The organism is Paenibacillus sp. FSL R5-0887 (assembly GCF_038002305.1).
GTDB lineage: Bacteria > Bacillota > Bacilli > Paenibacillales > Paenibacillaceae > Paenibacillus_AQ > Paenibacillus_AQ odorifer.
In genome coordinates this window covers 173,014-634,386 of record NZ_JBBOCE010000002.1, presented here as the reverse complement: position 1 = coordinate 634,386, position 461,373 = coordinate 173,014, and the positions used below count along the sequence as shown (strand labels likewise).

Genomic DNA, 461,373 nt, shown 5'->3' with positions numbered 1-461,373 from the left:
GTTCGTTCTATCATTCAGTGGCTGCTGAGCGAAAGCGAGATCTAAACATCCGGGGAGCTGTCCGTTCTAAACAACAAGGGGTGTTCCCTAAACCAGAGTCTGGTTCAGGGAACACCCCTTTATTGAAATCCAAGAGCAGAAGCTTAAACAGTGCCATTGGATTTTTTGACCTTCGATTGGGAAGTGTAGGATTGAATGCCGTTCATAATTTTATCGCGAGTTCCCTTATTCTTCAGTAAATATACTGCTCCCAATGCGACCGTTGTAAATAATGTCTTTTTGGTATTCATAGGAATTACCTCCTTGGTATTGTCTGTAGTTGCTTATAACAAACATACCCGTTAGTTAAGGAGGCTAAACGATAAATCTCTATTTATTGCTCGTTTTACAAGCTTACTTCTTGTTGTTAACCGGTGTTGAACAACAAGAAAGAGGGGAATCCACCGATGCTGCCGAGCAGCTTTTTCCTTTATCACAGCCTGCACAAGCGCCCTGCTTCCCCTTTTGCACATGTCGATAGATGGTCCAGCCAGAATAACCGAAAATTAAGGCGACAATCACAACATTTATCATAATGGTACCCCACTTTCATCATGAGAATCTTATAATTTACAAGTCTACGACCATCCTAATAACCGTCCGCCTTGAAAAATAATTAAAGATACGATATACGCCAGAACGAGAGAATAGCCCATGGAGAAGAAGGTCCATTTCCAAGACGCTGTTTCTTTTTTGATTACCCCTACAGTAGCCAAACAAGGAATATATAGCAGGATAAAGGCCATAAAGCTGATCGAACTCAATGGTGTGAAGACTTGAGAAATTTGATTTTCTAAACCAGCAGCATCTGGTGCGTGATAGATGATATTCATGGTAGAGACTACGACCTCTTTTGCCAAAAAACCCGGAACCAATGTAGAGCCAGCCTGCCATGTTCCGAAACCAAGCGGTGCCAGTAGCGGTGCGATCATACCTCCAAACTTAGCCAGGAAGCTGTGATCCATGTCCACATCAAACCCGCCAGGACCGGCATAAGACATAAACCAAATAATTGCTGAGCCTGCAAGAATAATAGTTCCAGCTTTTCGCAGGAAACCTTTGCCCTTTTCCCAAGTGCTGCGCGATAAGGTCTTGATCTGCGGCATACGATAAGGTGGAAGCTCGATCATGAAAACTGAGGATTCATTTTTGAATAAATATTTAGAGAATACCTTACAAAGAATCAGCGCAAACACAATACCCATCACATACATGGACAGAACTGCTACGGCCTCTTGCGCCGGAAAAAACACAGCTGCGAATAAAGCGTAAACAGGCAGTCTCGCAGAGCAGGACATAAGTGGCATTAGCAAGGTGGTCAGCATTCGGTCTTTGGGCTGTTCGATGCTGCGCGCCGCCATTATGGCAGGTACATTGCAGCCAAAGCCAATGATGAATGGAATAAATGCTTTTCCGTTTAGTCCCATACGTTCCATCGTGCTGTCCATTAATAAGCAAACCCGAGCCATGTATCCTGAATCCTCCAAGAAGGAAATGATCAGGAAGAGAATGAAGATTTGCGGGACAAAGACGAGGACGCCCCCTACACCGCTAATTAATCCATCGACGATCAGGGCATGGGTGAAGCTGGATGCTCCAAGCGTCTGTAGCAGGGAATTGGCTCCATCACTAATCGGTCCGGAGATCAGGCCATCGAGGAGATCTGATAGAGGTCCGCCGACCCAGTCAAATGTGGTCTTAAAGAGAGCATACATAAAGAAGATAAATAAGGGCAGTCCTAGAAAACGATGCGTCAATATGGAATCTAATTTTTCTGTTAAGTTATGAGGCTTCTGCGTTGTTGTATCAAGTACAACCTCACAAATGGAGTGGATATAATCCATCCGCTGTGAGCGAATCCATTGGGGGAGCGTCAGGGCCAGCTTTTTGATCTGTAGTTCACTCTGACAGGATTCACAGATATTTAGCAGGCGGGTGGTGTCCATACGTGTCTTTAGAAAATGAAGAATAACCGGATTCTGCTCCATAAGCTGTAGAGCAATCCAGCGGTGATTGGGTAAGTCCTTGATAGGAAGTAATTCCTTTTCTATAGAAGATATCGCATGCTCTACAATCTCACCATAGTTCAACTTGAACTTTACAGCGGGAATCGCAGAGGATTTCTCTAAAATACTGAGGACTTGTGCGCAGCCTTTTCCCGTTCTTGCAACAAGCGGGAGGACAGTTATACCCAGTCGTGATTGTAAGACTTCATGATTGATGCGAATTCCACGTGCATTGGCGACGTCAATCATATTCAGTCCGAGTAAGGTAGGTTTGCCATACTCAAGTAATTGAAGCGTGAGCAGCAGATTTCGTTCCAGCTGTGAAGCATCCACGATATTAATTAAGGCTTCAGGAGATTCTTCTATTAAATACTGGGCAGCAACTCCCTCATCACGTGAGAGTGGGTGCAAGGAATAGATGCCCGGCAAATCAATGAGCTTGCCAGCGCCGTTCTTCAGGCTGCCGATCTTCTTTTCTACCGTTACCCCTGACCAGTTACCAACATATTCGTATGAGGAGGTCAATGTATTGAAGAGAGAGGTTTTACCTGTATTGGGGTTACCTACAAGTGCTATTGAACTCAAGACACGTTCACCTCAATCAATGAAGCTTCCTTCCGGCGGATGGCGAACAGTTGTCCATTGCATTCCAAGGTAATAGGTCCTAAAAAAGGTCCTTTTCCTTTCAGGCGAATGCTCACACCCTCGGACACTCCAAGATCAGCCAGACGACGACGCAGGATGGGGTTGATTCCTTCTATTTTATGAATATATCCGGTCGAACCCGGTTGTAGTCGCAGTAATGAGCAAGAGGTAGAAGCCATTTTTATCCCTCCAAAAGAGACTGATAATCAATCTCAATGATTTTCTTGTAATGTAGCATTTTTAGGGCTTATTTACTGTGATCATTGTCGCTGACACGATGTGGTAATAGCATTAAAGAGAAGAAGATGAAATTCCTTTACATTTTATTCTTCATTAAAGTATGATTATACGATATAAATTGCATAGTAAAGCTATATTCGCGGTTATAATGATTGCAATAGTTGAAGGGAGATAATTATGAAGACTAATCAATGTAAGATTGTTGACTGCACCATCCGAGATGGGGGCCTAGTGAACAACTGGGATTTTAGTGTGGAATTTGTACAAAACTTATATGCCGGCTTGAATGAAGCTGGTGTTGATTATATGGAAATCGGTTATAAAAATTCACCAAAATTGCTCAAAGGAGCAGAGGGTGCCGGACCATGGCGTTTTCTGGACGATGATTTCCTGCGTAAAGTGATTCCGCAAAAAGGTCACACCAAGCTATCTGCTTTGGTTGATATCGGCCGCGTGGATGAGAATGATATTTTGCCTCGCAGCGAAAGTATGCTGGATTTGATTCGTGTGGCATGCTACAGCAAAGATGTAGAGAAAGCCCTGCAATTGGTACAAACTTTCCATGATCTAGGCTATGAGACAACGATCAACATTATGGCTTTGTCTAATGTTATGGAGAATGAATTGTTGGAAGCTTTTGAAATGATCCGTGAGAGCGTTGTTGATGTGGTATATATTGTAGATTCATACGGCAGCTTGGATCACAATGACATGAATTATCTGGTTGAGAAGTTCAAGACACATCTGCCAAACAAACGTCTAGGCGTACATACTCACAATAATCTTCAGTTGGCGTTCTCCAACACGTTGATTGCTGCTGAGAATGGTGTAGAGTTACTGGATGCTTCTTGTTATGGAATGGGACGAGCTGCAGGAAATTGCCCTACAGAGCTGTTAGTAACTCATTTGAAGAATACACGTTACTCCTTGCGCCCTGTGCTTGATATTATTGAACGCCTGATGATTCCTTTGCGTGAGAAAGAGGAGTGGGGCTATATCATTCCTTATATGATCACAGGTACACTTGATGAGCATCCACGTTCAGCAATGGCACTTCGTGCATCTGCAGACAAGGATAAATCCGTTGATTTTTTTGATAAGCTTACAACACCAGAAGTAACCTTCGGTGACAAATAAACTTGAGTTTCTTAGAAGCACTGAACCCTTTCGTAGGGGGAAGTGCTTTTTTGGTTGCCTGCTAGCAGAAAATGGTTTATATTTATGCAAGATTTATGAATATATAACTTATAAACGCGCCTTCCATTTGAATGCCCATAAAAGAAATGTAACTTAAAAGTCCTATCCCGCCGATATTTATACATAGGACATAACTATACTTGAATGTTAATTAATAGATATTATTTTCAGACGCGAGGGACTTATGAGACAAGAAGAGAAAAAGACAATTCAAGCAGCTGCTGTAGGCGCCTTGCTGTTCCTTTTAATTCAAATTTTCCATACATCGCTTAACCGATTGGACGATTGGGATATTATTTCTTCTCTCTATCTCATTGTCGGCTGCTGTAATGTTGCTTTTGGATTTGCAATATTTGCACAGGGCTGGTTATTCTTCTCTAGCAGATTATCTAAAGGAAGATTATATGCCGCTGCTCTTTTTGGTGGAATATGTATTATTGATTTCTTGCATACACTGGGTTTTGTCGGCGTCCCGTTGATTTCATCATTCATAACTTTTGAAGAATCGTTGTGGCTGCGAACCCTCTCACGACTAATCAGCGGTTTAGGAATGTTGTTTATTTTTAGCAGGGAAGATAAGCCCGTGTCTGTCTCTGAAAAAAGAAAATTGTTTAGAATAGCCTTCATGTTGATTGTGCTTTCCATTGTTTTGTTTATTTTCAGCCACTCGGCATTGCCTCAGTTATTAACTAAGCCTTGGATGAATCCATTGAAGCAGATTGCTGATTTAGCAGTTCTTTTTGTTTACTTGGCAGGTGTTGCGGTTATTGTATTTCCTGAAAAAAGTGAAAAGTCAGCCTCACTGCTTATTATTATTCGAGCACTTATCTTTTTCTCTTTGGGCCAAGCCTTTTTTATGAGTCCATTCAGTAGTGGCAATATAGATGATCTTTTTGGAATGGTGTGTAGCGGAGTTGCTTACTACTTGCTGCTTACCGGAGTATATCGTCTGACGATTGAAGAACCTTTTTACGAAAAGCAGTTGGCTGAGGAGCGGATCAATTATTTAGCCTATCATGATGATTTAACGGGACTTCCCAATAGACGTCGTCTGACGCAGCGTGTAGAAGAGATGATTATTGCTGGAGAGAAGAAAACGAGCGATAAATTCTCAGCGTTAGCTATTATGAATATTAATCATTTCAAGAATATAAATGACTCCCTGGGCCATTTTGCCGGAGACCATTTACTGAAGCTGGTGTCTGAGCGCCTTGTGAATGAGGCCAAATCTACTGAAGAGCTTTATAGTATGGGGGCGGATGAGTTCGCTTTTCTTATGATGGAGAGAGCAAGTCTTGGAGAATGTTTGGTACGAGCTACGGAGCTGCATCGATTGTTTGAGGTACCTATTGCCTTAGAGTCGGGGGAGTACCATATTTCGCTTAGTATGGGGTTAAGTATTTATCCCGGTGACGGTGAAACTGCGGAACATCTAATTCAGAATGCTGATACGGCTGTACATAATGCCAAGGAACAGGGAGTGGAAATTCGCCGGTATATCCCAGCTATGCAGATGAAAGCAAAGGAACGTCTAAAGCTGGAAAATGACCTCCGCAGAGCGCTTGAACGCAATGAATTCTTTCTGGTGTATCAGCCAAAGGTTTTATTGGAGACGGAAGAGATCGTAGGAATGGAAGCTCTGCTCCGCTGGAATCATCCGAAACGTGGTCTGGTCTCTCCGGCGGAATTTATCCCGTTAGCTGAGGAGAGTGGACTTATTGTTCCGATTGGGGAATGGGTACTCAAAACAGCTTGTCTGCAGAATAAAAAATGGCAGCTGGCCGGCTATGTGCCGATTTGCGTCTCCATCAACCTATCTATGCGGCAATTCCTTCAGCCTAATCTAGCAGGGAGGATTCATACCATCTTAACCGACATTGGATTAGATCCGTGTTATGTCGACCTTGAGATTACTGAGAGTATGACCTTGGATAAAGAAACAGCCTTTGATCAGCTGAAACGTCTGAAAGAGCTTGGTGTCTTCATCAGTATTGATGATTTTGGTACAGGCTACAGCTCCCTGCATTATCTAAAGAACATGCCGATCGACAGATTGAAAATAGACAGGTCGTTCGTATCAGAGGTTATGGAGGACAGCAACAATGCTGCTATAGTCTCTACAATCACTTCTATGGCGCATCATTTGAAGCTAAAGGTTACGGCTGAGGGTGTTGAGAACAAGGAGCAGCTGCAGTTTTTGCGTGAACAGCATTGTCATGAAGCTCAAGGATTTCTGTTCAGCAAACCTATTCAACCAGCAGAGTTTGAGGCGATATTTTTAAAAAAGGCACCCCTCGGCGCTTCCCTGTAAACTAAAAAAATGTTGATTTTTACTTGTAGGGATGATACAATATCTCTTGTATTCAATTTCTAGTGCGGGTGTAGTTCAATGGTAGAACTTCAGCCTTCCAAGCTGATAGCGTGGGTTCGATTCCCATCACCCGCTCCATAATTCAAACTTCCAAATCCTTGCGATGCAAGGGTTTTTTTATATCCCATCAGCCTATTAATGGTTGGTGGGATTTTTTTGTTTATGCTATTTGCCTAATGGAAAAACTTTAATATAGCGTACTTTTAAGAAAAGGTTGTGAAACTTTTGAATGGTGCAAAAATTGCGTTCCTATCTGTACTTAGCAATACATTTATCGTTTCTTTAAAGCTTATGGTCGGAGTACTTACAGGTTCAGTAGCAATTATCTCGGAAGCGATCCACTCCTCCTTAGATGTAGTTGCTTCGTTGATTGCTTTTTTCTCGGTCCGATGGTCGAGTCGCTCTGCGAATAAAGCTCATCCTTATGGTCATGGCAAAGTGGAGAATATCTCAGGGACGATTGAAACGTTGCTTATTTTTGTTGCTGGAGATATTACATGAAGGCTAATAATGGTGATTAAGCACAGAGTTTCTCTGCTATTTCAATATTTTGTATTAAGTGATATGGTGATTATATCTCTTTTATATTCATTCTATATGGGGGACGGATAATGATCGCTTATTTAAGACCTTTAATAATAAGTAGTTCAGTTAAAAGCCTGATTTTTCTTTTAATAATAATGGTGATAGCAATGGTATGGTGGTTTTATAAATGGACTAAGCAATGATGCTCTTTTGTTTGGCCGCATACTAAAAAGCCAGGCTCCCAATTTAGGGAACCTGGCTTTAATTGTTTGTAGGGAGCTTATACAGTCTTTAGGAACTCAACAATGGTGAGTAATCCCTTGTCGAAGTTCTCCAGGTTGAAATGCTCATCCGGTGCATGCAGGTTCTCATCATCGAGACCAAAGCCCATCAGAACGACAGGTGCTTCCAGTACACGGGAGAAGCTCTCCATGATTGGAATGGAGCCGCCGTCTTTGGTGAAGAGGGCGCGGGTTCCATATACTTTGCCATATGCGTCTGCTGCAGTTTGCAGAATAGGATTCGACGGATCGATGTTAAAGGCACGTGCCTTCTCCATTTGCTTAACATGCACTTTCGCTCCGGTCTGAATATTAGCCTTCAGATGTGCTTCAACGGCATCGAGGATATGCTGTGGATCCTGATCGCCTACTAGGCGGCAGGTAATCTTCGCATGGGCTTCTTTAGGGATAACCGTCTTACTGCCTTCCCCTTGGAAACCGCCGTATACGCCGTTAAGCTCAAGCGTAGGACGAGCGCCAATCCGTTCTACAAAGGAATAACCTTCTTCCCCGTATAACGATTCCAATCCAAGACCTTCGCGGATTTTATCTTCATTCACACCTTGCTTCACGAATTCTTCCCGCAGCATTGGGGAAAGTTCAGGAACACCATCATAGAATCCGTCTACAGATACACGTCCTTTGTCGTCATGAAGCGAGCTTAGTAAAGATACTAGGGCATGCAGTGCATTCGGAACACCGCCGCCGTAAGAACCGGAGTGCAGGTCTGTCAAAGCGGTAGTTACATCAACTTCAAGGGAAGCTAGTCCACGTAGCCCAGTGCAGATGGCAGGACGACCGCGTTCCAATAGGGATGTATCGGAGACTAACACCGCATCCGCAGCGAGCTTTTCTTTATTGGCTTCAAGGAACGGAGGCAGATTCACACTGCCGATTTCTTCTTCACCTTCGATGCAAAGCTTGAGATTCACAGGAAGAGTACCTTCTTGTTTCAGGATCGCCTCAATGGCTTTGAGGTGAACGAATACTTGTCCTTTGTCATCTGTTGCTCCGCGTGCATAAAGCTTGCCATCACGAATCTCTGGTTCAAATGGAGGTGTGGTCCATAGGTTTAATGGGTCTACTGGTTGTACATCGTAGTGACCATACACGAGAATGGTTGGTTTGCCTGGAGCATGAAGATAATCGGCATATATAACGGGATGTCCCGCTGTCGGATGCAACTCAATGTTCTCAAGTCCGGCTTTTTTCAGGGTGTCTGTCAGCCAATGGGCTGCCTTCAGTACATCGTCCTTATGTTCAGATAAGGCAGAAATACTTGGAATTCTGAGCCATTGTTTTAGTTCTTCGAGATGTTCATCCCGGTGGGTTGAAAAATAAGTTTCGTATGACATAGTGAGTATGTACCTCCTTAAGTTTTGCTGCGCAAAACCGGCTTTGTAAGCGCCTGGGCATAAGCTTATTGGCCATGCGTGACCGTCTTGTTTAGCATTCTATAGGAACCATTATACTGGAGAACTCACTATGGATCAAAAGCGATGGGGCAAACCTCTCACCAGATGATTGTAGCCGGTGTCACACCTTGGGGAAAAGTATCCTCAGCTTTGCTTTTGTCCATATACATCTCATACCAAACATCAGCGATGAGTCCTGGATCTGTAGCAGTGCCGGGTTTAATGAATACACCAAGTGCTAAATGACCTACATAGATTCCTTGTGGAGCCAAATCTGCATGCAGGTTAAGTGCGTAGTTTCTTAATCCGCTAAGCGCAATGCCAACATTACCCATCATCTGCATGGGATAGACGGAGGACAATCCGGTTGTGAACAGCAGTGCGCCGCTGCGTTTCTCCAGCATCTCAGGCAATACCTGTGCTACGCTGCGGATAGCGGCTACAACCAGTGCCTGAAAGGCATCCTGTGCATTTTCTTCGGTTACTTGTGAAGCAGGAGTAGGAGGGTAATTTCCACTTGTCGGGCTGAATTCGAGCACATCGATAAAGCCGTATTTTTTCTTGATATTATCGAAGGCTGTGGCTACTTGTTCTTTATTGTATACGTCGGCAGGAAAAGCAGCAGCCTCGATATTTAGTGCTTGCAGTTCCTGAACAAGGGTGTTCAGCTTCTCTTCATTTCGAGAGATTAATGCCACTTGAAATCCGTTGGCTCCGAATTTTTTGGCGATTGAGAGTCCTAGGCCGGGTCCAGCACCCATGATGGCAATGGTCTTTTTCATGATTTATTAGTTCCTTTCCGGTTGTTGATTACTAACAGTAACCATGATAAGCTGAATAGGCTTGAGGGACAAGAAGGCACTATTACATGCTTAAGTTACATGGAGGTAACCACAGTTGGAACATTCAAAGGAAGAACCCACCCGGTTCATGCCGATGCTGGAGGATTGCTCCATTACCCGCCAGATTCTGGACAGGGTCGGAGACAAATGGAGTGTACTGATCATAGTCAATTTAGGTGCTGAAGCTTTGCGGTTCAAAGAGTTGCAAAGGCGCTCTGGAGGGATATCACAACGGATGCTGACCCAGACCCTGCGCCATTTGGAACGGGATGGATTAGTTTGGCGTAAAGCGACGCCTACAGTCCCACTGACTGTGGAATACGGTCTGACGAGCATAGGAGAATCATTGTTGGGACCTTTAACCTCGCTTGTGGACTGGGTCAACAAAAACAATGGGAAGATCGCCAAAGCGCGTATAGATTATGACCACCAGCACGATACACAGGAGTAACAAGACAGCAGAACAATTCACTGGGATAGAGGATGGATTATATTGCATACGGAAAGTGGAACAAACACATTTATTTATACTTACACCTGTTCAGAGGACGAATTATCGCTGTGTCAGATGGAGCTGCGATGTCTTTTTGGCGAGCAGGTGCCGACTGCTCTTTTTAAGAGTGAGGTTGAAGTGGATGTCAGCCGCAGTCCCTTCATTAAAGAGCGGATAGATGTAATGTATGAAGGGGATAGTCTGCCTGAGATTTATGATCAAACGGAGCAGGTGGAGCTTGGCGGCAAGACGTTTAAGGTTATTTTTGTGAAGACCAACGATCTGGGCCCTGCAGACAAAATAGAGTATGATGAGCGCAGAGTGATCGAGCGGGAAATTGGGTTGCGGATTGAAGGAGAAGCGGATGTTAACCATCCGGAGCTGGTATACGGCATTGTTACGCTGGGTGGACGCTGGTACTTCGGATCTTATCATAAAAACAAGGCAACTTGGTTCCGCCAAATGAAGAAGCCACGCAGCTATTCTATCGCGCTTAGTACACGTGTTGCCCGTGCCGCGGTTAATATGGCTATTCCGAATCCTGAAGGTATACGTGCTATAGATCCTTGCTGTGGTATTGGAACTGTAATGGTAGAAGCCTTGTCAATGGGAATCGACATGGTTGGACGTGATATTAACCCTATGATTGCTACCGGTGCGAGAACAAATATTGCCCATTTTGGATTCACCAGTGAGGTAACGCTTGGGGATATTGCGGATATCACTGATCATTACGATGTAGCCATTGTAGATATGCCATATAATCTATATTCTAGTATTACACCTGAGGAGCAGTTCGCGATTCTAGTGAATGCGCGACGGATTGCAGATCGGGTGGTTATCGTTGCGATTGAACCGATGGACGAGATGATCACTGAAGCTGGATTTACAATCATAGACCGTTGTGAAGCTAAAAAAGGAGCCTTCTCGCGTCATTTAATGCTTTGCCAGTAATCCTAATCAAGGTACCGAAAAAGGGGTGCAGCAATGGAGCAGAAATGGTTAACGTGGGCCAAAGAAATTCAGGCCATCGCACAGACTGGATTAACTTATGCTAAGGATGTTTATGATATAGAACGGTATCAAGCTTTGCGGGAGCTCAGTGTAGATATCCTCGCTAATTATACCTTCGAAAGCAAGGAGAGAATTAGACTCTCCTTTGCGGGTGAAGGGGGTTATGCTACTCCAAAAGTTGATGTCCGTGGTGTTGTATTCCGGGAGGATGAAATTCTACTTGTTCGCGAGAAGTTGGACGGGAATTGGGCGCTTCCTGGTGGTTGGGGAGACATTGGACTGTCCCCGAGTGAGGTTGTTGTGAAAGAAATCAAAGAGGAATCGGGTTTTGAGGCAGAAGCAGTTCGCTTACTGGCTGTATTAGATAAGAAATTTCATAACCATCCACCGGAGCCTTATCACGTGTATAAGTTCTTTATTTTATGCCGCATTGTGGGCGGAGAGGCAATGGAAGGGGTAGAGACAAGCGAAGTTTCTTTTTTTGCAGAAGATAAGCTGCCTGAGCTCTCAGCAGAGCGGAATACAGAGGCACAGATTCGGACGATGTTTGAATATTTACGAAATCCGGAAAAAGTAGTAATATTGGACTAAGAATCTGCATATACTGTATGACTTCCGCAAATTTAAGTTTTTAATTATTCAAAATTTGGTTAATATCTAATATGTAAGCACTTACAACGGTTTGGCCGCTGAGCCTTTATATCTACCAAAATTCAAAATTTTAATTTTTTGGGTCGAGCGGTCTACATTTTTTCCTCTACTGTGACGATAAGATATTTTAGGAGGGGATCGCATGGAACAAGAAGAATTGAGCATTCCATTGAAACAGGAAAATGTGGTGCGTCCTGCAGAAGGCAATATTGCCACTGGGCTGGTTTGGGGTATCTTAATCAGCATTCCGTTATGGATCTCTGTTATTGGCTGGATTTTGGGATTTTGGCACTAAACCATAAATTAATGAGGATCTAATTCTGTTGAATTTATAGTATACACAAAAGGCTGTCCCTTCCTTGTGGAAGAGACAGCCTTTTGCGTTTTCTGAAGATCTTAGCCTTTTGTATATACCACTTTAAAATTCTCACAAACAACTTTCATCTTTGGATCAAAGGGTTTGTTTAAGAATTTTAAGGATTCTCGGGTGAAGAACTGCTCATGATCATGACGCCATGACTTAAGCGTCCGGTCACCCTCTCCTTCAGTATAGGCAAACTCAGCGCTAACCTCATCAAAAGGTATAATTTGTACCTCTGTAGTAATAATTATTGCCTGCGGATCACCAGAACCATCCAGCACGATACTGTGCCCGCCAACTTGCGGAAACGTCTCGTCACAAGTTTCAAATATATCATAATTTGAAGCAGTTCCTGTCTTGATCCCACGAATCACCAGATCGAGCAGTTTATCGGCCATCTGGGGACTGTCACCAAAGGCCCAGGCGTCATATTTATCCGCTTTTTGTGGATGAAGCTGGGTATATTCTTTCCATAACAACTTAATTTTCTCTTTGTTGCTCATATGCTCATCTCCTTATAGATCAATTTATAGATCAGTTGTCTCCATCCATCCTGTATAGAGCTCATCCAACTGTTCCTGTATCGCATCACGTTCTTGTTGCAGTTCAGCAAGTTCAACTGCATCGCTGCTGATCAGGGGCTCTAACATCTTGGCATCGATCACGCCAAGGCGTTTCTCTACCTCTGCAATGGCCGTTTCCCAGTCGAAGGTGGTGTTTTTCCTACGGGAACTGGAGAATTTAGCGTTGGTTTCTTTCCCTGAATTGTTAGATTGAGGCTTATCAGAGCCTGAACTTGTTCGTTCTGCAGAGAAAGGTTTAGCTTGATCCGCAAAAGAGGGAGCTAATAATGCTTTTTCAGCTTGTTTTTCCTTGTAATATTCATAGTTTCCGTTGAACACTCCAAACCGCCCGTCTTCAATGGACCATAGTTTGTGAAATAGACGATTGATGAAATAACGGTCATGAGATACCGCCAGAACTGTGCCTGGAAACTCCTCTAATGCTTCTTCGAGTGCTTCACGAGAATCTATGTCCAGATGATTGGTCGGCTCATCGAGAATCAGCAGGTTTGGCTTGCGATGCATTAGTACAGCGAAACGCAGGCGGGTCCATTCACCACCGGACAGATTCGTAATGTCTTTGAATACATCGGGACCATAGAATAGGAAACGTGCAAGCTGCCCGCGAGCTTCACCTTCTTCAAGTCCAGCTTCTTCGCGGAAGTAGCGGAGTACAGACTGTTTGTTATTTTCCGGAACAGCCTCTTGTGCGAGGTAGCCGACCACAGTTCTTGAACCGAGTGTACAGCTTCCGCTGTCCGGGGTTTCCTGCCCTAAAATAATTCTTAAAAGTGTACTTTTACCTGCCCCGTTACCGCCGATGAGTGCCGTAGTCTCTCCGTAGCGAAGCACTTCGTTTGCCTCTGTGAAAAGGCTTCGCTGACCATATGCTTTTCCGATATCCTCCAAAATGACAACCTGATTACCGGAACGGTCATTTTGCTGTAGCTGCAAATCCATTGATTTGCGCTCCAGAATGGGACGTTTAACCTTCACCATACGATCCAGTGCTTTTTGCATGGATGCTGCTCTCCGGTAAAAGGAAGGGTTAGGAGGAGTCCCGCGATTGCCAAATTCAATGAGACGTTTGATGCTTTCCTGCATTTGTTTTATTTTTTTCTGCTGCTCTTGATAATCAGCAAATTGTTGAAGAAGTCGTGTTTCCTTCTCCACTTGATAGCCGCTGTAGTTGGTGTGGAAGGTAAAAGCCTCGCCATCTTCAATCTCGATGACTTTCTTGACTACAGCGTCCAGAAAGTAGCGGTCATGGGAGATCGCCAGCACTGTTCCATCATAACTCTGTAAAAATTGCTCCAACCATTCGATGGCATTCATATCGAGATGATTGGTTGGTTCATCCAGTAGAAGGATGTCTGGACGGCGCAGCAGCAGCTCCGCAAGTCCGACTTTTGTTTTTTCTCCTCCTGAAAGAGAGGCGAACAGTCGGCTGTATTGTCCGGTTCCGATCCCGAGACCGGAGGCTACGCGCTGAATAGAGGATTCGATCTCGTAACCTCCGGCGGCCTCGAACTTATCCTGCAAGCTGCCATATTCTTTTAACAGCCGATTCCAGAGGGTTTCATCCGTTCCGCTGTTAAAGCTGGACATTTCCAGCTCAAGCTCCCGCAGGCGGTGCTGCCATTGCAAAGGTTCAGCAAAGCTGCGCTGTAGAACATCATATACGGTTTCTTTTTCGCTAACTTCTTGTATTTGAGCCAGCAGGCCTACTACGCTACCTTTGCGTATTGAGATTTGCCCTTCATCGGGACGTTCTTCCCCGTTCAGCAGGTGGAATAGTGTCGTTTTGCCACAACCGTTGCGGCCGATCAGGCCAATTTTTTCCCCTTGGCGGATATCGAAGGTAATGCTATTCAGCACGAGTTGTGCCCCGTGGTATTTTTGAACATTTTGGCATTGGATGATCATATATATTCTCCTTTAAGAATGCCCTTCGCACCGCCAGTACCCTAAATGGCTCCGAAATCCTGTAAAAAACCATAAAAAAAACCGTAGGGAAATTTCCCCACGGCCTTATCATTCTCCGGTTAACTGATCCGTCCGGGTGATGGCAGGAAAGGCATTTCACAATTGTGTAGTGTTATTAAATTCATACAAATGGACAGACTTCTCCCGTTATCGCCATTTACATGAGCAATGCCAGCTATCGCTTTAGGTAGCCGACTCATAACACTGTTGGTCCAATTGTGATCCATTCCTTCCACACCCCTCTCTTAGTAAATTTAATGACAGTGTAATCAAAAATCAAAAAATAAGCAAGTAAAAAGATGTCAGAGAGTATTTTTACACAGCATAGAATATGAAAAATAGAATAATATGGTTCTGTAGTGGGGGGCAAGTGGCTAAATTTAACGGATGAAAAGAGGAAGAGATATGGCACTTTTTGACGGATTAATGGGCAATGCATCGCAAGTGAATCTTACGGAGGTCCAGCGGGAATACGCACAAATTCTTGCCCCTCAGGAGAAAATTGAACGCGCCTATAAGCTGATTAGAGATATGTTCATTTTTACGGACAAGCGGCTTATTTTGGTGGATAAACAAGGTCTGACGGGCAAAAAAACAGAATATCATTCGATCCCTTACAAAAGCATCTCGCATTATTCCGTGGAGACGGCAGGGCATTTTGATCTGGATGCGGAGCTATGTATCTACATTTCCAGCAGCACGCTTCCGGTGAAGAAGACCTTCAATAAATCCGTAAATATTTACGAGGTGCAGGCCGTGTTATCGCAATATATTTTAAAATAAATTGTTTATTCGGTGTTCCAAAGCACAAGCCCCCCTAAGTAAAAGTGGCTAAGATTACTAAGGTTAGATGCAGTTAGACATATCTGAGATAGGCAGAGCCACAATACATAACCGAGATAGGCAGCCAGTGGAGGAAATAGGTTAGAGACATAACCGAGATAGGTAGCTATATGGCGGCAAAAGGTGACTATATATATTCGAGATAGGCAGCCATTTGGCGGCAAAAGGTGACGGAAGTACTCCATGGGTGTATGCGGCTCCCTGTAATTAAAATGATTTTATAATATTCGTAGGCGTGATTCTACAAGGTTAAACAAAGAGGACCTCTTATTTGTGCATAGCTCACAAAAAGAAGAGGTTTATTTTGCGTTTCAGCGTAACCGATTGACAAAGGATTTTCGTGTAATGTTAAATGACACTAATTAAACCAGAAGTTATAGGGGGCTCGCAGAGGAACCTGCCGCAGAATATAGGAGATTGAATATGATGGAGAAACCCGCCGCAAAAAAATAAGGAGTTGGGACATGGCGGAAAAACCCGTAAAACATAGGGGGATGGGCATGGTGGAGAAACCCGTAATAGGCACAAAAACTATGGTAGTTAGCCCCCATTATTTAGCCTCGGCTGCTGGTGCACGTATGCTGGAAAAAGGGGGGAATGCCTTTGATGCAGCGGTGGCGATCAGTGCGACATTAGCTGTAGTATATCCACATATGACGGGGCTAGGCGGAGATTCCTTTTGGTTGACCTATAACACGCAAGAGGCGCGTGTTCGGGCCTATAACGGAAGCGGGCGCTCCGGGTACGGAGTCCGCAGAAGCAGCTACGCCGGGGAAGCTTTCATCCCGCGGCGGGGGATTCGCAGCGCCATTACGGTGCCGGGGATGGCGGACAGTTGGGATGCCATACTGAGTAAGTATGGCCGCTTTACGCTGGCGGAAGTACTGGAGCCTGCCGTTGGTTACGCTTTGGAAGGGTTTCCGCTGTCGCCGGATCAGCGGAATAACACGGCTGTTGCGGGCTCTGCGCTGTCACCGGAGGCGGCAGCGATTTACACGCCAGGCGGCGTGATTCCTTGTGCTGGATCGCGATTCCAGCAAAAACAGCTGGCGGCCACCCTGCGGACATTGGCGGCGGGTGGGCGGGATGCTTTTTATAAGGGAAAGATTGCGGAGGACATCTGTGACTTTATGCTGGCATCTGGCGGGTATCTGACTCGGGATGACTTTGCGGATCATCAGGGCGAGTGGGGCGAGCCGCTTCATACGGATTATCACGGGCATACGGTGTACCAAGTGCCGCCTAACTCTCAAGGTTTCACAGGACTAATGAGTCTTAATATGTTGGAATATTTCAATTTTGAAGCAATCGAGCATGGATCGTATGAATATTATCACCTGCTTGTTGAAGCGTTGAAGTTAAGCTTCCGCGATCGGGATAGGGTGCTTACGGATCCGGATTTTAGTGCTATACCTTTGGAGCAGCTGCTGGATAAACGTTATGCAGGACAATTAGCGTCTGCGATTTCGATGCAAAAAGCTGCACAACTGACAAGTCAGCCTATCGGCAGTGATACAGCTTATGCTGCAGTTGTGGATGAAGACGGGAATGCGGTCTCTTTTATTCAGAGTCTGTATTTTGAATTTGGTTCGGGCGTGATCGCTGGGGATACGGGGATTTTGCTGCAGAATCGAGGTTCGTTTTTTTCGCTGGATCCCGGGCACATCAATACGCTTGAGCCGCATAAGCGCAGCTTCCACACACTGATGCCAGCGATGGCCTGCCGCGAGGGAAAACCTGCAATTCTGTATGGGACGCAAGGTGGCGAAGGTCAACCACAGACTCAAACTCTGCTGCTTACACGGATGCTGCATTATGGCATGAATCCACAAACGGCTGTGAATGAGCCGCGTTTTGTGTGGGGGAGAACGTGGGGAGAGCCTACGCAAGAACTGAAGGTGGAGAGTAGGGTAGCTGATGAGGTGCTGGCAGATTTGGCCGCAGCCGGTCATATTGTCCGGAAAGTAGATGACTATGATGGGGTTATGGGTCACGCTCACGTGATTTCGATAGATGACAATGGATACCGGAGTGGGGGAACGGACCCGCGCTGCGATGGTGCGGCGATTGGGTGGTAGGTATAGGAATGATGGAGCGGCCGGAAGGACTCTGAAGGAATCGTAGGAGAAAAGGTGACGGATTCGAAAGGCTGTTAGAGGGATTGTAATAGTAATGGTGAGGGGAGGAGGAGTAATTATGGTTTTGGATAATCGGTATGGTGCGTTTATAGATCCTGAGCTTACGGTTGAGAGTTTAGGTAGCGGGATATTGGATGGACTGACCTTTGCAGTAAAAGATGTATTCGCTGTAGCTGGACACAGCTCTTCTGCAGGTAATCCTGATTGGCTGCATAGCCACCATCCGTCCACGGAGCATGCGGTGGCTATACATCGTTTACTTTTGTCGGGTGCTACACTTCGTGGTGCTGCCCATACGGATGAGTTGATGTATAGTCTGGGCGGCGAGAACCTTCATTTTGGAACGCCGATTAATCCGCGTGCTGTAGGTCGTATCCCGGGCGGATCTTCAAGTGGTTCGGCAGTAGCGGTAGCTTCTGGTAGTGTTGATTTTGCGCTCGGTACGGACACCGGTGGCTCAATTCGAGTACCTTCCTCCTATTGCGGAGTATATGGCTTTCGACCAACGCATGGAGCTGTAGATTTTCAAGGTGTTATTCCATTATCTCCGGCTTTTGATACCGTTGGCTGGATGTCAGATCGTTTGGATGTGCTCCAGAAGGTAGGGGAAGTGTTGCTTGTGGCTGGGAGTACATCTGTGAAGATGGCGAAGAAAATAGAAAGTAGTATAGAGGAAACTGTAGGGAAGAGCATAGAGAAGAATGTAATTAAAAATTTAGAGAACAACCTAGAGGGAGACATGGTGAAGACTGATGAAAATAATTTAGAAATGAGCCAGAAAGAAAGTTTAGAAACGATTTTGGAGAAGCGTATTGAGAAGAGTGCTGAGAAGAGTACGGAGAAAATTTTAGAGATTGGCCCGGAAAACAAGGTAAAAAAGAATATGGAAGACAAAAATAAAATGGGTACTTTATTTGTTGCTACTGACTGCTGGGCTTTGGTTAATCTGGAGAATGCAGCTATTTTATCGGAGGGATTAAGGTGTTTGCGATCCGGGGCAGATCATCTCATGGAGATAGAGATTGCTTTGGAGGGTTTAAAGGACTGGATGGATGTTTTTAGAGAATTGCAGGGGAATGAAATTTGGGAAACTCATGGCGCTTGGATTGAGAACGAGAAACCAGTCTTTGGACCTGATATTGCAGCGCGATTCTCGTGGGCTGCTAGTTTGGCGGAAGTGGATCATAGTGTTGCGAAATGTAAGCAAAAAGAGATTTCTAATCAGATGCGCTTGCTGCTAGGTGAGGACAATTGTCTTGTGATTCCGACAGTTCCGGGACCAGCGCCGCTGCGCGGAGGGGATTTGCGCCAATTGGAGGAGAATCGTAGCGGTGCGATGATGTTGAGTTGCATAGCAGGGTTGGCGGGTTTGCCTCAGGTAACAATACCTATGCTCTCCACAAGTGGATTGCCACTGGGATTATCCGTTATTGCCGGACATGGTCAGGATCTCCGGTTACTCTCTTGGGTGAATGAAGTGTGGCAGCTATCCTGAGAGGCTGGGTGCAGTGGTCTTGAAAAAGTGATACTAAACAGACTGAAGGTACTGAACAACATATCTTGATGATACTTTTCTAGTTACTGTTAACCGGTACTCCTCCATTACCCTCTAGGAATACACTCTAGAAATACACTCTAGGAGTACACTCTTGGAATACACTCTAAGAATATACTCTTGGAGTACACTCTTGGAATACACTTTTGGAATACACTCTTGGATTACATTCTAGCAATACACTCTAACGCCACACTCACTTATTCATTCACAAATTAACGAAATGCACATGTCATTCCCTCCTGCTTTTAGTTTTATTGACACCTGGGAGCCTAGTGGAGTTGCTTTTAATACTAAGGCAGTTGGAGTTAGCTCAATAGTGGGGCAGTAGTGTGAAAAGATAAATTCAGCGCTCGATTGTGTGGTGTAAGACCAGTGGAATTAAGTGAATACGTCGCTGGAGAGAAAAGAACGGTATAAATCCCGCAGAAATCGGAGAAATGGCTAAAGAAGCTAAAAAGAACGGTATAAATCCCGTAGAAGTCGGGGAAATGGCTCAAGTAAATGAAAAGAACGGTATAAATCCCGCAGAAGTCGGGGAATTGGCTCAAGTAAATGAAAAGAACGGTATAAATCCCGTAGAAGTCGGGGAATTGGCTCGAGTAAATGAAAAGAACGGTATAAATCCCGTAGAATGTGGCAAAGACGCCTATGTAGCCAAAAAGAAGAGCAAAAGTGCCCTCCACCTCGGCAATTCCGGCCGAATAGCTGAAAAAAAGGGCAAAAGTGCCCTTCATCTCGGCAATTCCGGCCGAATAGCCAAAAAGAAGGGCAAAAGTGCCCTCCACCTCGGCAATTCCGGCCGAATAGCTGAAAAAAAGGGCAAAAGTGCCCTTCATCTCGGCAATTCCGGCTGAATAGGCAAAAAGAAGGGCAAAAGTGCCCTTCACCTCGGCAATTCCGGCTGGAAAGCTGAAAAAAAGGGCAAAAGTGCCCTCCACCTCGGCAATTCCGGCCGAATAGCTGAAAAAAAGGGCAAAAGTGCCCTTCATCTCGACAGTTCCGGCCGAATAGCTGAAAAGAAGGGCAAAAATGCCTCACACCTCGGCAATTCCGGCCGAATAGCCAAAAAGAAGGGCAACAGTGCCCTTCATCTCGGCGATTTCGGCCAAACAGCCAAAAAGAAGGGCAAAAAAGCCCTCCACTTCTACCAGCAGCAGTAGATCTATAAGCGCTTGTACCTCCGCCACAGCTACAGTGGGGTGGTATTATCTCTACTCGTATGGATCTCCTCCACCGATCAATTCCCCGTCTTGCAGCGCTGGTGTGCCTGCGACTTCGATCCGATGGCCAATGCGAATGGCCCGAGAATACCCTCCCATCAACTCCCATGTTGAACCCGTAAAAACTTGTTTTTACTCGAAAGCCCTCCCTCAACTCCACCTACTATTTTCCAATCCCCTTATACAGTTCACATGAACGATATGAGCTAAAGTTCAATAATTCATCATTCATAATTCATAATTCATAATTCATAATTCATCATTCATAATTCGTAATTCATAATTCATCATCCATGTTCATTTTGTGTTAGGTTTATTTACATTTAATCATGAAAATTTAACTTCCCTCTATTCAACACGGTTCATTTTAATTATAATGTTACATAAAATAACATTATAAATCAGAAATGGTTCTATTGATCCTAATAAGGAGGGGTGGCATGCATCTTACGGTTGAAGAAGCGTTGTCCATTTATCCTTTGTCCGAGGCGAAGCTTATCGCTGGGTCTAAAGGGAAACATCGAATTGTGAAGTCAATTAATGTGATGGATGCCCCCGATATTTCGGATTGGATCAAAGAAGGCGAGATGCTGCTAACGACAGCCTACTTGATAAAGGACAATATGGAGGAAGCCTCTGCCTTGCTGCAGACTTTAAATCGCCGGGGATCTTCGGCCTTGGGCATTAAGCTGGGGCGGTTTTGGGATGAAGTACCAGAGCAACTGGTCGCAGAAGCGGAGAGTCTTAACTTCCCTCTAATCCAGCTGCCGTTCGAGTTTACTTTTTCGGATCAGATGAATGGTCTGTTTCGCGCCGAGCTTAGCCGCAGCACTCACGTTCTGCAGAGCATTATGGAGAAGCAGAAAAAGCTGATGCAATTCGCCTTAAGATCTGTCCGCAGCCGTCCGTTGTTTGACTCGGTGTCTGAAGTGATTGGTCATTCACTTGTGGTGGTTAGCGCACGGGGGGATGTGATCTACAACAACTCTGAATACCATCCTTCACAGCTGCTGGAGGGGTGGCCATGGCAGAAACGGAATCAGCGCTTTCGTGTGGGAGATCATGTGAGCTACCGTACGCCACTTTTGCAAGGAGAGAAGTGTTCCGGATATCTATTGTTTTGTGCCATCGACCCTTTATTGCTCCCAATGGAAGAAAGTTTGTTTGTTCAGGGAGCTGAACTTATTTCATATCATATTCATTCAGGATACGAAGATTATTTTGAACAGGCAGAACACAGGGAGTTTAGCGGATTGCTGAGACGTTGTTTGAGCGGTAATTTATCTTACACAGATTTGGCGCAGGCTGCTCTCGACTTGGAGATTGAGCTGCTTCAATCACCATTTTGTCTCTTATTGACCGAAACAGCTGCGACTGGGGAAGAACGCCAAGGGGAGCTGCTCAGGCTAAAAGAAGAATATCTTGAACATCCCGGGCTCCGGGAAGTAAAGGGAATTCATGTGATCATAGATCAAGGACTTTTGTCTATATATCCGGGAGATCGTCAGCGTCCTGAACAATTTCGGGATCTAATCCAGGTTTGTTTTGACAACATGAAGTTTGATAAGGGATATTATCCGCGAGCTGCGATAAGCAGTTGTAAAGCGAAGCCGGAGGGGCTGAAGGAGGCTTTTGCCGAGGTAAAGGATTGTATGGGAATGCTTCAGGGCGGGGGAGTAAAAGGGAGTGTTGTGCATTACCGGCAGCTTGAGCTTAACCTGCTGCTCGGGCAAATCCCGGCAGAGGTTATGGAGAAATATTGTAATGGAAGTCTTAGGGGGTTGCTTAGCCGAGAACCGGAGTATGTCAGGGAAATGCTGCGGACGCTGGAAGTTTATCTAGAGAACGATGGTCATGTTAATGAAACGGCTAAGAAACTGTTTATTCATCGAAACACGGCTACCTACCGGATCGAGAAGCTTAGTGAGCTGCTGGACGTCGATTTTAAAAAAATAAATGATCTCATGAGGTTGAAGTTAGTATTCATGTTTCGGAGGATGCTCGGACGGGACTAAGGTCTGAGTTCTAAGGTCTAAGGTTTAAAGTCTAAGGTCTAAGTTCTAAGGTCTAAGTTCTGGATTGAAATGCAAACACGGAGGAGGGGAACCTCGTGAATACACATGAGATCGCCATGCATATTCAAACCCATCAGGGGCCTGCGGTGCTGGCAACGCTGATAGAGGTGGAGGGACACTCGTATCGTAAAGCCGGAGCGGTGATGTTGTTTTTTGAAGGAGGTACGATTGGGAGCCTGAGTCCAGGTTGTCTGGAAAACGATCTGCAACTGCGGACTTCTGAAATCTGGGAACGAGGGCTGCCCGAAATTGTGGAATACAACATGCTGTCTCCGGATGATCTGTCCTGGGGTGAGGTTGTCGGCTGTGGAGGCAAAATCAAAGTAGTGCTTGAACCCGTGCAGGGTCAGCTCTACAAGCTTTTAGTGCAGGCGAGTGACAGATTGGCTAGGGGAGAGAAGCTAATTCTGTTCCGCGAAGCAGTGGAGAACGGTTTTGCCTATAAGCTGGAGCTGGATCCAGACCTTGTACTGCCGCAGAGCAAGAAACATCCGAAATTATCCCACTCGGAAAAAGAAAGCCTGGCGACAGGTCGCTTTATGGCCGCTCCAGCAGAATTGACAGCATTCCATACGTCTTTCGTATCTAAACCGCGGCTTGTGATTTTTGGCGGGGGACGTGATGTGGTTCCTATTGCGGAACTTGCTGACAGAGTTGGCTTTCGGGTAGCGGTTGCGGATTGGCGTGAAGGAAGCTTGCACAATAAGTTTCCTCGAGCTGAACAAGTAATTTGTTCCCCCATGGAGGTTGTTCAGCGATTGGGCGTAGCTCGGGAGGATTATGTATTGATTTGCAGTCATCAACTTGGGCGGGATAGACAGTTCCTGGAGAGTGTGATTCCGCTTGCTCCTCTATATATAGGGATTATCGGTTCGAAGGCGCGAATATCTCTTTTACTGGAAGGGTTTGAGGCTCCTGCATCTTTGCATGCACCTGTAGGGTTGCCGATTGGAGGAGAAGGTCCGGAGGAGATTGCGGTCAGTATTATAGCAGAAATTATTCAAATTAGAAGGGTGGGCTCACGAGAGCTGCCCAAAGGAGCGGATAGTATTGAAGGTAGCAGGAATATATTTGGCAGCGGGGCAGAGCAGGCGGATGGGCGTGTCCAAGGTTTCGCTGAAATTGTCGCAGGAGGTCTCCCTCGGGAGCGTCGCGCTTAGTGAATTGGATCGTTGCAATCTAGAACCGCTAATCGTGGTAGTGCGTGCGGATGACAACTTGGAATGGCTGCCACCCGCGATTGAGCCGCAAGGCTCCAGACGTACCGAAACTTGCTTAACCGCACATCTAGGATTGTCTTTTTCACTGCGCTGCGGCCTTAATGCGGTATTGCCTTTACAGCCCGATGCAGTAGTTGTGGCGCTTGCGGATCAGCCATTTATTACTACAGCATTAGTGAACCGTCTAATACAAACGTTTGAACAATCTCCGGAGATGGATTATGTCGCTAGCGTCAGTAATGGGTCGGCTATGCCCCCGGCTTTGTTCTCGAAGACGTTGTTTCCAGCACTACAGGGATTAGATGGAGATCGAGGAGCGGCGGGGATATTGCGTTCACCTGATTATAAGGGGATTGTTCTGGAATCTGAGTCTGCCCATTATTTCATGGACGCAGATACAAAAGAAGATTTTGGTGAGATTCAGGAGCAATGGATTCTGAGAAATGGAAAGTGAAGTAAAGAATAGTCTGGAAAGTAATCTGAAAAGTAATCTGAAACAGTGTTCCTTTTCCACCTTTGGTCATATAATATGACACACAACTCACCTTACGAAAACCAATTAGTGCATTACACACAAAAAAAGTTCTGATTCTTATATTCCTATACAAACGTATGTTATATAAATTTACGCCAAGGCCACCTCTAAGTATAGTAGAAGTACATTAATGGTTGCAGCCATGATGAGAGATGATTTGGAGGAGGAGAATTATGAAAAAAAGGGGTCAGTTCATAACATCTTGTCTTGCATTAATGGTTCTAATGACGGTGGCTTTGGTGGGGTGTGGCAGCAATAATAATACTTCTACAAATGCAACGGAGGCACCAGCGACAACTACAGCGGCAACAGAGGCAACTGCAACAACAGAACCGGCTGCAAAGAAACCGACGGTTGCTTTTGTTTATATCGGACCTCCAGGGGATGGCGGCTACACGTACCAACATGATCAAGGACGGTTGTATATGGAGAAGGAGCTTGGGATTAAAGCTGACTTTGTAGAAAATGTCCCTGAAAGTGCTGACGCCGAACGAATCATCACAGAGCTTGCGCAATCACACGACATCGTGTTTACAACGAGCTTCGGATATATGGATTTTACATTAAATGTAGCGGGCAAATTTCCCAACGTGAAGTTCCTGCATGCTTCGGGTTACAAAACCGCAGAGAACATGGGGACCTACTTCGGGAAGAACTATCAGGCCAGCTATCTGAGCGGCATAGCGGCAGGAAAAATGACCAAAAACAATCAGCTGGGTTATGTGGGTGCTTTTCCGATCAGCGAAGTGATCTATAACTTGAATGCTTTTACCCTTGGAGCACAAAGTGTCAATCCTGATGTACAGGTGAATGTGGTATGGACGAATACATGGTATGACCCGACGACTGAACGTCAAGCGGCAATCAGCTTGCTGGATAAGGGGGCGGATGTGCTTTTGGCCTATCAGGATTCACCTGCAACCCTGCAGGCTGCTGCTGAACGAGGGGCTTTTGCCGGGGGAAATGACTCGGATATGAGTAAATACGCTCCGGACAATTATTTGACGAATCCGGTATGGAATTGGGGGCCGTATTACGTAAAAGCTGTGCAGGCAGTTATGGATGGAACCTGGAAGAGCGAGCAATATTCGGGTGATATGGCTGACGGTATGGTGGAGCTGGCTCCTTTCGGGAACAAGATCCCAGATGATGTGAAAAAGCTTGTCGAAGACGCCAAAGCCAAAATTATCAGTGGTGAGCTTGAGGTTTTCACAGGTCCGATCTCAGATAATCAAGGGAATGTGAAGGTTCAGGAGGGTCAGAAGCTGACCTTGGAGGAAGTGCTGGGCATGAACTGGCTCGTAAAAGGTGTGGAAGGAACTATCCCGCAATAATGTTTAAAAATAGGGAATAAGATGTGCACAATCTATGGGTGGGGCGGGTTCCGTTAAGCGGAAACTTCCCCACCCGTACTACAACTTGAAGGAAGGAGGGGTTCAGGCCATGCGGGGAACTTCAGTTGAAATGCGGGGGATTGTGAAAAAATTCGGCTCGGTAACCGCCAGTGATCAAGTCGACTTTTCGGCAAATGCGGGTGAGATTCATGCGTTGCTTGGGGAGAATGGGGCCGGGAAGAGCACGGTGATGAGCATGCTGTCAGGGGTGTACAGAGCAGATGAAGGAGAAATCTTCATTCATGGGAAAGGTGCTCAGATCCGTTCTCCTAAAGATGCTGCGCAGCTGGGTGTAGGTATGGTGTTTCAGAACTTTAGGCTGGTGCAAAGCCTCACAGCAGCAGAAAATATCGTGCTTGGCGAAAAGTCGTCTTTCTGGCGCGGCCGTAAGTGGATGAAGAACAAACGCGAGGAGATAGAGGCATTAGCGGAACGGTTTGGACTGAATTTCCCGGTGGATCGCCCGATCTGGCAGTTGTCCGTGGGTGAGCAGCAGCGTGTTGAAATCGTTAAGACGCTGTATCGCGGGGCTGACATTATTATTCTGGATGAACCAACCTCTGTATTGACCCCGGGAGAGGTGGAACAGCTATTTGAAACGCTGAGGGTCATGAAGCAGGCAGGAAAAACGGTCATTATGACTACTCATAAAATGAAAGAGGTTATGGCGTCCTCCGATCGGATTTCCGTCATGCGCAAAGGGAAAATGATCGCCACACTGACCACGGCAGATACAGATGAACTGGAGCTGGCTCGTCTGATGGTGGGCAAGGAAGTAACCATCACTCGTCAAGAACGGGAAGCCACTGAAGGGGATTCTTTATTAGTAGTGAAAGATGTGGACGTATATGCCGATCACGGGCGAAAAGCACTGGATCACTTCTCACTGAACGTATGTAAAGGGGAGATTGTAGGCGTAGCTGGGGTAGCTGGTAACGGGCAAAAGGAACTGGCTGAAGTGTTAACAGGTCTTAGAGGCTGGAAAAGTGGTGAAATCACGTTTGATGGAAAAACGGTGAAATCGGCTTCGGTTAGAGGGGCAATTGATTCAGGAATCTCCCACGTGCCGGAGAACCGGATGAAGAGCGGTTTAGCTGGACGCCTCGGATCGGTGGATAATCTTTTGTTTAAGTCTTACCGCTCAGAGGAGCACTCCAAATTTGGTTTCTTGAAGTCCGCGAAGAACCGTTTGTGGTCACAGGAGCTGGTCCAGCGCTTTAACGTCAAAACACCTGAGCTGGAGACGCCAGTACAACAGTTGTCAGGTGGTAATCAGCAGAAGCTGCTCTTTGCACGTGAAATCAGTCATCGGCCTAAGCTGATGGTCGCCGTTCATCCGACACAAGGGCTGGATGTAGGTGCCACGGCTGGTGTTCACGACCTTCTTATGGAGTTGCGCGGTTCAGGTAGTGGCGTGTTGTTAATTTCGGAGGATTTAGATGAATTGCTTCAGTTGTCCGACCGGATTCTAGTGATCTATAACGGCTCAATTATTGGTGAGAGTACACATGAGGAAGCGAATCGAGAGAGCATCGGACTACTAATGGCTGGTATTCATAATAGAGAGGAGAGCGCCGTATGAGCCCGGAGAATGGAAGAAATACCGCAGCAGCTGTACTGGAACCCCTCCCCTCTCACTCCGGAAAACGATTCTCTCTACGTTTCGAATACGATGCCAGCCGCATCCGTTCTCCTTGGTGGACACCTATTGTATCTATAATTTTAGCGCTATTGTTGTGTGCCCTATTTATTGCGGCGAATGGCATGAATCCGGTGCTGGTCTATGAAAAAATGTTCCGTGGCGCATTTGGCACTGCGTATGGGCTCACGGAAACGATGGTTAAAGCGATCCCGCTACTCCTATGTGGGCTTGGGATTGCTGTGGCTTACCGCATTTCGGTATGGAATATTGGAGCAGAAGGCCAGTTAACCGTTGGGGCTATGGCGGCCACAGCGGTCACGATTTATTTTCCTGACTTACCTTCATTCTGGTCCCTGAGCTTAATGCTGCTGTTCGGGATTGCCGCGGGTGCGCTTTGGGGACTGCTGACTGCTATTCCGCGGACGCATTTTGGAGTGAATGAGCTAATCACTTCATTAATGCTGAATTATGTTGCCCTATTGGCGCTCGATTACGTGGTATTCGGACCTTGGAAAGATCCTAAAGGTTTTAATTTCCCGGGATCCCCTATGTTTACTGCGGCTCAGTCGCTGCCTGTTCTCGGAAGTACAAGATTGCATATTGGATTGTTATTTGGACTTATCGCCGTTGTGATTTATTACTTAATGATTCGTTTTACCAAGTGGGGTTACGAGCTCCGTCTGATCGGGGCCAATCCTGTTGCAGCCAGATACGCGGGGATTCCTATCAAGCGCCATATTATTATCGTCATGCTGATCAGTGGGGGGCTCGCCGGGATCGCTGGCATGGCGGAGGTCTCCGGTGTTACACACAAGCTGATGCAGGGCATTTCACCGGGTTATGGATACACCGCCATTATTGTGGCTTGGTTGGCCAAATTGAATCCACTCGGTCTAATCGTTACTTCTATTTTATTCGGTGGCTTAATTGTTGGCGGATATAGTGTTCAAACCATCGGGCTGCCCTCATCGATATCAGAAATGCTGCAGGGCTCCATCCTGTTTTTCTTGATTGCTGGCGATATGATCTATCGTTTCCGCATTCGTCGTAGCCGGGTTCAGCTGAAAGGGGGGAGATAGGCGATGGATTTTACAACACAGCTACTTATTGCCGCTATTTCCGCAGGGACCCCGCTGCTGCTGGCTACGCTGGGAGGCATTCTAAATGAACGAGCCGGCATTATACAGCTTGGGGCTGAAGGTCTGATGCTGATGGGAGCGGTCACCACTTGTATCGTGTATATTCGCTCCGGAAACCTGTTGCTGGCTCTGCTGGCTACCGTAGCTGTAACGGCTGTGCTTGGTTTGCTGCATTCTTTTCTCTGTGTGACCTTGCGGGCGAATCAAACGATGTCCGGTCTTGCGATGACCTTGTTCGGCAGTGGGTTGAGCGCTTATCTTGGTAAACCAATCAGCGGCATTCCTTTGCCGGGAACCTCCCCTAAGCTGCATCTGGCTTGGCTGGAAAATGTACCGTTCATCGGAAAAATATTCGGCAACATGGATTACCTAACCTGGTTCAGCCTGCTGCTAGTGCTTGCTCTGCATCTGCTAATTCACCGCACTTCATGGGGCCTGCATTTGCGGGCAGTCGGAGACAGTCCGGCTACCGCAGATGTGATGGGGATCCGTGTGCAGCTTATCCGCTACAGCTATGTGATCACCGGTGCTGCTCTCATCGGCCTGGCCGGAGCGGATATGGTATTGGCCTATGCGCCAACCTGGAATGAAGGGCTGACAGCCGGTCGAGGCTGGATTGCGGTAGGGCTAGTGATTTTTGCCAGATGGAATCCGCTGCGCGCTTTGTTCTGCGCTTACTTTTTTGGGGCATTGGATTCACTTGGCTTCCGCATTCAATTGCTGGGCAGTGCAGTTCCGCCCTATTTTCTCAAAATGATTCCGTACCTTGTGACCATTCTGGTCCTAATGTACCTTGGGTACCGCAATCGCAACAAACCATCCGGTACACCTGAGGCGCTCGGAGTTCCTTATATTCGGGAACAAAGGTTTTAAGGCAGGCTATACGAGAAGGGAAGCGGCAATCTGGTACTCAAAAAGGGAGGCGGAGTGTATGGGAGTTATACGGGAAGAGGATGGAAGGCTACCTGAAGTAATTCAACCCCACAGCCTGCACGAAGCTTGGGAGAGAAAAACGGCGTTTGGAGACAGTTCCCGATATGTCGCAGGAGGAACATTGCTGAGAACAGGGTGGGAAAATGGAACGGATCATATGCCCAAACAGCTGATTGATCTTCGGCAAATCACAAATCTCGGCGACATTACCTTAACGGAATTTCACTTATCTCTGGGCGCTCTTGTTCCACTCTCCCAGTGCCGCAGTAATGAGCATTTGCAGGCCGTGGCTCCTGCGCTGCAAGAGGCTGCACGTTGCATAGCGGCTCCGTCGGTGCGTAATCTTGCCACGCTCGGGGGCAATATCGCTTCTGGCTTCGGAGATATTCTACCTGCGTTACTGGTCTATGACGCGGAGTTAATCTCCTTTGACGGCAAATTTATGACGGCACTACCTTTGATAGAGTGGCTAAACAATCACTGGAGCGGGATAAAACCTGCGGCAGATCTTGTGGCTGAGATTCGCATCTCACCTACTCGCTTAGAGAGTCCGTTAACGGATAGGCTAGAAATTTTTCGTAAGGTTGGCCGCAGGGAAGTGTTCACCCCTTCACTTGTAACAGTAGCAATCTCAGCATCAATCGATGAGGAACTCCGTTTCCGTGAGGTGCGTATCGCCGCAGGTGGGGGCTCTGGGCGGCCGCAGCGACTAAGTAGAGCTGAAGTTATGCTTGAAGGTGTGAGGTATACAGAGGAGCTGTTGGCTTCTTTATATGAAGAGGTTGAGAACAGCTTTGAGACGTATAGTGATCCCTTTGCAACAGAACTTTACAAGAAAAAGACTGCTGGGAATTTGGTTGTATCTGAGCTGTGGAAGGCTATGAATATACGGAGTTAAGAGGTGAATAACCCGACGAAAGGAGAGAGGGAAAATGCTGCTGAATAAGGAATCCAGCGGTAGCCGCTGGCGTACACGACCCGATGGAGAGGGCAAGGTATCCGGTAAGCTGCAGTATTTGACCGACATGAGGGCAGAAGGAATGTTGATCGGCCGCGTGCTCCGCAGTGAGCAGGCACATGCTCGTATTTTGTCCATACGCATTGAGAAGGCCGTTGAAGTCCCTGGTGTACACGCTGTAATTACTTATGAGGATGTGCCCGGACTTAACGGCTTTGGCATAGCTTTGCCGCATCAACCGGTATTTTGCAGTGACCGTGTGCGTTACACTGGCGATGCGATTGCGGCAGTCGCGGCAGAGACGGACGAAATTGCGGAATACGCCTTATCTCTTATCGAAGTGGATTATGAGCTTCTACCCTTACTCGAGAACCCGGAAGAGGCGATGAAAAAGGACGCAATTCTGCTGCATGCCGAGGGAAACGTGCTTCATCATACGGAATATCGAAAAGGGGAGCCGGAAGCGGTATTTACGGATTGCTGTCATGTGGTAGAGGAGACTTATTATACACCACGCCAAATGCACACTTATATGGAGACTGAAGGTGGACTGTTTATCCCAGAGGATAACGGACGGCTTACCGTATATTCAGCTACACAACATGGGTTGATGGATCGCCTGCAGCTATCCAGAATTCTGGCTATTCCTCAAGAAGATATTCGCGTCATCTCGAGTCCTATCGGCGGGTCCTTTGGAGGAAAAGACGAGCTGAATGTACAACCGTATGGAGCGCTGCTCGCCTTGCGGACACTCCGTCCGGTAAGACTGCATAATTCGAGAGCTGAATCGGTACGTGCAGGACTAAAACGCCATCCCATGAAAATCACCATGAAAACTGGCTGCGACCCCGAAGGAATCATCAGGGCACATCAGGTCAGAATTATTTCGGATACGGGAGCTTACGCAACACTGGGGGCGGAGGTGCTCAACTTTGCGACAGAACATGTGATGGGCCCCTATATCATCGATCATGTGGATGTGAAGGGTTTTGCTGTATATACCAATAACGGTGTATCTGGTGAATTTCGCGGTTTTGGCGGCAATCAGGCGATTTTCGCTTTGGAGGGACAAATCGATCGGTTGGCTGAGCGATTGCAGATCGATCCGTGGGAAATGCGCCGCCGCAATTTGCGTAAATATGGAGATCTGGGGCCGCTGGGTCAGGAAATTGCTCAGACCGATGGTGCCTTTCAGGTGTGGGAAGCGCTGGCGGGTTCGCCTCTTATGACTGAGGCCGCATCTACAGACAGTGATTCAGGTGTGGTGGAACCTTGGATCGTAACTGGAACGGGTGCTGCTATAGCTATGCATGGTGCAGGACTTGGCTATGGTATTCCCGATCCGGCGGGTGGCAGGCTCTCTTTGACGCTAGAGGGCAAAATTGAGGCGGTGTTTGGTTACGAGGAGTTTGGTCAGGGGTTAATCGCAACAATGGAACAAATGCTGATTGAACAGTTTGGCTTGGCGGCAGAGGATCTAAGCATCGTTATTGGCGATACGGATGTTGTGCCCGATAGCGGATCTAGTACGGCTTCCCGATCAACCAGCATGATGTGGATGGCCTTAAAACGGCTGCGTCCAGACTTCACCGCTCGAGTGCTGCAGGCAGCTGCGATGATAAAGCCAGAGCTGGATAACTATGAAATGAAGCTCGGCCCTGGCGGTATTTGGCTAAAAGACGGCGGTCTGCTTCTGACTTACAAGGACTTGGCACAGCGTATTTCAGAACCCATTGTCTGTAATACAAAGTTTACTTATCCAACCACACCCTTTAAAAGAGTGGGGGCACATTTCCTATACACCTATTCTGCAATCGCAGTCCGCGTGGAAGTTAATCTGCTTACTGGACGTGTTCGTGTACTGGATCAATATCATGCGGTAGCGGCGGGACCGGTGGCTAATCCGCAAGGTTATCTTGGACAGATCGAAGGTGGCAGCAGTATGGCGGTCGGTTTCACCTTGTCAGAGGATGCTGTGATGTCTGGCGGCAGCTATGTCACCAAAAATTTAGACACCTATTTGGTGCCGACCATTGCCGACATGAATGGCAGCATTCAGGTGCAGCCGATAGAGGATTTGCCGGATCATGACACGTACGGTCCTCGCGGCATTGGAGAGGTGGGTTCCGTCAATTTAGCTCCGGCAGTCGCGTCAGCCATATTTCAGGCTGTAGGGAAACGGGTAACCAAGCTGCCCATTGATCCCGAATGGCTGCAGTCTACACCGTTTATTCCACAAAAGGTGGTGAACATCCATGTCGAGCCATAATTCAGATGCGAATCTAGATGAAGATAACCTTGCCCCCTTATCGTCTGAGGAAGCTTTTGCAGAAGAGAGGTTCACCTTTAATTGCAATCTTAATGGTAAAGCGATATCCACGGAGATTCCACCCTCCCGCCGGCTTTTAAAGGTCATACGTGAAGATTTGGAGCTGACCGGCACAAAACGTTCTTGTGAGATTGGCCGCTGCGGGGCATGTATGGTGCTGGTGGATGGACGTCCAGTGAATTCATGTCTGGTCATGGCCTATCAATGCTCAGGTGCGGAAATTACAACGATTGAGGGTCTTAGTGAAGTAGGCCTGCATCCCGTTCAGCGGGCTTTTTTAGAAGAGGGGGGGTTCCAATGCGGTTATTGCACACCAGGGATGGTCATCTCGGTGGTTGCTCTGCTGGAAGAGAACCCGCATCCTACTCAGGCTGAAGTGGAAGAAGCTTTATCGGGTAACATTTGTCGCTGTACGGGGTACGGTGGTATTTTACGAGCTGTTAACAAAGCTATTGGAGGTTGAGTGGATGGTCGTTTCTGAAGGCATGTTTACGTTGGAAGAGATAAATGCCATGAGTATAACGGATTTTGTGAAGCATCTAGGCGGCATTTTTGAACATTCACCGTGGGTAGCAGAGGAGGCTTATAAGCAGATTCCGTTCCATTCTTTAGAGCATTTGCATAGCACCATGATGCAGACCGTACTGAGTGCTGACCGGAGCCGAATGGAGGGACTATTAAAAGCTCACCCGGATTTGGCGACTAGGCTTCAAGTTACGGCTTTATCTGCCTCTGAGCAGCAAGGAGCTGGACTGGATCGGTTAACAACGGAGGAGTTCAATCTATTAAATGATCTGAATCGAAAGTATACGGACAAATTTCATTTCCCTTTTATTCTAGCTGTTCGTGGCAAAAACAAAGATGACATTATCAGCGCCATTGGAGTGCGAGTTGAGCGTTCCCCTCAGGAGGAATGGGTTCAAGCCTTTTCTGAAGTCGGTACAATTACGAGATTTCGCCTAAGTGATTTAATTATTTAATTATTTAATATTCATTCATTCATCATAAACGGGGAGGGTGTCAGCCATGCTGGAACCAATTAACGGACGTACAATGTTTTATGGAAAAAGTGATGTGCTAACTTATCGTACCTATGCTAAACCGCTGGCCGTTACCCCCGTTCCCGAATCTTCCTTCACGGGCTGCGACAACATTATATTCGCACATAATATTACATTCGCAGTCACGGGCGAAGCGTTTCTTCCTTCTTTTTCAGAGGGGGATAATTCCATGGTTGTTGCTACCGATTCTATGAAAAATTTCATCCTGCGCAATACCGCGGACTACACTGGAAGCACAACGGAGGGGCTACTGCAGCTTCTAAGCAGCCGTTTTCTCGATAAATACGATCATGTCACCGCAGTTTCAGTTTCCGCAGACCGGTTACCTTTTGAACAGGTGATGGTGCCCGGGGTTGAGGGGCTTAAACAGAGTCATTTAGTACTGCGTCACTCCAATAATGAATCTTATTCGGCTTCGTTAACTATAAAACGTGGAGAGAATGGGACTGAGGTTATCGCTCATGAATGCCGATTGAAGGATTTACAGCTGATAAAAGTGAGTGGAAGCTCGTTTTATGGATTCGTCCGTGATGAGTATACAACATTGCCGGAGAGCTTTGACCGTCCGCTTTATATTTTTCTGAATATTAACTGGACCTACAGTGATGTTCAGCATGCTCTGGATGGAGATCTAGGCCAATATGTGGCATCGGAGCAGGTTCGCGATATCGCCCATAGCGCTTTCCATGAGCTGAACAGTCCATCAATTCAATCGTTGATTTATCAAATTGGGCTGCGCGTATTGTCCCGTTTTCCACAGCTGGCTACCGTTTCATTTGAGTCCAATAACCGGACTTGGGAAACCATTGTTGAGCCTGAAGAAACTAAAGGTGGAGTCTTCACCGAACCTCGTCCACCCTATGGCTTTCAGGGCTTTTCTGTCAGCCGTGCAGATCTGGCCGGAGAGACAGCGTAATGAGCGGGCGTCTTACCACCCATGTGCTGGATCTGTCGCGGGGGATTCCTGCTACAGGTCTGACGCTTCAGCTCTGGAAGCTTACGGATGGGATGAGCAAGCTTCTGTGTGAAGAAGTCACGAACAGTGACGGGAGGCTGGATGCTCCGCTGCTGGAGGGAAACGAAATGGAGTCTGGATGTTACGAGCTGCTGTTTATGGTTGGCGATTACTACCGTAGAGCGGATGCCAAAGCGTCAGCAGACACTCAACGTGAGATGCCTTTTTTTCTAGAACAGATACCTATTCGCTTTCATATAGAGAGCTCCATGCAACACTACCATGTACCTTTGCTAGTAGCACCTGGTGGATATAGTACGTATCGGGGAAGTTAAGAGAAAGTTGACGACCGGAGGAGGTGGCAGCTCATGAAGGAATCCTATGAACTTGTGATTAAGAACGGGAATGTAGTGCTGCCTGATCAGGTACTCAAGCTGGATATTGCAGTATCAGAGGGTAAGATTGTCGCACTTGGAGAGGAACTTTCGCTTGCGCCGCTAACCAAAGTCATCGACGCAGAGGGGTTCTATGTGCTCCCCGGTATGATTGATATGCATGTCCACTTTAATGAACCAACATTTGGACATTGGGAAGGCTTTCGCAGCGGTTCTGCGGCGTTGGCAGCTGGCGGCTGCACAACCTATGCAGATATGCCGCTTAACGGTAATCCACCTACTGTGAACGAGGCTGGGCTTCGTCAAAAGGTAGATGCTGCGGCTGGAAACTCTGCCGTTGATTATGTGCTGTGGGGTGGGCTCGTTCCCGGCAATCTGGATGATTTAGAAGTTTTGGCAGCCGCTGGCGTCACTGGGTTTAAAGCCTTTCTCTCCAATCCTGGAGGGGAGGGCGAAGGCAGATTCCGTGAAGTGGATGAGGATACACTCTATCAAGGGATGCAGCGAATCGCTTCTCTGGGCGGGATTCTGGCGCTGCATGCAGAAAGTGAGGCTATCACGGCGGTGTTGACCGCAGATGCAGTGCGAAATGGCAGAACCAGCGCAAGTGATTTTGCGGCTTGCCGCCCTGCTGAAGCAGAGCTGGAGGCAGTGTCCAGGGCGCTGCTGTACAGTGAACGTACGGGCTGCCGGTTGCATTTTGTTCATATCAGCACGGCCGCCGCCATTGAGAAAATCTATGAAGCTAAGCTTCGAGGTCTGGACGTTTCGGCCGAAACCTGTCCACATTATCTGGTCCTCACTGAAAATGATATGAAGGCTTTAGGCCCTGTGGCGAAGTGTGCGCCTCCGCTGCGAAGTGCGGTGGAGCAGGAGAAGTTATGGGAGATGCTGGCCCAAGGCAAAATCGATCTGATTGCTTCGGATCATTCCCCCTGTCCAACGGAATTGAAGGTGAAGCCGGACTTGTCTTTTTTTGCAGCTTGGGGTGGGATCTCGGGTGCGCAGAGCAGTCTGGAGCTTATGTTCCATGAAGGCGTGAATGTGCGGGGTTTGGATGTTACATTAATTTCCAGTCTGCTTGCAGGGCAACCCGCAAAACGTTTTGGAATAGAGCATCGCAAAGGCGCTATAGCTCTAGGTCTAGATGCCGATTTAGTTCTGCTGAATCCAAATACAACCTATACGCTGACTGCGGAGGATTTATTGTATCGCCACAAGCACAGCCCCTACATCGGAAGAACTTTATCCTGCAAAGTAGTTGCTACGATCTGTCGCGGGAATGTGATCTATACCTCTGAAGAAGGAGTGATCAGTGAGGGAGGTGGACAGTGGCTGCGAATTAGGAAGGAGCAGTACAGCCTATGAATGATTCCAGAGTTCAAGCGTCGACTCAGAAACTGCTGGAGCTGCTGGAGGAGCTGGCGGCATTCAGCACACCTGGGCCAGGAGTTACTAGACTGCTATATACGGAGGAATGGAGCCGGGCGCAGATTTTTTTGCAGGAAAAAATGGCTGGGCTCGGCTTAGAAGTTTCCATAGACAAGGTTGGCAATGTATATGGACGATTGAGTGGATGCAATCCGCAGCAAAAGGTTATTTTAACCGGATCGCATATCGATACTGTAGTCAATGGCGGAAAATATGATGGTGCCTATGGGATCGCTGCGGCTATGATTGCGCTTCAAGATTTGCAGAGGAACTTTGGCCAGCCGCAGCGGACGCTTGAAGTCGTATCTTTTTGTGAAGAAGAGGGGAGCCGATTTCCGCTTGCTTATTGGGGTTCGGGCCATGTCACGGAAAGGTATGACGGAAGCGAGGCCGAGACCTGTATGGATGCAGAGGGCGTGACGTTAAAAGCAGCAATGGCACAATCCAGCTTCTTACAGGACATAACGGAGGAGAAAGCTTCTAAGCGGACTGGAGTCAGAAATGATATTGGTGCTTTTGTAGAACTGCACATCGAGCAGGGGATTATTCTGGAGAAGACGGACACTCAGATAGGCGTAGTTCAGGGGATTGTTGGCCAGAGACGATATGTGGTCAAGGTCAGTGGTACTGCTAATCATGCGGGCACGACACCGATGTTTATGCGGCAGGATGCACTGGCTAGTGCGGTTGAAATGCTGTACGTGCTTGAAAGTTCTGCTAAAACGGCTGGTGAACCTCTTGTAGCAACCTCGGGTAAGCTTGAGGTGTATCCGAATACGCCAAATGTGATCCCGGGTGAGGTTCTTTTTACACTAGATATCCGCCATAGTGAAGAGGACGAACTGGAACGTTTCTGTGAGAAGCTTCTTGCGGAATGTAATGAAATTGCTGTTAAACGTGGGGTGATTCTTGAGGTTACATCCGTGCTCCACACAGTCCCTGCACCTATGGATACGAAGCTATCTGCAATGCTGGAAAATATCTGCCGCCAACAGGGGAAGACGTACCGCATGATGGTAAGTGGAGCGGGACATGACGCCCAGCTGTTTGCGCCGCGTTGCCCTACTGCGATGATATTTGTGCCAAGCCGAGCTGGCATCAGCCATTCTCCGGAAGAGTATACTTCCCCTGAGCAGCTCGTTGCTGGGCTTGAGGTTCTGACTGCGATGTTATATGAGTTAGCTTATTAAAAAGAGTTCGCCGAACTTTTAAGGGAGGATCATCATGAAGCGTTACGAAGATTTGTCGCCGTCCCAACGCTGTATTATGACTCCAGGTCCGGTCGAGGTAGATCCGCGTGTACTGCGGGCGATGTCTTTTCCGGTGCTGGGTCAGTTTGATCCAGAGTTCACCTCTATTATGAATGAAACGATGGAAATGCTGCGGGAGCTGTTTGCTACTCGTAATTCATGGGCTTACCCTATCGATGGTACCTCCCGTGCTGGAATTGAAGCCGTGATGGTTAGTTTGATCCTGCCGGGTGAGCGTGTGCTGATTCCGATCTTTGGCCGCTTCGGACATCTATTGCATGAGATTGCTGAAAGATGTGGCGCTGAGGTGTTCGTGTTGGAAAAGCCATGGGGGAGTGTGTTTGAGCCGGATGAAGTGATAGCAGCTATGGAGACTTTTAAGCCACATGTGGTGGCAATGGTTCATGGGGAGACCTCTACAGGACGTGTGCAGCCACTCTCGGAAATTGGTGGAGCTTGCCGCCGGATGGATGCTTTATTCATAGTCGATGCAGTTGCAACCATTGGGGGCATTCCTGTCGAGACAGATGCTTGGATGTTGGATGCCGTCGTTGGTGGTACACAGAAATGCCTGTCCGTCCCTTCCGGAATGGCACCGATAACGTATAATGATCGTGCTGAAGCTAAGCTCATGACCCGAAAACGAGTAGAACGCGGGATTAGAACAAGTGATGTACAGCCAGGTGACTTATCTTTTGTCCGCAGCAATTATTTCGATCTCAGCATGCTTCAGGATTACTGGAGTCCCCAACGTCTCAATCATCATACAGAGATGACCTCAATGCTTTATGCACTGCGGGAGGGCTTGCGGCTTACCCTTGAAGAAGGGCTGGATGCCCGATTCGCCAGACATATCCTCCATGAAAAAGCACTTGTAGCTGGATTAACAGCTATGGGTTTAGAACTATACGGGGATCCTTCCTGCAAGCTTACTGTTGTTACCTGTGTGCTCATCCCTGAGGGGATAGATGGGGAAGCTGTCCGTTCGCTGCTGCTGGGGCGGTTCGGAATTGAAATTGCCAGTTCTTTTGGACCGTTAAAGGGAAGGATCTGGCGCATCGGTACGATGGGTTTTAGCTGTCGTGAGAATAACGTGTTGCGGCTGCTTGGAGCGCTGGAAGCCGCATTACAGCGTCATGGATTTAAGGGGCCTTGCGGGTTTGGGGTTCAGGCAGCACTTGACGTATATGAGGCAAAAGTAAGATAATCGTTGGAATAGAGCGGATGGCGGGAGAGTAAAAACAGGGGCATGTCCGGATGGTTCGGACAATCTTTGGGAATAAGTAAACGGCTATCATCTACAGGGATGATTGAGCCGTTTTTTCTTACAAATACAGACCTGCGCAACTATATTATCCTAGGCTTAATAGTTAGGCAATCCTCTATGATTACGGATCTATTCACTACATCAAGACAACACTTGGATACTAACGGGGGAGAGATGAAGATGACAACTTTTACAAGAAAGCCTTTAGCGGATTGTGTACCTGAGCTTGTGGCTACGGCAAGAGGCGATAAACCGGCAACACTGGTAATTACAGGTGGAAAGCTGGTCAACGTATGCTCTGGTGAAATTCTAGAAGGAATGTCTGTTGGTGTTCAAGGTGGACGAATTGCTTATGTTGGTAAAGATGTGACACATATGATTGGCGAAGGAACGCAAGTTATTGATGCGAACGGCAAGTATATAGCTCCGGGATTGCTCGATGGCCACTGCCATATTGAGAGCACCCAGCTAACCGTTACTGAATTTTCCCGCGCTGTTCTGCCGCTTGGCACAACAGGTGGTTTCTTTGATGCACATGAGATTGCTAATGTATTCGGGCTGAAGGGTATTCAATTGATGCTGGATGAGATGCGGGGGACGCCGTTAGCTGCTTACATGCAGGTGGCTTCTTGTGTGCCTGCGGCAGGTGCGGAATTCGAGACAACGGGTGCCTCAATTGGTCCTGAAGAAGTTGCCGAAGCTTTTACGTGGGGCAAAGATGTGATTGCTCTGGGCGAAGTGATGAATTTCCCTGGCGTTGTTTACGGCGATGAGAAAATGCTTGGAGAGATTCAAGCTACGCTGCGGGCAGGCAGATTTGTTGACGGTCATTTCACATGGCCTTCCAGCGACTGGAGACTGCCAGTGTATGCTGCGGCAGGGGTGACTGGTGATCATGAGTGTGTGACAGCAGACGATGTGATTGAGCGCATTCGACTGGGGATGTATGCCAAAATGCGCCGGGGCTCGGCTTGGCATGATGTTGCCAAGACCATCACCGCTCATACAGAGCGTGGACTTGATCCGCGTCGCATGATGCTGGTAACTGACGACCGCAGCTCGGAATCGTTACGGGACGAAGGTCATATGGATTTCGTTGTTCGCCATGCGATTGCTCAAGGCGTGAAGCCAGTAACAGCCTTCCAAATGGCAACTATTAATACGGCAGAGCGTTTTGGGTTGTCTCAGGATATCGGATCTATTACTCCAGGTTCTTTTGCGGATATTATTCTGCTGGACGGGAATTTGGCCGATGTTCGTGTGGTACTTACGATTGCTGCTGGTGTAGTCGTTGCCGAAAACGGTGTGATGACGGCAGAGCTTGCTAAATTCTCATATCCAGAGGAAGTTTTGGCTTCGGTTCATTTGCCGCAGCGTCCTACCGCCGAAGATTTTATTATCGCGGCTCCAATTGAAACAGGTGAACTTACTACAAGAGTTATTAAAGTAAGAGAAAATCATGTGGAGACCATTGAACGTATGGTTTCGGTACCTGTAGTAGCAGGGCAGCTGGATGTAAATGCTGTAGAGGGTCTATGTAAAATCGCTGTGCTCGAACGGCATAAAGGAACAGGAAATAAATCAGTGGCTGTTGTGGAAGGCATCGGTTTTAAAGAACCGGCTGCTATCGCAATGACTGTTGCTCATGATAGTCATAATGTACTCGTCATCGGCAATGATAATGAGCTAATGGCCAAAGCTGCGAACGCGGTGGCAGACGCTCAGGGTGGGGTCGCCGTAATTACATCTAGTGGAGAAACGTTATTCCCGTTGGCCATTGCAGGCCTAATGTCTACAGAGCCATTTGAAATTGCTGCTGAGAAATCAGCTGCGATCAGCAAAGCGTTGTATGATGCCGGCTGTACTTTGAATTACGCGTTTATGACTTTATCGCTGCTTGCTTTGGCGGTTATCCCAACGTTACGTATCACAGATAAAGGACTCGTGCGGATTTCACCCGAGGGAATACAGTTAGTGCCATTGTTTGTTTAAGTAAATTAACTGAAGTATAATCCTAATGCAAAAAACTGTTCTGAGGTCGTAATGACCCTTCAGAACAGTTTTTTTTGTTTAAATATAAGAAAGCAAAAGCTTCACATGATGCGTAATCTTTATACATCTTATTGTAATGAACAATAATATTAAACAGATTTTTAGAGAATGAAACATTTTTCTGAGCAAAATCCTAAAAAAATATAAATAAAGCATAGTCAGGTGACGATAATAATGTTAAATTAGATAAAATTAAAGTGAATTAATGGAGTTAATTTTACATTAATGGCATATAAAGAATTATAGATAATGGCAGGTTTCGAATAACCCAACTAAGAGGGACGAGGTGCATGGAGAGATGATCAGACTAGAAACGCAAGATATTTTGAATATTAGCATGAAGCAAATTGCTACTATTTTTAAGATGAAGCCGCTTGAACTGAGATTTGTCACCGATTTTCAGGGTGAGAAATATCTCTTAACTAATGATAAGTTACACCTCAACAACCAGCAATATTGGGCAAAGGTTATGGAATGTGTCTTTGATGATCATGTTAGACCTGTGTTAATGTGTGAGGTATTATATTTCCTTCGTAATGAATTTCTGGAAAGTGACATTAAGTTATGTTTTTCTTATGATTACGCAGAGGATGGGAATGGCGCAGCTACAGCTACGGCTGAAGTATCCTTTAATGACTCAGCAGATTTACAGCCGAGTGAGATTGCCGAGCTGATTGATTTTGCGTTGACCTTGCAGGACAAGCAGTGGTTCCATGAACTGACTACGAAATATAAGCAGCTTACAGCATAAGTATCCTTTCGATTCTTCATGCTTAACAATTGATATAGATAACCGTCTTGTCTGCAACAGAAATGATCTGTGGACAAGACGGTTTTTTTTGATTTACCATCCTTGGGCGTTTTTTTCTACATGTTCAGCCAAAAAATCAAGCCAATCCTCATGGTCATTCAAACAGGGGATTGCCATAAATTCCTCTGCTTGTCCTCCACCAGCCTCGAATTGTTCTCGTCCTTCTATGGCTAGCTCATGCAGCGTTTCCAGACAATCGGTCACAAGACCCGGTGAAAAAATCAGAGGCTTACGTATTCCTCGTCCGGCAAGCTCTCCCAGAACATCCGCAGTAGAGGGTCCTACCCATTCTTCTCGTCCGAAACGTGATTGAAAACTAAGCTGCCAGCGTTCGGGCTCCCAATTCATAGCAGAAGCAAGAAGATGCGCGGTTTCCATACATTGCTGCGGGTAGGGATCGCCGGTATCCGCATACCGTTTGGGAATCCCATGGAAGGTCAGTACAAAATAATCAGGTTCTTTGCTCAGAATCTCCATTTGACGCAGTAGGTGTGACTTCAAGGCTGAAATATAACCGGGCTCATTATAGTAGGCATCAATAAATCTTAGAGCCGGAATCAGACGTTTAGTTACAGGTCCAGTGGAGCTTTGGCGACCTAAGGCTGCAAAGCTGGCCTGATCGAATACGGACGCGGTAGTCGTGGACGAATATTGCGGAAACAGCGGCACAATGATAATTCGGGTAACTCCGGCGGTGTCGAATTTCGCCATCGCTTGCTCCATGCTGGGTTCGCTATAAGCCAATCCAAGCTCTACCTGATACCGTGGACCCAGCAGTTCTTGTAATCCAGATTGCTGAGCTAAAGAGTGAAAGAGCAATGGTGATCCTTCGGTTGTCCATATTTGACTGTACAGCTCAGCGGACCGGCGTGGACGTGAACGCAGAATGACACCTCGCAGCAAAGGCTGCCACAGCAGAGGAGAATAATCTATGATTCGGCGATCTGATAAAAAACGTTTCAGATAAGGCCGTACAGCTTTTGCAGTTGGTGCAGTAGGGGTGCCGATTTGGGCGAGTATAACTCCAATAGGTGGCTGTTTGCTCAAAGCACAGAACTCCTTTCCCATATAAGAGATCGTTCTAAAATAGCATAGCTAGCCTTGAATGCACAGTTATTGAGATCACTTTGCGCGTATAAATTAAATTTAATCGCAAATAGTGATGTTTCTTATAGGGTGTGTGATTTTCGATACAGAAGAACCGCAGAAAGGTCTGGTAGTATCAAACCAGAAATTGATGGAAAACGGGTGTAAGTGTTTTTATAGTAACTCATGTGAATTATTTCACCTTTTATACGCTTTGTGTTAAAAGGAAGAAATGAAATAGATTCAAGCTATTTTTTATTGAAAATCGAGCGTGTAAAGGCATGAGAGGGGGGATGAGTTCTTATGAAGAGAGAAGTTATGCTTCATAAGAAGAGAAGGGGCATCGTAGGAAAAAGGTTTGGTTAACAAAAAGCTACATATCACTGGGGTTTGGTAAAGGAGAATTTTCATTGAAAAAACTAATTTCTTTAACGGTTAGCGCGGCTATATTGTTAGCGCCGTTTGCTTACACACTTAATGTGCCTGCTGTAAACTTGAAGGTGGATGCAGTATCGGCAGCCTCCGAAGAAGCGGATGCACCGGCAGCAAAACCAACAGCAAAACCCACGGCAAAACCAGCAGCAACACCAAAAGCAACGGCAAAACCAGTAGCAACACCAAAGCCAACGGCAAAACCAACAGCAACGCCAAAGCCAACGGCAAAACCAACAGCAACACCAAAGGCAACAGCCAAACCAGCAGCAACCCCAAAAGCTACAGCAGCACCAGTAGCAACCCCAAAAGCAACCGCTGCACCAGCAGCGACAGTAGTACCGGCGGAAACTGTTAAGCCTGTGGCTACAGCAAAGCCTGTTACAGTTAATGAAAACGTATACCAAGATGGAGTTTACGTAGCTTATGGCGATGCATACTCCAAAGGCACGGAAGGTGCCAAGATCGAAATTAAAGATGGTAAAATTACTAGCATTGAGCTTTTGAGAACCAGTCCTAAGCTGATTGATAGAGATGCTCGTAACAATTATAGTGCTTTATGGCAAGCTTATGGATTGATGAAGGATAGATTGCTTGGCAAAACAAGAGATGGAGCAGCGGCAGTTGATGCTGTTTCGGGAGCTACCCGCTCCAGTAATGGCTGGAAATTGTCTGTAGATAGAGCGTTTGAAAGAGCTCTGACAGTGAAAGATACAAATGCCGTTTACTTTGATGGAGTTCATATGGGCGTAGATCCTACAGGTAAATATTCTGTATTCGCGACCTACGAATCCAACAAGCTTACAGATGTTAAAGTGTATCCTATGAACAGCGCTGGTGATTTCATTGAGGAGAAAGCTTACACAGCTGAGCAAGCGGCAGCGGTTGCAGCTATAGCTCCAGCCTTGCTGGCCAAAGGAACAGAGGCACAGCCTGTTGCAGGTCTTGAAGCCGACTTTATAGCAGCGATTAACGCTTTCTGGGATGCTGAGCAGAATGCAATAATCAACAATACATCTGCTTATGTAGACGGATTCTATTCCTCTTATGGTACGGCAAGAAGTGTTGGCGTTGAAAGAGCCGACATCGTGATTCGCAACGGTAAGTTGGTTGATGTGAAGCTGTTTAGACTTGGCAACAACCTGATTGACAGAGGGGCAACAGCTTATGCGGAAGTAGTAAAAGCAAATGCTCCTATGACAGCTAAGCTGCTAGCGAATGGTTCATATATCGCTAACTATGATGAAAAGGTTGACGGAATTTCCGGAGCTACGGAAAGCAGTCACAGCTGGAACCAAGCTGTAGAAAGAGCATTTGAGAAAGCGCTGAAGGTTCCTGCTGAAGGTCAATATTTTGACGGCAAATTTGCCGGAGTAGATAACCAATCAAAAGTACTGCTGCTAGTTGATGTTGATGCAGATGCGGTAACAGGCATTAAAGTAAGTCTGTTTGGAGCTGACGGCAAGCTGATTGCTGACGATAAACTGAGTGCAGAACAAAAAGGATGGGTAGCTACACTCACATCCGGGCTGTTAGAAAAAGGTGTGCAAATGGCCGATATTACAGGCCAAGAAGCATTGTCGGCAGCAGCTAAAGCAGCACTGACAGATGCTTTGAACAATGCATCCAAAGTCCAAGGAACCTATAAAGACGGAACCTTTACTGCATTTGGTGATGCTTATGATAAAGGAACGAACAGAGCGGACGTTACCCTGCGTAACGGCAAAATCGTAAATGTAGCCTTGTACCGTGTAGGAATGAACCTTGTAGATAGAGGGAACGCTGCTTATCCTGAGGTGGTAAAAGCAATTCCTCAGTTGACGGCTAGCTTCCTCGCAGCAGGGACTAGAGAAGGTGTGCAGGAAGTAGATGCTGTGTCTGGTGCAACCAGCAGCAGCGTGGCTTTGAAGACTGCGGTGGATAGAGCATACGGAAAAGCTGAGGTTGTAGAAGCTAATAAAGCGGCTTATTTCGATGGAATCTTCATTGGTGTAAGTGCCGATAAGCTTGTAAATGTTATGGTGAATGTAGAGTACGGTGTTCCTGTCAAAATGCTTGTTTATTATTTGGATAAAAACGGAAGTGTAAGAACAATCAATCAGTTAACGGACGCGGAGCTGGCAGTGAAAGGTGAAATCGAGTCGACATCGACCGGATACAGCCTGCACAAATATGGTTACCGTCCAGCAGCCTTCGGAAAAAATGATGCAGAGAAAGAAATATCCGCTAAAGCGGTAGAAGCTATTAAATCAGCGCTTGAATCGGCTGGTAAATAATTATCGTTTTATAATAAAAGGAGGATATTCCAGTGCCAGAATATGGCCGGGGAGTAGCCTCCTTTTTCAAATATTCTTGGCTTGTACATAAATATGAAAATAGATCGTATAGTGATTTAAAGGGATTTTGGAGGTGAGTGTCTAAAGTTTAATATAGAGAGCAGGCCAAAAGCCTGTTATTAATAGGAGGCTCCAACATGACACAAATTAAACAGCTCGCTCCACAAGATGAATTTGTTGGCTTTTATCTTTTAAGAGAGCTGGCAATTAAACAAACGAACGGCACTCCTCCAAAAGATTATTTTGACATCGTTCTGGGGGATTCCACTGGACAATTATCTGCGAAATATTGGGATGCCAGCACAACCGATAAAGAAACTTTTTTTCCTATGGCGCTTGTGAAGGTACGCGGGATTGCTCATACTTATCGTGAGAAATTACAAATAAAAATTACTAAAATCAGGTTGGTTAACGATGAGGATGGTGTTGCACTTACGGATTTCATCCGTTCTGCCCCAATTCGTCCAGTAGACCTTATTCATACGATTAAAGGGGTTATGGCAAGTATTTCAGATCCGGAAATTGCTTCGATTGTCTCTTTTTGTGTGGGTAAAGTGGAAGAGAAATTGATGCATTATCCGGCAGCCAAAACACATCATCATGCTTATTTTGCCGGACTTGCTTATCATATGGTGCGTATGCTGGAGATTGGTGATTTTCTGTGCAAGCAGCGTCCGTTCTTGAATCCAGATCTAATGAAGGCAGGAATCATTCTGCATGATATCGCGAAGCCGGAGGAGATGGTCTCCCAGCTTGGGATTGTCTCGGAATACAGCGTTCAGGGCAAGTTGATTGGCCATATCTCGATGGCGTCTAACTGGATCACGGAAGCGGCTATCCGTTTAGATATTGATTTGAATTCGGAAAAGGTTATGGCGTTACAGCATCTCGTATTGTCACATCATAATTTGGGCGAATGGGGTAGTCCTGTTCAGCCACAGACAGCTGAGGCAGTCGCTCTGCATCATATCGATGCGATGGATGCGAAGCTGCAAATGGTGGAGGATGCTTTGGATACCACACCGGAGACCGAGGAATGGACACCGTTCATCAGAGGTCTAGAGAATAAGGCTGTGTATCGTTTGAAGATTTAAGAGATACCCTGTAAAACCAAACCCCCAATCAGCAGAAAGGAGCTGGTTGGGGGTTTTTGATGTTCTTTGGTTATTTGGACAAAGTGGCGCGGCTGCTATAAATGGAGGGTTTATGTTTAGTGCCTTGTTTCTTAGCAGGCTTTTTCGCGCGAGTGGAAAATGGGGTATACCCGCCGGCAAACATCGTTCCGCTAGTATATCCTTGACTGGCAGAGAGCAATAGAGGATCATAGTGCTCCTCCTGCTCCATAAGTTTTACTAGAATTGCAGCGGCTGCGCGTGCGTCATCTAAGGCATCATGGTGCTTTAGCGTAATGCCGAAAAACTCGGAGACTACATTAAGTTTATGGGAGGGCAGGTCGGGCAGCATTTTTTTGCCTAATAAATAGGTACATAAGTATTGAAAGCTTGGGTAGCTCAGGGACATTCCATCGAGACAATAACGCAGGACACTCATATCAAAAGCAGCATTATGCGCCACGACGATTTGTCCGTGTAGTAACGGTTCAACGGTGGGCCACAGCTCTTGAAAAGTAGGTTGCCCGATTACCATTGATGGCGTGATGCCGTGTATCGAAATGTTCATGCCATCAAACCGCTGCTGCGGGTCAATTAGCCAAGAATGTTCTGCGGTTATATTTCCAGCTTTAACTTCCACAAGTCCCAAGGCACATGCACTGGATCGACTGGAGTTCGCGGTCTCAAAGTCAATTGCTATAAAGTCCATTCGTAAAGCTCCTTATCTATCATATATACGTTTCATATTAAAGTAGTAAAATGATAAATACAATCTAGTGAATCACAATGAGCTGTTCAGTAAAAATAAGGAGATGATAGAGTGCGGCTTATAAAGGGGCAAAAGGTGGATATTACGAAAGGGAGAAATGTGAACAAGCTTTTGCTGAAATTTGGGTGGATGACTGCTGATACTAGAATTGGCATAGACTCTGCTGCTTTTTTACTGTCAGAGCAGAACCGTTGCGAACGCGATGAGAACTTTATCTTTTATGGTAATCCGTTGTCTATAGACGAAGCTGTAACTCATTCTGTCTTACAACTAGGGGATAAAGAAGCTATCGCCATTACACTTTCTCGACTTCCTAAGGATATTACTAGAATAGCTTTAACTTTAACGATCTATGAAGGAGAAAAATTAGGACACTCTATGAAGCAAGTAACCTCTCCTTATCTACGCTTAGTGGATGCTGCTAGCGGTGAGGAATTATTCGTTTTCGAGTATGGCTCTGACCTGTCGACGGAGACAGCTATTGTGGTTGGAGAGCTATATCGCTATGGCCCAGAGTGGAAATTCAGTGCGATTGGTAGTGGCTTTGAGGGAGGATTGGCTGCGTTATGTACAAACTATGGGCTCGTTATTGAAGAAGACGAAGGGAACCCTGAGGTAGCGGCCACAGCTGAGTTATCCCTGCCTTTAGAGACGATCCGTTATGAAGAGAAGAATGTACTGTCCTCTATTGATTTACGTAAAAAAATTGTTCAGATTACCTTAGAAAAAAAGAATCTGACAGGAGTCATCGCAAGGGTAGGCGTTGTTCTGGATATTACAGGATCTATGAGAAATCTCTATAATAATGGAACCGTTCAAGAAGTAGTTGAGCGTATATTAGCCGTTGCCTGCAAATTTGATGATAACCAATCGTTAGATGTTTGGGTGTACGATACGGAGTTTAGCCGGCTGCCACCAGTGACAGAGCAGGAATTAGGAAGATATGTGTTTACACATATTTTAAATAATCGTACCATTCATAAGTTTGGCCGCAATAATGAACCGCCAGTAATGGAGGATATCATTAAAAAATATACGGAGGAAGAACCCGATTCTACACCAGTATTTATCATATTTATTAACGATGGTGGTGTAGTGAAATCCACTAAAAATGTGATTATGGCTGCTTCGGTCCAACCGATTTTCTGGCAGTTTGTCGGAATCGGTAACTCGGATTTTGAAGTATTGAAGCAACTTGATACGATGAAGGGCCGTTTGGTGGATAACGCCAATTTTATTCATCTGGACAACATTGAAAAGGTGACTGATGAAGATCTATATGATCAGCTGCTGAATGAATTCCCCTTGTGGCTAAGCGCAGCGAAAGAAAAAAGAATCCTGCGAACATAAAAATACATTACTGAAAATGAATAAGCCTGTGCGTTACTATAGGCCATAACCACCTATCTTAGGAGGTATTATGGCTTTTTTAGTTTCGCTATCTTGCTATTCTATTCAACAATCCGTACACTGCCAAATAGGTATTGTATATTAGGATTAGGGTCATCCCTATCAGATACGGGAGGAAACACTTTGAGCAGCGTAATTACTAAGTTTTTTGATTATGGGCAAGAAGACATAGATTATCTCCGAAGTGTGGATCCAGTACTTGGCGCAGCTATGGCACGGATGGGCAGAGTGGAACGTGTAATTATACCAGATCTTTTTACTGCGCTTATCTATGCTATAGTAGGACAGCTTATTTCAGTAAAAGCGGTTCGGACCATTTGGAACAGAATGTTGGCTCAGTTCGGAGACATCACTCCGCAGCAGTTAGCCTTACATACGGCGGATGAGATTCAAAGCTGTGGGATGACGATGAAAAAGGCACTATGTATCCATGAGATTTCCAATTTGGTCGCTCAGGGTGATTTTAAGCTGGAGGAATTGCCTGGGTTATCAGATCAAGAGGTTATACAAAAACTTATGACGTTAAAGGGCATTGGCAAGTGGACGGCAGAAATGATGTTAATCCATTCTATGGAACGACGGGATGTGGTCAGCTGGGGAGATATTGCGATTCGTCGGGGGATGAAGAAGCTGTATGGACTTGATAAGCTTACCAAAGATCAATTTGAACAATACCGGCTAAACTATTCTCCTTTGGGTTCTGTGGCTTCTATATATTTATGGGAAATTTCATTTGAATAATGGACGGGTAAGGAGTACTACTATGGAAAAAACAATAAGAGAACAGCTATTGAATTTGGCAGATGTGGACTACCAAAAGTTTTCTGCGGCCTTAATTCCGACGATAGATAATGTTATAGGCGTCAGGCTACCGGAACTGCGCAAGCTTGCCAAAATCATTGCAAAGGGTGATTGGAGAGCCTATTTGGAGCATGCCGAGACAGATTATTTTGAAGAAGTGATGCTGCAAGGTATGGTGCTTGGCTACGTGAAGACAGATCTTGAAGAAATCCTACGTTATATCGCTGACTTTATTCCCAGAATCGATAACTGGTCGGTATGCGATAGCTTTTGCACAGGCCTGAAGTTTACCGTAAAGAATAAAGAACGGGTATGGGAGTTTATAATGCCGTACTTATCATCAGATAAAGAATATGAGATCCGATTTGCTGTGGTAATGCTGCTTAATTTCTTTATTGAAGAAACGTATATCAGCCGGATTTTACCATTGCTCGATAAGGTCAGTCATGAAGGCTATTATGTAAAAATGGCGGTTTCTTGGGCGCTTTCGATTTGTTATGTGAAATTGCCAGAGCCTACGATGAGTTATTTGAGAAACAACAGCTTAGATGATTTCACTTACAACAAGGCTTTGCAGAAAATCACGGAGTCTTATCGCGTGGATCCGGAAACGAAAAAATGGATTCGCGGGATGAAAAGAAGTAAAAAACAAACCCCTTATTCAGCACAATAGCTGAGTAATAAGGGGTTTATTGTCCTATTTATTTTTTCTCAGTGTTTACTTCAGTGTTAGTTTTACGGTTGCGGATTCGCTCGATTTCGATGTCAACAGCGCTACGCAGGTTAGGATCGAGGGAAGGACTTATTCCTGTACCTGTATTGAATTTATTTTTGGAGTTTTCCGCCAATGCTTCCCACTCGAAAATCTTCTCTTCCATACGTTCGAAGCCTTGCGAAGCTGATCCTACATGTAGACCTTTCGTAGAACTACGTGGAGCTGAGTGGAGTGTTTCTGTGGCTTGTTGAGCGCGAGCGATAAGCTCAGTTCTTTTCGCTTTGAGATGTTCACGCTCTTCTTTAGCTCTAGCGATATTGATCTCAAGCTCTGCCAGGGATTGCTTAGTTTGTACTTGGCTATTTATGGACTCTTCCAGCTGTTCCACGTACCGTAACTTGGCTATGAGTGCCAGGCGAGCTCTTTCTTCATTTCCTTGCTCAACTGCTTGAACGGCTTCGGCTTCACTTTGCTCTACTAACTGAGTATATTCTTGCTTGCGGCGTTCCAACACACTTGCTGTAACTTGCAGATCACGCTCATTACGTTCCGCCTTAGCAATATCATTTTCAAGATCACGTAAATACTGACCTGTCAGCAATACCGGGTTTTCTAATTTGTTTAGACCTTCGTGTAGGGCTGCTTTAGTAATTGTGGAAATTCTTTTTAATAGACTCATGTTCTATCTCTCCTTTTTTATGGCTATATTAGGGCTGGCTTGTATTGAACGACGATTAATTAATAGAAATCATGTCCATCTGAAAAGCTGTTAAAAGGTTCTTTAGGAACGATGATACTAGCGATGACGTAGAAGATAAGTACAGTTCCGAAGCTGAACAATGCTGCGGCAACAGCAACAAGACGGATTACTGTAGCATCAATACCAGACCAACGAGCAAGACCTCCGCACAAACCACTTATCTTCTGATCACTTTGGGAACGATATAATTTTTTCATTTATTGTTTTCTTCCTCTCGTATGGGTGTGATTGTTATTGAATCCTGCAACCCGTTTGCTTATGTACTCATTCTAATGTCTTTTTGCATGCGAAAAAACGGCCTGGAGGCGGTTTTGTATACCAGACCTGAGTCGAGGTTCGTTCCCGCAGGAAGGCGGGGAAAGGGTTAGTAAATCGGTTATAGGCTACAAACCATGGACGAAGTTAGGTACAATAAAGAAAGGAATACTTCTGGCGGTGTCGAAATATGCTTATATATGACTACTACGGAATTGGGGGCTGAATATGAGTTTTTTTAACAAAGTAAAAGCAGGGGTAAGCGAGGCTGGGAATAAAGCAAAAACAGTGGTGGAGATTAACCGGTTGAAGCTGCAAAATAACGGTAAGCAAAATGATATTGACCAGCAGTATCAGGTCATGGGCAAACTGTTATTTGAAGCCGTAACTCAAGGTGCAGGACCACTGCCAAGTGAGCAAATCGAGACTAATATTAATCGTATTCTCGAATTGAAGGCGGAGATTGAGACGAACCTTCAGCAAATTGCTGAGTTGTCCGATGTAAAGCATTGCAAAGCATGTGGTGGGAATGTGGCGATCGAGGCACGCTTTTGTCCGGCCTGCGGATCCACTTTTGAAGTGGCAAAAGAACCTGTCAGTGATGTAACTCCATCGTCGATTTCTTTGGATAAGAAGGAATAGAGTTACTTCATACAAGAAACTTATGAACAAAGAGGCTGTCTTAAAAGTAGTGAATACTACTTATGAGGCAGCTTCTTTTTTAGTAAAAAGGCTATAAGCGGATTCTTGCTTTAGCCAATAGACTATGGGCTACGCACACAAAGTATTCTATGCCATTAGGTTGGGCGGCGGAATATTCACTTTGTGAATTTCAGGGAGAAATTCCCCAATTATTTTAGTGGAGCGTAATTAGATCATTAAGCGGGATTCGTATCTACAATCTTAATTTCACTTATTCACAATCTAGTGTCGTTTAAACCTTAGAAGCGTGGCGTTTCTTAAATTTATACACAACTAGCAACATAAGCGGCAGAACAAATGCACAGGTGAAATCCCAATCTACCCAGTAGGCGGGGATCTCCTTCACATAGAAAATGATGTCTTTGGCAATCAGCTGTGACATCCCGAATAACAAAAATCCAGTGGGGATGATCAGAGGACGGTGGCTTTTGAGTTTAAATAATTGGGCTGTACCTAAGGTTAAAGCATAGTAATAAACTGCAGTTTTGAAGTATGTGCTGATAATCCATGCTGTAGCCATAAGCGCTTCAATACGTTGCAGAGAATTAGCAATATTAATTTTTTGAGCAAGAATATAAGCGGCATAAAATTGATGTTCAGAAGCGTAAACACCTAGAACGGTAAGGGAAAACAATAAGATGAGGTTAAGGCCCAGAGCTCCGATGATCAAGGCTATGAAAATATCCCGGCTTGTTTTGCCATTTTTCTGAGCATAAGGATATATCATTAGAAACACGCACAATTCGCCAAAAGGATAAAAAACACCATACATCAAGGTATGAAGCATGTCCGGTACTGGTGTGTTCAAGATGGGGTATAAACGTTCCATTTTGACATCGGGGGTCAGCAGGAGCAGCAGACCGATTAAAAAAACTGCAAATAAAGGGAAAAAAAGCTGAGCTGCCCGGCCCAAGGTTTCTAGGCCAAGTCGTACCCCATATACCAGCAGGAAAATGGCCATGAAACGAATAACCCCACCGGGTGTTTTCTCGTAAATCTGTGTACACATGAAATCTTCAATTTCTCTTATGTAAGTGGCGGCGGCAATCAGGAAGAACACTAAATAGAACAAGGCTACAGCAGATCCGATCCATTTCCCTAAAATTTGTAGGCTAAGCTCGATAATATTCTTGTTCGGCTCAAGGTCTGCTAAGCAGAGTAGCAGTTTTATGGTCACTAGACCCAAGGGAATACTAATCAAAGCAGCAATCCATGCATCTTGTTTCGCTCCTGATATCATTAACGCCGGATACACAAGCGCCATATCCCCAATAAATGTGAAGAGCCCGAGTATAATCATTTGATTGGTACTAATTCGATCTTTCTCCAAACTCATATACCCCCTCAAATTTATTGGACTAGTTTTAGTATGGTTGTAGTTACCAGAATTATGCCATCCCGATTTTTTAATCCGAAGGAATAATTATCATAATTAACATCAAACTATACTCATCTATCTATGGAGAAGTGGAGGCTGCATCATGAAAGATACGGAGATTGGTACATTATCAAGCCGGTTGGAAGTTAATATTGCTAATTTGTACCAATTGATGGGGGAAAGCTCTGATGTAGTGATAAAAGAGTTGCAGATAGAAGAAAACACTCATATTTCTTTGGTTTACATAGATGGTCTTGTGGATACTCAGGTGCTGCATAATTCAATTTTGTATTCCTTGCAGGAACACATTCCTTATGAACAGCTGAGGGGGCTTTCTCCCGAGCAGAAGTTTGAGATGATTAAGAAACAGATATTAATAGCCGGCGATATAGCCGTCATTGACGATTACAGCCAATTTATTCATCATTTATTGTCCGGTAATATAATGCTGCTGCTTGACGGGTTATCCAGCGCTCTGCGGATCGGCTTACCAGGCTGGGAAGATCGTAATGTAGGGGAGCCTAGCTCACAGTCGGTTGTTCGGGGTCCAATGGAAGGATTCACTGAGAATTTACGGACGAATACGGCACTGGTTCGGCGAAAAATCAAAGATAGCCATTTATGGCTGGAAACCGTTCAGATCGGAAGGGTGACTCAAACCAGCGTATCCATTATGTATCTAAGTAACATCGCGAATAAGGAACTGGTGCAAGAGGTAAAGCGCCGTCTGAATAAAATAGATACGGACAGTATTCTCGAGAGTGGATATATTGAAGAGTTTATTCAAGAGACGGCAGTTACACCTTTTCCTACCGTATACAACAGTGATCGTCCAGATACGATTGCAGCGGGTATTTTGGAAGGAAAAGTGGCCATTCTTGTTGATGGAACTCCTTTTGTACTGTTGGTGCCCACATTTTTTGTGGCATTTTTCCAGTCAGCTGAGGATTATTACCAAAGGGCCGATATTGGAACATTGCTGAGATTAGTTCGTTTTATTTCATTTTTTATTACTTTGCTTGCCCCTTCATTGTATGTTGCGATTACTACCTATCACCAGGAGATGATACCGACCAATCTTGTAATCAGTTTAGCTGCCCAGCGGGAGAGTGTTCCTTTTCCTGCTTTTATTGAGGCACTGATCATGGAAATGACTTATGAAATTTTGCGGGAGGCCGGGGTGCGGATACCCAAAAATATTGGTCAGGCGATTTCCATTGTCGGAACGCTGGTGATAGGACAAGCCGCGGTAGCAGCGGGTTTTATTTCATCCGCAATGGTCATTATTGTATCGCTAACAGCCATTTCTAGTTTTGTTATTCCGGAGACAGGAATGTCTATTGCTGCGCGGATGATCCGTTTTGTGCTTATAGCTTTGGCCGGATTTATCGGATTATATGGAATTCTCTTCGGTATTTTCATCATCGTATTGCATTTGTCGAGTCTGCGTTCTTTCGGAATGCCTTATATGAGTCCGCTCGGACCGTATAATTCCAAAGATTTAAAAGACTCTATTTTTCGCTTTCCGTGGCCGTTTTTAAAGACAAGGCCTGCTGAGAATAAGACGCAGAACCTGTTTCGTCAAAGCACATCCAGTGATAAGGAACCAACAAAATGAATAAAAAATTAGTTAGAGGCGTTCTTCGATTAATGATAGCCCTCCAATTTACGTTAGTGCTAAGCGGCTGTTGGGAAAGAAATGAGCTGAATGAGATAGCTTTTGTCTTGGGGATAGGGATTGACAAGGCAGAAAAAGGTTATACCGTTTCGATGCAGGTCGTTATTCCATCTGCGATTTCCTCCCAAACGAATGGAGGAGGGGGAGGCAGTGGAGTCCCAGTGGTTGTATATAAATTTACTGTACCTACGTTTTATGATGCGCTGCGTAAGCTGAATCTGGATAGCTCTAGGTCAAGTTATCTCGGTCATATCCGGGTGTTGGTGATTGGGGAGGAGCTTGCCCGCACCGGAGTGGGTGAGATACTCGATGTATTTAAAAGAAGTCGGGAACCCCGGATGGATTTCTACGTTATGGTTGCCAGAGATACAACCGCTAGCAATGTCTTGAATGTCCTTACACCTATGGATAAATTACCAGCGAACAAATTATTTAGTTCCTTGGATAATTCTTATAAAGATTCAGCAAAAACAGTCGCTGTCACGCTGGATGATTTTATTGAGAATTTATTGTCTGAAGGCGAGAATCCTGTGCTAACCGGAGTGAAAATTATAGGCGATCCCAAAGATGGAGAGGACAAAAGCAATGTAGAGCGAACAATGCCTAAGGCAAGATTGGAATACCATACTGTAGCTGTGTTCAAAAAAGACAAGTTGATCGGTTGGCTAACCGAGGGAGAAACGATTGGTTACAATTATATCAACGATAAGGTAACCGCACATTCTGGCCCGATCGCAGGGGAAGACGGAAAGCCCATTGTAATCGAAGCGATCCAGGCTACAACTAAACGCAAAGTGAAAATCATTAATGGGGAGCCGCATATTTACCTTAGTGTTAAGACGCTTTGCAATATTGAAGAAGTGCAAAGTGTAGAAAATTTGGAATCGGAAAGTACTATAAAACGTTTGGAAAAGGAAACAGAGGAGCGGATTATAGAGCGGATGCAAAAAACTGTGGAGCATGTAAATGATCGTTTCAATGTTGATATTATGGGATTCGGACAATCGATCTACCATGCCAGCCCTAAAGCTTGGGCAAAGCTGCAGCAACAAAAGGGTGACGATTATCTTAAATCATTGCCCATCCATTACAAAGCCTCAGCAGTTATTAACCGCGTGGGTCTCACAGATAATTCTTTTCTTGAAAAAATCAAGGAGTGAAGTAAAATGCTAGTACTGTTATTCTTGGTGATTGCTGTAGGTTGTATGGCACTTGATTTGCCTAAATTAATGCGAAAGCGCCGAGTGCCTGATCTTAGCATATATTTTATTTTTTGGATTTTGGGTCTAGGTGCGACCTTCTGCTCGTTGTTAAAATTGAACATCCCCAGTCCGCTGTTTCTTATTATTTTTATCTATAAGCCAATAAATAATTTATTTGGATTATTGTTTCATTAACAAAAAAGCTGCAATTATCGCAGCTTTTTTTGTTGTATCATCTAGAAGTTATTTACTTAAATTTAAGAATATTTCATGGGATGAAAAATGAGAGGTTGACCATATTTGTCGGTGGGGCATATGATTTGGAATGAACAATTTTTAAGTAAGCTTACGGCTTTACTTGTCTAGAAGCTTGCTCCTTGTTGGATGTATTGTATACTAACAAATGGAAAGAAAACGGTTACAAGGGGGAAGAAATGAAACCAATATTCAAAATTATGATTGTTGATGACGAGATGCTAGTAAGACAAGGAATCAAACATCTTTTGGATTGGGAGAATGAAGGGTATCGAATTGTTGGTGAGGCTGCTAACGGGCTTGAAGCACTAAATATGATGGATGAGGTCAGCCCACATATCATCATTACAGATATTGTTATGCCAATCATGGGCGGAGAGAAACTGGTTAAGATTGTTAAGGAGAAATACCCTCATATTGAAGTAATCGTCTTAAGTAGTTTCAGTGAATACGATTATGTCCGATCCACATTTCAAAGTGGGGTAGCGGACTACATTCTGAAGCCAAAGCTGGAAGCTGACTATTTGTTATCCATCTTAAATAAAACCACTGCTAAATTGGTAGGGATGGAGATGTCCGATCAAGGAACGGATCCTGGCGAAAAGCAAATTTTGCTAGTTATCGAGAAGCTTATGACCGGATATGAGTCTGGGCTTGAACCTGCTTTGCTTCATGCGAAGTTTCCACACCCACTATTCGCTTTCTTCGGAGCGGATATGAGACATATTAAAGATTCTGGGGACAGGTTAACTTTCACACAGAAAATAGAAAAAGGGCTTAGTACGCTCCCTTTGGGTGATACAGTGTTTATTCGGTTGAAGTTTGTCAATGATTCAGTTATTTATTTGCTTAATGCAAACCCGGAACAGTGGGACGAGCTTGTTATAGAGCTTCGATATCTGGTCTCGGAAATGGATCATTGGGCGAGAGAAACACATTTCGTTATCAGCCAAAGCTTTACGGATTTTAATAAGCTGGGAGAGATTTATCGAGACAATTATTTAAAGCTTACACGATACAGTTTCTACTTGCCGGATCGAAGCTTAATTGAAAACGATCATTTGCCCAGCCTTCCGAGAACCTATCAGGAATATGATATGGGCGAATTAATGGAACAACTGAAACGTAAGCAATACCAGAAGGCATTTACTGGATTTCTGGAATATGTTCATCTCCGTTCGATGGATTATAGGACCGATATTTTCGAATTCAAATCGTTATTGGGGAATTTCATATTTAACGTAGCGACCACACTTGGAAAAATGAAGTACGAGACTGGAGGCTTGGAGGCATCCAAATACGACTTCTTTCGAAAAATAGATGAAGCGATGTATGCCGGGGACGCAATCGCTGTTGCTGAAGCCTTTATTCGCGAAGCTGAACGTGCGATTGGTGAGACGAACCTAACGATCAATCCCAATATGACCCGATTGCTTGAATACATTCAGACTCATTACGCTGATCCCATCACGTTGACTGGGGTTGCGCGGCAGTTTCATTTCAACGCTTCTTATTTATCGAGCCATTTCACTGCTCAGAATGGTGAAGGATTTAATGAATATTTGAACAAGGTCCGGTTGGAGAAAGCCATGGAGTTACTCGTGACGACGGAAAAAACAATTTCTGATATCAGCGCTAGTGTGGGGTATTCGGATCAGAGTTATTTTACTAAAGTGTTTAAGAAACAGGCTGGTATTTCTCCGAGCCAGTACCGAAGACGGGACGTAGAGCGACCATGATTGGAACTATCATTAACAAGATTAGAAAGCAGGGCCTATTTCTTAAGCTTTTTCTTGTGACCCTCATAAGCATTGTTGCTGTATCCCTGCTGACTTTGTCTATTACCATCCGTATGTCAGAAAATTTATTCTTAAAGACCTTCAGCATAACGAATGGCAAACTACTAAATCAGATGAAGACAAACTTGGAGTCCTACAACAACGTTGTAGCTACGGGTGCTACAATGACAGCTCAGAAAGGTGCCATCCGCAGCTATTTGTCTGGGGGAGAGACGGATTCATTGACACTCGCTATCAAAACCTACCAGATGACAGAAAGCATGCGGGCAGTCCGCTCCAACCTAAGTGCTTTTGATGTGGGGATTATGATTGTAGGTGCGAATGGCAGAAGTTACTCAACTGACCCTTGGTATTGGTCTGCTACTGCTGAAGAATTGAAGAACCACCCGATTACGAAAGCGACAGTGGCTCATCCGCAGCAAATTCTGTACCAGCTTTATCAAAAAGAGGATGGTCAAACCCATAAGAAAGAGATCATGTTAGTGGCTTCTAAAGCTCTATTTGATCATTCGACCGGCAGTATCTATGGCACTATGTACATTGCAATTCGTGATAGCGATTTCAAGGCCTTCTATGCCAATTTTACGAGTGAAGGTAATGATGTTGTATTGCTGAATGCAAAAGGGCAAATTGTATCCAGCAACAGGACAGAGCTGATTGGACTGAACGATCAACAGCTGCTTCAAGAAGTAGTTGATGAACAGAGCACAGGAGACAATGGAGAATCTGTCTATGTGATGGGGAATGAACGGGTAGTATTCTCGGAATACTTGCCTGAATTTGATGTTTATTTGGTGAATCTGATCGATAAAAAAGCTGTGACCGGGCAGATGGTTAATGCCAAAGCAGTGTCGTTGACGATCATGGCTATCGTAGCCATTTCGCTTATTATTGTATTTTTAATTACAAGGAAAATGACGAAGTCCCTGCGTGTACTCGTTGAACAGATGTCGAGTATTCCTAAGGGAGGATTCGATAACCACGTGGATGTCGCCACTAGTAGTTATGAAGTTAAGGAGCTAGGCAATGCCTTTAATTTTATGCTTGATTCCCTACATGATTATGTTGATCGGTTGATGGAGACCCAGAAGCAGCAGCGTAATGCGGAGCTGGCCGCCCTTCAAATGCAGATCAATCCCCATTTTTTATACAATACACTGGCTTCTATCAAATTTCTGGTGCAACAGGGCAACAAGGAAAAAGCAGCTGGCACGATAAATTCGCTAATCTCACTCCTGCAAAATACTGTCAGTGATGTTCAATCCACTATACCTGTTAGTCAGGAATTAGAATCGCTGAAGCATTATGTATATATCAATCATGTAAGGTACGGCGAGAAGATCCGCGTGAATTATTTTGTGGAGCCTGAAAGCTTGGATTATCATATGCCAAAGCTAATTCTGCAGCCTTTTATCGAAAATGCGTTCTTTCATGCATTCAATCTTAAAGATGAGGGAAGAATTCTAATCATGATCGCTGTTCAGGAAGATCAGCTTGTATGTGAAGTTGTAGATAATGGTGACGGGATGGACCTTGATCCTAATTTTCTGAAAGAAGAACAGTTGCCAGCCTCGAAGCACAAACGCCAATTGTTCTCCGGGATCGGTATACGGAATGTGGATGACAGAATCAAATTGCTGTACGGAGAGAGTTACGGTATTAACATTACAAGCAAACGAAATGAAGGTACGAAGATCATAATTACGCTTCCATTGTTAAAAGGCTAAAAAATTTACAAAAATCTAAAATTAGTACCAGTGTCGATCTCAGAGGGAAAATAGAATCCAATAATAACACCAAAGCTAACAAAGATACTGCCAAAGAAAGCGAATACAAAATGATAATATGGAATTGTAGCAGAGAAAACGCTTCCATCTTTATTATTTTACAGATTAACAAGGGGGTTACGAAGTGAAAAAATTATTATCCGTGATGCTGGCTAGTGTGGTTCTACTTTCGGCATGTTCCTCAGGTGGAACGAAAAACGAAACGGGCAACTCCGGAAGCGAAGGTAGCAGTAAGCCACAAGAAATCACAGTTTGGGCTTGGGACCCAGCGTTTAACATTGCAGCCATGAATGTTGCCAAAGAAGCTTATGCGAAAGTCAATCCAGACATAACGGTAAACGTCGTAGAGAACGCGCAGGCTGATATCGTGCAAAAGCTGAACACAGGGCTGAACTCTGGATCTACGAAGGGTCTTCCTAACATTGTATTGATCGAGGATTACCGTGCGCAAAGCTTTTTACAAGCGTATCCGGATTCCTTTTATGAATTGACTGATGTTGTAAAAGCCGCTGATTTTGCGGATTATAAGATTGGCCCGACCAGTGTTGACGGCAAGCAATACGGTGTTCCGTTTGATTCTGGTGTGACTGGAATGTATGTACGGACAGACTATCTTGAGCAAGCAGGCTACAGCCTGGATGCACTACAGGATATCGACTGGAAGCAATATATCGAGATCGGTAAAGCTGTAAAAGAAAAAACCGGCAAAAGCATGATCACACTGGATCCCAATGATCTTGGACTTATCCGGGTCATGATTCAATCGGCGGGTGCATGGTATACAGGTGAAGACGGTCAGACTCCGACCATTGCAGACAACGCTGCTTTGAAAGAGGCACTTGTATTGTACAAAGAAATGATGGATTCCGGCATCGTGAAAGTTAACTCAGACTGGAGCCAATTTGTAGGCGCATTTAATAGTGGTGAAGTGGCAACCGTGCCGACGGGTAACTGGATTACCCCTTCAATTAAAGCCGAAGCTTCCCAATCCGGTAAGTGGGCAGTAGCTCCACTTCCTAAGCTGGCAGCAACAGCAGGCTCCGTCCATGCATCTAACCTTGGGGGCAGCTCCTGGTATGTAATGAATGTAGATGGTAAAGAAGCCGCTGCGGAGTTCCTTGCAAAAACATTTGCTTCTGATGCTGATTTGTATCAGACGTTGAATACAAAAGTTGGTGTTATCGGCACTTTAAAAGCTGCGGCAAGCGGAGAAGCTTATTCAGCAGCGGATGAATTTTTCAAAGGTCAAAAGGTTGTATCAGATTTTGCGGCATGGACCGAGCAAATTCCTAACGTCAACTACGGCATGAACACTTACGCAATAGAGGACATTATGGTTGTAGCAGTGCAATCTTATCTTGGTGGAAAAGATGTAGATACTGTTCTGAAAGATGCCCAGAAGCAAGCAGATACCCAAGTTCGCTAATCACACTTAGGCTGTACAATCTAAGCCCTTGCTTCTACTTCTCCTGTAAATTGGATTTCTACAGAAGGATGGGTAGCAGGGGCTTTCATCTCTAATAAATCAGACAGAAGGGTGTGAAGTGGAGTGGAAAATGTAAAGCCAGGGCTAAGCTCTCAAAGACATAAAAGCTCTAAGGGTCAACGGCAGATCCATCTGACAGGTTGGTTATTCGTTATTGTGCCGGTAATTATGATCAGTATTTTCTATTTCTATCCAATGATTCAAGCCTTAATTCTATCCTTCAAGACAGGTAGAGGCAACAATCTTCATTTTACCGGCCTTGATAACTATATTCGGCTGTTTAGCGACACCACTTTCCTTACAGCCGTCAAAAACACTTTTATTTACTTGATTATTCAGGTCCCAGTTATGCTGGTGCTGGCGCTCTTTATCGCTGTGCTGCTAAATGACGAAAGACTGAAATTTAAAGGGTTTTTCAGAACGGCCATATTTCTGCCAACGGTAACTTCACTTGTAGCCTACTCCGTTGTTTTCAAGTACATGTTTGGAGCCGAAGGTATCGTCAATAAATTTCTGGTGAATCTGCATCTAATCAGCGAACCGATTCAATGGATTACTGACCCCTTCTGGGCCAAAGTCACTATCATTATCGCTATCACTTGGCGCTTTACTGGCTATAATATGATTTTCTATTTGTCCTCACTGCAAAATGTCGACAAATCAATATATGAGGCTGCTCATATAGATGGTGCGAGTGCATTTACACAATTTTTCAAAATTACAATTCCCCTATTGAAGCCGATTATCTTGTTCACGACGATCACATCGACCATTGGTACCCTTCAGTTGTTTGACGAGGTGGTTAACATCACGAAAGGTGGACCCGGCAATGCAACCATGTCGATTTCCCAATATATTTATAACCTTTCCTTTGAATACACACCTAACTTTGGATACGCTGCAACCGTCTCCTATTCGATTGTTGTAATGGTGCTCATTCTGACGCTTATTCAGAACAAAGTAGGAGGGGATAAGAGATAATGAAAACCAAACGCATGTTTACTTACGTTTTTCTAATCATCGCTGCGCTGATCTCTATCTTTCCATTTATCTGGATGGTTATAAGCGCCACGAACCAGTCGGTTGATGTAACCAAAGGAACATTGTTGCCGGGTGCACATTTAGTGAAAAATATAAACAATCTATTTAGTTCAGTGGATATGTGGCAGGCTCTCTGGAACTCTGCAAAAATCTCTGTGGTGACTACTGTGCTTTCACTGCTAGTCGCATCGGCGGCTGGATATGGTTTTGAAATGTACCGCAGCCGGAGTAAAGATATCGTATTCAATATTTTACTTGCTTCAATGATGATTCCATTTGCGGCGATCATGGTACCTCTATTTCAAATGTTCGCAAAAGTATCTAGTGTAGTGCCTTTTCTGGGCATCGATACAGCATCGGCGGTCATTCTTCCGACATTTACAACAGCATTTCTAATTTTCTTCTTTCGTCAAAGTACAAAAATGTTTCCTAAGGATATGATGGAGGCTGGGCGCATCGATGGTCTTTCGGAATTTGGTTTGTTCTTCCGCATTTATATGCCAACGATGAAATCAACTTACGCCGCCGCAGCGATTATCACATTTTTAAACAGCTGGAACAATTATCTGTGGCCTTTGATCGTATTGCAATCACCAGAAAATATGACTGTGCCTCTTCTTATCTCGAATCTAGGCTCAGGTTATGCCCCTGACTATGGTCTGATCATGTCTGCGATTGTCATTACAACCTTGCCGACAGCACTAGTGTTTTTCATGATGCAAAAGCAATTTGTAGCTGGGATGACAGGTTCGGTTAAATAAGTTAGCGATCATGTTATGAATAGAGGAGGAAATATAGATGAAGCAGCAGGTTGAACGAAACCTCACTCCAAGTCTGGAATGGTTATCAGACCCTTCCATTTATGCAATAGGCAGAGTGCACGCGCATTCTGACCATCGATATTACCAAACGAAAAATGAAGCCGAAGCGCTTGGAGAAATGCCCTGGCGCCACAGCCTGAACGGCAGCTGGAAATTTAGCTATGCCCAAAATGCCATGGAACGACAGGTTCATTTTTATAAGGAGAACGTGTCTTGCAGAGGCTGGAAGGATATTAAAGTTCCCGGTCATATCCAACTTCAGGGTTATGGACAGCCACAGTACGTGAATACGATGTATCCATGGGACGGTCATGAGCATCTTAGACCTCCAATGATCTCTGAGGACCACAATCCTGTAGGCAGCTATGTCAAATATTTTGAAGTTCCTGCGGGCTGGGAGCAACGTCCGGTGTATATATCTTTTCAAGGAGTTGAATCGGCTTTTTATATATGGCTAAACGGGGAATTTGTTGGCTATAGCGAAGATAGCTTTACACCGAGTGAATTTGATTTAACATCGTACTTGACGGAAGGTGAAAATAAGCTGGCGGTCGAAGTCTATCAGCGCAGCACGGGGAGTTGGTTGGAGGATCAGGACTTCTGGCGCTTTTCGGGAATCTTTCGTGAGGTGTATCTATACACCGTGCCGGATGTTCATGTGCGGGATCTCCACGTTCAAACCGATTTGGATGAAAAGTTTGAGCAAGGAACGCTGACGGCTGTCATGCAATTGATAGGTAATTCTGCCTCAAAAGTGCTCCTTGAGCTAAAGGATAGAGCAGGTAATCTTGTAGCTAGTGGGGAAAGTGAAGTTTCAGGAGATTCCCTTTCGCTTACGCTTGCGGCAACAAAGGTGCAGCTGTGGAGCGCAGAAGCTCCTAATCTGTATACCCTTTACGTCTCTGTTTACAACGCATCCGGGGATCTTGTAGAAGTTGTGCCGCAAAAAATTGGTTTTCGGAAATTCGAAATGATAGATAAGATTATGCACTTAAACGGCAAACGTATTGTATTTAAAGGCGTCAACCGACATGAGTTTAATCCGCGCTTTGGACGCAGCATTACAAAAGAAGATATGCTATGGGACATAAAAACCTTAAAGCAGGCGAACATCAACGCTGTGCGGACCTCGCACTATCCGAATATGACGCTCTGGTATGAGTTGTGTGATGAATACGGAGTCTATGTCATTGACGAGATGAATTTAGAGTCGCATGGATCATGGCAGAAAATGGGGGCAGTTGAGCCGTCTTGGAACATCCCCGGCAATAAGCCTGAATGGCAGGATATCGTGATGGATCGTGCGATTTCCATGGTAGAGAGAGACAAAAACCATCCCTCCATTCTAATTTGGTCCTGTGGGAACGAATCTTTTGCAGGAGAAGTAATTTTGAACGTAGCCAATTATTTTCGAGAGAAGGATCCTACTCGTTTGGTTCATTATGAAGGGGTGTTCCATAACCGTGAATATGATGATTCGAGCGATATGGAAAGCCGCATGTATGCGAAAGCGGCAGATATTGAAAGATATTTAACAGAAGATCCGTTAAAGCCATATATTAGCTGTGAATACATGCATGCGATGGGTAATTCCGTCGGGGGACTGCATAAATACACAGAGCTAGAACAGAAGTATCCAATGTATCAGGGTGGATTTATCTGGGATTATATGGATCAGGTGATTATAAAAAATGATCGATACGGTAAGCCCTTCATGGCTTATGGAGGAGACTTTGATGACCGTTCAACCGATTACAACTTCTCCGGTAACGGAATTGTGTATGCGGATCGGAGATGGTCGCCAAAAATGCAGGAAGTGAAATTTCTGTATCAGAACGTCAAGCTGCTCCCGGACAGTCAGGGTTTTACAATCAGAAATGAAAACTTATTTGTGGGCTTGGATGCTTATGAATTACAATACGCTCTGAACTATGAGGGTAGGGTCATCCAGCGTGGAACTCTATTCGCTCAGGTTAATCCAGGCGAGGAAAAATATGTAGAAGTTGATCTACCCGATATCAAGAATCAGTCTGGCGAGTATAGCTTGGATGTTTCACTTGTCCTGAAGGAAGATTCATTATGGGCGAATAGCGGTTATGAAATCGCTTTTGGCCAGCATGTTTTTCAAGTGGCCAATACGTCAGCCGAGGAGTCTTTAACAGTTGCTAAAATAACATCTGTCGTGAATGATTTTCGCGTGGTTGAAGGAGATGTGAATATTGGTGTACATGGTCGTGACTTCTCCGTAATGTTCTCAAAGCAGGCGGGTACATTAATTTCTGTTAAATATTCAGGGCAGGAAATGATCTCTTCACCGCCCGCACCGCTCTTCTGGAGAGCAATGACAGACAATGACAAGGGGGCAGGAATGCATTTCGACTCTTCTCCTTGGTATGCAGCAAGCTTGACCCGTAGAACGTTAAGCTTCGAACTCGTGGAGGAGAAAGACCGTGCGACGGTGACTTACGTGTATAAGCTTAGTGTATCAGAGGAGGTACGTGTAAGTGTAACTTACACAGTGTTCTCCGATGGAAGCATACAGGTGAAATCAAGCTACCATGGAGCAGCGGGTTTACCAAAGCTTCCGATCTTCGCTTTAAGCTTTAAGGTGCCAGCGGATTATCACCAGCTGAATTGGTATGCAAATGGGCCGGAAGAAAATTATATCGACCGTGCGTGTGGGGCGAGATTGTGTCGCTTCCAGAATCATGCGGTGGACAATGTGTCGTCCTATTTGGTGCCGCAGGAATCGGGCAACCGCACAGGTGTGCGCGAAGTATCGATTAAGAACGATTATGGCCAAGGCATTATAATATCGGCACCAGCTACAGCCCCTGTTGAAGCCAATATCTCGCCTTACTCGGCAATGGAGCTGGAGAATGCGACACATCATTATGAGCTGCCGAACGTCCACTATACCGTTGTTACCATTGCTGGACGTCAAATGGGTGTAGGCGGGGATGACAGCTGGGGAGCTCCAGTTCTTGATGAATATCAAATCAATCCATCCTTAGATATGGATTTTGAATTTACAATTCGCAGAGCATGATGATAAAAATTCAACAGGCTCGGTTCAATGTTAAATTTGAACCGAGCTTTTTTTATGCTCGTTATAATTCCTTATAATTTGAGCTCAGTAAAACCTTATAAAGTCCTTAGATTTGCTATATATGATCAACGTATAGCAAATGAGAGGATGATGTAGGATGGGAGAGTATATTTTACAAACTAATAATTTATCCAAGAGTTTCAGGGGGCAGCGTGCGGTTAGCGATATCAGCATAACCGTAAAAACTAATTCGATTTATGGACTGCTAGGCCCAAACGGCGCAGGTAAATCGACGACTCTAAAAATGATAACAGGGATTCTTCGAGCGACGTCAGGACAAATTTTATTTGACGGTCATCCATGGACACGTAAGGATTTACTACACATTGGAGCGCTGATTGAGTCCCCGCCACTTTACGGGAATTTGACTGCTGCCCAAAATTTGAAGGTACATACGACAATATTAAACTTACCGGATTCTCGGATTCGGGAAGTTCTTGAAATTGTTGATTTAACAACAACAGGCAAAAAAAGAGCGGGACAATTCTCTATGGGCATGAAGCAACGTCTCGGGATTGCGATCGCCTTGTTAAATCAACCTAGACTCTTGATTCTGGATGAACCGACAAATGGGCTTGATCCGATTGGGATTCAGGAATTACGTGAGCTTATACGCTCATTTCCTGCACAAGGGATTACCGTCATCTTATCGAGTCATATTCTTCATGAGGTGGAGCAAATTGCCGATCATATTGGGATCATTAGTAATGGTGTTCTAGGGTATCAGAATGCAATATATCCTGGTGATGATTTGGAGGAATTGTTCATGGAAGTCGTGACTCGGAACAGACAGGAGGTAACAAGATGATCCACTATCTTTTATCCGAAAATCTTAAATTCAAACGAACATTTTCGAGAAAATTGATTGTCGTGGTGCCACTGTTTTTTCTTCTATTTTCATTTTTCACACAACAGAACCTGCAAACGGAAGACCACTATTTTATGGAAATGGTATTTAATTGGTGGCCGCTGTTATTCATGACCATAGGATCTGCTTTGTTGTCTACACTATCGAATAACAAGGATCGTAAGGCTGGAGGGTACCGTAGCTTAAGCAGTCACGGAATTAGTATCGCTAAACTTTGGCTCAGTAAAATAATTGTGGTGTCATATTATTTGCTGCTGTCTTCGCTGCTCCTTATTGCAGTAATGTACCTATCTGGTCTTTTGTTTCCTTTGGGTGCAGCACCCTTATCTGAAATTACAACAGCCGCTATTGTTGTTTGGTTGACCTCTTTGGGGATGATTCCAATCTATCTATTCTTAGCCGAACAATTTGGGGCGGTAGTATCTATTCTTGCAGGTCTGTTTGGGATGATTGTGAGTGTACTAGCAGCGGATCAACCTTCATGGATTTATGTTCCGTGGAGTTGGGCTTTAAGGTTAATGTGTCCGATTGTTGGTGTGCGTCCCAATGGTGTGGCTCTTTCAGCACAGGATGCTCTAAGAGACTCTTCGGTTATTTTACCTGGAATTGTGGTGTCGCTTGTATTCTTTTTGGTGACCCTCACCTTAACTAGCTACTGGTTTAGTAGAAGAGAGGTGCGATAGAGATGGTGATACTCCGACTATTACAAGCTGAATGGTTGATGACTAAGCACACTGCAATTCGTTGGTTGATATTCCTTGTTCCTGTTCTATATCCGATGATGATACTTTGGTATTTTTCACAGCGTGCGGATCAGCTTCACATCTATGATGCTTATTTTTCATTAATAGCCTTTGGGTTGCCTGTTGGGATAGGATTATTCTCTGCTTTAATGAGTGGTTTAGAGGAGGGGGCAGGGGGATTCTATAATCTATTAAGTGCTCTTTCACGTCCGAAGTGTTATATAAGAAAACTAGGGTTCATAATCTTGGCGATGATATGGATCGTATTCGGTTCAACATCAATTCTAATACTGGGCATGAAAAAAATTTTGCATATAGAGCGGATACAATATCTAATATTCTGGCAAGGAGCTTGTTGGGTAGTAGGCACTGCTCTAATCTTAATGATCTTTCATCTCATCTTAAGTTATGCTGGAGGCATGGGACTTTCTCTAACGGTGGGTAGTGCAGGTACGCTAATTGCAGCTATCGTAGGTGGAACAATTGTAGGCGATAAAGTGTGGTTATACATACCGTGGGCCTGGTCGATGCGGATGATTCAACTTCCCTTATTTTATGCTCAACCCAACGGGCTCATTGAAACGGAAGTATTGAAGCTGCAACTTATTCATTCCGTACCTGCTATACTTATTAGTACAATGGTAATGGCAGTGTTAGGCTTGATATGGTTTCATTACTTTCAGGGTAGGAAATCATATGAATAAATAGGAGTGAGGTCACTGGCTAATATTTTAATAATAGATGATGAACCTGATATTTTGGCGCTAGTAAATAATATTCTTAGCAAAGATCACCATAGGGTTACGATAAAAACAAGTGCACGACATATGCCTTTGAATGAGTACTCGACATTTGATTTAATCCTGTTGGACGTGATGATGCCAGATATCGATGGTTTTGAGCTCTGTACTCAAATCAGGGATATCGTAGACTGTCCGATTCTGTTTCTTACAGCTAAATCAATGGAAACGGATATTATGTTTGGACTTAGTGTAGGTGCAGACGACTATATCGTGAAGCCTTTTCGTGCAGGCGAGTTGAAGGCTCGGGTGAACGCTCATCTGCGGCGTGAAAATCGAGAGAAAAATCATATGTTAAGCGCATCTGGAGTGAAATTCAATCTCTCGGCAAAGGAGATTTTTGTTGATAAAGAGAAAATAAATCTCACTAAAAGTGAATATCAGATATGTGAATTTCTTGCTAGAAATAAAGGTCAGGTTTTTTCCAAAGAACAAATTTATGAATCGGTTTATGGCTATGACAGAGAAAGCGATAGCTCAACTATTACAGAACATGTGAAAAATATCCGCAGTAAGCTGAGTGCGAGGGAGGTTTCACCGATTGAAACCGTTTGGGGGATAGGTTACAAATGGGTGTGAAACGAATACGGCTTCGTACAGTCTTCATTCAATATTTATTATCATTAGGTGCGTGTACTCTATTATTGGCATTTCTGTGTTTAGGGGTATTTACTCTCTTAATGCAGTATGGAATGATTGTTCCAGCAAACCATACCGAGCAATCCATTGCAAAGTCTTGGGATGTTTTGCAGCGTGCGCCACAAATTACGGAAGAAATGATCCCTTGGGGAGCGGAATATGCGGTATTGGATCAGCAAAAGAATTATATTTCAGGAAATATTCCTAAAGAACGCGCTCTAGATATATTGCAGAAGAATCAAAGCAGTTGCAATCTCATGGGTACAAACTGCAGCGATGTGATTGAGCGGGAGCATGAGGTTATCGTACTGCAATATGCGATCGTACCGCAGTTCACCTCGAATTTTCTGCATAACACGCTGCCTAATCCGCAATTAACGCTATTGCTGTTTTTTGTAGTTCTGATGTTACTGGAAGTTATTCTGATTTCTGGATTTTTCGCTCGAAGACTGAGCCAAAAAATGGCTTCCTTGCAGGAAGCTGCACATCACATTGAAGCTAAAAATTTGGATTTTACTGTCGTGTATTCTGGGGTCAGTGAAATTGATGAGGTGCTATCATCCCTGGAACAGCTGAGAGAGGAATTGAAAAAGTCACTAGAACAGCAATGGAATCTGGAACAAATGAAAAAAGAGCAGATTTCTGCGCTTGCCCACGACATTAAGACTCCTCTTACGATTATTCAAGGAAATGCAGATTTGCTGATAGACTCAGATTTAGCAGAGAATCAGCAAGAATATATAGGGTATATTTCCAAAAATGCAGATCAAATCGAACAATACATGGCAACACTCATTGAGATTTCTAATACAAGAAAACAAATTTCTCCCCGCTCTAAATGGGTTGCAACGGATGCCTTTATCCAGCAAATTCGTATGCAGTTAGATGCGTTGGTTGTCCCTAAGCGTCTTCAGATAGAATTTCACCAGGACAATAATCTGCCCCCTGAGGTGTTGATTGACGATGAGCTACTTCATCGGGCTGTGATGAATGTACTCGCTAATGCGGTAGAGTATTCCCCGTATGAGAGTGTGATTTATTTGCAGGTTGAGGCAAAACAAGATCGGTGGAGTATAACGGTAGCAGACAGTGGATCAGGATTTACGAGTGAAGGACTCCAATCAGCACTTAAGCAGTTTTATCGAGGGGACAGTAGCCGTACCTCCAAAAGTCACTATGGATTGGGACTTTACATTGCTGACACCATTGTCAGGCAGCATCAGGGTAGTCTGCATATTAGCAATTCTCCCCTGACGGGTGGAGGTCAAGTTCGAATCGACATCCCAGTTCGTGGAGTTAGGTAGAGGTTTATTACACCTCTTAGAATAACATTGGATAAAACTTCTGGTTTATCTGATGAAATTCTAAGGGGTGTATTTTTTATGACGATCAAAACCAAATTCTCAATTGTTGGAAAAGTAGATTAAAATATTGATTGCTATATACAATTAAATACAATAAAGTTGTCATATAGAGGATAATTTTGTCGATTTTTCTGCAAAAATGTTCCAATCCACATTGTATCAGGTGACATTAGGGTCTATGAGGTTCAAATCCTCTTCCTGAAAAAGACATAAGAAAGTGGTGCGCATAATGAGTAGCAACAGATTTGAAAACAAAGTAGTTATTATTACGGGTGCTGGTACCGGAATCGGAAAAGCTACAGCATTGAGAGTAGCAAGAGAGGGTGGTACTGTAGTAGTTGCCAATCGATCAGATGCTGGCGCTAACACAGTCGAAGAAATCAAAGCTTTAGGTGGAGAAGCGCTGTTTGTGCGGTCAGACGTTTCAGTTGAAGCAGACTGCAAAAATATCGTAGATCAAACCTTAGCAGCTTATGGAAAGATTGATTGCCTTTATAATAACTCAGCAATTACAGGAGATAATGCGGATGTTACAGAATATGATCCGATATTGTTTCAAAAGGTGATTCAGACAAATCTTAATGGCCAATTCTACATGTTGCATTATGCATTACCACATATGAAATCCGGTGCTTCCGTTCTAAACTGTTCCTCCTTGCATGGTATTTTTATTGGGATGGCAAATGATGCAGCTTATTCAGCAAGTAAACACGCCATTGTGGGCATGACTAAATCGGTTGCTAAAGAAGTGGGTCACCGTAATATCAGAGTAAATGCTATTTGCCCTGGTCCTATTCCTACACCAACCATGAACAGATACGAAAAGCTGTTGTCTGATGATGTAGAGATGCTTCAATCTCTTATCGCTTCTGGAACGGCTTTGGGCAGATATGGTACGCCTGAGGAAGTAGCTGCTTTTGCCTGTTTCCTTCTAAGTGATGAGGCTTCATTTATTACAGGTACAGCACATGTGATTGACGGGGGCTACTCCGCAACTAAGTAATTAGACGGATTAATTTACTTATATAAGCATCTAGTATTGAAGGCTTTGCGGCGTATTCCTGTTCGAATATCCTGTAGGATGAATGGACTGGAGTTGGAAGGCGCACGCAGAGCCTTTTTTAGTTGTTTCTAAACGATAACGGAATTACACAATTGTGTATGAAATTAAGGGAAATATAACCATGAATATGTTGGAATTTGTAGAAATTTGTATTTTAATATAAATAAAAAAAGAAATTTGTCGATAATAATATAGGTAATAGGTATGAGTTAAAATATATTAGAAAGGATGTTGCAATAAAACGATACAGGAAATAGATGTCATTAACTATTGATTGTAACGATATGGCATCATTTAAACAAGGCAGTTTGTTCCAAACCCAGTTGCCAAAAGTAGAAGTTACTGAAAAGCCTGGGCAGAAATTTTTTGTCTGTTGGAGTTACATACATTACTTTCTATTATTAAAAAATAACTATTAAAACTTGGAGGAATACAATTATGTCATACACAATTAAGTACAACAAAAGTGAAAACCACATCGATGTAGTATCTATCGATTTTTCTGCTGAGGATGTTCCAGGATACTTGAAAGATTTTGAGAATATCATGAAGCTTGTTAGTCCTAAATTTACGGGTACAACTGATGTAACTGAATCTGCAAGTGTACTTTCCCCTGAAGTTGCAGCAATGTTGGCTCCAACAGGTGAGATGGCGAAAGCAGCTGGCCAAGCAGGATGGGCTTATGTAACTAAAAACCCAATTTGGAAAATGCAATTGAAACGTATTTTTGGCAGAGATTTTGCTGATGCTTACGATACCTATGAAGAAGCTAGAACAGTACTGAAAAAATTGCAATAATCTAATAAATAGAGTTAGCAAAAAGTGCGGAGAGCTTTCTCCGCACTTTTTGTTTTATCTATATTTAAAATTGAAAATCTTCATCCTTCAGTGGCTCCACATTAAGCGCCCGGACATATCCGTTGCCTTTCTTCGAGAAGAAGTCATGCTGCTTGGTGTGGGTGCTGATCCCGTTCTGTACAATCGGGTTGATCTCTTCCTCGTCAAATAGCGGATCATGGCCCAGATTCATCATCGCTTTATTGGCATTGTATCTTAGGAAAGTCTTAACCTCTTCCACCAATCCGATAGGGGCATAGATCTGCTCGGTATAACGCTCTTCATTCTCATGCAGCAGTCGAAGCAATTCTACCAGCGTATGGTGAAGTTCGCGTTGCTCGTCTTCTGGGAGCCCGTCAAAGATCTCCTGTGCCAGCACACCGACATATACCCCATGGATGCTCTCATCCCGTAGAATAAGGTCGATGATCTCACCGCTGCAAGTCATTTTGCCCTGCCCAGCCAGATATAGGGGATAGAAGAAACCACTGTAGAACAAGTAGCTCTCGAGCAGCACGGAGGCTGCCATGGCGAGGTACAGGTCTTTTGGTGAGTCTATGTTTTTGTAATATTGTGAGATGGTCTCCGCTTTGAACTGGAGGAAGGGGTTCTCTTCTACCCAGCGGAATACACTGTCGATCTCCTCTGTAGAGGATAAAGTGGTGAAAATACTGCTGTACGATTTGGCGTGAATTTGTTCCATCATACCCATGAAGCCCAGTACGGCTTTGCGTTGAAGACCTTCGACATGCTCCATAATCTGCGGCATTCCGACTCCGCCTTGAATCGTATCCAGCAGTGTCAGGCCGCCCAGCACCTTCATATAGGAGTCCTTTTCTTGCTCACTGAGCGTGAGCCAGGACATTTTATCATCGGATAATGGAATTTCATCGTCCGTCCAGAATTGCATAATGTTCTGATTCCAGAACATCAATGAGAAATCGTCGTCGGGACGGTTCCAGTTAACGGCTTGGATAGCGGTCATAATATTGCAATCTCCTTTTCTGCGGCTATAGCCTTCCTTTTAGATCGAGCAGGTGAGGCATTCCTCGACGGACAGCTTTTTGGTCCGGGTGTAATACAGCGACTTCAAGCCTTTATGCGCCGCATACAGGTAGGAGCGGGCCAGTTCTCTGGTGGAAACATCACTGTTAACATGCAGAACGGTCGAGATACCCTGGTCGATATGGGGCTGAATTTCCGCGATCAGATCGATTACCTTGAACTGGTCCATCTGATAAGCCGATTTATAGAAAAATACATTGTCCGGCCGCAGGTACGGCATCGGATAATAAGTAGTTGAATTAGCGTAAGTCCGAGTCTCAATCTGCTCAACAATCGGCATAACGCTTGAAGTGGCGTTTTGGATATAGGAAATGCTGGCCGTTGGCGCAATCGCCAAACGGTAAGCATGGTATAGGCCATTTGTTTTTACCGCATCCCGCAATTGTTCCCAGTCTGCTGGGGATGGGATATAAATATCTCCGAATAATTCTTGTACCCTTGGGGTAACCGGGCGGTAATCGGTAGTCAGGTAACGCTCGAAATAAGCTCCCGTAGCATAATCAGAAGCCTCAAATCCATGGAAAGATCGGCCCGTGGCGGCAGCGATTTCCATGCTTTTCTCCAGCGAGTGGAAATTCATAGTCATAAAGAAGGTCCGGGCAAAATCGCGGGCCTGCTCGCTTTCATAAGCAATGTTGTTCTTAGCCAGATAGCCGTGCAGATTCATGACGCCAAGACCGACAGAGTGCATTTCCTTGTTTGCTTTGGCTACGCCTGGGGCATTGGAAATACTGGTCATATCGCTAACAGCGGTCAGGGCGATCATGCCCTCATGTACGGATTCACGGATTTTGCCATGTTCCATCACGTTAACAATGTTCAAGGAAGCCAGATTGCAGCTTACATCGCGGCGGATTGTACTCTCCTGTCCGTAGTCGGCAATCTCTGAGGTCTCCTGCAGCTGAAAGATTTCAGTACAAAGGTTGGACATTTTGATCTGTCCGACGTTTTTCAGGGCATGGGCCGCATTGGCATTGCTCTTGTTCATGATATATGGATAGCCAGATTCCAGCTGGATCATGGCGATTTTGGTCAGCATATCCCGTGCGCTCATAGCTTTCTTCTTTTTGACACGTGGATCGGCCAGCAGCTTATCATACATGTCATCCAGATCCATATCGTCGAGATGCGTGCCGTAGGCTTTGTACACACTGTAAGGAGCAAATACATGCAGCGCTTCATTGTCCTTCGCCAGCTTATAGAAGCGGTTTGGAATAATCAGGCCGATGGACAGGGTTTTGAGTCTTGTTTTTTCGTCGGCGTTGATTTTCTTGCTGTCGAGGAATTCCAGAACGTCCCAGCCAAAAATATTGTAATAGGCTGCTCCTGATCCTTTACGTTGACCCATCTGATCTGCATAGGAGAAGCCGTCTTCCATCAGCTTAAGTACAGGTATAATTCCCTTCGCAGCATCCTCAACACCCTTGATAGTTTCACCACGGGAGCGTAGCTTGGATAGGTTAACGGCCACACCGCCACCGATCTTCGACAACTGCATGCAGGTATTCAGCACATAGTTGATGGAATTGAGCGAGTCGTCCATTTCGATTAGGAAGCAGGAGACGAGCTCACCACGCCGGCTCTTACCGGCATTTAAGAAGGTTGGTGTCGCAGGTTGCAGGCGCTGTTCCATCATCGAACGGGCAAGTACCCCCGCAGTATCGGCATTGCCGCGTCCCAGGTGAAGGGCGACTGCCGCCACACGGTCCGGGTAATGCTCCAGATATTGTTTGCGGTCATTGGTTTTTACAGCGTAATCCGTGTAGAATTTCGAAGCTGCCATATAAGATGGAAAACTGAAGTTGTAGGCGTGGGTAATCTGGTAGACTTCTTCAATTTCCGCCGTGCTGTACTGTTCATAAAAATTCTCGTAGAAATCCTGTTCAATCATATAATCAACCTTGGCTTTTGTATTCGCAAAAACCAGACTCCGCCGCTCTACATCCCGCATAAATTCGGCTACTGCCTCAAGATCTTTGTCTAGCTGAAAGAAGCCACTTTCGTCTCTCTTCATCAACATGTTGTTTAATTCAATATGCCGCAACCCGGCTCACCTCCTGTTTAATCCGTTCTACATCGCCAAATGTACCCGATAACTCAAATTTACCGATAACGGGCACGTTATACCGATCTGCAATCAAGTCCGCACTGTGCGCGAACAGCTCGCCCCAGTTCTTATTGCCGCTGGCGGCGATGCCCTTCAGATTGGCATTATTGTTCTTCAAGAAAGTAGACACCTTTTCTGGAATCTGTCCAAAGCCGGTGGTATATGTAATAAGCACATAGGGCTCATCAATCGTCATATGCTCCTCAATCTGCACAGCCGGCAACTTAAGTTTGCTGATGAAGCGTCTGACATTTCCTGTTTTTGAATCATACGCGACTAGCATGGTGTCTGTCCCCCTGTAAATATTAAAAACTATTGAAAATAGTATGAAAACTGAATGGATAAGCTATAAATTCTGAAAAATCGTATCTATACTATATTTAGTGTGCGTTGTTTATTTTAATTACTATATGTTGAAAAGTCAATATGGGAACAGCAGTCTTAATAGCTGAGAAAGTGTCTCGTAAGCGGTTTTTTGGTAGACTTTTAGGGCAGAAAGACCGGAGTATTAGCATTTTGCTAGTTTAAAAATAAAAATAAAAAAATTGCAGGAATAAGGGTGATACTTAGGGATGCTGCTGAGGGTGATGGCAAGCCAATAAATCTGTAAGGAACAGAGCCTGCTCCTTGCAGATTTATTGGCTTTATTTTTGCGAAGTGGGATTATTCTTAATAATCTCTTGATCTCAAGAACGGTTGTTCACTCCGAGGCTTCGGTCAGATGGTGAATCTGCTTTAAGTTGCTGCATGTATTCCCTGGGGGAAATTCCGGTGACCTTTTTGAAAACTTTACTGAAATAGAAGGCACTCTCATATCCCAGCTTCTGTGAGATTTCGTAGATGCGACCTTCCCCACGTGCCATCATTTCTTTGGCTGTCGTGATTTTGATCTCCGTGATATATTCCACATAGTTGACCTTGGCAACCTTGGAGAAAAGGTGGCTCAGATAGTTGGGACTGAAATTGAAGACATCAGCCACTTGATTGAGCGAGAGCTTAGTTCCGAGATTTCGTTTAATATACTCTTGGACATTTTTGACGAGCTGCTCCTTGTAGCTTTGTCTGCGGGTAGAGAGGATGTCTGAGCAACCGTCCCGGAACTGGATCAGCCAGCCAGCGATCTCTTCAATCGTATGCATCTGGTAGATAGCCCGGTAGCCCTCCGGTTCATTTTCGAAAATTTGTTCCACAATGTTCTCACCGTCTGCGAGCAGTGAAGTGGCCATGTACAGAATGTTGCAGGCGGCATCAGTGGCGGGAACCAGCAGGTCGGCCCGGCCGTCGAAGATTTCGATCATTTTGGAGATAATGGCGTATAAAGCTTGGGTATCCATTTCTTCAAAAGCACGGCGGATCTCTGTACGCAATTCGGAGAAATCAAACAACAGATGATCCTGCTCCAGCGACTCTCCTTCGGCAAAAAACACAAACGACTGTGCTTTAACCGCAGCAGGAAGCGCTTTTCGGGCAGCGAGGTAGCTTTCCCGCAGCAAATAAGGATCCTCGACCGCAAAGCCGATCGCGCCGATGATCCTTACATTGAAGTAGTTATGAAGTATGGAGGCCATATGGGTCAATAGCATTTCAATCTCAGGCATCCATTGCCGTGAATCCGTCCCGTTGACGGGCAGGGTTACAGCAAAATTGCGCAAGTCCAGACTGCTCACATAACAAGGTCTTATGGAAGTAAGCGTATCTTTAGCCATTTGGACGGTACTTGAGCACAGAGCAACCATTTTATCGCCGCGGGGCGGGACACTGTCTGGTCCCAAAATACGGCAAGTGCAGACTAGATAAGCAGGTTCCTTGAGCTCAAGGTTTAAATCATCTCTCTGCAAAAGGTACTGGTTTTTATTTGCGAATAAGTTATTGAACAGGCGGATGAAAAATTTATCGCGTTGAGCTTGTAGATTGCCTCTATGAGCAAGCATGGGATAGCTGTCTAGGGTTTGAAAAGCCTCCAACTGGGAAATTGCTTTCCGAATGGAGGCATCAAGTGCCTCTGGTGTCAGTTCTAGCTTCACTAGATAATCTGTGGCTTGCACTTCAATCGCTCCACGCGCGTATTCGAATTCCTCGTAGCTTGTTAAAATGATGAACAGCGGAAGCCGGCCGTGTTTTTTGCGTACCGCATTGGCAACTTCTAAGCCGCTTTTAATTGGCATTTTTATATCGCTGATTACGATGTCAGGACGAAGGGTGTCAATCATTTCTTCCTCTTGAGCCCCGTTGTGTGCAATGCCGACAATTTCTATATTATATTGCTCCCACTTCAGCATGGACTGCAAGCCGATACAGACCAGCGCCTCGTCATCAGCAATTAACAACTTGATCAATTCCATCACATCCTTGCTTGATATGCTACTCTATTCCTTTTGCAGGAACGGCAGAAGAATCTTCATCCGGGTATATTGGCCCGACTCACTCTCAATCGAAAGACCGTAATTATCCCCAAATGCCAGGCGCAAACGTTCATTTACGCTGCGGAGTCCAATATTCTCGGGCATTTCTTTGCTTCCATTACCTGGATTCGACAGAATCGTGGAGATTTCTTCTTCCTTCATCCCTATACCGTTGTCTTCAATCGTAACTAGAATATCGGCGAATCCACTTTTGGCCACCTTAATGAGAATTTCTCCTCTGCCTTTGGGCTCAATGCCATGGAAGATGGCGTTCTCGACCAGGGGCTGGAGCGTGAATCGTGGAATTAGGCCGGTTAGCAGTTCCTCGTTGTCAATCTCCTTTACCATAGAGACCGTACTGCCATAGCGATATTTCTGAATTAGAAAATAATCATCCAGCAGGCTCAGCTCATCTTTCAACGGCATTAGTCTACGGTTGTCTTTGGCGATGCTGCGCAGCAGTCTGGATAGTGAAGTGGTCATTTCCGCGATGCCGGTAGCATTCTGAATTGTAGCCATCCATTTGATCGAATTCAGTGTGTTGTACAGGAAATGGGGATTGATCTGACTCTGCAGCATCCGGTATTCCAGCTCCTGCTTCTGTTTCTCGTCAGCGAGCCGGCTGTCCATAAGCGCTACGATATCTTGGGACAGGCGGTTAATGCCCCGGCCGACATCGCCAAGCTCGCTGTTCCATTCGATATTGCGGTCCAGCAGGAAATTGCCCTGGGCGATCTTATCAATCCGCTTCTTCAGTTTTTCCACCGGAAGACTGATGGTACGGGTCAGATACAGCGTAATGATAGCGCTTAAGACAATAACCAGGAGACAGACGCCGAGCATAACCAGAATCCATATATTTGTCTTGGGAGCGAACAGGTCATTGGATAAAGTCTGTGACAGAATGACTCCGCTGCGTACGGGATAAGATACCACGATATGGCTCTCTTTCTCGTCCTCGAGCTTGACCATGGACAGCTCGGTTTGCGGACCGACAGGTTTATCATTGGTATAGGCCACCGGTTCATACGGCTCTGCAATGGCGATGACCTGATCGCCGATGAGCTGATAATGATGATTGCCGAGCGTCAGCAGCAGCCGGGAATTCTTCGGCAGGGAGTACCCTTTCAGCTTGTCGGTAATAACAGTAGTATTTGCTAACAGGTACACCGTTCCAACCCGGGAAGCCCCTTTGCCGTAAATAGGAAAAACAAAAGGAATTCCGTTCGTGTTGGAGAGCGGGTCCTTGATCACCCGGTCCCATTTCTCCTCGGCATCGTTGCTAAGGCCGGTAATTTGACCGATATTGTGTATGGTAAGCGGAACAGAGGTGCCGGTTTTATCCACCTGCAGAAACTTTCCGTTGCTATCCGTAACAATCAGACGGCGGGCATAGCTGTTGGAGCGGTTGTTCAGGAAGTCCTGCTGCATCGAGTTGAATACATTAACTGCTTCCTTAGAGCTAGCCTTAGGTGAGCTGAAGTAGTCTGTGATCAGGGTATTAGTAGAAGAGTTAGTGCTGCAGGTCATCGCCAGCGATGACAGATCAATTAAATCCTGTTCAATAATATGGGATACCAGCTGCAGATTGAATTCGGTCGCCTGGATGGTTGTTTTACGCTGATAATAAGTAATTAATTCATAGCTAAAAAAAGACAACAGCGACGCTATCAGCAGTGCGAATACGGCCATGAGCAGAATAATGCGACTTTTAATGGTGGATTTTCTTACCGTATTTAACACCCCTCTACAAAATGTGAAAACATATAAAGCGTTTTCATATACCATAGCATATTCCTGCGTTCCGATACAGGGGGAGGTACATAAGCTGAATATTTTACATGTTTTAGATAGAAAATTACAGGTTTGAACCGGAGCAGGGAAGAAGAACACAGAAAAGTGAATGAACTTTGTTTGATAATGCATGCCATTCTTGCGAAAAAAGCTATAAACTTTGAACTAAGCTCAGAAGAGCCGATCGTAGTTACACAATCAGAAGAAAAGGGGATATTTAAATGAAACTGAAAAGATTCTATGGCATAACCCTCGCCACAGTATTCTCCATGAGTCTGTTGGCTGGATGTTCTGGTAATAACAACAACGAAGGTGCTGCTGCAACGACAGCTCCAGCAACGGGGAATTCTGCAAACGCTTCCGCTGAACCGAGCCAGGAGCCTGTGACTTTGAAATGGGCCTTGTGGGATTGGGAAGCTACCGCTTACTACAAGCCGCTAATCGATGCCTATAAAGCTGAGCATCCGAATGTAACAATCGAATATGTCGATCTGGGGTCGACGGACTATATGACCATGTTAAGCACACAACTGTCCGGTGGCGCAGATCTGGACGTACTTACAATTAAAGATATTCCGGGCTACTCGAACCTTGTGAAACAGAATCACCTAGAGCCGCTTAAAAGCTTTATGAGTGGCAACGCTATTGATCCTTCGGTATATGGAGGTACTGTAGAACAAATCGAAGTGAACGATGAGGTGTATGCGCTTCCTTTCCGCAGCGATTTCTGGATTCTCTACTACAATAAAGATTTGTTCGACAAAGCAGGCGTGGAATATCCAAGCAATGATATGACATTCGAGCAATATGATGAGTTGGCCAGAAAAATGACATCTGGCAGCGGTTCTGAAAAAGTGTACGGAGCTCACTACCATACTTGGCGTAGTGCGGTTCAACTGTTCGGTATTCTGGACGGCAAGAACACTGTTGTTGACGGAAACTACGATTTCTTGAAGCCAACCTATGAGCGGATCCTGAAAGAACAGGAAGACGGCATCGTAATGGATTACGCCACACTGAAGACTTCAAGCACGCACTATTCTGGCGTATTCTACAATAATTCCGTTGCTACTATGAACATGGGCAGCTGGTTTATCGCTACACAGATTGAGAAAGTGAAGAGCGGCGAGTCCCAATCGGCTAACTGGGGCATTGCGAAATACCCTCATCCGGATGGTGTGGAAGCCGGTACAACCTTGGGTACAATTACATCCCTAGCTGTAAATCAGAAATCCAAACATAAAGAAGCCGCACTTGATTTCATGAAATTCGTGACTGGTGAAGAAGGCGCTAAAGTCATTGCTTCCACCGGAACCATTCCAGCGATTAAGAATGATGAAGTTATCAATTCCATTACTTCCATCGAGGGCTTCCCTACGGATGAGAACAGCAAAGCGGCACTGACTACTGTTAAGACTTATCTGGAAATGCCTATGCATGAAAAGAGCGCAGACATCGAAGTTATTTTGAATGAAGCGCATGACAATATTATGACTAAAAATGCTTCGATTGACGAAGGTTTGGATGATATGAATGCTCGCGTACAGCAGCTCTTGAATAATTAACCTTAAGAGAGCCGGTTCTAAGGGCGGGTGTAAGCCCGCCTTTTATATTAAAAAGTATAGATTTGTGGGGAAAGTTTTAGAAGGTTTGGAGGAGAAAGAATGCAGAACGAAACCATATTGGGTACAAAAAAGATCCCTAAACGTCATTTGTCAAAAGGTGTCCGGGAAAACCTGGTAGCTTACAGCTTCATTGCGCCGAACTTTATCGGATTTGCCCTGTTTACACTGGTACCTATGTTTTTTGCCTTTATCCTTGCTTTTGTGAAATGGGACGGGGCCAATCCAATGAAGTTTATCGGGCTGGACAATTTCACCCGGTTGATCAGAGATACAACATTTCACAAAGCATTATGGAATACCATTGTTTACACTATTGGCGTAGTACCGTTCACCATGATTGTCGCGCTGGCGCTGGCGATTCTGCTTAATCAGAAGATAATGGCCCGCAATTTCATGAGAACCGTATTCTTTTTCCCTTATGTAGCATCCCTGGTAGCCGTTGCTGCGGTATGGAACTTTATCTTCAGTCCTACGATGGGTCCGATCAACAATATCCTGCATACCCTTACCGGTATCCCGCTGGAGGATCTTCCCCGCTGGGCAGCGGATAAACACTGGGCGATGTTCACAGTAATACTGTTTACAGTGTGGAAAAACATGGGTTATTACATGGTTATTTACTTGGCAGGTCTTCAGGGCATCAACCCTGAATTGTATGAGGCTGCTGAACTTGATGGTGCGGGCGCGTGGAGAAGATTCCGCAATGTGACGGTCCCTCAACTGGCGCCTACCTCTTTCTTTGTTCTGATGATTCTAGTCATCAATTCGTTCAAAGTCTACGATATCTTTATCAACCTATTTGCCGGTGCCGATAACCAGTTGAATGATTCTACAAGGGTTATGGTGTATCAAATCTATAATACGGCGTTCCGCTCGCTTGATTACGGATATGCCAGCGCCATGGCCATTGTATTGTTTCTGCTGGTACTTGGCATCACCATCGTCCAGTTCCGCGGCGAGAAGAAATACGGACAATAGGAGGATTCAAAAGATATGGTTGGTAAAAGTAAAGGACTTAGAATCAGCATTATGGTTCTTGTGTATATTTTGTTGTTTGCGACAGTACTGGCGATGCTGGTTCCGTATATATGGATGTTGTCTTCTTCACTCAAGATGAACAAAGATGTCTTTTCCTTCCCAATGCAGTGGATTCCACAGAATCCGCGCTGGGAGAATTTCGCGGATATCTGGACACGGATTCCGCTGGGCCGTTTTATTTACAATACGGCGAAACTATCGATTATCGTAACGATTCTACAACTACTGACTTCCAGTTTTGCTGCGTACGCGTTCTCCAAACTGCATTTCCGGGGAAAAAACATTCTATTCCTTGGATATATTGCAACGATTGCGATCCCTTGGCAGGCTTACATGGTGCCGCAATTTATCCTGATGCGTTACATGGGGCTTAACAATACGCATTTGGCAATCATACTGCTGCAGGCATTCTCGGCATTTGGAGTATTTCTGATGCGCCAGTTCTATCAAGGTGTTCCGGATGAATTATGCGAGGCTGCCCGTATTGACGGCTTGAGCGAATATGGAATTTGGGCGCGAATCATGCTGCCGTTGTCCAAGCCAGCCTTGTCTACATTGACGATCTTCACCTTTGTCGCTACCTGGAATGACTTCCTGGGGCCAATGATTTATCTGACAGATACGAAACTCAAGACTATCCAAATCGGACTAAGAATGTTCATCTCGCAATATTCCGCCGAATATGGGCTGATTATGGCCGCGAGTGTGGTGTCCATTATTCCAGTTGTAATTGTTTTCCTGGCTCTGCAAAAGTACTTTGTACAAGGTGTTGCAGCATCGGGCATTAAGGGCTAGAACCGTATTTCACCTGGCAGTTGCATTTTTCATAGGCTGCCAGGTTTTTTATAAGTCAAAGGGATCTGTATAACTCTAGTAATTATTCGTTTAACAATAAAATGAATACGCTTTCTTTTATTATTGGCCATCAAAGGAGGAGAAGAGAATGAACAGAAAGCACTTTCGAAAAAGGCTTTTCTCAATAACGATGACTACTGCGCTCGTAGTTGGGATGTTTCCGGCATTCACTCTGCCTGCAGCCTCTGCTGCTACCGTAAATTCTATCTACGCTGCCGCCCATATGGGGGCTACAACAATTGCAGATACTACGCTGCCAGCTAGCATTGATATCGGAGGCCAGAGCACAGCAGTGAACTGGAATATTGGAGCAGATACCTTTGCCGTGCCATACGATGCCGTGACCGTCAGCGGTACAGCAAACGGGGGGCCGGTCGTTGCCAGTGTGGAAGTTATTCCGCCCGCAAGTAATCCGTTGGTTTACTTTGTGGATAGCGGCAGAGGGGGCGATTCCGTAGGCAACGGGCCTACTTCCTCGCCGCTGTACGAAGCGGTCCGCACGCTGAGCGGCAGCGATTTGCTCAACCAGTCACCCGACCAGAAGTATATCAGCGGTACGGCGGACTGGGGATTTGATGATTCCGTAAACAAGGTCAAGAATTCCAAAGACGGGGGACTTACCGATCCAGCCACCGATCCGTCCCTATGGACTGTCGGACTTCGTGCCGACCCTGCCAGCAATCATATCGTGTATAAATTAAAAGCGCTTGAAGCTGGAACCTATACGCTCAGCAGCGGTTTCCATGATTGGTACGGCAGCCGCTCCCGTGTAATACGTCCTCAGATCGAGTATAAGGATGCTAGCGGGGCAACCAAGAACATCTTGTTTGACCAGTTCAACACTAATGTGACTAAACTAATTTCCGGCGAATTCACCATTCCTGGAGACATTGACGTTAGTAGTCCGATGACGTTGACTTACGCCTATGTTGCTGACGAAAAACCTATTTTGAGCTGGTTCGCCGTTGCCAAGGGCGGAATCAAGAAACAGATCGAAGAGGCTACACAGAGCGCAGCTTCTATGGTCAAGGTTCTGCTTGACGGCAACGATATCCAAGCTGACAATGTCAACGGCCTCACATTCAAGGGATTTGGCGTACTAAGCGCTAACAGCACCAGTGCGCTTTTGATGGACTATAAGTCAGAGCATCCAGAGGCTTATGCAGAAATGCTACAGATCTTGTTCGGTGGAGAACATCCGCTCATGACGCATGTGAAAATCGAGATGGGCAATGACCGCAATAACTCCACGGGACCTGACCCGGCGACTATGCGTACGGCCGATGAAGAGGCAAATGTTACCCGGCATCCCGGCTTCCAGCTTGCCGCAGATGCCAAGGCAGTGAACCCTGATCTTAAAGTGAGTATCCTGCGATGGAGTGCTCCGGCCTGGGCGAATAACAACGACAAAATCTATACCTGGTACAAAAAAACCATTCTGGCTGCTTATCGTGAATACGGTTATATGGCCGATTACGTTAATCCTTATATCAACGAGCACGCTCCAGATTTGGCGTGGACCAAACAGTACGCTGAGAGAGTCAAGACTGACAGCGAAGGCTTCAACAGCACCGAAGAGCGGGAACTGTACAACCGGATCAAGTCTGTGATATCCGATGAAGTCGGGATTGGCAGCTTCGGTGCCAGTATGGTGAGTGATCCTTCTCTGCGGGAAGCCGTGCCGATCGCTGGATACCACTACAACACGGACGACGACAGCGCAGGCAATTTCAAAAAACTTGCAGAACAATATGATATTGAGGTTTGGAACAGCGAGGCGCAGTCTACCTTCAGTAATTCCTCTTTCCGTCCCAACAACAATATGAAAGATCCTACAGTGGCAGGAACAGGAATTGGTGGTGTCGGCAGTCCGCTGGAGATGAGTAACACGATTATTAAAGGATTCGTTAACTCCCGCCGGACACACTTTATTTACCAGCCCGCCATTGGTTCCTTTTATGAAGGCGGACAATATTCCTTCAAGGAATTGGTCAGCATGCGCGATCCGTGGTCGGGATGGATTCATTATGATGCGGGTCTTGTCACTCTGCAGCATTACAGCTGGTTTGCGAATGTTGGCTGGGAGAACGAGGATAATACTGCTGGGATCTGGCGAGCGGTTCCTCAAGCCAGCTCTACAGGTGCGACAGGCACCAATCCGGTCAGCGGACGCAACGGTTCCCCTAGCTATATAACCCTTGCAGCACCTGATAAAAAAGATTTCTCGACGGTTATCGTGAACGATAGCGAGTATTCCAAAATCTACAAGCTGCAGACAGTCAATATGGCTTATACGGGTAATCCATCCATGGAAGTATGGGAAACCCGTGCCGCTGATGCAGGAGAAGCGTTCAACAGCAATTATATGCAGTATCTCGGTGATGTCACTGCTGATGGCAGCGGGGTGTATACCGTTAAGGTTAAACCGTATTCGACCGTGACTGTGTCTACTTTGAAGAACAAGGACAAAGAAGAATATAATACACCGCTGCCTGTAGAAGGCGAGCGTACCGTACTGGATACCGATACTACAGGAGCAGGACACAGTACTGGGGACAACATTCTGTACGCTGATGATTTTGACTATTCCAAGCAGACTGTTGTGAAGATTGGTGCAGGCGGTCAATCTGAGGGTACCCAGAGCTATATCAAATCCCGCGGCGGTTCCCAAAGCGTTATCCCGCGTTATACCCATGACCGCAACGGGGCATTTGAGGCCTATCTTCCGGACGGTTCAGACAATTATGTCCTGCGGCAGCAGCTGGACACGGGAACCATGGGGCTTGGCGGCACATGGAACAGCGGAGATCCCGTAACGGCCATCGGCGACAACCGGTGGATGAACTACAAGGCCAGTGTTGATGTTTCGTTCGAAACAAACAATACTCAGGGCGGAGCCAATTATGCTGCGATAGGCGCCCGTTATCAGGGAGGTGGCAGTTCCCACTCCATAACCGGTACACCGTATGTGCTGAAATTCTGGTTCGACGGCGGCTGGCAGCTGCTGGTCAACAATAGCGCAGTTGCGAGCGGAAATGCCGCGAACGGTTCCGGCGGCGTGAAGATCGACGGATTCGACACCGCATATGACGCATGGCATAATATTGCCGTTCAGGTTGCAGGCGATAAAGTGACTGCCTATCTGGATGGGGTGAAGCTGGCTTCCTATACCGACCCTACTCCTGAATTGTCCGGCCGGGTAGATCTGGCCAGCGGCTACTATCACGTCCGCTTCGATAATTTGAAGGTGGAGAAGGTTGAGGGCTACACGCCGTATTATTCAGAGCTTCTAGACAATCTTGAAATGTATGACCTGGCTGCGGCTCCGAATCCTAAACTGATATATACCGGGTCGTGGAGCCATATAAATGGAGCGGGCATGTACATTTACCAGCGTTCTCTTTCTACCAGCCAGGCTGTAGACGCTGCAATGGAATATACGTTTGAAGGCACCGGACTGGATATTCTAGGAGCGAATAACGGATCGGCGAAGCTTGAGGTAACAGTGGACGGAAAAGTTATTGCTCTATTGGCTGATACAGTAGCTTCCAAGGAGCTGTACCAGACGTACGCACTCCGCGGGCTTAAATATGGCCAGCACCATGTGCAGATAAAGGTGGTAAGCGGCACCTTGGTTGTCGACGCGGTGGCGGTTGTTTCCGGGGAAGTAACTGGTACTGTAGATACTGCTGCTCTTCAGGCGGCGGTAACAGCCGCGAAAGAAATGAACAAACAGGATGAATATTCGGACAGAGACTGGCAGCTCTTCGTAGATGCACAGAGCGATGCACAAGGAGCACTGGATAATCCTATTTTATACAAATTGGATCAGGAAGGAGTTACTCAGCTTGAAGCACGCCTGATCTCCGCCCAGAACCAGTTGACTACGGGAGATATACGGGAGCTTGTCGCTCCTCAGGATTTGGCTACTTATGCTGGAAAACTGCCGAATCTTCCAGACAAGGTGGAAGCCACTCGGGCAGACGGATCCAAATTGCTGGTATCAGTAAAGTGGAATGTAAATGCAGCCAGCTTCAACAATCCGTATGAACGGGTAGCTGTAACCGGCACTTATGGAAATCTGAAAACAACTTGTTATGTGGAAGTGGTACCGGAGGGGCTCTTATACTTCCTCGATGCTGGTGTATCGGTGGACGGTATCACGCCGCCGTATACATTAATCAAGGATTTTGTAGGTGACAGCTTGCTTAATAACAAGGCGGATCAGCCTTCGACAGGCAATGGCGTATGGGGGCATACCAGTACTAAGTACCTCCTCAAGGGGCTTGGTGGTGCTGTAGTTCCTTCTGATAAAAGTCAGACAGGTGTTTATGGTTCGGATACAAAAAATAATCCACTTGTATACCTGCTCCCTTTGAACGCAGGCAAATATACGATTACGTCATTCCATCGGGACTGGTGGAACAACACCAACCGCACGATGGATATTACGCTTAGCTATATCGACGCTGAAGGGAAAGAAGTGACCAAACCGGTCCGAACCGGACTCGTCGCAGGTCCTAATGGCGCTATGATTAACTATGACTTCACGCTTCCGGTGAGCGGTACTGTGAAATACTCAATAAACAATACGTATTCAGGCAATCAGGCTGCATTGATCAGCTATGTGGCTGTAGCTAGAGATAAAGCCAGTGTTGTTAATGAGCAGGCTGTAAATGAGGCTAAGAGTATCATAGAAGGTGCGGTATACAGCGTGCAGAAGGAAGTGGCAAACAGCGAAGAAGCTGTCCAGACTTGGCTGCTGCAGACGATAGGCGCTCTGCCCGGTCTCAATGATACCGGAGTTACGATCGGTGAGATTACCTTGTCTTCCTTCCAAGAAGCAACCGATGAGACTAACGGCAGCTTCAGCTTTACGGTATCACTTAGTAAGGGAGAGGCTACAGCGGACAGTTCAGCGAGCGGAACAATCAAGCTGCCGGAGCCGGATACTGTTCAGCCTTTGATTACTCTGTTAGGTGATGCAATAGTGAATTTGCACATCGGTTCTGAATATACAGATGCAGGAGCGACTGCTTATGATGACAAGGATGGTGATATTACAGACCGTATAACTACAACAGTTAGCAGTGAAGTATACGGTTTGACTGCTCTCGATACAGCGAAAGCTGATATTTATACCTTCCATTATAATGTCAGCGATACTGCGGGCAATAAGGCTGAAGAAGTGACAAGAAAAGTAGTCGTTGCACTTGATCCGGATGTAATGAAGCCGGTGATTACACTGCTTGGTGAACCGTCCATTCAACTGGAAAATGGCGCAAGCTATATGGATGCCGGAGCGACAGCGGTAGATGACCGTGACGGCGACATTACGGAGCACATTGTAGCAACGATTACGAAGAATGAGGAGAATGTGCTGGCACTGGACACTAAGGCGGCAGGCATCTACACCTATCATTATAATGTGAGTGATGCGGCGGGCAACGCGGCTATCGAAGTGACTAGAACCGTGACAGTGGGCGAAGCAGAGCAACCTCCGGTAGTGACGCCAACACCAACACCGACACCAACACCAACACCAACACCGACATCGACGCCGGAACCGGAGCCAACAACAGCAGCAACATCTACGCCGGCGCCAACGGAAGCACCAGTGTGGACGGTAGCACCGACACCAGCAGTCACCCCGTCCCCAACGCCAACACCGCTGCCGCAGACCGAAAAGGTTCTTGATCCAAAGGATTTCACGGCACCGGTTGAAGGAGTAATAACGGTTCAGCTTACTGAAGCTACAGAATCCGTGCTCCTTCCAGCAGGACTATCAGGAATCATCGGAGAGAACACTCTACGTCTGGCTTGGAGTAAGGTTGCTATCGATCTGACCCCAGAAGTGCTGAAGAGCATTCAAGAAAAAGCTACTGGAGGTCAAACGGAGGGGGCGCAAATTAAGCTCTCAGCAGTGAAGGTATCCAGAGATGCTGTGGAACAGTTAATCAATAATCCGGCTGTTAATGGTTCCGTACATTTATCTGCGGCGAGTGATGTGATTAACTTCAGCTTGGAGGTTGTTGCTGCGAACGGCACTGCTGTAACGGTAACTGCTTTTGATAAACCGTTGACACTTACGTTCAACGTAGATCCGGATGCCAATACAAGCTTGCTCGGCAGCTACTATATTTCTGCAAATGGTGCGCTTGAATTCATGGGCGGAACGTTGACTAATGGTAAATGGACTGCTGAAATACGGCATTTCAGCCAGTATGCAGTCCTGGAATACGATAAGCTGTTCACAGATGTCAGCAGTGACAGCTGGGCCAGCAATGTGATTAAGACCATGGCTGCGAAGCATATTATTGAAGGCATTTCCAGTACGGAGTTTAATCCGCAAGGGGATGTAACTAGGGCACAATTCGCTGCTATGATTGCACGCGCGCTTGGGCTTAAGGCAGGAAGCCATGCAACATTTGGTGATGTGGATTCCAAAGCCTGGTATGCCGAAGCCGTGGCAGCTGTTAGCGGAACGGGTATCGTGCTCGGACGCAGTGCGGATTCGTTCGCCCCGGATCAGAGCATTACCCGCGAGGAAATGGCTGTGATGATCGTTCGTGCTTATGAATATTTGCAGGGAAGCGAGACCAATGAACCTGCTGTAGGATCGTTCAGTGATTATTCCCGGGTTCATGACTGGGCGAAGAACGCAGCAAACATCGCCGAACAGGCGGGACTGATCAAGGGACGCGGCAATAAGCAATTCGCGCCACAAGAGACGATGACCCGTGCCGAAGGTGCGCAAGTTATCTCCAATCTGCTGGGATATTTGTAAGTAGCATTTCAAAGAACCTGGCAGGCTGCATTAAGCGGGCTGCCAGGTTCTTTATAGATTTGGAGAGGCGGGGGAGTGCTTAGGAAAACAGCGGCCGGAAGTCCAACTATTCACCGCAGTAGCGATTGCATCTTTTTTTGAAAAATCCTTGAATTTGAGTTTTAAAGCTCAGCTTCTTTTACTATATTTTCCGGGTGGAATGCCCGTGATGTTCTTGAAGGTACGGATGAAATTGGCATAATCGTTAAAGCCGGACAGATAGCAGGTATCGGATACGGAGTTCCCGGCGGACAAGAGCTGCTTGGATAACGCAATTTTTTTGAGCAAGACGTAACGGTAGATGGTTCCGCCTGTCTGCTGTTTGAACAGATGGCTGAGATAATATTTATCGACGTTCAGTTCTCCAGCGATTTGCTCCAGTGACAGATTTAGATGCAAGTGGTTGTCGATATAGCTCATGGCTGATTGAATATGTGAGGAAATGATGCTGGGCACGGTAGATCGGGTGCGGCTGTACAGCTCATTGATGAGGACGAGGATCTGAACCAGGTAGGTCAGAGCCAGAACTTCACTCCCGTACTGCTGATTCTCTAATGTCTCAATCAGGCGGGAAGCAAGGACTGTATACTCTTCAATCAGCGGTTCATCCATTTGCGCGAGATTATGCTCTCCGGGCTGGCGGTTCTGGAAACAAGCGAGCAGATTTGTAGTTGCGGTACAGAAGGGATAGACAAGTGGAGCTTTGAAATGGATTGTCAACCGTTCATAGGGCTCCGGAGATAAATTGATGATTTTATGAATCTCGTGATTGTTGAACAACAGGACATTGCCCCGCTGCAGGGGATAGCTGAACTGATCTACAAAACCGTTCACCTTGCCGCCCAAGAACAGGAAAATTTCATAGTGGTCATGGATGTGGAAATCCCTGGTAGGTGAGATCGGCGAATTTCCGATACCTGCCAAAATATCTCCATCGAACGGCTCATAATACTGGGCATGCTTCATTGGAACTGCCCCTTTCAGATTGATCACAATATACGCAATAAAACATCATTATTCGCAAAGACATTGCAATAATACAACACTAAACTATAGTAGAAGATTACGCAATATAACAAGATTCAGGCGTTAGGCAAGAGAAGTAGCTGTAGCTGATTAGATGCAATTGAAAGGGTGGAATTGTGCATGAATGGGAAGGAACAGCGTAAATACTGGCTGGATACAATGCTGCTGATCGGGGGGCCTGTGCTGAATGCTTTGGCTGAGCGGAAATTAAAGGAACAGTTGCCTACAAAGTTTCATAGTGACCGGAGCCAGTTTGCCCATTTGGAGGCTTTTGCTAGATTGGCATGTGGAATGGCCCCTTGGCTTGAGCTAGAGGGACTTGAGGGTGAGGAAGAACAGCTTAGAGCGCGTTATGCCGGGCTAATGCTGGAAGCCATTGATGCCGCTGTTGATCCGAATTCACCTGACTATATGGAATTCAAGGCTGAAGGCCAACCGCTGGTAGATGCGGCATTCCTGGCACATGCGCTGGTGCGTGCACCAAAGCAGCTTGCCGGCAAGCTGAGTGCACGGGTCAAAGGCAATGTAATAACAGCGCTGAAGCAGACACGCCGGACAGCGCCAAGCGGCAGCAACTGGCTGCTGTTCAGCGCAATGGTGGAAGCCGCTTTGTATATACTTGGCGATCCTGAATATGACCGGATGCGCGTTGGCTATGCGGTCCATATGTTCATGGATTGGTATAAGGGCGACGGAGTTTACGGGGATGGCAAGGACTTTCACTGGGATTATTACAACAGCTTTGTTATTCAGCCGATGCTGGTGGATGTGGTAGCACTTTTTGAACAGGAGTCGGAGCAATATTCCGCATTGAAACCGCTGATTCAGGAACGGGCACAGCGATACGCTACTGTTCTCGAACGGATCATTGCACCGGATGGAACCTATCCCTTTATCGGGCGTTCGATCGTTTACCGTTTTGGGGCGTTTCAACTGCTGTCGCAGGCGGCGCTGCAGCATTTTTTGGAGGAAGCATTGCCCCCTGCACAGGTACGCTGCGCTTTGACAGCTGTGATTACGCGAATTATGGAATATCCGGGTACGCTTGATGAGTCCGGATGGCTACGTCCGGGGGTATACGGTTATCAGCCGGAGCTTGCGGAGAGCTATATCAATACAGGCAGTCTTTATTTATGCGCCTCCGTATTCCTCCCGCTGGGGCTGCTCCCTTCTGATCCATTCTGGTCAGGGGAAGAGATGAAATGGACTTCACTAAAAATTGCAGCCGGTGAGGATGTTATGAGAGATCATGCCTTGGAATAAAAAGTATTCAGCCATATTAGTGAAGAATAAGATGCTTCGCGGATCTGACTGACCTTTAAGGAGGAAAAAAGGCATGAATAAACAGATGCTTTTGGAAATAGTGCATGAAATGAAGCCAGTCGATCTGAGCTTGTATTATCCAAAGGGGGATGCGGCTGCTTTTTGGAAACGGGCGTTATCATCGGGAGTACTACAGGCAGATATCAGCGAGATCCGCGCGGAGGCGGTAAGGCTGGACGGGCAGTCTATACCTGAACTGTCGTATACGTTATTTTCCATTTATTCGCGTACGGGTTCAAGGCTGGAATATGAACGGGTCTATTTTGAACGGAGAAGAAGGCTGAATACTTATGTATTTCTGGCTTTGCTGGAGCCGGATCATCCGGAAGTACTGGAGAAGCTGGAGGACATCCTCTGGGCTATTTGCGATGAGTACACCTGGTGTCTTCCGGCCCACCTCCCAGCGGATCATAATGCAGCTGATATCAACCGGAATATTGATCTGTTTTCTTCCGAGACCGGATTTACTTTAAGTGAAGTTTTACTTTTGCTCGGGGAACGACTTTCGCAGCTTCTGAGATCCCGAATCCACCATGAAGTAGAGCGGAGACTGTTTCGTCCATTTCTTGAAAATGGTCCTTATGATTGGGAGACAGCGCGGCATAATTGGGCAGCGGTCTGTGCGGGATCAATCGGGGCTGCTGCCTTGCTGTCTGTGGAGGACCCAGCCATGCTTGCGGATATTCTGCTGAGGACAGAGCGCGCCATGTTGTATTACCTGGAAGGGTTCGGTGAGGACGGTGCTTGTCTGGAAGGCCTTGGGTACTGGAATTATGGGTTTGGTTATTTCACTTATTATAGCGATCTCCTCTGTTCCAGAAGCGCAGGCAGACTGGACTGGTTCAACCAAGAGAAGGTAGCGCAAATCGCGCGCTTCCAACAAAAATGTTTCATTGACGGAAGTCATGTAGCCAATTTCTCTGATTCAGTGCCTCAGGTGCTAGTACATATGGGATTGTCCCATTATCTGGCGGAAGTCTGTACGGATGTCGAACGCCCCCCATCCGCTTTGCGCGCTCCTTACACTGAAGATCATTGCAGCCGCTTTGCACCGGCTTTCCGCAATCTGATCTGGACCAGGGCTGGCAAGGAGGACGAAGCTTGGCGAGCCGCCAGCTATTATCTCCCTGATGCCGCTTGGCTTGTCTCGCGTTATGTGTCGGAGGCGGGTTCATTCGGATTCGCCGCCAAGGGCGGGCACAATGCTGAACCGCATAACCATAATGATCTGGGACATTTCATTCTGAGCGGCCGGGGAGAGATCTACGCATCCGATCTTGGAAGCGGAGAGTATACTGCTGATTATTTTGGGGCTGGCCGTTACCAGTATGACTGCAATGGATCGCAGGGTCATTCGCTGCCGATCATTGATGGCCAGTATCAGCTGGCCGGTCGGGCGTTCAGCTCCACAGTGCTGCATGCATCGGCGGAGGAGAATGATGAGCTGACACTGGATCTGACACAGGCGTATCAGGTAACAGGACTACAGTCCTTAATCCGTTCGTTCGTCTGGCATAAAGAGGAATGTCCTCGGCTGGAGCTTACAGACACTTACCGGTATGCGGGAATTCCGGCGAGCTGGACGGAGCGGTTTGTCACCTGGCGTGAGCCGAAGCTCCTTCATCCGGGTACCTTGCTGCTGCCGGGGACTACGGCTCGCGGCGTTGAAGTGACTTACGATTCACTGAAAGTTGAGCCGGAGATTACTGTGCATGTGTACCGGGATCATTTTGGTATGGAGAAGCTCTGGTATAGTCTGGACTTCCATGTGCTTCAGCTTGGCGCGGTGGGCAAACTGGTATTCACTTTTCAATTTCTATAAAAGATGGGCCTGAGCTTATAAAAAGTCCTCTATCAGAGGGTAGAGGCTAATTCGAATAAAGGCGGGATTTAGATGAGTAGATTAGTAAAGCAAGCTTGGGTAGACGAGGCTTGGGGCAAAGCCTTGGAGAAGACTAGAACGAACAGCCGGAGAATCGGTGCAGAATTCCCCCATGCGAGTCAAGGCGGCAAATACGTGCTTGAAGCACCAAACTGGTGGACGGCCGGCTTTTGGCCGGGAATGCTCTGGCAGCTCTATGCTGAGAGTGGTGATGAGGATTTGAAAGCGATTGCAGAGCAGTGTGAGGAACGTCTTGACGAGGTGCTGGATGGTTATGTGAAGCTGGACCATGACCTAGGTTTTATGTGGCTGTTGACGAGTGTTGCGAACTACAAGCTCACGGGCAGAGAAGCATCACGAGTCCGGGCGTTGAAGGCAGCCAACTATCTGGCGGCCCGCTTCAATCTGAAAGGACGCTACATCCGGGCCTGGAATCCATGGAGTGAAGGCGAGGATAACAGCGGGGTAGCCATTATCGATTGCTGTATGAATACCAGCCTGCTTTTTTGGGCCTCCGAAGTAACAGGGGATCCACGTTATCGGCATATCGCTGAGGCGCATATGGATACGGTGCTGGAGCACTTCATCCGGCCGGATGGTTCGGTTTATCACATCGTCAAATTCAACCCGGAATCGGGCGAAGTGGTTGAAAAGCTTGGCGGGCAAGGTTATGCGCCCGAGTCGGCTTGGTCGCGCGGGGCAGCCTGGGCGCTCTACGGACTGTCATTGGCCTATCATCATACGGGCAAACAGAGTTACCTCAATGCAGCCAAGCAGGTCGCGCATTTCTTCTTGACCCGTCTGCCCGAAGATTACGTTCCACATTGGGATTTCCGTGCTCCCGGTGAAGTTGGGGAGATTCGGGATAGCTCTGCAGGTTCCTGTGCAGCGAGTGGCTTGCTCCTGCTGGCTAGCCAGGTGGACGACTCGGAGGCTCATGTGTATCGGAACGGGGCTATAAGAATTACTGAATCCCTTTATCGGAATTATGGAACTTGGGACAATGCAGAAGAAGAAGGATTGCTGCTTCATGGTACGAGTAACTATCCTGAGAATCGGAATATAGATGTTCCGCTTATCTATGGTGATTTCTTCTATGTCGAAGCGCTAGCCCGGCTAAAAGATGCCGGACCGTTCTACTGGGAATAGGGGGCATATAATGCAGACTGAAAAGACTTTTACGACTATTGCTAAAAATCCGCTAAAGACCCGGGAGGATCTGGTCTCTGCTCTTGAACAGCTTACAGATCCGCTTCGGCCGCTCTACAGCAGAGGCGGTGCACGGCTGGCAATCGGCGGGACAGGAGCGAGCTATCCAGCAGTAACTGCAGAAATGGAAGGTTTCTCCCGGGTATTGTGGGGCTTAGTGCCCCTGCTCATGGGAGGTGGAGAAAGCGGGCTTTGGGATACTGTGCTGGATGGCATACGCCACGGCACGGATCCTGCCCATGAAGAATACTGGGGTGAAGTTCAAGATTATGACCAGCGTCTGGTAGAGATGGCGGTCTTCGGTTTCGCCTTAGCCGCCATTCCTGGACAGATCTGGTCACCACTTACCCAGAAGGAACAGGAGCAATTGTACAGCTGGCTGAATCAGATTAATTCCCATCCTTGCTATGACTGCAACTGGCTGTTCTTCAACGTGCTGGTTAATGTTGGATTCCGCAGAATCGGCCGCCCCTACGACGCGGAGCAGCTGGAGAACAATCTGAAGCGAATGGATGATTTTTATCTGGGTGATGGCTGGTACAGTGATGGAATTAACGGGCATAGCGATTATTATGTTCCTTTTGCCATCCATTACTATGCGTTACTGTACGCGAAGCTGATGGAACAGGAGGACCCGGAACGTTCACAGGTGTTCAAAGAACGGGCCCGGCTTTTTGCCACCGAATTCTTGGGCTGGTTCGCTCCGGACGGATCTGCCCTTCCTTATGGAAGGAGCTTAACCTACCGCTTTGCCCAGTCTGCTTTCTGGGGTGCCCTCGTCTATGCAGGCGTTGAAGGATTCCCTGTAGGTGTGGTCAAAGGATTAGTACTGCGCAATTTGCGCTGGTGGTTCAGCCAGCCGATCTTTGATGCCGGAGGCATTCTGACGATTGGTTATACCTACCCCAACTTGGTCATGGCGGAGAATTATAACGCTCCCGGTTCCCCCTACTGGGCGTTAAAGACATTCCTGCCATTGGCTCTCAGCGCGGAGCATCCATTCTGGAAGGAAGAGGAACTGCCGCTGCCGGATATTCCTGCAGTTATAGTCCAGAAGCCTACGCATCTTGTCATTGTCCGCGAACCTGCTTCCGGCCATGTGGCTGCCTTCAACAGTGGTCATCTATATACGAATGAGCATACCCACACGTCTGCCAAGTATGAGAAATTCGTATACTCAACAGGCTTCGGGTTCAGTGTACCCCGCTCCGAATGGGGATTGTCTCAAGGGGCATTTGATTCCATGCTCGCTCTAAGTGAGAGCGGGGACAACTTGTATCGGGTCAGACGGCGGAATATGGAGTCAAGAATTGTGGACAATGTGCTGCACTCTGTCTGGAAGCCATGGACTAATGTGGAGGTTCGGACCTGGATCGTTGCTGGGCTGCCTTGGCATATTCGGATACACCGGATCGAGACCGGACGACCGTTGGACGCCGCAGAGGGCGGCTTCGCGCTTGGTCAGGAAGCGGGGGTGGAACAGCAGATCGGCCTTACAACCGCGGCAGTATCTACAGCATGGGGAACAAGCGGAGTCAAGGGTTTGATCGGCTACGAAAAGGCTGAGCTAATTTGGCCTAATGCCAACACAAACCTGCTTCATCCCCGGACTGTTTTGCCTACACTGACGACTTTCCTAGAGCCTGGAATCCACTGGCTGGCTTCGGCTGTATACGGTGATCCGTCGGGAGATTCTTGCGGCGGTATTATAGAACAATTACCTGAGTCTATTTTGAAGGTTACTTTTGATAAGGACATCATAAAGGTTCTTACGTCTAGTGAAGCGGAATTTATTATCAAAAGAGAGTGAGAATTACCGCTAACAACGTTGTGTTAAAAGACAAGTGAATGAGTAGAGTATGACTGATTTCTCGTATAAAAAATAAATTTCTGTGGTTGTACAATTTCCCCCGTACAGGCACTTCTAGGCGCACGCCCACATACAATAAGGATGACCATGAACCCGTAAGGCAAACAGATCGGTTTCATTGTACAAGTGCGGGAGGTGTCGCCAAGTTGCCTGGATTCTTAAGCACGATTGCGTTGCTGATCAAAGAACTGACGCTGCTGGTATCATACGTAAGGAATAATGCATTTCCACAACCGCTCTCGGAGCAGGAGGAAAGCCGATACTTAGGGATGATGGCTGAGGGAGATGCCAAGGCCCGCAATTTGTTGATTGAGCATAATTTGCGGCTCGTTGCCCATATAGTGAAAAAATTCGATAATACTGGGGAAGACATGGAGGATCTGATCTCCATCGGCACCATCGGCCTGATTAAAGCTATCGAGAGCTATCGCCCGAACAAAGGCACAAAGCTAGCCACTTTTGCTGCCAGATGTATCGAAAACGAAATTCTGATGCACCTAAGATCCTTGAAGAAAACTCGTAAAGATGTATCTCTGCACGATCCAATTGGGACAGACAAGGAAGGTAATGAAATTACACTCATTGATATCCTCGGTTCGGAAGCGGATGATGTCATTAAAGAAGTAGATCTGAAGATCGAAAAGAGTAAGATTTATCGTAACCTTGATATTCTGGATGACCGGGAAAAAGAAGTTGTCGTGGGGCGGTTTGGATTGGATACAGGTGGAGAAGAGCGGACACAGCGGGAAATTGCTAAGGAGTTGGGGATCTCGCGGAGTTATGTTTCGAGGATAGAGAAAAGGGCGCTTATGAAGCTGTATCATGAGTTTTATAAGGCGAAGCGCTAAATTCGAGATAGTGTGAATTAATTAAAATCGGTAGAAGCCATATGTTTTAAAAGCGACTTTTCTTCGGGAAAGTTGCTTTTTATTATCATTATTGCGTTGGAAAAGTTAATTAAATATATAGTTCATAAGTACAAGAGTTTGATAACTTTCTAGCTATTAGAGGAGTGCTACAATGAGATACAAAGAAATTTATGATCTCCACGTTCAGCTACTACACGTATATGAAAATAATGAGAAGTGTCAAGGTCCATTTCAGACACAAATAAATTATTACAAGAGACAATTTTTCATAGCTGAAGATATTGTTCAACGTATTTTTGTTCTAAATCAGCTCTTAAAAATCCATGAGAAAAGTAGAGCATTTAAAATTAAATGGTGTTCAGAAGAATACTTTAAATGACACAACAGATCAATGAGTAAATGTAGAAAAAGGAATGGAGTATAATTTGTATGGTACATTCGAAAAAAAGACATATGATGGATAGACCCTATATTAAAGAAGTTATTCGTGAACTTAAGCTTCTAGGATATGAGGAAGATGAAGCTAAGATAATTCTTATCAAGTACTATAGACCCTTAAAAAGGAGTTGGGGTTTTGGGCCCAATGCCTACTATTTTGCAAAAGAAGTCGATTCAATTCATAAAGCTGTTAATAAGAGAGTTGATCCTTCTGAAAGTGGTCAGATCTTTATAGGTCATTTGAAAAATCGAATGAAATCAAATCAGAAGGATACGCCTTGATTTGAATGATGGAAGATGGAATATGTATGGAAAAGTTGCTTTTGACTGTATTAGAAAAAGACTAGTAACTCCTTATACTTCCGATAATTAGTCATCCATAGTTAAATTCTCGATCATTCATTTTCTCAATTTCACTGGTGCAATATCCTTTACAATTTGCCCGTATCACAAGAATGGATACAGGTTATTAGAAACATATATATATGAAGTACAATCGTAAATAGTGAAACAACGAGCTTCATTACCAATTGCTCTTAGTTTATTTTTTACATTGGTACATATCACAACCTCAAAAAAATCGACAATACTGGTGAAGACATAGAGGATCTCATCTCTATCGGCATCATCGGCTTGATCAAAGCCATCGAGAGCTATCGCCCGAACAAAGGCACAAAGCTAGCCACTTTTGCCGCTCGTTGTATTGAAAACGAAATCTTAATGCGTCTTCGCTCGTTGAAGAAAACCCGTAAAGACGTATCTCTCCACGATCCGATTGGGACAGACAAGGAAGGTAATGAAATTACGCTTATCGATATCCTCGGCTCGGAAGCCGATGATGTTATTAAAGAAGTGGATCTGAAGATTGAGAAGAGTAAGATTTATCGTAACCTTGATATTTTGGATGATCGGGAGAAAGAAGTTGTGGTTGGGCGGTTTGGACTGGATACTGGTAGAGAAGAGAGGACGTAGAGGGAGATTGCCAAGGAGCTGGGGATCTCACGGAGTTATGTGTCGCGGATTGAGAAGCGGGCGCTGATGAAGCTGTATCATGAGTTTTATAAGGCGAAGCGGTGAGATCTTAGATAATAACTAAAGATTTACTATAGAGTGTTTTAAAAGCGACTTGCCAACCAGGGAGTTGCTTTTTTGTATATTCAAGTAGGGGAGAATAGCTGATTAAAGCATTATTGAAAATTATCTTTTAGTTGCTCAGGAGAGTTTTACTGTGAAATACAAAGAAGTTTATGAGTTCCATATTCAATTGCTATACGTATATGAAAGTAACGAAAAGTATCAAGATCCATATCAGACACAATTTAATTATTTCAAAAGACAATTTTTCTATAGCTGAAGATATAGTTACCTCGTATTTAATATAATTCGACTACCGTATTGTTTATTTGAGTGGAATCATAGTTCAATATTCCCATTATTAAGTGAATTTTTGTGGTTTGGAAAAGTCTTATAGCGAAAATTTATATAAAATGTAAAAATGTTGATTATGATGAAATGAATCTAAAGGGAATTAATTCTTTTAATGAAATATTATTCCTTGTATTCTTAATATTATCATCATAAAATCTGTCTATCTAGATCCATGCTATGGGAAGTAATTGTGTAGTGGTTTTACAGTTAATGGATTTTTTTATGGAAAGAAGTGATGTAACCTGAATTTATAGATTTTATGCTAAACAAGTGCGATGAGTCATGCTGAAGTTTAACATTCGTTATGGAATTAAGTTTTTGACTTGCGTACATCAATTAACTAAAGGAGGAAACAAAATAATAATTTACGCAATTAATATCGAGAGTGTTTCTAAATATTTTATTAACAGTCTTTGGGGTTATATTCCAGAAAGTAGGGTGCTGAGTATAAAAAAATATAAAAATAATGATGACATTACCAGATCTTTGTTAGGAGAAGTAATAATTCGAATATTATTATCTGAATTAAAGGGGGGGGCGTTAATTGAACAAGCAATTTCTAGAAATCTTTTTGGTAAACCATTTTTAGTAGGAGGAGAAAATATTCATTTTAACATTTCTCATTCAGGAAAATGGGTAATATGTGCAATAGATAATTATCCTATTGGTATTGATGTAGAGGAAATTTTGGGAGTCACTGAAAGTGATTGCAAACAACTATTTACAAAAGATGAGAATTATCAATTACTAAATGAAAATATCTCGTTTTACGATTTGTGGACATGTAAGGAAAGTTTTGTGAAGTTAGTAGGTAAGGGATTATCCATACCTTTTAATTCGTTCACTGTTATATTCAATGATGAATATCCATATATTCACTATGATTCAACTATCTACTATTGTAAGCAATATGAATTTGATACTGGTTATAAAATTGCTTGTTGCTCTGTAAGAACAAGGTTTCCAAAAAAAATAATAGTATTAAATGAGAGGAAAATAAATAAAAAAATTAATTGTTCGATGATAACGCAAAGTTAAAAATGTTTATGAATGTCTAATAAAATTATATAAAGGACCAGTGAAGTTCTAATGATAAAATTATTTTGTATTCCCTATGCAGGGGGTTCTTCGGCATCATATGTGAAGTGGAAAAATTCACTAAACGAAGATATTCAGCTTATACCCTTAGAATTAGCAGGTCGAGGGAAACGGATTTCTGAAGGTCACTACATCGATTTCAATCAAATGGTAGATGATATATTTGAATCAATTATAAGCAGTATTCATGATCATACTCCTTTTGCGGTATTTGGACATAGTATGGGCGGTTACATAGCGTATGAATTGTTTGAAAAGCTTAAATCATTTAACTTGAAACATATTTTCTTATCCGGTACTAGGGCACCGCACCTAAGAATAATGAATTACAAATTTAAGTCAGATCAAGAACTAATAAACACCTTAAGAATTATGGGGGGGACTCCGGAAGAAATATTAAACGACCAAGATTTTCTGAAAATACTAATACCGGTTGTACGCTCTGATTTTACAAATATCGCAACTCATTCTTTCTCGAAGATAAAAATATCAGTTTCGGCTACTATTTTACATGGGCTGCATGAAGAATATAATGTCGAGGATGTTTACGCTTGGAATGAGTATTTTAATATTGCTCCTAAGATGTGTTTCTTTGAAGGCGGGCACTTTTTTATTAACCAATTTGAGAGTTCTATAATTGATATTATTAACAAAACGTTAACGTGTTCTGAATTAATATCGATTGAAAAATAAATTGAGGATAGAGCATTTAAACTGTTTAAGTTATAAGAAGCGCTGTTAGGTGTTTCTTATAACTTGTAATTGACTTGACATACTTCAGGGTAACTTTTTATGTGCGATACAAAGTTAAATTGCTTTATATGTAATATTATAGATAATCGAATTTAACTCAACTCACCTATTTTATTTAATACATGTTGAACAAATATCGTATTATCTGTTATTTCAAAAAGATAAAGTGATTTTTCATAATAAGATCTTGCATTGGTTATTTCCTTAATAAGGGAGTAGTTATAGCCAATATGATAGTATAATTCGCCTAATGAGAATGTTGAATAATGCTTAAGGCATATATTTACAGCTGTATGGCATTCTTTAATAGATTTTTCAAACAGTTGAAAACGTGTTAGCGTCACTGCGTAATTGTATAAAATCCTTACCAAGATTTTGTAATTAGATTGAACAGGAAGTTTATAATAATAGTGAAGACCACTTTCAAAATATGCAAGGGCTTCTTCCAGTCGGTACTCTTCGCAATACAATACTCCAATGCTATTTAACATCTGAATATCTTGTTCGGTCATGAACTCTGAATTTATTGAGTTCTTAATACAACTTAAGGCGTGCTCAAAATTATGATCAAGATAATATATACATATTCCCTCATGCCAAGAAAGATATCTTTGATATCTACTATTTTGAAATAAAGGGTTGTTTTTCTCTGATCGGATAAGATCATATAGATTTTGGTACTCGTGTTTATTTGTATACCCCTCAATTAAATCATAAAGGTCGGTAACATAATCGAAACGATCTGTCTGTCCCAAACTAAATAGATGATTAATATCTACACCAAGTCTATCAGCAATAAAATATAACATAGTTGCTTGTGGTTCTAACTCCCCGTTTTCAATTCTGCTTAATTGTGCTTGAGAACAAATTCCTTGGCATAACCTTTTTTGAGAGATTTTTTTTGATTTTCGAATGATTCGAATATTCTCCCCTATGGTTTTTAAATCCATTTTATAGCTTGTTGACACGTAAAAAGGCCTCCATCCAAAAATATTCTTATTAGTATATTTTATATTATCCACAAAAGAAAATCAGGGGGAATTTAGAATATTATATGTATTAAAGTAAATTATGGGCGGGTCGTTAGTTTAAAAATTCCTATATAGTAATAAATATACAAATATGATCAGGAGGATAGAAAATGAGAACAAAATGGAGAGCAGCTTTACTTATAATGACTATGGTCTTTATGTTTGGAGTAATGATACCCACAATAACTACCGGAGTAGGTGTTATTAGCACTAATGAACTACCGCTAAAACCCTAGAATCTGCTTGATGGTTTATTTTAAAAACTTATCTGTCTCTAGGGAGATTTTTGATTCGGTAAATAATGTGGTTGTCAATTGTTATATATTAATAAATATTCCGATTAAAACCTTGGGATATAAGGAATATAAGGAGCTGACTGTGTGAACGAAAATAGTTTTACCACAAAAAAGGGACTATGGTCTTTCGCTATCTTAATGATAGGTAGCTTGTTGTCTGGTATTGGAACTCAAATGACACAATTTGCCTTGATTGCTTGGGTGTATGAAAAAACAGGATCCGCACTCAGTGCAGGTATACTTGCGACTGCTTCATATGGCTCTGTAATTGTTGCAAGTATATTTGCAGGTGCATTCGTAGACAAATTCAACCGAAAAAAAATGATTATTTTGACAGATATTATAGCCTCATTAGCCACTGTGCTACTACTAACAATCCATTCATTGGATGTAATGTCTAGTTTCGTATTAATTTTATATGGAATTGTAAGAGGAGTAGTTGGCTCAGTTCAATTCCCAGCTTACATGTCTATTATTACCTTAATGGTTCCTGCCGGACAAAGATCTAGAGCAAATGGAATGTACCAAACTGCTTCAAGTTTGTCTACAACACTTTCGCCTGCTCTGGCAGGTATGTTACTTGGATTTATCGGAATTGAGCAGATTTTCCTTATAGATATTTTTACGTTTTTGTTTATTATCTGCACGATTATTTTTATTAAGATTCCTGAGTCTCAAAAAACAACAGAACAAAATGAAAGAACAATATTGTCAGATACTATAGATGGATTTCGTTATTTGTTTGCAAGAATGAGTTTGCTTGGTTTTGTACTCGTTTTGACATTCTATAATATTGCATTTGGTGCATATGAAGGATTGTACCGTCCAATGCTACTTGCTTTTTCAGATAACAGTGTAAAAATTGCTGGTTGGGCACTCATGGGTTATGGAATCGGTAACGTAGTGTCTGGAGTATTTATGACCATTTGGAAAGGACCAAAAAATCGTGTGCCACTTACTCTACTAGCATGGGCTATTTCTGGATTATTTGGGTTTGTTGTAGGCGGATGGGGGCGTTCTCTACCAGTTTGGATTATCTCCGGTTTTTTACAAGGTGTGTTTAATAATATTGCTGTGGTTCTTACTGTAGGAATATGGCAATCAAAGGTTGAACCAGCATTTCAAGGACGTGTATTCGGTATTATGAAGTTGGTGGCACAAGTAACTATTCCTGTTGCAGTATTTGTAATGACATTTATATCGGATAAAGTTGCTATCCCAGGTTTTAAAGAAGGGGGGATTTTATCTAACCTCTTTGGTGAATATGTTGGTAATGGTCCAGGAGCAGGTATGTCATTCGTACTCATCGTGAGTGGTTTACTGTTTGGTGTGATTAGTCCATTAATCATGTTCGTCTTTCCTTCACTCCGCAATGCTGATAAGTCAGAAGACTCCTCTGTCAATTTAGCAAAAACTGTTTTGAAGGGATGACTACAAAAATCAAAGTAATATAAATATAAAAAACCACTTCTGTGAGAAGGAGAACGATGGTGAAAATTAAAGAGATTCTTGATTTAGAGCATGATGAAGTAAAAGGGTTAGAAAAATTAAGAGATGTACAAGACCTTCGTTTAATAGCGCCTACCAGAAGAGCTCCCATTATTAATCATCAATTACTAGAAGACAACGGTAAAGTAAACTTTGAAATCCCCAAAAATACAATAAAGAATATAGAAAAATATTCTCAAGAATTAAATATTGAAGCTAAGTTCATTTTTTTAAGCGCTTGGATGATATTGCTTTATAGATATTCAGGAGAAAGAAAATTTATAGTGGGATGTGGTATGGAAGAAAAGAATGATGATCACGTTTCTCTACCGTTATTAATAGAAGTAGAGAAAGTTATGACCGGGAATCAAATGGTAGAGATGTTGTATGAGCATTTTAATAAAAAGCCAAATATCTCTTCTCAATTATACAAAAATCAGGAACAATTTGAAAAAATAAAATTTCAGGCTGGTTTCTTCTGGGGGAAACCTAACAATACGCTTGAAAAGCGAATCGCTTCTATTGAAGAAATATTGTATCAGATTGAAATGCCCATTGAACTAAATATATTTTTCTCAAATACAGAACAATTTGAGGGATGTATAAATTATAAGTGTAGTCAATTCGAGGAAATTATTTTTCAGCGTATGGTCAAAAATTATTTAGATTTATTAGAACAGTTAGTACGCAATCCTGTCACGCCTGTATCAGAACTGAAATACATAAACCGCGAAGAACTAGACCAGATATTGGTGCAATGGAACGAAACAAAAACCAGCTATCCAGCAGAGTGTACTATTGCAGAATTATTTGAGGAGCAAGTTAAGAGAGATCCAGAAGCAACTGCTGTAGTTTTCGAAGGAAATGTACTGTCGTATGCGGAGCTAAATGAACGAGCGAACCAAGCAGCTGCCTATCTGCGGAAGCAAGGAGTTAGTGAAGGGGACCTTGTAGGCATTAGCATGGAACGGTCAGCAGAACTTATAGTTGGACTATTGGCTGTTCTTAAGGCCGGTGGAGCTTATGTGCCACTAGATCCAAGTTATCCTAAGGAACGTCTTAATTTAATGATAGAAGATACTGAGTTATCTATTATATTAACTCAAGAGTACTTGCGCGAAGAACTTTGGCTTCACGAAGATCATTTGCAATTAATCATATTTAATTCATCAACGGAAGAATTCGCAGCTGAAAACAAAGAAAATTTAGCTCCTATGAGTTCATCGGATAGTTTAGCCTATGTAGTGTTTACATCTGGTTCGACAGGTAAACCCAAAGGTGTGGCCGTGCCTCAAAGAGGGGTGGTGCGGTTAGTAAAAGAAACGAATTATGTAACATTTGGACCGGATGAAGTGATGATGCTGTTGGCTCCGGTAGCGTTTGATGCTTCTACTTTGGAGATTTGGGGAGCCTTGTTAAATGGAGGAAAGCTGGCAGTTTTTCCAGCGCATCGACCTTCATTAGAGGAGATTGGAAGGTTTGTCGAACAAGAGGGGATTACCAGCTTATGGTTGACGGCAGGATTGTTTCATCAAATGGTGGACTATCAGCTACCGGCTTTAAGCAAGGTGAGGCAGCTTCTTACTGGGGGAGATATTCTTTCGGTAGCTCATGTGCAACAGGTCTTGGAAACACATTCTCAAATCACCTTGATTAATGGCTATGGTCCGACAGAAAATACTACGTTTACAACATGCTATCCAATGCAACATGGTACTGAGTTAGGAGAAAATGTACCAATTGGGCGGCCTATTTCCAATACACAGGTTTATGTTTTAGATGAAGCAGGCCAACCGGTTCCAATAGGGGTGCCAGGAGAGTTGTATACAGGTGGCGACGGATTAGCCAGAGAGTATGTGGGGAGACAAGAGCTTACGGAGGAGAAATTTGTAAGTAATCCATTTGTACCTGATGAGCGGCTGTACCGTACCGGGGACAAAGTTAGGTGGAGAGAAGATGGATTACTTGAATTTTTAGGACGAATAGACCAGCAAATAAAGATACGTGGCTATCGTATTGAACCAGGAGAGGTAGAAGCTGCGCTGGTTTCTCACCCGACAGTACAACAAGCTACAGTGGTAGCATTCGAAGTTACGCCTGGAGATAAGCAGCTTGTAGGGTATGTAGTCTTGGAGGGAAATACAGAAATAACGATGTTGGAATTGCGTAGGGATATTTCTGCCGCTCTGCCGGAATACATGGTTCCTGGTGTAATTGTGAAAGTGGACAGCATCCCATTGACACCTAATGGAAAAGTGGATCGAAGAGCTCTGCCGGAACCGGATTATGTTTCTGAGGTTGAAGAATATATTGCCCCAAACACGGACACTGAAGGAAAGTTAGCTGGAATTTGGGAACTGCTTCTACGTTCAGAGTGTATCGGGCGTAATGATCATTTTTTCCATAGAGGAGGACATTCGCTTCTAGCTACTCAGTTAGTATCTCATATTAGGGAGTCATTCTCAGTAGAGGTGAGTGTGGCTCAAATATTTAAAACGCCCATACTGAAGGACCTTGCAGTGGAGATTGATCAGGCAACCGGTGATAATATCTTGCCTCCAATTGTACCACGTCAAGTGAAAGGGGATGTGCCGTTATCTTATGCACAGCAACGTTTATGGTTTTTACAGCAGTTGGAGCCGGAGAGTCCACTTTATAATGTTCCTTTAACCTATGAAGTTACAGGTAAAATAAAGGAATCTTTACTGGAACAAGCTTTGAATGAAATGATCCGGAGGCATGAATCTTTACGGACCATCTTTCCGATGGGAGGACATGAACCTCTACAGCGGATTTTGCCTGAAGTAGAAGTAATAATTGAAAAGATAAACTGGATTGATCAAACCCACACTGGTAATAGCGAGTTATATGAAACAGAGGTGTTACAAAGGATAAATGAACAAGCTAAGACTCCTTTTGATCTTTCTGTTGCCCCCCTACTTCGTGTAACACATTACCGGCTGGAGGAAGAGCGATCTTATATTTTTTTAAACATTCATCATATGATTATTGATGGATGGTCTATGGGGGTTTTTCTTGAAGAATGGCTCGGTTTGTATGATTCTCTTTGTAATAATGAGATGTCTGAAATATTAGGTAAACGTCTTCAATATACAGATTATAGTGAATGGCAACGGAATTGGCTGCAACCGGATGAAATGAAAAAGCAAGCTGATTATTGGAAGTTGAAGCTTGAAGGGATACCATCGTATTTGGAATTTCCTACAGACTTTCCTACGCCTCTAACTCGAAGCATACGAGGTGAAAATAAATCATTTTCTCTTTCTTCTCAACTAAGTGAAGATTTAAAGAGGTTTTCCAAACAAGAAGGGGTCACGCTATATATGGCCCTACTCTCAATTTGGTCGGTCTTACTATATCGGTATTCAGGACAAGATGATCTGGTAGTTGGTTCTCCTATTGCGAATCGGACACAAAAAGAGACTGATAATATAATTGGTTTCTTTGTTAACACATTGGCTTTACGAATAAACGGAATGAAAGAACTAAGTTTCAGAAAATTATTAGGCCAAGTAAAGGAAACTACTTTAGAGGCATATTTGTATCAAGACATTCCTTTTGACAAGGTAGTAGAGATTGTAGAGATGGATCGCAATCCAGCTTATGCACCACTTTTCCAAGTGATGTTTGTGCTTCAAACTGATTATGCAGAAAAGATGGAGAGTAAGGAGTTACACCTCCGTCCAATTGCGACTGGAACAGGAACCTCCAAATTCTCCTTGACTATGGAAATGATATCAACAGAGCAAGGTATCACTGGGACACTGGAATATTGTACGGATTTATACAAACAATCAAGCATAGAACGAATGCTGGGACACTTTGAAAGTTTAATTGAAAATTGCCTGAGGAAACCAGACGTGCCGGTATCAGAATTAAAGTACATAAATAACGAAGAACTAGACCAGATATTGGTGCAATGGAACGAAACAAAAACCAGCTATCCAGCAGAGTGTACTATTGCAGAATTATTTGAGGAGCAAGTTAAGAGAGATCCAGAAGCAACGGCTGTAGTTTTCGAAGGAAATGTACTGTCGTATGTGGAGCTAAACGAACGAGCGAACCAAGCAGCTGCCTATCTGCGGAAGCAAGGAGTTAGTGAAGGGGACCTTGTAGGCATTAGCATGGAACGGTCAGCAGAACTTATAGTTGGACTATTGGCTGTTCTTAAGGCCGGTGGAGCTTATGTGCCACTAGATCCAAGTTATCCTAAGGAACGTCTTAATTTAATGATAGAAGATACTGAGTTATCTATTATATTAACTCAAGAGTACTTGCGCGAAGAACTTTGGCTTCACGAAGATCATTTGCAATTAATCATATTTAATTCATCAACGGAAGAATTCGCAGCTGAAAACAAAGAAAATTTAGCTCCTATGAGTTCATCGGATAGTTTAGCCTATGTAGTGTTTACATCTGGTTCGACAGGTAAACCCAAAGGTGTGGCCGTGCCTCAAAGAGGGGTGGTGCGGTTAGTAAAAGAAACGAATTATGTAACATTTGGACCGGATGAAGTGATGATGCTGTTGGCTCCGGTAGCGTTTGATGCTTCTACTTTGGAGATTTGGGGAGCCTTGTTAAATGGAGGAAAGCTGGCAGTTTTTCCAGCGCATCGACCTTCATTAGAGGAGATTGGAAGGTTTGTCGAACAAGAGGGGATTACCAGCTTATGGTTGACGGCAGGATTGTTTCATCAAATGGTGGACTATCAGCTACCGGCTTTAAGCAAGGTGAGGCAGCTTCTTACTGGGGGAGATATTCTTTCGGTAGCTCATGTGCAACAGGTCTTGGAAACACATTCTCAAATCACCTTGATTAATGGCTATGGTCCGACAGAAAATACTACGTTTACAACATGCTATCCAATGCAACATGGTACTGAGTTAGGAGAAAATGTACCAATTGGGCGGCCTATTTCCAATACACAGGTTTATGTTTTAGATGAAGCAGGCCAACCGGTTCCAATAGGGGTGCCAGGAGAGTTGTATACAGGTGGCGACGGATTAGCCAGAGAGTATGTGGGGAGACAAGAGCTTACGGAGGAGAAATTTGTAAGTAATCCATTTGTACCTGATGAGCGGCTGTACCGTACCGGGGACAAAGTTAGGTGGAGAGAAGATGGATTACTTGAATTTTTAGGACGAATAGACCAGCAAATAAAGATACGTGGCTATCGTATTGAACCAGGAGAGGTAGAAGCTGCGCTGGTTTCTCACCCGACAGTACAACAAGCTACAGTGGTAGCATTCGAAGTTACGCCTGGAGATAAGCAGCTTGTAGGGTATGTAGTCTTGGAGGGAAATACAGAAATAACGATGTTGGAATTGCGTAGGGATATTTCTGCCGCTCTGCCGGAATACATGGTTCCTGGTGTAATTGTGAAAGTGGACAGCATCCCATTGACACCTAATGGAAAAGTGGATCGAAGAGCTCTGCCGGAACCGGATTATGTTTCTGAGGTTGAAGAATATATTGCCCCAAACACGGACACTGAAGGAAAGTTAGCTGGAATTTGGGAACTGCTTCTACGTTCAGAGTGTATCGGGCGTAATGATCATTTTTTCCATAGAGGAGGACATTCGCTTCTAGCTACTCAGTTAGTATCGCATATTAGGGAGTCATTCTCAGTAGAGGTGAGTGTGGCTCAAATATTTAAAACGTCCATACTGAAGGACCTTGCAGTGGAGATTGATCAGGCAACCGGTGATAATATCTTGCCTCCAATTGTACCACGTCAAGTGAAGGGGGATGTGCCGTTATCTTATGCACAACAACGTTTATGGTTTTTACAGCAGTTGGAGCCGGAGAGTCCTGCTTATAATTGCCCTTTTATTTACAAGATTAAGGGTGATTTGCAATATGAGCTATTAGAACTAGCATTAAATGAGATGATTCACCGACATGAATCTTTACGGACATATTATCCTATAGTTGGTCAGGAACCTGCTCAACGAGTACTTCCTTCAATGCCCCTTCTGATTCAAAAAATTGATTTTACTGAAGTTTCTAAAAACGAAAGAGAGGGTTCCGCACTGTCTTGGGCACAGGAGCAAGCGCGTATACCCTTTAATCTGGAGAATCCCCCTCTTCTTAGAGCGGCTCTCATTAAACTAGAGGATAACTTGAATTGGTTTATATTAGTGAAGCACCACATTATAACAGATGGCTGGTCCATGCAAATTTTCACAAAGCAATTAAAAATATTTTATGAACAGCTTATACAAAAGCAAGGAATTAAGTTTACTGAACCCGTTATTCAATATTCTGATTTTAGTGAGTGGCAAAATCGTTGCTTTCATGAAAAACGGTTTGCTGGGCAAAAAATGTATTGGGAAAATAAACTGAGAAATGTAGCAGACAAACTAGAACTTCCTTTAGATTATAAAAGGCCTGCTATTCAAAATTTTTCAGGCTCACAATGTAAGTTCTCAATACCGAAGCCTTTGGTTAATTTACTGCAAGGATTGTGCAAGGAAACAGATACTACTCTATTTATGGCGCTATTAACAGCTTGGTACGCAGTAATGTATCGGTACTCAGGTCAAGAAGACATAGTCATTGGTGCCCCAATTGCTAATCGAAACCGAAGTGACTTAGAAGAGGTTCTTGGATTCTTTGTTAATACATTACCTCTAAGGTTAAATGTTACTAGAGAAGGAACATTCCGTAGCTTGCTTCTTCAAGTACGGGAAATAACTCTAGAAGCTTATGCAAATCAGGATATTCCTTTTGAACACATTATTGAGGCAATAGGAATAGAACGTAACATGAGCTATAATCCTTTGTTTCAAGTTATGTTTGTTCTTCAATCAGAAGAAGTGAGATCTTGGACGGTCGGAAATACAGATTGGGTCCAAGAAGATATAGACAATCAAACTGCAAAATTTGATCTTAACTTAGAAATAATATCGACTAGTACGGGATTAGAAGGCAGACTTGTCTATAATACGAATTTGTATGATTTTAAGACTGTGTCCAGAATGACAGAACATTTTCAAATGCTTTTATCAGGAGCAGTTATGTCACCGGACATTTGTGTTTCGACTCTTCCCTTATTGACAGAGTGGGAACAAAAAAAATTGCTTTTGTTAAACTCTACAGAACGAAATTATCCGCTTGATCTCTGCCTAGCAGACTTGATAGAGCGACAAGTTGCCAAAACGCCTGATCAAATTGCAGTGATTAACCATAACAACAACTTGACATTTCATGAACTTAATGTAGAAGCTAATAAATTGGCTCACCGTTTGCAACAAATGGGTGCATCATCAAACACTCTTATTGGCTTATACATGGAACGCTCGTTAGAAATGGTAATTGCAATGTTAGCGATCGTCAAATCAGGAGCAGCTTATGTACCAATTGACCCTACATATCCATCAGAAAGAGTCGAGAATATTCTGAAAGATGCAGCGATAAAAATTCTTCTAACAGATAGAAAAGTTATAGGAGATATGAAATATAATATAAATCTTATCTTATATTTAGATGAGGAGAGAATGATACCTCATGAGGGGCAAGAGGCAAATCCTATGAGAGAATCCGGATCTGATCGTCTGGCTTATGTAATGTACACATCAGGAACAACTGGTCAGCCTAAAGGAGTAATGATAAGTCACCGAGCTATATGTAACAGGTTGCACTGGATGAAAGAAGAATATAGTGTCAGTGAAACAGATACTATATTTCACAAAACGCCAATTAGTTTTGATGTGTCTGTATGGGAGGTTTTTCTTCCTTTGATGACAGGGGCTAAACTTATTATCTCAACACCTGGGGGACATAAAGACACCCAATATATGGTTCGAATGATTCTTTTGCATCGTGTAACCATGATTCATTTTATTCCTTCTATGCTTCAACTTATGTTAGATGAGGCTGATTTTTCTAATTGCACTTCATTAAAATTTGTGTTCAGTGGAGGCGAGACTTTGCCTTATGAACTGCTAGAAAGATTACTAGAGAAACTACCTGCTGAGATTCATAATCGATATGGTCCAACTGAAATTTCTATTAATGCAACTTACTGGCCTTCTGAGCGCAACAAAAATAAGATAGTTAAAATAGGTAAGCCGTTGGCAAATACGCAAGTTTATGTGCTGGATGCAAACCGAGAAATGGTCCCTATAGGAGTTCCGGGAGAATTATTTGTTGGGGGTACCTCGTTGGCAGAAGGATATTTGCACCGACAAGATTTAACTGATGAAAAGTTCATATTCCATACCTTTTCTAAGGATCGCAAAGCTAAGTTATATCGAACCGGAGACTGGGTTCGGTGTCTATCAGATGGAAACCTCGAATTTCTGGGGCGAATGGATCAGCAAGTGAAAATCAGAGGATTCAGAATAGAATTAGGTGAAATTGAGAAGACGCTAGGACTTCATTCAAGTGTTCGGGATGCGGTAGTTATTGTGAAAGAGCATCACCCTCATAACAATAGACTAATTGCCTTTGTCACGGCACATAGTCAAGAAGACATAGTTCCTTCCAGGCTCATGCAATATTTAGAACGCAGGCTACCAGAGTATATGCTGCCTGTAATAGTTCAGATTGATAAAATTCCACTTATGTCAAGCGGAAAGGTTGACCGCAAGGCATTGGAACAAATGGATGTGAAATTTCTAGAACGACAGTCAGTACGTGTAGAGCCAAGAACAGAATCCGAACGAACAGTGGCAAGACTCGTCGAAGAAATAATGGGCTTCGAAGATATCGGTATAGAGGATAATCTGTTTGAGCTGGGAGCAAACTCATTAAGCTTGGCACGTATGGCTATTCTTATACGGGAAACATTTGATATAGAATTCCCTACTAGGCTTTTGTTTGATAAGCCGACAGTCAAGCAATTGGCCTATCAAATTGACACCAAGATTTCATCTAAGTTGAATTCGAACAACCTGACTATCGACGTTGATCATCTCTCTGAAAACGAAATGGATACATTGTTATTATCTTTAATAGAAGAAGGTTGGGAATAATGAATACTAATTTGATACATTTGTCTAGCGAAGAGAAACGTGAACTACTCAGAAAAAAACTGCAAAAAAAAGAACATGAGCTTTCGGATGACTCGTGCGCCCCTCTCTCTAGCCAGCAGCAAGGATTGTTATTTATTTCAAAACTATACCCAGATCATACTCAATACCACATGCCTTATGTTCTTCAATTGTTAGGAACGCTAGATCTGGATGCATTGGAGAAAAGTATTAATGAAATTATTCGGAGGCATGCAACGCTCCGAACTGTGTTTGTAACTAATCAGTTTGGGGTCGAAGAGCAGCAGATACTGCCTTTTACACCGATGAAACTTCCTTTTTTAAACTGTAGCTTGGAAGAAAACACTCGTGAGGAAATAATTCCGAGAATTGTTGAATCTGAGTATTCAAGGAAGTTTGATCTTAGCAAGGGTCCATTAGCACGATTCAATCTAGTGAAATTCGCTGAGGAAGAGTATGTGCTAATATTTTTGGTACATCATATTGTATTTGACGGAGTATCAATGGACAAGTTTTTGGAAGAGATGAGACAACACTATGAGATGTTTGTGAATTCTGAGGATTCTCTTCTGCCGGAACTTTCTTATACGTATACAGCATTTGCCCGAGACAGCCACTCATTTTCAAAAAAAACAGAAATTGATAAACAATTAGAATTTTGGAAAAGCAGACTCTCCGGGGACCTTCCAATTCTTGATTTACCGATAGATAATAAACGTCCACTTATCGTTTCAGGCAAAGGAGCTACATTAGAATTCCCTATTCCCGATGATGTAATGCACAGCATAAGAAGGTTTGGCCAGTTACAAGGGGCCACTCTATTTATGTCACTTCTTAGCACCTTTTATATCCTGTTACATCGTTATACCCAGCAAGAAGATATTTTAGTAGGTACTCCGGTTTCTTGTAGAGATAGCTCTGAACTCATGCCTTTAATTGGTTTGCTAATTAACTCTGTTGTACTCCGAGCAGATTTGTCGGGGGATCCCACATTTACAGAAGTTCTTCAGCGTGTAAAGAATGTGGCTCTTGATGCGTTCTCTAATCAAGAAGTTTCATTCTCAGAGGTTGTGCGAGCTGTTAAGCCTGATCGTAGCCATGGACGATCTCCTTTGTTTCAAGTTATGTTCACTACAGAACATAGTTCAGACAAAGATTGGGTTATGGCGGGTGTAAAAGGGAAACTCATGATGGAACATCAGGGAACATCTAAATATGATATGACCTTTGTTGTTCGGGAAAGTCTCAAGGGGGCTAGCATAGTTATTGAATACAGTACGGACTTGTTTAATAAAGAAACAATTAAGCGGATGGCCACACATTATGTGGAACTACTGCGTGAAGCGGCAAAACGTCCAAACATTTCGTTCTCTCGTTTTAACATCCTTCCTGATGAGGAACGGGAAAAATTACTTTTATGGAACAAAACAGAGGTCCCAATTTCAAAAACACACAGTGTTCTTCATTGTTTTGAACAGATAGCACAAGAAATTCCATTTCAAATTGCAGCTGTAGATCAATATTCATCTATAACTTATAGAGAATTGAATAAAGCTGCGGACTTATTGGCACATCGATTACGACTATTGCAGGAGAGTGCAGGCGGAGTAATAGCAATTTGCATGAACAGAAGTATCTCAATACTTGTAGCTATGCTGGGGGTCTGGAAGGCGGGTGCTGCATACCTTCCTTTAGATCCTGGCCACCCACCAGATAGACTTGAATATATGTTGAAAGATGCAAGGGTGGCAGTAGTTATTACGGAGGATGAGTTAAAAGAGAGGTTACCTGTTAGCTCAAAAGTTCTATGCCTCGGTGAGTTATTGAAAAGTGAAAATGTGACCTCTGAAATGGTATCTCTTGAAAATCCCGTTAATGAGCTTGGGTATGTTATTTATACTTCAGGATCAACGGGAACTCCTAAGGGGGTTGGGGTTACCCACTCCAATTTAATGAATTTAATTGATTGGCATATTAAAACATACAATTTGTCCCAAGAAGATCGAACCTCACAGCTGGCAGGAGTCAGTTTTGATGCTGCTGTATGGGAAATATGGCCAACGCTTTTGGTAGGTGGGACAATTTATCTGGCTGATGAAGAAACTCGTTTGTCTCCTCAGAGACTTCAGCAATGGTTGATAGAAAACCATATTAATATCAGCTTTGTACCAACACCATTGGCGGAAGTATTGCTTACTTTTACATGGCCTAAGTCGACACATTTAAGGGCAATGCTTACGGGAGGAGACAAGCTTCATCGGTTTCCGGACATCAGTTTACCTTTTCAATTAGTTAATCATTATGGCCCCACTGAAACAACAGTTGTAGCTACTTATGGTGTAGTTCCAAAAGGAATTCATGATGGTTCTCCGGTTATTGGTCGGCCAATTGCAAATACTCATGTATATATTCTTGATGCGAATCAACAAAAAATGCCAATTGGTGTGCCAGGAGAGCTCTATATAGGTGGTTTAGGTGTATCTCAGGGCTATATTTTTCGTTCTGATTTAATGGAAAATAATTTTGTGGAAGTTGAGGTTCATTCAGGACAGTGGGAAAGACTGTATCGTACTGGGGATATTGCAAGGATTTTAGCTGATGGCAATATAGAGTATCTATCTAGAAAAGATAATCAAGTGAAAATTAGAGGATTGCGCATCGAGTTAGGGGAGATCGAGACGCTACTAGCGGCGCATTCAGGAGTAAAAGAAGCGGTGGTAGTAACAAGGGGAACTTTACCAGGAGAATCCAAAATTATCGCATATGTAACAGTAGATCAACAATTAGAGATAAAGGAACCTGAGCTTATTAGAGCACTCAAAAAAAAATTGCCTGATTACATGGTTCCAGTACGAATTATCTGTATGACAAAATTTCCAGTTACTCGAAATGGAAAAGTAGATCGCTTAGCTTTACCTGAGGTTCTGGATTACGCAAGCTCCCATGAGTTTATGGCTCCTCAAAACAAGCTAGAGAAATACATAGCGGACGTTTGGATGCAAGTATTAGGAAAAGAAAAAATAAGTAGTACGGACAACTTTTTTGATATTGGTGGACATTCTCTATTGTTGGCCCGTGTTCATGAATTATTACAAAAAGGCATGAATACAAATATTCAATTAATTGAACTTTTTCAGTACACCACAGTTCAGCAAATTGCTCAACGTTTAACGAGTGAGCATGCTCTCGAATCCTCTATAAGCATCCATAGTGGACAAGAACAGAAGGGGATTAATGATTCAAATGCTTCGCCAGGAAATGATGATCAGAAGTTGATAAAGGAAGATATTGCTGTTATCGGTTTAGCTTGCCGTGTTCCTGGAGCGCAAGAAGCAGAGCAATTTTGGAATAATCTAAAGGATGGAATTGATTCTATTCGTTGGTTTAGTGAGGCGGAACTGATTGAAGCCGGTGCTGATGTATCCAATGTAAGCCGTACCAACTATGTTGCAGCTAGAGGATATTTAGAGGGGGCAGATCAATTTGATGCTGGATTTTTCCATGTTTCACCTCGTGAAGCGGAAGTAATGGATCCTCAGCATAGGATTTTTCTGGAGAATACATGGGAGGCATTAGAACATGCTGGGTATGATCCTGTTAGATTTGAAGGGAAAATTGGCATATACGCAGGGACTGCATTCAACACGTATCTACTCAATAATCTTTTGCCAAATCGTCAGTACGTAGATATGGTGGGGATGTACAGCATTTTTATGAACAATGATAAGGACTCCTTAGCTACCCGTACAGCCTATAAATTGAACCTGAGAGGGCCTGCTGTCACCATTCAAACAGCTTGTTCCACCTCACTTGTGGCAATTCACATGGCTTGTCAGGGTTTGTTTATGAACGATTGTGAGATTGCGTTAGCTGGTGGAGTTACAGTTCGCTCTCCTCTAATGGATGGGTATCTCTATAGGGAAGGCGAAATTAGCTCTCCAGTTGGGCAATGTCGAACTTTCGATGATGAAGCGCTCGGAACTATTGGGGGAATGGGGAGTGGAGTCGTAGTTCTAAAGCGGTTGTCTCAAGCTTTGAAAGACGGTGATACGATTTATTCAGTCATTAAAGGCTCAGCTATTAATAACGATGGTTCGAAGAAAATTGGATTTACTGCCCCGAGTGTTGAGGGTCAGGCTAATGTAATTAGTGAAGCTTTGCATAGGGCACAAGTGTCACCGGAGAGCATATCTTATATTGAAGCTCATGGAACTGGAACGCCGCTAGGAGATCCTATTGAAGTTAGTGCTCTATCAAAAGCTTTCCGAAATAATGGAGCACAAAAAAATGAATACTGCGCCTTGGGATCAGTCAAATCCAATATAGGACATTTGGATGCAGCGGCAGGGGTCATTGGTTTTATTAAAACGGTGTTATCCCTTAAGAATCGTCAACTCCCACCAACTTTACATTTTAAAACACCAAATCATAAAATTGATTTTACCCATAGCCCCTTTTATGTTAACAGCAATTTGCAGAATTGGAATGGTCCGGTTCCGCTTCGAGCAGGGGTAAGTGCTTTAGGCGTAGGGGGAACGAATGCACATGTTATTTTAGAGCAGGCACCATTTACTAAAGGATCAACATCTATTATGGCACAGCACTTAATTATATTATCTGCAAGAACGTTCAAAGCACTGGAGAATATGTCGTTTCGTTTAGCTCAATGGTTAGAAGGGAAAACAAACGAAGAGTTAGCAAATGCTGCTTACACACTTCAGGTTGGCAGATCTGAGTTTCCATGCCGTAGAGTCCTGTTGACTAGTGATATTAATAATGCAGTAGAACAATTAAGAAACTACTCTAATGGTGGGGAACAGCCCAAAGAGGTGACAACTTCCCCTTCAGTGATATTCACTTTATCTGGACAGTATGCACAAAATCAGCATTATGTAAATGAACTCTATAAGTCGGAGCCCCTATTTACTAAAGAAGTGGATAAATGCTGTAAGCTTACAGAGTCCTGGCTGGAGTACGATATCAAAAAGCTATGGTTTGCTTCAGATATAGAAAACAGAAGTACTTCAAAGATTCATAATAAAGTACTAGATCTCGCAATTTTTATAGAGAACTATGCTCTAGGAAAGTTTTGGTTGGACTTAGGCATTCATCCGGAATTTATGATTGCTCAAGGTATAGGGGAGTATGTTGCTGCCTGTCTAGTAGGAGTGTTGGACTTGCGAGATGCTTTAGAAATGGTAGCTAAAAGAAGTGATATGCACACTGAGGAACATTCTCCCTATTATAAAACTTATCAGAATTTAATGAAGACAGAATTGAAAACCCCGATTTTTTCTGTGGATTTAGGAAGATGGATAGGGAAAAATACTTCTGCTCCTGATTATTGGGATAGATTTTCTAATGAAACGCAAGATTCTGTATTAAGCCTCAAGGAAATTGAGGGATTATTTAATTCTCCAAATCATCTATTCCTAGAAATAGGTAGCAATCAATCTTTGCTAACAACATTACCTAAAGTGCATTTGCAAGGATATAATCCTCAAATTATTGGAATTCATTCTAGTAACGCTGGGGAGAGAGAGACCATTATAAGCAGAATTCTAAGTGTTCTAGGAGAATTGTGGTTATCGGGCGTAACAGTTCTTTGGTCTCAACTGAACCTAGAGGGAGAACGTCGACGAATTGCTTTGCCTTCTTATCCCTTTGAACATCAACGGTTTTGGATCGATATTGTGAAGGAGCATAAACCAATTGAAAAAGATATCCTTGAAGAAGTAGCAGCTGCCAAATATAGTTCTCCGGAACCAGAGGGAGAAGTTAATTTACAGCTTAAAATTCAGGAAATAGTTATAAAAGTTTGGAAGGAAGTTGTTGGAAGTACAACAATTCAGACAGAAGATGATTTCTTTGAAATTGGCGGAGATTCATTGATGGCATCGAGGGTAATTAGCCGGATTAAAGAGATATTTCCAATTGAACTTCCCTTAGGGACTTTATTCACGTTTTCTCAACTACGTGATTTTGCTCACCAAATTGAGGAACGTGTAGTTGCTAAAATCAGCGAAATGCAGGAGTAGTTTAAAAGGAGAGTTATATAATGCTAGATAACAAACAAAAGAGTAAGGCTGATAACAGTTTACTAAAACAATGGCTACAGAATTCTATAAGTCATGATGCAAAGGGGATTATAGCGACCGCTCCTACAGGAGTAATTCCTCTATCTTTTGCTCAGAAAAGACTGTGGTTTTTACAACAATGGATGCCAGACTCATCAGGATACCATCTTCCTATTATATACCATATAAAAGAACAACTGGATGTCAATAAGTTGGAAGATAGCTTTAGAGAATTGATAAACCGTCATTCTATTTTACGAACTGTTTTTATCGAATTAGAAGGAGAACCTATTCAAGTTATTCTGGAGTCTCTAGAATTCGTACTTCCCTCCACAGATATCTCTATGTTGCAGATTATTGAGAGGGAAAAGAAGCTTAATTCAATTTTAAAAGAAAGTGTAAATCAACTATTCGATTTAAAAAATGGTCCTCTATTTCGTGCCGAGGTGATCCAATTGGGTATTGAGGAATGGATATTTTCTCTTTCTATTCATCATATTATAACGGATGGCTGGTCGAATGGGATTTTGATGAAAGAGTTAATTGCCGGCTACGAGGCGCGTTTAAATGGAATTCCATTAACAAAGGAAATGCCTCTTCAATATTATGATTACGCACGTTGGCAGACAAATCAATATGAAAAAGATCAATGGAAAGAGCATATGAAGTTTTGGAAAGAGTATTTGGAAGGAGCTCCTGCGTTAATAGAGCTCCCTCTGGATTATCCTAGACCAACAGTCCAGACTAGTAGGGGGGCTGTTTACGAATTCAACGTACCAGAGAGTACGTTGCGAAGTTTTCGTGATTTTTGCCTAAAAGAACAAGTCACCCTAGTTATGGCATTTCTAGCTCTATTTAAGCTGCTGCTTTATCGATATTCTGGGCAAGAAGATTTGCTAGTTGGACTTCCAGTCTTTAATCGACCAAAGAAGGAAATGGAAGGAATTACTGGTTTTTTTGCTAACACGCTGGTTATCCGTACGCGCATACCTGATGAGAAAATGACTTTCAAAGAATGGCTTCATAATATTCGTGATTCGGCATTGTCGGCTTATGAGCATCAGGAACTTCCCTTTGAAAAATTGGTAGAGATGTTACAACCAGAGCGTTCAACAACCCATAATCCTATTATTCAAGCTATGCTAAGTGTAGGAGCCGGATCATCTCAAGCCAAGCTTATGGGGGAGGGATTTAAAACATGGTCTACTCATCCATATGAGAGAAGTACAGCAAACTTTGATTTAACTCTCGAAATTACAGAACTAGAAGCTCCCAAGTTTTCTTTTGTATATCGCACTGACCTCTTCAAGTTGGAGAGTATACAGAGATTGGCAAAGCATTTTATTACTCTTTTACAAAACATTCTGGTTTATCCCAATCAAAGTATTGCTGAAATTGAGATGCTTTCCCTCGATGAGAAGGAAAAAATTCTCAATCATTGGAATGAAACAAGCAAAGCATACCCGGAGAATCTTCTTCATGAGCTTATAGAGCAGCAAGCACAGCGTTCACCGGATGCTCAGGCCATTTGTTTTGAAGAGACTTCGCTAAGTTATCAAGAGTTGAACGAACGTGCTAATCAATTGGCACATTTTCTCCAGAAGGAAGGGATTAATTGCGGGCAATTTGTAGGGGTCTGTATGGAAAGATCTATTGAAATGGTTGTAGCACTACTTGGAGTTCTAAAAGCTGGTGCAGCTTACGTACCTATTGACCCAACCTATCCTGTTGACCGTTTAACGTATATGTTGGAAGACTCCGGTGTGGCTTTCCTAATAACACAGAATTTCTTAGAAAAAGAACAACTCCATTCAATATTTACAGGTGCTATCAAATGTCTGAATCTGAATGAAGACTGGTCAGCTATTGAAACACAACCTAAATTCAATCCGAAAAGTGAAGTAACAATCGATTCTTTGGCTTATATGATTTATACCTCGGGTTCAACGGGTAAACCCAAAGGAGCTATGAATACACATAAAGCAATTAATAACCAGTTGTTGTGGATGCAGGAAGAATTTAAAATCTCTGCAGAAGACCGATTACTACAAAAAACGCCGTTTAGCTTTGACGTATCTATACCTGAAATATTTTGGCCCCTTAGTATTGGTGCTTCCTTATACCTAGCAGTACCCGAGGGGCATAAGGATCCATCTTATTTAATTGAAGCTATTCAGAAAAATCAGATTACTATTATTGGCTTTGTACCGTCCATGTTAACAATATTTCTGGAGGACCCGGAGGCTAGTCGTTGTACAAGCTTGCAGCGCGTTTTAGTGGCTGGAGAGGCGCTTACATCGGATTTGCAGAATAATTTTTTTGGATGCTTTCCTAGCACAGAACTGTACAACCTTTATGGTCCAACAGAAACTGCAGTGCATGCAACTAGTTGGAAATGTAATAAAGAAATGGAGAAAGCAGACATCCCTATTGGTCGACCTGCTGCTAATACGCAAGTCTACATTCTTGATCGTTACCTTTCCCCTACGCCTATTGGGGTTGCGGGGGAACTGCATATTGGTGGCGTTCAGGTAGGAAAAGGTTATTATAACCGTAGTGAATTAACTAATGAAAAATTCATCTTAAATCCATTTAAACAAGAGGAATTATTGTACAAATCTGGGGATCTAGCGAGATTTACCACAGAAGGGGTAATTGAATATTTGGGACGGCTAGATCATCAAGTAAAGTTGCGTGGCTTCAGAATAGAACTAGGAGAGATCGAAGCAGCAATTCGTTTGCACCCAAAAATACGGGAAGTTGTTCTTGACTTAAAGGGAAGTTCTCCTGATGACAAACAGCTTGTAGCATACTTTACAACAGAGGCTTACTTTCAACTTGAAGCTAGAGAGATTAGAAGTTTTTTAGGTGCTGTGCTACCTGAATATATGGTGCCGAGTTTTTTCATCCAACTTACACAGATGCCTCTCTTGCCCAATGGGAAAATTGATAAAAGGTCTTTGTCTAATGCACACAATATTTTGGAGGAAAAAAAGGATCCCATTAAACTACCTTCTTCAGTTCTTGAAATTGAACTTGGACAAATATGGAAGGATATATTACGGATAAGCGAAGTTGGGATAGAGGATAACTTCTTTGAAATTGGAGGACATTCTCTTTTAGTTATTAAAGTTAGATCTAAAGTATTAGAAAAATTACATAAAAACATATCAATGATGGACTTATTCCGTTTCAGTACAATTCAATCTTTAGCTCAATTTATGAACGAATCCACTAATACGGATGATACAACAATTTCAAATGTTAAAAGCAGGGCGCAGAAACAACGAGAAGCAATTAATAAGCTAAGAGGAAGGAGATAGCTATTATGGGTTCTAATATTGAGGATAATGAAGAGGATTTCTCCGGAGGAATCGCAATTATTGGAATGTCTGGGCGCTTTCCTGGGGCAGAAAATATTGAAGAATATTGGGAAATGCTCTGTAATGGAATAGAGGGAATACAGGTTCTAAGTGAAAAAGAAGATGCTATAATGAGAAAAAATCCCAAACTCCGTGATCACACTGATTATGTACCGGCAGGTGGGTTTATAAATGGGGTGGATGAGTTTGATGCCTCGTTCTTTGGTTATACGGCCCGCGAAGCACAGGTTATGGATCCACAACAGCGTATTTTTTTAGAAGAGGCATGGACGGTTTTAGAAAAAGCAGGTTATGATTCAAAGCAATATGAGAATCGTATCGGAGTATTTGCAGGAGCAGGAATGAATCAGTATTTTCTAAAGCATGTCTATCCCAATGAAGCAGCAATAATATCTGTGGGCAGTTTTCAGACTATGTTACATAATGAAAAGGATTATTTATCCACCCGAGCAGCTTATAAATTGGGTTGCAAGGGAGCTTCGCTAACACTACAAACAGCTTGCTCTACATCACTCGTAGCTGTAGCTATGGCTAGTCAAAGCCTTTTGTGTTATCAAAACGACATGGTAATTGCTGGAGGAGTTTCGCTGCCTGCGATGGAAAAATCAGGATACTTATATGAACAAGGCGGGATTGCATCCCCGGATGGGCACTGTAGGGCATTCGATGAGAAGGCACTGGGAACAGTACCAGGAAATGGGGTGGGCGTGGTTCTATTAAAAAGACTAGAAGATGCCCAAGCGGATGGTGACCATATATATGCAGTAATTAAGGGATCTGCAATGAATAACGATGGTGAACAAAAAATGGGCTTCACTGCTCCGAGTATTGAGGGACAAGTTGAGGTTATTGCAGAAGCGATTGCCCAAGCGAATGTAGGAGCTGAAACAATAGGCTTTGTTGAAGCACATGGTACTGGTACAAAACTAGGTGATCCGATTGAGGTAACAGCTCTTACAAAAGCGTACCGAATGTCTACAGATAAAGAAGGTTTTTGCGCATTAGGGTCCGTAAAAACGAATATAGGTCATCTTGACATTGCTTCTGGGGTTGCAGGTCTTATAAAAGCAACAATGGTTTTGCAGAATAAAATGATTCCTCCAACATTACATTTTCAAAAGTCAAATCCAGAGATTGATTTTGAAAAGAGCCCTTTTTATGTAAACAGTAATTTAATCTCCTGGCCTGAGAAACAAGTTCCACGTAGAGCTGGAGTTAGCTCGTTTGGGCTTGGAGGAACAAATGTACACGTTGTTTTGGAAGAGGCGCCTTCTAGAGAAGAATCGGGAGCTTCTAGACCTTACCAGTTAATCTTTTTATCTGCCAAAACACCGACTGCCTTAGACAGAATTAGCGAAAATCTAGTAAATACACTTACTGGTCAAGCTGATTTGCCCTTAGCTGATATTGCATATACCTTGCATGTTGGAAGAAGGGTGTTTCCTTACCGAAGAGTGATGGTGGCTGAGACAAATAAGGAACTTATTCATAATTTATCGCAGAAGAAGACAACCTCACCGGAAGATATTAGTTCAGGTCAAAATTCTGCAGTGCCCTTATTTTTATTCCCGGGACAAGGTGCCCAGTATATAAATATGGGTAAACAGCTCTATGAAACGCAGCATTATTATCGCAAGTGGATAGATGTGTGCACCAATCTGTTTCAGATACAACTAGGAGAGGATCTTCGCCAACTAATGTACCCTGCAGAAGGTACAAACAAAATTCTTGAAGAAAAATTACAGCAGACGCAAATGGCCCAAGCAGTAATTTTTACTACTGAATATGCAATGGCCCAACTTCTTATATCATTTGGTATCCATCCACAAGCAATGATTGGTCATAGCTTAGGTGAATTTACTGCTGCTGTGCTGGCTGAGGTTCTTACATTAGAAGATGCTATCTATCTGGTGTCACAAAGAGGCAGGTTGATGCAATCAATGCCCTTCGGAGAAATGATATCTGCATCTGTTAGCGAAACTCTTGCATTGCAATATTCAAATGATAGAATCTCAGTTGCTGCAGTGAATGCACCTTCACTTTGTGTTTTTTCGGGCACTGGGGAGGCTATCTCTCAATTGGAGGTTCAATTGACTACGGATGGGATTGAACATCGGCGTCTACATACTTCTCATGCCTTTCATTCTGCTATGATGAAACCTGCAGCGGAAACATTTGAGAACATTGTTAGAGAAGTAAAGCTATCCCCCCCTAAGATTCCTTATGTATCTGGATTTACAGGGACTTGGATTACGGATGAAGAGGCTACTGACCCAACGTATTGGGCTAGACAGTTATACGAAACAGTATATTTTGCTAAGGGGGTAGAAACACTTATAAAGGATATGAACGGAGTACCGATTGAAGTAGGACCGGGGCGTACTTTATCTGTCTTTGTGTCTCAACAACCATTATTACAGAAGCAAGCAATCCATACCATACGTCATCCCTTAAACCAGAGAGAAGATTATAAAATTCTGCTTGAGGCACTGGGGGAATTGTGGCTAAAAGGTATTGATATTGATGTCCGAGGTTTGTATGAAGGTCAAAATAGGCATAGGGTTGTACTCCCGACTTATCCATTTGAAAGAAAACGTTATTGGCTAGAAGAAGGGTGCATTAATTATGAAGTAGGAACAACTACTAATAATGACATCCAATCAACATCAAAAGATGACTTTCTATATAAGCCAGAACAAAAAGTGACTACATCAAATACGATAAGTACTTCTCCTGCAGATGTGTTATTGGGCATTACTGCGCTTTGGAGTGAACTCTTGGGCGAAGACCGAGTTGAGATAACGCAAGACTTTTTTGAACTGGGAGGTCATTCTCTACTTGGCATTCGTTTAATGAAACGTATGAGGGAGCTTTTTCAAATAGAACTTCCTGAGAGTACATTATATGAATTTCCGACAATTGAAGGGTTAGCTGGAGCTGTACAAGATGCTACTCTTAAACAACGGAGGTTGCCTAAAATTCACTGTGTTGAACGAAGTCAGCATATCCCAGCTTCGTGGATTCAAAACAGAATGTGGGAGCGGGAGATGATTCAAGGAGGAGAGTGCTGTACTACAGCAGTGGGATGGGAATATAAGGGCAACTTGGACATTTCATTACTTGAAAGATGTATAAATGAGCTAATTGAACGACATGAAGTACTGCGCACATCGTTACATAAAGATGAAAAGTGCGAAGAACTATTACAAGTCATTCAAGATTCTGTGGATATAGATTATCATCTGCCAATAATTAATTTAACACATTTAACTGAAGATGAGCAGGAACGAGAGATGCATGCATTGGCATTTATTGATGAGAGTACTCCATTTGATCTTAGTCGGCCTCTGCTCTGGCGTCTCACGCTTTACTTACGTTCAAATCATCGTTATGCGTTATTTATTAATGCTCATAACAGCATTATGGATGGCCCCTCTGCAAATATATTTTTAAGGGAACTGGGGGGATTGCTCCATCTTAGAGGGCAGGGTAGTGCAGATACTTTACCACCACTTCCAGTTCAGTTTGCTGATTATGCCAAGTGGGAACAAGAAATTTGGTCGGGTGATCGTTATACTAATTACCTGTCATATTGGAAAGAAAAGCTTAAAGATATCCGAATTACAAAATTACCCACTGACAGACCAAGGAAACCTGAGGGTGCAAAAAGTGCAGTTGAATCGTTTACTCTTAATCCAAATGTATCAGAATTACTGAGAAAAACCAGTCATACATACAGTTGCTCACTTTACACTGTTCTATTAACAGGATTTAATATCGCAATGCATACAATAACGGGTATGGAGGACCTGGTGACAGAGACTTCCTTTTCAAATCGAAATGTCACTGATATTGAGGGTATAATTGGTAGTTTAGTTAACTTTGTATTATTACGAGTGAACTTTTCTCAGAATTCTGCGTTATCAGAACTAATTTTGAGAACAAGGGAAACAGTAAACGGTGCAATTGCTCATAGTGAACTTCCTTTTGTGAAAATTATGGAAGAATTATATCCTGAGTTATACCGTAGTGAGAGAAACTATGTCCGAGGAGTTGCCTTTACACAGTATGAAAAAGGTAGTAGTCCTCCTTGGCCTGGCCTAGTTACGGAACGCAGATTGTGGGCTAGAAGATCATTATTTGATTTTTATATGAGCGCAGTCGATGAAGGTGAGGAGGGCATAGTATTTAATGTGGAATATGATTCATATCTTTTTGATTCCGCTACAATTAAAAGATGGCTCGTCCAGTATAATGATATTCTGCAGCAAATTGTTACAGCTCCTAACTCCCATCTGAATGATTTTGTTGCAATATCTTCTACTTATTGAGAAGGTAATGAAAGTATTTTTTAGTTTTTTTACTAACTTGTCAGTTTTAACAATCAAGTACTTCTTGAATCGTCAATAATTACTTTGTCTCCTATTCGAAGGTACGTGATGTAACAAGCATAGAGAATTTGCTTTCTCATTTAAGTCTCTTAGATCATTTAGTTATTATTGATAATAGTAAAACAGATGATGAGATTATTTGCGAAGCAGATAAAAGCGGAATAAGTTAATATGTCAATGAATTTCAGAATGGACGCATATTATTGAGCAATAATTGAAAAAAAGGAGACAAATAAACCAACTAGCATCGTAACCGATCACGTTGGTTTTTTTTTACATCATATCGTGTCCATAACCTCAAAAAATTCGATAATACCGGAGAAGACATGGAGGATTTAATCTCCATCGGCACGATCGGCTTGATTAAAGCTATCGAGAGCTACCGCCCGAACAAAGGGACAAAGCTGGCCACTTTTGCGGCACGCTGTATTGAAAATGAAATTCTGATGCACCTAAGATCCTTGAAGAAAACACGGAAAGACGTATCTATGCACGATCCGATTGGGACAGACAAGGAAGGTAATGAAATTACACTTATCGATATCCTTGGTTCGGAAGCGGATGATGTTATTAAAGAAGTGGATTTGAAGATCGAGAAGAGTAAGATTTATCGCAACCTAGATATTCTGGATGACCGAGAGAAAGAAGTTGTGGTGGGTAGGTTTGGGCTGGATACAGGTGGAGAAGAGAGGACGCTCATGAAGCTTTATCATGAGTTTTATAAGGCTAAGCGGTAGGATCTTAGATAATAACTAAAGATTCACTATAGAGTGTTTTAAAAGTGACTTGCCAACAAGGGAGTTGCTTTTTTGTTAATTCAAGTAGTTGGGCTAAATGAACATAAAAAAGCATATTCAGAAAATTAACTTTGTAACTGCTGAGGGTTGTTTTATGACATACAAAGAAATATATGATCTTTATATTCAATTGTTGCTGGCGGACTTCGTGCGATAATGAGAAAAGGTAACACACATACGCAAGTAAACTATGATTTAAATGGACAGTTTATTACGGAAGAAAGGTTAAATGGGAATAATATCGTGTAGAAATCCACGTATGTCCGAGGCGACCGAGTTTTGGTGAAGAAAGACAAGACCACTAGTAAAGATTACTATTATCTGTACAATGGTCACGGCGATATTGTACAGAAGGTAGATACGAGTGGCGCAGTAGTGAATAGCTACGCCTACGATGTGTGTGGCAACATTACCACAAAAAGAAGAAACACTAAACCCATTCAAGTACACAGGGGAAGTGTATGATGAAGAGACAGGACTATACTATCTACGGGCACGGTATTATGATCCGAGTATGAGGCGTTTTTTAAATGAGGATACGTATGAGGGGCAGATTGATAATCCGCTGAGTTTGAATCTTTATACGTATGTGGAGAATAATCCTTTGATTTATTCTGACCCCAGTGGTCACCAGTTGTTACCTACTGGAACAGGCTATAGTAACAAGAAAATGCTTCAGCATTGTATGAATGTTGGTGCTGGAACATGTTGGAGCGAATTTAAGGCGGGGACAATCGAAGCCTCCATCGCAGTTGCAGACTTTTTAGTTGTGGATGACATTAATACAATATTAAACCCTAACGCATCTTCATTTGACAAAACCCTCGCCGCTGCTAATTTTATACCTATTGCAAAATTTGTTAAAGGTGGTCGACTTATTGTTAAGTTGGCGAGCAAAGAAGGTAGGCAAATTGAGAGGGCTATTAATTTTACCGGTACCGGAGTAGAAAAAATTCTTGAATCCACTCTTAAATCTTACGAACAGGCTAGAAACTTAGCACTTGATATTGTTGGTGATCTAGGACCCGGTTCTAAGTCAGTAATTGGTCGATTACCTAGTAGTGCAGGATACGGTCAAGTTGTTGGAAGACAATCGGCTGATGGGAAGTTGTTATGGAGACTAGACTATGATCCAAATAAGGGGACTCACATTAATATTGAAGACTATCGTGGTGGCAAAGGCAATAATGCAACTAAACTGGTAATTCCCTTTGAAGGAAATGAAAGTACATTTAGGTCGCTATTAAAGCACCTTCAACCTTAGGAGGCTATATGACTTTATTTGAGGAATGTATTCAAGCACTTGGAGATGGAACGGAGATAGTAACTATTCAAAAAACAGAAGAACTATTTAGTCAACTTGTGAGCTTTTTTCCAGTCACATCTTGGGGAAGAATAAATTGGGATAACATATCGAGGTGCTATGAAATCTCAAAGCCTCAAGAGGTTTTATCGATTATAGAGAATGAATTTAGTGGGGATTTTAATTCGAAAGTATTTCTACTCTGGAATTATACTGATGCTCCTAGCGTTTATACAGAGTTAAGTCAAGTATTAAATAACATCGATGACGTTACTGCTGTAGGTTCAGATACATGGATTTTTTGTCCATCATCCGGTTATGTAATTGAGTATTTTCATGAGGGACAAGTAATGCTTGGCTTCAAAGACTAATTATTTTTCATTAAATAGATGTATAATGATCTTGTATCATATATTTTCTAATTTAGCTTCACTAGTTCTGTTGATATGAATTAGTTTCTAAATGTAAAGCTATAACAAGCACGCAAAGACCTTTCTTAGTCCTACTAAGCAAAGGTCTTTTTATAGTTTGTCGACCACCCAGTACCGAATGAACTGAATCGGTTCATTCAAATATATTTAACTGTCGTAATCCCACGATAACTATTTCTCCGATTTAAGTGTACGCACATGAAAGACTCTAATATTATAAGTGATAACGGAAGAAAAGCTAAGCGGCAGTAGTGTTGTGCATAAGGCGAACTTTGTTCGCGGAGACCGGGTGCTAGTGAAGAATGACATCACGGCGGCAAAAGATTACTATTACCTTTACAATGGCCATGGTGACGTGGTACAGATTGTGGATACGAAAGGTAAGCCGGTGAACAGCTATGAATATGACGTATGGGGCAACATCACTAGCCAGATAGAAGGAGTCTCCAACTCCTTCAAATATGCGGGCGAAGTGTATGATGCCGAAACAGGACTTTATTATCTGCGTGCACGGTATTATGACCCGAATATAGGGCAGTTTTTAAATGAGGATACGTATGAGGGGCAGATTGATAATCCGCTGAGCTTGAATTTGTATACTTATGTTATTAATAACCCGCTTAAATATATTGACCCAACAGGAAATATGCATGAAATGGGCGGGAAATCGTCTGGGGGTTCTGGTGGAGGAGGAGCTTATACAGTTCCAAAATGGTTAGTTAGTGAATTTAAGTTTGTTAAAACACAAAGTCCAAGGACCTTACCTAAAAATTTAAAAATACCAACGGATAGCGCTAATTCTTCTAGTAAGTTGAGAGCAGAAGTCAATACCCAAAGGAATAATACTAAGGGGACCGTTGAAGTTGAAAAAGCATTAACAACTTATAACCCTCAATTTGCTGCTCAGCAAATGCTAAAGAATGGTAAAGTTCCAATAGAGAATTTGGAAAGCATGGTTCCTAACGGTGCTGCCAACGGGTTTAAACCTTCCGCAACAATAGCAGATGGGTACAAGTATAATTATGAGATTAACGGTACAAAAATTGAAATAAAATGGCATGCTCCTGATGCGAATGCTGCTGCTAAATTTCCTAGTAGCAATTCAGGAAGCAATTGGACTGCACAAATTAAAGTTGGAAACAAGTTGCTTGGTCAAGATGGTAAATTCTATAGAAATCCAAGTAATATCACGCACATACCTGTTGATTTTGGGAGGTAATAATTTTGTTGGATTATTATAAATCGTTGCCTGATTACATTTCCACAACCCAATTAAGAGAGTTGTTTGAGGAATTCATTTCGTCGAATAGTTCAAACAAAAATGATATTGGAGTTGCATTAGAGTCATTAGTTGAATTAGCAGACAGACAGTGGCATACGTATGAGTTAATCGACTCTGAATTAAGAAATAGGGTTGAAGAATGGATAATTGGTATTTGTAATAAAGAGTCGTTACATGATATTGAGCTAATCTCATTGATTATCGGACGGCTAGGTTTAGTAAAGGTTTATATACACCTGAAAAATTTACTAACTGGTAATGTGAGAAATGAGATTAGGACAGTTATTCACGAGTTAATTGATGAGTTAGACGGTCATGTCGATGACCCTTATCATGGAATGAAGTGAAAAAATGAACACCTTGATTGGCTACGTGCCTTTCAAGGTTGTTTTTTCGTGGGGCTACCCAGTGCCGAATGAACCCATCATTCAACCAATAACACACTTCACCCAAGAAATACCGTTATAAGAATTTCATGATTTATGTTGTACGCACATTATTGCTTGACAAGTATAACCTAAATAACGCTAGTTCGTAACAAAAAAGGGTCGATTATGGTCAGATACCACCATGATTGACCTGTTTTTGTTATCTACGTTATCCTCTTTTTTTTCAAATCAATTGCACCTGTAAATTAGCTACTGTGATAGCCATAGCGAGAAGATACTTAATCATAAAGTTTTTCACAACTTAATGAATGGATGGCTCGATCATTACACTGACAGGACGTAATTGAACATCTTGCATAGGGAAGGTCATGTGTTAAAGGCTAGCCACCGACTCCCTCATTACTATAATACAAACGGCAAATACGTCAAAAGTTTTGGCCGTGGGGGAATGCATGAACAACATACAAATTTCTATTGATAAAGTTTCACTTGAATATCATGGAGTGACAGTGAGCTTTTACAATCAACTCGCACTGTCATTTCGAGATTGGTTTGATATTAAACCAACTATACGTCACAAAGGTTATGTATACCAATGGCATCTAGCAATGGATGATGCTTATCTTTATTTGCGGTATCAACCATGGTGTCAGAAAAAATCAAGGAAGTACACGTTACAAATTGAAACTCATCCAGACCACTTAGTTAAGTTTCAACGCTTGCTTGTTACCTTATATAAACTTTCGCAGAAAGTATACCTTAACCGAATTGAATTGGCTTTCGATATTCCATATCCAATGAGCAATGAGCAATCTGTTCATTACTTCCAATACGGGTGAAGGAACTCGATATTTTGGGCGAAAAGACCAAAGAAAGCAACATGCTTATTGCCATAACTATGATAAAAAGTTAGAGAGGAAATGGAAAGGAATTGAAGAAGTGGTGGAACGAACAAGAGTGGAATTAGTATACAGACCCGTTGAGAAAATACCTTTAGAAAGTATCATTCAGTATCCACCTAAGTTCAATGATTACTATACTTGTAGCATCATTATGGATTTGGAAGCTGTTAGGGTGGAAAAAAGAGCCATGATACTAGCATTACAAAATGGCTTAATGCTACCCGATGAACTAAGCAAGCATCATCGGGCATCAATAAAAGAAATGATGTCCTCACAGCAATTAGTTGATTTCGATGGCTTGCCGCTGGGCATTAGGCAGATTTAATAACGATAATCTGTGCTTTAGTTTGCGGCAAGGTTAGTCATCTTCCAGTACAAGAAGTTCGTTTAGGCTGATGTTGAGTGTTCGGCAAATCTGTTCCAAGGTGTCGAAGTAAGCTGCATTCACTTTATCGGAGCAGAGATGGCTAATTGTACTCGGTCGAATGTTCATTCTTCGTGCAAGTTCTCGTTGACTAATTCCTTGTGTTTCAAGGATTTCTTTTATTTATTTTGAACAGTTTGATAATGATGTATTGATCGTTGCTGTATTATTTCCTGGTGAGAAATAAAATAACAACATGTAAAAACGAAAAAATATGTTGTTCTAAATGTATTAGATTCTGGATTATCATAATAACAAATAAACCTCCCAGTATGTGGGAGGTTTATTTGTTATACAAAATGTAGCGATTTGCCAGAATCGAGCGGAAGCCATTGCCGGTTAAAGAAAGTAGAGCTTAAATCGGCATAATATGTAGTAACGGGAAGGCGACATTTTAATAAGGAACCAATATGCATGAACGAAAGATGATAAATATCTTGAATTATTGTTTCGATTGGTAGTGATCCCTTTTTCTTGATGATTTTAATTGGTTGAGCTGTACCGACACGAGGATGAGGATTAGTAGCGATGAGATACGCTAGATCGTCTCTAACATAGCAAAGCCCTGGTTTTGTTTCCCAACCTTGCTTATCAACGTTTAGAGCCATACGACGATTCGTTTTCTTGATAATTTCTACCATGTCATATTCTACACCTAAACTATTCATCACTTCGTCTAGACTATCTAAATCTTCTCTACAAAAACCATCACGATGAAACGTAATATGCTTTGGTCTTTCATTGTAATGTTGATGATATTGATCTACCGCTGAGTACACAATTTGGCACATAGTCTCATGGCGGATTTTTTCGCCGGCTTCATTAGAGGTATTTGCCCTACTGGACAATACTCTGCCGTCTTTTCCTACGATCTGTACAATACCAGTAGAGTGTCTGCCAGCTTCATGAGATACATCTAGTCCAATAAAACAATCGGATGATAGGGATGAATTTAAGATCCACGGTTGAATGCCTGATTTAGAATAAAGCCCCAATAATATATTGCCTAGAATGTAGTCATTAGCTTTTTGAAGAGTTTCCATAGTTATGAACTGAGTCGGTACTGAAGAATTCCCTCCGAACTCCTTCTTTACCGTGTCATACCACATGCCTGAAATTTTTTCTGGGATTATCACGAGCGTCAACTCTTGAAATGAATTTTTCGTAAGCTCTTTAAGCAGGATGGCAAGTTGGTGTGGATTTGTGAAATCAATAGATTTGTTCCGATAGGCTCCTGATTTTTTTAAGATTGATAATGGTACACCCCATTTATGGGATAGCGCATTCAATTTATCATTAAAGTCAGTTATGACATCGAGTTTTGTGTCTATCAGTTCTGGGTATACAAGTAAATTAACGGATAAAGGTTTTGAGGCTACTACACCGCCCTTATCAAGTCCATATTTAAGCTGTGTTTGAGTAACATTTTTTCCGAATTGAAGAGTAGGATTTGACAACTCCAATATTTCATACCCAGCTTGCTGGACTAGGAGCTTTTGTCTATTAAATTTAATTTTATCAGTGCGTGCTAATATTTTTTGTATTTCATCCAGCAATGTTTTAATTTTTTGATTTGCGTTTTGTTTATAAATTTCTGATGTTTGACGCACTACACTAGAAGGAAGTGACTCAAAAGTAAGCTCTTTTTGTAGCATAGCTGGTGCATAAGCAATGCGAGTTCCATTAAATGCTTTTAGATAGACAACAGGCATACTCTGTTCAAGTTTATCAACTTTCCAAGCTTGCTTTCGTTCTTTAGTAAAATAACTAACAACTGATTGATTAAGTTCTGGAATTGCATCATTGATTGTAGAATTGGAGATTTCCACAAACTCATAATGAAGATTGTTATATATATCAATTACTCGATCGCCTTTAAAAATTGCGTTTGATTTTATTAAATCATATACCGATGCATTTGTACGATAACTATGATTTAAATCAAAACCAATGGTAATTTTGCCCGTATAGCCTACAGTAATATCACATTGTATAACCCTATGTATTGAAATATTTTCTACGACTTTTTCAGCTTTTAACCACGTGAATTTCCGACTTCCAGCAGCAATTTCTTTTTTTGGCTGAACACTTTCAATAGTTCTTAAAAGTAATCTTTCCAAGATAGTTCTCTCTGCTAGGATAGTGGGATTAATTGAGCGAATTTCATATTGAGTGAATGTGTACTCACCCCAATTTTCAATAGGTTGCCAGCTTGCAATATAGTGATTGAAAAAATCGATAACAAGCGACCTGTTTAATTTTCTTAAATCAAAAGAAGCATTTCCGTTTTCTGTATGTTGTTCAAATACATTACGCACAGGTAGCGTATATAAATGAATATTTAGAACATTTGTATTCGTGTCTGATTCCCATTCTGTAAGTACGTAGTGTGTTAGTGGTGTATTCATAATCTGTTCTGTTCACTCTCCCTATTGGCCTATACCGCAAAATCCATATGGCATATTTTAACTATACAATATATCCCATGCATCATCTATAAGCATCTTTAAATAAGGGTTCTAAGATATTATTTTATTACAAGGTGATTTTACATCGTATCATGTCCATAACGTCAAGAAATTCGATAACACCGGAGAGGACATGGAGGATCTGATCTCCATCGGCACCATCGGCCTGATTAAAGCTATTGAGAGTTATCGTCCAAACAAAGGAACCAAACTAGCCACATTTGCAGCACGTTGTATTGAAAACGAAATCCTGATGCATCTAAGATCCTTGAAGAAGACTCGTAAAGACGTATCCCTGCATGATCCAATTGGGACGGACAAAGAAGGTAATGAAATTACACTTATCGATATCCTTGGCTCCGAAGCGGATGATGTCATTAAAGAAGTCGATCTTAAGATCGTGAAGAGTAAGATATATCGTAACCTAGATATTCTGGATGACCGGGAAAAAGAAGTTGTCGTTGGGCGGTTTGGATTGGATACGGGTGGGGAAGAGAGGACACAGAGGGAGATTGCGAAGGAGCTTGGGATCTCGCGGAGTTATGTGTCGCGGATTGAGAAGCGGGCACTTATGAAGCTGTATCATGAGTTTTATAAGGCGAAGCGCTAGGATGTTAGAAAAAGTTAAATATTTACAATAGAGTATTTTAAAAGCGACTTGCCAACAGGGAAGTTGCTTTTTTATTATATCAGATAGATGTGCAAGATGAATAAAATGTTGGAACATCACTAGATAGAAAGAATCTCTAACTCCTTTTATATACAGGTGAAGTATACGATGAAGAGACAGGTCTTTACTATCTAATGGCACGATATTATGATCCAAGTATAAATGAGGATACGTATGAAGTGCAGATTGATCAATTAATGAGAGATTATGGAAGATTTCAAGTTATGGGCGATGCTATGCTTGGCGCTGCTCTAAGTCTATTTTCCGGTGGAAGTAAAGATAAAGTTTTAAAAACTCAAGTAAGCGGTAAAACCTTAAGATTAATAAATAAAGAAACAGATATGTTAGCGGAATATTTGGGTTTTACAAAGACGAAAGTAAAAATTAAGGATAAACTAGTGTATAAAAATGGTAAACTCTATATTGCCCAAGATCTTGATTTGCATATCGGAGGTATATGTAAATTGATTCAAAAAAAGGGATATTTGGTTGAGTAAAGATACTCATTTGGGTACTTATGATGCGTTATTAAATAGGATTGGAGATTGAAATGTACAAATTCTTTTGGAGGATTACTAAATATAACCCAGCTAACCGTATTAATGATGTATACACAAAAAATGAATGGACTTCAATAAGTGATGTCGGGAATTTGTATCCATCTGGAGATTTTTTAATTGAAAATTATTTAGAAACTGAATCATTATATATAACGGCTATAAATTTAATAATGAATGAGAATAATTTAAACACAATTCAAGTAGTAGATCTAGAAAAATATAACTTTGACGTGGAGAAAGCTGAATTCCATTCCATCTACACTGACGAGATGAAAAGTATTTATAACAGTGTGAAAAATGGCGACTATATCTCTGTGTACGAGTTGAAATTACTTTCTCAATTAATTTTAAGAGAAAAGATTTGGTGTAAATTTCAAATTAGAGAGATGTTTGTTCACTTTGGTTTTGATTATTACATGTATTTAGGGAGTGTGAAGGAATGTAATGATTCTTTAATAAAGATCATTAATTCAGGTTTATTTGTTGAGAGTTTTGAATCACCTTATTTAGAAGAATAGTAGTGCTTTAGCCACATACGAGTGTAATAACTCTATGTGGCTTATTTTTTGTAATTTAGCATTTGACATTCTGAGTATGGCGGTGGTTGAGAATATAGTTATGATGCTCTAAATCGTCTAACCTCCGTCAACGATGCATTAAAGCACACACGCTTTACGTACGATGGGGATGGTCAACTTGCGAAAGTCACGGTGCAAGCTAAAGGTGGAACGGAGCAAACGCTGAATACCAAGAGCTATAACAAAGTTGGGTTTTTGACGAGCAAGCTGGAAGGGGCTTCTCAAAGTAAAAGCTTATTCTATAATACATTAGGGCAATTAACCAGCAAAACCGATCGTAACGGCAGTGTGTTTGGATACAGCTATGACGAAATTGGCGCGCTCAAATCCAGTACGGTCAGCGGGATGATCAATAACGTATCGCAGACACAGAAAACCGAAGTGATCTATAACGACGGTTAGATCTAAAAATGTAAAGGCATCGATGGATAGCTCTAACTCCTATAATAAGTTGAGGGCGGAAGTCAATAGCCAACGGAATAGTACAAAAGGGAAGGTTTGTTGAGAGTCAAGGAAAATGGTGATTTTATCAGCCTTTATCCTGGTGCAGATTCCACAAGAGTGACAAGGGCAATCAATGAAACAAACGGTGGAAGATGAAAAGATGAGTGCTAATTTTAATGCAATAATATTTACAAAAAACGTAATTGAATTAAATTGGCTTCTCAGAGTCGTGCAAGTAAAAGGGCTTAAAGCTATCAATGAGATTGAGTCTGTGGAAAATTGGGACTTTGGCGATTTGCAAATTCATGCGTGTGAAAGTAGTACAAATGAAATTATAGTGCTTCTTAAGGAAGGGAGAATTATATCGATAAATGGAAAGATTAGCTCCAATAAATTTGTTGTGATTTAAGCAAGATAGGAAATATTTACGAGACAAGTATTTCTCTAGACACAAAAGATTTTACTTACTTAGATTGTGATACGCTTGATGAACTTACTAGGCCTTTTTATGATGAAATCTCGGATATATTGTTATCTACTGAGATGGCTAATAATTTAATTGTTTCAGCATTAGGCGTGGAGGTGATTGTGGAATATTATGACGATTTTTTAAGCTCTAATATTACTGATGTAGACATTAGAGAGTGTACTGAAAATTCTTATAAAGAAGCAATCATTCAGAATGAATTATTACACCGAGCTGTTGATGGTACGAAAATAAAAAATGATTACATAAATCAAATTCTACAAAAAGGTGATTTTCAAAGTGATATTGATTATTTGGTATCACAATTTAGAGGGATAGGAAATTTATTTCACTAAGAAATTTATTAATTAATCTAGAGGGAATTAATAATCGTCAATGCAGCGTACCATGTATTTTGGATGTAAGCGTCATTTGGAAATGACATCGTATCGTGTCCACAACCTCAAGAAATTCGATAACACCGGAGAAGACATGGAGGATCTGATCTCCATCGGCACCATCGGCCTGATTAAAGCTATTGAGAGTTATCGTCCAAACAAAGGAACCAAACTAGCCACATTTGCAGCACGTTGTATTGAAAACGAAATTCTGATGCACCTAAGATCCTTGAAGAAGACTCGTAAAGATGTATCTCTGCACGATCCAATTGGGACAGACAAGGAAGGTAATGAAATTACTCTCATCGATGTCCTTGGCTCAGAAGCTGATGATGTCATTAAAGAAGTCGATCTGAAGATCGAGAAGAGCAAGATTTATCGAAATCTCGATATATTGGATGACCGAGAAAAGGAAGTTGTCGTGGGACGGTTTGGATTGGATACAGGTGGGGAAGAGAGGACGCAGAGAGAGATTGCTAAGGAGCTGGGGATCTCGCGGAGTTATGTTTCGAGGATAGAGAAAAGGGCGCTGATGAAGCTGTATCATGAGTTTTATAAGGCGAAGCGGTGAGACTGATGACAATTACACAGTAATAATCTATTAATAATAAAACTTGAAAAGCGACTTGTCTACGGATGAGTCGTTTTTTGTGTGGATAGGGTTAGCCCTACTTATGATACGGTTCATCGCACTATCTGTAACGGCAAGTTATAAGGCCATCCCTTTCGGGATGGCCTTTCCTGTAAACGTGGTTACTCGAGTACTCTGTCATTTTTAATTGAATTTCTTTTAATTAGTAGTCTCAAGTAATCTGGAAACAATTGTTGCAAACTCTGCTCTAGTAATATCTTTTTCAGGCTTAAATGTACTGTCTGCGTATCCTGTAATAATATTATTGGATGCGAGTGCATCAATGGAATCATAATACCATGCATTTCTTGTAACATCTTTGAATGATGTGTTTCCAGTACCTGTTAGCTTAAAAGCTCGAGTGATTAGTGCCGCTAATTCACCACGGCTAATCTTCTCATCTGGACGGAAGCTTCCGTCACTATATCCGTTCATCAAGCCTGATCCGGCAGCTGCACCAATAAACTTATTCGCCCAATGAGTTGGAGATACATCTATAAAGTTACTTTCTTGTCCTTCAAGTCCCATATAAGTTGCAATTACTTTAATTGCTTCGGCACGAGTCAAACCTGAATTTGGGCGGAATGTTCCATCGGAATACCCCGTCAATAATCCCTTAGCAATTAGTGCGTCAATGCTTGTTTTTGCCCAATGATTCATTGTATCTACAAAACTAACAACTTTCGGCTTATCTGCTGGTGTTATTGTTTCTGCAGGTGCCGGTGTTTCTATAGGCGTTGTTATTGCTGGAGGTGTCACTGTACCTCCTCCAGTATTTGGATGGGTTGGTCCATTATCTGTGTTTGGATCAGGATTAGTAGAGTTTGAAACGTATTGAAGTGCTGGAGCAAATGTTGTAAGTAGTCTAGCTTGACTTTGTTGCTCAAGAGCGTAGCTCATGCCTAAAACTTTTGCATCGTCCCATGCTCTACCAACCAGTTGCATAGAGATAGAATATCCGCTGTCATTCGTTCCTACAGGAACAACTACCGTAGGTAGACCCATAGTAGAGGTTAATACGCCTGTGTTACGGTCTGAACTTAATTGAGAAGCTGCTGCGTCATTGTTATATACGTCACTAATAAAACCTGCATAAACAACAGCATCAACGCCATTCGCGTCCATCCAGCTTTTAATAACATCCTTATAGTCAGTTCTATACTTAATGTAATCTTGTACAGCCTGTTCAGTCATACGAGTTGGGGTACTATATCCTCTTTGATTATAGATAAGCACTTTATCTGAAGCTAGTACACTTGCTCCATCAATATAAGGGAAGTCCTTATGAAGCTCAATATAACGTGCCCAACCTTCAGTAGATCCATTAATACCTGAAGGACGACTAGGGCCTGATGGTACAGCTGACATTTCAACCATAGTCGCACCCGCTGCTTGAAGCTCTGAGAACTTATCCATCACTGCCTGTCCAGTATCATCATCAGCATATGCAGATACAAAGGATGCAGGAATGTATCCAATTTTCTTTCCTTTCAATGCATTAACATCCAGAGATTCCTTCCAATCCACTGGACGCTTATGATCTGCATCAGCAGTGACTGTGAAAATATCCTGTGGGTCCGTACCCGTTGTAGCATTCAATATAATGGCTAGGTCAGTTACTGTTTTAGCAATGGGACCTGCATAATCTTGTCCCCAAGTGAGTGGCAGTACACCTGTAGTACTTGCCATACCGTCTGTACCCCGGAAGCTTTTTAAGCTAGCGCCTGTAGTTGGTGCATATAGAGATACCCCTGTTTGCGATCCCATTGCTGCTGCTGCAAAATCAGCTGCAACAGATACTGCAGACCCGCCGCTTGAGCCAAAAGATGTTTTCGATGGATAGAGTGCATTCCATGTTTGCTGCCAGCCGCTTTCACTAAAGCTTCCGCTGTTAGCAAACTCAGAAGTATTTACTTTACCAATAATTACAGCTCCAGCTTCCCGCAGTTTTTTCACTTGGAATGCATCAGAATCAGGCTGCCAGCCTTCAAGAGCTTTACTGCCACCGGTAGTAGGCATATCCTTTGTATCATAAATATCTTTTATCGCAATTGGAATACCCAATAAATCACCTTTTACACCTTGTGCACGGGCATCGTCAGCAGCTTTTGCTTGGTTAAGCGCAGTTTCAGATACATGCAGGAATGCATGGAATCCCAATTGTCCCTCATCGTATACCTTGATTCTATCTAAATAGGCTTGAGTAATTTGTACAGAGGTAGTTTTGCCAGTAATCATATCCTGTTGCATTTCTGCAATTGATTTATTCTTAACATCATACGGCGATGAAGTTACTAATTCTTTAGGCGCAGGAGCATTTGGTATAACCAGATGATCTCCAGTATCAAGTCCCTCTATAGCAGATATATCCCAGTTGCTAATTGACCGAATTTGTGCGTTTGTTAATCCTGTTACATCCAGCAGACTATTAAGTCCATCTAGCATAGCAACCAGATTTTTCAACCCTTCTTCACCAGCTTCTCCAACTTGTACATAATTTACTAGGGATTTCGATTCGCCCGGCCCAATATTTAGTGAATTAATGAACCCATAGAAATTCGCTTCATTTCCATACTCAGCTAAGGGTATTGTGAATGGATCCTGTTGCTGATTACCTAGACCGGTTAATCCATTATCAAACGGCTTTGGAGATCCCACTGCAACGCCTAGCGGCTTATTGTTTTTGGCGCTACTATCTACAACAATCCATGAATCATCTGTAGTTACCTTTAGATCGCCTGAATAGGTTGCCTTAACTACTGAAGCATTTGTTGTTGTACCATATCCTAAAGAGCCACCGAATGATACATCAACTTTTATTGCCACATCATTTTTATTAGTGAAAGTATCAAAGAATCTCGTTCGATTATGAATAGTATCCACATACACCTCACGTGTTACAGTTACATTTCCTAGATTTACAGATTGAGCCGAAGTAAACTTATTAACGCCGTCATATTTCAAGTCAAACCCACGCATCATTTGACCATTCATCAGTGGAGCTGAAGGCGAGGACACTTTAACAAAGATATTGCCGAAACCTTGTACTTGTGTAGAACCAACTGTACGTAAACTTCCTGTGTCTAAGCTAGGAGCAAAAACATCGTGAATCTCCCATACTGTGCCACTTTCTGAAGTAACTCTAGTTAAAGCGTCAGCTGTTTGGAACGGAATTACACTCGTAGCAATAACAGATAACACAATTGAAGTAGCTATAAATTGCTTTTTACTCCAATTTTTTTTTGCTGGTGAATATTCAGATCGGGTGGAACCAGAATGCTCTCTTTTAGTTTCACGTAGACGTTTGAACTTATTCATGTGCGTAATCTCCTTTTCCTGTATGTATTTTATTATTTAATGTTAGGAAATATAACACTAGTATTTGTTTCAGTCAATGAATATTATAAATTTAATATATTTTGAGTTTGTGAAAAGGAAAAAACGGCTCTTTTAATTATTATGTGTAACGTATATGTAAACTATTGTGTTAAATAGATTACAATTTATGATAGTTTTTGGGGAATCCATTGGATATTGAGTATCATCATCTGGCTGAATCACCAAAAACCTTGAATTTCACTTATCTTTATGTGAATTTGACGAAATCAAAAAGAAGAGGAACAGCTAAAAATTAACGGAGAATATTATGTTTTTCATTTCATGAAAGTGGAAGATTCTATATCGGAGCATGGCATAAAGCAGAATCACTGATGATTCCAGATGCATAGCCGCAAGATCACTAATGGGCATCCTGAAAAGAGTAAAGTATCTGCTGGGAAAGAAGCCATAAGAATAGCCAGGTAGTGTATCTGGAATAAGTGGGATTTCATTGTGGAAACCACTTTAGCGGGTGGTAACGTTATAAGGTAGATGAGGATGCAAAGGAACAAGGCTTTGAAATTATTGTGTTTTATGTGGAACTAGCAGATGTTCGGCTAAATATTGAATGTATTGCTCTACGTGTGAAAAACGGTGGCTATCATATTGAAACCGAGGATATTATTAGACGCAATTTAACAAGTATGAATAATCTGATATCTTACTTAGAGTTGATTGATCAAGTAAAGTGTTATTTAAATGGATTACCAGGATGTACACAAGAAATCAATCGGAAACTACAATTTAAATATAATATGCAAAAGGAAACCAATTCGAATCAGAATCGATCGTAATTGGTTTATTTTTTGACATCACATCGTGCCCATAACCTCAAGGAGGATCTGATCTCCATTGGCACCATCGGAATGATTAAAGCTATTGAGAGCTATCGTCCAAACAAAGGAACAAAGCTAGCCACATTTGCAGCACGTTGTATTGAAAACGAAATCCTGATGCACCTGTGTTCGCTCAAGAAAACACGTAAAGACGTATCCCTGCACGATCCAATTGGGACGGACAAAGAAGGTAATGAAATTACACTTATCCATATTCTTGGCTCCGAAGCTGATGATGTCATTAAAGAAGTCGATCTGAAGATCGAGAAGAGTAAAATATATCGCAACCTAGATATTCTGGATGACCGGGAGAAAGAAGTTGTGGTGGGTAGGTTTGGGCTGGATACAGGTGGAGAAGAGAGGACACAGCGGGAGATTGCTAAGGAGTTGGGGATCTCGCGGAGTTATGTTTCGAGGATAGAGAAGAGGGCGCTCATGAAGCTTTATCATGAGTTTTATAAGGCTGAGCGGTAAACTCATAATCACAAGGTAGTATCCGTTAACCGGCATACATAGAAAGCTTCAAGGACCATATTAGAATTTTTTAGAGAAGATATAGTTCAGCGAATTTTTGTATTAAACCAACTCATAAAAATACATGAGAAAGGGAGAGGGAAAATTGTTAAGTGGTGCTCTGAAGAGTACATATATCCAGTCATCTTTTGCGATTATCCTGGGGATTGGGCATATTGCATTTTGGCTGTGAAGATATTTAGCTGTTGTTGCAATTAAAAAGAAAGGTACGGAAATCTTTAGTTAAATACAACACAAAAGCTTATTAAATATAACTAGATTTGAGTATCAAGCGAAATAAAAAAACCACTTATGCTCGGAAATCCCAAGCTTGCTTAAGTGGTTAATCGTGCTTTTGAATCTTATAACAACCTTAAGTTGTCGGGTTCAATGCCCCTTGATACTCATCCATTAAATTGTCGATAATCTGCTGTACGGACAAAATCTCTTTAATCTCATGAACTCTGGACCCAGCAAAAACCAATCCGTTCTTAACATCTCCTCTAAGGGAAGTGAGCAGGGATTCCATTGTACAGAAGCGATGTGAACAAACCTTTAGACAATTATAGCATTTGACTATCTTTAATTTGGCATCATCACTGATCCGGTCCGTAAAATCATTCCGAATCGCTCTACCTTCTAGACCCACAGTAGACTTGATTAGGACAGTATCTCCTTGCTGAGCATCTACATACTTTTGCTTGAAGGCTAAGGGAGCATCACACTCAAGGCTAGCCACAAAACGGGTACCCATTTGAACACCAGATGCGCCGATCCGAAGGGCTTTTGCGATATCATCCCCTGTTAGAATTCCACCCGCAGCAATAACAGGAATCGAAACGGCCTCTAAGACTTCAGGAAGGATATCAAACATGGATCTGTCTGTACCTAAATGGCCTCCAGCTTCGAACCCTTCCACAACGACTGCGGAGGCACCAAGTCTTTCGGAAATTCGGGCTAATTTGGCGGATGAAACAATAGTTACGACAGGAGTACCATATTCTTTACCCCAAGCATAAATATCTCTAGAAATTCCGGCTCCGGAAATAATAAAGTCAACCTTTTCCTCCAAAGCAATCTTCATTTTTTCGGCAAAGTCCTTCACTGCGAATAGTACATTCACACCGATGTAGCCATTCCCTTTAGAGAGTTCTCTTGTTTTGCGAATATGCATTCTCAGCTCATCAGGAGTAATCCCTGTACCAGAGATGGTGCCGATCCCGCCTGCATTGGCTACAGCAGCGGCTAGTCCACTTAAGGATATGCCTACACCCATTCCACCTTGAATAACAGGAACTCTCGATTTAATATGTCCGAATTGGATTGTTGGAAGTTTCAATTACACACCTCTTTTGCAAGTTGTTGACATTATTAATACTCCTCTAGAGTAATAAGATATATCGTAACACAGCTAATTCTTTCCCGGATGTGACTGTAAACATGCTCAAACTATGTTAAATATCATGTCTTTCAACTGTTAAGTTGTTGATATCAAGTGAAAATTTAAGAAAACGAAGTGACTATTAAAAAAAGGACAATGAATAACAAAAAAAGAGCCATCCATCCGGTAAAACCTTCATACTTCTATCAACGCTTTTCTATCAAGAAAGTGGATTTTGACATCGTATCGTGTCCACAACCTCAAGAAATTCGATAACACTGGGGAAGACATGGAGGATCTGATCTCCATCGGCACCATCGGCCTGATAAAAGCTATTGAGAGCTATCGTCCAAACAAAGGAACCAAACTAGCCACATTTGCTGCTCGTTGTATTGAAAACGAAATCCTGTTGCACCTGCGTTCGCTCAAGAAAACACGTAAAGACGTATCTCTGCACGATCCGATTGGGACGGACAAAGAAGGTATGAAATTACACTTATCGATATCCTTGGCTCTGAAGCTGTATCATGAGTTTTATAAGGCGAAGCGGTGAGGATAGTAGATAATAACTTAAGATTCACTATAGAGTGTTTTAAAAGCGACTTGCAAAAAGGGAGTTGCTTTTTTATGTGCGCCCAGCATTGGCGATCTATAGGGTTGAAGTTCCGCATACATCGTACAAAAATGGCAGACCTTGCGGCAAGCGATAGAAGAAAGAACCTATGAACCGAGCCCCTCCCCTACATAGAATTAGAAGGAATAACGGAATCGTGCAAAAAGTAACTTTCTTTGCTAAATAAAATTATCCATCATTCTTATATAATAAAGGTGACAAGGTATCATAACAAGATGCAGGTTATTCTGTAGTAGTCCGGTATTGTACAAATGTAAGAGAAGTATATGCATGAAGAATGGTAAATCATCAATGCCCAAGAAGACTAGACGTTGTAAGGAGACTTCGGTTTCTCCCAACAAGGAGCTTGGATCAACATAAAATAACCTCTGCGAGTGAGAAGGATAGGATGGATGCATCATGAAAAGGTACGGGGCGGTCGTGATAGGCTGCGGTTATATGGGCTCTCTCCACTTGGACGCGATATCACGACAGGTGCGGGTCCGGTTGATCGGCGTGGCGGATTGGAACCGGGACAGGGCCTCCTTAGTGGCAAGCCAATACGGAGCTGAGTGTTGGAGCACGGATTACCGGGTCTTGATAGAGCGTGATGATGTGGATCTGGTCATTATCGCCACGTACCCGTCCTCCCATCTGGGGATCGCAAAAGATTGTCTCGCTGCAGGGAAACATATCCTATGCGAGAAGCCGATGGCGGGCAATGCACGGGAAACACAGGAATTCATGAAGCTGGCCCGTGGAGCTAAAACCAAGGTGCTGATCGGTCACATCCTTCGCCATAACACTACGTACCAGGCGGTTATGAAGATGATCCGGGAGGGCGCCATCGGCTTCCCTTTGGTCATCCGGCTATCCCAATTGAAGCCCTCCAAAAATTGGGCTTCCCACTTATCCCTGCTCCGGGACGTCTCGCCGATCGTGGATTGCGGCGTCCATTATATCGATGTGATGCGTTGGGCTACAGGGGCGGACGTAGTAAGCGTCAATGGGATCGGGCAGCGTCTCTACGAAGATGTCCCGCCGTATACTTACAATTACGGACTCATGACCCTCCGTCTGTCGGACGGCTCCATCGGCTACTTTGAGACAGGGTGGGGCAAGGGGCTTCCGACTGATAACCGGAAGGAATTTATCGGACCGGCAGGCCGGATTCGCATCATATACAAGAACGAACGACCGCGAGAGGATCAGCATCTGGGGAATCTGATCGAGGTCGAAGACTACGAGAAAGGAGCGGTCCGGCAGATCAATATGGACTTCTCCGTAAAGCCTACGGGTGCCCAGCTGGACTATTTCCTGTCCATGCTGGAGAACAACTTGCCCCCTATACCGGCAATGGAGGAAGCCTGCCGGGCGATGGAGATCGCTCTCTTAGCCGACCGGGCGATCCATGAAGGAATTACGTTACCTTGCGCGAAATAAGGGTTGACCAACATGGTGATGGTAACAGGGGATGAACCGGTGCGTGGTGTACACCTGCTGAGGAATAACTTGTCCACACCCATGCAAAGTACGGCAGCCGACATCAGTCAGTCGAACTGAAGGATGTATACGGTGCCGTCGGGTACCACCCGCTGGATCATCAACGGATTGCAGGGCTAGTAAGCTCCGGAGCCATATTCCGGGAGGTTCCATTCGGCGAGGTGAAGGTAGATTTCGACGCCTATTTCGCCGCATTGCAGGAGAACGGATACGGGGGGATCTGACCATCGATCGGGAAGTGGGGGAAGCGCCCGAGGGGATATAGAGTGTGCAGTTCCATCATCCGCCAATACAGGTAACGGCAGACGGCCGTGCGAAATTTCGGGGATCGAGACTGCGTATTGGAAAACCGGTAAGTCGCGGGTCTAAATAATCAAGTTAATTAATAGGGTTGTTTTGCTGTGTTAGCCTAGTGGGATTTCCAACCGAAGGGAATGAACCATGGAAAGAAAATTAGAAACCTTAGTGATTTCCCGCCTGATAAATCAGACGGATGTTTCAGTTACAGAAGATTTCCAGATCATTAAACAGTATCAATGGCTTAAAGGATATAACCCGGTCGTTACAGCAAGATTAAATTACAGTCAGGAGGATCTGAAGCTTCAGTTTAAGGTTTACGAACAGAATCCAATACGAACATATAGAAACATGAATGATCCTGTGTATAAGGATAGCTGCATCGAGTTCTTTTTTCAGCCTTCTCCGGATTCGGACCAGCGCTATATGAATTTCGAATTTAATGCGAATGGCGCAATTCTCTTGCAGATAGGGGCGGATCGGTATGATCGCTTCCCAATCACTATCAATCCAGCACTTTTCCAAGTCCTATCCACCACGGATCAGATTAATGATAAAGGGGAAGCGTATTGGGAATTAAGCTTTTCGATCTCATGGGCATGGGTACAATCTTATTTTTCGGATTTTCGGGCAGTGCCGGGAAAAAGGATAAGAGGAAACTTTTACAAGTGCGGCGATGAAACGGTTTATCCGCACTTTGGAACATGGAGCAAAGTTCATTCGAACAAACCAGAATTTCATAGAAGCTGTGATTTTGGGATTCTGTACTTAGAGTAACTGCGAAATGCAGGTTAATGAATAACTTCCGAAGCCGCATATACGGGGTTGGAGGTTTTTTTGTCGTAGTAGACACATCGAACAAATGTCATATTGGCAGCGCAAGGATACTATTATTTTAAAAAATCACCTGTTTTTTAAACTTTTAGAAGGGAGTGTCGTTATACTGTTCGACAATCTACTCGTGCGCACGGTAGTTGGCCAAGTACGAATGGAGGCAGGTAATGATGCATGTAGTTATCCAGCAATTGTGCAAAAAATATGGCAGTAAACAAGTACTGAACGGAATTAACCTGACATTGGGTACGGGTATGTTCGGCTTACTCGGTCCCAATGGGGCGGGAAAATCAACATTGATGCAAATATTGGCAACAGTAATACCGAAAACATCAGGGGATGTACAAATTGGACATTGCAAGCTTGGGCGGGATGAACGTGAAATTCGTGGCTTGCTTGGCTACCTGCCACAAGAGTTTGGCGTATATCGCAAGTTGACAGGCGCAGAATATCTCGATTATGTCGCGTCCATGAAGGGCATTACAAATGGAAAAGTCCGGAGGAAAGCAGTAGCCGAAATGTTGCGCCGAGTCAATCTGGAGGAGAAGCGCCATGTGCGTATAGGCAAATATTCTGGCGGGATGCGGCAGCGCATCGGTATTGCCCAGGCGCTGCTAGGTGATCCGCAGTTCATTATTGTGGACGAGCCTACGGCAGGGCTTGATCCCGAAGAACGCATGCGATTTCGTGATATGCTGACTGAGCTGGGTAAAGATCGTACTGTGCTACTGTCTACACATGTCGTCGCCGATATTGATAATAACTGTAAGAGTATGGCGATTATGAGCGGAGGGCGCATCGTATTTCACGGTACGCAAGAACAATTGCTCCAGCGTGTGCAGGGACAAGTGTGGACGGTCCAAGTGGGTGATGAGAAGCTTGCAGAGCTCAAAGAAACTGCAGCCATCGTGACTGCAAAGCGTTCAGGAGCCGGCTATGAGGCGCGTGTTCTTGCCAGTTCTGTCCCATTACCTGGAGCAGTCCAGGCAAAGGCAGGACTTGAGGACGGATATATCGGGGTCATGAGAGCGGGGAATAGCCAATGAGCCTGATTCGCTATTACAAAACAGAGTGCAAGCTACTGCTGCGTGGCCCAGGCTTGTATCTAATGCTGGCAACTGTGGTCGGCATCCTGTATTTGATGTTTCAGAACGCCGATGCCAAATTGGATCGTGCAGTATACGTGATGGATATTTCTGAGGTGTATTGCCTTGTAGCCCTCATTATTTTGCCTTTGCTGGCAACAGCGATAGCACGGCGGGATGAAGAATGGAAGACAGCAACCATGATGGCTACCTTTCCGTATCGAACATGGGAAATGGAGGCTGCACGCTTGCTCTGTGCTGTAACCCTTCCGTTAGCAGCTGCGCTCGTGCCGATGGGGGCTTATGTATGGTTGGTCGTAAATGATGGCATCTCATGGGGAATGCGTGAATGGTATACCTCTGCTGTATTGGCTTCCTTTGCCATCCCGATGTTATTTGCAACTGTAATTGCCTACTTAGTAGGTATCCTTATCCGCAAGCGATACAGTTACTTGATCAGCTTCGTCCTGTTGCTTAGCTTGGCAATTATTTTACCGGAATTTTTTAAGACCGATCGCCCTTCTTTTTCATTACCCCCTCATACGCAGATTTGGTTCGATTATTCACTAGTTAAATATATTGGTAAGTCTTACTCACGTATGTGGGGATTTATATATGATCCGGCATTTTGGCTGCATCGCGGCATCGTTGCAGCTTTAGCAGCAGGAATGGTCATGACTGTTCTACTTGTAGTATGTAGACGCAGGCGGGAACGGGTCAAGGCATGGCTTGTCTATCCCACGATGCTGATTCTAGGTGCAGCATTGTTATGGGCAGGTAGTGCGATGTACGGATACCTGCAGGAACGGGCAGATATTGCGGATGCCAATGAACGTTTCTATCGCGAACGTCTTACTTCAGCCAATGATATCACGCAACAGCGTGAATTGGAGCAACTGCTCGTTGCTGGAATTGCAGCGGGTAAATATTCGGAGGCGGATATTGAGGAAATGTCTCGGATCACCCTTAACACAAACGGGAATACCAGCAATCCGCTCTCGGTATCGCATATTAAAGATCTGCTTGTCGGAATGAAGTTCCAGGATCTACACATTAACAGCTACAAGCTGAAGTTGGAATTACTGCCGCGGCATGGGTTAGAAATACAGGCGACGATGCAAGCAAGCAATGGACAAGCGGCAACACTAGAGCGATTCCCAATCATGCTGCGACATATCTTTGATGTACAGGAACTGAAGGTGAACGGTGCTGCTGCTGCCTATGAGTGGGAAGAGGCTACAGATGTACTTTGGATCAAGCCTGCAACGGATGTTATGCCAGGGGAGCATCTGGAGATCGAGATGACATATAGAGGTACCCTAAATGATTGGCGGCATTATTATTCCGTCGCTCCTAGCAGGGATAGATGGGAGCAGATCGCTGTTGTCGACGATAACAGGATTTTCCTGCCAGCTTTCTATGGCTGGTACCCTGTTATCGGCAATAGCCGGCTATCGGAATTGCTTACCGATCACTACGAATGGGGGCGTCACGCTACAGATATTCTGGACACACAACTGCCGCGCCCTATGGCGGGCTTTGAAGTTGCTATCACAGGGCCAAGTGGCTTGAAACTGTTCTCCAACGCCTCTGTCATTACTAGTAAGATGGCTGGAGAGAAGGGAGCGACCATCACGCGCCTGGAGCTGGATGAAGCAAGCGGACTTACATTATTTGGGGGCGATCTGCAACTTGCAGAAGCGACGGCAGACGGCAAGACGTTGCGTCTGTTGGCATCTGGTCAATTGCCTGCCCGTTCTGTCGAAGAAGCAGCACAGTTCGCAGCCAGGCATTACGCCCAAGCGGCGCGTACTTTGAAAAAGTTGGATGGAGAAGCTGCAACGAGTTTTCCCCAGACGGTTACTATGGCACTTGCCGATTATCCGTATTATAGTTTGAATATGGTGAGTATGAGCACCCTTGGCATGGTAGATGCATCAGTTGGAGGTCCGGAAGCTCGCGATGTCCACTTTTTGTCTAAGGTGTCTGTGTCAAGTTATTTTGGGGCGGAAATTGATCGAGGGAAAAATGGGAATATCCAACTGAGAACGGGGCAGTACTGGCTTGATTACAGTGCCAAACGTAGAGAGATTAGAAATGCGAGAATGTTAAATTTAAACGCCCAATATACACTGAATAACTTTTTTCAGGCTTATAACGAGCTCAAGCTGGTCGGAGGGAAACTGCCAGATCGACTGTTCGAACCTGTTAGCAGCTATTTTTTGAACGGTACACCGAATCAGGTTTATGACCTTATGAATACCATATACAGCCAGTACGGTATTGAAAGTGTCTACGATGTCATCAAGCTTGTCTATGACAGTATTGGCACAGAGCAGCTAATCGAGGACATTGATGAACAAATGGAAGCGCTTCTGCGAGGCTATTTGCAAAGGAAAATGGAGGGAGGACAATGAAGGTTGCCCTCATTCTTTTGTCCCGTGCAAAATATGCTTGGCGCATCCTATGGGGCGGCTACTTGCTAGCTATAGCTATTATTGCGGCGCTGATAGCAGCTGGTTGCCTCATGCTGCCAATGATGATGCCCTCTCCTGGTTTTTATCATGTCAAAGTGGCTTTTATATTTGTGCTGCCTTTACTTGCGATTGCCTTGAGTGCTGCCTTGTTCGCCGATGATTTCAGTGAGGGTACTTTTGCCCATCATTTCAGCTATCCATATTCACAATTACTCGTGTTCGCCGAGCGAGGAGCGGTCGCTGCGCTATTGCTAGTTATCTATGAAGCAGCGTTGCTCTGGGCAATTGACCGCTGGGCGATCGTTTTAAGTACGGCACAACTAGCTTACATAATTAAACATAGCCTCAGTGTGAATATGTTCCTTGGCGGTCTGGCGGCATTGGGCACTCTGCTAGGGCGCAATATGGCTGTCGGGCTAGGAGTGGGGGCAACGGTGTGGCTGCTGGAGTATTTTATGTCCAGTATGCCGCTCAATCGGTACTATTTATTTCAAGCCGTCTGGCCGGTGAGCCGGTTCACAGATAAATCGCATAACGCTATCGCATTATTTGCAGCAGCTGGAATACTGCTTTTCTGCTGTATGCTTCTATTGGGGAAAGGCAGAGGTTGGCTCGTGTGCAGGCAATAGTGCTGAGCGAGAAAGGAGAGAGTCAAGTGAACAGCAGGGCTGTTGTTACGGATGAGCAACTGCTCGAGCAATACAAGCAAGGGAATACAGCCGTGCTGGAGTTGTTCGTCTATCGGTATCATCAGACCATCTATGCGTATTTATACCGACTGACCAGCAAGCGTCAGCTCGCAGAAGATTTGGTGCAAGAGTGTTTTGTCAGAGTATTCACGGCTTTGCAAGCTGGTCGGTTGCCTGAACGGTTTCGACCATGGATTTATCGAATTGCGACGAACCTGTGCCGTGATGTATGGAAGTCCGGAGCTTATCGTTATGAAGTAGCGGCTAAGGATACCGGAGTGTATGATGCGGCAGATGGCGGTAAGGATACGGTAGCGTCTTTTTTAGACAAGCAATATGAGCGTGAAGCAGTCATTGCTGCCCTTGGCGCTTTGCCTGAGGAGGAGCGGCAAATTGTTATTTTGCGTTTTTATGAGGAGCTCAAGCTGGATGAAATAGCCGAGTTGCTGGAACTGCCGCTTGGAACGGTCAAGTCCAAGCTGTATCGGGCGTTCAGGCGACTGGCCCATACATTGCAGAAAGGGGAGGATCAGGATGAGTTACATATCCGGAGCCGGTAGCGCCGATAAGGCTAGTCGCGACAGTCAACTGCACAGGGAATTGCAAGAGCAGCGGCAACTAGAGGAAAAGGGTGAAGCAGCAGCGGATCGATGGGAGCATGACCAGATCGGAGCCGTATTCAGCCAACTGGATCGCTATACCGTCGATGGTCCCAGCGGCCAGCAGACGGAATCTCTGCTGGCGCTTGCCGCCACATATGCCACACAGCCTGAGTGGGCGGTTGCTATACCCTCTTCCAAGCGAGTGGCAAGACATGACAGGCCTGGGCGGCAAGCAACTGTCGCTATATCTTTACCAGTAAGGCTTATGCAACGCATGGCAGCTCAGGTAAGGACGATGCATTGGCTGTTTTGGCTTACATCAGCGCTTATGATTGGCATAGGAGCAGTCGTTGAGGGGCTGGTAGCAAGTGAATGGTTCAGTAGCTCTGCCAAGCCGGATGTATTTTTATTTACGATTCTGTTGCTTCCTGTAGCCAGTGTGGCCTATTCACTCCGATCCATGCATAAGCCAATGAGTGAGCTTGAGGCGACCTTTCCTGTTACACCCGTACAGCTTATGGTAGCCAGAATAGGAACCATACTGCTATATGACCTCCTTCTAGCGCTGTTGTTTTATGGAATACTCGTTATGACGGGTACCAGCGGTGAATTCGGATCTAACACTACTTTACTGATCACAGATCTATTACTGCCGATCTGCCTGAGCGCTTTTGCAGCGCTGGCTGCAATGCTTCGTTTCGGGACATGGCCTGGTACCGCGGTTGTGCTCGCAGTGGGCGTCATCCAGTTTTCCACTGGCGAGAGGCTTGGCGTATTTCAATTGTTCAGCGAATACGGGTCCGAACACTGGCTTGCAAGCAAGCTTGTTGCTGTTAGTCTGGCAATAGCGCTGGGTGTTATAACAAGTATTTTGCTGCGCCATCGGCATTATTACAAGCAATATGGATAGGAGGGAAGAGTGGTGCGAGGAGCTGAGCTAAAACTTACCGCGGTTGAACTTCTTGCAGATAATGGTCACCTGCTGCTAGGGGATGTGAATCTGGCTTTGCCGCCAGGCTGGTATGGTCTGGAGGGCGCCAATGGCAGTGGAAAAACAGCATTGCTCAAAGCGATAGCTGGTCTATACCAGCCTGTACGCGGCCTGATTACCTATCAGCTTCATGGCGTGACGTTGTCAGGCAATGCTTTCAAGCCTTATCTGGGCTACAAGCCACAGCAGGCAGCGTACTATGACAATATGAATGTCGAGGCATACTTGCGTTATGTGGGTGAGATGAAGCTGATGCCACGGGCAACCATTGAGGAACGATCTCGTGAGCTAAGTGAACGGCTCGGGCTTACTGCCGAGTGGAAAACGCCCATTCAGCGGTTGTCAGGCGGCAACAAGCAACGGCTTATGATTGCTCAGGCGATGCTTGCTGATCCATGGTTTCTGCTGCTGGATGAGCCTCTCTATGGCATGGATATCGAGATTCGTTTCCTGCTGCTAGACACGTTGTACGAAATGACACCTGGCACAGTCGCAATCTTTTCAGGCGCTTTGGAGGGCCTACAGGGAGGTTGGTTGGATGCTGTGATCAAACTTGAAAATGGTACAGCGGCGCTGCACTGATGCAGCGCCGTTTTCTATATTAAATCATCCTGCTGCGGCTGCGAAACTTGCCTGGCGGATAGCCAGACATTTGTTTGAACCATTTGCTGAAGGGGTGGATAGAGTCGGCCTCTAGATGGCTGGCAATGGAGACTCTTCTACTCTTATCATTGGCAAAGAACGGGGAGTTTTGAACACAAATAAAATAATGAGAAGTGACAGATTGCTTGGGTAGTGTTGGGATAATATCAATAATTGGCGAACCAGCCGATGGAATCAATGGCGTGATTTTCTCTTTGAATGGAGATTTTTTGGTACCTTATTGTCAGTACAATCATACAGAGAAAAAAAGGAGGAGAACCCAGAATCATGCACACCAAGAATAAGGGGAAGTACAATGATTTTTCGAGATATTTACGGATAGCCAATTGTTGCGGAAGAAGACGAAACACTTCCCTTGGCTCATCCTGATTTGATGTTGTTTTTGCTTAACACCACAAATGTAATTGATAGTGTTGATTATAGACTGTTCAAAATAAAGGAAACAGCTATCGTTCAATTTTTTGTAACGGACGCATTTAAACAACTAGTGGAACTCCATGACCTTAAGGGCTTAGATTTCTCAGAGGTATACGATTCAGCTTTTACTGCAGAAAAAGAAGAAGAGCAAGAACGTAATTACCAAGCTGCCCTTGATTTCATAGAGCGCAATAAAGGAATTGAAGTTCATATGATGAGGCTCGTTTCCTTATGGAGCAGGAAAAAGTTGTTGCCAGCGGAAAGTGGAGAATGCAACTAGATGAGAATGGGGAGCTATGGCTTGCGAATTTTACACCTGATTTGATTTATTGCTGGGGCCAGCCAATTTATATTCCTCCTGTGTTAATGCTTTTTCAATGGCATGAAGTAGAGAAGTCTGAAATTAACTTATAGAACCCGGTGGAATGAAATATACTCTTATGAAGCTTTATCATCATTTTTAAAAGGCTAAGCGCTGAGCTTAAAGCCATAAGTTAGATTCTGTTAACACTAAAGTTTTACAAAGGCGACTTATCTGCGGACGGGTTGCTTTTGTTTTTTTCAGTTCCCATCAAAACAATATAGTCCTGACCGACCGGCTTATCCAAATCATTGAATACTATCAATAAAGATAACCGTCAAACAATAGAATATATGATATAATGACGTGGTTGTTGTAAGGTGCAATTTTAATATGAAAAATAGGATGGGCAATATGAAGGGTTATCTTTATAACGTGGATAAAAAAAGATTGATTATTATGGTTATCGGCAATGTATTTCTGGGCATGGGAATTAGTATTTTTAAGCTGTCCGGCATGGGGAATGATCCCTTTAGCGGCATGGTGATGGCTCTTGCAGAGTGCGTGGGTATAACATATGCAAATTTTCTGATCTTGCTGAACCTGGTATTGTTTGTAATCGAATTCATCACCGGACGAAGGTATATTGGAGCAGGGACTTTTGTAAACGCAATCTTTTTGGGGTATATCGCTACGTTCTTTCATAGTACTTGGCTATCTCTGTTAGGCGAACCTCAGCTGTTATGGCAGCGGGTGGTCGTCGTAGCGATTGGCGTGGTGGTATGCAGTTTTGGGGTATCCCTGTATCAGACATCGGCTGTGGGAGTCGCTCCTTACGACAGCCTGTCCCTGATTATGAGGGATAACGTCCCGAAAATATCTTATTTTTGGCACCGGATGTTTACGGATGCTCTTTGTGCTTTGATTTGCTTCCTGGCAGGAGGCGTTATAGGCTTAGGTACTCTAGTGTCCGCACTTGGTTTGGGACCCATTATTCATTTTTTTGATGTGAATTTTACGGAGAAGCTGCTGGCAAAAAAGCGTCCAAATTAAGAAAGGCGGGGCAGACCAATCTGCCCCGCCTTTACTGTAATTTGAAGGTCCATTTTTAATGAGTAAATGCACTCTTAATGTTATTTTTTTTATGAACATCTTCCGTGCCGCTATCCAAGGCGGTCTTGTAGTAGAAGCATTTATGGTCTATGACTTCCATCGTTTTTCTCAATTCTTCCATCTGTGCTTCTACAGAAGCTTTCCGCTCCAGGAACATATCATATCTCTGCTGCAAGGTGGAGTCCCCCTCAGAGCACCACTCAATGAAATGTTTTATTTCCTTAATTGGCATCCCGGATGACTTCAGGCATTCAATTACTTTTAAAGCATCCATATCCGTTTCTTTGAAAACGCGTTTCCCGCTGGGGGTTCTTTCTATAAAAGGCAAAAGTCCCTCCTTGTCATAGTAACGCAGGGTATGTGATGTCATATTAAAATATTCTGCAACTTCACTTATGGAGTATGTTTTCATCATCTATCTCCAGTCTTAATTATATTTTATGCTTGACTTAGAGTTAACTTTAAGTAATAACATAGGTTTTGTAAAGTCGGCGTTACAGCTTTTTATATTAACTAGAAGAGAGGTTTCACTATGATAAAGGTTAATGCACGCGCTACATTCAGTCAGGAAGGCCCGTTCAAGCTAACTACAATTGAACGCCGGAATCTGCAGCCGCACGATGTTCTTATAGAGATTAAATATGCGGGCATTTGCCACTCGGATATTCATACAGCCCGCGGGGAGTGGGGACCGGTTAAGTATCCACTTGTTCCAGGGCATGAGATCGCCGGTATTGTCAGCCAGGTCGGTTCCGAAGTTACAAAGTACACAGTTGGCGATCGTGTAGGGGTAGGTTGTATGGTTGATTCCTGTGGAGAGTGCAGTAATTGCCAGAAAGGTGAGGAGCAGTATTGCCTGAGTGGAAATACGGGCACCTATGGAGCTATCGACCGGCATGGTCACTATACTCAGGGCGGATATTCCACGCACATCGTTGTAACAGAAGACTTCGTAGTCCGGATTCCTGATGCTATTCCGCTTGACGCGGCTGCACCGCTTTTGTGTGCAGGAATCACCACCTATTCACCGCTGCGCCATTGGGGAGCCGCTCCCGGCAAAAAAGTAGCGGTAGTGGGTCTTGGCGGGCTTGGACACATGGCTGTGAAGATTGCTCATGCCATGGGAGCTGAGGTTACTGTGTTATCACAGTCACTGAAGAAGAAGGAAGACGGATTGCAATTAGGAGCGGATCATTATTATGCGACCAGCGATCCGGAGACATTTAAGCAGCTTGCCGGTTCATTCGATCTTATTGTGAATACAGTAAGCGCACAAATTAATATTGATGCTTATCTTTCACTTCTGGCATTGGATGGTACATTAGTCAATGTTGGTGCGCCCGCTGATCCATTGGCAGTTAACGTATTCTCGCTGATCGGCCACCGCCGTTCGTTTGCCGGATCGATGATTGGCGGAATCCGTGAAACGCAGGAAATGCTTAATTTCTGCGCTGAACATAATATTGCTTCTGAAATCGAGGTCATTTCTGCTGACCGGATTGATGAAGCTTGGGAGCGTGTGCTTGCTTCAGATGTCCGTTACCGGTTTGTCATCGACATCAGCACGATGGGGAACGAATAAGAGACGCCTTCATTCTTGACCTCGGTTCGTGGCCACAACCTCAAGAAATTCGATAACATAGCGGGAATTTGCTAAGGAGCTGGAAATCTCACGCAGTTATGTTTCGAGAAGAGAAAAAAGGCGTTGTTGCATACAGCAGCATATGTGTATAAATGCTAAATAGGCAGAGCAGTGCTTCTACCATTGGGGTAGGAGGACGGCTCTGCTTATTGTCGTTGCTGCAATTGAATATTTTGGTTCAGCTGATTCTGCCGTTTTTATGAAAAAGATGATTCTTTAAAGGTTGGAATTTTTAAAAATCAGGTTGAAAAATGCTATTTTCCCTAATAGAAAATCATGACACAATAACAATAAAGCGCTTACTTCATTAAAACATCCCAAGTTCATGAAGACTCTATACCACTTTTTGAAAATATTTACGATATTAAAAGTCGTATCTGCTGGCCGAAATTTCGGATTCCAAGCAAAGGTTGAAATTATTAAAAAAGTTGGTACTAAACGTTTAACTCAATAACTTAAGGGGTCAAACGGTTAGACATATCTATGTAATTATGAAGGGGGAGAGGGAAATGAAAGTAGGTAAAGCATTCGGGGTAGGTATTCTTTCAACTGCACTAGCGTTAAGTGTCATTGGCTGCGCGAAAGACGAGACAAACACAGTAACCAAGGCATCTGATGCACCCAAAGCATCTGAGAACGCAACCTCCAAGCCTGAGGGGAAGGTCAAAATTATCTATTCGATGTGGGGAAGTGCGGAAGAGGGAAATGTAACCCAGGGAGTGGCGGATAAGTTTAATGCTTCTCAAGACAGAATTGAAGTAGAAGTACAAGCAATTCCTTGGGAAAACTACATGACTAAGCTGAATACAATGGCTACGGCAGAGCAATTGCCTGATACAGGGATGCTCAGAGAAGATGGGGTCGTTCAGTGGTCTACCCAAGGCATGCTGAATGATGTAAATACAATGTACGAAGGAAGCGACAGCAAACCACTGGATAGCTTAGCCTACAAATATCAAGGGAAAACCGTAGCCTACGCGGCTGCTAATGAAATCTTACTCCTCTATTACAACAAAGATATGTTTGACAAAGCCAATGTACCCTATCCCCCAGCCGCTTTAGACCAAGCGTGGACATGGGACGAATTTGTAACAACAGCAAAGAAGCTGACCCTTGATAAAAATGGTAAACATCCTGATGAGAGTGGCTTTAATGAGCAGAGTATCGTACAGTTTGGCGCATCCGTTGAAAACTTACCATGGCAGCTTGAGACCTGGGCGCTTGGTAATGGTGGAGGGTTCTATTCGGGTGATGGGACTGAGGTGAGAATTGGAGAAGACGCCAGTATAGAGGGAATTCAGAAGGTTGCAGATCTTTACTTGAAGGATCATGTTGCTCCGTTGTCTGTCGGACAGACTGATGATGGCATTCAACGAACCATCATCGCGGGAACTGTTGCCATGGCTACTAACGGTGCGTGGAACGTGGGAACTAGTCTGAATACGGCCAAGAATGAAGGCTTGAACTATGGCGTTGCAGTATTGCCTTACATGAAGGAAAAGGTTACCCTCAACACGGGTGGCGCCAATGTCGTCTTCTCCCAGACTAAGCATCCAAAAGAAGCGATGGAATGGCTGAAATGGTACAACTCAGAAGAAAATAACTGGGGCCTCATTAGCTCGGGGATCTGGATGCCGACGCTGGAGAAGTGGTACACGGATGAGACCCTTACCCGTAAATGGGTCGAAAATCCTAACTTCCCTGTTTATGACGAATATAAATCTGCAGTAGTCGACTATGCGCAATCACCTGCTGTGAAGCCTGCAGCGTGGTTCTATACGAATCATACGACAGAGTTTAACACCTTGCTCGGGTCGGTTCTAGGGGATGTATGGACTGGAAAGACGACCGCTAAGGATGCTATTTCTAAAAATCTCGATGCGTTGAAAGCAGCCCATTCAGGCAATTAGTAAAGTTCGTAAAAGACTGGCCGCTGCCAAGCTCACACACGCGGCGGCCATATTATGATCTTCAGGTGGGAGATAGAGATGGAAATGATTAATAAATCTCCGAAACGTCGTTCACGTATTCATGCAGGTGAGGCACGAGCCGCGTATATATTATTGATCCCTGCCTTCATTGGGCTGATCTTTCTAACGTATCTACCTCTTATTGGGGTGCTTGGGATCAGCTTAACGAATTGGACGGGACTTTCAGACCCCAAATTTGTTGGCTTCGAGAATTATATTAATCTATTTACCACTGATCCTTATATTAAAGATTCGATTATCGCTACGGTCTACTTTGCCGTCTTATCGGTAGTTGGAGGCATGATTTATTCACTTTTTATTGCGATGCTACTGAATCGTAAAATTCCGGCAAGAGGGTTTTTCCGGGCTGTGTTCTATGTACCGTACGTTTTGCCGGCAGCCGCAATATATGTAGGATGGTCCTGGTTATACGAAGCTAATTTTGGATTTTTTAACTTTATTCTCTCTGAGATGGGTTTGAACAAAGTTTCTTTTATCGCAGATTCCAGCTATGTCATTCCATCCCTATCCTTGATTTCGGTTTGGCTGTCAGGTAACTTAATTGTTATTTTCTTAGCTGGGCTGCAAAATGTTCCGGTCGTCTACCATGAAGCGGCTGAAATGGATGGTGCGAATGGATGGAAACGATTCTTGCATATCACTTTACCGTGCATGTCGCCCATTATCTTTTACAATTTGCTAATGAGCTTGATTGCCAATCTCCAAATTGTTACGCCGGCTCTTTCATTAACGAATGGGGGCCCGGGTAATTCTTCACGCTTTTTAACTTATCTGATGTATGATCAAGCTTTTGTAAATTATAAATTGGGGTATGCTTGTGCGACAACAGCCGTTATTTTTGTTATTCTTGCAGGCTTTACTGGTGTATTATTCAAAACCTCCAACCTATGGATCTTTAATGAAGGAGGCGATGACAAATGAGTGTAGCCTCATACGGAAGATTAAAGAGCAAAAAACGTAATAATCAATGGATGAACCTGATCTCGTTTGTCATTGTTATTTTTTTTACTATACTCGTGCTCTTTCCAATCTGGTGGATATTTCGCACGTCGCTCATGTCGAATGCCGAGATATACCAGTATCCGCCTTCACTGCTGCCAGGAAATTGGTTGTTTTCAAACTATGCAGAAACGCTAGAGATCTTTAAGTTTTGGAAATATTTATGGAACACTATGATTATTATTGTACCCGCCTGTTTGGCAGGAACCTTTACAGCGACTTTATGCGGTTATGCCTTTGCAAGACTGCGTTTTCGGGGCAAAAAATTGATTTGGGCTCTTTGTGTCGGTTCGATGCTTCTACCTGCCATGGTTACACTTATTCCGCTATATATTGGGTGGACGAGAGGTTTAGGAATTCATGACAGCTATCTGCCGTTGATTTTGCCTTATTTCTGTGGTGGCGGGGCTTTTAATATCTTTTTGATTAGGCAGTTTATCATGTCTATTCCGAGAGAGCTTGATCAAGCAGCAACGATCGATGGCGCTGGATATTACCGCATTTTGTTCAGCATTATTATGCCGGCCATTAAATCTGCGATGATCGTCGTCGCATTATTTATCTTTATCGGTTTATGGAATGATCTACTTCAACAGATGATTTACATAAACTCAAGCGATAAGTATACGATAGCCTTGGGACTAACCGCCTTTAGAGGCCAACTAAAGCAGGACTGGTCGCTGACGATGGCGGCTACGTGTATGTCCTTTGCGCCGGGTGTCATTTTTTATCTGATTGGTCAAAAATATTTCGTAGAAGGAATCACGTTGACAGGACTGAAAAATTAGCTCCAATGGCTAAAGATAGCGCACTGTAATCTGCTCTGAAGTATTAATGGGGGCACCTTTCTGCTAAGGCTTAAGTTCCGAGCCCAGCGGTATAAGGTGCCCTTTATTTGTGCTGTAAAAGCTTCTACAGATTATGAATAAAGTTATATAGGTTTGCTGGGGTGAGTCCTCTCTTTGAAATGGAACGTCCATACAAGCTCCTCGAAGATTAGTTTTATTTATGTACTTCGTATTTTAAGTTCAGAAAATGAAATGTCAATTGCAGTTTGAGACGAATATCACCGTTGCTTAAGTCTAATTGGAAAAGCTCCCGGATCCTGTTGATACGATAGAACAAAGTGTTTCTATGGATAAAAAGAGCTTTTGCCGCAAGAGCTGGAGTATCCACATACTGAAGATAGGCTTCAAGGGTAGGCAGCAAACTTGTTTTGTGGGTATGGTCATAAGCAATAAGCTTCTGAATAACCGGATGACAGAAATCAGCAAGATCATGATGTTCAGATATGATTTTTCCAATATGCTCACAGAGATATTCCTCATACACATAGATTGACTTGTTAAAGTCAAGTTGGAGTCCTAAGTCGATGGCAGCCAGACATTGTTTGTAATATTTTCGCAAAAAATTTAATTGACTGAAGGAGTCACTCATTGAAGCAGTCAGACTATTTACTTGCAGAAACTCCAGAATCCGTTCTTCTTTAGTAATTATTTCGTGGGATGAATCGGTGAGAGAGATTAGAAATACAATGCGCCCTTGAAAAACGATCCAACGGTTGTTTGGCAGGAATTGACTTAGATGCTGCGCGACCAGTTGAACTTTTCCCTCAAAAAAACCGTTGTTTTGGTCAATTAAGGTCAACACACGCAAGTTAGAGGACAGCGGCCACTCCATATGAGCCAAGCGCATTGCAATGACATTAGCATCATAGAGATCACCAGTAAGGAGTTCGGTAAGCAGAAAGCTATGAACCATTCCTTGATTGGATTTATAGAAATCACTCTTCTGCAATTCTACCGAAACCAGCTCGCAAAGAAATTTTACTAGTTCAAAATCAATATCAGTAAATTCACGATCAAGCTCCATAACACTAACCTGTGCAAATTCTATACCGTGGACGTACACAAAAGCTGTAATCCAACCGTTCTTGGTCTCGGGATCACGAGAGTAATAAGGAAAAAGAGCCATCCGGGTCCGCTCGTATAAATTGGATTTCTTCATGCTTTGAATATTTCGGTCAAGGACATAACCTAAGTGTCTCTGTTGTTCAATATCAGGTCGGCTGGGAATAGGTGCTTGACACATAGCGAGTAATTTATAGCCAGCATCAACAATGATAACCGGATTACCAAAGATGCGGGTGGCTTCATTCGTCATGTGCTGCAATCCTTTGTTGGAGTTAAGTGCGGAGATAAGCGTGTGCATATGCTCAATAAGCCGATTCTCATGAGCAAGGATAGTAGAGATTTTCTCTGAAAGATCAAGCAAATCCAGTTCATTTGGCAGAAGGGTAAGGCAAGTATAAGAATCAACAGATGCGTCACAATCCTGAATACAGAAAAGTGGGGTGTCTGTTGGAAAGTCCCTTGGTATATCTGAAAGCTTGCCTAAATAGGCAGTGTCAGTCTTGAATACGGAGCAGGGTCGCAGGATAGCAAATTCGTTAATCTCTTTGGTTTGTAATGCCTCTTCCGGCCAGGCAAGACAACAGTCGCTAAGTTTTCTGATGATCTTTTGAAGATTCACGAGAACAGCCTCCAATAGCACTAGGAACCTTTGTGCAATTTTACAAAACTTTGTTGAAATAACCGATCACGATTAAGTTGCAGTACATGGGAGATAACGCTCTCATTATATATACTGAAATTATCACATGCAGCAATAAATGACACTTTAGCTTGAAAATGTGTGATGAGCTGTATTCAACAAGGAGGGATTGTATTGGAATTACGTGAAGAAATTTATGCGAAGCTGGTGGAAAGAGCTTCGCCTTTATTCGGGAAGAAGCCGGAGGATTTGTCGGAAAGTCTTTCATTTACGAGTGATTTACAGGCAAAATCTGTGCATTTTTCGCAGATCACTACTTTCTTGGAGGACGCTTTTAATGTTGAAATTCCATATATGAAATTTCGCCGGAAACAAACCATCGCTGAGGCTGTTGATTATGTGCTGGAAATTTGCGAGAACGGATAAGGAGAAGGACAATGAACAAATTTTTTACAAAGAAAGAAATGTTTCAGGGCGAAGAGCTTGAGAGTATTTACCGTGTGGCCCGTCGGCCTGTTAATAAAGAGCAGGATATTGATCTTTCTGCAAGTGAAAATCCAATGGATGCAATGGGACAAGGTTTCTGTCCTCCCTTCAACCAACGAACATACATTGCGGGTGAAGGCGTGATCTGTCAGCAAGACGTACCCGTTAAAATGCGTGACGGGGTGACTATCTACTGTGATATATATATGCCGGAAAACCGAATAGACAAGATTCCTGCACTAGTTTCCTGGAGTTTTTTCGGGAAAAGGCCAGGAGAAGGAATGAGTGAGTGGCAGATTATGGGCGTTCCTCCGCAGACCGTATCCAAACTCGCAAAGTTCGAGTCTCCGGACCCTATGTATTGGTGCCGAATGGGTTACGCCGTTGCCAACGTTGATACTCGCGGTGCAGGTCATTCCGAAGGTGATGTAAGCATGTTCAGTCGTCAGGATTGTGAGGATGGCTATGATTTTATCGAATGGCTGGGTGTTCAATACTGGTGTAACGGTCGAGTGGGTATGGGAGGAAACTCTGGTGTAGCCATGACCCAGTATCGTGTAGCAGCTTATCAACCTCCCCATCTCGCCTGTATAGCCCCGTGGGAAGGCACGACTGATGTGTACCGGGAAGCAATTTATGAAGGGGGCATCCCAGCACTTAGCTTCAATGAATTCATCGCAGCTTCGGTTACGGGGAATGGCGGTGTCGATGATCAAGTGGCTATGGCACGGAAATATCCTTTAATGAACGGTTACTGGCGTGACAAAATTCCTGATTTCAGCAAGATTACGATTCCGTGTTACTGTACCGCCGGCTGGAGTCATTTTCATCTGCGTGGTTCAATTCAGGGCTATCGTAAAATTAAGACGAAGCAGAAATGGCTGCGCGTACATCGCGATTTTGAATGGGCAGATGCTTATGATCCTTACAATCTTGAGGACCTGAAGCGCTTCTATGACCGCTACCTGAAAGACATTCATAATGGCTGGGAATTAACCCCCCGTGTCCGGCTTGATGTTATGGATGCTTTCGATTGTGATTACCAGGTACAGCGCAAGGAAAAAGGATTTCCTCTGGAGCGAACTCAATATACACGTTACTACCTGGATGCGGCCAGCATGAGCATGCAAGAAGGTCCTGTTTCTGCCGCATCCGAAGTAACTTACGACTCGGACAGTGGAGAAGCAATCTTTGATATGGAAATTAAAGAGGATACTGAGCTGACCGGTTATATGTTTTTACGGCTTTATGTTGAAGCAGCCGGGCATGACGACATGGATCTTTTCATTAATATTCAGAAGGCTGATGGAGAGGGCAATTGGATTCCCTGGCATGTACTGGATGAGCCGCATCCCGGAGCATGGGGTAAGATTCGTGTTTCGCACAGAGAGCTTGATTCAAAGCTTAGTACCCACTATCAGCCTGTGCTTTCTCACGAACGTGAGCTGAAGCTCACTGGGGGAGAGGTAGTTCCGGTGGATATCGAAATTGTACCTTCCAGCCGGATCTGGCATAAAGGTGAGAAACTGCGGGTGCAGGTGGCAGGCCGCTATATCCGGGAGGGTTGGTTCGAGCCTCTAGCGTGGGACACAGACAATAAGGGCAGACACATCATTCGCACTGGCGGGGAATATCAATCCTTCCTTCAGGTACCGGTAATTCCGCCACGTTATCAATCTGGTGAATATATCTACCGTTAGATATGGAGGAAAGTCCGATGATCGGTGTGGGGACAGATATCGTGAATTTTTCTCATCTGCGAGCCATTACGCTGGTGCAGGAAGATCCATTTATACAAAAAACATATACTCCGAATGAGATCGCGCAAGCTATAAGCCGTCCGGAGCCTTTTTATTACTATGTAACGCGGTTTGCCGGCAAGGAAGCGGTGTTCAAGTCTCTAGCTATCAGTGGCGAGGGAGTTAGTCTCAAAGAGATTGAAATCCTTAATGATGCCGAAGGGCGGCCTAATGTGATACTGCATGGGGAAATCGCCAAACGGGCGCTGCAAAGCTCATGTGCGCAAGTGAAAATTTCCCTTTCTTATGATACAGACTACGCGGTGGCCTTTGCCATAGCTGCAGATGGAAGGAGTATATAAATGAGCCTGCTGGAAACGCTCGAGCAAAAAGCACGTCTTCATCCCAAAAGGGTGGTTTTCCCGGAATGTGATAATGAAATGATTTTGAAAGCCGCCGCGGAGGTGGTCGCACGCAAGATAGGCCAACCTGTGCTAATTGGCAATTCAGAGAGTATCAGTGCGCGTGCGGTGGAACTTGGAATTTCGACTGAGGCATTCAGTTTCTTCAATAATTCGAATGAGCAGCAGTTAGAAGAACTCGCTGACGAATATACAGCACGTTTTGATGAGTTGAGCAGAAAAGCGGTCCTGCGCAAGGCAAAAGATCCAGTAAACTGTGCGATGCTGCTGGTTAAGACCGGCAGGGCTGATTGTGCAGCTGCTGGACGCGAGTATACTACGGCTGAGGTTATAGTGGCGGCTCAAAGCATTATCGGGATGCAGGAAAGCTTTAGCAGCATTTCAAGTCTTGGTATTGTGAATGTGCCGGGCTTTGAGGGTCCTGAAGGTCAGCTGCTTGCTATAGCTGATTGTGCGGTGAATGCCGCTCCCGATGCTGACGAACTTGCTGACATCGCCATATCCTCTGGACATACTGTCAAAACGCTGCTCGGCTGGGAGCCTCGTATTGCTATGCTTTCCTTTTCTACATGTGGCAGCACGGAGCATGAGAGTATTGATGTTATCCGCAAGGCAATCGATATTGTACATGGCAGAGTGCCGGACTTGAAGATCGATGGTGAATTTCAACTTGATGCAGCTATATCCCCAGGGGTGGCTGCAAACAAAGTGAAGCGTGAAAGTGATGTCGCTGGCAAGGCAAATGTGCTTATATTTCCAAATCTGCATGCCGGGAATATAGGTGTCAAGCTGATACAGCTTTTTGGTAAAGCCGATGCATATGGGCCTGTACTTCAAGGCTTTGCACAGCCGATCTGCGATTTTTCCCGCAGTGCTCCGCTTTCCGAAATGATGGGCAATATTATTATGCTAATTGTACGCGCACAGCATGGAAAGGAACTGTGAAGACATGGAAAGGATATATAAAATTTTTACGCTCAGCCCAGGCTCTACTTCAACAAAATTGGCGGTTTTTGAGAACAACACACAAGTATTCAAAGCGAATGTTGCCCATGACCCGGCAGTTCTAAAGACCTTTGCAACTATTGGCGACCAACTTCCTTACCGGCGCGAGACGATTCTATCGGAGTTATATAAGGCTAAAATCAGCCTTACTGCTATGGATGCTTACGCTGCGTACAGTGGAGGTTTGGAAAGCATGGTTGGTGGCATTTATCCGATTAATGAAGCCATTCTTAAGCATTCCCGGGAGGGAAGAACGGTCAAGCATCCGGCAATTCTCGGCGCACAGCTTATTCAAGCATTCTCGGATGAATTTGGCGGAGCACCTGCATATTTGGTCAACCCGCCTGATGTTGACGAATATGAGGAGCTGGCCCGTTTTACAGGGATAAGGGGCATTTATCGAGAGAGTAGAGTACATGTGCTCAATCAGAAAGAAGTCGCCATGCGGTATGCCAAAGAACTACGCAGACCGTATGAGGAATGCAACTTTATTGTGGCGCATGTGGGCGGGGGGCTATCTGTTACTGCCCATAAGAAGGGAAGAATGGTAGACGGCAATGATGTACTAAATGGAGAAGGTCCTATGGCGCCGAATCGTTCTGGCTCAGTCCCTGCCGTCCCCATTATTGATATGTGCTTCTCCGGTGAATACACCCATCAGGAAATGATCCAGAAGATCAGCAAGACAGGAGGACTAGTCAGTCATCTCGGTACAGATAACACCATGGAGATCAAAAAAATAATTGCTAGCGGAAATACTTATGCGAAGCTTGTTTATGATGCTATGGCTTATCAGTTATGCAAAGCTGTCGGTGCTTGCGCAGCAGTTCTTCAAGGCCAAGTGGACGGGATCATTCTCACAGGCGGCGTCAGCAATGACCTCTATTTTACAGGTTTTGTGGAGCTATACTGTGGCTGGATCGCACCTGTTAAGGTGTACGGGGGTGATTTTGAAATGGAGGCACTTGCGGCAGGTACTGTGCGTGCTCTGAACGGTGAAGAAGAAACCAAAGTGTATACGGGTTATCCCGTATGGGAAGGTTTCAACAGAACAGAAACAGGAAAATCAAATGGATGATTTCTTGCAAAGCTTCATTAAAATCATACCCTCCATTCGTGCATCTGAAAGAATGGTCCTGTTGTCACAGCATATTCATGGAGAGCGGCTGGAAATACCTTGCGGTGAAAGCCACAGTGTTGAAGTTTGGTTGCATCGTGCCCAGCGGCAAAACTCGCCAGTACTTTTTGAGCTGCATGGCGGGGGGCTAGTGCTTGGCGATGCTGCCAAGGATGATAACCTGTGCGAGGAAGTCAGAACTCTTATTGGCTGTCACGTAGTAGGGATAAATTACCGCAAAGCTCCTGAGAATCCTTACCCTGCAGCGCTAGATGACGTCTGTGGAGTAATGAAGTGGTTTGCCGAAAATGCTGAAAGCTTCAGTATGGACCCTTCACGGTTTGCAGTTATGGGATTCAGTGGAGGGGCGACTCTTGCTACAGCCGCATCAATGAAGGCAAGGGAACAGGATCGCTACTCTATTTGCTGCCAGATTTTGCATTACCCCTATCTTGATGCCGTAACTGATCCGGCAGCGAAGGAGCGCTGTTTGTCCGATATGGCCCCAGAGTTGATGAAAGCGTTTACTTTTCTATATTCAAGTGAGGAGCAACGGAAGGAACCCTATGTATCACCGCTCCATGCGCCTGAACGGTTCATTACTAATATGCCGCCGGTCATTATAGTACTTGCCGAGTGTGATGCGTTGTGCTATGAAGGCGAACAATATGCAATTCGTTTGTCCAGGGCAGGCGTTCCAGTCTTTATACGGCAGATGCAAGCTGCGCACCATGGCTATATAGAAGATGCTTTTAATAGTGCCTGTTATAACGAACTTCCCATAGATACAAAAGAAATCCATGCAATCAACTTCCGTGAGCTGGCAAATGAGGCGGTGGAATGGAGTGCGCAATGGTTAAGGATGTATTTAAATTAATGTTTCTAGGAAAGGAACTTTATATGAGACAGATCGAGACAGAAATAGTTGTAATTGCCGCAGGACCTTCCGGATTGGCAGCCGCTGCGCAAGCTGCTGAGAACGGAGCGAGGGTAGTAGTGCTGGAGAAAAACAGTACGGTAGGTGGCGCAGCAAATATGGGGATGGGACCTCTGGGGATAGGTACGCGGCAGCAAAAATCCATGATGGTAGATATCAGTGTAGAACGGGCCTTCAAAATGTTTATGGAATATACGCATTGGCGCGTAGATGCCACTCTTGTGAAAAGGTATTTTGAAAATTCCGCCAATACCATTACCTGGCTAGAAGAGATGGGCGTCCAGTTTGCTGGCGCATACAAATATTTTCCGAAATCTGAGCAGACCTGGCATATCGTAGCAGTGAACGGTGGCATTGGCCGCAATGGCGGTGCCATCATGAATAAAGCAATCATGGAATACGCACGTGAGCATGGGGTTGAGTTTTATCTTGAAACCCCTGCTCAGCGTATTCTTACAGATGGACAGGGCAAGGTCTGCGCAGTTATTGGCAGAGGGCCTGAGGGTGAAGAAACTGAGTTCAGATGCAAGGCTGTTGTTGTAGCTACGGGAGGTGCAGGTGATAATCCAGAGATGATTAAGGAGCGCACCGGCTATAGCTACAAGGAGGATATGTTCAATTTTGCAATACCCGGACTCAAGGGTGACGGAATTCGTATGGCCTGCGAGGCAGGGGCTGCGACAACCGATATGACTGTTGAAATGATCTACATTCTGCCACATTCGGATACCGGTCCGGATAGTGTGCCTGCCGTACTGATGCAACCTAACCTGATGGTGAATCAACTCGGCAAACGTTTTATTAATGAGGAAGAAATGCAGAACAATACCTTCACCGGCAACGCCATCGCTATTCAAAAAGGGCGTGTAGGTTATTCCATTATTGATTCCACTATTCTAAAGGGGTATAAGCGCAATGGTCTTGATGTCATAAACTTTGTGCATGACCCGGATGATGTCAGTGATTTTGATGAGGTCGTAGAGGATTACATCCTTCAGGGCAATCCGGACATTATCAAAGCAGACAGCATTGAGGAGCTAGCTGAAAAACTTGGGATCGTTCCAGAGGCTTTGCTCGATACAGTTGATGAATACAACGATATGTGTGATAGAAGTGATGAGCTCTTCTTCAAAAACAAGACTTATATGAAGCCTGTTGTGAAGGCACCCTTCTATGCCGGATGCTTTCGTCCCAGCGCGTATGGCACACTTGGCGGTATAAAAATAAACGATAGAGCAGAAGTGCTGGATAAGGAATGGTTGCCTGTACCCGGTCTGTACGCTGCCGGTACAGATACCTGTACCATTTACGGGGACAGCTATATGTTTCTTTTACCCGGAAACACGATGGGTTATTGCTTGAATACGGGACGTTTTGCCGGTGAAAGTGCCGCTGAATATGTGAGAGCAGAGGAATAAACGATGAAGGACGAACAAGTGACACTGGTGATTGACGGAAAGACCGTATCTGTGCGTACAGGTGGAACGATTCTAGAAGCTGCACTATCAAACGGTATCTATATCCCGAACCTCTGTTACCATGAGAATCTTCGTCACACTGCCTCCTGCCGTCTCTGCATGGTGCGTCAGGAAGGGAAAAAGGGTGTCGTGGCTGCCTGTGCTGTAAAGGCGGAAGAAGGAATGGTCATTGACAGTAAGGATGCTCTCGCTGAAAACGTACGAAAGCTTTCTGTTGATTTAATGTTCAAAACACATCCAAGTGAGTGTACAGGCTGTCCAAAATTCGGACACTGCCAGTTCCAATCCATTTCCCAATTTATCGGAGATACGGGGCGCCGCCTCCGGGCCAACCCGATCCGTATTGCTGAGGATGTCAAGAACCCGATTATTCTTCATGAAATGACCCGCTGTATTCTATGTGGAAGATGTGTGCGTGCATGTGAAGAGATGCGGGGTGTGGGAGCTATCCGCTTTGAGAAGGTTCAGGGCCGGTTGCAGGTTGTAGTAGATGGTAATTCCCTGCAGGATGCAGATTGCCGCTTTTGCAGTGCTTGTGTAGAGGTATGCCCCACAGGAGCTATTCGTGAACACGAGGCCATTACGCAGAAGATGACTGGAAAGTCCCGTACAGATGCCCTGGTTCCATGCCGGGCGGCTTGTCCTGCCCATATTGATATACCCAAATATCTGCGGTTCATACGGGAAAAAAATTATCCGGCTGCGGCTGCCGTCATGCGCGAAAAAGTACCGTTTCCCCACGCGCTCGGGTACATATGCACCCATCGCTGCGAATTGGAGTGTAAACGTAATTTTCTCAATGAACCGGTGGCCATACGTGACCTGAAACGCCATGCCTGCGAGCATGATGACGGTAGTTGGAAAACTCGTTCTTTCCAAAAATCGGCCACTGGCAAAAAGGTCGCTATTATTGGTGCAGGTCCTGCTGGTCTGACGGCTGCCATGTACCTTGCAAAGCTAGGTCATGAGGTAACTATTTATGAAGAACGCCAAAAGGCTGGCGGTATGATGCAATACGGGATTCCACAGTATCGTCTTCCCCGGGAGATCGTTGACCGAGAAATCGGCATGATCCTGGAGTTGGGTGTGAAATTACAGACCGGTGTTCGGATTGAATTTCCGGCCTCCCTGATCTCAGAAGGATTTGACGCTGTTTTGGTAGCCGTAGGGGCTCATAAGGGAGCGCGTCTGCCACTGAAGGGCGCCGGGCTGGAAGGCGTATATACGAATATTGAATTTCTGCGCCAGACGGCAGAGGGGGAGGCTCCGACTGTCGGTAAGAACGTAATTATTCTGGGTGGGGGAAACGTTGCCTTGGACTGTGCAGGAATCGCAAAACGGTTTGGCGCGGAAACCGTTCATCTGGCTTGCCTTGAAAGCCGAAATAAGATGACCGCATCTCCTGAAGAGCTTCGCTGGGCTGAAGAAGAGGGAGTGCTGGTGCATAACAGCCGAACGTTTCTCGCCATTAACGGCAGCGGCGACGGTAAAGTGAACGGGCTGCGGATGGCAGAAGTGAAAGGCTTCCAGTTTGATGAGAGTGGCAGGAGTGTCATTGATCTTATACCTGGCAGCGAAACGATACTCCCGGTTGATACAGTGATTTTTGCAGTAGGTCAAGGACCTGATTTGGCAGAGGGCTGTGGGTTAGCCCTTAGTCGTGGCAGCCGCATTGTTGTCGAAGCGAATAGCTGTGCTTCAAGCATTCCCGGTATTTTCGCAGCCGGAGACTGTGTAACAGGCACAGATTCAGTTATTCGTGCCATAGCAGGTGCGCGCCTGGCTGCTTCAGAGATGGACCGGTTTCTCGGCGGGGACGGCAATATTGAGGAAAATCTTTCACCGGAGCAGGCGGTTTGCCCGAGAATTGGTGCAATTAAAGGCATGAGTGATAGAAAGCGAAAGAAAACACAGATTGTTACACCAGAGGAGCGTTGCCAATGCTTTGATCCGATGGATCTGGGTTATTCTGAAGCGCAAGTACCGGATGAGGCGCAACGTTGTCTGCAGTGTGATCTGCGACTAGAAATAGCTGCGCAAAAATTTTGGAATGATTATTCGAGTGTTGCCAGAGGTGAATAAAGATGCCACATGAAGTCAGCCGAACTCCCCATTTTCTGTCGCCTTTCCCGAATACTGAAGAGCCTGCTATTCAGGAGCTTTTGGAGAATAGGCTAGCAATTTCAGCTTCGGACGCGGCAGTAAGAATTAGAGCACTTGCATTGACGGATAAACAAGGAGTGCTTCTCGATGAACGTTTATCCGCAATCAATCCAGATGACGGGAGACCCGTATTAATCTGCTCTCTCGCACAGGAGTTAGATGGATTCACGGACTTTATTCTTGCGCATGTCGCGAGTCGAATAGCAGCAGGGCTGGCAATGGCTGCGAAGATTTGCATGGATTGTGAGATTCTGATCTATGCCGAGACAGAGGCGCAAGCTGAGATGTTGGCGGCACCGCTGCGTGAGATAGCTCCGGCCTCGCTTATATCAGTAAAGTACGGACCGGCTTCTCCTGTCCTGCGGGAAGAAACAGCATTATACAATGCCATAGACAATGGTGTAATACGTTGTGACTTATGGGTGAAAAGCTTCAGTGCCGAAGGCTGGCAAGGGAGACCTACCTTCCTGCTGGATGTGGAGACTGCGTACTGGATTTACGAAGGTGTAAGCAGTTCCCGCCGTCAGGAGAAATTAATAATGATTACAACAGATGAGAGAACCAGGGTTGTGGCAGTTGCACTTGGCACCCCTGTGTCTGCTCTGTTAGAGGAGCTTGAACTTGCGCCAGCCAAGCCCCTGCTGCTGGGTGGCATGCTCGGGCACTTCGCATCGGCTCCGGCCTTAACTTCGGAATTCATAAGCTATGATTCTGTTTATGACAGTATCCGAATCTTTACCGACAAGCACTGTATGGCAACTATCGCCAAAGGGTTACTTAGCGCTGCAGCGGAGACATCCTGTGGAAAATGTGTGATTTGCCGTGAGGGGAGCTGGCAACTCAAAGCAGTCTTCACTGATGTTACCGAAGGGCGAGCAAAAAAAGAGGATCTTGATTTAGTAACAGATATTGGCGAATTAATCGGAGCAGGATCTTTTTGCGCATTTGGAAGAAATATGGTGGGGCCGGCGTTATCTGCTGTTGCCTGCTCCCGTCTTGATCTTGAAGCCCATATTGTACGCAAGACCTGTCCGGCTTCGGTGTGTACCCATTTTCTTGCCTATGTCATTGATCCGAAATTATGCAGCGGCTGCGGGGAATGTCTTGATGTCTGCCCGGAAAATGCAATCCAAGGGAAATCAGGCTATATCCATATGATCGATCCGGCGATTTGTGAAAAATGCGGAAGGTGTACGGAAGTCTGTGAAAAGAATGCGATTGTCACTGCATCTGGTCGCATCCGTGTCCCCAAACAGCTGACCAGGGTGGGCAGATTCAAGTAAGTAACAGAAAAATGGAAAGAGCATGCCATATCGGCTGCGGGTGCAGGAAAATGAGTAAGACATATTCTTTGTATTTTAAGCTTGTGTTGAATCTTCCCTCTGCGGCGGCGATGTCGCTTGCAGCTTCCCTGATGAATGAGGGGATTAATGGACGAACATGGGTGTTCACCCTGGTTGGTTTCTCGCTGGCTTGTCTTATTAACGATTTTATTCCCTTGATGAGGATTAGCGACTGGTTTACGGGGCTTTTTGCTCTAAAGAAGGATTTACTGGCGGGTCAATGTGTCGGCTGTCTGCTAATAAACTTCATTCCTGTAACTGTAATCAGCGGAGTGATGGCTCTGCTTGGCACATCAGACCTGTCAGGCTTTCTCACCTCATTTACTGGGAATTATCCGGTGCTTTATTTGGTTTCCTATCTAATGACCATGATCATGACACCTCTAGCCAAAGCTGCCGGGAATAAAGCATGCGCAAGAGTAACAGTCAGATAGAGGAAGGACACGATTACTTGGAAGAAGGGAATCGCCGTACATGAAAATATTAGAGAGAATACAGGGAATATCAGGCGGAATGATGCTGCTTCCTATGGGAATCGCTGCAATAATGCATACTTTTTATCCGAGAACCTTGATGGTTGGCAATCCGTCCACTGCTGTATTTTCGAATGCGGGAACGATGACGATCGTGGGAATTCTGCTAGTATTCTGTGGTATTCAGTTCAAACCTCAACAGCTTGTGACAACTCTGCGGCGGGGCGGCATACTAGTTGCGGTAAAACTTGTTCTCAGTGTTGTTTTTGGGATCGTTGTTATGAAGCTTTTCGGTTTGGCGGGGTTTGGAGGAATCTCTACCCTGGCACTTGTGGCTTGCATCACTAGTTGCAATCCCGGCATGTACCTCGCGCTGATGGAGAATTATGGTGATGACACTGACATTTCTGCGTTTGCTCTGCTGAACCTTATCGGGCTACCGTTCATACCCGTCTGTATTCTTGGTTTCTCTTCCGGAAATGGGATTGACGCTCGAAGCATCATGGCTACTTTAATTCCATTTGTAGTCGGATTTCTTCTGGGTATGTTTGATCCTGCTGTTCGTAATTTTTCCAAATCAGGGACCTCACTTATGGTGCCTTTTCTGGGGTTTTGCCTTGGGGCGAATATCGATCTCAAGAGCGCACTCAGCTCATGTGGGCTGGGGCTAATTTTGTTCTTGATCTTTACCTTGATTAATAACATCCCCATGTTGTTAGTTGACCGATTCTGTCTGAAACAAGACGGGCATGCTTCTGCGGCGATTTGTTGTGTAGCCGGGTTATCCATAACGGTACCTCAACTTATGGCAGAGGTCGATCAGGCATATCTGCCTTATGTTGAGAGTGCCCGCGCACAAATTGCATTCGCAGTTGTTGCCAGCGCAATTGTCACTCCAGTTCTTGTGAAAAAGCTGAAACGATCTCGTGGATCAGTTTCTGAAAATATGCTTAACAAATTCGAATTGTAGGAGGCTACTAATGAAAATTTTAGGGATCAGTTGCGGAAGAAGAATGAGCAATTCAGAAATCCTTGTTAAAGAAGCTTTAATGGGTGCTGAGGAGCTTGGTGCCGAAGTAGAACTTGTGCGTCTTAATGATTTACATATTAAACCTTGCACCGGTTGTAATGCTTGTGTAGTGAGTCTGCTTGAAAAGTGTGGCTCAGGAGACTGTGTGATAAAGAATGATGACTATGGATTTATTGATGAAAAATTAATGGAATGCGACGGATTAATCTTGAGCTCAGCCATTTATGAAAAGAGTCCTAACGGATTATTGAAGATTCTGAATGACCGGATGGGGCCTTCTCATGACATTGCTTTCCGGATGATTGCCAAGAAGCAACGCGAGGAAAGAGGGATTACTACCGGCAAAGGCCCGGATGAAAGAAGCTTTAAAACAAGAGTAGCTTCTCTTATTGCTGTAGGAGGAAGTGAGTGGGACACACTCGCATTGCCGATGCTCCACCTTTTTACGTTGCCGATGCAAATTAATGTAATAGATAAAATGCTGGTCAATTGGGTTGGCTTACCTGGAGCAGTTGTGTTCAGGGAGGAAGAACTTAAGAGAGCAAGACAATCCGGTCGTCATGTGGCTGAAACACTCATGAATCCAGAAACGGAAGCGAAGTATATTGGCGAACCTGGTTTATGTCCAATCTGTCATTCCAAACTCATAGAAATCAGAAATCATGATGATAATTATCCAGCAATATGTGGAATTTGCGGGGTCAGGGGGACTCTGGAGGTGGAAGACGGCAAAGTAAGATTTGATATCGCCGAGGAAGATAGAGCACATTCCCATGTTCTAATCTCCGGAAAGCTTGGCCACGCAGATGAATTATATCAAGTTTCTTTAAAACGTAATCCAAAGGCTGACGAATTGCCTGAACGGTTGAAGAAGTACAAAAATTATTTAGCTTATTCCAGACCTGAACGGGATTAATGCTCTCAAGAGTAGTACTAGTCTTCTAGTGAAAGGAGTTCATTTATGATTGAATTGCCACGAATTAACGGTCTCGGATTTTTTGAAATTCGACTGGAGTCTATTGGAGGCTTGGGAGCTAACCTGGCGGGTAAAATGCTCGCAGAAGCGGGAGTCGTCGGAGCGGGGCTGAACGGCGTAAGCTTCTCGTCTTATGGATCAGAGAAAAAGGGCTCTGCTGTAAAGGCCCACATCCGGTTCTGTGATTTAAACACGCATATCCGTGATACTTCGCCGGTAGAGCGTCCCCATGTGGTTGGGGTGTTCCACGAAGCGCTTGTCAAGACCGTTAATGTCACCAGCGGGATTAATGAAGACAGCACTGTTCTTGTGAACTCGGCCAAGACGCCGGAAGAACTCAAAGAGCTGCTGAAGATGAAAGCCGGAACCATTGCTGTGATCGACGCGACAAGCATCGCACTGAAAGAGAAAAACCGTGTAAACATGGCGATGCTGGGTGCCCTGTTCCGGCTCTGCCCATTCCTGGATACTGAAACGATGAAGGGCGTTATTGAGAAATCGCTCGGCAAAAAATATCCGCAGGCTGTACAATCGGCTATTACGACTTTTGAGCGCGGCTACAATGAAGTGAAGTTTATGCACTTCGAGCTGGAGGCAGGGGACAGCATGCCTGAATATGTGCGTTCCGACATTTCGCCGTTTGGCTATGAAACTCAGCCTATAGGCGGTACGATCATCAATCCGGGAAGCAGCTTTCTCAAGAACCTGAGCATTTCCCGTTCCGGAATGATTCCGGCTTATGAAAATGAGTCCTGCATTAACTGTGCACAGTGTGACACCGTCTGCCCTGACCAGTGTTTTGTGTGGGAAGAACGGCTTGACCGCAAGGGGCGCTCACAGATGTTCCTGCGGGGCATCGATTATCAATATTGCAAGGGTTGCCTGAAATGCGTAGGCGCCTGCCCGACCTCGGCACTCTCAAGCATGCGCGAGAAGGAAGGCTATGCCGACAGCCATACGGTGCATCATCCATTCGATCTCATCACGCAAGCGTAAATCTGGTTAGAAAGGCGGAATGAACAATGGCTATTGATTATGAAAAAGAAATAGGTTCTGCCAAAGTAGAACAGAAATTCCTATATGAATCAGGCAATGAGATGGCGGCCTATGCTGCGCATCAGATCAACTATCATGTCATGGGGTATTTCCCGATCTCGCCATCGACAGAGGTTGCCCAATTCCTCGATTCGATGAAAGCCAGCGGCCAGCATGACATTATGCTCGTGCCCTCAGATGGTGAGCACAGCTCGGCAGGTATCTGTTATGGCGCTTCTACAGCCGGCGGACGCGTATTTAACGCCACCAGTGCGCAAGGCTACATGTACATGCTTGAGCAGCTGCCTGTACAAGCCGGTACGCGGATGCCCATGGTTATGAACCTGATTTGCCGCTCCATCTCCGGACCGCTGAACATTCACGGGGACCACTCCGATTTGTATTTTGCACTCAATACCGGCTGGCCGATTCTGATGTGCCGTGACCCGCAGTCGGTCTACGACATGAATCTGATGGCACTGAAGCTGGCTGAGCATGTCAAAGTCCGCCTGCCGGTTATGGTAGCTTCGGACGGATATTTCACTTCTCACCAGAAGCGCCGCGTACAGGCTTTTGCGCACCGCGCAGATGTGCATAAATTCGTAGGCGAACAGCCGCCAGCCGGCTCAACCGATACCCTTGACCGCAACAATCCGGTTACTGTTGGTCCTTACATGAATGAACCGGATTATATCAATAATCGCTATCAGCAGTCTGTGGCCATGTACAATGCCGGTGAAGTGTTCGAAGAGATCGCTCAGGAATTTGCTGATCTGACCGGACGCCATTATGAGGTGATTGAGCAGTACCGGATGGGGGATGCCGATGTGGCTGTCTTCCTGATGAATTCCGCGTCCGAGATCATTAAGGATGTTGTGGATCAGTTGCGACTGCAGGGAGTCAAAGCCGGAGCGATTTCACCGAACATGATCCGTCCGTTCCCGCAGAAGCAGATCGCGGAAGCACTGAAGAATGTCAAAGCCATTACTGTTGGTGACCGTGCGGATTCCTTCGGCGGACACGGCGGCAACATGGTTAACGAAATCAAGGCAGCGCTGTTCACTTACGGGAATACAACGACTAAAGTCATCAGCCGGATTTACGGATTAGGCGGCAAGGACTTCTATGCTGAAGATGGCCATCATTTCTTCCAGCTGGCGTTGGATGCTGTTGTTGCTGACCGTGTTGAAGTACCGTTTGATTACTACGGCCACAATCCTGGTGAACCGGAAAAGGCACCGCAGCGCCTGCTTAAGCCGATGAATTTCGATTTGTTGAAGACGGGCCTCATTACTGTTACTAAAAATGAAGAAACCGGAAAGCTGGCCGTGAAGATTCCCCCGATCCGCAGTTTGATGAAGAAACCAAGACGCCTGGCTCCGGGTCACGGCACATGCCCGGGCTGCGGAATTTTCTCGGGTCTTGAGCTGTTCTTCAGGGGAATTGAAGGAGATATCGTTGCGCTGTACCATACAGGATGCGCAATGGTTACAACAACCGGCTATCCTTATTCGTCGCACAAGTCAACGTTCATCCATAACCTTTTCCAGAACGGTGCGGCTACGTTGTCCGGGGTGGTAGAAATGTTCTGGGAACGCAAACGCCGCGGAGAGCTGGATGGACTGGGCCTGAGGAATGACTTTACTTTCGTTATGGTAACAGGCGACGGAGGTATGGATATCGGGATGGGACCAGCCATTGGTGCTGCACTGCGTGGACATAAAATGATTATCATCGAGTATGATAATGAAGGTTATATGAACACTGGTGCACAGCAGTCTTATTCAACACCGCTCGGTCACCGGACTTCTACTTCAAGCATCGGCAAGACCCAGCAGGGTAAAGTCACCCAGCATAAAGATACTGCCCAGATCATGGCAGCCACTAATATTCCTTATGTATTCACCGGCTGTGAAGCCTATCCGCAGGATCTGCTCAAAAAAGCAGCTAAGGCCCAATGGTACGCGCAGAATGAAGGTCTGGTCTACGGCAAGATTCTGATTGCCTGCCCGTTGAATTGGATGACCGAAGACAAGGATGGGACGGATATTGTATCCTTGGCGGTGGAATCCTGCTTCTTCCCGCTGTATGAAGTGGAACAAGGCACAACGACCATTACGTACAATCCGGAAAACAAGGACAAACGTATTGAAGTCTCTGCCTGGCTGAAGACGATGGGTAAGACCCGCCATCTGCTCAAGCCTGAGAACGAACCGGCTCTGCGCAGCTTTGAGAGCGAAGTTCAGCGCCGCTGGAGTCGTCTCAAAGCGAAACACGAGCATTCTGAATTGTAAATATAGTTTTTTAAACATTACACTTATCGATATTTTGATTCGGAAGTGGATGATTTGCTCAAGGGAGTATATCTGAAGATCGAGAAGAGCGGATACAGTGGGAGATAGCGAAGGAGCTGGGGATCTCACGGAGTAATGTTTCGAGAGTGAATTTAAGAAACAAAGTCTGGGAATAGATTAATACCTGTAAGGACAGTGGATTCGTCGGTTTACGTTACTTTATTTATATAGTGTAGAAGTTAAAAATCATGATAAAGAAGCAACTTATCTGCGGATAAGTTGCTTTTTGGCGATACGTCATTCTTTAGCTAGTTCGGCTCTTTTATTATTCAGAGCGGTTCTGCTCAATCATTAGGTTGTACCTCTTCACAAGCAGCTTGTTGAAAAAATAAAAACATAACCCGTTAAGGAATCCTATTACGGTTGAACTGAATGCCGAGATTAGATATCCTTCATTTTCTACATTTGAAACAAGATTAATGACAATAATTGAAAGAATGAGACTGAAAGCAAAACCTCCCAAGGAGAAATATAACAAATTGAGTAGAAAAACTCCTCTTCGCTTCTTAATCAAGCTTTCAATAAAATCATTTAAATAGATAATAAGTAAAATACCATAAACTAATAATAGGGCAATAAGCCCATAGAAACCAGCAGGTGGTGGCTTATCCGCAAGAGCAAAAAAGATGACAGTCCAAAAAAAGAAGAATGTGAAGAAATTTATCGTTTTAATTTTTTTAAACAGCTTCAGGTCCATAACATTGGTAAACCTCGCTTTTTAGTTTTTTAACAAGAGAACTGTTTATTCTATTATTACCTGTCTATTTTATCAAAACAACATAATTATTTCTGAAATAGATTCATTTTTTTATACATTTTCATGAATTTGCAAAATTAAGTGATGAATTAATTTCAGTTTATTCAAAACTTGTGTAAATATTGTAATTCTTTTCTGAAAAAATTGTAAATGTTTCAGAAAAAAATGGGAGTATAGTGTGATAGTACAAAAAACAGCTGACTGTATTTCTATTCTCCGCATCATTGGTTTTAGTATTCAGAGAGTATAGCTTTTCATTATTTTCAGGAAGGATTTGATTAATGATGAGTAAAAGTAATTTTTTTAGATTTGAGCGTAAAAATGATGATTTTCCGTTCTACAGTGAACTGCAATCCCCTACTCTAAATTTGAAAACCAGCCTAATATTTCTGATAGCTGTTGCTGCAGGTTTTGCATTGTTTCTTATTGGGTTTGGAGGTACTTATGGACATCCTTTTATAAATGTGATTTTCCCATTAGCAGCAGTTATCTTTGTTGCACGGAGTCAGTGGACATTACTTTTCAGAAAATTAGTTGCTAAAGATATTATATTAATTCTTGGGACGTACATTGTAAATCTTATTGTGACCTATGGTGTTGGTTTTATTATTACGAAATTATTTAATTTTAGTGCAAATCCAGTGAGTGAAGGATTCAATGGTAATTTTTCCGATACAATTACGACGTTCCTGACAATGCTCCCGATGCTTTTTGGAGAAGAATTAATAACGATCCTTCCATTCTTAGTCATTTTGTACTTAGGAGTAAAAAAACTTAAACTGAACAGAAAGTCTGCGATTATCTTAGCGTGGATTGTAGTATCCATTATTTTTGGCGCATACCATTTACCAACTTATAATTGGAATATTGCACAAGCCATTCTCGGTATCGGCATTGTACGGATTGTTCTGCTCTATCCATACATTAAGACTAAAAACATTTGGACATCGTTTATAGTGCATGTGCTAAATGACTGGACACTTTTTGGATTTGCCTTTATGGTTTCAATGCATCATTGATTAGCGAATTCCATGTAAAAATTGTAATCTTTTTCTGAAAATACTGTAAACCATCCGGGAAATGATGGGATTATAGTGTGATAGTAAGAAAATGACTAAAAGGGGATCTTCAAAATGGAAACTCAAGTTAAAAAATTCACAACTAAAAAGCGGATGTCCGTACTTCTATTGTCAGCAGCACTGGCTGCAGTTGGCACAGCGGCGGCTTTACCCGTGTCTGTCGGATCAGTTCATGCTGCAGCCACTACTGCAACAATAACCTCCAGGGTGAATGTCCAGGTTAAAGGTAAAGCAATCGGGACTCAGGCTTTCCTAAGCCCATTAGGTAATACACTCATTCCGCTTAAAGACGCAGCGCAAGCATTAGGCGCAGTTGTTAAATACGATAACAAAAATCATAGTGTAGAGCTTACCCTGGGAGAGAATACTGTAAATTATTCATTGGATATCGACAGTGCACTTGTAAAGTTAAATGGAAGCGGTCTGGGACAAAGATATGAAGCTCAGGTAATCGGAGGAACTTCTTTTGTTGCAGTGCAAGCCTTGGTTGAACCTTTCGGATATTTGGCCCAATGGAACGGACAAACCCGTACTGTCAATATCACGAATGCAGGAATGAATGAACTGACTATAACTGCCGGTAAACTCCAGTCTTCTAATTCCCATAAGGATGTAACCATCAATATCGTATATCCAGTTGTATCGCAGCTTGCGAATCAAAATGCCGAAGCGGCAATTAATAAAGCGGTGAAAGCTCAGGCACAGAAGTTTCTAGATGCCTCGGAAAAACAACTGGCTAAGTCTGGTGCTCCAGCGGAAGGAGCGACATACGATTTCGAACTGGCCTACAAGGTGACTTACAATCAAAATGGAGTGATTAGCTTCCTGCTTACCAATTATCAATACCTCGGCGGAGCTCATGGAGGCGGCTCACAAACAGGTCTTACTTACTCTCTGCAGGATGGTACGACAATGAAGCTGGGAGATTTGCTGAAATCCAATAGCAATTACAGTCAGGTTATTAAGAAATCACTTCAAGAACAAGTCCAAAAAGGTACTGAGTCTTCTATCTACTCTATTGACCTGTTCAATAAGTTAACTAAAGATTCTAATGCATACCTGGATAACTTCTACTTGACTAATGCAGGATTCACTGTGTTTTTTGTTCCAGGTGATATAGCAGAAAGTGTTGTAGGCAGTCCTGAATTCAAATTCACATGGGCTCAGTTCCTTTCGAATAATGCGGATCCGTTCGCTGCTTATTAGGTCGGTTTTTGACTTCAATCGTTTTTTTTCATCGTTACTTTATCACAAAAGAGTTTTTTTAAAAGCAACTTGCCAACTGGGAAGTTGCTTTTTTTGTTGAGTTAAGTAGGGAAGACTAAATGATTGCCTAGCATTCAAAATTGACCATGTACCGGAAACTTGCGGAGCCGCGACCACTCCTGCTGCAGTTTTTTAATAGGAATGGAAATGAGAGGGGGCTATTCCGGGGAGATTTATATAAATTCAAAGATAAAATCCTATATGAGATAGAAACAATCCTTTTTGCGGTAGTTGCTAGCCAACATGTCTTATAGACTAGTTAATGCAAGGAGTCCCGTATAATTTTTGAACGAGGACTTTGCATATTCAGTCAAAAGAAGGAGAGAAAATTCATATTATGAACACAGTAACACAGATAAACAACAGCAAAGACAAGCAGACGCATTTTATTCTCAACGGTAATCTTTGGAATATTATGGTCCAGTTATCATGGCCCGCTATCATCGCAATGGTCCTCTATGGCTTAAATGCGGTTATTGCCGCTGTATTTGTGGGAAGGTTTGTCGGAGAGGAAGCACTGGCTGGGGTTTCGGTAGCTTATCCATTAACCCAGATCAGCTTGGGACTGGGCTCCTTGATTGGGGTGGGTGCCGGTTCTGCTTTAAGTTTAGCCCTCGGCAGGCAGGACAAAGATATGCAGAAGCGTTTGATGGGGAATGTTAATTATCTGTCCATCCTTGTAACGCTTGTCTATATGGTATTGGGTTTGCTTTTCTCTACACAGCTGGTGCGAATCATGGGAGGAGAAGGGGAAACTCTGGCTCTTGGAGACAGCTATTTTAGAATTACGGTGATTGGTTCATTTTTCTGGATTTATGGACTGGCTGCCAACATGATTGTACGTGCCGAAGGGAAAATGAAATCGGCAGCCGTGGTAATGGGCATTGGACTGGCAGTTGATGTATTGTCCAATTATATTCTGGTAGCCTGGCTGGATTTTGGAGTAGAGGGTGCTGCCTGGGCTACAAATATCGGGATGCTGGTCTACACCTTGCTGGGATGGATTTATTTTGGCAAAGGATTTGCCTCATTCCGAACGAATGTCTTTGCAATCTATCGGGATGCTGCCACAATCAAATCCATAATTGGTCTGGGAATGTCCTCTTTCATTATGAACTTTATGAATCTGGTACAGGCTGTTGTAGTATTTAATGCACTGTCGAGATACGGGACTACAGCAGATATTGCATTTTATGGAGTGGTTTTTCGTGTATTCACCTTCCTGTTGACGCCGATATTCGGATTAATGCGCGCCTTGCAGCCAGTCATCGGCATAAATTTTGGAGCAGAACAGTATGAGCGCGCCATCAAAGCCTATAAAATATTCACACTCGTTTCCATGCTGCTGACTTTGCCTTTCTGGATAATTTCCATGATCTCGCCGGCTTCCATTCTGGGGCTAATGCTGCCGGATCAAATCTTTAAGACCAGCGAAATGTTATATTTCCGGTTGAACATGGCGGTTCTGCCGTTATTGTCGCTCATTTTTATGGCCATGACCTTTTTCCCTGCGATTAATAAAGGGAAGCCGGCAGCCGTTATCGGCATCACCAGACAACTTGTTTTTTATGTGCCAGTGATGCTTGTTTTGCCAAGATGGTTAGGCGTCTCCGGAGTATATTGGGGTTCGCTTGTAATTGATTCTGTGGTTGTAGTGTGGACGGTAATCCTGGTAACTAAGGAATTCACCCGGCTCAGAGCTAAGTCCAAGCTAGCCAGGACTTACAATATGTGAAGGCAAGATGCTGGAACTTCTGCTTTGCCTGGATGGCCGATTTAATAGATATACCCTAAAAGAGCCTTGGAATTATAAAGGCTCTTTTTTGTGCTACTGGTTGACATTATAAACAAAAAGAAAGTATGATATTTTAAATCGTAATAATTACGAATAAAAACAATGTGTATTTGAATTGATTTGTGGATAATGAATGGTCACAAGCGGACTCTATCGTTCCTCTCGAGAACTTCGAGCGGCAATTAGAGCAGGTTGAACTGGATTCAGAAAGGATCTTTTGGATTTCTTGAAAATAACCATTTTAAAGGAGCTTCAATAAATAATGAATAAAAGCAGCACCAATCAACGTCTACCCAGAGCAAAAGGGATTGATATGGGTACCTATTATACACCCAAAGAATGTGCCAAAAAGGTTAGACATCTCGTCCTACCCGATATGAATCGAAAGATTGTCGAAGAATTCATCACAATCTTAGGTATGAGGGAAAGATTTGAAGAGCATCGAGTTCCCATTCCCAATAAAGTGGTTATGTATGGTCCACCGGGCACAGGGAAAACACTGACGGCATTTTATATGGCTCAAATGCTGGAGCTTCCACTTATCCTGGTTCGACTTGATGCAATTATTCACAGCCATTTGGGCGAGACTGGAAGTAATATCCGGAAAATATTTGAGTATGCCAAAGCATCTCCTTGTGTTCTTTTCCTGGATGAGTTTGATGCCATTGCAAGAACACGGGAGAGTAATGACGAGGTTAAAGAAATGGCTCGTGCGGTGAATACACTGCTGCAATGTCTCGATGATTTTGGTGACAATAGCATTTTTGTAGCAGCGACGAACCTAGAAAATGAACTGGATAGAGCTATTTGGAGAAGGTTTGATACAAAAATGATTTATGCTAACCCGGATGAATCAAGTAGGCGTCAATATGTCGAACTGTTAATTAATGACTTTGAAAGTGAAGCTGGGCTGCTGGAGGAAACATGCGAACGTCTTTCCGGTTGCAGTTTTGCTGATATTGAACAAATTGTCCTGAAAGCGAAACGTAAGGCGATCATAGAGCATTGTCTGCTAAAAAGTGAGCATATTGTTCTTTCTTATGAAGAATACAATCCTTCCTTGAACTAAATGTGGGATTATAAATACAGGAAATTGTAATTGGAACAATTCAACGAAAAAAAAGAACCCCAGCGACGGAATTTTTAATCGCTTGGGTTCTTTTTAAATTCATCAACTGATATTAGGTGTAGATTCTCTTAGGATGAGTTTGGTATAAATATGAGAAACCTGATAGGGTTGCTTCGGATCATGAATTCGGGAAAGTAGCATTTCAGCTGCTTTGACACCCATCTGATTACTATAAATATGAACAGTGGTGAGATGGGGTTCTACAATGCTTGATTCAGGACCATTATCAAAACCACAAATGACGAGGTCATTAGGAATGGAAAGCATATTTTTGAGTGACTTCATAAAGGTAACCGCAATATAATCGTTAGCACACACGAAAGCAGAAGGAAGCTGATTGATTTGGCTTAGCTTAGCATCTGCCCACTCCGGACTCGAAAAAAATAGTCGATCGTCATCGAGAATACATTGTGAGAGATCGAGATGAATCCCAGATTCTATCAATGCGCGATTAAAGCCCACCCATCTTTCATTAAAACTCCTACAGTGATTATAGTCCCCGATGAACCCCAGTGATGTGTAACCGCCATCAATTAACTTTTTTGTAAGTTGATATGTGCTGTGTTCGTTTTCCATGAGAAGTACATCTGCTTGGAATTCAGGGTAGCAGATATCGGCAGAGCAGTCGATGAAAATAGTTGGAATGCCTAGACTTGTAATCAGCTTACTATATTCGGAATTGAACAACTCAATACAAATAATTCCGTCTACATTGGCGACATCAAAATTATTTGGAAGAGACAAGGACTCCTGATCAATGTCTCTTATAATGTGCATGGATAAATTATATCCTTCTGCACTGATTCGTTTCTCCATGCCACTGATCAGTTTCGATCCAAAGTGGGAAGTGTTAGGTAAGTTTTCTGTTAATAAAGCGATGTTTCCAGAGTTTCTTGGTTGAACACTCTCGGTGTCCATAAAAGCAAATTGTTTATATTTTAACTCTATCGCTTTCTTTATAACCTTGTTTCTGGTTTCATCAGGTATACCATTCGTTCCATTTAAGGCTTTGGAAGCTGTATTTCTAGAGATTCCTAAAGCATCCGCGATGTCTTGTATGGTTACTTTTTCCCTGGCCATCTATGTAATTCACCTCTATATTCTTGTTCTTAACCTTCGCCACAAATAGTGTACTATTTGTCATGATTCCAACTCTCTTTAATGTATATTAGTTTACTCAAAATAGCAATATAATATTTACAAATGCACAATTCAGTTTACATTTTACCAGTGGGTAAGTGTGCGAAAAAGGTAGTTTTGTTTTCGTTTTAATGAGAATATGTTGACTTAAAGTATGCAATCCTATTTAAATTGGCTGTATTTGTAATTTTGTAAAATTTAAAGCGTCATTTATGAACAAAATATTTTGTCATATGCACATAAATATTTTTACAAAATGTATTGACGAACGATTAAGTGTTTGGTAAATTGTAAAAGCAGCAGGACATAAGCCAATTGAAAGCCCTTACTGCATCAAGATATAAACATTGATAAGAACGGAGGTAAAGGCATTGCAAAACCTAATAGAAGCTGAACACAGAACAATGGTGACCAAACATAAGAGCTCCTTACTAGACTATCTAAAGAAATACTACTTTCTTTATATTTTGCTCGCACCAGCTGTGATCCTGACCCTGATTTTTAAATACGGTCCTATGTATGGTGCGATTATCGCCTTTAAAGATTTCAGCCCAATCAAAGGGATTATGGGGAGTGAATGGGTAGGCTTGTACAACTTCGAGAAATTCCTTTCATCCCCCAACTTCGAAGTTATCTTTATGAATACGCTTAAATTAAGTTTCTTCGGATTAATTCTGAGTTTTCCAATCCCAATCCTGCTTGCGTTGATGTTAAATCAAATTCGCCGTGCAGGCGTCAAAAAGAACATTCAGTTGTTCTTGTATGCACCTAACTTTATTTCTGTTGTCGTTGTGGTCGGGATGTTGTTTATCTTCTTGTCCCCAACGGGACCGATTAACCAGTTTTTTACCTGGCCTAAAGGTGAACCAATCATGTTCATGTCTCGTCCGGAGTACTTCCGTTCGATCTACATTCTTTCTGATATTTGGACCGGAGCCGGTTGGGCATCCATTATTTATGTAGCAGCACTTGCTAATGTCGATCCTGAGTTACATAATGCAGCCAATCTTGACGGCGCTAATCTTCTACAAAGAATACGCCATATCGATTTGCCAACCATTCGTCCAATTATGGCTATTGTATTTATCCTTGCAGCTGGTGGGATTATGTCCATTGGTTTCGAAAAAGCCTATCTCATGCAAACGGCGATGAACTTGCCAACCTCAGAAATCATTCCGACTTACGTTTATAAAATTGGTTTGCAGTCGGGCGATTATGCCTATTCAGCCGCAGTAGGGTTGTTTAACTCTATCATCAACATCGTCTTGCTCGTCACCGTTAACTTCACCGTGAAGAAACTGAATGAGGGCGAAGGTCTTTACTAAGAAAGGAGCAACAAGCTATGCCCATTAAACATTCCGGATTAGATCGCTTTATCGTCGTGCTGAACGCGATCTTCCTGACACTGGCTGTACTTATCATTGTACTTCCTTTGATTTATGTAGTGATTGCATCGTTTATGGATCCATCAGTTCTGCTCAGTAAAGGATTATCATTCAACCTTTCGGACTGGTCATTAGAAGGGTATATAAAAATTCTTTCTAATCCGGCCATGATCCGAGGTTTTGGAAACTCTGTTTTATACTCTGTTTCATTTGCTATGCTTACCGTTCTCGTCTCAATCTGTGCAGGGTACGCACTGTCTGATGACAGGCTCAAAGGAAAAGGATTCTTCATGACCTTGTTTATTATCACCATGTTCTTTGGAGGTGGGCTTATACCTACATACCTGCTCGTTAAGAACCTTGGTCTGCTTGATACAGTCTGGGCGGTGATTATTCCAGGGGCAGTCAATGTATGGAACATCATTCTCTCTAGAACTTTCTTCAAAGGAGTACCGAATGAAATGAAGGAAGCCGCTAATGTCGACGGAGCTTCGGAGATGCGGATTTTCTTCAGTGTCGTATTACCGCTCTCCAAACCGATTGTTTTCGTGCTCGCTCTTTATGCTTTTGTGGGCCAGTGGAATTCCTACTTTGACGCCATGATCTATTTAGATAATCCGAATCTTCATCCACTGCAGCTCGTGTTGCGGTCCATCTTGATCCAGAATCAGGTAGATCCGGGCATGATCAGCGATCAGCTCGCCATGGCGGAAATGAAACGATTGTCTGAAATCATCAAGTACGCTGCCATTGTTGTTTCCAGTTTGCCACTTATTGTTATGTATCCGTTCTTCCAGAAGTACTTTGAAAAAGGTGTTATGGTCGGTTCCCTTAAGTAGGAAACAGGCTGCACATAGATAAAGATTAATTCATTCATATCTAATTTGGAGGTCATACCCTATGAAAAGAATTAAGAAATCAAGAGTATCAACGAAAGTAGCTTCTGCATCTGTACTTGCTTCGTTTATGTTCCTTACTGCATGCGGTGGCGGAGGAGGAGGGGGAAGTGCAGCTAGTAAAGAACAGGACGCCAGCGGTAAAGTAACTTTGAACTTTATTACGCAAAGCTCTCCACTTGCACCCGTTGATCCAAATGAAAAACTGATTAATAAGCGTCTTGAAGAAAAGACGAATGTTCATATTAATTGGAAGAATTTCACGAAAGACGTATTTGTTGAAAAAAGAAACCTGGCTGTGGCAAGCGGCGATCTTCCTGATGCAATTTTTAATGCGGACTATAGCGACTATGAGCTGCTCAAGCTTGCTAAAGATGGTGCCATTATTCCGCTGAATGAGCTTATCGAGAACAATATGCCCAACTTCAAAAAGGTGCTGGAAGAAGCACCGGAATACAAGAGTATGATTACGGCACCAGACGGTAATATTTATGCCTTTCCGTGGATCGAAGAGCTGGGCAATGGCAAAGAAAGAATCCAGGCGGTAGACAGTATGCCTTGGATCAATGTGGAATGGCTTGAGAAGCTGGGCCTTGATATGCCTACAACAACAGAAGAATTAAAAGAAGTATTAATTGCCTTCAAGACAAAAGATCCAAATGGCAATGGTAAGGCTGACGAAATTCCTTTGTCCTTTATTAACAAGCCTGGAGCAGAAGATCTGGTTTTCCTATTTGCTTCATTCGGATTGGGGGAGAACCCCGACCACGCGGTTGTAAGCAATGATGGGAAGGTAATATTTACGGCGGCACAAGATGATTACAAAGAAGCCGTTTCTTTTATTAACGAGCTGTATAAAGAAGGACTCATTGATATTGAAGCCTATACACAGGACTGGAGTACTTACCTTGCAAAAGGGAAGGATCAGAGATACGGACTTTACTTCTCATGGGATAAAGCCAACATCACTGGAGCAAATGACATTTACGAGGTTATGCCTCCACTTGCTGGACCAGATGGTGAAGTTAACGTAACAAGAACGAACGCGCTTGGTTTGGGCAGAGGTAAGATGGTTGTTACTAGCGCCAATAAGAACTTAGAAACGACAGCGAAATGGGTTGATCAACTCTACGATCCGATTCAATCTGTACAGAACAACTGGGGAACGTATGGAGACGATAAACAGCAAAATATCTTCGAATTTGATAAAGAAAAAGAAATGCTGAAGCATTTGCCGCTGGAGGGTGCAGCTCCTGTAGAACTACGTGAGAAAACAAGTGTCGGTGGGCCCTTAGCTATCCTTGATTCCTATTATGGCAAATACACAACCATGCCGGATGATGCCAAAGGCAGAATGGATATTATCAAGAACATCATGGCGCCTAAAATGAAAGCAGAAAACGTAATGCCGAGTGTATTCCATTCTATTCAAGAGCTTGATCGCCTTACGACAATTGAGACGGATCTGTTTGCCTACGTGCTTAGAATGCGTACTGAATGGTACCAAAATGGTAAAGTCGAAGCGCAGTGGGATGAATATTTGAAAGAATTGGACCGTCTGGGCCTGCAAGAATGGCTTGAAATTAAACAAGGCGGCTATGACAGAGCAAGCAAATAATAAACTATAAATAATATGCGGTAAATGCCGTGTTCGGGAGTAAAGGAGAAAACAATAATGTCTACGATTGCGAAACAAAATTACCGCGGAGTGTATCATTTTTCCCCTAAGGAAAAGTGGATGAATGATCCAAACGGAATGGTTTATTTTGAGGGTGAATATCATTTGTTCTTCCAGCACCATCCAGGTGGAATGACTATGGGCGCTATGCACTGGGGCCATGCGGTCAGCAAGGATCTGGTTACATGGGAGGAGCTGCCTATCGCTCTTGCTCCAGATGAGTTAGGTATGATTTTTTCCGGCAGTGCCGTAGTTGACTGGAATAATACGACTGGATTTTTTGAAGATAAACCAGGTCTAGTAGCGATTTTTACACACCATTTGGATATGCCGGAAGGCAAGCCAGCCATTCAGCGTCAAAGCTTGGCTTATAGTAAGGATAACGGAAGAACCTGGACGAAATATGATGGAAACCCGGTGCTTGAACATGATACATTCATTGATTTCCGTGACCCGAAAGTATTTTGGAATAAAGATACTAATCAATGGGTGATGATTGTAGCTTGTGGTCAAACGGTGTGTCTATATCATTCTCCTGATCTGATGAACTGGACATTTGCCAGTGAATTCGGAGAAGGAATCGGTTCTCATGACGGGGTATGGGAATGCCCGGACTTGTTCCCGCTGGCCATTGATGGCGATCCTTCGAACACGAAATGGGTGATGCTAGTGAGCATCGGTGCGGATCCCGCTTTTGTGGAAGGATCAAGAACACAGTATTTTACAGGGGGTTTTGATGGAGAAGTGTTCACGCCAGATGAAGATTCGATAAAAGTCCGCTGGCTTGATTATGGAAGAGATAACTATGCAGGTGTAAGCTGGTCCGATATACCGGCGGAAGATGGAAGAAGGCTATTTATCGGCTGGATGAGCAACTGGATGTATGCTAACAAGACACCAGCAGAAGAATTCCGTGGCGCGATGACAATTGCAAGAGAACTTCAGCTCGAATCAAGACAAGGGGGAACCTTTCTTGTGCAGAAACCGGTCCAAGAGTTGGAATCAGCTCGTGTACAAGTCCTTTCCATAAAAAATGCAACGGTGCAAGAAATCAATACTCTTCTTAAAGAGATTCACTTGGAATCTTATGAGATTATAGCTGAGTTCGCTCGGGGTAAATCTGTAGGTTTCAAGGTAAGAGTTGGTGCGGATGAACAAACAGTGATCGGTATCAACGGTGAGACAGAGGAACTTTATGTAGACAGGAAGGCTTCGGGCCAGCATGATTTCCATGAACATTTCGTAGGACATCATTCAGCCAAACTCGCAGCGCTTGATGAGTCAAATGATCTCCGTATTTATGTGGATCGCTCTTCCGTTGAGGCGTTTAGTAATGGAGGCCAGGCAGTGATTACGGATCTTATATTCCCTGGACTAGAATCTAAAGGTATTGCTGTGTTTGCAGAAAATGAGAATGACTTGCTGATTTCCCTGGATATCTATGAGCTTACTCTCTCTGCTGAGCAAGACAAGAATTAGTCACCGAGAGGAGTCTTGTATATGCGTATAGGAGCGATTGAAGCTGGCGGAACGAAGTTTATATGTGGCATCGGGAATGAAAATGGGATCATTGAAGATCAGATCAGTTTCCCGACAGAACATCCTGAGTTGACGTTGCCCAAAGTTATTCAATATTTTCAAGACAAACCAGTAGAAGCTATCGGAATTGGATCGTTTGGTCCAATCGATATACGCCCAGATAGCCCGACGTATGGTTACGTTACAACAACACCAAAACCAGGTTGGGGAAATTACGATATGCTGGGCACTTTGAAAAGAAACTTTTTGGTTCCCTTTGGCTGGGACACGGACGTCAATGCAGCGGCATTTGGTGAAGCCAAATGGGGCGCAGCCCAAGGGTTATCCAGCTGTTTGTACTATACAGTTGGCACAGGTGTTGGTGTGGGAGTGTATTCAGAAGGCAAACTTATTCATGGTCTTGTGCATCCTGAAGGGGGTCATGTTCTTACAAGACGCCATCCTGAAGATGAATTCCCAGGGGGATGTCCCTATCATGGGGACTGCCTAGAAGGGATGGCGGCAGGTCCTGCTATTGAAGCAAGGTGGGGGAAGAAGGGACATGAACTTCCTATAGATCACCTTGCATGGGAAATGGAAGCATTTTATATTGCGCAGTCGATTACGGGTGCTATATTGCTTAACTCTCCTCAGAAAATCATTCTGGGTGGTGGTGTTATGCAGCAGTCACAATTGTTTCCACTTATTCGGCAGGCCGTGCTACAGAACCTGAACGGTTATGTCAGCTCAAGTACTATTTTGGAACACATAGATGAGTATATCGTTCCACCAGGACTAGGCCAACAGGCGGGATTATGTGGTGCTCTCGCTCTTGGACTCACAGCACTGGAAAGTCAGAGTTCTGCTCAATTGTAAAAGAATATAGAGAGGAGGTCAGTGCAATGAATTGGCCTCCTTCTTATTTTACAATAAAAGAAATGATTGATGATAGAAAAAGAGGGTGAAGAGGATGGTTAATAAGGGAAAAGTAGTTTTATCCTTTCTCATGGCAACAGGATTTGTTATGACTTCCGCAGGCATATATGTAGCCAATCCCGGTATGGGTTGGGCTGCGCCCGCTGATCAGGAGGTAAGTAAACAAGCTAAGGAGGGGCTTTCTATTTTTGAAAGCGTAACCAAAACAAACACAAACTTGACAGGTTGGCAAATAAAAGGAAAAGGTAAGTTGGCGGATACTGTGGAAGGGATTTTACTGACTTCCGATCCACAAGAAAATGTAATGGCAATCTCCGAAACGGTGTCAGAGGATTTTATCTATGAAGCTGATGTCATGATCAAGGATATGCAAGCGGACGCGACCTTATTGTTCCGTTCTAATGAAGATGGCTGGGGTTCCTACATGCTCCAAATTGTTCCGAATGCAGGTATGATCCGCTTACGAGACGCAAGTGATGGTGAAGGGAAATTAAAAGAGGAGCGGAAGGTTACTGTTAAGGCAGGAGAGATCTATCATCTCAAGGTGAAAGCAGAGGGTTCATCACTGAAAGTATATTGGGACAATGAATATAAACCTGTGATTGAGGTTCAGGATGATGCGTATCGTACTGGTAAGCTGGGACTCAATGTATGGAATGGTTCTGTTTTGTTCCAAAATATTATCGTAAGCGACCTGAAAGGGAATTTGGGTGCTGTGGTTACAAATAAAGGACAATGGCAGCCTAATATCAACGGCAAAAAAGGAATGGCAGTAAACCAGATGAAGTCACAGCAAATTTATAATAAACAAGCTGCTGATTTTGTATATGAAGGAAATCTATCTCTTCGTCCTGATTCTGTTGCAGCGCTCGCCTTTCGTTCATCGGCTGATGGAACAAAGGGATATGAAACAGCCCTGACAAAGGAAGGAAATCAGGTTCGTGTAAGTCTGACGAAAGCTAACGGAACAACGATTGCAAGTTCACAGCATACCTATCCAAGTCAGGCCGGAGCAAAACATCATGTAGAGATAAAGGCGAAGGGAAACAGAATTCAGGTCTTTCTAGACGGATACACCCCGGCCGCAATCGATCTAACAGATAAAACCTATACCGATGGATATGCAGGAATCGTTGTTAAACAGGGAACAGCTTACTTCCAGGATACCTATGTGACGGATGCCAGCAATTATTATAGTGAAAAATATCGTCCTCAATACCACTATACGCCAATTCGTGGTTCTGCCAGTGATCCGAACGGACTTGTCTACTTCGAAGGTGAATATCATCTATTCCATCAGGACGGAGGCACTTGGGCACATTCTGTCAGTAAGGATATGCTGAACTGGAAGCGGCTTCCGATTGCGCTGCCGTGGAATGATCATGGGCATGTCTGGTCTGGATCAGCTGTGGCAGATCTGACGAATGCATCAGGTTTGTTCGGGGATTCAGGAGGTAAGGGGCTGATTGCCTACTACACTTCCTATAATCCCGATGGCCCGAATGGGAATCAGCGTATCGGTCTTGCATACAGCAAGGACCAAGGTCGTACTTGGGAATATTCCAAGACGCGTCCAATGGTTATCGGAAATCCAGGCGATAATGGAGGGGAGCCGGGAGGCTGGGATTTCCGTGATCCGAAAGTGATTCGTGATAATGACAATAACAGGTGGGTAATGGTTGTATCCGGTGGAGACCATATTCGTTTCTTTACTTCAATGAATCTACTTGATTGGACCCTAACAGATAGTTGGGGATACGGGGAATATGTTCGCGGCGGTGTATGGGAATGTCCGGATTTGCTTCAGCTTTCGGTAGACGGAACATCACAGAAGAAATGGGTTCTGATGATTAGTACAGGAGCGAATTCAAAAACACGCGGATCAGATGCTGAATATTTTGTGGGTCATTTAACAGCGGAAGGTAAATTCGTTAATGATAATCCGGCAGGGAAAGTTTTGCGAACAGATTTTGGAAAAGAATTCTACGCTTCAATGTCTTTTTCGAACATGCCAGATCATCGCAGTGTAATGATGGCGTGGATGACAAACTGGGACTATCCGTTTGCTTTTCCAACAACCCATTGGAAAGGCGTACTGTCAATCCCAAGAGAAGTCTCATTAGTAACGACAAAAGATGGGATTCAGCTCGCTCAAAGCCCGATCAAGGAGTTGGAAACGCTACGTAGTCAGCTGTATTCTACTGCTAACAAAGAGGTGAGTCCTTCTTCTCAGAATCTATTGAAAGGGGTTACCTCTGGTGCATACGAAATTGAAGCTGAAGTAGAAATTCCAGCAGGTAGTCAGGTTAGTGAATTTGGCTTTAACGTTCGTGTAGGGGGAAGTCAAAAAACGGTTGTTGGATATAAACCTGGTGAGGGTCGGATTTTCGTGGATCGGTCTGCATCTGGTTTGACGGATTTTTCGAGTCTATTTAATACAAGACATGAAGCGGCAATGCAAACGGAGAACAAGCGAGTTAAGCTGCGTATCCTTGTAGATGAGTCTTCTATTGAGGTTTTTGGCAACAACGGTAAAGTTGTTTTCTCTGACGTCATTTTTCCGGATCCAGCCAGCAGAGCTTTGAGTTTTTACACCAAAGGAGGCAACGTAAAAGTCGTATCTCTGAAGGTGAATCAGTTAGGCTCTGTATGGAATCAGGAGACGGGCTCAGCTACCAAGATAATGATGGATACAAGTGATCGCGAACTGAGCAAGGGGCAAAGCGACATACTTTTGGCGATGGTAGAGAATGGTACCGGTAATGGGGCACAGCCGCTTAAATGGAATTCCAGTAACAAGGATGTTGTTGAACTAAACGTGGTGGATAAATCCCAGGCAACCCTTGTAGCTAAAAAAGAAGGCGAGTCTATCATTACCGTCTCTACTCCAAATGGGAAGACATCCGCTAGCTTATTAGTTAAGGTATCTGGGGGCGAATTTCATACGAACTTAAGTGGGTGGACTAAAGATCTATCTGCAGCCTCCTGGGTCATTGGTGAAAATGGGATTCGTGGAAATTACTGGAGTGACGCGAATTATATCGCAGAGAAGCAGGCAGGAGATTTTACTTATGAAGCAGAGATGATGTTAGGGAAATCCGGAGGAGCAGGCTCTATGTTGTTCCGTGCCAGCGAAGATGGACGCAGCGGATACTACTTAAATCTGGATCCGAATATGAAGTCCATCCGTCTGTTTTATAAAATCGACGGCCGTTTTGAAGAACGTCAGATTCTAGCAAAAGTTCCGACGTTCATTCAGCCGGGTCAAACCTACAAAGTGAAAATCGAAGCGAAGGGCCCGCATATCGTGGTTTATGTGGATGGGCAGAAAGTGATCGACCTGCAGGACGGCACATTTGCAGAAGGCCGCTTTGGACTACATGTATTTGGCGGATATGCTTCATATCAAAACGTTAACGTGAGCGGAGAAACACCTGCCGATCTATACACTTCCAGTCTAGTAAATGCAGAACTACAGAAATCCCTTTATACAGCAAATCTCGCAAATGGTGAAGCTGTTACACTGAAGGCTGCGAATGATTTTACGGATCAGAAGTGGGTATTCGTGCCGACGGGGGACGATGCAGGCTCCTATTCTATTCGTACAACAGCCGGTCAGGCGCTTGATCTAGACACAGGGCAAAATAAAATCCAGTTATACCCTTATCTCGGATATAACAATCAGCGTTGGATTTTTCACAAAAATGATGATGGTACCGTAAGTATTATTTCTGCTCATCATAAGAAAGCGTTGGAAGTATCAGCGGATGGGTCGACACTGTCCCTTAGCGAGCTTGATCCTACTCTTGATCGACAAAAATGGGTAATTACCAATTAACCTGAGGATGATAGAAGCAATGGAAGGGGGAATAGCGTGTCTAAAAAGCAACTTGTCTGCGGATGAGTTGCTTTTTGTTTTGGCTGCATTTTATGTATTGACGGATATTGGAAATGTAAGTAGAATGTAAATTAGTTAAAACCTTAAAACTTTTGTAAAGAATTTTGGTGTTCTTGATAAAGGCAAAGCTGACATTCAGTGTGCAATTTTCAATCAGGACATAGAAATATCACGAAAGGTAAGGTTTTTTATTTACCTAAAAAGTTTAATCGTTTAAACTTTCGGGTGACGGAGGTATGGAAGCTAAGATGAATATACATGATGTAGCCAAAAAGTCGGGACTCTCTGTAGTGACCGTATCCAGGGTGCTTAACAATTTACCATCTGTACGGGAAGCTAATAGACAGAAAGTACTGAAAGCTATGGAGGAATTAAATTATCAGCCCAATTCAGCAGCGCGGAGTCTTGTGAGAGGCAAAACGGGAGTCATCGGGATGTCGATTACCAACTTTAACGACTCTTTCTATGACCGGGTTATTCGCGTGGTGAACCGGAAGCTGGCGGCGCAAGGGTATTTTTTAGCCCTATCGATCGCCGAGAATGAGGATGAGGGCGATAATTTCCTGTTTCAGAAGGATCGCGTTGATGGAATTATCCTGTTGTCCCCACTTGAAGAAAAGGCATATGTAGAGGAACTGAAAAGAAAAAATATTCCGTTTGTATTGCTGGATAACCAGTTTCAGCATGAGGATGTGCCTAGCGTCGTGGTCGATAACTATCAAGGCGGGTATGAGGCTACAAAGCACTTGCTCGATCTTGGGCACACTCAAATCGCCTATATTGGCGGCCCTTCGGTATTTCTAAGTGTAGCGGAGCGTAAGCGCGGTTATGTCCAAGCGCTCGAGGATGCCGGGTTAACGCCATTCGGAACGGAATACTGCAGTTTTACAGTAAGCGGCGGCTATGAGGTGGCCAAGAGATGGATCCGCGAAGATAAGCTGCCGACAGCTTTTTTTTCCGGGGACGATTTTATTGCTCTTGGAATGGTTCAGGCTCTCCGGGAAGAGGGAATTCGAGTACCCCACGATATCTCAATTGTTGGATTTGATGATCAGCAGTTCGTAGGTGAATTTTACCCGCGGTTAACGACGGTCAGACAACCTGAGGCACAAATGGGCAATATAGGCGTTGATTTACTACTAAAAATGATCAACGGGGAGGTGATGCCGCCCGCTGTAACGAAGCTTGCTCCGCAGCTACTCATTCGTGAATCCACCGCATCTGTTAGATTACCTTGAATTTTAGGAGTGAAATCATCCGTGAAGTATTTTTTGGGAGTTGATGCAGGAGGCAGTAAAACCCACGCAATGATTGCAGATGAACAAGGGAAGGTCATCGGAGTTGGCAAGGGTGGGATCGGAAATCATCAAATAAACCGTGAGCAGGCGGTGAACAGTTTGCAGCAGGCCATATCGGAAGCAATTATGGCGTCAGGGCTGACCAAGGATCAGCTGGATTACTCCTGGTTCGGCTTAGCGGGAGCGGACAGAGAGGCTGATTTCCGGATTTTGCGACCGATCATCAGCAGCTTTGATCTTCCCCAAACTGAGATTTCCTGCGACACCTGGATTGCCTTGCGGTCAGGTACAGAGAAGAACTACGGGATCGTGCTGATTTGCGGATCAGGCGTGAACTGTAGTGGTAAAAATCCGTTGGGTGCTACATACCAATGTGGTGGATTCGGCTACCGGTTCGGGGATTATGGCGGTGGCTATGATTTAAGTATTGAGGTATTCCGTAGCGTCCTTCGGGCGGATGAGGGAAGAGAGAAGGAGACGGTCCTAACCGAACGCTTAACGGAATTGTTGGGCTATTCCAATGTTTCGGAGCTAAGAGAGGATTACCTGGATCATTTCAGAGACCTGCCTCCCCATATTGCTGAACTATTGTTTCAAGCGGCAGAGGAAGGGGACCAGGTTGCCACCGAGCTGCTGGTCAAGCAAGGGGATGAGCTGGGTTTGGCCGCGGCATCGGCCATCCATCGCTTGGGCATGGAGGAGGACTTCTTCGACATCGTACTTGCAGGCAGCCTGCTGACAAAGGGAGACCGCTCAGGCATCATCCGGCGGGCCATTGAGAGAAGAGTGAAGTTGTCGGCTCCGAATGGCACTTTAAGGATTTTGACCCGGGAGCCGGTTGTAGGATCGGTCGTTCTGGCTATGGAAAGCAGCGGTATGCGTGTAGATCAGAAGGTTCTAGATAATCTATCACAGGGGAAAGTACTGAACACAATAGGCTAGTTTTTATAAGACCAAAATGAAAAAGATGAAGGAAGGGTCTATCATGGAGGAAACATTGAAGCTGGTTGTCATCGGAGCGGGATCATCGTATACGCCTGAGCTTATTGAAGGCATCATCCTGCATCACCAAGAGCTTCCCATTCGCGAAGTATGGCTGGTGGATATTGAGGAGGGAAGGGAGAAGCTGCATACGATTGCAGAACTGAGCAAACGCATGATTGCTGAGTCCGGACTGCCGATTACCGTGGTCCAGACGCTTGAGCGCAGGGAAGCCATTGCCGGAGCGGACTTTGTATGTACGCAAATCCGGGTAGGCATGCTGGAAGCGCGCAAATGGGATGAATTAATTCCGCTTCAATACAATGTCATCGGCCAGGAGACTACAGGTCCCGGAGGGATGATGAAAGGCCTACGGACTATCCCGGTCATTCTGGATATTTGCAAAGACATTGAGGAGCTGGCTCCGGATGCCTGGTTGCTGAATTTTACGAATCCGGCCGGTATGGTGACTGAAGCTGTTCACAAATACTCATCGGTAAAAAGCGTAGGCTTGTGCAACTCGCCGATTGGTTTTCAAAAGTGGCTCTCCGAATTCTTCAGACTTCCTATGGAGAAAATCTACGCGGAGTTTGTCGGCATCAACCATCTGCACTGGGTATCCGATATCGTGATTGATGGTAAAAGCAAGCTGCAGGAGCTCATTGATTACCCGCAGAGCTACAAGGCGAGCAATGTGCCGTTTGATTCCTGGGACTACCGGTTTCTGAATGCTTTGAAAGCGATTCCCTCTTATTACCTGAGCTATTACTATATGACGGACGCGATGCTTGCGGAACAGAAGGAAGCAGCAGCAACGACTGGATCGCGCGCTGAGGTAGTGAAGAAGGTGGAGGAAGAGCTGTTTGAACTGTACCGGAACGTAGAGCTGAAGGAAAAGCCCAAGCAGTTGGAACAGCGCGGCGGAGCCTACTACTCGGAGGCGGCAGTGCTGCTGATGCGCTCCATTTATAATGATTCCCGCGATATCCAGACGTTGAATGTAAGGAATAACGGAATGATTGACTTCTTGCCGGACGATGCCTCTATTGAGGTGAACTGTATGGTAACCAAGCAAGGCCCGCTGCCGATTCCGCTGCGTATAATTCCTCAGCCCATCAAAGGCTTGCTGGCCGCGGTCAAGCAATACGAGAGCCTCACCATCGAGGCGGCTGTGCACGGAGACCGGGATATAGCCCTACAGGCTATGGTTCATCATCCGCTCGTGCCTTCGGTCACCGTAGCTGAACAACTGCTGGATGAAATGCTGGAGAAGAACAAATCGTTGTTGCCGTTGTTTCACTAGAATCGTCCAGAGGAGGAAAAGCGGATGAACACGGCCGAGAAACCGCGTAGATGGAAGAAATTTATCAGTCAATTGGATTTGCAGTCCATGGTTTGGCCGGGAATTATCTTTGTATTCATTTTTAGCTACATTCCGATGTATGGCGTGGTTATGGCATTCCAGCAATACGATATTTTTGGCGGCATTATGAAGAGCCCCTGGGTTGGATTTATGCATTTCAGAATGTTCTTCGAGGCGCCGGAGTTCTGGAATGTGATGCGAAATACCCTTGTGATTAGCATGCTTAAATTGATTATCTCTTTTCCTGCCCCGATTCTTCTTGCACTGATGCTGAATGAAATCGGGAATATGGGCTTTAAACGGATTATCCAGACCGTCAGCTATTTACCTTATTTCCTGTCCTGGGTTATTGTATCCGGTTTTGTATTTTCGCTGTTATCCGTTGATAACGGAACGGTGAACTATTTGCTGGAGCGATTCAATTTGGTAGGGGAGCCAGTTAACTTCCTGGCGTTACCCAAATACTTTTGGTCGATTCTAGTAAGCGTAAATGTATGGAAAGAGGTCGGATTCGGGAGCATTGTCTACCTGGCCGCGATTGCAGGTATTGATCCAACCCTATATGAGGCCGCTTCTATAGATGGAGCAAGCCGGTTTAAGCAAATTCACTTGATTACACTCCCCAGCATTACCCCCATTATCATTATCTTTATGATTCTTGCCATCGGCAGTCTGCTCAGTGCGGGCTTCGAGGACATTTTGCTGCTGGCAACCAATCCAATTCTGCGACCCTACTCCGATGTTATCGACACCTATGTGTACCGTGTTGGGATTTTAAATGCCAGATTCTCTTATGCGACAGCGGTAGGGCTATTCAAGGCGGTGATCAGTGTCATTCTGCTAGTGACGGCCAACAAAATCGCTCGCCGGGCAGATGTTAGTCTCTGGTAGTACTACTACTCATAGCGAATGCTTCCGATGCTCCATAAACCTTTTAGGAGGGGTGAACAATGAGACTAAGCCTAGGCGACAAAATCATGCAGCGGAGTATTTATATCCTTTTGACGCTGCTGGCGTTACTCATGCTATACCCGTTTTGGAACGCGTTGGTCATTTCCTTTAATCTAGGGAGCGATACGGCGCTCGGCGGTGTAACCTTGTTACCGAGAGCTTTTACCCTGGAAAATTATTATATTGTGTTTCAGGATCAACGCCTGCTGAATTCTTTTCTGATCACCATTCTTAGAACGTTAAGCGGCACGGCATTGTCTGTCTTTTTCACGGCACTGTTAGCCTACGGAATGTCCAAGAAGACATTGCTTTTTCGAAAACAATATATGGTGTTCTTCATGATTACGATGTTCTTCAGTGGAGGGCTCATCCCTAGTTATTTACTAGTTCGCTCTTTGGGTATGCTGGACACCTTTTGGGTGCTGATTATCCCCGGCATCATCAGTGTCTGGAACATGATTGTCATCCGCACCTTCTTCCATGCTCTGCCGGAGGGGTTGGAGGAATCTGCCAAAATCGACGGCAGCAGCAACTACGGCATTTTTTTCCGAATCGTCATTCCCGTCTCCGGCCCGGTGCTGGCCACGATTGCTTTATTCACCGCAGTAGGTTACTGGAATGACTGGTTTACGGGAGCGATCTATATTACAAAGGATCACTTGCTCCCTATACAGACCCTGCTGCGCCAGATTATGAACTCCAACATCATGACCCAAATTGGCTCATCGAATGCTATCGCGCTGGATCATATGAACCGGAATCGGACGATTACCACGAAGTCACTGACTATGGCTACGATGATGATCGCTACCATTCCAATTATCCTTACGTATCCTTTTCTCCAAAAGTACTTTGTTAAGGGCGTAATGATTGGTTCGATGAAAGAATAGCAGTCTCCATATTATGTAGAAAGAAGGGAAAAGATGCGCAATCGTATGAAATGGGTATCTCTTTTGCTGACTTCACTGGTGCTTCTTCTCGCTGCCTGTAGCGGAGGAGGAAATTCTAACACTTCACCAAACACAAGCGAGAAAAATCTGAATACTGAGGCCGCCACAGATGACGGCAGCGGGATCAAGCCCGTCACCTTCAGCTTCTATGGAAACTATGACTGGCTTACGACATCACCCTGGGGGGATAATGAGGCGACAAAATGGATTCAGGAGAACCGTAAGGTTACTGTTGAACCCATACAATCCGGAGGAGCGGCCGGAGAAAAGCTCAACACGATGATCGTCGGCGGTGATTTACCGGATGTCATTTTTACTGACCGGGGATCCTCAGTGGAGCGGCTGGTGCAGGCAGGACAACTCGTTGCGCTGGATGATTACTATGAGAAGTATCCGAACTTCAAGAAATATGTGAAGGAATCCACCCTGAATTTGCTCCGTTCAGAAGACGGGAAAATCTATCAAATCCCGAACTGGTATACATCCGGGCAATTCGGCAACGGCGGATGGATGGTGAATAAAGATATTTATAACGAACTCGGCAGACCGGCGCTGGAGACCTTTGATGATTTGTATCAATATTTGCTTAAGGTGCAAGAAAAGTATCCGGATGTAGTACCTCTGGAGGTTGGGGAGAAGGGGGCAGGTCTGGAAATTATGTATGGTGGTTTTAAGGAGAACTCCACCAGTAAGTTTATTTCACTCATGGGATATCCGGATGGCGACAAGCTGTCATCTATCTTGGATGATCCTGCTTACGAAGAGATGGTGCTGTATATTAATAAGCTGTATCGTGAACGGCTGATTACGCAGGATGCACTGCAGCAAACCCAGGATGCGGTCAAAGAAAAGGTCAATACCAACCGGGTAGCAGTCATGGTCGAATCCAATATCACTACGTATGGAGCCGAGGGACACCGGGCACTGACAGCGAATAATCCGGACAGCGGTTATGAGATTATATGGCCGATTCATAAATCCGGACTAGACAAAACACGAGTGTTTGTAAGCGGCTTTGAGACGCTGGGTTGGAACGTTAATGTCATTACGAAAAAGGCCAAGGATCCAGAGGCCATCTTCGCTTATTTTGACTGGATTACGGGTCCGGAGGGGCAGAAGGTGCTTTTCTTCGGTCCTAAAGGCTTGTACTGGGATGAAGAAGATGCGGACGGAGCTCCAATCCCGAACGAGAAATACAAGACGACTCCTGCTAACGAGCGTACGGAAACGATGCGGAAATTCGAGGACTTTAACTGGGCGGGAAATACGACCTTTATTGATACGGCGAAAATGAGCCTCGAGGCGCTGCTTTCCGCGAACCAGAAATCCTGGGAGACCGTGGCGCAGTCCACGGTGACCTGGAAAACCGCGTTGGATATCACAGAGTTTGTAAATACCGATCCGATTCCGGATACGGAGATCGGCATCATCGCACAAAATATCGGGGATATTTATACCCTTGCTTACGCCCAGATGGTTCAGGCGAAGTCGGATGAAGCGGTGCTGTCGGCGCTAAAGACAGCTAAAAAGAACACCGAAAAAGCGGGGCTTGCTAAGCTGCTTGAATTCAGAACCGAAAAATGGCAGGAAAATGTTAAGAAAATCAACGCGACGAAATAAGACTATTTATAAAATCTTATAATTGTGGAGGCGAGATTATGGCATTTGCGTTGAGATCGAGGTTCATAGCACTGTTAAGCATCGTGTTGGTTTCTTCGATAGCCGGTGGTTCCGTTCCTGTTATGGCCGAAGAGGAGAGTAACCCCCCTTTCGAAACGGAAGTTATTGTACGGACCGTAAACCAGTTTAAGAACATGGCGGATGTCCAGAATTTCATCGCGCTCTCTACAAGCTATGGCGTCGATGTTATTAGCATGAACGTGAAGCAGGATGAAGATGATGAGGTTCCGTCTGGAAGTGTATTTTATCAGAGTGATATCGCACCAATTGCCCAAGGCTACCAGAATTTCGATGCCCTGCAGGCTGTCATTACGGCAGCCCATGCTGTAGGAATCAAGGTTCATGCCTGGATTCCGCAGTTCCATGATCAGCAGGCTTTCCTGGAGCACGATGAATGGCAGATGCAGGTGCTGGTTGACGGGGTTCAGACACCGTTTACAGGTTCTAACGGCAACGAATACTTCGTCAATCCGATTCACCATGAAGTGCAGGAGTATGAGCGTTCCATTATTCAGGAAGTAATCGAGAATTATGATGTGGATGGCGTTGTGCTGGATTGGATCCGCTTCGACAATTACAACATGGACGTCAGTGATTACACGGCCCTGAAGTATCAGGCGCAGTTCGGGTATTCACCGCTCAGCATTGACTTCGAGACAGATTCGCCTCAGCGTGAGCAGTGGAATGAATGGAGAACCGAACAAATCGGACAGTATGTGGGCGATATCCGTCAGGATATCACACAGTCCTCGAAGCCGGATGTGCAGCTCGGCGTGTATATTTTGCCGCCAGAATTCATTGAAGTTGGGCAGAATGTAGCCAAATTCAAGGATGATATCGACTTTGTTGCACCAATGGCGTACTTTGATGACTGGGAGTTCAACAGTGATTGGGTATACAGCACTTCCTACGGAATCCTGAAGGATACGAGCGACCGGATTAGCGGCAGTGACGTGGAAATTGTTGCGACGCTGGATAATGACTGGACAGATGATCAATATCAGGAGATTTACAAGGGAATCCGCGAGAATTATCCAGGTGTGAAGCGTCTGTCGTTCTTTGCTTACGGGGCCTGGCCAGAAGATGAGCTAGCCAATATCAAAGAACGTGAAACCTGGCCTACGCCAGGCTGGACGCCTCCGGTAGAACAAGACTATCCGGCTCAATTACCAGCAGGGTGGAAGGCGCGAAATATTGGTTCCATGCCGGGGAACGTTACCTACAATTCTTCCAATAAGCAATTTACACTCAGCAGCAGCTCTACGGATATCTGGGGAAATGGAGATCAACTGAATTATATATACCAATCCGTGCGGGGCGATGCGGAGATTATTGTTAAAGTGCAGTCCACTAGCCGATTGGACGGCTGGGCCAAGGCCGGCATTATGATTCGGGAGTCGCTGGGTCATAATTCGAAGCACGCAGATATGATGCTTACCCCCGAGAATGGGGCCACCTTCCAGTATCGTGCAGAGACTGCGGGCAATATGGTTGATCAGACTGCGGCTGCCTCGGCTCCAAGATGGCTAAAGCTGACCCGAAGTGGAAATACCTTCAAAGGGGCTATTTCGACGAACGGGAATAACTGGCAAACGGTCGGAACTGTTCAGATTCCGATGAACCGCAAGGTGTATATTGGCATAGCACTTAGCAATCCCGGGGATGACTCGAGGAATAAGGCTGTGTTTGGAAATGTGAAGATTACGGATTAAGCCTAATACAAGGGCACCGGTTCTTCTTTATCCGGGGGAGTTTTCGTTTATCAGGTTAACCAGAAATATTTGGTTGACCTTTTTTTGTTTCCGTTTAAGGTGATGGTGGGGGATATATCCAATTGAAATCTGAAATGAATTTAAAGCTGCTAAATCCGGTGATATATTTAATGCAGCTAATTCTATAATATAGCTAATTCTATAATGCAGTTTAGCTTATTAATAATAGTCTTTGAGAATAACTTATACAGAATAGGAGAGATACGATGAGCGAGCGTATACCCTGCCAAACCTCAGGCTGCAAGGGAAGCATACTTCCTGCAACTGCTTTAAAGACGGGGGGAATCTGCATGCCCTGTCATCAAAGGAAGCTTGCGCTGGAGCAAAAGGCTTATATTGAACAAAATCGAAAAGACATTGATTTGTACGCAGGTGTGAATGATCCGGTTGAAATTCTTAAAATCATGCACAAACCGCGGAGATGGAGCCCGCTTGAACACGAAATCTCATATCACAAAACCGCGCAAGAGTTGTATCGTCAACTGACTGAAAGCGAAAGGGAGCGATTGGAATCCTACGCCATTGAATTGATGGAAGAAGATGATTTTGACCAGGCTGAGGCTATTTTACTGTCGCTTATATGTTTTTCAAGTGCGTTCATTGAACGGGGGCTGGAGGTTTTTTTTCACAAAGGGAAGTATTATCCCGGTATTCTCTATAAAGAAGCGGGTCAGGAGATCCGCGATATGATCATTCATCAGTTAGAGCATGACTCGGAAAACCGTAATCATTTGCTGCTTGCATTGGCCTGGATTGGCGATAAAGAGGTTGTACGGCAGTTCGAGACATGGCGGCAGCATCCGCCTCGATGGACATCGGAGTTAAATGTGGCTCCGGAAACCTATGCTCACGAAGCAGGATGGGAATTAGATCCCGACGGTGGGAAAAGGCTGCTCTTTTACCCCGAGAGTTATCATTTTGAAGTAAACAGGGACGGAAAAAATGAGCTGGATCGGGATCATACGGCGGTAGCGGCGCTGCAGGAGGGTGAGCATTCCTGCCCTTGGTGTGGCGGTAAATTGACAGTGCTGTTTGATTACGATTTGCAGAATCCACTGGTTCAATTTATGAAGCTTTCCGGCCAGCGGTTAAGGGTTGCAGCTTGCATGCATTGTAATTGTTATGGCACCGTGTTTATGAAAGCGGAGCTGGATGGCCAATATTCGTGGAGTGAATATAATACCGTTCCTGATTTTTTGCCTGCAAATGAAGACAGGGAAGAAATAGCATGGCATGCCATGCAGCTATCGGAACGGCAGATGGGAACCTATGAAAATTCGTATTGGATGCTTGAGGCGCCTGCGTCGCAGATTGGAGGACATCCGGCTTGGATTCAGGATGCGGAATATCCTGTGTGCCCTTGCTGTTCGACGACGATGAAGTTTATTGCCCAAATGGACATGGAACAGGCCGAGGACAGCGAGGGGATTTATTATGCATTTTTGTGTGAGGGTTGCCGGCAGGTAGCTGTGAATTACCAGCAGACATAAATTAACTTATTTCTGGTTAGCGTAAATTGGAACTTCAGACTTAAAAGAGAAAAATGCTGTCTTAGACAACTAAGGACGGCATTTTTTTATTTTGTATAAACATGATGATCAAAGTACCTTGACTGTCACAGTAGTATGATATACAATGCGATTATGAGGTGATGAAATGAGTGAGAACAAAATCACATCCGATCTGCTGCGAGGGCATACCGATACGATGGTATTACGGCTCTTGTCCGAAGCCGATCGTTATGGATATGAAATCGTCAAATTGATTGCTGAGCGTTCCGGAGGCGAGTATGAATTAAAAGAAGCTACGATGTACTCCAGCGTCCGGCGGCTTGAGGCAGACGGTGACATTGAATGGTATTGGGGGGATGAGTCTCAGGGGGGACGACGGAAGTATTTTCGGATTACCGAGAAGGGGAAAGCTGTTTACGCCAATAACAAGACTAATTGGGAGTACGCAAAGCGTGTGCTTGAAAACTTATTATAAGGAGACTTGATAATATGAATGAGAAATTAAACATGTATTTAAATGGCGTATTCGCACCCTATGACGGGATAAAAAGCGTTGCTGAATTAAAGAGTGACCTCCTTTCCGATTTGCAGGAGCGGTTCAGTGAACTCAAGGCTGAAGGCAAGGATGATGAAACGGCGTTTAAGATGACGATAGACAGCATCGGCGACATTGAACAGACGGTGCAGGAGGTTGCCAATCTCTCCCGTTCACTTGAGCGGCAGGTGGTGACGAGCTTTAGGGCGAGCAACTTATCGAAGAGTGATTTTGCAGGCGTTACCGCCCATAAAGGGGATTTTAAAGTGAGCGCGTTGCGGGGTTCCGATTTTACAGGCGCTGACTTGACCGGCAGTTCTTTCGCGGGCAGTGACGTAGGCGAGGCCAAGTTCGACAGCGCTAATCTGACCGACTGCAATCTGTCCGGCATTGAACTCGCAAATGCGAGCTTTCACAAATCTATTCTTGTTCGCACCAACTTTAGCTCATCAGGACTTACAGGGGCGAAATTTATCAGTGCAAGACTGACCGACGTCAAGCTGTGTACGACTGATCTCACGAAAACAATCTTTGAGAACTGTATCTTTGACGGTGTGGAATTTAAAACCTCTGATCTGCGGGGATTATGTTTTGACGGCCAGACCTTTATCGGGGTCAAGTTTGAAAAGTCGGCGCTGAACGATATTTCGTTTAGAGGTGCGACGTTAAAAAATGTGTCATTCCTCTCCGGGTTTTCGTTATCCAAGAAGTTTTATCGTGCAATCAAAACGATCAACTTTGACGGTGCAATGATGGATAAGTTGACCTTCGCTGCGCTCAAAGGCATGGAAGCTGATTTGACAAAGGTTACAGTCCTATAAGCCTGAGCTTCCGAAGTGAGTTTTGCGGGGAGAATTCCATGAAGATATGCTAACAAAACCTTGAGGAGGGAATGCAATGAACAAGTCCATTAAAGTGGTTGGGTTGGAAAAGTCCTACAGACAGCTTCAAGTTTTAAAGGGGGTGGATTTTGAAGTGGAGCAGGGCAGCGTTTTTGCTCTGCTGGGCTCCAATGGTGCAGGCAAGACCACCATTGTCAAAATCCTCACCACTTTGCTGAATCAAGATGGCGGGACTGCTGCAGTGAACGGATTTGATGTCGCCACAAAGCCTGATTATGTACGCCAGTCCATCAGCCTGACGGGTCAATTTGCTGCCGTGGATGAGATTCTGAGCGGCCGGGAAAATCTGATCATGATTGCGAGGCTCCGCCATGAGAAGCGTCCGCGTCAAGTTGCGGACGATCTGCTGGAACGCTTCACTTTGACCGCTGCCGCGGATCGCAAGGTATCCACTTATTCAGGCGGGATGCGCCGGAGATTAGATCTCGCGATGAGTCTTGTTGGAAAACCGCAGATTATTTTCCTCGACGAACCAACCACTGGACTTGATCCTGAGGCAAGGATGGATGTATGGAAGATGGTTAAGGAGCTTGCCGACGGCGGTACGACTGTCTTTTTGACGACGCAGTATTTGGAAGAGGCAGAGCAGCTTGCTGATCAAATCGCCATTCTACATGAAGGTAAAATTATTGCGAGCGGTACACTCGAAGAACTAAAAAAGCGTTTTCCGCCCGCAAAAGTTGAGTACATTGAAAAGCAGCCGACGCTGGAGGAAATATTCCTCGCAATCATCGGCAAAAAGGAGGGAAAGTAAATGGAAATGATTAAGAAGCACTTTTTCAGTGACATGAGTGTAATGCTCGGACGCTCTATGCGCCATATTCTCCGCAGTATGGATACCATCATCACGGTAACTATCATGCCAATTGCATTTATGCTGTTGTTTGTTTACGTGTTCGGTGGGGCCATCCAGGCGGGTACGGATAACTATGTGAATTATTTATTGCCCGGGATCATACTGATCGCTATTGCAAGTGGTGTAACTTATACGGCTTACCGCCTGTTTAATGATGTGCAAAAAGGGATTTTTCAGAGATTCCATTCTATGCCGATTGCACGTTCTACCATGCTGTGGGGACATGTGCTGACCTCCCTGATATCCAATGCGATTTCAGTTAGCGTCATCATTCTTGTTGCATTGATTATGGGGTTTCGTTCATCGGCAGGAGTGCTCTCATGGCTGGCGGTTGCCGGCATCCTGATATTGTTTACGCTGGCTCTAACTTGGGTCGCAGCAATTGCTGGACTATCCGCAAAATCGGTGGACGGCGCGACTGCTTTTTCCTACCCGATTATTTTCCTTCCTTTCATCAGCTCGGCCTTTGTGCCTACCGAATCGATGCCGCGAGTCGTTCGCGCCTTTGCTGAAAACCAACCCGTTACATCTATAGTAGAGGCGGTTCGCTCCCTCCTGATGGGGCAGCCTGTCGGCAATGATATTTGGGGAGCCATCATATGGTGCATAGCCATTCTAGTAGTTGCTTATTTAATAGCGATGCGGGTATACAAACATAAAGTAGTTTAATTGCCAGATAACGTTATAGGGTTTAGAAGCGACTTGTCTGCGGATGGGTTGCTTTTTTTCATCTCTCTACGTATCACTAAGCTGTATCCCTTTTTCTTTCACAAACTTCTCCAGAACCTTGAAATCCTCAGTAACCTTTTTAAAAGGTAAGGCTTCCAGTACCTGATCCCGGTAATCCTTTTTGGCGGCAATGGACAGGCGGGAATCAAGTATGCTGAGCACACCAAGGTCAGTTTCACTGCGGATCAGGCGCCCGGTTCCTTGTCTTAACCGAAGCAGCATGTCCGGTACAAAAACCTCTTTCAAGGGATTCTTTGCCATCGAAGTCTTATATTCATAGACAGGATCGGCAGGAACAGGGAAAGGCAGACGGAAAATGATTAACTGCGACAAATCGGAACCTTCGATATTCACACCTTCCCAGAATACACCGGTACTAAGTAGAACGCCTTTACTGCCCCGAAAGTCAGCGATCACCCCGTCCTGGGACGAACCTTCCCTTTGAACATGCAATGCCCATGCAAGCTTCTCAGAGTTTAATTTCTTATGAATATACTTCATATCCTCTTTAGCTGAAAAAAGAACCAATGTCCGCCCGTCTGTTAAATTACAGAGCCTCATCATTTCCTTGTATGCCGCTTCAAGATAATCTTCCCGCCGCTGATGGTTATAGTAGGGGATGTCCTTGGCAATATACAGCATGGTGTGGTTATCATAATCAAACGGTGAAGCTTGGCGCTCCATATAATCTCCCCTGTAACCGAGGGACTCAGTGAGATAAGCGTATTGTTCCTCCAGCGTTTCTCCGTTTTGACACATCGTTGCTGACGTTAAAATAACAGAGGTTTTCCCGTTAAATAAGGTATATTTCAGAAACTGGCTTATCCCTTTAGGGCAGATACTAAGGGTACTCTCCCGCTGGGTATTGCTTGCCCAGATCAGATAGTTATCCTCTACTCCGGCGAGTACATCAAAGAGGTCGATAAGTCCGTTCATGGCTTCGAAAATATTGTCAATCTCCCGCTCATGCCGTGAAGTTAAGACGGAAAGGCTGAGATTAAAATCTTTTAAAACCTGAGCTGCTCGTCTTAAGGGGATTCCTGTGATCTGCGATATTTTTATACGGTCATTGTCCTGCTTGGCTGTTTGCAGTAAGTCTGCCTCAACTTGTTTGAAAATATGGCCAACGCATCTTTTTATAAATTTAAATTGCGGCATAAGCTCCGTATCGGCAGATTGCTTGAAGAGAATCTGTAAGGCGTCATCCAGAATACGGCAGGTTCCCCGGTATGTAAATTCGACCGTTCTTGCATCTCTAACCTTTGCTTCCAGATTATGAGCTTCATCAATTACGATCAGAGCCGGCCGTTCAGTGATTAACCCCTTCGTTCCTTCCTTTTTCTTGATTAAATCACGGATGAGCAGATCCTGGTTTACGATAATAAAATCCATATCGCTCGCGTTGGCATTAATTTTAGCTCTCATCTCATAAAACGTACATGTACTTTTATAATGGCAACGTTCAAATTTGCAATCATTCACACAAACGTTAGACCATACTGCATCACTAACCCCGCCCTTAATATCTGCCCGCTCATCAATTTCATAATTGACAATCTGTTGAGCAAGCGCAGACAGAGGGGCGTTTGAATCATCCGCTTGGAACAGATCTGCTGCCCTATACCGGCAAGCATACTGCCCCATGCCTTTTCCAACTACCGAACGTACCCTTGTAAATCCGAGCCGACTTCCGATGAATCTCAGATCTTTATGTATTTGTTCTGAAAGTTGTATGGAGGATGTCGCAATAATAACCGGTTGCCTTGAGATTTGGTTAATAAGCAGGCTGGGAATGAGGTAGGCAAAGGACTTGCCGATGCCGACTCCAGCTTCAATCATCGCGTTACGACCATTAATATAGGCATCAGCGATATCTAGAGACATATCCTGCTGGCCGATCCGCTCTTTAAGTCCAATCCTGGGAAATTTATCATACATGCGAAAGATAGCATTGACTAAAGAGGGCTCGATGTCCTTCTTTAGCTCCTGCTTCTGTAATTTGTAGAGATCACTTAACCAGCTAATGACGACCGCCCCTTTTCAAAATCAATGATCTTCCTAATTATAGTTTTTTTGGTTTTTTGGTGAGGTTGTAATTATCTTCGATGCCACTCTAACAGTCAAGTCCAGAATATAATATGATGATTAAAACAAAGTGAATTACTGTGTTTTTGAAGCAGGAAAATATACACATATCTTGAATACAAACTACAAAGAAGGAGGATGACAATGTCATACAAAGAAAATGAATTGCGTTCGTCATTAATCTTAGCAGTTCCAATCATTTTAAACAGGCATTATCATTCCATGACTATGAAAAACATCGAATTCTCCTGGTTTGTAGAGACGCATAAGGAATTGTTAGATTCATCATTCAGTACGATATTAATGAGTATGGTAGAAGCCTTGTTTTTTGATTCTTTTGGTTACGATCAATACTTAAACCTGCTAGAAAAAGAGGGGGCTGAGCAAGGGGTTTATACTGCAGAAATATTCGGTGATCATTTTGATATTTTACTTGATATGAGCAAGGATTTAAATTTAACCGCTCAGAATATTATGTTTAAGATCATTGAAGAGTTTGTAGATGATTCCGCGATCCGATTGTTTTTTTATAATCGTTTAATGGAATGCAACTGGACCCGTTTTACTGGCTTTGCACAAGGTTATTTGTCTAATAAAAATCAACAGATTGACAATTTACATGAACAAAAAATTGCTGTTATGGGACAAATGGCAGCAGGAATGGCGCATGAAATAAGAAATCCGCTAGCTTCGATTAAAGGTTTTGCTCAGCTTGTAAATATCAGGCTAAATGAGCCGGAGATCAAAGCGGATGAATTGCGTGCATATCTGGATATCACCATCAAAGAGATTGATGCTCTGAATGGATTAGTAACGGACTTTCTAATACTGGCTCGAAAAGGTGACAGTACGAAAAATAACGGCGTAGTATTTAACGTTATGGAGGTTATACATAGAGTTAATAACATTGTGAATCAACTCATACTTAGTGATGATATTATACTTTCAGTAGAATGCTCTTTAGAAAAAGTACTAACGTTTGGAAGCGCCTCTCAGCTAGAGCAGGTAATTCTTAATATTTTGAAAAATAGTATCGATTCCTTCACAGCTTTTAGAGGCAGAATAGATATTTCTGTTACCACAGCTGCTGAGACAAACGAAATTATTCTACTCTTTAAAGACAACGGAGAAGGAATTCCACAGGATAAATTAAAACGGATATTTGACCCTTTCTTTACTACCAAGCAAAAAGGGACAGGGATTGGATTATCGATTTGTAAACAATTAATTGAAATGTATGGGGGGCATATTAAGGTAGATTCAGAGGTTCAGGTTGGAACTAGCGTGATGGTTATTTTGCCTTGGGTTTATGATTATCATATTTGAGATGCTGCTGCATCTAATGAATGAAGGAGCGACTTGCCAACAGGGAAGTTGCTTTTTTTGTTATGGTTCTACAAAAAATCAGGATGTGCGTAAGATCACAAAGCAATTATTGGATACGTTTATACTCAATATATCAATTAAATTTGAAATATAAATTACATAAGCAATTGGAGGCTACTGGCATGGATCAATTTACTTTTACAGATATGAAAAAAATAAAGAGAAAAAATTTAGGTAATGTCGTACCTTTAGAGCTTTTCAGAACGATAAGACTTATTGGTTTATATCAAGCGTTACCCATGAATGGTAAGGGTACAACGTTGACTATAGGAAGAAAAATTGGGGAAGAATTTGGTGTTACCTCGGTTAATGAACTATTCGAGTTATTCGAACAATTGAAGATAGGGATTCCTATAATAACCCATGAAGATGACAAGGGGATGACGATTGCAGTACACGATTGTTTCTGCGAAGGGTTACCTATTATGGAAGGGAAAATGGTTTGTGACCTGGAGGGAGCCATTATCGAAGGAGCACTTACTAAAATTCGTGGAAAGCGGGTTTCCGTCCGGGAAATAAAATGTAATGTTAATGGGGATGAATATTGCGAATATATCGTCAAATATTAAATTCATATATAAAAGCGAGTAAGCGACCTTTCGATTTTAAAAGGTCGTTTTTTTATGAAGAAGTTGTGATGGAATTAACATTCATTTAACATGGCTCTTATGCTGAAATGATATAACAGTTACAAATAGGTGAAAAGGTGGCTGTTAGATGAAACTTAGCAAAGAGGAAAAATCATGGATTTTATATGACTGCGGGAATTCAGCCTATTCGATGGCGGTTACAACTGCATTATTGCCTATTGTATTTGGCATGTTTTCAAATGTTAACAGCAGCATGGATTTAGGGTACTTTAACTCCATTGCTAGTATTCTTGTGGCTATCCTTAGTCCGATTTTAGGCACGATCGCAGATTACAAGGATAAGAAAAAGCGCTTTTTCTTATTTTTCTCTTTGATCGGTGTGCTGGCTACGGCTTCCTTGGCATTCGTTGCACCTGCGAGCGGGCAGTGGCAGTTATTGATTGTGTTTTACATCCTGTCCGTCATAGGTTTTGCCGGAGCCAATATTTTTTATGACTCTTTTCTTGTGGATATAACCACTGATGAAAGGATGGATAAGGTATCCACAAAAGGTTTTGCTTATGGATATATCGCCAGCGTCATTCCATTTGGCATCAGCCTGCTATTGATTCTGTTTATGGGGATGGATAAGTCGATCGGTTATCAGATTGGGTTTATCATTACTGCTCTTTGGTGGGGGCTGTTGACCATACCCATGATCAGAGATGTGAAGCAGAGATATTATATTGAGCCTGAACCAAGACCTGTAATCAACAGTTTTAAAAGACTTGGAGACACCTTTAGGAATGTTAGACAGCATAAAGGTGTATTTGTTTTCTTAATTGCGTACTTTCTTTATATTGATGGGGTAGATACGATTATTAAAATGGTGGTGCCCTATGCCACATCGGTTCTGGGTGCGGATGCTTTTGACACCTTTACCTTACTGGGGATATTATTAGTTATCCAGATCATCGCTTTTCCTTGTGCAATCCTGTATGGTAATCTCGCCAAAAAATACTCCGCCAGGACTTTAATCATCGTGGGGATTGTTACATATATCCTTTCCTGCATCGCAGCTTTTTTTATCACTTCAGTGTGGCATATATTTATTCTAGGTGCGCTAATTGGTTCCGCTCAGGGAGGCATTCAGGCGCTCAGCAGGTCTTATTATGCGAAGATCATTCCAAAGGAGAACTCCAATGAATTCTTTGGTTTTTACAATATTTTTGGCAAGTTCGCGGCCATTGTTGGTCCTGCTGTAATGTCTTTAACAACAACCTTAACAGGTAATGCTAAATTTAGTATTTTAGCGATTATCCCACTTTTTATTATTGGATTATTCGTATTTATAACTTTACCTAAAGAGCAGCCTGAACATGACGAACCTAAGGGGCTTATTCTATGAAGTCAATTAAAGCACAAACGGCTATGGCCAAGCATTTGATCGTCATCTCTTACGATGCCTTTTCAGAAGACCACTGGGCATTGGCCAGCCGGCTTCCAAACTTAGCGGAATTAATTAAAAACGGAGCCCACAGCCATAAATTGAAAAGTGTGTATCCCACGCTCACATATGTAGTGCACACCACCATAGCAACCGGTGTATATCCGGATAAGCATGGCATCCATCACAACAATCCGTTTCAGCCCTTTATTAAGGAAGAGGAGCAGAATTGGTTCTGGTTTAGAAATGCGATCAAGGTGCCAACGATTTATGATGTTGCGCGCGAGCATAAGATGAGCACCGCCGGAATCCTATGGCCAGTATCGGGTAAATCCTCCATCCAATACAATATACCTGAAATCAGAGCCATCAAAAACGAAAATCAGGCACTGAAGATATTAAAAAGCGGAAGCCCCTTATACTGCGTGGATATGGAGCTGAAATATGGCCGGATCCGCAAAGGGATTGAGCAGCCCTATCTGGATGACTTCACGACCAAATGTGCTATAGACACGATTAAGCGCAAAAAACCTAATCTTCTAATGATGCATCTGATCGATCTGGATGATGCCAAACATGCTTATGGAACTGACAGTGAGGAAGTGAAGCAGGTAATCACACGTATGGATAAAAGGGTAGGCGATATTATGCAGGCAGTGGATGAAGCGGGGATAAAGGATGATACGATTTTTTTAATTTTGGGGGACCATGGCCAGTTTAATGTTAGGTACAAGGTGCATTTAAACAACCTTTTGCAGGAAAAGGGCCTGATCTATGAAGAGAACGGCGAAATGAAGTGGAGAGCTTACTTTCAGTGTGGGGGTGGAGCGGCTTACTTGCATATCCGGCAGGGCGATGAAGAAGCTGAGCAAATAGCATTAGCTGTTATTGGAGATAATATGAGAGATGAATTTTCAGGTATAGAGAAATTGTATGCTAGAGATGAACTGGATTATTTTCATGTGGGCCAAACCACAAAGTATATGCTTGAGGCTAAGAGAGGTTATTGTTTCGACGAAAGTATGGATGAACCAACGATTGTTGATTTGGACAAACAAGGCGTTAAATTTGCCACGCATGGCTATTCTCCTGATAAAGACGGCTATAGATGCAACTTGGTTGTCTCCGGGGAAAAGATTAGAAATGGGCATCATATAGGGGACATCGAAATGGTAGATATAGCCCCCACGATGGCAAAGATTTTAGGGATTGATTTTAATCCAGGTGACGGAAGACCTTTAGAGGAAATTTTTATGGACTAAATTAAGCAATGTGAAACGGAGAAATTCAATGATTGAAACGCGAAAACAGAAATCAAATAAACTCAAGATATTCTCAAAAGTATTCATGATTATTATTGGGGCGCTAATAGCTGCCTATGGTCTAGAATCCGTATTGATACCCAACAACGTCTCAGATGGAGGTGTCACAGGTCTAAGCATCGTTGGCTCTGAACTGTTTGGCTTACCGCTAGGGCTGCTAATTGGCATAATTAATATCCCTTTTGTATGGCTAGGATATAAGCAAATTGGTAAAAGCTTTGCTCTTTATTCCGTTATCGGTATTGCTTCACTGGCTATTGGCACTAGTCTTATGCATCATGTACCGACGATAATAGAAGGTGATACCTTATTAATTACCGTTGTTGGCGGGATTATTATCGGTTTTGGTATGGGTTTAGCCTTACGTAATGGTGGAGCATTAGATGGGATAGATATGTTAGCTGTCTTACTTTCACGAAAATTACCTTTTGGGACCAGTGATTTAATCTTATTTCTAAACATGTTTGTCTTTATTGTTGTTTCAACAGTATTTGGCCTACAAGGGGCTATTCTATCAGCGCTTGCTTATTTTATTGCTTCTAAGGTCATTCATATTATTGAAGAAGGTTTGAGTGGCTCTAAAACGTTTAAAATCATCACCATTCAACCGGAAATCATGGTCGAGACTATTCGTGACCGATTGGGTCGTGGAGCAACTTATACAGATGCTTATGGCGGCTACTCCAATGAACAATTCAAAGAAATCACTTGTGTCATTAACCGTCTGGAAGAAAGTAAAATAAAAGATATTATTCGTGAAATTGACCCGAATGCCTTTGTAGTAGTCTACGATGTTGCAGAAGTTAAGGGCGGCAGTTTCAAAAAGAAAAATATTCACTAACGACTATAAAACGTGTTGGAGAGAAGCTAATTATGCTCTTGCCAGCGCGTTTTTTTGTTTTCTTTGAAGGAGAGGAAGGGCTTGGTACAGATTTAATATAATTAAAGTTGGAATACCTACTCTAACAACATGCTTATACAATAGAATTAATAAGGTTGGAGAGGGGACATGGATATGGATGCTGTTCATAAAGAAAAGATCTTAATCAAAAATGAAAAGCTTATTAGCATGGTCATTGAACGGGCTAAGAGAGATTTTTCTGATGATATTGCAATTATTGGGCTTACAGGTTCTTTTAGTACTGGGGATTTTCATGAAAAAAGCGATCTTGATCTAATCATAATTAATAACACAGAGCAGGGCTGGGGAATATCTTCGTGTTTTATTTTGGATGATATTGGATACGATCTATATTGTACGCCATGGGAAACAAGGATAGAAGATCAAGCCAATCTCGAGAGTCCAATGATTTCATGTCTGGTGGATTTACAGGTGTTATACTGTGCAAAACCCGAATATTTGGAAAAGCTAAATTTATATAAACAGAGAGCACTCGATGCTCTGGCAATGCCTATAGGGAGAGAATGTATCAGTAGAGCGAAAAAGTGTATAGACATAGCAAAACAGGAATATGCGAATACATTACTTTCTGAAGATATAGGAGCAGTAAGGTATGCTTCAAGCGAAGTTTTATACAATTTGTTAAATGCGCTAACTCATTTGAACAATACTTATTTCAAACGGGGAATGAAAAGATATTTGGAGGAAATAGCTACGTACCGTTATGTTCCTGATGATTTTGAAAAGACATATATGGCTGTGATAGAGGCGAAGACTATCGATGAAATCAGAAGTGCAGCATATAAGTCCCTTAGAAACATCAACGATCTATATAATAAAATGTATAAGGATTTTGTAGTGCAGCCAGTCCCAAGCTATGATAATCTTGGCGGAACTTATGAGGAGTTATGGTGCAATTACCGCAATAAGATTATAGCAAGTGTGGAATCGGGTGATAGATCGTATGCGTATCTAGCAGCAATGGGCATACAAGGTTTTCTTGATGAAATGACAGAATGGAAGGGAACCAAAAAGTTTGATATCATGTAGTATTTTGATTCTGACCATCTTCAAGTCTTTAAAAATGAGTTTCTGAAGGTCATGGATGAATATCTGGAGGAATACAACAAGGTAGGCAGGAAAGTCGAACGATACAATACTTTCGAGCAATTATATAACGAATATATGAAGGTATAGAAAATAGCTCACTACCAATCTTTGGATTGGAGTGGGCTATTTTTTTATTTGACAAGAAAACTTGGCGTATTATAATAATGATGACAAGAAAACTTGTCATCATCTTTTCAATTTGAAAGGAGAAATTTTTATGAAAAAGGAAGAAATATTAGAAAAAAGCCGAAATGAAAAAGGAGACGAAGGAAAAGAATTTGTATTTGCTAAAGGCAGAAAAAGCGGATTCATTGGAATGTTGATTGTATTTTGCATTCTGAGTGTCTTCAATTTATATAATCATAGTCAGGAAACAAATTTTGCATTAAAAGCTATGATAGCTATGTTTTTTGGATATTTGGGCTGTGAAGGTCTTGGAATGTATTCTGTAACTAAGAAAAAGATGGATTTACTCAAATTCATTTTAGGATTAATTATAAGTGTTTATTTTTTGTATATTTACTTTTATGGAATGAGTGATTAGTATGAGTGAACATTTGGTTTTAAAAAATAAACTGCGCGAAGCAAGAACAGAACAAAAATTATCGCAAGCACAATTGGCAGAAATGGTGGGTGTCTCAAGAAATACTATAAGCTCGATTGAAACCGGACAGTTTAACCCTACTGCAAAATTGGCTTTGATTTTATGTATTGCGTTGGATAAAAAATTCGAAGAATTATTTTATTTTGATTAAAATCAACAGAAGCTTTTCTAGGTTTAACTCTAGATGTCAGAAAAACAGCGATACTCCATCATTGGAGAATCGCTGTTTTGTCTTTTCGGTCGATTATAGCTTACTCAGGAATTTACAGGGTTCTGTTCAACAGATTTAGGTGTAAAAGCTCTTCGAACAACCTTCGTTAATTCCATTAGGATGAGGGAGCCGAGGGCTAAGCCTGCTGCAATCAGCCACTCTGACATTCCAAATGAAGCCGGAATCGAGAAGATTTCTCTAACCCCTGGCAGAACTGCAATGCCGTAAAAGGCAAAGCAGACCAGAACGGCTCCGATGACGTATTTGTTGCTGAAAAGGCCAGCTTCAATAGCAGTTTGACTGTTCGAACGAGCGGCAAAGGTCTGCAACGTACGAGACAAGATCAGGGTTGTGAATGCCATAGCCACGCCCATATCAGGCGAATCCTGAAGTCCGATATACAGGGATATGATTACAGCTATACCTATGAGTAGACCACGAGTGACAATCGCCTGCATCATTCCTCCTGCGAATATTCCTTCCTTGAGCTCTCTTGGTTTTCTGTTCATCACATTAGGTTCAGGTTTTTCCATCCCGAGAGCAATGGCGGGCAGAGAATCATTCGCCAGATTGATGAATAGAAGCTGAATCGCTGTGAAAGGATTAATCCAGTTGAAAATAAGGGCAAAGAGGATGGCGATAATTGCACCCAGGTTACCTGAGAACAAATAGGCGATCGCTTTTTTGATATTGTCAAATACCGTTCTGCCCACAGATACAGCATTGACAATAGATACAAAATTATCATCGGTCAAAATCATGGCAGCCGCATCTTTGGCAACATCGGTTCCACTGCCCATGGCAACTCCGATATCTGCTTGTTTCAAAGCAGGCGCGTCATTTACACCATCACCGGTCATGGCTGTTATTTTGCCTTTCCGCTGCCACGCGCGGACAATTCTGATCTTGTTCTCCGGGGAGACACGGGCGTACACACCAATCTGTTCGAGTTTTTGATCAAGTTCCTCGTCAGACATGGCATCGAGTTCTTGGCCGGTTACGGCAATTTCATTTTCAGTCATCAGACCGATATCGCGGCCGATCGCTTGTGCGGTTGTCTTATGATCACCGGTAATCATGATGGTTCGGATGCCAGCCTTCTGAGACTCTGCGATCGCGCCGTAGACAGCATCCCGAGGTGGATCAATCATAGCTGTCAAACCTACGAGCACCAGATTTTGTTCATCCTCTAATCCTACTTCAGTAACCGTATTTGGTACGGTTTTGTAGGCATAGGCAAGTACACGTAGTGCTCTGCTGGAGAACTCCTCATTGGCTTCGAAGAAGCGTTCAAGAACTTCTGGTGTCATCGGCACTTCTTTTCCACTTAACAGTACATGCGAGCATAGACCAAAGAGCACATCGGGCCCGCCTTTAGTAATCATTGCTTTTTGCCCGTTAAAAGTATGCAAGGTCGTCATCAGCTTGCGATCCGAGTCAAAAGGTAGCTCGGCTTCGCGCGGGAAATTATCGCGTATTTCCTTATAATCTTTATTCTTGCTGTTGCTGAAGGCAATAAGCGCTACCTCTGTAGGATCACCCAGCTCTTTACCATCCTCATTAATGTTAGAGTCGTTGCAGAGCACAGCAATATGCAGGAGCCGCCGGGCTTCTTCAGACCATTCTTCAGGCGCTTGATTGAATTGATCACGATCCCCTTCTGGCAAAAAGTAATCTACAACAGTCATTTTATTCTGGGTGAGGGTACCGGTTTTATCTGTACAGATGACACTGGTTGACCCAAGGGCTTCGACAGCGGGCAGCTTACGAATAATCGCATGTTGCTTAGCCATCTTATTAGTACCTACGGATAGGACAATGGTTACTATTGAGGAAAGAGCTTCGGGAATCGCAGCAACCGCCACAGCGACTGCAAACATTAACGCATTCAGGATAGCTTCTGTTGTATCCACAGTATCATTCGACAACCAAACACGTCCGGCCTGGATGGCAAAGATTACAATGGACAGTAGTATAATTGCTACCCCCAGCTGCTTGCTGAATGTTTCGAGCTTGCGCTGCAGCGGCGTTTGCTTAGCTTCGGCGCTTTCAATGAGTTCAGCAATTTTTCCGATTTCGGTAGTGAGTGCAGTTCCCGTTACTACCAGGCTTCCGCGGCCATATACAACTAGTGAACCGCTGAACGCCATATTACGCCGGTCTCCAAGCGGAGATTCTTTCGCGATGATATTCGTATGCTTTTCCACAGCTTCGGATTCTCCGGTTAGCATACCCTCATTTATTTTTAAGCTTTCCGATTCTATAATCCGGCCATCGGCGGGTACAAAATCGCCGGCTTCCAGCCATACGATATCACCGCGTACAAGTTCCCTTGCCGGGACGGTTTTTAATTCTCCATCACGCAGCACTTTGGCCTCGGGTGCTGACATCTGCTGCAAGGCATCAAGTGAACTCTCCGCTTTACGGGTCTGGATGACACTTATAACTGCATTGAGAATCAACACGAGGAAAATAATAAGCGACTCCATAACTTGTCCCATAACAATCTGGACAATGGCGGCTATAAGCAGTACGACTACCATAGGGTCTTTGAAGTTTTCAAGAAAAAGCTTCCAAACAGGATCTTTTTTCTTTCCTTTTAATTCGTTAAAACCATAGTCTTTCAGACGTTTGTCGACTTCTGCCGAAGTAAGCCCGTTAGCTGAACTCTGAACATCCTGTAAACTGTCGGCTACATTGTTGCGGTAATATTCCACTAATGATAGCTCCTCTCTGCTGTGCTGTGTCTTTGTTCTTAAAAATTACGGTTCAAGCCGGGACAAGTTTCAAAATATCGAGCTGCCGAAACTGTTTTCACATTACAAATGTGTCTTTTGAGCTTGAAATTGGACGGAAAAATATATGTAAATCTGGTTTCTTCATTATGTTTTTGGCTCACCGAGCACAAGTTTACTATGGGCGCTTTATTTATTATCCTATTTATGAATCGAGTTTATCCCCACCTTGAAGAGTTAAATAAAACTTATAAAGAGCTGAGGCTACGCATTAAAATAACAAAACAAGACCCGTCTGATGACAGGTCTTATTTGTCTGCACTTTCCTATTTTTTAGCGCCCGAATTAGCCGATTTCTGCAATTGCCCTGACTCACGGTGCTTCCGACTCATGAATACCAAAGACAATGCAATTACCGTGAGGATAACCCCAAGGACTTGAAATCCCTCGAAGCTAAACTTACCTCCCATTATGATACCTATTAACAATGAAGAGAGGATGGTTCCCAGGTATCTCGATGTATTAAATAATCCGGAGGCTACACCGATTATTTCTTTTGGAGAACTTTGGAACAAGGCTGCTTGCAGGCCGACATTGTTCAATCCGTTGCTAATACCGAATGCAGCTAAAGCCACACATACACTGATAACTGGTGAAGTCTGATTTAAGGTCACAAGCCACACTGATCCCAATGTCATCAGGACCCCGGACACTAGCAATGCTGGCCGGGGTCCTGATCTATCGATCCAGCGTCCTGCTATTGGAGCAGTAATCAGTGAGCATAATCCCAGCGTTAGCATGAGAATTCCTGTTTGGAATTCACTGACATGACGTACCATTTGCAAGTAGGATGGGATCCCGAAAAAGAGTGAGTAAAAAAGTACATTAACGAGCATGAATTCAACATTAACCCAAGTCATTGCCGGGTATTTGGCAAATGTACGTAAAGGAATAAAGGGTGATGCCGCTGTTAGCTCATGCCGGACGAATACTCCTAGCAGAACGAGTCCTGTTAGCATGGTAATGACATGTATTAATGAGATATGTCCGGATGATTTTGCTGAAAGCAATCCAAGGAGCACGGCAATCAGCCACACAGTGAAGAGCAGGATTCCTGACGCATCAATCAAATCAAACCATTTGCGCAGGGACATTCCCCGGGTAACGGTTGTTGACGGTTCGTCCTTGGGGATATGCTTCCAAGATAATAAAAAGCTAGCGACCACGAATGGAATATTGACGAAAAAGATAGCTGGCCAGTCCCACCAGTGAATAATAACCCCTCCAATAAAGGGACCAATTGCTGCCGCGCCGGATAGGAAGATGGATAAAACAGATAGTGCGGTCGCTTGTTTCTCCGTAATATGAATCCGCACAATGGCCATTCCAACGGCAACCATCATGCTAGTTCCAATGGCTTGCACAATACGGAACACGATGAGACAGCCAAAGTTTGGGGAGAAAGGAGCTAATAAACCTGCAATGAAGGATACGACAAGCCCGGTAAGAAATATTTTCCTCCGGCCGAATAAATCGCTGGCCTTTCCCATGACAGGTTGAGCGATGCTACTTGCAATGTAAAAAGAAAAAATAATCCAGGAAACACCTGTATAGTCAAGCTGGAATACATTTTGCAGCCTTGGAATAGCCACAGATACCATCGAAGAATTTAAAGGGTTCAATAAAATCCCCAGACCTACTGAAATCATTAACCACCTGTTGCGAACACTCATTTTAAATCCCCCTAAAGCTTATTAATGTCATCGTACTTGAAATCGATTATTCATTCCAACGCATTTTATGTTATGATCTCATTGACTTGAGGGAATGAACGGAGGTGCGAATTGGAACTTTTGCAACTGCAATATTTTCTCGCGGTAGCTCGGTTGGAACATATGACTGAAGCTGCACGAAATCTACACGTTACTCAATCTTCACTAAGCAAAACGATTCAGCGTTTGGAGGAGGATCTGGGGGTACCTTTATTCGATCGGGTAGGAAGAAAGCTGCGACTGAATGAGTCCGGAAGCCGGTTCCTTCGCCGAGCTGAAAGGGCATTGTTTGAATTGGAGCAGGGAAAACAGGAGCTTAGCGATTTATCCAGTCCTGAACATGGCACACTCGAATTAGCGGTGACGACCGCAAGCACATTACCCAATATCCTGCGAGAGTTTCGGAAAAAGCGGCCTGATATTCAATACCATGTGCAAATGCTAACCACGCAGGAAATGGTTACACTTCTTAATAGAGGAGAAGTTGATTATTGCTTATCCTCACCTCCAATAAAAGGGGATGACATCGAATGTCAAATCGTCTTTATCGATCCAATTCTTGTGGCTGTTCCAAAGGGGCATCGGCTGGCCAATCGAAGCAGCGTAACTTTGATAGAGCTAAGGGATGAGTGGTTTGTTGGTGTAAAGAGTGGCTATGGTACTCGCGATTTAATAGACTCTGTATGCAAATCAGTTGGATTTGTGCCTAAATATGTGTATGAGGGAGATGAACCCGCAAGGCTTAGCACTCTTGTGGAAGCTGAAATTGGCTTAGCTTTCATACCAAGCACGGCACGGAATTCACGGGAAGATATCCAATACCTCCAAGTAGAGAATCACGAATTGGAAAGGGAGATAGCTTTATTGTGGCACAGGAGTCGGTACATTTCTCAGGCCGCTTTGGAATTTCGGGAGGTAGTTGTAGAATATTTTGGAGCGTTATCCAAACAGACCATTTAATTATGCGGCAGAACAACTAACAAACCAATTCCCCGTTACCTTCCGTTACGTTCAACGGTCCGTAAGTGGGGTTTTCTTTTTGGGTTAAATTTGTAGAATCTTTAATCATACCTATGTTTTCCTATAATTATGGGGGGTAACACCTTTAATATTAGCGTAGTAGTGCGTAGCAGCGAGGCTGTAAAATAGTGTGAGTAGATATGAAAGCGTTTACATATAAGGAGGGGATCTGTAAGTAAAAAGATTCATTTGTGATGATGTTCTACTGCTCTTCGGGATGATTGTACCACTGTTGAAATTAAGGATTTAGCAGGTAAGGAAATTAGCGTGGGAATATAGGGCTGGTGCTAATAAGGTAGGTCATTAACTGATTTTTATGAAAATAACTAGAGGAGGAATGCATTAAATGAGTAGAATGCTTAAACAAGTAATCTCGATCTTACTCGCAGCTGCCTTGCTTATTCCGACAAGCTGGATCGCTCCGGTTACTGAAGCTGCGGCGCAGGATACGACAGTATCATCAGATAGGGTAACGGTATATCATGAAACTTTTGCGAGTGGCAAGGGGATTGCAGCTCAAGCAGGCAGTGCTAGCCTTACACCTGTGAATGATAAAGTTTTTACTGGCAATGCTGACGGCGCAGCTTTATATGTAAGCAACAGAGCGAATAACTGGGACGCGGCTGATTTTAAATTCAGCGATATGGGCCTAGAGAACGGCAAAACCTACACGGTGACTGCAACCGTTTATGTGGATGCTAATGCTACTATACCTAGCGGTGCCCAAGCTTATCTTCAAGCGATAGGCAGCTACGCTCTTTTGGCAAATGCGAATTATGAAGCAGGCCAAGCGGTCATATTGACGAAAGAATTTACCGTGGATACGGACAAAGATACGACACTGCGCGTTCAATCCAATGATGACGGGAAAACGGTTCCGTTCTACATTGGGGAGCTTCTCATTACAGCAAAAAAAGCAGTGACGGAAACGGATAAAGAAATCTATCACGAAACTTTTGCGAGTGGCAAAGGTTTAGCCTCACAATCAGGCAGCGCTAACCTAACCCCTGTCACCGGAAAGGTTTTTGCGGGCAATGCTGACGGGGCAGCTTTATATGTAAGCAACAGAGCGAATAACTGGGACGCGGCTGATTTTAAATTCAGCGACATGGGCCTAGAGAACGGCAAAACCTACACGGTAACTGCATCCGTGTATGTAGACGCTGATGTGATTGTACCTAGCGGAGCCCAAGCTTATCTTCAAGCGATAGGCAGCTATGCTCTTTTGGCAAATGTGAATTATGAAGCAGGCCAAGCGGTCATATTGAAGAAAGAATTTACCGTGGATACGGACAAAGATACGACACTGCGCGTTCAATCCAATGATGACGGGAAAACGGTTCCGTTCTACATTGGGGATGTATTGGTCACAGAAAAGGTGGCTACAGTAGAGCCAACTCCAACACCAGAAACACCTAGAGACCCAGCTTTACCTTTTACCACTGTTACTTTTGAGGATCAAACGGCAGGTGGTTTTGAAGGCAGGGCAGGTACAGAAACGCTTACGGTTACTAATGAAGCGAACCATACGGATGATGGTTCATACGCTTTGAAGGTTGAGGGAAGAACCAGTACATGGCATGGGCCGACATTACGTGTGGAGAAGTATGTGGACAAAGGCTACGAATATAAAATTTCGTTATGGGTCAAGCTGATCCAGCCTGCAAGCTCGCAGCTCCAGCTGTCCACGCAGGTTGGCAATGGCAGCAGCGCCAATTATGTGCAGCTCGCACCTAAAACCATCAGTGCAAGCGATGGCTGGATTCAGTTTGAGGGATCCTACCGTTATAACAATGTAAGCAGTGAGTATTTGACCATTTATGTGGAAAGCTCCAGTAATAGCACGGCCTCTTTTTATATTGATGATATTAATTTTGAAAAGGTAGGCTCTGGCCCGGTAGATATCGAAAAAGATCTTATACCGATTAAGGATGCTTATCAGAATGATTTTCTGATCGGAAATGCGATAACCGCTGAGGATCTGGAAGGTGTCAGACTTGAGCTTTTGAAAATGCATCACAATGTTGCTACGGCAGGTAATGCCATGAAGCCGGACGCGTTGCAGCCTACTAAGGACAACTTCACGTTTACCGCGGCAGATACAATTGTAGATAAAGTACTGGCTGAGGGCATGCAGATGCATGGACATGTGTTGGTATGGCATCAACAATCGCCTGCATGGCTGAATACAACAACAGACGCAGCTAACAACACAATCCCCTTGGGACGGGATGAAGCTCTTGTGAATTTGCAGACCCATATCCAAACCGTTATGGAGCATTTTGGTGACAAGGTGATCTCTTGGGATGTTGTAAACGAGGCGATGAGCGATAATCCATCCAACCCAACAGATTGGAAAACAGCGCTGCGATCCGCCCCATGGAAAAGTGCCATTGGAGCAGATTACGTAGAGCAAGCCTTCCTGGCGGCAAGAGAAGTATTGGACGCGCATCCAGATTGGGATATTAAGCTCTATTACAACGATTATAACGAAGATAATCAGAATAAAGCGCAAGCCATCTACAGTATGGTCAAAGAAATCAATGATAGGTACGCGCTGACTCACCCTGGCAAATTGCTTATCGACGGTGTTGGTATGCAGGGGCACTACAGCATTAATACGAACCCAGAGAATGTGAAGCTTTCCTTGGAAAAGTTCATTTCCTTGGGTGTCGAAGTAAGCATAACTGAGCTGGACATTCAGGCCGGAACCAACTATCAGCTCTCTGAAAAGCTTGCTAATGCGCAGGGTTATCTATATGCGCAGTTGTTAAATATCTTCAGGGATCACGCTGATTCTATCAAACGTGTTACCTTCTGGGGAATGGATGATAACACAAGCTGGAGAGCTTCATCCAATCCGTTGTTATTCGATAAAAATCTGCAAGCCAAGCCAGCTTACTATGGCGTTATCGATCCTGATACCTTCATTGAAGAGCATGAGCCTGAAACAGTAGAAGCCAATCAATCTACCGCTAAATTTGCTGCACCTGTTATAGACGGAACAGTTGACGAGATCTGGAGCCAGACCGCTGAGATTCCGGTCAATCGGTATCAAACCGCTTGGCAAGGAGCGAGTGGAGTGGCAAAAGCACTCTGGGATGATCAAAATTTATATGTCCTGATCCAGGTGAGTGATACACAGCTTGATAAGAGCAGTGTGAATGCACATGAACAGGATTCGGTCGAAATCTTCGTGGACCAAAATAATGGGAAAACGACGTTCTATCAAGATGATGACGGCCAGTACAGAATCAATTTTGATAACGAGACTTCATTTAATCCTTTAAGTATCGCAGCCGGCTTTGAATCGGCAACCCAGATTTCCGGAACCAACTATACGGTTGAAGTGAAGATTCCACTTCAAGGGATCACTCCGGACAACGATAAAAAGCTTGGTTTCGATGTACAGATCAACGACGCTAAAGAGGGCTCACGTCAAAGTGTCGCGGCGTGGAACGATACGAGCGGAACTGGATATATGGACACATCCGTTTATGGTGTGCTTACTCTAAAGGGTAAATCTACGGGGCCGGAACCCACTCCAACGCCGACAACAGCACCGACACCGACACCAACGAGCCCAACCGATCCAACTGACCCAACCGATCCAACCGATCCAACCGATCCAACCGATCCAACAAACCCAACGGAACCATCGGCAACCCCGACACCTGTTCCAACAGCGACGCCAGCACCAACAAATGCGCCAACGGGTAGCAGTAACTCGGGTAATGTAGTATCAACTCCACAGCCTGGAGCCATTACAAACAAAGATGGTGTTGTTACGATTAAACTGGAGGTAAAGTCCGATAACGGGCGGGTTATAGGTACGATCTCCAGCGACAACATGAAAAAAGCGCTTGAGCAGGCTACTGTAGCGGCAAACGGCAAGAAACAAATTATCATTGAAGTGCCAAAGCAAACGGACGGGAAAGGGTATGATATACAATTACCGACCCAAAGCCTAACGGGGAAAGAAAACTTTGAACTATGGCTTAAGACGGAAAATGCCACAATTCAAATTCCAAGCAATATGCTGTCCAACATAACAGATAATGCTGAGCAAGTATCTATACGAATAAGTAAAGTCACCACGGACAGCTTGGAAGCAGCTACCCGCAATATGATTGGCAACCGTCCAATTATCGGTCTAAGCGTAATAGCAGGTGACAAAGTTATTCCTTGGAATAACCCTAAAGCACCTGTAACGGTAGCCATTCCTTACGTGCCGACAGCGGAGGAGCTAAGTCATCCAGAGCTTATAGTCGTTTGGTACATCGATGGCAAAGGCAACGTACTGCCGGTTCCGAGCAGCCGATATGATGCTGCAACCCAAACGGTTGTCTTTCAAACAACCCACTTCAGCACTTATGCAGTAACCTTCGTAAAGAAAAACTTCGGAGATCTGCAGAATCTGTCTTGGGCCAAACAAGCTATAGACGTTATGGCGGCTCGCGATATCATTAAAGGAACGTCCACGAACAGCTTTTCACCTGCAGATTCAATCAAACGAGCGGATTTCATTACTCTCCTCGTAAGAGCGCTTGAACTGAAGGGAACGGGCAAAAGTGCAATAATGTTCAACGATGTCCAAAAGACGGACTATTATTATGATGAACTGGTCATCGCGAAGGAATTGGGAATTGCTACAGGTTTTAAAGAGGATACGTTTAGACCCAATAGCGATATCTCCAGACAAGATATGATGGTGCTGACAGCACGCGCGCTGGCGGCAGCCGGTAAGCAAGTTAAGGCGAGCGGCGTTGTAGCTGCTGCTTATCTTGATGAAGCAAGTATTTCCAGCTACGCAAAAGACAGCGCATCATTGTTGATCCAATCCGGAGTCGTAAACGGAAAGAATAATAGAATTGCGCCGAACGATACGCTTACCCGTGCTGAAGCGGCAGTCATTCTGTACCGTATCTGGAAGCTGTAGTCCCGGCATCACAGAAAAAAAGTCTGAATTGTCTCAAGGTCATATTTAGTCTGAAGAGTGGAAATACGTGTGCAACCATCCCTTGCATTCTTCTGTATTAAGCATCGCTGCTCACCTCCTTGCGGAGAGGGGCAGCGATTTTTTTGTGTATGTTCCGTTGAGTTGGAGCTGAAAAGGAAAAAAAATGTCACGAAAAGAAAGTCTATCTTTTTTCAAATATTATCAGACTCTAGCAACAAGGTCATAGTTATTAAGGCTTACCAGAATATCGACCATTTTGAGGGGGAATTTGGCGTTGGAGAATGGAAATGTGTCTTTTTTAAGTATTCACAAATAAAGAACGAATATCCTATCATACCAATATTTACAAAATTCGATATAAAGTGATATAATTTTCGAGATTCATATACATAAACATGAAAGAAGAGTGTAAGATGCTAAAGGTAACAAGCAAAAAAGTCATGTCAATTATTACAGTTAGTTCAATGCTGTTGGCTGTGGGTGCAGTCGCTTACGCAGACACGACATTGAAGAAGATTTCCGCATATCAGAACGCGGCCATCAGCATTGAAGTGGATAATCAGAAAGTGAACCTGTCAAGTAGTGAAGGAACAATGTACCCAATTATCTATGAGGGACATAGCTATGTATCCGCCAAGGCTGTATCTGAAGCACTGGGGGCAACCGTGAAATGGGATAACAGTCGTCAAGCTGTTGTGATCACATCGGCGAACGGCGGAACATCAACATCCGTTGTCCCGGATAAGGACAATACTGTTGCACAAGCTACTGCGAAGCCTGCAACCGTATCTACTCCACCTGCAACTGAGTCCACTCCGCAAGCAACACCAAAGCCTGCTGCATCATCTTCCGCTTCAACTTCCAGTAACAGCGGCGCTTCGTTTGCAGATGCAGTGAAGTTGGGTACTTCTTTTACTTATACGGACCTTGATAACTATTATAGCCCTAAGGGTGATTCAACATCTGCTCAATATACTTTCACTATCAATAAGGTTACGTCGACTACTCTCGGACAATTAAAAGCTCTTGGGTTTGAAGAACATGTCACTGATCCCGATGTAGCTGTAGATTATGTCCTGCTTGATGTAACGCTTAAGGTGAAGAACGCCAGTCTTGTAAAAGGTAGTCAGGGCCAAGGGTGGAAGTTCCTTTCAAGTTTTACACCTACCATTTGGGGAGCAGAAACTTCCAGTGGACAATACTATATTGGTGGCTCTAGTGATTATTTTGAGGGATCTCTCGGAGAAAATATCGAAAAGCTGTTGGCTGATTTTCCTGAAGTCACCCCAAGTAAACCGGGTTCTTTTGAAGCTTCGGGTAAAGTTATTCTGCCAATAATCAAAGGCAAGGAGAACAGCCTTGTTCTTCGTAGAAACGATAGTAAGCTTGAGTCCGACAAAACGTCCATCTATTTCAAACTGAAATAGTTATGCAAGTTAGCAGAAAAAGAGATCAACGATGTTATTCATCGTTGATCTCTTTTTTTATGAGGCTTACACAGTGCTGATAACTTTTATATCAAGCTTCTTTGGCAATGATTTTTTTGAGCTTCACCTTGGGTTCTTGCTCAGGGTCAGGCGCTTGCCCAACACGTTTAATAAAGAAAGATAGCAGCAGACCGAGGATACCAATTCCCACAATCACTAGATAGGAATCATTGATCCCTTGAATGGATGCTTCCATAATCATATGTTCCTGTGTTCCGTTCTGTGTACTGCCAGAGGCCAGCATATCCTTCATATGCGTTGTAGTACGGCTTGTCATTACGGTGACGAGCAGGGAAGTCCCAACGGCGCCAGCTACTTGTCGAATGGTATTCGAAATCGCTGTACCATGCGCACTAAGCTTGGCGGGGAGTTGATTTAGACCCAGAGTTTGTATAGGCATGAGGAGCAAAGCCATACCGATCCGGCGGCCTGTTGACATGTATACCAGATACATGTAGCTGGTTGAGTCTGTTAAATTTACAAAGCTAAGAGTCGTTGCAATTGTAATCAGTAGACCGATAATAGCGAGCCATTTTGCCCCGAACCGGTCGAACAGCTTGCCGGTTACCGGCATCAACAATCCCATTACGAGTGCACCAGGAAGCAGCAACAAGCCGGACTCCATCGCTGTAAAACCGCGGGCATTCTGCAGGTACAAAGGTAGCAGCATCATATCTGCATACATTACGATTGTAACTGCGATACTGATGACAGTTGTTAAGGAGAACATATTGTATTTAAAGGCCCGGAGATCAAGCAGTGGATTTTGGGAAGCCAGCTGTCTCCAAGTAAACAAGCCAAGGGAAAGCACACCTGCTGCTAAAGACAATAACACTTCTGCGCTCGACCAACCCGCACTGGCAGCGCGGCTGAAGCCATACAGCAATGTTCCAAAACCGATGGTAGAAAGAGTAACGCTAACAATGTCCAACTTGGGAAAGATGCGTTCCGATACATTTTTTAAATAAATAAATCCGCATATGATTACAATGACGGTCAAAGGAATCATGCCATAAAACATAATCTCCCAAGAATAATGTTCCAAAATATATCCAGCCAGAGTAGGTCCAATCGCAGGTGCGAAAATAATGGCCAACCCTACCATCCCCATAGCAGCCCCTCTCTTTTCAGGAGGGAACAGGGTCAAGATGACATTCGTGAGCAGTGGCATGATAATCCCGGCACCAGCTGCCTGAATCATACGCCCGGTCAACAGAACAGGGAAGTTTGTCGCGACGGCCGATACGATCGTTCCAGCCAAAAATATAAACATAGAAGCTTGAAAAAGCTCTCGCGTCGTAAATCGTTGCATTAGATAAGCTGTAATCGGAATTAGAACACCATTAACCAGCATATACCCCGTTGTCAGCCACTGAGCTGTAGCCGCTGAGATATTAAAATCATGCATTAACTCCGGAACGGCAACGCTCATTACCGTTTGATTCAGTGTTGCAAGAAAGGCGCCCAAAATCATAATGAATAAGATGGGGCCCTTTTTCACGGAACTGCTTGTTACTTCTCTCTTTGTACTCACTCCACTCCATCCTTTCAACTCGTCGATCATGGACTAAATTTACAGTGTGTTGTATAGTTTACAATGCATGAATTAGATTATAAATGAAATTTTCATGTAATCAAGCAACAATTTGCGAAAAAATGTAAAGTAGTTTACATTCTTTGTGAAAATGTAGTTTTTTCTTTTTAAAAAACAACAATTATCTAAAATATGTAGCTTACAATATGAAAGTAAAAGATTGGAGAGTAGAAGATGAATAACACAACGCAACGTACAGATCCCCGGGTACTTCGGACACGTCAATTGCTTAGAGATGCTGTAATTGAATTGCTTGAGGAAATGGATATTGAGAAAATATCCGTAAACCGTATTGCAGAGCGGGCTAAAATCAATCGTGTTACTTTTTATCTGCACTATCGGGATCTCCCGGATATGTTAGAAAAGATGGCGGATGAGATGGTGGAGGACATTCTACAAGTGGTGAACAACGATGGCAACCATGATGAATCGGTTGATGAAGAGAATCTGAGGATATTAGAGAGTCTGCTTAAGCATATTGCGGAAAATGCAAAATTCTACAAAGTCATACTCACATCGAAACGAAGCCCGATTTTTACAGATCGCCTGTTTAATTTGATGGCGGAAATCATTTCTGCACACCAGAAGAAAAAGGAGGGGGCCGTTGATCATTCAAAGGTACCGATACAAAAGGACATTGCCGTTTGGTACGGTTCAGCAGCTCTAATTGGCACGGTTATTTCTTGGCTCCGAGATGACATGCCCTATACGCCTGTGTATCTTGCCAGACAAATTAGCATGCTGCGTGCCAACTAGCAACGGGTTCCGACTAATGAACGGAGAGGAATTAAATGAACACGGGCAAACAGCCACGCATCGTTGCGCGGCTGTTTGCCCGTGTTTAGAGCAGGTAAATCACTGCACACTGAGATTATCCCAGTTGATTTGGAATTCCTTCAACATCCCTTCTTTGGTCAGCTTGCCGCCGAGATACCCTTGAATGCTGCTGGATAATTCCTGTGGCATCCCGTTCGGCAGGCGGGTCCAGTTCCAGGTCAGCGCTTGATCTTTATCGGTATAAGCCAGCACCTCAGCACCTAGTGCTCCAAGATCTTCTTCGGTTCCCTTAATGTTGTCGAACGCAGGGATGAATTGGAATTCCTTAGTGATATATTTTTTTCCGGTCTCGGAGGTGACTAGCCAATTCAGGAAGACCTTGGCCTCCTCCTTAACGGGAGAGTTTTTATTGATAACCCAATTGCTGGGTACACCTACATAAAGCTTGTCGTTGTCTTCGGGAGTGTCGTCAATGGGCATGGGCAGGATGCCAAGGTTTAGATTGGGATCGATGCCGTCGATCTGTCCTTGTGTCCAGTTACCCTGCTGCATCATCGCAGCTTCTCCGCTCGCTAGCATAGTGACTTGTGTATTATAGTCGGTTGAGAGCGGGTTCTTATTGCCGTACTCAACAGTAAGGTCAAGTAGATCGATCCACTTGGAGAAAATAGGGTCTCCGGCGAAGGTTTTGGAACCGTCTGTAAGTCCGGCGATGAATGCCTCTGGATCAGGCTGCTGGGCGAAAGGCACGTTTACATTATGATTGCCAAGCACGAACCATTCTTGATAACCATTCGCAAAAGGGGTGGTGCCTGCCGCTTTTAACTTCTCGGAGGCTTCGCGTAGAGCGGTTAGCGTCAATGGCTTCTCAGTGATTCCGGCTTTTTTAAATAGATCCTTATTATAGATGAAGCCGTATCCTTCCAGATTCATCGGCATCCCATACAGCTTGCCATCTATAGTCATTTGTTCTGCTGCGAGTGGCTTTACATCCTTGGCCCAAGCTTCGCCGCTCAGATCCTCCAGATATTCCAGCCACATATCACGTTCATTGTTGCCGCCGATGGTAAAGATATCCGGTTCATCTCCGGAAGAGAATTTGGCACGCAACGAGGCGCCATAATCGGTCCCGCCACCCACGCTTTGCACCTCAAGCTTAATATCGGGATGTTCTTTCTCGAATTCGGTCTTGAGCGAAGCCAGCGCTTCAGATATTTCAACCTTGAACTGGTAGATGTGTACGGTTTTGACTCCATCTGCATTGTCGCTGCTGCGTCCGCAACCGGCTGTCAGGGCAGCCAGCAGCAGGGAGCATGCGAGGAGAATTCCACGTTTTGTTCTCATATTCATTCATCCTCTCTGGCTGAAAGCAACATGTATCATTAGCCCTTCACGGAGCCCTGGGCAATGCCTTCAATAATATATTTTTGCATCACTAGGAAAAAGATGACCACGGGCGTAATCCCGAGTACAAGTCCTGGAAGCGCCAAATCCCACTGCTTCGTATATTGTCCGAAAAAGCTATAAGTGGCGATAGGAATGGTGCGAAGCACCGGATCCTGCAGAATAAGCGATGGCATCAAGTAATCATTCCAGATCCACAGGGTGTTCAGTATGATGACGGTGACGATAATCGGCTGCATAAGCGGAAGAACAATCCGGAAAAAGGTACCATAAGGACTGCTGCCATCTACTCTTGAGGCCTCCTCGATATCGAGAGGTACCGATTTAACGAAGCCGTGGAATAGAAAAACAGTCATCGGGGCGCCAAACCCAAGATATGCTAAAATCAAACCGGCGGTTGAATCCATGACGCCCAAACCGCTGACGACCTGCACCAGCGGGATCATGATAGATTGAAATGGGATAACCATGGCGGCTACTAATGCAATATAGAGCACACGGTTATACAAGCTGTTGTTGCGGACCATTTTGTAAGCGCACATAGAGCAGAGGAACGCTAGCAGAATATTACTAATCACCGTGATGATAAAAGAGTTCAGGAAGGCGCGAGGGAAATTGGTAGCTTTCCAAGCTTCCGCGTAGTTGCTCCACTGGAGTGCGGAAGGCAGCGCAGCAGAGTCAGAAAGTATTTCACTATAGCTTTTCACTGAGTTAGCCAGTAAAAAGTAAAAGGGCACTAAAAATAGAAGTCCCAGCAGGATTACAATCACTTCGATGAGAAGCAGGGGGACATTAAATTTCTTGGCGGTAGTCTCCATTACAGCTCCACCTCTCTTTTCTTGGTTGCTCTAACCTGTAGTAGGGAGATCACGGCCACGATGACGAAGAAAACCATCGCTTTAGCCGAGCCCATTCCGAACCGGCTGATGGTATAGGCTTCATTGTAAATATTCAAGGCTACAGATTCGGTAGCTTTAAAGGGTCCACCCTTTGTCAGCGACAGGTTGAGGTCAAACAGCTTAAAGGACCAGGAGATAGATAGAAATAGACAAACAGTTACAGCGGGCATGACCAGTGGAAGAGTGACATGGCGCAAGGCCTGAAAACGTCCGGCTCCATCCACTTTGGACGCTTCAATTAGGCTTTGGGGAACATTGTTGATAGCAGAGATGTAGATCACCATCAGATATCCCGCATTTTGCCAGACAAATACGATAACAATCGCCCAGAATGCTGTTCCTCCGGTGCCTAGCCAGGGAAGATTAAAGAAGGACCAGCCGGTGGCCTGCCCGATAGAGGAGAATCCTCTGACAAAAATAAACTGCCAAATAAACCCGAGCAAAAGTCCGCCAATCACATGCGGTACAAAAAATACAGTTCTCAGGACATTACGTGTGAACAGTTTGCGCGTCAACACATAAGCGAGTGCGAAGCCAAGCAGATTGGTCAGCACTAGACCGAAGAAAGTGAACTTCGCCGTGAACCAGAATGAATTAAGAAAGGAAGGATCCTTGGTGAAAATATGTAGATAGTTCCGTAGTCCGGTCCACTCGACATGCCGCGAGATTCCGTTCCAGCTGGTAAATGAATAATAGAGTCCCAAAAAGAAAGGAATCAGCACAATAATAAAGAAAAACAAGGAAGTTGGCCCGACAAAAATAAACTGCTGCATCAGGCGTGATCTTTTTCTATGGTCCATCGTTCCTCACCCCTTTTGTTAATTTAAACTTTTCATTCTATAACCGAATTGGTGATTAACCGAAACAAAAAGTAATATTACTAACCGAGTATTCTTAACCAGTTGCGGCATCGGGAGAGGCCACAAAGCCTTTGATAACGCCGAAAGTGTGCGATTTGGAGAAAAGAGAGGCCACAAAGCCTTTGATAACGCCGAAAGTGTGCGGTTTGGAGAAAAGAGAGGCAAAAATGCCCATGATAGCGCCGAAAGTGTGCGGTTTGGAGAAAAGAGAGGCAAAAATGCCTTTGATAGCGCCGAAAGTGTGCGATTTGGAGGAAAGAGAGGCAAAAATGCCTTTGATAGCGCCGAAAGTGTGCGATTTGGAGAAAAGAGAGGTAAAAATGCCTTTGATAGCGCCGAAGTCGGCTGAGCTTTCTCTGGATAATTTTCATTGGCCCGGAGCGATTTCTTTACGGGCTTGACAGCCTTTTCAAAGAATCGGTATGGTGGACTTGTCAGAGAAATGGGAGGTAGGGTACATGTCAGGATGGCTGGGGAATCATTTTGTTACGCAGATTGGAATTTTGGTGAATGATGTTGAAAAGGTAAGCACGGCTTATGCGGAGTTTTTTGGACTGGAAAAGCCGGAAATTATCGTTACAGATACAGAAGATCAGGCGCAGACTCGGTATAATGGCGAGGCGACGGTGGCGCGGGGGAAGTTGGCTTTTTTTGATATGGGCTCCCTGCAGCTTGAACTGATTGAGCCAGACCAGCAGCCCAGCACATGGCGTGATTATTTGAATGAACATGGTGAGGGACCTCATCATATTGCTTTTGTGGTTGAAGGAATGAAGGAGAAGATTATGCTGCTCGAAGGCAAAGGGTTCCCACTCCAGCAAAAGGGCGAGTATACCGGGGGGCGTTATGCTTATATGGACACGTTCAAGGAGTTAAAGGTGATTGTGGAGCTGCTGGAGAACGATAAAGATAAAGGAGAGGATGTATAGTGAATATTCTAATTACTGGTGCCGGACGTGGACTAGGTTATGAGCTGGCGGCTGAGGCATTGAAGCGGGGGCATGGAGTCATTGCCGGGGTTCGCCGTCCCGATCAGGAACAAACAGCACTGTCTCAGCTCGCTGCGACCTACGGGGAGAAGCTGACTGTGGCCCAGCTGGACGTGACGGATGAAGAAGGAATCGCGGCACTTGCTGCAAATCTGCAAGGACAAGGCCGGACGCTTGGTGCCATTATCAATAATGCGGCAGTACTGACTGCAAGGGACACACAGATTGAAGAGCTGGATTTCCAAGATATGCTTACCACGATGGATATTAATCTTTATGGACCGATGCGAGTGGTTAAGCATTTCTTGCCGCTACTCATTGAACCCGAGCTTTCGATCATCAACATATCGTCGGAAGCAGGCAGCATTACTAATGCTTATTCCGGAGACTATCCTTATTCCATCTCCAAAACGGCACTTAATATGTTCTCACAGCAGCTGCATGTATATTTAAAAGAACGCGGGGTACAAGTACTCGGCGTACATCCCGGCTGGATGCATACGGATATGGGCGGGGCAGAGGCGCCAACGAATCCGACCCAAAGTGCTGAGGGCATCATGGACTTGATCGAGAAGCGGACTACACCGGAAGGTCAATTCATGTTTGTAGACTATACGGGTAAGGATATGAAGATTTAATAATGAGTGTTCTAACTAAAAGAGGTAACTCAATAGCCATTCATGGCTTCTGAGTTACCTCTTTTTGATTTTCTATATGCTTATTTATTTCTTAATCAATAAATAAGCGAAATAAGGTACGCCGATCAACGCTACCATGATCCCAGCCGGGATGCCATCAGGGGAGACGAGATTGCGGCCAACGGTGTCCGCGATCAGAAGCAACCAGCCACCCAGCAATACTGCGACGGGAATAAACATCTGATTGCGCGGACCGACCAACGATTTCGCAATATGTGGTGCCATCAATCCGATAAAAGCGATTCCACCTGTTACGGATACCGCGGAGGCGGCAGCTGCGACGGCGACAAGAATCAGGACGATACGTTCGCGCTCCAGATTCAGACCGACACCAATGGCTGATACCTCACTTAGACTGAGCAGATTGAGTCGCAGCGATTTGTACAGGGTAAAGGGAACTAGCAGCAATAACCAAGGCAGTAAAGCCCAGATGAAGGGCCAATCTGTACCCCAAATATTCCCGGCAATCCATTTTGCGATAAAATCAACTTTGGCACGATCTGCGGATGAAATGATTACGATCATAACTCCCGACAGCGCTAGGGAAAATCCGACCCCGACCAAAACTAGCCGAATAGGATCAAGCCCTCTAGTCCGACTATATGAAAAAAGATAAATTAATGCTGCCGTAATTATAGCCCCTATAAAAGCAACCAGCGGCAACGCATAAATGAAGGTTCCAACGCTAACCGGGAAATAGAGAAAAAATACAGCGACAGCCACACCTGCCCCGGAGTTAATCCCAATAATACCGGGGTCTGCTAGATCGTTTCGGGTAACACTTTGCAGAATCGACCCAGATAAGGCCAAGGCCATTCCTGCCAGTAGCGTAATTAGAATACGTGGCAGTCTCACAGAAAATAATACAAAGTCCTCTTTAAAGGTTCCATGACCGAAGAGAACGGGAAGCAGCCTGTCAAAAGACAGGGAAGAGTAGCCGATTCCCATACTGGCAATAGCCGTAAGCAGGATCAGTCCGGTGCATACCCACAGGATAAGACGTTGTTTTCGTACTGGAGCAGAGGAAATCATGAGAGTGTTTGACCTCCTTTACGAACAACAAACAAAAAGAAAGGCAGTCCTAGCATAGCCACGACAGCAACTATCGGCGTTTCATAAGGGGCATGGATTGTACGTCCAATGGTATCTGCAAGTAGCATGAAGGATGCCCCAGTGAATACTGAAATCGGCAGAATATAGCGGTAGTCGGTGCCGACTATTTTGCGGACAATATGCGGAATCATTAGCCCTACAAAAGCCATGTCCCCAATTAGAGCGACCGATGCGCCAGTCAGCAGAATAATGAGCGTGAACAGAATCCCTTTAACCAAAACAAGGTTTTGTCCTAATCCGATCGCTACCTCGTCACTCAAGCTAAGAATAGTCAGCTGGTTAGAAAATATTAATGCCACCACGATCCCGATGAGGATCACAGGTGCAATGGCCTGAAGCTGGCCCCAAGTTGTGCCGATAAGCCCACCGGCAGTCCACATGGATACATCTTTGGATATCTTGAAGGCAATGCTGACACCACTTGCGATAGCATATAGGAATGCAGATACCGCAGCACCAGCGAGTACGATACGGATCGGAGACAAGCCACCTTGGCGCACGGAGCCGAGAATAAGAACCAGAACGGCTCCCAGAGCAGCGCCGAAGAAGCAAGCAATCATGGTGCCAAAATAGTTCAGCCCCGGCATAAATACGAAGGTAAGCGCCAGTGCCATATTAGCTCCTGAAGTTAACCCCAGCAGGCCGGGATCGGCTAACGGATTGCGCGTAACGCCTTGCATAATAGCACCGGATACGGCAAAGGCGGCGCCGATCAGCATGGCGGCCAGTTCACGCGGCAGCCTGATCTCACGAAGAATGAGGACATTGTCTGCCGTTGAACTTGAAGTGATGGCAAGCCACAGATCATGGAGGGTGGTTTCTTTAGCCCCGAATAACATCGCGATCACGAGGCAAATAACCATTACCAGCACGCTACCAAGCAGCTTATAAAAGAATGGAATGGAAGTTTGCTTCGTAGTCATCTTTATTATTTTCCTAGAAAGCTTTTTTCAAAGAATTCCAGTTGATATTCTAAGCTAAGCGGATCATTAAAATAGAATGCTTTGGCATCAGCTTCGTAAACATGATTATTTTTGACAGCTGGGATGCTCTTGTAGATTTCTGTATCCTGGAAGGAATTATCTTCATCCGCATTTTTACTGAAAATAACGTAATCGCCTAGATAATCCTTCAGCACTTCTGTTGAGAGGGCCACGTAACCATCTGTTTTGGTGCCTTCCTTTACTGTCTCCGGCATACCGAGCTTGAAGTCCCCATAGAGGAGTTCAGTTCCGCGGCCAAAGTTATACCCGTATACATACAATTGCTTATTGAAGGTTTCAATGACAGAGACAGTTGCATCCTCGCCGATCTTCGCTCTGATTTCCTCACCCGCTTTTTTGGTGCGGGCACTAAAGTCATCTACCCAAGCTTGGGCTTCTTTTTCTTTGTTCACCAATTTGCCGACTTCCAGCTGTTGGGTTAAGTAATCAACTTTATTATAAGTATAAGTAACCGTTGGTGCGATTTGCTTGAATTTATCGATGTTCTTAATATCGGAGAGACCGATAATCAGATCCGGCTGCAGCTCAATGATCTTCTCCAGACTTTCATCACTTACAGCTTCTACATCTTTCAATTGCTCTTCAAAGCGAGGATTGGTTTTGGACATTTCATCTACGCCTACAACAGGTACACCTAGAGCCATAACATTACCTGTTAAAAATCGAGTGAGGACAACGACACGCTGAGGATGTGTCGGAACTTCAACAGGTCCATTTTCCGATTCATAAGTAAAAGTCGCACTTTCTGACTCCGCAGCAGGAGCCGAGGATGGGCTGTTTGTAGGACTAACCTCATTCTTCGCCTGATTTCCCCCACAAGCACTAAGGGTAAGCCCTAAAATAAGTACAAACGGAATAAATATCTTTCTCATTTAAATAATTCTCCCCTTTTAATGACTATGTTTCCGTGAATAATTCCATTATTTAATGAATCCCAGGCTGCGCCATAGATTGATTATGAGAATCATTCGCATTTGTAATCATTATAGGGATCACTTATGTGCCTAACCATGCCTTTTTGTTGGAAAAAAGACTTGGACTATTATTGGCCTTCGAATAATGCAACCGCACGTCCAAGCTGCAAACGAATGGAAACTGGATTATAAGGCACCCATTCATCCAGATTAAGCAGATGGATCTTCTTGTTCTGCACAGCAGAAAGTTGGTTCCAATAAGAGGAGTGGAAGATTTCTTCACTGTGTGCAGTGGAGCCTTTTGCGTCTGGAAATACAGTGACTAACAATCGGTCACCGGCATAAGCCTCCAGCTCAGAGACGTCAATCACAAGGGAATGAAACTGGTCGCCGAGTTTATTTATTTGATCCTCAATCAAGGCAGGAGCCTTGAGACCTAGCGATTGATAGATCACATACCCAACATTTCTTGCCCCGTATACGAGTAGTCCATCTGGTTTAATGACCAGAAGGGTTACAATCTCGTTAGCCACCGCGCTTTGCTGCACCACGGCCCGAGCTTCCAGCTCCTCTTGTTCAAAATCGTCCAGCCACTGCTCAGCACGTTCGCTACGGTGAATGGCACGGCCGATCAAGCGCAAGTGGTCTTTCCATCCTAGTTCCTGCCAAGAGATTTCAACAATAGGAGCGACCGCCCGCAGCTGCTCAGCGTTCAAGCCGAATTCTTCCAGATGTTGTGTGGCTGCAATAAGCAATTCAATGTTTGCTTCCAGTAATAACGCTTTTATCTGCTCAGCCGAGCTGTTCGTATGGATGAATTTCATAGACTGTGGTGGTTCCTGGTCAGAAAGATTTAAATACTCGCTGCTCTCTGAAATGGTAACTGCAGGTTCCAGGCCAAGCAGCAGCAAATGACTGGCATAGGGAGTGAGCATCACCGCTACACGTTGGAAAGGGATAAGATTATAGCCTGAAGGAGATGCGCCGGTCTGCTGCTTAAAGCGCCGACTAAGATAGAACTCATCCTTGTAGCCCACCTTTAAAGCAATTTCTCTTAGTGTGCTTGAACTATTAAGCAGTAGTTCCTTCGCTCTGTGAACTCTTAACCTGGACAGATATTCATTAGGGGTAAAGCCCGTAAATTGTTTAAATAGCGTTGAATAATGTGAACCGCTCACACCCGCAATTGCAGCTAATTGCTCACGTGATATTTTTTCACTGAAGTGATTCTCTAAGTATGTGATACTGCGTTCCATTGAGGGCTGCTCACTCACTTCAAATCTTGTTTCCTGCTGCTCCAGCAATTGAAGAAGGATCTGATGGAACAGGATCTGGTTCTGCACATGACGTATTTCACGATCTGGCAACCGGTGAAGATACAATTCCTTCATATTAGATACAATGGCTGGTTCATGAGGAAACAACAGCATATTTGAATTGGATGTCAGTTGGCTTGTCCGCGTCATAGCACTGGAGGGCAGTGCTCGTGTCTGTTCTTGAATCCGGATTGAAAGCTTATAAGCATGTAGCGGCTGCTGGCGATTTGTAATTAGAGAGGCGTAAGTATTCTCGGGGAGAAGGACGACAATGCCTTCCATTAGCTCATAAGTCTGATGATTGACCTCAAGCATACCCTTACCAGCAGCAATAGCTAGTAGGACGGTTGAATGCTCATGAATCTGAAGTCTTGGCAGATTTGAGGTTCCATACATCGACTGAATACTATCAGCGGTATATAAAGGGAAATGGGACTCCGCCCATTCTGGGACTACGTTATTCAAATCTTAAGCCTCCGTTACCTATAATTCTATGAATGGTATTATATTCTTCACTTCTATGGGACTAATTATAACATCTCTCGTTTGGGACAAGCCGCATAAATGACCACAAAGTAGAAGAGAAACTAATCTCCTAGATGAATCCATTGGTCCAAGAGTCCCTAAGGTCAAGCGAATATAAATACTACTATGATCCTTCATCCATTTTAAAAGAGGTGAATCTAAGATGAAAAGACAGGTGAAACCTAGTAGGAAAAGAAGACCTGCCTCCAGACTGCAGCCTAAACGTAGTTTAATTCTTAAAGCAAAAGCGCAAATCATTAACTTTGCGGTTATTGGTGATAGTCATGTGGGGTATGGAAACAGCTCAAGCATTTTTAGTAATCTTTTGCCTAAAGCTGTGAATAACGGGAATAAGAGATTTGTTATTTTTGGAGGAGATAATACGCAAGCGGGAGCTAATCATGGAAATAATGCGAATGCTTACTACAAGGACTTCAAGGATACGGTAACAAGCACGCTTGGGAGTATTCCTTATAAAGCATCTATAGGAAATTGGGAGGCAAGCACACAGTCCTTATTCACACAATATTTAGGTGCTGTTGAAGGTCAAATGAATTTTCCGGGTACGCAGGGGAAGGTCAAGTATGTATGGCTTAATTGTGCGCTTGGACGGTTTACTCCGGGTAGTATAAATTTGTTGAGAAATTTAGATGATAGTTTTTATTATATTATAGATTTTCATTGGCCCCTCAAAGTAAGTGGGATTACGGTGGACCCAACCCATGTATTAAGCGCATCGGAGACGAATAAGTTTTTTTCATCCATTCCTACAAAAGTGAGAGATAAGGTGTTAGCTATTTTTACGCATCATGGACATCTGTTTTACCGAAAGCTTAGTAATATATATCCCGGTTACAACAAAACTAAATTTTTCGTATGCGGATGTTCTGGGGAATATAAATGCAAAACAAATGGTGATCGGGGTTATTACAATGCCACATTATCCATCAACGGGACAACAATTAATGTAGATGCTTTTAAGGTAGCGGTAACTTAGCAAAAACTAAGCTGAAGCTGATTTTCGGGAAAAACCGGGTTCAGCTTTAGTTTTTTTAGCAAATAGTTAATAGAAACTCAACAATTCAGTCACAGGATAATAGTAAGCTAGCAGGATTATTTAATATATTTGTATAATAGTTTATATATGTATTAAATGAATCATATTGGGGGGCTACCGATGAGAGGGTTAGTATTTAATTCTTTAGAACAGGCGGGTGTCTCGGCTTTTGGTGTGGAGCGTATTCGTACAGCCGCCGCACAAATGGTTGAAGACAATATCACACCTGCGCAAGTTATTGTTGCTGCGAGAAAGGGGACGCTGCTGGTCCATCAAGCGAATGGAAAATTCGGACCTGAAGCAGACGCAGCAGATTTAACAGCGGATGCTATATTTCCACTCTGTTCCATCACAAAACTATTTACTGCAACCGCTATTATGATGTTAGTGGAACAAGGGAAAGTGGGCCTAAATAGGCCGGTTTCTGATTACATCCCCGAATTTACAGGGGAGAACAAAACAAAAGTATGCGTACATCATTTGTTGACACATACCTCTGGAATTGAGGTTAATGGCGGTTATGATGCACCACTAAGCCACGAGCCAGGTACTGTGATGTCTTACTGTGGATATGGTTATGAGCTGTTGGGTGAAATTATACGGCGAGTTAGTGGACAAGCTTATGATGTATTCGTAAAGGAAACCATATTTAAACCGCTTGGAATGGAAAATACATATTATCGTGTGCCAATGGAAGTGCGGAACAGAGTAGTTAGACGTGCCCCTGAGGCAGCATGCGCGGAATGGGTAGACAGCGAATACAATTTGAATTCTGTATCTGCGGGGGGCGGGGCTTACTCAACGGCTATGGATTTGGCTGTTTTTGGCCAGATGTTCCTTAACGGCGGAATTTATAACGGAGTACGATTGCTTAGTCCGGTAACAGTAAAAGAAATGACCCGCAATCAAATTCCGGGCGTATCCTCACAATATAGAGACGAAGTTTTCCCTGAAGCGTACTGGGGGTACGGATGGGCGATTAATGGCACGAAGCGTGACGGCGGAGATCTGCTCTCTGCAGATGCCTATTCACACTGGGGGGCGGCAGGTCCTTTCCTCTGCGTGGATCCGATTTATCAGACAGTGACGGTTCATTTATCCGTAGAACTGGATCACCAGAAGCCATTTAAAAATATGTATGTTGATTACTTCAACAATACTGTTCTTGCAGCAATCACAGAGCTGTGATGTCAGCTGCTATTTTCATATCCATTTAGAATTTTTGTTGTGTCTACTTTTCTTAAAGTGTGTTTTCCCTGTTTGTTCTAAATTGTTTAGGGGTGATTCCGGTATATTTCTTAAACACTTTGGTAAAGTAGCTCTGATCATTAAAATGTAGGCGTGAGGCGATGTCCGATAAGCTTATCTCTGGTACTTCTATTAGTCGTTTTGCCTCTTCAATCCGCTCCAATTGAATAAAATCGCTGATGGTGATGCCGGTCTCCTTCTTAAATAATAGGGAGAGATAACTTCTATTTAATCCTGCAACCTCAGCCAGTCTATCTAAGGAAAGTTCCTCATATAGGTGATTGAAAATATAGTTCTGACAGAGAGCCACGGTGCGCGACAGTTTCGCCATCCGGCTCTCTTTGACATGGTCTGCGAAATCGCAAAGGGCATTAAGAACGGCATGATCTACAGCGGGAATATCTTTTAGTTCTTCGATATGCTGGATATGAAAGTCGCTTAGGGTATAAGAAATTTCCCAGTACAGCCCTCCATCTATAGCTGCACGTGTAGCGAGTGTAATACAAGAGATTGCCAGATTCTTTTTGTTACGTAATTGGCTCCTTTTAGAGAGAAGCCCGTAACTCTCTTCGGAGAACGAAGCTTGAACGCGTAGCAGCTCAGTTTTATTGCCTTTTTTGACATAGTGAAAGAGATTTTTTTCTAGCATGGGCTCGTGGTGCAGCCACGTATTCTCACGGCGATAAGAAATATCCAAATCCAAACTGCCTGAGGGCAGTTGTTTATAGGCAAGAATGCGGGAGTCCAGCAGTAGTTCGCTAAGGGTCAAGGTTTTTCCAGTAACGAGCGAGTATAGCAGCATAGCGGTATGGTATAGTCTCATTTTATTTAACACGGTCAGGCTGCGGTAATAGTTAAGCCATTGCTCCTGAAACTTAAGCGGAACTTCATGATCACGCATCAGACTTGCCACATTATCCTCCGTAGGTTGAGCATACAATGAAGGGCCAATCACAATGCTTCCCTCGTTACTGTTGTCTGAGGGTAAATGGAGAATGATGTAATTCTCTAGAAAATTTGTGGTACGAACGATTGGTACAGTACAAGTCGGTCCATTGCCATTAGAGTTGTTCTCACGATTAAAAGATTTAGTAATTTCAGAAAGTGGCTCATTAAGGTTATGAACCCAAGGGGCGCACTCGAAGGAGGAAGGCATAGCAAATTCAATTTCCCGAGTGGCGTCGAGCAGGAACACGGGAATTTGCTGTGACTCATACATCACTTTACAGATATATTGGACTCTTTCCTTATCCTCCAAATGATCTAACATGTTATGACCTCCTCACCTAACAAGAATACCAAAAACACAATAATAATGCCATAAATCAAGCATGAAGTATATTAAAATGGGGATAGTATACATTCAGAGGAGGCATTTTTATGAAAACCAAAATTCATGAACTCATATCACAATTGACCCTTGAGGAGAAAGCGGGACTCTGTTCAGGGCTTGATTTCTGGCATACCAAGGGGATTGAACGACTCGGAATCCCTTCTTTGATGGTAACGGACGGACCCCATGGTTTACGCAAGCAAAAAGAGAGTGCCGATCACCTCGGGCTTCATAACAGTGTTCCCGCAACTTGTTTTCCTTCAGCAGCAGGGTTGGCTTCTTCGTGGGATCGGGAACTAATTGAGCGAGTGGGGAAGGCGCTTGGTAAGGAGTGCCAGGCAGAAAACGTTGCTGTTCTGTTGGGACCGGGGACGAATATTAAACGCTCTCCACTGAACGGTCGTAACTTTGAATATTTCTCGGAAGACCCTTATCTTTCTGCGGAGATGGGGGGGAACCATATCAAAGGTGTGCAAAGCGAAGGAGTCGGCACCTCGCTTAAGCATTTTGCCGCCAATAATCAGGAACACCGGAGAATGTCGGTAGATGCGGTTATTGATGAACGGACGCTGCGGGAGATTTATCTGGCTAGCTTTGAAGGTGCAGTTAAGTACAGTCAACCTTGGAGCGTAATGTGTTCTTACAACCGGGTTAACGGTGAATACGCTTCTGAGAGTGAAACGCTTCTAACGCGGATTCTTAGAGATGAATGGGGTTTCGAAGGATTTGTAGTTTCGGATTGGGGTGCGGTCAATGAGCGAGTGAAGGCGCTGCAAGCAGGGCTGGAGCTGGAAATGCCGTCAACGGGAGGACTTGGCGATGCCAAGATTGTCGCAGCGGTGCAAGGTGGGGAACTAGCTGAAGAAACGTTAGACCTTGCGGTGGAGCGGCTGCTCACTTTTATTTTTAAGGCGGTAGACAATCGTAAAGATAATACTTCATTTAATGCTGAAGAGCATCACCAACTGGCACGGAAAGTGGCGCGGGAAAGCATGGTGCTTCTTAGAAATGAGGAGGAAGTTCTACCCTTATCTAAACAAGGTACTATTGCGATCATTGGGGAATTTGCTAAAAATCCGCGTTATCAAGGTGGGGGAAGCTCGCATGTGAATCCAACTCAATTGGATGATGCTTTTGAAGAGATGAGAGGTCTTGCGGGGTCTGCTGAGCTGCTATATGCCCAAGGATATGAACTGGAGCATGATGAGATTAATGAGGTTTTGCTGCAAGAGGCACGAGAAACAGCGGCAAAAGGTGATGTAGCGGTGTTGTTCCTTGGACTGCCGGATAATTATGAGTCAGAGGGTTATGATCGCAGCCACTTGTCTCTTCCAGAGAGCCATAAAGCGCTGATCGATGTGGTAGCTGAGGTGCAGAGTAATATCGTTGTTGTACTCAGTAATGGCTCACCTGTAGAGATGCCTTGGATTGATAAAACAAAAGGAGTCCTTGAGGGTTATCTAGGTGGGCAGGCGTTTGGGGGTGCCGTAGCAGATTTATTGTTTGGAGAGGTCAGCCCAAGCGGTAAACTGGCAGAGACATTCCCCATGAAGCTGAGCGACAATCCATCCTTTCTTAATTTCCCGGGGGAAGGGGATAAGGTAGAGTATAAGGAAGGTTTGTTCGTAGGTTATCGTTATTATGATAAAAAAGAGATAAAACCGCTGTTTCCTTTCGGCTTTGGTCTCAGCTACACAGAGTTTCAATACAGTCATTTAACAATTTCCAAGAGCAGCATAAAGGACACCGAGACTATTCAGGTTAAGGCTACTGTTAAAAATACGGGCACTCGCGCAGGAAAAGAAATCGTTCAGCTCTATGTTAGTGATGTGGAGAGCAGCGTGATCCGTCCACTGAAGGAACTAAAAGGCTTCAAGAAGCTAGAGCTTCAGCCTGAAGAAGAGCAGGAGGTAACCTTTGAGTTAGATAAACGCTCCTTTGCTTATTACAACGTTAACATTGGTGATTGGCATGTGGAAAGTGGAAATTTTGAAATTGCTATTGGCTCATCATCGCGGGATATTCGTCTGACAACTTGTATCGGAGTGGAATCGACCAATCCGCTTACGATGCGTTATCATCGGAATAGTACTATTGGTGATTTGCTGGATAATCCACGGACAGCGGAAAAAGTGAAGAAATTCAGCAGTGTTTTTGGCTTAGAAGGTGCGATGGACGATAACCCGGAAATGTACATGGCGATGATGAAATATATGCCGCTGCGGGCAATGATCGGTTTCGGCCAAGGGAAATACACGGAAGAAGATTTAGCCAAGGATCTGCAAGAATTTAATACATTGGCTACTAAGTAGAAGTAAGCCAGTGGCACATATTAGTCCTATCTAATATGCACCACTGGCCTTATTTGTGTAAATTTCTTGTCTGGACACTTACCCATTAACTCGATAGGTGTGCCTCAACGTTTCCTTGAAGGAAATCCGTAATCTTTAGCGCGCCACGCTACTAGCAGCGCAAGAATCAATAGTATAAACATTACCCACGGGAAGGAGCGGACACCAAGTGTTTCAATAAGAATTCCGCCTATCACTCCGCCACCGCCAATAGCTAGGTTCCATGCCGTCACCAGCATCGATTGGGCCACATCTGCACTTTCGCCAGCGGTTTCGGCAACGGCTGTCTGTAGCAAAGTAGCTGCTCCTCCGAACGTCAACCCCCATACACCAACCACTAAATAGATCACTATGGGCTGGCTGCTACTAATGCCTAGTACAATGGATGACAAGGCAAAAGCAGCTAGGCTGATCAGAACCAATGGACGCAGTTTGCGGTCGATCAAAATACCGATGACCCAGATGCCAACAAGCGCTGTAATGCCGAAAACAAGCAACACCAAGTCAACCCGCTGGGTTAGCCCGGCCTGAGTAAGATAGGGGGCAATATAGGTATACAAGATGTTGTGTGCTAGTACCCATACCAGAACGACAAACAATACCGGCCGTACCCCCGGAATAACAAAAACCTTGTAGAGAGGGAGCCGTTTTTCAGGGGCTTCTCCTGGATAGTCCGGTAGCTTCCAAAATACCCAAGCGATCAGCATGAGAGCTAATAGCGACATGAACCCGAAGATAGAGCGCCAGCCTACAAGGGTGCCAAGAAGGGTTCCAGCAGGGACACCGAGTGCCAGAGCGAGAGGTGTGCCAACCATCGCTACCGCCATTGCTCGTCCCTTGAGTGACTCCGGCACCATGCGCCGGGCGTAACCTGCTATCATGCCCCATAAGACTCCAGCGGATACGCCGGCGAAGAACCGAGCTGTTAGCGTAAGTATATAATTGGAAGAAAAAGTGGTGACGGTGTTGAATATGAGAAAACCAAGGATGCACATTAGTAGCAGTGGTCGCCGCCGCCATCCACGCGTCACGGTAGTTAAGGGAATCGCGGCCAACAGGGAACCAAGAGCATACAAAGTGACAAGTTGACCGGCAAGGGCCTCGGAGACACCAAGCCCCTCACCTATTTGGAGCAACAAGCCTGCCGGAATCGTTTCGGTAAGAATACAGATAAACCCCGTCATAGCTAAGGCGAGTAATCCAGCCCATGGCAGACGTTCAGAAGAGGGAGTGCTGGGGGCACTTTGTGTGGCAGAAGATGTGTTTTGGCTCATAGAGAAGCCCCTCTCTTATATAATTTTAGCAAACTCAATGATATAGACGACGAATAGGGTCTACTGGACAGAGAGCCTAGGCTGGTTCATTCCGGACCCAGGCTTCTTGTGTTCATGCTCTATTTATTACGTCTATCATAAATGGCATCACAAAGGTCTACAGTAAACTGACCCGACATGCCTTCCAATGCGGTATTAGTGAAAGCGACGACACTGAGGCGTTGCTTGGGATCTACGAACCACGAATGACCATAAGTACCCCCCATGCGCCAAGTACCCGGAGATTCTGGAGTGTCTGTGGCGACAGGATCCTTTAGTACCGTGATGCCTAGGCCAAAGCCTCGTCCTGGCCAGAAGGCCATTGGCAGATCATCGATCTGGTTGGTCGTCATATCGTGAACCAGTGACTCCGGTAGCAGCGGCGCTCCGCCCTTACGTAATGTTTCCAGCAGTTGCAAAAAATCTCCGGCGCTGCCGACCATGCCAGCTCCTCCAGAAGGATAGGCAGTAGTGTCAAGTGCTCGGCTAGGGGCAAGCAGGAACCCAGCCGTTCCCTCCACAAAGGCAATACTGTCAGGATCAAGTAAGGGCCGTGGCTCTGGAGTATCATTGGCATAGGAAGTGGCCAGCCGTTCTCGATCGACTGCAATAAAACCCGTGTCGCTCATGCCAAGCGGCTTGGTCACGAGTGAATGTACAGCCTCACTGAGCGGTGTTTCTGTGACCTTTGCAATTACTGCTCCCAGCACATCTGTCGCGATGGAATATTTCCACTCGGTACCTGGCGTATAAAGGAGGGGGACAGAGGCAAGACGGCGCAGGTTCTCTTCCAATGTGATGCCGGACTGATCCATACCATCTGATACCCCTGCTGACTGATAGGAACCCTTCTCTTCTTGGAAAAATCGGTAAGACAGGCCCGCGGTGTGCGTCATCAAATGACGAATCGTCAAGGAAGCGAACTCGCCATTCTGCAAACGCGGCTGAAACTCTGGAAGCCAACGATCAACGCGGTCGTCCAGTTGTAGACGACCTTGCGCAACTAATACTAGGGCTGCCGTTGAAACGATAGGTTTAGTAACTGAAGCGAGCCGGAATAAGGCATCTTCTCGCATAAGTCGGCCTAGCTCGCGGTCGGCAAAACCGGCAGCACGGCTATAAACCAGTTCCCCATCTATCGCCACTTTAATGACAGCACCGACCAAGCGCTTGTCAGCGAGGGTTCGATCGATTACTCTATCGATGCGACCTGATAAACATTCTGTAATTATTTTATTTGAATCCAATATACTCAACGGTCTTCATCCCTTCGGAATAGTTAAAGTCAAGAACACTTTACTATTGTAGGGTTATTATATATAACAAGTTATCTTGATTACATAAGGCAACTAAGCTAAATTAGCTTTATAACGGTTAATTACAATCTAGTTAATATAGAAAACCTTAAATTTAAAGGAGGCGATTTTGATGGACCATGTTGATAAGCAAATTCTTTTCCATCTTCAAAATCAAGCAAGAATTTCTATGACAGAGCTGGGGAAATGTGTCGGTTTATCGCAACCTGCGGTTACGGAGAGAGTTAGGCGTATGGAGGAAAAAGGCATCATCAGCGAATATCGCACCATAATTTCTCCTGAAAAGATTGGGAAACAAGCAGCTGCCTACATGTTATTTCATTCTAGGGATTGTAATGCATTCCTTGATTTCTGTCGCTCAAGTCCTGATGTCGTCGAATGTTACCGTATAAGTGGGGAACACAACTACTTATTGAAGGTAGTAACCAACTCTACACGAGCCCTCGAGGAGTTCGGAAATCAATGTGACAAATACGGTACTTACACGATTCTGATCGTGATGTCATCACCAATCGATTATAAATTTCTTATACCCTCGCTTGAAGAAGCAAGCCTAAACTTGCTGAGTTAGATTTTAAACATAATCCGTTAGCCTGTCGTAACAAAAAAAAAGACTCTTCTATATAAATAGAGGAGTCTTTTTGGTTTAGATATTGTAATAAAAAAGATTGCAGCTGCTCCTTTTTCGTAGATACATCATGGACTTTCTATCTTATAAGTCTGGCGGTATTTTAGTGGAGAAAGCCCGGTGATTTCCTTAAATACCCGACCAAAGTGAGTCATATTATCAAATCCAAAATTTTCAGCTATCTTGGCTACTTTAAAGGCAGTATTGATTAACAAGGCACGAGCTTCCTGGTGGCGATAAGTATAAATAAGCAGCTTAAACATAAGTGTTTTTAAATATAATTCATAGCCGGGAGGTTGCTTCGTAAATTCAGAGACCCTTTTATTGAATAATTTCTCGATAAAGTTTTGTTCAGAACCATGAACCTGAACGGGTGGGAGATCAGTTCGAAGAAGTCCGGAAAAACCTGAAGGCCATTGGCTATCGGGAATGAGCTACCTTCCATAAACGGGTTAGAACAATGGTTAGTCTAGACCAACTATAAAATGAATTAAGTAGCCAAGCTAATGCCAGCATCGCCTAGTTTCCAACGGCAGGTCATTATCAGCTTCTCACCCTCCAGTTCGGCTGTCAGCGTGCCACCCATTTTATTCATTAGACTTTTGGCGATGGAGAGACCCAGCCCGGAAGCTTGAGAAGATCGGGTACGGTCTGCGGTATAGAATCGGTCAAATAAGAGGTTAACATCGCTTCCGACTAGTTCCTTCGCATCGTTTACTATCGTTAAGTCAGCTGTTTCCCGCCGTCGTTCGAAATGGATTTCTACATACCCGGTCGCGTGTTTGACCGTATTGACAAGTAAATTCTCGACAACTCTCCGCACAGCGGATTCATCGGCGTATACGGATACATTTTCTTCAGGTAGCCGTATATCCGGTGTAATATTGCGTTCGTTGAAAGAATCGTAAAATCCGACCAGAATTTCCGAGAGCAGGGCCGTCATCCCAAGCTTTTCCGTATGTAGAGGATAATCTAGCGATTCGATCAAGGAAAGCTCAAAAAAATCATTCAGCAGCGCCTGCAGCCGTTTCGTCCGATTTTTAACGATGGCAACATATTCAAGCTTTTCATCAGGGGTAATAGACTCATCCTCCAACAGTTGAATATAACCGAAGATGGAGGTGAGGGGTGTACGGATATCATGTGAAATATTCGCCACAGCCTGACGGAATTCTTGTTCGACACGTTTTCGCTGGGCTTCCGCTTCGACGATTAAATCAGATTGACGATTGATTTGTCCCGCAAGCGCCTCAAGCTTCTGGTCGAATAGAGCCACATCAATTTTTTTACCGGATGCTCGCTCGTTGTAGGTATGCAATTGCTCTGTTATCCGCCCTAGTTCTCGCCTTAACATTAAAAAATGGAAAAGCAGGAGAGCTCCTGCCGCAAACAATATGATTGTCAGAATAAGCAACACTCTCCTGCACCCCCCATTTGCTATTTGATTTCTTTTCGGTGGAATACGAGAATACCGAGTACCCCGGAAACGGCTATTGTCAACAACGGCACGAGTAGAAGTGCTGGCCAATCTCCACTGTCGATACTGAGCTTACCGATATCGCTCACCCGTTTGAAGATGGAATAATCGTACAAATTACTAAAGAAAGAGATCTTCGAACCTATACTAGCCAAAACCGTATCGATCATAAGGAAGAAAATCATTGAGAAGCCGATAGTTTTGCCGCTGTCGGTTAGGATTACGGTGAACAGCGCCCCAATGGCTGCGTAACCAGCCGTGTACAATAACGTTAGCCCGAGGGCTCGCGGTATGAAAAGTGTAGTGCTTCCTTCCGGCAGATGACCGAAGCCCGAAAGCAGCGTGACTTCGACTGTGCTGACAATAGGAAAGACGAGCGAAATCGCCATGGCTCCAACTGCGAATACGATTAGTTTTGCTGCGAACAGCCGGCCTCTGGTGTTGCCCGAAGAGGCGATCGTCTTCATGACCCCTGTGGAATATTCGTTAGAGATAAAGAATCCAGCCAGAATGGCTACGCCGAATTTAATAATGTAGGCATTGCTTGAAATAAAGGTAGTCAGAAATTCAGCGCCGGTGATCTGAGGTTCCCCATTGGAACGATGATCAAAATAATATAGCAAAGGGTACGCAAGCGAGAGGACGGAAAGTGCCAATAGAAAAGTCCAAAATGATCTATTCTTTCGGAGCTTGAAAAACTCCACTCTGATCAGATTATACATTTGGGTTCCCCCCAATCCGCTTTGTAAAATAACTTTCCAAGTCTTCACCCATAGGCATAAACTTCTCGATCTCGAGGCCCGCAGAGAATAAAGCAGTTGATACTTTGCCTGGCTGCTCAATACGGCTATACAACTTGATGGTTCCATCCTGCATCACTTCGAAATCGGCCGTACCCAGCTCGTTCTGAATGACGGCTGTTGCCTTGCCCGGATCATCCACTTTGATAAATAAATACTGCTGACATTTCTCGTTTAATTCCTCCGCAGTGAGTTGTTCAAGCAACTGACCGTGGTGAATAATGCCATAATGACTTGCCATTAAATGCAGCTCACTTAGAATATGACTTGAGATCATTATCGTAATGCCTAGCTCACGGTTTAGTCGCTTGAGCAGTTCGCGCATTTCGACGACACCCATCGGATCCAACCCATTAGTTGGCTCGTCCAGAATCAGAAATTCTGGATCTCCCAGTAAGGCGATGGCAAGACCTAACCGCTGCTTCATTCCAAGTGAGAAATTTTTGGCTTTCTTCTTTCCGGCGCCCTGCAGTCCAACTTGCTCTAGCATTCTAGGAACACAATCTTTGCCGGGAATACCACGTAGAATCCGGTTTGCTTCTAAATTTTCACTCGCAGTCATATGGGGGAATAAAGCGGGACTCTCGATAATCGAGCCGATTCGCTTACGAGCCTGGATCAGGGCTTGCTCTTCACTGGCTCCGAACAGCTCGATCGTCCCCTGAGTCGGAAAAGCAAGTCCGGTCACAATCCGGATTAATGTTGATTTTCCGGCTCCATTTTGTCCAATAAAACCATAAATAGAGCCTTTACGGATTGACAAATTGACTTTGTCCAGCGCTGTATGGCCCTTGAACTTTTTGGATAGCTGATTTGTTTTTAATACATACTCGTACATCTCGTCTTGGCCTCCTTTTCGTGATAGACCAAGTATAGAATTGAAAACATAAGAAGAGCTAAAGCCAAATCTTAAGAATGTCTTAAGGCTTGAGCCGATAACCTATGCCCCATACCGTCTCGATAAATTCGCTTCCTGGTGCGGCCTTGGTTAGCTTGCTGCGCAAGTTGCTCATATGGACATTGACCGTATTATCGTCCCCGTAATATGGCTCGTGCCAGACTCTTTCATACAAATTCGCTTTCGTAAACACCTTTTTGGGGGCTGACAAAAGTAACGAGAGAATTTCAAACTCTAGAGCTGTGAGCGTCAGTTCCACACCATTTGCCGTAATCGACATCGCCTCTCGATGAAGTACAAGACCCTGATGCTGGAGCACGTTAGGCAAAGCCGATTGCGTAATCCGCGAATACAAACGCAGATGAGAATCGATCCGTGCAGAGACTTCCTCAACGTCGAAGGGTTTCGTAATGAAATCATCCGCCCCCGCCCGCAGGGCAGACACCTTGGTCTGGGGCTCACCCTTGGCAGAAATGATAATTACCGGCATATCATCCCGCCCGGCAATCTTCTCAAGTAGTTCCTCACCTGACATGCCTGGCAGCATCAGATCCAGTAGCAGCATGCTCCATTGACGTTGCTCCAGATAGAGAAGTGCCTCCGTTCCCGAGTAAGCAGGTTGGGGAATATAGCCGCTTTTCTTAATAATGTTGCACAGCAATCGGTTGATGTCGCTGTCGTCCTCAGCAACAAGAATATGTATCGGGTTATTCATTTAATCTCCTTTTTTTACCTGAAATAGGTCGTTGTTCGGATGAATGCCTATTAAATAGGATAGCAGGTTTTAGATTCTGTATCCAGATCCAGCCAATTTCTGCATTTTGGTTATTCAAATCTATATCACCGATTCTCGTGAGTTCATTTTTATATAAAAAAGAGACTCTTCTATTTAAATAGAGGAGTCTCTTTGCGGCGTTAAGGTATTTAGATAAATAGATTATGACCCGACTGATCGGCTTGGCCGAGATAGTAACCAACGCCGCCGATTCCGACACCGTCAATCAGTTCTTCACGAGTGATGCCCATAAGATCCATGGACATTTGGCAGGCGACGATTTCCACACCTTGGTCGATAGCCATCTGAATCAATTCTTCCAAGGAAGAGATATTTTTGCTCTTCATTAGAGAGCGGATCATCTTCGAGCCCATGCCCATCATGTTCATATTTGAAAGCGTCAGCTTCCGGCTGCCGCGTGGCATCATGGCACCGAACATTTTTCCGATAAAGTTTTTGTTCACAGGCACCTTCTCATCCTTGCGGATAATATTGAGGCCCCAGAAGGTAAAGAACATTGTGACTTTTTTGCCGCTGGATGCTGCTCCGTTGGCAATGATGAAGGAAGCGATCGCTTTATCCAAATCCCCGCTAAAAACAACCATTGTGCTTGCATTGCTAGTTTGAATTACTTGTGCGCCTGCTCCGGTTGGTGCTGATGCTGAAGTCTCGATAACTCCTTTGCGCAGATAAGCTTCGATCATGCCAGTAGGCAGCTTTGTTAGCTGCAAAAGCGTATTGTTGGACATACGAGCCCAAGCCTTGATATCCTCATAAAATCCGGGATCGGAAGCAGTGACCTTCAGGACTTGCCCGTCCAAGAGCGGGTCCATGCTCATTTTAACTTGGATCAGCGGCCCTGGGCAGCACAGTCCGCAGGCATCAAGCACGGAATCAGGTGTTGTGAAAGCTGTAGCGTTAACGGTTGGTGTAACTGTGCCAGTTCCAGTCTCTGTCCCAGTTCCAGTTCCAGTTCCAGTTCCAGTTCCAGTTCCAATCCCAGTTTCAGTCTCAGTCTCCGTCATTGCTCCCGTTGCTGCGATTTCTTTACTGGCTGCTGGTGTACCAACGTTTGGCGTCAAGTTATCTTTTTTTTTAGGCGTAAATTGGCTAATCTGATAGGTTTTATAACCGCCGGTCAGATTCTTCACACGGTAACCTTTTTGCTGTAAAATCCGGGAAGCGGTGTAGCCTCTGAGTCCAACTTGGCAATACACCCAAATTTCTTTACTAGAGTCAAGCTCGCTTAGCCGACTACGCAGATCATCCACGGGGATGTTAATAGACCCTTCAATATGACCATTAGCATGTTCGATTTCCGAACGTACGTCAACTAAAATGGTATTGTTTTTGTCACGACCTTCTAAATCCTTAGGGACGAATACCGTAGTCAAACCATGCAAAATATTTTCAGCGGCAAATCCAGCCATATTCACCGGATCTTTAGCGGAAGAATAAGGAGGGGCATAAGATAGCTCCAACTCCGTCAAATCAGTGACCGTACCTCTAAAACGAATAACTGTAGCGATATCGTCGATACGTTTGTCTACACCACTGTAACCTACAGCTTGTGCTCCTAGCACCGTACCTTTTGGATCAAAAATCAGCTTCATAGATATCGGGGTTGCCCCCGGATAATAGGTTGCGTGTGAGCTTGGATGTATATAAATCACGTGATACGGCAGACCCAAACGTTGTAATGTTTTTTCATTATTACCTGTAGAAGCACCTGTGACTCCAAAAACCTTTATAATAGAAGTCCCTTGTGATCCTTTGTAAGTTGTGCCGAGACCACTGACGTTGTCCGCAGCAATCCGCCCTTGCTTATTGGCAGGACCAGCTAGTGGAATGGCGGTTTTTGTTCCGTTTACGAAATCAACCACCTCAACCGCGTCACCTACAGCGAACACTTGATCCAGATTGGTCTCCATCCGCTCATTGACTAAAATATGGCCACGGGGACCGAATTCTAAGCCACTGTCCTTCAGAAAAGAGGTATCCGGAGAAACGCCGATAGCCAGCAGAACCATATCACTTTGCAGTACAGTGCCACTTGCTAATTGCACCTGTATTTGTTCTCCCACCTCAGCAAACCCTTGGACCATATCGGAAAAAATAAGATTAACACCATGCTCGTCGAGTTCTTTTGCCAAAATAGAAGACATTTCAGTATCGAATGGAGCTAATATTTGTGGTCCTGCTTCAATTAAGGAAACTTCCAGACCAGCTTCTCTAAGGTTCTCAGCCATTTCCACACCGATAAATCCACCACCGATCACCACGGCCGAACGTGTGCCTTCCGCAGCGACTTTAGCTTTGACTTTGTCAGTGTCGGGAATGTTACGCAACATGTGTATTTGGGAACTCTCGATACCGGGCAGATTCGGACGAATCGGTTTAGCACCTGGCGATAAAATAAGCGCATCATAGCTCTCTTCATAGGAGCCTTTTTCTATGCTTTCTACTCGCACTTTTTTGTTCACGGGGTCGATAGCCACGACTTCACTTTGAATCCGGACATCGATGTTAAAACGTTTATGCATCGCCTCCGGTGTCTGCACCAGCAGCTTGGAGCGGTCCTGAATGGACCCGCCGATATAATAAGGAAGTCCACAATTGGCAAAAGAAATGTACGGATCACGCTCAAACATTACAATATGGGCATCTTCATCTAATCTCCGAAGTCGGGCGGCTGCTGACGCGCCTCCTGCAACTCCACCAACAATCAATACTTTTTTACTCATGATGACTTATTCCTCCCCTAAAAATAACTGAATCAGATGTTTGATTTTTTCGTCTTTAACAGAATAGTTAATCTCCAGCCCATTACGTTCGGTTTCAACGATGCCTAGTGATCTAAGCTTCTGTAAATGCTGGGACACCGTAGATTGTGGAAGATCGAGACAGTCCTGCATGAAGCTCACGTTGCAGCTGCCCTTTTCCAGAAGTCCTTTAATGATGCACAAGCGCACGGGATGAGCTATAGCCTTTAAGGTTTCGGCGGTTTGGTTATAGGCTTTGAAATTTTTGTCCATGGTAACGAACACCTCGCTTTACAATATCCTTATATCGTAATATTATGATATAGTGATATGAAAATCAAGTTATTTTTATAAAGGTGAAGGAGAGATGCTCGATGTCTTTTAAAATTTCAAAGGAAATTACCCCACAGCAAGTGGCGGAGCGCTTGAAGAATGGCGAAACTCTTACCATGTTGGATATACGCGAACCCGCCGAATGGGTGGAGGGACATGTAATGGGTGCTAAACATATTCCGCTTGGACAGCTATTGATGCGCACAGATGAACTGGATTCTCATGGAGAGATAATTGTGATGTGCTTAAGTGGTGGCCGTAGTGGACTGGCTTGTGAGCTGCTGAGTGAAAAGGGGTATAACGTTGTGAACATGACGGGTGGATTAGGCGCTTGGACGGATGATTTTTTGGTACGGGAGTAATGATATGAGCATGATGGTTCGGATCCTACTGAGTATTTTAATTGTCTTTAGTATTGTGAGGTTTTTGCGTTATGCTTGGCCTGTTCGTTCACTTACTTATATAGAAGTCCGTGAGGTTCGCGAATTAGCGGATCAATCATTGGCTATGAAAATGCTCGATGTCAGGGATGCCGTTGATTACCAGAAGGACAGTATCCGTGGTTCGATAAATATTTCGCTGGGGCGGTTACCCTATGTCTGGCAGCACTGTCTATCTCCGGGCGACTCGGTTCTAATTCTTGCAGGAAGTTACTACAAAAGAAATAAAGCCGCGAGAATTCTTTATAAGCAGGGATTTCGTAAGCTATATGCGGTAAATGGTGATTTGTTAGGGAACAAAAGAACGCTCTCCGACATTTCTGTGAAAGGTTGTTGTGAAGGATAATGGATAATGGATTTAAGGTCATTGATTTCCCGTCTCGGATTGAAGCTGGGGTGTCGAAGTCAGGGTGACGATGGAATGATCTCTTTTGATGCCTATGGGCAAGGCGCTCGGGCTGCACGTTTGCTAGGTGAGGGAAGGCAGTGAAGAGGGAGCAATATGTCACTCTAGTTGAGCCGCTATATTAATGTTGCTAAGTCGTGATGGTGGCTAGGTCGCTAAATTAATGTTGCTAAGTCGCGATGATGTGGCTAGGCTGCTAAGTCAATGTAACTAAGTCGCAATGTTATAGCTAGGCGGCTAAGTCAATGTAGCTAAGTCACGATGTTGTAGCTAGGCCGCTAAGTCAATGTAGCTAAGTCGTGATGTTGTGGCTAGATCGCTAAATTAATGTTGCTAAGTCGCGATGATGTGGCTAGGCTGCTAAGTCAATGTAACTAAGTCGCAATGTTATAGCTAGGCGGCTAAGTCAATGCAACTAAGTCGCAATCCAGTCAGCCTCATCTCGAACTCAGTTTTAATTGCATTTTGTGCAGTTAAACTTCAGTAGTTTTAGGAAAAGTAACAGTTAACTGCACTTTGTACATCTAAATTTGATCATTTACGCTTAACTACCTAATGTTTCCTTTTTTAGTTGTAGAAAGTACAACTAAATGGACTTTTAGGGGGATAAGAGTTAAATAGTTGCATGAAATACAATTAAATAGAAAAAGCACAGGTCGATAGCCAGTGAATAGTGGAGAATGGGAGACGATTTCGGACAATTTCAAAAAGGTAGGACGAATAATATTATTCTAGCGGAACTTAGTCAAACCGAGATTACTTTAACTGAACCTACTATACAAAACCTACCTATATTGAGCTAAATCTAGTCGTCTAACTCAAATGTAGTTTACTTAACCAAGATTGCTCTTGCTGAGTTAATTCTAACTGAACTGTAGTGATCTAACTCTAGCTGGACTTACTGTAATGATCTACTCTAGCTGAACTAACTTTAGTGATCTGACTCTAAATGAACTTACTGTAATAAGCTAACTGTAACTGAACTCACTGTAGTGATCTGACTCTAGCTGAACTTACAGCAGTGATCTAACTCTAACTGGACTTACTGTAGTGATCTGACTCTAGCTGAACTCACTGTAGTGATCTGACTCTAGCTGAACTTACTTTAATGCAATATACTTTAACCAATGTGATTTTTTAATAGGTAAGCAAATTTATCTCGAGTGCTAACGTTGAATGTAGAGTGTCATTGACAGCATAAGAAGGCGAATACTATACTTCTGAGTAATAGGACGAAGCACGTCCCGCATCCATATTTGGGTGCGGGATTTTTTTATGCCAAGGAGGAGGAGAACGTTATGGGGTTTACGGAAGAACATCGTAAGTGGGTGGGAGATCATATTAGTCGAAGAACGGGAGAAAGACGGGGGAGATTGGAGCGGGGACATGGGCATGGTGAGCGAATGTTTACGGAGAAGGTTTGGTGGCCAATGATGGGTCATTTTAATGATCTTCATCCTGAATATGAAGTGTTGGATTGGCGGGGATGGCCTTATTTTGTTGATTTTGCGTGGAAGCCTGGGCAGGTTAAGTTTGCTTTTGAGGTAAAAGGTTACGGCCCACATGTGCAAAACACAGATCGGACGCGTTATCGGCAGGAATTGAATCGAGAGACTTATCTACAAATCGCGGGTTATCGGGTAGTGGCGATACCATATGATGATCTGGAGGCGAGTCCTGAGAATACTATTTTTTTGTTGAGATCATTACTGATGCCGTACCTCGCTTTAAGGACAGAAGAGAAGGAGGCGTTTAGTCGACTGGAGCGTGATATTTTGCAAATTGCGGTGCGTTCGAGCGGGGACATTCGGCCTGTTGATTTGGTGAGGGAGATTGGCATTGATCTGCGTACAGTTAGGAAATGTATGAGGTCACTTTGTGAGAAAGGTAAGTTTAAGCCGATAGTTTCCCAGGTGAGTGGGAGGGTTTGTCGCTATGAATATGTACATTCACTTAACGATACTCAGCTGTGGTGAATAAACGGTATAAATCCCGTAGATTGCGGGCGTGGAGCGAGAATAGGGCAAATGAACGGTATAAATCCCGTAGATTGGAGGCGTGGAGCGAGAAGTGAGCAAATGAACGGTATAAATCCCGTAGATTGCGGAGATGGAGCGGGAATTGGGCAAATGAACGGTATAAATCCCGTAGATTGTGGGCGTGGAGCGAGAAGTGAGCAAATGAACGGTATAAATCCCGTAGATTGTAGCTGTGCAGCGGAAATCGAGCAAATGAACGGTATAAATCCCGTAGATTGTGTGCGTGCAGCGAGAATAGGGCAAATGTACGGTAGAAATCCCGCAGATTGGAGGCGTGGCGCGAGAATAGGGCAAATAAACGGTATAAATCCCGTAGATTGTAGCTGTGGAGCGGGAATAGGGCAAATGTACGGTAGAAATCCCGCAGAATGTGGGTGGGGAGCGGGAATCGAGCAAATGTACGGTATAAATCCCGCAGATTGGAGGCGAATAATGAGCAAACCCATGCACTCACACTCACATCTTCCCCCTAAATCTCTAATTATGACCTGATTTCTATTTAGATTGTTAAGGTGTTGCGGAGGAGGGGAATCTTCTATGATTAGATGGATAGGACGTATGGGTGTTTTTTCGAAGGATTGTCCTCGAGAATGAATGAAACCGCTATCAACAAGAGACGAAGGAGCGATTTTGATGGGAACAGATATAGCTAGATATCCATTTCAACAGATTGATTTACCTTTAAATGAGCGAGTGCAGGATCTGATCTCCAGATTAACACTTGATGAAAAAGTAAGCCTGATGCCTCAGTATCAAGCTGCCATAGAGCGTTTGGGTGTTGGGGCCTACAAGCATGGTACGGAAGCGGCGCACGGGATTTCTTGGCTTGGAAAAGCGACTTCTTTTCCTCAGCCGAGCGGACTGGCTTGTACTTGGAATCCAGAGCTGCTGAAGGAGATTGGTTCGGCCATCGGAGATGAAGCTAGAGCCTTTTACAAAAAGAATCCAACGGTGAACGGTCTGACATTATGGGCGCCAACGGTGGATATGGAACGTGACCCGCGTTGGGGAAGAACCGAGGAAGCTTACGGCGAAGATCCAGAGTTGACCGGACGCCTCAGCACATCACTTGTGCAGGGAATCCAAGGTGATCACCCGGTCTATTTGAAAGCGGTAGCAACGCTGAAGCATTTCCTCGGCAACAATAATGAGATTGAACGCGGGAACTGCTCCGCGAGCATCGATCCGAGAAATATGCGGGAGTATTATTTGGAAGCGTTTAAGCCTGCTTTTCAAGAAGGTGGCGCACAGTCCATGATGACCGCTTATAACTCGGTGAATGGCGTGCCTGTTATTCTTCATCCGGCAGTAATGGATGTGGTCAAAGGCGAATGGGAAATGGATGGCTTTATCGTAAGCGATGCCGGCGATCTTTTTGGGATTGTGAAGGATCACAAGTATTATGAATCTTTTGCACAATCGATGGCTGAATCTATCAAAAATGGAATTGACAGCGTAACAGAAGAAACCGCAGAGACAATCAAGGTTCTTCACGAAGCACTAGACCAAGGCCTCTTAGCAGAGGAAGATTTGGATCGTGCGCTTGCCAACACTTTCAGAGTTCGTTTCCGTCTGGGAGAGTTTGATCCGGCTGAAGGGAACCCATACGCAGCGATCGACGATTCCGTTATACTTAGCAAAAAACATACCGCACTCTCCTTGGAAGCAGCGAAACAATCGATAGTATTGTTGAAGAATGACCAAGGTACATTGCCATTGAGCAAAAGCAGTCTGAGCAAATTGGCGATTATTGGTCCACTTGGTGATGAAGCTTTTAGAGACTGGTATTCTGGCACATTACCTTATGGAGTGACTCCGCTGCAGGGGGTTAGCAAAAAGCTGCCTGGTAAACACGTTACCTTTGAGAGTGGCGCAGATCAGATCATTCTTACTTCAGCTGCAAACGGCCAAGCCATTGGAATCACAGGTGAGGACGGAAGACTGGCTGTACAGCATGACATAGCAGCGCACGGAGAATTGTTCCAACATACAGCCTGGGGCTGGACTAGCAATACTCTGAAGTCGACAAGTCGCGGTCAGTATGTAACTTTAAGCGAAGCAGAGACTCTTACAGCATCTGCTGAGGAAATTTACGGCTGGTTTGTAAAAGAATCGATTAACATCGTTCCGGAAAGCGAAGATACGGTATCTTTGCGGACCTGGAATGATAAAATGATCTCGGTGAATCCGGAAGATGGAACGCTGCAGGCGGCAGATCAGGATGCCAATGCGCAAGCACGTCTTTTCAAAAAGAACATCGTAACTAACGGCATAGAGGCTGCAGTAGAAGCTGCCAAGGCGGCTGAAATCGCTGTGGTTTTTGTGGGCAACCATCCACTCCTTAACGGAAAAGAAGAAATCGACAGACCGGATATTGTGCTTCCAGAGGAGCAAGAGCGACTGGTCAAGGCTGTCTATGCAGCGAACCCGAATACAGTTGTAGTCATTGTCGGCAGTTACCCGATAACTTCCACTTGGATTGACGAGAACATCCCGGCTGTATTGTATACCTCCCACAGTGGACAAGAGCTGGGCAATGCGGTGGCAGAAGTTCTTTTCGGCGATTACAGTCCTTCCGGCAAGCTGAACATGACTTGGTTCCGTTCTGTAGAACAGCTGCCTGAGCTGATGGATTATGATATTATCAAAGGCAAAAGAACATATATGTACTTTGACGGAGAGCCACTGTATGCGTTTGGACACGGCTTAAGTTATGCCCAAATTTCCTACAGCAACCTAAGCCTAAGCGCTAAGGAGCTGCAAGCGAATGAGACGCTGAAAATTTCTGTTCAAGTAGAGAATACAGGCGTTGTTGATGGGGACGAAGTGGTGCAGCTTTATGTGCAAGCTCTGAATTCCCGGGTCAAACGTCCGATTAAACAGTTGAAGGGTTTTGAAAAAGTAAACCTAACCGCAGGTCAATCGCAAACCCTAGAGTTTACGTTACCGGTTGCCGAGCTGGCATTCTGGGATGTTACCCGTGAGCAATATTGCGTGGAAAATGGAGAGTATATGGTTCTGATCGGCCGTTCATCTGCTGACATCCAATTATCCGCTCAACTATCGGTCCAGGGGGACGTTATTCCGTCGCGTAATCTGTATATCAATACCAAAGCAGAGAATTACGATGACTACGAAGGCGTATATCTGGACGAGTGCAAAGCAGGCGGTGCTTCCATACATCCAGTAAAAGATGGCGCTTGGATCGCTTTTAAAGATGTATTGTTCGAGCAAGGGGCAGGAGCTTTTGAAGCCTTGGTATCCTCTGCAAAAGGTGGCACCCTTGAGATCAGAACGGGCAGCCCAGCAGGGAAGCTGGTTGGATCTGTTACTGTACCGTCGGGTGGCGTATTGCAGCAGTGGAACACACTTACCGGTGAAGTGTCCGTGGAATCTGAAACTACCGATATTTATCTCATCTTTAATGGTGAGGTACTGCTTAGCCGTTTTCAATTTAATCAATAAGATAAGCTAGAACACTCCGTGCCGAAAAGTTATTAAGCCAAACTCAAGCTAAAATTCTCAGTATCATAAATGAGCATTAAAAAAAAGGGCATTCCTGAAGGATCAGGGATGTCCTTTTCGTTTCTTTTCAATTAATCACAACCGCCCCCGCCAGCATCTCCACCCCCACCGAAGTCTCCACCGCCACTATGTCCGCCGTCTCCACCCCAGCTATGCCCCCCGCTGTCAGGTCCAGAATGGTGATGCGAGTGATCTCCGTGGTGATTATGGTGGTGGTTAGAATGATTAGAGTGGTTAGAGTGGTTTGGATCCAGCAGATCCGGATGACTGGCAGCCATAAAAGACATGTTGGCGGCATCATGTTGCCTATTTCTATCAAAGGTACTTTTGTTTGAGCTCGAGCCATTACGTATTACGGCTTGTATAATAATAAATACAGCAACACCTACAAATAGTATCCCAAAAACCATAACGAACCGCTCCTTTCAACTCCAAAAATTAGTTACTAGCTGCTTTCGCCAAAAACTCAAGATTTCTGTAAAAAATACTCCCATAATTCCAGCCCAGATAAGGTTCGGGAATTTCTATATGGTTCACATCCACATTCATGTCTTCGCGTATCAATGATTCGCTAATATGGATTATATCATTTATATACCGTTTTATTTGCTGTAGATAATGTTTTTGAGTAACGGGCCCATGACCGGGAACAATTATGTTCACATCTAAGCGCTCGACATAAGTAAGTGCCTCCAACCAGGATAAGGGATTACCGTCTACTACTAATGGATGATTATCAACTGCGACAATATCTCCAACAAAAGCTAAAGAATCGGATGGAGAAAATAGAATAGAATCGCATTCCGTATGGGCAGTACCCACCGATAGGAGTTCAACGGTCCTTGCCGAGCCATGTATAGTCATTTTGCGGTCATAAGTTAGTTGGGGAAGGGTTACTTCAAGCGTTAGTATAGACTCTTTGATTTCTTGTAAATAACCTATTTGCGAAAGGAGCTCTCGTTGTTTGGAATCGTTCAGTTTGAGCTCGAGAGATGTATTAAGCTTCGTAAGATCTTCTTCAAGATTAGGAAGCAGTTTCTTCATTCGGGCAAGCCAGTCTGGTTGAGTTTTTATCATGAGCTCTCTAGTTCTACTGGAGGATATGATTACTTCATCCGAGAAGAATTGGTTCCCTCTAACGTGGTCTCCATGCCAATGGCTGTTGACGATGTATCTGATAGGTTTATTAAAATAATACAGAGCGGCATCCCTAAGATCTTTGCCAGCTTGTGGAGTGTTGAATGTATCAAAGATTAATGTGTAATCACCCATATCTATCAAACCGGCATTACTCATGGCTCCGCCTTGCTCCTTCGCTTCAAGGCAATAAATGCCTTCCACTAGAGGGACGCAGTTAAAATGTCTGGAAAGAAACATGAATTAACCTCTTTTCCTAGATAATCGAATGAAATTTATATCTATTTTATAATTTTATGGAATTTTATACTATGATTTAATTACGCTCGGAATAGAAAAGGTTGCTTTTATACGCCCGATTTGCTACCATACGATGTAACTTAATCATTTATTTGTTTTCTAGGGTTCCGCAGCGGGTGCACAGCTGGTCTGGTCCGAGGGAAAACGCACGAACATTAAGTTTGTGTCTACACGGAGGGATAAAAGCCCGGGAGGTATCGTCATTTGGCGATGACCTTCCGGGCTTATTTGTTTGTCCGTGGGCAATCATAAGTTATGGAGAATTGAAGGAGGGCTTGAAATGAAAAAGAATTCAGAGTGGCTGAAGGTAGTTGGCGCTGCGATTTTCGAAGTCATGTGGGTCATAGGTTTAAAGCATGCTTCAAGCGTATGGGAGTGGCTGATTACAGTTGTAGCCATAATCATAAGTTTCTATGTCATTATTTCAGCAAGCAGTAAATTACCGGTGGGTACCGTATATTCTGTATTTGTTGGGCTGGGGACGGCAGGAACAGTCATTGCGGACATGGTTTTATTCGGTGAACCCTTCAAGCTAATGAAGCTGGTACTGGTGGTTATTTTGCTGGCAGGAGTTATAGGTCTGAAAATGGTAACTAACGAAACCAAAGATATCAAAGAAACTGAAATAAAGGGGGAGTCTTAAATGGCATGGGCATTTTTGGTTGTTGCAGGATTGTTTGAAATGTTCGGAGTGGCTATGATCAACAGGTTGAATAAATACCGGAATCTGCAGTCGTTTTTGCTGCTCTTCCTTGGTTTTGGAGGAAGTTTTCTTTTTCTATCATTTGCAATGAAAAGTTTGCCTATGGGCACAGCTTATGCGGTATGGACGGGGATCGGTGCATCCGGTGGAGCAATTTTGGGGATGCTTTTATATGGGGAGGCCAAAGACTGGCGGCGGGTTATCTGTATTTTTATGATACTGGGAGCGGCAGTGGGGCTGAAGTTGATAGCGTAGTTAGCAATCAATTTGTTACTTTTTCTCTCCTAAAGGATTTCTCCTAAAGGAAAGATAAGTTATAAATTAGACACGATTCAGATGTTTCGAAAGGGTCATAAAGGTCGTATAAAGTAAGTATACAATTTATCGGTAAGGAGATTTTTACAATGACTAAGGATTCAATCGAGCATTTGGCTGAAATTGTGAAAGTGAACCGAGCTAACCGCATGCTGCTTCCAGACGGTACCTCTGTGCCTAGAATAGGACAGGGAACTTGGAATATGGGTGATGATGCTTCCCGTAGAGAGGAAGAAATTGCTGCTCTTAGATTAGGCGTGGAATTAGGCATGGATTTGATAGATACGGCGGAGATGTATGGGGAAGGAAACTCAGAGCTTTTAGTAGGTGACGCTATTAAAGGAATTCGGGATGACGTTTTTCTGGTATCCAAAGTATACCCACATAATGCCGGCAACGAGAATCTTATTCGCAGCTGTGAAGAAAGCTTGCAACGACTGAATACGGATCATCTGGATCTCTATTTACTGCACTGGAGGGGAGATATTCCGCTTGAAGTGACTGTGGAAGGCATGGAGAAACTGGTCTCTCAAGGTAAAATAGCAAGATGGGGTGTATCGAACCTCGATGTTGACGATATGAAAGAGCTGCTTAGTATAGCTGGGGGAACTCACTGTGCTATGAATCAGGTGCTGTATCATTTAGGGTCGAGAGGCATCGAAGCTGAATTGCTGCCATGGCAGAAAAGTCACCGCATGCCCGTAATGGCGTACTCTCCGCTTGCACAAGCAGGCGCGCTCCGCAAAGGGGTTATCGAAAGTGAGGCGGTTCAGGAAATCGCCCGTGTTCATAACGCAACACCACTACAAATTATGTTAGCTTGGACGATCCGCGAGGAGGACATCATTACGATTCCAAAAGCTTCTTCACGTGAGCATGTAATTGAGAATGCTGCTGCAGGTTTAATTACGCTGAGTGAAGAAGAAAGATGGAAGCTGGATGAGGCTTTCCCGATACCTTCGTGGAAAGTGCCGCTGGATATGAGTTGATATAGCTGTCAAAGAGCTCGCCGTTGAGGCGGGCTTTTTTATATGAAAAGAGATAGGGGGAGTCTCTATAGGACACAGATGATCTTAAACGCAGAATTATGCCACTTTTGGAGGAATATCGGACACCATAGTCGCTATTAGCATAAATGACACCAATTATGAGCCCATCTCTATGGAATAGTGTCACTGGGGTCCGCAACTTTACTCAAAAGGCTCTAAATTAGCAAATAGCGTCATCTGAGTCCGAAGCAATATGGGGAGCGTAAACAATAAACAACGTGGAGCCGTAAGCAAGCAACGTTGGGAGCGTAAATAATAAACAACGTGTCGCCGTAAGCAAGCAACTTGGGAGCGTAAACAATAAACAACGTGTCGCCGTAAGTAGCAACTTGGGAGCGTAAACAATAAACAATGTGTCGTCGCCGTAAGCAAGCAACGTTGGGAGCGTAAGCAATAAACAATGTGGGTTCGTAAGCATCATGGGTCCGTCGTAGTACCTATAGCGGGATCAGCGGGCAACGGGGTTCATGAGCATAAGCACAATTGGTTTTTAAAAGTAATATCGGGGTTTGTAAACACCACTGGGGCGCAAGTGACACAGGTCGTAAGCCCCGACCCAAAAAAGAGCAGCAATCCTTCAAAAAGGATCGCTGCTCTTTTAAAAATAAGAACTTAGCTGTTCTCAATAATCGTTTGCAGTGTAGTGCGGTCGAGGCCTTCTACCAGTTTAACTAACAGCTCTTTAGCAGCTTCGTAGTCATCGCTATGAATAACTGATGAAGCAGTATGAATGTAGCGGGAGCATATTCCGATGACTGCGGAAGGAACGCCGATGCCGCTTACATGAACCTGACCTGCATCTGTTCCACCTTGGGAGACAAAATACTGGTATTTGATCTTGTGAGTATCCGCTGTGTCTTGTACATATTCGATTAAGCCGCGATGTGTAACCATCGTAGGATCATAAATGCGCAGGAGAGCGCCTTTTCCCAAATGGCCAAAGGCTTGGCTATCCCCGGTCATATCGGCAGCAGCGCTCGCATCCAAGCCGAAGAAAATGTCTGGGGACAGAAGATTAGCGGCTGTACGTGCTCCACGAAGTCCGACCTCCTCTTGTACAGTAGCACCAGCATAAACAGTATTAGGCAGCTTTTTGCCGTGTAATGACTTAACCAGCTCAATGGCGAGACCTACACCGTAACGGTTATCCCACGCTTTAGCCATGATTTTTTTAGGGTTGGCAAGCGGGGTGAACGGACAGATCGGCAGTATTTGTTGACCTGGTCTGACGCCAAAGCTTTCCGCTTCTTCACGGCTGTCTGCACCGATATCAATATACATTTTGCTAATTTCGCCCGTCTTGCCGCGTTCTTCTGCGCTTAGTAGGTGGATAGGCGTGCTGCCAACAACACCGGTCAATGTGCCTTTTGGTGTAATGATTTGGAGACGCTGGGAAGCAACAGCAGAAGCAAGCCATCCGCCTAGCGGTTGAAAACGAATCATCCCGGTGTTAGTAATTCCGGTGACCATAAAGCCCACTTCGTCAAAATGTCCAGCGACCATAATTTTTGGCCCGTTTTCCTCACCGCGCAATACGCCGAACAGACTTCCGAGACGATCCTGCACGAACTCTTCGGTATAAGGTGTCATAGCATCCTTGACGTAAGCGCGGAGTTCGCGCTCAAAGCCCGGGGCTGCAGGGAATTCGGTAAGTGTTTTGAATAGATCCAATGTTTCTTGATTCATTTGAAATCACTCCTTTATTAAAATATAAGGACGTATAAGCTTTGCGTTATACATCATCCTTATAGTTCTACGAGAAACGGTTGCCATCCAAAATGGACGACAACGTTATTTCTTCCTGCCACTTAGTATGAACATTGTGAGCTCACTTGTCCATGCTAAAGAGACAAATGAACACCCGGTGAACGCTCCGCGAATACAATGCAATAGGGGCTCTGGTGGCAGGAGCTTTAGAAAGGATGCGAAGGAAATGAGGGTAGCAGGTAGTGTACCCAAAAGAAGGGTGCAGGAAGGATACTCCAAAAGAAACCTAAAGGTTAGCGGAGCGCGCAGACGTTACTGGCGCCACAACTCTCTGGAAAAGGAAGCAGTGCTTATTCTTGTGCTGTTCTTGCTGCTGATAGTTGTGTTACTGTATTTTTCCTGAATTGGAGGGACATAACGAAGCGGGGTATGGCAAACAATAAGGAAAACTTCTAAGCGAAGAAACAACTTGAGGGGCTCAAAGTGAGTACTACTATGATGCTTGTCAGCCCCCTTCGCCTAACTTTCAGGAGGTGCCCTCAATGCCGGCGAAAACGAAAAAATCGGGTGTCAAGCTGAAGCTTGATACCCTGACCCCGCAAGATTACGAGAAATTGTCCAAGCCCTTTGTACCCGCTAGGCCCGTATTCAAAAACTGTGTGCGAGCATTTCTTGCTGGCGGCCTAATCTGTGTAATTGGACAAGGGATTCAGGAGGCTTATATGGCAATATTCGATATGACCTCCAAAGAAGCCGCAAGTCCAACTGTAGCGACGATGATTCTACTTTCTGTAATCCTGACCAGCTTTGGCGTGTATGACAAACTGGCGCAATGGGCCGGTGCAGGAACTGCGGTTCCGGTTACTGGTTTTGCGAACAGTATGTGCTCAGCAGCTCTTGAACATCGTGCGGAAGGACTTGTGCTCGGTGTGGGCGGCAATATGTTCAAGCTGGCGGGTTCAGTCATCGTATTTGGTGCCGTTGCTGCTTTCATAATTGGTATCGTCTATCTCTTTTTAGGCGTTGGCGGAGGTGCACATACATGAAACAGCTTGGCAGTCAGACTTGGGAGTTCACGAGCCGTCCCGTTATTTTAGGCTCTTCCGCTGTAGTGGGTCCTGAAGAGGGAGAGGGTCCATTAACGTCAGATTTTGATTTTATATTTGATTCCTTGGAAATGGGTGAAAAAACATGGGAAAAGGCTGAGCGGGCTCTTTTCGAAAAAGCCTCCCTACTGGCACTGATTAATGCAAACCTGGATAAGGAGAAGCTGGAGTTTTTTGTTGGCGGAGATTTGATGAACCAGATTATCAGCAGCTCCTTCGCGGCAAGAAAATTAGGTGTGCCTTATCTTGGAGTTTTCGGTGCTTGCTCCACTTCCATGGAGAGCCTTGCAATTGCCTCTATGATCGTAGATTCCGGAGGCAGCAAATACGTGCTCGCGGGAACATCCAGCCATAACTGTACGGTGGAGAAGCAATTTCGTTATCCTACCGAATACGGTTCACAGAAGCCGCCAACGGCGCAATATACGGTCACAGGCTCGGGCTGTGCTGTAGTAGGTCAGAATGATGGGACTGGCAACAATCCGGTAGTGGTCTCGGCTACCCTTGGACGAATAATGGATCTCGGTTTGACAGATCCTTTTAATATGGGAACAGCGATGGCACCGGCGGCGGCGGATACGATCACTGCGCATTTTCGGGATACCGGACTATCCCCCGGGCATTATGACTTAATTGTTACAGGTGATCTTGCATCTGTAGGCTTGCCCATTGCGAAAACCTTATTAGCTAAAGAAGGGATTCCAATGGAGCAAACAACCTTTGATGATTGCGGTTTGCTTATCTACGATTTGGAGAAACAGAAGTATGTGATCGCCGGAGGAAGTGGTTGCGGGTGTTCCGCAGTAGTGACTTATGGTCATATACTCAAGCGTATTAAAAAAGGTGAACTAAAACGGGTGCTGATTGTGGCAACTGGAGCCTTATTATCCCCATTGTCATACCAGCAGGGAGAGAGCATTCCGTGTGTGGCTCATGCTGTTGCTATAGAAAGTGGAGGTGGAGTTTAATGATGATTTACTTATGGGCTTTTCTGATCGGAGGAGCCATTTGCGTTATAGGCCAGCTGATGTTTGATGTATTGAAGCTGACACCTGCACATACGATGAGTACATTAGTTGTAGCCGGAGCGATTGCTGATGCTTTTGGCATCTATGATCCACTTGTGAAATTTGCGGGTGCGGGCGCAACCATTCCAATCACAAGCTTCGGTAACTCTTTGGTCCATGGAGCATTGACAGAGCTGGAAAGGGATGGCTGGATCGGTGTAGTTACAGGGATTTTTGATATCACGAGCGCAGGGATTTCGTCAGCGATTGTGTTCTCTTTCCTGGCTGCATTGGTTGTTCGGCCTAAAGGATAATGGGATTTTAGCGATTTAGATTAGAACCTGCGGGACATTTTGTCCTGCGGGTTTTTGGTTTGTTTACACTTCGTAAGCTTCAACAATGTACTTTGGGTCCCCTAATCATGTAAAATATAAATATTACTGCTTATTCTGACCTAGGAGGATCATATATGCCCGTTCGTCAAGAATCAATGCACATCATGAATGCTGTCCGTAATAATCTAGAATCCTGCATACTTGGAAAATCATTTGAAATACAATTGCTGCTAACAGCGCTGCTTGCCGGTGGTCATGTTCTGATCGAGGATGTACCGGGAACAGGAAAGACCCAGCTTATTCGCGCACTTTCCAGATCAATGTCCGGAGAGTATCGCCGGATACAATGTAATCCGGATATTCTTCCGAGTGATATTACCGGTGTATCTGTGTATCATCCGAGAGACGAGATGTTTCATTTCCGCCCAGGTCCAGTGATGACGAATATCCTGCTGGCCGATGAAATTAACCGAGCCACCACAAAGACACAATCCGCCCTTCTGGAAGTGATGGAGGAACGAAATGTAACCGTAGATGGGGAGACCTATCCGCTGCCGCATCCATTTATGTTGTGCGCCACCCAGAATCCGATAGATTTTGAGGGAACCTACACGCTGCCGGAAGCTCAGTTGGATCGGTTTATGCTAAGAATTAGTCTTGGTTATCCTGATGCAGCAACCGAAAAAAATCTATTGCTGAGCCATCAAGAAGGTCAACCAGTGGACAGGCTTACGGCTGTCACTAGTATGGAGCAGATCGCTAGTATTCAGGAGGAAATTCGTGAGATTTATATGAGTGATCCTGTACTGAATTACTTGTTAGATATTGTGCGCCAGACAAGAGAGCATCCGCTTGTATTGCTCGGTGCAAGTCCACGAGCTTCGTTATCGTTTATGCTGGCTTGTAAAGCTTATGCTTTCTTACAGGGAAGAGATTATGTGCTTCCAGATGACGTAAAGGTGCTTACTCCATTTGCCTTGGGTCATCGTATATTGCTGCGTCCAGAGTCGCGCCTAGATAATGTTAGCGTAGATTCACTGCTTCAAAAGCTTCTGCAGAGCATTCAAGTGCCTGTTACGATGAGGCAATAATATGAGACGTTATTTGTCTACGGTGGCAGCTCGCATTCAGCCTACTAAGTTCGCCAGCATCCTTGTAATTTGGAGTATTACTCTCTTATATGTACTATTTCAGGGCGGTAAAACTGCATTTATGTTGTTTATTATGGTCTCTGTACTTATTGCATATCTGATTGCTGGAGGTTTGGGAGGCGTTCGGCGGGCTAAGGGTGTTCGCAGTTTTTATGCCGAACAGGATAAGGGAGATTTGCTCTCTGCCGGTGGGTATCTTCGTGTAGGTCTGAAGGTCACAATCCCGGGGATTTTGCCTTTACCTTATGTAGTTGTTAGGGAAGTTCTGAAACGGCATAATGGCGAATCCTGGGTATTTGAGGAAAGCCTGATTCCCAGCCTCAGAGGACTTGGGGAACTGCGGTTTCAGACACCAGTTCTCGAACGGGGCACTTATACATTTTCAGATACGGATATCATCAGCCAAGATATTTTTGGCCTTGTTGAGCATAAAGGTACTTTTCTGGCTGAAGGCCAGTTTCAGGTGTTGCCTCGTGCAATCTATGTTCCGCGGTGGCAGTTATATGAAAGAAAATCCCGTCTTTCTGGGCCACAGACCTCTGTTGTTCAATCACGACGTGAGACTACCCAAATTAACGGTGTACGCGACTACGTATATGGCGACCGCCTAACACGCATTCATTGGAATGCAACGGCAAAGACAGGCTCGTGGAAGTCCAAAGAGTTCGAGCATGAGTCGATTCCCAAGACCATTCTAGTTCTGGACGGCTCTGCTTCTGCTTATACGAATTCGAATCAATTTGAACTCGCAGTCTCCGTCGCAGCCTCACTACTTGGATTCGGCATTCGAGAGCGAATTGGGATCGGTCTTTGCTGTTTGGATAAGACCACGAAGGTATTTGCACCTGTTGAAGGTGCTGCTGAGCGTCAGAAAATGATTCAATATTTGATCGATCTTAACGCCGAAGGGCACGGTCCACTCATATCCCGTTTGGAAAAAGGTTACCGTATGTTCCCTAAAGGCTCATACTTCGTGCTAATTAGTCCTCAACGTGGTCAGCCTGTACTGGATGCACTACGTTGGGCTGACAGCAGAGGGATGACTCCGTCGCACATTCATATAGGGAATTTATCAGAAACGAATAGCAGCACAGATTGGACAGACGTTCTAAGATCACGGGGGATTACAGGCTACAGCATTAGCTCACTGCAAGAGCTTCCCATAGTATTAGGAGGGGAAGTCTGATATGAGAAACTGGTGGAATCAGATGAAATTCTCCTGGCACCGTTCTTTAGGTCTATTGTGGCTTTTAATTATAGCCCACCAGTGGGTCTCTTATACGGAACCTATCTGGTTAAGACAGACAACTGCTGTTGTGTGGGCTGCATTAATAACGATCACTGTTATTGAAATCATAATTCCTGTAAAAGTTCAGATAAGGCTCTTTATTGAAGCGGCAGCTATTATTTATATCGTTTATCGGATACTTATCAATTATGGTATATACGTTGCTGATCCTTGGGCAACAACCCTCCCGGACAGACTGCAGGATATTGCAGTTCATATGGTGCCCTATATCTGGTTTGCTCTCGGAGCCTCAGCCCTGCTGCTGTTGTCGTCTTGGTGGGCATCCTCAAAAAGACGTATTTTATGGTTTATAGGAATGAACATAGTGGCCTTGGCTGCCTTGGATTCCTTTACATCTATTGTTTTGTGGCAGGAAGTAGCCTGGACGGTATTTGCGGGGATGGGCTGGCTGGTCAGCCAGCATCTGAGAAGCTTCCAGCTTCAATATCCGCGTGGTTGGGTGCATCTGCTGAAATATCCCACGAAAATAGTCATTAATATTGCCATCGTCTTCTCTTTGGTCATCCTAATTGGAGTGAATATGCCTGGGGTAAGGCCTACCCTAACCGATCCTTATACCGCTTGGCAAGAATGGAATGGGATTGGGAAGTCTTCTGGGAAGGGCACAGTTGGGACCACGAAATCTGAGATGGGTTCTGTCTCCCCTACTAACAATACATCGTCAGGCTACAGTCTGAATGATGATCAACTAGGTGGCGGCTTTACCTTCGATTATACACCGGTGATGACAGTGGTTTCTGATTTGCGTATTTATATGCGGGGAGAAACGCGCAGATTATATTCCGGAAGAGGTTGGGTCGATAGAGATCGGTTAAATCGGGGACCTCTAGAAGCGGTGGATGTAGGTGAAGCTTTAGAGAGCAGTGTGGGTTCTAAAGTAAATACACGAACACTGAAACAAACAGTAACCGTGCTTAATAATAATGAATTTCCCGTACTATTTGGCACTTATTCAGTATCTTCGGTGGATTCTTTAAATGGGGAAAAAGCTGGAGATGGACTCTCCTGGAGAAGCCGAGACAGCGAGCTGATCTGGGATGTGGATGGGAAGAAACTCGCTTATCCGTCTACTTTTGAGGTGACGTCTGAGGTTCCTGTAATTCCTGTTCAAGAATTGACAACAAAGACGTATGAGGAGCTATATAAAGGGAACGATTTGGAGAAAATGTTTCTTCAACTGCCTAACGATTTTCCTAAAAGAGTCAGGGAGCTGGCTGAGGAAATCACGGCTGAAGGAAAAACGCCGTATGAAAAAACAGCGCTTTTGCAACAATACTTACAACAAACCTTTCCATATACCAATAATCCAGAAATATCACGTGTCACAAGCAACGATTTTGTAGAAGGGTTTTTGTTTGAGTTAAAGGAAGGTTACTGTGATTATTATTCTACGGCACTGGTTACTATGGCGCGCTCTCTGAACATCCCTGCACGATGGGTTAAGGGGTACGCACCTGGGGAACAGCCAGAAATCCCAATGAATCCGGCACAACAGCAATCAGGCACAGTGAATAATAACTATACAATTACCAATGCGGATTCCCACTCTTGGGCTGAGGTTTATTTTGGTGATTATGGTTGGATTCCAGTTGAAGCTACACCTGGATTTAATATTCCGCTTCTAACTCAGAGTGAGCAAACCCCTGAAGTCGAGCCAGAAGATCAAGAAGAGCAGGCAGAACCTACACCAGCGCCTGTGAATAACGCACAAGAAGATCAAGGGTTTCATGTAGGTCTATGGGTTGTTGTGGCAGCTGTAGTGGTGTTGCTGTCCTGGGCGATTTTTATAGTTTGGCATAGACGCTTTAAGCTTCGCTTCTTCATGCAGCAGCTGCGCAATGGCCGGCCTTTAACGCCAGATCAGAAAGTAGTGGCGGAAACTGAACGTTGGGTAAGGTATTTGCATCGCAAGGGAATGTTAAAAGAAGAGCACGAAACTTTACGTGAAGCCGTAGATCGCTGGAGTGGAGAACGGCCGGCAGTGGCTGATCATCTATACTCACTACTAACAATGTTCGAAAAGGCGAAATATAGCCCTGAGGTTATTGAAGACAAAGACTGGCAGAGCGTGTATACTGAAGCTTTGTGGGTGCGGAGAAAAATGAGATCCAAGAAATAACACTTTGCGTGAAAGTATAGCTACAGATTTATTTGCGATGCGCAAGGAGTATGTTATAGTTTTTTGTATGAAATCGAGGTGAACGTATTGTTTGAAATGTTAGTTCCCAAACTCCGGGTGAATACGGTATTCGATATTGCTCTGGACGAGCTGTATAGACAGGGATATCGCGGAATCATCACGGATCTGGATAACACACTGGTCGGTGCCAAAGCGCCTGTGGCTACTCCGGAGCTGTTGTTATGGTTCGAAAAGGTGAAGGAACTGGGCTTTAAGCTCATCATCGTATCTAACAATAACATGGAACGGGTGTCCCGCTTTGCAACACCGCTTAATATTGAATTTGTGCACCAGGCTCGTAAACCGAGTAATGCTCCTTTTCTCAAAGCGATGAAGCAGATGGAGCTGCCCCCTGAACAAACGATTGTGGTGGGAGACCAAATGCTTACTGATGTATACGGCGGCAATCGCCTTGGCCTGTATACTGTTTTGGTACTGCCAATCTCCGTCAAGGACGAGGGGTTCGGCACAAGGTTTAATCGCCGGGTAGAGCGGGTTGCTCTGACACGGCTTCGCAAAAAAGGATTGTGGCACGAGGAGGATAAATAGTAATGAACGAACAAAGCGAAACACAGCGTCCTGAGAAGTGCAGCGGTTGCGGCATCAAGCTTCAGACGGAGCATAAGGATCAACCAGGATACCTTCCGGAGGTTGCACTTGAACGGGACCCGGTGATTTGCCAACGCTGTTTCCGGATTAAAAATTATAATGAGGCTTCATCTGTTTCGGTGAATCAGGATGAATTTCTTCGCCTGCTGAGTGGAGTAGGAGAGAAGAATGCGCTTGTTATTCATATTGTCGATATCTTCGATTTCGAAGGCAGTCTGATTTCCGGCCTGCAGCGGTTTGTTGGCAATAACCCTGTTATTCTTGCAGTGAATAAATGTGACTTGCTGCCGAAGGTTACAAACTGGAACAAGTTGCGTAACTGGATGCAGCAGCGCTGTAAAGAGGAAGGCTTGCGGACGGCTGAAATCGTACTTTGCAGTGCGAAACGCAATCAAGGTTTTGACCGTTTGCTGGAAGCCGTAACGGAGTTGCGCGGTCAACGCGACGTATATGTAGTAGGTGCTACCAATGTGGGCAAATCCACACTTATTAATCGTCTGATTTCGGACTATAGCGATTTAGAGCAGGAGTTAACGACTTCACGTTACCCTGGCACAACACTCGATACGGTCAAAATTCCACTGGATGACGGCCACTACATTATAGATACTCCAGGGATTGTGTATCCTTGGCGTTATAGTGAATTAGTTGAGCGTCAGGATCTGGATGCAGTTATGCCTGCCAATCCTTTGAAGCCGACAGTCTATCAGTTGAACGAAGGACAGACTCTTTTCTTCGGTGGATTGGGACGTTTTGATTTCGTACAAGGCCCGCATCAATCCTTCACTTGCTTTATTAGTGGTACTTTAAAAATCCATCGCACGAAGCTGGAACGCGCAGATTCCCTCTATCAGGATCATCGCGGTGAAATGCTGTCTCCACCGGGAAGTGACCGGATGGACAAGCTGCCACCTTGGCAGCGGCATGAGTTCCGGATTAACCGGGGCAGCAGAGCCGATCTGTATATTTCGGGTCTGGGCTGGATTAAGGTTAATGGAACTGAAGGTGCAGTTGTGGCCATTCATGTTCCGCGTGGTGTGAAGGTGCTTACCCGCCCTTCGATGATTTAACGAGGGAGGATAATCTATTGTCTACAACTGCAGTCGAAGGCTACAATAGCGGTAATATTCTACTCGGTGTAATGGGAGATCCTATTATACAATCCAAATCTCCAATTATGCATGAAGCAGCGCTGCAAGCGCTGGGAATTCCGGGTGCTTATGTACCGCTTCACATCCGCCCGGAGAAGCTGGGCGATGCGGTGCAAGCGATCCGTACGCTTGGTTTCCGTGGAGTGAATGTGACGATTCCGCATAAGGTTGCGGTGATGCAATATTTGGATGTATTAGATGAGAGTGCAGTAGCCGTTGGTGCAGTCAATACGATTGTTAATGATAACGGAGTGCTCACCGGATATAATACGGATGGGATCGGTTATGTGCGTTCGCTCAAAGCGGAAGCTATTTCTGATTTGTCTGGTGTGAAGATTATGGTTATCGGGGCCGGTGGAGCAGCAAGAGGAATTGTTGCCGCACTACTTCAGGAGAAGCCTTCTTCAATCATTATTGCTAATCGCAGTGTTGATAAGGCAGAGGACTTGGCGTCACAGTGCCGGAGCAAAGGGAATGTCATCGGGATTAGCATGAACGAAGTAGCAGAAATGCTAAGTGGTGTAGACGTGCTGATCAATACTACCTCCGTAGGTATGTATCCTCATATGGATGAGACACCGATAGATCCTGGACTGCTTCGTAAAGGAATGGTCGTAAGCGATCTGATTTATAATCCGCTGCGTACGCGGCTATTGTTGGAAGGACTCGAACGGGGCTGTACGATTCATGGAGGCCTTGGTATGTTTGTCTATCAGGGAGCTTATGCACTGGAGTATTGGACAGGGCAGCCTGCACCTACGGAAATCATGCGGCAGACCATTCTCGATTGCTTGGGTGGAAATGAGTAAGAAATGGATTCATCAACTTAGGGTAATAATAGGTAATAATATATGTTAATTAAGGAGTTATTCATTTATGTTAACTGGTAAACAAACACGGTATCTTCGTTCATTGGCGCACCATCTCGATCCTATTTTTCAAGTGGGCAAAGGTGGAGTAAATGATCACCTCGTACGCCATATTGAAGAAGCTATTGAGAAGCGCGAGCTTATGAAGATTAGTATACTGAGCAATAATATTGAGAATCCCAAGGAAATTGGCGCTGCTCTGGCTGAACAATCGGGTTCTGAGCTTGTGCAAGTGATCGGTAAGACTGTCGTTCTATACAAAGAATCACGTGATAACAAAACCATTGAGCTGCCGCGTTAATAGCTGTAAGTATACCTTACCGAGGAGGTCGTCCTCTTGAAAGTTGGAATTATGGGAGGTACCTTTGATCCTCTTCATATCGGTCATATGATGGCAGCGGAAGCCGCAAGAGATACTTATGGTCTGCAAGAGGTATGGTTTATGCCTTCACATATCCCGCCTCATAAACATGAGGCGGGTGTATCTGGAGAAGACCGACTAGCCATGGTGCAGGAAGCGGTGAAGAATCACGAAGCTTTTTGCACATTAGATTGGGAAGTTGTCAGAGGTGGCGTCTCCTATACCTATGAGACCATAAGACGTCTGCAAGAGGAGTATCCGCATTTCGATCTTTATTTCATCATTGGAGCGGATATGGTTCAGTATTTGCCGAAATGGAACGAGATTGAAGAACTGGTGCAGCGGCTTACATTTATTGGTGTGGGTCGTCCGGGGACACCTCTTGATCTAGATGCATTGCCAGACTTTATAGCAAAAAAGGTATTGCTTGCAGATATGCCACTGGTTGATATTTCGTCAACGATGTTAAGAGAACGGGCGGCAGCAGGTAAATCTATTCGTTATATGGTTCCAGAGGCAGTGTTCGATTATGTTCAAAGGAGTGGATTGTATGGCATACAGCCGCGAAGCACTGATTGAAGCGGTCTCCGCACAGATGCCTGATAAGCGCTGGAAGCATACACTCGGCGTGATGGAGACATCTATTCAACTGGCGAAGCAATATGGTGCTGACCCTGAGCGTGCAGAGACAGCAGCAATTCTGCATGATGTGGCTAAGTATTGGCCGGTTGAGCGTATGAAGGAGATCATTGAACAAAATCAATTAAATTTGGATCTTCTGGTGTATGACAAGCAGATGTGGCATTCGGAAGTAGGCGCCTTTGTAGCTGAGAAAGACTATGGGATTACGGATCCTGATATTATCAATGCGATTCGTTTCCATACCTCAGGCCGTGAAGACATGAGTTTACTTGAAAAGATCGTCTGCCTAGCTGACTACATCGAGCCTGGGCGTGATTTTCCCGGGGTTGATAAGATACGCGAGAAGGCACAAGTAAGTTTGGAAGAAGGATTAGTCGCTGGGTTCGATTCTACGATTAGTTTGTTACTGGAGAAACGCCGGGTGATTTTCCCCTTAACGGTACTGGCGCGTAATGATTTAGTTAGAATATTGGAGGATAAAATATGAGTGTACAACCAAGCAAGCTGTTAGAACTGGCCCTTAAGGCTGTTGAAGATAAAAAAGCAATGAACGTCGTGGCACTAGATCTACGTAATGTTTCACCAATCAGTGATTACTTTATCGTATGTCACGGTAACTCGGATATTCAGGTACAGGCGATCGCTACCGAAGTCCGTAAAGTGGTTCATGAAGCAGGCGGAGTGATCAAAGGGATTGAAGGCATGGATTCAGCACGCTGGGTGCTGATGGATCTTGGCGATGTTATCGTTCATATATTCCACCGCGATGAGCGTGAATATTACAATATCGAGCGTCTGTGGTCCGATGCCAAGGTTGTGGAGACTGTATGAGCCTGATTGCAGGAACTACGGTTACACTTCATGTAGAGCGGGAAGTTTCGCCATACGGATTTTTTCTGAATGCTGGAGACCAGGATGTTATGCTGCATTATACGGAGCTGACAGAGAAGGTAAAAGCCGGCGATAAAGTTGAAGTTTTCATTTTCTTTGATACCGAGGACCGTCTTGCGGCAACGATGAAAAAACCATTTCTGACGCTGGGCGAGATGGCGTTATTGGAAGTGGCTGATATTCATCCGCGTCTGGGCTGCTTTTTGGAGATGGGTCTTGGACGTCAGCTGCTGCTGCCTATCCGTGAGCTTCCAGAGCTTCCAGAGCTGCGTCCGCAGGTTGGGGACTATGTGTTTGCGATCATGGAGCATGATAAACAGGGGCGTCTGCGTGCCAAGCTGGCCGGAGAACAGGAGCTTGCTCCTCTAGCTCTGCCTGCACCTGAATCTTGGATGGGACAGACTGTAACAGCCCGAGTGTATAAGCCGCTGCAAATGGGTACTTTTGTACTTGTGGATGCGGGTGTGCTAGGCTTTGGGATTATCGGTATGGTCCATTCCTCGGAGCGGAGCCGTCTGCTGCGTCTTGGTGAGCAGTTTGAAGCACGTGTCTCTCATATCCGTGAAGATGGACGTGTTAACCTTTCTATGGGTCTTCGTAAAGAAGTGGGGATGGATGTAGATTCTGCCGCACTTTTGGAGTTCTTACATGCTCGTCCAGGTGGAGCGATGCCTTATTCGGATGCTACGCCGCCAGATATTATCAAACAACGGTTCGGAATCAGTAAATCCGCCTTCAAGCGTGCACTTGGGAAGCTGATGAAGGAAGGCCATATTACTCAAAAAGAGAACTGGACGTATCTTGTTGCTAAGGATAATGAAGAAGGAACAACCGAAGGGCAAGAAGAAACGACGGATTAAGCTTACGATTCAATAGACGGAATTTATAAAATGTTGTTATAGAAAGCGGTGTAATTGTGTCTTCCTATGGGAAATTTGCTTATGTATACGATGAGCTTATGGCAGATATGCCGTATCCAGATTGGATATCCTTTGCTGAAGCCGCATGGAGTAAATACGGCAAACCGTTAACTGTAGCCGAGCTTGGCTGCGGAACAGGAAGTATTACAATTCCTTTGGCGGGTTCAGGATATCATATGACCGGAATCGATTTATCTTCTGACATGCTCTCAGTGGCACAGCGCAAAATGGAGGAGCATCCCCAGGGACGGCGCTTTTTGCGCGAAGGCAGTGTTCGTTGGATTAGACAAAACATGAAGGAATGGGAGCTTCCGGAGCTGGTGGATTCTGTGATTTCCTTTTGTGATTGTCTGAATTATGTGTTGGAAGAGGATGACATCAGCGCTGTTTTTGCCAGTACCTATGCAGGGTTAAAGCAAGGCGGAACCTTCCTGTTCGATGTGCATCATCCAAACACACTAATTCGTTATGAAGAAGAACAGCCCTTTATTCTGGACGAGCCATCTGTTTCTTATATTTGGACTTGTGAGATGGATGTTCCACGCCGCGAAATTGAACATCATCTGTCCATTTTTGCCCGTGAAGACGGACATAGCGATCGCTATCGCCGATTCGAAGAGACCCATATTCAGCGCGCCTACGATCCTAACTGGATGAAGGAAGAGCTGCTTAAGGCTGGGTTTAGTGATGTGAAGATCTACGCCGATTTCGAGTGGGTAGAGGCAGAAGATGATGCTGAACGATTATTTTATGTAGCTATAAAATAATTATTCAAAATGTTAAGAGGGGCTGTCCCATAAGCTATGAAAATAGCTGCTGGGACAGCCCCTTTTTTTGACTTTAGATTATTGCTGGCGGAAGCGAGTGGAATGCTGCTGTTAGAAGCACATAGGTTGACGCTGCCGGAAACAAGTAGGTTCTCGCTATTGAATACTCATGCATTACCGCTGGCGTAAACGTGTGGGTTCTCGCTCTCGAATGCTCATATATTGCCGCTTTGCGGAAGCGTGTAGGTTCTCGCTCTCGAATGCTCATATATTGCCCATTGCGGAAGCGTGTGGGTTGCCGCTCTCGAATGCTCATGCATTACCGCTGCCGCATGCGTGTGGGTTTTCACTACCCATCCATGCATGCACAAGTACCATCAGATATACGTATTAATAGTAGTGATCGGACCCAGCGGACCTTATACGCAGCATTTTCCAATATTTTGGGTGCTATCGGACTCCATTGCAGCTATTGGCTTGAAAAACGTCCAATATTGGTCATTTTCCAATGGATAGCGTCACTGGAGTCCGAAAACATGCTCCAAGAGCTAAAAATATGCAAATAACGTCATCTGGGTCCGTAAGCCACGTAAGCCAGTAAGCCACGTAAGCCACGTGAGATACATGAGATGATGGAGACAAGGTTGGAGCAACCAGCCAGCGCCCCAAACAAAAACAGCGCTTCTCCGATATCAGGAGAAGCGCTGTTTTTTATGACATCATCTGTTGGAGCAGCTTGTAATTGCGCCAACATAAGAAATACAAAATAAACCGGGCAGTGTTCATACCACCCGGCATCTTCCAATCCTTACCGATGCTCAAACAGATCAATGGCACCCAATACGACATGAGCCAGACCAAATCCAAGTACGCCTGTTGCTGCCATCTTATACTTGCTTCCAAGAAAAGCGGCGCTAGAAGCGGTTACGACGGTTCCAAGAACAGCGGGAATTAGACCTTCACGCATTCGAAACACTCCTTCTCGGTGGTTTGGGAGACAAAGTTATTATGGTTCAATATCGAAAAAATATACGAAGCACAAAAAGACCCTAATTCAGCGTTAGCTGAATCTAGGGTCTTTTTATTTAAGCAGGGTTGGTTACTCTGCTATTATAACAGCGTTACGAGGGAGGCCCTCTCCAACTTCATGTACATCATACAACACACGTGCCAGTAGGTCCTGGCTATAATTGCCGAAATGTTTTCCGTAAATCGTGAGTCCGCGTTTGTTTGTAGGCTTGTCGGTTACTGCGATACGAAATGTGAGTTCACTTTTGTAATCCAATTGGATATCATCAAGGGTCACGTCAGAAATCCGACAGCCATCAATAAAGCTGCCTTCATTATTGATACGGATCAGCTTCAGCATACCGTATTGGTTTAGGTGCGGAGGCCACCAATCGGGGTTAAATGTTCCCCGGGTATCTCCGAAATCGCCAGGGCTAGTCCAGAATCCGATTTCAATTCCATTTAAATAGAAATAAAGGTCGGACGGATAGTTATCGTTAGACCCAGGAGCTTCAGAGCCGATCTCCATCGAGAACTGAATTTCGCGGAACGTTTGGTTGGCTTTAAGGTAGTTCGGAATTCTATATTCGAGGAACCCTTCAGCCATCCAAATAATTTCGGATTCAATTCGCTGCGGATCTGCAAAATAACGCGGCTCGTCGAAATCCCCGATGATGCTGTCTTTGGTAGCCAGTCCACAAGTTGGAACAGCCTGATAGTTGCTGTAATGACCTACTTGAATTTCTACTTCGTAAAGATTATCAACATCCTTGCTGCGAAGGTCAACAATAAGCTTGTCCTTATTTAAATAGCAGACCTTTTGAATACCGTGCTTACCCACTGATGTGTTTATCTCAATGAGACCGCTTTCTTCTAACTTTTTAATATGCATGGTGATGGCGCCGTTGCTGAGGTTCAGTTTCTTGGCAATTTCATTCAGGTTCAAGGCTTGATTGGTGGCAAGGAGCTCTAAAATGAGAATTCTGATTTCTGAGCTTAGTGCCTTAAAAATTTCTAATCCACTCATTAAATCTTTAATATAGATCATTTTATCAATACCTTCTTCCGATTACGTCATAAATTATACTATTTTATAAAATTATAAACTAATAAGGCATATAAATAAAGTATACTTCCTTATTTTGTAGAATGTACGAATATAAGAGGGATTTTTGGCATGATTTTTATTTGATTTAGTAAAATTTAAACATATAAAGAATTAATCTAAAGAAAAAGGCTGTTATTTCGCCCTAATTCATTTATTTCGAGTTTAATTTCATATAAATATAAAAAGGTTTATAGAAATATATTTACAAGGCTTTTTATATATGTTATTTTATATTGTAAGCGAATACATATTTTTTCATTTTAAATTTAATATTTATTGCTGTTCAATCTGTTGCTATTTCTGAGGTGATAATTTAATGGTAAAAAAAACATCAGATCTTGTCTTTCCAAGTTCCCCGGGGAACATGCCAATGTATGATCTATCAGTGATTGATATCGAGTCTTTATGGACGATTCACAACACACATGATCCAGGCATTATTAAAACAGATGAGGGTTACTATGTTTTTTCTACGGACATAAGAGTCGGAGGAGAATTACGTCCAGGCGTAATGGTTCGGAAATCACAGGATCTTATCCATTGGGAATGGGTTCATTATGCGCTGCCGGGAATTCCCCAAGTTGCGAAGGAATGGGCAGGGGCTACTAATTTATGGGCACCCGATGTGGTGAAATACGGTGAACAGTATCGAATGTATTACTCGGCCTCATCTTTCGGAAGTAGACAATCGCTAATCGGACTTCAAACTTCAGCTTCTATTGAGGGACCTTGGACCGATGAAGGTGTAGTGATTCAGACGCGTGCTGAAGATTCACTGAATGCGATTGATGCCAATGTGCTTACGGATGCAGATGGGCGAATGTGGATGGTGTATGGTTCTTTTTTTGGTGGAATTCATATCATTGAGCTGAATGCGGAAACGGGCAAACCGAAGCAAGAAGGTTTTGGTACGCTGATCGCTAAACGGGATAACACCATTAAAGATGGAGCAGTTGAAGGACCGTACATAGTGTATAACGAGCAATTCAAAAAATACTATTTGTTCGTCTCCTATGACTCTCTGTTTGAGGATTATAACGTTCGTGTCGCTCGTGCAGATACTATTACCGGCCCATATGTGGATTATAACGGACGAGATATGACTGATAGTGCGCATCAACCCCGATATGAGGTCGGCAATAAAATACTGGGTGGCTATCGCTTTGGACAAGATCCAGGTTGGATAGCTCCCGGCCATAACTCAGTTCTTCATGAGGATGGCAGCTATTATATAGTTCATCATGCACGTGGTGAAATCGATAAACATTGGTCCTATTTACAGGTTCGTCGAATTCTGTGGACAGAGGATGGTTGGCCTGTTGTATCTCCAGAACGGTATGCGGGTGAAGTGGAACAGGATATTCCAGAACAGCTAATCGCAGGACAGTGGGAATGGATTGTAATGGACCCCTCAGCGGATGGCCAGATTCAGTCTGCCGTCATAAGTCTATCCTCTGACTTTAAGCTGGAAGGTGCGAATGGAAAGGGAAGCTGGTCTTTTGATGGATGCAGAGTCCTGACCTTGGTCTGGAATGATGTTGTCGAGGGTGAAGGCCGGATAGAGAAGGTGCAATTGCTTCCGTCATGGGATTGGGAGAAAGAAACTCAGACCCTTGTATTTACTGGATTAAATGAAAATGGAATTTCCATCTGGGGTAAGCAAAAGAATGGAGAAGAGAATAGATGACTACGATCAAGCTACATGCAGGTAAAGGAATTAATAAGATCAGCAAATATCTATATGGTCATTTTGCCGAGCATTTGGGCAGATGTATCTATGACGGGATCTATGTGGGGGAAGATTCACCGATTCCGAACACCAAGGGCTTCCGCAATGACATCCTAGCAGCACTCAAAAAAGTTAATATTCCTGTCCTTCGTTGGCCGGGGGGCTGTTTTGCCGATGAGTATCATTGGAAGGATGGCGTCGGTCCAAAAGAAACCCGTAAGCGGATGGTGAATACGCACTGGGGCGGTGTCGTCGAGAATAATCATTTTGGGACGCATGAATTTTTTGAATTATGTGAGTTGCTGGATTGTGAACCGTATATCTGCGGGAATGTTGGCAGTGGCACTGTTCAGGAGATGTCGGAGTGGGTTGAATATATGACCTTTGAAGGCGAATCACCGATGGCGGACTGGCGTCGTGAAAATGGGCGTGAAGAGCCGTGGAAGTTGAAGTATTTTGGTGTAGGTAATGAGAACTGGGGCTGCGGCGGCAATATGCGTCCAGAATATTATGCAGATTTGTACAGACGTTACCAGACATATGTGCGCAATTATGGTGAAAATCAGATCTATAGAATCGCTGGTGGCGCCAACGTTGATGATTATAATTGGACGGAAGTGCTAATGCGCGAAGCTGGACGGTTTATGGATGGTCTCAGTCTTCATTCGTATACGATTCCTGGAAGCTGGGAAGAGAAACGTTACGCTTTAGGTTTTGATGAAGCCGAATGGTTTGAGACTATGCAAAAAACCTTGCATATGGATGAACTGATAACCAAACATTCAGCGGTAATGGATAAATATGATCCGGATAAGCGGGTTGGAATGATTATAGATGAGTGGGGAACTTGGTTCTTAAGTGAACCTGGTACGAATCCAGGGTTCCTGTATCAGCAGAATACACTCAGAGATGCATTGGTAGCAGGGGTAACGCTGAATATTTTCCAAAAGCATAGCAGTCGTGTGCAAATGGCGAATTTAGCTCAAGTGGTCAATGTACTGCAAGCCCTTATCCTGACGGAGGGCGACAAGATGATTCTAACGCCTACCTATCATGTATTTGAAATGTACAAAGAGCATCAGGATAATGAACTGCTTGAAGTTACTATTGAGAGCCCTGATTATACGTTTGGGGAGCTTACAATTCCACAGATTAGCGTTTCTGCATCTCGTGATACGAATGGCAAAGTATATGTTTCACTCTGTAACCTGAGCCATAAGGACAGCGCATCGCTAAGTATTGGTATTGAAGAGGTTAGCTTTAGCAAAGTGACAGGTCAGATTTTAACGCATTCCGTGCTGGGAGCGCACAATACGTTTGAGGCACCGGATACAGTTACTCCAGTAGCTTTTGAGGGTGCGTCTTTATTAGGTGAAAAGCTGAGCTGTGAGCTTCCACCTGCTTCCGTGGTAGTCTTGACTCTGGAATAACATCATGTCAGAGAACCAAGAAAAAAACCGTCGCTGCAAAAGCTGTGATGAGAACATGAGAATAAGCCCAGAAAAACTGGAGCGTTTAATAGAAATAGCCACTAGAGAAAGACCTTTAGCACCGGAGGAGCAATATTTGCAGCGTATTGAACATTGCCGAGATTGCTCTGGGCTGCAATTTGGTAGCACTTGCCGTTATTGTGGCTGTCTTGTAGAGGTAAGAACAAGATTGCAGGACTCTACTTGCCCTTATCCCTTGGCACCTCGCTGGGAGTGAATACTAAGTTTTTGAAAAGGACGTGAAAATCATCACACAAAATTTGTTAGCTGCTACGCCCCCGATGGGCTGGAATAGTTGGGATTGTTACGGGGCCAGTGTAAATGAAGAAGAAGTAAGAGGCAATGCAGAATATATGGCTACCCATTTGAAGGACTTTGGTTGGGAATATGTAGTTGTGGATATTCAGTGGTATGAGCCTGGAGCGAATTCTTCGCAGTATCGCAACTTTGTACCGCTGGTTATGGATGAGTACTCCAGACTTCAACCTGCTGAGAACCGGTTTCCTTCCGCAGCGGGAGGCAAAGGGTTTGCGCCACTCGCTGAATATGTACATGGATTGGGTTTGAAATTCGGCATACACATTATGCGCGGAATCCCGCGTCAGGCTGCTCATGCGGCCAGTGCCATTCTAGGCTCTGAGCAAACCGCACGCGATGTGGCTCACCCAAATTCTATTTGTCCATGGAATACGGACATGTATGGAGTAGATGCTTCAAAAGAAGGCAGTCAGGCGTATTATGACTCGCTGTTCCAGTTGTATGCCAGTTGGGGTGTGGATTATGTGAAAGTGGATGATATTGCCGCTTCACGCATTTATGGATATCACAAAGAAGAAGTTGCTATGATCCGTAAGGCTATTGACCGCAGTGGTCGCGAGATGGTGCTCAGTCTTTCGCCTGGACCTGCTCCAGTGGAAGAGGCTGAACACTTAGCCGGACACGCTAACCTTTGGAGAATGACCGATGATTACTGGGATCATTGGCATTTGCTGCGCGGGATGTTTGAGCGCTGTGAGAAATGGGCTCCTTATGTGCAGCCGGGCCATTGGCCGGATTGTGACATGCTGCCGTTAGGTCATCTGGGCATTCGTTCTGTAGATGGCGGGGGAGACCGGTTCACGCGGTTTACTCATGACGAGCAGGTCACCATGATGACACTATGGAGTATTTTCCGCTCCCCGTTAATGTTTGGAGGAGAACTTCGGGACAATGATGATTGGACATTATCTTTATTGACCAATAAGGAAGTGCTTCATCTGCATCGTTATGGTAAAGGCGGCAGACAAGTGGCGCTAAATGAGGAGCATGCGATCTGGACATCTGAGGATGAACAAGGTAACCATTATGTAGCTTTGTTTAATCTTAGCGATGAAGCTTTAACGCTTCAGGTGTCGTTCGAGCAGCTTAAGGTTTCAATTCCTAATACTATACGTGATCTATGGCAGAGCCGCGATTTGGAAGTGGTTAACGAAGGTATTTCTCAAACTCTTCCACAGCATGGTTCTGTATTGTTAAAGTTTAAATAGAGGAGAGAGATTATGAATACGAGTGTAGAATATAAAAATCCATTGGTGGAGCAACGTGCTGATCCATGGGTATATAAACATACAGATGGTTATTACTACTTTATTGCTTCTGTCCCAGAATACGACCGGATCGAAGTTCGGAGAGCAACAACAATCGAGGGATTGGCTGCTGCAGAACCGGTTGTAGCTTGGCGTAAATATGAGACGGGTCCGCTTAGTGCAAACATTTGGGCACCAGAGCTCCATTATATTGACGGTAAATGGTACATTTATTTCGCGGCGGCGCGTACTACGGAGACGAAGGATGGATTATTCGATCACCGTATGTTTGCTCTTGAGAATGAATCTGCCAATCCTTTAGAAGGAACATGGGTAGAAAAAGGCCAGGTAAAAACCGCTTGGGAATCCTTTGCATTGGATGCAACCACCTTTCAACACAAAGGAAAATTGTATTATGTATGGGCACAGAAGGATCTGAATATTGAGGGGAATTCTAACCTGTATATCTCGGAAATGAGTAATCCATGGACGCTAACCGGTCCTCAGACCATGATTGCTACTCCTGAATATGACTGGGAGATTATTGGGTACAAGGTAAACGAAGGAGCTGCAGTGCTTAAACGTAACGGCCGTATCTTTATCAGCTTCTCGGCTAGCGCTACGGACTTCAATTACTGCATGGGACTTTTGGTTGCAGATGAGGACAGCGACCTGCTGGATGCCACTTCATGGACCAAACTGCCGGAACCGGTATTCCAGACCAATGAAGAGAATGGACAATATGGACCGGGTCATAACAGCTTTACTGTAAATGAAAATGGGGAAGATGTACTCATCTACCACTGCCGCAATTATAAAGAAATTACCGGCGATCCGCTGTACGATCCGAACCGTCATACTCGTGCTCAAGTCTTCCATTGGAATGAAGATGGTACGCCGAATTTTGGGGTTCCCGTTAAGGATGCAGCTAAACAATAATTTGTTAAGGAAATAAAAAAAGAGGGTTACTTATAAGCCATGTGCATGGCTGCTGAGTAACCCTCTTTCTTATGTTGCACCTTAAGGTATATATTGTTGAACGATAGAAGTAATTACGCCGTCCTGAACGGTGATGTGATACGGGAACTGGCTCAAGTCGATGACATCCGTTTTATTAAATTGATCCATAAATTGCTGTAAGGTTATGGACTCATTCCAGTTGATATCCAAGTCATCCATATTGCCAGTGTGATCAAAAATTTGCATCGTCACTGTGGCGTTATCCGCAATCGGATAAGTTGTCAGAGTATCAACATCATTTACAATATAATAACTGTCTGGAGCTCCGCCTATTTCTGCTGCAGCTTCTGGATCTCTTTCAGCAAAGATTCGATCGGCATCAGCACCCTGATACCAGTTTATTTCATCGGTCGTACCGGAGAGCTTGCCATGGTCGGATTCAATAGTATGAAAGTAAACTGTTTGATGCTGGGTCTTGTCACTATCTTGCGCATCTACCCGTGTTCCAATGGTACTTGCAGAAGTAATGAGGGAAAGAAACAACAGAACAACAACCGGTAACACATACGCTGACTTTTTCTTAAACATTATTAATCTCCCCCTTGAGATATGTAAGACGTTGTATAGAACTTATTACCCGCTCTGTTTTTTCTTAAACGGGTTTATATTACTCTTTACGTGAGAAGAGCAGTTTTTGTTGCATTTTTTTAAAAGTTTTTTTAAAAAGCAATGAGAAGTCATGAGTTTCCTAAAATGAATAGTAAAAGCTTGTCTCCTCGGGCATATTAAAATATCAAAACATGCAGATTAGGGGGAGCAGCGAATGGGCGGAATACTACGGATTTATAGGAACGATTGGCGTAATTTATTCAGAGTTCCTGTGGCCGTATTGCTGGTTGCCGCTTTGGTGGTATTGCCCTCCGTGTATGATTGGGTGAACGTTGCGTCAGTATGGGATCCTTATAGCAATACTTCTGGCATTAAAATTGCTGTTACCAGCTTAGATGAAGGTACTAAGGTGCAGGAGAAGGATTTTAATATCGGCAATGAGGTCATGGAAAGTCTTCGGAGCAATAAAAACTTGGGCTGGACCTTTGTAGATGCAGAGAGTGCACATAATGGTGTCAAACGCGGAGATTACTATGCCAGTATTGTTATCCCTGCTAATTTCTCCAAACGAATGACTGGAATTCTTGAAGGAACGATTGTGAAACCAGAGATCGAATATACCGTCAATGAGAAAATAAATGCGATTGCTCCTAAAATCACAGATAAAGGCGCCACTTCAATCACCACACAGATCAGTGAGAATTTCACGGAAACGATTAGTGAGACGGTATTTACTGTTTTAAGTCAAATTGATAAGGAATTTCAATCTGAATTGCCCATTATACGCAAGGTAGAAAAAGGATTGTTTAAATTAGAGGCGAGCCTGCCAGAAATTGAAACCGCAGGTAAACGTGTATTAAAAATTCAGGAAAATTGGCCGCAGATTCATGCCTCAGCAGAGCGTATTTCCACATTGGAGAATAAGCTGCCAGAGGTGGAAAAAGCGGGTGAGGCTTTAGAGAAAATTGCTGAGCATTGGCCGCAAATCGCGAGTACCTTAGATCATTTAGGGGGGCTACAGGACAAGTTGCCCAAGATTGAAGAAGCGGCACAGCTAATCGTTCAACTTGATAACCATTATGGTGAAGTTGAACAGATCATGGCTCAGGCCTCGCAAGGTCTTACGGAAGCGCATAAAATCGTTAATGCTGCCTTAACAGCACTGCCTGAGGCAGAAAAGATTGCCACTGCCGGAAATGATTTTGTTCTGGAGCTTCAACAATTTTTGGAGAAGAGCAGTGCTGCATTTGAAGCTGTTCCAGCAGCTGTCAAACAGAATCTTAATCTCCTACAGCAAACGGAGAGCTCAGTGGTCAAGCTTGCTGAACAGTTAAAGGGAGAGGATAACGAGCCACAAGCTGTACGTGAGCAGTTGGAGTTACTCTCAGCACAGTTGGCTGCAGGAAGCAGCGTAATTGAACACACACTTTCTATGTTAAATGCATTGAACACATTTTCCCCTGAAACAGTGTCTATTGCTGAGCTTGCGGCATTGAAAGGTGTAGACAGTGTTTTGAACAGTCAGAAGTCCTTGGTAAATGCTATGACGGCTGACCTTCAGAATAAGGATAACGCTGATTCCAGTGGAATTAACCAATTGTTCCTAAAGTCTGGTCTTGGGAAGCTGGCGATTGCGAAGCTTATCTCAGGATATGATTCGTCGACTATCCCTGCCATAAAAAATAAACTGGAGCAAATAACTTCGGCGGCAGATGTCACAGCTACCGCATTGCAGCAGGTGCCAGATCGTTTACCTGCGCTGGGTACCCTGCTGGAAGAGACAATGTCGGCGATTGAGTTCGGGCAGACAAGCTTAGCTAGTCTGCAGCAGGATTTGCCAGCTATACGCGAAGCGGTCCACACAGCAGCCAGTGGGGTTGTCGATCAGACCCAGGGCTTTGGTGCTTTCATCCGAGATACACTTCCGCTATTGGAGAGCAGCTTACCTACTGCAGGGGAAAAGATACAGCAAGCTGCGAATTTCGTGCGTCAGGATCTGCCTACTGTAGAAGAGCGGGTTCATCAGGTCTCGGAGCTGATTCGTACAGGACTCCCCCGTGCAGACAAAGGAGTGGCGCTTGCCGCAGATTTGGTGAGAAATGATCTTCCAGTACTGGAAGACTCGATTCGAAAAGCCGCCTCCACGATCCGCCAAATTAAAGAAGAGATTGATCTGGGGGAAATTGCGCAACTGCTCGGAGGAGATATTAAGAGCAAAAGTGATTTTTTGGCCAATCCGGTAGTGTTAAAAGAGAATAAGTTATATCCCATTCCGAATTACGGCTCAGCAATGACTCCTTTTTATGTCGTACTTTCCTTATGGGTCGGAGGCACACTGCTTGTCTCTCTTCTCCGCACAGGTGTGGATACGGGGGGGCTAACGTACAAAAGATATCAATTGTATTTTGGCCGCCTGCTGACCTTCCTTACGGTGGGGATTCTTCAGGGGCTGGTGGCTGTCCTGGGCAACATTTTTATTTTGCACTGTTATGTGGTGAATAAGGTGTGGTTTGTACTTTTTGGAGTGTTAATCAGCATCGTGTTCGTAACCATTGTATTTACGCTTGTCGCTGTATTTGGCAACCTGGGAAAAGGAATAGCAATCGTGTTCATGGTGCTTCAATTCTCTAGCTCCGGCGGTACATTTCCGATTAGTACGACTGGGCGTTTTTTTCAAATATTAAATCCGTATATGCCGTTTACCTATGCAATTAGTCTGATGCGGGAGGCGGTTGGGGGAATTCTGCCGGAAGTGGCGATTCGTGATGTGATTTATTTGATTATCTTCGGTGTGCTGGCACTCTTGCTGGCATTACTCCTCAAGAAACCACTGGAGCCTTTTATCCATAAGGCTTCTGAACAAGCCGAAGAGTCTAAATTGATTTCTTAAAGAAAAAGAGGATGTGCCTAAGCCATGGTGATGGCTTTTGGCACAACCTCTTTTGTGTACTATATGGCAAGTGTGCAATAGGTTATCTTGCAGGAGCAAAATCAGCTACCGGCTTAAGAATCTCCTCGATTTGCTGTAAAGTATCTGCGGAGAGTACCGTATCTACAGCTTTGGCATTTTCTGCAACTTGCTCTGGTTTACTGGCACCAATTAATGCTGAACTTACACCAGGCTGGCGTAGAATCCATGCCAATGCCAATTGCGAAAGCTTCAGGTCTAAACTGTGAGCGAGTTCATCCAGCTGTCCAACCACAGACAACACATCATCACGGAGGTAGCTGGAGATCACACCATTAACTGAATTATCCGCTGCACGGGTTCCTGCTGGAGGTTGTTGCCCCGGTTTATATTTGCCAGTCAGAATTCCTTGCGCTAGTGGAGAGAAGACCACTTGGCCCAGCCCCTCACGCTGGGATACTTCAAGGACCTCGTCTTCAATATAACGTTCGAACATATTATAGATAGGTTGATTCGAGATCAGTGGACGCAGATTCAGTCTGCGGCTGATACCAGCAGCATTGGAGATTTGGGCTGCGCTCCATTCGCTAACAGCGGAGTAGAGAATCTTACCTTGAGCCGTCAGATCATCCAGCGCGCGTAGAGTCTCCTCTACAGGGGTCTCTGTATCAAAGCGATGACAAAAATATACATCAATATAATCGGTGCCTAAGCGGCGGAGGCTGGCTTCACATTGCTCCATAATATGCTTGCGGGACAAACCACGGTTATTAACATCGTCTCCCATGGGGAAAAAGACCTTTGTACTTAGCACATAAGATGATCTTTCATAGGAGCGTAGAGCAGCACCCATCGCTTTTTCGCCTTCACCACGGTTATATGCATTAGCCGTATCAAAGAAATTGATACCGCATTCAAAAGCTTTGCTGATACAAGCATCGGCTGCCTTTTGCTCTGCTGCTGTTCCATATGTAAGCCAACTGCCTAGTCCGATCTCACTGATTTTGAGCCCTGAATTGCCTAGTCTTCTATATTTCATTTTTCTCTTTCCTCCTTGTATTCTATATGATAACTTTACTTGTATTATAGGAGACATTCAAGTTGAATGATTAATATACTAGTAATCAAGGAGATGAAAGATTCAATGACTAATCCAGCTACTAAAAAATCAAAAGTGATCTTATTTCAGGGTGACTCCATTACGGATGGGAATCGGGGTCGTTATGAAGACCCGAATCATATTCTTGGACATAGCTATGCGTATATCATCGGTGGCAAGCTAGGGAATGAGCGGGCAGAAGAGAATCTGGTATTCTATAACCGCGGAGTGAGTGGAGATCGAATCTCCGATTTATATGCACGCTGGAATGAAGATGCAATTAGCTTGCAGCCTGACATCATTAGTATATTGATTGGGGTTAACGATATTTGGAGAATGATGAAAGGGGAACCAAGTGGAGTTACGGACCGTTTTGAACGCGCTTACCGTCATGTACTTGAAGAAACACGTGAAGTTCTGCCACATACGAAGCTGATTTTATGTGAGCCTTTTATTTTAAATACCGGAGCTCCAGCTGAACAGTGGTCAGAATGGGAAGCGAAGATTAGACATTATCAGGGAGTGGTTAAGCAGCTGTCTGAGCAATTTGATACGGTCTATGTACCTTTACAGGATGCTTTCAATGCAGCTGCGGAGAGAGCAGAAGCAGCCTACTGGCTGTGGGATGGCGTTCATCCGACGACTGCCGGGCATGATCTGATTGCTGGGGAATGGCTGAAGGTCGTCTTGGAAAGTGGTCTTTTAAACAACTAAGTTATAAAGTTATTATCTCTCTTTATCTATGCACCTACTGATCACTCAGCGGGCGCATAGATAAGAGATACATGGTAATTATTTAAGAAATCGGTCCATTCCTCAGAAGGCTTCTGATCTGTAACAATATAATCCACTCTATCAAAGCTGAACAACTTAATGAACGCAGTCCGGTCAAATTTGGAGTGATCTACGAGCAGAACCACTTTATTTGCCTGCTGCTGCATAAGCACCTTCAGTTCACTTTCTTCTTCATTTGAATCACTTAGCCCGCCTGTCATGGACAATGCTTTACAGCTGAATATAGCTACATCCACATTATATTTTCGAATCGTCTGTGAAGCGGTATTTCCAACAAAGGAGCTGGTCTCGGGACCTAAAATTCCACCTGTGGAAATCAGCTTTTGACCGGAGTGTTGAAATTCGGATAATACCACCAGAGAGTTCGTAATAATTGTCAGATTGTTTTTCTCCTCAATAATTCTACGCAAGGCTTCAAACACCGTTGAGCTCGTATCTGTCACCAAGCTGTCTCCATCATTGATTAATTGCAGTACATTATCGGCTATGATTCGCTTCGCTTCAATATTGACCTGATGTCTGCTGATGTAGGAAGGATCTTCATTGGTATGGGCGTTGAGAATGGCCCCACCATAATTTTTTTTGGCAAGACCTTCTTTGTCCAGTTTATCTAGATCCCGCCGAATGGTCTCTTCCGAGACGTTGAATTTTTGCGCTAGCTCTGCGACATGGACCTTCTTCTGTCTGTAAAGCTCTTTAATAATTAGATCCCGTCGTTCAAATGCTTTCATTCGTTCACTCACCTTTATATATAAATCGTCTGCTTTCTAGTGTACTACATTGTTGTTTAAATCTAAAAATAATTACATATTCACATAAAACCACAATATATAATAATTATATCACATAAAACCACACTTTTGTTTAGGTAATATGTTGTTTTGTGTTGACTAAAGCGCTTGCAGATTTTATGATGAAGGAGAAATAGATCTATTAACGATGACTCTAAGATGATCTTGAGGAGGAACGGCATTGATAGAAAACTATCCGAAAATTGGTATCCGCCCAACCATTGATGGCAGAAGAAGAGGCGTTCGTGAATCACTGGAAGAGCAAACGATGGGCATGGCTCAGCGGGTGGCTAAGTTTATTGAAGCGAATTTAAGGTATCCGAATGGGAGTCCTGTAGAGTGCATCATCGCCGATTCTACGATCGGTGGAGTTAAAGAAGCTGCTGCTGCGGCTCAGAAATTCTCCGGGGCTAACGTAGGGGTGTCGATCACCGTGACGCCTTGCTGGTGTTATGGCTCAGAGACAATGGATATGGATACATCCATTCCGCATGCCGTGTGGGGATTTAACGGAACGGAACGGCCGGGTGCTGTGTATCTAGCTGCTGTTCTCTCGGCGTATGCTCAAAAGGGAATTCCTGCGTTTGGTATCTATGGTGAAGATGTTCAAGAGTCTAGCAGTGAAGAGATTCCAGCGGATGTGCAGTCTAAATTGCTGCAGTTTGCTAGAGCAGGCTTAGCAGTTGCTCAAATGAAGGGGAAATCATATTTATCTATGGGTTCTGTTTCGATGGGGATTGCGGGTTCCATTGTGAATGAACAGTTTTTCCAAGAGTATCTGGGCATGCGCAATGAATATATAGATATGTCTGAATATGTCCGGCGCTTTGAAGAAGAGATTTATGATAAAGAGGAATTTAAGCGTGCGCTAGCGTGGACTAAAGAAAACTGCCAAGTTGGCGCCGATAATAATCCGCCGCATCTGCAAATCAGTGCAGAAGAGAAAGAGAAGCAGTGGGAGACCTGTGTGAAAATGACATTGATCGCCCGCGACCTGATGATCGGCAATCCGGTTCTCGCTGAGCTTGGTTTTGAAGAGGAAGCTAACGGCCACAATGCAATTGTTGGCGGTTTCCAAGGCCAGAGACAATGGACGGACCATTTCCCTAACGGCGATTTCATGGAGACGATGTTGAATTCTTCTTTTGACTGGAACGGCAAACGTGCACCTTATCTCGTAGCGACAGAGAATGACAGCTTGAATGGGGTAACGATGCTGTTCAATTATTTGCTTACGAATACAGCACAAATCTTTGCGGATGTCCGAACCTTCTGGAGTCCCGATGCTGTGAAGCGAGTGACGGGTCATCAATTGGAAGGAGAAGCGGCTCACGGAATACTGCATCTGATCAACTCTGGTTCGGCAGCGCTTGATGGTACAGGTGAGCAAAGGATAGAGGGTAAGCCTGCAATCAAACCTTTTTGGGAGATTACAGACGAAGAGGCTGAGGCTTGTCTAAGCAATACACAATTCCGGCCAGCTTCTCAAGAATATTTCCGGGGAGGCGGCTTCTCTACCGATTATTTAACCCAAGGCGGAATGCCGGTTACTATGGCTCGTTTGAACCTGGTGAAGGGGCTTGGACCTGTTCTTCAGCTTGTTGAAGGTTACACCGTAGAGCTGCCTGAAGAGGTTCATCATACTTTGGATCAAAGAACAGATCCGACATGGCCGACGACCTGGTTCGCTCCTAAGCTAACTAACAGTGGTTCATTCCAATCGGTATATGATGTCATGAATAATTGGGGCGCGAATCATGGGGCGATCAGTTATGGCCATATCGGGGCGGATCTGATTACGCTGGCGTCGATTTTACGCATTCCAGTAAGTATGCATAACGTTGAGAAATCACGTATTTTCAGACCACGGGTGTGGTCGTTATTTGGGACGGAGAATCTGGAAGGAGCAGATTACAGAGCCTGTCAGAATTTCGGACCGCTATATTAAAATCTTCTTGTGGAGCAGGTGTGCTTGAAATGGGTGATACGATTAAGCTTCTGGCTATGGATCTTGGCGCCAGTTCCGGAAGAGTGATGTTGGGATTGTATGACGGTAACACCCTTCGCATAGAAGAAATTCATCGGTTTGCTAATACGCCGGTGTATGTTGGCGGGCATTTGTATTGGGATGTTTTGAAGCTCTTCCACGAAATGAAAAAAGGAATCCAGAGAGCTTATAGGGCGCATGGAAAATTGAGGTCTCTAAGCGTGGATACGTGGGGAGTCGATTACGGTTTTATTGATAAAAGAGGGATGTTGCTCTATTCCCCCCATCATTATAGGGATAGGAGAATGGGAAGTCATCGTCTAGGGTTGGAGGCGCTGCTTCCACCAAGGGAGCAATTTAGCATTACAGGTATTCAACCGAGCTTGATTAATACGGTTTATCAGCTGTTTGCTGATTTTCAGGATAACGATTCTCTGCTAGAGGTTGCAGATACTATTTTAATGATGCCAGACCTGTTCCACTATTTATTCTCTGGTATCGCGGCAGCAGAAAGCACGATTTGGAGTACAAGTGGCTTAATGGACGCTGTATCTGGTGAAGTCTCCACTGAAGTATTCAGCAGGCTTAATATCCCGGTTGGTATAGTGCCACAACGGGTTCAAGCGGGAACGGTTATTGGTTCTATCCTTCCGGTAATTCAAGAGGAGCTTAGCGTAGGTTTAATGGAGGTAATTGCGGGTGCTTCTCATGATACGGCTTCAGCAGTAGCTTCTATTCCTTATTCTCTAAAGGAAGATGCAGCATTTATTAGCTGTGGTACATGGTCGTTAGTGGGCATGGAGACGCCTAAAGCTGTCATTACAGAGAAAAGCTATGAATACGGATTCACAAATGAGCAGTGTTACGGCCAATCTAATCGTTTGCTCAAAAATATAACGGGACTATGGATTTTGCAGGAGCTGCAAAGGAATTGGGCCGAAGCGGGAAAATACGTCAGCCAAGGCCAAATGGTTGAGCTAGCCGAAACCATAAATCATGCTCCAGCAATTATTGATCCGAATGACGAGCTGTTCAGTACACCCGGTGTGATGACCCAACGGATTAGAGAATATTGCGAACGAACAGGCCAGCAAGCCCCTTATACGAAAGCTGAGATTATACGCGTCATACTTGAGAGCTTAGCAGAGTCCTATCGCCATACGATTGACGAAATGGAAGAGATCACCGGCAAAAAAATCAATATCATTCATATGGTCGGTGGTGGGATTCAGAATGAACTGCTCTGTCAGCTTACCGCTAATATTACGGGGAGAAAAGTTGTAGCAGGGCCTGTGGAAGCCAGTGCAATTGGCAATATAATTATTCAACTGGCTGCCCTTGGGGAACTGGAAATCTCCGGGGGCAAGCAGGTAGTGGAAAGATCTTTTGCCTTTAAGACATATCAGCCTTCTTTGGTGAAGGTTTGTGAAAAATAGGATACGAGGAGAGAAACCCTATGGATACCTTGGAACAAAAATTACGTTTGCAGATTTGTGATATCGGGAGAAACCTGTTTAATAAAGATTTTATCGCGGCTAATGATGGGAATATTTCTGCTCGCTTATCAGAGAATGTAATTCTGACTACCCCCAGAGCGGTGAGTAAGGGATATTTAGAGCCTCATATGCTTGTAAAAGTGAATCTGCAAGGTGAAGTCCTTGAAGCAGCTGAAGGCTACAGGCCCTCAACGGAAGCAAAAATGCATCTAAGAATTTATAATGAGCTGCCAGAGATGAAGGGTGTGGTCCATGCACATCCCCCGTATGCTACTGCATTTGCCATAAAAGGTGAGGCGCTCGACAAGATGATGATGCCAGAGTCGGTGATTATGATCGGAGATATTCCGTTGGCGGAATATGGAACACCATCGACGGAAGAAATTCCAGATTCACTGATGCCTTTCCTGGGCAAAAAAACTGCGGTTCTGCTCGAGAATCACGGAGCCCTTACTTGGGGAGAAGATGTTATGGAAGCATATCTGAATATGGAGCGGCTTGAGTATACCGCCAAGCTCACCTTCATTACCCGGATGATTGGCGGGGAGAGAGAATTGCCGCAGCATCGGATTGATGAGCTGGTAGCGTTGCGATCATTTTATGGGAAGTAAAGAGGTGCCTTATGTTAAAAGGAATTCCTAAGCTGCTGTCTCCGGAGCTGGTACGCATTCTGATGGAGATGGGTCATGGGGATGAGCTTGTATTGGCTGATGCGAATTATCCCGGACATTCGTTGAATCCGAGGGTACTGAGATATGATGGCATCGGTATTCCTGAACTGCTGGATGCCATTTTAGAGTTGTTACCTCTGGATCATTACGCAGAGCAACAGGTGGCTTTTATGGCAGTGGTTGCAGGAGATCCAACTGTGCCGGTCATTTGGTCCACATACGAGACAATCATCGCCAAACATGATGCTGAAGCCACGATTAAACAGGAGGAACGTTTTGATTTCTATAACCGTTCTAAGCAAAGTTATGCAGTTATAGTTACTGGTGAAGAAGCGTTGTATGGGAACGTTATTCTTAAAAAAGGCGTTATTAAAAGTTAAAATAAGGGAAACGAAGCCGCTAACCGCTTGGGTGACTAAGGAGTTAGCGGCTTTTTATGCTGCAAGGATAAGTATTTATAACCGGATTACTCGGTACTCATATGCACCAAGGGAGAGGGGGCCGCAGGCCACGGATTTGCCTGAGAGAACATCATGTCCGTCCCGCGGGAGTGTGAGACTTCCCCCGTGTCCATCCATATTTACAAGGGTCCAGACTTCGGCAGCCTGGTCATCGCTTCTAGGGCAGACAAGGGTTCCCTTAGTGACATCACTGCGTAGGGTAACACCAGCACGTTCTGCATAATGATCAATGAGTTTACATAACATTAGGTTGCCTTCTTCACCGGCAGGCATTGAACCCAGCATAACAATAGTGCCTTGTCCGTAAGGCTGCTCCGTCAGGAAGGACAACCCCGGCGTAACCCCCTCCGTAATCATTCCGATACTGGAAACGGACTCTGAAACGGGTTCAAAAACAGAACTCCACAAGGACAAGGGAGCAGATACCCCAAAAGCGTGTCCAATCGTGCCTGTTGATTCCAGCGGATAGGTAAACTTAGTTTTGACGCCTGCTAACCGCTCCAATTCCCCAAGTCCGGCATTCGTGTGAAGGGTATGCTCCTTCGTTCGTCCTCCGGTAAGAGGACCGACAATCCAAATCCCGCCAGCTGCTGTGAAGGCCAGGGCACTTTGCACATACTCGGGGGACAAATAATGTACGAACGGAGTGAATAACAGCTTGTATCCGGTTAAGTCTCCACCTTCGGGCAGCAGATCCCTGTGAATGCCCATATGAAGAATTCTTTTGTAGAAATCGCCCAGCAGACTACGATAATTTAGCTTCCGATGAGGTTCAGTTGCGAGATAAGCTTTGGTTCTGTCCGAATAGGTGATCGCAACATCTGCCCGAAGGGGCCGGGTGGAGAGCATAATTTGTTCAATTTCCCGCCGTGCTTGATTGGCCTCCAGCACATTAACGTACCCTAGAGCTGGTTCTCCCCAGGCACTAAGGATCGAGCTATGTGTTTGTTCACTTCCGGAATTATGCTGGCGCCAGAGCCAATAGCAAAATGCACCTGCACCCAGCGCATAGGCGGCAACCGCTTCTGCCTTCAGATATCCGTTCGGATGGGGCACACCAAAACTCACTAGAGATGCGGCAAACGAGGGTCCGGTCTCCATTATCCAGAAATCTTTTCCCGCCTTGAAATTTCGCCACAGATCACAGTTAAGCAGATAAGCATGCATATTTTCCTGTGAGGCATAGGTGTCGTAGGCAGCAAAGTCGAGATTTTGAAATAGCCGCTCATTATCTAGATGAAAAGCGACACTGCTGTTGTGGGTAATTGGCGCAGTGGAGTGGCGGCGGATAATATCAGCCTGCTCATCGGCGAATTCAGCGATCTTTTCCATTGAAAATAAGCGGTACATCGTCCGCAGGGATGAATTGTGGAGGAAAGGTGCGGGTCCTGGCTGTGGCACCTGATCAAAACGTTGATAAGTTTGGCTCCAGACGGCTGTTCCCCATGCCTCATTCAACCTTTCAATGGAGCTGTAGCGCTGCTGTAACCAGATATGCCATAAGTCTTTACAGGTCTCACACATACACTCCGCCACATGCGCTTTGAATTCGTTATCGAGCTGCCAGGCGGTTAACCCCGGCAGTGCTCCGGTCTCCTTGGCAATATGCTCCGTAATAATGGCTGCCCGCTCACGAAAATAAGGATTGTTCGTACAGATATGCTGCCGTGCTCCATGTCCCATTACCGTTCCGCTTTCATCCACATAACAGCGCTCAGGATGTCCATGAGTAAGCCAGATGGGGGGTGTAGGTGTCGGCGTACACATTACTGTGTCAATTCCGTTTCTATGTAACCTTTCGATATATTTCACGACGGGGCCGATATCAATCTTATCTTCTTCTGGCTCCAAAGCAGACCAAATGAATTCTCCGATTCGTACGATATTAATCCCCGTTTCTTTCATTAGAAGGATGTCCTGCTTAAGCACCTCTTCACTCCATAGCTCGGGATACCAAGCAGCACCGTAGTATAGCTTGTTCTTCAATTCAGTTCCTCCTTTAAGGTAAACATTTGCTGGAAATCATCACTTGGAATCATAGGTGCTTAATGTCTTACGGACAATAGTAAACTTTTGCGCGGTTTGGACTTTTTAGATAAAATGGGATTTTTAGCTTATATAAAGCGTTCAAAAAAGTCCGATTGCTGGAAAAAATCACTAGCAGCATAATAGGAGTCGCAGTAAGGGTGATTGCAGTAATCCATGGCTACAGTAATCGCGAGCTGTACATGACAAATGGAGGTGAACAGGATGAAGCACGTAACAGTTCCGGGAACTGCAGAACAACAGCCAAAGCCGCAGACCTATCGAAATATCCGGGTAAGAAGATGGAAACGTTTTAAACGTGATAAATGGTTATATATTCTGCTGCTCCCTGGAGTCCTTTATTTTCTTGTTTTCAAATATGTTCCGATGTGGGGCGTGCTGCTGGCTTTTAAGAATTACCAGCCGTTCCTTGGTTTTCAGAAAAGTGAATGGGTAGGTTTTGAGCATTTTCGTGTTTTTTTCCAGAATCCTGATTTCTTTATGCTGCTGCGCAATACGTTATTGTTATCGTTTTATAATTTGATTTTCTTTTTTCCGGCGCCGATTATTCTGGCACTGCTTCTAAACGAAATACGGCTTTCCTTCTATAAAAAGACGATACAAACGATGATTTATGTTCCGCACTTTATATCCATGGTCATTGTGGCCAGTATGAGCTATGTATTTCTAACTACGGAAGGCGGGACTGTAAATGAGTTTTTGTATACGTTTACAGGCAGGAAAATAGACTTTCTAGCTAATCCTGACTGGTTCCGTCCATTGATTATTCTCCAGACGATCTGGAAGGAGTGCGGCTGGGGGACGATTATATTCCTGGCAGCGCTGGCCGGTGTAGATGTGGAGCAATACGAGGCTGCGGTAGTAGATGGTGCGAACCGGTGGCGGCAGATTTGGCATATTACGTTGCCTGCTATCCGCAGTACAATCGTTATTTTACTTATTCTTCGGATGGGAACGATTTTGGATAACGGTTTTGAACAAATTTATTTAATGATGAATGCTCTTAATCGTGAAGTAGGTGAGGTGTTCGATACCTATGTATACGCACTGGGGATTACCCAGGGAGCTTTTAGTTACAGCACGGCTGTTGGATTATTTAAATCAATAATCGGTGTGACGCTTGTGCTCGGGACGAATTGGATCGCCAAAAAATTTGGTGAATCTGGACTTTATTGAGAAGGGAGAAGCTTGCTGTGGCCAAACAATACAAGAGTACGGGTGGAACTGCATTTGATATATTCAATTATATATTTTTAGGGATTATCGGGATCGTAGCGATTCTCCCTTTCCTCTTTGTGGTTTCGGGCTCCTTCGCTACAGATGCGGAAATTACTAAACGCGCCGTATTCCTGATCCCGACCACGATTTCTTTTGACGCCTACCGGTTTATCTTTTCAACAGATACGATTATGCGCAGTATAGGGGTTTCTATTTATGTTACGGTAATCGGAACTGTCGTTAATTTATTCTTCACGGTAACTATGGCTTATCCGATGGCAAAACGATATCTGATGGGCCGTAATTTGGTACTCAACCTTGTTATTTTTACGATGCTGTTTGGTGGAGGAATGATTCCAACCTATCTCGTCATTCGGGAGCTGCATCTGCTGGATACGCTCAATTCTCTTATTTTACCGGGAGCAATTAGCGCCTTTAACCTGATTATTGTCAAAAACTTTTTTCAGGAGCTGCCTATAGAAATGGAAGAAGCGGCGCGTATTGATGGTTGTTCTGAGCTGGGCTTGTTGTGGAAGATAGTCCTTCCTTTATCCAAACCGGTTCTCGCTACATTTACGTTGTTCTATGCTGTGGGACATTGGAACAATTTCTTCTCGGCACTGCTCTATATTACGGATCCGACAAAATGGCCTTTGCAGGTGATGCTGCGACAGATCGTAATGTTATCCCAATCTGCGGCTGGCGATATGAGTTCTATGGATCCAAGCTTTGTGCAGCCACCGGAGCAGTCGATTAAAATGGCGGTTATTGTAGTAGGTACTCTACCAATTTTATGTGTGTACCCATTTCTGCAAAAACATTTCGCTAAAGGGGTGATGCTGGGTTCTGTTAAAGGATAGCAAACTTAACTTATTCCAATTTGGAGGTATAATAATGGAAGCTAATCGTTCGGTAAAAAAGAAGCGCTGGTTGTTACTTTTACTTGTGGCTATGATGGTTACAACTGTTGTTGCAGGTTGCTCAGGTAATGAATCTGCAGGTTCTAACAGCAAAAGTGAGGGAAGTAGTAATACTGGAGAAGAGAAAAGCGAGTCCCCGCTGGATCTGACCCTCATGCTGCCGATATTCAAAACAAATTATCCGAAGGATGGCAGTCCGGTTGCTGCTGAACTGGAGAAACAGACCAATACAAAAATCCACTTTGAGTGGGTCCCGAATGCATCTTATGCAGATAAATTTAATATTACGCTAGCTTCTGGGAAGCTGCCGACCATTATCTACGTGGGGGATGTTAAGGCTTCTAGTTTTGTGAACGCTGCCAAATCGGGTGCATTCTGGGAAGTAGGGCCTTACCTTAAGGATTATCCGAATTTAAGCCAAGCGAACCCGGTTATTCTGAAAAACTCGGCCATTGATGGGAAGAATTACGGGATCTATCGGGGGCGTGTACTCGGCCGTAACGGTATGGTTTTCCGCAAGGATTGGCTGGAGAAGGTGGGGTTGCAAACACCGCAGACGGTGGATGATTTCTACAATATGCTGAAAGCGTTCAAGGAAAAAGATCCAGACGGCAATGGTAAAGAGGATACGTATGGCATGGTGCTTGTCAAATGGAGCGGCCAGTGGGCCAGCGGTTTTGATACCATTAAGTTATGGTTTGGAACACCGAATAAATGGGGCGTGCAAGATGGCAAGCTGGTGCCTGAGCATGAATATCCAGAATATTTGGAAGCGCTTAAGTTCATGAAGAAGCTGTATGATGAGAAATTGATCAACTCCGACTTCGCTGTAATGGACAGTGCCAAATGGACAGATCCGATCGTGAACAATAAGGCAGGAGTAATCGTCGATGTGGTCGATACAGGCGCCCGGGTGGATGATAAAATTCACGCTGCGCTAGAAAAAGAAGGCAAAGACGAACCGGATAAACATTATGTAGATGTAAGCGGGGGCGTAACAGGTACGGATGGCAAGCTACACACATTGCCGACCTCTGGTTTCTCGGGCATGCTGGCTATTCCAAAATCATCTGTGAAGAGCGAAGAAGAACTGAAACGGGTACTGGCTTTTCTAGATCAAATCAATAATCCGGAATTACAAACGATGTTAGGTTTTGGTTTGGAAGGTACTCACTACACTATGGTGGATGGTTTTATTGAACGCTCCAAAGACACTGTACTTGTGGAGTCAGAAGTGGAAGGCCTAAACCAAATATTGGCTTATATTCCTGAGGATAAGTCCAAGACTGTAGCACAAACGCCGCTGCGTCTTAAACAAACTGAAGTTCAAAAGGCAAATGAAGCTTCGATCGTGGTTAATCCGGCAGAGGCCTTTATTTCCACAGTATATTCGCAAAAGGGTGCTCAACTCGACAATGTAATTAACGATGCACGCATAAAGTATATTGTAGGACAAATTGATGAAGCTGAATTGAAATCAGCATTTGACGTATGGAGAAAAACAGGTGGAGATGATTTAGTTAAGGAAATGAACGAATTATACGCTAAGGCTGACCACTAGATCCTTCCTAGTGCTTTTATCCGGCTGGAAAGGATCTGAGGAGCAAAACGAATGTGGTTCGATTGCACTTCAAATTTATCTGATTCGGCTGGTGAGAGCATAGTGATGAGAAATGTGGCGAAATGGAAGCGTTATACAAAAGGCTGGTCAGGCTGTAAAGGCCGGTATTATCGGAAAAACCTGATCATTATGCTGGTGGTGTCATCCATTCCGGGGTTTATTATTGGTGCGCTTGTCTACTGGATGGCAGGGGGACGTCTGGAGAGCGAGCTGCTGCAGATGCATAACAGGCAGATTGAACAGCGGGCGGCTAATATTGATGATCAGCTGTCCAATCTGGAGCTGATGCTGGCACATTGGGCTTTTGATCCCAAGTTTGATTACAGCTTGAATGGCCTTGATTTTATTCAGGATCATGAGCGGGCTTGGGATATTACGAAGACACTCGTAGTGATGCAGGGCTCGAACACGATGACGAGTAACGTTGAACTCTATCTATCAGGAGATCATCCATTACTATTTAATCCCGAATATGGCACGATTGACTCCAGCATGGTTTCTGGTCAATATGACAAATTGATTGATACTGAACAAAGCACCTATTGGACGCAGTGGGCATTCGATCCCAATAAACCAAATGTCAAAGAATTAACGCTTATCCATCATATTCCGGGCGGAAGCTTGAAGCCCTTCGGGGCTCTTTTGCTCCGCATGGATACGGAGAAAGTAGCTGCGATGCTACGAACTATGACACCTTATAATAGCGGCGAGACATTTTTGCTGCAGACGACGGGGGATTTGTACGTATCTGCTGGAGACAGTGCCGAGGATTCTCCCTTACTTACCGCATTGCATAATGAGATTGTGGAACGGGGCGCGAACCATGAGTCAAATCTTGAGTCCTCTTTTCTCTTCGACTGGGGTAAGGCTACATATGCAGTGACTTATGGTGAGTTTTCCCGACTCTCCGCAGACTGGCTCTATGTGTCCGCATCACCGATAACCAGCATAACTTCACCTGTCGTCTTCATTTCAAGACTGATATTTTTAGTTAGCTTTAGTGCTTTGCTGCTGGCGGCGATTCTGTCTTGGTTTGCTTCCCGTAAAATCTATTCACCGATAGGACGTTTGCTGCAGACTTTGTTGCCTGACCAAGAGGCGGCTGCGAGTAGGGAGGATGAGTTCATTCTGATTGAACGGCATTGGCAGAACTTGCACGGGGAGAGCCATGCCCTGAAGTACACTCTTTCCGAGCAGCTTCCACATGTGAAGGAAAGCTTCCTGCATCAGCTGTTTCAGGGGTATTTATATTCTTATTCTGAGCAGGATCTGCAAAGCCGGATGCGGCGCTTTAAGTGGGAAGTAGAGGATTGTCATTATATTATTCTTTATATTCAGCTTACAGGCATCTCCAGCCAGGAGGGGAAGTTCCGCAACGGTGATGAAAGTCTTGTATCATTCGCCGCCGTCAATATTATCGGAGAATTGTCTGCCGAGCACTTTAAGCAGGCTGATATTATCAATTTCCATGATCTCACGGCAGGATTACTTCTTATCGAACCCGTTGCGAATCCATCGCTGGAAGCGGTGCAAGCCTTTAGCGAAGAACTGACAGGAACGATTAATCGCATGTTAAAAATGAGGGTAACAGTGGCGTTTAGTGCACCGGTTGGAAGGATATCCGGTATTCCGCTAGCGTTCGAGGCTGCGAAGCAAGCCGCTAGTTATCGCCAGTTTGGTGGTGAGAACCAGATTATTAATATGGAGCTACTGGATCGTGAGGGGCAAAGTACGCCAGAACCGCAATATTCGTTCACTTTGGAGCGCGGAATGATTCAGGCCCTGCGCACAGGAGAAGCGGAAGAGGCTTACCGGCTGTTGGAGGAATTTCTGGAGGCACTGTGTGCCAATGGGGCAAAAGTGATTGATGTACAGCAGGGTATGCTTCATTTGTTAGGCAGTATTCAGCACGCCATTATGGTCTCAGGCATTCATCCAAACCAACTGTTCAAAGGGGCTAATCTGTACGCGGCACTGTCGCAAATTCATGAGCCGAAGCTTATCCTTGCCTGGTTTCAGGAAAAGGTAGTCGCACCGTATCTGACGGAGCTGAGTGAACGTTCTGATGCCGGAATCAAACGGACGATTGAGCATGCCATGATGTATATCAATGAGCATTATATGGATAATATTTCGCTGGATGGATGTGCGGATTATACAGGAATCAGCCCATTTTTACTGAGTAAATCATTCAAACGGGTCACCGGGAAAAATTTCATCGATTATCTGACCGAATTACGGCTTGATAAAGCCAAGGAGCTGCTGCGTGATACCTCGCTGCGAATTAACGATGTAGCTGAACAGGTGGGTTATCAGCATAGCTATTTTAACCGGATTTTTAAGAAACAAGAGGGAATAACTCCAAGCCGCTATAGAGAACTAAGCCATAATAATGAAGCTCTTTAAAAGTAAAGAGGACGTGCGGCGAAGAACGTATGAAGGAGATGGTTGTTGTGCCTACGGCTCTGCCGATTGGCCTGCATTGGCTAAAAAAGCCCGCTATTGATGTGGGTGTTACCTGGGGGGTTCCTTGGAAAAAAGGAGCGCTCGGCAGGGAATCGTTAAAGAATCTCTGCTTAAGTATGCCGAAGAACGAAAAGCATGTGCCGCTGCAAAGCTGGCCAGCAGCTTTTTGGCCAGACGGGAGCATCAAATGGTCCACGCACTCGGTAGTAAACAAAAATTCGGATATTCAGCAGGATTCCTTAGTGACAATGACAATAAATCAAGCGACTCCAGCTACGGAAGTGACAGAGCGACTAACTGTGCAGGAAACAGAGGAAGCTTTCATTATAGATACAGGTGTTATTATTTGCACGGTTAACAAGCAGGGGAAGGGTCTTATCCGCAGTATTGTGCGCAGAAATCCGGCGGACACGGAAGGAACCAAAGTATGCAGTAATGGCGAGCTTGTATGTATACGTGAACAGAGAGATGAGGGTGCTGGCACCCTGAGCATACGTGAGGAGCGATTCGCAGGACGAACGTTAAGTGCCATCCTTGAACAGGGCGGACCTGTTCGCGCAGTGGTGAAGCTAGATGGACTTCACCAAGCTTCGCACAGTGCTCGTGAGTGGCTTCCCTATACGTTACGTTTATATTTTTATGCTGGGCTGGAGTCTATTCGATTAGTTCATACGTTTCATTATGACGGTAATCCACAGCAGGATTTTATTAAAGGATTGGGAATAGAATTCACAGTGCCGATGCGTGGACCTCTTTACAACCGCCATGTTCGTTTTGCCGGAGATAGCGGCTTGTTTAGCGAGTCTCCTAAGACGTTGCATACACGGCGAACCAAAGGTAAGTACCGTGATTTATTCCTCGATCAGGTAGCAGGATGTGCTGTGAAATTTAATCCAGAAGAGGATGCCTATTTCCTTAATTTATTGGATGACTCCGCCACTTGGGGCAGCTTTCGGCTGGTTCAAGATTCTTCCGAGCATTATGGGATCTGGAAGCGGACAGAGGATGGCTGCGCTTGGATCAAGGCAGCAGAAGGCCGCCGGGCAGGTGGGCTTGGTTATGTTGGGGCAGAGGGCGGAGGGCTAGCAATCGGGATGAAGAATTTCTGGCGTAAGCATCCGGCAGGAATGGAGATTGGTTCCACTGCCACTGACGCGGCAGCGCTTACTGTCTGGTTCTGGTCACCTGATGCGGCAGCTATGGACTTGCGGCATTATGATACGAAAACACATGTGGAATCCTCGTATGAAGGTGCAGAAGAATTACGGGCCACTCCATTTGGTATCGCTAATACTAGCGAGCTAACATTCTGGTGTACGGCGCAGACTCCAGGGCATGAATTGTTGCAGCGGATGCAGGCAGAAGCTGAAGAACCTTCATTGCTGGTTTGCGAACCAACTTATTATCATGATGCGGGTGCTTTTGGTTTCTGGAGTTTGCCTGATCGGAGCACGCCAGCCAAGGCATATCTGGAAGAGCGGCTGGACGGGATCATCTCCTTTTACCAGGAAGAGATCGAGCAGCGCAAATGGTATGGATTCTGGGACTATGGAGATTTCATGCACAGCTACGATCCGGTCAGACATGTATGGAACTATGATCTTGGCGGCTGCGCCTGGCAGAATTCCGAGCTGGTGCCAAATATGTGGTTGTGGGTAACGTTTCTCCGGTCCGGGAGAGCGGATGTGTTCCGTATGGCCGAAGCTATGACCAGGCATACGAGTGAGGTAGATGTATATCATTTTGGCGAATACGCCGGACTAGGCTCGCGGCATAATGTCATCCACTGGGGCTGCGGCTGCAAAGAGGCTCGTATCGCCATGGCGGGTCTGCATCGCTACTATTATTATCTGACCGGAGACGAGCGGGTCGGCGATATTATGGACAGTGTAAAGGATGCTGATTATTCAACAGTTACTCTGGACCCGATGCGGGCGTATTTTCCGAAGGATGAATTCCCGACTCATGTTAGGGTCGGTCCGGACTGGGCGGCCTTTAGCTCTAATTGGATGACCCGCTGGGAGCGGTTCGAGGATACCGCTTATCGTGACAAGATTATAACAGGCATGGATTGCATCAAAAGGGCAAATTTACGGCTATTATCTGGTCCCACATATGGTTATGATCCGGCAACTGGCCTATTGTCGGGAATGGGCGACGATAACTGGGGGCGTCATTTAGCCATTAGCATGGGAGGTCCGCAGGTGTGGTTCGAGCTGGCGGCAATGCTGGAGGACCCGGACTGGGAAGATATGCTGGCTGAGTTCGGCGTATTTTATAATTTGCCACAAGAAGAGAAGGACGCATTTACAGGAGGGTTGATTTCAGGAAAACTCCGTTTTGAGCATCCTGTACTCAGCGTAGCCATTGCTGCATATGGAGCATATTACCGCAAGGATCCAGCGACGGCAGAGCGGTGCTGGTCGATTTTGCTGGAGAATCCGTTTGGTTGTGTGAATCTACAGGAGGAAGCTGATCAGGTCACTTATATGACTGAGTTAAATGAGATCGATTGGATGAATACAAATGAAGCCTCGCAGTGGTCTTTAAATACGATCATTGCCTTGGAATTAATCGGTAGTGCTTTACCGGAACGCGCGAATTAAAGGCTTCATTGTGGGGAGGAATGTTTTATGGCTAGGCCGATGCAGGACACGGGTATAGGTGGTTTGATCCCTGAAGCATGGAAACCAATCTACCATAATCCCCTCGCTTCAACTAGTGATATCGCTGGATTCCAGATGGAGGGAGCGGGAGCGGTTTCCTTCCCTTTGCAGCGAATGAGACTGGAGAGTACTATCCATGCAAGGGCCGGACAACAAGCAAATGTCGTTCTCTGGTGTCCAGAAGAGTTCCCGGCAGACCTCGCCGTATCTTGGAATTTCCGCCCATTGCGTGAGCCGGGGTTGGCGATTTTGTTTGTAGCGGCCAAAGGAGAGGGTGGGAAGGATTTATTTGATTCCACGCTTGCTCGTCGTACGGGTGAATATGATCAATACCATCACGGGCAGATAGACACGTATCATATCTCGTATTTTCGCAGGCGTTGGGTGGAAGAACGTGAATTTCATACCTGTAATTTGCGTAAAAGCTATGGTTTTCATTTGGTTATGCAGGCAGCCGATCCGCTTCCGGACGTAAGCGACATGACTGAGCCCTACCGGATGTTAGTGGTAAAGCGTGGTCCTATGCTGTCTTTTGCAATCAATGAACTGCCGGTTTTTACATGGATAGATGATGGTGAAACCTATGGGCCGCTACTGACAGGCGGGAAAATTGGGTTTCGACAGATGGCACCCCTGATGGCTGAATACTCAAATCTGACGGTTTTTGGACAGTAATGCGAAGGAGGCTTCAGATTGATGTCTATTATTTATTATTGTTACCCTGAAGGCAGACATAAGGCGCTTACAATGAGCTATGATGACGGCAGACGGGCTGACGAAAGATTGGTAAGACTATTTAACCGCCATGGGATTAGAGGAACATTTCATCTCAATTCTGGCCTGCTGGGTGAAGGAGATCGTATTGCAGCAGATGAAATAACTGAGCTGTACCAGGGACATGAGGTATCTGTTCATACGCAACACCATCCGACGATGGCCCGTTGTCCGCAGGAGCAAATCATCCATGAGATTATGGAGGATCGAAAGTGTTTTGAGACGCTGCTCCAGGTGCCGATACGGGGAATGTCTTATCCTAACGGTTCCTTTAACAAGGAGATAAAGAAGCTTTTGCCTCATTTAGGCATGGAATATGCCCGTGTGGTACAGACCACTGGCGGCGGCTTTGAGCTGCCGGAGGATTGGCTGGAATGGCGGGGGACTTGCCATCATAATGATCATTTGCTGGAGCATGCGGAGCAGTTCGTGAAGCTGCATAAACGGCAGTATTTATATCTGATGTATGTGTGGGGCCATAGTTATGAATTTGATAACGATAATAACTGGGAGCTGATGGAAAGCTTCTGTGAAGCAGTGGGAGGACTAGAGGAAATCTGGTACGCGACAAATATTGAACTCGTTCATTATATGAAGGCTTGTGAAGCCCTTATTTTCTCCGCTGCTCGGGATTTTGTATATAATCCGGGAGCGCTATCTGTCTGGCTGGAAATCGACGGTTTGATTATAGAAGTAGCAGGCGGACAAACCGTCCGTTTCCCAGAGATCTAATCGAAGAGAGAAGACAGGAGGATTCTAATGAAAACGAAGGACACACAATTAGTCTATCAGCTGGCAAAAGTAGATATTTCCGCTGCCGGTCCACGCTGCAAAATGCTTATTGGCGATCTGAATGGGGATGGACGTGCGGAAATGCTGCTGGTTCAGCCGGATAATCGCCAGGATGTACGTTATATTCCCCATCAGGTGCAATGCCTGACTGCTTTTGATATGGATGGCAAGCTGCTGTGGCAGGTGGGCACACCCGATCCTGATGCTGGCAGCCAAGGCTCGGACTATCCAGCGCAAATTTATGATTTAGATGGTGATGGGGCGCTGGAAGTATTATGTGTAATGGATGGACGGTTTCATATTCTTGAAGGTTCAACAGGAACGGTTAAGTCGATATACGACTTACCTGCTGAACATGCACATGATTGTATTATCATCGCCAATCTAACAGGGCAAGAACACGCTTCCGACATCATTCTGAAGGACCGTTATCATCAACTGTGGGCCATGGATCAGGATTTCAATTTATTATGGACGCATAAAGGCAATGTAGGACATTATCCGTGGGTTCACGATCTTCATGGAAATGGACAGGATCAAGTGATGGCAGGTTATGATCTGCTTGATTCTAAAGGTGATTTATTATGGAGCTGCCATGATCTTGACGACCATGCGGACTGTATTTGGGTTGGCGATGTGAATGGAGATCGCTATCCTGAACTGGTTGTCGGCGGAAGCGTAACGGTGATGTATGACCGGGACGGACAAGAGCTTTGGCGTTATGACGGCTCCATCGAGTCACAGCATCTGGCGTTAGGCCGATTCCGGCCTGAACTGCCTGGCCTTCAGGTTGCCGGGCTGGACCGAATGATCCGCGAAGATGACGGCAAAGGGCTGAAGGGCAAGGATGCGTTGTTTCTTCTAGACTGTAATGGCAAGGAACTTTGGAAAGAAGAACGTACAAGCGACGGTTGGCTGACTATAGTTGAAGCCGTGAGCAACTGGCAAGCGGGTTCTCCGGATTATATTCTCGCGTACCGCCGGGGAGGCGGAGTATATCCTGCTTTGTACGATGGACATATGCGGGTTGTGGCTGAATTCAAGGAGGAAGGTTATGCCGTTCACGGCGATCTTCTGGGATGTGGCAGGGAACAGGTTGTAATTTATAATGATGAGTCCGCAACGGTATATTCAAGCGAGTGGATAGATATTAGTACCTGTGCCTCTGAGAAATCGTTACCTCAGCCTAAAAGATTGTACAACTCGACGCTGTATCCCGGTGGAGAAATAACGGTGTGAAGGAGGATACGCTTAGTGAGTACTTATATTACAGAATACTTTCCTGATCCTGATTGTATTGCCAAATATAATGGGGGCAAAATCGAAAATGTACTGGCCGCTGTGGCCAGCCGTTTTATCGGTGCCTATCCCCCGCAGCCTCCGGTGTACCGGGTACATTCGCAGAGTGGTTTCAACCGGCTCCGCGACTGCCGTTACGATATGAATCTGGAAGAACGACTGCCGGAGCTAGCGGCAGGACAATTCGTATATGTATGGGGAAAGCTGTGGAGTGACAATGAGGTAGATGCCCCTTTCTCAGTTAGTTGCTATAGTCCAGTTAAGGTTTACATAAATGGACGGCTGGTGTTTAGCTCCAATCTAAATGATGATGTGTTTCCGGACAGAAAGACGTTTTTTCGGGCGAGCATGGATAAAGGCTGGAACCATCTGGTACTGGAGTATGTTGCAACAGGTACAGGTTGCGGAGGGGTTTTTGGAACGGGCAGTGTCAAAGGTGCACCAGTACACTTTCTTATTCCGACGGCGCAGTTAAGCGGTTGTGAAGGTTGGATTTATAGTGGACCCCAGCAGACATCTTGGGCAGCTTGGCTGGAAGCTGAATTCACTGAAGAGCAAATGACAGCTCGCTGCGTTTGGTTTCCGACACAGCAATGGTCGCCACAGGAACAGGCAACTGGCAACTGTTCACGCATATTTGGGGAAATGCTGGGAGCCAAGGCGTATGCTTGGTGTAAGCTGGAAGTTAACAGCCTACAGAAAGACGACATTCGTCTGCATGGTAGCTATCGTGGAATGGCTGAAATCTCTATCTATGTGAATGGGAAACTTGTAGCTGAGCACCAGAACGTGAAAGGCATGCTTGATATCCAACTGGAGCTTGGTTATGGACTACATGATCTCGTCGTGGAGTCCATCTGTGGAGAGGGGAATTGGGGATTTGAACTGGACGTACGGTCTGGTGGTGTTCAGAGTGGTCTCGTGCAACCTTATTCAGTCGAAGGATTAACTGATCCTTGGTTGTACCTTGGACTATTCACCTCGGGGACAGCGCCGAAAGTCTTAGAACTGACCTCTATGGATACTTTATTTGGGGAAGCGGATGAAGTAACCTTTTGGCGTGTGGACCAGCCGAATAGCTGGGTTAGGCCTTATTTGGAGAGTGTTATGTTTGGGCGCTGGAATTACCCTCTAGGCGTAACCCTGTACGGATTGCTGAGAACAGGAGTAGAGCTTAAGGCCCCCCATTATGCCGAATATGCACAACACCATATTGAGCAATGTACAGGGCTGCATAAATATGCCTTATGGGACCTTGGACGTTATAGCGCTCCGGGCATCAATCATCAGCTGGCACTGATGGATTCGCTGGACGACTGCGGATCCTTCGGGGCAACGATGCTGGAAGCACATAAGCTTCGTCCACTACAGGGCGCACCGGAAGCTGCTGCTGAAATTGCCAATTACATTACTAAAGTGCAGAGCAGGCTGCCTGACGGAGCTCTGTATCGGACCAGTGGCACAGTTGATTTTATGCAGCAGACGATGTGGTGTGATGATCTGTATATGAGCACGCCATTTCTAAGTAAATATTATGAATTGACCGGAAATGCGGCTTATCTTGATGATGCGGCGGCGCAGTTTTTACTTTACAAGGAGCGGCTGTTCCAGCCGGAGCTTGGCATTATGCATCATGTGTATGATTATAAGTTTAATAAACCCAATGGCGTGCCTTGGGGCAGAGGTAATGGTTGGGTGATTTTTTCGCTGACTGAGCTGCTTGAAGTTATGCCTGAGCAACATCCGTTGCGAGCTGATTTGCTTGATTATTTCCGCGAGCTTAGTAAAGGCTATCTTAAGCTGCAAGATGAGCGGGGCCTATGGCATCAAGTGTTGACGGATCCTGAGTCCTATGCGGAGGCTTCTTGTACCTCTATGTTTATTTACGCTTTTGCTAGAGGCGTACGCTGCGGCTGGCTGCTGGAACCAGAGTCATACGTAACCTCTGCAATCAACGGCTGGAGCGGCTTAACCCGTTATTGTATTGACAAACAAGGCAATGTTTACGGTGTCTGCCGCGGTTCGGGTTATTCGTTTAACAAACTGTATTATAAAGATGAATTGACCTGGCAATTAAACGATACACATGGGATTGGCATCGTGCTGCTGGCCGGAATTGAGGTTCACAGGCTCGTACGAGATTTGGAAATGAAATCACATGACGAAGCAAAATGAATGGCATGATGAGGAATGAGACGACCGTATTAATCACAAAATGCCAGCTGAGCAGCGATACTCCATTAGTGGGGATCGCTGCTCTTTGTTATGCGTTACAGTGCTGCTTAAACCCCCAAAACCCCGAACCCCCCCCGGCCCCCCCGGCCCCCCCGGCCCCCCGAAACCGCCGATTACTCCTGCTAGACAAAGTTATGCGGACTCAGATGACGTTATTTGCAGATTTATCGCCTTTTGGGGCCATTTTCGGACTCCAGTGACGTTATTGCTTCGAAAACGGCTAATATAGGTAGCTTTTTATGCCAATAGCGACTATGGTGGACCTCTGTCAAGAAAGTGGACAGTCACGCAACAGACATTCTAGTCAATTGCTCAGCAAAACGAACTGGAGAAAGATACCCCAGCGCGCCATGCATTCGCTTGCGGTTATAGTAAAACTCAATATATTGAAAAAGTGTCTGGTAGGCTTGCTCCTTAGTTTTGAATCGCGGATTACAATAAATGAGCTCCTTTTTCAAAATGCTGTGCCACGACTCGATACAGGCGTTATCATAACAGTTACCTCTGCGGCTCATGCTGGACTCCATGCCATACGCTTTCAACTGCTTCGTGTATTCATGAGAAGTATATTGAGAACCTCTATCGGAGTGATGTAATAGACCCTTTTCCGGTTGTTTAGCTTCGTAAGCATCTTGTAAAGCGCCCGAAATCAAGCTGGTTTCCATATGGTTCTCCAAGCGCCACCCCACGATTTCGCGCGTGCAAAGGTCCATCACACTTGCCAGGTACAAGCGCCCTCCCCGGCAAGGAATGTACGTAATGTCGGTAACCCATACTGAATTGGGTTTGAGTATTTTAAATTGCTGGTTCAGCGTATTCGGGGCAATCGGATGGTCATGATTGGAGTCGGTGGTCTGTACGCGATACGTTTTGGAGACAATGGAGCGAAGCTTCATATGTCGCATGTACACACTCACCGTGCGTTCGCTAACGGTATAACCTTCTTGATGTAACAGGCGGGTGATCTTCGGACTCCCATACCGCTTTTGATGGTCTGCAAAATGATACTGAATTCGCTTCATTATCGCAGCCTTACGAAGCATATGCGTACTGGTTTTTTCTGTCCGCCACTTGTAGTACCCGCTCCGTGACACATGTAGGGTCATGCACATCTTCTCCAAGAGAAACTCGGAGCGATGTTTTTCAATAAACTGGAATCTCAGTTCCTTGGTTTGCTGAAGATGTGCACTGCTTTTTTTACGATCGCTAATTCCTCTTCCACATCGGCAATCTTGTTATCTTTTTCTTGAAGTTGCCGACGCATCTCCTTCAACTGTGCCTCGAGTTCCCGTACTCGATCCACGCTAGTCGCCGGTTCATTCTTTAGTTCTCGATACTGGCTCATCCATTGATGCAGGGTACTTTTTGGGATGTTGAGCTCTTCCGCCAAGTCGCCCACTGTCTTTGTTTGCTCTTGAATGAACTGCACTGTCTGTTTTTTAAATTCTTCGTTATACCGTTGTCGATGTTCTCCCATGTGAACACACCTCCGTGGACTCATTATCGCCAGTCTGTTAACTACTGTCCACTTTTTATTCTAGCTTCATGGGGTCCGATAAAATCCCAAAATAGCGATTATGCTGCGAATAAGGTCCACTGGGTCCGATAGCCTCATGAACTTTGTTCGCGCGAAAAGGTAATCTAGTGACGAGATATTGTTGTTGCTCAGATACTCCCGGTGCTCCCGATGCTCCTGATGCTCCTGATGCCCCTGATGCCCCCGATGCTCCCGATGCTCCCGTCCCAGATGCCCCCATGCCCATGGCAGTTCACATAAGGTACTTTTGAGCGACGGAGCGGCTACATAGAGAATCGGTTGTGATTTCTAGCTGTGGATCAGCGGTTTTGCTTGCGATATTGCAAAGGCGAACGTTTAACGATTTGTTTAAACACACGCCCGAAGTGGGCGATGCTGTCAAAGCCGGTATCCTCGGCGATGTTCGTAACTTTAGCGTTGGTGCTCTGCAAGAGACGTTGGGCTTCCTTGATCCGAATGTAGTTTAGATATTCTACGATGGTGAAGCCAGTTGTCTGCTTGAACACTCGGCAGAGATAGGTGCTGCTGATGAAAAAAGTCTCAGATAGCCGCTCCAATGTAAGCTTTTCAGCATAATGTGTTTGTAAAAAATCGATAATTTCGTAGACTTTTAGCTGCTTCTCACTGTTCTCAGGGGCAATGGGCTCGCGGCTTATTTCCTGTATTCTGTTCATTTCAATAAATAGTTGGATGAGCAGCGTCTGCAGATAGGGGGATTGCTGTGTCCGTGGTTCTGTTTGTTCTTTTAGCATGCTGAAAAGAAGATATTCAATGACCCCCTGCTCATGTACTCCGGGCCGCAAAAGCAAGCTTTGTGTAGCCATAAATGGAAAATGCAGCTCGAAGTGCGCCAATGTCTTTTGCAGAAAGCTTTCCTCAAAGTTAATTAAGATCCGTTCATGGCTTGCAGAGCCTTTAGAGGTGGTACGATGGAGCTCGTTCTTGTTAATAAAAATCAGATCACCTTTACGCAAGGTGTAGATCAGATTGTTAATGTAATAACTGCGTTCCCCGGCGAGTAAATAATAAATTTCATAAGTATCGTGATAATGGTCGGAATCCATGCTGAATGGACCGGCTCTTTTTATTTGCTCAATTATAAAAGGAGGCTGAGGCTCCTGTTCCATACTAAATCTGCTCCTTTCTGATAATGAGGATAATATTTGCAAATTTTTTGTTATTTCTGCTAAGAATCGCTTAGATTAAGATATATTTTATACTATACACTATAAGAAGAAAACGCTTTTAAATCAATAAGTGATGGAGTGATCCTGATGTCCAACAAGAAATATGCTTTCGTAGGAACCGGCGGCCGAGCGGAGTTTTTTTATGGTGAGATCACCACGAATTATCGTGAAACCTCTGAGATTGTAGGCTTTTGTGATGTGAATGGAGCAAGAATGGATTATGCGAACCGTTTGCTGGAGGAAAAATATAAATATCAAGCGGTTCCTACCTATAAAGCTCATGAGTTTGACCGTATGATTGAGGAAACCAAACCTGACACGGTTATTGTCACGAGTATTGACCGCACGCATCATCGTTACATTATCCGGGCGATGGAGCTTGGCTGCGATGTTATTTCGGAGAAACCGATGACAGTGGATGAAGAGAAATGTCAGGAAATTCTTGAAGCGATTGAGCGGACTGGGAAAAAGCTGCGTGTGACCTTCAATTACCGCTATGCCCCACACAACACCAAAATCCGTGAACTCATTATGGACGGCGCGATTGGAGAAGTGCTTTCCGTCAACTTCGAGTGGCTGCTAAATACGCAGCATGGGGCGGATTACTTCCGCAGATGGCATCGTGATAAACGGAACAGCGGAGGTCTGTTGGTTCATAAATCCACACATCATTTCGATTTGATGAATTTCTGGCTGGGTTCGCGCCCAGATACGATTTATGCGATGGGTGATCTAAGATTTTATGGCAGAGAAAACGCGGAGAAGCGCGGGGTGACTGAGTTTTATCAGCGTGCTCATGGTAGCAGTGCGGCGGAAAATGATCCGTTTGCCCTGCATCTTAAAGATAATGAGCAGTTAAAGCAGATGTATCTGGATACGGAGCATGAGGATGGCTACCTGCGTGACCAAAGTGTGTTCGGTGACAATATCAGCATTGAGGATACGATGGCGGTTATGGTCAAATACAAAAATAAGACGATTATGAATTATTCACTTAATGCTTATCTGCCTTGGGAGGGTTTCATTGTAGTATTTAATGGAACGAAGGGGCGGATGGAAGTAAAGGTCGTCGAACAGTCTTATGTAAATGCCGGAGGAAATAAGGAAGATGAAGGGGCGTTAAAAGACAAGCGGATCACGGTCTTCCCTCATTTCGCAGCACCTTATGAAGTGGAGATTGAAGAAGGAGTTGGGGGGCACGGAGGCGGAGATCCTGTGATGCTGCGTGATATTTTTGAACGTCCGCTGGAGGATCGCTTTAATCGTGCGGCATCCCATGTGGACGGAGCGTTGTCTATTATGACCGGGATTGCGGCAAATCGTTCAATAGCTACTGGACTTCCAGTTAAGGTAGATCAGTTAATAAAATTGTAGTAGCCCGTTTATGAACAAGCGGCTTTGGGTTCGTAGGGAGCGTTTCTCCAGAATCCCGGAGGGCCCTCCGCTCTGTCCGCACGTTAAGCCAACTTCTACTTTTAGATTGAGCTAAAAAAAGTGAAAATAAAAGGCTGTCTCCAAAATCATCGTAGATGACTAAGAGACAGCCTTGTTTATTTTAGCTAAAACTCAATTATTGTTTGACGACGTTAAAGCCATCTTTTTGCAATTGGGTCACGATACCATCGTCACCGAGCATATGCAGCGCGCCAACGACGACAAGGTAAGTCGCTTTTTTATCACTTTTCAAATATTCTTTTACATGCTTCACCATGTTGACGTTACGATCCGAAACCAGGCCTTTATAATACTCTGGCTCTTGCGCGACCGCTTTTGTCATCGCTACGAGCGACTGCTCATCACCTTGCATCCACATTTGGGATAGTGCATCCAGCGAAGCTGCTGCGGAAGTATTGTCCGTTTGATTGAGGCTGCCGAGTGTGTCGACAAGAAGCTTTTCTTGCAATCCATCTGAGAACTGGTCGAACATATTCAGCTGCAATTGTGTGTTTTCCAGTTCAATAATAGGTTTGTTCAGCTTGCCTGCTTTTTGTAAAAAATATAAATCAATGCCGGTATCCGCCGTATAACTTGTAACTTGCATCTGTAGACTTGAGACACCTTGGGTAACGACCCACGGTTTGAAGGAATCGAATGCATTTTCCGCCAGACCATTTGCTTTTAGCAGCTGAGTTACTTTGTTATATGTATCTGCGGATACATGATCCTTGAGCTTGGTTCCATCTGTATAGGAGCCTTTTTCCAAAATAAACTTTTGGATCTCAGCTTGATCAATCTTAGAGATATCTACTTCGACACCTAAATATTGCGAGGCTTCAAAAGCAGCTTCAATCTCCGGACGCAGCGGGTACATTTTGTCGTTAGCCACATGGATAGAACCAAGCAGATAGACGGTGTTGCCGTTGTTCTCCACTTTCCATAAGAATCCGGTGCTTCCGGCAGCTTGAGTATCGGCCACAAAAGTGATGGTGCGCAGCGCTGGACTCCACTCCACCTTATAGCCGATCGTTTCTCCTATAAAGCGGACAGGAACATAGGTGACATTGTTGATGGTTTTAGGAGCCACCTCTAGTTTTTTCTTCTCCCCGTTTACCGTTGCGGTTGTGCTACCGATGGTCAGTGAGAGGGCCAGTCCATTTTTGGTCCCTGTTACGGTTTGGGTTTTTTTATTCCAATTAATATTTACATTAAGCTTTTCTAGCAGGGGACGCATAGGAACTAGGGTCGTTCCTTTTTCTACAACAGGGTTAGAATTGCCTAACTTTATTTCGGTTCCATCAATCCATACACCGACAGGCTTTTCAGCAGCATGCGCAGTGGTAAAGACAGACATAACCATGAAAATGGATAAAAATAATGCACCTAGCTTTTTCATTAATAGGACACTCCGTTTCTAAAAAAGAATGAAAGATGTAAGTCACTCTCTGATTTTAACGTATTTTCCCATAAACAGTTATACCTTTTGTTACTATATTGATTTGATGCCTATGATTGGAAAGTAAACTTACAGTACTTCACGTCATTCAAAAGTCAAAATAATGCACATCAAAGCAAAAATCGCCCCTATTAGATCCTGTTCACTCTCCTTATCATGAAACGTAAGAAACGAAGAGCCTGAAGGGAGCAAGGAACTTATGTGGAGCAGTGCGATTGAAGATGCGATAGAGAAGGTACGTAAGAACATAGACCGGTTCGGGGGCAGTTTCCCTCATGTCAGCAGGAATGGAACTTATCAGCTCAATAACAACGACGACTGGACTAACGGATTTTGGAGCGGCATGTTGTGGTTGTGTTATGAATATACGCGGGATGACAGCTTCCGTATTGCGGCATCCCATACCGTAGAAGATTTCCGCCGCCGTTTCGCGGCAAAGACCGTGCTTGATCATCACGACATTGGCTTCCTGTATTCGTTATCCTCTAAAGCCCAGTGGATTATAGATAAAGACGAATCAGCGCGTCAACTGACATTGCAGGCGGCAGACCTGCTGCTGAAGCGCTGGCGTACAGCTGGCGGTTATATTCAGGCTTGGGGACCGGAGGGGGATACTCAGGAAGGCGGGCGGATCATTATTGATTGTCTGTTAAATCTTCCCCTTTTGTATTGGGCAGAAGAACAGACCGGTGATTCCGAATACAGGGAGGTGGCGGTCATGCAGGCGGAGAAAACGAGACGGTATCTGGTACGGGGAGATGACAGCTCTTACCATACGTTTTTCTTCGACCCGAAGACCGGAGAGCCGATTGGCGGCGCCACTCATCAGGGCTTTACTAACGGATCGACCTGGACGCGCGGGCAGGCTTGGGGTGTTTACGGTTTTGCATTATCCTACCGCTATACCAAAAATCCGTTGTATTTGGAAACGTCCAAGCGGATGGCCCGCTATTTTCTGGAGCATTTGCCGCAGGATCATGTCGCTTACTGGGATTTTAATGCTCCGGTATCTCCGGATACTTACCGGGATAGCTCGGCCTCAGCAATAGTAGCAGCCGGACTACAGGAACTGCTGGAGCTAATGGATGGGGAGGATTCTGAGCGGGCTTATTTTCAGCAGGGATTAGTGCAGTCGATGACTTCGCTTGTGCAGAACTATTCCACGCTCGGTGAAGAGGCGGAGGGGCTGCTGAAGCATGGTTCTTACCATGTGCGCGGCGATCTGTCTCCAGATGACTTCATGATCTGGGGAGATTATTTCTATCTCGAAGCATTGATGCGGCTGCAAAAAGGCAACAAGGGGTACTGGTATGAACGCTGATGTCAGACAAATTTCCCCCTATGCCGTCTTTGCGCTGCTCGACCTTGAGTTGCCTGCTTTAGCTCTAGTGAAGAATGCACTCAGCCAAGCGCGTCAGGACGATGCGCTGATTGAATTGCATCGGTATTTGACCCGCCGGAGCACGCCGGGCTGGCGGATAGAGGATAACCGGAAGCAGCAGCTTATTGACTATGTACGGCTTTATTGTGCAGACGAACTGGAAGCAGTAATGAAGACAGCGGATGAAGTTGTGGAGCAGACGTTTCTCTTTCGTTTTCCCTGGGATATGGAGCGCAGCCGCATTCCGGTTACCTTTGAGGAAGAAATTGACTGGCGTCATGTTCCGGACAAGGATGTAGAATGGGCTTATATGCTGAATCGCCACCGCTACTGGGTGGCATTAGGACAAGCGTATGCGATAACAGGTAAAGAGGTTTATGCGAGAGCATTTTGCTGCCAGCTTGAAGATTGGATAGACCGTAACCCCGTTCCAGACAAGCCTACGAATGATACGCTGACATGGCGTACAATTGAAGCGGGCCTTCGTTGTGCTAACTGGATTAAAGCACTGTCTTATATACAGGATAGTCCGCTGCTCACACCGACGCTGCTGGCCAAAGTGATGATATCTCTCCATGAACACGGCCAATATTTAGCTTTATCGTTTACGGGCTGGAAGAAGATCAGCAACTGGGGGGTGCTGGAGACTTGTGGTTTGTTCCAAACTGCGCTCTACTTCCCTGAGTTCACTAGTGCCAATAACTGGCGACAGCTCAGTGAGGAGAGATTGGGAGAGACGGCGCGAATTCAGATTATGGCGGACGGCATCCACTGGGAGCAATCGCCCACCTATCACCATGAGGTTTTGGTATGTTTTCTCGACTTCATCCGCTTAGCCCGATTGAACGGACTGGAGCTTCAGGAAGAATTTCAGCAAAAGGTTCAGCAAATGGCTGTCGCTTCATTGTATTGGGCCAAGCCGAATCACCGGCAGCCGATGCTTGGCGATAGTGATGACAGCGATATCCGTTCGCTTTTGACTTATGCGGGCTGGTTATTTCAGGATGCTGTACTCCGCTTTGGCGGATACGATCAAATGGATTATGACAATGCCTGGTTGTTTGGGATAAATGGAGTTGAGAGCTACGAGCGGCTGACTGCGGAGCTACCGCCAAACTTGTCACACGCCTATGCACATTCCGGCCATTATGTGATGCGAACGGGCTGGGACGAGCAGGATTTGTACCTATATTTTCACTGCGGACCGCTTGGGGGTGGACATGGGCACGCGGATCTGCTACATTTCGATCTGTATGCCTATGGGCGGGATCTGCTTACCGATCTTGGCAGATACAACTATAGTGATCATACACCACTTAGAAAAGCGCTAAAAGAAAGCGCTGCCCATAATACGACCACTGTCGACGGAATTGGATTTACCGAAATCACGGATACATGGTCCTTCTCTCAGATTGCGAAGCCAACGGGCTGCCAATGGATCAGCCATCCGGACTTTGATTATGTAGAGGGCAGCCACGACGGCTACCGTCATTGGGATGATCCGGTCTACCCGTTAAGGAGGATCCTATTTATTAAGCCTTTTTACTGGCTTCTGGTGGACAGCTTCAGTTCCCGGCAGGAGCATACATTTTCCCAGCATTTTCATTTTGCACCCGGAACGGTTCAGATGGAAGATGGAACGCTAATATGCCTTACAAAAAATGAGCGGGAAGCCAATCTTTGTATCCTTCCTGTTCATGTTGATGGTCTTCAGGGCAGGATGGATGCTGGGGTAATCTCCCGCGAATATAATCTGCTGGAACCCAATCAGTATGCTGTGTACTCCCGAAAGGGGAAAGGAACGGTCTCGATCATGCAGGTGCTGTACCCGCAGCCTGCGGGTGAGTTGTTCTGTCCGCTGGTCGAACAGGTGCCGATTTACCGCCATACGGGTGAACCGGTGGCTGCTGCACAGGCGGAGGCCTGCCGCATCATCCTCCCCGAAAGGAATGAGGAGCATATTATCGTGATCAGCCACGAGATTCCATCCAGTCATTTAGATTCCTATGTAGTGGAAGGCGTACAAATTTTTGGAGAAGTAGTGCTTATGGTTTCTGCAGACGGTCAAAAGAAAGTCACGGTAATCAGATAATGTATGAATACTGGACAACGGGCTGATAGAATAAAAGAAAAGAGCATGAGAGAGGCGCGGAGAAAACATGTTCAAATTCACTTACTATAGACGTATCCAGGTTTCATTTCTTTTGCTGATTTTTATCCCGCTGATTGCAGTATCGATCATCTCCTTCGTGCTCATCCGGGATACGATGGTAGAGAAGCTGCAGCTCAGCAACGATAACTTCCTGAACGTTATGATTGACGAACTAAACAAAACTATTGATGATGTGACGTTCGCTTCCCATTTTATTGTAAACGATACCAATTTCCGCGCTAATCTGAAGTCTTTTGCGGATACTGAGCGGCTAAATAGCTATCAGGATTACGTACATTTTACGCAAATTCAAGATGTGTTTTCGCTCATCAACTCTAAGCCGTTGAATAATAATATTCGCATGTATTTGGTCAACCGGAAACACTTTGTGATCTCCTCTGGGACGGAGAATTTATCTGTAATCAATGCTAACCTGGACAAGCTGATGAGCCGTGTCAATATCCACGAACCGGAGACCTTGCAATGGCTTGGGATGGCTGACAGCGGTTCCGGTAAAAGCAGCAGCTATTATATTGCCAGAGTAATCTATGACAGCCGGGAGAAACAGCAGGTGTCCGTGCTGCTTATCTCAATTCCTGAATCCTATTTCAATAAATTGCTCGGACCCGTCGAATTTGGCAAGGTTGCGTTATTTGATTCTGGAGGAGGCTTGATCGCTGGGAACTCAGAATTGGCTTCAGAAGGCAAGGAAGCGAGAGGAAGCGTTCGTACAGCCAGAGCTATCGACAAATCCAATTGGCAGCTGATCTATGAAGCTTCGGAGAAAGAATGGTCGGGCCAGATCTCGCGGACGTTTTATAGTGGCATTGGCTTGGTACTCCTCTTATTTATTGTCTTTTCGGCTACCTCCATGCTGATTGCCAAAAGATTGCATAGTCCGATCATGAAGCTGCAGCGCGTTGTGCGCCAGTTCGGGATGGGGAATCTTGATGTCAGGCTGGAGGTCAAGGGCAAGGATGAAATCGCTGAGCTGGGGCAGACGTTGAATACTATGCTGGACCAGCTGCAAGGACTGATTCACGACATCGAGCTGGAGCAGGAACAGAAGCGGGTGATGGAGCTGGAGGCGCTGTTTATGCAGATTCGCCCCCACTTTTTGATCAACACGTTGAATTCGATTAAATGTAGCCTTATTTTGGCCAAAGATAAGCTGCATAGCGGGATCATCGATTCATTAATGAGTCTGCTCCGGGCTTATTTGAAGGTCAATGAACCGGCTACCTTGCGGGAAGAATGCAAACTGCTTGGCCATTATATCGATATTATGAAGATCCGTAACGAAATCCCTCTTGAACTGGAGGTCGATCTGGAAAAGGATACAGAGAAGCTCATCGTCCCTAAGCTAATTTTGCAGCCCCTTGTAGAAAATGCAATCGTCCACGGATTGGTTGACCACCCGGCACCGCGTATTGTCGTTCGCTCGCGAACGGTCCCTGATGGGATCATGATTGAAGTTGAAGATAATGGCTGCGGTGCAGGGGCTGAAGTTCTGGCGGGCCTGAACCGCAGGTTACTGTATAAGGACGATGAACAGGATGAAGCTTATCAAAGGGTCGGTTTAATGAACGTGGTTCAAAGGCTGAGGCTGACCTATGGTCAGGATACCCGCTTGTCGCTGCATAATCTGCCGCAGGGTGGGGTTTCCGTTTCTCTGTATTTGCCGCAAGGCAATCATCAGGTTAATCTGTCAGAGAGAGAGGGATATTGATGTATAAAGTGATGCTCATAGACGATGATGTTCCTATGCTCAAAGTGCTTCAGCAGATGATTGACTGGGAGGCACATAGCTTGCAGATTGTCGGCAGCACCTATTCCAGTGCCAAGGCGTTATTAATGTTTGAGGAAGTGCAGCCTGACATTGTGATCACGGATATTGGTTTGCCGCAAAAGAACGGGATTGAGCTAGCCGATTGCTTCACCCGCATGAAGCCGGAGGTCAGAATTATTTTCCTGACCTGTCATGAGGATTTCCATTATGCTCAGCAAGCGGTAAAGCTGAAAGTGGATGATTATTTAATCAAGGACCAGCTTACAGAAGAGCAACTGGAGAAAAGCCTTGCCAAGTCCATACACTTGCTTAAGTCGAAGATCGGGTTGATCAGCCATGGGGAGACAGGCTACAACAGCCAGCTCTTCCGGCAGAACCTGCTCCAAAGGGTGATTGGCGGTGCTCCGCCTGAAACCACACTGGCCTATGCGGCGCAAATCGGCATATCCTGGACGTATCCGTGGTTTATGCTGGGCACGGTCAGTATTCATTTTTCCAGCTTCGACAAGCGATACAAGCAGAGTGAGTATCCACTTATTTTATATGCTATTTACAATATAGCCTTGGAATTGTCCGAAACGTGTGAAGGGATTACGCCTTTCTTGGAGCAAAAGAATATTGTGATTTTATATAATTACCGTGTGAATCTGGCGCAGAATGCCAGTCTTCATTTTCATGATTATTTACAGCGGCTGTGTTCTGAATGCTCCCATCTTCTTAAGATTCAACCGGGCATTATTGCCGTCACAGAGAAAATGGAGCTACAGGCGATTGGTCAGATCCATCGGCAGATAGTTCAGGACAAATGCGAGTTCTATGCAAGTGCGGATTACACGGTTCTGGATACTTTGCAAATCGCTTCTCCACGTTTCCAGCCTGCTCCCCAAGGATTTCTGGACAGCTATATCCCGCAGATGGAACGGGCCGTGATTAAAAAAGACCTTGAAGCCATCCGTAGCACTCTACAGGAAATCGCTAGGACTGCAAAAGCAATGTCTATTCATCCTGGCGATTTCGCCCGGGATTTATCCTTTATGCTCCGCGGCATCGAGTTAATGTTTACGAGCCTGATGTTCGATGAGGATCTGTTCGTCTATCTCGTGCAGACCCGCACACTTGAAGATACGATGGAACTGGTGGAAAGAAAGCTTGTACAGATTACAGGCAGCAAGCAGCAGGTGACAGGAGCTTCTCCGCAGGAGCCCAAGCTGCAGCTTATCCAGCAGTATATCGACCAGCATCTTGGCGATAATATCACCTCAATTGATATGGCACGTTATCTGTTTCTGGATCCAAGCTATTTTTCGCGTTATTTCAAGCGCATGACTGGCCTGACCTTTACGGACTATGTACATCAGCACAAGATGAAGGTCGCTACCAAAATGCTGAAAATCTCCAGCCAGAACCTGGAGTCGCTGGCCGTCGGCCTGGGATATTCGGACAGAACCTATTTTTCAAAAGTGTTCAAAAAATATGTAGGAACAACGCCAAGCGAATATAAATCCAAACATTCGGTACGCTGAGAAGCACAATTGTTAATGATATGAACAGACTCGCCGCCCCTCTAGGGCGGTTTTTTGTTGTCGGCGGACAAAGGTCAAAATCTTGCACATTCCGGGTCATAATCACTCCTTCTTGCGGAAGGCGGATGTATTACTATAATGACAAATCAAATTGTCGAGGTGATACAACGTGGAGGCTGCAAAACAACCTGTGCCAAAAATTCTGCAAGAGAAGCGGAAATTCTGGACTCCGCAACGGAAAGAGGCTTTAACCGGGTGGCTGTTTTTGGCACCGGAAATTGTCGGGATGCTTTTTCTTAATGTATTTGCGCTTGGATTCTCACTTTATTTGAGCTTCTCGAAATGGGATCTATTGTCGGGAGTCAAAGGAATCGAGTTCATCGGATTGGATAACTATATCAAAATGTTCCATGATCCGAGTATCATTCAAGCTTTGAAGAACAATGCTTTTTATATGATTATGACCGTGCCGATACCGATTGCGATTGCGCTGGTGCTCGCGGCATTGATTCAAAACAGTGTGTTCCTCAAAAATTATTTTAAAGTGGCTTTCTTTATTCCTTATATTTCTTCGATTATTGCGATAGCTGCCGTATGGAGTGCATTGTTCCATCCGTCTCTTGGACCGATCAATCAGTTGCTGATGGAGTTTGGAATTTCCAGCCCTCCGAAATGGCTAGTTGATCCAAAGACCTCACTGTTATCCATTGCTATTATCAGTTCTTGGGCGAGTCTTGGCTACACCATTATTATCTATATGGCTGGCTTGACGAATATTTCCGATGAGATCTACGAAGCCGCCGAAATAGATGGCGCCAGCGCGCTGAAAAAATTCTTTGCCATCACAGTTCCGATGCTGCGTCCGACCACATTTTTCCTGCTTATTACCATGCTGATTGGCTCGTTTAAGGTGTTCGACATCATCGCCTTTTTGACCGAAGGCGGTCCGAATAATTCTTCTACCGTGCTTGTGTTCAGGATCTATGAGGAAGGGTTCAAATACTACAACATGGGCTACGCTTCTGCAATTTCCTGGCTGCTATTCGCTGTTATCGGCTTGATTACCGCAGCCACTTGGAAAATGAGAAATGAAGAATAAAGGGGGGAGATTAACATGCAACTGATTAGAAAAAATATGTCCAGAGTGATCACTACCTGCATCATGGGGGCTTTGTCCATTGTATTTCTTATTCCGCTGATCTGGATGATTTCCGCAGCCTTCAAATATGAAAAAGATGTAATGCGCTTCCCGATCCAATGGATTCCCGAGAAGATCAATGTAGCGTATAATTTCAAGATGGTTTGGATGGGACGGGTACCTTTCTCCCATTTCTATTTAAACTCCTTTAAAGTTGCGATTATTACAACCTGCATCACACTGATCATTTCATCTATGTCGGCGTACGCCTTGACCAAAATCAAGTTTAAAGGACGGAATATGGTCTTTCTGGCGCTGCTGTCGTTCATGATTATTCCTGACCAGGCCACGCTGATTCCGCGTTTTCTGCTGATTCGTTGGTTCGGCCTCTATGATACTCATGCTGCTATCGTATTAATGAGTATGTTCTCCATCTACTTCACGTTCTTGCTGCGGCAATTTATGATTGGTATCAGCGACGAATATATTGAAGCGGCGCGAATTGATGGTGCAGGCCATTTGCGGATATTCTGGTCTATCATTGTTCCGCTCTGCAAGCCGGTGCTCGCTACCGTGGCGATCATCAAATTTATCTGGACCTGGAATGACTACCAGAATCCGCTGATCTTCTTGCTAAACAAGAATCTGTACACTATCCCACTCGGTATGACACTGTTCCGGGACGATTATTCTAACAACTATGCGATTATGATGACGGCAGCCGTTTCGGCGATCATCCCATTGGTCATCGTGTTCATTGCCCTGCAAAAGCAAGTCATTAACGGAATCTCCTTGGGAGGCGTAAAGGGCTGACTTGCGGGTATGCAAAAGAGGGTAAAAGTCAAAAATGTGATCCTACTACAGCAAAATTGTGCACTTGGCCTGTACAGCGGGTGCCTATAATAAGAAATGAACAAGGCACTATACTTAAATTTCAGTGCGGGGGGAAGTAAAATGAAAACAAAGGGCAAAAAAAGATTATCCGTTGTACTAGGCTCCATGCTGGCGGTTTCCTTAACGTTAAGCGCCTGTGGAAATTCCGGAAATTCAGAGAAGAATGGCGGTGCTGAAGCCAGTACGAATGCCGGGAACACCAAGGTGGACAAGCAAGTCGCCATCAAATATTACAACTGGGACAATGAAGCCCAATCAGCAGGCACGGATGCCATGCTGCAGGAATTTATGGATCAGAACCCAAATATCAAGGTAGAGCATGTGACACTCGTTCCCGGTGATTCTGTGGAGATGCTGAAGAAACTCGACTTCCTGATTTCATCCGGCGAAGCGATTGACGTTGTTCAGGTACCAAGCCTTGGAGGCGTACTTGAACGGGCGACCCGGGGAGCGCTTGCCCCGCTGAACGAATTCTATGAGAAGGATAACCTCGTTCCTGAGGATGAATATTATGTGAATGCTAAGGTAGACAACAACTATTATGGGATGCAATATACCAAGAGCAGCAACTATGTAATGCTGAACAAAGATGCACTGGATGAAGCGGGTCTGCCTGTACCTACTTTTGGCTGGACATGGGATGACTACCGCGACTATGCCAAAAAACTGACCAAAGGTGAAGGCGTAGACAAACGTTACGGCACATACTTCCACACCTGGGAGTTGTATATGAACGCACCGGCCCAAACGATGATGAAAGATCCATTCGTGTATGATGACGGGACGACCATTTTCGCGGATCCAACCTATAAATACTTCTTCCAGCTGCGCAAAGATATGGAGTCTGCTGATAAATCTGCGAAAACTTATGCAGATGCTTTAGCGGCTAAGCTCAATTACCGCACGGAATTCTTTAATGAAGAAGCCGCTATGATTCTGGCTGGTAACTGGACGATTGCTGATCCGGGCAATACTGAGCAGTATCCGCATGATTTCAAGACAGCTTTTGCTCCGGTACCGGTGCCTCCGGCAGGATCGGAACCAAAAGAATACGAGGGCAAATACTTCACCAGCGGCAATATGCTGGCGATGGGCGCTACTTCGAAGAACAAAGAGGCGTCTTTCCAACTGATGAGATTTATGTCAACGGCTGTTAGTGATAACAGACTGGAATTCTCCGGTTATAAAAAAGCGGATAATGAAGCCTTGCTGACCAAGCTGGTAGCTGGCAAAGAGGATATGTATGATATGGATTCACTCAAATATACACTCTTTGACAGTGCAATCCAGTTCCTTGATGGTGCACAGGTGATGACGACGGCAACGTCCGAATTGACCAAAATAATCGATGACGGCTTCAGCAGATTTATGCTTGGAAATGAATCGATTGATAAGGTGCAGCAATGGATGGTTGATGAAGCAACAAAAATTATCAACGAAAAAGGTGTTATCAAATAAATAGGGAATAAGCAAGTATCACAAGTTGTGGACGGGGCTTTGGAAGGTCATCAACTGGCTTTCCAAAGCCTTATTTATATATTGGGCCTACACAAACATATGGGAGAGTGTAGAAATGATGGAAAGCAGATTTTCACAGAACAAGCCGGAAGAGCAACTGGCGCTGCCTTCTAGGGAACAGCTGGAGTGGCAGGACCTGGAGCTGGGGATGTTTTGCCATTTTGGCATCAATACGTTTTGCGATCAGGAGTGGGGAGAAGGCAATGATTCACCTGCGGTCTTCAATCCGCTTCATTTGGATGCCCACCAATGGGTTAGTACAGCCAAAGAAGCTGGATTCCGTTATTTTATACTGACAGCTAAACATCATGATGGCTTCTGCTTGTGGCCGACTGCGACAAGTACTTATTCTGTGGCTTCTAGCCCATGGAAAGAAGGGCGCGGCGATGTCGTCAAGGAATGCGCGGAGGCTTGCCGTGAACTTGGAGTTGGCTTCGGCATTTATTTGTCTCCGTGGGACAGACATGAGCCCTGTTATGCAGATCCGCAAGCGTACGATGATTTCTATGCCCTGCAATTGCAGGAATTGCTTACGGGCTATGGTCCGCTTACGGAAATTTGGTTCGACGGCGCAGGGTCGGAGGGCCGCAATTACGATTGGCAGCGGATTATGGATCTGATCAAGCGCCATCAGCCAGGCGCCATGGTGTTTAATATGGGGGCACCAACGATCCGCTGGGTTGGCAATGAGGATGGCGTTGCTCCTTATCCATGCTGGAACACTGCGAATTCTGCGCGGGGTAGCATGTTCAGTGAAGCTTCATTGAACTGGCTTCCCGGAACGCCGAGCTGGGTGCCTGCGGAATGCGATGTGCCCATCCGTAAAGACCGCTGGTTCTGGCATCCTGAGGAGGAGCATCTGCTGCTGTCTCTGGAGCAGCTAATGGATATTTATTATCGTTCGGTTGGACATGGGGCAACTTTGCTGCTCAATGTAGCCCCTGACAACCGCGGGCTGTTTCCGGAGGCTGATGTGCAGCGGCTGCTGGAATTCGGCAAGGAGATAAGACGCAGATTTGACAAGGCTCTGGCGGTAACCGCAGGTACTGGAGATATTGTTGAACTGGAATTGCCAGCAGCTACTGTAATTGATCATGTCGAGATTATGGAGGATATCGCTTACGGCGAAAGAGTAGAAGGATATATGCTGGAAGCGTACAGCAACGGAGCGTGGCTGGAGTTGAAGCGTGGCAGTTCGATTGGCCATAAGAAAATCGACGCCTTCCCTCCGGTTGTCGCAGAGAAAATCCGCTTACGGGTGTCAGAAGCTGCCGCAAGCCCCAAGATCAGACGGCTTGCCGTCTACCACTGCGGGGAATCGTTAGAATAAATATTAATAAAGGAGGTTGTCGATAATGAGCCTGCTCACCTGGAACGACGGACACTATTTGCTGGACGGACAGCCTTATCGTATCGTATCGGGAGCCATTCATTATTTTCGGGTTGTGCCTGAATATTGGAAAGACCGGCTGCTGAAATTGAAAGCCTGCGGATTCAATACCGTGGAGACCTACATCGCCTGGAATATACATGAACCTAAAGAAGGGGAGTTCGTATTTGATGGCATGGCCGATGTGGTATCTTTTATCGAGCTGGCTGGGGAGCTTGGGCTTCATGTTATTGTCAGACCGAGTCCATTCATCTGTGCGGAGTGGGAGTTCGGAGGCCTGCCGGGCTGGTTGCTAGCTTACGGGGAACTCCAGCTTCGCTGCTGTGACCCTCTTTATTTAAGCAAGGTAGACCGTTATTACGATGAGCTAATTCCTCTGCTGGTTCCGCTGCTCTCCACACATGGCGGACCAATTCTGGCCGTTCAGGTAGAAAATGAATATGGCAGCTATGGTAATGACAGTGGCTACCTGGGCTATATGCGTGATGGACTGGTCAGCAGAGGGATCGATGTGCTGCTCTTTACTTCCGACGGGCCAACTGATGAGATGTTGCTCGGCGGAACACTGGAGGATGTGCATGCGACAGTCAATTTCGGCTCCAGTACAGAGGAATCCTTCCGCAAATATCGGGAATACCGCTCTGAAGAGCCGCTTATGGTGATGGAATACTGGAACGGCTGGTTTGATCACTGGATGGAGGATCATCATGTACGCGATGCCGGGGATGTAGCAGGTGTTCTGGATGAGATTCTGACCCAGGGCTCCTCATTTAATATGTACATGTTCCATGGTGGAACCAATTTTGGTTTCTATAATGGTGCGAATCATATCGTCACCTACGAGCCAACGACTACAAGCTATGACTATGATGCCCCGCTCACGGAATGGGGAGATACGACGGCGAAATTTGAAGCTGTCCGGTCGGTACTCAGCAACCATGGATTTGCCCCGACTTGTCCACTCCCTGAGCCGATTCCGAAGATTTCTTACGGGAAAGTCGCTTTGACGGAAAGAGCGGAACTATTCACGGCTTCCAATCTGGAGAAGTTATCAGAGACGGTGAACAGCGTGTGTATACAGCCGATGGAGAAGCTCGGACAATCCTATGGTTTTATATTGTACAGCACTTTTGTGCAGGGACCGCGGTCCAGACAGAAGCTTTACATCGAGGGCGTGCGCGATCGGGCGCAGGTCTTCCTGGATGGACAGGTGCTTGGGGTGATTGAGCGCTGGAATCCGCTGCCACTGGAACTTTCCATCCCCGCTGGGGGAGCGCAGCTGGATATCCTCGTCGAGAACATGGGACGAATCAATTACGGGCCGCTCATTCGCGATCCGAAAGGGATTCTGGACGGGGTTCGGATTGATAACCAGCTGCAATATAACTGGACGATTCGTACTTTGCCGTTGGAACAGGAACAGCTGGCTTCACTAGCGTACAAGAAGCATCCGGTGGAGAAGCAGCAAGCTGCGCCCCTTTCGGGTCTGCCCGGATTCTACCGGGGGAGCTTCGAGGCGGAGGAGATTGGCGATACCTTTCTACGATTCGATGGATGGAATAAAGGGGTCGCCTGGATTAACGGATTTAATCTGGGCCGTTACTGGAACGTTGGACCGCAGCGGGCGCTATATATCCCTGGTCCACTCTTGCGCAAGGGGTGCAATGAGCTGGTTCTTTTGGAGCTGCATGGCCGTGCGGAGACTTGCGAGATTGAGCTTGTGAACCTTCCTGATCTGGGAAGAACTTCGGCCGTCGATGACGCCGTGTTGAATTTTGTGCAGGATGATAACTTGTAGATGCCTTTAGCTTTAACCAATTCTAAGATTGGGGTGAACAAATGCGTAAACCAAGTCTATTTTTAGTATTAGTTCTCATTGTTGATCTTTTTTCTTCCTGTGGGGGAGTTCTTTATCCCTCGCATAGCAGGGCATCTGCGGCTGCATCAAATCTTATGCTTAACGGAAGCTTTGAGAATACAACGACAGCCCTTGACTCAACCTGGACAGGGGTTACAGACGCTGCTCCGGTGGGCTGGAGCTTATGGGTCCCTACAGGTAGTGGGAAAGGCACGAATAAAACAGCGAATATCAAGATAGACGCTGGCACTGCGCATGAAGGAACCCGGTCCATGCTGTTCGATGCCTTTGCCACAAGCAGGATTTCCATCAATCAGGGGGTAACTTCGGTTATCCCCGGTAAATCCTACAGACTTAAAGTCTGGTTAAAGACGGACAACGTCACTGGACAGGGAGCCTACTTTAGAACACAGTATTACAATACTGCCAAAGTGGGAGATGGACCTTCCTCTCCCAAAATAACAGGCACACAGGACTGGAGTATGCAGCAAGTACTTCTAACTATGCCGGCTAACGCGACGAAGCTAGTCATCGAGCCTTTTTTGGAGACTGGAAAAGGAAAGCTATGGATAGATGATATCGCATTGGAGGAATATGCGGGTCTTACAGGAATTGCGCTAGACCGTACGGCCTTTTCTATGGTCAAAGGGGACACGGTTGCACTTCTGCCGACTTTATCCCCTATAACGGCGGTGGATAAAACGGTAGTGTGGACTTCGAGCAATCCAGAAGCTGCGACTGTGGACGCACTTGGTAATGTAATGGGTACGGGGATCGGTTCTTCGACCATCAAGATCGCCACACCGGATGGTAGCCTTGCAGCTGAATGTCTGGTTACTGTCGAAGCTCCCGACACGATACAGGCCTACAATAAACTGAGGCTGAAATGGTACGACCGATTAAGTGGTGGTCAATACGATGGGAGTGATCCTGATATAGCTGCTAGTATTAGCGCTCAGGCTGCATCGGCTGCTGCACTTTGGGAGAGTATGGATAAATCCTCCGGCCGCACTTCCTTGTGGAGTGATACCGCGAGCACTACAGATTCGCAGTTTATTACAAGCGCTTACAATCGCTTGAAGACTATGGCATTGGCCTATTCTGTGGAGGGATCGGAGCTTTACGGCAACAGCGCTTTGGCGAACGATATTGTAAGCGCAATCAATTGGATGTATACAAACCGCTATAATCCGAGCAAAAGCGCTTATGGGAACTGGTGGGACTGGGAGATTGGCACGCCGCAGATTGTGAATGATCTTATGGTGCTCATGTATGACTATCTAACACCGCAGCAAATCAATCAGTATCTTGCGGCTATTGATGCCTTCTGTCCAGACCCCAAAGTAGGGTCGGTTCTTGGCGTTAAGGGCACGAAGATGACGGGAGCAAATCTACTAGATAAAGCGCTTGTGGTCACGGTAAGAGGCGTGATTGGCAACAACAGTGCAAAGATCATTCAGGGCCGTGATTCCATTGGCTCCGAGTATGTGTACACGACTCATGGTGACGGTGTGTATAAGGATGGTTCCCTCGTTCAGCATAATAATATTGCCTATACGGGTGGATATGGTTCGGTCTGGCTCAAAGGGACGGCGGACATGTCTTATCTGCTGACCGATTCTCCATGGCCAATAACGGACCCGAATGTTCTGAACATTTACGAATGGGTGGCTCAGACTTACGAGCCGGTGATCTACAACGGTCATTTTATGGATTCGGTAAATGGCAGAGGTATATCTAGAAAAGGAAGCGGCAGCGCAAGAGGGTTAATTGTCACCTTGCTGCGGATGGCTGAAACTGCTCCGGAGAATATTGCAGTATCTATTAAGCAAGCGGCGAAAGAATGGATTTCAGCGAATATGACATCCGGCAATTATTATGAAGGGTTGTCGCTTGCCGATATAACGATTGTGAAAAAGCTGATGAATGACGGGAAGATCAATCCAAGAGGAGCTCTCATTAAGAATCAGGTATTCGCCGGCATGGACCGGGTGGTTCATCTACGCGAAGGTTACGGCTTCAGCTTGAGTCTGTTCTCGAATCGCATCTCGGCGTTTGAGAAAGGGAACAACGAGAACCTGAAAGGATGGTATACGGGGATTGGGATGACCTATTTATACAATCAGGATCTGACCCAATACCGCAATGACTTCTGGCCTACCGTCAATTCCTACCGCTTGTCTGGCACGACAACGGATGGATCGGGGCAGGGAATGGTGCCTGTGGAATGGAAAAGTTACATGAATCCGAAAACCTGGGTGGGTGGATCGTCGCTGGAAGGCCTATACGGTGCAGCAGGTATGGATTTCTCACTCTCCCAAGTGACCGGTAGCGATTTGCAAGGCAAGAAATCCTGGTTTATGTTCGATGATGAGATTGTGGCGCTTGGTTCGGGAATTTCCAAATCAACTGCCGGCCCGCAGTCTGTTGAGACGATTATCGATAACCGGATGCTTAACGAAGTGGGAAACAACAAACTTCTAATCAACGGAGCTGTAGAACCGTCACAGTCCGGATGGTCAGCGACGTTAAAGAACGTTCAATGGGCCCATCTGGAGGGTAATGTGTCAGGTGCCGACGTGGGCTACTATTTCCCTGAAGCTCCAAGTATACTGGCGCAACGTGAAGCCAGAACCGGCAGTTGGAAAGAGATTAATGCCACTCAATCCGATGTTCCCATTACGCGCAACTATTTAAGCCTGGCAGTTGAGCATGGAGATACGCCTACGAATGGCTCATACTCCTATGTTCTGTTGCCTAATCGTGACATTTCAGGTACTGAGGATTACAGTGGCAACCCGGATATCGAAGTGCTGCGCAATACAGAGGATGTGCATGCGGTCAGAGAGAAGAAGCTGGGCATAACCGCCGCTAATTTCTGGAATCCAGGAACGGTAGATTCCATCAAGGCACTCAATCCAGCTTCCGTGATGATTCGGCAGATCGATCAGGAGCTTGTCGTTTCGGTGTCTGATCCTACTCAGTCGCAAAACCTATTGTCCCTGGAACTGGATATACCGGGGTTGACACTGCTCAGCAAAGATAGCAAGACGGATGTAGTGCAAGCTTCGGGAAATACAGTTATAACGGTGGATGTGAAGAATTCTATAGGGGCAACGCATGTATTGAAATTTAATATTACTGAAGGAGAGACTCCAAAAGACGAATATGACGAGCTTCGTGGAAGATGGGTGGAGTATTTGACCGGAGGGCAATCCTTCGACCCGAATAACCCGGACATTGCCAAGTCTATAAAGACTTTATCCGATAAGATCAGTAATCAGGAGCGAACTGGATTCTGGGATACGATGAACAAGCAAATGAACCGTACTTATTTATGGAGCGATAAGCCGGGCAGCACAGCGGATGCTTTTGATACGGCAGCCTCTTATAACCGGTTGAAGGATATGGCTATTGCCTTTTCGACATCCGGCTCACCATTGTACGAGAATATGCAGTTGAAATCAGATATTCTGGATGGTTTAGATTTCTTATACGCGAATTGGTATAACGAAACTAAACTGGAGAAAGGCAATTGGTTCGAATGGGAGATCGGCATTCCGCTTGCATTGGGAGATACGATGGCCTTAATGTTCGAGTATTTGTCAGCCGATCAGATTACCAAATATACCAAAGCCATTGATAAATTCTGCCCGGACCCAACCAAACGGACCAATCAACCCTCGTTGATGGAAACCGGCGCGAATCGGCTGGATAAAGCACTGGCAGTGGTCTTGAGGGGCATTCATAATCGTGACAGTGCGAAGATCAAACAAGGGAGGGATGCGGTTAGCCAAGTATTACCCTATGTGACCCGCGGAGACGGATTTTATGAGGACGGCTCCTTTATCCAGCATAATAATATTGCTTATACCGGCAGTTATGGGGCTGTATTGCTTGGCGATATGATGAAAATGATGACTTTGCTGACAGGGTCCTCTTGGCCGCTGACTGATACCAATATGAAGAATGTATACAACTGGGTAACGGATTCTTATGAACCTCTCGTCTACAGAAAATTAATGATGGATATGGTGTTCGGTAGATCGATAGCCCGGGGAAACCGGCAGCTCGTGCCTTGGTCGCATATTTTGCGGCTGGCTTCTTCCGCGCCACCGGAGCAAGCGGCCCGATTTAAATCGATGGTGAAGTATTGGTTCGAAGCCGATACGGTAGTAGAAAGTTATTACGACGGTCTAAGAGTAGCCGATATTGTTCTGCTCCAGACGCTTATGGACGATCCAGAGGTGCAGCCATCAGGAGACCTTACTGTGCATAAGCAGTTTTCGGCTATGGACCGGATTGTCCACCATCGGCCTGGATATGCCTTTGGGATCAGCATGTCTTCGGCCCGAATTGCCAACTATGAAGCGGGCACAGAGAATCTGAAGGGCTGGTATACAGGCGAAGGCATGACCTATCTGTATAATCAGGATCTGGATCAATATGCAGATGCATTCTGGCCGACCGTGAACGCTTATCGTCTGCCTGGGGTTACATCGGATGGGGCAAGTCGCGGTGCAGCCAAGACTACATCTAAAACATGGGTGGGAGGATCATCCATAGACGGCCTTTATGGAGCGGCCGGCATGGATCTGGATCCGGATAACAGCACATTGTCCGGTAAAAAGTCCTGGTTCATGTTCGATGATGAAATCGTAGCACTTGGGGCAGGCATTACAAGCACGGATAACCGCAAGGTGGAGACCATCGTAGATAACCGTAAGCTCAAGGCGAGCGGAGACAATGTACTTACGGTCAACGGAGAGGCCAAGCCATCCGCGCTGGGTTGGTCTGAGTCAATGAATCAGGTGCATTGGGCACATCTGGAAGGCAATGTTCCCGGCTCGGGAATCGGTTATTATTTCCCTGATGCCCCAACGATAGACGGTCTGCGTGAGTCTCGGACTGGCGCATGGAAGGATATTAATCAAGGGGGATCAACGGAGCCGATTACGAGAAATTATGCCAGCCTGTCGATTGCTCAAGGAACGAATCCGGTGAATCAATCGTATTCGTATGTGCTTCTGCCGAATCAGGATGAAACGGCGACAGCGCGCTACAGCAGTAGTCCTGACATCGAAATTATAGCCAACACGGATAGTGTGCAAGCCGTCAAGGAACAGAAGCTGGGACTTACGGCTATGAACTTCTGGGTACCGGGAATGATCGAATCCGTGCGCGCCAATCATCCAGCCTCCATTATTATCAAGGAGTCTGGAGATGAACTGACGATAGCCATTTCGGATCCGACACAGTCTCAATCTGTGGTGAATGTGGATGTCGGCAGAACCGCGCTGGAAGAGCTGATGAAAGATCCAACCGTAACGGTACTGCAGACCTCACCGAGGATTGAACTCGCAATTCATACCAGCGGGTCCAAAGGAAAAAGCCATGTTGTCAAGTTCAGAATTGATCCGAATGCCGAGCCTTCTGAGCCTTCCGATTCGGAACCAGACGAAGCGGCAATAACGAAGCTGTATGTTTCTGAAGATGCGTATGTCAATGGAGGATCGAAAGCTGCAGTCAATTATAGTTCGGTCAATTACTTGCAGATCAGAAATGGCAGCGGGGACACAGACAGAAGGGTTTATCTAAAATTCGATCTGAGTCCATTTCTCGGTGAAGTTGGTTCTGTGAAGCTGAATGTGTTCGGAAAGACAAATGACGGGGCAGGCACTTTGTCCGATATCGGTGTATTTGGAGTCCAAGATGATGATTGGACGGAGGCAACGCTAAATTACAATAATGCTCCAAAAATCGGTACTCAAGCTGCGCTGCAGACTTTTTCCGGACCGGAGCAGTGGCGGCAGTTCGATATTACCTCATGGGTTGGCACGGAGTTCCCTTCCGATCCGGTGATAAGTCTGGCTCTTAGGCAGGTAGGCTATAATCTCGCCACAGACATAAGAAGCCGTAAGAATGAGAATGGCAAATATGCCGCGTATCTGGAAATTTTGCCGAAAGATACAACACCTCCAGTCACGAAGGCTACCATACTTGGAGAAACAGGAGAAGGGGGCGCATATAAGGGCAAAGTCAATATCACTTTTGATGTCACCGACCAATCCAATGGGGGAGCTGTCGGCTGGGGAGTCAAGCGGACAGAATACCGGCTCAACGGTGGTGCATGGAATACGGTTACTCAGAGCGTATATATCGAGAACCCCGGAACCTTCGGGATCGATTATCGTTCGGTGGATAAGGCTGGAAATGTAGAGCCGTTCCGACAGCTTCAGGTGACAATCATGGAGCCTACAGAAAGAGTCTCAACGGCAATTAGCGGCCCGGAAAGCCTGGGTGTCGGGGAGACCGGAACGGCGGTTACTTCGGTAGTGTACAGCGATGGCAGCCGTTATATAGTAACCGAAGGTATAGTCTATGAGAGCAGCGATCCTAACGTGACAAGTATAGGCAAAGATGGCCATATTGAAGCTAAAGGACCGGGCGTTTCGGTTATTTCATCCGTATATGACAACATGACCGCTTCCTATTTATTAAAGGTGTATGAACAACTGCCGGAGCTCGTCTCTATTTCGTTAAGCGGTCCGACATCCTTGGAAATAGGGCAGAGCGGTAAGGTGGTCACAACGGCGGTATATAGTGATGATAGTCACCTTACGGTAACCGAGGGTGTGATCTACGAGAGCAGTAACAGGAAGGTAGCCACAGTAACGGCAACGGGGCAGCTGCAAGCACTTGATCCGGGTATGACTGTGATTACTGCAAGTTACGGAGGACGGCAGAGCAGTCTGACGCTTCAGATTCTACAAGCGGAAGAGACTACTTCAACTGTTCCGAGTCCGCAACCACAAGTGCCTTCCGTACCGGAGGTAACGGCGGGGCGGCTGCAACTAAACGCAGCTTCGTTGAACGATCTTTCGGCAGCCATTGTCTACGAGGGTAAATTGAGAATGCTAGTATTGCCGGGGATGGCAGCAGACATGCTCAAACAGAAGCCGCTTCGGGTAGAGGCTTCTAACTTTAATGTGACCCTTCCGGCAGCGGTGCTTCAACAATTGCGGGGTTTGATTCCTGCGGAGCAATTGGCCGTTAGCCAGATCTTTCTGGAGGCTTCTGAGGTGAATGGGGAAGCGGCGCAGAGAATACTAGCTAGCGCAGAGAAGAAATCTGGTGCAGTGCTAAACCAGGCAGGAGAGTTCCTTCTCTTTAACTTGTATATTGTTGCTGGTGACGGTACAAGAAGCATACTTTCCAAATTTGTTGAGCCCGTTACATTAGAGCTTAACGCCTACCCTGAGGCCAAAAGGAATTTGCTCGGCGGCTATTATTTTCCAGATTCCGGAAATATAGAGTATGCGGGCGGTTCCTGGCTGAAGGGCAAGGTGGCTCTGCGCACCGAACACTTAGGCACATATGCCGTGCTGGAATACAACAAATCGTATGACGATGTTCCTTCTGGACATTGGGCGGCGGCGGTTGTACAAGAGCTAACGGCCAAACATCTGATTCAAGGAGTCGGACTTCGGAATTTCGAGCCGAACCGGTCAGTGACCCGTGCAGAATTTACAGCTATGCTGATCCGCTTGCTAGGACTTGAAGGGAAATCATCTACAGCATTTGCGGATGTATCTGCGGATGAGTGGTATGCGGAGGAAGTGGCGCAGGCTGTAGAGGCGGGGATAGTCCATGGGGTGAGTGAGACTCGCTTCGCTCCAGAAGCCCCTATTTCCCGCCAAGAGATGGCGGTCATGGTGATGCGAGCCTACGAATATGTCAGCGGGAAAAAGGTGGAACCGAAGCCTGTAATCCAATTCGGCGACTTGCGTGCGGCTGCCTCATGGGCCCGTGAATCGATCATTGCTGCCCAAGCCCTTGGACTTATCCAGGGTCGAAGTGACCAGCAATTCGCTCCGGGAGGCTCAGCAACTCGAGCTGAGAGCGCAATGGTTCTATACAATCTTTTAGCAATTAAGACTGAAAAGTAAGAATTTGAAGCCAGGGCTTTGGGTAGGTTCAGTAGAACCATTCCAGAGCCCTTTTGGCGTTTAGAGAAATCGGCAGATTTGGATGGGCAGAGCTTTCGTTGAGGTTTCATTTCTACTCGGTTTGTGAATAATGGAGGATTGAATAGGAAGGGAGCATTAGAGATGCAGGTATATATGGACATTGTGCTTAGGGCCTTTGTTGCTATGATCATGCTTTTGCTGATCGCCAAAATATTGGGAAAACAAACGTTATCTAACTTGACCTTCCACGATTTCGTGACGGGTATTATATTGGGCTCAATAGCCGCGAACTTGGCGTTTAATAAACAGCTGCATTCTTCCTACATGATCCTGGCGCTTATAGTCGTTACCGTTACATCTTTTTTACTATCTATCATCGCTTTAAAAAGTCGTAAAATGAGAAGCTGGATTTCAGGTTCACCCACTGTACTTATTGAGGATGGGAAAATTCTTGAGCAAAATATGAAAAAGGTAAGATATTCGTTGGATTCTTTGGATCAGGCCTTGAGAGAAAAGGAAATTTTTAATCTAGAGGTAGTAGAATACGCTGTGCTGGAAGATAACGGAATGGTGTCTGTATTAAAGAAACAAGAGTACCAATATGTTACCCGAAAAGATCTAAAGCTGTTGTCCGTTCCTCAGAGCTTTCCCGTTGAATTGATTATGGATGGAATAATGCTCGCAGATAATCTTAAGGATAATGGCCTGACCCAAGAGTGGCTGGAGAACGAGTTAAGACGTAAGGGGAAACAAATTTCTGATGTGTTTTACGGGGTAAGAGGAACGCAGCAGCAGCTGATTTTTGACTATTATGAAGACGGGATAAAGAAACCTATTGATAAAGAATAGCTTTTGTTCATATTGGAGATTGACGGATACCTAAGCAGCGTCTTATAATGTTTATATAATTATTAATTAGTTAATAAAAATATAAACGTTGAGAGGCGGTATTTAACCATGGCAGAACGTGCGATCCTTAATACTGACATTCGCAAAGGGACGATTAACAGAAATATTTACGGACATTTTTCTGAGCATCTTGGCCGTTGCATTTATGAAGGGATTTGGGTTGGAGAAGATTCAACTATTCCTAACACCAACGGTATTCGTAATGATGTCGTGAAAGCGCTTAAGGAAATTAAAATTCCTGTACTACGCTGGCCAGGTGGCTGTTTCGCGGATGAATATCACTGGAAAGATGGTATCGGAGCCCGTGAAGGTCGTAAACGTATGATTAACACTCACTGGGGCGGAACGGTTGAGAACAACCATTTTGGTACGCATGAATTCATGGAATTATGTGAGATGCTGGAATGTGAGCCTTACATTAACGGTAATGTGGGCAGTGGTACCGTTCAAGAGATGTCCGAATGGGTGGAGTATTTAACCTTTGGAGGCGTATCTCCAATGTCCGAGCTTCGCCAGCAGAATGGCCATCAAGAGCCTTGGGCTGTGACTTATTTTGGCGTGGGGAATGAGAACTGGGGCTGCGGCGGGAATATGCGTCCAGAATATTATGCAGATCTTTATCGCCAATATCAGACGTATGTACGAAATTACGGGGACAATCGTATTCACCGGATTGCTTGTGGTCCTAACGTGGATGATTATCACTGGATGGAGGTTCTGATGCGTGAGGCAACACGCTTTATGGACTCGATTACCCTGCATTATTATACAATTCCTGGTCCAGCATGGGAGAATAAAGGTGCAGCTACAGGCTTTGAAACGAGTGAATGGTTTAGTACATTAGAGAAAGCCCTTCGCATGGATGAGCTGATCACCAGACATGGCGTTATTATGGATAAATATGATCCGGATAAAAGAGTAGGTCTTATCGTAGATGAGTGGGGAACTTGGTATGATGTAGAGCCGGGGACGAATCCAGGATTCCTGTATCAACAAAATTCAATTCGGGATGCTCTTGTAGCAGGCGTGACCTTGAATATTTTCCATAAACATAGTGACCGGGTACGGATGGCAAATATTGCGCAGACGATTAACGTACTTCAGGCAGTTATATTGACCGAAGGGGAAAAGATGGTGCTGACCCCAACGTATCATGTATTCAATATGTTTAAAGTCCATCAGGATGCGGAGTTGCTGGATTTAGCACTGGAAAGTGGCACTTACAGCTTTGAAGGCCGTGAGATTCCTGAAGTATCTGCTTCGGCTTCCGTAACTGCTTCTGGAATCATCCATGTCAGTCTTTGCAACTTGAACCATGCTGCTTCTGCTGCTGTTCCACTTGAGCTTCGTGGTCTTTCCGGGAAGAAGGTTGAAGTGACAGGCACAACACTTGCCGGTGATAAAATTGATGCTCACAATACCTTCAGCCAACCGGAGGCGGTAGTGCCGCAAGCCTTCACTGCCTTCACTCTGGAGGGCGATCTTCTTAATGTTGAACTGCCTCCAATGTCAGTAACTGTGCTGGAGATTACGCCGAAGGCTTAAGGTGGTGTTACCATGTCAACAACATCAACATGCAAGGGATGCAGAGAGGATTATAAAGTTACGCCAACGCAGATTAATCGTATCTTGTCTTCTTCCATGTTTAAGCCAGAGTTTTGTGTTCCAGATGAAGTTTACGCTGAACGGGTTGCCCTTTGTGGGACTTGCCCTAAGCTGCACGAAGGGGTAACTTGCGTCGCTTGCGGCTGCATCATCCCCGTAGTAGCCAAGCTTAAGGAACGTAGTTGTCCATTGCCGGGGGGTGGCTTGTGGGGTCCCTTTATCGAAAAGAATTAAGCTAAAATAAGAGCCGCATTCGACTCTCCAATGGGAGGTGAATGCGGCTTTATTCTTGGTTATCCGTATAGAACAACTCAACGATTAGATCTTCATTATAATTTCCAAAACCTTTGCCAAAAAGAGTAATCCCGCCAATATGCTCGGCATCTTCATCTACGGAAAGCTTGAAAGACCACTGTTTGTCACGGATATTCACTTGATCAAGGGTAACTTCTGAGAGCTTCAAACCATCCATAAATGTACCTTTTGCTGTAATGCGCAGCTGCTTGAGCAAGCCGTATTGGTTCGTGAGTGCTGGCCACCAGGCCGGTGTATATTTACCACGGCTATCCCCGTAGTCACCGGGACTTGTCCAGAATCCAAGCTTCACTCCGTTCAGAGTGAATGTGATATCCGAAGGCCAATTATTATTAATGGAAGGTGCTTCGGAAGCAATTTCCATGGTTATAATCAGTTCCTCAGGATGCTGGCTGGAGAGGAGGAAATTAGGGATTTTATATTCGATAAATCCTTTGCCGAACCAAAGAATCCCCGCATTCATACGCTCAAGATCCCAGAAATAGCGGGGATCATCAAAACTGCCGATCACTTTCTCAGTAGTTGCAAGACCACAGGTTGGCTCGATCAGGAAGTCGGAGTAATGTCCAACCGGAATTTCCTTGCGATAACTTTTGCGCTCATTGATCTGTCTGCCTGGGAAGGTGATTTCTGCTCCTTCAGCAGCTAGAGTACAGATCTTTTGCAGACCACTTCGACCAGGTGCCATATGCGTCTGGATCAGTCCGGCAGCTTCCAGCTTACGCACATGCATAGTCATAATGGCGCTGCTCAAATTTACTGCTGCGGCCAATTCCTTAACATTCATAGGATTTTCGGCAAGCAAACGCAACATATGCAGGCGTACTGAGCTGGCTAAAGCTTCATAGACGGGAAGGGATTCTTCCGACAGGTCAAGTTTCATAAATGGCCTCCAATTAAAATTTATGGGCTAATCGCCGATGATTAAGAAATTTATTAATAACAATATAAAAATCGACGTTTATTTCGGATGTATAGTTAATGATTATATTAGTTAAATACTTTTTTTACAATATGGGACTTTAAAAAAAGAACGGAGCCTGTGGCTCCGCTCTCTTTTCAAATCAAATCTTGCTTAATCTACGTTCGAGCTATACTCTGCCTGTACTTCATCTGACTTGAGCGCTCTGCTGTAAATCTTCAGTTCATCAATCATACCCTTAAATGGTGCATCCCAATAGTTGACGCCTAGAGCGAAAACGCCGTTCTTGTTCTTAAAGACATTCGGGAAGCCCTCACCAGAGAACTGCTCTACTCCGTTGAGGTAAACTTTTACGGTATCATTGCTGACCGTAAACGCAACATGTGTCCATGTATTTACTGGAATCTTCATGGCAGAAATAGCATCATACCAAGCTTCTCCGGACCATAACAACGTTTTACCGCCACCGTTCTGAGGAACGAAGCTAATCCAGCTATTTTTAGTGGCAGCGCCGAAGAAAGTAGTTGTTGCATCTGTAAGTTGTTCAGGATTTAGCCACATAGATACGGTGTAGGTATTGCTGTCAATTAATCCATCAGGCAAACGGATACCGGAGGTACCGTTGAATATTGCAGCTTGACCGAGGACACCGTTACCGTATGTGATATTGCCTACTGTTGGGCTATCTACTTTTGCTCCTGTAACTTCGCCTTTTCCGTTCAATTGGAAGGAGTCATCCAGGTCGCCATCAAAAGCATAATGAGCTACTTTTCCATCAGTTACATTTACTGTGTAGCTGGCTGAAACTTCGCTTCCATCAGTCGCTGTTGCAGTAATTACAGCTTGGCCACCGACAGTTAGTGCTGTTACTATTCCGCTCGCTGCGTCAACAGCCACTACGCTGGAATCGCTAGAGCTCCAAGTTAGCGCCTTATTTCCGGCATTGGTTGGAAGCACACTTACTTGAGGGGTGAAAGTATTTCCTACAGCTACTGATTTAACAGCTTCACTGAATGAAATATTACTTACTTTAATGTTCGTATCAGGCTCACCGTTTACAAGCCAGCCCACAGCTTCCGCAGACAATGCTCTATCATACACGCGGAATTTATCAACCAAACCTTTGTATGGTGCATCCCAGTAGTTCACACCAAGAGCAAATACACCGTTTTCTGTATCAAAAATATCTGTGAATCCTTTTCCGGAGGATTTCAATATACCATTTACGTACATATTGACTGTTCCAGCATTGTAAGTGAAGGCAATATGCGTCCACTGGTTAACTGGAATTTGTAAGCCTGTATCAGCATCTAGCCAAGTATCGCTACCGAACCAGAGTCTGGTGGTTGCTCCACCGTTTCCATATGGCAGGAGACTGAACCAGTTCGTTTCGGTTTTAGCACCGAAGAATACAGGAGTAAAAGCTTTTAATTCGGATGGGTTCAGCCACATCCCTACCGAATATGCGCTACTTTGAATTAATCCGTCAGGTAGACGAACACCGGATTTACCATCAAACTTGGCTGCCTGACCGTCTTTACCAGCCTCAAAAGTGATGTCTCCATCCTCAGTGTTGTTGATCAGATTTCCGGTGACTATGCCGTCAGCTGTGCGATCCCCATTTTCTGCAAGGTCGCCATCAAAGTCAAAGGCAGCTACTAAGCCGTCTTCCAATTGCGTGCTCTTTTTTTCCATAACAACGGCGGTGAAGGTCTTAGTTACTGCGACTTCACCTAGCTTAATTGTAGCAGTCAGTTCAACTGTAGCGTTTCCAAGTCCAAGTTCAGGACGAGTAACCTTACCATTGTTAGCAATTACAGCCTCATTGGAAGAGGACCATGAAATTTCTGCTCCGCGCAAGCCTTCCGTAGGAAGGGTGATGTCATCGTATATTTTTCTTGTGTCACCAATACTCAAGCCTGCAGCAATATTGTTCAAAATCTGCTCAACGCTCATCGATTCCATCTGGCTGCCCCAGATAGTGATCCCTTGATCTGACATTGCGGTGAACGTCATAACATGCTGTTGGCGTGAGGAATCCCATTGCTTCACAAATACACCTTTGTAGAGATGTTGTACGGTGCTTCCATTTTCCGTTTCGTTAATGAGCAAATGAGCGAAGTACTCATCCTTCAATTCCCAAGTTCCGGTTAACGATCCAACGATCGTTCCGTCACTTTTTAGCTCGATATCTACTGTAGGTTTGATAATGCCTGAAACATCCTTGCCGTGGTTAACGAACTGATAAGAGCCGACAACATTATCCCGTGCTACAACCCCAATAGTTTCACCCGTGTAACGATGTACGGCAGTTACTGGCCAGCCATCTTCGTTAGTGAACATTTGATGCACACGAAGTTCATGGGTTTCACCACGGAGTGGGAAACGAGTGTGGAAGAAGTTAAATATTTTACCCGTTTCATCATCATATTGTACCGAGTTATGTCCTGAGGACACATAACCATACGTTTGGAAATTCGGGTCTGCATTTTGATTTGTAAACATGAAGTTTCCTAACAGCTTATTACCATATGGTGTGTTGTCACCATCGGTAGTTAGAACAGCATTCTGTCCTGCTGCATCCGTATAAGGGCCGTCCGGATTTGTTGAACGGAACTGCCGCATGCTGTAACCGCCTTTGGAGTCCAATCCACCGTAAGTTACATACAAGAAGTAGTAACCAGTCTCCTTATCGTAAACGATATACGGACCTTCACCCGATTTGGTCATTCCGCCAGAAATATGGGTTCCGAAATAGCGGTCGATAAGACGTCCATCAGCGGTCTTTCCATCTTTGCCTGGATATTTAGGTTCTCCGGTAGCTGGATCAATCTCCAGAATGAATATACCACCTGACCATGAACCATAAGTCATCCAAAGCTTGTTGTCTTTGTCGTAGAAAATAGTTGGGTCAATTGCATTTGTATAGGTTTTGTTTTGATACAAACCACCTGCATTAAACCAATCTGGATTGACACCTTCCAACGTTCCATTGTCGATAAGGTCCTTGATATTTGTATTGTCCCATTTCTTATTTACTTTACTGTCACTGTCATAAGCCTCTTCCTTGGTGAAACCGGAATAAATTACGGTATTTCCATAAGTATAAGGCCCTTCGATATTTTGCGAAGTGGCGTAGCCAATCGCCGAACGGATATAAGTAGAAGAAGCGCTGTAATACATCATATAAGCGCCAGTTGTTCCATCAGCGTTCTTATAATCGTTATTCCAGAATACGTCCGGTGCCCAGATGGAGAATCCGCCTTTACTGTCCGAATCGTTCTCGCCAGCCCATTTAAAGGATTCTGCCAGATTCTTGGACAGATCACCAAAAATCACGTTGCCCGGTGTTGTATAACCATTAGTGAACTGTGTCCAGTTCATCAGATCATCTGATTTGGCCGCATCGATATGGGAGCCAAATACATAATAAGTTCCATTATCCACTACCACCGATGGATCATGTACCGAGACATTGGTGAGTGCTGGTGCAGTTGCTCCCGGACTAGGTGTAGCCGTCGGACTAGGTGTAGCCGTCGGATCTGGTGTAGCCGTTGGGGCCGGAGTAGCTGTAACTTCCGGAGCCGAAGTAGCAACAGAACCGCCGTTAGATCCACCGGTACCAGTGGTTGCCGTAGCCGTTGGAGTTGGTGTTTCAAAATGGATTAACTGACTGTACTTGCTATCAAAGATAACCTTACCCGTGCCTTGGATGGTTAGGATATCGTTGAAACCAAGGATTAGATTCTTGATTTCTGTACCTGCTTCTACACGCAGCTTGGCTTTTTGCTTCAGTGTAACTTCAGCAATACTGCCTGCTGTCAGATGGAGTGTAGGCTCTCCCAACGCTTGAAGCTCAACGGAATCTAAGCTTCCTTTCAGCTTGAGGATGGAATCCTTAGGCAGCGTATTCTCAACAATAACCCGGCTGAAACCTGCCCCCGTTAGTGCATCTTCCTCTAGTATTGCGCCGGAATGTACGCGTACGTTTGGTACGGCACTTGTGCCTCTAGTAACGACTCGCAGCTTGCCGTTATGCTTATCTACTACCATTTCAGCAGCATTGGAGTCGCTTAGTACGACACTGTTTTCACCGCCACCAGAAACGAATACTTTTCCCTTAACAGTGACATTATTCAGTGTGACATCGCCCTCAGCAATACCTTCGGTAAGGTAGAGATTCCCTGAGATTGTGGAGTTTTTCAACTCTACGCCTGGGCTGCTGATAACCATATTCCGAGTGTTAATCCCCGAATAGCTTCCGCTCTTAGGCGTGATTTCTCCGCCAAGCTTCTCAATCATGCGCAGTGCTTCCGCTCTTGTTACAGCCTGAGTTCCTTTAAAGCTGCCGTCAGTGTAACCTTGCAGATAACCTTCACCAAGTAAAGACAATACTGCTTCTTGGCTCCATTCTGGCAAATCAGCAGCATCCTTTGGTGCAGAAGTGCCAACAGATGAGTTGAGTTGGAACAGTCTGTATAACATTACTGCAGCTTCTTGCCGACTTACTTGCTGTGCGGGTCGGAAGGTGCCATCGCTGTATCCTGTTACATATCCTGCAGCGGTTGCTTTTTGGATATCTCCGTAATAAGCACCTGTCGTGGAAACATCCGTGAAGCCTATATCGGCTTTTTCCTGCAAATTAAAGACCCGATTAACCAGAGTAACCCACTCTGCACGGTTGATTTCTTGATTTGGCTTATATATTCCGTTTCCGTAACCCAGAATCAAGCCCTTATCTACCCAGGTTTGAAAATCTTTTTGTGCCCAGTGGCCGGAATAATCGGCAGTTTGTTGCTGAGTGGATAATGCGACTGCTTTGGAATCGCTTGCAGAAGCAGCAGAAATTAATGGAGCAGGCACTAATAGAGTGAGGGCAAGCAGGGAAGCGGTTAGTTTACCAGTAGTTTTTCTCAAATGTATGATCCTCCGATTCTAGTGATGTAGAGCTTGTACACGCGTATTTTTCCAATTCCTCCCTTCTTTACTGAAAAAAATGTAAAACGCTTACATAATTAGCTACTAAAAAAACGCTTTCGAATATGAAAATGGTTTTAATTTATGTATTACTAAACCATAACACGGAAAACGTTTTATAATGCTCTCATTTTAAGCATGATATCAGCAAATAGTCAAACAGAAATTTAATGATTTATGAATCTTTTTATATTTTTATAAATTATAAATTCAAAATAGAGGCAAATGATTTAACTACTGGTGATTACTGCTGAAGTGGATAAGAGTGAAATACAGTGAATGGATGACTAGGCGGGATATATCAGCAAGATAAAGAGAGGGGATAGGGCATAACAGGTGGGGGGGAGCTAAAGAAGAATAGCTAATTAGTTGTTCACCCCCGCAAAAAAACCAGTTTTGCTTAGATCATAAATGAAAAATTTACAGATAGTACAACTTGAAAATGATATCTTGATCATGGTTTCCGAATTTTTTTCCGAAAATCGTTGCTCCTCCTACGTGTTTTGCATCTTCCTTCACTTCGATCCGAAAGGTCCAACGATCACAATTCGTATCTAAATCCTCAATCGAAACCTGAGACAGCGGGTCACCGTCAATGTAAGTTCCATTGTGGTTTGTAATTCTAATCGTTTTTAGCAATCCGTATTGATTGATATTGTGTGGCCACCATTCCGGTGTGAATTTACCTCTAGCATCAGCGAAATCTCCGGGGCTCGTCCAAGTCCCTAATTCCAAGCCATTCAAAGAAAAGGTGATGTCTGAAGGCCATACGTCATTAGCAAAGGGGAATTCGGAAGAAAGCTCTAAGCTAATCTCAAATTGCTGTAGGGTTTCCTCTTTTTTTAGGAAATTAGCGATATTATATTGCACATAACCTTGCGTGAACCAGAGAATCTCTGCGTCCACTCTTTTAGAATCCATGAAATACTTAGGTTCGTCTACTCTGCCGATAAACTCCTTATCCGTAGCAAGTCCGCAAGTAGGTTTCAGATCATAATCGGTATAATGACCAATCGGCACTGATGTCTCGTAGGAGGCAAAAGAGTGAAAGATTTTTTTCGGGAAGTTAATCTCAATATGATCCACCCTAAGGATTGAGATTTTTTGCATTCCTGATTTACCAGGCACCTTTTCAGTTTTTATGAGCCCTGCATCTTCTAGTTTTTTTATGTGTTTGGTAACGATAGGACTGCTTATTTTAAGTTCTTCTGCCAAATCTTTGATGTTCATCTTATTTTTGGAGAGCAACTGAATAATTTTGATGCGTACTTCACTCGCTAAAGCTTCGTAAACAACAAGAGAGGATTTGTCGATTTCCAACTGCATTTTACCCACTTCTTTCAAAGTTATTTCATATACTGTAAAGTTTATTAATCTATATATAAAGTAACATGAAAGGTAACCGAAGTAAATATAATATCGCTTTCATCTCCGAGAGATGAATCAAAAGGTTAATTAAACGAAAAAAAATTCTGTTAAGTTTATTTAAATGTTATTGACTACGCTTTCACAATGAATGTATACTAATCTCAAGTTAATCGTTTTCAAAGAAAGTGAACATGAATGGTTATCTTAACATTACAGCTGCAGGGGGAGAGAGTAATGAAAAAGAAATTTGGAGTTTTATTAGCAACGGTTCTAACATTATCGACAGTTTTGGCAGGATGCGGTGGTAAAGATGATAGTAAGACGATTACGTTCTGGACACCGCTGACCGGTGATGACGGTGCTTATATGGATCAAATTGTTAAAAACTACAATGCAACGAATCCCGAAATCAAAGTAAAACATGTTATTACGGCTGATATGTACACAAAAATTTCTACAGTTTTGGCATCTAGCAAAGGTGTTCCTGATTTAGCAATTATCCACGCTGACCGTGTTCCTGGGTTTGTTAAACAAGGTGTACTAGAATCCATGCAAGATACCGTATTGCCAGCACAACCTGAACTGAAAGCTGAAAATTACTTACCACAAGCTTGGAACACTGGTAATATCGATGGAACTCAATACACAGTTCCTCTTGATATTCATAGTAACGTAATGTATTACAATAAAGATTTGCTGAAAAAATATAACGCTGAATCCTTCTTGGATGATAACGTTGTTACTATTGATGAAATGCTTTCCTTACAAGGTAAATTGGATGAAGGCGATTACGTAGTTAATGATGCCTTGCTGGGCTGGGTTATCTTGGCTCAAATTCAAGATTTGGGCGGGGATATCCAAGTCGATGGAAAACCGGCTGTTAATACCCCTGTATTTAAACAAGCGTTTGAAAATGTTAAGAAAATCGCTGATGCTGGCCTGATGACTCCGTTTGGTGAAGACGGTTACTTGATGTTCCAATCTCAAAATGTACTTTTCTCGACAGACGGAACTTGGAGTTCTACAGCACATGCTGGGGTTGAAGGCTTGAACTTTGGCGTGACCAATGTTTATTCTCCTACTCCTGATAAATTCACCAACAGATCTTCTTCTCACTTGTTCGCTATGTTGAAAAATGATAAGAGAACAGACGAAAAAGAAGTGGGTATTGCTAACTTCTTGGAATATGTTCGTACGAATTCGATGGAATGGGCAAAAGCTGGACAAAACGTAGCAAGTAACGTAGTTAACCAAAGCCCTGAGTACAAAGACTATATGCAATCCTTCTTTACATCTGATGAAAAAGAAATCGAATCCCTATACATTTACACCTATGAATACTACCCATACATTGCGGAAGCTGTAGATACTTACTGTGCGGATATCGTGCGTGGCAACGTTGATATTGATGAGACTTTGGCAACGATGCAAAAATTTGTTGAAGATAAAATTGCGGAAAGCAGCAGTGCAGCAAAATAAAGCAAAATAGAATAGATTGTACGAAGTAATGTGCCATGTTATGGTGCATTACTTTGTGCAAAAGGAGAAATGAATTCCTATGAAAAAGAAAATCAATTGGGCACCTGCTTTCTTTGTAGGTCCGCATGTCATTTTGTTTGCTGTCTTCATTTTATTGCCAACGATTTATGGGATTTATGCTTCATTTACAAAATGGAATTTGATGAGTGATCCGGTATGGGTAGGCTTTGATAACTATAAGGCTATTCTTTTTGACAACAGTTCAACCTTTCATACTCAATTTTTCAGAGGCCTAAAAAATACATTGATTTTCGTTGCTATGTCTGTTCCGTTGCTGATTATTATTCCATTAATGGTCGCGGTGGCGTTGGAACATAAAAAAGTTAAAATGAAGAGCTTAATTCAATCTATTCTTTATATTCCTGGCTTGATTTCAATTTCTGCGGCAGCACTGATTTGGCTGTTGATCTTTAATAAGCAACTTGGGATCACTGGTAATCTATTTGGATCACAAATTGCTTGGCCTGCAAATCAACCCTATGCGTGGATTATTATCATTGTAATTACTTTATGGGGTGGTATTGGGGGCAACATGATTATCTATCGTGCTTCCTTAAGTGGCGTTTCTCAAGAGTTATATGAATCGGCTGAGCTCGATGGTGCGGGTTCTATTAAAAAATTCACTAGTATTACCTTGCCATCTATTCGTTTTCCATTAATTTATACCTTTGTTATGACAACTGCGGGTGCCTTTAATGTATTCGGCCAACCGTTAATGATGACCGATGGCGGACCTCGACAAAGTACACACGTTCTAATGATGTATATTCGTCAATTAGCTTTCGGTAACGGTGAGTCCATCGCCGGGATGGCATCAGCTATGGCAGTTTTACTGGGATTAGTTATTTTGGTGATCTCAGCGCTGCAATATTTTGTAATGAACCGAAATGCTTCATAGGTTCGCAGAAACTAATTGACTAACAAGGAAATGGAAAAGGTAGGTGTACTAAAATGTCAAACCAGGCAGTAAATCCAGTTGTAAATACAACAGGCAAAATAAAAGGCTCCTCCAGTGTAAGTATTTCAAAATATATTTCCTATATATTTCTAGGTATCCTATGTGTGATTTGGATCATTCCTGTTATATTCGGGATTTCCACCTCATTTAGATCACAAACGGAAGTAGTATCCTCGGGCTTTAGACTATTTCCTAAAGAGTGGGTCTTTGAGAACTACGTTACAATCCTAAACAATACCTCTACAGCTCCAATTCTACGTTGGTTAGGTAACTCATTGTTTATTGCTACATCTCACACCATTCTGGTTGTTATTGTTATTTCGATTACAGGTTTTGGATACACCCGTATTAAGTTTAAAGGAAGAGACACATTGTTCTTTACTTTGCTGGGGATCTCCTTCTTCCCGGGTGTTGTTAACTTGATTCCTTCTTATAAAATCATTGACTCCTTTGGTTGGGTGAATACTTCCTGGGCTATGATTATCCCTGGTCTTGCGGGTATGGGTAATATCTTCTTGGTCAGACAGTTTATGAACGGTATCCCAAAAGAATTAGATGAATCGGCTAAAGTTGATGGTGCTAGTGACTTTAGAATTTTCGCGCAAATTATATTGCCGTTAGTTAAACCAATATTGATTGTTTGCGGATTGTTCTCCTTTACTGGATCTTGGAATGACTTCCTCTGGCCGGTTATTGTGTACACAGATGTAGACAAAATGCCAATTACCGCTGGTTTGCTCTTATTGCAAGATATCTACGGAAACTATCGTATGATCGGACAATTAATGGGCTCGGCAATCATGGCGATTATTCCAACATTGCTGCTATTCGTTTTTGCACAAAAATACTTTGTTCAATCCATCAACCTGAATTCGGGTATCAAAGGTTAGATCGAATGAATTTAAACTTAAATACACCTTGACTTCTTATAAGGAAGGGTGTGTTTTGGTGACCTGCAAATATAAAAAAAGAGATAAATATGGGAGTTGTCATTGTGAGAGAATTTAATGTGAAAAATCCACTAGTTGAGCAACGAGCAGATCCTTGGATCTATAAACATACTGACGGGTACTACTATTTCATAGCTTCAGTTCCAGAGTTCGATAGAATTGAGCTTCGCCGTTCTGAATCCATTCAAGGATTAGCTGAGGCTGAAGGGAAGACCATTTGGGTTAAGCATGAAACGGGCTTGATGAGTGCTAATATCTGGGCGCCAGAGATTCATTATATTGATGGGAAATGGTACGTGTATTATGCAGCTGCACATACCTCTGATACGAAAGATGGTTTATTTGATCATCGCATGTTTGCACTAGAAAACTCATCCGCAAATCCTTTAGAGGGTGAATGGGTCGAAAAGGGTCAAATAAAAACAAAATGGGAATCTTTTGCCTTGGATGCAACAACTTTTGAGCATAAAGGAGTTAGATATTACGTTTGGGCACAAAAAGATCCTGCTATCCCTGGCAATTCAAATATTTATATTTCCGAAATGGAGAACCCTTGGACACTAAAAGGCGAGCAGGTGTGCATCACCACTCCTGAATACGATTGGGAAAAAATCGGATTTTTGGTGAATGAAGGCGCGGCAATCCTTAAGCGTAATGGACGCATTTTCATGACTTTCTCAGCTAGTGCAACAGATCACAACTATTGTATGGGATTGTTGACTGCTGATGAGAATAGTGATTTGATGGATCCAAAATCATGGGTCAAGACACCTGAACCTGTGTTTACGACTTCTGAGGAAAACGGCCAATATGGTCCGGGACATAATAGCTTCACTGTCTCTGAGGATGGCACACAGGATATCCTTGTTTTCCATGCTAGAAGCTATAAGGAAATTGTCGGTGATCCGCTTTACGATCCGAATCGTCACGCACGTGTGCAAGTAATCCAGTGGAATGAAGACGGAACGCCAAACTTTGGTGTACCTAGACCGGATACGAAATAAAAAGGGATTGGTCGCATAAAACAACAGAGCAATGATTCTCCCAGAGGTGGAGAAACACTGCTCTGTTGTTTTTTATAAGAGTCATAGTTATAACCCTCCTGAGGCTTAAGGACTCAGCTGACGCTATTTGCAAATTTTTGGACATTTGAGGAAGGTTGCGGACCCCAGTGCAGCTATTCCTTTAGAAAAGGTTCATTTTTGCTGTTCTTCAAGCCAATAACGACTTTAGGGTCCGTTAGGTACACAAATTTGTGATAAAGTTGCATTTAAGGTCAACGGTGTCCGATAGTTGCTTTGGGAATGCGTAAAAGCGAGTTTATCAAATGAGGTACTCTTATAATGGAAGATCCCGTCTTCTGAACAGCTCTACTCCCAAGGAAAAGGTGAACACTCCGATCAACAGCAGCCAACTGGAGACCTGAATAATCTCCACGTTGCCCTGAACGATTTCCCCGGGTTGATAGAAGGAGAATAAGGTTAGGAAACGCAGTCCTTCCAGTTTGTCGCTTATTTTACCGAGTAGATCCAGAGTGAAAAATCCGAAGGCGATGGCGCCGGAAATTCCGAGCGCTTTTTTCTCGTCATTACATACAGAGGACACGAGAAAGGTAAGGCCGCCTACCGCAAAAAATAATAAAAACGCCACGGTATTCAGCTGAGCGAAGCGACCACTGTTAAAGTCATATTCACTGCCAAGGAACCATGCTTTACCTAATAATCCGGCGAGGGTGGTTACACCCATAATTAAGAGTAATGCTGTAGTGAGAACAAGTGCCTGCGTGGTAGCGACTTTTCTCCGTGTAGTTGGGGCTATGAGCAGATAAGCCATGGCGCCGCGATCCACGAGTCGAGCCATAAGCTGCGTTGACATTTGCACACAAACTATGGAAAGAATCAGAACTAGTATAAGTCCATAATATTCTCCGGAGATAAAAGCTTCAGCACTGGTAAATCCGCTGTTTAATCCAAAGGCTTTACCCACACCCTCTGGCATCGCCTTAATAAGGTCATCAATTGCTTGTGTGCTCCCCGCAATCCCAGGATAAAGCCAGATCATAAACAGAATATAGAAGGCAGAACCAAAGGCGTAATTCAATATTCCTTTCAGGTTCACTCGCATCATTTCCTTATAGAGCGGAAGATTCATTACACTACCCCCTCGCGGTCATAATAGTCCATGAAGATGTCCTCCAGATTTTGCGTGAATACGTCGATGCTGCGGATATTGTATTTTCCAGTTTCCCGGATGAATCGGTCATAATTGCCCTGCACAGCTATGCGGACCTTATTTCCCTCATGAGCTTCCACTTGTAGGCCGGAGGCGGCAAAATCCACTGCATCTTCACTATTCGCAAAAATGACCTCAAACAGCTTCCGTTGCATCGATTGCAGTTCATGAATATTTTTTACGGTGATAATCCGTCCGTCTTTGATAATTGCGGCGCGGTCACAGGTGCGTTCAATTTCTTGAAAGCTGTGTGAGGACATGAGAAAGGTGGTTCCGGCTGATTTTTCCTCCAGTACCAGATCAATAAATACCTTTTGCATGAGCGGGTCGAGACCCGAGGTAGGTTCATCCAGAATAATAACGTCAGGACTGTGCATAAAAGCAGCGACGATTCCGACCTTTTGCTTCATTCCCTTTGACATTTTTCGGATCGGAGTGGTGGCATCAAATTGCAAACGTTCAATCAGCTGCTCGCGTTTGGTAGTATTTTTGATTCCCTGCATGGCTGAGATAAATTTAAGGAAAGAAAGACCCGTCATCCCATCAAAAAAGTTGATTTCACCGGGTAAGTAGCCGATATGCTTCTGGACTGTCCCTTGTGCCTTCCATACATCAAGCCCATGGATACTCGCATGCCCTTGATCTGGTTTCATAAAACCCATGATATGCCGTATGGTCGTCGATTTACCCGCACCGTTAGGACCCAGAAATCCAAAAACCTCGCCTTTATTTACGGTAAATGTTACATCTTCGATTCCTTTGCCATTCGAAAATCGTTTAGTTAAGCCTTCTACTACCAGCATGCTGCCACCCCCGCCGCAAAATAATGAACTATTATGAATCAGATATTTCATATGTTATATTATTCCTAGTGGTTAATGAAGTCAATATAATTATGAAATAATTGAAATGGAATATTTCATTAAATTTGAATATGCATACTTAATAACGAAGTTAGGGTGGAAGCTATGAATGGATTTGAGAAGAGAGCAGCACAGATTAAACTCAAAATTATGAAAACTACCATGGAGATGCTCAAGAACTGGGAACCGAAACGTCTACGGATCGCTGATATTGCGAAAGAAGCAGGGGTCTCTCAGGTGACGATTTATAATTATTTTGGCAGTAAGGAAGCGCTGCTTAGTGAGTCTTTTAAAGACTTTGTTCAGAAGGAAATTCAGGAATTTGAAGATTACATTTATCAAGAGCATTCTCTAAAGGAGATTATTGGTTACATTCTAACCATGGAGAGGGAAACTTACAGCGGTTTATCTCCCGCAACTGTGAAGGAGCTTATGGTTGAGGATCAAGAAATGTTCCATTATATTGAGGAACGATATGCGAATGACATTTTGCCGGTGCTGGTGAAGATGGTCGAGGATGGGAAAGCGCGGGGAGAAATCTCAAATAAAGTATCCACCAAAGGGATACTTTCACTAATGGGGATGTATATGCGTAATGCAGGTGAACTTCTAGACGAAGCTAGCAAACAGGAAGATATGGATGCCTTCATCGAGGAAGCCATCCATATTTTCTTCTATGGCATTTGCGGGAAAGAGTAAGGGGAGCTTGAGCTGCGAGAGCATCACCCTTAATTGATCAGGTGAACAGCGGATTTCCAGTCATGCCGACCCAAAGAGCGGATTGTTCAAGCTGGGCAGCAAGCTGAAGCAATAAATCTTCACGGCCTTTGTTCGCTATGACTTGAACGCCTAGCGGCAGGCCATTTGCTGACTTATGGACGGGCACACTCATTGCAGGCTGGCCTGTCAGATTTGCGAGCTGGGTGAACGGTGTATAGGTTAGGCTTGGCTCAAACATCTCGTAAATTAAGCGGCTCTGTTCTTCTTTTGGCAATTCGTTTACGTGCAGCAGCTTTGCTATCTCTGCAGGTTTATGCGTTAATTCACCAATTTTGGGAGCAGAGTTTGCATTCGTAGGTGTTATATATAAGTCGTAATGATTAAACAGTTCCGCCATTTGGGCGGCTGCAACGTCCCATTCATCCAGACTATGTACGAATTCGGCCGCTGAAACATTTTTTCCGGTCTCACCAAGGACCCACGTAATGATATCGACATCGTAAGCAGTTATGGAACGTCCCATATTTCTCTCCAGGGAGACGAACATCGCTGCTACCTCTCCGGCATTCATCGTATAGTAGTTCTCCATCAGTCTTGTGCCATTCACAGGACTTTCTGTTTCTTCAACCGCATGTCCTTCAGCTTCGAGCCATTTCACGGATTTGAGAACAGCATTTACGGCCTCTTCAGAGACAGGCGTACCTACTGGGGAAGCAGTCGTAAATCCAATTCGTAGTTTACGTTGCGTAGGCTTAAACAGATCATCCAGATATACGCCCGGGTATAACGGAGTCTGGAAGGCGGCTTCCGGCTGCACAACCTGCAGCAGATCTAACATAGCAGCGCTATCGCGAACGGACCGGGTTAAGGCAAAATCAATAGAAGCCCCTTGCCATTGACGGCCGACTCCGGGTCCTACTGGTGTGCGCCCGCGCGTGGGTTTAAGTCCGAATAGGCCTGTGAATGAGGCGGGAATACGGATGGAGCCACCACCATCACTGGCTCCCGCTACTGGAACGATACCAGAAGCTACAGCCGCCGCGGCTCCGCCACTTGAACCTCCAGTAGAATATTCGAGATTCCAAGGATTACGAGCAGGGCCGTGGAGGACATTCTCTGTAATGTTTTTTAAGCCGAACTCGGGTGTATTCGTATGGCCAAGTGGAATAAAGCCGGCTTTCCTAATTCGTGCAACATAATTTGAATCCCACCGTGCGACATTGTTCTTCATCAGCATAGCCCCACAAGTGATGGGCTCGCCAGCGATAGATTGGGAAATATCTTTTAATAGAAACGGAACGCCAGCAAACGGCCGAGTGTTATCCTGAACAGGCATCTCGTCGGCTTCTCTAAGAGCAGCTTCACGACGGGTGCGCACCACCGCATTTATGACCGGATTGACCTCATCTAACCGAGCAAAGGCGGCTTCGACCAGCTCACGAGGTGAAATTTCACGTGCTTTGACAAGTGAAGCAAGTCCTAGAGCGTCATAGGTAGAGTAAGAAAAGGACAAATTAGATACCCACTTTCAATTTAGGATGATTATTATATTATACATCCCATTAGTTATTTTTTGAAAATGGGTAATCTGACATCTATCAATTCTTTTTTACGTCATATTAGGCTATACTTAGTGTTAAATGATTTTATGGGGTGTACTGATGAACGAAGAGAAATATCAGAATGTGGATGGATTAATGGAGGCTTTCCAACAATTCGCTAGAATGAATTGGCGTAAAACCACGATTTGGGGCTTGAAGCCAAGTGAGGTCCGGATGTTGGTTTCTTTAAAGCTTGGTAAAGAACGGGAAGGGAAGAAGGGACAGACGGTTTCGGAAATTAGCAAGTTTCTGAAAGTCACCTCTCCTACGGTTACCCAAATGCTCAATAGTCTGATTGCACAAGGATATGTGGTGCGTACTTCTGATGCACAGGATCGCCGAGTTAGCGAGATCACGCTTACGGAAAAAGGGGAGCATCTGGCTGAGATGGCTGTAACGAAATCCCGGAATACCTTTAAAGGTATGATTGATTACATGGGCAAAGAACAGACGGATACGTTAATGGAGCTGTTAAACGGAGTCTATGTTTACTTCGAAGAATTGAACGATCAACCAAACGAATCCTAGCCCTTCTTATAAAAAAAGAGATGCCGCACAGCCTAAGCTGTTTACGGACATCTCTAATGTAAGGTTATTTGTGATTAATGTGCAGCAGGCACAGATTTTTCGAGTTTTTTACTCCCGTTTTTATCCTCTGCGTGTGTCTCCATTTTTTTCTCTCCACTACGTAATGGAATCTCTTTAAGGAACAGAACGAGCAGTGCTGCGATAACTAACAGCGCCGTACCACTTAAGAACACAACTGTCAGGGAATCGCTTAGTGCGTTCCGCAGCATCTCAATCAATTGATTGAAGAGCGGCTGGATTTGCTCTGGCAGTGTTGCATGCAATTCTTTAAGCTTAGGCTGATCTAGCAGCATTTGAGGATTCATAAAGGCAGAAAGCTGTTTAGCGGATTCAGGATCAAGTTTGGATAAATTCGGACCTTTGCCAGAAGACACCGCTGCCTCTAATTTTTTCGTTAATGAGGAGTTCATAATGGTACCCATGATGGCAATACCTATGGTTCCACCTAAATTACGGAATAAAGTATTTGTAGCAGTAGCAACACCTAGCATTGAAGGCGCTACAGCATTTTGTACGGTTAGAGTAAATACAGGCATTGATAGTCCTAACCCAACCCCGAAGATAATCATGCTGACTACAGCCGTAGCAATGTTACTCATAAAGGCCATTAATATCATGGCTACAACCATGAATGGCATTCCCATTAGAGCATAACGTTTATATTTTCCTGTTTTGGAGATCCATCTTCCCACTAAAGTACTTAGTACAATCATAGTAAGTGACATTGGCATATTGATGAAACCAGATTTAGTTGGGGAGACGCCCTCTACCCCTTGCACGAAGAAAGGCAGGTAGATCATTGCGCCCATCATACCGGCATTCATCAGGAAGCCGACAATCATTGAGATGGATACGATGGAATTTTTAAATAAGGATAATGGCAATACTGGGCTTTTAGCTTTACGTTCAATCAGAATCAGGATAATCAGACCCAGAATGGAAGCCCCAAACAAGCCGAGAATCTCCGGAGAACCCCAGTCATATTTTGTTCCTGCCCATGAAAAGCCGAGCAAGAGCGCAACAATGGTCAGGGAAAGGAAAATGGAGCCTAAGTAGTCGATGGACTCAGATGTAGAACGCGTGGTTTTAGGGAACATTTTCAAAATCATAAAGAAGGCCACGATCCCGAAAGGTAAGAAGATCCAGAAGATCCATTTCCAAGCCATGTGATCTACCATGAATCCACCAAGGGTAGGACCAATTACACTGGAGAAACCAAATATCGCCATCATAATTCCAGTCCACTTGGCTCTCTCTCTTGGAGCGAACAAATCACCTACAGCGGTTACGGTAGCCGACATTAGAATCCCGCCGCCTAGACCTTGAATCCCGCGATAAGTGATCATTTGAAAAATGTTGGTCGACAATCCGGATAGGAAAGCACCTATAATAAAAATGACAATCCCTGATAACAGGAAGGGCTTTCTTCCGTAAATATCGGATAACTTACCGACAAGTACGGTAGCAATGGTTGAGGTGAGCATATAGATGGTAATTACCCAGGTATAATGTTCAATACCTCCAAGCATCGCAATAATTCGGGGCATTGCTGTGCCCACAATCGTCTGGTTGATTGCTGCGAAAAACATAGCCGCCATTAAAGCAATCATAATTGTAACTTTCTTTTTCTGAGTGAGATGCTCCAGAGCAGTTCCTCTCCTTTAACTTCTATATATTGTAGTTTGGGAATTCATGTCGTAATAATTAGGTAGCCAAACTATCATTTATGTATAATACACAAATTCATCAATTAGCACAACAGGTTAATTATTAAATTTTAATTTAAAGAGAATTTGAATTTGACTTGATTTTTTGGGAATAGGTAAGTAATCTAATTAGATTGAGGTATATTGGAGGTGCCCTATGGATACCCATGACAATCAAGAGCAGAAGCTGATCATAGCCCTTGAAAATATAAAGCGTCTGACTGCTCGCCCCTACTCGATTGATGTAGTATCGTATAGAGAGTTTGTTATGATGTACGTCATTCACACTGTTATGAAGCAAAAGAAAGCGGCTGAAGGTGACAAACAGCACCGGGGAGTTATGATTTCTAAATTAAGTGACCTGCTCCAGATAAGTAGACCTACTGCCACGCAAATGGCAAATACGTTGGAGGAAAAAGGTTACGTAGTGCGTACAACATCCGATACAGATCGTCGGGTCGTATATATCTGTCTGAGTGAGCTTGGAGAGCAGATTTATAGCAGGCAGATGGCATCCTATTCCGGCATTTTGAGTGAAATCACACAAAAGGTCGGTAAGGAAGAGATCGACCAGCTGATCTTTTTGTGCGATCGTTTTCAAGAAGCGGTGCATGAGGTCAGAAGCCGTCATTTTTTTCCACAGTCGGATGAGGAGCCATTAGTTATAGATTCAGTATAGAAAGCCCAACATCAAAAGATATTCCTGCAGACCTGCGGGAACATCTTTTTTTGCATCTTAGAGCAAGGAGTGATTATCATCAGAATATTAGCAATTAGTGACATTCACGGAAGTTATGTAGAATTCAATGCCCTATTATCAAAAGTGAATTATCGCCCGGCGGAGGATAAGCTTATTTTAATGGGAGATTATGTGGATAGAGGTCTGGACAGTAAAGGAATTGTGGAGCAAGTGATGACTCTGCAGCAAGAATGTGGAGCGATAGTTCTCAAAGGAAATCACGATAAAATGGCTTGCGATGCGCTCACCAGCGAAGATGATAAATTGGATACCCATTGGCTAACTAACGGCGGATTTCATACACTGATGAGTTATTGCGAGGCGGGCTACGAAGGTTTGCAGAAGGATTTTGGCTGGAAGGATTATATGCAGCTAAAAGAAAAAATTAGGCGGGACTATAGACATCATATAGACTTTCTGAGCACATTGCCGCTTTATCATGAGACGGAAGAACATATTTTTGTTCATGCAGGCATTAATCCATTAATAGAGGATTGGAAGCAGCAAGACCCTTATGATTTTATCTGGATTAGAGAACCCTTTTATAAGAATCCGGTAGTTAGCACTAACAAAACGGTTGTTTTCGGTCATACTTCGACGATGGATCTGCATGATTCAGAAGAAATCTGGTTTAGTCCACTGGGAGATAAAATTGGCATAGATGGCGGCTGTGCATATGGCCAACGACTAAATTGCTTGGAGATTTCCGCAGGGAAATACATAACGCATTTTGTTCGGAATGGTGAGACGCTTTGAGCGTTCTCCCATTTTTTTTAGAATAGTAATGAATTAAACGTTAACTATGTATAAAATAAAGATAGGAGGGGTGCAAATAGGTGAATGCGAACAACAAATATCATATCCTCATGCAAGGGGCCATCAGCAAGAATGTGAGCGAAACCTGTAAGGAGTTTGGCATTTCCCGGACGATCTATTATAAGTGGTCTAAAGCTTATCAACAACATGGAATGGATGGACTTGGGGAGAAGAAAAGAAAGCCGGTAATGCCTAATAAAGTAGATAAGAGAACGGAAAGATTGATCTTGGAGTACGTCGCCAGATTTCCTGAGGATGGGCCTAAACGCATCTTTTATGAACTGCAAGATGAAGGTATGCAAATCGGGGAATCGGGTATTTATAATGTACTACGTCGAAACGGACTAAATAAACGAATAGAACGTGAAGCTTACGCCAATCAAATCAAAGCAAAGAAGAGGAACGGCGCACAATCCACTCACACTAAAGGATTTAAAGAGAAACGGAAAATACTAGATTATAAGATGAAGAATCCGATAAATGCTCATCCCGGGTATATGTGTCAGCAGAGTATTAGCTATTTGGGAGTTTTCCCGAGGGTCGGAAAGGTATATCAATATGTAATTTATGATGCCTACTCCAGACTAGGTCTAGTTAAGCTATACAATCGGAAATCTACCATTCATTTTATAGATTTTATGCATCTGAAAGTTCTCCCATTGATGAAGACATTAGATTTTCATATCGATAATCTGGTTACGAACAAAAGCCGTGAATTCATTACGAACTGGGACAGAGGAAAACATAAATATAGTGAATTTTTACATAAGAACAATATTAATCAAGTCGCTATAACGGTAGACCAAACAGAGATATTTCAGCCCTTGCAGCAATTTGCGGCGGTGTTGACCAAAGAATTCTACCAGCAGGCTTGGGTAGATGATACGATAGATTCTTTTGAAATTTTAGAAAAGCGCTTACATGAATACTTGAGAACCTACAACTTCAACAGGCAAATTACAGACGGACCTAATCAAGGTAAAATACCATCGGATGTCGCACTTGCCTATACGGGACAACGAGAAACTTTGCCATTATGGTTATTTACAAGGAGATAACGGATGATGACAAACACGAAGAATAAAGACCGAATTGGAATCATCGGTGCAGGGATTTCTGGGGTTACGGCTGCTTATGAATTAGCGAAAAAAGGATATACCAACATTACCCTCATGGAGAAGTCGGATAGAGTAGGAGGAAAGTGTCATTCTATTGAGTACAAAGGAAAAAGTTATGAAATGGGGACGCTAATCGGCCTGCCTACCTATAAACATACGATGGATTTTATGAGAGATTTTGATCTTATGGATAGGGGACCATTGTTAGAACGTGGATTTTTTGATAATAATGGGAGAAAAACTTCACAAATTCCCATGGAGCAGATAGAGGCGTTTACACAAGAATTCAAACGATTGCCGGATATTCTAAAACGCTATGAGTCTCTCCAAGAACCGGGTTTTCTCCACTTACCGCCAGATTTATGTCAGCCATTTTCGCAGTGGTGTGTAGAGAATAAGCTGTCTGTCCTTGAGCAGGTCTACATGCATTATTTTAATACTTTTGGATTCGGTGGTATCCATAATGTGCCCGCTGCATATGTGCTGAAATTTCTAAGCTATGATAATCTGTTGTCGTTTATTGAAATTACTCATATGATAACCTGGCCTAAGGGTGTTACTGAGCTGATTAGACGAATGGCCGACCAAGTAAACGATCTACGCCTGACTTGTGAAGTGCTTTTTATGGAGCAAGAACAAGATGGGCAGGTTCGAGTAGAGACGAGTCAGGACATCTTTTATTTTGACAAGGTCATTTATACAGCAGCTTTAGAGCAAATGGGCGATACAGTTAGCCTGTCAAGTGAGGACAAAACTTTATTAGCGAATATAACCTATGAATGGTTTAGGGTATATGCGTATAGAGTGAAGGGGTTGCCGGAGCTTTCTGGCTATATCCCCCGGAATATGTACCCTGAACGTAAAGGGCATATGATGGCATGGTACTATCGGTGGGCAGATATGGGAACTACGGATCTAGTTACGGTTTATGTAGCAGAGAATGAAGCTATGACTGATCTGGAAATGCGAGAGACGGTAGAAAATAAACTTCGCGAGCTGGGCGGAGAGAGCATTCGACTATATATGATGAAGCGTTGGAGGCATTTCCCACATGTGGATTCTAATGCGCTACATGAGGGATTTTATGAACGGGTTGATCAGATGCAGGGGAAAAACAATATCTATTTAGCTGGAGAAATCATGAACTTCCCTACACTTGAGAATTGTATTATATACGCGAAACACTTGGTTGAACGATTCTTTTGAATAACATTAAAGAGGAACCTTGTCCACAAAGAAATTTGTCGACAAGGTTTTTTACATTCAAGTTAGGTTTGCAGTATATAGTTCTATAGACATGTATTCTAATAGATTTCTCAGAAGAAAGGTAGAAAGTTTGGCGAATTCTAGTGCTAGGGTTGTGTAAACTCAACTTGAAATGAAACTAAAAAAACACTGATAAATCAACGTTTTAAGCGATTTGATCGTTTAAAGAGGGATGGGCTATATTGGACCTGAGACACAGATTACATACACCAACCTATAAGGAGGAGTAAAACATGTTTTTATTCGAATCGATTCCCTGGTACTCTGCGTTAATGTGGTTAGTAGTACTAGCAGGATTAATGTTTGTAAATGAAATCGCACGGAAGAGCAAGTGGTTCTCAATCATTCTGTTTATAGTTGTCCCTATTGTTCTTACCATAGCGGTTTGGCCAAATACGGCAGGAGAAGGCTCCAGTACTGGAACATGGTTTCACTGGGTAAAAGTATATTCTGCTTTGGCAGGATGTATAGGGTTTATGGCTATCCGTTATGTTAAAGGATGGGACAAAAATAAATATATATTAATGTTCCCGGCTATTATCCTTGCAGTTAACATTCTTGAAGCAGTTATTCGTGATTTCCAAGTGTACAGCTTGCAAGGTATGGTGGATGGCGTAATGATGGTAGGTGGTCCTTGGAACATTATGAACGGGATCGCAGGTATTCTGAACATTATTACGATTTCTGGTTGGATGGGTATTGTGATCAGTAAAGATAAGAGTAAAGATATGTTGTGGCCTGACCAGCTTTGGTTCTGGATCATTGCTTATGACATTTGGAACTTTGCCTATGTATATAATGCAGTTTCTGACCATTCCTTCTATGCAGGTGCAGCATTGTTGATCTCTTGTACCATCCCGGCGTTCTTCTTTAAAAAAGGGGCATGGCTGCAGCATCGTGCACAGACTTTGGCGATTTGGATGATGTTTACGATGTCGTTCCCGGCGTTTGTTGGCGAGTCAAAGTTCTCTGTACAATCCTCTCATAGTGAAACCGCTCTGTGGATAGTAAGTGCATTATCTTTAGCTGCTAATATTGCAGTGTTTGGTTATCATTTCTATAAAATCATCAAGCATAAACGCAATCCGCTTAAAGATGAAGTTTATACGGATTTAGCTGCTTATAAAGCTATTGCAGAGGGTGCGAATTAATAGAGACATTATAGTAATAGTGATAGAAGTTCCTCCTGCTTAAAGGGGGGAACTTCTTTTTGTGAATAATTAAAGTTCTAATTATCAGAGCCCCATATCCGCCCGTTGCTGCGCACGAAATGTTTTCCTTTTTATACAAAGCAAAAGACAAGTCAGTAATAAGACACATAATAAAGTTGCCGTATATGTGAAATTGCTGTTCCAAAACGCTATCTGAATATTCATTAATGAGTGAACGCCGATCACGAAAAATAAATTTCGGGTTAAGATATAGAGTAGAGCGAATATAATTCCTAGAATTAGAAGCATGATAAAATCATAAACAAACTCCATTCCAACTAATCCTGAGTAAATCCGGTTTGGGATATGTATGGCGGCAAAGATCGATTGTGAAATCAGCATTGCAGAGATCATCCGTGTAGTTTTGTTGTTGATTTTTTTTAAGTATAGATAGATTTGAACGAGCAGGAAGCCGCGAAATAAGATTTCTTCCAATAAAGCATTTCCCAAGACTTGACCTAGAATTTCACCGAAAACTAAATTTGAATGGCTGAAGATAGCATTGTTAAGTGTTAGCTCTGAGTGATTCAGGTGTACCATACACAAATCTACTATATTTATAGCGAGCCAAAACAGAAAGGTACCCAGCAGTCCGGCTCTTAATTTTTCTATTTTTAACCCAAAATCCCGGGGCGAAACTTTAGCTATCAGAATCAAAAAAATAATTACTTCTAAGAGAAGCCCAACTAGATTGGCGGCTAACGTTTCATTGATCCAGTGGTTTGTGTTTTTGGCAATAAAACTTAAATATCCATGCTCAAAAAGGATGAGATTAACCGCAAGAGTAAAGATAATATGAATAAAAATGAGGCTCGCTATAAAAAGGTAGTGTGTAGGCTTTGCTTCAAAAATCGATGATAGATTGAACTCCTTGGAGTGAAGCATCGACGGCAGTCCTCCTGATACAAAATATTCCAAATTAACCTTAGATTTCACTATATCCTTTTTGAGTCCAAGTTTACTGTTACAAAAATCATGTGTTATTCTTCACATTCGCCCATCCCCAGATTGACAGAAGCAAGGGCACTGGCTATACTTGAAATGTTAAAATGCAAATCGGACAAATCGTTGATGAAAATGAAGTACACCGGAGGATGGCTTGAACAGAGAAAAGGTTCCTTTACGAAACGTTTCGTAATGGCTGTGAGAACCTTGAAGACAGGCCGGTGGAAAGCTAATTTCGGAGTGTGAGATCAATGCTCACCGGGGGCACCCGTTATCAGCCGCGACAAGGCGATCGTCTGCAATTGTCCCATTAGTGGGGTCAAGGCGATAACCAGGGTGGTACCGCGATATTAATCGTCCCTGAATTATTCAGGGGCGTTTTTTTGTTTTTATTTTTTAGGTATTTTGTAATTTCCGGTGTAAATGCCGAAGTAAAAAGATGAGACGGGAGCTGTAAATGATGAAAGCAAGTGAAATTCGTTCCAAATGGCTTAAGTTTTTTGAAAGTAAAGGTCACAAGATTGAACCAAGTGCGTCCCTCGTTCCTCACAACGATCCTTCGCTTCTGTGGATCAATGCGGGTATGGCACCTTTGAAAGTGTACTTCGATGGCCGGGAGGTTCCAGAAAATCCGCGCCTGACTAACTCACAAAAATGTATTCGTACCAATGATATCGAGAATGTGGGTAAGACACGCCGTCACCATACATTTTTCGAGATGCTGGGTAACTTCTCCATCGGCGATTATTTCAAAGAAGAAGCTATCACATGGGCTTGGGAGTTCCTAACCGGCAAAGAGTGGATCGGCTTTGACCCGGAACGTATTTCCGTAACGGTGTACGCAGAGGATGAAGAGGCATTTAAGCTGTGGAATGAAAAGGTTGGCCTGCCTGCTGAACGCATCATTAAGCTGGGCGACGATAATTTCTGGGATATTGGCGAAGGCCCATGCGGTCCTTGCTCGGAAATCTTTTATGACCGTGGTGAAGCTTACGGCAGTGATATGAGCGATCCGGAAATGTATCCAGGTGGAGAAAATGAACGCTGGTTAGAAGTATGGAACCTGGTGTTCTCACAATTCAACCATAACAAGGATGGCAGCTATACGCCGCTTCCGAATAAAAACATTGATACAGGGGCTGGCTTGGAGCGTTTTGCATCCATTCTACAGGATGTAGATTCCAACTTCGACACTGATTTATTCCAACCTATTATTCAAAAGACAGCACAGCTCGCGGGTGTAACTTATAAAGATAACGTTGAGCAGGATATCGCGCTTAAAGTAATCGCTGACCATGTGCGTACCGTTACTTTTGCAGTAGGGGATGGAGTACTTCCTTCTAATGAAGGACGCGGTTATATTATCCGCCGTTTGCTTCGCCGTGCTGTTCGGTACGGAAAGACCTTGGGTCTGGATCGTCCATTCCTGTATGAGCTGACTGAAACCGTTGGCGAAATTATGGGTGTCTACTATCCATCCGTTGTGGACAACCGCGAATATATCGCAAAGATTATTCGTACTGAAGAAGAACGTTTCCACGAAACATTGTCTGACGGATTGGCTATTTTGGGTGAGATCAGTGCTAAAGCAAAAGCAGAGGGTCTCAGCAATATTGCTGGAGCCGATGCATTTAAGTTATATGATACTTATGGGTTCCCATTTGACCTGACCGAAGATTTCGCAGCGGAGCAAGGTTTAACTGTAGACCGAGAAGGTTTTGATGCGGCTATGCAGGAGCAACGTGACCGCGCGAGAGCTGCACGTCATGATGGCGGCAGCATGAAGATCCAGGGAGGCGCACTAGCAGACCTGACGGTTAAAAGTGAATTTGTTGGATATAATGACTCGGTAACAGAGTCGAAAATCCTGGCTATTGTTGTGGGTGATGAATTGGTAGATGTCGCCGGTGAAGGCGCAGAATGCCAAGTTATTCTTGATACAACACCGTTCTATGCTGAGAGCGGCGGACAAGTAAGTGACACGGGTGTGCTTACTGGGGGTTCAGTTACAGCTAAGGTAAAAGGACTCTTTAAAGCTCCACACGGCCAACACGTACATTTGGTAACTGTGGAAGCGGGAGAATTGAAAGTGGGCGAATCCGTTCGCGCGGAAGTGGATCGTGCGGACCGTGAAGATATCGTGAAGAACCACACAGCTACCCATTTATTGCACAAAGCGCTTAAAGAAGTTCTTGGCGGGCATGTTAATCAAGCGGGATCTTTAGTGGAAGGTGCTCGTTTGCGGTTTGACTTCTCCCATTTTGGAGCGATTACTCCAGAAGAATTGAGCGATATCGAACATCGCGTAAATGCACAAATCTGGCGCGGTCTAGATGTAGTGATTGAGAACAAGCCGATTGATGAAGCTAAAGCAATGGGAGCAATGGCACTCTTTGGTGAAAAATACGGTAATATCGTCCGTGTCGTTCAAGTGGGTGATTACAGCCTTGAGCTTTGCGGTGGTTGTCATGTATCCAACACGTCGCAAATCGGAATTTTCAAGCTGCTTAGCGAAAGTGGCATTGGTTCCGGAGTGCGCCGCATCGAAGCGGTTACCGGACGTTACGCTTACCAGTTCACTGAAAGTCAGCTAGATTTGCTCAAACAATCAGCAGGCCTTCTTAAGTCTTCTCTGAATGACGTTCCGAAACGGATCGAAGCGCTGCATAACCAGGTGCGTGAGCTTTCGCGTGAGAATGAGTCTTTGCAATCCAAGCTGAGTGCTACTTTTGCTGCTGAACTTACAAGCAGTGTGAAGACAGTTGGCGCAGGTACGCAGCTCCTGGCTGTTGCTGTTCAAGCAGGCAATATGGATGCTTTGCGTTCCACAGCGGATGAATTGAAATCCAAGCTTCCGGATGCAGTGCTTGTATTAGGTGCAGCGATGGATGATAAGGTAAACTTTGTAGTATCTGTACCGCAAGACCTGGTGAAGAAAGGTTTCCACGCTGGTAAACTCGTTAAAGAAATTGCAGCGGTTTGCGGCGGTGGTGGCGGTGGGCGTCCAGATATGGCGCAAGCCGGTGGTAAAGATGCTTCTAAGCTAAACGAAGCATTGGCAAAGGCTGAAGAATTGGTAGCTTCCTTAGCCTAAGTTAAAATTACGAAACCATTTCTCTAACTAAACGTATTACGAGAAAACATAGCGGTACTGAGAGTTTGATATCAGTACCGCTACTCTTTATTAGCAGGATGTTAGATATTCATGAATAATTGTGCTTGACAATAGCTTAAAAGCCAAAAATATCATAATTTTTGTAGAGAAAATGCCAAAAAAAGCGTTAATAACGGGCAGGATTTCCTCGTTGGGGCATGAATATGTTATGATAAAGGAAGCAAGCGAGCTGCACAGTAGCAACTTTGCGAAGCCGTCCCAAAAGGCGATTTTGCAGAAGGAAGGTGTCACAAATGGACTCCATGGACAAAACGGTCAAATTCAATGTGAAGGGCGACGAAAAGGAAGCTTCTCCCCAGGAAATATTGCTAGCAGTATACGATGCACTGGTGGAGAAAGAGTATCATCCGATCAATCAGATCGTAGGGTATCTTCTTTCCGGAGATCCGGCTTACATTCCGCGCCATAACAATGCGAGAAGTTTGGTCCGGAGAAAAGAACGTGATGAGCTGATTGAAGAGCTGGTTAGATTCTATCTCGTCAATCACAGGGTGGACAATCCGAAATGAAGAAGAAGTTAGGTTTAGATTACGGCGACCGTAGAATCGGTGTAGCCACAAGTGATGTTTTTGGCTGGACGGCACAAGCTCTTGAAACGATTGAGCGCCGAGGTACGGGTAATGAGTTCGAACGCATTCGTGAACTTGTTGCAGAGCACGAAATTGGAGAGATTGTAGTTGGTCTACCGAAGAATATGAACGGCTCAGTAGGACCCCGGGGCGAAATCTGTATAGAGTTCGCTGATAAGCTACGGGAAGAGTTAGAAATGCCCGTACACCTTTGGGATGAGCGTCTGACGACGGTATCCGCAGAGCGGGTGCTGATTGAAGGGGACGTCAGCCGGAAGAAACGCAAGGGGATTGTGGATAAAATGGCTGCAGCCCTGATTTTGCAAAATTTTTTGGATGCTAACAGTAAAAGGTGAGGGGTGCGAGGATATGACAAACGAACAGATTGGCCAAGAGGAAGAACCGGAAATTATCTATATTCCCGATGAGGAAGGTAATGAAGAGGAATTCGAGGTCATTATGAAGTTTGAGGTTGATGGCTCGGACGCTAAGTATATGATGGTGGTTCCGCTAGACTCCGAGGACGAGGAAACCGATGAGGTATACGCGTTCCGTTATGTGGAAGAAGGCGACGATCTTCAATTGTTCATGATCGATAATGACGAGGAGTGGGCGATTGTCGAAGAGACTTTCAACACACTGGTCGACGAGTTGGACGGAGGATCGGAGAATGACTGAGATATCCGCTGATCAAGCGGTATGGACTTCACGGCTTAAAGAAGCCTACGGAGAAACTGTAGAACTGGAAGATGAGCAAGGCAAATCTTCCATTTACGATATTATCGCCGAATTTGAAGTCGGTGATCGCGGATATGCAGTGCTGAAAGGCTCTGGCAAAGACGTGGAGTATGAAATCCTGCGTATCGTTGTCTCTTCTGACGGACTTCCGGAATTAGAGAGCATTATGGACGATGAAGAGTGGGAAGACATCTCTGAGCTATACGATGAGATGACTTTTCCAGCAGATGGCGCTGAATAAAACTTAAACATGTACGTTACATTTATGATGGGCACGGAAGAGGGCGGAGAATTCCGCGCTCTTTTTGCTTGAAATGCGAGCAATATCCTATATACATCAATCTAAGGAAATATATATTGAATTTTAGGCAATACACTTTTATACTTTATAGTCGGAAAGTGAGGAACCAGACTTGAAATCCGCAATCCGTACTGTGTTAATCATTATTCTTTTGCTGGTAGCAGCAGGAGGTGGGGGCGCATGGTACATTTGGAACGGGATGCAGCCGGTAGAGCCTGCAGGTCCTGCTGTAACATTTACGATAGAGAAGGGCATGGGAAGTGCGGAGATTGCTGATCTGCTTGAGCAAAATGGCATTATCCGTAAGAGTCTTTTTTTTAAGGGATACTTGAAATGGACTAAAGAAGGCTCTAGCTTCAAAGCAGGTACTTATATCGCTAAGCCCGGTGACAGCTATGATGAACTCATTGCAAGATTAAATGCAGGTGATGTAGTTAAGGAAGAAACTGTGGTCTTTACTATCCCCGAAGGATATACTGCTGAGCAGATCGCTAAGAAGCTCGCTGAAGCCTGGAATCAGGATGCGGCTGCTTTTCTTGAAATTATGGATACTGGTGCAGGTTTGAAGGGGATTGATATTCTGGGTATCCCGCAGGATAAGAATCTACGCCACCGTCTTGAAGGATATTTATTCCCCGAAACCTATGAACTGGCCAAAGATAGCACGCCCCAGGAAGTTGTAGAAGCGCTTTTGGATCAGTTCCAGAAGAAGCTCGATACGATTCCTAACTGGCAGCAAAAGCTAGAAACGCGTGGATTGTCTCTGCATGAACTGTTGACCGTAGCTTCGCTGGTTGAGCGGGAAGTTGTGGTGGATAGTGAACGTCCGCTTGTGGCTGGTGTTATTTATAACCGCCTAAAGAAAGAGCAGAAGCTGGAGATCGACGCTACCGTTCAATATTTACTCAATAAGCAGAAGGAAAGACTTTTGTATAAAGATCTGGAAGTTGATAGTCCATATAATACGTATAAGAATATTGGACTTCCTCCGGGACCTATTAGTAATCCGGGGCTGGAGTCCATTCAAGCGGCACTCGAACCAGAAGCTTCTGAATATTACTTCTATGTGACCAAAAAAGATGGTACACAGGGCCATTTATTTGCTAAGACCTACAAGGAACATTTAGCCAATATCGAAAAAAGTAAGCAAGAATCGAAATAAACTATTAAAATGAAGAGTGGTGCGGTTGAAATAACTGTACAAGTAGGAGGTACAACATGACTAACAAACCGGAATTGCTGGTGACGGCAGCGTCCTTGGAGGAAGCTGCTGCTCTGCTGGATGCCGGAGCAGATGCGTTGCTCATTGGGGATGACCGTTTCGGGATGCGGCTTGCTGGACATTTCTCTCTGGAGGATACAGCGACTGTCGTAGAAATGGCACATTCGCGAGGCTGCAAAGTGTATGCAAGCTTGGGTGGGCTGATGTCCAACCGTTTGCTGGATGAGCTTCCTGCCTATGTGAAGGCTTTAGGTGAGCTTGGCATTGATGGTGTTGAATTCGGGGATCCAGCAGTGTTAACTACAGTGAAGAAAGAAGCGCCAGCAATGAAGCTGCACTGGAATGCGGAAATGACTTCCACCAACTATGCGACCGCGAATTATTGGGGACGCAAGGGGGCTTCTCGCGTTGTGCTGGCCCGTGAGCTGAATATGGATGAAATGACGGAAATGGTTCCGCTTTTGGAGATTGAGGCACAGGTGCAGGTTCATGGAATGACCAATATATACCATTCAAAGCGGAAGCTTGTTGAAAGCTATATGTCACATCAAGGCCGTCCTAGTTATGGAGGAAGTCTCGGGAAGGAACGCGGACTATTTCTGATTGAGGAAGAACGAGATGACCAGAAATTCCCGATTTATGAAGACGAGAACGGCACTCATATTATGAGCTCGGATGATATTTGTATTTTGGAGGATCTGCATATTCTGATGGCTGCAGGTATACACAGCCTTAAGATTGAGGGACTCTTGAAATCGATAGCGTATAATGTAACGGTTGTGAAGACTTATCGTAAAGCTATAGATCTTTATGCGGCTGATCCGGAAGGTTATGCCTTCGATGAGGAATGGATGGATGTAATCAGAACGGTGCAGGACCCTGAACGGGAGTTAAGCTTCGGATTTTTCTATAAAGAGCAAGTATATTAAGTTTGATAAAAATAAAGAGGTTATAGGTCCCCACGAAGATTAGGTACAGCATTTATAGCATGTGACTTAGCTTTGTGGGCGATGGAGGGGAGAACAGGAATGGGAACCATGACAAAGCCGCAATATAAGGGCAAACGTTACCGTCTGGACAAACCGGAGCTCCTCGCTCCGGCTGGTAATTTGGAAAAATTGAAGTTCGCAGTACACTATGGTGCGGATGCTGTTTATATCGGAGGACAACAATACGGCTTGCGTTCCGGCGCAGATAATTTCAGCTTCGAGGAAATGCGCGAAGGTGTTGAATTCGCCAAGAAATATGGCGCTAAGGTATTTGTTGCAACAAACATTTATGCTCACAATGAAGATGTCGCGGGAATTGAAGAATACCTGCGTAACTTATATGAAGCTGGCATTGCTGCTATTATCGTAGCTGATCCAATCATTGTAGATACAGCACGCCGGTTAGTGCCTGGTCTTGAAGTGCATTTGAGTACACAGCAGTCTACGTTGAACTGGCAAGCGGTGTCCTTCTGGAAGGAAGAGGGGCTTCCGCGTGTTGTTTTGGGCCGTGAGACAAGCCTGGAAGAGATCGCTGAGATTAAAAAACATGTCGACATTGAAATCGAAAGCTTCATCCATGGTGCAATGTGTTCCTCGTATTCGGGTCGTTGTGTATTGTCCAACCATTTCACCGACCGTGATTCCAATCGCGGGGGCTGTTGCCAGTCTTGCCGCTGGAAATATGATTTGTTTGAGGATGCACGTCCGGAAGGGACTTGGGTGTCTGAGGAAGAGCAGGCTGAAGTGAAATCTCCAGCTCCTTTGCTTCCAGGGGTAACTCAGATTCCACTGCATCAGCAAGGAGATAATCCCTTCTCCATGGGCTCTAAGGATTTGTGTATGCTGGAAAGTATACCTGAACTGATTGAAGTGGGCATCGACAGCTTCAAGATCGAAGGACGAATGAAGTCAATCCACTATGTGGCTACTGTCGTTAATGCATATCGTAAAGCCATTGATGCTTATATGGCAGATCCGGAAGGGTATGAATTGAAGCAGGAATGGCTGGATGAGCTTAATAAAGCCGCTAACCGTCCGCTAAACACAGGATTCTTCTATGATACTCCGGATCATGAAGATCATATCTATGAGCCTGAAGAAAAAGCAGCTCCGTATGATTTTGCCGGACTTGTAATTGAATATGATGCTGAAAGTGGTACGGCACTAGTTCAACAGCGCAATCACTTTAAGCCAGGTCAGGAAGTAGAATTCTTTGGACCTAACGATACGTTCTTCAAGCAAACGGTTGGCGAAATATGGGATGAGAAAGGCAATTCGCTTGATGCTGCCCGTCATCCACTGCAACCTATTCGTATGAAGGTAGATCAACCGGTTGCATACTTTGATATGATGCGTAAGAAGAAGTTCTAATAAAAAACAGGGAAGCCTTTGGTCATCCAAGAGCCTCCCTGTTTTTCTTTTTGACAAAGCAAACAATAAGTTATATATATTAGGGATTAACAAATATCTCCAAGAGAGGAGGTGCAGCAAGCTATTTATTATGTTTAAACATACATAGGTTAAAAGTTGTAAAAAAAGTCTCGTAAAGCTAAGGAAAAAGACCTAATACGCCGATATATATATTGGTTAACGCTTTCATGCGTATTCTAATATTAGCGGGTAGGTGATCAAGATGGGGGATCCTGATCAAGATAGTATTAGTGAAAAGCATAATGAGAGAAGGTTTAGCATGAATAAAAAGAATAAGAAATCGGCGATCACAGGAAACAAGGAAACAAGCAAGATTGAAGGGGCAGTTAAGACGCCTAAGTTTAATTTGAAGAATGGGATAGATTTGCGGGGACAGATCAAAAGAGTTAATCCTATGGAATCTGTTGGCGTGAAGATATTCCTGATATTTTTGTGTGCAATTGTAATTGTGGTAATGGCACTTGGACTGCTATCTTATTCAAAAGCCAAGAAGACAATTAAGAACAACGTATCGGAAGCCTACCGTCAGACTATTATTCAGACCTCAGAGAAGTTAGATATTACTTTGAAACAGTACGAGAACTTGGCTTTACAGCTTTATTTTGATGCGCAGATGCAAGAAGATTTGAAGTCTTTAGTGACTGCACAATCTTCCTATGAGAAATTTGAAGCTACAAGCGCAGTAAGTAAAAAGTTGTCCAGTCAGATTACAACGGATTCTAATATTCTTAGTGTTTCTTTGATCCCGGAGTCGCCTGATCAAGACATTGTTACAAGTGGCAGTGGCGGCATTAAGTTAGATAACATAAGAGAACAAGAATGGTATAAGAAGATTGTCGACAACACTGCATCTTATGAATCCTACTATTCTAAAGGTGATGGTGATGCAGCCAAGAACATATGGTTCTCGACAGCTGTTCAAGGTGATGGAGACAAAAATATTGCTATGGCAAGATCTCTCAAAACCCTGGGCTCAGGTACAGGATACATAGTCATCCTTGTGTTGAAGAATACATTGCTGGAGGAATCATTCGCAAGTGTACAGCTGGGAGATGGCTCTCGAATTCAACTTGTCACTCCTGATGGAACCGTAGTAGCTTCTTCGGATTCAAAAGACGATGGTAAACCTTCAGAGTTCGCTTTTATTCAGGCAAGTAAAAAGGATAACAAAAGCTTGGATGAGAAGGATACAAACGGGAAAGAAATCCTTGCTGTCTTTAATCCAATGATCCGGGCGGATTGGAAGTTGGCAGGGGTAGTCCCAACAGATGAGCTAGTAAAAGAAGCACGTCCGATTCTGTTGACTACTTTTATTGCGGCTGCTGGTGCGGCTCTGCTAGCCATAGTAATCGGGATCTGGATGGTGCGTATGATTGCTCGCCCTCTAGCACGCTTGAAGGATCTTATGGTACAAGGTGCAGGTGGTGATCTAAGTGTACGTACAGAATATGTTTCTAAAGATGAAATTGGCCAGCTATCAGCTTCCTTTAACGTGATGATGGAGCGTATTACTGAGCTTGTATCGCAAACGACAGAAACCGCTCGGGATGTGCTGGAGACCGCTGGTGAGCTTGGTGAAGCCTCACGGAAGACAGCTATTTCTGCGAAGGAAATCGCAGCCGCTACGGAAGAAATTGCCGGTGGGGCAGGCAGTCTGGCGCTTGAAGCTGAACGAGGTAATGAGCTAACAGATGTGATTGCTACGCAAATGCAGACTGTAATATATGCCAACACTGAGATGGATGAAGCAGCACGTGGGGTTGGTGAAGCTAGTGCTCAAGGCGCTAAGCAATTAACTGACCTGCTGGATCAGACTAGCCGCACTGGAGAAAAAACAAGTGCACTTGTCGAACGTGTCAACCACCTGAAGGAGACAGTATTCTCCGTAATTAAGGTGTTGGATGTGATGAAGAGTATCACGCAACAGACGAATATCTTATCGTTAAATGCAACAATAGAAGCCGCTCGTGCAGGAGAAGCTGGTAAGGGCTTCATGGTAGTTGCGGGTGAAGTGCGGCAGCTTGCTGACCAATCGAAACAATCTATTGCCCTTGTTGCTGGAATTACGGATAAGATCATGGCGGAAATGAACGAAACGGAAGCTGTATTATCCGAAGTAGCACCACTGTTTAAAGAACAAGTAAGCTCCGTGAAGAGTACAAGTGATATCTTCCTGTCCGTAAAAGGACAGATGGATGAATTCATAACAAGCCTGGAATCGGTGACGACAGCGATCAGCAGTCTGAATCATTCGCAAGGTGTGTTGTCAGAGGCTATGGGGAACGTTAGCGCCGTAGCTGAGCAATCTTCAGCAACTTCCCAAGAAGTAGCTTCACTCAGTAATGAACAGCAAAATGTAAGTGATCAACTCGTTTCATTATCTGGCAAGCTGGAAAGTGCTTCAGGTCAATTGAAGGACAAGCTGTCATTATTCACTATAAAATGAGTGGATTCATCACTAATTTCTAAATTGTTTACCTAACAAAACCGCTTCTTCAACATGAAGAGGCGGTTTGTTGTTGTGTAATGAAGAACTACACCGTATAATAACTTTGTTAGGTATTTGTTATAATTTAATAACAAGTTAGGTAAAAAGTATTAAGGAGAAGGACCAAATGAAAGGTAGACGCATCTCTGGCTGGTGGTCCGTTATCGGGGACATGAGCATGGAACGCAAGCTGCTCCTCGTCTTTTTAATTATCATTACCCTCCCGCTATCCTTCATCAGTGTATTTACCTTCAAGAGCTACTCAGAATCTATTCAGGGGAACACCATTGCTTATTCTGAGAAATTAATCGATCAAATGATGGATGGAGTAGACGATTATATCGAAGATATGAAGCGTATTTCATCTATGCCCGCCTATGTGAATGATATCAAACAGAATTTAATACGTTCGAACAACTACCATGAGCAGAAAAAGATTATGGGAGGCGCAACTGGGAGTGCTGCTTTGTCGCCCGGTGATTTTGATCTTCTGTTGTCCATTCAACGGGGGATAGAGGGCAACATTTCGTTTATTAACAATATTAAGCGAGGTGCGAACTCGGTTTATATTTTTGACGCTTACGGAAATGGTTATTATTCTGCGAAGGATGGTGGCGTACGACTCGATCTCGAGCAAAGCTATAAATACTGGAGCCAGCAGACTAAGGATTCCAGCGGAGAAGCATTATTGTTCGGTACTCAAGCGTATACAAGTAATCTGCAGAGCACCCGATATGCTTTTACCGTTGTTCGCAAAATCGTGGATGGCTTGTTAAATCCAATCGGGCTGATTGCGGTTGAAGCGAATATTAGCAATTTGGAGAATCAAGTTAAGGAACTGGATAAAGTCACCCATGGGAAGTCGTTGATTGTGGATGAGAAGGGAATGGTCATCTACGACAGCGACAAGAAGCTGCTGGCCACAGATATTTCTGATTCAGACTTGTTCAAAAGAGTTGGAGGCATTTCTGGAAGCTTTTATGATACAGTCAACGGAAAAGAGCGGTTGAATATTTACTCTGGCTCTACCAAAACCAATTGGAAGGTAATTATCTCTATTCCTGTTGATGTACTGATGCGTGATGTGAAGCTGACCCGTAATACAACACTTGCTGCTACATTAAGTATCATAGTACTGGCGTTAATTATTTCGATTATTCTTTCCGTTGCCCTTACTAAATCGCTGACTCAAATGATTCAATTGATGAAAAAAGTTCAGGGCGGCGATCTGGATGTGATGTTCAGAGTTAAACGGCGTGACGAAATTGGTCTGCTGGGGCATCAATTTAATCGTATGTTAGCCCGAATCAGGCAGCTAATTCAGGATATTTACCGCATAGAAGAACAGAAAAAGGAAGCAGAGCTTCATGCGCTGCAGAGTCAAATCAATCCTCATTTTATCTATAACACACTGGAGTCCATCCGAATGACCGCCGAGCTGAATGATGATGTCGAAGCTGCGGATATGATCTCTATTCTGGGCAAACTGCTACGGTACAGTACAAGTGATCTGAGTGGCAATACGACATTGAAGCAAGAGCTTGGGTATGTGCGTAATTACGTCGAGCTGCTGAACTATCGTTATCCTAACCGTTTTTTACTGGATATCGATGTGCCGAAGTCGTTAGATAATTACTCTATTATCAAGCTGGTCTTCCAGCCTATCATTGAGAATGCAGCTTACCATGGCTTAGATGATAATAAGCCGCAAATGCATTTAAGCATCCGCTGCGAGATTACAGAGCAAATGCTGTTGTTTCATATTAAAGACGACGGGATCGGAATGGATGAGAAGACTTTGGAGAAATTGAATGATGGGCTGCAGAACGAAAGCCCTCCTAAGAAAAGCATTAACGGGGGGATAGGCATGAAAAATGTACAGCAGCGAGTGCGTCTTCATTATGGAGCGGCATTTGGGATCCAGGTATATAGTGAGCTTGGACGAGGGACCGATGTTATTTTGTCGCTGCCATTACTGGAGCAGGAATTAATTAGCTTACCTGAGTAACGAAATAAGAGGGGGCTGTCCGTTGAAGGGGTTGAAATTAGAATGGACTATGCGGACCATACTGTTACTTCTCTTAGTGTTATTGAGTAGTAGCTGTGCCAATAACAATAAGCAGACGGAATCCACTCCGCCTCCAGTTGGAGACGAGGTGAAGTCTGACTTGTCCGGCACCATAGTCATGATGACCAATCGAATAGATCTGATAGAGAACGGAACTTTTCAAGGATACGCGGACCAATTTAAACAGAGATACCCCGAAGCCAATGTGGAATTTGAAGGCTTGTCCAATTATGCAACGGATATTCTGGTACGGCTATCCACGAAAGATGCTGGTGATGTACTGTTGCTTCCGGTGAATCTTCCGTCAAAGGAGCTGGATTATTTTTTCGAACCGCTGGATGAAGAAACCGCCGCTAGTGAGCGTTTCACCTCTTTTGCTACGTATAACGGGAAACGTTATGGGCTGTCCACGGGGACTACTACGGTTGGGATTGTCTATAATAAAAAGGCATTCGAAAAAGCAGGAATAGCTACTGTTCCTAAGACGCTGGATGAATTCTACGAAGCTTGTGCGAAATTAAAACAAGCGGGTATTATCCCCCTATATATGAATTATGGAGCCGTCTGGCCTTTACGTGAATGGGGAAACAGTCTGGTTAACTATATGACAGGTAATCCAGAGTATCTAAATAATATGGTAAATGAGGATAGCCCGTGGCAGCTTGATAATGAGTGGGGGAAATCAATTTCCATTGCTCGAACCTTAATTGGTAAAGGCTATGTTGAAGATGAACTATTCTCGAACAATTGGGAGATATCGAAGACTAAGCTAGCTAAAGGTCAAGCAGGGATGTATTTACTGGGAAATTGGACGATTGGACAAGTCCTTGATGTGGGGGCTGCCCCGGATGATATTGGATTCTTCCCGTTTCCGTATGATAATAGCAGTGCTCATTATGCGCCGATCAATCCAGATTGGTTCATGGGGGTTAGTAAATATACCAAGAACAAAGAGCTTGCTATGGCGTGGTTGAATTTTTTTGTGAAGGAGACTTCCTATCGAGATGATTGGGGATTCCTTCCGGCAGATGGAAGCTTGAATCCCTCTATGTCGCAGTACCGTGAGTTTTTATCTTATAAGCCTAAGCTACTCGATGCTACTGTACAAAGTGATGCGTTCATCGAGCTGGCGAATAGAGCCAAAATGTCCTTTTGGTCCGGGGATTATATTCAGGAGTTACTGGCTGCGCCTGATTTACAAAAGGCTTTTGACGAATTAAATGCAAAATGGAAGGAAGCGCGGGCAGGAGCGCCACAAACTTCTCAGCCTTAAAGTTAGTACTACATAAATTTGATGACATTCTCTGGAGGGTTATATATGGCTAAAAAGGTCACCATGCAAAAAATCGCTGATCATCTCGGCGTATCCAAATTCGTTGTCTCCAAGTCACTTTCGGGTAAGGGCGGCGTTAATGAGACGACAAGAGAACGAGTGATTCAAGCGGCATCGCAGCTGGGTTATTTTACGCAGAAAAATGCTTTTGTCCAAGGCATAAAACGCACCCCCCCGGTAGGTGGCGGGGATCGGAATAAGCAATCCGTGCTGGTGTTAATGCCGAATATTCGTTCTCAGACGCAGGATTCCTTGTATTGGGGAAAAATTGTGGATGGTATTGCGATTGCGCTGGATCAGGAAGGGCTTGGGATGGTCATTATCTCCGAGAACCGTGCGGATAATTTCGTTAATATTTTGAATCCCAATGGAATCCTTGGTTTGATAGGTGTGGGCCAAATCTCTACTTCCTTGCTGCTTGAGGTACACCGTATTGGTTTGCCGATGGTGTTGATTGACCATGAAGATCCGCTAATTCCAAGTGATACCGTGTTTGCGAATAATGTGGATTCTATGGCTCGACTTACGAATCATTTGATGGGCACAGGCCATACCCAAATGCATTTTATCGGCAATATTGGATTCTCACGCAGTTTCCGCGACCGGTGGATTGGCTTCCGGAGTGCGCTGGAGGAGAGCGGAATAAGACTGCCTTTGGAAGATGATGCGAATCTTTTTCTGGAAGGGGTGGAGGAAGACTTATTTCAGGAGGATTTTAAAAACTGGGTGAATAAGCGTAAAAAAGCCAAAACACTCCCGACAGCCTTGGTTTGCGCTAACGACTCCACAGCCCTTTCGGTCAGTGACATCCTCAAGGAAGAAGGGTTTAATATTCCGGAGGATATCTCGGTTACTGGCTTTGATAATATTGAGGATGCCTTAAGAGGCGTTCCACCGCTTACAACTGTTCATGTTCCTAAAGAAGCGATGGGCCGAGCCGCAGTGGAGAAACTTCTGAGCCGTATTCATAATCCTTCTGCACCGCTTGAGAAAATCCTTATCGCAGCGGACATTGTTCATCGTGATTCCGTGGATAAGCCGCGAGACTAGAACCTTGTTGATTTAAAAAGTATATAAAAGCCATGGAATCTAGTTTTGCTTGAGTAAGGGGGAATTTAGTTATGACAGAACCAGTTGCCATCCCAAAGATTGATGGCGAACAGATTCAACTACGTGGTGTGCAAGCATCCGATCTGGAGGCTTATTATAATTTTTTGCTTGATGTTGAGATGGGGCAATTAACAGGATCGCAAGGAGATTTCTCTCGTGAGCAAACGGCAGCTTGGATTCGTAAGATTAGTGTTCCAGCCGAGGATCGTGTAGATCTTATGATTATAGTAAAGGACACGGGTGAGCTCATTGGAGAAGTGGTACTAAATGAAATAGATCCGGACAATTGTAGTGCAAATATCCGGATCGGCATTTGTGGGCATGAACATCGGGGTAAGGGTTACGGGACTGAAGCTATGACTCAAATGCTACGATATGGCTTTGAAACTATGAAGCTGCATCGCATCCATCTCGGTGTATATACTTTTAACCCCAGAGCCGTTCATGTCTATGAGAAGCTTGGTTTTCAACGCGACGGTGTGGAGCGGGATGCTCTTTATGTAAACGGAGAGTTTCATAACATGATTCTGATGTCCATGCTTGAGGATGAGTTCCGCAGTTTGTACAATTAAAAAAAGTGAATCTAGGGTAAGGAAGATTGTAAGTAACTTCCTCACCAGATTCACTATGAATATTAGTCTGTAATGTTTCCAGCCATTTTGAGGCGTTTGGCAATTTCTTTAAAGTCTTCGGGGGAGATTCCGGGAGCGAATTCCTCTTCGACTGCCGGAGCAACGGGGATCGGAAAGCCTTTAGGGGATCCTTGAATAACTTCAAGCGGAAGATTATCCTCTGGGTGGGTTCCCTTCCAAATCTGATCGATGGCGCCGAAGTCACTTTCACTCCAGGTGTATAGCTTGGTATGCACGCCTTTTTCTTCATATTTTTTTGCTTCGCTGAATGATTTATTATTTAACGAAGGAATCGGCACGAGCTTAGTTACATTAACACCTGTTGCCACTTCGATGGCTTTGGCATAAGCGACCACGTGGACACCACCACGGACTAAAAGGAATCCGACTACAGCGCGTGCAGCTGGATGGTCTGTCATTTCGTAGACCTTCATTTTATGTGTTCTGGCTCCGCATTCGAGGAAGAAGTTATGTAGCAGATCTTCCACTAGGTTGCCGCTATTAAAGACGTTTGCTCCGGTCCACGGGTTCCCCGTTGAATCAAAAGGCATAGCCCCTTGTGCACCAGCCAGAAAGTGATAGGATAGACGCGCATCTTTTGCGGACCCTAGAGGGGTGGAATCGGGCTCTTTATAACTTGTTGACCCTCGAAGACATTTGTTGATGGCATGCGAAACCAGCTCGACATGGCCAAGCTCTTCCGCTGTTATGCTCATCACCAAATCATAAAAAGGCTTCAGCTTGTCTTTTGAACGGAAATTAAAGGATTGAAAGAGGTAATTGTTAAGGGTCGACATTTCTCCGAACTTTCCGCCAAGTAATTCCTGAACAGCGGCAGCAGCATTGGGATCGGGCTTCTCAACTTCAGGAATCTCAATCATGATTTCATCCATACGTTTGAACATTAATATCTCAGCCTCCTTGGAGTTAGGGGTTACTGACCTATTTTGAGCTTAATCTATAGGAATTACTCATGAATGGGCTGAAAAGTATGGATGTGCGTCATGTAAAAGGCTTTTTGTGTCGAAAAGGCAAACGGCAAATACTATCAAATACGCAATCAAATACGCATAGTAACCCGCTAACGGACACAGCAGACCCTATATGCAGTATTATCCGATATTTATAATGCTAACGGACTCCAGCGCAGCTATCGGCCTAGAAAACGCCCCAAATGGGACTCTTTTCAGCGAATAATGCCCCTGGAGTCCGAAAACTTACTTTGAAGGCTAAATACATGCGAATAGCGTCATCTGAGTCCTTAAGTTACTCTGGATGATTGATATTCGCTTGAAGCAAACAGTGAATGATCAAAACGCAGAGCAGCGATCCTCCTAATATAGGAGAATCGCTGCTCTGTTGATTTTTAGGGTTTATGAACTTTTTTTACAATGCTAAATTACGATCAATAAGAGCAATACGTTGCTGTACACAAGCATAAGAGCGAAGGGGATCCTCTGGAGTGTTCAGCACATAATCTAACATTTGGTCAACGGTAGTTGTAGCCACATGGATACGAGTGTCGGAGGAGGCGTAGTAAATATAGATTTCACCGTTATCAAGTGCAATCACGCCATTACAGAACACGACATTGGAGACATCGCCGACACGTTCTTCACCGTCTGGTGCGATGAAATGACCACCAGGTGAATGAGTAACTTTGTTTGGCTCATCCAGGTCAGACAAGAAAGCATATAGCACGTATCGGAGTCCAGCAGCTGTGTTGCGTACACCATGAGCAATATGCAGCCAACCTTTTGCAGTTTTGATTGGAGCTGGACCTTGGCCATTTTTAACTTCTTTGATGGTATGGTAGTAGCGTTCGTCCATGATAGTCTCGCTGGTAATTACGGCATCTTCAATTGTATCCGAGAGTCCCCAGCCAATACCGCCACCGGAACCTGCATCGATAAAGCCATCTTGTGGGCGAGTGTAGAAAGCGTATTTTCCATCTACAAATTCAGGGTGGAGCACGACATTACGCTGCTGAGCAGAGCCTGTTTTGAGATCCGCCAGACGTTCCCAGGTCTTCAGATCTTTGGTGCGAACAATACCACACTGTGCTACTGCGCTAGAAAGGTCACCCTGTGGGGCTTCTGGATCTTTGCGTTCTGTACAGAAGAGGCCGTAGATCCAGCCATCTTCATGGCTTACGAGGCGCATGTCGTAGACGTTGATATCAGGAACTTCTGTCTCCGGCAGCACAACTGGATGATCCCAGAAGCGGAAGCCGTCTACGCCATTGTCGCTTTCTGCTACAGCGAAAAAAGATTTTCGGTCATTGCCTTCAACGCGAGCAACAAGATAGAATTTGCCATTCAGTGCAATAGCACCCGGGTTGAAGACGCCGTTGACGCCAATTCTTTCGGCAAAATAAGGGTTGGTATCTGGGTTAAAATCATAACGCCAGATTAAAGGCGCATGCTCAGCAGTTAGCAGTGGATGAGCATATCGGTCATAAATACCGTTTCCATAAGGAAGCTTTTCGTTCTTGCGAGCGATCAGGGCTTCATAACGTCCTGTTAATTGTTGTTTGCGTTCTTGGAATAATGATGACATTAGACAGTCTCCTTTATAGTTGATTTCAGTCGTGCGATCATTTCGAAGCAGGCTCTGCTGTTATGATAAGGACATTTCCAGGCGCTAACCTTTGATCCGTGAGGCAGGGGCTGAAGGTTCTCGTCCACGCCCCAGTACCATTCACCCAGCTTGTGATCCACCATGTATTTATCGATAAAAGTCCAGGAGGCTTGGGCAGCCTCATTAAATTTGCTGTTACCAGTCAGCTGATAAGCATTATAGAATCCAACAACCGCCTCAGCTTGCGGCCACCAATCTTTATCTTTGCTCAGCAGCCCGCTTGGGTCAGCTTCATTCCATATCCCTCCATCGCTATCAATACCTTCCGCAAGAACGGCTTCTGCCATGGAGACAGCGACTGTTCGCACACGCTGCAGCAGCTGCTCTTCTCCAAGGGTTTCAGCAGCTTCCACCAGCAGCCAGCTTCCTTCGATGTCATGTCCGTAGGAGATAATATCTGATTTCACATTCCATGCCTCATCTAAGAAAAGATGAAAATGCTGGCCTTCCTGATCAATGATATGATCCAGCATCGTTTCGATTAGCTCAGTTAGCGTGCTCTTTAGTTCCTCCGACTTCCATACTCGATAGAGACCGGTATACGCTTCCAGAACATGCAGATGGGTATTCATAGATTTTTTTTCATTCATATCTTTGCTGCTGAGACTGAGGTTATCAGTGATTTGCCATTCCCGTGATAAAGCTTCGACATAACCTTTATAAATAGAATCATAGCCGTATTTTTCAACTAGCTGGAATAATTGAATCGCATCCTCTAAGACTTCTGGACGTCCGGTCGCATGGTAGAATTCAGCCAGTGCGTAGATAGCAAAGGATTGGCCATAGATCTGCTTTTTCTCTTGAGAAGGTCTGCCCTCAGCATCCACCATCCAGTATAATCCGCCATACTCTTTATCAATGAAGTGTTCCATCAGGTAGGTATAAGCACGTTCTGCCATCGCCAGATATTCCGGTTTACCGTAGATCCGGTAAGCGCTCGCAAAGGACCAAAGAATCCGGGCATTAAGCACAAGGCTTTTCTCTGCGTTAGGAGTAATGTTCAGCTGATTGTCGATTTCACCTATAAAACCGCCGTTCACTTCGTCCTTCGTCTGTTTCATCCAAAAACTAAGAATATTATCCTGCAGTTCATCCTCAAGTTGGGTCAACCATAATTCTGGTGAATTAATCATTGTAATCAGTCACTCCTCACATTATTTGGTGATTTTTGAGGTGAAATATTCGTTGATGATCCCAGCGGCTTGCTTACCGTACATACAGTAATCATCATTCTGTGCTGCTTCTTCAATTGGATAAAGATGAGTAGGCCAATCCCAGAGCATAAAGCCCTGAACCCAATCTCTGTGCTCACAGCCTTGAAACATTGCCTGATAGAATTTACTTTGTTCTTCTTGACTTGGTTCGCCCTTTAAAGTCCAATCATTGGGAATCGCAGCGCTCCCGCTCCGGCTTGGGCAACCTGCTTCCATGAAAAAGAACGGCTTATTCTGTGAGCGCACCACTTGCTCAATCCGGTCCAGCTGAGCCTCCCAATCACTAGCTGGATAATACCCACTTGAAGAAATCACATCGAGCGCATCCCACCAGGTTACGTTATCCTCCTGATACTTATCGCAATTATAAGTAAGAATACCTGAGTAGACCTTCCGCACCTCGGCAATAAGCGAACGCCATTCGGTTTCGCGTCTATCCGTCTGTACAAGCTCACAGCCAATACAGAACATTTCACAGCCTGTTTCCTCAGCGATAGCGGCATAGTGCAGAATAAATTTAGTATAAGAGCTGAACCACTCAGACCATTTAGGCTCGCAAGGGACATCCTTATCAAAAAAGTTAATATGGGCACGCCAAGTTCCGTCAGCACAATTAACAATCGGCTTCAGGCATACTTTTAGCTGCAGTGACTTCGCTTTGCTGATAGCCCATTTCACTTCTTCGTCGCTAACGGTTGGAGCCTCCCAGTAGGGAATTTCCGTAGAATGAGCGGTAGCTTGAAGCGCGCTGAGCGCAATGGCCGTCCAGTTCGCTCCGGTGACAGAGGACATTAATTCCAGCGAACACTCAGCTTCTTCTGTTGTCCATGAACCACGTCTACCCGAGAAACCCCAGGTTACGCCTGCAATGTATTCGTTGTTTAACATCATCGAGAATCCTCACTTTACACACAAAAATAGAAAAATTAGCAATCTTCATTTTGTTAGATAGTTATTATTGTTTTGTTAGTTTATAATAACAACTTAATTTAGTTATATACTTTTTCGCAGATGATTTCAAGGACAATTTGTAGTTGAAGCTGGGAAATTTGAATAACTTTAGTTATAGTAAATATAAGACTATAAAAGGGCGCAATCGTACATTGACGTAATACATGGGGAGATACTATTCGTGATGATAGCGCAATCATAATAACTGGCGGATACAACTGGAGGGAATTACTCAAATGATAAATGTTATGATTGCGGACGACGAGGAAGTCATTCGCAGGGGGCTCGAAAAAATCACATCCAGAATGGAAATAGACGTACATGTAATTGGATCTTACGGCAACGGGTTGGAAGCCTGGGAACATTTAGAAAAGTTATCCCGGGAGGATATAGATCTGCTTATTACAGATATCAAAATGCCTAGAATGGATGGTTTTAAGCTGATTGAACAGGCTAGAGACCATATGGAGGATATCCCTATTGCTGTCCTTAGCGGTTTTAGTGAATTTGAATATGCCCGTCGAGCGATCCGTCATGGGGTGATGGATTATTTGCTTAAACCGATTGATAAGACTCAGCTATATGAACTGCTTAAGAGAGTAGAGGATGTAAAGAAAAAGACCGTGACGGAGCATGAGGAGATTTTCTCACAAGCTGCGGATGGGGGAGAACATTATGTAGTTGAGCAGACAAAAAGTATTCTGGAGAGAGAGTATGATCAGAACTTCGAGCTTGAACGCCTAGCGGAGATGGTGGGCATGAATGCGAGTTATCTCAGCCGTTTGTTTAAATTAAAGACGGGGCAGACGATCACAGACTATCTGATTCGGATTAGAATTTCTAAAGCAAAGGAACTGTTAATGGAGCATCCTGACCTGAAAAATTATGAAATTGCCGAGAAGGTGGGTTATAGCGATCCGGTATATTTTAATAAATTGTTCAAGAAAATGTGTGGTATGACACCTAAGGATTATAAAAGCGGCTGTAAATTCCCGAAAATTGAACGTGAGTTTTAGGCATATATAGGAAGTTATTTATTAGGAGGGCGAAAAGCTCTCTTTTTTTGTGGATATTTTTATAAATTAGATAACAAAATTGTTATAAGTAAAACAAAAATAACAAATACAAGACCAGAAAAAGCAATTGAAACCATCGTTTTGCGTCGAAAATAGATTTATAATGGGTTTGTAAGCGATATCATCACTTGTTTTCAAGAGTAATTCAGATAATCCGGTATTAATGGCTACTCTTTCAAGTTATGAGTGATGATAAAAGTTATTATTTTTGTTATTTACCTAAAACTAGAGTTGAATTGAAGAGAGGGGTCGTAACAGCATGAAAAAAGGCAAAACAATGATGGGCTTGATGGCACTAACACTTGTGGCGGGATTGTTTAGCGGTTGTTCCTCAAACAACAACACTAACAATGAAGCTGCTAAAAACACAGGAAACAATGGTTCTTCAGCAGAGGCAACTGCTCCAGCTGATGGTACAGCAGCCAAGGATATCAAAGGGGATATCACAGTCATAACGCAAAGAACAGATATTGTTGATACCGTATTCAAAGAGTATGCGGCTAAATTTAATGAGAAATATCCTGATGTAAAGGTAAACTTTGAAGCGCTCGCTACTTACGAAGATCAAATTAAAATTCGTATGAGCACTAGTGATTATGGCGACGTTCTTTTGTTACCTACTAGCATAGCTGTAAAAGATATTCCTGATTTCTTCGAACCCCTTGGCAAGCTTGAAGAAATGAGCAAACAATACACAGGGTTGGAAGAACGTGCAGTAGACGGAGTTGCCTATGGTATTCCGATGACCATCAACTTTAACGGGATTATCTATAACAAACAAGTCTTCAAAGATGCCGGAATTACAGAGGTTCCCAAAACCCCTGAACAATTCTTGACTGCTCTGCAGACTATTAAAGACAAAACACAAGCTGTTCCTCTTTACACAAATTACGCAGCAGGCTGGACATTGACACAATGGGAAGCGGATCTGGCTACAGTAGCTGGTGACCGTGATTATGTGAACATTGCTCAAGTGGCTAGCGACGACAACTATGTAGCGGGTCAACCACACTATGAATTGTACAAAATTCTGTACGATGCAGCACAAAAAGGTTTGATTGAAGAAGATCCAACTACAACAGACTGGGAATCTTCCAAAGCTGATCTGGCCAACGGAAAAATTGGGACTATGGTGCTTGGATCTTGGGCAATTGGGCAAATCAAAGGCCTGGCTACAAATCCAGACGATGTTGGATTTATGCCTTTCCCAACCAATGCGGATAAAATCCTTGTGCCGCTTGCTGGGGACTACAATCTGGGTGTCAGCGTGCACAGTAAAAACAAAGAAGCTGCTAGAGCTTGGGTGGATTGGTTCATCAACGAATCTAACTATCCTACAACTGAAGGCGGCGGTATGAGCCCGGCTATCGGTGCAGAGCTTCCAGAAATCCTGAAACAATATGAAGGTACAGATGTAACCTTTGATACTCTTGCTCCTGCTAAAGCTGGCGAAGAAGGCTGGTCTGATGAAATCGACAAACAAGCTGAGATCGGTGCTTGGCAGCCAGACTTCAAGAAACGGATTATTGAAGCAGCGATTGGCAACAGAAAAGAATCCTATGATGACATCATGAAAGACCTGAACGACAAGTGGAAAGCCGCTCGCGCTAAAGTCACAGCACAGTAACAACTATAAGCTTCTTAGATGCTATAGGCGGTAGTGAATGTGGGAGGGGATATGCTAACAAGCATTTCCCCCTTCACATTTAAACGAGTCTTAAATAAATGAGGATGCTTTTTCTGGAGGTGTATCGGGTGTTTAAGTTTTCAAATTTGAGCTATAAAAATCAAAGAATCGCTATCATCATCTTATTCTCATTAGTGCCGATATTGTTGCTGCTCACATTCGCTTATTATCCAGTCATCAGTATGTTTCGGTACAGCTTCACCAGTTGGAATGGATTGAGCAAAAATATGGAATATGTCGGTTTAGAAAACTACAAGACCATTTTTACGAAACCTGAGTATTTTTCTGTGTTTAAGGTCAGTTTGTATTATTTCTTTACCACCTTTATTCAGATGGCACTTGCCTTGTATTTTGCAACCATCTTGAGCTTTAGTGTTCGCATGAAAAACTTGTTTAAAGGGATTTTGTTCTTCCCGACCTTGCTAAACGGTGTAGCAATCGGTTTTATCTTCCTGTTCTTTTTCAAACCAGATGGAACGTTAGATACGATTCTCAATCTGATTGGGCTTGGCAGTCTGCAGCAGAAGTGGCTTCTAAATCCTAATTTGATTAACTTCTCGCTCGCAGGTGCGTCACTGTGGAGATACATGGGAATGAACTTCCTGATTTTCCTCGGAGCTATTTCTTCTATTGGTAAGGATATCTATGAGGCCGCTGAAATTGACGGTGCAAACAGATGGCATCAGTTTATGCATATTATTTTGCCAAGCATTAAACGTATTCTGCAATTGAACTTGATTCTTGCGGTTAGTGGCGCCATTGGGGTATTCGAAATTCCATACGTCATGACAGGCGGATCTAACGGAAGTAGTACATTCGTAATTCAGACGGTCGATGTAGCTTTCAAATACAGCAAGGTTGGTTTGGCATCGGCGATGGCCGTGGTATTGCTGGGTATTGTTATCATCGTTACTATTTTGCAGCGCGTTCTGATCAAGGAGGAGAAATAAACTATGCATTCTGTAAAATATACCACTGCTAGTATATTCAAATATCTCACCTTGATTTTGGGAGCACTTGTAGCTTTGATACCTATCGTGGTCGTGTTTTTCGCTTCATTAAAAACCGGAGCCGAATATGCTTCTACCGGACCGTTAACGCTGCCAGAGAATTGGTTGAATTTCTCCAACTACACTAAGGCTTTTGTAGACGGAAAAATGCTGCTCGGTTTTAAAAATACTGTCATTATCGTTGTGATTTCTATTGCGGGTGCTACGTTGACGGGTTCGATGATGGCTTATATTTTATCGCGCTTCAAATTTAAAGGCAGTAAGATCCTAATTAGTATGTTCCTGATTGCCACCCTGATTCCAGGTGTAACTACACAAGTAGCTACTTTCCAAATCATCAATCACTTGGGATTATTTAATACCAGATGGGCACCAATCGTTATGTACTTGGGCACGGATATTATCGCTGTTTATATCTTCATGCAGTTTTTGGACTCGATCTCCGAGTCACTGGATGAATCCGCGATGCTGGACGGAGCTTCGTATTGGACAATTTATTGGAGAATTATTTTGCCACTGTTGAAGCCGGCGATTGTAACTGTAGTGATCGTGAAGGGTGTTAATATTTATAACGATTTTTACACCCCTTTCCTTTATATGCCGAAAACAGATCTGCAAACGATCTCCACAGCACTCTTTAAGTTTAAAGGTCCATATGGATCGCAGTGGGAAGTAATATGTGCGGCGATTATGATCGCAATTATACCGACATTGGTTGTGTTTACCGCCTTGCAAAAATATATCTACAATGGTTTTTCACAAGGTTCTGTAAAGTGAGCTCGACAGTAAATTTAATAACAGTACTAGATAAAATAGCATACTGAAAAGTTGCATACATTTGGAGGGAAAACTAATGAGTGAAGTAAAATTGGTTGGAGCAAGTGCAATTAACATCCCGAACATGCCTTGGCAAGAAAAGCCTGCTGGCTACGAAAATCCGATTTGGAGACATAATGATAACCCGGTTATCAAAAGAAATCCTGCAAAAGGTGTAGCCCGTATTTTCAATAGTGCGGTTGCTGCGTATGAAGGCAGTTTTATTGGTGTATTTCGTGTAGAAGATAACACTACTCGTCCGCATCTGCGTATGGGACATAGTGTGGATGGTTTGGATTGGAAAATCGATGATGAGCCGATCCGATTTATAGATGAAGAAGGTAATGCTTATCAGCCGCGTTATGCTTACGATCCGCGTCTGGTGAAGGTTGAAGATACATTTTATATTATCTGGTGTACAGATTTCTACGGAGCAGCTATTGGGGTAGCAAAAACACAAGATTTCAAAACATTTATCAGCTTGGAAAACCCATTCCTGCCATTCAACCGGAACGGTGTACTGTTCCCTAGAAAAATCAACAACAACTTCGTGATGTTGTCCCGTCCAAGTGACAGTGGCCATACGCCATTTGGTGATGTATTCCTTAGTGAAAGCCCTGACTTCGTATATTGGGGAAAACACCGCCATGTAATGACCAAGGGTGGTCAAGGCTGGTGGCAAAGTGTCAAAATTGGTGGCGGACCAGCGCCGATTGAAACTACTGAAGGCTGGTTGATGTTCTACCATGGCGTAACTGGAACGTGCAATGGTCTTGTGTATAGTATGGGAGCGGTTATTTTGGACATCAATGAGCCCTCGAAAGTAAAATATCGCTCGAAGAACTTTGTATTAACGCCAGAAGAATGGTACGAGGAAAGAGGTTTTGTGAATAACGTACTGTTCCCATGTGCTACTCTGCATGATGCAGAAACCGGCCGTATCGCCATCTATTATGGCGCGGCTGATACTTATGTAGGCGTTGCTTATACAACGGTTGATGAAATCGTCAACTATGTCATCGAAACCCATGAAGAGGTTGGCGATGATGCAGGTTTAGGCAAAATCTAATTGGACTTAATAACCTATATTTTCAGTGAGCTTGCTAGAGTTCCGGAGAATTGCGTAGCGTAGAGTTCGCAAGAAGTGTGTTGGGTTTGGTGTGTTGAATGTTGTTGGGTGTGCTCAGTGCGGAGTTTGCCTTGTGCGACCTCCGTGTTCTGTTGCAGAATGTACAACAGAACGACACATTATCGCCTGTAATAGATAAGTAGCAGGCGAGGGGGAAATTCGGCTCTGTTGGCGATTCTGATCACTCTGTTGTTTAGTCACTCTGTTGTTTAGTCACTCTGTGGCTTGGTCACTCTATGGCTCTGACGTAAATAGTTGCACTATGTGCACTTAAACTAACATTTCTTTGTTTACTAGGCGATATAATTGCACTTCGTGCAACTATATCAGCGAAGTAACCACCAAAAGCTCCTTTTACCGTTTTTTAGTTGTACAAAGTGCAACTAAGATTAGAAACAAATATATTTCAGCTGTAATAGCTGCACAAAGTGCAACTATCCAGTCGCAAACTGTTACTGTGCCGATTATAAAGAAGTTAATAGGCAAAATGGAAATGTGGGTGTTGTGAAGGCAATAAGAAGGTAGTAGGTACGTGGAATGTGATTAGTTGTGGAGGTAATAAGAAGGTAGTAGGTACGTGGAATGTGATTAGTTGTGAAGGCAATAAGAAGATAGCGGATAAGTGGAATGTGAGTGGTTGTAGAGGTAATAAGAAGGTAGTAGGTACGTGGAATATGATTAGTTGTGGAGGTAATAGGCAAGCAGCGAGTGAGTGGTGAATGTGGCTCTGTTGGCGCTTCTGCTACTCTGTTGCTTAGTTACTCTATGGCTTGGTTACTCTATGGCTCTGACGTAAATAGTTGCACTATGTGCACTTAAACTAACTATACCTAAGGTGCTAAGCGATATAATTGCACTTCGTGCAACTATATCAGCGAAGTAACCACCAAAAGCTCCTTTTACCGTTTTTTAGTTGTACAAAGTGCAACTAAAAGGGAAAAAACACATATTCAGCTATAATAGCTGCACAAAGTACAACTATCCAGCCAGAAGCTGTTACTGTGCCGATTATAAAGAAGTTAATAGGCAAGATGGAAAATGTGGGTGTTGTGACGGCAATAGGAAGGTAGCGTGCAAGTGGAATGTGAGTGGTTGTGGAGGTAATAAGAAGGTAGTAGGTACGTGGAATGTGATTAGTTGTGAAGGCAATAAGAAGGTAGCGGATAAGTGGAATGTGAGTGGTTGTAGAGGTAATAAGAAGGTAGTAGGTACGTGGAATATGATTAGTTGTGGAGGTAATAGGCAAACAGCGAGTGAGTGGTGAATGTGGCTCTGTTGGCGTTTCTGCTACTCTGTTGCTTAGTTACTCTATGGCTCAGACGTAAATAGTTGCACTCTGTGCACTTAAACTAACTATACCTAAGGTGCTAAGCGATATAATTGCACTTCGTGCAACTATATCAGCGAAGTAACCACCAAAAGCTCCTTTTACCGTTTTTTAGTTGTACAAAGTGCAACTAGGAGGGAAAACACACATATTCAACTGTAATAGCTGCACAAAGTGCAACTATCCAGCCTCGGAGCTGCAATTAAACTATTCAGTCGCAGAAAACCCAACTATCCGATCTCACTATCCCATCTCACTATCCCATCGCAACTACCCCATCGTAGATATCCATACATCAACGGAAAACCCATATTGGGTTTTCCGTTTCTATCTAGCATAGTAACTGTAACGAACTTCGCGGTTACGAACAGCAAGCGAACAATTTCGTTACATAACTTAAGGAGGAATAATATTTTGGGAAGCGACATGAATTTGTCACAGTTAAAGGAATATAACGGAAGTAGTCCAAAACCGGATGATTTCGAGCAGTTTTGGGAGAGGGCATTGCGTGATCTGGATGCACAGCCGCTGGATTATGAACTGGAACCAGCGGAGTTTGTCAGTGAACTTGCGGAATGTTTTCATTTGTATTTTACCGGAGTTGGCGGTGCAAGAATCCATTGCAAATATGTAAGACCGAAGAACAGCGTACATAAAAAAGGTCCCGGTGTAGTGATGTTCCATGGATACTCTTGTGACAGCGGGGATTGGATGGAGAAGGTGGCATATGCTGCTCACGGGATTAGCGTCCTGGCGATGGATTGTCGCGGCCAGGGTGGCCTCTCCGAAGATAACCTTACCGTAAAAGGGACTACGATACGCGGACATATCATTCGAGGGATGGATGATCCTAATCCTGATAACCTTTATTATCGCAATGTGTTTTTGGATACGGCACAGACTGCCCGAGTTCTGATGTCTATGGATGAAGTTGATCCTGAACGTGTAGGTGCCTTTGGACTATCTCAAGGTGGAGCGCTGACTGTGGCTTGTGCAGCATTAGAGCCTCGCATAAAAATAGCCCTGCCTGTATATCCCTTCCTTTCAGATTATAAACGTGCTTGGGAGCTGGATATTACCACCTCAGCTTATGAGGAGATCAACTATTATTTCCGTTTTTTTGATCCCCATCATTTGCGTGAGGATGAGATTTTTAATAGGCTCGGTTATATCGATATTCAGAATCTTGCCGAAAGAATACAGGCTAAAGTACTGTGGGTTACCGGGTTATCCGATACGATTTGTCCACCTTCAACTCAATTTGCCGCATACAATAAAATACTAGCGTCCAAAGAGCTTATGGTTTATTATGAGTACGGTCATGAGTATTTACCATATCTTGCCGATCGGGCGTTGGAATTGTTCATGACCTTGTAAGAGATAAGCCAGCAGGCATAACTGAAGACAACGGTGGTGAACAATTGATGAAGTCGCAAGTAAAAAAAGAAAAGGCGCATTTCCAGCTGCACCCTGCCAAATCGATTGGGGTGCGGCTTTTTCTCATCTTCTTCATCTCAACAATGGTACTCGTTCTCTCACTTGGCTACATTTCCTATTCCGTAGCTGAGCAAACGATCGAGAATAACGCGCTGTCAGCCAATCAACAGACAGTCGTCCAAGCTGCAGAGAAGTTTGATGTTGAATTATTGCGTTATGAGGATGGCCTAGGAAGAATTCTTTACAACAGTGAGATTCAGGATGCACTCAAACAAGGGAATAATCCCACTACAAGTAATGAGGAGCGTAATTTGCAGTCCAACCAGATTAGCGCCGAGCTAAATGCCTGGCTGACCGCATCAAAGGGGGTAGAAGCTGTATACCTCATCCCGATGAATCAGGAAGTCCCTACTTCGTCAGCGGGATCAAAAGACAGCGCTTTTATCAAAGAATTCAGAGAGTCCTCATGGTTCAAGCAGCTTGAGGAGCAACCACAAACATTGTGGATTCCCCGAACAGAACAGGGGCAAGCCGGAAATACTTCGGGTATGTTTCATTTGGCACAATCGATAGCTGGGGATACACAAAGCCCGGGATACATAATTATCTGTGATATTAGAATTAGTGAATTAGAAAATCAGCTTCGTAAAGTTGATCTCGGACCCAGCTCTTACATGCAATTGCTGACGGATAAGGATGAATTGATCGCATCGTCCCAGCAAGTGGGAACAGATACTTATCTCAGTCTGGGAGGGACTCTTCTTCATGGTTTGGAGCATGAGGCTGGATCATTGCCAACGAAGGATGAGAAAGGAAAATCCATTCTGGCTGTGTACGGGACGATGGAAAGCTCCAGCTGGAGATTGCTTGGTGTTGTTCCGGCTGAGAATCTTACGAAAGACGCACTTCGTATTCTAAAAACTACATATATTATTGTTGCGGTGGCTGCTATTGTCGCCATTCTAATTGGTTACTGGATGTACAGAATGGTATCTAAGCCCTTGACCCGACTTAAGGATCTAATGTCTCAAGGGGCAGATGGAAATCTTGGAGTACGTACGGATATTACCTCACGAGATGAAATTGGTCAGTTATCGGGTTCCTTTAATAGGATGATGGAACGGATCACAGAACTGGTAATCCATACTAATGAAACCGCGAGGAAGGTAATGGAAACTGCCGATGAACTTAGTAGAGTATCGCGTAAGACAGCGATGGCAGCCAAAGAGATTGCCGCAGCAACAGAAGAAATTGCCGGAGGTTCAGGCAGCCTAGCTTTGGAGGCGGACCAGGGTAACGAGCTTACGGGGCAAATTTCGGTGCAAATGAACAAAGTGAACTCAGCTACGCATGAGATGGATCATACCGCACATAGTATCGGCGTGCTTAGTGAAGAAGGTTTTAATGAGTTAAAAGAGCTGCTTGGCAAGACCAATAAGACGGGCGATATGACGAATAAGCTTGTGCTGAAAGTGAATGAGCTGCAAGACACCACATCATCAGTGATGAAGGTGCTTGATGTTATGCAGAATATTACACAGCAGACGAATATTTTGTCTCTAAATGCAACGATAGAAGCGGCAAGGGCAGGGGAGTCCGGCCGTGGATTTATGGTAGTGGCCGATGAAATACGCCAGCTTGCAGATCAGTCCAAAGAATCCATTGCTGTGGTGGCTAATATAACTGACACCATTATGAAGGATATGAACGAGACCGTAGGTGTTCTCTCGGAAGTAGCCCCTCTTTTTAATCAGCAGGTGACTTCAGTGGAGAGCACTAGCGATATCTTCGTATCTGTACAGGATCAGATGCGTCATTTTATTACACGCTTGGAATCTGTTGCTTTATCGATGGATAGCTTGAGCCAATCCCAGAAGGTGCTGTCAAATTCGATGGGCAATATCAGCTCCATTGCAGAAGAATCATCAGCAGCTTCTCAAGAAGTGGCTTCGCTTAGCGGGGAGCAACAAAGTGTGAGTGATCATTTAGTGGAGCTGTCTGAGCAGCTTGAGCATGCGTCCCGGCAGTTGCAAGAAAAACTGTCCAAGTTTAATTTGTAACTTTGCATAACCTAAGTAAATATTTTTAACTACAAAGACCAGTCTCCAATTATTTGGGACTGGTCTTTGTGCTATTCAAAAGGCTATAAATTAGCTAACTAAGCATGAGTGTAAATAATCCAGTGGGTGGGACATAATAAAGGCTATGAACGCGTCAGTCAGGAGGAATGGGATTGCACAATAATGTCCACAGACGTATACTCAGCGGACTGATTATTTTATGTTCAGTTGTAGCCGTGTTGGTCCTTAGGCTGGCGTGGATTCAACTGTTTATGAAGGAACAGACGGTCCCTGGAACGAAATATACCCTTGCAAAGATGGCAGAAATTCAAAGCGAACGGGAGACGGTATTGGACACTGGGCGGGGGCGTCTGTATGACCGAAAGAGTGAACCCCTTGCCGGGGAAACCATTTGGACGGCTGCTTTTTTTCCTCAAGAGGCGAAGACTAGGAATACCGTGACGCAGGTCGTATACGAAGAAGCTGAGTCCATGCACCGGTTGGCAGCTATCCTTGGAGTGAGTTATGAGCAATTGCTAAGCAAGCGCTCTTCCCTTAAAGAACCATTGCTTTGGCCTTCCTCAGTGGGAAAAGGACCGCTCGCACTTACATCCGCACAAGCAGAAGAAGTGAGTGCATTGGGGATCGACGGCGTAGGCGTGCTTCCTTTTGCTCGCAGATATGATGGGAACGCAACTGGTCGGCAGTGGCTTGGATATTTATCGGAAGCGGTCCCAAACCCTGGTGGGAAGGCTTCGCCATCGGGGCTGAGAATTCCGATGACAGGAACGGACGGGTTAGAAAAGACCCTGGAGCCGTTGCTTCGAGGTGTAGGGCATACTGAGGCATACGCTCAGGTTGATGCGCGCGGGCAACGTGTCCCGGGCAGTCCCATTCAAGTGCGAGCCCCGGGCAATCCGTATTATCCACTGTCTTTATATACAACGATTGATAAAAAGCTTCAGGAACAAATAGAGGAGTTAGCTGTCAAAGCTGGAATGAAGGAAGGAGCCGTGGTGGTGTTAGACACCGGAACGGGAGATATTGAAGCCATGGTATCTTTACCTTTTTACGACCCAGAGAAGATATCCCCTGAAGGGGGCGAGTGGAATAACCGGGCGTTGCAGGCTGCCGTACCTGGATCAATTTTCAAAATCGTCACAGCAGCAGCAGCACTAGAAGCCGGGGTCACCTCAGCGGATGAGCTCTTCTATTGTTCAGGGCAATATGAGAAATATGGATTGTCTTGTCTAAAAGGAAAAGGACACGGTCCCCTCACGCTGGCGCAAGGGTTCGCCGTGTCCTGTAATACTGTATTTGCTGCGCTGGCAGAACGTTTGAGTGGGGCGCAGCTTCAAGCGACAGCACTCGCGCTGGGGCTCGGAAGAGATATTAGCTGGCAAGCGGAGAATACGCTTGGTTTTCCAGTTCTTAAGCCACTGTCCGGTGAGCAGAAGGGGACGATCTTTACTTCTTTGCTGCCGGATGATCCAGGCGCCAGAGTGCAGACGGCCATTGGGCAGCGAGATGTGCAAGTGACCCCACTTCAGGCAGCGAACCTGGTGGTGACGTTACTGCATGGCGGGGAAGTGAGAGCGCCAAGAATTCTCCAGCGTGTAACCTTTGCAAATGGGCAAAAGCTAGAGGATCTGCCGGGTCATCTTTCCCCTTCAACTGCCGGGAGGATCTCAGAATCTACAGCCCGCCAGCTGCTGTCCTGGATGCGTAAAGTAGTTACGGATGGAACCGGCACAAGTCTGCAGAGCACGAAATGGCCGGTTGCCGGGAAATCAGGTACGGCACAAACCCTTGTTAAGGGTATGCCGCGTAATAATCAATGGTTTATCGGCTATGGGCCGGTGGATCATCCCAGATATGCTGTGTCGGTAGCGGTGGAGAACGTCGTTCCGGACAGCTCACATCTAGCCGTTAAGCTGTTCGGTCAGATATTGGATTTATTATCATCGGTTCCCTCTGGAGCTTGAGGTTCAGGTGGTGGCGCAGAGCTGGTCTGATTGGAAGCTGGACCGTTAGCTGCAAAGGGTGAAACGATAAATTCCTCTTGCGGGAGATAGATCCAGCTCTGAAGATACCCTTGTTGAATCAGTTCTTTTATCAGAATAAGCAGAATCGGCGACAGAATCAGACCAGCCATACCGAAAGCAGATGTGGACAGAATGACGAACGACAGCATAAGGAAGGCTGAGGATACGCCAATCGAATTCCCGGTAATCTTCGGCTCAAGCAATTGCCTAACAATTAGTACAATGGCAAGGAGGATAATTAATCCGATAGCCAGTGAAGTATTGCCCACGATGAACAAATAGATGATCCAAGGGACTAAAATTGTCGTCACGCCAAGAAGCGGCAAAACATCAAATACCGCGCAGACTAATGCCATTGTGATTTCGTTGCCGGTTCGCAGAATAAATAAGCCGACTAGAACTATGGCAAATGTAATGCTGATCAGAATAAGTTGTGCTTTTAAATAGGAACCGATGGCTTTGAATACATTGCCTTGCAAAAAGGCGAAGGCGTTCTTAAAGGTTTTTGGCATTTTGTCATGCGCGATTTTACGCCAATCTTTGATTTCCATGCTAAGAAAAAATGCCAAAATAATGGCTATCCCGAAATTGGCCATGAAGGTGGAGAAGGAGCCTAGAATACCGGCCATGTATTTTAGAAAAGTAATCAGCCATCCTGTTAGAACATCCGTGGCATCTTTAAAGTACCCGTTGACCTTGTTCGTAATATCGGGTGGCAAGTTATCTATTTTTTGCTGCAGGTAGGTCGTGGTCTCCACAAAATGCTGCTGCACCACATATGTATATTTAGGGAGGTTCTCTTGGAAGTGAAGGGCCTGGATCGTAATCAGTAGACCGGCACCAAATAATGTACCTAACAGCACAATCAGAAAGAGCAACACTGAAATGGCGGAGGCAAAAGGTTTACCAAGACCACGGCGGTTCAAGAAGCGGGCCAAGGGTTCGATAAGCAAAAATACAAAAAAAGACAGGAATACAGGTGCAGCTAACTGATACAGCTTACTAAAGGAGAACATAATTAGATAAACCGTGAGGACAATTAATCCGATGTCAAAAAATGTGCGCCAATATTTTTTGTATAACGGCAGCATAGATATAAACAACTCCCTTTTTTTATAAGTGGATACGCCAGGTTGATTACATTGTACATGATTTTACTTTAAAAGCGTCTATTTCTTTGATACATGTGTTAAAATAGGGGGTAACGTTTTTTTATTCTACTTCACTTGGCCGTTTCACGGGTTCTGCTTGCAGACATTAGGCGAGCCAAAGTCAACTCTGGAAAAGCGGGGAATTAATATGCAGACTTTGCTGCTCTGGTTATTTTACATCTCATCATTTTATGCTTTTATCCCTGGTATGATCAGCCGGATTTTTGGTTACCGTGTCTTTCGTAAAGGAACTGGGCGAAATGAATTCGCACTGACCTTCGATGATGGACCTGATCCTCGATTTACACCATTACTGCTGGAATTACTGAAGAGGTATGATGCAAAAGCAACCTTTTTTGTAGTCGGCTCTAATGCTGAACGTTATCCTGATCTTATTCAGCGTATCCATGATGAGGGACATCTCATCGGAATTCATAATTATGTTCACAAGACGAACTGGCTCATGCGGCCAGCAACCGTCCGCCGGCAGATTCAACGTACGAATGATATTATCTATAATATTATTGGCGAACGCAGTACGTATTACCGTCCACCTTGGGGTATTGTCAATTTATTTGATATTTCCAAACGACGCCAAGTTGAAATTGTGCTTTGGTCGGCAATGTTTGGCGATTGGCGTGAGAAGCTCGGCGCCGAAAAACTCACTGAGAAGATGCTGGCCCGTCTAAATCCCGGGGAAGTGATGTTGTTGCATGATAGCGGCACAACGCTGGGTGCAGATGCGGATGCTCCAGGGAATATGCTTGTGGCTCTTGAGCAGACTCTAGAGGAAGCCCGTAAACGGGGACTACGCAGCATTCGGATTGATGAGATGATTAAGATGGCTGAGACGTCACCTATCCGGCGCTTATCTTTTGGTAAACGGGTGCTTGTAGGACTTTGGTTAGCTTGGGAACAGGTATTTCAAGCTCTTTTTCATCTCCAAACGATTACTCCGTCAGATCCTTTCCTGCATTATCGGATGCGGAAATATCAGGGTGAACCGGTTGAACTCGAGGGCGGAGAACTGCTGCGTAAAGGTGACAAAGTCATTGAGCTGCACATCGATAATAAACAGTTGTTCGAATTAGGGATTCATTCACGTTCTTCCGCTCAACTTGCGATTCGAATGATCCGCAGAATGGAAAAGGATCTGCCCATTCTTGCTGAGATCATTGCCAAAGATGTGGATCTTGCGGAAGCCAAAGCGCTTTATGGAGTCAGCATGATTAACCGGGGACCGGAGAAATTCGGCTTTACCGTACGTGATTTGCCGGATGGCTTATTCGCACGTTCCTCCAAATTTTACTTAAGAATCCTGTTAAGTGTGATTCATCCAGCAGGTGGGGCAAGGCTTAAAGAACGGAGCGAGGTCCTTGTGCCGAAGCTTATCCTGATGCCTGTCTCAGAGCTGCTCAAAAAGATGAATCAACAGCTGCCTCATCATCCGAAAACTGCAAAAAAACGCAAATCGCAACAGGAAGAATCGTTGTCACTTAATGATTCGGTTGCGGATGTAGAAATGCCAGGTGCGACAGTAACCAATTGATTCATGATCTTATTGATAAATATTTTACAGTGGACATGTAAAGAGATGTTCTACAATCCAGCGATGGGTTGTGGAACATTTTTTTATTGGGATAATTAAAAAAAGAGCAGCCCGCCAGTAGAAATACTAAGGTGGGACTGCTCTTGCTTGTTTTAATATTCTTTTTTGCTAAAGGGATTAGATCTTCAGCACTGCGCCGTTACTTGCATTGGTTACCATTTTGGAGTAACGAGCCAGGTAACCAGTTTTAACTTTAGGTTCGAATTCTTTCCAACCCGTACGACGAACTGCTAATACTTCTTCTTCAACCAGCAATTCAATCTTCCGGTTGTTGAGATCCAGCTCAATGATGTCTCCATCCTCAACAAAAGCGATCGGACCGCCTTCAGCTGCTTCTGGAGAGATATGACCGATACTGATTCCGCGGGAAGCCCCCGAGAAACGACCGTCTGTAATCAGACCGACCTTAGCACCTAGCCCCATACCCACGATTTGTGAAGTAGGCGCCAGCATTTCCGGCATTCCTGGTCCGCCCTTAGGACCTTCATAGCGGATAACGACTACATGGCCTTCTTTAACTTTACCGTTCGCGATACCTTCCAGTGCAGCTTCTTGGGAATCAAAGCAGATCGCAGGACCTTTATGATATCCACCTACTGAAGCATCAACTGCACCAACCTTGATGATAGAACCCTCTGGAGCCAAGTTTCCATAAAGTACGGCAAGACCGCCTCTTTCGGAGTAAGGGTTGTCGATAGTATGAATTACGGAAGTATCTTGGATCTCGTGTCCGATTACGTTCTCAGCTAATGTTTTGCCGGTAACGGTCATACATTCCCCGAACAGAGCACCTGGTTTCTTCAGCAGTTCATTCAATACAGCACTAACGCCGCCCGCACGGTCCACATCTTCAATAAAGATATCAGAAGCTGGAGCCAGCTTAGCCAGATAGGGAACACGGTTTGCAACTTCGTTAATGCGTTCAAGCGGATAATCGATACCTGCTTCTTGAGCTAATGCAAGGGTGTGCAGCACTGTGTTAGTAGAACCACCCATTGCCATATCCAGTGCAAATGCGTTATCAAGGGATTCTTTAGTTACGATATCTCTTGGTTTAAGATCCAGCTTAATCAATTCCATCAGTTGTGTTGCGGATTTGCGAACAAATTCTCTACGCTCATCAGCAACAGCCAGAATCGTACCGTTACCTGGCAATGCCAGTCCAAGTGCTTCTGCAAGGCAGTTCATGGAGTTGGCAGTGAACATTCCGGAACAAGATCCACAGGTAGGACAACCAAATTGTTCTAATTCAAGCAGCTCTGCATCGTTGATTTTGCCGACTTGGTGAGCACCAACGCCTTCAAATACCGAGGTCAGAGAGAGCTTTTTACCTTTACTATCTACGCCGGCTTTCATTGGGCCGCCGCTTACGAACATGGTTGGGATGTTAACACGCAGTGCGCCCATCATCATGCCCGGTGTAATTTTATCACAGTTAGGGATGCAGACCATGCCATCGAACCAATGCGCGGAAACTACAGTTTCCAAGGCGTCAGCGATGATCTCGCGGCTTGGCAGTGAATAACGCATGCCGATATGTCCCATAGCAATCCCGTCATCTACGCCGATCGTATTGAATTCAAAAGGAACGCCACCAGCTTCGCGAATCGCTTCCTTAACGATTTTACCGAACTCTTGCAAATGCACATGCCCTGGAACAATATCAATATAGGAATTGCAGACCGCAATAAACGGCTTTCCGAAATCTTCTTCTTTTACTCCGGCTGCTCTCAGGAGACTACGGTGTGGAGCACGGTCAAAGCCTTTTTTAATCATGTCTGAACGCATTTTCTTGGCTGCCATAATGACATTCCCCCCTAAATGAATTTCAATCAAATATAGTGTCGCATTAACGCAATGAACTCCAAAGACCTGCGTATATACGGTTTATAGAAAGAACGGGGACCTGCTTCCTCAATAAGAAAAGCGATGCCGTTTCTATAAAAAAAGCCGCTGTTTTGGTATAAACAGTTACCGCCTAAAATGAACGGAGAAGTCATTGTTATTAGTGAGTCTATCACAAAGAGCACGTTTTTTCTACCGGACAATGTGAAGTTTGTCGATTGACGCAAAGCGTGGGAAGTGGAGGAAAAGCTCATTTTCGAAAGGAAAGTGCTTTATTTGGAAAATGGAACAGGGTTCGGATGTATCTATTTACCACTCTAGACAACTTTAGGAGAGCTGAGTATGATGGGAGTTATTATTTTATGGGAGGTGCTGGAAAATCGAAATTTGTCTATTATTATCGCCGCGGTGGATCGTTTTTACGGGGATGAAAAGCTAAGGAGGGAAAGGGAATGTCACAGCGTACAACTTTTTTAAATCCAATTGTAGCAAGCTCAGGAGACCCATGGGTATTCAAACATACCGATGGCTATTATTACTTTATGGCCACAAAAGCTAAATGTCTGGAGCTGACGAGATCTAGAACCTTGACCGGCCTTGCGGAGGGCGACAAGAAAGTGATCTGGTCTCCCGAACCGGGGGGCAGCTACAGTTACAATCTGTGGGCGCCGGAAATTCATCATTTGGACAACAGATGGTACATTTACTACACTGCGAATGACGGAGGAGGCGACGATTCACGGCGGATTTGCGTGCTGGAGAATGAAGCAGCGAACCCGCTGGAAGGACAGTGGGTATGGAGAGGGGCTTTGCAGACACCTGTCCCAGGGTTGGATGGAACAGTAATGTCTTTGCGGGATCAGCTGTATTTTCTGTATGCGGGATATGGTCATTTTCCTGATTATGGGTCGGCTATTTACATTATGCGAATGAGTAATCCTTGGACCTTGGAAGGGGGGCATCACCTGCTTACCGCTCCAACTCTGTCATGGGAGAAGCAAGGTGGCATGGCGATTAACGAAGGTCCGGTAATTTTGCAGCGACACAATCGTATTTTCATGGTTTATTCGGCAAGTACGACTTGGTCTGAGGATTATGCACTAGGGATGCTAACCATGAACGAAGCGGCAGATCCTTTGCAACCGCTGTCATGGGAAAAATCAATGTCGCCTGTATTTTGCAAAAGTGTAGAGAATGGGATTTTTGCCACGGGGCACAATAGCTTCACACATTCTCCTGATGGCAAGGAAGATTGGATAGTCTATCATGCGCTTCCTTCCGCTGGAGCGGATGTGTCTTTGCGCGCGACCCGTATCCAGAAATTTGGGTGGAAGGTGGATGGGACACCAGATTTTGGGGTTCCTTGTAGGGATACGCTTGCTCAGACCGTACCGTCGGGAGAATAAGAATAAAACAGGAAATCAAGACTGAAAAGGCCATTCATTACAGAAAAACTGTAATGAATGGCCTTTTCATGTAATGCAGATATTTTTATTCGCTGTCGATAATAATTGACGAAAAACGCCTGTTTTATAAGGGGTTTTTCGCCAAAATACAGGATGGTTAGTACGGTTTTTTAATAGGTTTGTAGTTGGTATAGCCACATATTTGTTTGAGAAAAGTTCATAAGATTACAAAATTATTGTATGAAAGCGTTGACATATGAATTTTGGATGCTTATAATTCGATCTGAGATACAGAAAAACTGTATTAATCAAGGGGAGTTATCTACAGGTCAAAAAGGAGCGTGGTTCCAAGCTTTGGATTTGCTTAAGGCGTTGTGGCAAATATTTTATAGTGGGAGGTTAAGTATGAAGAACAATGCAAAGCGTTATTTTAGTCTTTTATTTGTGTTAATACTGATCATTTCGACTGTAACAGCATGTAGTGGCAACAGTGCAAACAATGGGGCTGATAAGGGTGTCTCCAACAACAAAGAGAACGAGAGCACAGCCAAAGACCCGGTTGAGTTTACAGATATCAGCGCAGACATACGCGGCAATACAGCCCCAACGCAAGAGCAAATCGACGAAGTTAATCATTCCTTGAATGATACATACCTCGGCGACGTCTTCGATGAAGTCATTCCAAATGATTACTCAGCTTATCCTGTTAAAGGTGATGTGGTTCTGGATGTATGGATGCCTGCGAATTCCAATATTCCGGATATGAACAATCATGCTGTCCAGAAGCAGGTGGAGCAATTAACGGGAATCAAAGTAAACTTCATCACGCCGCCAATCGGCCAGGAAGCGGATGCCTTCACGTTGATGATCTCCTCCGGTGAACTGCCTGACATTATCATTGAGCCGGGACGTTATCCGGGAGGTTTTGAAGCGGGCGTAAATGACGGTGCTTATATCGATCTGACAGATCTGATGGAGAAAAATGCTCCGAACTATACGAAGTGGCGCAATTCGGATGAATCAAGAAGAAAAACCACGGTCACGGATGACGGCAAGCTGCTCGGCTTCTATGGCATCGCCCCATATTCAGAGTGGACTTGGTTTGGAACATTGATTAAGCAGGAAGCGCTGGACAAAACAGGGCTTGAAGTTCCAAATACGATTGATGAATGGCATACCTTCCTGACAAAAGCAAAGGAAGTCGGATACAAAGCACCACTTAATTACGGCTCTACTTACGGCCAGATTTTTACCGGCATCATAAATGGCGCATATGGAGTATGGGATTGGACGTTCCTTGATGAGAATGGCAAAGTGGCCTGGGGGCCAGCACAGCCGAAAGCTAAGGAATATTTGACCACCATGCAGCAATGGAACAAAGAAGGATTATTGAACCCGGACTGGGCAACGGCAGACTTTAACCAGAGAATGGCGAGCGCGATTTCGGGAGATACCGCGATGATGATGGACTCTCCGGATACGATGTGGAGTTATTGGAAAGAGCAAAGCGGTATCGACTTTGTGGGCGCACTGAACCCGGTTCTGAACAAAGGAGATAAGTCCGCAACCACGTACAAAAATTTCAAAAGAGCGGGGATCGAAGCTGCGATCACCACGCAAAGCAAAAATGTAGAAGCGGCAATGGCTTGGCTTGATTTTAATTACAGTAAAAAGGGCTGGGAATTGATTAACTTTGGTGAATATGGCACGGTCCACCTGATTGATGAGACGGGAATGCCTTATTATCCAGAGAACAGTTATATCTTTAAAGACCCTGAAGGTCAGCCCGTATCGACAACCTTATGGAAATACCGGATGCACAACTGGCCGGATATCCGGGATGAGCATCATTCCAACCCGCTGATCGCTGCCAAAGGAAGTTACTCGGGAGACATTCGCAAGAATTGGACAGAAAATATGGACACCAGTATGGCTATGCCACCTATTTCCTTTACCAAAGATGAAGCTTCGCGGGAAGCCGAGCTTGGAAACCAGCTGTCGACACTGCGCGGAGAGTATTTTGCAAAAATCATAATGGGAGACCTGCCGGTAGATGCCTATGATAAATTTTTGAAAGAAGCTCAGAGTATGGGACTGGAAGAGTTTTTGAATATCCATCAGGCAGCCTTAGATCGATATAACAAACGATAGGTGGTTGTTTTATGGAAATATTACGAAAAAACAGAGCGATAAAGCCCATTCCTCAGGACGCCAAACCTAAAAATACCAAGTTAGTGATTAAGAAGGATTTGAAAAAGAACTGGTTTGTCTATCTGTTGGCTGTCCCTGTTGTAGCGTGGTTCCTGATTTTCTGCTACGGGCCGATGTGGGGGGTTATGATCGCCTTCAAGGATTTTAAACCCCTGCTGGGGTTTGGCCAGAGCGAGTGGGTAGGGTTTAAGCACTTTATTGATTTTTTCCAAGGGCCTTATTTCTGGCGGGTCGTTAAAAACACCCTTCTCCTCAATGTTTGGGGGATTGCCTTTGGATTTACAGCCCCGATTATTCTGTCCTTGATGCTGAACGAAATCCGTGGGGTTAAGTTTAAAAAAGTGGTCCAAACGATCACCTATATGCCGCACTTTATATCCCTGGTGGTGGTATGCGGGATCATTCATATCTTTGCCGCAGATGAAGGGATTATCACGCAAATCCTGCAATTTATTACCGGAAAAGAGTACTCTTCACTGCTCGGCTACTCTTCGTTCTTCCGGCCTATTTATACCTTCTCCGGCATTTGGCAGAGCATCGGCTGGGATAGCATCATCTACCTTGCGGCGATGAGTTCCATTGATACTTCATTATATGAAGCTGCTGAAATTGACGGAGTGGGACGGATTAAAAAAATGTGGCATATTACGCTGCCGCAGATCAGCCCAGTTATCATCATTCTGTTTATTTTTGCCATCGGCGGGTTGATGTCGTCCGGGTACGAGAAGATTATCCTGCTGTACAATCCTCTGATCTATGATACGGCGGATGTTATTGCCTCTTACGTGTATCGTCGCGGTTTAAGAGAAGCCAGTCTTAGTTATTCCACGGCTGTGGGCTTGGTCAGCTCAATCGTTAACTTCGGACTGCTCTGGATGACCAATACAATAGCCAAACGCAGGTCCGAGGTCAGCTTATGGTAAGAAAGAGGGACAGCTATGAAAGATAATTTGCAGCATAAAGCGAAAAAAAGACGAAAACATAAATCCATCGGTGACAGAGTATTTGACGGCACACTTTATACTCTGCTGACCGCATTAACCTTGGTGTGTTTTTATCCGATCCTGCACATCCTGTTTGCCTCCGTCAGCGACCCCGGCATGTTGATTGCTCATAAAGGTATTTTGCTGAAACCGCTGGGATTCACTTTGGATGGCTATAAGCTGGTATTTAAAGATAACAGTCTGATCAACGGCTATAAAAACACGATTATATATGTAGGATTAGGCACATTAGTCAACATGATCATGACCATTCTGGGAGCTTATGTATTATCCAGACGAGGATTGTATTTCAAAAACTTCATCATGATCCTGATTACAATCACCATGTTTTTTGGCGGCGGGTTGATTCCTTGGTTCTTATTAATGAAGGATATAGGTCTGTACAATAATTTGTGGGCCATGATTTTGCCAAGTGCTTTAAGCACATGGAACATTATTATCCTACGAACTAGCTTTCAAGCCATTCCGCAGGAATTGGAAGAAGCGGCTACCATAGACGGGGCAAGTCAGGCCCATATTTTAACGAATGTGATTCTTCCGCTGTCCAAAGCTACGCTGGCCGTAATCTTTTTATACTATTTAGTGGGGAACTGGAACTCATGGTTTAATGCGATGGTGTTGTTGAAGGACAGACAGCTGTTCCCACTGCAGCTATTAATGAAGGAAATATTAGTAGCTAATGATGCAACCGCAACCTCGATCGGCAGTGCAGGCGGGGTAGTCATCGATAGTGCCCAGAGCCAGACGGCTTTCCGCGAGCTGGTTAAGTATTGTGCGATCGTCGTTTCTACGCTTCCTATATTAATGGTATATCCTTTCTTGCAAAAATATTTTGTTAAAGGTGTTTACGTAGGTTCGATTAAAGGATAGCGGGCAAAAAAACAAGTTCATCTTATATAGAAATTATTTAATAGGAGTGAAGTACACCATGTTGACAGAAGCAAGCAGCACATCCGTTCCACGTCCAGAATATCCAAGACCCCAATTTGCCCGTAAGGATTGGCTTAGCCTAAATGGAGAATGGGATTTTACGTTTGATGATGAAGATGTCGGTGAGGAAGAACAATGGTATCGGACGGACACAAAGGGTTTATTTTCACGGGTTATTCAAGTGCCCTTTGCGTTTCAGAGCAAGCTGAGCGGGATTGAAGATCCTTCATTTCATGATGTTGTGTGGTATAGAAGAACTTTTGAAGTTCCTGAGGATTGGTATGGGAAGCGGATTGTCCTCCATTTCGGCGCCGTTGATTATTTGGCAAAAGTCTGGGTGAATGGTCAACTGGTGGCCGTGCATGAAGGCGGACATACACCATTTCAGGTCGATATCACTCCTTCGCTGCTCAAAGGAAGGAATACCATCATACTGCGCGCAGAGGATTTCAGCCGCGATGTCACCTTGCCGCGGGGCAAGCAATATTGGCTGGAGCAGTCTGCTGCCATCTTTTATACCCGCACAACCGGAATCTGGCAGAGTGTCTGGCTTGAACCGCTGTCTGCAGTGCATCTGAGTAAAACCATGATGACACCAGATATTGACCGCAATGAAATCCGGCTTCGGACCTTTCTGCAAGGATTTAAGTCTGCTGATCCGCTCAAGCTGCGCATAACGGTATCGTATGACAGTGAAGTAATTGCGGAAGATCAATATATGGTCATGAATGCTGAGCAGCTGCGCACTATCGGCTTGGGTGATTTTGCGGATCATGGTCTTGGACGTTTATGGAGCCCTGAGCATCCGAATTTGTATGATTTTCAATTTCAATTGCTTCGGAATGAGGAAGTAATTGACGAAGTGGCGAGTTATTTCGGCATGCGCAAGGTGTCGATTGAAAATGGCAAGCTATGCTTGAATAACCGCCCATATTTCCAGAGACTGGTGCTGGATCAGGGGTACTTCCCTGACGGGATACTAACCGCACCTACAGACGAAGAGCTGAAACGGGATGCCCAGCTGACGAAAGAAATGGGCTTTAACGGGGTGAGAAAACATCAGAAGACAGAAGATCCCCGGTTCCTGTATTGGTGTGATAAGCTCGGCCTGCTGGTATGGAGTGAGGCAGCCAATGCTTACGAATATTCCGAGGAGTATGTCCGCCGCTTCACGAAGGAATGGCAGGAGATCATCGAGCGCGACTATAACCATCCTTGTATCGTGACCTGGGTTCCGCTTAATGAGAGCTGGGGTGTTCCCAATGTCCAGATTGATACACGCCAGCAGCAGCACGGATTGGCTATGTATCATTTAACGAAATCCTTGGATGAGATGAGACCTGTTGTGTATAACGATGGGTGGGAGCATATGACTACAGATTTGGTGACTATTCATGACTATGAGAGCCATCAGGCAGTGCTGGAGGAGCGATATGCCACGGCAGAATCTTCTGTAAATGCGATGCCGGCCAACCGCAAAATATTTGTCGGTGGAGCTTCGTATCAAGGCCAGCCGATTCTCGTATCCGAGTTTGGTGGAATTGCCTTCAAGAAAAGTGAGTGGGAGGGCTGGGGTTATTCTGGGGCAGAGAATGAAGAGGATTTCCTGATGAAGCTCAAGGCTGTGGTTGACCCGATGTTCACTTCCCCGGTGATCCAAGGGTATTGCTATACCCAGCTGACGGATGTCGAGCAGGAAATCAACGGACTGCTCACCTATGATAGACAGCCCAAAGCTCCGCTTGAAGCGATCCGCAACATTATGATGCATATCCAATAAATAACATTTACTAAAAGGAGTTACACCATGACACAACAAGCAACGCTTCCGCGTCCTGAATATCCCCGCCCTGACTTTGTTCGACCAGAGTGGATCAATCTGAACGGCCAGTGGCAATTCGAAATTGATCATGGCAAAAGTGGGAAGGAACGCGGATACCCTGTTAACGAACATAATCTCTCAGGGACAATTACTGTGCCCTTCTGTCCGGAAAGCAAGCTGTCCGGTGTAGAATATAAAGATTTTATGGCTGCTGTATGGTATAAAAGGGAGTTTACCGTGCCGGAGAGCTGGACAAATGGCAGAGTTATCCTTCATTTTGGCGCCGTTGATTATATGGCGGAGGTCTGGGTGAACGGCGTATCCGTAGGTACGCATCGCGGAGGATATACTCCGTTTAGCTTTGATATTACTTCTAATCTTTTAGCGGGCAGTAATGTGATTACTGTCTATGCTAAAGACGACGTTCGATCGGGACGACAGCCACGGGGCAAGCAGAGTGAACAGTTCCATTCGCACGGCTGTGATTATACACGCACTACAGGAATCTGGCAGACGGTATGGCTTGAGCAAGTCCCTGAAACCTATCTGTCTAATCTGAAAGTTGTCGCTGATCCCGACAATGGCTGTGTGCACCTAGAAATGAAGGTACAAGGGAACGCAGCGGGGGACACGCTTAGGGCCACTGCTCTTTATGGCGGCAAACCCGTTGGGGACAGCAGTGTGATCGTTTCCGGACCCTCTATAAAACTTACAATTCCGCTATCAGAGATTCACTTGTGGGAAGTTGGAAACGCCAGATTGTATGACCTGAAGTTGTCCTTGCATAGTCAGGGACGGGAGAGTGACGTGGTCCATTCTTATTTTGGACTCCGCACGGTACGACTGGATGGGATGGCATTCCGGATCAATGGGAAATCCGTATTTCAGCGGTTAGTTCTGGATCAAGGTTTTTATCCGGAGGGAATCTATACCGCTCCTACTGATGAAGATCTGCGCAGAGACATCGAAATCTCAATAGGGCTTGGCTTCAATGGCGCGAGGCTTCACGAGAAGATCTTTGAACCGCGTTATCTTTATTGGGCTGACCAATTAGGTTATCTTGTCTGGGGAGAGCATGCCAATTGGGGGCTGAATATTACTGGAGCGGATAGCCTGACTCACTTCCTGCCGGAATGGCTCGAAGGTATGCAGCGTGATTTCAATCATCCCGCGCTGATCGGCTGGTGCCCTTTTAATGAGACCTGGGACCGGGACGGTGCGAAACAGCATAACCCCGTGCTCCAGATTGTTTACGACGTAACAAAACGTATGGATCCAACACGTCCAGTAATTGATACAAGCGGCAACTTCCATGTGGCTACAGATATCTTCGATCTTCATGACTATGACCAGAATCCGCAGACGTTCCGGGATAGATATGAACCGATGAAAAGCGGCGGAGAAGTATTCAATACCTTCCCGGATCGCCAAACGTATGAAGGTCAACCTTACTTCATCAGCGAGTATGGCGGAATTTGGTGGAACCCGCAGCAGAAAGATGAAAAATCATGGGGGTATGGGGACAGACCGACCTCAGAGCAAATGTTTATCGAACGCTACGAGGGGTTGACGAATGTTCTATTGGATCATCCGCTGATGTTTGGATTCTGCTATACCCAGCTGTACGATGTGGAGCAGGAAGTCAATGGACTGTACACTTATGACAGACAGCCGAAGTTCGACCCCGAGCGAATCCGCGGCATCAATGCGCGTAAGGCTGCAATTGAAGATTAGAGGCGCTACGTAACTATTCATTCGAAAGGAATGTGATAGATTATGAAAGTGAATTTCCGGCAAAAATGTCTGGTCGCCTTAAGTGTTCTTCTTATTCTTCCAATGGGGAAGGTGACCCTAGCTGTCTCTGATCATAATGACTTTTACAACGTGGTTATGCAGGACGGGGCGGACCCATGGGTGTATAAACATACAGATGGCTTCTATTATTTCACCAAAACAACAGGTGGCAATGTTACCCTCTGGAAGTCAGCCCAGTTGACCACTATTGATGCAGCGCCTACTAAAGTTGTCAACACGGGCGGTAGCGGCATCTGGGCGCCTGAGCTACATTATATAAACGGAGCTTGGTATATCTACTATGCGATGGACGACGGAGATAACGTAAACCACCGCATGCATGTAATGGAGAACACAGCGGCAGACCCGATGCAGGGAACTTGGCAGTACAAAGGCCAGATCACAGATTCAAGCAATAAGTGGGCTATAGACGGTACTGTGCTGCAAGTGAACGGCGAGCTGTATTTTATCTGGTCCGGCTGGGAGGGGAATGTTAATGTGCGGCAGAATCTCTATATCGCGCATATGAGTAATCCCTGGACCATTGATTCCGAACGCGTAGAGATTTCAAGACCAACGTATAGCTGGGAAACGAATCATTCCCCAAATGTGAATGAAGGACCACAGGTGATTATAAATGGAGAAGTCATTAGTTTGGTCTACTCGGCAAGCGGAAGCTGGACTAATGATTATTGTCTGGGACTGATCACCGCAGACATCTCCAGTGATCTGTTGAATCCGGCATCATGGAATAAACGCAATCAGCCTATCTTTTCCTCAGGCAATGGACTTTATGGACCTGGACACCATTCGTTTACAAAGTCTCCTGACGGCCAAGAGGATTGGATCATGTACCATGTCGCCAAATACAATAACGCTGGCTGGAACCGCGAGGTGCGGATGCAGAAATTCAGCTGGAATGCTGATCATACACCTAATCTGGGTATTCCCGTTGACCCTAATCTTCCGATAACTTTGCCTTCAGGTGAAACCATGCATACCCGCTACGAAGCGGAAAAAGGGATATTTGGCGGCGATGCCTATGCCTCTTCGAGTCCCAAGGGCTCGGCTGGACTTAAGGCGGGTCATATTGATACGCCGGACAGTTACGTGGAATTTTCGGTTGATGCGGCAGCCGCAGGCGAGTATATTCTTTTGGCTCGAACGGCGAATGGAACGTCTGGCGGGAATTGGTCGAATTTTCAGCTTAGTGTCAATGCAGGACCTGCCAGCCCATTCTATATCACCAATAAAGGGTGGGAGAATTGGGGGCTGTCCACAGCCCGGGTTCAACTGAAGGCAGGCATGAACAAGCTTCGTTTTACCAAAGGCGAAGGTTACGGAGAAATTGATTTCATTGATATTAAGCCATTGTGAATCGAACAAACCTAAGAGACATATGAAATGGCTTCCGGTTTTCCGGAGGTCATTTCTAGGTGAAAGGGCTTGTAGGTGTAATTGTTTTTCATCTCATTAAGAAGTAAGATTAGGATAATTATTAGGATACAAGGAGAGCTGATTTGTGCTGGAACTTAGCTTAAACGACCCGGAAAAATTAGTCACAGTAACGCATGCTTTATCAACTCGTTCTAGGGTTGATATTCTTCGGCTCTTAAACTCCAAAAACTTAAATATTATTGAAATCGCTGAGAGGCTGAAGCTTCCAGTGTCGACGGTAGCAAGCAATATTAAAGTATTAGAAGCAGCAGAGTTAATTCATACAGAATTGCTTCCGGCTTCACGCGGGGCAATGAAAGTTTGCAGCCGGAATTATGATGATCTTCATATTGCCTTGAATTTGAAAGAACCGATGTCAAAGGGATTAACTCATGTCTATGAAGTAGAGATGCCGATCGGCCATTATAGCGACTGTGAGGTATCTCCTACTTGCGGAATGGCTAATAGCGAGGGTCTTATTATCAAAGAAGATGAACCGTCGAGCTTTTATCACCCTAAACATGTCAACGCTCAGCTGATCTGGCTCCGCAAAGGATTTCTGGAATATTTGCTGCCTATGGATATCCCCTCCGGAGCACAAATTGAATCGCTGGAATTATCCATGGAGATCTGTTCGGAAGCTCCGAATTATGACCAGAACTGGCCTTCGAACATCTCTGTATGGGTGAATGGATCGGAGATCGGCATGTGGACCAGTCCCGGTGATTTCGGTGACCGGCGGGGCAAGCTGAATCCGAACTGGTGGTGGGATGGATCTACACAATACGGGTTTCTCAAGACCTGGCGTGTTGACCATGAAAAGACGACACTTGATATGGAGAAAGTGTCGAATGTTTCCTTAAATGATCTTCTGATTAACCGGAGCCCTAAATTGCGGCTGCGCATTGGAATCAACCCTGATGCAGTTCATCAAGGCGGACTTAACCTGTTCGGGCGCCAGTTTGGCGATTATGAACAACATATTATGATGAAGGTAAAATATACCATGGATCAGGATGAAGTAGAACTTTAGCTTAGGAGATGAACAAAGCAAGGCGGTTCCTCGGAAACGAATCTTCGTATCCAAGGAACCGCCTTGCTTTGTTTGTTCTGGGTGTAAAGCTAGAGTGTGCGCCGTAGGGCGGCACGCTGAAGGGTGATCATCCAGTCAACGGACGGCTCAACCAGCGGGTGAAAGAGCCGTTTAACGGACGGCTGAGCCAGCAATACGGTGAATAATACGGCGGTGAGCAGCAGGACTACTGCCCCAGCAGCATTGCCAATATAGGTGTAAATCCCGGAAACGGCAGCCAGACGAATGATAAAACCATGAAGCAGGAAAACATACAACGTGCGGCGCCCCCAGTCGGTCATGCGGCTCGCTCCGTAAGGTACGAGGCCGAGGAAAGCGAGTGAAGCGACAATTTGTAGTCCGTACAGTCCCAGACGGTATACGCCTGCATACCATACATTGGCATCAAGCTGCATATAGGTCATGCTGCCATATAACCAGCCAAAGGGAAATCCTGCCCCCCATGCGGCCATGATGGCAAGGAGTAGAATGGAGGCGGCTGCTGCAAAGATTTTGATATATTTCTGATAGAGCTTGACGAAGGTTTCGAAGGAGAAATGATAGCCGATAATGAAAAAAGGCAAATATACAAAGGTACGGCTGATGCTAAACCATACACCGTCCAGCTGGAGATATCCGACAGCCACCCCCGCTGTTACAGCGAAGAGGAACTTAGCGGTTATGGACCATCTGCTCATACCGAGCATCAGGAGGCGCCAGCAGGCATGACTGGCCAGAAACCATAGGAGCAGATAGGGTGCGAAAATGGAATGCTGGATGTTGCTTACATGAAAGAGGGAAACGTCGAGTGCGGAATATAAGCTTTGAAATATGAGGTATTGCAATCCAATTTGCAGCAGCATTTTGCGGCCGGTAGTTCCGGCAAGGCTTTTTCTGGCGAAATAGCCGGTCACCAGTACGAACAGCGGCATGTGAAAGCTGAAAATCCACATATATAATCCGTGTATTCCGCTCATTTTGTTAATCAGAGGTTCAATTGCATTACCGGCAAAAACAGTGATAATAAGCATAAAACGCAGGTTGAGAAAAAAGGTTTCTCCGCGCGTTTCCAGCGAGTTTTCCCCTACCATGATTTAGCCTCCAAATTATGCTGTATGCAAATTAATTTAATTTTAAAATACTAGATTTTCTTTGATTTAATTGTGAATTAAGTCACAATAGAAAGCGTTATCATGTGTGCGAAATGTGGCGATGTGTTGAAGGTTGTTAGAATAGAGGGATTCCACTATAATTTTTATATGCATTAACATCTGGGAGTGGAACATGTTGAAGAGAAGAATAACTAAGCGTCGCGTCGCTATTTTTGTATTGATTATTTTAGTGGTAGCCGGGTTGCTGATATGGAAGTATTTAACGCCATATGCACCGGCTCAAGAAGCCGAAACTGCACTGATTTCAAGTGGCGGAGTTACCGTCGAACAGAATGATAATTGGATCTCGTTCGAACCTTCCATTACTAAAGGCGCCTCGATTATTTTTTATCCCGGGGCTTTGGTTAAACCGGAAGCCTATTCCCCTCTTGCGAAGAGCGTCGCTGCTGCAGGGCATCCCTTCTACATCGCCAAAATGCCGTTTAATTTAGCCGTAACGAAGGGGGATGCCGCAGAAGAGATTATTCGTGTGCATCCGAAGCAATCTTTTGTGCTGGGTGGACATTCACTTGGGGGTGTCATGGCCTCGCGTTACGCAATTGAGCATACGGACCAGCTGGAAGGTGTATTTTTCTTAGCCTCTTATCCAGATGAAAAGGGAAGTCTGCGAGAGACTACTTTGTCAGTGTTATCGGTTGTGGGTACTGAGGATCAAGTGATTGACAGAGACAGCTACAACAAAGGGCGCTCCTATCTGCCAGATAATACAGTTTATAGTTCAATTATAGGTGGGAATCATGCGCAATTTGGCAGCTACGGGCCTCAGAAGGGGGACGGCGAAGCCACAATATCCGAGGAAGAACAGCAGAGTCGCACAGTAAGTGCCCTGTTGGATTGGCTGGGAAATCTGAGGTAGTTACGGGTCATTCAACAGAGGGAGGAAACAATTCATGCCCATATTACACATTAACGATGAATGCGTTCCCTGCTCCGGAATATTGTTTGATAAAGACGGGACGTTACTCGATCTATTAGCCACCTGGGGGAATTGGGCGGAGCTTGTGCTGCGTGGACTGGAAGATCAACTCGCGATCATGGGAGCGGGATTTATTGTAGAGCGCAGCAAGGTGCTGGGTACGCAACATGATCCGCAAGGGAAGTTAATAGGGTACGACCCGGCGGGGCCGCTTACCATGGCTACAGAAGAAGAAAGTTACGGTGTACTCGCATGGCAGCTATATGCAGCAGGAGTTCCTTGGAATGAAGCGCTGACCCGTGTGAAAAGCATAACTAAAAACGCGATGTATGAATTACGCCGACGCCGTATGGCACAGCCTTTAGCGGGACTTCATTCTTTTTTGGAGCAATGCTCTGCGGCATCCCTTAAGCTTGGCGTGGTTACCTCCGACGGGGCAAAGACCACCGGAGAGCATTTGGAATGGCTTAATGTGGCAGGCTATTTTGATTCGGTAGTTACTAGGGACAGAGTAAAAAACGGAAAACCAGCTCCTGAAATGGCTGAATTGGCCTGCCGGGAGTTAGGGCTTTCGCCTGAAGAGACGATTATTATTGGGGACAGTAATGCCGATATGCAATTAGGTAAAGGTGCAGGGCTTCGCCTCGCAATTGGGATTTCCGCCAGTGGTGATGGGGAGCATCTTATAGATGCAGATGTAATCATTTCCGGTTTCAATGAGCTTCGGATCACTTACTGATCAGCTAATAAAAGGAAAGGATGTGCTACTTAGCATGGATCAATTGCAGACACTTGCTTCTTGGATCAAAGAAAGTGACAATATCGTTTTTTTCGGAGGGGCGGGTACGTCTACAGAGAGTGGAATTCCTGATTTCCGCTCCGCAGCTGGATTATATCAAACTCAGCACAATTCACCTTATCCACCTGAAGTGATGCTGAGCCGCACTTTTTTTATGTCCTCACCGGACATTTTTTTTGATTTTTACCGCAGTAAAATGATTCATCCAGAGGCCCGTCCGAATGGTGCGCATCAGCTACTAGCGGAGTTGGAACAGCAGGGGAAGCTGAAAGCGGTGATTACGCAAAATATTGACGGCCTGCACCAGCAGGCGGGCAGCCGTAGTGTCCTTGAGCTGCATGGTTCGATCCATCGCAACTATTGTATGGACTGCTCACGGTATTACGGGCTGGATCAACTGCTGGAAATGACTGAGATCGTTCCTCGCTGCCCGGAATGTGGCGGAATTATCAAGCCGGATGTGGTTTTATATGAAGAAGAATTGGATCACTCCGTGCTTATGGGCTCTGTAGCAGCGATTGCCTCTGCAGATATGCTTATTATTGGTGGGACCTCGCTAACGGTTCAGCCTGCGGCCAGTTTGGTGACTTATTTCCGGGGCAAACGTACGGTGCTGCTGAACGGAGATCCCACACCTTATGATGATCAAGCGGATCTGCTGATTACAGATCGAATTGGAAAAGTAATGGGCAGTGTCAAGGATCTATTAAGCTAGAAGGAAAAAGCTGTCCTTTGGTTTCTCTTGCCAGATTATTATTACGCTCAGAAGTTTAAAGATAAGGTAGGCTCACAACAGCGTGTAATGAGAGGCAGGGATAAGCAATGGTATATGTAGCAGACGATAAACGGTATGACAACATGCGTTATAATCGTTGCGGGAACTCAGGTCTCAAGCTCCCAGCAATCTCATTAGGATTATGGCAGAATTTTGGTGGGATCGATAATTACGAAAACGGCAGAGAAATGATCACTCGTGCCTTTGATCTTGGAATTACCCATTTTGATCTGGCCAACAACTATGGTCCACCAGCTGGTTCAGCAGAAGAGCTGTTCGGTAAAGTTCTTGCCAATGATATGTATCCTTATCGTGATGAAATAGTGATTTCTACAAAAGCAGGGTATAACATGTGGCCCGGCCCTTATGGGGAATGGGGTTCACGTAAATATATGCTGGCTAGTCTGGATCAGAGCCTGAAGCGGCTAGGCCTAGATTATGTTGATATTTATTACTCTCATCGTCCAGACCCGGAAACACCGCTTGAAGAAACCATGCAGGCGCTGGATTATGCGGTGCGTTCTGGCAAAGCTTTATATATAGGACTATCCAACTATAATGCGGAGCAGACGGCTGAAGCCCTCAGTATTCTAAAAAGCCTGGGCACACCGCTCTTAATCCATCAGCCTAGTTATTCTATGCTCGATCGTTGGATTGAGGGTGGCTTACAGGATGTACTGGAACATAGTGGTGTAGGAAGCATCGCTTTTACACCCTTGGCTGAAGGCTTGTTAACCAACAAATATTTGAATGGTATTCCAGAAGGGTCAAGAGCTGCCAAGCCGTCTGCCGCCTTGAATGAGAGCCGGATTACACCGGAGGTGCAGCGGAGGATTCGCGCACTTAATCAGCTTGCGGTTTCGCGAGGACAGAGTCTGGCTCAGTTTGCACTGGCTTGGACACTCCGGGGTGGCAAGGTTACTTCTGCCCTGATTGGAGCAAGCAGAGTGGATCAGATTGAAGAGAATATAGCTGCTTTAGCTAATCCTGATTTCAGTCCGGAGGAGTTAGAGCGGATTGAAACGATTCTAAAGACAGAACTATAGCATATTGAACACAGTAACAGCCCGGTTCCTTACGTTAAGGAAGGCGGGCTGTTGTTGTATAGTGGATTTATGGATTTATGGATTAAAGGGCAAACTAACGTTCAGGTTTCTCTGCTTGTCTCGTTGTAGTCATCCGGTAAGCCGTCGGTGACTGGGCACAAAACCGTTTGAATTGGCGAGAGAAGTATAAAGCATCGGTGAGCCCCACAGATGCTGCTACCTGTTCCACGGACAGCTCCGGTCGTTCACGCAGCAGTTGTCTGGACTTTTCAATCCGCAGCTTCAGCAAGTAGGTCACCGGAGATAATCCGGTCTCTTGCTTAAATACACGGGACAGGTAGGCTCGATTATAACCCAGCGTATCACACATTTGTTCAATAGAGACCGGGTGCGCATATTGAGAAGCCATGTAGTGGATCATTTGCTTCACAGTACGCTTAACCTGTGATTCTGCGCCGGGCAGACGGGAGAAGGAAGAGAGCAAATCAGCTGCTTCGCCGACAACGAGATAGAGATAGCCAAGCGAAGTCAGATGGGCACTCTCTTTGTTGGCGTTGAAGGCTTGCATGATGCTGGATAGGGCACCTGGAATGAGGCTTTCACCTGTTGTAGTCACCACAGGCTGTTGTGGTGTGAACCCTGTCTGCAGCACCAGATCGTCAGCTTCGCTGCCAGTAAAAGCTGCCCAGCGATAGCACCAGGGCTGGTCTTTATCCGAGACGTAACTGACTAATTGTCCCGGATGGATCAAGAAGCAGTCCCCTTTACCCAACTCATATTTATGATGTTCTGTACGGAAAACGCCCGAGCCAGATTCTATGAAATGCAGCAGATAATAATCATAGATCTTGGGTCCAGCTTGATGCATGGGCAGGGTCTGACTCTGGCCGGCAAACAGTACATGAAGGTTCTGTTTATCGTAATACACTGGATTGGATCCTACGGAATAAGTATGCTCCATTTGGGACAGCCTTTCTTGTGTTAATGTCATTTAATGGCTTATAGTTTAGAGAGTAACAGTAATATATGTAATTATTATATTATGGGAAGTCACATTTATCCATACATTACACACATGATTGCATTATCAGAGGATGAATGAATCTATTATAATGAGTACATAAAGAACGCTTTACTAATTCCCACTGGCTGAAGCAGCGAAAGGATGGAGTGGCATTAATGAGCATACAGGAACTTAATAACAAATTTATTGAAAAATATGGGGTGAGCGGGGAAGAGGCTAAGGTGTTTTATGCACCAGGTCGTGTCAATCTCATCGGAGAGCACTTGGATTATAACGGCGGGTATGTACTTCCCGCAGCTTTGGAATTCGGTACAACGCTGATTGTGCGTCCACGTAGTGACAGCAAAGTGAATTTTGCATCAACTAATTTTCCTTACGAAGCTTCTATTGATTATAGCGAAATTGGCAAGGCCAAAACGGGTGAATGGATTGACTATCCGATTGGGGTAATGGTTGAGCTGGATAAGAAAAGCACACCAGTATCCAAAGGGTACGATCTGCTGTTCCATGGCGATATTCCGAATGGAGCAGGCTTGTCCTCCTCGGCCTCTCTTGAAGTCGTTACTGCTTATGCGTTCCTGACTCTCGAAGGTGGCGATACAGACACTGTTGAGATTGCACTTTTGTCCCAGCGTGCTGAGAACCAGTACGTAGGTGTAAACTCCGGAATTATGGATCAGTTCGCAGTTGCTAACGGCAAACGCGATCATGCGATCCTGCTGATGTGCGACACACTTGAGTACAATTTGGTACCGTTCATCACAGGTTCATACAAATTGGTTATCGGCAACACGAACAAACGCAGAGGGCTTGTAGATTCCAAGTACAATGAACGCCGTCAGCAGTGTGATGAGGCATTGGCTATTTTGCAAAAAGAAGTGCCTTCACTAGCTTATCTGGCACAGCTTAATCGTGAACAGTTCGAAGCACATCAAGATAAAATCACAGACGAAATTGTAAGACGCCGCGCTCGCCATGTTGTGGAAGAGAATCAACGCGTGCTAGATTCCGTTGAGGTATTAAAAAACAATGATCTGAAGCAGTTTGGACAGTTCATGAATGATTCGCATGCGTCCTTGCGCGATTTGTATGAAGTTAGCTGTGCAGAGCTTGATATTATGGTTGAAGAAGCTGGGCGCATCCCAGGTACACTCGGTTCCCGTATGACTGGCGCGGGTTTCGGAGGCTGTACAGTATCTTTGGTACATGAAGATGATATAGAACGTTTTATTCGTGAAGTTGGTGAAGCCTATACCACAAGATCTGGTTTGGTTGGCGAGTTCTACGTTTGCGGCATCGGTAATGGTGTCCAAGAATTGAAGGGAGTGTAATCAGATGGCGATTTTAGTAACAGGTGGAGCAGGGTATATTGGGTCTCATACTGTAGCGGAGCTGCTGGATCGTGGCGAAGAAGTGGTGGTCCTCGACAATCTGCTAACAGGGCATCGTGAGGCGTTGCTGGGTGGCAAGCTGTACGAAGGTGATCTGCGTGATAAAGAACTGCTGGGTAAGCTGTTCGCTGAAAATGAGATTGAAGCGGTTATCCATTTTGCTGCAAGCTCTTTGGTCGGAGAAAGCATGAAGGACCCTGTAAAATATTACGACAACAACGTATATGGTACACAGTGTCTTCTAGAAGCTATGCAAAAAGCGGGCGTGAACAAGATCGTATTCTCGTCCACAGCCGCAACCTACGGCGAACCGGAAAAGGTGCCGATTGAAGAAACAGACCGCACTGAACCAGCCAATGTGTATGGAGAAACTAAGCTGACCATGGAACGGATGATGGCTTGGTTTGATAAAGTACTGGGCATCAAATACGTAGCATTGCGTTACTTCAATGCAGCTGGCGCACATGCCAGTGGCAAAATCGGTGAAGACCATCGTCCAGAAAGTCATTTGGTGCCGCTGGTATTGCAAACGGCCTTGAAGCAACGTGACAGTATCGCAGTTTTCGGAGATGACTATCCTACAGAAGACGGTACTTGTGTGCGCGACTACATCCATGTCAGCGATCTGGCTGACGCCCATGTTCGTGCGGTAACTTACCTGCGCAGCGGAAGCAGCAGCAATATTTTCAACCTGGGCAATGGACTTGGATTCTCGGTAAAACAGGTGATTGAAACGGCGAAGAAGGTTACTGGACTTGAAATTCCTGTAGTCATTCAAGAACGCCGTGCCGGCGATCCGGCTGTGCTGGTAGCTTCCTCTGACAAAGCGCGTAGCGTCCTTGGATGGAACCCGCAGCATGCAGATTTGGAAGATATCATTCAAAGTGCATGGAACTGGCACTCTGCCAATCCGCAAGGATACGGAGAATAAGGGACTTTAGGTTAGCTTATCTTGAACTTGAGACCCTACTTAAGGAGAATTAAAATGCACAACGAGAATAAGATTACACCTGCTGGCCAGAAAGCATTACATGCGATTGAGCAGCTTGTTCTGTTCGCACTGCGCCAGCAGCTTATAGCTCCATCCGATGAAGATTATAGCCGTAATGTGCTGCTCGAACAGTTCGGTTTCAGTGAGCCGCATGTAGGTGACATCGATCAAAGTCCATTGGAAGGGCCGCAGGCTCCACTCGATGCACTGATTGATTATGGTTTTGAAATCGGATTGATCCCAGAGAATAGTGACACTTACCGTGACTTGCTGGATGCCAAGATTATGGGACTTCTCATGGCCCGTCCTTCGGATGTAAATGCTGAGTTCTATAGTCTGACCGCTGAAAAAGGCATCTCCGCGGCTACAGATCGTTTTTATAAATTGAGCATTGATTCGAACTATATTCGGATGGATCGGATCTCGAAGAATGTCTACTGGCTGCAGGATTCGCCGTACGGAGACATTGAAATGACGATCAATTTGTCCAAGCCTGAGAAAAATCCGAAGGAAATCGCAATGGCTCGGCTGCTCCCGCCGCCAGTCTATCCGAAATGTCTGCTGTGCCGTGAGAATGTAGGTTATGCCGGACGGATCAATCATCCGCCGCGCCAGAACCTGCGTATCATTCCGCTTAACCTGAATAATGAAAAATGGTTCTTCCAATACTCGCCATATGTTTACTACAATGAGCACTGTATTGTATTCCATCATGATCATGTGCCAATGAAGCTTACCAAGGATACCTTGAAGCGGCTGCTTAGCTTCGTGGAATCATTCCCGCATTATTTTATTGGCTCCAATGCAGACTTACCGATTGTTGGCGGCTCTATTCTGACGCATGACCATTTTCAGGGCGGACGCCACACATTCCCGATTCAAAAAGCGCCTAAGGAAGATACATTTACACATGCTTCTTATCCGGGTGTCAGCATTAATATCGTAAAATGGCCGATGTCCGTATTGCGCTTAAATGGAGAAGATCCTGCGGTTCTATTGGAATGCGGAAATGCGCTTTATGAAGCTTGGAAAGCCTACAGCGATCCAGAGGCGGAAGTGCTAGCCTTTAGTGAGGTTGACGGTGAAGTACAACCTCATAATACTGTTACTCCTATCGTCCGCCGGGCCGAGGACGGCAGCTTCGAGATGGATCTTGTGCTGCGGAATAACCGGACTAATGAGCAATATCCTGAAGGGATTTTTCATCCGCACCGGGAAATGCATCATATCAAGAAAGAAAACATCGGCTTGATCGAAGTTATGGGACTGGCGATTCTGCCGGGCCGTTTGAAGGAAGAACTCGATTCCATCGCAGGTATTCTTGCAGGAGATCAAGCGCTGTTAGAAGCGGTGAAGAATGACCCTAGTCATTCTCTTGCGCAGCATGCGGCTTGGATTCAGGAGCTGGTGGAGCGATTCGGAACTGCACTGCAACACGAGGAAGCGCTCAAGATTGTGCAGAACGAAGTTGGCATCAAGTTTACGCATATTCTTGAACACGCTGGCGTTTACAAACGGACTCCAGAAGGTCAAGCGGCTTTCCGCCGTTTCGTAACAAGCTTCGGCGCTTTGTAGTAAGTGAATTTGGATTTAAGGATGACCTCAAGCCTATGGGCTTGGGGCATCTTTTTTTATTCGGAATGACGAAACCCAGCCACCTAATTTGAATGCGGGTAACCAGAGGTTTATAATACGAAGGAGTAAGACATTATGAATTAACTACTGGAGGTTTACACATATGCGTAAATTTGAATTTTATAATCCTACCAAGCTGATTTTTGGACAGGGTACCCTTGAAGCCTTGAAGACGGAGGTTCCTAAGTACGGTAAAAATGTGCTTTTGATGTACGGTGGCGGCAGTATCAAGCGCAGTGGTCTGTACGATAAAGTAGTTGCTGAGCTGAGTTCAATAGGCGCTACAGTGACTGAACTCTCTGGAGTAGAACCCAATCCACGTCTTTCCACAGTACATAAAGGCGTAGAGCTGTGCCGGGAGCATAATATTGACCTGGTTCTTGCAGTAGGGGGCGGAAGCGTATTGGACTGCGCAAAAGCTGTTGCTGTTGGAGCGAAATATGATGGTGATATGTGGGACTTTGTAGAGCGTAAAGCAGCGGCTCAAGACGCGCTTCCACTGGGTACAGTGCTGACAATGGCTGCTACGGGTTCCGAAATGAATAATGGCTCCGTAATCACAAACGAGGTTACTAAGGAAAAAATGGGCTGGGGCAGCGTGCATGCCTACCCGGCATTCTCGATTCTTGATCCAGAGAACACTTTTTCTCTGCCACGTGATCAGACCGTTTATGGCATGGTGGACATCATGTCACATGTACTGGAGCACTATTTCCATACAGACGGCAATACACCGGTACAAGACGGGTTCTGTGAAACTTTGCTGCGCACTGTAATTGAAACCGCGCCGAAGCTTATCGAAGATCTGAACAACTACGAGCTGCGTGAGACCATTATGTACTGCGGTACGATGGCGCTTAACGGAATGGTCAGCATGGGTTTTGCCGGAGATTGGGCGACTCATAATATCGAGCATGCAGTGTCGGCTGTTTACGATATTCCACATGGTGGAGGTTTGGCGATTTTGTTCCCGCAATGGATGAAATATAACCTCAGCACAAACCCTGCGCGTTTCCGTCAGCTTGCAGTAAATGTGTTCGGAGTTGATCCTGCTGGCAAGACTGATGAAGAAATCGGGCTGGAGGGTATTGAGGCTCTGCGTAATTTCTGGGATTCCATCGGTGCGCCGAAGACGCTCGGAGATTATGATATTGATGACAGCGAGATCGGCAGTATGGCTGACAAGGCTGTTCGTTTCGGAGCATTTGGTAATTTCCGCAAGCTTGAGCGTGAAGATGTAGTTGAGATTTATAAAATGGCTTTGTAAGTAAATTCTTCTACGGAAAGAGACCATTTGTCTTTATTCTAGAAGTCGCAATAGAATGTCAAAGAAGCGAATCCTCCGTTATGGAGGATTCGCTTTTTTGTGTTTATGGTCTAGTGTGACTTGCTCCTCTTGCTATACTTTTCGGTCGTTCTCATCCCAAGGTTTCGCTGCCGCTGGCGAACCTCCGCTGCCGCTGGCGAACCTCCAGCTGCTGGCGAACCTCCCGCGCCGCTGGCGAACCTCCAGCGCCGCTGGCGAACCTCCGCCGCCGCTGGCGAACCTCCAGCGCCGCTGGCGAACCTCCCGCCGCTGGCGAACCTCCGCTGCCGCTGGCGAACCCCTCCGCTGCCGCTGGCGAACCTCCAGCTGCCGCTGGCGAACCTCCCGCCGCTGGCGAACCTCCGCTGCCGCTGGCGAACCTCCGCTGCCGCTGGCGAACCTCCGCTGCCGCTGGCGAACCTCCGCTGCCGCTGGCGAACCTCCAGCCGCCGCTGGCGAACCTCCGCGCCGCTGGCGAACCTCCGCGCCGCTGGCGAACCTCCGCTGCCGCTGGCGAACCTCCGCTGCCGCTGGCGAACCTCCGCTGCCGCTGACCGAACATCACTGCCGCTGACCGTACCTCACTGCCGCTGACCGTACCTCACTGCCGCTGATCGCACCTCATCAATCACTGTTCGCACCCGTAATCTAATCCGTCGACCGTCCTCGGGAGTCTTACGGACCTAGCTGACGTTATTTGCGAATTTTCAGCCTTTTGAGCAAGTTTTCGGACACCAGAGACACTATTGCTTCGAAATGGTCTTATATTTGCTGTTTTTCATGCCAATAGGGGCTATGCGGTCCGATAGCATACCAAATGTGGGAAAAATCGGCGAATAGGGTCTGCTGAGTCCGATGGGCCGAGGTGCGTAAGCAGCATAGCCTCTTCATACGCGCGAGAGTGTTACCCAACCAACTAGGGTTTGTAAGATCCCCTCACGACTGATTCCTCTACAAATATACGCCTACCCTACGGACCCAGCTGACGTTATATGCGAATTTTCAGCCTTTTGAGCAAGTTTTCGGACACCAGAGACACTATTGCTTCGAAATAGCCTCATATTTGTTGTTTTTCATGCCAATAGGGACTATGCGGTCCGATAGCATACCCAATGTCGGATAAATCGGCGAATAGGGTCTGCTGAGTCCGATGGGCCGAGGTGCTGAGGCGCCGAGGTGCGAAAGCAGCATAGCCTCTTATGCGCGAGAGTGTTACCTAACCAACTAGGGTTTGTAAGATCCCCTCACGACTGATTCCTCTACCAATACACGCGTACCCTACGGACCCAGCTGATGCTATATGCGAATTTTCAGCCTTTTGAGCAAGTTTTCGGACACCAGAGACACTATTGCTTCGAAATGGTCTTATATTTGCTGGTTTTTATGCCAATAGGGGCTATGCGGTCCGATAGCATACCAAATGTCGGATAAATCGTCAAATAGGGTCTGCTGAGTCCGATAGGCCGAGGCGAAAGCAGCATAGCCTCTTCATACGCGTGAGAGTGTTACCTAACCAACTAGTGTTTGTAATCCCCCCTCACAACCGATTCCTCTACCAATACACGCCTACCCTACGGACCCAGCTGACGTTATTTGCGGATTTTCAGCTTTTTGAGCAAACTTTCGGACACCAGAGACACTATTGCTTCGAAATGGTCTTATATTTGCTGATTTTCATGCGAATAGGGACTATGCGGTCCGATAGCATACCAAATGTCGGAAAAATCGGCGAATAGGGACTGCTGAGTCCGATAGGACGAGGTGCCGAGGCGCGAAAGCAACATAGCCTCTTCATACGCGCGAGAGTGTTACCAACAAAAATCAGCGCCTCAGCAACTATTGAACGGCCTTTAGGACAGCCCCAGCACATGTAATAAAATAGTGCCAATGTGAGCATGCTTATCCTCTGAATGGAACTTATTTGGGTGAATATCCAAAGATTGTGAAACCAAGGACCTACTTTGTACGTTTAATGTAATATGACAGTCCTGATTGAAGACAGGAGGAAATAAAAATGCAAACGCTGTATTTAGGCTGCTTGGCGCTAGGCGTCATATTTGCCATAGTCAGCGTCCTGGTGGGAGATCTGATCGGAGATGCCTTGCATGGGGTCTTTGATTTCGTATCCGTAGATTTTCTGAATCCCACCGTACTGGCAGGAGGAATAACCGTGTTCGGCGGAGCGGGCATTCTTCTAACCCGGTACAGCGCTCTGGAAGCTGGGGCGATCATTGCTTTGTCTTTGTTAGCCGCCGCTTTTTTGGGAGTACTTATGTATCTAGGGGTGGTTAAGCCCATGGAAAAAAGCGAAATGTCCAATGGTTTCTCAATGAGTGATCTGCCAGGCAAGATCGGGGAAATCACAATTCCTGTTCCCGCCACTGGTTATGGTGAGATTATGGTAAAGTTTGGCGCCGGCAATAGCCTGCATACGGCAGCAAGCTTTGATCATGAGCTGCTTCCGGCAGGGATTAAAGTTGTTGTAGTGGAGGTTAGAGAAGGCGTTGCATTGGTGTCAGAATTCGAAAAGAGAAGAGGAGTGGATCTTTAATGTTCGGTATTCCTGAGTATTTGTTAGTCCCTGCAGTTGTCGTTGCTGTTTTGTTTGTGCTAGGTATCGCATTCTGGGCACGTTACAAAACGGTTGGACCCGATGAAGGGATGATCGTAACGGGGTCGTTCTTAGGGAAAAATCATATTTCAGACGATGGTTCTGGTCGTAAAATAAAGATTGTACGCGGGGGCGGGGCCTTTATACTCCCAGTCTTCCAGAAGGCTGAATTTATGTCGCTTCTTTCTCATAAACTCGATGTGACGACCCCGGAGGTATACACCGAACAAGGGGTTCCGGTTATTGCCGACGGTGTGGCGATCATTAAAGTGGGTAGCTCAACGGAAGATGTGGCGACAGCTGCTGAGCAATTTATGGGCAAACCGATTGAAGCACTGAAGAGCGAAGCACAAGAAGTTCTTGAAGGTCATCTGCGGGCCATTCTCGGTTCGATGACCGTTGAGGAAGTATATCGTAACCGTGACCGCTTTGCGCAAGAGGTTCAAGGCGTGGCGGCGCGTGATCTTAAGAAAATGGGTCTGCAAATTGTTTCCTTTACCATCAAGGATGTGCGAGACAAACATGGATATCTAGAGGCACTGGGTAAACCGCGGATAGCTGCTGTGAAGCGGGATGCAGAGATCGCTGAAGCAGAAGCAGTGCGGGATGCGAGAATTCAAAAGGCAAACGCAGAAGAGCAAGGGCAAAAAGCTGAGCTGCTGCGGGATACGAATATTGCCGAAGCCTCCAAGGAAAACCAGCTTAAGGTGGCTGCGTTTAAACGGGATCAGGATACAGCGAAAGCGGAAGCCGATCAGGCTTATCATATTCAAGAGGCACGTGCAAAGCAGACCGTTGTTGAAGAACAGATGAAGGTTGAGCTGGTACGTAAGGAACGTGAAATCGATTTGCAAGCCAAAGAAATTCAAGTTCGCGAGAAGCAGTATGATGCTGAAGTGAAGAAAAAAGCAGAAGCGGATCGTTATGCAGTAGAGCAAGCGGCGGAAGCCGATAAGGCGAAGAGAATGCGTGAGGCAGATGCCTTGCAATATAGTATTGAAACGCAAGCTAAAGCGACATCTGAGCAGAAGCGTCTTGAAGGTCAAGCGATGGCGGATGCAGAGCTGGCTAAAGGTACAGCGGATGCTGAGGTTATCCGGTTGCGTGGTCTAGCGGAAGCAGAAGCCAAAGAGAAACTGGCGGAAGCTTTCCAGAAATTCGGCGAAGCAGCGGTGCTCGATATCATCGTCAAAATGCTGCCTGATTTGGCTGGCCAAATTGCGAAGCCGCTGGCATCTATTGATAAACTTACCGTTGTAGATACCGGTAACGGGGAAGGTGCAGCCCGGGTCAGCAATTATGTGACTCAGCTAATGTCCACCGCTCCAGAGATGTTGAAGAGCGTCTCAGGGATTGATGTAGAGGCACTGATCAAGGGGTTGACCTCTAAAGCTTCCGGAAGCAAAGGAGCATCAGTTACACCAGTCGCACAAGTCGCACCTGTTGCACCAGCTACACCTGCAACTTATATTCAGCCATCAGTAACATCTAGTACAGCCAGCGAGACTTTAACTTCTGTGCCTGAACAAAAGGAAAAATAGTTTAATGCAATTTATATTGATTTAATTTACTTAAGGTATGACTGGCAAAGCTGCTGGTCATACCTTAATCTTTATGTTTTGATCTGTTTTGATCTAAATTAGACAACATGATAAAAAGCTCATGCGTTTACAGGTGATTTTTGATGAAGCTTATAGCTTATCGGCATCCCGTGGGAATTATTGTATATATAGACATCGACGCTTTCACTGGTGTTTAAAGATTTTTTCAGGTAAAATAAAAGCCTTTAAGGCTGTTCACTCGATCTACTAGCTTAGTAAGGACACAGAGTGTTCTTCTAATATGCAATTCTTGGTGTTATGATGGTAGCAAAGCTTGTATTCATCGTACGATTTCTTATTGCGTATGCTGCTGGAAGTTAGGTGTTTAGAAATAAAAGAGGTGTCAAAAATGAGTAGCATAACAGTGGCGAAGGTGTTGAATAACAACGTTATCATTGCCCAGCATCCTCAATATTCCGAGGTTGTAGTTATCGGTAAAGGGATAGGGTTTAACCGCAAGCTGCGGGATCAGATTAATCTATCCTCCGTGGAGAAGATGTTTATTCTTCGCAGCCAGGAGGAACAGGAACAATATAAACAGCTTCTTCCCCAAGTGGATGAGAAGTTGATTGAGGTCGTTCAAGAAATAGTATTACATATTATGCATTGTAGCCGTCAGCCGCTTAATGAGCATATTCACATTGCACTTACCGACCATATTTCTTTTGCTATCCGTCGTTTCGAACAAGATATCCCAATTCATAATCCATTTTTGTATGAAACTAAGGAGATTTATCCTGAGGAATATAAGATGGCAGAATATGCGATTGGAAGGATTAATGAGGCTATGGGCGTGGAATTGCCGGTGGATGAGATAGGTTTTGTGGCTCTTCATATTGTCAGCGCACTTAGTAATAGGCAAATTTCCGAGGTTAGACAACATTCTCTCTTGATTGGAGAGCTGGTTGGGTTAGTCGAGAATTATCTGGACTATCGAATCCCACGTGATTCACTTGATTACTCAAGACTGGTAACCCATCTGCGATTCGTTCTAGAAAGATTACGCCGTGGAGAGGCGGTACAAGAGACCTCAACCCTGGATGGACTCATGAAACGGGAGTATCCTGAGATGTATTCGTTGGCTTGGAAATTAACAAAAATTATCGAACAGCGTGTGCGAATTCCCGTGTATCAAGCTGAGGTAAGTTATTTGACGATTCACCTGCAGCGTATTGCTCAGAAAAAAGTGGACGAACAAGATATGGACAAGAATGGTGAAGCTCCTTAAAGTGCAAAAGTTGTAACAAATCATGGTTTCAAAAAAAACGCTTGCCACTTAAAAAAAACGATGCTACAATGTTCACTGTCATCAACAAAACAGAATATCGAGCGTGTAACTGATTCGATCAGGCATGAGTGAATTACAGTATTTTGGTTGTTAACCCCCTTCTTGGGGCAATCTAACGATAGCGTTAGATTACAACTCCTATACTGTGTTGCTCATGCCTTTTTTGGCATCTGTTTTAGTGAAATTAATGAAAGGAGTAACCTAAATGTTTAAAAAGTTGTTTGGTGTTTTACAAAGAGTTGGTAAAGCTCTGATGCTTCCAGTAGCTATTCTGCCTGCGGCAGGTTTGCTTCTTGGAATAGGAAACATGCTGGTAAACCCAGACTTCCTGCAATATGTTCCAGCACTGGAGAACCATGTTGTTCAGGCTGTTGCCAACGTATTGATGAACTCAGGACAAATTGTATTTGATAATCTAGCCTTACTCTTCGCGGTGGGGGTTGCGATAGGTTTAGCCGGCGGTGAAGGTGTTGCGGGTCTAGCTGCCATTATCGGTTTCCTCGTAATGAACATTACGATGGGTACAGTTATTGGCGTTAATGATTACGTCCTGAGCCAAGGCGACTTCTCGTATGCCAGCGTATTAGGGATTCCAACACTGCAAACAGGGGTGTTTGGAGGTATACTCGTCGGTATATTGGCTTCGGCCATGTACAAGCGATTCTTCAAAATTGAGCTTCCTTCTTACCTGGGTTTCTTCGCAGGTAAACGTTTCGTACCGATCATGACGGCGGTAACAGCTCTAATCTTGGGCTTGTTACTGACAATAGTATGGCCACCTATTCAACATGGTCTGAACTATGTGTCACAAAGTATGATTGATACGAACAAAACGCTTGCAGCGTTTATCTTCGGAACGATCGAACGTTCGCTCATTCCTTTTGGACTGCATCACATTTTCTACTCTCCATTCTGGTATGAATTTGGTACCTACGTTGATAAAGCTGGAGAATTGGTACGTGGTGACCAACGGATCTTCATGCAGCAGCTTCGCGATGGAGTAGACTTCACAGCAGGGACATTTACTACGGGTAAATATCCATTCATGATGTTTGGTCTTCCAGCAGCGGCTTTGGCTATCTATCATGAAGCTAAACCTCAGAATAAAAAGATCGTCGGAAGTTTGATGATTTCCGCGGCATTGACATCGTTCTTGACAGGGATTACTGAGCCGCTCGAATTCTCGTTCCTATTCGTGGCTCCATTGCTGTTCGCTGTACATGCTGTGTTTGCAGGTCTGTCCTTTATGACTATGCATATTCTTGATGTTAAAATCGGCATGACATTCTCGGGTGGTTTTATCGATTTTGTGCTCTTCGGTATTATCCCGAACCGTACAGCTTGGTGGCTGGTCATTCCGGTAGGTCTAGCCCTTGCCTTAATTTATTACTTCGGCTTCCGGTTTGTAATTCGGAAATTCAATCTTATGACACCGGGTCGTGAAGAAGATACGAATGAAGAAGAAGTGAATACGGAGTCTGTCTCCAGAGCCGGTGATGATCTACCGCGGAACATTTTGTCCGCTCTAGGTGGTAAAGAAAACATCACTCATCTAGATGCTTGTATTACCCGCCTTCGTGTTGAAGTTAAAGATAAGGCAGGCGTAGACAAGAACCGTCTTAAGAAACTTGGTGCATCAGGTGTGCTGGAAGTGGGTAATAACGTTCAAGCGATTTTTGGCACACGTTCAGATACGATTAAATCGCAGATTCAAGATGTGATTAACGGAAAGACACCTGCGGCTTCAGCAGCTCCAGTAGTGGTTACTCCAGAGCCAGAAGAAGAACAACAGGCAGGTGAAGCTGGTGAAGCGATTATCAAGGAAGATATCGTATCTCCAGTAAACGGTGAATTGTTGGATATCACAGAGGTACCAGATCCAGTATTCTCCCAAAAAATGACGGGCGACGGCTTCGCGTTCCTATCCGAAGATGGGAAGATTGCTTCACCGGTTTACGGTAAGGTATTTAACGTGTTCCCGAGCAAACATGCCATCGGTATTATGTCTGACGGAGGCAAGGAAGTGCTCGTTCATATTGGGGTTAATACGGTTAAGCTTAAAGGTCAAGGCTTCACGGTATTAGTTGAAGAAGGCGATCTTGTAGCGGCTGGGCAACCGATTATGGAAGTGGATTTAGAGTATGTAAAAGCACATGCACCTTCTGTAATCTCACCTGTTATTTTCTCGAATTTACCAGAAGGCTCTTCTGTAACATTGAAGAAGCCGGGTAAGGTTTCTATAGGAGACCAAGACATCATTACGATTCAGTAAAAGTGCAAGGGCCGATGCTTCCTTGTTCATACAAGGAAGCGAAGCTTTCACTATAAATTTAAAATACTCTAATAACAGAAAGCGAGTTGGATAATATTATGCAAAAAACATTCAGAATTGTCGATGAAGATGGAATTCACGCACGTCCAGCAACTGCCTTGGTTAATACAGCAACAAAATTCAAAGGTACAGAAGCATTTGCAGAAGCTAAAGGTAAAAAAGTAACTTTGAAATCCATTCTTGGCGTATTGTCATTGGGTCTTGAAGCTGGAGATACTTTGTCTTTGATTACTGAAGGAAGCGAAGAAGCAGAAGCTTTGAATGCTCTTCAAGAAGTAATGATTAAAGAAGGGCTAGGGGAAATCCATGAATAAGATTTCAGGAATCGCGGCTTCAGCAGGGATTGCAGTAGCCCGTGCTTTTATCCTGAAACATCCGGATTATACGATTACGAAGACAAGTATCAGTGATACTGAAGCAGAAGTCGCTAAGTTGAATGATGCACTCGCCAAATCAAGAGTGGAGCTGCAAACGATTAAAGAGCGTACTTTGGCAGAGCTGGGGGAGAAGAAGGCTGAGATTTTCGAATCACATCTGCTTATTCTTGAAGACCCAGAGCTGATCAATCCTGTAATTGATAAAATCCGTGAGGAATCGGTTAACGCGGACTATGCGCTAAACGAAGTGGCTACGCAATTCATTGAGATGTTCGAAAATATGAAGAGTGCCTATCTGCAGGAACGTGCAGCTGATATGCGTGATGTTACCAAGCGCTTGCTGAACCACCTGCTGGGCATTCATTATGTAAGTCCTGCAGAAATCAGTGAAGAAGTAATCGTGATTGCTCAAGATCTAACACCATCGGATACAGCACAGCTTAATCGTAAGTTCGTTAAAGGCTTCACAACGAACATTGGTGGACGGACTTCTCACTCTGCAATTATGGCCCGTTCTTTGGAAATTCCAGCGGTTGTTGGAACTAAAACGGTTCTGTCAGAAGTGAATTCTGGCGATTTGGTGATTGTCGATGGTCTGAACGGAGACGTTCTGATCAATCCTAGCGAAGCTGAAGTGGCAGAGTACACTCGCAAGCAGGAAGCTTACGACTTGCAAATCGCAGAATGGAAGAAACTTCGCGACGAACCTACAGTATCAGCAGACGGTAAACATGTTGAACTAGCTGCCAATATTGGTACACCAAATGATGTGAATGGTGTCATTGAGAATGGTGGCGAAGGTGTAGGTCTGTACCGCACTGAGTTCCTTTACATGGGTCGCGATAAGCTGCCTTCTGAGGAAATTCAATATAACGCCTACCGTACTGTACTTGAGAACATGAAGGGTAAGCCGGTAGTCGTACGTACCCTGGATATCGGTGGCGATAAAGAGCTGCCTTATCTTGACCTTCCGAAGGAAATGAATCCTTTCCTTGGTTTCCGTGCGATCCGCCTATGCCTGGATCGTCAGGATATTTTCCGTACTCAATTACGCGCATTACTAAGAGCGAGTGTTCACGGGGATCTTCGCATTATGTTCCCTATGATAGCTACGCTTGGTGAATTCCGTGCTGCGCGTGATCTTTTGCTCGAAGAAAAAGCTAAGCTTCGGGAAGAAGGTAAGGAAGTATCAGACAACATTCAGCTTGGCATAATGGTTGAGATTCCATCAACTGCTGTACTGGCTGACCAGTTTGCTAAGGAAGTTGATTTCTTCAGTATCGGTACGAATGATCTTATTCAATATACAATGGCTGCGGACCGTATGAATGAACAGGTATCTTACCTGTATCAGCCTTACAATCCAGCCATCCTGCGTTTGGTCAAAAATGTAATTGATGCAGCGCATGCAGAAGGTAAATGGACGGGGATGTGTGGTGAAATGGCTGGTGACGCAACAGCTATTCCGCTGCTACTGGGTCTTGGTCTCGACGAATTCAGCATGAGTGCAACTTCCATTTTGCCAGCGCGTAGTCAAATTTCTAAATTGTCGGCTGCCGACATGAAGGATTTGGCTGCAAAAGCGTTGCAGCTTGGCACGGCTGAAGAAGTCGCTGCGCTTGTTCAAAGTATCGCTAAGTAACTTTTTACGCATGCATTAATCCGTTTTAGCGTTCTACTGTTTTTCCAACTACTATTGCCGACTTCCGATGGCTGGAGGTCGGCTTTTTTATGTTTTTTAACCTATAATTTTCTGTAATTCGACCTCATTTACTGTTCACTGTTTATTTTCTTTATTGCGCAGATGTCTATACCGATAGTATTAGTAATGAGCATAAAGTCGATAAGGAACCCAAACCTATAAATATGTCGTACATATAATAGTAAGGATCCATAGAAAGTTTATACTCCATTTGCCGACTTGCAGCGCTGTGCAAGTATTAATATGAAATGAATTGGTAATATATGGACTTATAAGCAACCCCACAGGTTAGGTGGGGAGCCATAGGATGGTGTTAATTCATGAGTAAAAATTATATAAATGCAGAATTGATGATGGAAGTCTACGAGGGCAAGGATTTAGGCTTGACGTATTCAACGGAGTACAGTGTATTTAAAGTCTGGGCACCTACGGCACTTGCTGTGTCCCTTGTACTGTACGAAACAGGTGGGCATCAACTGAATACTGAGTCACCTAAGAGTGCTATGGACAATGGTCGTATTGTATATATGCAGCGTAGTAATGGTGGAGTCTGGCAGACCAAGTTATCAGGTGATCTAAAAGGGAAATATTATATGTACCGTGCTGTTTTTGCAGATGGCAATGTGACGGAAGCAGTAGATCCTTATGCAAGAGCCGTATCTGCAAATGGTTTAAGATCAGCAATCGTTAATTTGCAGGATACGAATCCAGAACATTGGGATCAGGATGTAGCGCCTCCGTTACAGCATCCTGCCGACGCAGTGATTTATGAACTGCATGTTCGTGACTTCTCCTCACATGAGAGCTCAGGTATGCATTATAAGGGTAAATTCAAAGCATTTACCGAATTTGGATTAAAGGATTCGGCAGGAAATACAGTGGGGATTGATCATCTGTCTGAATTAGGGATTACCCATGTACATCTGATGCCGGTATTTGATTTTCAGACCGTGGATGAGCTGAAGGTGGTCAATCGGGGTTCCTCCATAACTAATGTGGACTACAATTGGGGGTATGATCCCCAGCATTATAATGTACCTGAAGGATCTTACAGCACCGATCCTGCCAATCCTGGCTTGCGGATTCGTGAATTTAAAGAGATGGTGCAGGCCTTACACAGCCGCGGGATCGCGGTAATTATGGATGTCGTTTACAACCATACGTATGCTGTGGAGAATGGCCCCTTTGAGCCGCTTGTCCCAGATTATTTCTACCGCCGCGATTTTACGGGACGTTTGTCGAATGGCTCCGGGGTTGGCAATGAGCTGGCTACAGAACGTCCGATGGTCCGTAAATTTATTAAGGACTCCTTATCCTATTGGGCTTCGGAATATCATATGGATGGTTTCCGGTTTGATCTAATGGGACTGATGGACAGTGTTACCATGCGGGAGATTACCGAAGAGCTTCGGCTAGAAGTGAATCCGAATCTGTTGCTTTACGGTGAACCTTGGACGGGTGGAGATTCTCCGCTGGCCACTAAAACGCTAAAAGGTGTACAGCGGGGCAAGGGCTATGCTGTCTTCAACGATAACTTCCGTTCAGCGATCAAAGGGGATAGTGATGGCTTCGGAAGAGGGTTCGTGACAGGCGAATACGGCAAAGAAGGTGCTATTGCAGCCGGAATTAAAGGAGCAATTCATGAGTTTACGGACTCGCCTGTGGAATCGGTGAACTATGTAACTGCCCATGATAATTTGAATTTATGGGATAAGATGCTTATCGTTCAAGGAGGGAGTCAGGAAGCTGATTTTCCGGTAATCGCTAACATGGATAACGAAGATCTGGAAGAGGCAGTGGCCCTTGCCAATCCATACGTGAATGTAGATCAGGAGAATATTCTCGGTAATGAAACTATACGTCGATCCTTGCTTGCTAACGGAATTATTCTGACCTCGCAGGGGATTCCTTTCCTGCATGCTGGAGATGAGCTCCTGCGCAGTAAATTTGGAGATCATAACAGCTACCGCAGCGGTGATGCGGTCAACTCGATCCGCTGGAATATGAAAAGTGCATTTAAGCCCGTATTTCAATATTATAAAGGCCTGATCGAGCTGCGGCGTACACATCCGGCATTTCGTCTGCATGGCCGCCAGGAAATTGAACGCTCCTTAGAATTTCTGCGTTGTGATGGCGGAATAGTATCGTATCTGCTTAGAAGCCATGCAGGAGGTGATCTCTGGAACAATATTACCGTTGTCTTCAATGCTAATAATGACCGGATGTCGGTATCACTTCCTGAGGTTGCTGATAGTTGGAACGTAGTAGTAGACCATACCCGTGCCGGGATAGAAGCCATCCGCAGAATCGAAGGCAATGAGGTAGAGGTGGAAGGGTTGTCGATGATGGTCCTTTATGATGAATGTGGTGAGCCAGCCCCACGCTCTAAAATTATCGAAATACACTATGAACGCCCAGATCAGAATTACCAAGGCTGGAATCTTTGGGTTTGGGATACAGGAATCCAGGATGGACAATGCGATTTCCGTTATATGGAGAACGGGCGTGCAGTAGCCCGCATCGAAGTGCTGCCAGATACCCAAACTATCGGATATATTTTGCGGCTTAATGATTGGGAAGAAAAAGATGGGGACGGAGACCGTTTCATTGATTGTTCTACGAATGGAGAGTTAACCAAGGTCTTAGTTCGGGATCGTGATCAGGAGATTGACGAAATTTCAGAAGATCATCTTCGGTTAAGCAGTTAGAGGCCATACAAAAAAGCTGTTTCAGGGTTGATTTTTCCTGAGACAGCTTTTTATTTGCTCTTATGGTTTTACAATGGTCTGGTTAGCTAACCCTTCGTCCACAAGCTCGTAGTAGAGATTGGCTTTATTGCCACCATAGTCTTTGGAGCGATACATCGCCAAATCGGCGGCACGCAGCAGTTCATTAATACTGCTTCCGTGTTCAGGAAATAAAGCGACTCCGATACTCGCGGAGGTATGGAAGCTGGACCCGTTATCAACAGACCAAGACTTGTTGAACAGTTTAAGTAACCGCTGTAGTGTTTCATCAAGCATCTCTGGAGAAGTGAATCGATGCAGTACAACTGCGAACTCATCTCCGCCGATCCGGAAGGCCTGACCTATTCCTTTAACCGTATGCTGAAGTTCACGGGAGAGCAGCTGAAGAAATTCGTCTCCAGCCAGATGGCCTAAGGTATCATTTAGCTGCTTGAATCTATCACAGTCCAGCAGGGCAAGCGCAATATTTTGCCTCCGTCCTTCGGGTTGGGTGATAAGGTTCTCCATATACATTTTGAAATGAGCCCTGTTGGGAATCGCTGTTAAATGGTCATAGAAGGCTAGCTTATGTAGTCGTTCTTCGTATTGTTTTCGCTGGGTAATTTCCCGAGATAACAGCATGAATTGTGCTGGGAATTTACGGCTGCCGAGAACAGGTGACACCTTAGTTTCAAGCCATACCCATTGGCCTTCTGCTCCGCGCATGCGCAGTTCAGAAATGCGCGGAGTTCCCTGAACAACACTTTTTAATTTAGCCCAGGCAATTTCCGGTTCACGTATGTAGTTGGATAACGGATCTCCTTTTTTAGGCACATAGCCTAGAATACTGGAGTGTGAGGGGGAAGCATATAGAATCAACCCGTTGGGATCCGTCAAAATAATGAAATCAGACATGGTTTCACCGATAAGCTGATAAAGTGTTTGTTCTTCCAGCATTTCATTCTGGAGCCAGATGATTTTGCGTCCAAGGTAAATAATAACTAGGAGAAACACAAATAAGAGGAGTGAATAAAGAGAGAACAAAGCGCTTTTTTTATCTCCAAATCCATCCGTTACTTGCAAGGCGTAGTTGCCAATCAAGTCCTCTGCTTGATCGAGATGTGCCCTAGCTTCATTGAATTGCGAGTTTAGGGTGAGCGCAGAATATGAATCTGGGTTCCAGCTGCTCTTCGTCCGTTCTGTTATTAGCTTATACCCTGAATTTTTCCATTTGATAATGGTAGTTTCGAAGGAGCTGAGCTCGTTTTTTAATTCGGAAAGGATAATTCCACTTTGTTTCATATCACTGTAAGGGTTTTTTATAGCGTTGATATTTGATCTTGCTACACTTATTCGTTCCTCCGCTTGAAGATTATTATCTATAAACTCCTTAGTGAACTGTTCACCTTCTGCGGCTGTTAGGTTTGGACCCATTGCGATTTGCAAGGCTACAGCGGCTTGATGCAGATCACGATCCGCGCTCAGTATAAGCTTAGAGTTCTGATATATATCATCATAAAGAGAATCTGACAATCTATTAATCGTGTAATTTAAATAGAGTAGCGAGGCGACGCTGATCCCAACCAGAAGGACGGAGATTGCAGCGAAGATATAGAATAGTTTGCGTGTTACCTTGAACTCAAAGAATCCTGCCACAGTCATCTTCTCCCTGTATAAGATGATTAAGAAAATCTATTGCTGCTTAAGTAGAACCTGCAGAACGCAATCTATGGTCAGGCGTAATTTAATACATTCACTGATGTTTGAAGGTGCTTTTGGGATAAAAGAGGTGTTGTATACATAGTGGGAAAACATAGGAAAGTGTACGTGTGAGTAAATGGTAGTTTCTAGTATATCAAGTATATAGGACGTGCTGCTTATAGAGCAATCTTTACTCAGATAATAATCAAAAAGACAAAATTTAAAGTTTAGTGTATGGGCCTATTGAATTATCTATATTCAAACCGATGGTTCCTATTACCCAACTCGATCATAAATGATACCTTTTACAGCTGCTGAAAAAAAACTGCCCTTAGTCATCTTAATGACTATAGGACAGCTAATCATTCATTATTCGTTACGCAGTGCGTGAATGGGGCGAAGTCGTGCGGCTTTGTTCGCAGGCATCATTCCAAAAATCACGCCGATGAGTAAGGAGAAAATAAAAGAAATCAGTACCATATCCCAAGCAATGGAAACTGTAAGTGCAGAGTATTTACCCAGCAGCCAACTGCCCGCGATACCAATGCCGACCCCAAGCACCCCACCCAAACCGCTGAGCACGATGGATTCAATCATGAATTGAGCGAGGATATCGAATTTTTTGGCACCAATTGCTTTACGGATACCAATCTCACGTGTTCTTTCATTGACAGATACGATCATGATGTTCATGATTCCGATGCCGCCGACAAAAAGTGAGATGCCTGCTATGCCTGCAAGCGCCATGGAAAGTGTATCTGTTGTGGAATTGACAGTTTCCAGCATTTCCTGAGAATCAAACACACTAAAAGCATTATCCGCATAATTGAATTTAGCATCAAGCGTACTTTCCAGTTTTTCTTTTGCAGCTGCTACAGTATCTGCTGAAGTTGTCTTAATGGTGATGGAACGGACGCCTTTACTTTTTAATTGGCGTTCTGCAGTGCTTATAGGAATGAGTATGATATCGTCGTTGGAACCACTTAGACTGGAGCCTTTTGTTTCTAAAAGCCCAACGATTTTATAGCTAATTCCGTTTAACTGGACCTTCTGCCCTACAGGATTGTCTGTACCGAATAAATCTTCGGCCGTACCTGAACCGATCAACGCTACCTTTTGCCGGTATTCGTTATCAATATCAAGTAAGAAGCGGCCCGCCTGTACATGAAAATCTTTAACCTCCTCATAAGAGGGGGTGATTCCTTCTACAGTTACACTAACGTTGTCCGTTTTGTTCTTGGCTGTAGCATTGCCGCTGATCACAGGAGCTACATTTGCTATACCCTCTATATCCCCTAGAGCAAGGGCTTCCTCATAGGTGAGAGAGGTAGTCGCCCCACGGCCAGTAATGTTTACAGTGAGTTGGTTTGTGCCTAGTCCGTTTAGCTGCTCTGTGATCTGTGAAGTAGTTCCTTGCCCAACAGAAACAAGAATGATGACCGAAGAGACTCCAATAATAATCCCAAGCATCGTTAAAAAAGCTCTAACCTTACTGCTGTTGATGCTCTTCAGGGCCATTCGCATGCTTTGGTACAATTTCACCCCGCATTCCTCCGATCTTCCACGAGGTTGCCATCCTGAATACGAATAATCCGCTCCGCTTGTTTAGCTATTTCCAGATCATGTGTGATAAGGATGATGGTATGTCCTTGCTTATTTAACTCACGTATCATTTGCATGACTTCCTGTCCCGTCCGTGTATCCAGTGCCCCGGTTGGTTCATCGGCAAGTAGAATAGGGGGGGATCCCGCCATAGCCCGGGCAATCGCTACCCGCTGTTGCTGTCCTCCCGAAAGCTCAGAAGGGCGGTGATGCATCCGATCCTCCAGCCCTACTTTAATGAGTGCTTCCTGTGCTAGTTGTCTTCTTTCCCGATGGGAGAGGCCACGATAAATCAATGGCAGCTCCACATTTTCAATGGCTGACAGCTTGGGGAGCAGGTTGAAATTTTGAAAGATAAAGCCGATCTTCTCATTGCGGATCGTTGCGAGCTTATTGTCGGATAACTTGCGAACCTCTTGTCCATCTAGAAGATAACTTCCTTCATCGGAGATATCGAGGCAACCAAGCATATTCATGAGTGTTGATTTACCAGAACCGGAGGGACCAATAATAGCTACGAACTCCCCCAGATCAATTGTAAAGGAAAGGCTATTTAAGACCGTCATGGTTTCTCCGGCCATTGTGTAGCCGTGGGACATGTCGTGAACTTCGATCAGAGGTGCTGAAGCACTCATCTGCCGCCACCTCCGCCACCACCTGGTGCGCTGCCCATACCACCAGCGCCACCTCCGGTGAAGCCGCCACCCCCACTAAAGCCACTGCCGCCGAAGCCAGCGCCACCCATACCGCCCATACCACCTCTAGTTTCCGTTTCCGTGCTGGTTGTTCCGGTTTTCGTAGAGATTACGGTAGGGATGATCACCTGGTCCCCTTCATGGAGTCCGCTGACAATTTCAATGCTGCTCTCATCATGGAGACCCACTTCGACAGTGACCATCTGTCCTGAGCTATTGCCGCGATTTCTTCCACCGGCAGCGCCGCTGCGAGCGTCAGGAGCCCCGCTGGGCATAGCGCCGCCGCGAGCGTCAGGAGCCCCGCTGGGCATAGCGCCGTCGCGGGCGTCAGGAGCCCCGCTGGGCATAGCGCCGCCGCGAGCGTCAGGGGCACCGCTAGGCATTGGTACTTGGCCCTCGCCAGCAGTTTTGGAAGTTGCGGCTGAACCCGCTGCTAGAGGAATAGAAACTGTGTATTTTCCGTTTCTTTCTTGTACAGCTTCAATAGGTACTGTTAATACATCCTTTTTCTCAGCAGTGGTTACTGAAACTTCCGCAGACATTCCAACAAGAGCACCTTCGGAGCTTGTTAGACCTATGGTAACATCGAAGAGGGAAACACCGTTTGAGGCGGTGCCCTCATTAGCTATTTTCGTAACCGTTCCCTTGAATTCCGTATCAGGCAGAGCATCCAATGAAATAGTGGCAGGCATCCCTAGCTTTACAGTAGGAATATCAAGCTCATCCACCTGCACAACTACACTTAAATTAGCATAATCGGTAATGTCGATGAGTTCAGAGCCGTCCATGGCTTTTTCGCCGCTTGCAATATTAACTGTCGTTACAGTTCCATCAATAGGAGCCGTTAACGGATCAGGAGGAAGCATATCTTCTTGGACAGAAGCTATTTTTTCCTGTTGCGCCGAAATGTCGGTTTTGGCCTTTTCAATCGAACGTTTGGCATTGCCTAGCTCATCTTCTGATGCACCTGCCACGGCCAGCTTCTTATATTGCTCCTGCTTGTCCTCAAGATCGGTCTCAAGCGAGGCAAGTGAAGTTTGCTCCTGCTTGAGATTGTCACTCAGATCATTGCCTTCAAAGGTAATCAAAGTCTGGCCTTTTTTCACGAGATCGCCCTCTTTGACAAGAACCTCAGCTGCGGTCCCGCTGTCCTTCGTTTTTACTTTACCAGTTTCTGTAGCAATCACGGAGCCGGCTCCGGATACACTAACTACGATATCGCCCTTTGTAACGGTAGCTGTATTAATAGGCACTTCAGCGGCTTGACTGTTCTTATCAGGTAACAATGTATACACCAGCATTCCTGCTGTGGCTACAACTACTACTCCAAGAGTCCAGAACACTATTTTTTTCTTCTTCATTTCTATCCTCCCTAGCTCATCATATTAATTGCCGGATGTATTGCTGGTGTCTGGATCTGTGCCAGAAGTAGAGTTGCTGTTCGAAGTCGTTGATGCCCCCTGATAAGTGACGACATAGGTTTGTGTTCCCAGCAGATTTCGATGGCCTTGGAATTCGTCGTATAGATTCAACCGGATTGCGCCGCCACCCAGTGTTTTGTACAGGCTGCTTGTGAAGGTTGTGGTGTACGACTTGAAGTTACCTAATTGTAGATCTGTGCCAAGTGTTAATGTTTTTTCCATGCTTTGTCCTAAGGGGTCAATCAGCTCCAACACCAGTTTGTGCTCGTAGGTGCCTGATTCATAAAGCGTGCTGGCTGACATGTTGTAGGTTAGGACAGTGCTGAGCGTATCTTTACCAGCGGTGACGGTGGCGACTGCATTTGTAACGGATAGGGTATAAGGAAACATTTCCACGTTCAAAAGATTGCCTTTGGGCTCCACTCCCAGCTGGTTCAGTCCAAGTGATACCGTATTGATGTAACCCGTCGATTGGCCGTCAGGAGCGGTAAGCTTGCCTTCTGAAACACCCTCCCCGATATAAAGGACAAGGTTCGCTGGATCTATACCTAGAGGGAGCTTACTCCAGAGTGTGACCAGACTTTTTCCGTTAGGACTGGTGGAGGTTTTGGACTGGGTGACTTCGGCTTCATAATATTGATTGTCTTGTGTTTTGTAATAGGCTACGAGTTGAGCCTGTTCGGATTTACGCGATTCCTCACTGTTCATTTCTAGTTCTGTGTACAAGAGATTTGAATCTGTACCTGGGTACACGAGGGTCCGGCGTACAAGTAATTCCGCTTTTTTACCTTCAAGCTCAAGATGGAAAGAATTTTCAGCTGCAACACTCTGTACCCGGCTGTCCAGTTGGGTAGTACTTAGAGAAAGGAAGTTAAGCTTACTTTCACCTGAAGTTTCTTGCAGGGTGATTTTTAATTGATTGAAAGTATAGCTATAAGGAACATTGGCTACGACATACACAGCAGCCGATTCATTTGGACCGAGGATGGTTTGCGTACTTTCTGAGACAACCTGGGAAGTGCTGCTGATGTCACTTTCTCCAGCTTTGACGACACTTGTAAGCGCAGGAAGCTGAACAGAGGTTGATTTAGTGTTGCGGATGTTGATTTTAGCCACGATCTGGTCTTTGTCAGACCAAGGGAGTCTTTGAATGTTTGCAATTTTGACAACAAATGTACCGTGACTGTTCTCAATGGGGTATTCCGTGTCCTGCCAATTGTTAGTTTGCAGCGTGTAAGGGATCTGATAATAGGCGGTAGGAAAAATGATCTTGCCCTCAGCAGCCGGCTCAGTCATTTGCAGCTGCAATGTTCCTTGATTGAGTGTGAGTGGTACATCTGCGCTGAGTTCAATAATCTTTTCTTCAAGCGGTTTCAATGTTAGGCTGGCAAAACCCTTCGTATCTACCGGAAAGCTATACCCTTCAGCGGCTTTAATAGCAAGTTCATAGGCAGGCACATTCACTGCTTTGTTGCCGCTATTTTTGATGCGGAACTGTAGTGTCCACTTTGCGTTGCCATTGTCAGCATAGACGTTAGCCGTTTTCAACTGTGTTTCGACTGTATTATTGCTGATTGTAAGCTTCTTCGTGACATTGCTGGCTACGACAAGATCCGGTGTTGTTGCAGCGGGGAGATTGTAGGCGACAACCGGCAACGCTATTTTTAATGAGGCATCTTCTCCGGCAAATTGCAGCGCCATGTTGTCTGTCTTCATATAAGAAGGGATTTCCGTCAAATAGTAGATCGTCTTCTTTTCCTGAGGCTGTACTTTATAGCTGGTGCTGGTGTCATCAAGTGCGAGTTCAAATACAGATCCTCCAGCGGAAGCGAGGTATCCTTTAAGTCCAGTATCACTGAGTACCTTGGTTCCTTGATTAGTGAAGCTAACGCCAACCTTGGCATAGACCTTACCGTTATATTTATAAATTTGCAGGCTCTCTGCCTTGGTGGTTACAGGGAGATTGTTTAGGGTGATCTTTTTACTCTGCCCTCTGGCGACAGCTTGTGAATATCCTGTGGGTACGGTGAAGTTCCCTAGCTTTTTTTGATAATCGGTGGTGTTGAAGTCCCATCCGTACAATGAAATTTTGACCCCGTTTAAAGAGGTGGATTTGCCGATGTTTACATAGTAGGTGATAGATTGACTGCTTTTCGCGGCAATGGATTTGATGGTTGCACTGCTGGTAATAGGGCTTCCTTGAATAACTGTACCGCCGCTAGTAGTTACTTTGGAGAAAAAGTCCACCAGATTGAGGCTAGCGTTGCTTCCATTAGAGTAGCTGAGTGTGTATGTAAGAATATTTCCGCCATCCTGAGTTAATAAGCTGACATCCGTCAGCTTTGCGCTGATGTTAGTCTTCAAGGCTATGGAGCCTAGTTTATCCAGAGCGGATACGGAAGCTGTTGTTGCTATTTTGGTGGATGTAGTCCCGGCCCAAGCGGTATGAGCTCCATACGCTGCAAACTGGCTAAGTACAGCTGTGCTTAGCAGCACCGCGGCTACTTTTATTCTCCGTACATGCATTTGATTTCCTCCCAATAGGATAGTTAATAGTCTGCGAAGGTGCACCCGAGTGGATAAGCAAGCCTTCCTAGTAATGGAAATTATCAAGCCCCGCTGAATGTTAGCTGAAAAAAAGTTGGAAAAATGGCTCTGAAGCTTAAAGCCAGCTTAAAAGAAGATAAAAATTAGCCTAATTTTGTCCAGCTTGTCAAAACGACAGATTTTGCATATAATAAAGAGACATATCTCTTGTAGTAAAGAGATACCTGACAATTAGCATGAATTGTGAAATGCAGTGATGGAGAAGAGTACACAGTGCCTGACTTACAGGGAGGAGACGCCGCGGATTGAGAGCGTTTCTAAGAAGCAGAGCTGTCGAAGTTCACTCCGGAGCAGTTCCCTGAATTCCTTAAGCTGTCTAATAGGGAAGGGTAGGGGATACCGGTCACAGACCGTTATTTCTGTATAAAGTGAGATAGGTATCTGTCCAGCCAAAAGAGGGAATGAAGCTCTTAAGGGGAACAGATCAGCTTGTCTAACAAGGGTGGTACCACGGTCTTTTCGTCCCTTACCGGGAGGAAAGGCCTTTTTTTGTTGAACTAGACAATGATTGAAGGGGGCTGTACACGGCCATGAAAGAGAAGTTGGAAGCATTGAAGGTTGAAGCGCTGGCTAAGCTGCAGGAGGTTATGGATCCGCAGGTACTAAATGATCTAAGAGTGAAGTATCTCGGTAAAAAAGGTGAGCTTACAGAGGTTCTGCGCGGTATGGGAGGACTTAGTGCTGAGGAACGTCCGGTAATCGGGCAAGTAGCGAATCAGGTTCGCAGTGCTATTGAGGAGATTATCGGCGCGAAGCAGGAGGCTTTTCAAGAGCAGGAAACCCAGCAACGTCTGCAGGCTGAAAAAGTAGACGTAACCTTACCGGGTCGCCGTATGCAGCAAGGGGGCATTCACCCGCTTAGCAGAGTCGTACAGGAGATTGAGGATATTTTTATCGGCATGGGCTACCGTGTAGCTGAAGGTCCGGAAGTAGAGACCGATTATTATAACTTTGAAGCTCTAAATTTGCCTAAGAATCACCCGGCACGTGATATGCAGGATTCTTTCTATTTAACGGATGACCTGTTAATGCGCACACAAACCTCGCCGGTACAGATTCGTACTATGCAGGCTATGAACGGTGAAGCTCCGGTAAAAATCATCTGCCCGGGTAAAGTATTCCGCCGTGATGATGATGATGCAACGCATTCCTTCCAGTTCCACCAAATCGAAGGTTTGGTCATTGGAAGTAACATTCGAATGAGTGATCTGAAGGGCACCCTGCAACAATTTGTGCAGGAGATGTTTGGACCGAATACAGGCATTCGTCTTCGTCCGAGCTTTTTCCCATTCACTGAGCCAAGTGTTGAAGTAGATGTAAGCTGCTTCAAATGTGGCGGCGATGGCTGCAGACTATGCAAGCAAAGCGGATGGTTAGAAATCCTTGGCGCAGGTATGGTGCATCCAAATGTACTGAAAATGGGTGGCTATGATCCTGCTGAGTACAGCGGCTTCGCTTTCGGAATGGGTGTAGAGCGGATTGCGATGCTTAAATACGGCATCGATGACATCCGACATTTCTATAGTAATGACATGAGTTTTGTGAAGCAATTCAAGGGCGTTTAGTTTTTGTGGGCGCGTTGGCTGATAGTGGCGGAGAATGGCTTTGGAGTGTTCTCCCACAGGAAGCAGCGCGAACGACAGTGAAATAAATACATCTGAAACATAAAGGAAGTGAGCGGATATGAAAGTATCAACCGGATGGTTGGCTGATTATACATCGATTGAAGGAGTAACCGCCGAACAGCTAGCGGAGAAGATTACCGCTGCCGGCATTGAGATTGACGGCGTAGAGCGCCGCAATAAAGGCATTTCCGGCATCGTAACCGGCTATGTGAAATCAAAGGAAAAACATCCTGATGCAGACAAGCTGAACGTATGTATCGTGGATGTGGGCCAAGATGAGGAGCTACAAATCGTTTGCGGCGCAAAAAATGTAGCTGCAGGTCAAACTGTACCTGTAGCAATGGTTGGCGCTAAGCTGCCAGGACTGGATATCAAAAAAGCCAAGCTGCGCGGTGTCCTGTCGCAAGGAATGATCTGCTCGGCCAAAGAATTGGGACTGAATGATAAATTGCTTCCAAAAGAGCAACAAGAAGGTATTCTTGTGCTGCCTGAAGGGACAGAGATTGGTCAGGATATTTCCAAGGTCCTCGGCTTAGATGACGAGATTCTGGAATTCGATCTGACTCCGAACCGTTCAGATTGCCTCAGCATGATTGGTGCTGCTTATGAAGTAAGTGCAATTCTTGGGCGTGAAGTTAAATTACCTGATCCAAAAAGCGAAATGATTGAGATCAGTGGTCCTGCTGCGGATTCCATTTCCGTCAAGATTGAAGATGAAGAATACTGCAGCCATTATGCAGTTCGTTATATTGCAGGTGTTAAACCTGCACCATCACCGCTGTGGATTCAGAATCGTCTGATGGCTGCTGGGGTTCGTCCAATTAATAATATTGTGGACATTACCAATTATGTGATGCTGGAATATGGACAGCCGCTGCATGCTTTTGATGCAGATAAAGTACAAGGTGGAGAACTCGGCGTTCGTCTTGCCCATGAAGGTGAAGTTTTGGTTACACTTGACGGTCAAGAGCGTAAGCTAGAGCCGCAAATGCTCGTTATCGCTGATGGAGTAAAAGCTGTAGGTCTGGCCGGAGTAATGGGTGGACGGGATACAGAGGTTACTGCTGAGACGGTAAACCTTGTTCTGGAATCTGCTAAGTTTGATGGAGGAACGATTCGTAAAACCTCGCGTCAATTGGGACTTCGCTCGGAAGCCTCCCTTCGTTTCGAGAAGGAAGTGGATCCAAGTGCAGTTATTCCTGCATTGAACCGTGCAGCCGTACTGATTGCACGTTATGCTGGCGGATCGGTCCATGAAGGCATCGTGCAAGCAGGAACTGACGCTGTTCAAGAGAAGGTTCTCACCTTGTCCTTAGAGAAACTGAATCGTTATCTGGGAACGGATTTGTCCTTGTTGGAAGTGAAGACATTGTTTGGCCGTCTACATTTCAAATGTGGAGATACCGCACAAGGGCTGATTGAAGTTCAAGTCCCAACCAGACGTGGCGATATCAGCTATGATGTTGATCTTATTGAAGAAATTGCCCGCCTGTACGGGTATGACAATATTCCAACGACTCTAATTGAAGGAATTACAACG

Annotated in this window: 354 protein-coding genes, 1 tRNA gene, 6 pseudogenes, 1 riboswitch and 1 other annotated feature (2 of these 363 cut by a window edge); of the genes and pseudogenes, 274 read left to right on the top strand and 87 right to left on the bottom strand. The window is 44.7% G+C overall.

Annotation, left to right across the window (positions count from 1 at the left end; all coding sequences use genetic code 11):
• A protein-coding gene (locus MKY14_RS20650; RefSeq protein WP_143762367.1) for a leucyl aminopeptidase crosses the window boundary here: on the top strand, positions 1-45 show its 3' end. Its footprint begins 1,461 nt before the window's first position; only the last 45 of its 1,506 coding nucleotides appear in the window; its start codon lies off the left edge, out of view; it ends in the stop codon at positions 43-45.
• Positions 46-143: 98 nt separating this feature from the next.
• On the opposite strand, the gene MKY14_RS20645 is transcribed toward MKY14_RS20650, so the two are convergent.
• The 4 genes from MKY14_RS20645 to MKY14_RS20630 form a co-directional block, all read right to left on the bottom strand.
• Positions 144-290, bottom strand: a complete 147-nt coding sequence (locus tag MKY14_RS20645; RefSeq protein WP_175618979.1) for a hypothetical protein — start codon at positions 288-290, stop codon at positions 144-146.
• A gap of 103 nt (positions 291-393) precedes the next feature.
• Positions 394-573 (bottom strand): FeoB-associated Cys-rich membrane protein, encoded by a 180-nt coding sequence (locus MKY14_RS20640; RefSeq protein ID WP_076125472.1) that lies wholly within the window; start codon positions 571-573, stop codon positions 394-396.
• 44 nt (positions 574-617) lie between these two features.
• Positions 618-2,630 (bottom strand): ferrous iron transport protein B, encoded by a 2,013-nt coding sequence (gene feoB, locus MKY14_RS20635; RefSeq protein ID WP_076125470.1) that lies wholly within the window; start codon positions 2,628-2,630, stop codon positions 618-620.
• Entirely contained in the window at positions 2,627-2,869 is a 243-nt protein-coding gene (locus tag MKY14_RS20630) for a FeoA family protein (RefSeq protein ID WP_036680093.1), read from the bottom strand. Before MKY14_RS20630 ends, feoB begins: the two co-directional genes overlap by 4 nt.
• A gap of 238 nt (positions 2,870-3,107) precedes the next feature.
• On the opposite strand from MKY14_RS20630, the gene MKY14_RS20625 reads away from it, so the two are divergent.
• From MKY14_RS20625 to MKY14_RS20610, 4 genes and pseudogenes are all read left to right on the top strand, one after another.
• Complete coding sequence (locus MKY14_RS20625; protein ID WP_170914180.1) at positions 3,108-4,067, top strand: aldolase catalytic domain-containing protein; 960 nt, start codon at positions 3,108-3,110, stop codon at positions 4,065-4,067.
• 244 nt (positions 4,068-4,311) lie between these two features.
• Positions 4,312-6,438, top strand: coding sequence for a putative bifunctional diguanylate cyclase/phosphodiesterase (locus tag MKY14_RS20620; protein ID WP_076192986.1), 2,127 nt, complete (start codon positions 4,312-4,314; stop codon positions 6,436-6,438).
• Between the two features lie 64 nt (positions 6,439-6,502).
• A tRNA-Gly gene (locus MKY14_RS20615) sits at positions 6,503-6,576 on the top strand.
• Positions 6,577-6,723: 147 nt separating this feature from the next.
• A pseudogene (locus tag MKY14_RS20610) lies at positions 6,724-6,987 on the top strand (cation diffusion facilitator family transporter); the annotation flags it as partial.
• A gap of 316 nt (positions 6,988-7,303) precedes the next feature.
• Here the strand turns inward: MKY14_RS20610 and MKY14_RS20605 are convergent.
• Together MKY14_RS20605 and MKY14_RS20600 are read right to left on the bottom strand one after the other, a co-directional pair.
• On the bottom strand, positions 7,304-8,659 hold the full coding sequence (locus MKY14_RS20605; protein WP_036680069.1) for a dipeptidase: 1,356 nt from the start codon (positions 8,657-8,659) through the stop codon (positions 7,304-7,306).
• Between the two features lie 158 nt (positions 8,660-8,817).
• The gene (locus tag MKY14_RS20600; RefSeq protein ID WP_076125466.1) at positions 8,818-9,501 is read right to left on the bottom strand and encodes an SDR family NAD(P)-dependent oxidoreductase; all 684 of its coding nucleotides are present in this window, start codon (positions 9,499-9,501) and stop codon (positions 8,818-8,820) included.
• A 115-nt stretch (positions 9,502-9,616) separates the two neighbouring features.
• Here MKY14_RS20600 and MKY14_RS20595 point away from each other — a divergent pair, with 115 nt between their 5' ends.
• The 4 genes from MKY14_RS20595 (at position 9,617) to MKY14_RS20580 (ending at position 12,014) form a co-directional block, all read left to right on the top strand.
• Positions 9,617-10,012, top strand: coding sequence for a winged helix-turn-helix transcriptional regulator (locus tag MKY14_RS20595; RefSeq protein WP_244886429.1), 396 nt, complete (start codon positions 9,617-9,619; stop codon positions 10,010-10,012).
• A 42-nt stretch (positions 10,013-10,054) separates the two neighbouring features.
• Positions 10,055-11,008 (top strand): RNA methyltransferase, encoded by a 954-nt coding sequence (locus tag MKY14_RS20590; RefSeq protein WP_076125464.1) that lies wholly within the window; start codon positions 10,055-10,057, stop codon positions 11,006-11,008.
• 33 nt (positions 11,009-11,041) lie between these two features.
• On the top strand, positions 11,042-11,659 hold the full coding sequence (locus MKY14_RS20585) for an NUDIX hydrolase (protein WP_076125462.1): 618 nt from the start codon (positions 11,042-11,044) through the stop codon (positions 11,657-11,659).
• Between the two features lie 202 nt (positions 11,660-11,861).
• Positions 11,862-12,014 carry a hypothetical protein gene (locus tag MKY14_RS20580; protein WP_155288093.1) on the top strand — a complete coding sequence of 51 codons (153 nt, stop codon included), beginning with the start codon at positions 11,862-11,864 and terminating at the stop codon, positions 12,012-12,014.
• A gap of 101 nt (positions 12,015-12,115) precedes the next feature.
• On the opposite strand, the gene MKY14_RS20575 is transcribed toward MKY14_RS20580, so the two are convergent.
• The 3 genes from MKY14_RS20575 to MKY14_RS20565 form a co-directional block, all read right to left on the bottom strand.
• Positions 12,116-12,583 (bottom strand): ASCH domain-containing protein, encoded by a 468-nt coding sequence (locus tag MKY14_RS20575; protein ID WP_076125460.1) that lies wholly within the window; start codon positions 12,581-12,583, stop codon positions 12,116-12,118.
• A gap of 24 nt (positions 12,584-12,607) precedes the next feature.
• Positions 12,608-14,569, bottom strand: a complete 1,962-nt coding sequence (locus tag MKY14_RS20570) for an ABC-F family ATP-binding cassette domain-containing protein (RefSeq protein ID WP_339189975.1) — start codon at positions 14,567-14,569, stop codon at positions 12,608-12,610.
• A 119-nt stretch (positions 14,570-14,688) separates the two neighbouring features.
• A complete protein-coding gene (locus MKY14_RS20565) occupies positions 14,689-14,856 on the bottom strand; it encodes a hypothetical protein (protein ID WP_162636617.1) in 168 nt (55 codons plus the stop codon).
• A gap of 178 nt (positions 14,857-15,034) precedes the next feature.
• Between MKY14_RS20565 and MKY14_RS20560 the strand changes: the two genes are divergently transcribed.
• From MKY14_RS20560 to MKY14_RS20550, 3 genes are all read left to right on the top strand, one after another.
• A complete protein-coding gene (locus MKY14_RS20560; protein WP_036680049.1) occupies positions 15,035-15,412 on the top strand; it encodes a PH domain-containing protein in 378 nt (125 codons plus the stop codon).
• A 560-nt stretch (positions 15,413-15,972) separates the two neighbouring features.
• Positions 15,973-17,550, top strand: a complete 1,578-nt coding sequence (gene ggt, locus MKY14_RS20555; RefSeq protein ID WP_340978047.1) for a gamma-glutamyltransferase — start codon at positions 15,973-15,975, stop codon at positions 17,548-17,550.
• Positions 17,551-17,674: 124 nt separating this feature from the next.
• On the top strand, positions 17,675-19,105 hold the full coding sequence (locus MKY14_RS20550) for an amidase family protein (RefSeq protein ID WP_340978045.1): 1,431 nt from the start codon (positions 17,675-17,677) through the stop codon (positions 19,103-19,105).
• A 368-nt stretch (positions 19,106-19,473) separates the two neighbouring features.
• Here MKY14_RS20550 and MKY14_RS20545 read toward each other — a convergent pair whose 3' ends face one another.
• Positions 19,474-20,157, bottom strand: a complete 684-nt coding sequence (locus tag MKY14_RS20545; protein ID WP_340977207.1) for a hypothetical protein — start codon at positions 20,155-20,157, stop codon at positions 19,474-19,476.
• A gap of 671 nt (positions 20,158-20,828) precedes the next feature.
• On the opposite strand from MKY14_RS20545, the gene MKY14_RS20540 reads away from it, so the two are divergent.
• From MKY14_RS20540 to MKY14_RS20455, 18 genes are all read left to right on the top strand, one after another.
• Complete coding sequence (locus MKY14_RS20540; protein WP_340977206.1) at positions 20,829-22,403, top strand: PucR family transcriptional regulator; 1,575 nt, start codon at positions 20,829-20,831, stop codon at positions 22,401-22,403.
• A gap of 95 nt (positions 22,404-22,498) precedes the next feature.
• Positions 22,499-23,623, top strand: a complete 1,125-nt coding sequence (locus MKY14_RS20535) for an XdhC family protein (protein ID WP_312148655.1) — start codon at positions 22,499-22,501, stop codon at positions 23,621-23,623.
• Entirely contained in the window at positions 23,565-24,137 is a 573-nt protein-coding gene (locus tag MKY14_RS20530; protein ID WP_175617362.1) for an NTP transferase domain-containing protein, read from the top strand. The genes MKY14_RS20535 and MKY14_RS20530 overlap by 59 nt, the downstream gene beginning before the upstream one ends.
• A 254-nt stretch (positions 24,138-24,391) precedes the next feature.
• Positions 24,392-25,552 carry a BMP family ABC transporter substrate-binding protein gene (locus tag MKY14_RS20525; protein WP_339247114.1) on the top strand — a complete coding sequence of 387 codons (1,161 nt, stop codon included), beginning with the start codon at positions 24,392-24,394 and terminating at the stop codon, positions 25,550-25,552.
• 109 nt (positions 25,553-25,661) lie between these two features.
• Complete coding sequence (locus MKY14_RS20520) at positions 25,662-27,194, top strand: ABC transporter ATP-binding protein (RefSeq protein WP_076279513.1); 1,533 nt, start codon at positions 25,662-25,664, stop codon at positions 27,192-27,194.
• Positions 27,191-28,333, top strand: a complete 1,143-nt coding sequence (locus MKY14_RS20515; protein WP_076276663.1) for an ABC transporter permease — start codon at positions 27,191-27,193, stop codon at positions 28,331-28,333. Before MKY14_RS20520 ends, MKY14_RS20515 begins: the two co-directional genes overlap by 4 nt.
• A gap of 3 nt (positions 28,334-28,336) precedes the next feature.
• A complete protein-coding gene (locus MKY14_RS20510) occupies positions 28,337-29,266 on the top strand; it encodes an ABC transporter permease (RefSeq protein WP_042185778.1) in 930 nt (309 codons plus the stop codon).
• Between the two features lie 58 nt (positions 29,267-29,324).
• Positions 29,325-30,224, top strand: coding sequence for an FAD binding domain-containing protein (locus MKY14_RS20505; RefSeq protein WP_076125444.1), 900 nt, complete (start codon positions 29,325-29,327; stop codon positions 30,222-30,224).
• 34 nt (positions 30,225-30,258) lie between these two features.
• Positions 30,259-32,553 carry a xanthine dehydrogenase subunit D gene (gene pucD, locus MKY14_RS20500; protein ID WP_076279516.1) on the top strand — a complete coding sequence of 765 codons (2,295 nt, stop codon included), beginning with the start codon at positions 30,259-30,261 and terminating at the stop codon, positions 32,551-32,553.
• Complete coding sequence (locus tag MKY14_RS20495; RefSeq protein WP_081383303.1) at positions 32,540-33,076, top strand: (2Fe-2S)-binding protein; 537 nt, start codon at positions 32,540-32,542, stop codon at positions 33,074-33,076. Before pucD ends, MKY14_RS20495 begins: the two co-directional genes overlap by 14 nt.
• A 4-nt stretch (positions 33,077-33,080) precedes the next feature.
• Entirely contained in the window at positions 33,081-33,593 is a 513-nt protein-coding gene (gene uraD / locus MKY14_RS20490) for a 2-oxo-4-hydroxy-4-carboxy-5-ureidoimidazoline decarboxylase (RefSeq protein ID WP_081386352.1), read from the top strand.
• A gap of 46 nt (positions 33,594-33,639) precedes the next feature.
• The gene (gene pucL, locus MKY14_RS20485) at positions 33,640-34,590 is read left to right on the top strand and encodes a factor-independent urate hydroxylase (protein ID WP_076125438.1); all 951 of its coding nucleotides are present in this window, start codon (positions 33,640-33,642) and stop codon (positions 34,588-34,590) included.
• Positions 34,590-34,964: a hydroxyisourate hydrolase gene (uraH, locus tag MKY14_RS20480; RefSeq protein WP_076125436.1), complete on the top strand. Its 375-nt coding sequence runs from the start codon at positions 34,590-34,592 to the stop codon at positions 34,962-34,964. Before pucL ends, uraH begins: the two co-directional genes overlap by 1 nt.
• Positions 34,965-34,997: 33 nt before the next feature.
• On the top strand, positions 34,998-36,392 hold the full coding sequence (locus MKY14_RS20475) for an allantoinase (protein WP_280752614.1): 1,395 nt from the start codon (positions 34,998-35,000) through the stop codon (positions 36,390-36,392).
• Positions 36,389-37,645, top strand: coding sequence for an allantoate deiminase (allC, locus tag MKY14_RS20470; protein WP_312148659.1), 1,257 nt, complete (start codon positions 36,389-36,391; stop codon positions 37,643-37,645). The genes MKY14_RS20475 and allC overlap by 4 nt, the downstream gene beginning before the upstream one ends.
• Positions 37,646-37,679: 34 nt before the next feature.
• Positions 37,680-38,912 carry a pyridoxal-phosphate-dependent aminotransferase family protein gene (locus MKY14_RS20465; RefSeq protein WP_312148660.1) on the top strand — a complete coding sequence of 411 codons (1,233 nt, stop codon included), beginning with the start codon at positions 37,680-37,682 and terminating at the stop codon, positions 38,910-38,912.
• Between the two features lie 240 nt (positions 38,913-39,152).
• Complete coding sequence (locus MKY14_RS20460) at positions 39,153-40,964, top strand: adenine deaminase (RefSeq protein WP_376747841.1); 1,812 nt, start codon at positions 39,153-39,155, stop codon at positions 40,962-40,964.
• A gap of 358 nt (positions 40,965-41,322) precedes the next feature.
• The gene (locus tag MKY14_RS20455) at positions 41,323-41,775 is read left to right on the top strand and encodes an IDEAL domain-containing protein (RefSeq protein ID WP_076125508.1); all 453 of its coding nucleotides are present in this window, start codon (positions 41,323-41,325) and stop codon (positions 41,773-41,775) included.
• A 93-nt stretch (positions 41,776-41,868) separates the two neighbouring features.
• Here MKY14_RS20455 and hemH read toward each other — a convergent pair whose 3' ends face one another.
• Positions 41,869-42,882, bottom strand: coding sequence for a ferrochelatase (hemH, locus tag MKY14_RS20450; protein WP_175617361.1), 1,014 nt, complete (start codon positions 42,880-42,882; stop codon positions 41,869-41,871).
• A 449-nt stretch (positions 42,883-43,331) separates the two neighbouring features.
• Between hemH and MKY14_RS20445 the strand changes: the two genes are divergently transcribed.
• Together MKY14_RS20445 and MKY14_RS20440 are read left to right on the top strand one after the other, a co-directional pair.
• Positions 43,332-45,629, top strand: a complete 2,298-nt coding sequence (locus MKY14_RS20445) for an FMN-binding protein (protein WP_076185392.1) — start codon at positions 43,332-43,334, stop codon at positions 45,627-45,629.
• Positions 45,630-45,826: 197 nt separating this feature from the next.
• A complete protein-coding gene (locus MKY14_RS20440; protein WP_036680004.1) occupies positions 45,827-46,783 on the top strand; it encodes a 3'-5' exoribonuclease YhaM family protein in 957 nt (318 codons plus the stop codon).
• Positions 46,784-46,853: 70 nt separating this feature from the next.
• Here the strand turns inward: MKY14_RS20440 and MKY14_RS20435 are convergent, their stop codons facing one another.
• Entirely contained in the window at positions 46,854-47,510 is a 657-nt protein-coding gene (locus tag MKY14_RS20435) for a 3'-5' exonuclease (protein WP_076125424.1), read from the bottom strand.
• 111 nt (positions 47,511-47,621) lie between these two features.
• Between MKY14_RS20435 and MKY14_RS20430 the strand changes: the two are divergent.
• The 4 genes and pseudogenes from MKY14_RS20430 to MKY14_RS20415 all read left to right on the top strand — a co-directional run.
• Positions 47,622-48,137: pseudogene (locus MKY14_RS20430) on the top strand (TerD family protein); the annotation flags it as partial.
• A 111-nt stretch (positions 48,138-48,248) separates the two neighbouring features.
• The gene (locus MKY14_RS20425) at positions 48,249-48,920 is read left to right on the top strand and encodes a vWA domain-containing protein (protein ID WP_248547966.1); all 672 of its coding nucleotides are present in this window, start codon (positions 48,249-48,251) and stop codon (positions 48,918-48,920) included.
• 183 nt (positions 48,921-49,103) lie between these two features.
• Positions 49,104-49,721, top strand: a complete 618-nt coding sequence (locus tag MKY14_RS20420; RefSeq protein WP_076309623.1) for a DNA-3-methyladenine glycosylase family protein — start codon at positions 49,104-49,106, stop codon at positions 49,719-49,721.
• A 22-nt stretch (positions 49,722-49,743) separates the two neighbouring features.
• A complete protein-coding gene (locus MKY14_RS20415; RefSeq protein ID WP_076185389.1) occupies positions 49,744-50,454 on the top strand; it encodes a DNA alkylation repair protein in 711 nt (236 codons plus the stop codon).
• Between the two features lie 28 nt (positions 50,455-50,482).
• On the opposite strand, the gene MKY14_RS20410 is transcribed toward MKY14_RS20415, so the two are convergent.
• Positions 50,483-51,175, bottom strand: a complete 693-nt coding sequence (locus MKY14_RS20410) for a PspA/IM30 family protein (RefSeq protein ID WP_340977202.1) — start codon at positions 51,173-51,175, stop codon at positions 50,483-50,485.
• 59 nt (positions 51,176-51,234) lie between these two features.
• A complete protein-coding gene (locus MKY14_RS20405) occupies positions 51,235-51,453 on the bottom strand; it encodes a PspC domain-containing protein (protein WP_038569266.1) in 219 nt (72 codons plus the stop codon).
• A gap of 286 nt (positions 51,454-51,739) precedes the next feature.
• On the opposite strand from MKY14_RS20405, the gene MKY14_RS20400 reads away from it, so the two are divergent.
• Positions 51,740-52,153: a zinc ribbon domain-containing protein gene (locus MKY14_RS20400; protein ID WP_036679993.1), complete on the top strand. Its 414-nt coding sequence runs from the start codon at positions 51,740-51,742 to the stop codon at positions 52,151-52,153.
• Between the two features lie 292 nt (positions 52,154-52,445).
• Here the strand turns inward: MKY14_RS20400 and MKY14_RS20395 are convergent, their stop codons facing one another.
• Positions 52,446-53,549, bottom strand: a complete 1,104-nt coding sequence (locus tag MKY14_RS20395) for a GerAB/ArcD/ProY family transporter (RefSeq protein WP_340393534.1) — start codon at positions 53,547-53,549, stop codon at positions 52,446-52,448.
• A 145-nt stretch (positions 53,550-53,694) separates the two neighbouring features.
• Between MKY14_RS20395 and MKY14_RS20390 the strand changes: the two genes are divergently transcribed.
• From MKY14_RS20390 to MKY14_RS20315, 16 genes are all read left to right on the top strand, one after another.
• Positions 53,695-55,209, top strand: a complete 1,515-nt coding sequence (locus tag MKY14_RS20390; RefSeq protein WP_076282262.1) for a spore germination protein — start codon at positions 53,695-53,697, stop codon at positions 55,207-55,209.
• Positions 55,206-56,429: a Ger(x)C family spore germination protein gene (locus MKY14_RS20385; RefSeq protein WP_076125410.1), complete on the top strand. Its 1,224-nt coding sequence runs from the start codon at positions 55,206-55,208 to the stop codon at positions 56,427-56,429. The genes MKY14_RS20390 and MKY14_RS20385 overlap by 4 nt, the downstream gene beginning before the upstream one ends.
• Positions 56,430-56,435: 6 nt before the next feature.
• On the top strand, positions 56,436-56,666 hold the full coding sequence (locus tag MKY14_RS20380) for a hypothetical protein (RefSeq protein ID WP_076218299.1): 231 nt from the start codon (positions 56,436-56,438) through the stop codon (positions 56,664-56,666).
• A gap of 239 nt (positions 56,667-56,905) precedes the next feature.
• Positions 56,906-58,465 carry a response regulator transcription factor gene (locus MKY14_RS20375; protein WP_340977200.1) on the top strand — a complete coding sequence of 520 codons (1,560 nt, stop codon included), beginning with the start codon at positions 56,906-56,908 and terminating at the stop codon, positions 58,463-58,465.
• Positions 58,462-60,252, top strand: a complete 1,791-nt coding sequence (locus MKY14_RS20370) for a sensor histidine kinase (RefSeq protein WP_076192957.1) — start codon at positions 58,462-58,464, stop codon at positions 60,250-60,252. Before MKY14_RS20375 ends, MKY14_RS20370 begins: the two co-directional genes overlap by 4 nt.
• Before the next feature lie 184 nt (positions 60,253-60,436).
• A complete protein-coding gene (locus tag MKY14_RS20365) occupies positions 60,437-61,738 on the top strand; it encodes an ABC transporter substrate-binding protein (RefSeq protein ID WP_076125404.1) in 1,302 nt (433 codons plus the stop codon).
• Positions 61,739-61,966: 228 nt separating this feature from the next.
• A complete protein-coding gene (locus MKY14_RS20360) occupies positions 61,967-62,779 on the top strand; it encodes a carbohydrate ABC transporter permease (RefSeq protein WP_232061505.1) in 813 nt (270 codons plus the stop codon).
• Complete coding sequence (locus MKY14_RS20355; protein ID WP_076185385.1) at positions 62,779-63,600, top strand: carbohydrate ABC transporter permease; 822 nt, start codon at positions 62,779-62,781, stop codon at positions 63,598-63,600. Before MKY14_RS20360 ends, MKY14_RS20355 begins: the two co-directional genes overlap by 1 nt.
• Before the next feature lie 37 nt (positions 63,601-63,637).
• Positions 63,638-66,709 carry a glycoside hydrolase family 2 TIM barrel-domain containing protein gene (locus MKY14_RS20350; protein ID WP_340977198.1) on the top strand — a complete coding sequence of 1,024 codons (3,072 nt, stop codon included), beginning with the start codon at positions 63,638-63,640 and terminating at the stop codon, positions 66,707-66,709.
• Positions 66,710-66,866: 157 nt separating this feature from the next.
• Positions 66,867-67,577, top strand: a complete 711-nt coding sequence (locus tag MKY14_RS20345) for a lantibiotic protection ABC transporter ATP-binding protein (RefSeq protein ID WP_248547803.1) — start codon at positions 66,867-66,869, stop codon at positions 67,575-67,577.
• On the top strand, positions 67,574-68,320 hold the full coding sequence (locus MKY14_RS20340) for a lantibiotic immunity ABC transporter MutE/EpiE family permease subunit (RefSeq protein ID WP_340977196.1): 747 nt from the start codon (positions 67,574-67,576) through the stop codon (positions 68,318-68,320). Before MKY14_RS20345 ends, MKY14_RS20340 begins: the two co-directional genes overlap by 4 nt.
• 2 nt (positions 68,321-68,322) lie before the next feature.
• Positions 68,323-69,084 (top strand): lantibiotic immunity ABC transporter MutG family permease subunit, encoded by a 762-nt coding sequence (locus tag MKY14_RS20335; protein ID WP_340977194.1) that lies wholly within the window; start codon positions 68,323-68,325, stop codon positions 69,082-69,084.
• Positions 69,085-69,099: 15 nt separating this feature from the next.
• On the top strand, positions 69,100-69,759 hold the full coding sequence (locus tag MKY14_RS20330) for a response regulator transcription factor (protein WP_076125504.1): 660 nt from the start codon (positions 69,100-69,102) through the stop codon (positions 69,757-69,759).
• Positions 69,750-71,123, top strand: a complete 1,374-nt coding sequence (locus MKY14_RS20325) for a HAMP domain-containing sensor histidine kinase (protein ID WP_340977193.1) — start codon at positions 69,750-69,752, stop codon at positions 71,121-71,123. Before MKY14_RS20330 ends, MKY14_RS20325 begins: the two co-directional genes overlap by 10 nt.
• 289 nt (positions 71,124-71,412) lie before the next feature.
• A complete protein-coding gene (locus MKY14_RS20320) occupies positions 71,413-72,186 on the top strand; it encodes an SDR family NAD(P)-dependent oxidoreductase (RefSeq protein WP_036675873.1) in 774 nt (257 codons plus the stop codon).
• Positions 72,187-72,684: 498 nt separating this feature from the next.
• Positions 72,685-73,044 (top strand): hypothetical protein, encoded by a 360-nt coding sequence (locus MKY14_RS20315; protein ID WP_036675871.1) that lies wholly within the window; start codon positions 72,685-72,687, stop codon positions 73,042-73,044.
• Between the two features lie 64 nt (positions 73,045-73,108).
• On the opposite strand, the gene nrdF is transcribed toward MKY14_RS20315, so the two are convergent.
• From nrdF to MKY14_RS20290, 5 genes are all read right to left on the bottom strand, one after another.
• Positions 73,109-74,068, bottom strand: coding sequence for a class 1b ribonucleoside-diphosphate reductase subunit beta (nrdF, locus tag MKY14_RS20310; protein ID WP_076192948.1), 960 nt, complete (start codon positions 74,066-74,068; stop codon positions 73,109-73,111).
• 39 nt (positions 74,069-74,107) lie between these two features.
• On the bottom strand, positions 74,108-76,192 hold the full coding sequence (gene nrdE / locus MKY14_RS20305) for a class 1b ribonucleoside-diphosphate reductase subunit alpha (RefSeq protein ID WP_076185378.1): 2,085 nt from the start codon (positions 76,190-76,192) through the stop codon (positions 74,108-74,110).
• Positions 76,179-76,538: a class Ib ribonucleoside-diphosphate reductase assembly flavoprotein NrdI gene (nrdI, locus tag MKY14_RS20300; protein ID WP_036675861.1), complete on the bottom strand. Its 360-nt coding sequence runs from the start codon at positions 76,536-76,538 to the stop codon at positions 76,179-76,181. Before nrdI ends, nrdE begins: the two co-directional genes overlap by 14 nt.
• A 403-nt stretch (positions 76,539-76,941) precedes the next feature.
• A complete protein-coding gene (locus MKY14_RS20295) occupies positions 76,942-78,591 on the bottom strand; it encodes a helix-turn-helix domain-containing protein (protein WP_076185377.1) in 1,650 nt (549 codons plus the stop codon).
• A 30-nt stretch (positions 78,592-78,621) separates the two neighbouring features.
• Positions 78,622-80,445, bottom strand: a complete 1,824-nt coding sequence (locus MKY14_RS20290; protein WP_081383302.1) for a sensor histidine kinase — start codon at positions 80,443-80,445, stop codon at positions 78,622-78,624.
• 227 nt (positions 80,446-80,672) lie between these two features.
• Here MKY14_RS20290 and MKY14_RS20285 point away from each other — a divergent pair, with 227 nt between their 5' ends.
• The 4 genes from MKY14_RS20285 to MKY14_RS20270 all read left to right on the top strand — a co-directional run bounded on the left by MKY14_RS20285 (position 80,673) and on the right by MKY14_RS20270 (position 90,756).
• Positions 80,673-82,016 (top strand): ABC transporter substrate-binding protein, encoded by a 1,344-nt coding sequence (locus MKY14_RS20285; RefSeq protein WP_036675860.1) that lies wholly within the window; start codon positions 80,673-80,675, stop codon positions 82,014-82,016.
• A gap of 99 nt (positions 82,017-82,115) precedes the next feature.
• Complete coding sequence (locus MKY14_RS20280; protein ID WP_036675858.1) at positions 82,116-83,054, top strand: carbohydrate ABC transporter permease; 939 nt, start codon at positions 82,116-82,118, stop codon at positions 83,052-83,054.
• Between the two features lie 15 nt (positions 83,055-83,069).
• Positions 83,070-83,909: a carbohydrate ABC transporter permease gene (locus MKY14_RS20275; RefSeq protein ID WP_081383301.1), complete on the top strand. Its 840-nt coding sequence runs from the start codon at positions 83,070-83,072 to the stop codon at positions 83,907-83,909.
• 148 nt (positions 83,910-84,057) lie between these two features.
• Complete coding sequence (locus MKY14_RS20270) at positions 84,058-90,756, top strand: S-layer homology domain-containing protein (protein ID WP_340977191.1); 6,699 nt, start codon at positions 84,058-84,060, stop codon at positions 90,754-90,756.
• A 168-nt stretch (positions 90,757-90,924) separates the two neighbouring features.
• On the opposite strand, the gene MKY14_RS20265 is transcribed toward MKY14_RS20270, so the two are convergent.
• Positions 90,925-91,761, bottom strand: coding sequence for a helix-turn-helix domain-containing protein (locus MKY14_RS20265; RefSeq protein ID WP_051490882.1), 837 nt, complete (start codon positions 91,759-91,761; stop codon positions 90,925-90,927).
• Positions 91,762-91,941: 180 nt separating this feature from the next.
• Here MKY14_RS20265 and MKY14_RS20260 point away from each other — a divergent pair, with 180 nt between their 5' ends.
• From MKY14_RS20260 to MKY14_RS20220, 9 genes and pseudogenes are all read left to right on the top strand, one after another.
• Positions 91,942-93,084 (top strand): DUF2264 domain-containing protein, encoded by a 1,143-nt coding sequence (locus MKY14_RS20260; RefSeq protein WP_340977189.1) that lies wholly within the window; start codon positions 91,942-91,944, stop codon positions 93,082-93,084.
• Positions 93,085-93,157: 73 nt separating this feature from the next.
• The gene (locus tag MKY14_RS20255; protein WP_340977187.1) at positions 93,158-94,966 is read left to right on the top strand and encodes a hypothetical protein; all 1,809 of its coding nucleotides are present in this window, start codon (positions 93,158-93,160) and stop codon (positions 94,964-94,966) included.
• A 72-nt stretch (positions 94,967-95,038) separates the two neighbouring features.
• A complete protein-coding gene (locus tag MKY14_RS20250; RefSeq protein WP_076125382.1) occupies positions 95,039-96,175 on the top strand; it encodes a glycoside hydrolase family 88 protein in 1,137 nt (378 codons plus the stop codon).
• 10 nt (positions 96,176-96,185) lie between these two features.
• Entirely contained in the window at positions 96,186-98,045 is a 1,860-nt protein-coding gene (locus MKY14_RS20245; RefSeq protein WP_076125379.1) for a DUF2264 domain-containing protein, read from the top strand.
• A 206-nt stretch (positions 98,046-98,251) separates the two neighbouring features.
• Entirely contained in the window at positions 98,252-98,953 is a 702-nt protein-coding gene (sigK, locus tag MKY14_RS20240) for an RNA polymerase sporulation sigma factor SigK (protein WP_036675850.1), read from the top strand.
• 450 nt (positions 98,954-99,403) lie between these two features.
• Positions 99,404-99,694 carry a hypothetical protein gene (locus MKY14_RS20235; protein ID WP_076192933.1) on the top strand — a complete coding sequence of 97 codons (291 nt, stop codon included), beginning with the start codon at positions 99,404-99,406 and terminating at the stop codon, positions 99,692-99,694.
• 282 nt (positions 99,695-99,976) lie between these two features.
• Positions 99,977-100,489 (top strand): annotated as a pseudogene (gene sigK, locus MKY14_RS20230) (RNA polymerase sporulation sigma factor SigK); the annotation flags it as partial.
• A 633-nt stretch (positions 100,490-101,122) separates the two neighbouring features.
• On the top strand, positions 101,123-101,878 hold the full coding sequence (locus tag MKY14_RS20225; RefSeq protein WP_076192931.1) for a 4'-phosphopantetheinyl transferase family protein: 756 nt from the start codon (positions 101,123-101,125) through the stop codon (positions 101,876-101,878).
• A 51-nt stretch (positions 101,879-101,929) separates the two neighbouring features.
• Complete coding sequence (locus MKY14_RS20220; RefSeq protein WP_076192929.1) at positions 101,930-102,631, top strand: thioesterase II family protein; 702 nt, start codon at positions 101,930-101,932, stop codon at positions 102,629-102,631.
• Positions 102,632-102,783: 152 nt separating this feature from the next.
• Here the strand turns inward: MKY14_RS20220 and MKY14_RS20215 are convergent, their stop codons facing one another.
• Entirely contained in the window at positions 102,784-103,659 is an 876-nt protein-coding gene (locus MKY14_RS20215) for a helix-turn-helix domain-containing protein (protein WP_076279535.1), read from the bottom strand.
• A 443-nt stretch (positions 103,660-104,102) separates the two neighbouring features.
• Here MKY14_RS20215 and MKY14_RS20210 point away from each other — a divergent pair, with 443 nt between their 5' ends.
• The 13 genes and pseudogenes from MKY14_RS20210 (at position 104,103) to MKY14_RS20150 (ending at position 133,803) form a co-directional block, all read left to right on the top strand.
• Positions 104,103-105,449 (top strand): MFS transporter, encoded by a 1,347-nt coding sequence (locus MKY14_RS20210; protein ID WP_076192925.1) that lies wholly within the window; start codon positions 104,103-104,105, stop codon positions 105,447-105,449.
• A 56-nt stretch (positions 105,450-105,505) separates the two neighbouring features.
• Entirely contained in the window at positions 105,506-114,505 is a 9,000-nt protein-coding gene (locus tag MKY14_RS20205) for a non-ribosomal peptide synthetase (protein WP_340977184.1), read from the top strand.
• Complete coding sequence (locus tag MKY14_RS20200) at positions 114,505-120,561, top strand: hybrid non-ribosomal peptide synthetase/type I polyketide synthase (protein WP_340977182.1); 6,057 nt, start codon at positions 114,505-114,507, stop codon at positions 120,559-120,561. Before MKY14_RS20205 ends, MKY14_RS20200 begins: the two co-directional genes overlap by 1 nt.
• Before the next feature lie 20 nt (positions 120,562-120,581).
• Positions 120,582-123,923 carry a non-ribosomal peptide synthetase gene (locus tag MKY14_RS20195; RefSeq protein WP_340977181.1) on the top strand — a complete coding sequence of 1,114 codons (3,342 nt, stop codon included), beginning with the start codon at positions 120,582-120,584 and terminating at the stop codon, positions 123,921-123,923.
• A 5-nt stretch (positions 123,924-123,928) separates the two neighbouring features.
• The gene (locus MKY14_RS20190) at positions 123,929-128,314 is read left to right on the top strand and encodes a type I polyketide synthase (protein ID WP_076195212.1); all 4,386 of its coding nucleotides are present in this window, start codon (positions 123,929-123,931) and stop codon (positions 128,312-128,314) included.
• Between the two features lie 350 nt (positions 128,315-128,664).
• A pseudogene (locus tag MKY14_RS20185) lies at positions 128,665-129,111 on the top strand (sigma-70 family RNA polymerase sigma factor); the annotation flags it as partial.
• A gap of 342 nt (positions 129,112-129,453) precedes the next feature.
• Positions 129,454-129,636: a hypothetical protein gene (locus MKY14_RS20180; RefSeq protein WP_256716045.1), complete on the top strand. Its 183-nt coding sequence runs from the start codon at positions 129,454-129,456 to the stop codon at positions 129,634-129,636.
• Positions 129,629-130,435 carry an RHS repeat-associated core domain-containing protein gene (locus tag MKY14_RS20175; RefSeq protein WP_256717230.1) on the top strand — a complete coding sequence of 269 codons (807 nt, stop codon included), beginning with the start codon at positions 129,629-129,631 and terminating at the stop codon, positions 130,433-130,435. Before MKY14_RS20180 ends, MKY14_RS20175 begins: the two co-directional genes overlap by 8 nt.
• Before the next feature lie 8 nt (positions 130,436-130,443).
• The gene (locus tag MKY14_RS20170; protein WP_076193581.1) at positions 130,444-130,845 is read left to right on the top strand and encodes a CDI toxin immunity protein; all 402 of its coding nucleotides are present in this window, start codon (positions 130,444-130,446) and stop codon (positions 130,843-130,845) included.
• A gap of 355 nt (positions 130,846-131,200) precedes the next feature.
• Positions 131,201-132,124: an RHS repeat-associated core domain-containing protein gene (locus MKY14_RS20165; RefSeq protein ID WP_340977180.1), complete on the top strand. Its 924-nt coding sequence runs from the start codon at positions 131,201-131,203 to the stop codon at positions 132,122-132,124.
• Positions 132,125-132,129: 5 nt separating this feature from the next.
• Positions 132,130-132,534, top strand: a complete 405-nt coding sequence (locus MKY14_RS20160) for a hypothetical protein (protein ID WP_076193578.1) — start codon at positions 132,130-132,132, stop codon at positions 132,532-132,534.
• Between the two features lie 494 nt (positions 132,535-133,028).
• Positions 133,029-133,415, top strand: a complete 387-nt coding sequence (locus MKY14_RS20155) for a hypothetical protein (protein WP_340977179.1) — start codon at positions 133,029-133,031, stop codon at positions 133,413-133,415.
• Positions 133,381-133,803, top strand: coding sequence for a hypothetical protein (locus MKY14_RS20150; protein WP_340977178.1), 423 nt, complete (start codon positions 133,381-133,383; stop codon positions 133,801-133,803). Before MKY14_RS20155 ends, MKY14_RS20150 begins: the two co-directional genes overlap by 35 nt.
• Before the next feature lie 33 nt (positions 133,804-133,836).
• Here MKY14_RS20150 and MKY14_RS20145 read toward each other — a convergent pair whose 3' ends face one another.
• Together MKY14_RS20145 and MKY14_RS20140 are read right to left on the bottom strand one after the other, a co-directional pair.
• Complete coding sequence (locus MKY14_RS20145; RefSeq protein WP_076193570.1) at positions 133,837-134,025, bottom strand: helix-turn-helix domain-containing protein; 189 nt, start codon at positions 134,023-134,025, stop codon at positions 133,837-133,839.
• 167 nt (positions 134,026-134,192) lie between these two features.
• Positions 134,193-136,310 (bottom strand): Piwi domain-containing protein, encoded by a 2,118-nt coding sequence (locus MKY14_RS20140; RefSeq protein ID WP_340977177.1) that lies wholly within the window; start codon positions 136,308-136,310, stop codon positions 134,193-134,195.
• Positions 136,311-136,428: 118 nt separating this feature from the next.
• Between MKY14_RS20140 and sigK (MKY14_RS20135) the strand changes: the two genes are divergently transcribed.
• The 7 genes from sigK (MKY14_RS20135) to sigK (MKY14_RS20100) all read left to right on the top strand — a co-directional run bounded on the left by sigK (MKY14_RS20135) (position 136,429) and on the right by sigK (MKY14_RS20100) (position 140,057).
• Positions 136,429-136,980, top strand: coding sequence for an RNA polymerase sporulation sigma factor SigK (gene sigK / locus MKY14_RS20135; RefSeq protein ID WP_340978044.1), 552 nt, complete (start codon positions 136,429-136,431; stop codon positions 136,978-136,980).
• Positions 136,981-137,219: 239 nt separating this feature from the next.
• Entirely contained in the window at positions 137,220-137,537 is a 318-nt protein-coding gene (locus MKY14_RS20130; protein ID WP_340977176.1) for a toxin C-terminal domain-containing protein, read from the top strand.
• Positions 137,538-137,590: 53 nt separating this feature from the next.
• Entirely contained in the window at positions 137,591-138,118 is a 528-nt protein-coding gene (locus MKY14_RS20125) for a hypothetical protein (RefSeq protein ID WP_076193563.1), read from the top strand.
• A gap of 192 nt (positions 138,119-138,310) precedes the next feature.
• A complete protein-coding gene (locus MKY14_RS20115; RefSeq protein ID WP_340977175.1) occupies positions 138,311-138,580 on the top strand; it encodes an RHS repeat domain-containing protein in 270 nt (89 codons plus the stop codon).
• Positions 138,581-138,755: 175 nt separating this feature from the next.
• Positions 138,756-139,031 carry a hypothetical protein gene (locus MKY14_RS20110; RefSeq protein ID WP_076193557.1) on the top strand — a complete coding sequence of 92 codons (276 nt, stop codon included), beginning with the start codon at positions 138,756-138,758 and terminating at the stop codon, positions 139,029-139,031.
• A 179-nt stretch (positions 139,032-139,210) separates the two neighbouring features.
• Entirely contained in the window at positions 139,211-139,444 is a 234-nt protein-coding gene (locus tag MKY14_RS20105; RefSeq protein ID WP_076193554.1) for a hypothetical protein, read from the top strand.
• Positions 139,445-139,484: 40 nt separating this feature from the next.
• The gene (gene sigK / locus MKY14_RS20100; RefSeq protein ID WP_405169074.1) at positions 139,485-140,057 is read left to right on the top strand and encodes an RNA polymerase sporulation sigma factor SigK; all 573 of its coding nucleotides are present in this window, start codon (positions 139,485-139,487) and stop codon (positions 140,055-140,057) included.
• A gap of 219 nt (positions 140,058-140,276) precedes the next feature.
• Here the strand turns inward: sigK (MKY14_RS20100) and MKY14_RS20095 are convergent, their stop codons facing one another.
• A complete protein-coding gene (locus MKY14_RS20095; protein ID WP_340977174.1) occupies positions 140,277-143,435 on the bottom strand; it encodes an amidase family protein in 3,159 nt (1,052 codons plus the stop codon).
• Between the two features lie 896 nt (positions 143,436-144,331).
• Between MKY14_RS20095 and sigK (MKY14_RS20090) the strand changes: the two are divergent.
• Positions 144,332-144,805 (top strand): annotated as a pseudogene (sigK, locus tag MKY14_RS20090) (RNA polymerase sporulation sigma factor SigK); the annotation flags it as partial.
• Positions 144,806-145,217: 412 nt separating this feature from the next.
• Here the strand turns inward: sigK (MKY14_RS20090) and MKY14_RS20085 are convergent.
• Positions 145,218-146,183 (bottom strand): NAD(P)H-dependent flavin oxidoreductase, encoded by a 966-nt coding sequence (locus tag MKY14_RS20085; RefSeq protein ID WP_076219033.1) that lies wholly within the window; start codon positions 146,181-146,183, stop codon positions 145,218-145,220.
• A gap of 247 nt (positions 146,184-146,430) precedes the next feature.
• Between MKY14_RS20085 and MKY14_RS20080 the strand changes: the two are divergent.
• The 12 genes and pseudogenes from MKY14_RS20080 to MKY14_RS20025 form a co-directional block, all read left to right on the top strand.
• Positions 146,431-146,747, top strand: a pseudogene (locus MKY14_RS20080) (sigma factor); the annotation flags it as partial.
• Positions 146,748-147,251: 504 nt separating this feature from the next.
• The gene (locus MKY14_RS20075) at positions 147,252-147,410 is read left to right on the top strand and encodes a hypothetical protein (RefSeq protein ID WP_248547758.1); all 159 of its coding nucleotides are present in this window, start codon (positions 147,252-147,254) and stop codon (positions 147,408-147,410) included.
• Entirely contained in the window at positions 147,334-148,281 is a 948-nt protein-coding gene (locus MKY14_RS20070; protein ID WP_445669887.1) for a Gfo/Idh/MocA family protein, read from the top strand. Before MKY14_RS20075 ends, MKY14_RS20070 begins: the two co-directional genes overlap by 77 nt.
• Positions 148,282-148,782: 501 nt before the next feature.
• Positions 148,783-149,415: a carbohydrate-binding family 9-like protein gene (locus MKY14_RS20065; RefSeq protein WP_076125364.1), complete on the top strand. Its 633-nt coding sequence runs from the start codon at positions 148,783-148,785 to the stop codon at positions 149,413-149,415.
• A gap of 224 nt (positions 149,416-149,639) precedes the next feature.
• A complete protein-coding gene (locus tag MKY14_RS20060; protein ID WP_256715762.1) occupies positions 149,640-150,518 on the top strand; it encodes an ABC transporter ATP-binding protein in 879 nt (292 codons plus the stop codon).
• Positions 150,515-152,974, top strand: a complete 2,460-nt coding sequence (locus MKY14_RS20055; protein ID WP_340977173.1) for a hypothetical protein — start codon at positions 150,515-150,517, stop codon at positions 152,972-152,974. Before MKY14_RS20060 ends, MKY14_RS20055 begins: the two co-directional genes overlap by 4 nt.
• Positions 152,971-153,663 carry a hypothetical protein gene (locus MKY14_RS20050; RefSeq protein WP_076125360.1) on the top strand — a complete coding sequence of 231 codons (693 nt, stop codon included), beginning with the start codon at positions 152,971-152,973 and terminating at the stop codon, positions 153,661-153,663. Before MKY14_RS20055 ends, MKY14_RS20050 begins: the two co-directional genes overlap by 4 nt.
• Positions 153,664-153,689: 26 nt before the next feature.
• Positions 153,690-154,283: an RNA polymerase sigma factor gene (locus MKY14_RS20045; protein ID WP_076125358.1), complete on the top strand. Its 594-nt coding sequence runs from the start codon at positions 153,690-153,692 to the stop codon at positions 154,281-154,283.
• Positions 154,258-155,235, top strand: a complete 978-nt coding sequence (locus MKY14_RS20040; RefSeq protein WP_340977172.1) for a hypothetical protein — start codon at positions 154,258-154,260, stop codon at positions 155,233-155,235. Before MKY14_RS20045 ends, MKY14_RS20040 begins: the two co-directional genes overlap by 26 nt.
• 12 nt (positions 155,236-155,247) lie before the next feature.
• Positions 155,248-155,898: an ATP-binding cassette domain-containing protein gene (locus MKY14_RS20035; RefSeq protein ID WP_076125354.1), complete on the top strand. Its 651-nt coding sequence runs from the start codon at positions 155,248-155,250 to the stop codon at positions 155,896-155,898.
• 436 nt (positions 155,899-156,334) lie between these two features.
• Positions 156,335-156,676, top strand: coding sequence for a hypothetical protein (locus MKY14_RS20030; RefSeq protein ID WP_076221106.1), 342 nt, complete (start codon positions 156,335-156,337; stop codon positions 156,674-156,676).
• A 414-nt stretch (positions 156,677-157,090) separates the two neighbouring features.
• The gene (locus MKY14_RS20025) at positions 157,091-157,750 is read left to right on the top strand and encodes a YczE/YyaS/YitT family protein (protein ID WP_248547753.1); all 660 of its coding nucleotides are present in this window, start codon (positions 157,091-157,093) and stop codon (positions 157,748-157,750) included.
• Positions 157,751-157,805: 55 nt separating this feature from the next.
• Here MKY14_RS20025 and MKY14_RS20020 read toward each other — a convergent pair whose 3' ends face one another.
• Positions 157,806-158,222, bottom strand: coding sequence for a MerR family transcriptional regulator (locus tag MKY14_RS20020; protein ID WP_312148712.1), 417 nt, complete (start codon positions 158,220-158,222; stop codon positions 157,806-157,808).
• A gap of 120 nt (positions 158,223-158,342) precedes the next feature.
• On the opposite strand from MKY14_RS20020, the gene MKY14_RS20015 reads away from it, so the two are divergent.
• From MKY14_RS20015 to MKY14_RS20000, 4 genes are all read left to right on the top strand, one after another.
• Complete coding sequence (locus tag MKY14_RS20015; RefSeq protein WP_280752627.1) at positions 158,343-159,392, top strand: NAD(P)-dependent alcohol dehydrogenase; 1,050 nt, start codon at positions 158,343-158,345, stop codon at positions 159,390-159,392.
• Positions 159,393-159,961: 569 nt separating this feature from the next.
• Positions 159,962-161,362, top strand: a complete 1,401-nt coding sequence (locus MKY14_RS20010; protein WP_340977170.1) for an ABC transporter substrate-binding protein — start codon at positions 159,962-159,964, stop codon at positions 161,360-161,362.
• 78 nt (positions 161,363-161,440) lie between these two features.
• On the top strand, positions 161,441-162,364 hold the full coding sequence (locus tag MKY14_RS20005) for a carbohydrate ABC transporter permease (RefSeq protein WP_076125342.1): 924 nt from the start codon (positions 161,441-161,443) through the stop codon (positions 162,362-162,364).
• Positions 162,361-163,230: a carbohydrate ABC transporter permease gene (locus MKY14_RS20000; protein ID WP_340977169.1), complete on the top strand. Its 870-nt coding sequence runs from the start codon at positions 162,361-162,363 to the stop codon at positions 163,228-163,230. The genes MKY14_RS20005 and MKY14_RS20000 overlap by 4 nt, the downstream gene beginning before the upstream one ends.
• 214 nt (positions 163,231-163,444) lie before the next feature.
• On the opposite strand, the gene MKY14_RS19995 is transcribed toward MKY14_RS20000, so the two are convergent.
• Positions 163,445-164,974: a PucR family transcriptional regulator gene (locus MKY14_RS19995; RefSeq protein WP_339247198.1), complete on the bottom strand. Its 1,530-nt coding sequence runs from the start codon at positions 164,972-164,974 to the stop codon at positions 163,445-163,447.
• A gap of 195 nt (positions 164,975-165,169) precedes the next feature.
• On the opposite strand from MKY14_RS19995, the gene MKY14_RS19990 reads away from it, so the two are divergent.
• The 18 genes from MKY14_RS19990 to MKY14_RS19905 all read left to right on the top strand — a co-directional run bounded on the left by MKY14_RS19990 (position 165,170) and on the right by MKY14_RS19905 (position 187,519).
• Positions 165,170-165,421, top strand: coding sequence for an acyl carrier protein (locus MKY14_RS19990; protein WP_081386479.1), 252 nt, complete (start codon positions 165,170-165,172; stop codon positions 165,419-165,421).
• Positions 165,422-165,432: 11 nt separating this feature from the next.
• The gene (locus MKY14_RS19985; protein WP_340977168.1) at positions 165,433-167,181 is read left to right on the top strand and encodes a CocE/NonD family hydrolase; all 1,749 of its coding nucleotides are present in this window, start codon (positions 165,433-165,435) and stop codon (positions 167,179-167,181) included.
• 17 nt (positions 167,182-167,198) lie between these two features.
• Complete coding sequence (locus MKY14_RS19980) at positions 167,199-167,582, top strand: holo-ACP synthase (RefSeq protein WP_076125332.1); 384 nt, start codon at positions 167,199-167,201, stop codon at positions 167,580-167,582.
• On the top strand, positions 167,583-168,587 hold the full coding sequence (locus MKY14_RS19975; protein ID WP_340977167.1) for a phosphate acyltransferase: 1,005 nt from the start codon (positions 167,583-167,585) through the stop codon (positions 168,585-168,587). It abuts the gene before it with no gap.
• 4 nt (positions 168,588-168,591) lie between these two features.
• Positions 168,592-169,725 carry a butyrate kinase gene (buk, locus tag MKY14_RS19970; RefSeq protein WP_076193519.1) on the top strand — a complete coding sequence of 378 codons (1,134 nt, stop codon included), beginning with the start codon at positions 168,592-168,594 and terminating at the stop codon, positions 169,723-169,725.
• Positions 169,718-170,641: an alpha/beta hydrolase gene (locus MKY14_RS19965; protein WP_340977166.1), complete on the top strand. Its 924-nt coding sequence runs from the start codon at positions 169,718-169,720 to the stop codon at positions 170,639-170,641. Before buk ends, MKY14_RS19965 begins: the two co-directional genes overlap by 8 nt.
• Positions 170,605-172,119 (top strand): FAD-dependent oxidoreductase, encoded by a 1,515-nt coding sequence (locus MKY14_RS19960; protein ID WP_340977165.1) that lies wholly within the window; start codon positions 170,605-170,607, stop codon positions 172,117-172,119. The genes MKY14_RS19965 and MKY14_RS19960 overlap by 37 nt, the downstream gene beginning before the upstream one ends.
• Positions 172,120-172,122: 3 nt before the next feature.
• A complete protein-coding gene (locus MKY14_RS19955) occupies positions 172,123-174,261 on the top strand; it encodes an FAD-dependent oxidoreductase (protein WP_340977164.1) in 2,139 nt (712 codons plus the stop codon).
• 2 nt (positions 174,262-174,263) lie between these two features.
• On the top strand, positions 174,264-175,625 hold the full coding sequence (locus MKY14_RS19950) for an NADH-ubiquinone oxidoreductase-F iron-sulfur binding region domain-containing protein (protein ID WP_076308026.1): 1,362 nt from the start codon (positions 174,264-174,266) through the stop codon (positions 175,623-175,625).
• Between the two features lie 50 nt (positions 175,626-175,675).
• Complete coding sequence (locus tag MKY14_RS19945; RefSeq protein ID WP_076308025.1) at positions 175,676-176,119, top strand: hypothetical protein; 444 nt, start codon at positions 175,676-175,678, stop codon at positions 176,117-176,119.
• Positions 176,120-176,159: 40 nt separating this feature from the next.
• Positions 176,160-177,128, top strand: coding sequence for a 2-keto-3-deoxygluconate permease (locus MKY14_RS19940; RefSeq protein WP_076125321.1), 969 nt, complete (start codon positions 176,160-176,162; stop codon positions 177,126-177,128).
• A 10-nt stretch (positions 177,129-177,138) separates the two neighbouring features.
• A complete protein-coding gene (locus MKY14_RS19935; RefSeq protein ID WP_076218364.1) occupies positions 177,139-178,104 on the top strand; it encodes a flavodoxin family protein in 966 nt (321 codons plus the stop codon).
• A 45-nt stretch (positions 178,105-178,149) separates the two neighbouring features.
• On the top strand, positions 178,150-179,160 hold the full coding sequence (locus MKY14_RS19930; RefSeq protein WP_076218363.1) for a 2-oxoacid:acceptor oxidoreductase family protein: 1,011 nt from the start codon (positions 178,150-178,152) through the stop codon (positions 179,158-179,160).
• Positions 179,161-179,186: 26 nt separating this feature from the next.
• The gene (locus MKY14_RS19925) at positions 179,187-181,493 is read left to right on the top strand and encodes a thiamine pyrophosphate-dependent enzyme (protein ID WP_076308024.1); all 2,307 of its coding nucleotides are present in this window, start codon (positions 179,187-179,189) and stop codon (positions 181,491-181,493) included.
• 1,098 nt (positions 181,494-182,591) lie between these two features.
• The gene (locus MKY14_RS19920; RefSeq protein WP_076193517.1) at positions 182,592-183,329 is read left to right on the top strand and encodes a CPBP family intramembrane glutamic endopeptidase; all 738 of its coding nucleotides are present in this window, start codon (positions 182,592-182,594) and stop codon (positions 183,327-183,329) included.
• Positions 183,330-183,443: 114 nt separating this feature from the next.
• Positions 183,444-184,595, top strand: coding sequence for a PdaC/SigV domain-containing protein (locus MKY14_RS19915; RefSeq protein ID WP_340977161.1), 1,152 nt, complete (start codon positions 183,444-183,446; stop codon positions 184,593-184,595).
• Positions 184,596-184,992: 397 nt separating this feature from the next.
• Complete coding sequence (locus tag MKY14_RS19910; RefSeq protein ID WP_076185352.1) at positions 184,993-186,390, top strand: MATE family efflux transporter; 1,398 nt, start codon at positions 184,993-184,995, stop codon at positions 186,388-186,390.
• 322 nt (positions 186,391-186,712) lie between these two features.
• Positions 186,713-187,519 (top strand): AAA family ATPase, encoded by an 807-nt coding sequence (locus tag MKY14_RS19905; protein WP_179086790.1) that lies wholly within the window; start codon positions 186,713-186,715, stop codon positions 187,517-187,519.
• A gap of 102 nt (positions 187,520-187,621) precedes the next feature.
• On the opposite strand, the gene MKY14_RS19900 is transcribed toward MKY14_RS19905, so the two are convergent.
• Positions 187,622-188,659 (bottom strand): LacI family DNA-binding transcriptional regulator, encoded by a 1,038-nt coding sequence (locus MKY14_RS19900; protein ID WP_076279555.1) that lies wholly within the window; start codon positions 188,657-188,659, stop codon positions 187,622-187,624.
• 464 nt (positions 188,660-189,123) lie between these two features.
• Between MKY14_RS19900 and MKY14_RS19895 the strand changes: the two genes are divergently transcribed.
• From MKY14_RS19895 to MKY14_RS19810, 18 genes are all read left to right on the top strand, one after another.
• Complete coding sequence (locus MKY14_RS19895; RefSeq protein WP_340978041.1) at positions 189,124-190,044, top strand: ABC transporter permease; 921 nt, start codon at positions 189,124-189,126, stop codon at positions 190,042-190,044.
• Positions 190,045-190,061: 17 nt separating this feature from the next.
• Positions 190,062-190,943 carry a carbohydrate ABC transporter permease gene (locus MKY14_RS19890; RefSeq protein ID WP_036675818.1) on the top strand — a complete coding sequence of 294 codons (882 nt, stop codon included), beginning with the start codon at positions 190,062-190,064 and terminating at the stop codon, positions 190,941-190,943.
• A 61-nt stretch (positions 190,944-191,004) separates the two neighbouring features.
• A complete protein-coding gene (locus tag MKY14_RS19885) occupies positions 191,005-192,618 on the top strand; it encodes an ABC transporter substrate-binding protein (protein WP_076193509.1) in 1,614 nt (537 codons plus the stop codon).
• A gap of 57 nt (positions 192,619-192,675) precedes the next feature.
• Positions 192,676-194,157, top strand: a complete 1,482-nt coding sequence (locus tag MKY14_RS19880; protein ID WP_076308021.1) for a glycoside hydrolase family 32 protein — start codon at positions 192,676-192,678, stop codon at positions 194,155-194,157.
• 21 nt (positions 194,158-194,178) lie between these two features.
• Complete coding sequence (locus MKY14_RS19875) at positions 194,179-195,072, top strand: ROK family protein (protein WP_076185347.1); 894 nt, start codon at positions 194,179-194,181, stop codon at positions 195,070-195,072.
• A gap of 94 nt (positions 195,073-195,166) precedes the next feature.
• Positions 195,167-198,970 (top strand): GH32 C-terminal domain-containing protein, encoded by a 3,804-nt coding sequence (locus MKY14_RS19870; protein WP_340977160.1) that lies wholly within the window; start codon positions 195,167-195,169, stop codon positions 198,968-198,970.
• A 308-nt stretch (positions 198,971-199,278) separates the two neighbouring features.
• Complete coding sequence (locus tag MKY14_RS19865) at positions 199,279-200,268, top strand: LacI family DNA-binding transcriptional regulator (protein ID WP_248547745.1); 990 nt, start codon at positions 199,279-199,281, stop codon at positions 200,266-200,268.
• Between the two features lie 21 nt (positions 200,269-200,289).
• Entirely contained in the window at positions 200,290-201,270 is a 981-nt protein-coding gene (locus MKY14_RS19860; protein ID WP_076125294.1) for an N-acetylglucosamine kinase, read from the top strand.
• Positions 201,271-201,313: 43 nt separating this feature from the next.
• On the top strand, positions 201,314-202,612 hold the full coding sequence (locus tag MKY14_RS19855) for a 6-phospho-beta-glucosidase (protein WP_076308019.1): 1,299 nt from the start codon (positions 201,314-201,316) through the stop codon (positions 202,610-202,612).
• 24 nt (positions 202,613-202,636) lie between these two features.
• Positions 202,637-203,563, top strand: coding sequence for an ABC transporter permease (locus MKY14_RS19850; protein ID WP_076308018.1), 927 nt, complete (start codon positions 202,637-202,639; stop codon positions 203,561-203,563).
• 59 nt (positions 203,564-203,622) lie between these two features.
• A complete protein-coding gene (locus MKY14_RS19845) occupies positions 203,623-204,513 on the top strand; it encodes a carbohydrate ABC transporter permease (RefSeq protein ID WP_076125288.1) in 891 nt (296 codons plus the stop codon).
• A gap of 33 nt (positions 204,514-204,546) precedes the next feature.
• Entirely contained in the window at positions 204,547-206,193 is a 1,647-nt protein-coding gene (locus tag MKY14_RS19840) for an extracellular solute-binding protein (protein WP_076219658.1), read from the top strand.
• Positions 206,194-206,231: 38 nt separating this feature from the next.
• Positions 206,232-207,965 carry a family 10 glycosylhydrolase gene (locus MKY14_RS19835; protein ID WP_076308017.1) on the top strand — a complete coding sequence of 578 codons (1,734 nt, stop codon included), beginning with the start codon at positions 206,232-206,234 and terminating at the stop codon, positions 207,963-207,965.
• A gap of 266 nt (positions 207,966-208,231) precedes the next feature.
• A complete protein-coding gene (locus MKY14_RS19830) occupies positions 208,232-209,515 on the top strand; it encodes a DUF1963 domain-containing protein (RefSeq protein WP_076308016.1) in 1,284 nt (427 codons plus the stop codon).
• Positions 209,516-209,681: 166 nt separating this feature from the next.
• Positions 209,682-210,011 (top strand): PadR family transcriptional regulator, encoded by a 330-nt coding sequence (locus tag MKY14_RS19825; RefSeq protein WP_036675798.1) that lies wholly within the window; start codon positions 209,682-209,684, stop codon positions 210,009-210,011.
• Positions 210,012-210,025: 14 nt separating this feature from the next.
• Positions 210,026-210,892 (top strand): pentapeptide repeat-containing protein, encoded by an 867-nt coding sequence (locus MKY14_RS19820; protein WP_076125280.1) that lies wholly within the window; start codon positions 210,026-210,028, stop codon positions 210,890-210,892.
• Positions 210,893-210,968: 76 nt separating this feature from the next.
• Positions 210,969-211,727 carry an ABC transporter ATP-binding protein gene (locus MKY14_RS19815; protein ID WP_076308015.1) on the top strand — a complete coding sequence of 253 codons (759 nt, stop codon included), beginning with the start codon at positions 210,969-210,971 and terminating at the stop codon, positions 211,725-211,727.
• A complete protein-coding gene (locus tag MKY14_RS19810; RefSeq protein ID WP_076308014.1) occupies positions 211,728-212,498 on the top strand; it encodes an ABC transporter permease in 771 nt (256 codons plus the stop codon). It abuts the gene before it with no gap.
• Positions 212,499-212,564: 66 nt separating this feature from the next.
• Here MKY14_RS19810 and MKY14_RS19805 read toward each other — a convergent pair whose 3' ends face one another.
• A complete protein-coding gene (locus MKY14_RS19805; protein WP_256716044.1) occupies positions 212,565-214,496 on the bottom strand; it encodes an ATP-dependent DNA helicase in 1,932 nt (643 codons plus the stop codon).
• Between the two features lie 291 nt (positions 214,497-214,787).
• On the opposite strand from MKY14_RS19805, the gene MKY14_RS19800 reads away from it, so the two are divergent.
• The 8 genes from MKY14_RS19800 (at position 214,788) to MKY14_RS19765 (ending at position 222,133) form a co-directional block, all read left to right on the top strand.
• Positions 214,788-215,969 carry a sensor histidine kinase gene (locus MKY14_RS19800; RefSeq protein ID WP_076308012.1) on the top strand — a complete coding sequence of 394 codons (1,182 nt, stop codon included), beginning with the start codon at positions 214,788-214,790 and terminating at the stop codon, positions 215,967-215,969.
• Positions 215,970-216,151: 182 nt separating this feature from the next.
• Positions 216,152-216,598: a V4R domain-containing protein gene (locus tag MKY14_RS19795; RefSeq protein WP_076185335.1), complete on the top strand. Its 447-nt coding sequence runs from the start codon at positions 216,152-216,154 to the stop codon at positions 216,596-216,598.
• Between the two features lie 148 nt (positions 216,599-216,746).
• Positions 216,747-218,006 carry an MFS transporter gene (locus tag MKY14_RS19790; RefSeq protein WP_076308011.1) on the top strand — a complete coding sequence of 420 codons (1,260 nt, stop codon included), beginning with the start codon at positions 216,747-216,749 and terminating at the stop codon, positions 218,004-218,006.
• Positions 218,003-219,307: an alkaline phosphatase family protein gene (locus MKY14_RS19785; RefSeq protein ID WP_076308010.1), complete on the top strand. Its 1,305-nt coding sequence runs from the start codon at positions 218,003-218,005 to the stop codon at positions 219,305-219,307. The genes MKY14_RS19790 and MKY14_RS19785 overlap by 4 nt, the downstream gene beginning before the upstream one ends.
• Before the next feature lie 28 nt (positions 219,308-219,335).
• The gene (locus tag MKY14_RS19780) at positions 219,336-220,208 is read left to right on the top strand and encodes a YitT family protein (protein ID WP_036675789.1); all 873 of its coding nucleotides are present in this window, start codon (positions 219,336-219,338) and stop codon (positions 220,206-220,208) included.
• Between the two features lie 168 nt (positions 220,209-220,376).
• Entirely contained in the window at positions 220,377-221,318 is a 942-nt protein-coding gene (locus MKY14_RS19775) for a nucleotidyltransferase domain-containing protein (RefSeq protein ID WP_340977157.1), read from the top strand.
• 277 nt (positions 221,319-221,595) lie between these two features.
• Positions 221,596-221,922 (top strand): DUF6442 family protein, encoded by a 327-nt coding sequence (locus MKY14_RS19770; RefSeq protein WP_076125270.1) that lies wholly within the window; start codon positions 221,596-221,598, stop codon positions 221,920-221,922.
• 1 nt (position 221,923) lies between these two features.
• Positions 221,924-222,133 carry a helix-turn-helix transcriptional regulator gene (locus MKY14_RS19765; RefSeq protein ID WP_076125269.1) on the top strand — a complete coding sequence of 70 codons (210 nt, stop codon included), beginning with the start codon at positions 221,924-221,926 and terminating at the stop codon, positions 222,131-222,133.
• 104 nt (positions 222,134-222,237) lie between these two features.
• Here the strand turns inward: MKY14_RS19765 and MKY14_RS19760 are convergent, their stop codons facing one another.
• On the bottom strand, positions 222,238-224,910 hold the full coding sequence (locus tag MKY14_RS19760; RefSeq protein ID WP_340977156.1) for a cation-translocating P-type ATPase: 2,673 nt from the start codon (positions 224,908-224,910) through the stop codon (positions 222,238-222,240).
• 344 nt (positions 224,911-225,254) lie between these two features.
• Positions 225,255-226,661: an MFS transporter gene (locus tag MKY14_RS19755; RefSeq protein WP_340977155.1), complete on the bottom strand. Its 1,407-nt coding sequence runs from the start codon at positions 226,659-226,661 to the stop codon at positions 225,255-225,257.
• 111 nt (positions 226,662-226,772) lie between these two features.
• On the opposite strand from MKY14_RS19755, the gene MKY14_RS19750 reads away from it, so the two are divergent.
• The 3 genes from MKY14_RS19750 to MKY14_RS19740 all read left to right on the top strand — a co-directional run bounded on the left by MKY14_RS19750 (position 226,773) and on the right by MKY14_RS19740 (position 234,107).
• Complete coding sequence (locus MKY14_RS19750) at positions 226,773-227,660, top strand: LysR family transcriptional regulator (RefSeq protein ID WP_076125263.1); 888 nt, start codon at positions 226,773-226,775, stop codon at positions 227,658-227,660.
• Between the two features lie 406 nt (positions 227,661-228,066).
• The gene (locus MKY14_RS19745) at positions 228,067-232,659 is read left to right on the top strand and encodes an endo-1,4-beta-xylanase (protein WP_340977154.1); all 4,593 of its coding nucleotides are present in this window, start codon (positions 228,067-228,069) and stop codon (positions 232,657-232,659) included.
• A 434-nt stretch (positions 232,660-233,093) separates the two neighbouring features.
• Positions 233,094-234,107, top strand: coding sequence for a stalk domain-containing protein (locus MKY14_RS19740; protein ID WP_340977153.1), 1,014 nt, complete (start codon positions 233,094-233,096; stop codon positions 234,105-234,107).
• 91 nt (positions 234,108-234,198) lie between these two features.
• Here the strand turns inward: MKY14_RS19740 and MKY14_RS19735 are convergent, their stop codons facing one another.
• Entirely contained in the window at positions 234,199-235,641 is a 1,443-nt protein-coding gene (locus tag MKY14_RS19735; RefSeq protein WP_254847740.1) for a DHA2 family efflux MFS transporter permease subunit, read from the bottom strand.
• Between the two features lie 294 nt (positions 235,642-235,935).
• Here MKY14_RS19735 and MKY14_RS19730 point away from each other — a divergent pair, with 294 nt between their 5' ends.
• Complete coding sequence (locus MKY14_RS19730) at positions 235,936-236,517, top strand: TetR/AcrR family transcriptional regulator (protein ID WP_076125257.1); 582 nt, start codon at positions 235,936-235,938, stop codon at positions 236,515-236,517.
• Positions 236,518-236,616: 99 nt separating this feature from the next.
• On the opposite strand, the gene MKY14_RS19725 is transcribed toward MKY14_RS19730, so the two are convergent.
• Genes MKY14_RS19725 through MKY14_RS19715 form a run of 3 tightly spaced genes read right to left on the bottom strand, consistent with a single transcriptional unit; the run spans position 236,617 to position 239,641 of the window.
• On the bottom strand, positions 236,617-237,888 hold the full coding sequence (locus MKY14_RS19725) for an ABC transporter substrate-binding protein (protein WP_139331126.1): 1,272 nt from the start codon (positions 237,886-237,888) through the stop codon (positions 236,617-236,619).
• A 32-nt stretch (positions 237,889-237,920) separates the two neighbouring features.
• Positions 237,921-238,760 carry a carbohydrate ABC transporter permease gene (locus MKY14_RS19720; RefSeq protein ID WP_036675762.1) on the bottom strand — a complete coding sequence of 280 codons (840 nt, stop codon included), beginning with the start codon at positions 238,758-238,760 and terminating at the stop codon, positions 237,921-237,923.
• Positions 238,760-239,641, bottom strand: a complete 882-nt coding sequence (locus tag MKY14_RS19715) for a carbohydrate ABC transporter permease (RefSeq protein WP_076125253.1) — start codon at positions 239,639-239,641, stop codon at positions 238,760-238,762. The genes MKY14_RS19720 and MKY14_RS19715 overlap by 1 nt, the downstream gene beginning before the upstream one ends.
• Before the next feature lie 131 nt (positions 239,642-239,772).
• On the opposite strand from MKY14_RS19715, the gene MKY14_RS19710 reads away from it, so the two are divergent.
• Genes MKY14_RS19710 through MKY14_RS19700 form a run of 3 tightly spaced genes read left to right on the top strand, consistent with a single transcriptional unit; the run spans position 239,773 to position 241,328 of the window.
• Positions 239,773-240,102, top strand: coding sequence for a hypothetical protein (locus MKY14_RS19710; RefSeq protein WP_340977152.1), 330 nt, complete (start codon positions 239,773-239,775; stop codon positions 240,100-240,102).
• A gap of 57 nt (positions 240,103-240,159) precedes the next feature.
• Positions 240,160-240,630, top strand: a complete 471-nt coding sequence (locus MKY14_RS19705; protein ID WP_076193450.1) for a VOC family protein — start codon at positions 240,160-240,162, stop codon at positions 240,628-240,630.
• On the top strand, positions 240,630-241,328 hold the full coding sequence (locus MKY14_RS19700; RefSeq protein WP_076125244.1) for an SDR family oxidoreductase: 699 nt from the start codon (positions 240,630-240,632) through the stop codon (positions 241,326-241,328). The genes MKY14_RS19705 and MKY14_RS19700 overlap by 1 nt, the downstream gene beginning before the upstream one ends.
• A gap of 84 nt (positions 241,329-241,412) precedes the next feature.
• Here MKY14_RS19700 and MKY14_RS19695 read toward each other — a convergent pair whose 3' ends face one another.
• From MKY14_RS19695 to MKY14_RS19680, 4 genes are all read right to left on the bottom strand, one after another.
• A complete protein-coding gene (locus MKY14_RS19695) occupies positions 241,413-242,420 on the bottom strand; it encodes a FecCD family ABC transporter permease (protein WP_076125241.1) in 1,008 nt (335 codons plus the stop codon).
• Entirely contained in the window at positions 242,417-243,424 is a 1,008-nt protein-coding gene (locus MKY14_RS19690; RefSeq protein WP_076185325.1) for a FecCD family ABC transporter permease, read from the bottom strand. The genes MKY14_RS19695 and MKY14_RS19690 overlap by 4 nt, the downstream gene beginning before the upstream one ends.
• 5 nt (positions 243,425-243,429) lie before the next feature.
• The gene (locus MKY14_RS19685; RefSeq protein ID WP_076279578.1) at positions 243,430-244,377 is read right to left on the bottom strand and encodes an iron-hydroxamate ABC transporter substrate-binding protein; all 948 of its coding nucleotides are present in this window, start codon (positions 244,375-244,377) and stop codon (positions 243,430-243,432) included.
• Between the two features lie 170 nt (positions 244,378-244,547).
• Entirely contained in the window at positions 244,548-246,200 is a 1,653-nt protein-coding gene (locus MKY14_RS19680) for a helix-turn-helix domain-containing protein (protein ID WP_076279579.1), read from the bottom strand.
• Positions 246,201-246,423: 223 nt separating this feature from the next.
• Between MKY14_RS19680 and MKY14_RS19675 the strand changes: the two genes are divergently transcribed.
• Positions 246,424-247,257: a metallophosphoesterase family protein gene (locus MKY14_RS19675; RefSeq protein WP_076279580.1), complete on the top strand. Its 834-nt coding sequence runs from the start codon at positions 246,424-246,426 to the stop codon at positions 247,255-247,257.
• A gap of 180 nt (positions 247,258-247,437) precedes the next feature.
• The gene (locus MKY14_RS19670; RefSeq protein ID WP_076193439.1) at positions 247,438-248,505 is read left to right on the top strand and encodes a serine hydrolase domain-containing protein; all 1,068 of its coding nucleotides are present in this window, start codon (positions 247,438-247,440) and stop codon (positions 248,503-248,505) included.
• A gap of 52 nt (positions 248,506-248,557) precedes the next feature.
• Here MKY14_RS19670 and MKY14_RS19665 read toward each other — a convergent pair whose 3' ends face one another.
• Complete coding sequence (locus tag MKY14_RS19665; RefSeq protein WP_076279581.1) at positions 248,558-249,835, bottom strand: helix-turn-helix transcriptional regulator; 1,278 nt, start codon at positions 249,833-249,835, stop codon at positions 248,558-248,560.
• Positions 249,836-249,945: 110 nt separating this feature from the next.
• On the opposite strand from MKY14_RS19665, the gene MKY14_RS19660 reads away from it, so the two are divergent.
• A complete protein-coding gene (locus MKY14_RS19660) occupies positions 249,946-252,210 on the top strand; it encodes a glycoside hydrolase family 3 C-terminal domain-containing protein (RefSeq protein WP_076308003.1) in 2,265 nt (754 codons plus the stop codon).
• A 104-nt stretch (positions 252,211-252,314) separates the two neighbouring features.
• Here the strand turns inward: MKY14_RS19660 and MKY14_RS19655 are convergent, their stop codons facing one another.
• Both MKY14_RS19655 and MKY14_RS19650 read right to left on the bottom strand, forming a co-directional pair.
• Positions 252,315-253,523 (bottom strand): MFS transporter, encoded by a 1,209-nt coding sequence (locus MKY14_RS19655; RefSeq protein ID WP_076279583.1) that lies wholly within the window; start codon positions 253,521-253,523, stop codon positions 252,315-252,317.
• Positions 253,524-253,642: 119 nt separating this feature from the next.
• Positions 253,643-254,818, bottom strand: coding sequence for a serine hydrolase domain-containing protein (locus MKY14_RS19650; protein WP_340977151.1), 1,176 nt, complete (start codon positions 254,816-254,818; stop codon positions 253,643-253,645).
• 172 nt (positions 254,819-254,990) lie between these two features.
• Between MKY14_RS19650 and MKY14_RS19645 the strand changes: the two genes are divergently transcribed.
• Positions 254,991-255,449, top strand: coding sequence for an Lrp/AsnC family transcriptional regulator (locus MKY14_RS19645; protein ID WP_340012110.1), 459 nt, complete (start codon positions 254,991-254,993; stop codon positions 255,447-255,449).
• A 125-nt stretch (positions 255,450-255,574) separates the two neighbouring features.
• Here MKY14_RS19645 and MKY14_RS19640 read toward each other — a convergent pair whose 3' ends face one another.
• The 7 genes from MKY14_RS19640 to MKY14_RS19610 form a co-directional block, all read right to left on the bottom strand.
• Entirely contained in the window at positions 255,575-255,769 is a 195-nt protein-coding gene (locus tag MKY14_RS19640) for a helix-turn-helix domain-containing protein (RefSeq protein WP_076279585.1), read from the bottom strand.
• 227 nt (positions 255,770-255,996) lie between these two features.
• On the bottom strand, positions 255,997-256,923 hold the full coding sequence (locus MKY14_RS19635; RefSeq protein WP_339247276.1) for a sensor histidine kinase: 927 nt from the start codon (positions 256,921-256,923) through the stop codon (positions 255,997-255,999).
• 20 nt (positions 256,924-256,943) lie between these two features.
• Positions 256,944-257,705 (bottom strand): ABC transporter permease, encoded by a 762-nt coding sequence (locus MKY14_RS19630; RefSeq protein ID WP_076279586.1) that lies wholly within the window; start codon positions 257,703-257,705, stop codon positions 256,944-256,946.
• Positions 257,698-258,621 carry an ABC transporter ATP-binding protein gene (locus MKY14_RS19625; RefSeq protein WP_076279587.1) on the bottom strand — a complete coding sequence of 308 codons (924 nt, stop codon included), beginning with the start codon at positions 258,619-258,621 and terminating at the stop codon, positions 257,698-257,700. The genes MKY14_RS19630 and MKY14_RS19625 overlap by 8 nt, the downstream gene beginning before the upstream one ends.
• A gap of 82 nt (positions 258,622-258,703) precedes the next feature.
• Positions 258,704-259,396: a response regulator transcription factor gene (locus MKY14_RS19620; protein WP_076282298.1), complete on the bottom strand. Its 693-nt coding sequence runs from the start codon at positions 259,394-259,396 to the stop codon at positions 258,704-258,706.
• A 209-nt stretch (positions 259,397-259,605) separates the two neighbouring features.
• Positions 259,606-262,200, bottom strand: a complete 2,595-nt coding sequence (locus MKY14_RS19615; protein WP_340977149.1) for an FAD-dependent oxidoreductase — start codon at positions 262,198-262,200, stop codon at positions 259,606-259,608.
• A 6-nt stretch (positions 262,201-262,206) separates the two neighbouring features.
• Positions 262,207-262,491, bottom strand: coding sequence for an ArsR/SmtB family transcription factor (locus MKY14_RS19610; RefSeq protein WP_036675735.1), 285 nt, complete (start codon positions 262,489-262,491; stop codon positions 262,207-262,209).
• A 101-nt stretch (positions 262,492-262,592) separates the two neighbouring features.
• Here MKY14_RS19610 and MKY14_RS19605 point away from each other — a divergent pair, with 101 nt between their 5' ends.
• The 4 genes from MKY14_RS19605 (at position 262,593) to MKY14_RS19590 (ending at position 265,373) form a co-directional block, all read left to right on the top strand.
• Complete coding sequence (locus tag MKY14_RS19605) at positions 262,593-262,913, top strand: rhodanese-like domain-containing protein (protein ID WP_076185313.1); 321 nt, start codon at positions 262,593-262,595, stop codon at positions 262,911-262,913.
• Positions 262,914-262,917: 4 nt separating this feature from the next.
• The gene (locus MKY14_RS19600) at positions 262,918-263,337 is read left to right on the top strand and encodes a rhodanese-like domain-containing protein (protein ID WP_076185312.1); all 420 of its coding nucleotides are present in this window, start codon (positions 262,918-262,920) and stop codon (positions 263,335-263,337) included.
• Positions 263,338-263,343: 6 nt separating this feature from the next.
• The gene (locus tag MKY14_RS19595) at positions 263,344-263,481 is read left to right on the top strand and encodes a hypothetical protein (RefSeq protein WP_179088225.1); all 138 of its coding nucleotides are present in this window, start codon (positions 263,344-263,346) and stop codon (positions 263,479-263,481) included.
• Positions 263,482-264,695: 1,214 nt separating this feature from the next.
• On the top strand, positions 264,696-265,373 hold the full coding sequence (locus MKY14_RS19590) for a hypothetical protein (RefSeq protein WP_340977148.1): 678 nt from the start codon (positions 264,696-264,698) through the stop codon (positions 265,371-265,373).
• On the opposite strand, the gene MKY14_RS19585 is transcribed toward MKY14_RS19590, so the two are convergent.
• Positions 265,347-265,886: a hypothetical protein gene (locus tag MKY14_RS19585; protein WP_340977147.1), complete on the bottom strand. Its 540-nt coding sequence runs from the start codon at positions 265,884-265,886 to the stop codon at positions 265,347-265,349. The two genes, MKY14_RS19590 and MKY14_RS19585, sit on opposite strands and share 27 nt — an antisense overlap.
• Positions 265,887-266,069: 183 nt before the next feature.
• Here MKY14_RS19585 and MKY14_RS19580 point away from each other — a divergent pair, with 183 nt between their 5' ends.
• Positions 266,070-268,901, top strand: a complete 2,832-nt coding sequence (locus tag MKY14_RS19580) for a glycoside hydrolase family 3 protein (RefSeq protein WP_340977146.1) — start codon at positions 266,070-266,072, stop codon at positions 268,899-268,901.
• A 131-nt stretch (positions 268,902-269,032) separates the two neighbouring features.
• Here MKY14_RS19580 and MKY14_RS19575 read toward each other — a convergent pair whose 3' ends face one another.
• Complete coding sequence (locus MKY14_RS19575; protein ID WP_076305040.1) at positions 269,033-269,371, bottom strand: hypothetical protein; 339 nt, start codon at positions 269,369-269,371, stop codon at positions 269,033-269,035.
• A 28-nt stretch (positions 269,372-269,399) separates the two neighbouring features.
• Positions 269,400-270,338, bottom strand: coding sequence for an MBL fold metallo-hydrolase (locus MKY14_RS19570; RefSeq protein WP_076220328.1), 939 nt, complete (start codon positions 270,336-270,338; stop codon positions 269,400-269,402).
• 148 nt (positions 270,339-270,486) lie between these two features.
• Positions 270,487-270,594: riboswitch (guanidine-I (ykkC/yxkD leader) on the top strand.
• A gap of 84 nt (positions 270,595-270,678) precedes the next feature.
• Between MKY14_RS19570 and MKY14_RS19565 the strand changes: the two genes are divergently transcribed.
• The 3 genes from MKY14_RS19565 (at position 270,679) to MKY14_RS19555 (ending at position 272,405) form a co-directional block, all read left to right on the top strand.
• The gene (locus MKY14_RS19565) at positions 270,679-271,041 is read left to right on the top strand and encodes a DMT family transporter (RefSeq protein WP_036675723.1); all 363 of its coding nucleotides are present in this window, start codon (positions 270,679-270,681) and stop codon (positions 271,039-271,041) included.
• Complete coding sequence (locus tag MKY14_RS19560) at positions 271,042-271,356, top strand: DMT family transporter (RefSeq protein WP_076125196.1); 315 nt, start codon at positions 271,042-271,044, stop codon at positions 271,354-271,356.
• Between the two features lie 209 nt (positions 271,357-271,565).
• Entirely contained in the window at positions 271,566-272,405 is an 840-nt protein-coding gene (locus MKY14_RS19555; protein ID WP_212592202.1) for an aldo/keto reductase, read from the top strand.
• Between the two features lie 672 nt (positions 272,406-273,077).
• Here the strand turns inward: MKY14_RS19555 and MKY14_RS19550 are convergent.
• The gene (locus tag MKY14_RS19550; RefSeq protein ID WP_076185305.1) at positions 273,078-274,151 is read right to left on the bottom strand and encodes a M42 family metallopeptidase; all 1,074 of its coding nucleotides are present in this window, start codon (positions 274,149-274,151) and stop codon (positions 273,078-273,080) included.
• A 247-nt stretch (positions 274,152-274,398) separates the two neighbouring features.
• Here MKY14_RS19550 and MKY14_RS19545 point away from each other — a divergent pair, with 247 nt between their 5' ends.
• The 16 genes from MKY14_RS19545 to MKY14_RS19470 all read left to right on the top strand — a co-directional run bounded on the left by MKY14_RS19545 (position 274,399) and on the right by MKY14_RS19470 (position 287,469).
• Complete coding sequence (locus MKY14_RS19545) at positions 274,399-274,575, top strand: hypothetical protein (RefSeq protein WP_179087604.1); 177 nt, start codon at positions 274,399-274,401, stop codon at positions 274,573-274,575.
• A 139-nt stretch (positions 274,576-274,714) separates the two neighbouring features.
• On the top strand, positions 274,715-275,218 hold the full coding sequence (spoVAC, locus tag MKY14_RS19540) for a stage V sporulation protein AC (RefSeq protein WP_076125192.1): 504 nt from the start codon (positions 274,715-274,717) through the stop codon (positions 275,216-275,218).
• Complete coding sequence (spoVAD, locus tag MKY14_RS19535; RefSeq protein ID WP_036675714.1) at positions 275,215-276,246, top strand: stage V sporulation protein AD; 1,032 nt, start codon at positions 275,215-275,217, stop codon at positions 276,244-276,246. Before spoVAC ends, spoVAD begins: the two co-directional genes overlap by 4 nt.
• 2 nt (positions 276,247-276,248) lie before the next feature.
• A complete protein-coding gene (gene spoVAE / locus MKY14_RS19530) occupies positions 276,249-276,599 on the top strand; it encodes a stage V sporulation protein AE (protein WP_036675923.1) in 351 nt (116 codons plus the stop codon).
• A 155-nt stretch (positions 276,600-276,754) separates the two neighbouring features.
• Positions 276,755-277,711 (top strand): AAA family ATPase, encoded by a 957-nt coding sequence (locus tag MKY14_RS19525; RefSeq protein ID WP_076125188.1) that lies wholly within the window; start codon positions 276,755-276,757, stop codon positions 277,709-277,711.
• Position 277,712: 1 nt separating this feature from the next.
• Positions 277,713-278,957, top strand: a complete 1,245-nt coding sequence (locus tag MKY14_RS19520; RefSeq protein ID WP_076301931.1) for a DUF58 domain-containing protein — start codon at positions 277,713-277,715, stop codon at positions 278,955-278,957.
• Position 278,958: 1 nt separating this feature from the next.
• Entirely contained in the window at positions 278,959-281,199 is a 2,241-nt protein-coding gene (locus MKY14_RS19515; protein ID WP_340977144.1) for a transglutaminase domain-containing protein, read from the top strand.
• Between the two features lie 87 nt (positions 281,200-281,286).
• On the top strand, positions 281,287-281,808 hold the full coding sequence (locus MKY14_RS19510) for a YqeG family HAD IIIA-type phosphatase (RefSeq protein ID WP_036675921.1): 522 nt from the start codon (positions 281,287-281,289) through the stop codon (positions 281,806-281,808).
• A 2-nt stretch (positions 281,809-281,810) separates the two neighbouring features.
• On the top strand, positions 281,811-282,938 hold the full coding sequence (gene yqeH, locus MKY14_RS19505; protein ID WP_076125182.1) for a ribosome biogenesis GTPase YqeH: 1,128 nt from the start codon (positions 281,811-281,813) through the stop codon (positions 282,936-282,938).
• Positions 282,939-283,009: 71 nt separating this feature from the next.
• On the top strand, positions 283,010-283,828 hold the full coding sequence (gene aroE, locus MKY14_RS19500) for a shikimate dehydrogenase (RefSeq protein WP_081386436.1): 819 nt from the start codon (positions 283,010-283,012) through the stop codon (positions 283,826-283,828).
• Positions 283,829-283,895: 67 nt separating this feature from the next.
• The gene (gene yhbY / locus MKY14_RS19495) at positions 283,896-284,189 is read left to right on the top strand and encodes a ribosome assembly RNA-binding protein YhbY (protein ID WP_036675703.1); all 294 of its coding nucleotides are present in this window, start codon (positions 283,896-283,898) and stop codon (positions 284,187-284,189) included.
• 36 nt (positions 284,190-284,225) lie between these two features.
• Complete coding sequence (locus MKY14_RS19490; RefSeq protein WP_076125178.1) at positions 284,226-284,828, top strand: nicotinate-nucleotide adenylyltransferase; 603 nt, start codon at positions 284,226-284,228, stop codon at positions 284,826-284,828.
• Positions 284,800-285,378, top strand: a complete 579-nt coding sequence (gene yqeK / locus MKY14_RS19485) for a bis(5'-nucleosyl)-tetraphosphatase (symmetrical) YqeK (protein WP_076125176.1) — start codon at positions 284,800-284,802, stop codon at positions 285,376-285,378. The genes MKY14_RS19490 and yqeK overlap by 29 nt, the downstream gene beginning before the upstream one ends.
• A complete protein-coding gene (gene rsfS, locus MKY14_RS19480) occupies positions 285,375-285,722 on the top strand; it encodes a ribosome silencing factor (RefSeq protein WP_036675699.1) in 348 nt (115 codons plus the stop codon). Before yqeK ends, rsfS begins: the two co-directional genes overlap by 4 nt.
• Positions 285,719-286,642: a CvfB family protein gene (locus MKY14_RS19475; RefSeq protein WP_340977142.1), complete on the top strand. Its 924-nt coding sequence runs from the start codon at positions 285,719-285,721 to the stop codon at positions 286,640-286,642. Before rsfS ends, MKY14_RS19475 begins: the two co-directional genes overlap by 4 nt.
• Positions 286,643-286,698: 56 nt before the next feature.
• Positions 286,699-287,469 (top strand): class I SAM-dependent DNA methyltransferase, encoded by a 771-nt coding sequence (locus MKY14_RS19470; RefSeq protein WP_038569469.1) that lies wholly within the window; start codon positions 286,699-286,701, stop codon positions 287,467-287,469.
• A gap of 568 nt (positions 287,470-288,037) precedes the next feature.
• Here MKY14_RS19470 and MKY14_RS19465 read toward each other — a convergent pair.
• From MKY14_RS19465 to MKY14_RS19455, 3 genes are all read right to left on the bottom strand, one after another.
• Entirely contained in the window at positions 288,038-288,274 is a 237-nt protein-coding gene (locus MKY14_RS19465; RefSeq protein ID WP_340977141.1) for a hypothetical protein, read from the bottom strand.
• 3 nt (positions 288,275-288,277) lie between these two features.
• A complete protein-coding gene (locus MKY14_RS19460; protein WP_036675694.1) occupies positions 288,278-288,436 on the bottom strand; it encodes a hypothetical protein in 159 nt (52 codons plus the stop codon).
• A 132-nt stretch (positions 288,437-288,568) separates the two neighbouring features.
• Positions 288,569-289,525, bottom strand: coding sequence for an ArsR/SmtB family transcription factor (locus tag MKY14_RS19455; protein WP_036675692.1), 957 nt, complete (start codon positions 289,523-289,525; stop codon positions 288,569-288,571).
• Positions 289,526-289,949: 424 nt separating this feature from the next.
• Here MKY14_RS19455 and MKY14_RS19450 point away from each other — a divergent pair, with 424 nt between their 5' ends.
• Genes MKY14_RS19450 through MKY14_RS19430 form a run of 5 tightly spaced genes read left to right on the top strand, consistent with a single transcriptional unit; the run spans position 289,950 to position 295,308 of the window.
• On the top strand, positions 289,950-291,272 hold the full coding sequence (locus MKY14_RS19450; protein ID WP_405132624.1) for an arabinan endo-1,5-alpha-L-arabinosidase: 1,323 nt from the start codon (positions 289,950-289,952) through the stop codon (positions 291,270-291,272).
• Positions 291,269-292,744 carry an alpha-N-arabinofuranosidase gene (locus MKY14_RS19445; protein WP_076125169.1) on the top strand — a complete coding sequence of 492 codons (1,476 nt, stop codon included), beginning with the start codon at positions 291,269-291,271 and terminating at the stop codon, positions 292,742-292,744. The genes MKY14_RS19450 and MKY14_RS19445 overlap by 4 nt, the downstream gene beginning before the upstream one ends.
• Before the next feature lie 4 nt (positions 292,745-292,748).
• The gene (locus MKY14_RS19440) at positions 292,749-293,021 is read left to right on the top strand and encodes a DUF6171 family protein (RefSeq protein ID WP_076125168.1); all 273 of its coding nucleotides are present in this window, start codon (positions 292,749-292,751) and stop codon (positions 293,019-293,021) included.
• 31 nt (positions 293,022-293,052) lie between these two features.
• Complete coding sequence (locus tag MKY14_RS19435) at positions 293,053-294,330, top strand: glycoside hydrolase family 27 protein (RefSeq protein WP_139330228.1); 1,278 nt, start codon at positions 293,053-293,055, stop codon at positions 294,328-294,330.
• A 12-nt stretch (positions 294,331-294,342) separates the two neighbouring features.
• Positions 294,343-295,308 (top strand): glycoside hydrolase family 43 protein, encoded by a 966-nt coding sequence (locus tag MKY14_RS19430; RefSeq protein ID WP_076125166.1) that lies wholly within the window; start codon positions 294,343-294,345, stop codon positions 295,306-295,308.
• An 81-nt stretch (positions 295,309-295,389) separates the two neighbouring features.
• Here MKY14_RS19430 and MKY14_RS19425 read toward each other — a convergent pair whose 3' ends face one another.
• Positions 295,390-295,917, bottom strand: coding sequence for a hypothetical protein (locus MKY14_RS19425; RefSeq protein ID WP_076142484.1), 528 nt, complete (start codon positions 295,915-295,917; stop codon positions 295,390-295,392).
• 235 nt (positions 295,918-296,152) lie between these two features.
• On the opposite strand from MKY14_RS19425, the gene MKY14_RS19420 reads away from it, so the two are divergent.
• The gene (locus MKY14_RS19420) at positions 296,153-298,828 is read left to right on the top strand and encodes a YhgE/Pip domain-containing protein (RefSeq protein ID WP_076142486.1); all 2,676 of its coding nucleotides are present in this window, start codon (positions 296,153-296,155) and stop codon (positions 298,826-298,828) included.
• An 82-nt stretch (positions 298,829-298,910) separates the two neighbouring features.
• Here the strand turns inward: MKY14_RS19420 and MKY14_RS19415 are convergent, their stop codons facing one another.
• Positions 298,911-299,885 carry an aldo/keto reductase family protein gene (locus MKY14_RS19415; RefSeq protein ID WP_076280513.1) on the bottom strand — a complete coding sequence of 325 codons (975 nt, stop codon included), beginning with the start codon at positions 299,883-299,885 and terminating at the stop codon, positions 298,911-298,913.
• A 66-nt stretch (positions 299,886-299,951) separates the two neighbouring features.
• On the opposite strand from MKY14_RS19415, the gene MKY14_RS19410 reads away from it, so the two are divergent.
• Positions 299,952-300,659, top strand: coding sequence for an SGNH/GDSL hydrolase family protein (locus MKY14_RS19410; RefSeq protein WP_340977140.1), 708 nt, complete (start codon positions 299,952-299,954; stop codon positions 300,657-300,659).
• Positions 300,660-300,700: 41 nt separating this feature from the next.
• On the opposite strand, the gene MKY14_RS19405 is transcribed toward MKY14_RS19410, so the two are convergent.
• On the bottom strand, positions 300,701-301,471 hold the full coding sequence (locus tag MKY14_RS19405; protein WP_076130709.1) for a DeoR/GlpR family DNA-binding transcription regulator: 771 nt from the start codon (positions 301,469-301,471) through the stop codon (positions 300,701-300,703).
• A gap of 241 nt (positions 301,472-301,712) precedes the next feature.
• On the opposite strand from MKY14_RS19405, the gene MKY14_RS19400 reads away from it, so the two are divergent.
• The 4 genes from MKY14_RS19400 to fucU are packed head-to-tail and all read left to right on the top strand — an operon-like array spanning position 301,713 to position 306,065.
• Positions 301,713-303,479, top strand: a complete 1,767-nt coding sequence (locus tag MKY14_RS19400) for an L-fucose isomerase (protein WP_340977138.1) — start codon at positions 301,713-301,715, stop codon at positions 303,477-303,479.
• Positions 303,480-303,508: 29 nt separating this feature from the next.
• Complete coding sequence (locus tag MKY14_RS19395) at positions 303,509-304,954, top strand: rhamnulokinase (protein WP_340977136.1); 1,446 nt, start codon at positions 303,509-303,511, stop codon at positions 304,952-304,954.
• A 20-nt stretch (positions 304,955-304,974) separates the two neighbouring features.
• Positions 304,975-305,625, top strand: coding sequence for a class II aldolase/adducin family protein (locus MKY14_RS19390; protein WP_038569477.1), 651 nt, complete (start codon positions 304,975-304,977; stop codon positions 305,623-305,625).
• An 11-nt stretch (positions 305,626-305,636) separates the two neighbouring features.
• Positions 305,637-306,065, top strand: a complete 429-nt coding sequence (gene fucU, locus MKY14_RS19385; RefSeq protein ID WP_076282757.1) for an L-fucose mutarotase — start codon at positions 305,637-305,639, stop codon at positions 306,063-306,065.
• Between the two features lie 75 nt (positions 306,066-306,140).
• Here fucU and MKY14_RS19380 read toward each other — a convergent pair whose 3' ends face one another.
• Positions 306,141-308,132, bottom strand: coding sequence for a beta-galactosidase (locus MKY14_RS19380; protein ID WP_340977134.1), 1,992 nt, complete (start codon positions 308,130-308,132; stop codon positions 306,141-306,143).
• A gap of 264 nt (positions 308,133-308,396) precedes the next feature.
• On the opposite strand from MKY14_RS19380, the gene MKY14_RS19375 reads away from it, so the two are divergent.
• From MKY14_RS19375 to MKY14_RS19335, 9 genes are read left to right on the top strand one after another with little or no spacing between them, the layout of a single operon-like run.
• A complete protein-coding gene (locus tag MKY14_RS19375) occupies positions 308,397-309,368 on the top strand; it encodes an ABC transporter permease (protein ID WP_036675672.1) in 972 nt (323 codons plus the stop codon).
• Between the two features lie 17 nt (positions 309,369-309,385).
• A complete protein-coding gene (locus MKY14_RS19370) occupies positions 309,386-310,270 on the top strand; it encodes a carbohydrate ABC transporter permease (protein ID WP_076130713.1) in 885 nt (294 codons plus the stop codon).
• A gap of 34 nt (positions 310,271-310,304) precedes the next feature.
• Positions 310,305-311,891 carry an extracellular solute-binding protein gene (locus MKY14_RS19365; RefSeq protein WP_076130714.1) on the top strand — a complete coding sequence of 529 codons (1,587 nt, stop codon included), beginning with the start codon at positions 310,305-310,307 and terminating at the stop codon, positions 311,889-311,891.
• A 51-nt stretch (positions 311,892-311,942) separates the two neighbouring features.
• Complete coding sequence (locus MKY14_RS19360) at positions 311,943-314,357, top strand: helix-turn-helix domain-containing protein (protein ID WP_081383251.1); 2,415 nt, start codon at positions 311,943-311,945, stop codon at positions 314,355-314,357.
• 29 nt (positions 314,358-314,386) lie between these two features.
• On the top strand, positions 314,387-317,023 hold the full coding sequence (locus MKY14_RS19355) for an exo-rhamnogalacturonan lyase family protein (protein ID WP_445255200.1): 2,637 nt from the start codon (positions 314,387-314,389) through the stop codon (positions 317,021-317,023).
• A gap of 27 nt (positions 317,024-317,050) precedes the next feature.
• A complete protein-coding gene (locus tag MKY14_RS19350) occupies positions 317,051-317,758 on the top strand; it encodes a DUF1961 family protein (protein WP_179088363.1) in 708 nt (235 codons plus the stop codon).
• 21 nt (positions 317,759-317,779) lie between these two features.
• Complete coding sequence (locus MKY14_RS19345; RefSeq protein WP_076310669.1) at positions 317,780-318,589, top strand: polysaccharide deacetylase family protein; 810 nt, start codon at positions 317,780-317,782, stop codon at positions 318,587-318,589.
• A gap of 27 nt (positions 318,590-318,616) precedes the next feature.
• A complete protein-coding gene (locus MKY14_RS19340; RefSeq protein WP_340977133.1) occupies positions 318,617-319,888 on the top strand; it encodes a rhamnogalacturonan lyase family protein in 1,272 nt (423 codons plus the stop codon).
• A gap of 15 nt (positions 319,889-319,903) precedes the next feature.
• Positions 319,904-322,123: a glycoside hydrolase family 88/105 protein gene (locus MKY14_RS19335; RefSeq protein ID WP_340977132.1), complete on the top strand. Its 2,220-nt coding sequence runs from the start codon at positions 319,904-319,906 to the stop codon at positions 322,121-322,123.
• A 344-nt stretch (positions 322,124-322,467) separates the two neighbouring features.
• On the opposite strand, the gene MKY14_RS19330 is transcribed toward MKY14_RS19335, so the two are convergent.
• The 4 genes from MKY14_RS19330 to MKY14_RS19315 all read right to left on the bottom strand — a co-directional run bounded on the left by MKY14_RS19330 (position 322,468) and on the right by MKY14_RS19315 (position 324,847).
• Complete coding sequence (locus tag MKY14_RS19330) at positions 322,468-323,331, bottom strand: IS3 family transposase (protein WP_340978039.1); 864 nt, start codon at positions 323,329-323,331, stop codon at positions 322,468-322,470.
• Between the two features lie 11 nt (positions 323,332-323,342).
• Positions 323,343-323,660, bottom strand: a complete 318-nt coding sequence (locus tag MKY14_RS19325) for a transposase (RefSeq protein ID WP_340977130.1) — start codon at positions 323,658-323,660, stop codon at positions 323,343-323,345.
• Between the two features lie 55 nt (positions 323,661-323,715).
• Positions 323,716-323,946, bottom strand: a complete 231-nt coding sequence (locus MKY14_RS19320; RefSeq protein ID WP_340977128.1) for a hypothetical protein — start codon at positions 323,944-323,946, stop codon at positions 323,716-323,718.
• A 73-nt stretch (positions 323,947-324,019) separates the two neighbouring features.
• Positions 324,020-324,847 (bottom strand): helix-turn-helix domain-containing protein, encoded by an 828-nt coding sequence (locus MKY14_RS19315; protein ID WP_076301920.1) that lies wholly within the window; start codon positions 324,845-324,847, stop codon positions 324,020-324,022.
• Between the two features lie 147 nt (positions 324,848-324,994).
• Between MKY14_RS19315 and MKY14_RS19310 the strand changes: the two genes are divergently transcribed.
• A complete protein-coding gene (locus tag MKY14_RS19310; protein WP_076141355.1) occupies positions 324,995-326,281 on the top strand; it encodes a Gfo/Idh/MocA family oxidoreductase in 1,287 nt (428 codons plus the stop codon).
• Between the two features lie 196 nt (positions 326,282-326,477).
• On the opposite strand, the gene MKY14_RS19305 is transcribed toward MKY14_RS19310, so the two are convergent.
• A complete protein-coding gene (locus MKY14_RS19305) occupies positions 326,478-327,740 on the bottom strand; it encodes a TraB/GumN family protein (RefSeq protein ID WP_339247339.1) in 1,263 nt (420 codons plus the stop codon).
• A 259-nt stretch (positions 327,741-327,999) separates the two neighbouring features.
• On the opposite strand from MKY14_RS19305, the gene MKY14_RS19300 reads away from it, so the two are divergent.
• From MKY14_RS19300 to MKY14_RS19240, 13 genes are all read left to right on the top strand, one after another.
• Positions 328,000-329,121, top strand: coding sequence for a glycoside hydrolase family 88 protein (locus MKY14_RS19300; protein ID WP_076192904.1), 1,122 nt, complete (start codon positions 328,000-328,002; stop codon positions 329,119-329,121).
• On the top strand, positions 329,111-331,273 hold the full coding sequence (locus MKY14_RS19295) for an alginate lyase family protein (RefSeq protein WP_340977126.1): 2,163 nt from the start codon (positions 329,111-329,113) through the stop codon (positions 331,271-331,273). Before MKY14_RS19300 ends, MKY14_RS19295 begins: the two co-directional genes overlap by 11 nt.
• Positions 331,274-331,340: 67 nt before the next feature.
• Positions 331,341-333,062 (top strand): sensor histidine kinase, encoded by a 1,722-nt coding sequence (locus MKY14_RS19290; RefSeq protein ID WP_076184730.1) that lies wholly within the window; start codon positions 331,341-331,343, stop codon positions 333,060-333,062.
• Complete coding sequence (locus MKY14_RS19285; RefSeq protein WP_340977125.1) at positions 333,062-334,645, top strand: response regulator transcription factor; 1,584 nt, start codon at positions 333,062-333,064, stop codon at positions 334,643-334,645. Before MKY14_RS19290 ends, MKY14_RS19285 begins: the two co-directional genes overlap by 1 nt.
• Positions 334,646-334,814: 169 nt before the next feature.
• Positions 334,815-335,744: a carbohydrate ABC transporter permease gene (locus tag MKY14_RS19280; RefSeq protein WP_051490863.1), complete on the top strand. Its 930-nt coding sequence runs from the start codon at positions 334,815-334,817 to the stop codon at positions 335,742-335,744.
• Positions 335,745-335,759: 15 nt separating this feature from the next.
• Positions 335,760-336,596 (top strand): carbohydrate ABC transporter permease, encoded by an 837-nt coding sequence (locus tag MKY14_RS19275; protein ID WP_036675652.1) that lies wholly within the window; start codon positions 335,760-335,762, stop codon positions 336,594-336,596.
• Positions 336,597-336,737: 141 nt separating this feature from the next.
• Positions 336,738-338,135 carry an ABC transporter substrate-binding protein gene (locus MKY14_RS19270; RefSeq protein ID WP_076100552.1) on the top strand — a complete coding sequence of 466 codons (1,398 nt, stop codon included), beginning with the start codon at positions 336,738-336,740 and terminating at the stop codon, positions 338,133-338,135.
• Positions 338,136-338,250: 115 nt separating this feature from the next.
• Positions 338,251-339,525, top strand: coding sequence for an alpha-L-fucosidase (locus tag MKY14_RS19265; RefSeq protein WP_339190174.1), 1,275 nt, complete (start codon positions 338,251-338,253; stop codon positions 339,523-339,525).
• 25 nt (positions 339,526-339,550) lie between these two features.
• Positions 339,551-341,383, top strand: a complete 1,833-nt coding sequence (locus MKY14_RS19260) for a glycoside hydrolase family 35 protein (protein ID WP_076301915.1) — start codon at positions 339,551-339,553, stop codon at positions 341,381-341,383.
• A 41-nt stretch (positions 341,384-341,424) separates the two neighbouring features.
• Positions 341,425-349,392, top strand: a complete 7,968-nt coding sequence (locus tag MKY14_RS19255; protein ID WP_340977124.1) for a polysaccharide lyase family 8 super-sandwich domain-containing protein — start codon at positions 341,425-341,427, stop codon at positions 349,390-349,392.
• A 162-nt stretch (positions 349,393-349,554) separates the two neighbouring features.
• Entirely contained in the window at positions 349,555-350,262 is a 708-nt protein-coding gene (locus MKY14_RS19250) for a DUF421 domain-containing protein (protein ID WP_076126261.1), read from the top strand.
• 108 nt (positions 350,263-350,370) lie between these two features.
• Positions 350,371-351,867 (top strand): alpha-N-arabinofuranosidase, encoded by a 1,497-nt coding sequence (locus tag MKY14_RS19245; protein ID WP_076104908.1) that lies wholly within the window; start codon positions 350,371-350,373, stop codon positions 351,865-351,867.
• A gap of 12 nt (positions 351,868-351,879) precedes the next feature.
• A complete protein-coding gene (locus tag MKY14_RS19240) occupies positions 351,880-352,161 on the top strand; it encodes a DUF6171 family protein (RefSeq protein ID WP_076100542.1) in 282 nt (93 codons plus the stop codon).
• Positions 352,162-352,210: 49 nt separating this feature from the next.
• Here the strand turns inward: MKY14_RS19240 and MKY14_RS19235 are convergent, their stop codons facing one another.
• The 3 genes from MKY14_RS19235 to MKY14_RS19225 all read right to left on the bottom strand — a co-directional run bounded on the left by MKY14_RS19235 (position 352,211) and on the right by MKY14_RS19225 (position 359,467).
• Positions 352,211-353,125, bottom strand: coding sequence for an ArsR/SmtB family transcription factor (locus tag MKY14_RS19235; protein WP_076100540.1), 915 nt, complete (start codon positions 353,123-353,125; stop codon positions 352,211-352,213).
• 192 nt (positions 353,126-353,317) lie between these two features.
• Positions 353,318-358,081 (bottom strand): LamG-like jellyroll fold domain-containing protein, encoded by a 4,764-nt coding sequence (locus tag MKY14_RS19230; RefSeq protein WP_340977123.1) that lies wholly within the window; start codon positions 358,079-358,081, stop codon positions 353,318-353,320.
• 480 nt (positions 358,082-358,561) lie between these two features.
• Positions 358,562-359,467 (bottom strand): ArsR/SmtB family transcription factor, encoded by a 906-nt coding sequence (locus tag MKY14_RS19225; protein ID WP_076126270.1) that lies wholly within the window; start codon positions 359,465-359,467, stop codon positions 358,562-358,564.
• A gap of 276 nt (positions 359,468-359,743) precedes the next feature.
• Here MKY14_RS19225 and MKY14_RS19220 point away from each other — a divergent pair, with 276 nt between their 5' ends.
• The 4 genes from MKY14_RS19220 (at position 359,744) to MKY14_RS19205 (ending at position 363,960) form a co-directional block, all read left to right on the top strand.
• A complete protein-coding gene (locus MKY14_RS19220; protein ID WP_036675642.1) occupies positions 359,744-360,988 on the top strand; it encodes an extracellular solute-binding protein in 1,245 nt (414 codons plus the stop codon).
• 79 nt (positions 360,989-361,067) lie between these two features.
• The gene (locus MKY14_RS19215) at positions 361,068-361,946 is read left to right on the top strand and encodes a carbohydrate ABC transporter permease (protein ID WP_076138280.1); all 879 of its coding nucleotides are present in this window, start codon (positions 361,068-361,070) and stop codon (positions 361,944-361,946) included.
• A 53-nt stretch (positions 361,947-361,999) separates the two neighbouring features.
• Positions 362,000-362,896, top strand: a complete 897-nt coding sequence (locus tag MKY14_RS19210; protein ID WP_036675639.1) for a carbohydrate ABC transporter permease — start codon at positions 362,000-362,002, stop codon at positions 362,894-362,896.
• A 104-nt stretch (positions 362,897-363,000) separates the two neighbouring features.
• Positions 363,001-363,960, top strand: coding sequence for a glycoside hydrolase family 43 protein (locus MKY14_RS19205; protein WP_076184723.1), 960 nt, complete (start codon positions 363,001-363,003; stop codon positions 363,958-363,960).
• A 334-nt stretch (positions 363,961-364,294) separates the two neighbouring features.
• On the opposite strand, the gene MKY14_RS19200 is transcribed toward MKY14_RS19205, so the two are convergent.
• Together MKY14_RS19200 and MKY14_RS19195 are read right to left on the bottom strand one after the other, a co-directional pair.
• Positions 364,295-365,107: an ABC transporter permease subunit gene (locus tag MKY14_RS19200; RefSeq protein WP_076126276.1), complete on the bottom strand. Its 813-nt coding sequence runs from the start codon at positions 365,105-365,107 to the stop codon at positions 364,295-364,297.
• Positions 365,107-365,991: an ABC transporter ATP-binding protein gene (locus MKY14_RS19195; RefSeq protein ID WP_339191141.1), complete on the bottom strand. Its 885-nt coding sequence runs from the start codon at positions 365,989-365,991 to the stop codon at positions 365,107-365,109. The genes MKY14_RS19200 and MKY14_RS19195 overlap by 1 nt, the downstream gene beginning before the upstream one ends.
• Positions 365,992-366,156: 165 nt before the next feature.
• On the opposite strand from MKY14_RS19195, the gene MKY14_RS19190 reads away from it, so the two are divergent.
• The gene (locus tag MKY14_RS19190) at positions 366,157-366,750 is read left to right on the top strand and encodes a TetR/AcrR family transcriptional regulator (protein WP_076126280.1); all 594 of its coding nucleotides are present in this window, start codon (positions 366,157-366,159) and stop codon (positions 366,748-366,750) included.
• A gap of 37 nt (positions 366,751-366,787) precedes the next feature.
• Here MKY14_RS19190 and MKY14_RS19185 read toward each other — a convergent pair whose 3' ends face one another.
• A complete protein-coding gene (locus MKY14_RS19185; protein WP_340977121.1) occupies positions 366,788-368,284 on the bottom strand; it encodes an amidase in 1,497 nt (498 codons plus the stop codon).
• A gap of 148 nt (positions 368,285-368,432) precedes the next feature.
• Between MKY14_RS19185 and MKY14_RS19180 the strand changes: the two genes are divergently transcribed.
• Positions 368,433-368,900 carry a MarR family winged helix-turn-helix transcriptional regulator gene (locus MKY14_RS19180; protein WP_076126284.1) on the top strand — a complete coding sequence of 156 codons (468 nt, stop codon included), beginning with the start codon at positions 368,433-368,435 and terminating at the stop codon, positions 368,898-368,900.
• A gap of 74 nt (positions 368,901-368,974) precedes the next feature.
• Here MKY14_RS19180 and MKY14_RS19175 read toward each other — a convergent pair whose 3' ends face one another.
• A complete protein-coding gene (locus MKY14_RS19175; protein WP_340978038.1) occupies positions 368,975-370,606 on the bottom strand; it encodes an MDR family MFS transporter in 1,632 nt (543 codons plus the stop codon).
• 217 nt (positions 370,607-370,823) lie between these two features.
• Here MKY14_RS19175 and MKY14_RS19170 point away from each other — a divergent pair, with 217 nt between their 5' ends.
• The 5 genes from MKY14_RS19170 to MKY14_RS19150 all read left to right on the top strand — a co-directional run bounded on the left by MKY14_RS19170 (position 370,824) and on the right by MKY14_RS19150 (position 375,756).
• Positions 370,824-371,345 (top strand): MarR family winged helix-turn-helix transcriptional regulator, encoded by a 522-nt coding sequence (locus MKY14_RS19170; protein ID WP_076134039.1) that lies wholly within the window; start codon positions 370,824-370,826, stop codon positions 371,343-371,345.
• 69 nt (positions 371,346-371,414) lie between these two features.
• A complete protein-coding gene (locus MKY14_RS19165) occupies positions 371,415-372,161 on the top strand; it encodes a metallophosphoesterase family protein (RefSeq protein ID WP_305953954.1) in 747 nt (248 codons plus the stop codon).
• Between the two features lie 80 nt (positions 372,162-372,241).
• The gene (locus MKY14_RS19160; RefSeq protein WP_076126290.1) at positions 372,242-373,279 is read left to right on the top strand and encodes a helix-turn-helix domain-containing protein; all 1,038 of its coding nucleotides are present in this window, start codon (positions 372,242-372,244) and stop codon (positions 373,277-373,279) included.
• Positions 373,280-373,282: 3 nt separating this feature from the next.
• On the top strand, positions 373,283-374,545 hold the full coding sequence (locus tag MKY14_RS19155) for an FAD-dependent oxidoreductase (protein ID WP_076184718.1): 1,263 nt from the start codon (positions 373,283-373,285) through the stop codon (positions 374,543-374,545).
• Positions 374,546-374,838: 293 nt separating this feature from the next.
• Complete coding sequence (locus tag MKY14_RS19150; RefSeq protein WP_076126294.1) at positions 374,839-375,756, top strand: DUF5692 family protein; 918 nt, start codon at positions 374,839-374,841, stop codon at positions 375,754-375,756.
• 84 nt (positions 375,757-375,840) lie between these two features.
• On the opposite strand, the gene MKY14_RS19145 is transcribed toward MKY14_RS19150, so the two are convergent.
• Positions 375,841-376,701: a CPBP family intramembrane glutamic endopeptidase gene (locus MKY14_RS19145; protein ID WP_076308690.1), complete on the bottom strand. Its 861-nt coding sequence runs from the start codon at positions 376,699-376,701 to the stop codon at positions 375,841-375,843.
• A gap of 520 nt (positions 376,702-377,221) precedes the next feature.
• On the opposite strand from MKY14_RS19145, the gene alaS reads away from it, so the two are divergent.
• The 13 genes from alaS to MKY14_RS19080 all read left to right on the top strand — a co-directional run bounded on the left by alaS (position 377,222) and on the right by MKY14_RS19080 (position 392,757).
• Complete coding sequence (gene alaS, locus MKY14_RS19140; protein ID WP_340978037.1) at positions 377,222-379,855, top strand: alanine--tRNA ligase; 2,634 nt, start codon at positions 377,222-377,224, stop codon at positions 379,853-379,855.
• 314 nt (positions 379,856-380,169) lie between these two features.
• Positions 380,170-380,445, top strand: coding sequence for an IreB family regulatory phosphoprotein (locus tag MKY14_RS19135; protein WP_036675601.1), 276 nt, complete (start codon positions 380,170-380,172; stop codon positions 380,443-380,445).
• Complete coding sequence (gene ruvX / locus MKY14_RS19130; RefSeq protein WP_036675598.1) at positions 380,442-380,861, top strand: Holliday junction resolvase RuvX; 420 nt, start codon at positions 380,442-380,444, stop codon at positions 380,859-380,861. Before MKY14_RS19135 ends, ruvX begins: the two co-directional genes overlap by 4 nt.
• 13 nt (positions 380,862-380,874) lie before the next feature.
• Entirely contained in the window at positions 380,875-381,183 is a 309-nt protein-coding gene (locus tag MKY14_RS19125) for a DUF1292 domain-containing protein (RefSeq protein WP_038569507.1), read from the top strand.
• On the top strand, positions 381,176-381,484 hold the full coding sequence (locus MKY14_RS19120; protein WP_076104918.1) for a DUF1292 domain-containing protein: 309 nt from the start codon (positions 381,176-381,178) through the stop codon (positions 381,482-381,484). Before MKY14_RS19125 ends, MKY14_RS19120 begins: the two co-directional genes overlap by 8 nt.
• A 172-nt stretch (positions 381,485-381,656) precedes the next feature.
• Positions 381,657-382,706, top strand: coding sequence for an endolytic transglycosylase MltG (gene mltG, locus MKY14_RS19115; protein WP_256721812.1), 1,050 nt, complete (start codon positions 381,657-381,659; stop codon positions 382,704-382,706).
• Between the two features lie 56 nt (positions 382,707-382,762).
• Entirely contained in the window at positions 382,763-383,695 is a 933-nt protein-coding gene (locus MKY14_RS19110; protein ID WP_340977118.1) for a peptidase U32 family protein, read from the top strand.
• Between the two features lie 99 nt (positions 383,696-383,794).
• A complete protein-coding gene (locus MKY14_RS19105) occupies positions 383,795-385,126 on the top strand; it encodes a peptidase U32 family protein (RefSeq protein ID WP_076281108.1) in 1,332 nt (443 codons plus the stop codon).
• A 319-nt stretch (positions 385,127-385,445) separates the two neighbouring features.
• Positions 385,446-387,632, top strand: coding sequence for a methyl-accepting chemotaxis protein (locus tag MKY14_RS19100; protein WP_248547696.1), 2,187 nt, complete (start codon positions 385,446-385,448; stop codon positions 387,630-387,632).
• A 169-nt stretch (positions 387,633-387,801) separates the two neighbouring features.
• The gene (locus MKY14_RS19095; RefSeq protein WP_076308693.1) at positions 387,802-389,682 is read left to right on the top strand and encodes a cache domain-containing sensor histidine kinase; all 1,881 of its coding nucleotides are present in this window, start codon (positions 387,802-387,804) and stop codon (positions 389,680-389,682) included.
• A 22-nt stretch (positions 389,683-389,704) separates the two neighbouring features.
• Positions 389,705-391,015 (top strand): ABC transporter substrate-binding protein, encoded by a 1,311-nt coding sequence (locus tag MKY14_RS19090; RefSeq protein ID WP_326047056.1) that lies wholly within the window; start codon positions 389,705-389,707, stop codon positions 391,013-391,015.
• Between the two features lie 45 nt (positions 391,016-391,060).
• The gene (locus tag MKY14_RS19085; RefSeq protein WP_076126305.1) at positions 391,061-392,125 is read left to right on the top strand and encodes a LacI family DNA-binding transcriptional regulator; all 1,065 of its coding nucleotides are present in this window, start codon (positions 391,061-391,063) and stop codon (positions 392,123-392,125) included.
• A gap of 71 nt (positions 392,126-392,196) precedes the next feature.
• Entirely contained in the window at positions 392,197-392,757 is a 561-nt protein-coding gene (locus tag MKY14_RS19080) for a GNAT family N-acetyltransferase (RefSeq protein ID WP_340977117.1), read from the top strand.
• 62 nt (positions 392,758-392,819) lie between these two features.
• Here the strand turns inward: MKY14_RS19080 and MKY14_RS19075 are convergent, their stop codons facing one another.
• The 4 genes from MKY14_RS19075 to MKY14_RS19060 form a co-directional block, all read right to left on the bottom strand.
• Positions 392,820-393,722, bottom strand: coding sequence for a manganese catalase family protein (locus tag MKY14_RS19075; RefSeq protein ID WP_076126309.1), 903 nt, complete (start codon positions 393,720-393,722; stop codon positions 392,820-392,822).
• Positions 393,723-394,203: 481 nt separating this feature from the next.
• Positions 394,204-395,376 (bottom strand): glycoside hydrolase family 130 protein, encoded by a 1,173-nt coding sequence (locus MKY14_RS19070; protein ID WP_340977116.1) that lies wholly within the window; start codon positions 395,374-395,376, stop codon positions 394,204-394,206.
• A complete protein-coding gene (locus MKY14_RS19065) occupies positions 395,376-396,590 on the bottom strand; it encodes an AGE family epimerase/isomerase (RefSeq protein WP_076218142.1) in 1,215 nt (404 codons plus the stop codon). The genes MKY14_RS19070 and MKY14_RS19065 overlap by 1 nt, the downstream gene beginning before the upstream one ends.
• Before the next feature lie 21 nt (positions 396,591-396,611).
• Positions 396,612-397,562, bottom strand: coding sequence for a glycoside hydrolase family 113 (locus MKY14_RS19060; protein ID WP_340977114.1), 951 nt, complete (start codon positions 397,560-397,562; stop codon positions 396,612-396,614).
• Positions 397,563-397,858: 296 nt separating this feature from the next.
• On the opposite strand from MKY14_RS19060, the gene MKY14_RS19055 reads away from it, so the two are divergent.
• From MKY14_RS19055 to MKY14_RS19020, 8 genes are all read left to right on the top strand, one after another.
• Positions 397,859-398,638 (top strand): response regulator, encoded by a 780-nt coding sequence (locus MKY14_RS19055; protein ID WP_076126317.1) that lies wholly within the window; start codon positions 397,859-397,861, stop codon positions 398,636-398,638.
• Between the two features lie 319 nt (positions 398,639-398,957).
• Complete coding sequence (locus MKY14_RS19050) at positions 398,958-400,325, top strand: ABC transporter substrate-binding protein (protein ID WP_076134055.1); 1,368 nt, start codon at positions 398,958-398,960, stop codon at positions 400,323-400,325.
• Between the two features lie 128 nt (positions 400,326-400,453).
• On the top strand, positions 400,454-401,335 hold the full coding sequence (locus tag MKY14_RS19045) for a carbohydrate ABC transporter permease (protein ID WP_036675555.1): 882 nt from the start codon (positions 400,454-400,456) through the stop codon (positions 401,333-401,335).
• A gap of 3 nt (positions 401,336-401,338) precedes the next feature.
• Complete coding sequence (locus MKY14_RS19040) at positions 401,339-402,172, top strand: carbohydrate ABC transporter permease (protein ID WP_076126321.1); 834 nt, start codon at positions 401,339-401,341, stop codon at positions 402,170-402,172.
• Positions 402,173-402,248: 76 nt separating this feature from the next.
• A complete protein-coding gene (locus MKY14_RS19035) occupies positions 402,249-403,280 on the top strand; it encodes a glycoside hydrolase family 130 protein (RefSeq protein ID WP_339190200.1) in 1,032 nt (343 codons plus the stop codon).
• A gap of 1,801 nt (positions 403,281-405,081) precedes the next feature.
• Entirely contained in the window at positions 405,082-406,044 is a 963-nt protein-coding gene (locus MKY14_RS19030) for an acetylxylan esterase (RefSeq protein WP_143761917.1), read from the top strand.
• Between the two features lie 47 nt (positions 406,045-406,091).
• Entirely contained in the window at positions 406,092-408,164 is a 2,073-nt protein-coding gene (locus MKY14_RS19025; protein WP_340977112.1) for a methyl-accepting chemotaxis protein, read from the top strand.
• 173 nt (positions 408,165-408,337) lie between these two features.
• Positions 408,338-410,149, top strand: coding sequence for a peptidoglycan D,D-transpeptidase FtsI family protein (locus MKY14_RS19020; protein ID WP_445669876.1), 1,812 nt, complete (start codon positions 408,338-408,340; stop codon positions 410,147-410,149).
• Here MKY14_RS19020 and MKY14_RS19015 read toward each other — a convergent pair.
• Entirely contained in the window at positions 410,107-411,300 is a 1,194-nt protein-coding gene (locus tag MKY14_RS19015) for an AI-2E family transporter (protein ID WP_076184708.1), read from the bottom strand. The two genes, MKY14_RS19020 and MKY14_RS19015, sit on opposite strands and share 43 nt — an antisense overlap.
• Positions 411,301-411,508: 208 nt before the next feature.
• Between MKY14_RS19015 and MKY14_RS19010 the strand changes: the two genes are divergently transcribed.
• Positions 411,509-412,909 carry a polysaccharide deacetylase family protein gene (locus MKY14_RS19010; protein WP_076192865.1) on the top strand — a complete coding sequence of 467 codons (1,401 nt, stop codon included), beginning with the start codon at positions 411,509-411,511 and terminating at the stop codon, positions 412,907-412,909.
• Positions 412,910-413,086: 177 nt separating this feature from the next.
• On the opposite strand, the gene ilvD is transcribed toward MKY14_RS19010, so the two are convergent.
• Complete coding sequence (ilvD, locus tag MKY14_RS19005) at positions 413,087-414,772, bottom strand: dihydroxy-acid dehydratase (protein WP_076134060.1); 1,686 nt, start codon at positions 414,770-414,772, stop codon at positions 413,087-413,089.
• 494 nt (positions 414,773-415,266) lie between these two features.
• Here ilvD and MKY14_RS19000 point away from each other — a divergent pair, with 494 nt between their 5' ends.
• The 8 genes from MKY14_RS19000 (at position 415,267) to MKY14_RS18965 (ending at position 426,451) form a co-directional block, all read left to right on the top strand.
• Positions 415,267-416,220: a glycoside hydrolase family 43 protein gene (locus tag MKY14_RS19000; RefSeq protein WP_340977110.1), complete on the top strand. Its 954-nt coding sequence runs from the start codon at positions 415,267-415,269 to the stop codon at positions 416,218-416,220.
• Between the two features lie 405 nt (positions 416,221-416,625).
• Entirely contained in the window at positions 416,626-418,371 is a 1,746-nt protein-coding gene (locus tag MKY14_RS18995) for an extracellular solute-binding protein (protein ID WP_340977109.1), read from the top strand.
• An 11-nt stretch (positions 418,372-418,382) separates the two neighbouring features.
• Positions 418,383-419,354 (top strand): ABC transporter permease, encoded by a 972-nt coding sequence (locus MKY14_RS18990; RefSeq protein ID WP_036680973.1) that lies wholly within the window; start codon positions 418,383-418,385, stop codon positions 419,352-419,354.
• A gap of 15 nt (positions 419,355-419,369) precedes the next feature.
• Positions 419,370-420,305, top strand: coding sequence for a carbohydrate ABC transporter permease (locus MKY14_RS18985; RefSeq protein ID WP_340977108.1), 936 nt, complete (start codon positions 419,370-419,372; stop codon positions 420,303-420,305).
• 58 nt (positions 420,306-420,363) lie between these two features.
• Positions 420,364-422,145 (top strand): glycoside hydrolase family 2 protein, encoded by a 1,782-nt coding sequence (locus tag MKY14_RS18980; protein ID WP_340977107.1) that lies wholly within the window; start codon positions 420,364-420,366, stop codon positions 422,143-422,145.
• 27 nt (positions 422,146-422,172) lie between these two features.
• A complete protein-coding gene (locus MKY14_RS18975; protein ID WP_340977106.1) occupies positions 422,173-423,921 on the top strand; it encodes a glycoside hydrolase family 2 protein in 1,749 nt (582 codons plus the stop codon).
• A 42-nt stretch (positions 423,922-423,963) separates the two neighbouring features.
• Positions 423,964-425,358, top strand: coding sequence for a family 43 glycosylhydrolase (locus MKY14_RS18970; RefSeq protein WP_076279753.1), 1,395 nt, complete (start codon positions 423,964-423,966; stop codon positions 425,356-425,358).
• Positions 425,359-425,503: 145 nt separating this feature from the next.
• Positions 425,504-426,451: an ArsR/SmtB family transcription factor gene (locus tag MKY14_RS18965; RefSeq protein ID WP_076126345.1), complete on the top strand. Its 948-nt coding sequence runs from the start codon at positions 425,504-425,506 to the stop codon at positions 426,449-426,451.
• Between the two features lie 89 nt (positions 426,452-426,540).
• Here the strand turns inward: MKY14_RS18965 and MKY14_RS18960 are convergent, their stop codons facing one another.
• Positions 426,541-427,581, bottom strand: a complete 1,041-nt coding sequence (locus MKY14_RS18960) for an acyltransferase family protein (RefSeq protein ID WP_076308701.1) — start codon at positions 427,579-427,581, stop codon at positions 426,541-426,543.
• 193 nt (positions 427,582-427,774) lie between these two features.
• Here MKY14_RS18960 and MKY14_RS18955 point away from each other — a divergent pair, with 193 nt between their 5' ends.
• The 4 genes from MKY14_RS18955 to mgrA all read left to right on the top strand — a co-directional run bounded on the left by MKY14_RS18955 (position 427,775) and on the right by mgrA (position 431,198).
• Positions 427,775-428,518, top strand: a complete 744-nt coding sequence (locus tag MKY14_RS18955; RefSeq protein WP_076126350.1) for an alpha/beta hydrolase — start codon at positions 427,775-427,777, stop codon at positions 428,516-428,518.
• A 34-nt stretch (positions 428,519-428,552) separates the two neighbouring features.
• Positions 428,553-429,317: an HAD family hydrolase gene (locus tag MKY14_RS18950; protein ID WP_076126352.1), complete on the top strand. Its 765-nt coding sequence runs from the start codon at positions 428,553-428,555 to the stop codon at positions 429,315-429,317.
• A gap of 34 nt (positions 429,318-429,351) precedes the next feature.
• The gene (locus MKY14_RS18945) at positions 429,352-430,092 is read left to right on the top strand and encodes an NAD-dependent protein deacylase (protein ID WP_076134068.1); all 741 of its coding nucleotides are present in this window, start codon (positions 429,352-429,354) and stop codon (positions 430,090-430,092) included.
• A 107-nt stretch (positions 430,093-430,199) separates the two neighbouring features.
• Complete coding sequence (gene mgrA, locus MKY14_RS18940; RefSeq protein ID WP_076126356.1) at positions 430,200-431,198, top strand: L-glyceraldehyde 3-phosphate reductase; 999 nt, start codon at positions 430,200-430,202, stop codon at positions 431,196-431,198.
• Between the two features lie 94 nt (positions 431,199-431,292).
• Here mgrA and MKY14_RS18935 read toward each other — a convergent pair whose 3' ends face one another.
• Positions 431,293-432,159, bottom strand: coding sequence for an AraC family transcriptional regulator (locus MKY14_RS18935; RefSeq protein WP_340977105.1), 867 nt, complete (start codon positions 432,157-432,159; stop codon positions 431,293-431,295).
• A gap of 218 nt (positions 432,160-432,377) precedes the next feature.
• Between MKY14_RS18935 and MKY14_RS18930 the strand changes: the two genes are divergently transcribed.
• The 11 genes from MKY14_RS18930 to pulA all read left to right on the top strand — a co-directional run bounded on the left by MKY14_RS18930 (position 432,378) and on the right by pulA (position 450,164).
• Positions 432,378-433,553: a galactokinase gene (locus MKY14_RS18930; protein ID WP_076126360.1), complete on the top strand. Its 1,176-nt coding sequence runs from the start codon at positions 432,378-432,380 to the stop codon at positions 433,551-433,553.
• 4 nt (positions 433,554-433,557) lie between these two features.
• On the top strand, positions 433,558-434,544 hold the full coding sequence (galE, locus tag MKY14_RS18925) for a UDP-glucose 4-epimerase GalE (protein WP_076126362.1): 987 nt from the start codon (positions 433,558-433,560) through the stop codon (positions 434,542-434,544).
• 54 nt (positions 434,545-434,598) lie between these two features.
• Entirely contained in the window at positions 434,599-436,179 is a 1,581-nt protein-coding gene (locus tag MKY14_RS18920; protein WP_076192848.1) for a UDP-glucose--hexose-1-phosphate uridylyltransferase, read from the top strand.
• A gap of 163 nt (positions 436,180-436,342) precedes the next feature.
• Positions 436,343-437,506 (top strand): iron-containing alcohol dehydrogenase, encoded by a 1,164-nt coding sequence (locus tag MKY14_RS18915; protein WP_076192845.1) that lies wholly within the window; start codon positions 436,343-436,345, stop codon positions 437,504-437,506.
• 2,053 nt (positions 437,507-439,559) lie between these two features.
• Complete coding sequence (locus tag MKY14_RS18910; protein WP_076184696.1) at positions 439,560-440,096, top strand: protease; 537 nt, start codon at positions 439,560-439,562, stop codon at positions 440,094-440,096.
• Complete coding sequence (locus MKY14_RS18905; protein ID WP_076192841.1) at positions 440,096-441,697, top strand: flotillin family protein; 1,602 nt, start codon at positions 440,096-440,098, stop codon at positions 441,695-441,697. The genes MKY14_RS18910 and MKY14_RS18905 overlap by 1 nt, the downstream gene beginning before the upstream one ends.
• 409 nt (positions 441,698-442,106) lie before the next feature.
• Positions 442,107-442,985 carry a glucose PTS transporter transcription antiterminator GlcT gene (glcT, locus tag MKY14_RS18900; RefSeq protein ID WP_076126370.1) on the top strand — a complete coding sequence of 293 codons (879 nt, stop codon included), beginning with the start codon at positions 442,107-442,109 and terminating at the stop codon, positions 442,983-442,985.
• 265 nt (positions 442,986-443,250) lie between these two features.
• The gene (gene ptsG / locus MKY14_RS18895) at positions 443,251-445,317 is read left to right on the top strand and encodes a glucose-specific PTS transporter subunit IIBC (RefSeq protein WP_340395241.1); all 2,067 of its coding nucleotides are present in this window, start codon (positions 443,251-443,253) and stop codon (positions 445,315-445,317) included.
• A 98-nt stretch (positions 445,318-445,415) separates the two neighbouring features.
• A complete protein-coding gene (locus MKY14_RS18890) occupies positions 445,416-445,691 on the top strand; it encodes an HPr family phosphocarrier protein (RefSeq protein ID WP_036683569.1) in 276 nt (91 codons plus the stop codon).
• A complete protein-coding gene (gene ptsP, locus MKY14_RS18885; protein ID WP_076301365.1) occupies positions 445,684-447,396 on the top strand; it encodes a phosphoenolpyruvate--protein phosphotransferase in 1,713 nt (570 codons plus the stop codon). Before MKY14_RS18890 ends, ptsP begins: the two co-directional genes overlap by 8 nt.
• Positions 447,397-447,776: 380 nt before the next feature.
• Positions 447,777-450,164 carry a type I pullulanase gene (gene pulA, locus MKY14_RS18880; protein ID WP_340977103.1) on the top strand — a complete coding sequence of 796 codons (2,388 nt, stop codon included), beginning with the start codon at positions 447,777-447,779 and terminating at the stop codon, positions 450,162-450,164.
• 60 nt (positions 450,165-450,224) lie between these two features.
• Here pulA and MKY14_RS18875 read toward each other — a convergent pair whose 3' ends face one another.
• From MKY14_RS18875 to MKY14_RS18855, 5 genes are all read right to left on the bottom strand, one after another.
• On the bottom strand, positions 450,225-451,838 hold the full coding sequence (locus MKY14_RS18875) for a sensor domain-containing diguanylate cyclase (protein WP_340977102.1): 1,614 nt from the start codon (positions 451,836-451,838) through the stop codon (positions 450,225-450,227).
• 414 nt (positions 451,839-452,252) lie between these two features.
• Positions 452,253-453,425, bottom strand: coding sequence for an ABC transporter permease (locus tag MKY14_RS18870; protein WP_139330124.1), 1,173 nt, complete (start codon positions 453,423-453,425; stop codon positions 452,253-452,255).
• The gene (locus MKY14_RS18865) at positions 453,422-454,120 is read right to left on the bottom strand and encodes an ABC transporter ATP-binding protein (protein WP_076126381.1); all 699 of its coding nucleotides are present in this window, start codon (positions 454,118-454,120) and stop codon (positions 453,422-453,424) included. Before MKY14_RS18865 ends, MKY14_RS18870 begins: the two co-directional genes overlap by 4 nt.
• Positions 454,117-455,541: an efflux RND transporter periplasmic adaptor subunit gene (locus tag MKY14_RS18860; RefSeq protein ID WP_340977101.1), complete on the bottom strand. Its 1,425-nt coding sequence runs from the start codon at positions 455,539-455,541 to the stop codon at positions 454,117-454,119. The genes MKY14_RS18865 and MKY14_RS18860 overlap by 4 nt, the downstream gene beginning before the upstream one ends.
• A 24-nt stretch (positions 455,542-455,565) precedes the next feature.
• Complete coding sequence (locus tag MKY14_RS18855; protein ID WP_340977100.1) at positions 455,566-458,127, bottom strand: hypothetical protein; 2,562 nt, start codon at positions 458,125-458,127, stop codon at positions 455,566-455,568.
• A gap of 265 nt (positions 458,128-458,392) precedes the next feature.
• Positions 458,393-458,678, top strand: a binding site (T-box leader).
• 60 nt (positions 458,679-458,738) lie between these two features.
• Between MKY14_RS18855 and pheS the strand changes: the two genes are divergently transcribed.
• Positions 458,739-459,773: a phenylalanine--tRNA ligase subunit alpha gene (gene pheS, locus MKY14_RS18850; protein ID WP_076126387.1), complete on the top strand. Its 1,035-nt coding sequence runs from the start codon at positions 458,739-458,741 to the stop codon at positions 459,771-459,773.
• Positions 459,774-459,891: 118 nt separating this feature from the next.
• A protein-coding gene (gene pheT / locus MKY14_RS18845; RefSeq protein WP_340034190.1) for a phenylalanine--tRNA ligase subunit beta crosses the window boundary here: on the top strand, positions 459,892-461,373 show its 5' portion. Its footprint extends 963 nt past the window's final position; only the first 1,482 of its 2,445 coding nucleotides appear in the window; the start codon lies at positions 459,892-459,894; its stop codon lies beyond the right edge, outside the window.

Coding starts and splice junctions, on each gene's coding strand:
- MKY14_RS20390 (WP_076282262.1), top strand. CDS start 53,695: ATGAAAGATACGGAGATTGGTACATTATCAAGCCGGTTGGAAGTTAAT.
- MKY14_RS19570 (WP_076220328.1), bottom strand. CDS start 270,338: ATGTTTCTTTCCAGACATTTTAACTGCGTCCCTCTAGTGGAAGGCATT.
- MKY14_RS19555 (WP_212592202.1), top strand. CDS start 271,566: ATGCTGCTTCCAGACGGTACCTCTGTGCCTAGAATAGGACAGGGAACT.
- fucU (WP_076282757.1), top strand. CDS start 305,637: ATGTTAAAAGGAATTCCTAAGCTGCTGTCTCCGGAGCTGGTACGCATT.
- MKY14_RS19065 (WP_076218142.1), bottom strand. CDS start 396,590: ATGATTAATTCACCAGAATTATGGTTGACCCAACTTGAGGATGAACTG.
- MKY14_RS19415 (WP_076280513.1), bottom strand. CDS start 299,885: ATGAAATATAGAAGACTAGGCAATTCAGGGCTCAAAATCAGTGAGATC.
- MKY14_RS19975 (WP_340977167.1), top strand. CDS start 167,583: ATGAGCCTGCTGGAAACGCTCGAGCAAAAAGCACGTCTTCATCCCAAA.
- MKY14_RS20220 (WP_076192929.1), top strand. CDS start 101,930: ATGATAAAATTATTTTGTATTCCCTATGCAGGGGGTTCTTCGGCATCA.
- MKY14_RS20200 (WP_340977182.1), top strand. CDS start 114,505: ATGAATACTAATTTGATACATTTGTCTAGCGAAGAGAAACGTGAACTA.
- MKY14_RS18990 (WP_036680973.1), top strand. CDS start 418,383: ATGGAAATATTACGAAAAAACAGAGCGATAAAGCCCATTCCTCAGGAC.
- MKY14_RS20475 (WP_280752614.1), top strand. CDS start 34,998: ATGAAGGAATCCTATGAACTTGTGATTAAGAACGGGAATGTAGTGCTG.
- MKY14_RS19430 (WP_076125166.1), top strand. CDS start 294,343: ATGAATACGAGTGTAGAATATAAAAATCCATTGGTGGAGCAACGTGCT.
- MKY14_RS19055 (WP_076126317.1), top strand. CDS start 397,859: ATGATAAATGTTATGATTGCGGACGACGAGGAAGTCATTCGCAGGGGG.
- MKY14_RS20520 (WP_076279513.1), top strand. CDS start 25,662: ATGCGGGGAACTTCAGTTGAAATGCGGGGGATTGTGAAAAAATTCGGC.
- spoVAE (WP_036675923.1), top strand. CDS start 276,249: ATGATTTACTTATGGGCTTTTCTGATCGGAGGAGCCATTTGCGTTATA.
- MKY14_RS19040 (WP_076126321.1), top strand. CDS start 401,339: ATGCATTCTGTAAAATATACCACTGCTAGTATATTCAAATATCTCACC.
- MKY14_RS19180 (WP_076126284.1), top strand. CDS start 368,433: ATGAACGAAGAGAAATATCAGAATGTGGATGGATTAATGGAGGCTTTC.
- MKY14_RS18975 (WP_340977106.1), top strand. CDS start 422,173: ATGACACAACAAGCAACGCTTCCGCGTCCTGAATATCCCCGCCCTGAC.
- MKY14_RS19625 (WP_076279587.1), bottom strand. CDS start 258,621: ATGTACGAGTATGTATTAAAAACAAATCAGCTATCCAAAAAGTTCAAG.
- MKY14_RS19960 (WP_340977165.1), top strand. CDS start 170,605: ATGGAGTGCGCAATGGTTAAGGATGTATTTAAATTAATGTTTCTAGGA.
- MKY14_RS19640 (WP_076279585.1), bottom strand. CDS start 255,769: ATGTTTAAGCTGCTTATTTATACTTATCGCCACCAGGAAGCTCGTGCC.
- MKY14_RS19545 (WP_179087604.1), top strand. CDS start 274,399: ATGAGGGTAGCAGGTAGTGTACCCAAAAGAAGGGTGCAGGAAGGATAC.
- MKY14_RS19660 (WP_076308003.1), top strand. CDS start 249,946: ATGAAAACCAAAATTCATGAACTCATATCACAATTGACCCTTGAGGAG.
- MKY14_RS20525 (WP_339247114.1), top strand. CDS start 24,392: ATGAAAAAAAGGGGTCAGTTCATAACATCTTGTCTTGCATTAATGGTT.
- MKY14_RS19875 (WP_076185347.1), top strand. CDS start 194,179: ATGCGTATAGGAGCGATTGAAGCTGGCGGAACGAAGTTTATATGTGGC.
- MKY14_RS19900 (WP_076279555.1), bottom strand. CDS start 188,659: ATGGCCAGGGAAAAAGTAACCATACAAGACATCGCGGATGCTTTAGGA.
- MKY14_RS19200 (WP_076126276.1), bottom strand. CDS start 365,107: ATGAATCTTCCGCTCTATAAGGAAATGATGCGAGTGAACCTGAAAGGA.
- allC (WP_312148659.1), top strand. CDS start 36,389: ATGAATGATTCCAGAGTTCAAGCGTCGACTCAGAAACTGCTGGAGCTG.
- MKY14_RS20095 (WP_340977174.1), bottom strand. CDS start 143,435: ATGAATAAGTTCAAACGTCTACGTGAAACTAAAAGAGAGCATTCTGGT.
- MKY14_RS19095 (WP_076308693.1), top strand. CDS start 387,802: ATGAAAGGTAGACGCATCTCTGGCTGGTGGTCCGTTATCGGGGACATG.
- MKY14_RS20335 (WP_340977194.1), top strand. CDS start 68,323: ATGGTGATACTCCGACTATTACAAGCTGAATGGTTGATGACTAAGCAC.
- MKY14_RS20510 (WP_042185778.1), top strand. CDS start 28,337: ATGGATTTTACAACACAGCTACTTATTGCCGCTATTTCCGCAGGGACC.
- ptsP (WP_076301365.1), top strand. CDS start 445,684: ATGAATAAGATTTCAGGAATCGCGGCTTCAGCAGGGATTGCAGTAGCC.
- pucD (WP_076279516.1), top strand. CDS start 30,259: ATGCTGCTGAATAAGGAATCCAGCGGTAGCCGCTGGCGTACACGACCC.
- MKY14_RS19345 (WP_076310669.1), top strand. CDS start 317,780: ATGTCTATTATTTATTATTGTTACCCTGAAGGCAGACATAAGGCGCTT.
- MKY14_RS20325 (WP_340977193.1), top strand. CDS start 69,750: ATGGGTGTGAAACGAATACGGCTTCGTACAGTCTTCATTCAATATTTA.
- MKY14_RS19865 (WP_248547745.1), top strand. CDS start 199,279: ATGAATATACATGATGTAGCCAAAAAGTCGGGACTCTCTGTAGTGACC.
- MKY14_RS19010 (WP_076192865.1), top strand. CDS start 411,509: ATGCAGACTTTGCTGCTCTGGTTATTTTACATCTCATCATTTTATGCT.
- MKY14_RS19895 (WP_340978041.1), top strand. CDS start 189,124: ATGGTGACCAAACATAAGAGCTCCTTACTAGACTATCTAAAGAAATAC.
- buk (WP_076193519.1), top strand. CDS start 168,592: ATGGAAAGGATATATAAAATTTTTACGCTCAGCCCAGGCTCTACTTCA.
- MKY14_RS20170 (WP_076193581.1), top strand. CDS start 130,444: ATGACTTTATTTGAGGAATGTATTCAAGCACTTGGAGATGGAACGGAG.
- MKY14_RS19150 (WP_076126294.1), top strand. CDS start 374,839: ATGTTTTTATTCGAATCGATTCCCTGGTACTCTGCGTTAATGTGGTTA.
- MKY14_RS19195 (WP_339191141.1), bottom strand. CDS start 365,991: ATGCTGGTAGTAGAAGGCTTAACTAAACGATTTTCGAATGGCAAAGGA.
- MKY14_RS20270 (WP_340977191.1), top strand. CDS start 84,058: ATGAACAGAAAGCACTTTCGAAAAAGGCTTTTCTCAATAACGATGACT.
- uraH (WP_076125436.1), top strand. CDS start 34,590: ATGAGCGGGCGTCTTACCACCCATGTGCTGGATCTGTCGCGGGGGATT.
- MKY14_RS18920 (WP_076192848.1), top strand. CDS start 434,599: ATGCACAACGAGAATAAGATTACACCTGCTGGCCAGAAAGCATTACAT.
- MKY14_RS18945 (WP_076134068.1), top strand. CDS start 429,352: ATGGATCAATTGCAGACACTTGCTTCTTGGATCAAAGAAAGTGACAAT.
- MKY14_RS20040 (WP_340977172.1), top strand. CDS start 154,258: ATGAGTTACATATCCGGAGCCGGTAGCGCCGATAAGGCTAGTCGCGAC.
- MKY14_RS18985 (WP_340977108.1), top strand. CDS start 419,370: ATGAAAGATAATTTGCAGCATAAAGCGAAAAAAAGACGAAAACATAAA.
- ilvD (WP_076134060.1), bottom strand. CDS start 414,772: ATGGCAGCCAAGAAAATGCGTTCAGACATGATTAAAAAAGGCTTTGAC.
- MKY14_RS20280 (WP_036675858.1), top strand. CDS start 82,116: ATGCAGAACGAAACCATATTGGGTACAAAAAAGATCCCTAAACGTCAT.
- MKY14_RS19210 (WP_036675639.1), top strand. CDS start 362,000: ATGTCAAACCAGGCAGTAAATCCAGTTGTAAATACAACAGGCAAAATA.
- MKY14_RS19355 (WP_445255200.1), top strand. CDS start 314,387: ATGAAGGAGATGGTTGTTGTGCCTACGGCTCTGCCGATTGGCCTGCAT.
- MKY14_RS20435 (WP_076125424.1), bottom strand. CDS start 47,510: ATGGACTTTATAGCAATTGACTTTGAGACCGCGAACTCCAGTCGATCC.
- MKY14_RS20630 (WP_036680093.1), bottom strand. CDS start 2,869: ATGGCTTCTACCTCTTGCTCATTACTGCGACTACAACCGGGTTCGACC.
- MKY14_RS20245 (WP_076125379.1), top strand. CDS start 96,186: ATGCAGACTGAAAAGACTTTTACGACTATTGCTAAAAATCCGCTAAAG.
- MKY14_RS19905 (WP_179086790.1), top strand. CDS start 186,713: ATGAATAAAAGCAGCACCAATCAACGTCTACCCAGAGCAAAAGGGATT.
- MKY14_RS19805 (WP_256716044.1), bottom strand. CDS start 214,496: ATGTATGATAAATTTCCCAGGATTGGACTTAAAGAGCGGATCGGCCAG.
- MKY14_RS19930 (WP_076218363.1), top strand. CDS start 178,150: ATGATTGAATTGCCACGAATTAACGGTCTCGGATTTTTTGAAATTCGA.
- MKY14_RS19735 (WP_254847740.1), bottom strand. CDS start 235,641: ATGATTTTGGGCGCCTTTCTTGCAACACTGAATCAAACGGTAATGAGC.
- MKY14_RS18980 (WP_340977107.1), top strand. CDS start 420,364: ATGTTGACAGAAGCAAGCAGCACATCCGTTCCACGTCCAGAATATCCA.
- MKY14_RS20315 (WP_036675871.1), top strand. CDS start 72,685: ATGTCATACACAATTAAGTACAACAAAAGTGAAAACCACATCGATGTA.
- MKY14_RS20355 (WP_076185385.1), top strand. CDS start 62,779: ATGAAAACCAAACGCATGTTTACTTACGTTTTTCTAATCATCGCTGCG.
- MKY14_RS19325 (WP_340977130.1), bottom strand. CDS start 323,660: ATGGGAGAACATCGACAACGGTATAACGAAGAATTTAAAAAACAGACA.
- MKY14_RS20110 (WP_076193557.1), top strand. CDS start 138,756: ATGAAACAAACGGTGGAAGATGAAAAGATGAGTGCTAATTTTAATGCA.
- MKY14_RS19790 (WP_076308011.1), top strand. CDS start 216,747: ATGAAACTTAGCAAAGAGGAAAAATCATGGATTTTATATGACTGCGGG.
- MKY14_RS19785 (WP_076308010.1), top strand. CDS start 218,003: ATGAAGTCAATTAAAGCACAAACGGCTATGGCCAAGCATTTGATCGTC.
- MKY14_RS19720 (WP_036675762.1), bottom strand. CDS start 238,760: ATGGAGACTACCGCCAAGAAATTTAATGTCCCCCTGCTTCTCATCGAA.
- MKY14_RS20600 (WP_076125466.1), bottom strand. CDS start 9,501: ATGAAAAAGACCATTGCCATCATGGGTGCTGGACCCGGCCTAGGACTC.
- MKY14_RS19155 (WP_076184718.1), top strand. CDS start 373,283: ATGATGACAAACACGAAGAATAAAGACCGAATTGGAATCATCGGTGCA.
- pulA (WP_340977103.1), top strand. CDS start 447,777: ATGAGTAAAAATTATATAAATGCAGAATTGATGATGGAAGTCTACGAG.
- MKY14_RS19295 (WP_340977126.1), top strand. CDS start 329,111: ATGAACGCTGATGTCAGACAAATTTCCCCCTATGCCGTCTTTGCGCTG.
- MKY14_RS19565 (WP_036675723.1), top strand. CDS start 270,679: ATGAAAAAGAATTCAGAGTGGCTGAAGGTAGTTGGCGCTGCGATTTTC.
- MKY14_RS19440 (WP_076125168.1), top strand. CDS start 292,749: ATGTCAGAGAACCAAGAAAAAAACCGTCGCTGCAAAAGCTGTGATGAG.
- ruvX (WP_036675598.1), top strand. CDS start 380,442: ATGAAGAAGAAGTTAGGTTTAGATTACGGCGACCGTAGAATCGGTGTA.
- pheS (WP_076126387.1), top strand. CDS start 458,739: ATGAAAGAGAAGTTGGAAGCATTGAAGGTTGAAGCGCTGGCTAAGCTG.
- MKY14_RS18905 (WP_076192841.1), top strand. CDS start 440,096: ATGTTCGGTATTCCTGAGTATTTGTTAGTCCCTGCAGTTGTCGTTGCT.
- MKY14_RS19025 (WP_340977112.1), top strand. CDS start 406,092: ATGAAGTCGCAAGTAAAAAAAGAAAAGGCGCATTTCCAGCTGCACCCT.
- sigK (WP_405169074.1), top strand. CDS start 139,485: ATGCAGCGTACCATGTATTTTGGATGTAAGCGTCATTTGGAAATGACA.
- MKY14_RS20375 (WP_340977200.1), top strand. CDS start 56,906: ATGAAACCAATATTCAAAATTATGATTGTTGATGACGAGATGCTAGTA.
- MKY14_RS19815 (WP_076308015.1), top strand. CDS start 210,969: ATGAACAAGTCCATTAAAGTGGTTGGGTTGGAAAAGTCCTACAGACAG.
- MKY14_RS19670 (WP_076193439.1), top strand. CDS start 247,438: ATGAGAGGGTTAGTATTTAATTCTTTAGAACAGGCGGGTGTCTCGGCT.
- MKY14_RS19410 (WP_340977140.1), top strand. CDS start 299,952: ATGATTAATATACTAGTAATCAAGGAGATGAAAGATTCAATGACTAAT.
- MKY14_RS19235 (WP_076100540.1), bottom strand. CDS start 353,125: ATGAAACTTGACCTGTCGGAAGAATCCCTTCCCGTCTATGAAGCTTTA.
- MKY14_RS19560 (WP_076125196.1), top strand. CDS start 271,042: ATGGCATGGGCATTTTTGGTTGTTGCAGGATTGTTTGAAATGTTCGGA.
- MKY14_RS20565 (WP_162636617.1), bottom strand. CDS start 14,856: ATGGATCACAATTGGACCAACAGTGTTATGAGTCGGCTACCTAAAGCG.
- MKY14_RS20195 (WP_340977181.1), top strand. CDS start 120,582: ATGCTAGATAACAAACAAAAGAGTAAGGCTGATAACAGTTTACTAAAA.
- MKY14_RS19775 (WP_340977157.1), top strand. CDS start 220,377: ATGGATATGGATGCTGTTCATAAAGAAAAGATCTTAATCAAAAATGAA.
- MKY14_RS19220 (WP_036675642.1), top strand. CDS start 359,744: ATGAAAAAGAAATTTGGAGTTTTATTAGCAACGGTTCTAACATTATCG.
- MKY14_RS19845 (WP_076125288.1), top strand. CDS start 203,623: ATGAGACTAAGCCTAGGCGACAAAATCATGCAGCGGAGTATTTATATC.
- aroE (WP_081386436.1), top strand. CDS start 283,010: ATGGGAGATCCTATTATACAATCCAAATCTCCAATTATGCATGAAGCA.
- MKY14_RS19580 (WP_340977146.1), top strand. CDS start 266,070: ATGGGAACAGATATAGCTAGATATCCATTTCAACAGATTGATTTACCT.
- MKY14_RS19365 (WP_076130714.1), top strand. CDS start 310,305: ATGGAAGCTAATCGTTCGGTAAAAAAGAAGCGCTGGTTGTTACTTTTA.
- MKY14_RS20125 (WP_076193563.1), top strand. CDS start 137,591: ATGTACAAATTCTTTTGGAGGATTACTAAATATAACCCAGCTAACCGT.
- MKY14_RS19850 (WP_076308018.1), top strand. CDS start 202,637: ATGAACACGGCCGAGAAACCGCGTAGATGGAAGAAATTTATCAGTCAA.
- MKY14_RS19390 (WP_038569477.1), top strand. CDS start 304,975: ATGGATACCTTGGAACAAAAATTACGTTTGCAGATTTGTGATATCGGG.
- MKY14_RS18910 (WP_076184696.1), top strand. CDS start 439,560: ATGCAAACGCTGTATTTAGGCTGCTTGGCGCTAGGCGTCATATTTGCC.
- MKY14_RS19590 (WP_340977148.1), top strand. CDS start 264,696: ATGGGGTTTACGGAAGAACATCGTAAGTGGGTGGGAGATCATATTAGT.
- MKY14_RS19405 (WP_076130709.1), bottom strand. CDS start 301,471: ATGAAAGCATTTGAACGACGGGATCTAATTATTAAAGAGCTTTACAGA.
- MKY14_RS18935 (WP_340977105.1), bottom strand. CDS start 432,159: ATGGAGCATACTTATTCCGTAGGATCCAATCCAGTGTATTACGATAAA.
- ptsG (WP_340395241.1), top strand. CDS start 443,251: ATGTTTAAAAAGTTGTTTGGTGTTTTACAAAGAGTTGGTAAAGCTCTG.
- MKY14_RS18890 (WP_036683569.1), top strand. CDS start 445,416: ATGCAAAAAACATTCAGAATTGTCGATGAAGATGGAATTCACGCACGT.
- MKY14_RS19375 (WP_036675672.1), top strand. CDS start 308,397: ATGAAGCACGTAACAGTTCCGGGAACTGCAGAACAACAGCCAAAGCCG.
- MKY14_RS19705 (WP_076193450.1), top strand. CDS start 240,160: ATGTCAGGATGGCTGGGGAATCATTTTGTTACGCAGATTGGAATTTTG.
- MKY14_RS19605 (WP_076185313.1), top strand. CDS start 262,593: ATGTCTTTTAAAATTTCAAAGGAAATTACCCCACAGCAAGTGGCGGAG.
- MKY14_RS20605 (WP_036680069.1), bottom strand. CDS start 8,659: ATGTCATACGAAACTTATTTTTCAACCCACCGGGATGAACATCTCGAA.
- MKY14_RS19925 (WP_076308024.1), top strand. CDS start 179,187: ATGGCTATTGATTATGAAAAAGAAATAGGTTCTGCCAAAGTAGAACAG.
- MKY14_RS19070 (WP_340977116.1), bottom strand. CDS start 395,376: ATGTCATCATTATTCCAAGAACGCAAACAACAATTAACAGGACGTTAT.
- MKY14_RS19315 (WP_076301920.1), bottom strand. CDS start 324,847: ATGGAACAGGAGCCTCAGCCTCCTTTTATAATTGAGCAAATAAAAAGA.
- spoVAD (WP_036675714.1), top strand. CDS start 275,215: ATGAAACAGCTTGGCAGTCAGACTTGGGAGTTCACGAGCCGTCCCGTT.
- MKY14_RS18960 (WP_076308701.1), bottom strand. CDS start 427,581: ATGGTAGGGGAAAACTCGCTGGAAACGCGCGGAGAAACCTTTTTTCTC.
- MKY14_RS19620 (WP_076282298.1), bottom strand. CDS start 259,396: ATGAATAACCCGATACATATTCTTGTTGCTGAGGACGACAGCGACATC.
- MKY14_RS19000 (WP_340977110.1), top strand. CDS start 415,267: ATGTCACAGCGTACAACTTTTTTAAATCCAATTGTAGCAAGCTCAGGA.
- MKY14_RS20020 (WP_312148712.1), bottom strand. CDS start 158,222: ATGAAAACATACTCCATAAGTGAAGTTGCAGAATATTTTAATATGACA.
- MKY14_RS19310 (WP_076141355.1), top strand. CDS start 324,995: ATGTCCAACAAGAAATATGCTTTCGTAGGAACCGGCGGCCGAGCGGAG.
- MKY14_RS19685 (WP_076279578.1), bottom strand. CDS start 244,377: ATGAGAAAGATATTTATTCCGTTTGTACTTATTTTAGGGCTTACCCTT.
- MKY14_RS19655 (WP_076279583.1), bottom strand. CDS start 253,523: ATGAGCCAAAACACATCTTCTGCCACACAAAGTGCCCCCAGCACTCCC.
- MKY14_RS20140 (WP_340977177.1), bottom strand. CDS start 136,310: ATGAATACACCACTAACACACTACGTACTTACAGAATGGGAATCAGAC.
- MKY14_RS19290 (WP_076184730.1), top strand. CDS start 331,341: ATGTTCAAATTCACTTACTATAGACGTATCCAGGTTTCATTTCTTTTG.
- MKY14_RS19110 (WP_340977118.1), top strand. CDS start 382,763: ATGACTAACAAACCGGAATTGCTGGTGACGGCAGCGTCCTTGGAGGAA.
- MKY14_RS20440 (WP_036680004.1), top strand. CDS start 45,827: ATGACACAAATTAAACAGCTCGCTCCACAAGATGAATTTGTTGGCTTT.
- MKY14_RS19730 (WP_076125257.1), top strand. CDS start 235,936: ATGAATAACACAACGCAACGTACAGATCCCCGGGTACTTCGGACACGT.
- MKY14_RS20050 (WP_076125360.1), top strand. CDS start 152,971: ATGAAGGTTGCCCTCATTCTTTTGTCCCGTGCAAAATATGCTTGGCGC.
- MKY14_RS19745 (WP_340977154.1), top strand. CDS start 228,067: ATGAGTAGAATGCTTAAACAAGTAATCTCGATCTTACTCGCAGCTGCC.
- MKY14_RS19215 (WP_076138280.1), top strand. CDS start 361,068: ATGAAAAAGAAAATCAATTGGGCACCTGCTTTCTTTGTAGGTCCGCAT.
- MKY14_RS19965 (WP_340977166.1), top strand. CDS start 169,718: ATGGATGATTTCTTGCAAAGCTTCATTAAAATCATACCCTCCATTCGT.
- MKY14_RS20465 (WP_312148660.1), top strand. CDS start 37,680: ATGAAGCGTTACGAAGATTTGTCGCCGTCCCAACGCTGTATTATGACT.
- MKY14_RS19360 (WP_081383251.1), top strand. CDS start 311,943: ATGTGGTTCGATTGCACTTCAAATTTATCTGATTCGGCTGGTGAGAGC.
- MKY14_RS20515 (WP_076276663.1), top strand. CDS start 27,191: ATGAGCCCGGAGAATGGAAGAAATACCGCAGCAGCTGTACTGGAACCC.
- MKY14_RS19475 (WP_340977142.1), top strand. CDS start 285,719: ATGAGCCTGATTGCAGGAACTACGGTTACACTTCATGTAGAGCGGGAA.
- MKY14_RS20010 (WP_340977170.1), top strand. CDS start 159,962: ATGAAAGTAGGTAAAGCATTCGGGGTAGGTATTCTTTCAACTGCACTA.
- MKY14_RS19080 (WP_340977117.1), top strand. CDS start 392,197: ATGACAGAACCAGTTGCCATCCCAAAGATTGATGGCGAACAGATTCAA.
- MKY14_RS20000 (WP_340977169.1), top strand. CDS start 162,361: ATGAGTGTAGCCTCATACGGAAGATTAAAGAGCAAAAAACGTAATAAT.
- MKY14_RS19455 (WP_036675692.1), bottom strand. CDS start 289,525: ATGATCTATATTAAAGATTTAATGAGTGGATTAGAAATTTTTAAGGCA.
- MKY14_RS18865 (WP_076126381.1), bottom strand. CDS start 454,120: ATGAGTGCTTCAGCACCTCTGATCGAAGTTCACGACATGTCCCACGGC.
- MKY14_RS19285 (WP_340977125.1), top strand. CDS start 333,062: ATGTATAAAGTGATGCTCATAGACGATGATGTTCCTATGCTCAAAGTG.
- MKY14_RS19890 (WP_036675818.1), top strand. CDS start 190,062: ATGCCCATTAAACATTCCGGATTAGATCGCTTTATCGTCGTGCTGAAC.
- MKY14_RS20340 (WP_340977196.1), top strand. CDS start 67,574: ATGATCCACTATCTTTTATCCGAAAATCTTAAATTCAAACGAACATTT.
- MKY14_RS19445 (WP_076125169.1), top strand. CDS start 291,269: ATGACTACGATCAAGCTACATGCAGGTAAAGGAATTAATAAGATCAGC.
- MKY14_RS19855 (WP_076308019.1), top strand. CDS start 201,314: ATGGAGGAAACATTGAAGCTGGTTGTCATCGGAGCGGGATCATCGTAT.
- MKY14_RS19800 (WP_076308012.1), top strand. CDS start 214,788: ATGTCATACAAAGAAAATGAATTGCGTTCGTCATTAATCTTAGCAGTT.
- MKY14_RS20560 (WP_036680049.1), top strand. CDS start 15,035: ATGGCACTTTTTGACGGATTAATGGGCAATGCATCGCAAGTGAATCTT.
- MKY14_RS19770 (WP_076125270.1), top strand. CDS start 221,596: ATGAAAAAGGAAGAAATATTAGAAAAAAGCCGAAATGAAAAAGGAGAC.
- MKY14_RS19615 (WP_340977149.1), bottom strand. CDS start 262,200: ATGAGTAAAAAAGTATTGATTGTTGGTGGAGTTGCAGGAGGCGCGTCA.
- uraD (WP_081386352.1), top strand. CDS start 33,081: ATGGTCGTTTCTGAAGGCATGTTTACGTTGGAAGAGATAAATGCCATG.
- MKY14_RS19980 (WP_076125332.1), top strand. CDS start 167,199: ATGATCGGTGTGGGGACAGATATCGTGAATTTTTCTCATCTGCGAGCC.
- nrdI (WP_036675861.1), bottom strand. CDS start 76,538: ATGCTAGTCGCGTATGATTCAAAAACAGGAAATGTCAGACGCTTCATC.
- MKY14_RS19015 (WP_076184708.1), bottom strand. CDS start 411,300: ATGCTGCCGTTATACAAAAAATATTGGCGCACATTTTTTGACATCGGA.
- MKY14_RS19675 (WP_076279580.1), top strand. CDS start 246,424: ATGAAAAGACAGGTGAAACCTAGTAGGAAAAGAAGACCTGCCTCCAGA.
- MKY14_RS20250 (WP_076125382.1), top strand. CDS start 95,039: ATGAGTAGATTAGTAAAGCAAGCTTGGGTAGACGAGGCTTGGGGCAAA.
- MKY14_RS20015 (WP_280752627.1), top strand. CDS start 158,343: ATGATAAAGGTTAATGCACGCGCTACATTCAGTCAGGAAGGCCCGTTC.
- MKY14_RS20260 (WP_340977189.1), top strand. CDS start 91,942: ATGAATGGGAAGGAACAGCGTAAATACTGGCTGGATACAATGCTGCTG.
- MKY14_RS20505 (WP_076125444.1), top strand. CDS start 29,325: ATGGGAGTTATACGGGAAGAGGATGGAAGGCTACCTGAAGTAATTCAA.
- MKY14_RS19835 (WP_076308017.1), top strand. CDS start 206,232: ATGGCATTTGCGTTGAGATCGAGGTTCATAGCACTGTTAAGCATCGTG.
- MKY14_RS20645 (WP_175618979.1), bottom strand. CDS start 290: ATGAATACCAAAAAGACATTATTTACAACGGTCGCATTGGGAGCAGTA.
- MKY14_RS19425 (WP_076142484.1), bottom strand. CDS start 295,917: ATGTTTAAGAAAAAGTCAGCGTATGTGTTACCGGTTGTTGTTCTGTTG.
- glcT (WP_076126370.1), top strand. CDS start 442,107: ATGAGTAGCATAACAGTGGCGAAGGTGTTGAATAACAACGTTATCATT.
- MKY14_RS20060 (WP_256715762.1), top strand. CDS start 149,640: ATGATGCATGTAGTTATCCAGCAATTGTGCAAAAAATATGGCAGTAAA.
- MKY14_RS19050 (WP_076134055.1), top strand. CDS start 398,958: ATGAAAAAAGGCAAAACAATGATGGGCTTGATGGCACTAACACTTGTG.
- MKY14_RS19885 (WP_076193509.1), top strand. CDS start 191,005: ATGAAAAGAATTAAGAAATCAAGAGTATCAACGAAAGTAGCTTCTGCA.
- MKY14_RS20255 (WP_340977187.1), top strand. CDS start 93,158: ATGAATAAACAGATGCTTTTGGAAATAGTGCATGAAATGAAGCCAGTC.
- nrdF (WP_076192948.1), bottom strand. CDS start 74,068: ATGACCGCTATCCAAGCCGTTAACTGGAACCGTCCCGACGACGATTTC.
- MKY14_RS19105 (WP_076281108.1), top strand. CDS start 383,795: ATGGGAACCATGACAAAGCCGCAATATAAGGGCAAACGTTACCGTCTG.
- MKY14_RS19395 (WP_340977136.1), top strand. CDS start 303,509: ATGGGTGATACGATTAAGCTTCTGGCTATGGATCTTGGCGCCAGTTCC.
- MKY14_RS19320 (WP_340977128.1), bottom strand. CDS start 323,946: ATGGGCATGGGGGCATCTGGGACGGGAGCATCGGGAGCATCGGGGGCA.
- MKY14_RS18860 (WP_340977101.1), bottom strand. CDS start 455,541: ATGAAGAAGAAAAAAATAGTGTTCTGGACTCTTGGAGTAGTAGTTGTA.
- MKY14_RS19550 (WP_076185305.1), bottom strand. CDS start 274,151: ATGAATCAAGAAACATTGGATCTATTCAAAACACTTACCGAATTCCCT.
- MKY14_RS19765 (WP_076125269.1), top strand. CDS start 221,924: ATGAGTGAACATTTGGTTTTAAAAAATAAACTGCGCGAAGCAAGAACA.
- spoVAC (WP_076125192.1), top strand. CDS start 274,715: ATGCCGGCGAAAACGAAAAAATCGGGTGTCAAGCTGAAGCTTGATACC.
- MKY14_RS19420 (WP_076142486.1), top strand. CDS start 296,153: ATGGGCGGAATACTACGGATTTATAGGAACGATTGGCGTAATTTATTC.
- MKY14_RS19715 (WP_076125253.1), bottom strand. CDS start 239,641: ATGGACCATAGAAAAAGATCACGCCTGATGCAGCAGTTTATTTTTGTC.
- MKY14_RS20620 (WP_076192986.1), top strand. CDS start 4,312: ATGAGACAAGAAGAGAAAAAGACAATTCAAGCAGCTGCTGTAGGCGCC.
- MKY14_RS19240 (WP_076100542.1), top strand. CDS start 351,880: ATGTCAACAACATCAACATGCAAGGGATGCAGAGAGGATTATAAAGTT.
- MKY14_RS19940 (WP_076125321.1), top strand. CDS start 176,160: ATGAAAATATTAGAGAGAATACAGGGAATATCAGGCGGAATGATGCTG.
- MKY14_RS20585 (WP_076125462.1), top strand. CDS start 11,042: ATGGAGCAGAAATGGTTAACGTGGGCCAAAGAAATTCAGGCCATCGCA.
- MKY14_RS20205 (WP_340977184.1), top strand. CDS start 105,506: ATGGTGAAAATTAAAGAGATTCTTGATTTAGAGCATGATGAAGTAAAA.
- MKY14_RS18930 (WP_076126360.1), top strand. CDS start 432,378: ATGAGCATACAGGAACTTAATAACAAATTTATTGAAAAATATGGGGTG.
- MKY14_RS19880 (WP_076308021.1), top strand. CDS start 192,676: ATGTCTACGATTGCGAAACAAAATTACCGCGGAGTGTATCATTTTTCC.
- MKY14_RS19260 (WP_076301915.1), top strand. CDS start 339,551: ATGAGCCTGCTCACCTGGAACGACGGACACTATTTGCTGGACGGACAG.
- MKY14_RS20460 (WP_376747841.1), top strand. CDS start 39,153: ATGACAACTTTTACAAGAAAGCCTTTAGCGGATTGTGTACCTGAGCTT.
- MKY14_RS19265 (WP_339190174.1), top strand. CDS start 338,251: ATGATGGAAAGCAGATTTTCACAGAACAAGCCGGAAGAGCAACTGGCG.
- MKY14_RS19810 (WP_076308014.1), top strand. CDS start 211,728: ATGGAAATGATTAAGAAGCACTTTTTCAGTGACATGAGTGTAATGCTC.
- MKY14_RS19780 (WP_036675789.1), top strand. CDS start 219,336: ATGATTGAAACGCGAAAACAGAAATCAAATAAACTCAAGATATTCTCA.
- MKY14_RS19600 (WP_076185312.1), top strand. CDS start 262,918: ATGAGCATGATGGTTCGGATCCTACTGAGTATTTTAATTGTCTTTAGT.
- MKY14_RS19645 (WP_340012110.1), top strand. CDS start 254,991: ATGGACCATGTTGATAAGCAAATTCTTTTCCATCTTCAAAATCAAGCA.
- MKY14_RS19945 (WP_076308025.1), top strand. CDS start 175,676: ATGAGTAAGACATATTCTTTGTATTTTAAGCTTGTGTTGAATCTTCCC.
- MKY14_RS20640 (WP_076125472.1), bottom strand. CDS start 573: ATGATAAATGTTGTGATTGTCGCCTTAATTTTCGGTTATTCTGGCTGG.
- MKY14_RS19270 (WP_076100552.1), top strand. CDS start 336,738: ATGAAAACAAAGGGCAAAAAAAGATTATCCGTTGTACTAGGCTCCATG.
- MKY14_RS20410 (WP_340977202.1), bottom strand. CDS start 51,175: ATGAGTCTATTAAAAAGAATTTCCACAATTACTAAAGCAGCCCTACAC.
- MKY14_RS19740 (WP_340977153.1), top strand. CDS start 233,094: ATGCTAAAGGTAACAAGCAAAAAAGTCATGTCAATTATTACAGTTAGT.
- MKY14_RS20495 (WP_081383303.1), top strand. CDS start 32,540: ATGTCGAGCCATAATTCAGATGCGAATCTAGATGAAGATAACCTTGCC.
- MKY14_RS19255 (WP_340977124.1), top strand. CDS start 341,425: ATGCGTAAACCAAGTCTATTTTTAGTATTAGTTCTCATTGTTGATCTT.
- yhbY (WP_036675703.1), top strand. CDS start 283,896: ATGTTAACTGGTAAACAAACACGGTATCTTCGTTCATTGGCGCACCAT.
- MKY14_RS20025 (WP_248547753.1), top strand. CDS start 157,091: ATGAAAAATAGGATGGGCAATATGAAGGGTTATCTTTATAACGTGGAT.
- MKY14_RS20575 (WP_076125460.1), bottom strand. CDS start 12,583: ATGAGCAACAAAGAGAAAATTAAGTTGTTATGGAAAGAATATACCCAG.
- MKY14_RS19915 (WP_340977161.1), top strand. CDS start 183,444: ATGGAAACTCAAGTTAAAAAATTCACAACTAAAAAGCGGATGTCCGTA.
- MKY14_RS19460 (WP_036675694.1), bottom strand. CDS start 288,436: ATGCGTGAAGGTCTAATTCCCGCTGTTCTTGGAACCGTCGTAACCGCT.
- MKY14_RS20275 (WP_081383301.1), top strand. CDS start 83,070: ATGGTTGGTAAAAGTAAAGGACTTAGAATCAGCATTATGGTTCTTGTG.
- MKY14_RS19075 (WP_076126309.1), bottom strand. CDS start 393,722: ATGTTCAAACGTATGGATGAAATCATGATTGAGATTCCTGAAGTTGAG.
- alaS (WP_340978037.1), top strand. CDS start 377,222: ATGAAAGCAAGTGAAATTCGTTCCAAATGGCTTAAGTTTTTTGAAAGT.
- MKY14_RS20385 (WP_076125410.1), top strand. CDS start 55,206: ATGAATAAAAAATTAGTTAGAGGCGTTCTTCGATTAATGATAGCCCTC.
- MKY14_RS20540 (WP_340977206.1), top strand. CDS start 20,829: ATGCATCTTACGGTTGAAGAAGCGTTGTCCATTTATCCTTTGTCCGAG.
- MKY14_RS18955 (WP_076126350.1), top strand. CDS start 427,775: ATGTTGAAGAGAAGAATAACTAAGCGTCGCGTCGCTATTTTTGTATTG.
- MKY14_RS20055 (WP_340977173.1), top strand. CDS start 150,515: ATGAGCCTGATTCGCTATTACAAAACAGAGTGCAAGCTACTGCTGCGT.
- MKY14_RS19450 (WP_405132624.1), top strand. CDS start 289,950: ATGCCAATGTATGATCTATCAGTGATTGATATCGAGTCTTTATGGACG.
- MKY14_RS20005 (WP_076125342.1), top strand. CDS start 161,441: ATGGAAATGATTAATAAATCTCCGAAACGTCGTTCACGTATTCATGCA.
- MKY14_RS19250 (WP_076126261.1), top strand. CDS start 349,555: ATGCAGGTATATATGGACATTGTGCTTAGGGCCTTTGTTGCTATGATC.
- MKY14_RS20415 (WP_076185389.1), top strand. CDS start 49,744: ATGGAAAAAACAATAAGAGAACAGCTATTGAATTTGGCAGATGTGGAC.
- MKY14_RS19725 (WP_139331126.1), bottom strand. CDS start 237,888: ATGAATATGAGAACAAAACGTGGAATTCTCCTCGCATGCTCCCTGCTG.
- MKY14_RS19595 (WP_179088225.1), top strand. CDS start 263,344: ATGGATTTAAGGTCATTGATTTCCCGTCTCGGATTGAAGCTGGGGTGT.
- MKY14_RS19630 (WP_076279586.1), bottom strand. CDS start 257,705: ATGTATAATCTGATCAGAGTGGAGTTTTTCAAGCTCCGAAAGAATAGA.
- MKY14_RS20380 (WP_076218299.1), top strand. CDS start 56,436: ATGCTAGTACTGTTATTCTTGGTGATTGCTGTAGGTTGTATGGCACTT.
- MKY14_RS18915 (WP_076192845.1), top strand. CDS start 436,343: ATGCGTAAATTTGAATTTTATAATCCTACCAAGCTGATTTTTGGACAG.
- MKY14_RS19950 (WP_076308026.1), top strand. CDS start 174,264: ATGCCACATGAAGTCAGCCGAACTCCCCATTTTCTGTCGCCTTTCCCG.
- MKY14_RS20155 (WP_340977179.1), top strand. CDS start 133,029: ATGAACAACATACAAATTTCTATTGATAAAGTTTCACTTGAATATCAT.
- MKY14_RS20065 (WP_076125364.1), top strand. CDS start 148,783: ATGGAAAGAAAATTAGAAACCTTAGTGATTTCCCGCCTGATAAATCAG.
- MKY14_RS20360 (WP_232061505.1), top strand. CDS start 61,967: ATGATCAGTATTTTCTATTTCTATCCAATGATTCAAGCCTTAATTCTA.
- MKY14_RS19245 (WP_076104908.1), top strand. CDS start 350,371: ATGGCAGAACGTGCGATCCTTAATACTGACATTCGCAAAGGGACGATT.
- MKY14_RS20190 (WP_076195212.1), top strand. CDS start 123,929: ATGGGTTCTAATATTGAGGATAATGAAGAGGATTTCTCCGGAGGAATC.
- MKY14_RS19275 (WP_036675652.1), top strand. CDS start 335,760: ATGCAACTGATTAGAAAAAATATGTCCAGAGTGATCACTACCTGCATC.
- MKY14_RS20075 (WP_248547758.1), top strand. CDS start 147,252: ATGCATCATGAAAAGGTACGGGGCGGTCGTGATAGGCTGCGGTTATAT.
- MKY14_RS20400 (WP_036679993.1), top strand. CDS start 51,740: ATGAGTTTTTTTAACAAAGTAAAAGCAGGGGTAAGCGAGGCTGGGAAT.
- MKY14_RS19305 (WP_339247339.1), bottom strand. CDS start 327,740: ATGAAAAAGCTAGGTGCATTATTTTTATCCATTTTCATGGTTATGTCT.
- MKY14_RS19935 (WP_076218364.1), top strand. CDS start 177,139: ATGAAAATTTTAGGGATCAGTTGCGGAAGAAGAATGAGCAATTCAGAA.
- MKY14_RS18970 (WP_076279753.1), top strand. CDS start 423,964: ATGAAAGTGAATTTCCGGCAAAAATGTCTGGTCGCCTTAAGTGTTCTT.
- MKY14_RS19300 (WP_076192904.1), top strand. CDS start 328,000: ATGTGGAGCAGTGCGATTGAAGATGCGATAGAGAAGGTACGTAAGAAC.
- MKY14_RS20395 (WP_340393534.1), bottom strand. CDS start 53,549: ATGAGTTTGGAGAAAGATCGAATTAGTACCAATCAAATGATTATACTC.
- MKY14_RS19145 (WP_076308690.1), bottom strand. CDS start 376,701: ATGCTTCACTCCAAGGAGTTCAATCTATCATCGATTTTTGAAGCAAAG.
- MKY14_RS19525 (WP_076125188.1), top strand. CDS start 276,755: ATGCCCGTTCGTCAAGAATCAATGCACATCATGAATGCTGTCCGTAAT.
- MKY14_RS19830 (WP_076308016.1), top strand. CDS start 208,232: ATGAGCGAGCGTATACCCTGCCAAACCTCAGGCTGCAAGGGAAGCATA.
- MKY14_RS19190 (WP_076126280.1), top strand. CDS start 366,157: ATGAATGGATTTGAGAAGAGAGCAGCACAGATTAAACTCAAAATTATG.
- MKY14_RS20265 (WP_051490882.1), bottom strand. CDS start 91,761: ATGAAGCATGCCCAGTATTATGAGCCGTTCGATGGAGATATTTTGGCA.
- MKY14_RS19340 (WP_340977133.1), top strand. CDS start 318,617: ATGAAAACGAAGGACACACAATTAGTCTATCAGCTGGCAAAAGTAGAT.
- MKY14_RS20345 (WP_248547803.1), top strand. CDS start 66,867: ATGGGAGAGTATATTTTACAAACTAATAATTTATCCAAGAGTTTCAGG.
- MKY14_RS19820 (WP_076125280.1), top strand. CDS start 210,026: ATGAATGAGAAATTAAACATGTATTTAAATGGCGTATTCGCACCCTAT.
- MKY14_RS20580 (WP_155288093.1), top strand. CDS start 11,862: ATGGAACAAGAAGAATTGAGCATTCCATTGAAACAGGAAAATGTGGTG.
- MKY14_RS20290 (WP_081383302.1), bottom strand. CDS start 80,445: ATGGTATATGAAAACGCTTTATATGTTTTCACATTTTGTAGAGGGGTG.
- MKY14_RS19695 (WP_076125241.1), bottom strand. CDS start 242,420: ATGATTTCCTCTGCTCCAGTACGAAAACAACGTCTTATCCTGTGGGTA.
- MKY14_RS19665 (WP_076279581.1), bottom strand. CDS start 249,835: ATGTTAGATCATTTGGAGGATAAGGAAAGAGTCCAATATATCTGTAAA.
- MKY14_RS19060 (WP_340977114.1), bottom strand. CDS start 397,562: ATGATGTTAAACAACGAATACATTGCAGGCGTAACCTGGGGTTTCTCG.
- MKY14_RS19840 (WP_076219658.1), top strand. CDS start 204,547: ATGCGCAATCGTATGAAATGGGTATCTCTTTTGCTGACTTCACTGGTG.
- MKY14_RS19125 (WP_038569507.1), top strand. CDS start 380,875: ATGACAAACGAACAGATTGGCCAAGAGGAAGAACCGGAAATTATCTAT.
- MKY14_RS20150 (WP_340977178.1), top strand. CDS start 133,381: ATGAGCAATCTGTTCATTACTTCCAATACGGGTGAAGGAACTCGATAT.
- MKY14_RS20235 (WP_076192933.1), top strand. CDS start 99,404: ATGGTACATTCGAAAAAAAGACATATGATGGATAGACCCTATATTAAA.
- MKY14_RS19870 (WP_340977160.1), top strand. CDS start 195,167: ATGGTTAATAAGGGAAAAGTAGTTTTATCCTTTCTCATGGCAACAGGA.
- MKY14_RS19170 (WP_076134039.1), top strand. CDS start 370,824: ATGGATACCCATGACAATCAAGAGCAGAAGCTGATCATAGCCCTTGAA.
- MKY14_RS20455 (WP_076125508.1), top strand. CDS start 41,323: ATGATCAGACTAGAAACGCAAGATATTTTGAATATTAGCATGAAGCAA.
- MKY14_RS18950 (WP_076126352.1), top strand. CDS start 428,553: ATGCCCATATTACACATTAACGATGAATGCGTTCCCTGCTCCGGAATA.
- MKY14_RS19120 (WP_076104918.1), top strand. CDS start 381,176: ATGACTGAGATATCCGCTGATCAAGCGGTATGGACTTCACGGCTTAAA.
- MKY14_RS19520 (WP_076301931.1), top strand. CDS start 277,713: ATGAGACGTTATTTGTCTACGGTGGCAGCTCGCATTCAGCCTACTAAG.
- ggt (WP_340978047.1), top strand. CDS start 15,973: ATGGTGGAGAAACCCGTAATAGGCACAAAAACTATGGTAGTTAGCCCC.
- MKY14_RS20545 (WP_340977207.1), bottom strand. CDS start 20,157: ATGAAGGGCACTTTTGCCCTTTTTTTCAGCTATTCGGCCGGAATTGCC.
- MKY14_RS20405 (WP_038569266.1), bottom strand. CDS start 51,453: ATGAAAAAATTATATCGTTCCCAAAGTGATCAGAAGATAAGTGGTTTG.
- MKY14_RS19825 (WP_036675798.1), top strand. CDS start 209,682: ATGAGTGAGAACAAAATCACATCCGATCTGCTGCGAGGGCATACCGAT.
- MKY14_RS19955 (WP_340977164.1), top strand. CDS start 172,123: ATGAAGGACGAACAAGTGACACTGGTGATTGACGGAAAGACCGTATCT.
- MKY14_RS20625 (WP_170914180.1), top strand. CDS start 3,108: ATGAAGACTAATCAATGTAAGATTGTTGACTGCACCATCCGAGATGGG.
- MKY14_RS19755 (WP_340977155.1), bottom strand. CDS start 226,661: ATGAGTGTTCGCAACAGGTGGTTAATGATTTCAGTAGGTCTGGGGATT.
- MKY14_RS20285 (WP_036675860.1), top strand. CDS start 80,673: ATGAAACTGAAAAGATTCTATGGCATAACCCTCGCCACAGTATTCTCC.
- rsfS (WP_036675699.1), top strand. CDS start 285,375: ATGAGTGTACAACCAAGCAAGCTGTTAGAACTGGCCCTTAAGGCTGTT.
- MKY14_RS19575 (WP_076305040.1), bottom strand. CDS start 269,371: ATGGTTTTTGGGATACTATTTGTAGGTGTTGCTGTATTTATTATTATA.
- MKY14_RS19085 (WP_076126305.1), top strand. CDS start 391,061: ATGGCTAAAAAGGTCACCATGCAAAAAATCGCTGATCATCTCGGCGTA.
- yqeK (WP_076125176.1), top strand. CDS start 284,800: ATGGCATACAGCCGCGAAGCACTGATTGAAGCGGTCTCCGCACAGATG.
- MKY14_RS19135 (WP_036675601.1), top strand. CDS start 380,170: ATGGACTCCATGGACAAAACGGTCAAATTCAATGTGAAGGGCGACGAA.
- MKY14_RS19350 (WP_179088363.1), top strand. CDS start 317,051: ATGGCTAGGCCGATGCAGGACACGGGTATAGGTGGTTTGATCCCTGAA.
- MKY14_RS19610 (WP_036675735.1), bottom strand. CDS start 262,491: ATGGACAAAAATTTCAAAGCCTATAACCAAACCGCCGAAACCTTAAAG.
- yqeH (WP_076125182.1), top strand. CDS start 281,811: ATGAACGAACAAAGCGAAACACAGCGTCCTGAGAAGTGCAGCGGTTGC.
- MKY14_RS19690 (WP_076185325.1), bottom strand. CDS start 243,424: ATGACTACGAAGCAAACTTCCATTCCATTCTTTTATAAGCTGCTTGGT.
- MKY14_RS19920 (WP_076193517.1), top strand. CDS start 182,592: ATGATGAGTAAAAGTAATTTTTTTAGATTTGAGCGTAAAAATGATGAT.
- galE (WP_076126362.1), top strand. CDS start 433,558: ATGGCGATTTTAGTAACAGGTGGAGCAGGGTATATTGGGTCTCATACT.
- MKY14_RS19100 (WP_248547696.1), top strand. CDS start 385,446: ATGAATAAAAAGAATAAGAAATCGGCGATCACAGGAAACAAGGAAACA.
- MKY14_RS19225 (WP_076126270.1), bottom strand. CDS start 359,467: ATGCAGTTGGAAATCGACAAATCCTCTCTTGTTGTTTACGAAGCTTTA.
- MKY14_RS19035 (WP_339190200.1), top strand. CDS start 402,249: ATGAGTGAAGTAAAATTGGTTGGAGCAAGTGCAATTAACATCCCGAAC.
- MKY14_RS20570 (WP_339189975.1), bottom strand. CDS start 14,569: ATGATCATCCAATGCCAAAATGTTCAAAAATACCACGGGGCACAACTC.
- MKY14_RS20225 (WP_076192931.1), top strand. CDS start 101,123: ATGCTGAAGTTTAACATTCGTTATGGAATTAAGTTTTTGACTTGCGTA.
- pucL (WP_076125438.1), top strand. CDS start 33,640: ATGCTGGAACCAATTAACGGACGTACAATGTTTTATGGAAAAAGTGAT.
- MKY14_RS18855 (WP_340977100.1), bottom strand. CDS start 458,127: ATGCATGTACGGAGAATAAAAGTAGCCGCGGTGCTGCTAAGCACAGCT.
- MKY14_RS19985 (WP_340977168.1), top strand. CDS start 165,433: ATGAACAAATTTTTTACAAAGAAAGAAATGTTTCAGGGCGAAGAGCTT.
- MKY14_RS20370 (WP_076192957.1), top strand. CDS start 58,462: ATGATTGGAACTATCATTAACAAGATTAGAAAGCAGGGCCTATTTCTT.
- mgrA (WP_076126356.1), top strand. CDS start 430,200: ATGGTATATGTAGCAGACGATAAACGGTATGACAACATGCGTTATAAT.
- MKY14_RS20320 (WP_036675873.1), top strand. CDS start 71,413: ATGAGTAGCAACAGATTTGAAAACAAAGTAGTTATTATTACGGGTGCT.
- MKY14_RS19910 (WP_076185352.1), top strand. CDS start 184,993: ATGAACACAGTAACACAGATAAACAACAGCAAAGACAAGCAGACGCAT.
- MKY14_RS20350 (WP_340977198.1), top strand. CDS start 63,638: ATGAAGCAGCAGGTTGAACGAAACCTCACTCCAAGTCTGGAATGGTTA.
- MKY14_RS19795 (WP_076185335.1), top strand. CDS start 216,152: ATGGATCAATTTACTTTTACAGATATGAAAAAAATAAAGAGAAAAAAT.
- MKY14_RS18995 (WP_340977109.1), top strand. CDS start 416,626: ATGAAGAACAATGCAAAGCGTTATTTTAGTCTTTTATTTGTGTTAATA.
- MKY14_RS19515 (WP_340977144.1), top strand. CDS start 278,959: ATGAGAAACTGGTGGAATCAGATGAAATTCTCCTGGCACCGTTCTTTA.